Raw genomic sequence first — 456,528 nt, forward strand, 5'->3', positions numbered from 1 at the left:
TTTCGAAGCAGGGCATCAATTGCCCGTCCATCAATTCGCAACGGCCGTGATGCAAGTGGTGATCGTCCGAGTAGATCGTCAGCATTCTTGTTCTCCGCAGGCTGATTCGGTTGCACACAGTCTTGCGGCGGGCGGCGTTTGGGAAAACGGCAGGAAAGGCCAAAAGGGGATCGATATGGCCAAAAGATTTGACCGAAATTCGCCCCTTAATGGCACACCGGCGCTTCAACATTGGGCTTGGAATGCCGAACCTGTGGGAGCGGGCTTGCCCGCGAAAGCGATGGTGCAGCCAATGGAGATGCGTCGAATGTACTGGCCTCTTCGCGGGCAAGCCCGCTCCCACAGGGGTTATCAGTGTGGCCGGAACTGACTCGGTGCAACGCCACTCCAGCGCACAAACGCATGGCGGAAGCTTGCGGTTTCGCTGAACCCCAGCGCCTCGGCAATCCGATAGATCGGCAGTTGATCTTCGCAGAGCAGTCGCTTGGCTTGCTCGAAGCGCAATTCATCGAGCAGTTCTTGATAGCTGCAGCCCAGGTCCTTCAGATGTCGCCGCAGGGTGCGCGCCGAGCAGTTCAACTGTTTGGCCAGCCCATCCAGGCCCGGCGCCGCGCTCAATTGCGCCGCGAGGAGTTGGCGGATACGCCCGAGCCAGGCCTGGCGCCCGGTGAATTCGGTGTTTTGCTTGCGACAACGCTCGGCCATGGCCTGGTGCGTGATGGCGTCGGCCAGGGGCAGAGGTTGTTCGAGCCAGCGTTTGTCGAAAGCAAAGGCATTGGACACAGCATCGAACTGCAACGGGCAGTCGAAACGCTCGGCGTAGCGCGCCTGATAATCCGGCGCAGAGTATTCGAAGCGGGCACCGAGCAGGGGCAGAGGGTGGCCGAGCAAGTCTTCGCAGGTGACTTTCATCGAGACCAGGCAAAACTCGACATTGAAGGGCGCCAGCGCCGGATTTTCCCGATAGTCGCCCGCGTTGAGCCAGATGCGCTCGCCATCCTCCTCCAGGCTCAACTCGAACAGTGTTCCCAATAGCGCCGGATAGTGCAGCGCCAACCGCAAGGCGTCACCTAAAGTGGCGCTGGTGAGTAAGGCGTACCCGAGCATGCCATAGGAAGAAACGTGCATCCGCCGACCTAACTCCAGGCCGATATCGCGGCGTAACGCGACAGCGTTGGCGCAAACCAGCATCTCCTGGTTGGTGGTGATGCGCGTATCCGCCCGGCTCAGATCCGCCGCGCTGATACCGCTGCCGGCCAATAACGCTTCGCTGGACAGGCCTTCGGCCTTGAAGGTGTTGAGCACCAGAGAGACGGCATTGAGGGTGGTGAGGTGAGAGTGGAGCATGGGTGCTTCCAGCGTTGGGCGTGCCGGAAGGGGAGCAAGTTATATGCCTGATGGCCCCTGTAGGAGCGAGGCTTGCCCGCGAAGCTTTTGGCGCACTTGAGGACGCCTTCGCGGGCAAGCCTCGCTCCTACAGGGTTTTGTGTTGTGTCAGCTCAGTTCACCGCACAGATCGAGTTCAACCAGCCGTCGAACTTCAGCGGATTCAAGCCCTGCACCCAGCAGCCCATGCAACTTGCCAAATGCCGCCTCGCGAGTCATGCCGCCACCGGACAACACACCGGCGTCACGCAAGCGGCTGCCCGCCTCGTACACGTCGAGCTGCACGCCACCTTCATGACATTGCGTCACCGCGACCACCACCACACCTTTGTCCCGCGCCCGTTCCAGGCTGGTGAGAAACTCTGGGTTGTCGCTTGGCCCGGTACCGCTGCCATAACATTCCAGCACCAGACCCTGAATACCGCTGTTGAGCAGGCCATCCAGTTGATCGGCACCGATGCCCGGGAACAGCGGCAGCACCGCGACTTTCGCCAGCTGTTTAGGCTGGTTGTAGTTCAGCTGCGTCGGCACGGAAGTCGCTTTCACGCCGCCGCCCTGACGCTCCAGCCGTTTGAATGGATGACGACCGAAACTGCGAACCTTGGCGCAGCGGGTCGGATCGAGCAGTTCGCCGTGGAAGTACAGATGAACGCCCGACGCCAGGCCCTGGCCAAGAGCAACCAACGCACCGCTGAGGTTTTCCCAGGCATCGCTGTCGGTCACGCCGGCCGGCAACATGGAGCCGGTGAACACTACGCGGGCATTCAGGCCGAGCAGCTGGAAGCTCATGGCTGCGGCGCTGTAGGCCAGGGTGTCGGTACCGTGCAGGATCAACACACTGTCGCAGCCCTGGACATCAATAGCATCGACCACCGCTTCACGCAGTTGCTGCCAGTAGGCGGGCGTCATGTTGGCGCTGTCGATCAGCGGCGCCATCTCGCGAAAGCGCCACTGCGGCACCACCAGTTCAGGCTGGCTATGCAGATACTCGCGCATTCGCGTTTCGAAACCCGATGCCGGGGCCAAGCCGTGGGCACTGGCTTGCATGCCGATGGTGCCACCGGTGTAGAGCACCATGACGTGCTGGGCAGCAGGAAAAGTCGAGGAATTCATGGAGGTTCTCCGAAAACGATGTGGGAGCGAGCCTGCTCGCGATGGCAGCGATGGGGTCTCAAGCTCGAACCAGAACGGCAGCATCAAAATAGCTGCCACAACCTGCGACCGAGCATGACGCCGGTCGCAAGCTGTGTCACGCCGGGCGCAGGGGATGCGCCCGGTTTTTTACCGATCAGCGTTGCGCTGCGGTCACGCCTTGCGGCTCGGCGGCGGCCGTAGGCGCGGCGGCTGTCGGATTGGCCGGCCAGGCTTTCAGGTCCAGGTCCAGATCCGGGAATTTGCTCGAATCGAACACCGGGGTCTTGATGCCGGCAGCGCGCTGATCATCGTAGTCACGCAGGATGCGCATGCCGACCTTGAACAGCAGGAACAGCGCGATCAGGTTCACGAACGCCAGCATCGTCATGGTGATGTCGGCGAAGGCGAACACGGTGCCGAGGTTTTCGATGGCACCCCAGAAGATCAATACCAGTACCAGTGCGCGGTAGCCGATCAGCGCCTTGCGGTTTTCACCCATCATGAAGCGCAGGTTGTTCTCGCCCAGGTAGTAGTTGTAGAGGATCGAGGTGAACACGAACAACGACAGGGCCACCGAAATGAAGATCCGGCCCCAGTCACCGACTACGGCAGCCAGGGAGTTCTGGGTCAGGGCAATGCCGTCGCCTTCGAAGCCCGGGGTGTAGAAGCCCGACAGCAGGATCAGCAACGCGGTGCAGGTGCAGATCACGAAGGTGTCGAGGAACACGCTGAACGCCTGAACCACGCCTTGGGACACCGGGTGCTCGACCGAGGCCACAGCGGCCACGTTCGGCGCACTGCCCAGGCCCGCTTCGTTGGCGAACACGCCGCGCTTCACGCCCATGACGATGGCGCTGCCGATCAGGCCGCCGAACGCCTGGTCCAGACCGAAGGCGCTTTTGACGATGGTCATCAACATGCCCGGAACGTGGTCGAACTGCAGCACGATCACGTAGAGGGTCACGCCGATGTACGCCAGGGTTTTCACCGGTACCAGCAGGTCAGCGACCTTGGCGATCCGCTTGATGCCGCCGATGAACACCAGACCCAGCAATACCGCCAGTGCCAGCCCGGTGTACGTGGTGTCGAAGCCGAAGGCATTGTTCAGCGAGTGGGTGACGGCGTGGGCTTGCAGGCCGTTGAAGGCGAAGCCGAAGGTGATCAGCAGCAGGAACGCCATGATCATGCCCAACCAGCGTTTCTGCAGGCCGTGTTGAATGTAAAAGGACGGGCCGCCACGGAACTGGCCTTCGGAGTCGCAGCGCTTGTAGAGCTGGCCGAGGGAGCATTCGAAGAAGCTGCTGGACATGCCGACCAGCGCGGTCACCCACATCCAGAACACTGCACCGGGCCCACCAAGGGTCACGGCGATGCCGACACCTGCGATGTTGCCCGCACCGACACGGCCGGCCAGGCTGAGCATCAGGGCCTGGAAGGAACTGAGCTGGCCAGCGCTGCTTTTGAGGCTGTCGCGGAACACCGCGAACATGTGAAAGAAATGGCGGAACTGAACGAAACGCGAGCGGATCGTGAAGTAGCTACCGAGCCCGACAATGAGCACGATCAGTACTTTCCCTGAGAGGAAGTCGTTGATGACTTCGAGCATGGATTATTCCTCGCTATTTTTTGTGTGTGCAGATAATGGTGGACCGACACATCGCGTTACACCGGCTTGCGCGTGGCACAACAAGTGGATCGAGGTTCGTTCCGGTTCCATATCGCGGGTTTTATTAGTTCGGGTTTCGCATGGGTTTGGGCCTCGTTACCGACGACCGCTCACGCGAAGAGGGCCGGCACTATACATAGGAGAGTGCCTTCCGTCTGCACGGTTGTGGTGCAAGCGATGAAACGAGAGTGCTGCAAAATCAAAAAATCGCAGCCTTCGGTAGCCTCTACAGGGGGGTCTCAAACCCGGTAGGAGCTGCCGAAGGCTGCGATCTTGGCGGAACTGAAAGCATTCAGCATATTAGAAAATCCGCAAAAGGGTTAAAAAAAAGGGCTTGAGGGAATAAATCCCCAAGCCCTCAAAAGGTGAGAGGTGTCTAGTCCCTCGACCTGGTGAGCGTGCTCTTCAAAAGAGCCGGCGTTTGGTCAAGCCTTCAGAGGCACCAGACGCGGAGCAATCATGTTTTCCGGGCGCAGGATGTCGGCGAGCATTTCTTCGTCGAGCAAGCCTTCTTCGCGCACCAGTTCCAGCACGCCGCGGCCGCTTTCAAGCGCGATACGGGCAATGCGAGTGGCGTTTTCATAGCCGATGTACGGGTTCAGTGCTGTAACCAGGCCGATCGAGTGTTCGACCAGTTCACGGCAGCGCTCTTCGTTGGCGGTGATGCCGACGATGCAGTGCTCGCGCAGCATGTCCATGGCGCGCTGCAGCAGGCGGATCGAGTCGAAGATCTTGAAAGCGATCAGCGGCTCCATCACGTTCAGTTGCAGCTGGCCGCCTTCGGCCGCGATGGTCAGGGCCAGGTCGTTGCCGATGATCTGGAACGCCACCTGGTTCACGGCTTCCGGGATTACCGGGTTGACCTTGCCTGGCATGATCGAGCTGCCTGGCTGGCGCGCTGGCAGGTTGATTTCGTTGATGCCGGTGCGTGGGCCGCTGGACAGCAGACGCAGGTCGTTGCAGATCTTCGACAGCTTGACCGCGGTGCGCTTGAGCATGCCGGAGAACAGCACGAAGGCGCCCATGTCGGAGGTGGCTTCGATCAGGTCGGCGGCTGGCACCAGTGGGTGACCGCTGATGGTCGCCAGGCGTTGCACGGCCAGGTGCTGGTAGCGCGGGTCGGCGTTGATGCCGGTGCCGATCGCGGTGCCGCCCAGGTTCACTTCGGTCAGCAGCTCTGGCGCCAGAGTCTTCAAGCGTGCCAGGTCTTCGCCCAATGTGGTGGCGAAGGCGCGGAATTCCTGGCCCAGGGTCATCGGCACGGCGTCTTGCAGCTGGGTACGACCCATCTTCAGAACGTGGCTGAATTCTTCACCTTTGGCGGCGAACGACTGGATCAGGCTGTCGAGGCTGGCCAGCAGCGCATCGTGACCCAGCAGCAGGCCCAGACGGATCGCGGTCGGGTAGGCGTCGTTGGTCGACTGCGCCATGTTGACGTCGTTGTTCGGGTGCAGGTACTGGTATTCGCCCTTGCTGTGGCCCATGGCCTCCAGCGCGATGTTGGCGATGACTTCGTTGGCATTCATGTTGGTCGAAGTGCCAGCGCCGCCTTGAATCATGTCCACCACGAACTCTTCGTGGAAATCGCCGCGGATCAATCGGGCACAAGCTTCGCTGATAGCAGCGTGCTTGGCTTCGCTCAGGTGACCCAACTCGCGGTTGGCGTCAGCGGCGGCCTGCTTGACCATTGCCAGACCGACAACCAGTTTCGGGTAATGCGAAATCGGAACGCCAGAGAGGCGGAAGTTGTTCACCGCTCGCAGGGTCTGGATGCCGTAATACGCTTGAGCAGGTACTTCGAGTACGCCAAGCAGGTCTTTTTCTGTGCGGAAAGATGCAGCGGAGGACATGATAGAAATCATCTCGATATGGACCCGGTCTGTGCCGGAACACTGCAAATGCTAGGCTTGTGAAGAATTTTGGGCCAATGCTGTTAAACACTAGCCTATGCACATTCGGCATAATGCCCGTGTGACGCCGCGTGTGCGGCGAGCGTGTGACCTAAATTGGTGCGTGTCCGGGAGGGCGTGATGAATCTGGAAAGTAAATGGCTCGAGGACTTCAGTGCTCTGGCCGCCACTCGCAGCTTCTCCCAGGCAGCTGAACGACGCTTCGTGACTCAGCCGGCATTCAGCCGACGGATCCGCAGCCTCGAAGCCGCGCTGGGGCTGACCCTGGTGAATCGCTCCCGCACGCCGGTCGAGCTGACAGCGGCGGGGCAGCTGTTTCTCGTTACCGCGCGAACTGTGGTCGAACAGCTGGGTGAAGTGCTGCGCCACCTTCATCACCTGGAAGGCGGGCAGGGCGAGGTGATGCAGGTTGCTGCCGCTCACTCTCTGGCACTGGGTTTCTTCCCGCGCTGGATCGCGCAGTTGCGCAATGAAGGGCTGAACATTGCCACGCGACTGGTGGCCACTAACGTTGGCGATGCGGTGCATGCATTGCGCGAAGGCGGCTGCGATTTGATGCTGGCGTTTTATGACCCGGATGCGGCCATGCAAATGGACCCGGAGATTTTCCCGTCGCTGCACTTGGGGGACACCGAAATGCTCCCGGTCTGCGCCGCCGATGCCGATGGCAAACCGTTGTTCGACCTGGAAGGCGAGGCCAGCGTGCCGCTATTGGCCTATAGCGCCGGTGCGTTTCTTGGACGTTCGGTGAACATGCTGTTGCGCCAGCGGGCGCTGCGATTCACCACTATTTACGAAACCGCCATGGCTGACAGCCTGAAAAGCATGGCGCTGGAAGGCCTTGGCATCGCCTGGGTACCGCAACTGAGCGTGCGCGCTGAACTGGCTCGCGGTGAGTTAGTCGTCTGCGGGGGCCCGCAATGGCATGTGCCACTGGAGATCCGTCTGTACCGCTGCGCATTGGTGCGTAAGGCCAACGTGCGGTTGCTCTGGCGCAAACTGGAGGGCAGCACGGCCCAAGGCACAACGGGTTCCTGAGAACAATGAAAACCCTGTGGGAGCGGGCTTGCCCGCGATTGCGGCGTGTCAGGTAACATCATTGTTTGCTATGCCGGCCTCATCGCAGGCAAGCCAGCTCCCACAGGGATTTGTGGTGGATTTGATTGACCTTCAGGTCAATAAAACCGGCACTTTGCGCCGTATGACAGATGGTCGTATCGGGGGCTGTTTATCTGCTTCATTGAGGTATACTGCGCGGCCTTCGGCCGGTTCGTCCGGCCATTTTTCGTACAATCAAGCCACGCATTTCTGCGTGGCTTGTTGTTTTTTGACGCGCCTGCGGGCGCCCAGAGAGAAGAGGCACGACGATGAGTGCACTGGTTGGCGTGATCATGGGCTCCAAGTCCGATTGGTCCACCCTTAGCCACACCGCCGATATGCTGGAAAAGCTCGGCATCCCTTACGAGGTGAAAGTGGTCTCTGCCCACCGCACCCCGGACCTGCTGTTCCAGTATGCCGAAGAGGCCGAGGCCCGTGGCATCGAGGTGATCATCGCCGGTGCCGGTGGCGCGGCCCACCTGCCAGGTATGTGTGCGGCCAAGACCCACCTGCCGGTGCTGGGCGTACCCGTACAGTCGTCGATGCTCTCGGGCGTCGATTCGCTGCTGTCTATCGTGCAAATGCCTGCAGGCATTCCGGTCGCCACCCTGGCCATCGGCAAAGCCGGCGCGATCAACGCAGCGTTGCTCTCGGCGAGCATCCTGGGCGCCAAGCATCCGCAATTTCATACCGTGTTGAAGAAATTCCGCGCTGAGCAGACAGACAGCGTCCTGGACAATCCAGACCCACGCATCGCCTGAGGTTGTTGACGATGAAAATCGGTGTAATCGGTGGCGGCCAGTTGGGTCGCATGTTGGCGCTGGCGGGCACTCCGCTGGGCATGAATTTCGCTTTCCTCGACCCGGCGCCAGACGCTTGCGCAGCCGCGTTGGGCGAACACCTGCGGGCCGATTACGGCGATCAGGATCACCTGCGTCAACTGGCCGATGAAGTCGACCTGGTGACCTTCGAGTTCGAAAGCGTCCCGGCCGAAACCGTGGCTTTTCTGTCGCAATTCGTCCCGGTGTACCCGAGCGCCGAAGCCTTGCGCATCGCTCGTGATCGCTGGTTCGAAAAGAGCATGTTCAAGGACCTGGGGATTCCGACGCCCGCGTTCGCCGACATCCAGTCGCAAGCCGACCTGGACGCCGCCGTGGCTTCGATCGGTCTGCCGGCCGTGCTGAAAACCCGCACCCTGGGTTACGACGGCAAGGGCCAGAAAGTCCTGCGCAAGCCTGAAGACGTGATCGGCACCTTCGCCGAGCTGGGCAGCGTCGCCTGCCTGCTGGAAGGCTTCGTGCCATTCACTGGCGAAGTCTCGCTGATTGCCGTGCGTGCTCGCGATGGCGAAACCAGGTTCTATCCACTGGTTCACAACACCCACGACAGCGGCATTCTCAAGCTGTCCGTGGCCAGCACCGATCACCCGCTGCAAGCGTTGGCTGAAGACTACTCCAGTCGCGTACTCAAGCAGCTGGAGTACGTCGGCGTGATGGCGTTCGAGTTCTTCGAAGTCGACGGCGGCCTCAAGGCCAACGAAATCGCCCCGCGCGTACACAACTCCGGGCACTGGACCACCGAAGGCGCCGAGTGCAGCCAGTTCGAAAACCACCTGCGGGCCGTTGCCGGTCTGCCGCTGGGTTCGACGGCCAAGGTCGGCGAGAGCGCGATGCTCAACTTCATCGGTGTCGTGCCGCCAGTAGAAAAAGTGATCGCGATCGACGACTGCCATTTGCATCACTACGGCAAGGCTTTCAAGGCCGGCCGCAAGGTCGGTCACGCCAGTCTGCGCTGTGCAGACCGTGAGACGCTGGCTGCGCAGATCCTCAAGGTCGAAGCGCTGATCGCCGAATAGTTTCATGTGGCAGCGGCGGAACCTTCAGGGGCCGCCGTTCTCTGATGGCAGGATGCCAAAGTCTGTCTAGGCTATAGCCAATTAATCAGAGGGAAATGCCATGGGAATTATCGGAACCATCTTTATCGGCTTGATCGTCGGCCTGATCGCACGGTTCCTGAAACCGGGTGATGACAGCATGGGCTGGATCATGACCATCCTGCTCGGTATCGGCGGTTCGCTGGCAGCCACTTACGGCGGCCAGGCCTTGGGCATTTACCACGCTGGCGAAGGCGCAGGTTTCATCGGTGCGCTGGTGGGCGCGGTGGTATTGCTGGTGATCTACGGCCTGATTAAAAAGAACTGATTCAAGCGACGAATCCCTCTCGGCTGCGCACGTCGAGAGGGCTAGAATGCTCGGCGTGACACTGTCCTATCCCTACTGAGCACTTTCATGCGCCGTCTTCTGTTGACTCTTCTCTTCCTGGGCAGTGGTTTGGCCCATGCCGGCGAACTGCCGGAAACCGACTGGCTTGAACTGATGCCCAAGTCGGACCAGAAGGCCCTCGAGGCCATGCCCGAAATCGATCACAACTCACCGGAAGCTAACGGCACCTTTACCCAAAAGGGTGGCATGAAGCAGAGCAAGGGCTTGCCAGCGGTGATGTACTCGACCAAAACCGTGCCGTCGATGAACGACAAGCACATCCGCATTGGCGGTTACCCGGTACCGCTGGAATCCGACGCCAAGGGCCACAGCACACTGTTCTTCCTTGTGCCGTATCCGGGCGCTTGCATCCACGTGCCGCCGCCACCACCTAATCAATTGGTGTTGGTGCGTTATCCCAAAGGCTTGAAGCTGAACGATATCTACACACCGCTGTGGGTGACCGGCACGCTGAAGATCGAGACGGTCAACAACGACTTGGCGGATGCGGCGTATGCGCTGGATGCGGCGCAGGTGCGGGTGGTGCAGGAGTCTGATCTCTAGCAGCCACCGAATAACTGTGGGAGCCAGCCTGCTGGCGATAGCGGTCCGTCAGATACTTTCAAGTTGACTGACACGACGCCATCGCCAGCAGGCTGGCTCCCACATTTCATTGCGGTATGGCTTAGAGCGTTTTTGCGCCGACACTGACGCCCAAGGTATGACTTGCCCCCGGTGCCAGTGTCACCACATCCCCCATCACATTCGCCGTTTCAATGCACAGCATGCGCTGCCAGCCATCGTCGGCCATGTCGCTGAATGCTGCCGCGCGGTCGATCCAGGGGTTCCAGATCACTGCAGAGCGCGAACCGCTGCTGGTCAGTTCGATGCGTCGTTCCCAGTGCGGGTCAACGATGCTCAGCTTCGGCGGGGTATTGAGATAGATGCGGTCGGTCTCGCCGGTAAAATGCAGTTCACCGGTCTGGGTGACGGTTTTCCAGTCGTCCAGGGTTTCGATATAGCTCAAGCCATCCAGCCCTTCGACATGTACGTTGCGCACATCGCTGACCGCGAAATAGCTGTGCAATGCCTGGCTGATGGTGACATTTTCAGCGCCCTTGTTTTCGCTGGTCAGGCTGATGTGCAACTGCTCATCCAGACGAATGCTCAGCTTCAAGTCCACTTGATGCGGCCAGCCTGGCAGGCCGCCTTCGGGGTAGGGCAGATTGAATTCCACCTTCAGGCTTTCGCCCTCGGTTTCGATGCCAACCAGTTCCCAGTCCATCGCCCGCACCAGCCCGTGGGCGGTCGGCGGTTCCTGGCTGACGCGCATGGCCTGGACACTCTGCGGGTTGCGCGACAGGTTACCGAACCACGGCCAGCACACCGGCACGCCAGCGCGGATGCTTTTGCCGGCCTTGAACACCGCCTCGTCGTTGAGCCAGATCAACGGTGGCTCGCCAGCCCGTTGATAACTGAGAATGTGCGCGCCTTGTTGGGCCACCAGCAATTCGGCCTGACCGTGGCGGATGCGCCAGCAGTTCAGTTCATCCAGTTTCACGGCTTCAACGTTGGGCGTGCTCATGGGGCAACTCTCGATCAGGAACAGGACTGCAATGGACCGCAAAACGGTCGCCGGGTTTAACGCCCACTTTTTTTACGGGCTCCGGTTTTTACGAGCTTCGGTTTAACGGGCTCTAGGCGGAACCGAGCGAGTGCGGCCGCTGCCATCGATGGCGACGAACACGAAGACGGCTTCGGTCACTTTACGCCATTCGCTGGACAGTGGATCGTCGCTCCAGACCTCGACCATCATCTGAATCGAGCTGCGGCCGATTTCCAGGGCCTGGGTATAAAAGGAGAGCTGCGCGCCCACCGCCACCGGCACCAGGAATGCCATGCGGTCGATCGCAACGGTGGCTACCCGCCCGCCGGCAACCTTGCTGGCCATTGCGGTACCGGCCAAATCCATCTGCGCCACCAGCCAGCCGCCGAAAATATCGCCAAAGCCGTTGGTTTCGCGCGGAAGCGCGGTGATTTGCAAGGCCAGGTCGCCTTGCGGGATTGGATCTTCTTGTTCGAGCTCTATCATGCCGGGGGTGCCTCTGACCCGTGACTCTACGTTGGTCTTTCAGGTGAATAGCCGTCTTCAAGAAAAACGATTCAGCCCCGAACATACTACGTTCGTCACGTTTTTCGTAAGGCGCCTAAAGGGAAACTCTGCGAAATCGGCTGGTGGAGGCCAACAACGGTTTCGCACAGCAACCCCTTACAAGCCGTTGCAATATTGGGAGTATATCGATCGGTAGACTCCACGACGACCGTCCGGTTCTCATTTTGACCGTCAAATACGCGCCTCTATGTGCTTTTTCGAACAATTTGCTATCGTGCCGAACCTGCCCAAGCCTCCGCCAGCGTTGTTGAGGTTGCAGATCCGACTATAAGAGAAGCCCTTGCCATGACCACAGCGCCCTCGAGCATCGCGCAGCCCAGCCAATCCGCACGCCCGCTGACCCGCAACGACTATAAGACGTTATCGCTGTCTGCCCTGGGTGGCGCGCTGGAGTTTTACGACTTCATCATCTTTGTGTTCTTTGCCACGGTGGTCGGCAAACTGTTCTTTCCCGCCGACATGCCCGAGTGGCTGCGCCTGATGCAGACGTTCGGCATCTTCGCCGCCGGCTACCTGGCACGGCCATTGGGCGGCATCGTCATGGCGCACTTCGGTGATCTGCTGGGGCGCAAGGAGATGTTCACCTTGAGCATTTTCATGATGGCAGTCCCGACCCTGATCATGGGCTTGCTGCCAACTTATGCGCAGATAGGTATGTGGGCGCCGATCCTGTTGCTGCTGATGCGGGTAATTCAGGGCGCGGCGATTGGCGGTGAAGTGCCGGGGGCCTGGGTATTCGTTTCCGAACACGTGCCGCAGCGTCACATTGGTTATGCCTGCGGCACGCTGACCAGCGGTCTGACTGCCGGTATTCTTTTGGGCTCGTTGGTCGCTACCGCAATCAACAGCATTTACACGCCGGTGGAAGTGTCGGATTACGCCTGGCGGATCCCGTTCCTGCTGGGTGGCGTGTTTGGCCTGTTCTCGGTCTACCTGCGTCGCTGGCTCCACGAAACCCCAGTGTTTGCCGAACTGCAATTACGCAAAGCGCTGGCCGAAGAAGTGCCGCTGCGCGCCGTGTTGCGCGACCATCGCGGTGCGATTCTGATTTCCATGCTGCTGACCTGGCTGCTGTCCGCCGCCATCGTGGTGTTGATCCTGATGACCCCGACCGTATTGCAGACGGTCTATCACTTCGCGCCAACCACCGCCCTGCAGTCCAATAGCGTGGCGATAGTGCTGCTGAGCATTGGTTGCATCATTGCCGGCGCCCTGGCAGATCGTTTCGGCGCGGGACGAGTATTCGTGTTCGGCTGCGCCGCGTTGCTGGCCAGCTCCTGGACCTTCTACCACAGCCTGGCTGAGCATCCCGACTGGCTGTTCCCGATGTACGCCATAACAGGCTTGCTGGTGGGCACCATCGGTGCGGTCCCCTATGTCATGGTCAAGGCATTCCCGCCCGTGGTGCGCTTCAGTGGCCTGTCGTTTTCCTACAACGTCGCCTACGCCATTTTCGGTGGCCTGACGCCGATGATCGTCAGCCTGCTGCTCAAGGAAAGCCCGATGGGGCCTGCCTATTACGTGGCGGTGCTGTGTGTCGTCGGGATTCTGGTGGGGGCCTATCTCTGGAAGAAGGGTCGCTAAGCCGACTCTTTGCACTGATCGTTCCCGCGCAGAGCGTGGGAACGATCTATCGCTAGATGCTGGCCTTTCATCCAATTGTCATATTTCAGCCATAGAGTGTTCACACGGCCTGCTGATACTTGGCCCCGACTAACACACCTATCTGCTAGGAGTAAGGCATGAAACTGAAGCGTTTGATGGCGGCAATGACTTTTGTCGCTGCTGGCGTTGCGACTGCCAACGCGGTTGCCGCTGTTGACCCGTCGATCCCGAGCTACACCAAGACCACTGGTGTGTCGGGCAACCTGTCCAGCGTCGGCTCCGATACCCTGGCCAACCTCATGACCCTGTGGGCTGAGAACTACAAAAAAGAATACCCGAACGTAAACATCCAGATTCAGGCTGCCGGTTCCTCTACCGCGCCACCTGCGTTGACTGAAGGCACCGCTAACCTGGGCCCGATGAGCCGCAAGATGAAGGACAACGAACTGCAAGCCTTCGAAACCAAGTACGGCTACAAGCCAACCGCTATCCCGGTTGCTGTGGATGCCTTGGCGGTGTTCGTACACAAAGATAACCCGATCCAGCACCTGACCATGGAACAGGTCGATGCGATCTTCTCCTCGACACGTCTGTGCGGCGGTAAAACCGATGTGAAAACCTGGGGCGATCTGGGTGTGACCGGCGACCTGGCCAACAAGCCAGTGCAACTGTTCGGTCGTAACTCGGTATCCGGCACTTACGGCTACTTCAAGGAAGAAGCCCTGTGCAAAGGCGACTTCAAGCCAAACGTCAACGAACAACCAGGCTCGGCTTCGGTCGTGCAGTCGATCAGCTCCTCGCTGAACGGCGTGGGTTACTCGGGCATCGGCTACAAGACCGCCAGCGTGAAGACCGTGGCCCTGGCCAAGAAAGGCAGCACCGAGTTCGTTGAAGACACTGAAGAAAACGCCCTGAACGGCAAGTATCCGCTGTCGCGTTTCCTCTACGTTTACGTCAACAAGGCTCCGAACAAGCCTCTGGCCCCGCTGGAAGCCGAGTTCGTGAAACTGATTCTGTCCAAACAGGGTCAGGAAGTGGTTGTGAAAGACGGCTACATCCCGCTGCCAGCCAAGGTTGCTGCAAAAGCACTGGCTGACCTGGGTCTGCAAGAAGGCGGTAACGTCGCAAAAAAGTAAAACCCTAGGTCCGGGCTAAACCCGGACCTGTGTAGGAGCGAGGCTTGCCCGCGAAGGGATTTTTCAAGGGAGAACCGAGGCGATCCCTTCGCGAGCAAGCTTCGCTCCTACAAAGGCTCAGGGTTGCCATGCTGGCAACCCGGCCCTCTCAAATTTTCGATCCACTGCCAGTTACCGCTGGCGGCGGATTTGTTGCGTCACTGCATTGTCATCTTTCTGTCATACAGGATCGCTAGGGTGTGCGCATGAATGATCTGGCCAACTCCACCATGACTACAAATCCCCCCAAGCGAATTGACTTCAATACGCCTGAGCTGCAACGCAAGCGCCGTATTCGTGCGCTGAAAGATCGCCTGACCCGCTGGTACGTCCTCGTCGGCGGCCTCGCCGTTCTTGCCGCGATCACCCTGATCTTTTTCTTCCTCGGTTACGTCGTCGCGCCGCTGTTCCAGGGGGCCGACCTGACCGCCAAAGACGCCATCACGCCCGCCTGGATGCAAGACGCCGGCAAGCCGCTGATGATCTCCCTCGAAGAACAGAACCAGGTCGCCATGCGGGTTTCCGACAAGGGCCAGGCATTGTTCTTTGATATCGACACGGGCACTGAGCTGCGCCGCGTCGACCTGCCGATTCCGGCCGGCACCAGCGTGACCTCCATTGGTGAGGATCAACCTGGCCAGCCATTAGTGGCCGTGGGTTTGTCCAACGGTCAGGCGCTGGTGTTCCGTCACACCTATAAAGTCAGCTACCCGGAAGGCAAGAAAACCATCTCGCCGGCCATTGAATACCCGTACGGCGAAACGCCAATCGTGCTGAACGAGGCGGGCGGCGCTCTGGAGCACGTCAGCCTCAACGCTGCCGATTCGACCCTGCTGCTGGCCGGCTCCACCGGTGCGCAGTTGCATGTCCTGTCGCTGACCAGCGAAGAAAACATGATGACCGGCGAAGTCACCAACGAGCACAAGCGCATTGAGCTGCCGCAAATGACCGAGCCGGTGAAGAACATCTTCGTCGACCCGCGTCAGCAGTGGTTGTACGTGGTCAATGGCCGCGCTCAGGCCGATGTTTTCAGTCTGCGCGACAAGAGCCTTAACGGGCGCTACAAATTGCTTGAAGACGGCAATACCGAAGTCACCGCTATTACCCAATTGCTGGGCGGCATCTCGCTGATCGTCGGTGACTCCAAGGGTGGTCTGGCCCAATGGTTCATGGCTCGCGACCCGGATGGCGAGCAGCGTCTGAAGCAGATTCGTACTTTCCAGATGGGCACTGCGCCGATCGTTGAAATCACCGCTGAAGAACGTCGTAAAGGCTTCGTTGCCCTCGATGCGTCCGGCAAACTGGGCGTGTTCCACAGCACCGCTCACCGCACTTTGCTGGTGGATCAGGTGGTCGACGGCCAAGGCCTTTTCGGCATGTCGCCACGGGCCAACCGCGTGATCGTGGAGCAGGGCGGCAAGCTGCAACCGTTGCTGCTCGACAACCCGCACCCGGAAGTCTCGTGGAGCGCGTTGTGGAGCAAGGTCTGGTACGAGAACTACGACGAGCCTAAATACGTCTGGCAATCGACCGCGGCCAACACCGACTTCGAGCCCAAGCTGAGCCTCTCGCCGCTGACCTTCGGTACCCTGAAAGCTGCGTTCTACGCGATGCTGTTGGCCGCGCCACTGGCCGTTGCCGCCGCGATCTACACCGCGTACTTCATGGCCCCGGGCATGCGTCGCAAGGTCAAACCGGTGATCGAGCTGATGGAAGCGATGCCGACGGTGATCCTCGGCTTCTTCGCCGGCCTGTTCCTGGCGCCGTATGTGGAAGGGCATTTGCCCGGCATTTTCAGCCTGCTGATGCTCCTGCCGATCGGCATTCTGGTGGCGGGTTTCGTCTTCAGTCGCCTGCCTGAGTCCATCCGCCTGAAAGTGCCGGACGGCTGGGAAAGCGCGATCCTGATCCCGGTGATTCTGTTTGTGGGCTGGTTGTCGCTGTACATGAGCCCGTACATGGAAACCTGGTTCTTCGGCGGCGACATGCGCATGTGGATCTCCCACGACCTGGGCATCACCTACGACCAGCGCAACGCGTTGGTGGTCGGTCTGGCCATGGGCTTCGCGGTCATTCCGAACATCTACTCCATCGCCGAAGACGCCGTGTTCAGCGTGCCTCGGGGCCTGACCCTGGGCTCCCTGGCCCTCGGCGCCACGCCGTGGCAGACCATGACCCGCGTGGTGATTCTCACCGCCAGCCCGGGTATTTTCTCGGCGCTGATGATCGGCATGGGCCGCGCGGTGGGTGAAACCATGATCGTGCTGATGGCCACCGGTAACACCCCGGTCATGGAAATGAACCTGTTCGAAGGCCTGCGCACCCTGGCGGCCAACGTTGCGGTGGAAATGCCTGAGTCGGAAGTCGGCGGCAGCCACTACCGCGTGCTGTTCCTCTCTGCGCTGGTACTGCTGTTGTTCACCTTCGTCATGAACACCCTCGCGGAACTGATTCGTCAGCGTCTGCGCAAGAAATACTCGTCGCTTTAAGAAAGGTAGAAGTCTGTGAAACAGAACTCCCTGAATGGATGGTTCAAGAGCGGCGCCCCCGGCGTCTGGATCAGCGGCGGCGCGGTGTCCATTGCGGTCATCATGACCATTGGCCTGCTGGCGGTGATTGCCGTGCGCGGCCTGGGTCACTTTTGGCCGGCGGACCTGATACACGCCAGTTACGACGTGCCGGGCCAGGCCAATCACCTCGTCATCGGCGAAGTGGTGCAGAAGGAAGAAGTGCCACGCGAGCGCCTGAAAAGCGCTGGCCTGCCGGTGCCCGATCAAGGCCCGGAGTTCATGACCCGCGAGCTGATCAAGGTCGGCAACCGTGATCTGAACGGCACCGACTTCACCTGGATTGTCGGCGAGTGGCTGACCAACCAGAAGACGCCGCCTGAGCTGATGGCCATCGAGCGTCGCGAATGGGGCAATTTCTACGGCTACCTGGTCAACGTCAAACAGGATGGCAAGGTCATCGCTGAAGGCGAGGCCGCATGGCCTGAGTTGCAGGCGCGTGTCGATCGTGTCAATCAGCTCGCCGCACAGCTCAAGACCCTGGAAAAGGTTGACATCGGCGCGATCAACGCCGGTCTCGAACGTGTGCGTCTGCACGGTCGCAAACTGGAATTGGCCGGCCGTCTCGACGCTGCCGCGCAAGCGGATCTGGAGTCCGAGCGCGCCGAGCTGAATGCCCGTTATCAGGACATCGAAGCGCGTCTGAACGACCTGCACGCGCAGTTCAACCGCGATAGCCTGACCGCTCGCGATGCCAACGGTAAAGAAGTCGAAATCGGCATTGGCAAAGTGGTTCACGCCTACCAGCCGAACGCCATGGGCACCTTCACCAAGATCGGCTTCTACTTCAGCAAGGTCTGGGAATTCCTCAGTGACGACCCGCGTGAAGCCAACACCGAAGGCGGGATTTTCCCGGCGATTTTCGGCACCGTGATGATGACCCTGATCATGGCGATGATCGTGACGCCGTTCGGCGTGCTGGCGGCGGTTTACCTGCGTGAATATGCACGTCAGGGGCCGATGACCCGGCTGATCCGTATTGCGGTGAACAACCTGGCGGGTGTTCCGGCCATCGTTTACGGCGTGTTCGGTCTGGGCTTCTTCGTCTACGTGCTCGGCGGTTCGGTCGACCGGTTGTTCTTCCCTGAAGCACTGCCGGCGCCGACCTTCGGTACGCCGGGCCTGCTTTGGGCCTCGCTGACCCTGGCCCTGCTGGCCGTGCCGGTGGTGATCGTGGCCACCGAAGAAGGCCTGGCGCGGATTCCTCGCACCGTTCGCGAAGGCTCGCTGGCCCTTGGCGCGACCAAGGCCGAAACTTTGTGGAAGATCGTGCTGCCAATGGCCAGCCCGGCGATGATGACCGGCATGATCCTCGCCGTGGCCCGGGCCGCCGGTGAAGTGGCGCCGCTGATGCTGGTGGGTGTGGTGAAACTGGCGCCATCGCTGCCGCTGGATGGCAACTACCCGTACTTGCACCTGGACCAGAAGATCATGCACTTGGGCTTCCACATTTATGACGTCGGCTTCCAGAGCCCGAACGTCGAAGCCGCACGGCCACTGGTCTATGCCACCGCATTGCTGCTGGTGCTGGTGATCGCCACGCTCAACTTGTCGGCGGTTTATATCCGTAACCATCTGCGCGAAAAATACAAAGCGCTGGATAGCTAAGTCAGGCAGGCGCGGTCACCTGTGGGAGCTGGCTTGCCTGCGATGCGAACAACGCGGTGTATCAGAGGCACCGCAGTGATGCCATCGCAGGCAAGCCAGCTCCCACAGGGACCGGCGCCAGACAGAGATTTTGAGTAAGCCGCTGGCCCGAACACCAAGCCAGCGGTTCAACGAACCGAATTTGTTAGCACAGGGAGCCTCCCATGCAGCACGAAGCACATACTCACGGCATCAACATGTCGGCCCTGGGCCGCGACAAACAGAGCCTGAGCCTCGAGCAGGAAACCGTGGCCATCGAAGTACCGGGCCTGAGCCTGTTCTATGGCGACAAACAGGCGCTGTTCGACGTCAGCATGAACATCCCGAAACAGCGCGTGACCGCCTTCATCGGTCCGTCCGGCTGCGGCAAGTCCACGCTGCTGCGCACCTTCAACCGCATGAACGACCTGGTGGATGGCTGCCGCGTCGACGGCGCGATCAACCTCTACGGCAACAACATCTACCGCAAGGGCGAGGATGTGGCCGAGTTGCGTCGCCGGGTCGGCATGGTGTTCCAGAAGCCTAACCCGTTCCCGAAAACCATCTACGAAAACGTGGTTTACGGTCTGCGCATCCAGGGCATCAACAAGAAACGCATCCTCGACGAAGCCGTCGAGTGGGCGTTGAAAGGCGCGGCGCTGTGGGATGAGGTCAAAGACCGTCTGCACGAGTCGGCACTCGGCCTGTCCGGTGGTCAGCAGCAACGTCTGGTGATTGCCCGCACCATCGCCGTGGAGCCGGAAGTACTGCTGCTCGACGAACCATGCTCGGCACTCGACCCGATCTCCACGCTGAAAGTCGAAGAGCTGATCTACGAACTGAAATCCAAGTTCACCATTGTTATCGTGACCCACAACATGCAACAGGCCGCGCGGGTTTCCGACTACACGGCGTTCATGTACATGGGCAAACTGGTGGAATTCGGCGACACCGACACTCTGTTCACCAATCCGGCGAAGAAGCAGACCGAAGACTACATTACCGGTCGTTACGGCTAGGAAGCTGTTGTTGCTCACTGAACTGACGCTGCGGTCCACCGCACCTTACCGGACGCTCCAAGGACGCCAACATGATTAGTAAAGAAGGCCTTACCCATCACATCTCCGCGCAGTTCAACGCTGAGCTCGAGGAAGTGCGCAGCCACCTCCTGGCCATGGGCGGGCTGGTGGAAAAGCAGGTCAATGACGCGGTCACCGCGCTGATTGAGGCCGACTCCGGCCTGGCCCAGCAAGTGCGTGAGATCGACGACCAGATCAACCAGATGGAACGCAACATCGACGAAGAATGCCTGCGCATTCTGGCCCGTCGCCAACCGGCGGCGTCGGACTTGCGTTTGATCATCAGCATCTCCAAATCGGTGATCGACCTGGAGCGCATCGGCGACGAAGCCACCAAGATTGCTCGCCGTGCCATTCAGTTGTGCGAAGAAGGCGAAGCACCGCGCGGTTACGTCGAGGTTCGCCACATCGGCGACCAGGTGCGCAACATGGTTCGCGATGCGCTGGACGCGTTTGCCCGTTTCGACGCCGACCTGGCGTTGTCGGTGGCGCAGTACGACAAGATCATCGACCGCGAGTACAAGACCGCACTGCGTGAACTCGCCACCTACATGATGGAAGACCCGCGCTCTATCTCGCGGGTCTTGAGCATTATCTGGGTGCTGCGTTCGCTGGAGCGAATCGGTGACCACGCGCGCAACATCTCGGAACTGGTGATTTACCTGGTGCGCGGCACCGATGTGCGTCACTTGGGCCTCAAGCGCATGAAGGAAGAAGTTGAAGGCACAAGTGCCGAAACCGCTAATGTTCCGGGCAAAGCTGACGATAAGTAAGTTTGCCCAAGAAAAGCGCCCGGCCTTTTGGCCGGGCGTTTTTGTTTGCGTGGCCTTCGTATTGAAAAGCCGAGTAGAAAAGCAGCACCCGCGAACGAAAAGTCCCGGCGTGACTGAAGAGTTTTGGCAAAGTGCCATCAGCCAGCGTTATGCTTGCCGGGATTTTTAAAGGGGTGTTGGATGAGCAAGATCAGTGTGTTGGTCGTGGACGATGCGTCGTTCATTCGTGACCTGGTGAAGAAGTGCCTGCGCAACTACTTCCCGGGGATCCGGACCGAAGATGCAGTCAACGGCAAAAAGGCCCAGGCCATGCTGGCCAAAGAAGCATTCGACCTGGTTCTGTGCGACTGGGAAATGCCGGAAATGTCCGGTCTGGAACTGCTGACCTGGTGCCGCGAGCAGGACAACCTCAAGACCATGCCGTTCGTGATGGTCACCAGCCGTGGCGACAAAGAGAACGTCGTCCAGGCGATTCAGGCCGGAGTTTCTGGCTATGTCAGCAAGCCGTTCACCAACGAGCAACTGCTGACCAAGGTCAAGCAGGCACTGAACAAGGTCGGCAAGCTCGACACCTTGATGAACAGCGCGCCGACCAAAATGAACTCGGCGTTCGGCAACGACTCCCTCAGCGCCCTTACTGGCGGCAAGGCAGCGGTGGTCACGCCATCGGCGGCACCGGTCAACCCATTCGCCAAACCTGCCGCCGCCGCGCCAGCCCCGGCTGCCGCACCGTCTCGCGGCTTGCTTAACAGCCCGCCGGTAAAGGCGCCTGCTGCCTCCGCAGCATCAGCCGGCGGTCGTGGCCAAGGCCAACTGCGCCTGCCGAGCGGCACTCAGCAATGCGTGATCAAGGCCTTGAGCATCAAGGAAGCGCTGCTGGTGGTGAAACGCACCGACACGCTGCCGCAAGTCCTCGACAGCGCCGTGCTCGACCTGGAGCAGGGCGACAACGCTGAAATCGCCCGGCTCAACGGCTACCTGCATGCCATCGTCGCCTTCGAGCCGAAACCTGACAGCGAATGGCTGCAACTGACTTTCCGCTTTGTCGACCAGGATGCGCAGAAGCTCGACTACATCTCCCGCCTGATCGCCCGTGGCACTGCGCAGAAGCATTTCGTACCGGGCGCATAAGCCCGGCGTCGCCTTCTCGTACGCCTTCGCGGGCAAGCCTCGCTCCTACAGGTTCACCGTTTACCTGTGGGAGCGAGGCTTGCCCGCGAAGGGGCCATCGAATTCACCGCGCATCCCCTGAACCGCCCATTTTGAAACATCTGTCGACAACGCTGGTCCATTTCAGCTGCTAGGCTCCTTTCCAGGCCTTACTCGACAGAATCTTGCCCATGCTCGCGCGCCTGCTGTTTTTCTGTGGTCTGTTCATGGCCTCCACCTCGGCTGTGGCCATGACGATTTACCGGTCCACCGACGCCAGTGGCGTGGTCTCTTACAGCGACCGCCCCAGCAAAGGCGCGAAGGTGTTCGTTTTTCGCGACCGGATGGTCGAGCGCCTTGAGCGGCAGGTATACCTCGACATCAAGAAGCAGAGGGGCATGGACAGTGTGTTCGTGCGCAACGATCTGTATGCGCCGGTCGAGATCGAGCTGAGTTTTTCCGGGCTGAACAATGTCAGCGGCGCGCCGAGCCGACCGATTCGTCGGGTCATGCCGGCACGCAGCAGCATTCGTCTGGCGCTGCTCAAGGCGACGAAGGCCGGAAGGCCGCTGGCGTATACCCCGAAGTTCGAATATTCCCTGGGCGACCCCGCAGGGGCCGCCATGGCCTATCGATATCCATTACCCTGGCGCGGTGGGCCGTTTCGGCTGAGTCAGGGCGCCAATGGCCAATACAGCCACTATGGGCCGAAGAACCGTTATGCGATGGACATCGCCATGCCCGAAGGCACGCCGATCATCGCGGCGCGCGGCGGGATGGTGGTGAAAACCGAGAATGGCCAGACCGGGCGCGGCAACGATCCGTCGGGCAATTTCGTGCGGGTATTGCACGATGACGGGACCATGGGCGTGTACCTGCACCTCAAGAAAGGTTCGGTCAGCGTACGGGAAGGTCAGCGTGTGGTGGTGGGCAGTGCGCTGGCGCTGTCAGGCAATACCGGCAACAGCAGCGGCCCGCACCTGCACTTCGTGGTGCAGCGCAATACCGGGTTGGGGTTGGTATCGATTCCGTACCAGTTCAATCAACCGGTAGGCGCGTTGCCCAATTTTGCGTTGGGCAAGCAGTGATGGGTTGCCTGACCCAACGCCATCGCGGGCAAGCCCGCTCCCACAGGCCCAGCGCAAGTCCTTGTGGGAGCGGGCTTGCCCGCGAAGGGATCGACGCGGATCTGAATCAGTGCATCAATCCAGCATCAACACCTTCGCCAAAATGATCTTCGGCCCTTTCATCTTCTTGATGATGATCCGCAAGCCTTCGACTTCCAGCACTTCTTCCTCTTCCGGCACCCGTTTCAGGGTTTCGTAGACCAGCCCGGCGAGGGTTTCCGCTTCGATGTGGTCCAGATCGATGCCCAGCAGGCGTTCAACCTTGAACAGCGGCGTATCGCCCCGCACCAGCAGTTTGCCCGGTTGATACGCGAGGATCCCGCGTTCGGCCTTGCGGTGTTCGTCCTGAATGTCGCCCACCAACACTTCCAGCACGTCTTCCATGGTCAGGTAGCCGATGATGTTGCCGTCGGCTTCCTCGACCAGAGCGAAATGCGAACCGCCCTTGCGGAATTGTTCCAGCAACTGCGACAGCGGCATGTGGCGCGACACGCGCTCCAGCGGCCGGGTCAGTTCGGCGAGGTTGAACGACTCGGGAATGTGATCCAGCGCGGCCAGTTCCAGCAGCAAATCCTTGATGTGCAGCAGGCCGACGAACTCCTGGCGCTCGCTGTCATACACCGGGTAGCGGCTGAACTTGTGGCGACGGAACATCGCCAGAATTTCCTTGAGCGGCGCGTTGAACTCCAGCGTGACCAGGTCTTCCCGGGAGTTGGCCCAGTCGACCACTTCCAGCTCGCCCATTTCCACTGCCGAGGCCAACACGCGCATGCCTTGGTCGCTCGGGTCCTGGCCACGGCTGGAGTGCAGGATCAGTTTCAATTCTTCACGGCTGTAATGGTGCTCGTGATGCGGGCCGGGTTCACCTTGCCCGGCAATGCGCAGGATTTGGTTGGCGCTGGCGTTGAGCAGGTAGATGGCCGGGTACATGGCCCAGTAGAACAGGTACAGCGGCACCGCCGTCCAGAGCGACAGCAGCTCGGGTTTGCGGATGGCCCAGGATTTCGGGGCCAGTTCGCCGACCACGATGTGCAGGTACGAAATGATGAAGAACGCCGTGAAGAACGAAACGGCCTTCACCACCTCAGCGGAATCCACGCCCACGGCACTCAGCACGGGTGCCAGAAGGTGCGCGAACGCGGGTTCGCCGACCCAGCCCAGCCCCAGCGAGGCGAGGGTGATACCCAATTGGCAGGCCGAGAGATAAGCATCGAGCTGACTGTGCACGGTACGCAGGATATGCCCGCGCCAACCGTGCTTTTCAGCGATGGCTTCGACTCGGGTCGAGCGCAATTTGACCATGGCAAATTCCGCCGCAACGAAAAAGCCGTTGAGCAAAACCAGGATCAGAGCAAAAAGAATCATGCCGAAATCGGCGAATATTGTTGCGAGGGTCAAGCCAGGGGAAGGGTCCATGATGGAGTTTTGCGGGTTCCGTGTATTCGAAAGGAAAGAAAAAAGTGCGCCTGAAGGGCAGGCACAAGTCAGCCAATGTAGCGGCTGACCGGGTAATTGCCTAGTGGCGGGTGCTGGCCGGTATCAATCGGCGGCACTGATGACCCGGGATTTTGTCACTTGGGCTGGCGCAAAATGGCAGGTAAACGTGCTGCCGTGGCCCGGCACACTGCTGATCTCCATACGTGCCCGGTGGCGCAGCAACACATGTTTGACGATGGCCAGCCCCAGCCCGGTGCCGCCGGTGTTGGAGTTGCGACTGGAGTCGACGCGATAGAAGCGTTCAGTCAGGCGCGGCAAGTGTTTGCTGTCGATGCCGATCCCCGAATCCTGCACGCTCAGGTGTGCGCCTTGATCGTCACCCCACCAGCGAATGCGGATATTGCCCTCGGCCGGTGTGTACTTCACTGCGTTGAACACCAGGTTGGAAAACGCGCTACGCAATTCTGCTTCGCTACCCTTGAGCAGAATCGTCGGATCGGCTTCCAGGGTGATGTGCTGATTGCGTTGACCGGACAGTTGCTGAGCGTCGCCCTTGATCGATTGCAGCAGGCTGTCGACGGCCACCGGTTGGTTGTCCGACGGGTAATCGGTGGCTTCCAGTTTGGCCAGTAGCAGCAAATCGTTAAGCAAAGTCTGCATGCGTCCGCCTTGCTGTTGCATCTGCTGCAGGGCGCGGGTCCAGCGTGGGTTCACTTCCTCGACGTTGTCGAGCAGCGTTTCCAGGTAGCCGCAGATCACCGTCAGCGGTGTGCGCAGCTCATGGGACACGTTGGCGATGAAGTCTTTGCGCATCTGTTCCAGCTGATGGATACGCGTCACGTCACGCACCAGCATCAAGTGTTCGTTGTTGCCGTAGCGAGTGATGTACAGCTGAATGCGCAGGCGATCATTGATTGGCGAAGGGATTTCCAGCGGCTCGGCGTAGCTGTCCTGCTCGAAGTATTCCTTGAAGCGCGGATGGCGCACCAGATTGGTCACGGGCTGGCCGCTGTCCTGGGGGGTCTTGAGGCCAAGCAAGGTTTCGGCGGCGCGGTTCCACCATTCCAGGTTGCCGTCGCTGTCGAGCATGATTACCGCGTCTTTCAGCGCAGCGGTGGATTCCTGGACCCGGTCGATCACCGCTTGCAGGCGTCCGCGCACCCGTTGGTCGCGGCGTTGCAGGTGGTAAATGCTGTCGAACACTTCGCCCCACAGGCCATAGCCATCGGGCGGTGCTTCATCGGGTTTGTGCAGGCGCAGCCATTCATGCAGGCGCAGCAATTGCTTGAGGGTCCAGGCCAGGTAAAGGCCCAGGCCCACGGCGAGGCTCCAGCCGTAGTAGCCGGAAATCAGACCGATCACCAGGCAGGCGGTGACCAGCAACAGCATGTGGCGAATCAGGGTGCCATGCCAGTTTTGGTTCACGGAAAATATGCGTCCTTGTCAGCGAGTCTGGCGATCGGCTCAGGCCTTGGTGGAAAACCGGTAGCCGGTGCCGCGCACGGTTTGTACCAGATTTTCATAGGCATCGCCGAGGGCTTTGCGCAGGCGACGGATGTGCACGTCGACGGTGCGTTCTTCGACATAGACATTGCCGCCCCAGACCTGGTCCAGCAACTGCCCGCGGGTGTAGGCACGTTCCTGGTGGGTCATGAAAAATTGCAGCAAACGGTATTCGGTCGGGCCCATCTCGGCGGGTTTGCCGTCGATGGTCACGCGGTGGCTGATTGGGTCCAGCAGCAGGCCGCCAACTTCGATCGGCGCTTCGCCATCGGTCGGACCGGCGCGGCGCAGCACGGCTTTCAGGCGCGCCACCAGCTCTCGCGGGGAAAACGGTTTGGTGATGTAGTCATCAGCGCCGACTTCCAGACCCTGGATTTTGTTGTCCTCTTCGCCCTTGGCGGTGAGCATGATGATCGGGATATCCCCGGTCAGCTCATCGCGCTTGAGGCGGCGGGCCAGTTCGATACCGGAAGTGCCGGGCAGCATCCAGTCGAGCAAAATAAGGTCCGGCTTACGGTCGACGATAATGGCATGGGCCTGCTGCGAGTTCTCCGCCTCCAGGCAGTCATAGCCGGCCATTTCCAACGCAACGGCGATCATTTCGCGAATGGGCGCTTCGTCGTCGACGATCAGAATGCTCCTGCCAACCATGCGTTAATCCTCTTGTCATTTAACTGTCTTGCGCCGCATTAGATAACGGAATTATTGCAGTCGTGTGACAGTATTTTAGCCGTCCTGCGATTGTCGTGATCCTGAACTAAGCTCTAAGTCCGAATCCTGACAACCACAAGAGGAAGGTTTCCATGAATTACATTGCGCAATCCTGGAAGGCCCTGCTGGTCACGGCTGCGCTAACGCTGCCGTCCCTGGCCTTCGCGGCAGACCCGGCCATGATGAAAGACGGCATGATGGTCGACCACAAGGGCATGACCTTGTACACGTTTGACAAAGACAAGGAGGGCAAGTCGATGTGCATGGGTGAGTGTGCGACGAATTGGCCACCTTTGATGGCGCCGATGGATGCCAAGCCCACAGGTGACTGGACACCGATCAAGCGTGACGACGGCACGATGCAATGGGCTTATAAAGGCAAGCCAATGTATGGCTACAAAATGGACAAAAAGCCCGGGGATACGGAGGGTGAGGGTAAAGGCGGCTTCTGGCACATGTATCGACACTGAGTGATTGCCAAAAAGATCGCAGCCTTCGGCAGCTCCTACAGATGTCATCCGGCGTAGGAGCTGCCGAAGGCTGCGATCTTTTCCAGACGTCAGCGCAATGCGTAATCCAGCACAATCCCCACGAAAATCGCCAACCCCGCCCAATGGTTGTGCAAAAACGCCTGGAAGCAACGCATCCGGTCCTTGCTGCGGGTGTACCAGAACTCCCATGCAAAACAACCCGCCGCCGCCAGCAGGCCGAGGTGGAACCAGCCGCCAAGCTGGAATTTCGAACCCGCCAGCAGCAGGCATCCCAACGCCAACCCCTGCAGGATCAGAATGATCACCCTGTCGGCGTCGCCAAACAGAATCGCCGTGGATTTCACCCCGATCTTCAGGTCGTCATCGCGGTCGGTCATGGCGTAATAGGTGTCGTAGCCAACGGTCCACAACAAGTTGGCGATCCACAATAACCAGGCCGCCGCCGGCAGTTCACCGGTTTCGGCGGTGAACGCCATCGGCATGCCCCAGGAAAACGCCGCGCCTAGCACCACTTGCGGGTAGTAGGTGTAGCGCTTCATAAATGGATAACTGAACGCCAGGGCCAAACCGCCCAGCGACAGCCACACGGTCTTAGCGTTAGTACACAGCACCAGCAAAAAACTCACGCCCATTAGCACCGCGAAGAACACCAGGGCTTCTTTGGAGCTGATCTTGCCGCTTACCAGTGGCCGCTGTTCGGTGCGTTTCACGTGGCCGTCGACCTTACGGTCTGCCCAATCGTTGATCACACAACCGCCGGCACGGGTCAGTACCACGCCGAGCACGAAAATCACGATATTGGCCAATGAAGGCGAACCTTCACCGGCAATCCAGAGTGCCCACAGCGTTGGCCACAGCAGCAGATAAATGCCGATCGGCTTGTCCATGCGGGTCAACTGAATGAAATCCCAAGCCCGAGGATTCACGCGGTTCAGGGACTTGAGCAGGCTCTGGTACATCAGCAATTCTCCGGATGGGCGCGGGTGGCGTTCCATAAGGTCGGCAGGAAGATCTCAGCCACCAGCACGCTCAAGGCGCCGCGGTCGAAACGCGAGCGCCGGCCCCACAGTTCAGGCGCCTGAGCATCCATCGGTAGCCATGCTTGAGGATAGTGACAAACCTCAATGGCCCGGCGCTGAAATGCCCGATCACAAAACAGCAATTCGCCCAGCGAACGGCTGCCCAATTCATCCATATGCAACCCGTCGCCCTGCAGTGCGCTACGCGCCGCCACGCTGCGGGCAAACACCCAGGCTTCACCGTGCCCGCGCAGATACACCTCGCGCACCCAGCCTTCACTGCCTTCGGCCAGCTCCAGCGCGGCACATTCATCGGCGCGCAGCGGTTGCCAGCCTTCGAACAGCGGCGTGACGCTGAAGCCATCATTCGACAGACGGATCAAGCGCCGGGTCAGCGACCCTTCATCGAACAGCCAATCGAGCGTAGACGTGTCGGGAAGGGGCGTCAGTTGGCTTCGAGGGAGCCAGAGCGGTATCGCGGAGGGGGATTTTGAGTGCGGCACAGTGAGTCATTATTGGCAGCAAATGAGGCGGCGAGCTTACCATGTCAGGCGGCGAATTTGATTGGCCCCGCCTGCCGTTGCGCCGAACAGGCTTGCATCTGTCGGGTCCGATCAGTACAAAACGCCCTGAGCCGGACGGCAACACTTTACCGATCGACCGTTCGCGCCGGCAAAAGCCTGAATCCTGAGGAAGTACCTGAATGAAAAAGTGGCAATGTGTGGTCTGCGGCCTGATCTATAACGAAGCCGAGGGCTGGCCGGACGACGGTATTGCGGCGGGCACACCGTGGCAGGACGTGCCGGAAGACTGGCTGTGCCCGGACTGCGGCGTGGGCAAGATGGATTTCGAAATGATTGAAATCAACTAAGACAAGCAAGGAGCAAGGAATGAACGCACCTGTCGTGATCGTCGGCACTGGGCTGGCTGGCTACAACCTGGCCCGGGAGTTTCGCAAACTCGATGGCGAAACCCCGCTGCTGCTGATTACCGCAGATGACGGACGCTCCTACTCCAAGCCGATGCTCTCCACCGGCTTCGGCAAGAATAAAGACGCCGACGGCCTGAGCATGGCCGAACCGGGTGCCATGGCCGAGCAATTGAAAGCCGAAGTGCGTACCCACACGCGCATCAGCGGTATCGACCCAGGCCATAAGCGCCTGTGGATTGGTGAAGAGGCGGTGATCTACCGCGACCTTATCCTGGCCTGGGGCGCGGAAACCGTGCGGGTGCCGATCGAAGGCGATGCCGCTGACGCCGTTTTTCCGATCAACGATCTTGAAGACTACGCACGCTTTCGCGCGGCCGCGGCCGGCAAACGTCGGGTGTTGCTGCTGGGCGCCGGTTTGATCGGCTGCGAATTCGCCAACGACCTGATTCTCGGTGGTTACGAGGTGCAACTGGTTGCACCGTGCGAACAGGTCATGCCGACCTTGCTGCACCCGGCGGCGGCCGCTGCGGTCCAGGCCGGCCTGGAAAGCCTGGGCGCGCGCTTCCACCTCGGGCCGGTGCTCAATCGCTTGCAGCGAGTGGCGGACGGCCTGGAAGCGCACCTGTCCGACGGCCAGGTCATCCCGTGCGATGTGGTGGTCTCGGCCATCGGTCTGCGTCCGCGTATCGACCTGGCGGCCGCTGCCGGGGTGCAGGTCAATCGCGGCGTGGTGGTCGACCGTCACCTGAAAACCTCCCACGCCAACATTTACGCCCTGGGCGACTGCGCCGAGGTCGATGGGCTGAATCTGTTGTACGTCATGCCCCTCATGAGTTGTGCGAGAGCGCTGGCCCAGACCCTCGCCGGAAACCCTACCGCGGTGAGTTATGGCCCGATGCCGATCACCGTGAAAACACCGGTCTGCCCATTGGTGGTTTCGCCGCCACCACGGGGCGCGGAAGGCGTCTGGACGGTCGAAGGGCAGGGCGCGGACATCAAGGTGCTATGCCGCGACAGCGCCGGCAAATTGCTGGGCTATGCCCTGACAGGCGCGGCGGTGATGGAAAAACTCGCTCTGAACAAAGAGCTTCCCGCCTTGCTGGCGTAAATAGCGGTCGTTCTGTCGGAATCACCCCGCTTTTGCTCCCACAAAGGTCGCGGGGAGACTGGCGCCGCTCTAAAGCGCGTGCCATTCTCACTCCCGTCTGCCGCAGAGTAGAGCACCTGCGGCGCCTTAGGCGCTGTTCCAACGAGAACAGCACGGACATAACAACAAAAAACCGTCAAAGGGGCTTCACTAATGCGTAAACCAGAACTCGCCGCTGCAATTGCGGAAAAAGCAGACCTCACCAAAGAACAGGCCAACCGCGTCCTCAACGCCGTTCTCGAAGAAATCACCGGCGCTCTGCACCGCAAAGACAGCGTCACGCTGGTGGGCTTCGGCACCTTCCTGCAACGCCATCGCGGTGCCCGTACGGGCAAAAACCCGCAGACTGGTGAGCCAGTCAAAATCAAGGCCAGCAACACTGTTGCGTTCAAGCCAGGCAAGTCGTTGAAAGACAGCGTTAATCCGTAACACGCACCGACTTCCCGCATAGCGGGTGAGCGGGATAAAAAATGGGCACGCCAACGAGGTTGGGTGCCCATTTTTTCTGTCTGGCGGATCAGCCGACTCGGCTTTGTTTCCTGGCAAGAATCGCTGCTATTTCCGGCTCATTCAGGTGGTCCAGCGCTCGCTCCACCAACAAATGCACCCCATCGGCCAAGCGGCTGAGCGACAGGGCTACGGAGCGGCGTGAACCGTCCACGTCGTCGGCGAGGTCAGCGGCGATGGCGCTAATGGACAAGAGGTCTTCCGATGCGTTGGCGAGGAGGGCTTCAGTGTTGATGCCCGGGCAGACGCTGAAGAGTTGGCCTTTGCGTTTCGGTGGCTTTGGTTCGGCTGGCGGGAAGTGGTGGTCGAGGGCGCGTTCGGCGGCGTCGTTGAGTTTTTTTGAATCGGGGCTTACGTATGGGGAGACCGGGTCGGTGTCGGGTGGGTTGGGAGTAACCTTGAACATGATCTTCAATTCCTTGAGTGATGCTGACAACACTTCGCCGACTAAACGAAGGGGTGGCAGCTGTACGCAGGTTAGTCGGACCGGGGAATTGAAGAAGCCGGCGCACCCGAAGGTGCCCTACGCACAGCCACCATCAAATGCAGGTAGGAAATACCTGTCTGACGGACGCTTGTACAACTTCAATTACCAGCGGGCGACTAAACCCGACCACTGACGATCAGTGACACGAATCAAGTTACCGACCGGCCCCAAAGCGCACAAGCCGGCGGATTCTGGCGTAGCCGTAGGCAACGACGCAAGGTGTTGTAGCTTTCATGGCGTTACCTACAAGGCTTTTAAACAAACACTGTCGGGCATTGGCGTGGGACCGACTGGAAAACCATTTTTGATCAGGATTGGGGTTGCCTACGTAATCGTCAGGTAGAAAGCATTAGTACTTCCTTGTTGATTTGGCGACTGACCGGATGGCGAGGGAACATGATGAGTGCGAGCTGGAAAAATGGGCACGCCGACTGGGTCGGGTGCCCATTTTTTGTAGGCGTTGATTGACGCTTTTAACGAATGCCTTCCACTAGTAGATCACGCTTGGTTTTTATAGGGGGTGAATGAGCGCTCAGCGGTGTAGAAGCCTAGCCCTTTGTCGCTTTTGAATTTCTGTTCGATCATGGCATCAGCCAACTCTTGGGAAATCAAAAGATCTCCCGAGTCACGCTCGCGTGCAATTGCGCCCATTTCCGCGGCGTTATCATGAAGCCAAATTTCATTGAAGTAGAGTATTGAGCCATTGTCAGAGAGCTCTGCTACCGACTTGCTGTGATCAACCGCACTTATCGCCTGGGCAGCATTGACAATGTAATAGATTTCGCTCACTTGCTCCCCGTCCGCAGCAATACTTGTGGGTGGCAAGAGCTCAATAGAGTGACCGGCGTTCTGTACGAGGAAATCCGCTAACCGCTGGCTCACCAAAGGAATGTCGCCTAATAACCATAAGCAGTCGTAAGTCAGCAATTTTTTCTTTTTGCATGGAAAAAATATTTTGGGTTTATCCATGTCGGCAGGGTAAGGCTCACCTGTCAGGAGTGACAGATAGTCAAAGTTCGATCCTGCCGTTTCATAGGCGCCGCGCTCCGCATCGTATGAACCGATCAATTTATCGTTGTAATAGATAGGGGCTTTCCAGCTTAAGATCATTTCTGGATCTCCTAATTGTAATGAGCGCCAGGGCGTGCATTTTTATTCAATTGCCTTTTGCCGGAGCGGAGTAATTATGGAGAACAAATCGTGCCAACGGCTCACATAGAAGGTCGAACCGTTGTGTTTTCTGGCGGCGACAGAGAGCAGTGAAGGCTCGTCTTCTTGGTAAAAAAAACAGCGCCCAGCTCTTTCGGATATGGACGGATGTTCAGGAAGTTTTCAAGCTTGTATGAAAAGAGTTTGAATATATTCATGTTGGTTTTTGCCTGTTATTCTTCCTGACAACTTGATGGCACTCCATCCTTATCATCAATAGCCTTTTTTCAGCAAAGTCCACGCTCAGGCAATGCTTGAGAGCTTTATTTCGGAACTTAATATCATCCTGCTGCATACACATGAATTGCATCTTCTGAAATGTATATTGTTTTGCTGTTTGGATGTGCCTGGACTGGAGAGATTAATAACTCGCGCAGATCGCCTGATGTCACGGCATCATCAAGAAAACTCAAGAGATCGTTTTTTTCTGCCTTATACAATTCTCCCTTGAAAATTATTTTTTTACCTTTGTAAGCGATCAGTTTATGTGCCACATAATAGTAATCTGAAGTCATGTGAGGCCCCAGATCTCTAAGTGAGTCGAGTGCTCGAATGAGATCGCCTGAAAGTGTTGGCTGTAACATCATTGAATAAATAGCCTCTCTGCTTTCATTCGGGCCTAGTTCAAATTTTTTCAGTTTTTCCAATCGATAATTATTTTTCATGCTGGTTCGGTTGATGCGAACTAAGCCAAGAGGAGAAATCAGAAATACATATTTCATTTAAAATCAAATCTAGAGGTATATCCTCAATGCTATCGGCTATCTCGTCATAAGGGGTTGGTAATACATAGGAAAATCCGAAATCATCATCGAGAATTATTGAGCCATTAAAGATTCGTTGACGCTTTGTAAGTTTTTTTACTTGGCCAAAAGACATCCCTGTAGAAAGCATACCTCTGTAAAGTCCTTTGTAATGTACATTGCAGCCAATTGAGAATATAGCTCCGTCAGAAAGGGTTGCTATGGTGATCGTGTCGTTTACCACATAGGCCACCCTCGTTTCCCCGTCCGGTAGATTATAGTTTTTTATTTTTATGTTGTGTTTTTTATATAGCTCATCGATATAGTTGGAAATGTTTTCCCCTAATAGTATGTCTGCTGCTGAGTGCTTGGAATTGATATCTGCTGTAAAGTCAATCATGTTTAAGTTCCACCGTTCATTAACGTGCCATTAACATAGACTGGAGAGTCTTTTATTAGATCGTAATTTTTGAACCCGTCATGTCCAATTCTACCAAAATACAATATCTTCTCCAGATCTATTGGCTTTGTACACTCTCCAGTAATCGTTTCCGTGAATGTTGGGCTGGATGGAACCGCCATCTTGGATGGTAATAAATAACCCTAGAGTACGACCGCCTCTCGAATGCTCTGAGTCTTCAAGTGTGGGTAAACACTTGCTCGTCAAGAGATTGATTTTGTCAATCATTCCTCAGGATAAATTTTCAGTTTGCTATTGTCCGTAAGTATTTCAAAAATGGTTAGGGAATCATCTGCGTGATTGATCTCATAAGACCTTTCCGTGAAGGTGCTTCGCCATATTTTTTCAGTAATCGAAGTGATTTTATCGGAGTTGTATTTATAAAGGGTTTCGAAGTATTCTCCCGTGTTGTTCAAGCAGTAATGCCCTGTAGCTTTGTCATTCAGAAACTTAATCAGGGAAACCGAGTCAAGGTTGGCCTCTAGGTTGCCGTTTAGCTCACTGCCGAATGTAAGCTCAAGGATTTGATCGGCCTCATGCAAAAAAAATTTTCTATAAACAATCCATTGCTTTTTAATTGTTACGTATTTTGCAAATTTTAACTCACCTATTATTTTGTTATCTTTATTTAAGAAATAACATTGCCTGTTTTTGGCTGGCTCGGAATCTTTTTTTAAAAAACGTCCAGGCTTACATCCCTGGAGCTCCGACATATAGGGGGCCGGCGAATAGGAAGGCATGATCCCCATGCCCCAGATTGTCGTTTTGTAGTTTTTCTCCATAGACGATATAAGCTCTGAATATTTATCCTTATATTCATTGAGTCGTGCATATAAAAAGTCCTTCATGGGGTATCTCCTACTTTGCTAATGGGAAAACCTTTCCACCGTTGAGCTCCAAGTTGAGTTTATTTAAACCCGACTCGAATCCAGATTTTGTGTTCGCCCCTTTTAGGGTTTCCCATACGTGTTGTTTATACGCATTGCCATGTACTCCTTCCCCGGCATGAGCGGTTGCTGTTGTATTTGGTAAACGGGACTGTGGGTTTACAGGCAGCCATATACCATTTTCTTTCTGATTTATGTCAATGCCAAGTCTGTCCATACGTCTTCTCAACCAGCGCATACGCACATCCTTCGAATTGGACATTACTATATGGTGGGCTCGATAGTTCGAGTTTGGCGCTTTACCCAAACGGCTTCCAAGAACTTTAGCATCGCTCGAGCAACTTAGGCCCAGAGCGTCTATCCAAGTGAATGGGTTAGGTGAGTATTGATAAAGATTGATTCCCCCCGCCAACCCAATCGGATCCGGCGTCGTAAACCGCCCCACATCCGGATCATAAAACCTGAACGTATTGAAATGCAGCCCCGTCTCCCGGTCCAGGTACTGCCCCTGGAACCGCAGGTTCTGCTCTTCAATGTAATACGGCTCACGCACCTCTTCTAACGTGTTGCCCCACACCCGATAAGTCGCCTGCCAGACGTTGTGGCCGTCCGCCTCGGTGAGCTGTTCCGGCAGGCCGTTGAGGTCGTTGTGGTAGTAGCGGATTTTTTGCAGCGGGCCGGTGCCGTCGACGCGGGCGAGGGGTTCGTAACCTTCGTCTTCGTAGAGGTAGAGGCTGGTCTGTTGATGGCGATGCTCCTGCAACAGGCGCAGGCCGTCCCAGGTGAAGCGGGTTTCTCCCAGTGGATAACCGTTGGTGTCGTGCCCGGTTTTTTCGATGCGCCGGCCCAGCGGGTCGTAGGTCATCCTGAGCACGCTGCCGTTGTCATTGCGCACTTCAATCAACCGGCTTTCGGCGTCGTAGGCAAAGCGTTGCAGGCCCCATTTAGCGCTGCGTTTTTCGATCATCCGGCCAAACGCGTCATATCGATAACGCTTGTCCTGATAGGTCAGCAGTTTGTTGTGCACCACCAACCCGGTGCCGGGTTGCGGGCCGTCCAACAGATTGGCGGCGGCGTCGTAGGCGAAGGTTTCGCGCTGGCCGTGCAGGCTGTCCTGGCTGGCGATGATGCGGCCGGTGGCGTCGTAGTGCAGCAGTTGGCGGTGTTGCGCGGCGGGTTGCTGGTCGAGTTTGCCGATCAGGTTGTCGGCGGGGTCGTACTCGAAATGTTTCTGCACGGCGGCCGGCATCAGCGAGGGTTGGCTGGTGTGTCGGCGTTGGCGTGAGCGTAAACGGCCGCTGCGGTCGTATTCGCTGCGGGTGCTGATCTGGCCTTGGGTGCGTAGCACTTCGCGGTGCAGGCGGTCGCGTTCGAAGTCGCTGATGACCTGGCCGTCGAGGTTGATCTGGTGCAGGTGGCCGCTGCCGTAGTACAGGCGATTGAGCCAGCGGCCGTCGGGCAGTTGGGTCTGGATCAGGTTGCCGAGTTCGTCGTAGTGGTGGTGCAGGCTGCCAGCCGCGCTTTGTTCTTCGAGCAACTGGCCGAGGGCGTCGTAGGCGAAGCTCAGGGTTTGTGCGTTGCCGTGGTGGTCGGTGAAGGTGACGGCAGTGAGTCGGTCCAGCGGATCGTAGGTGTAGTCGGTGCGGCCATCGTCGGTGACTTTGGCGATCAGCCGGCCGACGGCGTCGCGTTCCAGTCGGTGAACGATGGGAGCGGGGGGCGACTCGGGGACGACGGCCAGGCCGTTGCCGTAAGGCGCCGGAACAGCCGTCACCGCCGCGACGTTATCCAGCAGGTCATAGGTGTAGCGCTTGGCGCTGCCATCCAGATCCTGTTGTTCGGTCAGCCGATCACCGGCATCCCAGGCAAACCGATAACTTTCGCCGTTCTCGTTGGTCAGCGCTTGCAGCCGCCCGTAGCTGTCATACCCGAATTGCACCTGCCGGCCGTGGGCGTCGGTGCGCTGGCGCACCTGGCCGCGGCGGTTGTGTTGATAGAGCGTGGTGTGCCCGGCCGGGTCGGTATAACCGGTCAATTGGCCGCTGATGTCGTGCTGGTACTGCTCGGTGCGCCCGTCCGGCAATTGGCTGCTGAGCAGGCGCCCTTGGGCGTCGTAGCTGAATTGGGTGCGTTCGCCGAGGGCGTCGGTGATGGTTTGCAGATAGCCCCGGTTGTCGTAGCTGAACCGCGTCGGATAACCCGAGCAATCGATGTGTTCGATCAATTGGCCGAACGGGTTCCAGCGCAGCTTTTTGCTTTTGCCGGTGGCGTCGATGATCTCCACCACCTGGCCGTGGGTGTCATAGCGGTAGTGGGTGATGTGGTCCAGCGGATTGGTTTCGGCGATGCAGTTGCCTCGCTGATCGTAGCGGTATCGCCAACTGTTGCCGGCGGCGTCGGTTTGCACCAGCGGCAAGGCCCAGAGTTCCAGCCACAAGGTCGAGTCGCTGCGGCCTAGCGGGTCGGTTTCGCCGATCAGGTTGCCGGCGTCGTCGTAGCTGTATTCGTAGTGCCCGCCCTGTGGGTCGGTGGCGTTGAGCAGTTGGCGTTCGTCGTTCCACTCGAACTGCCAGGTGTGGCCGAGGTTGTCGGTGTATTGGGTGATCTGGTGCTGGGCGTTCCAGCGCCGCGTACTGATGCGCTGCAAGCTATCGGTGATGCGCGTGACACCGGTTCCGAGGTCATAGTCGAACTGGTAAGCGTCGCCCTCGTCGGTCCAGTGCCGGACCACGCGCCATTCCAGGTCTTCGATCAACGCCCATTCATAGAAGCAACGCAGCCCCGTGGGCAACTGGTGCTCGACCATCCGCTGTCCGGCGTCGTAGGTGAAACGCCGTTGCACCTGGCCGGTAGCGTCGCGCACTTCGGCCAGGTTGGCTGACTGATCGTAGCCATAACTCACCAACACTTCGCGGTGTTGGTCAGGGTAGACCCGTTCCACCTGACTGACCCGTGCCTGGAGGTAGGTCAATTCCACCTGAACCAAGTCAAAGGTGTCGCGCAGTTTTACAAGGCGTCCGGCGGCGTCATAGTCGAGGTAGATACGGTTGTCATTGCGATCACCCAATTGATCAAGACGCAGCAGCGCCGTATTGCCCGGCACTGGATTGAACAAGCGGTACACACCGTCATCACTTTCAATCAACAACTGCCCATTAACATGGCGTCGAACACTAAGCCCTTCCCCCGCACTGAACACCGCGCCGCCCAGGGGGATCGAGCCCATGTCGATGCGCCGACCCTGTTCATCGGTGTAGACCAGCGTTTCGCCGCCCTCGGGGTGAGGCAGGATTTCCACCCGCACCTCGTAGGACACACTCCAACCCGCGCCAAACATCCCGTCGCGTCGCTCGTCACGGCTGTTGTAGAAGCGTTGCCAATCCATCGGCAAGATGCCGGGCAACACGAAATCCAGCTCTTCATCTCCCCCCAGCACCTTGGCCCCGGTCGCCGCATGCACCGGGTTCGGCGAGCCCCTGGCGGCGTTGGCCAGGGCGCCCATCGCGCTGCTGACGGCCATCGACGTCGCGCCACCGATCAGCATGCACGGCAATTTGCTGAAGAACTTACCCTTGCCACCCTTGAGCATCAGCAACGCAGTGACTGCCAGCCCTACGCCCGGGGTCTTGCCGCTGCGGATCTCACGTACCACCACCGAACCGCCGCCAATGGTGACGTTGGAGGAAATCAGCCCGGACGACACGACCTTGGCATCGCAGGTGCTGCGGTCGCCGCTGCGCACGGCGGGCTGGCCGTTGATGGTGACCTTGTCCGAGCCCTCGGCCATAAACTGCGGCGGCATCGGCGGATGCTTCATGCAGACGAGCAGGTCCAGCGGCTTGGGCACCGCGCCGGGCGCGGGAGTGGCAACGGTGGGGCGCCACATCTGGGAGAAGAAGCTTTCGGCCATGTCCAGGTAACTGGCTTCTGCTTCGGGCTCGGGCATTTCCAGTTCGGTGCCGGCCGGCGCAACATGGGATGGGATCGCTCCGGCGGCGCGGGCGGCGGGAATGTTGTTGGTGAGGGTGTTGGTGGAGCCGGTGAGAATGTTCGCCTGCACCGTGGGTGGAAACAGCGCGTTGCTGAAGCTCTCGCACAGGTTACTCAAGCCTTTGTCGGCCCCGGTCTTGCTCATGGCAAGGCCGACGATCGTGCCCACCACCAGGCCGAGTACGAAGCACCCCAACCCGCCAGTGACGACGGTGATGCCGGTGGCCGCCACCACGGCAGCGGTGGCCAGCGCAGTGATCGCGATGTTGGCCGCGACCTCGAGCACGCCGCCGAGGATGTCGGCCATCATCGAGGTGTGATCGAGCGCGTCGCCCAGTCGGGCGGCCCAGAGTGCATCAGACATGCAAGGTGCTCATCAGGCCGGAACGTCGAACAACAGCGAACTCTTGATGGTCGCCCAATGCGCGGCTTCGGCATCGCCGAGTTTCTCGGCCTTCACGTAGCTCAGGGCGAGCATCTTGCGGGTGCCGGGTAACACCAGTGCCAACTGGTATTGGAAGACTTTGTCGTTGCCCTTGTTGAACTGGCTGCGCAACTCGATGCCTTCGACTTCCTGGCTGGCGCCCAGACGCACGGCGACGCCCGGTTGAAAACGCAAGTCTTGCACTTGTTTTTCCAGGCGCTTGAGCTGGTCGTCGAAGTTGCTTTGCAGGGTTTCGCCCTCGGCCAGCAAGCTGCGGCTGACAATCAGCGAAGTGCCCAGTTCAGGGAACTTGAGGATGTTGATCGACGCGTCTTGCAGTTCGCCTGCCGGCAGTTGGAACTGGAATTCATTGATTCGGTAAGTCATGGAACACAGATCTCGTGATTAGCCCTTGGGCTTGGGAAACGCGGCATTGATGTTGGCGTCGATGCTGGCCTTGACGCCCTGGCCATCAGGCGTGGCGCCAGCGCCGCCGCCGTTGTTCAGGTGCAGCACGCCGCCGGTGTTGAACTCGGCATCACCGCTGGCATAGAAGCTGATTTGCACGCCGGTCAGGTTGATCTGGCCACTGGCATTGAGCTCCAGGATGCTTTCACCACAGACCAGCCGCAGGTTCTCACCCACTTCAATGACGTAGCTCTGGCTGATGCTGTCGGTCTTGCGCTGGCCCACCGAAAGAATGTCTTCCTGTTTGACGATACGCAGGCGGTTGTTGCCGATGGTCACCGTCTCGTTATGCCCGATGCTCTTGTTGCGGTCGTGACCTACCGAGTGGCTTTCATCCACCTCGACCACGATGTCCTGGTTGCGCTCGGCATGGATGTACAGCTGCTCGGCGCCTTTTTTGTCTTCCATGCGAATTTCGTTGAAGTTCGCCGGTGTGCCGCCCTTGCTCGAACGGCTTTTCATGCCGCTTTGGGTGGCGTTTTCCGGCAAGTCGTAGGGCACGGTCTGTTCGGCGTTGTAGACGCGGCCGGTGATGATCGGCCGGTCCGGGTCGCCTTCGAGGAAGCTGACGATCACTTCCTGGCCGATTCGTGGGATCTGCATTGAACCCCAGTTTTTCCCGGCCCAGGATTGCGACACGCGAATCCAGCACGAACTGTTTTCGTTGGACTGGTCGTGACGGTCCCAATAGAAATGCACCTTCACTCGGCCGAACTGGTCGGTCCAGATTTCCTCGCCCTTGGGGCCAACCACCAGTGCGGTCTGCGGGCCCTTGACGATAGGCCGGTGGGTGTTGGGCAGGGGGCGGTAGCTTTGTTGCGCGTCGATGCAGGTCAGGCTGCTTTCGAACTGCGCCGAAGCGCCAGCGCCGCCGGTTTCCCCGCTTTCCTGGGCGACGTAGTAACGGGCGCCGACGATCAGGTATTCGCGGTTCTGGTCCTGGCGGCTGAAGCCCGTGAGGCTGAACAAATGTCCCGACCCCAGGCCCCGGGCGTTGCCGGCGAACTCGACCTGTTCGTGCAGGGTCTGCAAGGCTTCGATGCGGGTGCGGGCGTAATGTTCGCCGTCTGCGCTTTGCACATAGGTGCCGGGATAGTCGTACAGCGGATAGTCACCGGCGGTGTGCGGACGCGGCATGGCCGAGCGCACGTCAATTCGCGCGCTGGGGCGCTGGAAGTCATAGTCGTTGAGTTCCAGCGAGCCAGGCTGGACTTCCTGGGCCAGGTGCCAGTCATGGATGTGATCGCGTTCGCGCTGCTGTTCATTCTTGGGGTAGTAGGGCACCGAAGCGTAGCCGGGCACGCTGGTGTGGGCGCCATAGGCATCGGCCAATACCAGCACATGACGACCCTGTTCATGGCGGAAGAAGTAGTAGATCCCTTCCTGCTCCATCAGGCGGCTGACGAAATCAAAGCTGGTTTCGCGATACTGCACGCAGTATTCCCACTCGCGATAGGGCCGGCTCAGGGCATCTTCGAAATCGGAAAAACCCAGGTCGCGAAAAACCTGCTTGATGATCTGCGGGATGGTCAGGTTCTGGAAAATCCGGCAATCGGAGGTGCGGGTCAGCAGCCAAAGCCAAGGCCGCAGCGTGGCCTGGTAGCTGGCGAACTGGCCCTGGTCGACGTTCTGGCTGCAACGGGCAACGATGCCATGGAAATAGCGCTCGCCACCGCCGTCCAGTTGCAGGCTCAGGCACATGGGTTTGCCCAGCAGCTGGTTGAGGTCGATGGCGTTGTCCAGCGAGTGCAGTTGCAGCTCATAGTTGAACAGCCGCCCCAGCTCTTCGCCGCCGCCCATGTCCTTGAGCAACAGCACATCCGGCCCCAGGGGGCTGGTGATTTTTGCCAGACGTGAGAGTTGCTTGAATAGCATCAGTTATCCCGTAAACGTTGTAATCACCGCGCCGCTTTCTCCCTGCCGGAACCGGATCAATGTGGGAGCTGGCTTGCCTGCGATAGCGGTATATCAGTCGACATCAATGCTGAATGTCACACCGTAATCGCAGGCAAGCCCGCTCCCACATTGACCGTGTTCCAGGCCGGTCAGGCCGCGTCGCTGAAGTCGTAGTGCAATTCGTTATCCCGGGCGCTGATCCGCACCCCTGCCAGCGCTTTGCCTTCGAGCATGCGGGTGAGGAACTCGCGGCTCATGTCCGGCAACAGGCTGTTGGTCAGGATGGTGTCGATCATCCGCCCACCGCTTTCGGTTTCGGTGCAGCGGGAGACGATCAGGTCGATCACCGCGTCGTCGTAATCGAAGGCCACTTTGTGGGTGTTCTCCACACGCTTCTTGATGCGGTTGAGTTGCAGGCGGGTAATGGCCTTGAGCATCTCGTCGCTGAGCGGGTAGTACGGAATGGTCACCAAGCGGCCCAGCAATGCCGGCGGGAAAATCTCCAGCAGCGGCTGGCGCAGGGCCTTGGCGATCTCTTCGGGCTCGGGCACGTTTTGCGGGTCTTTGCAGACCTGGGCAATCAGCTCGGTGCCAGCGTTGGTGGTCAGCAGGATCAAGGTGTTCTTGAAGTCGATCACCCGTCCTTCACCGTCCTCCATCACGCCTTTGTCGAAGACCTGGAAGAAAATCTCGTGCACGTCCGGGTGGGCTTTTTCCACCTCGTCCAGCAGCACAACGCTGTAGGGTTTGCGCCGCACGGCTTCGGTCAGCACGCCGCCTTCGCCATAGCCTATATAGCCTGGTGGCGCGCCCTTGAGGGTGGACACGGTGTGGGCTTCCTGGAACTCACTCATGTTGATGGTGATGACGTTCTGCTCACCGCCATACATGGCTTCGGCCAGGGCCAAGGCGGTTTCGGTCTTGCCCACGCCGGAAGTGCCGGCGAGCATGAATACGCCAATCGGCTTGCTCGGGTTGTCGAGGCCGGCGCGGGAGGTCTGGATGCGCTTGGCGATCATCTGCAAGGCGTGGTCCTGGCCGATGATGCGTTTCTTCAGGTGCTGGTCGAGGTTGAGTACGGTTTCCAGTTCGTTACGGGCCATGCGGCCCACTGGAATGCCGGTCCAGTCGGCGACCACCGAGGCCACGGCCTGGTAATCGACCGTCGGCAGAATCAGCGGGGTTTCGCCTTGCAGGGCACTGAGGCGCTGTTGCAGGTCCACCAGTTTCTCGCGCAGGGCGTGGCTGTCTTCACTGCCAACGTCGCGGTCTACCACACCGACGCTTTCGCGCAGGGTGGCGCGGGTGGCGAGCAGTTCGTCCACCAGGGTTTTCTCTTCGGCCCAGCGGCTTTCCAGTTCGGCCAGGCGTTCGCGCTCGGCGGCCAGCAGGTTTTCGCTGTTGCTCTGGCGGGCGCCGATGACGATGCCGATGGCGTGCTCGCGGGCGATGATTTGCAGTTCGGTTTCCAGCGCCTCGATGCGGCGACGGCTGTCGTCCACTTCGGCCGGCACGGCGTGCAGGCTGATGGCGACCCGGGCGCAAGCGGTGTCCAGCAGGCTCACGGATTTGTCCGGCAATTGGCGCGCCGGGATGTAGCGGTGGGACAGCTTGACCGAGGCTTCCAGGGCTTCGTCAAGGATCTGTACCTGATGGTGTTTCTCCATGGTCGAGGCCACGCCGCGCATCATCAACAGCGCCTTGTCTTCGGACGGCTCGGCGACTTGCACCACCTGGAAGCGGCGGGTCAGGGCCGGGTCTTTCTCGATGTGCTTCTTGTACTCGGCCCATGTCGTGGCGGCCACGGTACGCAGGGTACCCCGGGCCAAGGCGGGTTTGAGCAGGTTGGCCGCGTCCCCGGTGCCGGCGGCGCCACCGGCACCGACCAGCGTGTGGGCTTCGTCGATAAACAGGATGATCGGTTTTGGCGAGGCCTGGACGTCTTCGATGACCTGGCGCAGGCGCTGTTCGAATTCACCTTTCATGCTTGCGCCTGCCTGCAACAGGCCGACGTCGAGGCTGCGCAATTCCACATCCTTGAGCGCCGGCGGCACGTCACCGGTGACGATGCGCAGGGCAAAACCTTCGACCACGGCGGTTTTACCGACGCCGGCTTCACCGGTCAGAATCGGGTTGTTCTGCCGACGGCGCATGAGGATGTCCACCAGTTGGCGGATTTCTTCGTCACGCCCGACAATCGGATCAAGCTTGCCGCTACGGGCCTGTTCGGTGAGGTCGACGGTAAAACGCTTGAGCGCTTCCTGCTTGCCCATGGCGCTTGGGGCCATGGCGCCGCTGGCTTCACCAGGCACGCTGCCGGCGTTGAAACCGTCGCTGGCGCTGAGCGCATTTTCCGGCGAGTCACCGACGTATTCGTCAAAACGCTCGCTCAGGACCTCGACCTTGATCTTGTCGAACTCTGCCGACAGCCCCAGTAGCCCATGGCGCAGGCTCGGCGTCTTGAGGATGCCCAGCACCAGGTAACCGGTACGCACCTGGCTTTCGCCGAACATCAGGCTGCCGTAGACCCAGCCACGTTCCACGGCTTCTTCCACATGGGAGGACAAGTCAGTGATTGAAGTCGAGCCCCGTGGCAAACGGTCCAGGGCGTCGGTCAGGTCCCGGGCCAGGCGCGCCGGCTCGATATTGAACTGACGGATGAGGCGGTGCAGGTCCGAGTCCTGCAGTTGCAGCAACTGATGAAACCAGTGGGCCAGCTCCACATAAGGGTTACCGCGCAACTTGCAGAATACGGTGGCGGCTTCGATGGCTTTGTAGGCCACGCTGTTGAGTTTGCCGAATAACGCGGCGCGACTGATTTCACCCATGCTCTTGGCTCCTTGAGGTTTGTGAGGTGTTGGCCTGCTCGGCGTAATGCCGGGCCAGTATTAAGTCCTTGGCATCTTTTTCGGGCTTGCCCAGCCAGGTATTGAAACCCAGGCGGAAGCGGCGATTGAGTTGCAGCGCCGGTACTTCGGGCTGTTTCAGAACCAGGTTCAGGTCCCAGTCCAGTTCATGGCCCAGGTATTCGGCGACCCAGGCCACCAGCTCATTGAAGGGTTGGCTACCGGGCAGCATGCTCATGTAGTCATCCAGCTTGAGTGGCCCAAGACGAATGCGGAATTTGTGCTGGCGATCCCAGACGTAACGGCCCAGGCAAAAATCCACGCCCAATTGATGGGCGCTGACGCCCACGCGGCTGCGTTCCGGCAGTTCCAGCCATTGGCCGACGTACTCTTCGATCTCCACCGGCAGGCCGAAGTACTCGCTGAGAATGGCTTTCAAACCATCCGGGTAGCGGGTTTGTGCCGACAGATGACCGCTGTAATGCAACTTCGCCGTGTCGGGGATCAGCCCTTGTTTGAGCAGGCTCGGCATGCCCCGGCCGCTTAGTGCTGCCAGGCGTGCCGACCAGTAGTCATCGTCCGGGCGGTCATGGCTGACCGTCGGCCGCGCTTCGGCCCAGGCCCGGTAAAACAGGCTCAGCAGGCGGTGATGGAACACATCCAGGAAGCGTTTACTGGTGCTGTCGGCATTGTTGCGCTGGCGTTCGCGCACATATTCGGTGAGGTGCAGCGGCAACGGACCGTTGGGGCCGCCGAGGCCGAAAAAGAACTGCTCCAGGCGCGGCGGCGAGCCGTCGACGCCTGGCTGTACCGACGCCAGGGTCGCCGGGGCGAAGGTGCATTCAGCCTGTTGCCCGAGGCGCAGCGGATCATCGGCCAGGCGCAACGAATGGCCCAGGCGTGGCAATTCAGGCGATTCGCACTCGATGCGCCGCAACGCCTGGAAGAAGTCGTATTCCCAGGGTTCCTGGTGCATCGCGTCCAGGGTACTCACAGGGTCGGACGGCGTCCGGGCTTGGCTTTCCATCGCATGATCTCGCCGCGTTCGGTGGTACGGATCACCGTCTCGGTAAAACTGTTGATCGACACGTAGCGTGCCAGGAAGCGCTCGAACACTGCACCGAGCAAGAAGACTCCAGTGCCGCGAAACGCGTTTTCATCGAATTCCAGGGTGATCTCCAGGCCACGACCAAACACGATCGGGCCGGGCATCGGCAGGCGTCGGGTGCAGGCCTTGCTGCTGACTTCGCGCAGGCCTTCGATCTGCAATTGCAACGCCGCGTCGTTGCTGTCGCCATACAGGCGCAGCAGTTCGCGCAGGGCGGCGGCGCCCTGGCCTTGTTCGCTGAGGGACAAGTAATTCAGCGACAGCTGGCTGATCAACCGCCACGCCTTGGCGTCGTGGGCATGGCTGGCGCGTGGGCGGCTCGGGCCTGCCACGCAGCGCACCGCCGCCACAGGTGCGCTGTCGGCCAGGGTGAAGTCGGTCTTGCTGTTGCCCACACTCATGAACAGCGGCAGGTCGCGGTTGGTGCACAACGCTGTTACGCCCAGTTGACGCAGGTCGTGGCGATAGGGCGCCTGCTGGCTGTCCACCAGGCTGACGAAGGTTTCGCTGCCGATGTACGTCGAGCGCGGGCCGTTGCGCCGCTGTCCGCTGGACAGCACGCGAGGTTCGCGTCGCACCGTGTACCAGGCCTGGTCGCGGCCGTAGCGAGACGGATCGCGTACCGCATAGAACGGCAAAAAAGGCTGCTCCGACCCGGTACCGTGGCCGGTGAGGGTGGTCAGGGAATGAATCTCGAAATCCATCGGCCGGGTACGGTCGGCGATCACATGGTGTTCATTGACCCGTTCCGACAAGTGAATGCGATCCAGGCGCTTGGGAAACAGGTTGATGGCCGGGGTGCAGAACGGCAGGAACTGCGCGGCTCCGACGCTGCCTTCCAGGCTCGGATCGTGACGGTCGAACAGCACGATCAATTCCAGTTCCTGGCCGTCGCAGCGTTTGACCGCCCGGCTCAGTTGGGTGAAGTCGACAAACAGAAAGCGATGGGGCAGGGCAAAGTATTCCTGCAACAGGCGATAGCCCTGGAAGGCCCGCGAGACCACTGGCAGCGCGGCGTCGGTATCGTCGAATCCCTGGGAGCGCAGTGCGTCCTGCGGCAGGCGTTCCACCCAATCACCGCCGGGCTGACGGGCGAACACGGCGCAGACGTTGCCCAGCAGCTGTTCGTAGAGGCGGAAGGGTTGCTCGTCTGCTCCATTGAGGTACAGCGGCAGGTTGTCCAGAGCCAGACTGTTGAACGGTAGCTCGGCGCCGGTGCGCAGGGTCAGGCGCAGGCCGGCCTTGGCCTTGGGTTCGCTGGCGGCCAGGCGCCCGAGCACGGCGGACGGGTTGCCGAAGTACTCGGCCTGGCTGACCTGCAACGGCCACAACGTCACCGCATGGGCGGTGCGGTACTCGCAGCAGGTTTGTGTTTCGCGGCCCAAGGCGGCGCGCAGGACCGTGTCCCGGGGCAGCGGGAAGCCGCTGCCCAGCGAACCTTCATCGGGGTCGGCCTGCAATTGCACCACGGTCATCGACGGTGTCGGCGCCAGGTAATGGGGGTACGCGATTTCCAGCAGGTTGTGGGTGAAGGTCGGGTATTCGGCGTCGAGCTTGAGTTGTACCCGCGCCGTCAGATAAGCAAAACCTTCCAGCAAGCGCTCGACGTACGGGTCGGCGCAGTCCATGCCGGACAACGTCAGCCGACTGGCGATCTTCGGGTATTCCTGGGCGAACTCCGCCGCGCTTTCGCGCACGTGGTGCAATTCCTGGTTGTACAGTTCCAGAAGGCGCGGGTTCATGAGCGTCTCCGCTGATCGGCGTTGATCACTCGCACATGGCCGGATTCCAGGTCCAGGTCGGTCTGCAGCATCAGGCGCAGCGGCACTGGCTGCGCCCAGAGATCGCCTTCGATCTCGAAACTCAGGGCGTTGTGGTTCATCTCGGCGGATGCCCGGGCCCGCACGCGCAAGGTGTTCCGTAGAATCCGCGGTTCGAACGTAGCGATGGCCTGGTGGATCAGCGCTTCAAGCGCCGCGATATCGACGTTCGACGCACTGTTGCCGGCCAGGGCTGGCAGCCCGAAGTTGACCACCGACGTGCCGGCCGGGGTGTGCAACGTCGCATCGGCGCTGAGCAATGAAGTGGTGTTGAGCAACCACGCCAGGTCGCGCAGCACCGAGGCTTTCAATTGGGTCAGGGAGAGCACGCGCTTGTCGGCGCTTTCCTTGGGATTGCTCGGGTCGTCATCGGTCAACCGGTCCAGCAGGGACGGTTGCAGACGATCGCGGGTGGCGATTTCGGTTACCACGTAAATGGCCCCACATACATTTTTTGGTCCCCGCCCGAGCCGCAGGAGGCATAGTTACTCGCGGCGCCCGCTTCCAGGGCTCCGTTGATTTGGCGGATAGCCTGCATTTTGCTGAGGCAGTCGCGACTAGGCGCTGGCATGTGCTCGCTACGCCAGACCGCGAATATCGGAATGTCGTTGAAAGTCTCTACACGCAGCCTTTGCGGTTTATCCAAACTGAAGCTGCAAGGCCATTCCATGTCCAGCTTCATACGAGTCTGGTCGGGTTTGACCAGTGTGCATCGGCCCTGATCGTCAACCAATCTGAGTTGTTGTCCGACGAAGACTGCCTGGGTGGCCGTCGGTTCAGCATGTTGGGCCCATGCGCCCAGGCTGATGAAATTCATCGCCAGGCACACGGTGAGCAGATGCTTTTTCATTGATGAACGAAGACCTGACCACGACTCGGGCACCGAGCAGGAAAGGACTGGATTGGAGCAAGCAGCAAACGCCATCGGCGCATTCAACCGGGCCGGGAGGGACGGTTGCAGGCGATCGCGGATGGCGATTTCGGTTACCACCGGAATAGCGCCGTAAACATTTTCTGGTCTTGCTGGCCGAGCCCGCACATGGCGCTGGGGTTGACCGACGAGGCTTCCAGAACGCCGTTGATTTTGCGTACGGCTTGGGATTTTGTCTCGCAGTCCCGACTAGGCGATGGTTCGGGGACGCTCCGTTCGACCAGGAAGATCGGGACGTCTCTGAACATTTCTACCCGCAATTCACCCTTTGGGTTCAGGTTGAAATAGCACGGCCATTCCATACCCAGTACCAAATGAGTCTGATCAGGTTTGAGGACGGCGCATTGACCGTTCTGGTCGACCAACTTAAGTAGCTGGCCAGCGAACGTTCCTTGAGTGCGAGCGGGTGCGTCGAGTTGGTCTGGATCGGTTTCAGCGCAGGCATTCAAGCTGATCAGCAGGCTGTACAGGAGTGTCGCTCGGAGCATTGGCCCTATCATGTCAACTCCCAGAACCAGACCTGTCTGGAAAGGAAATCACCATCAAAGAAGCCTTTGGTTCGGCCACGATTCCATAGGTCGATGTGGTCGCCTGAGCGCTCGCTTTCAGGCTCGTTTGCACGGCTAAAGCAATCCTTGAAAAAGATGATTCCGGTCTTCTGGCTGAGTTTCAGACGATCGGCTGCGCTACCACTCAAAATGGTCGGACGCCCCAAATGATGCCGCCACAGCCAGTTCGCCAGAGACTCGGCGCCACGGGCATGGTCATGCTTGCATTTTGGGTCGGTGTAGGTCGACTTGTTGACCTTGATGGTCAGCTCGCCATTCAACGCGACACTCATACGAATCGCGCACTGGTTGCCCCAGGGCTGGTCGCATGGATCCTTGACGGTGGGATAGCTGCTCCACAAATTAATAAACGAAGGCTTGGCCATGACTCAGACACCGGAGGGAAAAGGATTGGATTCGAGCAAGCACCAAAACACCCCCGGCGCATAACGCCGGGGGCATCTTCGATTACACCTTGACGTTCTGGCGGATGTTCCAGCCGAACTTGACCGGCCCGCCTTCCTTGGTGCCGTCGGCTTTTTGCGGCTGGTAGTCCACCAGTACCTTGGCGAAGTTCAGGGTGAGGTTTTCGGTCAGGCGATCATCGCTACCCGAGCCGCCGGTGCTCAGGGACGTGACCAGCACTTCTTCCAGGTTGATGATCATGTACTCGACCTGGCTTTCGCCGCCGGCCTTGCGCACGGTCAGCTTGACCTTGTCGATGTGCTTGCCGCTGGCGCAGTGCATCATCAGGTTCGGTGAGGCTTTGTCGACGTACTTGGTCAGCGATAGGTCCTGGATGTTCACCTTGCCGGCACCACCACCGCTGCCCACGTGCATGTTGCCGGACTGAGACATGCCCCAGCTCCAGTTCAAGACGTCGATCTCGTCCTTGTGGGCCTTGTCCATGGACTCGCCCTTGATGTCGCCGATCTTGATGAAAATATCAACAGCCATGTTTTCTCCCTGTGTGGTCTCTACCACATTGTTTGGTTAACGCTGACCTTGCGAAATCTGTCCAAAGCTCCTGCAGAATCACGCTTTCTCGAGCCTGGTCCAATGCCAGTCAAGGCACAGAACCTGTGGGAGCCGGGCTTGCCCGCGATGCAGGCACTGCGGTTTTTCAGCAGAACCGCGTTGATGCCATCGCGGGCAAGCCCGGCTCCCACACAAGCGTGCCGCTGCAGTCTTTTACGCGCCTTTGGCCGAAGGCAGCTTGGATACCAGGCGCAGCGACACGGTCAGACCTTCGAGCTGATAGTGCGGGCGCAGGTAGAACCTGGAGTTGTAGTACCCCGGGTTGCCTTCCACGTCCTCGACGATCACTTCGGCCGCAGCCAATGGGTGCTGGGCCTTGGTGGTTTCGGTGGAGTGCGCCGGGTCACCGTCGACGTAGTTGAGGATCCAGTCCTGCAACCAACGCTGCATTTCGTCCTTCTCTTTGAAGGAGCCGATCTTGTCGCGCACGATGCACTTCAAGTAATGAGCGAAACGGCAGGTGGCGAACAGGTATGGCAGGCGCGCGGCCAGGTTGGCGTTGGCGGTGGCATCCGGGTCGTCGTACTCGGCCGGTTTCTGCAACGACTGGGCGCCGATGAACGCGGCGAAGTCGGTGTTTTTCTTGTGCAGCAGCGGCATGAAACCGTTCTTCGCCAGTTCCGCTTCGCGGCGGTCCGAAATGGCGATTTCGGTCGGGCATTTCATGTCCACGCCACCATCGTCAGTCGGGAAGGTATGCGCCGGCAGGTTTTCCACTTCACCGCCAGACTCCACGCCACGAATGCGCGAGCACCAGCCGAAGTGTTTGAACGAGCGGTTGATGTTCACCGCCATCGCGTAAGCGGCGTTGGCCCAGGTGTACTTGGAGCTGTCGGCACCGTCGGTGCTTTCTTCGAAGGCGAAGGCCTCCACCGGATCGGTCTTGGCGCCATATGGCAGACGCGCGAGGAAACGCGGCATGGTCAGGCCGATGTAGCGCGAGTCTTCCGATTCGCGCAGCGAGCGCCAGCCGGCATATTCCGGGGTGGTAAAGATTTTGGTCAGATCGCGCGGGTTCGACAGTTCCTGCCACGAGCCCATGCCCATCACGGTCGGCGATGCGGCTGCGATGAACGGCGAGTGCATGGCGGCGCAGACTTTCGACAACTCGCCCAACAATTCCACATCTGGAGGCGACTGGTCGAAGTAGTAATCGCCGACCAGGCAACCATAAGGTTCGCCGCCGAACTGGCCGTATTCTTCTTCGTACATCTTCTTGAAGATCGGGCTCTGGTCCCACGCGGTGCCCTTGAATTTCTTCAGGGTTTTGTGCAGGTCGGTCTTGGAGATATTGAGCACGCGAATCTTCAGTTGCTCATCGCTCTCGGTGTTGTTGACCAGGTAATGCAGGCCACGCCAGGCGCTTTCCAGTTGCTGGAAATCGGGGTGGTGGATGACCTGGTTGACCTGGGCGGTGAGCTTGGCGTCGATGGCGGCGATGATTGATTCGATCGACTTGATGGCGTCGTTGGACACCAGGTCGGTCTGCGCCAGGGCCTGTTCGGCCAAAGTGCGCACGGCGGTCTCGACGGCTTCGCGAGCGCGTTCGGTCTTGGGTTTGAATTCTTGCAGCAGCAGGGAGGCGAACTCGCTGGCTTCTTCGGTGGTGCTCAGTGTCTGAGCGTCTGCATGTACTGAATCGGTCATGATCATTCGTCCTGATTAAGCCTGAGGCTCGGCTGGCTTCGGCGCACTGGCAAGCGCCTGGAGCAGCGCCGGATCCTTGATGGCCTTCATGATGATTTCTTCGGCACCGGTCTTGCCGTCCATGTAGGTCAGCAGGTTGGCCAGTTGGGTGCGCGCTTCGAGTAACTTGTTCAGCGAGTCGACCTTGCGCGCCACGGCGGCCGGGCTGAAGTCGTCCATGCTTTCAAAGGTGATGTCCAGGCTTAGGTTGCCTTCGCCGGTCAGCTCGTTGGGCACATGGAACGCGACGCGTGGCTGCATGGCCTTGAGGCGCGAGTCGAAGTTGTCGACATCCACCTCCAGGAACTTGCGATCGGCCACAGGTGCCAGAGGCTCGGCGGGCTTGCCGGCGAGGTCCGCCATGACGCCCATGACGAAGGGCAACTGGACCTTTTTCTCGGCGCCGTAGAGCTCGACGTCGTACTCGATCTGCACTCGAGGCGCACGGTTGCGCGCGATGAATTTCTGAGAACTTTGCTTCGCCACGTTGCTGCTCCTGGTCGCTCAAGCGACGGTGTTGGCGTCATCGGTGGTACCGGTGACGTGACTGCGTGATCCGTTCGCTTTTATTCGCTGTCTGGTCCGCGCAGGTTTTCAAATTGGCTCATGCCGTCGGGAATCAGGTTGCGCACGATGGCCGCAAAGTCGGCATGCACCAGATTCTTCGCCCGGGTCAACAGCACCGGCAGCGGGCTGGAGGGCTCATGACGGGTGTAGTACGCAAGAATCCGGTCCAGGCTGCGCAGCACGTCGTCGCGGTTGTTGATTTCGCCAGTGCTGCGCGGTGTGCTCGGCGCGGTGGCGTATTCAACCGGCGCGGGACTGTCGTCGCTGATGGCATCGGGCAGGGGGCTGTCGCCGCTCTGGGGGGCGAACTGGCCGAGAATCTGCAAGGCCATTTTGAGCGGTTGCTTCAACGGGCCAAGGTCAACGCCCTGGGCGGAGCCGATTTGTTCGCTGACCTGTTGCTCGATGGCCTCGGCGACGCTGCGGGCCTCGTGCAAAGCGGCGCGGGTGATTTCCAACTGTTCGGGATCGCTGTCCAGGAACGCCCCGGCGAGCTGCTCGGCGCCGAGGTTCTCGTCAGGGAAGCTTTGCAGGCCGCTGGCATTAGCGGCGGCGCGCAGGCTGACAGCACCAAAGGTTCGCGAACGGGCCAGGATGCTTTCGCGCAGCAGGCGAATGGTTGCATCGGACGTCAGGCCGGCGAGGGCATTGATGCGCACAGTGGGGTCGTTGTTGTCTTCGGCATCCAGACGCGGATGCAGGTCGGCCCAGTATTGCTTGAGCAATTCGCTGATCAGTGTCAGGACGCGAGCCAGGCCGGTAACGCCTTCAAGGGCAAGGGAGCTTTGCAAAAGGAAATGGGTGATACGCAGGTCTTTGCTGCGTTGCAACAAATCCAGACTTTGCTGCTGGATGCTGCGCCATTCAGGGGGGGCGGCAGGCAATATCGAATCGCCCATGCTGCGCTCGGGCTGGCCTTGGGAATCGCGTTCCAGGCGCAAAAAATCCGCGTCATATTCCAAATCTTCACCACAAGGCGAAGTCGCGGAAACGGCGGCGAGCAGCAAAGGCACTTCCACTGAATTTGATCTCCATATCGCCCGACTGACAGTCGGGCTGTTCACACGTTAGTTCCAAGTGGAACTTCACATGTTTCCTTGAGTGTAATGGCCCTTTGGATACACAGTGATCTTAAAGTGCCATCATTGATATTCAAGAAGTTGTTCATTTTTGGTGTAGTACTTATGGCTTGTCAAGGTAAGCTATTTCCTCTGTGTGACAGATGTGAGGTGCTTAACAACCCGCGCGACTGATAGGTCGAAGCAGGCACTCATGCAGGTTTTTTTGTCACGCAGGCCGGTTAAGATCAGCAATCATGCTGGTAAAAAGCCGTTTCAAGGTTGTTTTTGCAAGGTTGTCGGAGCGAGTCTGGCGGGAGTGAATCCCGATTCGCCCGCGCGCAAAGTGTTCAGCAAGGAGGCAAGATGTCGCTGTGTTTGACTATCACTAGTTATCACAAAATTACCCCTGGCCAGTGCCCTGAGAAATCCATGGATCAGGGTGTGATGGCAATTGGCCGTAATTCTGATAATGACTGGGTATTGCCCGATCCAGAGCGTTTGGTGTCCGGCAAACATTGCGTTGTTCAATATAAAGATGGCCGGTATTACTTAACTGATAACAGCACTAATGGTGTGGAATTGGTCAAGGCCGGTATTCGTCTGCGCAAGGGCAACAGCGAGCCGTTGCAAGATGGCGAAGTTATCCGCATCGGTGATTATGAAATCCAGGCGCGTATCGATTTCAGTCTGCCGGTGACCGACGGCAACCCTTTCGCCGATTCGTCCAGCAGCTTCGAAGCCCTGATGGGGCGTCAGGGCGCCGTCGTGAATACGCCGACGTCGTTGCCCATGACGCCACCTGCACATTTTCAGGGCGTATCGGCCATGGACACGATGCCGGACCTGTTCGACTTTCTGACACCGACCAGCGTCCCACCGGCCACCCAGCCCGACCATGTCCCGGCCGAGCAGCATGACTTCCGCCCACCGACCCCGATCCCCGCCCCAACGCCCGTGGCCGGGCCTGCGCCGCTGGCGTCGGCCCCGGTGATTCCGGAAGATTGGGACCTGTTCAGCGACAAGCCTGCACCGGTGGCGATCGCCCCTCTGCCTGTTACAGAGGTTGCGCCGCCGCCCGTACCTCACATCAACGTACCGATCGAACCGGCTCCCCTTTGCGAACCGCCCGTGGCCGTGGTCCAGCGCCTGGTCGATCCGGTCAGCCCGGCCGACAATTCTCAACCCGACCTGTTGCAAGCCTTTCTGCGCGGCGCCGGGCTGGATCAAGTGCGCCTGGACAAGGCCCAGGCCGAAGCGCAAATGGAAAGCATCGGCCGTAGTTATCGGCTGATGGTCGAAGGCCTGATCGATGTCTTGCGCGCCCGTAGCAGCCTCAAGGGCGAGTTCCGCATTCAGCAGACGATGATTCAACCGGTGGAAAACAACCCGCTGAAATTCGCTCCCAATGTCGATGAAGCATTGCTGTTGCTGTTGCGCCACAGCAATCAGGCGTTCATGTCACCGGACCTGGCCGTGCGCGACAGCTTCGATGACTTGCGTGCCCACCAATTGGCGGTGATGGCCGGCGTGGAAGCGGCGATCAAGCACCTGCTGGCGCGCTTCGAACCGGCGCAACTGGAAGAGCGCATGGGCAAGCCCGGTGGCCTGTCGAGCATTTTCAACGGCTCGCGACAGGCCCAGTACTGGCAGCAGTTCACCGAGCTCTACAGCAATATTTCCCGCGAGGCCCAAGAGGATTTCCAGGACCTGTTCGGTCGGGAATTCAGCCGCGCCTACGAAGAACACAGTACAAGGCAGCGCCGCGGCTGAGCGTCGCCATCGCATAACGCCATTCATAGCAAAGAACGGAACAACGGATAGCTGAAACGTCATTGAGGACGCAGGATGATTCCCAGGTTTTTACTCGCAGTTGCCACCGCGCTTCTGCTGACCGCATGTGCCAAGGATGCGGCCAAACCCCAGCCCGAAGAGGCTGAGGCCGACACGGCCGCCATCGAATTGCATTTTCACGCCATTGCCGGGCTCAACCCCGGCGCCACTGGCCAGCCAGCCCCGGTCCGGGTGCGTATTTTCGAATTGAAAAATGCTGCCACCTTCGGCCGTTCCGATTATTTCGCACTGGCCGAGCGGGCCCAGGCGACGCTCGGCGCCGATCTGATCGATCAGGACGAAGTGCTGATCCAGCCCGGCCAGCAGTTGAGCCTGCAGCGCGACCTCGACCCGGCCACCCGCCATATCGGCGTACTGGTGGGGTATCGCGAGCTGGATCAGTCGTTGTGGCGCGCGGTGATGAATGTTCCGCCGCGCCAATACACCGAATACCAGATCAGCCTCGACGTGCGAGCCGTGCGCAGCGCCGTCGTGGTTTCCCCATCCAGCCCTGCCCAATAAGCAATCGGAGCCCCCCATGTCCTGGAACAATCGAGTGGTCTGGTCGGAAGGCATGTTCATTGGAACGCAGCACTTTCAGCAGCATGACCGTTACCTGGAGAACCTCATCGACGCCCGGAGCCGCCCGTTGTCGGCCGGCGCCTGGGGTTTCTCCGAATTGCTGATCGACCAGGGCCTGCTGGCCCAGGGCAAACTGGCGATCATCTCGGCGCGGGGTCTGTTGCCGGACGGCACGCCATTCAACATTCCCCAGGATGACCTGGCGCCGAGCCCCCTGAATGTCGATGACAACCTGCGCGATGGCTTGGTGTACCTGGCCTTGCCGCTTAAGCGCGCCGGTGCGCGTGATACGGTCGACGAAGGCGAAACCCTGGGCGCTGCGCGCTACGTGAGCCAGGTGCGCGAAGTACGGGACGACAACGCGCCGTTCGAAAACCAGGCCCCCGTGGCCGTGGGGTCGAGGGCGCTGCGATTGTTGGTAGCCCAGGATGGCATCAGCGACTACGCCGCCATCGGCCTGGTACGAATCAAGGAAAAACGCGCCGACCGAGCCTTGGTGCTCGACGACACTTACATCCCGCCGCTGCTGGATGTGGTCGCCTCCAATCCCCTGGCCGCGTTTCGCAGCGAACTGCTGGGCCTGCTTCATCAGCGCGGCGAAGCCCTCGCCGGGCGAGTGGTGGCATCCGGTGCCGGCGGTGCCTCGGAGATTGCCGATTTCATGCTGCTGCAACTGGTCAACCGTGCCCAGCCGCTGATCCAGCACTTGAGTCAGTTGAGCCCGTTGCACCCCGAGCGGTTCTACAGCGAGCTGGTGAGTCTGGCCGGCGAGTTCTCGACCTTTACCGCTTCCGGGCGGCGACCCCAGGAATACCCGCAGTACCAGCACGATGACTTGGCACTGAGTTACGCGCCGGTGATGCAAGCCTTGCGTGAGGCGCTATCGATGCTGATCGACAGCAAGGCCACGCCGATTCCGATCGTCGAAAAAGCCTACGGCGTTCATGTGGCGATGCTGGCCGACAAGGCCCTGCTCGACAGTGCCAGCTTCATCCTGGTGGTGCGCGCCGACGTGCCCGCCGAAACCCTGCGCAGCCACTTCGGCCAACAGAGCAAGGTCGGCTCGGTGGAGCACATCCGCAACCTGGTCAACCTGCAATTACCGGGCATTGGCCTGCTGCCGCTGCCGGTGGCGCCACGGCAGATTCCGTATCACGCCGGCTCCACTTATTACGAACTGGACCGGGGCAGCGAGCATTGGCAGCAACTGGCCAACTCCGGCGGTTTTGCGTTCTACATCGCGGGGCAATTCCCGGGGCTGAACCTGGCTTTCTGGGCGATCCGAGGATAAACCGCAATGAGCAACGACGATCGTACCCAATTCATGCCGACACCCGGTGGCCGTGGCGCCGACCCGGTCCGCCCGGAGGCTGGTCGCGGCCAGGCCGCGCCACTTTCGATGCCGGCCGCGCCGCTTTTGATCGGCACGGCCGAAGGTCTCAACCCCTTGGAGAGTGCCGCTGGCCCGTTGCTGGCTTTGCTGACCCGCTTGCGCAACACCATTGCCCACCCGGCGCCGGCGAGCCTGCGGGCGCAATTACTGGCCTACCTGCGCCAGTTCGAGGAGCGCGCCGAGGCTGCCGGCGTGGTGCGCAACGATGTGTTGCTGGCCCGTTACGCCTTGTGCACCGCCCTGGATGAAGCGGTGTTGAGTACGCCGTGGGGTGGTGCCAGCGATTGGGGCAAACAGAGCCTGCTGATCACCGTGCACAACGAAGCCTGGGGCGGCGAGAAAGTGTTCCAGCTGTTGGAACATTGCCTGCAAAGCCCCCGCGAACGTTTGTATCTGCTGGAGCTGTTGTACCTGTGCATGTGCCTGGGTTTCGAAGGGCGTTATCGGGTCATGAACGACGGTCGCAGCCAACTGGAAGCCTTGCGTGAACGCACCAGCGCGGTCATCCGCAGCGCCCGTGGCGATTATGAGCGTGAACTGTCGCCCCATTGGCGCGGCGTCACCGTGGCCCGCGACCGGCTGGCGCAATTCATGCCGCCTTGGATCGCCGTGGCCATCGGCGTGGCGTTGCTGCTGGCACTGCTGTTCGGCCTGCGCTTGAAGCTGGCCGCCGATGCCGAGCCGGTGTTTAAAAATATCCATGCTCTGGGCGAGATCCCGGTGCAGGCCATCGACCGTCCGGTGGTGCAACCGAAACTGATCGAGCGTCCCCGCCTGGCAGGCTTCCTCGCTGATGAAATCAAGGCCGGTCGGGTCGCTGTGGAAGATGCCGTTGACCGTTCAGTGGTGACCATCCGTGGCGATGAGCTGTTCGCCTCGGGCAGCGCCAGCATCGTCGACAATTTCCAGCCGCTGATGCTGCGCATCGCCGATGCCGTTCGCAAGGTCAAGGGCCAGGTCCGGGTGACCGGCCACAGTGACAATCGCCCGATTGCCACCTTGCGGTTTCCATCGAATTGGGCCTTGTCCGAGGCGCGGGCCAATTCGGTACTGCAAATCCTTTCGGCCAAGACCGGCCAGCCCGAACGCTTCAGCGCCGAAGGCCGCAGCGACACCGAACCGTTGGCCTCGAACGCTACAACAGAGGGCCGCGCACGCAACCGTCGGGTCGAAATCACAGTGTTGGCGGAGGGGGTCGAGTGAAGGCGTTTTTCAGTTTTATCATCCGCTGGGTCATTCCGTTGCTGGGGCTGATCGCCCTGAGCCTGATCATCTGGTTTGTCGGGCCGCTGCTCGAATTCCTGGTGCCCGAAGGCCGGCGCTGGGCGCTGATCATTCTGGTGTTCGCGGTGTGGATCGCCTACCGGGTGTTTCGCATCATCCAGGCGCGCCGTCAGGCCGCCGAAGTCATGCGCAGCCTGGCGGCGCAAACCCCGCCGGATCCGACCAGCATCGCCACCTCTGAGGAGCTCGAAACCCTGCGCCAGCGCATGGACGAAGCCCTGGCGCTGTTGAAGAAAGCCAAGCTGGGCGGTGACGAGCGACGTAACCTGTACGAACTCCCTTGGTACGTGATCATCGGTCCGCCGGGTTCAGGCAAGACCACGGCGCTGGTCAATTCCGGGCTGCATTTTCCGTTGGCGGCGCAGTTGGGCGCCGGGGCGGTACGCGGTGTTGGTGGCACGCGCAATTGCGATTGGTGGTTTACCGATCAGGCCGTGCTGCTCGACACCGCCGGGCGCTACACCACCCAGGACAGCGACGCGACAGTCGATAAAGCAGCGTGGCTGGGTTTTCTCGGCCTGTTGAAAAAACAGCGGGCCCGGCGTCCGATCGACGGCGCGTTTATCGCCATCAGCCTCTCCGACCTGCTGCTGGGCAGCGACGCCGAGCGCGCCGCCCATGCCGCCGCGATCCGCCTGCGTATCCAGGAGCTGTACACGCAACTCGGTGTGCGCTTTCCGATCTACCTGATGCTGACCAAGCTCGATCTGGTGCCAGGGTTCATGGAGTATTTCGATAGCCTGAGCAAGGAAGAACGGGCCCAGGTCTGGGGTATGACTTTTGCCCTGGACGACGGCAAAAACCATGACAGCCCACTGGCCCATCTGCCAAGCGAATTCACCGGCCTGGAACAGCGCCTCAACGATCGTTTGGTGGAGCGTTTGCAACAGGAGCGCGACCCGGCGCGGCGCGATCTGATCTACGGTTTCCCGCAACAGTTCGGCGCGTTGAAGGATTGCCTGCAAAGCTTCCTTGAGGGCGTATTCAAACCCAACGCCTTTGAAGAGCGGGTGCTATTGCGCGGGGTGTATTTCACCAGCGGCACCCAGGAAGGCAGCCCGATTGACCGGCTGATCGGCTCCATGGCCCAGAGCATGAACCTGGACCGCCAGCACCTGGCGCGCCAGAACGGCACCGGGCGCAGTTACTTCATCGAAAAACTCTTCAGCGCCGTGGCCTTTGCCGAGCGTGGGCTGGTGGGGGTCAACCCGAAAGTCGAACGTCGACGCAAGTGGATTGCCCGGGGTGTGCTGGCCTCGACCGTGGCCCTGGTGCTGGTGGTCGGGACCTTGTGGTGGGTCAGTTACCGCGCCAACCAGGCGTATATCACGCAAGTCGATCAGAAAGTCGCGCCCCTGGGCCAGGCCGTGCAGAACCTCAGCCCGGCACAACGGGACGTGCTTGCGGTGTTGCCTTTGCTCAACGCGGTGAAGCACCTGGCCGACGATTCGCCGAACTGGGCCGAAGGCCTGGGCCTGTATCAGGGCGACATGCTTGAAGCCGAGTCTGGCAGCGTCTATCGCAAGTTGTTGATCGCAGTCTTCGCGCCACGCTTGCTCACGCGCATCGAAGAGCAATTGCACGGTGGCGGCAATTCGGACTTCCTTTACGAAGGCTTGAAGGCCTACCTGATGCTCGCCGACAGCGAGCATTACGATGCCGACTTCATCAAGGCGTGGATCGCCCTGGACTGGGATCGCAGCCTGCCGCGCGACTTGCCGGCCGAGCAGCGTGTGGCCATGGAGGAGCACTTGCAGGCGCTGTTCGAGCGCCATCCGCCCACCGCACGTCTGGACCCGCGCCTGATCGACGACCTGCGTCGGCAGTTGCAGCAGCTGCCAGTGGCTCAGCGTGTCTATGACCGGGTCAAACGGCAGAAACTGCCGGACGGCATTCCGGACTTTCGTCTCAACGAAGCGGCCGGGCGTGATGCCGCGCTGGTGTTCAGCCGCAAGAGCGGCAAGCCGCTGGGCGAACCCTTGAGCGGCTTCTTCACGGCCAAGGGTTACCGCCAAGGGTTTTTGCTCACCAGCCTGAACCAGACCGGCACCCTGGCCGAGGAGCAGTGGGTGCTCGGTCGCGACCAGGCAGAACAACAGAACGTCGTCAGCCTGGCCGCCGACGTGCGCCGCCTGTATTTCCAGGATTACCAGCGCCAGTGGGATGCCTTACTGGCTGATATCGACTTCGTGCCGATCACCAGCGTGGCCCAGGCCGCCGATGTGTTGCGGGTGATTTCTGGCCCGACCTCGCCGTTGAAAAAACTGCTGGTAGCAGTGGCGAAGGAAACCGACCTGCAACAGGAAGAACGCCTGCTGGCCGCCAAGGGCGCGCCGGTGGAGGGCGGGGTCGACAAGCTCAAGGAGCGCTTGGGCAGCTTGCTCGGCCAGGAGCAGGCGACGCAAAACACAGTGGATGCCAGTGAAGATCCCATCACCGCGCATTTTGCCGAACTCAACAGCATCGTCAGCAAAAACGAAGGCGAGCCGGCGGCCATCGACGGCCTGCTGGCCGACATGAACGCCCTGTATGTGCAGGTCAGCGCCATGGTCGGCGCCAGCGGCGACGCCTTGCTCGGCGAAGCCAAGAACCAGGCCGCAGCGGCCGCGACACGGGTCAGCCTCAACGCCGAACGTCAGCCGCCGCTGGTGCAGGGCCTGGTCAGGTCGGTGGTCAACTCCACCACCAACAGCATGATGGGCGGGGTACGCAATCAACTGAACGCGGCCTGGACCAGCGAAGTGGTGAACATCTATCGCCAGTCCCTGGCCGGGCGTTACCCAATGTCGCCGGGCAGTGCGCGGGACGCGACCCTGGATGACTTCGGCCAGTTCTTCGGCGTGGGCGGGGTGATGGACAACTATTTCCGCAAATACCTGCAGCCGTACGTGGATACCTCGACCCAGGCCTGGCGTTGGCAGCCGGGCGCCGCACAGAAGCTCGGCATCGCCCCGGGCGTGCTGCAAACCTTCCAGCGGGCAGCGACCATCCGGGATGCATTTTTCCGTTCCGGCGGCACCCAGCCGATGGTGCGCTTCGAACTCAAGCCAGTGGCGATGGACGCCACCATCACCCAGTTTTTGCTCGACCTCGACGGCCAGCAATTGAGCTACGACCACGGCCCGAGTCGCCCCACCTCCATGCAATGGCCCAACCCCGGCAGCATTGGCGTGGTGCGGATCTCGATCATGCCGCCTTCAGCCAGCGGTCGTTCGGGCATCACCCTGGACGGGCCTTGGGCCTGGTTCCGCCTGCTGGAGCAATCGGACCTGACCGCCGGCAACTCGCCGGATCGCTTCAACCTGCGGCTGCGGGTCGACGGCGCCAGCGTCTCTTATGAGCTGCGGGCCAACAGCGCCTTCAACCCGTTCAAGAGCCGTGTGCTCAGCGGTTTCAGCCTGCCGGAGCGTTTATGAGCACGCCGGGCTTCTATGGAAAGCTGGCCAGTCGCGGGGACTTTGTCAGCCGTGGCTTGCCGCAGAGTTTTATCGGCCCCTGGGATTCGTGGCTGGCGGCGGGCCTGCTCGCCAGCCAGAGCCTCGGGGAGCGTTGGCTGGATGCCTATCTGGTCAGTCCGCTGTGGCGCTTCATGCTCGGGCCCGGTGTATGTGGGCCGCAGGCCGCCGTTGGGGTGGTGATGCCGAGCATCGATCGGGTTGGCCGGTATTTTCCGCTGACCGTTGCTGTGCTGCTGGATCACGACGCTGACCCGGCGTCGGTGGTGGGCGGCTCGGATGTCTGGTTTGAGCAAGTTGAGCAATTGCTGTTGAGCACGTTAAGCGTGGAGGCGAGCTTCGAAGCCTTCGGTGCAGGGCTGGAAACGCTGGGCGGCCCAGCGTACCTGCCACGTGCTCCAAGCAGCCGTTTTGCCGGCCTGCATCGTTTTGATGCCACCGACCCGAAGGCGCGAATGACCGCCCTCGCCGAACAGGCCTGCGAAGGCGCAAGCCTTTGGTGGGGCCAGGGGTCGGAGCGTATCGCCCCTGCTTTATTGCGGTGCCAGGGCCTGCCGGCCGCCGCTGATTTTGCGCAATTTTTGCTCGGCCAAGAAGGTGTTGTGTAGATGTGTCCAAGCGTTGGAAAGACGTTCAAGTCTGCAAGCAAGAGCCATGTCGGTATGGTCCGCCAGGTTAACGAAGACGCTTGCCTGGACCGGCCGGAAAACGGCCTGTGGGTGGTCGCCGATGGCATGGGCGGGCACGCGGCGGGCGACTACGTCAGCAGCCTGATCGTCGATAGCCTGCGCAACGTTGCCGTAGGCCGTTCTCTGGATGAATACGTCGCGGCGCTGAAAACCGACCTGCTGCGGGTCAACGCGGTCGTGCGTGAAGAAACCGCCAACCGCGGCGTGACCATGATGGGCAGCACTGTGGTGGTGTTGGCGGCGCGCGGCTTGCGCGGGGTGTGCCTGTGGGCGGGTGACAGCCGCTTGTATCGCCTGCGTGACGGCCTGCTCGAAAGCATCTCGCGGGACCACAGTTACGTTCAGGATCTGCAGGACAGTGGCCTGCTCAGCGAAGCTGAAGCCCGGGTGCATCCACGGGCCAATATTGTTACCCGCGCCATCGGGGTCGAGGCGCAACTGAAACTGGCGATAGTCGAGCTGCTGTTGATGCCTGGCGACAGTTACCTGCTGTGCAGCGATGGGCTGACCAAGACCGTCGAAGACCATGAAATCAGCGAGGTGCTGAGCCACGACGAGCCCGGTGAAATCGCCAGCAGCCTGGTGTCCCTGGGCCTGATGCGCGGTGCTCCGGACAACATCACCGTCATTGTCGTGAAGGTGCCGTCATGAATTCCGCCCTGCACATTCTGATCCCCGGCTATGACATCGACGGCGAGATCGGCGAAGGCGCCATGGCCAGCGTTTACCTGGCGACCCAGCGCTCGCTGGAGCGCAAGGTGGCGCTGAAGGTCATGGCTGCCGCACTGGCGGCGGACCCAAGTTTCTGCGAGCGTTTCCTGCGCGAAGGTAAAACCCTGGCGCGTCTGTCTCACCCGCATACGGTCACCATCCATGACATCGGCCATGTCGGTGAGCTGTATTACATGGCCATGGAATTCCTGCCCAATGGCACGCTCAAGGAGCGCATCGCCGCCGGCCTGACGCCGGAGCAGGGCCTGATCTATATCCGTCAGATCGCCTCGGCCCTGGGCTATGCCCATGGGCTGGGGCTGGTTCATCGCGACGTCAAACCGGCGAACATTCTGTTCCGTGCCGATGGCACGGCGGTGCTCTCCGACTTTGGCATCGCCAAGTCCATGGATGACCGCACCCAGTTCACCCAGGCCGGTTTCGCTGTCGGTACTCCCAGCTACATGAGCCCGGAACAGGCGCGCGGCCAGGATATTGATGGCAGGGCCGATCTTTATGCCCTGGGCGTGGTGCTCTACGAAATCCTCGTTGGCAAACTGCCGTATACCGGCAACGACGCACTCTCAACGGCCCTGGCACATTTGACAGAACCGTTGCCGGAGCTGCCAGTGCACCACGGTCGCTATCAAGAGGTGCTGCGCAAGTTGTTGGCCAAGGATCCGGCCGACCGTTTCCCGGACGCAGCGGCGCTGTTGCAGGCGCTGGATAATCTGCCTCGGGAATCGGTTGAAGCGACCACCATCCGGCCATTGCCAATTCCGGTAGTGCCGATTGCGGTGAGCAATGACCTGGCGGGACTGACGCCGGTGTCCATCGATATACCGACCGGCCCCGCGCAGCCACAACCTCGATCCAATCCTGTTCCGCCGACTGTGAAGCCGACACCGTCGTCCACGGTCTCGGAACAGCGAAAGGGGCCGGTGTTCGCACTCGCCGCTGTCGCGGTGGCCGTGGCGCTGGTCTTGGGCGGCGCGGGTTATTGGTGGCTGTCCGGTGACGTCGAAGCCGACGCCAAGGTGCCGGTGGTTTCGGCACCGCCGGCCAGTGCGCCGCCGACCGTGGCGCCACCCGTAAAGCCCCCCGTGGCAACGGAGGTCGATGGCGGTCAGCGTCCGCTGCTGATGGCCGGCAAAAAAACCTTGTTCCAGCGGGTACTCAGCAAGCCGGGGGCGAAACTCGCCAGCGAACCGGGGGGCACACCCGACAAGGCCTTGCCGGCGTTCTCGGTGCTTTACGTCTATCAGCGCAAAGAGGTTGATGGCAGCCCGTGGCTGCGTGTCGGCGCCGCCACCGACGGGCGCAGTGACGGCTGGTTGCCGGCCGCGCAAGTCAGCGACTGGAAGCAAAGCCTGGTACTTAAGTTCACCGAACGCTCCGGCCGTGCGCCGGTGATGTTCCTGCGTCAGCCCGGCGAAGTGGAGAGGCTGCTGGCCGATCCGTCGGCGGCAAAAAACCTGCTGCTCAAGGCCCAGCAGAATCACGAAGACAACCAACAGGTGCTGGCTCTGGAACCGGCCGCCAGCGCGGTTCCGCAGAACCAGTTTTACCTATTGCCGATCTTCGATTCCCGCGAGAGCTTCGATGAGAACGGCCAGCCGGTGCAGTTGCTGAACGTGGCGTCCATCGACCCCGGCAATGCTCCAAAGGCCGCTGCCAACAACACGCCAATCACTACCGCTGACGCCGACGCGTTCCGCACCGCCGTGGTATTGGTCGTGGACACCACCGTGTCCATGCAGCCCTACATCGATCAGGTCCGCGATGTGGTGCACCAACTGCAAACCCGCATCGCCGAGCGGGGCGAGCAGGACAGTGTCAGCTTCGGCCTGGTGGGGTTTCGCAGCAGCACCCAGAAAACCCCGGGCCTGGAATACGTCGCTAAAACCTTGATCACCCTGGACCAGGGCCGCGACCCACAGCGCTTCATGGACCTGGCGCGTCAGGTCAAGGCGTCCACGGTGTCCAGCCATTCGTTCAACGAAGATGCGTTTGCCGGTGTGATGGAAGCGGTCGAGGGCATGGACTGGTCCGGCTATGGCGGGCGCTTGATCCTGTTGGTCACCGATGCCGGTGCCTTGCGCAAGAACGACCCGTATGCCGCCACGCAAATGAACGAAGCCGAAGTGCGCCAGGCTGCGCTGGGCAAGCAGATCAAGATCTACGCCTTGCACCTGCTCAGCGATGCCGGCAAGAAAACCCACAGCGGTGCGCAAAGCCAATACCGCACCCTGACCGCCGACGCCAACCCGCAGATCGGCGACCTGTACATTCCGGTACCGGGCGCCGATGTACGCAAGTTCGGTGAGCGGGTGGACGAGATCGGTTCGGTGTTTGCCGACCTAGTGCATCAGGTGCGTAGCGACAAGCCGCAAACCGTGCCGCTGCTGAGCGCCGCGCCGAGCCTGAGCGACAAATCGGCGGCCGTCGGCTATGCGATGCACATGGACTTCCTGGGGCGTAAAGCCGCCAGCCAGGCGCCGCAACTGGTCAGCGCCTGGACCGCCGACCGTGACCTGACCAACCCGGCACTGCCGGCATTTCAGGTGTGCGTGATGCTGACCAAGTTGCAGCTCAATGACTTGCAGCAATCGCTGAAACTGATTGTCGATGCCGCCCGCAAGACCCAGACCTCGCCGAAGAATTTCTTCCAGGAAATCGCCAGCGCCAGTGCCTACATGAGCCGCGATCCCTCGGCCTTGCGCAAGGGTGGCAACCTGGCCGATGGCGGGGTGCTGGGTGAGTACCTGGAAGGGCTGCCCTACCGCAGCAAGTCGCTGAACATGACCCAGGATTTGTGGCTTTCCCTGAGCGTGGCCGAGCAGGAGGACTTTATCGACGAACTGGACTCGAAAATCCGCCTCTACGAAACCTTCCACAACGACTTGGCCAACTGGGTGCGTTTCGGCGATGCCGAACCGGGTGATGCCTTGTACCGCGTTCCGTTGTCGACGCTGCCGTGATGCTGAACATGAGCGCAGTGCACAAACACCGGGGCGTTGGCAGCCAGCGTTACAGCCTGATGATCCCTCAGCTGCAACTGCGTGCCGGTGAGCAATTGGCGGTGGTCGGTCCCAGTGGCTGTGGCAAAAGCACATTGCTCGATTTGCTGGCGCTGGTGCTGGCGCCGGATCAGGCCGGGCAGTTTGATTTTGCGCCTGGCCAAACCCGCACGGACATTACCGGGTTGTGGCGCACAGATGCGCAAAGTGCCTTGGCGGACCTGCGCCGCCGGCACTTGGGCTACGTGCTGCAAACCGGTGGCCTGCTGGAGTTTCTGGACGTGCGCGGCAACATCGACCTGTCGCGCAAACTGCTCGGCTTGAAAGACGACGGCAGCGTGGATCGCCTGGCCGGGGAATTGGATATCGCCGATCAACTGGGCAAAAAGCCGGGTGACTTGTCCGTCGGCCAACGGCAACGGGTGAGTTGCGCCCGTGCCCTGGCCCATGGGCCGCGTTTGCTGCTGGCCGATGAACCGACCGCCGCCCTTGATCCGCTGAACGCGGAACGAGTGATGCAGTTGCTGGTGACCCAGGCTCGCGAACACGGTGTGTGCTGCGTCGTCGCCACCCACGATGAATCACTGGCCCGCGCCAGCGGTTTGCAGGTGCGGCGCATCAGTTGTCATCGCGACGTTGATGGCGGTGTCACCGCCACCCTCGGGGAGACCTGCTGATGCGCAGCGCGCTGGTGGCTTCCCTGGCCTGGCAGGATTACCGCAACGATGCGTGGCTGTCGGCCTGTTCGGTGCTGGCGCTGGTGGCGGTGGTCGCACCGCTGCTGGTGCTGTTCGGCTTGAAATTCGGCCTGGTCAGCAGTTTGACCGAGCGCCTGGAAAACGACCCGGCCACCCGGGAAATCATTCCCCTGGGCGGCGGTCGGTTCAGTGCCGCGTTTATCGAACAATTGAGCCGGCGCGACGAGGTGGCTTTCGCCTTGCCGCGCACCCGGCAGATTGCCGCGACGGCGGACCTGACCGCTGGCGCTTCGACGGTGACCGTCGAAATGATCCCCACCGCCAACAACGATCCGTTGCTCGGCAGCTTGCCGGTACCCCAAGGGCTGGATCAGGTGCTGCTCAGCCAGACCGCCGCCGAAAAGCTCGGGGCCAAGGCCGGTGATTGGCTGCAGGCCAGCGTCGCTAGGCAAGTGGCCGGTCATGGCGAGGCGCAGCGCACTCGCGTCCAGGTGCTGCGCGTACTGCCGCTGGAAGCCTTCGCCCGGGACGGGTTGTTCGCACCGTTGGCCCTGCTGGAAGCGGCTGAAGATTACCGGGATGGCCGTGCCGTGTCGGCGTTCAACTGGCCGGGGGAGTCGGTGGGTGTGATGGAGCAACGGGTGTACCCGGCGTTTCGTCTGTACGCCCGGCGTCTCACGGATGTCGAGCCGCTGCGTCAGTACTTCGCTGCGCAGAATCTGCTGGTCTCGACCCAGGCTCAGGCCATCGCCCAGGTGCAATCGCTGAGCCGCAACCTGTCGATCGTATTCTGGATCATCGCCGGATTGGCTTTGGCGGGAGCATTTGCGGCGATTTTTGCCGGTGCGCTGGCGGCGGTCGAGCGCAAGCGTCGAGCGTTGTCGGTGTTGCGCCTGCTGGGGTTTTCTACGGCGGCGCTGTTGCTGTTTGTTGTGTTGCAGGCGCTGTACAGCGCCGGCCTCGCGGCCCTGTTGAGCGCCGGGCTGTATGGCCTGGCGCAATCGGGCCTGAACCATTTATTTGCGCAGGCGCCGGGCGAATACGCCAGTCATCTGCTGGCGCATCACTACGCGTGGGCCTTGGTAGCCGTGCTCGGCGTCAGCGTCGTGGCGGCGGCCTGTGGTGGCTGGCGAGTGGCGCGAATCCAGGCGTGTGAAGGAATCCGAGATGTATAAGTTATTGGGCGCCGCCATGGCGCTGAGCCTGGCCAGCATGGTCTGGGCTGATGAAAGCACCGACAAACTGGACAATCCCAAGCCGCTGGCCGACGACGTCAGCTTGCCGCTGCCGTGCGAAGGGCAGATGGTGTTCCGTTACGTCTACATCCTGGCGCAAGGCACTCTGGACGACCGCGAGATCAGCCTCGGCTATCCATTCAGCGAGGGCGAGGCCGGTTATCAACAGTCGTTCATCTCCGGTTACCGCCGGGACTTTATCAACGGCCAGTTCACCCTCAAGGATCTGCCCAAGGATTGGGGCAAGACCATCACGCCGTTGATGCCCAAGACGGACACCAAGACTCCGCTCAAGCCGATGCTCTATTTCATCGGCAAATACGAAGTCACCGCCCGCCAATACGCCCAGGTCATGGCCCAAGCGCAATCGCTGGCCAGCGGCGAGCCGGCGCCGGCCTGCGAGGCACTGCAAGCCGAGGCGCCGCAAGGCATGGCCGGGCGTTTGCCCAAGGTGAAGTTGTCGCGCTTCGAGGCCGAACGCTTCTCGGCGGTGTACAGCGCCTGGCTGATGAAATACCACAAGGACCTGCTGCCGGTGAGCGGTCGCGGCACCTCGGCCGAGGACGGCGGGCTGGGGTTTGTGCGCTTGCCGACCGAAGTCGAGTGGGAATTTGCTGCCCGTGGCGGGCAGGCCATTAGCCGTCAGGATTTGGAAGGGCGTCTGTTTCCCCGGCGTCTGGAAGGCAGCGAAAGCGACGGGCCACTGGCCGATTGGGCGGTGTTCAACCAAGTCGCCGGCGGCACTGGTCAGGCAGCGCGGTTGATGCCGATCGGCACCAAACTGCCGAACCCCATCGGCCTGTTCGACGTGATCGGCAATGCCGCCGAAATGGTCCAGGAGTCCTTCCAGCTAGTACACGCCGGACGCCGCCAAGGCACCTACGGCGGCTTCGTGGTCAAGGGCGGCAACTATCTGGAAGGCGAAGGCACCTTGTTCACCGGGATGCGTCGCGAATACCCGCTGTTCGCCGCCGACGGCACCGAGCAAAACAACGAAACCACCGGATTCCGGGTGGCGATTGGCGCGTTGTCGGCGCCACGTTCGCGCTACAAGGAATTGTTTGCCCAATGGCAGAAAGAAGGTCGGCTGGCTTCGCTGACCGATGCCATCGACGACGCCCAGGACCCGACCAAACGCCTGGACAGCATCATTGCTGCCAGTGTCGATCCACGCCTGCAAGCCGAACTCGGGCTGGTCAACGAAGAGCTCAAGCGCAACGTCTCGCTCATCGCCCAGCAGCGCGAGGAAGCGGCCGGCAACCTGATCCAGTCAGCGGCTCTGGTGGCTGAGACCGTCAACAACTACAACATTCGCCTGACCAATTTGCAGAAGAGTCGTCAGCAAGCCGTGGACGCCAAGGACGAGGCCAGCGCCAAGCTGTTCGCCACCGCCATCGACAATGGCCGCAGCGCGCTGGACGGCGCGGTGGCGATCTACATCGACAACCTGGCGACCGGCACGCGCTACACCGATGCCGTGATCCAGGCGCAGTTTCAACGCATCAAGGAAGAGTTGGAGCGCAAGCCGGTACTGGGCAAGAGCCTGGTCACGCGCGCAACGTTATTCGTTCGCCATGTCGGTGATTATCGTCAGCAACGACGAGCCGACCCGGCGGCGATATTGAAGGAGTTGCTCGCATCGAACGCCCAGCGGTCTTGATCGTTCGTTGTACAGCGAGCTTGGAAGGGACTCAGGCGGCGGTGGGCCGTGCTGAGCTGGTCAAACTTAAAAGAGAACACAACTATGCTTTCCTCCCGTAAACCTTTTGCTTCGCTTTCCAAGCGTCACTTGCTGCTGATGGCCGTTGGCTTCAGCACCGTACTGACCGGTTGCGCCACGTCGCCGACCTCCAAGGTCGTCTCGAGCACCAAGGTCGAGTACTACCCAAACTGCTACGAGCCAGTGCAGCACCTGCGCGCCACTGATTCGAACATGACCAAGTCGGTCGTCACCGGCGCCGCCGTCGGTGCTGTTGGCGGTGCACTGCTGGGCGCCCTGGTCGATTCCGAGAACCGTGGCCGCAACGCCGCCATCGGTGCGGCGGGCGGTGCCCTGGCGGGCGGCGCGGCCGGTTACTACACCGAGCGCCAGAAGCAGATCGCCGATGACAACCAGCGCATCGCGTCCTACGCCTCCGACGTCAACAAAAGTGCCGCCGACATCGACCGCAGCACCGCGTACGCCAAGACTTCGCAGCAGTGCTACCAGAACGCGTTTACCAAACTGGTCGCCGACCGCAAGGCTAAAACCGTCAACGACACCGAAGGCCGCAAGCGCCTGGCAGAAATCGTCGCAGGCCTCAAAGAGTCCAACGATCTGATCGTCGCGGTGAACGGTAAAGCCAGCGAAGACCTGAACAACTACACCCAGGCCTACGAAAAAGACCTGCAGCAAGTCGGCGTGCAGCGCACTGACGTCGTCACCGTGGCAACCGCCGACACCACGCCAGTCGTGACACCGACCAAGAGCAAAAAAGCGGTGAAACCGGCGAAAAAACCGGTGCTGCCAACCGTGCCGAAAGAAGCGGTCACCACCGAGAAAACCCTGCAGACCGCACAAGCCAAACAGGCTGAAAGCAAGCAAGTGGCTAGCGCAGGCACCACTCAAGTCAACAGCATGTGCAAGAACCCGGACCTGGGCGACTGGGCACCAGTGCCTTGCCCGAATGCTTGATTGAGTTTCTGTAGGTCTTTGATCATTCCCACGCGCTTTGCGTGGGAGTGATCTGTACTGGCTACACCTTGGCGCTGTGCGCCGCCATCTCCTGCACTGGCAAATGATCCAGTGCTCGTTTCACCAGCAAAGCTACACAATCGAATCAATATCCAGATGAAATGGCGTGCCCACGGCATGCCCTCCGGTCATTGCCGCAATGGCTGCGTCGTGGTCTTCGGCCACTGGTGGAATCATCGCCAACTGTTCCTGAACGATGTTTTCCGGATGGGCTTTCCAGCGCAGCAGATTTTCCTGTACCCACTCGGGCTGGTCGGCGTAGCTGCCATAAACATCAGAGTCGATGACCGTCCGCTTGTGCAGCGCTAGCAGACGGGCCTTGGTTTGGCCGATCTGTTCGACTTCTTTTTCAAGATCCCTTATCGCTTGGGCATCTCGCTGGGGATTGGCATAAGCACGGGAGAGTTTTTCGATTTTCGCTTTGAGTGCACTCAGCTGTCCTGAGACATTTGTCAGGGCGTCGCTGACCCATTGGAATTCAGTCAAAGTCACCAGCGAGCGTTTTTTTTCCAGCGCTTCCTGCCAGCGGCGCAGGCTGGCCCAGCAGCCGGGAATGTAGCTGCCGACCATAGAGTGATGGCCTCCATCTATCACCTGCCGCAGAAAGTTGCCGCGCTTCGGTAAGCCATCAGTCTGTCGCAGCGCTTCGGCGTAACCATGATCGTTGATCGTGCTGCAACCCGGTTCCCAGAGGATGGAGGACCTGTGACCTTCGCCAAATTCCACCGGCATGAAGTGACGTAACTGACCGTGATGCCCATAGGGGGCACCCGTGAAGTTGATGATCCCGCCTACAAAAAATGCCAAACCACCCACCGGGTGAAGGGCAAGTACCGCCCCATGGGTAGCGTACATCGGAACGCGGTTGGACGGCGTGTTCATCCAGGTAGAAGGAACGCTCGGTACGGGGTCGTTGTGGAAAACGATGCGATGGTGGTTCAGTGGTTTTGCAGCTTCGATAAAGGTTGAGTCGGCGGCGCGGGGAGCTCCGTAGGTGTAAAGCACGATGTCTGGCGAGTATTGGGTGTCGCGTCGCAACATCTCCGCCAGTATCAGCGCCACCGCACCGCCGAGACTGTGCCCGCAAATCACCACCTTTTGTCCGCTGTAGAATTTCTCCAAATACTTCACGGCAAACGTGTAGGACACTTTCGCGGCCCGATAAAAACCGTTGTGCACTTTGCCATCCCCTTCCTCGAAGGGTACTTGGTGTGCATCTGCATCAAGCCAGGCGTCGGGTCCTTTCTCACTGGTTCCCCTGACACTGATCAATATCAACTCGTCGTGATGTGTCATGAAAGCCTGTGTGTCCGAGCTGTCCTCTAGATTGCGATCATCAAGGAAATGCAGCTTGGCCGGGTTTTCCTGCTCATCACCCAGTTCAGGGTCGTTAACCACTGGGTACAACTGCGGATCGAACGGCACCACTTCCAGACGTTTGGAGTAGGACACCTCTTCATACAAGGGGTAGAACTTCGCAGTCTGTGAGTCATCGACTTGCCATAGCTCATCAAATTGCGGCAAGGCATGACCGAACCAGTTGCCACTGCTCGGCCGCAGTGGAAAGGTCACGCTATCCGTTTCGACGGGTTGGGTATTCGGGTCTTGACCAAAGTCGGTGTAACTCAACGTCGACATCAGTGCCAGTTGATAGAGGTTGAGTGCGCAAAACTCGTTGCCAGTCGACAACATCGGCCGCAGCGCTCTCATCGGACGGACTTCCAGCACATGATGTTTGTTCGGCAGTAAGGCGATGCCTTTTGGCTTGGGCGGCGGCGGGGCAAACCCCAGTTCGGACATGCCCATGTCTGCCGGTGTCATGACAGCGCCTATTCCTCCATCCGTGGCGACTTTATTCTGAGGTGTGAATGATCTGGTTTTTGCGGGCTGGCGGAACAGCGTGTGTAACGCCGTGTTGGGTGGGGAGTTACGCGAGGCCAAGGGCGGCAAATGCGCAACGTGCTTGACCAGTTCGCTCACTTCAACCTGGTAATAGGCATCGGGGGCAGCGAGGTCCTTCGCTGGATTTGCCAGCGTGCGTACGCCTGATTTGTCGACAAAGCGGGTTTTTTCGGCGCGTACTTGTAGTTCGGTGATGGGGAGAGGGTAATGCTTCCTGCGAACTAATTCGCTGTAATCGTCATTAAGTCCTCGATACTCCTCGCTCAGTTTGAGCAGTACCGGGCCACAGAAGTGGTTTTCCACTTTGGCGGAGCCGTTGTTATCTAGTTTTCCGGTGTAAACGGTGTCTTCGTAGTCGATAACTTCGTAAGTCAAGCCGGCATAGGGCTTGCCATCACCAAATTCGTCTACTAACTGAAAACTTGTCGAGTGGCCACGCAACGGGCAAGCGTGGATGTTGCCTTTCATAAATGGAATATCGCTCGTAGCCAAAGATTCGACACTCATGGGTTTTCCTCCTTGTTTTCCGTGCAGCCTGGGTAAATGGTGCAGATCCGTTCATCCACCATCCTGAAGGTGCTGAAATCCTTGTGATTGCCGTAACAAAACGCATGCTGGTCTTCGAAACCTTTCCCCATACAGCGCTTCCAGCCGTCAGGTATCTTCACCCATGTGTCGCCCATGTAAGGCTCCTCCTCACGGGCCAATGTAATTTTTAGTTTCACTGTTTTTCCTGGTAACTGATCGAGCGTGTATGCCGTGAAGGGACGACCTTTCGCGACGTTCCCCTGCGCATCAGTCTTTTTGCAGTAAAGGATTTTTATGAGGTAACGCTTGGGGCCGACTGTGCGGAAAAACCATTGGCATTCACCGGAGAACTCACCTACGCCGTCAGTGTTGAAAGTGCCCATTTGTCGCTCTAACAACTCTGGACGCACGGCAATTGCGGCATAGTCATAACTGCGGTTGCCCCGTCCAGGGCCAAAGATGCCCATGACCTCGACCTCCACACGGTTCAACGCCAACGGACAGCCACTCACGGTTCTATAAAGCGGGATCTCGGAAGTCGCTTTGTATTCCATGTAGACCTTGTTGAATCCAAGCTGAGTACCTTTCCCACCCGGCACGGTGCACGTTTGCCCTTGGGCGGGCTCGTAGCTGGCTGTCAGTTCGTACTTGAAGTCAGGCGGAAAATCGGGAACGAAGGTAAATGTCTCTCGCTTTCCAACGGCAGTACAACCCAAAGTGAGGGAAAGGGCAGCGGCGAGGGTTAAGCTTTGAATAACCCGTTTCACGTGCAAAGCGGCTCCACAGCACCCCAGCGTTTTTTGATGTCTCATAGGGTTTCATCCTTGTTTTCCGTACAGCCAGAGTAAATGGGGAAAGTGTGGCGACCAGCCGGTATGTAGAAGGTCAGTTCCCTTCTGCGCTTACCTTTGATTATCCGGGGAATTTTCCACACAAAGCGTTCCCTTTGTAGCTATGAACTAAAGGTCCTAGAAACATAAGAGGGCCGCACGCATAAAAATCAGAGTTGAATTTTTGGTCCTTGTACATTTTGCATACAGGCAGCATTAATGGAATTGGTAAAATTAGAGCCCATAGCGTAATCCCACACCACTCACGGGTTGTTTTGTCTCCGCTGCGTGTATAAGGATCAGGTGTTTTTAGGGTGTAACCAATGCAACCAGTTAAAGAGGTCGTAATCAAAATTACGATCATTCTGTTTGCTGCTAATTTAATTTTTTTCATATTGTCGTTTTGAAAGTTCGCATTGATTGGGTGATTTCGTACGTTTTTAAGGTACTGACGACGCGCTTTATAAGTCCGCATCTCCCTGCCAATACAGCACTTGCTGATACACCCGCTCAAAATGCGCCGCCGAGTCCTCTTCCGGCTTCGGTTGCCATGTCCTGGGCGGCAAGTACCCCGGTGCCTTCAAGCACTGAGTCAACAAAAAATGCACCTGCTCGGGTTGCTGCCAATTCCATAAATGGGCCAGTTGAATCACGCCCCACAACCAGTCATCCACGTCCCGCTCTGCGGCGAGCCGAGCCAGGGCTTCTGTGTGCTCACGGACCAAGTAGCGGCGCGTGTTATCGAACTGCACGTTCGCGTAGACAATTTCCGGTGTCGGGGTTTTCAACCAGGCCGGGTCGGGTGGCAGCAGATGTGCGCCGGGGTCCGGGTTGTCAGTGACCGTCCATTGCCCCGCGTGCCAGTAACAGACGCTGGCGATCGGCCCCAGATAATCGGCGTACTGCTCGGGTTGCAGATGACTCAGGGCGCGCCCCAGTACGCGGTTATCATGGAAGCGATACACCGCTTGATTTGGTCGCTCACCGACTACCAACCGGTCGCGCCAGTGAATGACCAACGCATCAAGGTCAAAGTTGATCGCGCTCGCCAGCCAGCCCCAATGGCGCTCGGGCGAATCGAGCAGCGCCTGGATGAGCGGATGTTTGACGGTGCCAATATGGAAAAGAAAAGGGCCTGCTGGCGCCAATGAGTTGGCTGCCGTACCCACATACAAATTGCGGTACTGATCGGCTCCCAGTTCCTTGGCCAACGCCATGCGCTCGTCGAGTTGACCGTCAGTGTCGAGCATCAGATAGAGATCCCGCCCGGATCGCGATTGTTCGTGTAGCCATCGTTCGAGTGCATTCATGCGACTTCTCCAATGCTGCATTGGCCAGCAGCGAGACAAGCCTCGCAAAGCGGGCAGTAGTCCGCCGCCTGCTGGCGGGCGGCGGTGACGATAGACAGTGGGCTGGCGATGACGGGATTCGGATTGCTGGTCACAGCCTGAAGCGCCTGTAGTGGCGCAATACCCGCCAGTGGCGCACCGCCCTCGACCATGGCCACGCTGCTGAAAATCCCGCCGGCGTTGATGACGATGTGGTGACCACCCGCCTTGAGCGTCAGGCTCATGCCGGCATCGATCACCACATTAGTGGCGGTGACATGCGTCTGTTGCCCGGCCTGAATCACCAACGAGCCCGCGGACGTCGTGCTGCTATTGCCGCTGATAGTGATCAGTTCATCACCGCCGATCACCGTGCTGCGCACGCCTTGGGTGGTGTGGAATTCCTCGCCCTTGATCAGGCTGGTGCTGTTGTTGTCCACCTGCTCGAAACGGTCGTTGCTGATCAGGCTGCGGCTGTCGTTGAGGATCAGTTGCTCGATGTCGCGTTGGGCTCGCAGGTAGATTTTTTCCTGCCCGGTGCGGTCTTCAATCGACAGTTCGTTGTAGCCGCCATTGCGCGGCGAGCTTTGGCTGCGCAGAACCGTTCTGGTCTTGTTCTCGGGCAATTGATGAGCGACGGACGTGACCTTGTTGACCACGCAACCGGTGATCAACGGTTGATCCGGATCGCCCTCCTGAAATGTCACGACCACTTCCATGCCGACGCGCGGGATGGTCACCGCCCCAAAACCTTCGCCCGCCAAACTGGATGCAACCCTTAACCAGCAACTGCTTTTTTCGCTGTTGAGTTCTGCCCGATCCCAAGGAAACTCGACACGAACCCTGCCGTATTCATCGCAAAATATTTCCTCTCCGGGCGGCCCAGTGACACGCGCGGTCTGACAGACCAGCACAGGTTTTCGCACAGGCAGCGGCGGCCGATAAAACACATCCCAGGGAATCGCGCTGAAGCGGTTGCGGTAACCCTGGGTAAAACCGTCCTCAGGTTCGGTAGCGCTGGTAACTGACTCTTCAAGCACCTGGGGTTGTTTTCCAGCGTGAGTGACACTGAGCAACAGCCATAGATCGTTGTAGGTTTCGCGTGGGTGTTGCGTCAGGCTAAAGAAATGACCGCTACGCAGGGTCGGCTGGTCGCTTTCGCCTTCGGCCAATTGGTAATCGGTTCTGTGCCGTTCCAGCGCCTGCCGGGCGAGCTGTGTACCGCGTTTTTCGCTCTCGAAAAACAGCGGGTAGCGATAGTCTTCAAGCTCAGGAGTGAACTCGGCTGTGAAGCTACTTTCCAGCGACAGACTCGGGCGTTTCAGGTCGTAGTGTCGGCGGGTGGTCGTGCTGGGGCGGGTGCTGAAGCGCAGGGAGAACTGGCTGACCACCGAATGCTCCGCCACCAGGCCGGAGTCTTGCTGATAAGGGGTTTCGCCCAGCGTGGGGAAGAAGGTCTGGTCGTCGGTGAACACCAACAGGTGGCCTTCCCGGGAATGCTGGTGGTGCCAGGCGATGCCATCCTCGGCGCACAGCCGCTGAATGAACTCAAAATCACTTTCCCCGTATTGAGTGCAGTACTCGCGCTCGTGATTCGTTCCGATGTTAAAGGTGAACGCATCGGCCTGAATGCCATGCCCCTCAAGGACCTGAGCGATGATTTGCGGCACCGTCAGGTGCTGAAAAATCCGTTGGTTGTGGCTGAACTGCAAGTAGTAAAGCGCGGGCACCAGGGTCAGGTGATAACGGGTCAGGCGTTTACCGGCTTCACCGACGAGCGCATCTTCGATACGGCCATGAATGCCTTCGCCATTGAGACCGAACTGGAGAAACGCCGGCTGGCTGAGCAAGCTTTCCAGATCGAAGTCAGGGTATTCGCTAACCAGCTCGATCTGGATCGAATACAAGGTGCTAATGGCTTCAGTGCCTCCAAAAGCCAGCACTTTGAAATCGTTGCGAACCGTTGGGATCAACAACGTGAAATGAGCAGCATTGGCCGGGGCGAACATGCGCTTATCCTTTTGCTTTCCGTGGCTCGTCCTTGAGCCGAAAGAGGAGACAAATCGCGGTGCCCAAGCCATGCCCGGCGTGAGCAAACGCAAACTGTCCAGCACGCTAACAACAGAGAAAAAGAATGAATGTCGGACTCGTCCAGAAAGTACGTCAGAGTTTTCCGCATTTCAGAATGTTGCGGCAGCAATGTGTGAATGGCTTTCGATACTTCTGTAAGAAGTTTGAGGCGAACTGAGTAGGTATTTGTAGAAAAATGGGTGAAACACAGAGTGCCATCATTTTGATGTCACATCATGTTGCTTATTGTCAGTTATCGCTATGTCCATGGATGACTGTAACTTTTAGGAAAGCTCCTACATTTTTTATGTTTTATTTTTGTCATGCTGGGTTCCGTTTCAGGGTGTGAATGTCCTGTGATTATTGGCGGGGTTGATAAACCGCTCTGGCTCAATGGTTGCGGGGGTGATGCGTCGAAGGTGGGGAGGTCAAAACCGGCATCAGGGGATCCCCTGTCCCCTATAGGGTGATCTCCTACAGCAACAAAAAAGACGCAATTTTATTGTTTAATCGGGTGCTTGCAAATGGCCATCATTGTGATTAGGATGCGCGCCTTGAAAGAGCGCGAACTCAATTGGATGAGACTCATCGCAGCTCTTTGATACTGTCCGGCGCCATTTCAACTCCAATGGCCGCATGACTGTAATTCTAACTAAAGGTCACGGATGTCCTACTCAAGCAAACTTTCCGCTCATTACCTTGAACTCGCAAAAGCCTCTGTTTCAAAAGAGAATTTCGCGGGTGAGGACGTTCGCTTTTCGAGCGAATATGAGGCGTTGGAAAGTGAGCTGGGTAAAGCCTCGTCCATGCACGAAAGCGGTCAGATCGACTGGCTGAAAATCCGCGAAAACAGTGAAAACCTGCTGCGCACGCAATCCAAGGATTTACGTGTCGGCGCCTGGTTGACCTGGGCGCTGTACCAGCGTGAATCCTTCCCGGGGTTGCTGGCCGGCCTCGGTTTGCTGCACCACCTCTGTGAAAATCACTGGGCCGAGGTTCATCCGAAGAAGGCCCGCACCCGCGCCGCAGCCATCAGCTGGTTGGTGCCGCGTCTTGAGCAGGTGCTGAACGAAAACGTCGCTCTCAAAGAGCAGCTACCGCTGTTCCGCCGTCTGGTCGAGCATCTTGAAGGCCTCGACGCCGCGTGCACCGAGCATTTGGGCGACGACGCGCCATTGCTGCTGCCGATTTCCCGGCGTTTGAAAAACATGGTCCAGCGCGCCGCCGACAACCAGCCGGAGCCCGGTGTGGTGGGCGCCGCGGTGGCTCAGGTCAAGCAGGCCGCGACCCAGCTGTTCACCCCCGGCGCACCGATCGACAACGAAAAAGAAGCCCACAAGGCCCTACGTGCCCAGCAGGAAACTGCTCGTCCGTTGTGTGCCTGGTGGCTCAAGCAGAAAGCCACCGATCTGCGCGCCCTGCGCCTCAATCGCACGCTGCTGTGGCTGCCGATCGACGCGGTGCCCGAGCGTAACGCCGAGCAGATCACCGTTCTGCGTGGCTTGCCGGCGGACAAACTCAAGGCCTATCAGGACCGCTACGACCAGGGGAAATACGCAGATCTGCTGGTAGAGCTGGAGGCGAGCCTGGCGAAGGCGCCGTTCTGGTTCGATGGCCAGCGAATAGTCTGGGAATGCCTCCAGGGGCTGAACGCCGAGATGGCGATGCGCGAAGTGGAAATCCACTTCGCGCTTTTGGTTCAGCGCCTGCCCGGCATCATCGAATTGCGTTTCCATGACGGCGCGCCGTTCGCCGATCCGGCCACCCGCGCCTGGATCGGCGCCCACGTCATGCCGCACCTGCAAAGCGCCAGTACGCCGCGCAAGGTCGAAGTCGCCGATACCCAGCCGGCCTGGGAACTGGCCCTTGAAGAAGTCTTGCCGATTCTGCGCAAGGACGGTCTCAAGGCCGCCGTGCAGATTCTCAAGCAGGGCTTGCAAAGTGCTCACGGCGGACGGGTTCGGTTTTTCTGGCAGTTCGCCCTCGCGCGGCTGTGTTTCATGGCCAAGAAATACGAACTGGCCAAAACCCAACTTGAAACCCTCGACCAAACATTACAGGACTCAGGCCTGCACGCCTGGGAGCCCGATCTTGCGCTGGAAGTGCTGCATTTGCTGCATAGCTGCTGCGAGTTGTTACCGCAGAACCATGCAGTGCGTGAACGCAAGGAAGAGATTTATCGCAGGCTGTGCCACCTCGATCTCGAAGTGGTACTCGAATAGGCCCCCGGGCCACAACCGCAAGGAGAAAAGCCATGGCCAAAGAAGGCTCGGTAGCCCCCAAGGAACGCATCAACGTCACCTTCAAACCCGCCACCGGCGGTGCTCAGGAAGAGATTGAACTGCCGCTGAAACTACTGGCAATCGGTGACTACACCCACCGCAAGGACGAACGCAAAATCGAAGATCGCAAGCCGATCAGCATCGACAAGATGACCTTCGACGAAGTGCTGGCCAAGCAAGAGCTGAGCCTGACATTGAGCGTGCCGAACCGTCTTCAGGAAGAAAGCGACACTGAAGAACTGGCCGTGAAACTGCGCGTCAACTCGATGAAGGACTTCAACCCGGCCTCGCTGGTCGAGCAAGTGCCTGAGCTGAAAAAACTGATGGAACTGCGCGACGCGCTGGTGGCCCTCAAAGGCCCGCTGGGTAACGCGCCTGCGTTCCGCAAAGCCATCGAAGGCGTGCTCGCCGACGACGAATCCCGCGGTCGCGTACTCGGTGAGCTGGGTTTGAACGCCACAGCCCAGGACGCCTGAGCCCCCATCAGCCAAGGAAGCCAACACAATGAGCACTAGCGCAGCACAGCAAAAGAGCAACGAGAACGGCGAATACAGCATTCTCGACAGCATCATCGCCGAAACCCGCCTGACGCCAGACGACGAAGCCTACGACATCGCCAAACGCGGTGTGTCGGCGTTCATCGAAGAGCTGCTCAAGCCGCAGAACAACGGTGAGCCGGTCAAGAAGGCCATGGTCGACCGCATGATCGCCGAGATCGATGCCAAGCTCAGCCGTCAGATGGATGAAATCCTCCACCACCCGGACTTCCAGTCCCTGGAATCGTCGTGGCGTGGCCTGCAGTTGCTGGTCGACCGCACCAACTTCCGCGAAAACATCAAGATCGAAATCCTCAACGTCTCCAAGGACGACCTGCTGGACGATTTCGAAGATTCGCCGGAAGTGATGCAGTCGGGCCTGTACAAGCACATCTACACCGCTGAATACGGCCAGTTCGGTGGTCAGCCTGTAGGCGCGATCATCGCCAACTACTACATGTCCCCAAGCTCGCCGGACGTGAAACTGATGCAGTACGTGTCCAGCGTAGCCTGCATGTCCCACGCGCCGTTCATTGCTGCCGCCGGCCCGAAATTCTTCGGCCTGGAAAGCTTCACCGGCCTGCCGGACCTCAAAGATCTGAAAGATCACTTCGAAGGCCCGCAATTCGCCAAATGGCAGAGCTTCCGCCAGTCGGAAGACTCCCGTTACGTTGGCCTGACCGTGCCGCGTTTCCTGCTGCGTAACCCGTACGACCCGGAAGAAAACCCGGTCAAATCGTTCGTGTACAAAGAAACCGTCGCCAACAGCCACGAGCACTACCTGTGGGGCAACACGGCCTACGCGTTCGGCACCAAGCTGACCGACAGCTTCGCCAAATTCCGCTGGTGCCCGAACATCATCGGCCCGCAGAGCGGTGGCGCGGTTGAAGACCTGCCGTTGCACCACTTCGAAAGCATGGGCGAAATCGAAACCAAGATTCCTACCGAAGTATTGGTTAGCGACCGTCGTGAATACGAACTGGCCGAGGAAGGCTTCATCTCCCTGACCATGCGCAAAGGCTCCGACAACGCGGCGTTCTTCTCCGCAAGCTCGGTGCAGAAGCCGAAGTTCTTTGGCATCAGCGCTGAAGGCAAGGCTGCAGAGCTGAACTACAAGCTCGGCACCCAACTGCCGTACATGATGATCGTCAACCGCCTGGCTCACTACTTGAAAGTGCTGCAGCGCGAGCAACTCGGTTCGTGGAAAGAACGTACCGATCTCGAGCTGGAACTCAACAAGTGGATCCGCCAGTACGTGGCCGACCAGGAAAACCCGAGCGCCGAAGTCCGTGGCCGTCGTCCACTGCGCGCCGCCCAGATCATCGTCAGCGATGTTGAAGGCGAGCCGGGCTGGTACCGCGTCAGCCTGAACGTGCGCCCGCACTTCAAGTACATGGGTGCCGATTTCACCCTGTCGCTGGTTGGCAAGCTGGACAAAGAGTAAGCGGAGCCTGACTCATGACTGGATACGGCAGCCTTTTCGAACGCCTGGGTGGCGACGCAGACAAACGCGTCGGCTGGAGCCGCGAGGTCTCCGCCATGGCGTCCGTGGCTGCCCATCTGGCCAAGATGCTCAGCACCCGTGCGGGCAGCGTGCAAACGCTGTCCGATTACGGGCTACCCGATCTCAATGACATGCGCCTGAGCCTGCACGACTCCCTGAGTCAGGCCCGTTTGGCCATCGAAAATTTCATCGAAGCCTACGAGCCACGCCTGAGCAATGTGCGTGTCATCTCCCTGCCGCGTGACAACGATCAGCTTCGCCTGTCCTTCAGCATCGAAGGCCTGCTGGAAGTTGATGGTTTCAAGCGCCAGGTCAGTTTCGCCGCGCGCCTGGATGGCAGCGGTCAAGTGAAGGTCAACTAAGGAGACTCCGATGTCCGGCAAACCCGCAGCACGCGTATCCGACCCCACCGCTTGCCCGCTCCCCGGCCACGGCACCAACCCGATCGCCGCCGGTTCCGGCGACGTGTTCTTCGACGGCCTAGCGGCCGCCCGCCAAGGCGATGCCTCGGCGTGTGGTGGTGCGATGGTTGGCGATCTTGCGACAACTGTTTTGATTAACGGTAAACCGGCGGCGACCGTGGGCTCAGCCGGTACTCATGGCAACAAGGTTACGGCCGGGTCCGGGACGGTGATTATCGGGAATTCGCATTCGCCGGCGCCGTTTGTGCCGCCGTTGCTGGTGGAGATTCAGTGGCCGTTTAACGAGCACTTTGTAATCAATTGCAAAGACACCGGTAAGCCATTGGCTGGCGTTGCGTACACGCTAAAAACCGCTTCAGGAAAGATCATCAACGGTATTACCAGTGCTGATGGAAAGACTCAAAAAATTTCTTCCGGTCAGGCTGAAGCTGTGGAGTTGGTGATTGAGCAGCAAACCGAAGTGATGATCGCTTAAGTATTTAGTTGTTTTTTAGAAGTGAGTTTTTGACTCTGGGTTTTAAATTAAGGGTTTTGAAATGGCAGACACAGTAGTGGCATCTAGCTTGACTCCAGCGAGCAACAAAACTGGGCAGTCTACTGCTGTGCGTCATTTTAAAGTGAGCGATATTCCTGCTGCGATGGATAAGATGAAGTGGCCTGTGGCCGCGGCATTGATGCGTCACTGGTTTAAGGGTGAACCATGGAAAAATGCCAGTGGCGGGATGGAGAAAGAAGAAAAAGAGCGTACTAGACCAGTGCCTGATCAGTACATCGAAGAAAATATAGTCAAGATGGACTGGGTGCTTAAATTTAAGAAGCCTAGTGAAACGCGTCAAGTGCTGAAAGGGGCATGGAATAACGAAAAAGCCATGCCTGAAATCCGCACAAAAATGCTACGGGCATTCGGCAAGTCTGGTCCCGGTTGTTATCCAGTGAAATTCAATGGTAAGGGACGTGTAGCCGAGAAGTTCGGCTATTTTAATTCGCGGTCTGTTAATTTTAGTCAGTTAGGTGGCGGTGAATTGGATGAGCTGCGTGGAGCATTGGCGAATTTCAATATGCGGGTTATCGCCGAAGGTGTTGTAAACGTCTTTGATAAGAAAATTGTATTCGTCGCGGATCGCCTGGGTTACTACGTCGAAGATAACTATGATTTTAATGACGGTGACGATTTTGTCAGCCAGCCACTCGGATATTGGAATTTTGATGGTGTCGCTGGGGTTCTCGACGCTAACGCGCAAAACATGGCAATTGACCAAGAGACCGCTGGAATCGCGCGGTCATCCATATTCGGGATGAGTGAAGCATCAGAAAGACGGTTTGTGGAAGCAGCAAACAAACGATATTTTTTTATTCAAAACAAACATTTTGTGGAGTACAGAAAGCTTCACTCCAAGGGTGGGGATTTCAGGCTTTTTTCTGATATTTTTTACGAAAGTATTGCTCCTGTTTCTATTGAACTGGTGAAGAACTGATGGACTCAAAAAAAATAGCTTTGTCACTATGTTTTTTGGTAGCCGCGATCACTGTTTTTTCTGTTTCGCTGAATAGCGTGCTTGAACGCAAAGCCAGTAGTTTTGTAGTTAGTGAATCAGGGATCTATCTAATTGAAAATGTGCCTGTTAGAGGTTTGCTCGTGCCCTTCGATGATTTGGCGTACTTGAGAATCACCGACAAAAGAGATTCGAACGCAGTGTTTAGATCTCCTTTGTATTCGCGCAGCACTGTGGATATGAGTTCCCACGAGGATGATGTGATTGTGGGAATTGTCTGGATCGATTTTTACAAGCGCGATCAGCATTTTGGTATCAGGGTTCCGGACTGGAAAACGCATTGGCTCAATAGTTTTATCAGTAATACCCCATATGAAATTGTTGGGGGTGATTGAGGTGAGCGTCAGGGCGCTGGGAACGAAAAAGGGGACTGTCCCTAATATCCCCATAAACATGGCTGTCTTGTTGTGTGGCTTGTTGATCGCTGTTGCAATCATTGTGGTTGAAGTTTTAGATCGTGCGCCAGACGTCTCGAAAAAAAGTCCGTCTGGGCAATATATTATCGAGTCTGTTCCTGCAAGCTCGCTTTTGACCCCGCGAGACTTTGTCTATCTGCGATTCACCGATTTAAACAACCCCAATCAGGTTTACCGTACACCTCTTTTTTCCGAGTTGGAGTTGGATATGCGCGCCGATGAAGATGAAAAAACAGTGGGGGTTGTATTTATAGAATTTGATAAGTCGAGCAAGGCTTTTACGTTGGGGCTTTCCAGCCCGAAAAAGCACTGGTTGAATTTTTTTATCAGCAATACGCCTTACAGGGTTCTGGAAAATTGATGCTGGGGTCAGTGACGCAGAAAAAAGGGGATTGTCCCCGTCCCCTTTTTTCCGGGCGAACTGGATAAATATGGAATTTGGAACAAGCAGGTTGGCAAATAAATGAATAGTCAAATAGTCATAGGCTTCCTGATTCATTTTCTGGCATGTGCACTTTACATTGTCATGAATAATTATGCGGTGCCAATCTACAAAGAAATGGTGGGCGGGTTGACGTCTCGTGGTGTCGCTATCGGGATGGGGATGTATGTGATTTTTTACTTTTTTGTATTTTGTAATTTTATTATTGTTTTTGTTAAGAAGATACCAGTCAAAATTGGTATAGCCGTGTTTATGGTCTTGGCTATTTTGTATTACATGCTTCCACAATACCCTGTTCGAGGTATGGCATATAGTGCGCTGTCGGGGAGTTTGACTTTTATTGCAATTGCCATGGCCAGTCTGCTGGTGAGGGTTTGGACAAGGTTTTTCCAAAAACGTGAATCGCTGTGAGCAAGGTAGTGATATAGGTACAAAAAAGCGTTTAATTAATGGAGCTTGATGTGAATTCCAATTCGACACCGATGAGTTGCGCCGTTTCTAATGGTTCCCAGGTCGCGAAAATAACTTTCGGAGCTATTGCTTACTTATTGGTGATCGTTTTGTATGTGTTTGTTCATGATCTTGGAGTTTCTTTTTATAAAGAACGAATGGGCGGCTTCACGGCGAGGGGTGTTGCTATTGGGATAACTGCTGAGCTGATGTTTGGATTTTTTATATTCATCAATGTAGTTGTTTTCGTGCTGCCTAGAATGGCTTTGAAGTTTGCAACGATAGTGCTGATGGTCGCGATCGTACTTTTCTATTTTCTTCCTGAGAATCCAGTTCGTGCGATGGCATACAGCATGCTGACAGGAGGTATGAGTGTCATCGCGTTATTCACACGCTCACTAGTTCATCGACTGATTGTCCGACGCTGGCTTCGTGCTAGTGCGGTAACTTCACTAAATTCATGATCAGGCAACTACTCCATGTCCTTTAACCACTACTACCAAAGCGAACTCACCGCACTTCGCCAGTTAGGTCGTCGTTTCGCCGAGCGTAGCCCGGCGTTGGCGCCTTTCCTTGGGCAGGCCGGGCGGGATCCGGACGTGGAGCGGTTGCTGGAGGGCTTTGCGTTCCTGACCGGGCGCCTGCGCCAGAAACTCGACGACGAGTTGCCGGAGCTGAGCCATTCGCTGATGCACCTGCTGTGGCCCAACTACATGCGGCCACTGCCGGCGTTCAGCATTTTGCAGTTCGACCCGTTGAAGCGTTCCGGGCCGGCGTTGATGGTCGAGCGTGATACGCCGGTGGAGAGTGTGCCGGTCGATGACGTGCGTTGCCGTTTCCGCACGTGCTATCCGACCGAGGTGTTGCCGCTGGATCTGGCTGCGCTGAATTACTCGGTGAAGGGTGACGGTTCGCTGTTGAGCCTGCGTCTGGAGATGAGCGCCGATGGTCACCTTGGCGAGCTGGAGCTGAGTCGACTGCGTCTGCACTTTGCTGGTGAGCGCTACATCAGCCAGATGCTTTACCTGAGCCTGTTGCGCAACCTTGAAGGCATCGAGCTAATCCCGCTGGATGGCGCCGGCAAGCCTATCAACGGTGTGAGCGGCCAGCCGATGGCGTTCAAGATGCCCGGCGACCGCGTGCAGCCGGTGGGTTTTGCCGAAGAAGAGGCGTTGATCCCGTATCCGCTGAACACCTTCCGCGGCTATCGCTACCTGCAGGAATATTTCGCCTTCCAGGACAAGTTCCTGTTCGTCGACATCAACGGTCTGGACCTGCTCAAGGCACTGCCGGAAGACACGCTCAAGCAAATGCGCGGCCTCGAATTGCGCTTCGATATTCGCAAGAGCGGCATCATGCGTATGCGTCCGACCCTGGACAACGTGAAGCTCTACTGCACGCCGATCGTTAACCTGTTCGAGCACGATGCTTTGCCCATTCGCCTCGATGGCAAACAGGACGAATACCTGCTGTTGCCGGCCGAGTTCGACCTGCAAAACTGCGGCGTGTTCTCGGTGGAAACCGTCACTGGCTGGAAGCCCGGCGGACTCGGTTATCAGGAATACGTGCCGTTCGAATCCTTCGAGCACGACCCGAGTTTCGACGTGCCCACCAGCCGTCCGCATTACAGCATCCGCCAGCGTTCGTCCTTGCTGCACGACGGCCTCGACACCTACCTGAGCTTCGGCATCCGCCACACCGAAGCCCACGAAACCCTGTCGATCGAGCTGATGTGCACCAACCAGAACCTGCCGCGCAAGCTCAAGCTCGGCGACATCTGCATGGCCTGCGAAGACACGCCGGAGTTTCTGAGTTTCCGCAACATCACGCCGGCCACCTCCAGTTTCGCGCCGCCGCTGAACCGTGACTTCCTCTGGAAGCTGATCAGCAACATGTCGCTCAACTACCTCTCATTGGCCGACGTCAATGCGCTGAAGGTGATTCTCGAAACCTACGACCTGCCGCGCTACTACGACCAACACGCGGAAAAAGTCAGCAAGCGCCTGCTGGGCGGGCTCAAGTCGATCAAGCACCAGCACGTCGACAGATTGCACCGAGGGTTGCCGGTACGCGGGTTGCGCACCGAGCTGACCATCGACCCGGAAGGGTATATCGGCGAGGGCGACCTGTTCGTGTTCGCTTCGGTTCTTAACGAGTTTTTCGCGCTTTACGCCAGTCTCAATTCGTTCCACGAGCTGCGGGTAAAAAGCACACAGGGAGAGGTGTACCAATGGACACCACGTATGGGCCTGCAGCCCCTGCTTTAAGCGGGCTGACCCGGGTAATACGCGAGTACTCGCTGTTTCAGGCTGTGCTGCTGGTGATTGACCGGCTGCGCGATGCACACCCGCACCTGAGCGAAGACGACCTGTACGACCAGCTGGAATTCCAGGCCAACCCGAGCCTGGGTTTCCCTGGCAGCGACGTCGATCGCGTGGAGTTTTTCAAAGAGCATGGGCAGATGCGTGCGCGTCTGCGTTTCAACCTGATCGGCCTGGTCGGTTCCGGTTCGCCGCTGCCGGCGTTCTACGGCGAACAGGCCTTGGGCGACAGCGAAGACGGCAACCCGACCCGTAACTTCCTCGACCTATTCCACCATCGCCTGCAACGGCTGATGCTGCCGATCTGGCGCAAGTACCGCTACCGCGCGAGCTTCCAGAGCGGCGCCCTCGATCCGTTTTCCTCGCAGCTGTTTGCGTTGATCGGCCTCGGTGGCGAAGAGATCCGCAAGGCCCAGGAACTGAACTGGAAACGCCTGCTGCCGTACCTCGGCCTGCTCAGTTTGCGGGCGCACTCGGCGGCGCTGATCGAAGCGGTGCTGCGCTACTACTTCAAGCACGCCGAACTGACCATCGAGCAGTGCATCGAGCGCCGCGTTGAAATCCTCGACGAGCAACGCAATCGCCTGGGCCGGGCCAACAGCATGCTTGGCGAAGACCTGGTGCTGGGCGAACACGTGCGCGATCGCAGCGGCAAATTCCGCATTCATATCCGCGAGCTCGACTGGCAACGCTTTCACGAATTCCTGCCGATCGGTTTCGGCTACCAGCCGCTGTGCGCGCTGGTGCGGTTCACCCTGCGTGACCCGCTCGATTACGACATTCGCCTGGTGCTGCGCCAGGAAGAAATCCGCGAACTGCGCATCGGTGAGCAGAACGCCTGTCGCCTGGGATGGACCAGTTGGCTAGGCCGCGAGAAAGCGGACGGCGTGGTGACCCTGGGCAGCAAAATTCATTAAGGACAGATGACACATGATCAACGTAGACCTGCAACAACTTATCCAGGCGCTGGACGCCGAAACCCGTCGTGATCTGGAAAGTTCTGCCGAACGCTGCGTCGCCCGTGGCGGCAGCAAGATCCTCGTCGAAGACCTGCTGCTGGGCCTGCTGGAGCGCCCGCAAGGCCTGCTCGCACGGGCGTTGCAAGATGCCGAAGTCGATGCCGGCGAACTGAGCGCCGCGTTGCAGTCGCGGGTCGAGCACAGCGCCTCGCGTAACCCGGTGTTCGCCCCGGAACTGGTGCAGTGGCTGCAAGACGCCTTGCTGGTGGCCAACCTCGAGTTGGGCCAGAGCCAGGTCGAACAAGCCGCGTTGATCCTCGCCCTGTTGCGCAACCCGATGCGCTACGCCGGCAGCCGTTATCAGTCGTTGCTGGCCAAGCTGAACATCGAGCGCCTGAAAGAATTCGCCCTGTCGCAGAAAGAGCAACCGGCCACCGGTAAGCCCGCTGTGCCCGGCGAATCGCTACTGCAGCGCTTCACCCATAACCTGACCCAACAGGCCCGCGACGGCAAACTCGACCCGGTGCTGTGCCGTGATGGCGCGATCCGCCAGATGGTCGACATCCTCGCTCGTCGGCGCAAGAACAACCCGATCGTGGTCGGTGAAGCCGGCGTCGGTAAAACCGCCATCGTCGAAGGCCTGGCCTCGCGCATCGCCGCCGGTGAAGTGCCGCAGGTACTTAAAGGCGTTGAGTTGTTGTCGCTGGACATGGGCCTGTTGCAGGCCGGTGCCAGCGTCAAAGGTGAATTCGAACGTCGCCTCAAAGGCGTGATCGACGAAGTCAAAGCCTCGCCAAAACCAATCATTCTGTTCATCGACGAAGCCCACACCCTGATCGGCGCGGGCGGCAATGCCGGCGGCTCCGACGCGGCCAACCTGCTGAAACCGGCCCTGGCCCGTGGCGAGTTGCGCACCATCGCCGCCACTACGTGGGCGGAGTACAAAAAATACTTCGAGAAAGACCCTGCTCTGGCCCGTCGTTTCCAGCCGGTGCAACTGCACGAACCGACCGTCAGCGAAGCGGTGACCATCCTGCGTGGCCTGGCTCAGGTTTATGAGAAGAGCCACGGCATCTACCTGCGCGATGACGCGGTGGTTGCCGCGGCCGAACTGTCTGCTCGCTATCTCGCTGGCCGTCAGTTACCAGACAAAGCCGTCGACGTGCTCGACACCGCATGCGCCCGCGTGCGCATCAGCCTCGCCGCCGCACCAGAAAGTCTTGAACGCCTGCGGGGTGAACTGGCCGAAGGTGGCCGTCAGCGTCAGGCCCTGCGTCGCGACGCCGAGGCCGGTTTGTTGATTGACCATGAAGCGCTGGACGCTCTGGAAGATCGCCTGGCCGACGCCGAAGAAGAAAGGGTCGCTCTGGAAACCCTCTGGACCGAACAAAAAACACTGGCCGAGCGCCTGCTGGACCTGCGTCAGCAACTGGCCAAGGCCCGCGAGGCCGCCGCTGTCGAACCGACCATCACGGTTGAAGTAGACGTTGAAGGCACCGTGATCGAAACCCTGCCAATAGACGAAGCACAAAGCGTCGTGTCCCTGGAAACTGCGCTGAACGAAACCCACCGCGCCCTGACCGATGCCCAGGTCAAAGAGCGTCTGGTGAGCTTCGAAGTCTGCCCGCGTTTGGTGGCCGAAGTGATCAGCGCCTGGACCGGCGTGCCGTTGGCGCAACTGGCCCGTGAGCACAACGCCAAAGTCACGAGTTTCGCCACCGATCTGCGCACTCGCATTCGGGGTCAGGAGCAAGCGGTTCATGCCCTCGACCGTTCGATGCGCGCCACCGCCGCAGGCCTCAACAAGCCTGATGCACCGGTCGGCGTGTTCCTGCTGGTCGGCCCAAGCGGCGTCGGCAAGACCGAAACCGCCCTGGCTCTCGCCGATTTGCTGTACGGCGGCGATCGCTTCATCACCACCATCAACATGTCCGAGTTCCAGGAGAAGCACACCGTCTCGCGCCTGATCGGTGCGCCGCCGGGCTACGTCGGTTACGGCGAAGGCGGCATGCTCACCGAAGCCGTGCGGCAGAAGCCGTACTCGGTGGTGCTGCTCGATGAAGTCGAAAAAGCCGACCCGGACGTGCTCAACCTGTTCTACCAAATCTTCGACAAAGGCGTGGCCAACGACGGGGAAGGGCGCGAGATCGACTTCCGCAACACGCTGATCCTGATGACCTCGAACCTGGGCAGCGACCGCATCAGCGAACTCTGCGAAAACGGTGCTCGGCCCACCGCCGAAGTCCTCGAAGAAACCATTCGCCCGGTGCTCAGCAAGCACTTCAAACCGGCGTTGCTGGCGCGGATGCGCGTGGTGCCTTACTACCCGGTCGGTGGCCCGGTGCTGCGCGAGCTGATCGAAATCAAACTGGGTCGTTTGGGCGAGCGCCTGAATCGTCGTCAGCTCGATTTCACTTACTCCCAGGACCTCGTCGATCATCTGGCTGAACGCTGCACCCAAAGCGACAGCGGCGCACGCCTGATCGACCATTTGCTCGACCTGCACGTGCTGCCGCTGGTGGCCGACCGTTTGCTCGACGCAATGGCCACCGGTGAAAGCCTCAAGCGTGTCCACGCAACGCTCGACGGTGACGCCAGCGTGACGTGCGAGTTCGCCTGAGGTGGGTGTGATGTTCACTCAAGTGCCGCAACCGCTGGTCTATGCCGAAGCCTTGCTGGCGCAGTTTGCCAGCCTGTCGCGCGCGGCGGACGGTGCTGCGCTGCTGGGTGACTTCGTGCGCGGTTTGGCCGAGCTCAGCGGTTGTGAGCTGACGCAGCTGTACCTGCTGGACGCCACACACACCTGCCTGGGGATGAACGCCGAGTGCCTGAACGGCATTCTGCAACCTCGGGAAGGGGCGAGCCTGCCGGCGGATTACAACGGTGAACAACTGCTGCAATTCGCCCTGTGCCAGAACCGCGTGGTGTGCCTCAGCGAACTGAGCGGCAGCCTGCACGAAACCAGTTTCCTGCCGCTACAAGCCACGCCCTGGCAGTCGCTGTTGTGCGTGCCGTTGGTCAATCAGCAAAAGGCTGTCGAAGGTTTACTGCTGTGTGCCAGTCGCCGGCAGATCGACCTGCAAGGCTTTGCTGATTCTCTCGGTCAACTGGGCTCGTTCGTGCTCGGCCAATTGCACTTGCTGCAACGTTTGCGTCGGCCAGCCGGCGATACACGACCGGCGTCGATCAGCGTCCCGAGCGTCAGCGGTTATGGCCTGATCGGCAAGAGCGCGGCGATGCGCCAGACCTATTCGCTGATCAGCAAAGTTTTGCACAGCCCGTACACCGTGCTGCTGCGCGGCGAAACCGGCACCGGCAAGGAAGTGGTCGCGCGGGCGATTCACGACTGCGGCCCGCGCCGGTCCCAGGCATTCATCGTGCAGAACTGCGCGGCGTTCCCCGAGAACCTGTTGGAAAGCGAGCTGTTCGGCTACCGCAAAGGCGCCTTCACCGGCGCCGACCGCGACCGTGCCGGGCTGTTCGACGCGGCCAATGGCGGCACCTTGTTGCTCGATGAAATCGGCGACATGCCGTTGTCCCTGCAAGCCAAGCTGTTGCGCGTGTTGCAGGAAGGCGAGATCCGCCCGTTGGGTTCCAACGACACCCACAAGATCGACGTGCGCATCATCGCTGCGACTCACCGGGATTTGGCGGTGCTGGTCAGCGAAGGCAAATACCGCGAGGACTTGTACTACCGCCTTGCGCAATTCCCGATCGAGTTGCCGGCCCTGCGTCAGCGCGAAGGCGACATCCTCGACCTGGCCCGGCACTTCGCCGACAAGGCCTGCGCGTTTTTGCAACGCGATGCCGTGCGTTGGTCCGACGCGGCGCTGGATCACCTGTCCGGTTATGCCTTCCCCGGCAACGTTCGCGAACTCAAAGGTTTGGTCGAACGCGCGGTGCTGTTGTGCGAAGGCGGCGAGTTGCTGGCCGAGCATTTCTCCCTGCGCATGGAAGCCATGCCGGAAGACAACAGTCTGAACCTGCGCGAGCGCCTGGAGCAGGTCGAACGCAGTTTGCTGCTCGATTGCCTGCGCAAAAACGACGGCAACCAGACCCTCGCCGCCCGCGAACTCGGATTGCCACGCCGCACGCTGCTTTATCGCCTTGGGCGCCTGAATATCAATTTGGGTGATTTCGATGGCTGACCCCATTTTTTTTGAGCGGCGAAATTCTGTGGCGAGGGAGCTTGCTCCCGCTCGACTGCGCAGCAGTCGCAGTTCAGCCAACACGGTCTGCCTGAATAAACGGGACAGCTGGTTTTGGGGCTGCTCCGCAGCCCAGCGGGAGCAAGCTCCCTCGCCACAAAGGCAGCGCTCAGGCCCCATAGCTAGAGCGCTCGAACCTGCCTCATTCGCTTCTAACAGCGCCACCCAAACGGGTCGGCGCTTTGCACTTTGTCTACCCCTGGAGACCCTCTGATGCCTGTTCGTCACTGGCAAGCCGTCCTGCTGACCCTAGTCGTTCTATGCGGCCTTGGCGGCTGTAGCGGCAATTACAAATACAACGACAACACCTATCGCCCATTGGGTGATCCGCAGGCGGTCAATCGCGGCAAGTGACCGCAAGGAGTATCACCATGGAACTGGTTTTCGAAATGCTGAACACCAAGCAGTTCGTGCCCACGGATTTGTGCCAGAAGACCTTCAAGCAGGCCGGTGGCGTGATTGGCCGGGGCGAGGATTGCGACTGGATCATCCCCGACCGCAAGCGTCACCTGTCCAACCACCACGCGTTGATCAGCTACCGCGAAGGCACGTTTTTCCTGACCGACACCAGCAGCAACGGTATCCAGGACAGCGAGAGCGGCGCGCGCCTGCGCAAAGGCGAGCCGATGCGCATCGAGCACGGCAGTGTGTACGTGCTGGGTGACTTCGAGATCCGCGCGCGACTGGTGCGCGACCCGGCGACCTTCGACGTTGAAGTTGGCCGTCCGCAGGCCGCGGGCAGCATCATTCCGGACGATGCCTTCCTTGACCTCGACCCGTTGAATGCCCTCGACCAGCAAGAGCGCGTGTACTCGGAAATCGATGAACTGATTTCCCCGAGCACCACGATCGAAGACACCCGTCAACGCGCCGACTACGCGCGCATCGACATGGAAAGCCTGATGGTGCCGGAGCTGATCGCCGCCCCGGCAGAACCTGCGCCAGCCCCGCCACCCAAAGCGGTCGAGCGTCAGAGCGAAGGTTTCTGGGAACGCTTCGGTGCGGCATTGGGCGTGGACCTCAAAGGCCTCGACCACGACGCTCGCGAAGCCCTGGCCCTGAACGCCGCACGTCTACTCAAGCAAAGCGTCGGCGGTTTGCAGCAGAGCCTGCGCACCCGCAGTGAACTGAAAAACGAACTGCGCCTGGCTCATACCACCGTGCAAGGCACCCACAAAAACCCGCTGAAATTCGCCGTCGATGCCGGTGAAGCGCTGGGCATTCTGTTGCAGGCCAACAAGCCGGGCCAATTGCCGGCCGAGCAAGCGATCTCCCGTGCGTTCCGTGATTTGCAGGCGCATCAGGTCGCGTTGCTGACCGCCAGTCGCGCCGCCGTTCGCGGCACCCTGGAGCACTTCTCGCCGCAACAGCTGACCCTGCGTTTCGAGCGCGACAGCAAGCCGTTGCTCGCCACCTCCGGCAGCCGCTGGAGAGCCTACGGGCGTTATCACCAGGCTCTGCGTCTGGACGATGACTGGAGCGAACGCCTGCTGGCCCGCGACTTTGCCCAGGCCTACGAAGAACAGATCCGCCTGATTTCTACCCTTCACACCGACCACCAAGGATGATGCGCATGTCTCGCTGCTCGACCGCTTTTTTCAAGACGCTGACGGCGCTCATTGCCCTCGTGCTGTTGGCCGGATGCTCGTCGTTGTCGCCGTATTCCACCGTGACCAAACTCAACCTGAAACTGACCGCCAGCGATCAGTTGAACCCGGACCTCAACGGGCGTCCGTCGCCGATTGTCGTGCGTCTGTTCGAGCTCAAGCACCCGGTGACGTTCGAGAACGCCGACTTCTTCAGCCTGTACGAACGCGCCAAGGAATCCCTGGTCCCGGACCTGGTGGCCAGCGAAGAACTCGAGCTGCGTCCGGGTGAAACCGTCGAGCTCAAGCTTAGCGTGGAGGAGGGCAGCCGTTACGTCGGCGTGCTCGCGGCCTACCGCGACCTGCCGGAAACCAAATGGCGCTACACCGTGCAAATCACTGCGCTGGAAGTCACCGTGGCTGACCTGACCCTCGATCAGGCCGGCATCCGCAATACCCACGAAACGCTCGCCAAGGCGGATGACTGAACATGAATGCGCATAAAGTCATTTGGCAGGAAGGCATGCTGCTGCGTCCGCAGCACTTCCAGCACAACGATCGTTACTACGACCACCAGATGAAGACCCGTACCCAGTTGCTAGGCAGCTACATCTGGGGCTTCCTGAACCTGGAAATCGACTTGCAGTTCCTCAACATGGGCAAACTGGTGATCAGCCAGGCCTCGGGGATTCTGCCGGACGGCAGCCTGTTCGAACTGGGCGGCAACACAGAGCCGTTGGCGCTGGACGTGCCGCCGAACACTGGCAACACGCCGATCTACCTGGCCCTGCCGTTGGTCACCGGTAACCACATCGAGTCTCGCCGCCCGGAGCAGTCCGACGTGCTGGCGCGCTACACCGCGTACGACGCGGAAGTCGCCGACTCCAATGCGGGCGACGACTCCGCCAGCCAGGTCAGCTGCGGTCGTCCGGACTTCAAACTGTTGCTCGGCGAGCAGCAGAGCGACCAGGCCTACGTGAAACTGAAGATCTGCGAAGTGCTCGACACCACGCCCGATGGCGTGATCAGCCTCGACCCGGACTTCGTGCCGACCTACATTCAGGCGCATTCGTCCAGCTACCTGCTGTCGTGCCTCAAAGAAGTCATCAGCATGCTCGGTCACCGGGGCGACACCATCGCCGAGCGGATCAGCTCCAACGGCAAGGTCGGTGGCGCGGAAATCGGCGACTTCATGATGTTGCAACTGATCAACCGCACCGAAATGCTGCTGCGCCATTACCTGGGCCTGGAACAGGTGCACCCGGAAGAGTTGTACCGCACGCTGCTGACCATGCTCGGCGATCTGGCGACGTTTTCCAGCGAGAGCAAACGCCCGCGTCTGGACAGCCGTTACCAGCACAGCGACCAGGGCGCGAGCTTCCGCAAACTGATGGAAGCAATCCGTCAGGTGCTGTCGATGGTGCTCGAACAACACGCCATCGAACTGATTCTGCAAGCGCGTCAGTACGGGATCATCGTGTCGCCGTTGCACGACCACAAACTGCTGGGCTCGGCCTCGTTCGTACTCGCGGCCAGTGCCAACTGCGACTCCGAAGAACTGCGCCATCGCTTGCCGGCGCACCTCAAGGTCGGCCCCGTGGAGCGTATTCGCCAACTGGTCAACCTGCACTTGCCGGGCATCAAGGTCAAACCGTTGCCGGTGGCGCCACGGCAGATCGCGTTCCACTCCAACAAAACCTATTTCATCCTCGAACTCAGTTCCGAAGACCTGGCGCAACTCGAGCGCTCCGGCGGCTTCGCGTTCCACGTGTCCGGCGATTTCGCCGAGCTTGAACTGAAATTCTGGGCCATCAGGAACTGACCGACATGATCAAGGACATGGAATACAACCAGGACGACAAAACCGTCCTGCTCGACCGCCAGGGCCACGGCCCGGCGTCGAGTCCGCTGACTGACTTCGCTGCACCGCCGCGTTTTGAGCAGCTGGAAGAACGGATGATCTATGCCGCGCGCCTGCGCCCGGCCGAAGCGTTCAACATCAGCCTCAATTCGCTGGTGGCCGCGGCGTCCGACCTGCTGTCGGAAGTGGTTCGACTCAAGCACAGCGACACCCGCGAAGACCTGTACGCGCTCAACGAGCGACTGACCGCCGGCCTGAAGCTGTTTGAAGTACGTGCGCTGCATAACGGCGCTGAAAGCAGCCAGGTGATGGCCGCCCGTTACGTGCTCTGCACCGTGGTCGACGAAGCCGTCGTCACCACGCCGTGGGGCAACGAAAGCGAGTGGTCGCAGATGAGCCTGCTCAGCAGCTTCCACAACGAAACCTTCGGTGGCGAGAAGTTCTTCCAGTTGCTGGATCGCCTGTCGAAAAACCCGGTCAAGCACCTGCCGATGCTGGAGCTGATGTACTTGTGCCTGTCCCTCGGTTTCGAAGGCAAGTACCGGGTGCAGGCTCGCGGCATGCTCGAGCTAGAAGGCATCCGCGACGCCTTGTATCGGCAGATTCGGCAACTGCGCGGCGACGTGCCGCGTGAGCTGTCGCCGCATTGGGAAGGCTTGAACGATCAGCGCCGCAGCCTGGTGCGCATCGTGCCGGCGTGGATGGTGGTGCTGTTCACCGTGGTCTGCCTGGTGGTGATGTATTCGGGCTTCGCCTGGGTGCTGGGCGAGCAACGCGAAACCGTTCTGCAACCTTACCAGCAGCTGGATCCGGTCGCGGTTCAGCCGCAGTCGAAGCCGTAAACAGGGACGTGTGATGAAAAAGTTTTTCAAGAAAGTCGGCGCTTTCCTGCGCCAGACCTGGGTCTGGACCCTGCTGCTGGTGCTCTTTATCGCGCTGCTGGTGTGGTTTGTCGGGCCGTTGCTGGCGGTCAATGACTACAAGTTCTGGGAAGGTTCGACTTCCCGCCTGCTGACCATCAGTGTGCTGTTCCTGATCTGGGGCCTGACCATGGTCTTCGTCAGCTGGCGCGCCGGTGTGCGCAAGAAGGCCATCGAAGAAACCGAAGACGGCCAGGACCGTATCCGCCGTGAAGAGCTGATCGACGAAGAGCAGAAAGAACTTCGCGTACGCTTCAAGGATGCGTTGAAAACCCTGAAGACCTCGAGTCTCTATCGCGGTCGCAGCGAGCGCTGGCGCAGCGATTTGCCGTGGTACTTGCTGATCGGCCCGCAGGGCAGTGGCAAGACCAGCCTGCTGGACTTTTCGGGGCTTGAGTTTCCGATCAACAAGATCGACCGCAAACTCACTCGCGACACCCTCGGCACTCGGCATTGCGACTGGTACTTCGCCGACCACGGCGTGCTGATCGACACCGCCGGGCGTTACCTGACGCAGCCGGATGCGGAAGTTGATGGCAGCGCCTGGAGCACCTTGCTCGACCTGCTGCGCAAGCGTCGCCGCAACCGTCCGTTGAACGGTGTGCTGGTGTCCATCCCGGTGGAAACCCTGCTGGGCGGCAGCGAGCAAGACCTCGACACCCTGGCCCGTCAGGTGCGTGCGCGTCTGCAAGACGTGCATCAGAAACTGCACGTCGACGTGCCGATTTATCTGGTGTTGAGCAAGGCCGACCGACTGCTCGGTTTCGACGAGTTCTTCGATCAACTGACCCGCGAAGAAAGCGATCAGGTGCTCGGTACCAGCTTCCGCAAAGAGCAGAGCGGTACTGATGTGGCTGTGCTGCGCGCCGAGTTCGAAGAGCTGCTGCGTCGCCTGAACAGCCAGGTGATCATGCGCATGCACCAGGAGCGCGACACCCAGCGCCGTGGCCGCATCCTCGACTTCCCGCATCAACTGGGGCAAATCGGCGAGCGCCTGTGCCTGTTCGTCGACATGGCGTTCACCGGCAACCGCTACCAGCGTGTCAGCCAGTTGCGCGGTTTCTACCTGATCAGCGCACCGCACCTGACCGAACAGATGGATCAGACCACCGCCGGCATCGGCGCCAATCTGGGGATGAACACCGGTGTGCTGCCGACTCTGCGCAGCGGCCGTTCGCGGTTCATTCACCATTTGCTCAGCCGGGTGATTTTCCCCGAGGCCGATCTGGCCGGTCTGGACAAGCGTGAACGCAGCCGCATCCATTGGGGCCAGCGTGCGCTGTACGTGGGCGCACTGGCGGCACTGGCGCTGTTCGGCATGCTGTGGGCGGGCGGTTTCTCGGCCAACTATGAGCGTCTGGAAAACCTGCGTTCGTTGGCGCAAACCTGGAATCAGCAACGCTCGGCCCTGAGTGCGCGCGATGACTCCATGGCGGTGCTCAAGACCCTCGACACCCGCTACGCGGCGACCCAGGTCTTCCCGAACAAAGGTGACGTGTCGTACCACGAGCGCGGCGGCCTGTACCAAGGCGAAGACGCCAATCCGGTGGTCAACAGCGCCTACGAGCGTGAGCTTGAAGCGCAATTGCTGCCACGGGTTGCGACGCTGCTGGAAGGGCAGATTCGCGCCAACATGAAGGACCGCGAACGCCTGCTCAACAGCCTGCGTGCGTACCTGATGCTGAACATGAAGGATCGCCGCGATGCTACGTGGCTCAAGGATTGGGTCGCCACTGACTGGTCCTTGCGCTACGCCGGCAACACCGCGGTGCAGAACGGCTTGAACACCCACTTCGAGCGTTTGCTCAAGCAGCCGTTTATCTACCCGCTGAACGATCAGCTGGTGGCGCAGGCGCGTCAGGTTTTGCGCAGCGAGTCGCTGGCCAACGTGGTTTACCGGATGCTGCGCGAGCAGGCTCGCAATCTGCCGGAATACCGTTTCAGCCAACACTTGGGCCCGCAGGGTTCGTTGTTTGTCGGCACCGATTATGTGATTCCGGGGTTCTACACCCAACAGGGTTATCAGCAGTATTTCTCGGTCCAGGGCACGGCGCTGGTCACCGACATCCTGCGTGACAACTGGGTGCTGGGCGAAGGCTCGGGCATCAGCGGCATGGACTTGCGTCGCCTGATGGTCGAGCTGGAGCAGCTGTATTTCCGCGACTACGCCAACTTCTGGAGCGAAGCGGTCGGTCAGGTGGCATTGCCACCGATCAACGACGCCGGTGAAGGCGCCGAGCAACTGGCGGGCCTGACTTCGGCCAACTCGCCGGTGCTGCAACTGCTGGTGGAAGTGCGCGAGAACACCCGTTTCCAGGTCATCGCCGACAGTGCCGATGAAGCCGCCGAGGCGGCTGACAAACTGGATGAGAAGGGCGGCAAGTTGGGCAAACTCGCTGCGGCCGCCGCGGACAAAGCGTCGGACATTGCGAAGAACTTGCCCGACACCGCGAAAAAGTCCCTGCAACGTCGCTTCGAACCGCTGCACCGATTGCTGGACGACAACAACGGCCCGGCCGCTGATTTGACCCCGGCACTGACAGCACTCAACGACCTGCAACTGCAACTGTCGAGCCTGGCCCGTGCCAGCGCGCCGGAACAGGCTGCGTTCGAAATGGCCAAGACCCGCATGAGCGGCCAGCGTGATGCGCTGAGCAACTTGCGCAATGCCTCGAACCGTCTGCCGCGCCCTGTCAGCGTGTGGTTCAACGTGCTGGCCGAAGACACCTGGCGTCTGGTGCTCAACGATTCCTACCAGTACCTGAACCAGCGTTATCAGAGCGAGCTCTACAGCTTCTACGGCAAGGCGATCAACAAGCGTTACCCGTTCAGCGCCCACAGCACCAGCGATGTCGCGATCAGCGACTTCCGCGAGTTCTTCAAGGCCCAGGGCATCGCCGATCGCTTCTTCGACAACTACATGCGTCCGTTCGTGAGTGGCGACCCAGGCAACTATCGCCTGCGCAGCATTGACGGTCACAGCATGCCGATCTCCAAGGTCTACCTCGACCAGATGGCCGCGGCACAAGTGATCCGCCAGAGCTTCTTCGCCAGCAACCCGGCCGAGCCGCAAGTGCAGTTCAAACTGGAGCCGTACACCCTCGACCCGGCCGTCAGCCGTTCCGAGTTCAAGTTTGGCGACAAGACCATTGAATACCGCCACGGCCCGATCGTACCGGTGTCCTTCAAATGGCCGACCGACGCTGAAGACGGTCGCACCAGCCTGGTCCTCGACAAAATGGCCGGCCGACCGATCGGCATCGAGAAGAACTCCGGCCCATGGTCGCTGTTCCGTTTGTTCGATCTGATGCAGACCGAGTACCTGACCGGTCGCGACGTGCTGGTGCTCAAGGCTGACGTGGGTGGCCTGCGCGCCAACTACCTGCTGTCGAGCCAGCGCACACCGAACCCGTTCGACATGGGCGTGCTGCGTACTTTCCGTATGCCGGTGCAGCTCTGATGCTGGTTGCCAGTCCCTGGCGCAGCGCTGCGCGTACCGATCCGGGCAAGGTTCGGGCGCGCAACGAAGATGCTTTTCTCGACTGTCCACAGCAGGGGCTGTGGGTGGTCGCGGACGGCATGGGCGGTCATCAGGGCGGCGATATCGCCAGTCAGTTGATCGTCGCCAGCCTGGCGGAATTGCCGGTGCAGGACGACTTCGACGAACGACTCAAAGGGATTCGCCAGTGCCTGCACTGGCTCAACCGCCGCTTGGGTCAGGAGTTGACCGTCACCGCCGGGCGCCACGACAGCATCATGGGCAGCACCGTGGTGGCGCTGCTGGTGGAAGGCAATCGCGCGGCCTGCATCTGGGCCGGCGACAGCCGCTGCTACCTGTGGCGCGGCCAGCGTTTGTATCAGCTGTCCAAGGACCATTCGCTGCAACAGCAACTGATCGACGAGCAGAACATGAGCGTCGAGCAAGCCCAGGCTCACCCTGCCGCCCATGCCCTGACCCGTGCGGTCGGGGCTGCCGAGCAGCTGACCCTGGACGTGCTCGAACTCGAGGTCTATCCCGGCGATGCGTTTTTGCTGTGCAGCGACGGTTTGTATCAAGGGCTGACTAGCGACGCCCTGGGCAACGCCCTGAGCCTGACCGCGCCGCACGTTGCGCTGGAACGTCTGTTCGACGGCGCGCTGCGTGGCTCGGCCCGGGACAATCTGACTGCCGTGGTGATCCGCCAATGACTGAATTCATGCCGCCGATCGACGACCTGCTGGTGACCGAGGAAGAAGCCAACAACCTGACTTACTTCGCCTTCGCCACGCCTCTAAACGGAAAGCCGCATCAGGCCGAGCCTGCGCTGGCGCCGACTCGGGCCAGCGTCGGTGAATTGCCCGACGTGCTGGCGGGGCGTTACCGCATCGAGCGCCTGCTCGGTGCCGGTGGCATGGGCGCGGTTTACCGTGCACGGGATTTGCTGAGCGAACAGTTCGGCGATCCCGACCCTTACATCGCGCTGAAAATACTCAGCGAAGAATTTGCCGAATCGCCGGACGCCAGCGCCTTGCTCTACAGCGAGTTCGCCCTGACCCGACGACTGCGCCACGACAATGTGCTGCGACCGCACACCTTCGAAGTGGACACCGACTGCCAGCGCGCCTTCATCACCATGGAACTCATGCGTGGGCTGACCCTGGACAAATTACTCTGCGAGCGGCCCCTGGGCCTGCCGTGGAAAGAACTGCGTGACATCGCGCTGCCGCTGCTCGACGCGCTGGCCTACGCCCACGCTCGCGGCGTGCTGCACGGCGACATGAAACCGAGCAACGTGATGCTCAGCGAAGAGGGCGTGCGCCTGTTCGACTTCGGCCTCGGCCAGGCAGAAGAGGGCATCTTGCCCGGCCTGCCACACCTGAGCCGCAACCGCTTCAACGCCTGGACCCCCGGCTACGCCGCCCCCGAACTGCTTGAGGGCCAACCGTTGTCGGCCAGCGCAGACGTGTACGGCGTGGCCTGCGTGATCTATGAGTTGGCGGGCGGCAAACACCCGTTCCGCCGCTTGCCCTCGACTCAGGCTCGCGACGAGCACCTTGAGCGCGAGCTGCAGGCTCCGCGGAACCTACCGAAACACTGCTGGCCAGCGCTGCGCACCGCGCTGAGTTTCAACGCGGCAGAACGCAGCATCACTGCCACCCAATTGCGTGACGCCTTGGGCGCCACTTCGTCCTGGCTACAACGTCTGCGACTTCGGGCGTAACGGATGACATTCGAACAGGGAGCACTTTATGTTCAACCCAGCTAACGAAACGCACTTCAGCCTGACCGTCGACGGTTCTCAAGGCGATCAGGTCGGCGACCTGCAAGTGCTGTCATTCACCGGCACCGAAGGCATCAGCCAGCCGTATCGCTTCGACCTTGAACTGGTCAGCGAAAACCCGGACCTGGACCTGGAAAAGCTCCTGCACAAACAGGCCTTTTTGGCGTTCGATCCAAAGGGTTCCGGCATCCACGGCCAGATCTACCGCGTCGCCCAAGGCGATGCCGGCAAGCGTTTGACCCGCTACAAAGTCTCCCTGGTGCCGCAGCTGCAATACCTGCATCACCGCACCAACCAGCGCATCTACCAGCAGATGTCGGCGCCGAAAATCATCGCGCTGATCCTCGAAGAACACGGCATCAAAGGCAACGCCTACACATTCCAGTTGAGCCAGCCGTGCCCGGACCGCGACTACTGCGTGCAATACGACGAAACCGACCTGCACTTCGTCCAGCGCCTGTGCGAAGAAGAAGGCATTCACTACCACTTCCAGCACAGCGAAAAAGCCCACCTGCTGGTGTTCGGCGACGACCAGACCGTGTTCCCCAAACTCGGCCAACCCACCGCCTACATACAAGGCAGCGGCATGGTCGCCGACGAACCAGTGATCAAAGGCTTCAAACTGCGCCTGGAAACCCGCACCGGCCGCGTCACCCGCCGCGACTACGACTTCGAAAAGCCCAACCTGCGACTCGAAGCCGGCTATAAACCCGACGGCGAAAGCACCGAACCGGACCTCGAAGACTACGACTACCCCGGCCGCTTCCTCGACCGCGCGCGCGGCAAATTCCTCAGCCAACGCGCCCTCGAACGCCACCGCGCCGACTACCAGCAAGCCGAAGGCCATGGCGACCAGACCACCCTCGCCAGCGGCCACTTCCTGGAAATCTCCGACCACCCGCGCACCGAGTGGAACGACCTCTGGCTGCTCACCGAAATCGTCCACGAAGGCAAACAGCCGCAAGTGCTCGAAGAATCCGTGACCAGCGACACCACCGACAACAAAGACGACTTCCACCAGGGCTACCGCAACCGCTTCCTCGCCACCCCGTGGAACGTCTTCTACCGCCCCGCACTGGAACACCCCAAACCCCGCGTCCTCGGCAGCCAGACCGCCATGGTCACCGGCCCCAAAGGCGAAGAAATCCACTGCGACCCATACGGCCGTATCAAAGTGCAATTCCACTGGGACCGCGAAGGGTTGGCTGATGACAAAACCAGCTGCTGGATGCGTGTTTCTTCAAGCTGGGCCGGCGACCGCTATGGCGCCATCGCCATCCCGCGCATCGGCATGGAAGTGCTCGTCACCTTCCTCGAAGGCGACCCCGACCAACCGCTGGTGACCGGTTGCCTGTACCACAAGGAAAACCAGGTTCCCTACGACTTGCCAGCGAACAAAACCCGTACCGTATTCAAAACCCTCAGCTCACCAGGGGGTGGTGGGTACAACGAACTGCGGATTGAAGACAAGAAAGGCGCCGAGCAGATCTTTATTCATGCCCAGCGGGATTGGGATGAAAACATCGAGCACGACCAGAAGATTCGCGTGGGGAATGAACGCCACGATACGGTGGTGAAGAACACCTACACCGAGCTGAAGGCTGAAGAACATCGGACCACGATTGCCGATCGCAAGAGTGAAGTGCGGGTGGATGATCACCTGACGGTTGGGCAGAACCAGCATGTGAAGTTGGGGACTGCGCAGCTGACCAGTGCGGGGAAAGAGATTCACCTCAAGGCTGGGGACAAGATTGTTGTCGAGGCTGGGATGGAGCTCACGGTTAAGGCCGGTGGGAGTTTTATCAAGCTCGATGCCGGTGGGGTGACTGTTGTTGGGCCGGTGGTGAAGATTAATGCCGGTGGGTCGGCGGGGAGTGGGACGGGGATTGAGATTAAGCCTCCGGTGTTGCCGGGGGCTGCGGATAAGGATAAGGCGGGGAGTTTGATGGATCAGGCGTTGGGGAATGCGGTGCCTGAGAAGGTTAAGCCGAAGGCTTTTTTTGTGTTTTCTGAGTAGAAAAAATCAAATCAAGGATTTAAGGATGAAGAGTCAATTGCGTATTTGCTTTATTTTACTGGTCTCGATTTATGGCTTGTTTTCGGCCATTGTTCAGGCGGGTGGAAGTGATGAAACTTTATGTCCTTCGAAGGACTTTTCAAAATTTTTAGCTGCATATACTGAAAGTTCTTCAGTCCAAGAAAAGTTTACCAATATGCCGCTTAAAAAAACGATCACTGTGGATGCGGAGCCCGAGCCAAAGCAGGTAATCACCTTCCTTGAAAAGACCCAAATTGTACTCCCTATTCTACCTGATGAGAAACATCGGACAGAGAGCGGGCTTAAACTGCAGATGGTAGATAATGCAAGTGGGATGGTTGCAGTAAAATTGGAAAAGCCAGATACAGATTATCAAATTATTTATATATTTAAATTGAGTTCGTGTTGGTTTTTAGACGAAGTCAAAGATTATTCGCTTTGATTGCCATTTAAAAAGGAAGTTTCATGTCTTTCAGTGAAGTGATGTTTCGCGTCTTGCCACCAGTAAATGGCCAGGAACCACATATTACAGGACATTATGGTGAACAACGTCCTAGTGGGCCTCATGGTGGGACTGACTTTAACTATGTCGGTGGGCAGAACGGTATAAATTTGCAGTATCCCAAGGTATACGCGCCGATTGCTGGGGTAGTCACTTTTGCGGGAGGCTCATATGGCACGATCAAAATCAAAGATGCTGATGGTAATAGTCATGAGATCCTGCATACAAGTAGTCATACCGTAAGCCCAGGGGCAACTGTTGCTGCTGGTGATGAAATAGGTGCAATGGGTGGGCAAGGACCCAACGGTGCGGCACAGTACCCTCGCCACGTCCATTATCAAATGAAGGGGCCTACCGGCACATCGATCAGTCCTGAAACGTGGTGGAATCAGCAAACGGCTGCACCTATTAGTCCTCCGCCGACGTCGGACCCTACAGTAGTTCATACATCGAGTTTTCAGTTTCCAGTTCGCAAAGCAGGTGGCGCGCAATTCAAAGATGCGGATGAATTGTTTGGTGCTCTCGAAGCAGAAACTTCAGGTCATTATCTCTTGGGGAATCACAAATTCTGGCATGGCGGAATCCACATCAGCAATAAAAGTGCCCCGCAATGCGTACGCGATGAGCCGGTCCGTTGCATAGGTGATGGTGTAGTCGTGGCGTACAGACTAAATAAGGATTATTTGACCTCTACATTTGAAGGGGCGAGTGCAACAGAAATTCTGAAATACTCTAGCTCATTCTGTTTAGTTCGCCACGACTATAAGTCTCCGGCGAACACGGAGGTAACACCAAATACTTACAATGAACTAACGCTTTATAGCCTCTACATGCACTTGTTGCCATTTGATCAGTATCCGACTCCGCCAGAAGAGGCGCCTACGCCGCGAATCAAGATGGTCGCGGAGGGATTTAAAGCGCGCAGTGATGTCAGAGATGCGGTTGGCTGCATTGAGTACGGCGGGATATCTGCGGGGACCGAAATTGAGATCATTGAAGAACACTCCGATGGAATTCACGCAAAAGGCAAGCTGTTCAAAGGTACAGTCGGAGATCGCACCGAGGGCCAGGAGTTTTGGTTTGCCTATAAAAAAGATGGCGTCGCATACCCCAAAACAGGCGGTGGTCCAAGTTGGATATCGGTTCCGCTCCCTGAGCGAACCAAGCCTGGTTACTGGCAAGGTAAAGTGAAAGCAGCGGTGACAGCCTCCGGGCTAACACTTCGCAAACCTCCTGCATCTTTGACTCATGGAGCTCAGGCAGGGGGGCCAATAGGTGAAGGGTTGGTTCTTTGTACTAACAGTATTGTTGAGTTTGATAGTGGCAAAGTACTGAACCTCAAGCTGGGCGCTAAAACATTGCGAATGGCTGAGTGCACATTTATCCCGAGCACTTCTGGCCCCGCCACCGGCTTGAAAAACCAGGCGCTTCCAGTGCCTCCAACCTTTTGGGCCTGTGTTGACGATGTGGCTCCGAATCGCTTCGTCGACTGGCGCGAGCTGATGCCTACAGATTTTGAGAGGGTCGTGCCTAGGGACACGGCAATCAAGGCCGGTGATCCGATTGGGTATCTGGGATTAAACGAAACGCTTGCAAGTTCGACCGGTGGAGTCGTAGGCAAACATCAGGTGCACATAGAAATTTTCTCTGCTGACTCACGAATTGAAGAGTTTCTTAAAAATAAAGCTGGCGTAAAGCAGGGCAAACAGTACATTCATTTGCCTGCTGCAACGATTCTAACTAAGAAAGCTCCCGGAACAGGGATGATTGAACTGTCCAACGAACACTTCATTGAGCTTGCTAAGGCTGTCCCGTTTAAAGATACGGTCGAGTGGTATGAAATTACAGTTGTTGATCAGGGCGAAAGCAAAACAGGCTTGCTAAAAAAGGATGCAGCCAAATTTCTCTCTCAACATGATTGGGAGAAGCTAGGTTTTCGAGTCGTCAAGGAATCCAATCCAAATTCTGATGGCTTTCTTGATCCTGATGACATGCCAGATTTTTTTAAAGCACTCTACAACGATCTCGACAAGTTCGGTAACAACGACGGAAAAGTAACGCCTGAAGATCTTCCCTGCGCATTGAAAAACGTAGAAATGAGGGAGCATTGGTCGAAGTTTATCGCACATCACCCGACAGAATGGAAGGATGATGCGGATACTCCAAAATGGTCGCGTCTAAAGAATATTCTAGAAGATTCTCCGAAAGTTCTTGAGCATGAGAAGGAAAGAATCAATAGCCTGATATTCTGGAATGACCCTGTTTTACAGTCGAAACAATTGGGTGATGGGCTTATATGGCATTTTCATCCGATTGCATTTTTAGGGAATTCGATCGGCTCTGGTGGGAAAATAAAAATAACTGTTGGAATGTTGAAGAAGGTGTTTGACAAGCTGAGAAATAGCTCTGAGAAAGATGAATTGCTAAAAGAGATTGCATCTCAGATAAATGAAAATTGCGAAAAGTATAAGCTTGATACCGTGCTTAGATTAAGTCATTTTTTTGCTCAGGTAAGGCAAGAAATTGGCTCGAAATGCGCGGTGGAAGAGGATTTCACGTATAGCGTTCAGGGGCTTAAAGGGACTTTTGGTTACTTTGCACATCATCCCGATGAGGCAGCGACTTACGGTTATCCGGGGCAAACTAAGTATGTTTCTCATCCCAATCAAATTGCTATTGCTAATCGAGCTTACGGTAGCAGACTGGGAAACGGAAGTATCGCTTCAGGCGAGGGTTGGAAGTATCGTGGACGAGGGCTTAAGCACCTGACGGGAAAATCCAACTATAATGCTTTCAAAACATATCACAAAGATTTTTGGGGGGAGGACGTCGATTTTGTTGGGAGTCCGGACTTATTACATACGCAATATAAATATTCCGTGAGGTCGGGCATTTATTTCTGGCTTAAAAATAATTTGGCCGTAGAAGCAGATAAAGGTGATGCAAGAGAAAATGTCGATGCGATAACGCGCATCATTAACAGAGATACTGACAGTTATGGCAAACGTTGGGATCACTTTAAAAGGATATATAAAGTTGAAAAAATATTCGAAGATATTTGAGGTTTGTGGTGCTTTTGCACTCGGTATAGGGATGCTTGGGTCAAACGTCCTGGCTGACGATTTGCCTTCGATTGGAGAAATGCATCCACCCGTCGTTGCGTCCGTAGGTGAGAAAAAAGTTACAGTATTTTTTTTGAAAAATAACTTGAAGGACAAGGTTCAAGACGAACATGTTGCGGATGCGGAGATATTTTACTCTCCGATAAATTCAGCTAAGCCGTCTTTGAATTATGTTTGGAAGGTTGAAGGGGATCAAATCGCTTCGGTGTTTTTCTATGATTGGAAGTCTTCAGGGCGAGCCGGAAAGTCAATGTATGTATTGACGAAGAGCAAGCTGTCCAACTCTGGTTTTGAGGGTGTGACGTACTCAGCAATGGAACTTTCCATAATAAAGAACGGAGATAGTTTGTCCGTAGCCTTCTTTAGCGGCGACCCTTCTGATCCTGTTTTACAAAATTGCAATGAAGGACGAGACCTGGCTATGGGGAAAAATTTGGTTTGTGCTTATAAAGATGCTGGAAGCATAAAAAAATATCTGGCGACTCAAGATAAATAAGTATTTGTTAGGTCATGGCTCGGTTTTTAGCCATGGCCTTTATCTTTGGAGATGGTTTTCTTGATTTATTTACGAGGCGGGTTTAGCTGTCGATAGCGAAAAGGGGACTGATTTATTTACGGATTTATTTGCGAGGTAGGTTTATCCGTCGATAAATAATTGTGGTCCCCTTTTTTGTACTCGGGAACCGTTGATTAGTAGTTATTGGGAGATGAACGTGCCGAAGCAATGCGTAACCCGGTTTCCGAAGCGCAGAACCTGAATAAATCAAGATCGAGTGTTTGGTTTCCATTGTTTGTTTAAATAGGTTGTTTCGATGCGTAAATTTTGTTTTTTATTATTAGTGTTTATGCTCTGTAGAGTATCCGTGGCTCAGGATGATAGCCTCTATCTGCGGGGAGCGGTAGTAGATGGGCCCTATAAAATAACTATTGTCGAAAATGCGGAGTTATCGGTTTTGGACACGGGAGATGCAGAGTATCCCGTGTCTTTAGTCCTCGACGTGAAAAACAACGATGGAGTATCGGCTAGACAGTTAGTTGATAAATATGATGTTGCTGGTTCGTCACCCAAGGTCGAGTCGATATTTTTTTATCCGGTTCAGGGTGTAAGAAATGTCTTTGTTTTGGTTTCTTGGGGAATTAACAGTAGAGGCATTGGTGCCTACGGTACTCTGTATCAGGTCTATGCTTATGCACGAAGTAGTAATGGTAGGTTGATCTCCAATCAATTGATTCAGGCTAATAGGTGCTTGAGCGGGATCGATGGTTTTAGTGAGGGTGTGCCACAAACGTTTGCTTATAAAGATGCGGCCTCGATAAAGGCCTACGTAAAGAAGCACCTTAATACGCCATAACCCCTTACGAAGGGATCTGTAGAAAACTACAAGGATGATTGGGATGAATCAGTTTATCAGGCTAATTGTTGGAGCAGTGTTTAGTGGCCTCCTAGGTTTGCCCACTGCGTTTGCGCAGGATGATTGCAACGAGATCACCATAAGCGAGCAAATTGATAGATGTTCTGATGTCGCGAAGAACGCCGCCGATTCACAGTTGAATACGAGTTACCACCAGCTGATGGCTCGACTCGAAACGCAGTATCGAGCCGAACCCGACACAGGGACGGCGTATACGGCGAAGGTCAAAGAAGCACAGCGTGTGTGGATAAAATTGCGCGATGCGAATTGTCCGCTCGAAGCGTTTGAGATTAAGCCTGGCACGTCCGCCTTTTTGGTGACGGTGAACAATTGCATAGCAAGAATGAGCCGCGAGCGCTCAGTCTTTCTGGACAATATTGCGCCCGACATCGTGAGTGGCTCCGCTGTTGGGCGTGGATCAGGTGTCTCGTGTCCATCCCAGAACTTTGCTCAGTTTCTGCCGGCATTCTCTGCCAGTACTGAGTCCCAGAAACGACTAACCGCGCTGGCGGTAAAAATACTGGTGTTGAAGCGGACTTCGGACCCTGGTCGCTTTGAACCGCAAATTACTGCTGAGACAGGCTCGAGTTTGGCGTTTCCGTTGATGGCTGCGATGGAAGGCAAGACTGAAGGGATTGAGATCGAAACAGTCGACGACACTCACATGAACGTTGTGGATAAACGGGCCGGTAACAGCAATATCAAGATTTTTAACTTTTCTAAAAAGTCGTGCTGGGCGTTGGTGGGGATTGAGGATTGGTCGATAAGCGAGAAGGAGCTTGTTGCATCCAGTAAACCCGGAATGAGCCGTGCCGAGAATTTCTGCTATCAACGTGCGGAGGGTTTGGGGGGTTTAGGCGCGCTTGAACAATACCGGCTGACTAAAGAATTGCATGAAGCGTCCCTGGAAAATTATGTATGTGCTGCAGAGTCGGGTGATCCACAGGCGAGTCTGTCGGCGGCAAGCTTGAGTCTTTCGCAGATGGCACCTCAGTTGGAAACCAGCAAGCTTGAGGCTCTGCTTAAAGCGGCATCGACGACACCGAGCGGCGCGTTGGGTTATGCCACTTATTTTTGTAACGGTAATTCCACCGACTATAACGGCCCTTGCCTGCACCCCGAGCAAGCAGAAAGGGAAGTTATTCGCGCGGTTTCCATGGGATCCACAGAGGCGATTAACTATCTGGCTTCTTCTTTTGAGAGTGGCGAGTTGGGAACGAAGGATATGTCCCGGGCGTTGGCCTGTTATCAGTTGTCAGCTGACAAAGGTAGCCCGCGGGGTAGCGACAGCGTGAAGCGCTTGGTTTCGCAAGGTTCAGCCATAAAGGCTAGCCACTGTCTGTGAATTTCGCTGTGCAGATATAAACGTTGAAGAAGGGGACGTTCAACTGGTCGATCGTATTGAGGCTCGGTGCGATTTTGGTTCAGCAAGAAGGGGGACGCGAAGCCCCCGTTCTCTATTCGCGAAGTTGCTATACCTTCGCCCGATACTCCGCCGGATTCGGCGAATCAATGTGATCCAGCGCTCGCTCCACCAACAAACGGACCCCATCCGCCAATCTGCTAAGCGCCAAGGCTAAGGAGCGCCGTGTACCGTCCACGTCGTCGGCCAGGTTGGCGGCGATGGCGCTAATGGACAGCAGGTCTTCCGAGGCGTTGGCCAGGAGGGCTTCGGTGTCGATGTCGGGGGAGACGGTGAAGAGTTTGCCTTTGCGCTTGGGTTTTTCGCTAGGTGGTGGGGCGAAATGGTGGTCGAGGGCGCGTTCGGCGGCTTCGTGGAGTTTTCTGGAATCGAAGGATTCGTAGGGGGATGTGGCTTCGTTTTCTGGTGGATTCGGTGTCGGCTTGATCATGGATGTAGCTTCCTGGAATTAAGAGGCTGACACCGTTTCGCTTTGCACTTCGAAGAGGTGGCAGCTGTGCGTTGGTGTGCAAGACCGGTCCAGGGGCCGGCAGACCCGAAGGTCTCCGACGCACAGCCGCCATAACGATCCGCGAGCATAGGAAAACGCTCGATGAATTGCCATCAACGATTGTGCACCTGGATCGGACTTGCACGTCCGAATCACCGATTTTGCGGTGACGAACAGAGGTTATCGATGAGGGACCAAGCTGCCTAGTTCATGGATGGCCCGGCGTTTTGAAGGAAATGTCCGATAAGTTTGAGGGCATCAAGATCAAAAGATCGCAGCCTTCGGCAGCTCCTACAGGAATGTGTTTCTTCAGGTGTAGGGCGGGTGTTGGGTGTGACGCGGAGCGTCACGGGATGCATTCCCTCGCGGGAGCGTGGGAATGATCAGGGTTGAGGCGGTAAAGCGTGACTTGGCGGTCATCATGCGGGAAAAGCAGTTCATCTTCTTCTAACGCAACCCGATGGTGGCGTTCTGGCTTGAAGCCGCTACACTGCGCCGGCCGTTCATTTTTCTTTTGAGGCTTTGCGCATGAAATTTCGTTTTCTTCTGTGGATGCTGGGTTTGTTGATGGGTAAGGCCAGTCGGACTAATCCTGCGTTTCAGCAGCAGTTGGGTGACAAGGCATTGGTGTTTCAGCTACAGACCCAGGACGGGAAGGTAGCGCGGCATTTCTTTGTGAAGGATCAGCGCATTACCAGCAAGTCGGGTGTGTATGCCGAGCCTGCGTTTGCGATTGCCTTTAAAGACGCGGCGTATGGCTTTGACACGATGCAGGCGAAGAACAAGCAGTTGGCGTTTATGACGGGGATTCAGGACAAGTCGATTCAGATCAAGGGCAACCCGGCGTTGGTGATCTGGTTTCAGGGGTTGACCAAGTATTTGAAGCCGAAGAAGGCCAAGCCGAAGGCATAGGTCTTTCGGGTAACGTGCCGGGATTTTTCGAGAGCAAGCCAGCCTCTTCAGCCATCCGACTCAGGAGGCCCGTCGGCGTCGAGTGGCTGGGCCCGGTATGTCTTATAGATCTGCTGGACTTGCGGGTTGTCCAGGTTCTCGTATGTGATGTCTTCCTTGTCCAGGCCATCCAGGCCTCTGATACCACCGATGGTCTCTGGCCACTCGTCACGACTGGATATATCGATTACGAACGGGTTGAGATAGTTGTCGAGATGCCTTTCGCGAGGCTCTCGGATCTCGTCGCTGAGTGCCCGCAGGTAGTCGTCTTTGTTTGTCCTTGACCAGTCGATGGCGAACTCGGCTCGATAACAGAGTTCCATGAAGACTAATAGAATCGTGCGCCCATTGCCGTCCAGGAAGGGGTGTGCGAAAGCCAGCTGGCCCATCACCCCGCCGGGATGGTCTCTGAAACGTTTCTTGTCAGCTGCTAGCTTAAGCGCGTAGTCGACAGACATTTTGATGGAGTCCGGGCGCTCGAAGACGGTGCTGCGGGGATCGTCGAGGGAGCCCTTGAAGACTGCCAGGTGAGGGACAAGCTCGTTCCGGTCTTTTCCTGCCCAGTGATAGAAGCCGGAGAACAGGATCTCGTGAACTTTGAGTACTGTCTTGTAATCGATGGGCTTCTTCTTTGCCAAATAGGCAAGCGCATCTTCGATACTCAATTCGAACGAAAGATGCTCTGACTCTTTTACTTCAGTGGGATCTTTCAGTTGCAGCGAGTTTTGAAGATATCCAGAAGTTTCGAAGTCGCCGAACGGATCAAAAGTCATGCGCTACGTTTCTGTGCACGCCTTTCTTGAAGATAGCGCCCTTGGAGCACCAGGATTTCAGACTTGCTCAGAATGCCTTTTCTCTTGAGATTGACGAGCAACTGTTCGATGCCATCCAACTCGACGACATCGCCAGCCAAATGGGTAATGCTCACGGCCATACGACTTATGCCGTCACGTCCAGCAGTGACCTTGTTTTCTTTCGCAAGCTTACGGACTTGGCTTGCAACACTGGCTGTTTGGGTCATAGGAAAGCCCTCTATTTGCCGTCAAATCATAGCAGGGCGCTTGCTTCCTGTCGTTGCTGGCTCAGTTGAGCGGGAGCAAGCTCCCTCGCCACAGGGTTGTGGTGATTCAGGTAGATCGGCGGGGGATTCATCGCGGGCAAGCCCGCTCCCACAGGGATCGCCTAAATCCTGTGGGAGCGTGGCTTGCCCGCGATGCTTTTAGGCCTGGCTGAATTGCGAAGCCAGTTCGCGCAGCAGCACTTCTGCTTCCAGAACTTTGCTGACAACGTCGTTGGCTTTGTCACGGGTCAGGCCGACGCGTTCCAGCAGGGCGTCGGGGATGTCTTCGTCCGGGCCGGAGCCGATGCCGCGGCTGCGCAGCAGGCGCACGGCCAGGCAGACGAGGTTAGGGTATTCGGCGTAGTCGCCGTCGTAGCTTGGGTCGTGCTGGAAGCGCAGGGCGGTGGCCAGTTCGTCGGGCATGTCCCAGAAGCGCATCAGCCATGAGCCGATCTGTTCGCGGCTGATGCCCAGCAGGTGTTGTTCCACGTAGCTGTGGCACAGGTGCGGGTTGACCTCCAGGTGGCGGCAGATCAGCGAGAAGTGCGGCGGGAACACGTGGGCCAGCAGCAAGTAGCCGAAGTTGTGCAGCAGGCCGGCGAGGTAGGTCAGGCCGGCTTCCGGGCGCTGGGCGCGGGGCATGGCGCGGGTCAGGCCTTCGATGACGGCGGCGGTGTAGATCGATTGCTGCCAGTACGGCGTGGTGTGTTGCGGGTGGTCTTTGGGCAGGCTCAGGGTTTTGCCCAGGGCCAGGCCCAGCGCCAGGTTGATCACCAGGTCGAAACCCAATACCCGGACGATGGCGTCTTCCACTGAACGAATCTTGCCCGGCGAGGCGTAGTACGGCGACGCTGCCCAGCTGACGACTTGTGCGGCCAGGGCCGGGTCGGTTTCGACGACGCCGGTGATGTCGTCGATGGTGGCGTTGGGGTCGACGCGCAGTTTGATGATTTTCTGCGCAGTTTCGGCCAGCGGCGGAATCTCGATGGTTTCTTCCAGGCGCTGCTGGATGCGCCGTGCGGTGAACGCTTGCACGGCCTGGGTGATTTCCTCGCGGTCATCGTCGGGGCGATCGAGGTTTGGACGGATGCGGTTCACGGCTTCGCCGAAATTGCCGGCGCTGGCCTTGGTGAGCATGGCTTTGAAATCGTCGCTGGAGATTTCCAGCAGCACGCCCGGCTCGCCCGAGTTGATCAGCAACGTCGGTTCGCGCAGCAGGCTTTCTTCATACAGGCACGGCGAACTGGTGAGCGCCGGCAGGCCGGGCAGCAGGCTCAGGCTGTGTTTGCCGAGCATTTTTACCAGGCGCTCGGTGGATACAGCAGTCAACCGGCGGCCGGTGAGTTCGGCGAGGCGGTTGAGGTCCAGCAATTGGCTCTGGGGGAACAGCACCATGAGCGCGCCGACCGCATCGTCGAGCAAGACTGCCTGCACTTTACGCGCGGCGTTCAGGCCGTGATGGTCGAAGACTTCTTCGTAGGCGATGCCCAGTTTGCCGAGCAGCAGCCGAATAACAGACGGAGCGTGCGGGGTTTCAGGGGCGAGGGCAACGTCGGTCATAGTCTGTATCCGTTTGCAAACAATTGCAGGAGTATAACCAGCTTGTTTAACGCCAGGGTCCGGAAACTGCGACAGTGCTCACACTTGGCCGTATTGCTGCCCATGGCGTAGCCAGCGGTCGAGTAGCGGGCTGACGTGATCCGGCCAGCGTTCGAGCAAAGCCTGAGCGGCGTCGCGCACGGCGGGCAGCAAGTCGGCGTCGCGCATCAGGTCGGCGACCTTGAATTGCAGCAGACCGGTCTGGCGCGTGCCGAGCATTTCGCCGGGGCCACGCAGTTCGAGGTCTTTTTCGGCGATGACAAAACCGTCGTTGGTTTCGCGCATGATGCCCAGGCGCTGACGGCCGATCTGCGACAGCGGCGGATGGTAAAGCAGCACGCAATGGCTGACGGCGCTGCCTCGACCGACACGGCCACGCAGTTGGTGCAGCTGCGCGAGCCCGAGGCGTTCGGGGTTTTCGATAATCATCAGGCTGGCGTTGGGCACGTCGACGCCGACTTCGATCACGGTAGTGGCGACCAGCAGTTGCAGGTTGCCGGCCTTGAACTCGGCCATCACTGCGGCTTTCTCGGCGGGCTTCATGCGACCGTGGATCAAACCGACTTTCAACTCGCCGAGGGCGGCGGTGAGGTCTTCATACGTGGTTTCGGCGGCCTGGCAGGTCAGCTCTTCCGACTCTTCGATCAGCGTGCACACCCAATAGGCCTGTCGCCCTTCGGCACAAGCGCCGCGCACGCGCTCGATCACTTCGACGCGACGGGTGTCGGTGACCAGCACCGTGTTTACGGGCGTACGGCCGGGCGGCAGTTCGTCGAGGATCGAGGTGTCGAGGTCGGCGTAGGCGCTCATGGCCAGCGTCCGGGGGATCGGCGTGGCGGTCATGATCAGCTGGTGCGGACACATCCGCCCGCCGACGCCTTTCTGTCGCAATGCCAGGCGCTGCTGCACGCCGAAGCGATGTTGTTCGTCGATGATCGCCAGCGCCAGGTTCTTGAACTGCACCTCTTCCTGAAACAACGCGTGGGTGCCGACCACCATTGGCGTACCGCTGGCGATTTGCTCCAGCGCGGCGACACGATTTTTACCCTTGAGCTTGCCGGCCAGCCACGCGACTTCGATGCCCAGCGGTTCGAGCCAGCGCTTGAAGGTGATGAAATGCTGCTCGGCGAGAATCTCTGTGGGCGCCATTAAGGCGACCTGATAACCGGCCTCCAGCGCTTGCAGTGCGGCGAGGGCAGCGACCACGGTTTTGCCGGCGCCGACGTCGCCCTGAATCAGCCGCAACATCGGCTCGTGCTGACTGAGGTCGTAAGCGATTTCGTTGCCGACCCGTTGCTGGGCGCCGGTCGGTGTGAAGCCGAGGTTGGCCAAATACTGAGTCGGCAGCTTCGTGGCTTTTGGCATCGACGGCGCGCGCAGGGCACGCATGCTCTCGCGCAGGCGCTGCTGGGACAGTTGATGGGTCAGCAGCTCTTCGAAGGCCAAACGGTGTTGGGCCCAGTGATGACCGAGGGCGAGTTCGTCGACATCGGCATCGGCGGGTGGGTGATGCAGGTAGCGGATCGCATCGGCCAGCGGCGCCAGTTGATAGTCTCGGGCCAGTTCGGTCGGCAGCCAGTCGGGCAGGCTGCTGGGGCCGAGCAGGGTCAAGGTTTGCATGCACAACTGGCGCAAGCGCTGTTGAGTCAGGCCTTCGGTGAGCGGGTAAACCGGGGTCAGGGTTTCGTCCACCGGCGGTGGCTCGTCGCCGGTGATGGCGCGGTATTCCGGGTGGTAGATCTCCAGCCCCGAGGCTCCGGGCCGCGCTTCGCCGTAGCAGCGAATGCGCGTGCCGCGTTTGAGACCTTCTTTCTGGGCGTTGCTGAAATGGTAGAAGCGCAGGCTGAGCCCGCCGGTGCCGTCCTGTAGACGTACAACGAGGCTACGGCGACGGCCCATGACCACATCGGCGCCGCTGACGGTGCCTTCGATCACGGCGTCTTGCCCAGGTCGCAAATGGCCGATCGGGACCACGCGGGTACGGTCCTGATAACGCAGCGGCAGGTGGAACAGCACGTCCTGGAGATTCTCCAGGCCGACCTTGGCCAGTTTCTCGGCCATGGCTTCGCCGACACCCTTGAGTGCCGTCACCGACACTTGCGACAACTCGGTCATGGCAGCGACTTAACCGGCCACCACCGGCGCTGGCGGCTTGGCCACCGAGCACAGGCGAATGGAGTCGGCGAGGATTTCAATCGCCTTCGGCCGCGGGAAGCTCGCGCGCCAGGCGATGGCCACGGTGCGAAACGGCACCGGCGCGCTCAGTGGACGCACTTCGATCACGCCTGGGGCGTAGTGATGGCTGTCGACTGCCGACAGCGGCAGGATCGAAATGCCCAGGCCGGAGGCGACCATGTGGCGAATGGTTTCCAGCGAGCTGGATTCCACCGTGGTGTGCTTGGCGCCGTCGTTGCCTTTGGCCAGGGTCGGGCAGGCTTCCAGCACTTGATCGCGGAAGCAGTGGCCTTCGCCGAGCAGCAGCAGGCTCTTGTCGTTGAGCAGAGCGGCGTCGATGGATTCTTTTTGGGTCCACGGGTGCTGGGCTGGCATCAGGACGTAGAACGGCTCGTCATAGAGCTGCAAGGTCAGCACGTCGGCTTCGTTGAACGGCAGGGCGATGATGATCGCGTCGAGCTCGCCGTTGCGCAGTTTGTCGCGCAGCACGTGGGTGAAGTTTTCTTCGATGTACAACGGCATCTGCGGGGCGACCCGGTGCAGTTGTGGAATCAGGTGCGGAAACAGGTACGGGCCGACAGTGTAGATCGCGCCGACTTTCAGCGGGGCGGTCAACTGGTTCTTGCCGGCCTGGGCCAGTTCGCGGATGCCTTGGGCCTGTTCCAGGACTTTCTGTGCCTGGGCGACAATGCCTTCGCCGACCGGAGTCAGGCGCACGGCGCTCTTGCTGCGCTCGAAAATCAGCACACCGAGTTCGTCTTCAAGCTTTTTCACGCCCACCGACAGGGTCGGCTGGCTGACGTGGCAACGCTCGGCCGCGTGGCCGAAGTGCTGCTCTTGGGCGAGGGTAACGATGTAGCGTAATTCTGTCAGAGTCATAGCAAGCGTCCATGAAGTTGCGGGCCAAGCATACCGGCTGCAATCGATAGACGCACGTTATCAGACTGAGTGTGCTGAGTGACACTGGGCAATGCAGGTTTGCCGTTGCCAGATATGCAAAAGGCACCTTTCGGTGCCTTTATGGTTGTTGCATAACCTGTGGGAGCGGGCTTGCCCGCGATGGGGCCATCATATCCAACATCTGTGTTGACTGTTATATCGCTATCGCGGGCAAGCCCGCTCCCACAGGTTTTTGTATTGTGTTTAGCGGCGGCGTTCCAGCGAGTAAACGAACGGTGCAACGATTTCGATGGAGCCGTTGTTCAGCATATCGGCCGGTGGCTTGGGCAGCGGCTGTGCGCGGCGGATCATTTCCAGGGTGGCCCGGTCCAGATCGGCGTTGCCGGAGCGGCCCACCAGTTCGAACGACAACACGTTCCCTTCAGCATCCACCACGAAGCGCAGACGGTTCAAACCTTCCTTGCCCCGCGCCTGTGCACTGGCCGGGTACTTTTTGTACTTGGCCAGATGCGCAAGCAGGGTGCCTTGCCAACTGGCCTTGGCCGCTTGCTGCGCCGGTGATGGCCCCGGTGCCGGCTGAGCGGATTTCTCCGTCGGTGCCTGGGTCGGTTGCGCGTCGCTCGGTTTTTCCTCGGACGGTTTTTCCTTCGGCGGCTCCGGCTTTTTCTCCACAGGCTTGGGCGGTTGAGGCTTGGGCTTGGGCTTGACCGGTTTCGGTACGGCGATTTCGGCCTTAGGCGCTTCAGCCAGTTTCGGGATCGGCAGTTCTTCCACCGGGGCCGGTGGCTGTGGCGGCGTGATCACCTTTGGCGGTGCGGGCGGTGGCGGGGCCGGAACCGGCGCCAGTTCGACCATCATCGCTTGCGGCGGCAGCTCGATCGGCGGGCGCGACGTCCAGTTCAGCGCCAGCGCAATGGCTAGCGCATGGACGCCCAGCACCACGGCCAGGCTCCCGCTGTAACGCGTCAGCTTTTGGCGCGTGTTGATCATTTCTTGGCTGCCGTCTCGAGTCCGACCAGGCCGACCTTCAGGTAGCCAGCGGCGCGCAGGGCGTCCATCACGCTCATCAGGTCGCCGTAGTCCACGCCTTTATCGGCCTGGAAGAAGATCGTCGTGTCTTTCTTGCCCTGGGTCTTGGCGTCGAGTGTGGCACCGAGGGTCTCGGCCTTCACTTCGTCTTCGCCGAGGAACAGGCGCTGGTCAGCTTTCACGCTGAGGAACACCGGTTTCTCTGGCCGCGGCGCCGGTTTGGCGGTAGAGGCGGGCAGGTCGACCTTGATGTCCACGGTGGCCAGCGGCGCCGCCACCATGAAGATGATCAACAGCACCAGCATCACGTCGATGAACGGCGTGACGTTGATTTCGTGGTTCTCGGCCAGATCGTCGTCTGCGCCTTCTTTCAAATGCAGGCCCATGGCCGATTACCCCACTTTCACCATGTGCGGTTGCGAGCTGCGCTGCTCGGTCGGCAGGTGGTCGAGATCACGGCTGACCAGCAGCAGGACTTCTGCCGAGGCGTCGGACACTTGTGCCTTGTAACCGGCGATGGAGCGGGCGAAGACGTTGTAGATGACCACCGCAGGAATCGCTGCAACCAGGCCCAGCGCGGTTGCCAGCAAGGCTTCGGCGATGCCGGGAGCTACGACAGCGAGGTTGGTGGTCTGGGTTTTGGCGATGCCGATGAAGCTGTTCATGATGCCCCACACGGTACCGAACAGGCCGACGAACGGCGCGGTGGAACCGATGGTGGCGAGTACACCGGTGCCGCTGCTCATGTTGCGACCGCAGGCAGCGACAAGGCGCTCCAGACGAAAGCTCACGCGCTCCTTGATGCCTTCTTTCTCGCGGCTGTTGGCCGACAGGCGCATTTCTTCCAGCGCGTCGTGGACCAGCAGGTTGGCGAGTGTGCCTTCCTTGGCTGCCGTTGCGCTGGCTTCTTTAAGGGTGGCGGCTTTTTTCAGGTGGACGATTTCAGTGCGCAGACGACGCTTGGCGCCCATCAGCTCGAAGCCCTTGGCGATCCAGATGGTCCAGGTGATGATTGAGGCGATGGCCAGGCCGATCATCACGATCTTCACGATGATGTCGGCGTTCTGGTACATGCCCCACGGCGACAAGTCATGGGCCATGCCCAACGTGTTGTCGGCTTCGAGGACTTCCGGCACGTCAGCGGCGTCTACGGCCTGGACCGGATCGGTCGCGGCAGGTGTCACGGCAGGCGCGGCGGGTGTTTGAGCGGCAGCAGGCTGGGTGGCCGGCGCTTGTGCATCGGCGAAGGCGGCGGTCGGCGCCAGCATCAGGCTGAGCAGCAGGGCGGCCACCGCGCTCCAGGCGCGAGGTCGTTTGGTTGGCGAAGCGGGGAATTGATTGGGTGTCATGCTGGCCGGACCTGAAAGGAAAAAAACGGTAAATGTTCTTCCAGGCCTCGTGAGGCCGAGAACAAAAGTGGCAGGCATTATTGCAAGTAATTCTTGTTAACAAAAGTAATAGAGTATCTTTTTTTCCTTCATTGCTAGCCGCGTGTCCCTTGCCGGCGCTAGTCTGTGACTTTCCGATGGGAGTTTTCTGATGTCCGCGCCTTCTGTTTTGATCGCCGGCTGCGGTGATGTCGGCAGTCGTCTGGCTACGCAATTGTTGGCTAGCGGGTGGGAGGTTCACGGCTTGCGGCGTGATGTCTCACGCCTGCCACACGGCGTGATCGGCGTTGCCGGCGACTTGTTCAATAAAGACTGCCCGGCGACCTGGCCAATCGGTGCGGTGGATTACCTGGTGTATTGCGCGGCGGCTACCGATCACAATGAGGCGGGTTACCGCGCCGCTTATGTGCAGGGTTTGCAGCACGTGCTGGAATGGCTGAGCGACTATGGGCAAGTACCCAATCGACTACTGTTCGTTTCCAGCAGCAGCGTTTACGGCCAGCAGGATGGCGAGTGGGTCGATGAAACGTCGCCGACGGTGGCGGGCGGTTACTCGGGGCGTTTGATGCTCGAAGCCGAGCAGGTGGCGCTCGATAGCGGCATCCCGGCCAGTCTCGTGCGCCTGACCGGTATTTATGGTCCGGGCCGAGAGTGGCTGCTGACCCAGGTCCGCCGCGGCTATCGCGTGGCGATCGATCCACCGTTGTACGCCAACCGCATTCATGTCGACGATGCGGCGGGGTTGCTGGCGTTTCTGCTTGAGGCGGATCGACGTGGGGTGGCGCTGGATGATTGCTATATTGGCGTCGACGATGCGCCCGCGCCGTTGGCCGAGGTGGTGGGCTGGTTGCGGGAGTACCTGGGCGTGACTGAATGGGCCGAGGATGCGAGTGTGCGTCGTGCCGGCAGCAAGCGCTGCAGCAATGCCCGGGCGAAGGCGTTGGGCTGGGCGCCGAAGTATCCGAGTTTCCGCGAAGGCTACGCTGCGATCCTCGAAGGCCGCTGTTGATTTCCGGTCACCACAAACCTAAATGTGGGAGCGGGCTTGCTCGCGAAGGGGTCATAACATTCAACATCATCGTTGACTGTTACACCGCTTTCGCGAGCAAGCCCGCTCCCACATGGATTCTGCGTTGACCTCAGGGCCGGGTTACTGTTTTTCCAGCAACCACTTGCGATCACCCGGCGTAAACGAAGGCATCTCGTCCGCCAGTGCGGTATTCACCGTCTGGAAAATCTCCAGTTCCTTGCCCTTGCGCGCAAAAATCCAGGTATTGCCCTGGCCGTTCACCTGCAGCCAGATGTTGTCGTTGCCGCCGCTCATCGACGCGCAATCGCCCGCCAGGCACAGGGCATAACGATCCGCACCGGGCAGGCCGGCGACCTGGCCATCGGCCTGGAACTGCACGGTGTTGCCTTCGCCCGGGCCGCTGACGATTTTCCAGCTGCCGCCCATATAAGCCGAATACAGCGCTCGCTCGAAACTCGCGCCAATCGGTGCGCCTTCGGGTACCGGGACCGATGCACGGTCGAAGACTTGCTCCGGCTCGTTGTCGTTGGCGGCCTGGCTCAGTTGCTTGCCATCACGCTTCAGCTCGCTGGCGGAGCTGCCATAAAAGTCGACTTTCCACGCGCCGGACTCTTCGCCCAGCAGCTTGCCTTCGACGTTTTCAAAACCATTGGTGTAGCGGGCCTGACCGGCTCGGGTGTTGACGTCCCATTCCAGGTTCGGGCCATAGGCCTGGAGCGCTTCCCGCAGGGGGCCGCCCTTGGATGCAGCATCGATCGCCGACTGATTGATCCAGGTGCCGCTGATATCACGATCGGCAGGATCGCTGGCACAACCGCCCAAGAGAAGGGCGACCAGCGAGAGAGCTAGCGCTTGGCGCATGGTGGAATCCTTTCAAAACAAGATCGGCGCAGCCTTTAGCGGGCTGCGCCGCACGTTTACTCGATGACCAGAATGGCATCCATTTCAACCTGCGAACCCTTTGGCAGGGCTGCTACGCCGATGGCGGCGCGGGCTGGGTAAGGTTGCTCGAAGTACTTGCCCATGATCTCGTTGACCTTGGCGAAGTGGCTCAGGTCGGTGAGGAAGATGTTCAGTTTGACGATGTCCTTGAACGAACCACCGGCCGCTTCAGCCACGGCTTTGAGGTTCTCGAACACCTGGACGGTCTGGGCTTCGAAGCCTTCAACCAGTTCCATGGTTTTTGGGTCCAGAGGAATCTGACCCGACATGTAAACGGTGTTGCCAGCCTTGATCGCCTGGGAATAAGTACCGATGGCGGCCGGGGCCTTGTCGCTGTTGATAACGGTCTTGGTCATGTATGACTCCTTGTGAAGGGTGGGCTACGCGCGCATGCGGGTGATGCGAATCACCCCGGTCAGGGCGCGCAGTTTCTTGATCACGCGGGCCAGGTGCACGCGGTCGTGCACACTGACCACCAGTTGGACCACGCTGATACGACCGTCGCGTTCGTCCATGCTGATTTTTTCGATATTGCCGTCGGCCGCGTTGACGCTGCTGGCCAGCAGGGCGATCAGGCCGCGCTGGTGTTCCAGTTCGACGCGCAGCTCGACATTGAATTCGCCGGTGACATCCTTGGCCCACGAGAGCTGGATGCATTTTTCCGGGTTGTGGCGGATTTCGCTGATGTTGCGGCAGTTGTCCAGGTGCACCACCATGCCTTTGCCGGCGGACAGGTGACCGACAATCGGGTCTCCCGGGATCGGCGTGCAGCACTTGGCGTAACTGAGCACCAGACCTTCAGTACCACGAATCGCCAGCGGGCCTTCCGGGCTTGGCAGCTGTTCGCCTTCGCCGAGCAGGCGACGGGCGACCACGTAAGCCATGCGATTGCCCAGGCCAATGTCTTCGAGCAGGTCTTCGATCAGTTCGAGGCGGTATTCGTGGAGCATCAACTGCACGCGCTCGGCCGGGACTTTTTCCAGGGAGCTGTCGAAGCCGTTGAGCACCTTGTTCAGCAGGCGTTCGCCGAGGCTGATGGACTCGGAACGGCGTTGCAGTTTCAGCGCATGACGGATGTGCGTGCGCGCCTTGCCGGTGACCACGAAGTTGAGCCATGCCGGGTTCGGCCGCGCCCCCGGGGCGCTGACGATCTCGACCGTGGAGCCGCTTTGCAGCGGTTCGGACAGCGGCGCGAGACGACGATTGATCCGACAGGCAATGCAGCTGTTGCCCACGTCGGTGTGCACCGCGTAAGCGAAGTCGACCGCCGTGGAGCCTTTGGGCAGCTCCATGATCCGGCCTTTGGGCGTGAACACGTAGACCTCGTCCGGGAACAGGTCGATCTTCACGCTCTCGATGAATTCCAGTGAATTGCCAGCCCGTTGCTGCATTTCCAGCACGCCTTTGACCCACTGACGAGCGCGGGCGTGAGTGCTTTTGGGCTGCTCGTCGCCGCTGGATTTGTACAGCCAATGGGCGGCGATGCCGTTGTTGGCCATCTCTTCCATTTCACGGGTGCGGATCTGAATCTCGATCGGTACACCGTGCATGCCGAACAGCGTGGTGTGCAGCGACTGGTAGCCGTTGGCCTTGGGGATCGCGATGTAATCCTTGAAGCGCCCCGGCAACGGTTTGTACAAATTGTGTACGGCGCCTAGCACGCGGTAGCAGGTATCGACCTTGTCGACGATGATCCGGAACGCGTAGACGTCCATGATCTCGTTGAAGGCCCGACGCTTGCCGCGCATTTTCTTGTAGATGCCGTAGAGGTGTTTCTGACGACCGCTGACCTCGCCCTGGATGCCATCGATGGCCAGGCAGTGGCTGAGGGACTCTTCGATCTTGTTGACGATTTCCTTGCGATTGCCCCGGGCGCGTTTGACCGCCTGGTTGATCCGTGCGGAACGCATCGGGTGCATGGCCTTGAAGCCGAGGTCTTCGAATTCTATGCGGATGGCGTGCATACCCAGCCGGTTGGCGATGGGCGCATAGATTTCCAGGGTTTCCTTGGCGATCCGCCGGCGTTTTTCGCCGGACAGCACTTCCAGTGTGCGCATGTTGTGCAGGCGGTCGGCCAGCTTGACCAGGATCACGCGAATGTCGCGGGCCATGGCCATGGCCATTTTCTGGAAGTTTTCGGCCTGGGCTTCGGCTTTGGTCTCGAAGTTCATCTGGGTCAGTTTGCTGACCCCGTCGACCAGTTCGGCCACGGTTTCGCCGAACTGCGCTTGCAGCGCTTCCTTGGCAATACCGGTGTCTTCGATCACGTCATGCAGCATGGCCGCCATCAGGCTCTGATGGTCCATATGCATGTCGGCAAGAATATTCGCAACCGCGAGTGGGTGCGTGACGTACGCCTCACCGCTGCGGCGGCGTTGGCCATCGTGGGCTTGTTCGGCGTAGAAGTACGCTCGGCGGACCAGGTTGACCTGGTCCTTGCCGAGGTAGGTCGATAAGCGATCGGCGAGGGCGTCTATGCTCGGCATGATAATTCCTGCCGTTCGTTGTGACCCCGCGCCGTGCTACGTCGACCAGGCATGGACTTATACTGCCTCGTTGGACTCGTCCTCGAACGCTGCGAACAGCGGTTCGTCTTCGACGATTTCTGCGTTGGCGATGAACTCGTAGCTCATCAGGCCTTCAGCGATTTCACGCAACGCTACAACAGTAGGCTTGTCGTTTTCCCACTGGACCAGGGGCTCTTTGCCGCCGGTGGCCAGTTGACGGGCACGCTTGGTGGACAGCATGACCAGCTCAAAACGGTTTTCCACGTGGTTCAGGCAGTCTTCAACGGTTACGCGGGCCATGGTATTCCTCGGAGCGAATGCAATATGCGCGCTGCCCGGGTGGGCGAGCGGACTCAACAGTTTAAAAAATCACCAGCGATTAGGGAAGCGCTGATTTTTTGACCAGACTCTTCAACGCGCTATAAGTGCCAATGTAAAGCCCTTGCAGCGGTTTTGGGAAGAGCTGTTTAGCCGAGCAATTCAGCCAATAATTTGCCATGACGCTGCTGCTGACGCTTCTGATGCAGCTGATTGGCGCGGAAAATCGCCTTCAGATCGTCCAGTGCGTGGGTGAAATCGTCGTTGATGATCAGGTAGTCGTAGTCGACGTAGTGGCTCATCTCGCTGACGGCTTCACGCATCCGGCCTTCGATGACCTCGTTGCTGTCCTGGCCGCGATTGTTCAGGCGCTGACGCAAGGCTTCCAGGGACGGCGGCAGAATGAAGATCGAGCGGGCCTGGGGCATCAACTTGCGCACCTGTTCGGCACCCTGCCAGTCGATTTCCAGAATCAGGTCGTGGCCTTCGTCCAGGGTTTGCTGCAGGTGGCTTTGCGAGGTGCCATAGAGATTGCCGAACACTTCGGCGCGCTCGAGGAAATCCCCGTGCTCGATCATCTTCACGAACTCGCTGCGTTCGACGAAGTGATAGTTCACGCCGTTCACTTCACCGGGGCGCATGGCGCGGGTGGTGTGGGAGACCGATACACGGATCTCCTGGTCGGCGTCGGTCAGAGCCTTGACCAGACTGCTCTTGCCCGCGCCCGAAGGGGCGGAAATGATGTACAGGGTGCCGGTGCTGTGGGTCATGTCGGGTTTGCCTTACTCAATATTCTGCACTTGTTCGCGCATCTGCTCGATCAACACTTTGAGGTTGACCGCCGCTTGGGTGCTGCGCGGGTCGAAGGCTTTGGAGCCCAGTGTGTTGGCTTCGCGGTTGAGTTCCTGCATCAGGAAGTCCAGGCGCCGACCGGCAGCGCCGCCGGACTTGAGCACCCGGCGAACTTCAATGATGTGAGTGCTCAGGCGATCCAGTTCTTCGGCGACGTCGCTCTTTTGCGCGAGCATGACCATTTCCTGTTCCAGTCGCTGCGGGTCGAGGTCGGCCTTCATGTCGGTAAAGCGGTCGAGAACTTTCTGGCGTTGGGTGGCCAGCATCTGCGGGACCAGCTCACGCAGGATCACCACATCCCCTTCAATAGAGGTCAGGCGCTCGTCGATCAATCGCGCCAGCTCAGTGCCTTCGCGTTCGCGACCGGCCTTGAGTTCTTTCAGGCCCTGATGGAACAGCGCCAAGGCTTCGGCATTCAGCGCTTGCGGGTCGGCGGCGTCGGCCACCAATACGCCGGGCCAGGCCAGGACTTCCAGCGGGTTCAGTGCGGCGGGGTTCTTGATCAGGCTGGCGACCGTCTCGGCGGCAGCGACCAGTTGCGCGGCGCGCTCGCGGTCCACTTGCAGCGGTTTGCCGGTGCTTTCTTCGGTAAAGCGCAGGGTGCATTCGAGCTTGCCCCGGGACAGTTCCTGGCGCAGGGCTTCGCGGACCGCGCCTTCGAGGTCGCGGAAAGATTCCGGCAGACGCAGGTGGGGTTCCAGGTAGCGGCTGTTGACCGAGCGCAATTCCCAGCTCAGGGTGCCCTGGACGCCGGCTTTCTCGACGCGGGCGAAGGCGGTCATGCTGTGCACCATGGAGGTACCTCGCAATGCAGGTCGGCGCGTAACCCATGGTTGCGCGGACCCGCTATCTGTGAATTAAAGCCGACAGGCAGCAAAGGCGCAGGATTGTAGCGCAGTGGGGCGGATGCGCCCAAACACACGCTGTGACAAAGAGCTGCAGGCCGTCGGCTAAGCTCTATTCAGGGGCTTCAATCGTCGGGCGATTTTTTTAGAAGTGCCCACTCGCGGCCCACGGCTCTATAATGCTCGGCAGTTTTCCGTCCTCCGTACAGGTAATCCCTATGAAACGTCCAAGTGGTCGCGCTGCCGATCAGCTCCGCTCGATCCGCATTACCCGCAACTACACCAAACACGCCGAGGGATCTGTACTGGTCGAGTTCGGTGATACCAAAGTCATCTGCACCGTCAGCGTCGAGAATGGCGTGCCGCGTTTCCTGAAAGGTCAGGGCCAGGGTTGGTTGACCGCCGAATACGGCATGCTGCCTCGCGCCACCGGCGAGCGTAACCAGCGTGAAGCGAGCCGCGGCAAGCAAGGCGGCCGTACGCTGGAAATCCAGCGTTTGATCGGCCGCTCCCTGCGCGCTGCGCTGGACATGACCAAGCTGGGCGACGTCACCCTGTACGTCGACTGCGACGTGATCCAGGCCGATGGCGGCACCCGCACCGCGTCCATCACCGGTGCGATGGTTGCACTGATCGATGCCTTGAAAGTGATCAAGAAGCGTGGCGGCCTCAAAGGTGGCGACCCGCTCAAGCAAATGATCGCTGCCGTTTCGGTGGGCATGTACCAGGGCGAGCCTGTGCTTGACCTCGACTACCTGGAAGATTCGGCTGCCGAGACTGACCTCAACGTGGTGATGACCAGCACTGGCGGCTTCATCGAAGTACAGGGCACTGCCGAAGGCGCGCCGTTCCAGCCGGAAGAGCTGAACGCGATGCTGGCACTGGCGAAGAAAGGCATGATCGAGATTTTCGAACTGCAGAAGGCCGCACTGGCCGACTGATCGGACCTGCTCCACGCAAGGAGGACGCCATGAGTGACGAGCAACTGCCGCTACCCACACCGAGCCGAGAGGTTCGTCAGTGGGCGATGTTTTGTCACCTGTCCGCCTTGCTGGGGATCTGGCTGCCATTTGGCACGCTGATCGGGCCGCTGATTCTCTGGCAGATGAAGCGCGAGTCCGACCCGTTCATCGATGCGCAAGGCAAGGAGGCGCTGAACTTTCAGATCACCGTCGCCATTGCTTCTGCCATCTGCTTCCTGCTGATGGTGGTGATCGTCGGGTTCTTCCTGTTTGGTCTGGTCGCGATTGGTGCACTGGTGCTGACGATCATTGCTGGCGTGAAGGCCAATGAAGGGTTCCCTTACCGGTATCCGTTCACCTGGCGCTTGATCAAATAATAGCCAGCAAAGATTTCCTGTGGGAGCGGGCTTGCCCGCGATAGCGATCTGGCAGGCAATACATCTGTTGACTGTGACGGCCTCATCGCGGGCAAGCCCGCTCCCACAGAAAGCGAATCTTCACCCACAAAAAAGCCGACAGTGAAGTCGGCTTTTTTGCGTCTGCGAAAAGACGCTTAGATCGTCAGCGTCCAGTCGTAGTCCACGATCAGCGGTGCGTGCTGCGAGAACCGTGGCTGACGTGGCAGGCGTGCGCTGCGTACGAAGCGGCGCAGGCCAGGGGTCAGCAGCTGGTAGTCGAAACGCCAGCCCAGGTTGAGCATCTCGGCCTGTTCGTTGTCCGGCCACCAGCTGTACTGGTCGCCTTCACGGCTGACTTCGCGCAGGGCATCGACATAACCCATGTTGCCGACAATCTCGTCCATCCAGGCGCGCTCAGGTGCCAGGAAGCCCGGGGATTGCTGGCTGTCGCGCCAGTTCTTGATATCCAGCTTCTGTTGCGCCACGTACAGCGAGCCACAATAAATGTACTCGCGACGTTTGCGCCGCTGTTTATCCAGATAACGGGCGAAGTCGTCCATTAGCTTGAACTTCTGGTTCAAATCTTCATCGCCGTTCTGCCCCGAAGGGAGCAGCAAGGTCGCGATGCTGACCTTGTCGAAATCGGCTTGCAGGTAACGCCCGTAGCGGTCGGCTGTCTCGAAGCCGAGACCGCTGATGACTGCCTTCGGTTGCAACCGCGAGTACAAAGCCACGCCACCTTGGGCGGGAACTTCAGCTTCGCAGGCATAAAGGAAGTAGCCATCCAGTTGGAAGGCTGGATCGTCCAGTTCAAAGGCGGAGGCGCGGGTGTCCTGCAGGCAGATGACGTCGGCATTCTGTGCTTGCAGCCAACTGAGCAAACCACGCTCGACTGCAGCCTGAATCCCATTGACGTTCACACTGATGATCCGCATAAGTGGCCCCAAAAATCGCGTGCGGGTATGATACACGGCGTCTACCTAATTAGCTAAATCCGTGGTATTTGGGGTTTTTTTCATGCAAGCGTATCAGCGCGACTTCATTCGTTTTGCCATTGATCGTGGCGTTTTGCGCTTCGGTGAGTTCACCCTGAAGTCCGGGCGCACCAGTCCTTACTTCTTTAATGCCGGCCTGTTCAACTCGGGTTCTGCCCTGGCGCAGCTGGGTCGTTTCTATGCGGCAGCCATCGTCGAGAGCGGTATTTCGTTCGACGTGCTGTTCGGCCCGGCCTACAAAGGCATCCCGTTGGCGGCGACCACCGCCGTGGCGCTGGCCGAACATCATGGCCGTGATCTGCCATGGTGCTTCAACCGCAAGGAAGCCAAGGCCCACGGCGAAGGCGGCAGCCTGGTCGGCGCGCCATTGACCGGCGACGTGCTGATCATCGACGACGTGATCACCGCAGGCACTGCCATCCGTGAAGTGATGCAGATCATCGCTTCCCAGGACGGCGCCAAAGCCGCGGGCGTGTTGATCGCCCTGAACCGTCAGGAACGTGGCAACGGCGAGTTGTCGGCCATCCAGGAAGTGGAGCGTGACTTCGGCATCCCGGTGATCAGCATTGTTTCGCTGAATCAGGTGCTCGAGTTCCTGGCGGATGACCCACAGCTCAAGCAACACCTGCCGGCGGTTGAAGCCTACCGCGCACAATTCGGCGTCTAACCACAATTCCTTGTGGGAGCGGGCTTGTGTGGCGAGGGAGCTTGCTCCCGCTGGGCTGCGTAGCAGACCCAAGGATTTTGTGAGTGCTACGCACTCAAGCGGGAGCAAGCTCCCTCGCCACAAAAGGTGGATTGTCACAGGGATTGCAGGCAAAAAAAGACCCCGCTCAGCCAGGCTGAGCGGGGTCTTTTGGTTTGTGTGGCTTAGTGACGCTTGCGATTGCTGATCAGCGTACCCACACCCGTGTCGGTGAAGATTTCCAGCAGAATCGCGTTTGGCACCCGGCCATCGATGATCAACGAGCTGCCCACACCGCCTTGTACCGCTTCCAGCGCGCAACGAATCTTCGGCAGCATGCCGCCGTAGATAGTGCCGTCGGCGATCAGGTCATCGACCTGTTGGGTCGTCAGGCCGGTCAGAACCGTGCCCGACTTGTCCATCAGGCCGGCAATGTTGGTCAGCAGCATCAGCTTTTCAGCCTTCAGCGCTTCAGCCACTTTACCGGCCACCAGGTCAGCGTTGATGTTGTACGACTCGCCGTTGGCGCCGACGCCAATTGGCGCGATCACCGGGATGAAGTCGCCTTTGACCAGCAGGTTCAACAGGTCGGTGTTGATCCCGACCACTTCGCCGACGTGGCCGATGTCGATGATTTCCGGCTGGGTCATTTCCGGCGTCTGACGGGTGACGGTGAGCTTTTTCGCACGAATCAGCTCGGCATCTTTGCCGGTCAGGCCGATGGCGCTGCCGCCATGACGGTTGATCAGGTTGACGATGTCTTTGTTGACCTGGCCGCCGAGGACCATTTCCACCACGTCCATGGTCTGCGCGTCAGTCACGCGCATGCCATCGATGAAGTGGCTCTCGATCGACAGACGCTTGAGCAGGTCGCCGATTTGCGGGCCGCCACCGTGAACCACCACCGGATTGATGCCGACGGCTTTCATCAGCACGATGTCGCGGGCGAAGCCGGTTTTCAGCTCCTCGCTTTCCATCGCGTTGCCGCCGTATTTGATCACCAGCGTCTTGCCGACATAGCGGCGAATGTAAGGCAGCGCTTCGGACAGGACCTTGGCGGTGTTGGCGGCGGCTTCGCGTTCGAGGGTCATTCAGGGCTCCGGGTGAATCAGAACGGTAGTTGGAGATCAGGTGCAACACGCTTTAACTGGACGTGGAAAACGTCCTTGATGCGCTGCAATTCAGCCTCGTCATCGGCCTCGAAGCGCAGCACCAGCACCGGTGTGGTGTTGGAGGCGCGAACCAGGCCCCAGCCTTTGGCATAGTCGACTCGCACGCCGTCAATGGTGGTCAGGTCGGCGCCTTCACCCCATTGCGCATCGTGCAATGCATCAATGATGCTGAATTTGCTCTCTTCGGTCACATGGATATTGATCTCTGGCGTAGAAATATCGTTCGGGAAGGTTGCGAACAACTCTTCCGCGGTGGATTTTTCCTTGCTGAGGATCTCCAGCAGACGTGCGGCGGCGTAAATGCCATCGTCGAAACCGAACCAGCGCTCCTTGAAAAAGATATGCCCGCTCATTTCGCCGGCCAACAGGGCGCCGGATTGTTTCATTTTCTTTTTGATCAACGAGTGACCGGTCTTCCACATCAGCGGCCGACCGCCATATTCCTTGATCAGCGGGATCAGGCGGCGGGTGCATTTGACGTCGAAGATGATTTCCGCGTCCGGATTGCGCGCCACGACGTCGCGGGCGAACAGCATCAAAAGGCGATCAGGGAAGACGATGCTGCCGGTGTTGGTCACTACGCCAACGCGGTCGCCGTCGCCGTCGAAGGCCAGGCCCAGGTCGGCGTTGGTTTCCTTGACCTTGGCGATCAGGTCCACGAGGTTTTCAGGCTTGCCCGGGTCCGGGTGGTGGTTCGGGAAGTTGCCATCGACTTCGCAGAACAGCGGGATGACTTCGCAGTTCAGGGCTTCGATCAGCTGCGGGGCGATCACGCCGGCCGCGCCATTACCGCAGTCGACCACCACTTTCAGGCGGCGGGCCAGTTTGATGTCCTGGACGATTTCGGTGTTGTAGCGGTCGAGGATCTCGACCTGGGTGATGCTGCCCTTGCCGCTGCTCAGGTTGTTGGTCTTGAGGCGTTCGTGCAGGGCCTGGATCTGTTCGTTGGCCAGGGTGTCGCCGGCGATGACGATCTTGAAGCCGTTGTAGTTCGACGGGTTGTGGCTGCCGGTGAGCATCACGCCGGATTTGCCGGCCAGTACGTTAGCGGCGTAGTACAGCGCAGGGGTTGGCACCAGGCCGACGTCGCTGACGTGGCAACCGCTGTCGGCCAGGCCCTGGATCAGTTGTTCCACCAGTTCCGGGCCGGACAGGCGACCGTCACGGCCGACGGATACATTGGGTTCGTTCTGGGCCAGGCTCTGGGAGCCGATGGCGCGACCAAGCCAATAAGCTGTTTCAGCGTTCAAGAATTCCGGGACGGTGCCACGAATGTCGTAGGCGCGGAAGATGCTGTCGGGGAACTTGGGTGCGACTTGGGCTGGGGTGCTCATTTCTGGAAATGCTCCATCTCTAAAGTGGCTGGACAAGCCTGCGAAAAACTCGTGGGCTGGCTCAAACTGAAGGGTATGACGGCGTTTTCGGCAGAGAGTTCGTGGTGTGTAAAGGCCATGCCATCAGCATCGGTGAGCAATTGGCCGGCCAATGCCTTGATTTCCAGTGGTAAACCTTCTAGATGACGTCTTTGCAATTTTCATCCTTAAAATGCAGAGGGCAGGCCAGGCCGGGCAGCATTCCCGGCCCGAATGCCGATGGTCAGTGGCTGCCCGAGTGTCCGAAACCGCCGGTGCCGCGCTGGGTTTCGACGAACTCTTCGACCATTTCAAAATGCGCTTGAACGACCGGTACCAGCACCAATTGGGCCAGGCGTTCGCCTACCACCATGTTGAAATCGGTCTGGCCACGGTTCCAGCACGACACCATCAGCGGGCCCTGGTAATCGGAGTCGATCAGGCCGACCAGATTGCCCAGCACGATGCCGTGCTTATGGCCAAGGCCTGAGCGCGGCAGGATCAGCGCGGCCAAACCTGGATCGCCAATGTAGACAGACAGGCCCGTCGGAATCAGCAGGGTTTCGCCCGGCTTGATGACGGTGTCTTTTTCCAGCATGGCGCGCAGGTCGAGGCCGGCGGAGCCTGGCGTGGCGTACTGTGGCAGCGGGAATTCAGTACCGATGCGGGGGTCGAGGATCTTGGCTTGCAAAGCGTGCATGTAAATTAAACCTGGTTCAGACGTTCGGCGATAAAAGTGATCAGCTGGCGAGCAATCTTGCTCTTGCTGGTCTGGGCGAAGAGTGTGGCGTGCAGCTCACGGTCGATCACGCTGCAGGCGTTTTCTTCGCTGTTGAAGCCAATACTCGGGTTCGCGACGTCATTGGCGACGATCAGATCGAGGTTCTTGTCTTTCAACTTGCGTGCAGCGTAATCGAGCAGGTGTTCGGTTTCGGCGGCGAAGCCGACGCTGAACGGACGGTCGGGACGGGTGGCGATGGTGGCCAGGATGTCCGGGTTGCGCACCATCTGTAGCAACAAGCCGTCGCCGTTCGTAGGGTCTTTCTTGAGTTTCTGTGGGGCGACGACTTCCGGACGGTAGTCCGCGACCGCAGCAGAGGCGATGAACAGGTCGCAAGGGATCGCCGCTTCGCAGGCGGCGAGCATGTCGCGGGCACTGACCACGTCGATGCGCGTGACGCGATCCGGGGTCGGCAGATGCACGGGACCTGTGATCAGGGTCACGCGGGCGCCGGCTTCTACCGCGGCTTCGGCCAGGGCAAAGCCCATTTTGCCGGAGCTGTGGTTGGTGATGTAGCGCACCGGGTCGATGTTTTCCTGGGTCGGGCCGGCGGTGATCAGCACGTGTTTGCCGGTCAGCGCCTGGCGCTGGAAGCAGTCTGCCGCGCACTGGGCGAGGTCGGTGGCTTCGAGCATGCGGCCCATGCCGACGTCGCCACAGGCCTGGCTGCCGGAGGCCGGGCCGAAGACCTTGAGGTCACGGCTTTCGAGGGTGTGCAGGTTGGCCTGGGTCGCCGGGTCGCGCCACATGGCCTGGTTCATCGCTGGCGCCACGGCGACCACCGCGTCGGTGGCCAGCACCAGCGTGGTCAGCAGGTCGTCGGCGATGCCTTGGGCCAGGCGGGCGATCAGGTCCGCGGTGGCGGGGGCGATCAGCACCAGGTCGGCCCATTTGGCCAGCTCGATGTGGCCCATCGCGGCTTCGGCCGCCGGGTCCAGCAAATCGAGATGGACCGGATGCCCGGACAAGGCCTGCATGGTCAGCGGGGTAATGAATTCGCTGCCGCCACGGGTCATGACCACGCGCACTTCGGCGCCCTGGTCGATCAGGCGGCGAACCAGCTCGGCGCTCTTGTAGGCAGCAATACCGCCGCCGACGCCCAGAACGATGCGTTTCCGATACAGCCGCTGCATAGGTCTGCCTTTCATTTCGTTGATGACTGCATGGCGATACCCCCTCCCCAGGAGTGAAATCGCCCGCAAAAAAGATGGGCTACGATATCACAGCGACCGCTACGGAACAGCGGGCGCCCACAGACATGGAGGTGTTATGAGCATTCGCGATTGGCCGGCGGCCGAGCGGCCGCGGGAGAGGTTACTGGAGTTAGGCCCGGGGAGTCTTTCGGACGCCGAACTGCTGGCGATTTTTTTGCGTACCGGCGTATCCGGCAAAAGTGCGGTAGATCTGGCGCGACACTTGTTGACTCAGTTTGGTGGTCTGCGTTCGCTACTGGAGGCTGATCAAAAAACATTCAGCAAACAATTAGGGCTCGGACCCGCGAAATTCGCTCAATTGCAGGCCGTTCAGGAAATGGGCAGGCGGCATTTGGCTGAACGCTCGCGCTACAAGTCGGCGTTGGAAAATCCGCAGGCTGTGCGTGATTATCTGAAGTCGATGCTCCGCCATGAGCCCCACGAGGTGTTTGGCTGCCTGTTTCTGGACTCCAAGCACCGGGTATTGGCGTTCGAAGCGCTGTTCCGCGGCTCCATCGACAACACCAGCGTCTATCCACGGCAGGTGGTCAAACGCGCTCTGGCCCATAACGCTGCAGCGCTGATCCTGTGCCACAACCACCCGTCGGGCAATCCCGACCCCAGTCAGGCCGACCGAATGCTGACCAAGCGCCTGCAAGAGGCCTTGGACCTGATCGATGTGCGGGTACTCGATCATTTCATCGTCGGTGACGGCGATCCGCTGTCCATGGCCGAGTATGGGTGGATGTGAACGAGAGATACTGGGCTAAGTAAGTCCTTGTGGGAGCGGGCTTGCCCGCGATGGCGATGGCAAATTCAACATAGTTGTCGCCTGACAAGTCCGCTATCGCGGGCAAGCCCGCTCCCACAGGTTTTGTGTTGGGGTTTATGGCTTGAGGATAACCTTCGAATAGTCCTGCCGGCCAAACGGGCTGACCGAGTAACCCTGAACATCCTTACGTGTCAGCGCGAAGGCCGTCGGGTGCACCAGTGGCAGCCACAACGCCTGTTGCTGGATCTGCGCCTGGGCCTGTTCATAGAGCTTGGTGCGTACACCTTGCTCGCCGGTGGTCTTGCCGGCGCTGATCAGTTTATCCAGGTCCTGGTTGCAGTAGCGGGCGAAGTTGGTGCCGGATTTGACCCCCGCGCAGGAAAACTGCGGCGTGAGGAAGTTGTCCGGGTCACCGTTGTCGCCGGCCCAGCCCATGAACAACAGGTCGTGCTCGCCGGCCTTGGCGCGGCGAATCAGTTCGCCCCATTCGATCACACGAATCTCGGCCTGGATGCCGATTTCCGCCAGATCGGACTGCAGCAATTGCGCCCCGAGGCTCGGATTGGGGTTTAGCAGGCTGCCGGAAGGGCGGGTCCAGATGGTGGTCTGGAAACCATTCTTGAGCCCGGCCTTGGCCATCAGCGCACGGGCCTTTTCGACGTCATGCGAATAGCCCGGCAAGCCTTTGGCGTAACTCCAGGTATTGGGCGGGTATGGGCCGTTGGCGGGTTCGGCGGTGTCTTCGAACACGGCTTTGACGTAGTTGGCCTTGTCGAACGCGAGATTGATCGCCTGGCGTACTTCAGGCTTATCCAGCGGTGGATGTTGGCTGTTGATGCCAACGAAGGCGGTCATGAAGGCGTCAGTCTTTTCGACTTTCAGGGTTGGCTCTTTCAGCGCGGCCCGTACGTCCAGAGGCTTGGGTGACAGGGCGATCTGGCACTCGTTGCGGCGCAACTTCTGCAAGCGCACGTTGGCATCCGGGGTGATGGCGAAGATCAACGGGTCTACCGATGGCTTGCCGCGGAAGTACTCACTGTTGGCCTTGTAGCGAATCGAGGCATCTTTCTGGAAGCGCGTGAAGATGAACGGGCCGCTGCCGATCGGCTGGCTGTTGAGCTTTTCCGGAGTACCAGCCTTCATCAGTTTGTCCGCGTACTCGGCCGAATAGATCGAGGCGAAACCCATGCTCAGGGTGGGCAGGAAAGTCGAGTCCGGGTGGTCGAGGGTGAAGCGGATGGTAAGCGGGTCCAATGCGTCGATCTTCTTGATCAGCGCCGGTAACTGCATCGACTGGGCGTGCGGGAAGCCGCTCTGGGCGACTTTGTGCCACGGGTTCGCCGGGTCGAGCATGCGGTCGAAGCTGAACTTCACGTCTTCGGCGGTCAGGTCACGCGTCGGGCTGAAATATTCGGTGCGGTGAAATTTCACCTGCGGGTGCAACTTGAAGACGTAGGTCAGGCCGTCGGGCGTGACTTCCCAGCTGTCCGCCAGGCTGGCGACCACTTTGCCGCTGGCCGTGTCGAAGTCCACCAGGCGGTCCATCAGCACGTCGGCCGAGGCGTTGGTGGTGGTCAGCGAGTTGTATTGCACCACATCGAACCCTTCCGGGCTGGCTTCGGTGCAGACGCTCAGGGCGGCAGCCATAGCCTGTGGGCTCAATAGAAGCGGGGCGAGCAGCAGCGGTAGGGCAGCGAGGCGCATGGTCGGATTCCTTTACAGATCGAAGGCCCATCTGCAAGTGCAGTCTGGAAAAGGCTTACCCTAGTGGGCTCTTTTGCAAATGACTATCCCCTTTTTCATTTTAAGGGGACTATGTGCGCTTGTTTCGGTGATGCGGACCGAGGAAAACCCGGAATCGGTCGGTTGGCCGATTCTCTGCGACGAGCGGTCTTAATCGGCGACAGCCTTTATCCAAGGCGCCCGGTGGCCGAAAAATGGGGAATTTATCAAGTCCGCGCACACGGAATGTTGTTGCTCTCCAGTCTTTCTGGTATAAAGCAGCGCTCTTTTCTAGGGGCCCGGTTCCTTCACTGTAGGTGTAGCCGGTAAGACCTCTAAAGAAACGCGGCGCCTGGCGCCAAATGACTGAGAGATTAAGCGGCCAACCCATGCCGGGTTGGGCATGTGGTTTTAGAGGGCTGAGGCATGTCGAGAGTATGTCAAGTTACCGGTAAGGGTCCGGTGACTGGGAATAACATTTCCCACGCAAACAACAAAACCCGTCGTCGTTTCCTGCCGAACCTGCAGCATCACCGCTTCTGGGTTGAAGAAGAGAAACGTTTCGTGCGTCTGCGCGTATCTGCCAAAGGCATGCGTATCATCGACAAGCGTGGCATCACTGTCGTGCTGGCCGAAATCCGCAAAGCCGGCAAGATCTAAGGGAGCTAATCATGCGTGAATTGATTCGTTTGATTTCGAGCGCCGGTACTGGTCACTTCTACACTACCGACAAGAACAAGCGCACTACTCCGGACAAAATCGAGATCAAGAAATTTGATCCGGTTGTTCGCAAGCACGTGATCTACAAAGAAGGCAAAATCAAGTAATTGATTTTTCCCTCTTACGAAAAAGGCCCGTATCGCGAGATACGGGCCTTTTTTGTTGCTTGTGGGTTTGTGTTGTCTGGTAGGGCCTCATCGCGGGCAAGCCCGCTCCCACAGGTTTTATGATCGACACAGATCCCTGTGGGAGCGGGCTTGCCCGCGATGAGGTCGGCCCAAGCAACACAAATCCTCAAGCCTTCTGTTCAAACACCACATAAATCTTGCGGCAAGGCTCCAGCACTTCCCAGGTGCCTTTGAAACCGGCCGGAATCACGAAGCGATCGCCCACGCGCAGGGTCTTGGCGTTGCCGTCGCCGTCACGCAGCACTGAAACCCCCTGAACGATTTCGCAGTATTCGTGCTCGGTGTAGTTCACTAGCCACTGGCCGACTTCGCCTTCCCAAACACCTGCGCTCATCTGCCCGCACGGGCTGTTGTAGTGGTTGTACACCGCTTGCTCGGGGTCACCCTTGAGGACTTTTGCAGGGTCGGGCCGATAACGATCGGGCTGGGTGTTGGCCTGGCTGAAATCGACGATATCCTGAATGCTCATGCTGGTATTCCCCCGTGATTGCGCTGGAAAATTGAAAGTCTATGTTTATTAAAATGAACATCGCAAGGCCGTTTGCCAGCCTTGTGTCAAATATATTGAAACTTCACCGGCCGCTGGTTTAGGGTAACGGTTGCCTTGAGCCGAAAAGCAAGCTGGCCAGGCAGAATTCCTGACAGCGCCCGCAAAGAACACGGGGCACTCGTATTCAATAAGAGGAGGACACTCGAATGACCACCCTGACTCGTGCCGACTGGGAACAACGGGCTCGCGATCTGAAAGTCGAAGGCCGCGCCTACATCAATGGCGAATACACCGATGCAGTCTCTGGTGAGACTTTCGAGTGCATCAGCCCCGTCGATGGCCGTCTGCTGGGCAAGATTGCCAGCTGTGACGCCGCCGACGCCCAGCGTGCCGTGGACAACGCCCGCGCCACTTTCAATTCCGGCAGCTGGTCGCGCTTGGCGCCGACCAAACGCAAAGCCACCATGATTCGTTTTGCCGGCCTGCTCAAACAGCACGCCGAAGAGCTGGCTCTGCTCGAAACCCTGGACATGGGTAAGCCAATCAGCGATTCCCTGTACATCGACGTTCCTGGCGCGGCGCAAGCCCTGAGCTGGAGCGGTGAAGCCATCGACAAGATCTACGACGAAGTCGCCGCCACTCCGCACGATCAGCTGGGTCTGGTGACTCGCGAGCCGGTCGGCGTGGTCGGCGCAATCGTGCCGTGGAACTTCCCGTTGATGATGGCCTGCTGGAAACTCGGCCCGGCGCTGTCCACCGGTAACTCGGTAATCCTCAAGCCTTCCGAAAAATCGCCGCTGACAGCGATCCGCATTGCGGCGCTGGCGGTTGAGGCCGGTATTCCGAAAGGTGTGCTGAACGTGTTGCCGGGTTACGGTCACACTGTCGGCAAGGCCCTGGCCCTGCACAACGACGTCGACACGTTGGTGTTCACCGGTTCGACCAAGATCGCCAAGCAACTGCTGATCTACTCCGGCGAATCGAACATGAAGCGCGTCTGGCTGGAAGCTGGCGGCAAGAGCCCGAACATCGTGTTCGCCGATGCGCCGGACCTGCAAGCCGCCGCCGAAGCCGCTGCCGGTGCCATCGCCTTCAACCAGGGCGAAGTCTGCACCGCCGGTTCGCGCCTGCTGGTTGAGCGTTCGATCAAGGACAAATTCCTGCCGCTGGTAATCGAGGCCCTGAAAACCTGGAAGCCGGGCAATCCGCTGGATCCGGCAACCAATGTCGGTGCGCTGGTGGACACCCAGCAGATGAACACTGTGTTGTCCTACATCGAGTCCGGTCACACCGATGGCGCCAAACTGGTGGCGGGCGGCAAGCGCATTCTTCAGGAAACCGGTGGCACTTACGTTGAGCCGACGATTTTCGATGGCGTGAGCAACGCGATGAAAATTGCTCAGGAAGAAATCTTCGGTCCGGTGTTGTCGGTCATCACCTTCGACAGCGCTGAAGAAGCCATCCAGATCGCCAACGACACGCCTTACGGTCTGGCCGCTGCAGTCTGGACCGCCGACATCTCCAAGGCTCACCTGACCGCCAAGGCTTTGCGTGCCGGTAGCGTGTGGGTCAATCAGTACGACGGCGGCGACATGACCGCGCCGTTCGGTGGCTTCAAACAGTCCGGCAACGGTCGCGACAAGTCACTGCACGCGTTCGACAAGTACACCGAGCTGAAGGCGACCTGGATCAAGTTGTAATGTGTAGCAGGGCTCCGGTTCATACCCGGGGCCCGATGCAACATAGATCCCGTGTGGGAGCGAGCCTGCTCGCGATAGCGGTCTGACAGTCGACGTCAATGTTGAATGTTGCTCCGTCATCGCGAGCAGGCTCGCTCCCACACTGTTTTGCGCTGTACATAAAAATATCCACAGGAGCGTGGAACATGCGTTGGGCGACGTATTTCGCCGTTTTGGCATCTGTCTTGAGTGTCGGCCTGGCCCTGGGTGTCAGCATGCCATTGGTGTCGCTGCGTCTGGAAGGCTGGGGGTACGGCTCGTTCGCGATCGGCGTGATGGCGGCGATGCCGGCTATTGGCGTACTGCTGGGGGCGAAGATCTCCAGCCACCTCGCGGCCCGTCTTGGCACGGCCAATCTGATGCGCCTGTGCCTGTGGGCCGGGGCGGTATCCATTGGTTTGCTGGCAGTGTGGCCGAGCTATCCGGTCTGGTTGGTGTTGCGGTTGATGATCGGGGTGATCCTGACCCTCGTCTTTATCCTTGGTGAAAGCTGGATCAACCAACTGGTGGTTGAGCAATGGCGCGGTCGGCTGGTGGCGCTGTACGGCAGCAGTTACGCGTTGAGTCAGCTGGCCGGGCCGTTACTGTTGGGGGCGTTGGGCACCGAGCATGATTATGGTTTCTGGGTCGGCGTCGGTTTGCTGATGACGTCACCGTTCCTGCTGTTGGGCCGCGGCGGCGCACCCACCAGCGAAGCTTGCAGCGTAACCCTCGGTGACTTGTTGACCTTCTGCCGCGGCTTGCCGGCGATTGCTTGGGCGGTGTCGCTGTTCGCGGCGTTCGAAGCGATGATCCTGACCTTGCTGCCGGTCTATTGCCTGCGTCAGGGCTTCACCACGGAAATCGCCTTGGCGATGGTCAGTACCGTGGTGGTGGGTGATGCCTTGCTGCAGTTGCCGATTGGCGCGCTGGCCGATCGCTTGTCGCGACGTACATTGTTTACCGGTTGCGCGATGCTCTTGCTGCTGTCGAGCCTGGCGATTCCGTTGCTGATCGACACGCTGTTGATCTGGCCGCTGTGGGTATTGTTTGGCGCCAGTGCCGGCGGTTTGTTCACCTTATCGCTGATCTTGATTGGCGAGCGTTATCGCGACGATGCCTTGGTGCGCGCCAATGCCCATATCGCGCAACTGTGGGGCATTGGTTGCCTGATCGGGCCCTTGGCGGCCGGTGCCGGGAGTCAATGGATCAGCGGGCATGCCTTGCCGTTGTTAATGGCGGCGGGCGCGTTGGGGCTGGTGATTCTGGTATCGCGGCAAGGGGCGTTTGGTACGGTTGCCGAACCAGTCTGAGCGCTGCACAACCCTGTGGCGAGGGAGCTTGCTCCCGTTCGGCTGCGCAGCAGTCGCAAATCGGCATCCGTGTTCTATCTGAATAAGCGGTGGCGCATGATTTAGGGCCGCTGCGCGACCCGACGGGAGCAAGCTCCCTCGCCACAATTCATCGCCAGCCTTCTGACTACAACATCCGCTCCAGGCCGACCATGCTGCTGAGCCATGAATTGAAGTGGCGCCACCAACCTCCCGGTTCTTTGGTCAATGTGTGCTGCTTGCCGTCATCTTCGGTGACCCAGACGATCTGACCCTTTTCCAGCCGGGCCTGATAGCTGAGGGCTGGCGCCATACCCTCCAGTGCCAGTTCGCGCACCCGCCCGGCGAGCTGCGGGTTGTCCACCAGTACCCCGACTTCGGTGTTCCACAGTACCGAGCGCGGGTCGAAATTGAACGAGCCGATAAAGGCTTTCTGTCTATCGAAAATCATCGCCTTGCTGTGCAGGCTGGAGTCGGAACTACGGTAGGAGCTGCTGCCGCCGTGAAACAGGTTCGATCCGCTACCGCCGTTGTCTCCATTGTCGCCGGGCTGACGGCGTAATTCGAACAGCTGCACCCCATGCTCCAGCAAGGCTTTGCGATAAGGTGCGTAACCACCGTGCGTGGCCGGTACGTCGGTGGCTTCCAGTGAGTTGGTCAGCACACTGACCGATACGCCGGCATCGGCGCGACCGGTCAGGTAAACCAGCCCCGGTTGGCCGGGTACAAGGTAGGCCGAGACCATGATCAGCTCTTTGCTGACCCCATTGAGCTCGGGCGCCAACTGGGTGGTCAGCAGCAAGTGCGGGTCAGGTTCGCCGTCGGACAGCACCTTGCTCGGTGCGTCCCACAATGCCTGGTTCCAGGCCCAGATCAGCTCCCGGCGCCAGACATCCAGACGCGGTTGAGTGGTGTAGGCCATCAACTGCTGATAAAGCGCGTGATTCTGTTTGCGCGTTTCCTCCAGGGATTCGTCCAGCCGGGTCCGGGTGTTTTTCAGATCCCTGGCTGTCGGCTTGGTCGAGAGAAACTGCTCGATCGGCTTGCTCAGGGCGCTGTTCCAGTACTGGTCGAAGCTGTGTCCCAGTTGCTCTGCAACCGGGCCGACACCAAGCATGTCGATGTCGGTGAAGTTCAGGTTGGGCTCGGCATCGAAATACTCATCCCCCAGGTTGCGCCCGCCAACGATCGCCGCGCTGTTGTCCGCCACCCACAGTTTGTTGTGCATGCGCCGGTGTTGCTGCGACAGGTTGAAGAACCGGCCCATCGTTCGCGTAACGACGGTGCTGCGGCCCAGATGCAGCGGGTTGAACACGCGTATCTGAATCTTCGGATGGGCGGCGAGGGTCGCGATGATCCGGTCCAGGCCATCGCTGGTGGTGTCGTCGAGCAGAATCCGCACCCGCACGCCGCGGTCGGCGGCCTTGAGCAGCTCGCTCACCAGTATTCGTGTGCTGATGCCGTCATGGACGATGTAGTACTGCAGATCGAGGCTGCTTTGAGCGTTGCGAATCAGCTCGGCGCGGGCGGTGAAGGCCTCGGCACTATCGGAGAGCAAGCGAAAGCCCGATTGGCCCTCATGGGGGGCAGCCTGTGCCTGGATCGACCGCCCGAACGCCGAGTTCGCCGCCGGTAGGGCCTGACTCGATTCGCGGACGACATCAAGGCTGGTGCAACTGCCGAGCAACAAGGCGAGCAACAAAGCAAAGGGCCGGACCGGAATGAGTATCAAGGCAGGATTTCTCGCGTCGGGGTCACGGAAGTATGGCACGGCATTGGGATCACACACGTTTGAAGGGTGGCATGACTGTGATTGATCGGATCCATTGGTGAGAACCGAAAAAAGCCACAGGTGCTGTCGCCGATGCCAGTTGATATGGCGACTTCTCCTACATAAAAAACCTACAAGAAACGGAATGATCGCCGGGTATTCGACGTGTCGGAAGAAAGCCTGATCTCCCGCTGCATTCGACGCGTTGGTGCTTTCATCCATTCACAGGTAAGTGTTTATGAAGAAGCTTTTTTTGATGGCCGCTTTAACAGCAGCCATCGCTCCATTAGCCGTTCAAGCGGCAAGTGTCGATCTGAACGTCAGCGGTACGGTCATTCCGACTTCCTGCATTCCTGCTTTCGCCGGTGGCAGTAACATCGATCTGGGGCGGATCTATTCCTCGACGTTGAGCGCGACAACACAAAACGATCTCCCGCCGCGAGACATCACTTTGAAGATCGCATGCGACGCACCCGCAGCGGTGGAGATTGCAGTCACGGATAATCGTGGTGGTACCAAAGTGCCGGGCCTCACGTTCAATAGCCGCACCGGTGATCACCTTTACTATGGCCTCGGCAGCACGAATGGCGTCGGCATCGGCGGCTTTGGCCTGCTGACCGGCCAGCCCCTGACCGATGGCAACCCGCAGACTTTCCTGGTGCGCTCTCCGGCCAATCCGGTATGGCGAGTTCCGGTCAGCGGCCTGATGTCCAACGCCCCGGTTTCCTATTCCTGGGGGCCTGGTGCAGCAGCCGGCCCGGCCGCCGCGCGTCTGCATGTCTTTCCTATGAAAGTGGCTGCGGCTATTCGCCCGACCTCCGAACTGCCCGCGACCACCGACGAGTTTCACCTCGACGGCTCGGTGACGTTCGACGTGTTCTACCTCTGAGCCGACGCTGCATAACGGGCTGACGGTCATACCGCTATTGGCCGTTTCCTGGCGTGTCATCGGGCATCGACAGGCATTGCGTTCGCCGTGCTGGTCGATGCCCTCTGGAGAATTTCATGTGTCCCCCTAAATCTTTACAGGCGCTCGGTGCCATTGCGGCCCTGTGCCTGTCACTTTTCAGTGCGCTGGCGATGGCGGCTGGCATGGTGCCGCAAACCCCTGTCGTAATAGTCGATGAGGCATTGGGCGAAGCGACCCTCAATGTCAAAAACTCCGACGAACAACCGGCATTGCTCCACAGCACGATCGAACACATCGCAGAGGATGACGAACCGCTGTTGCTACTGACTCCGCCCGTGGCCCGGGTTGAGCCCGGGCAGAGTCAGCAGGTCAGGTTCATCTTGCGCAGCACCAAACCTCTGGAAACCGAACGCCTGAAACGGGTGGTGTTCGAGGGGATAAAGCCTCGTCAAGGCGCAGACGGTGCTCGGCTCAGCCTGGGCGTGCGGCAGAACATACCGGTGATCCTGCGCCCGGCCAACTTGGCAGTGGACCGCTCGCCCTGGAAACATCTGCTCTGGAACGTTGTTGGCGACCGGGTGCAGGTGAGCAATCCCGGCCCCTATGTAGTGCGGCTCGCCAAATCGGTGAGCTTGATCCCCAGCGGCGTGATGCTCGATCTCGGGCGCACCTACATTCTGCCCGGCGAAGTACTGACGCTCACCGCCGTGTCGGCGTTGGGCACCCATGTGCGGATTTTCCCCGCGACGACTTATGGATTCGCGGTCGACAGCCATGATGCGCCGTTGAGCAGACGATAATGAGTCGCCGCAAGCCTTGGTATGGCGGCTCACGTTGCTGGGTCGGCAGTCTGGTTCTGGTGATTGATGTGACCGGAAAAGCCTGGGGCGAAACGCCAATCGAATTCGATCGCTCGGTGCTTGAGGCCCGGGGTATCGACCCGAAAGTCGCCGAGCATTTTCGCGATTTACCCCGTTTTCAGGCCGGCCGTACGCGAGTCCTCTTGCAGGTCAATGGCTCGCCCATCGGGCAGGTGCTGGCCACCTTCGATGACGAAGGCCAGTTATGCCTTGATGCCAACCTGCTCGATTATGCCGGTATTGCTGCGCCGCCAGGTTTGCCCGACAGTGCTGACGACAAAGCATGTTTACGGGCAACCGAGGGGATAGCCGCTGCGCAAGTGCGACTCTCTCCAGGCCAGCAACAAGTGGCGTTTTTGGTTCCCACTGATCTGTTGCTCGCGCAGCCTCGGCTGCAGCGAAACTGGGCGTCAGGCGGTATGGCGGGGGTGTTGAACTATGACGCGCTAGTGGTTTCCAGCTCAGGCGCGGACGCCTCCACGCAGTATCGCAACCTGGGAACGGAACTGGGATTCAATGCCGGAGACTGGGTCGTGCGCAGTCGCCAGAATTACACCGCGTTCGAGGGGGTGGCGCGGTTCGAAACGTTGTACACCCAGGCATCGCGAACCTGGGAGCGTTATCAGGCCAATGTACAACTTGGCCAGCTCAATATGCGGTCGTCGCTGTTTGCCGGTGAGCCCTTTACCGGCATTCAGGTCCTGCCGGAAACAGCGTTCGCCTTGCGCAGTCAGGAAGGCCTCGGCGTCGGAACGGCGGTTGAAGGGATAGCTTACTCACCGTCACGGATAGAAGTGCGCCAAAGCGGTGTCGTGATTTACACCACCCTGGTTCCCGCTGGGCCATTTACCTTGCGTGATCTACCTGTACTCAGCCTTCAACTGGACCTTGAAGTCACAGTCATCGAAGAAAGCGGCGAACAGCGCCACTTCCGGGTGCCGGCAGCCAATGTGCGTCCGCTGAGTGGGTTGACCCCACCGGGCTTCGCCATCGCGGCGGGCCAGGTACGGCGGTTCACCCATGACGAACGTGAGACACCCTCGTTTTTTGCCGCCAGCAAGGATTGGCAGTGGGGCTCGGACTCGTTATTCACCGCCGGTTGGATGGGGAGCAGCGCCTATCAGTCGTTGGGCTGGGGGGTGCAACATGCCTTGACGCGCGACTCGATGGTGAGCATTCAGCACTTGAGTTCGCGTACAGCGTCAGCGGGGCAGGGCCAAAGCCTGCAGACGACTTTCAGCACCTCGTTGGGCCCCGGCTTGTCCGCCAGCTTGACCGCAGCTCAACGCAATAACGGGTTTCGAACCTTGGCGGACATCGGGTCGGAATCTCTGACCGATGACCCTTATGGCCGGGCAGAACGTCAATGGGGTGCTTCAGTCAATTATTCAGATCGGCATTGGGGCGCGTTCAGCGGTTCGATGACCCGCTATGCCATGGCCGGTAGCCCGGATCGATCGCGGATCAGTGCTTCATGGTCTCGGGAATTCGGTGCTGCCAATCTGTCGCTGAATGTGCAACGCGAAAGTGGTGACGATGATCGCGGTACCGGCGTTTACGCCACCCTTGGCTTTCCCCTTGGACGAAACCGTAGTCTGAGGGTATACGGTCGTCAGGATCGCCAGCAGGGGATGCGCACCGGCGCACGTTACAACGAGCAAGTCAGCGAGACCTCGAGCTACAGCGTCAATGCCGAGCGGGCCGATACCGGCCAGACAAATCTCGACGGGCGCATCAGCCTGCTGCCTCGTTACACCAGTGTCGACCTCGGCTATGCGCGCAGCAGTGTCGGCACCCGCAGTTATGATTTCGCGTTGCGCGGCGGTGTGGCTGTTCACGAAAGTGGACTCACGCCATCACCTTATGCGCTGCGCGATACTTTTGGTCTGCTGAAGATTGGCTCCGATGCCGGGATAAAAATCAGCACGCCTCAGGGACCGGTCTGGACCGATGGCACTGGCAGGGCGGTAGCGGCCAGCCTGCCGGCGTACCAGAGCAGTCGTCTGGAAATAGACACCGTCAGCCTGCCGCGTAATGTCGAAGTGCTCAATGGTTTTCAGGAAATCGAAACCGGACGCGGCGCGGTACCTCGACTCGACTTCAAGCTGAGCAGCGCCCGCCGGCTGATGCTGCATGTGCGTACCGAGGCCGGGCAGTGGGTGCCCAAGGGAGGGGCGGTATACGACAGCGAGGGTGTGTACCTGACCAGTGTGGTTGAGACCGGTCTGGTGTACATCGGCGATGCTCCCGAGTGGCTTGGGCTGCAATTGACGTTGCCCGACGATCGTCGCTGCCTGCTTGAGTTCGACACCCGCCAACTCCCGGAAACCACCGCGCCTTACCAGGTTGCCGAAGTGACTTGTCGGGCGGGTGATAGTTGATCCAGAGGACGTTCATGAAAGATTTTGTCAGGCTGTGGTTGCTGGCATTGTGGCCGGTCGCGCTACCGAGTTATGCGCAGGCGCATTGCACGATGCAGCTCAATCCCATGGTGCTGGATTATGGTTCGCATACCCGTGATGGCTTGCAGGCGTCGAATACGGGGTCGGCTCTGAGTTTCGGCATTCGGCGGATATATCTGAACGTGCAATGCAGCGAGCCGCAACCGATGACGCTGCGGTTCGAGGCGCCGGCTGTCGACGCGCAGCACTATCGGTTCGGGCCGGGCATTATGCAGTTGCGTCTGGTCGCTGCACGGCTCGATGGCCAGGCAGTCAACTGGTTAAGAGAATCCGACGGCGCGCACAACGTAGCGCTGCTGCGGCCAGGCGATCGCATCCGACCCAGGCTCGACGGTCAGCCTCTGGCTGGCCAGCATTGGCGCCTGGAACTGGATATCGAAACCCTCGTCCCCCCACAAGCGACACGCGTTCGCGACATAACCCCGTTCCAGGCATGGGGGCGATTTCAGCTGGACTGATCGTTCAGCCTTCAGCCAGCAATTTGATCGCTGTCGCACCGACCTTGCGCACCGCTTCTTCAATCTGCGGTGTTGGTTTGGCCGCGTAGTTCATCCGCAGGCAATTACGGTATTTGCCCGAGGCGGAAAAGATACTGCCGACAGCAATCTGTACGCCTTGATCATGCAGCGCCCGATTGAGTTTCAGGGTATCGAAGCCCTCCGGCAGTTCGACCCACAGCATGAAGCTGCCTTGCGGGCGGCTGGCCCGGGTACCGGCGGGGAAATAGCGGGTCACCCAGTCGATCATCGCGTCGCGATTGCGCTGGTATTGCGTGCGCATCTTCCGCAAATGCGGTTCGAAGTGCCCGGCTTTGAGGAATTCGGCAATCGCAATTTGCGGTTGCGGCGCGGTGGAACCGGTGCTGATGTACTTCATGTGCAGCACCCGTTCCAGATACCGGCCCGGTGCGACCCAACCAATGCGCAGGCCTGGTGCCAGGGTCTTGGAAAAAGAACTGCAGAGCAGGACGCGGCCGTCTTCGTCGAAGGATTTGATCGTGCGCGGGCGCGGGTAGGTGTAGGCCAGTTCGCCATACACATCGTCCTCGATAATCGCCACGTCAAAACGCTGTGCGAGCGTCAACAGCGCACGTTTGCGCGCCTCCGGCATAATGTAGCCCAGCGGGTTGTTGCAGTTGGGGGTCAACTGTATGGCTTTGATCGGCCATTGCTCCAACGCCAGTTCCAAAGCCTCGAGGCTGATGCCGGTGAGCGGATCAGTAGGGATTTCCAGGGCTTTCATGCCCAGGCCCTTAAGCGTCTGCATGGCGCCGTGAAAGCTCGGCGAATCCACCGCCACGATGTCACCCGGCTCGCAGATGGCGCGGATGCTGGTGGACAGCGCTTCGTGGCAACCGGTAGTGATTACCAGATCGTTGGCGCCCAACTGGCAACCGGAGTCGAGCATCAGGCGAGCGATCTGCTCGCGCAATTCGAGGGTGCCGTAGATGTTGTCGTAATACAGACCGGGCATGTCCTGCCGACGGCTGATTCGGGCCAGGCTGCGCAGCAGCGGTTTCATGGTCGGCGTGGTAATGTCCGGCATGCCGCGCCCCAGCTGCACGACGTCCTTGCGCGGTACGGCGCGGATCAGTTCCAGCACTTGATCCCACTGCGAAATGTCCACCGGCCGTTGGGCCGGCCGGCCAACCGCTGGCAGCTCCGGCAGTTCGCGACTCACCGGTACGAAGTAACCGGACTTGGGTTTGGGCATCGCCAGACCCACGTCTTCCAGCACTCGATAGGCCTGCTGCACCGTGCTCAGGCTGACCCCGTGTTCGACACTCAGCGCTCGCACCGAGGGCAACCGGTCGCCGGGGCGATAGAAGCCTTGTTCGATACGCGTGCCGAGCAATTCGGCGAGATTGACGTAGAGGGTCATGGCGCAGTCTCGGTATGGGTGATTCGGTTGACCAGTACAGATGGGGTAAAAATATGTGATTCAGACGCTGAAACGGAAAATCTGTATGGAGTTAATACACCACCGTTGAATCTGTAATGCTTTTCGTCGCCCGCGCATCATGAAAGCTCTGGCTACCCAAGTAAACAGGAGCAACGAAAATGAACGGCTTGAGCGATGTGCGGCTGACGTTACACAGTCAGGAACTGGCGGCAGGGCAAAAAAACGGCGCACGCGAGGCGGTGATGCGCAACGCACCGTCCGGCCTGGGTCGCTGGGGTCTGTTCTGGCATCGTCTGCACACACGCAAGGCGTTGCTGACGTTGACGCCAGAGCAGCTCAGGGATGTCGGATTGAGTCGTGAGCAGGCGCGGGAGGAGGGGCTTAAGCCGTTCTGGCGGATCTGAGTTCTATGACGTTCTTGCGGGCCTCATCGCGGGCAAGCCCGCTCCCACAGGGATTAGCGGTGAACTCAATTCTTGTGAACACCAGCAACCATTGTGGGAGCGGGCTTGCCCGCGATGAGGCCCGCAAGAACGCAGCTAACCGATCAGACCAACTCCTTCAGTCGATGCCACAACATCCCCAACGCCAACAGCGGAGAACGCAAATGTTTGCCACCCGGGAAGGTGATATGGGGCACCTTGGCGAACAGATCGAACCCTCCACTCTGCTGGCCGCTGATAGCCTCAGCCAACAACTTGCCCGCCAGATGCGTGGCGTTCAACCCATGACCGGAATAAGCCTGGGCGTAATACACATTCGGCTGCTCCTTGAGCCGACCGATCTGCGGCAGGCGATTGGCGCCGATGCCGATCATCCCGCCCCATTGGTAGTCGATTTTCACCCCGGCCAGTTGCGGGAACACCGCCAGCATCTTCGGTCGCATGTAGGCGGCGATGTCTTTCGGGTCGCGCCCTGAATAATGACAGGCGCCGCCGAACAGCAAACGTCGGTCGGCCGAAAGTCTGTAGTAATCCAGCGCCACCCGTTGATCACAGACCGCCATGTTTTGCGGTAGCAAGGCGTGAGCCTGTTCTTCGCTCAAGGGTTCGGTGGCGATGATGTAACTGCCGGCGGGCAGCACCTTGCCGCCGAGTTGCGGATTGAGATCGTTGAGGTAGGCGTTGCAACCCAGCACCAGCGTCTTCGCGCGAACCGTGCCCTGGGCGGTGTGGACTTTGACCTCGGGGCCGTAATCGATGCGGATCACCGCCGATTGTTCGAACAGCTTCACACCCAATTGCCCGGCGGCCGCCGCTTCGCCCAGTGCCAGGTTCAAGGGGTGCAGATGCCCGGAGCCCATGTCGATCAAACCGCCGACATAGCGATCGGACCCCACCACGCTGTGCATTTCGTGAGCTTGCAGCAGACGGGTTTCGTAACGGTAACCGAGGCTGTGCAGCTCGATGGCGTCTTCGGCGAAACCTTCCAGGTCGTGAGCCTTGTTGGCGAGGTCGCAGTAGCCCCAGGTCAGGTCACAAGGGATCTGAAAGCGCTCGATTCGCTGTCGGACGATTTCCACCGCTTCCAGGCCCATCAGTTTCATCTGACGCACACCGTCGACGCCGATCACGTTGGCGAACTGATCGAGGCCGTGCCCGACGCCTCGGATCAACTGCCCGCCATTGCGTCCGCTGGCGCCCCAACCGATCTTGTGCGCTTCCAGCAGCACCACGCTAAAACCCCGTTCGGCCAGTTCGAGGGCGGTGTTCAGCCCGGAGAACCCGCCGCCCACCACGCACACGTCCGCCACCAGATCACCTGTGAGTCCCGCAAGATCGGGCTGTGGCAGGCTGCTGGCGGCGTAATAAGAAGCCGCGTGTTGATGGCTCGAGGCAGGTTGCTGAACGGGGGCGTTCATGTGCGTCATCCTGGGTGCATGTGTTTGAAAAAGTTGACGGAGCATAAGCCGCCGCTTCGGACGCGGGCAACACCGGTCGGTTGGCGCTGTCTGAATCGGGGTTTTTGCGTCAGAATCCCGGTCTATTTCGTATTCGGTCACCGCTTCGATGAGTTGCAACAGTCAGAAAATTCGCACGCTGCGCCAACAGATTCCCTCTTTCGAGTGCGTGCCCGGCTGCCATGACTGCTGTGGGCCGGTGACCACCTCGCCCGAAGAAATGTCCCGCCTGCCGCGCAAGACCCGGGCGGAGCAGGATGCGGCGATGGATGAACTCAATTGCGTTCATCTGGGCCCCAATGGCTGCACGGTGTATGACGAACGACCGCTGATCTGTCGGCTGTTCGGTACCACCAAAACGTTGCCATGCCCTAACGGGAGACGGCCGGTGGAGCTGATCCATCCGCGGGTCGAGAAGCAGATTCATGAGTACATGGCTTCTACCCGACAGGTGTTGGTTTAAGAAGCGGCGTTACTTCAACAGATCCGAGTCGACTCCATCGCGGGCAAGCCCGCTCCCACAGGTTCACCGCCATACCTGTGGGAGCGGGCTTGCCCGCGATGAGGCCTGAGCAGGCACCATAAAGCCTCAATCCGGAATCGGCAGGTTCAAGCTCTCTTTCACTTCTTCCATCACGATATAGCTCTTGGATTCGCGCACATGCGGCAGCTTGAGCAGGATGTCGCCCAGCAGTTTGCGGTACGAGGCCATCTCGGAAATCCGTGCTTTCACCAGGTAATCGAAATCCCCTGACACCAAATGGCATTCCAGTACGTGGGGCAGTTTCAGCACCGCGCGTCGGAACTCTTCGAAAGTATCGCCGGATTTGTAGTCGAGGCTGATCTCGACGAACACCAGCAGGCTACCCTTGAGGTGCTGCGGATTCAGGCGGGCGTTGTAGCCCATAATGATCCCTTCGCGCTCCAGTCGCCGTACCCGCTCGGTGCAGGGCGTGGTGGAGAGGCCGACCTTTTCCCCGAGCTCGGTGAAGGAAATACGCCCGTCCGCTTGCAGGATCCGCAGGATGTTGCGGTCGATCTTGTCCAGCTCACGTTTGGTCTGAGTGTTGGTTCGCATAGGGGATGCGCCTCCGTGAAAAGGGTTTTTGCCGAGAATTGTCGCCAAATATAGGCACTTATATAGTGAAAAGCACTGGCTAATCTTTTTTAAACTGCCCACATCTTCGGTCTGCACAATAAACGTCAGCGGTAAGCCGCGATGAGGGATATGAAAATGCGCGTTCTGGTCTTGGGTAGCGGCGTTATCGGTACCGCCAGTGCCTATTATCTGGCACGGGCTGGCTTTGAAGTGACGGTTGTTGACCGTCAACCAGCGCCGGCCATGGAAACCAGTTTCGCCAACGCCGGGCAGGTTTCGCCGGGTTATGCCTCGCCGTGGGCCGCGCCGGGCGTGCCGCTCAAAGCCATCAAGTGGCTGTTGCAGCGTCACGCGCCATTGGCGATCAAGGCCACCGCCGACATCGATCAATACCTGTGGATGGCGCAGATGCTGCGCAACTGCACCGCCAGCCGTTATGCGGTGAACAAGGAGCGCATGGTGCGCCTGTCCGAGTACAGCCGCGACTGCCTCGACGAATTGCGCGCCGAAACCGGCATTGCCTACGAAGGCCGCAGCCTGGGAACTACCCAGCTGTTCCGCACCCAGGCGCAGCTTGATGGCGCTGCCAAAGACATCGCCGTGCTGAAAGAGTCCGGCGTGCCGTTCGAATTGCTCGACCGCGCCGGCATTGCCCGGGTCGAACCGGCCCTGGCCAGCGTCACCGACATCCTCGCCGGTGCCTTGCGCCTGCCGAATGACCAGACCGGCGACTGCCAGATTTTCACCACCCGCCTGGCCGAAATGGCCACGAAACTGGGTGTGGAATTCCGTTTCGGCCAGGATATTCAGCGCCTCGACTTCGCCGGTGATCGCATCAACGGTGTGTGGATCGACGGCAAGCTGGAAACCGCCGACCGCTACGTGCTCGCTCTCGGCAGCTACTCGCCGCAATTGCTCAAGCCGTTGGGCATCCGGGCTCCGGTGTATCCGCTCAAGGGTTACTCGCTGACCGTGCCGATCATCAACCCGGCGATGGCCCCGACGTCGACCATTCTCGACGAGACCTACAAGGTCGCGATCACCCGTTTCGACAACCGCATCCGCGTCGGCGGCATGGCGGAAATTGCCGGTTTTGACCTGTCGTTGAACCCGCGTCGACGCGAAACCCTGGAGATGATCGTCAACGACCTTTATCCTCAGGGCGGCGATCTGCCCCAGGCGAGCTTCTGGACCGGCCTGCGTCCAACCACTCCGGACGGCACCCCGATTGTCGGCGCCACGCCGTTCAAAAATCTGTTTCTGAATACGGGCCACGGCACGCTCGGCTGGACCATGGCCTGTGGCTCCGGTCGTTTGCTGGCTGACCTGATGGCGAAGAGAACACCTCAGATCAGCGCCGAAGGCCTCGATATTTCCCGTTATGGCAACAAACTCAAGGAGTCCGCAAAACATGTCAATCCAGCGCCAGCTCACCAATGAGCGCATGAGCCAGATCGTTGTCCACAACAGTACGGTGTATCTGGCAGGGCAGGTCGGCGATGACATGAGCGCCGGGATTGAACAGCAGACCCGTGAAACCCTCGCCAACATCGAGCGTTTGCTGGATCTGGCCGGGACCGACAAGAGCCGTCTGCTGTCAGTGACGATTTACCTTAAAGACATCGACGCGCACTTCGCAGGCATGAATTCGGTGTGGGACCAGTGGCTGCCAAAAGGCGTCGCCCCGGCCCGCGCTACCGTTGAATCGAAGCTGTGCGAACCGCAAATCCTGGTTGAGCTGTCGGTTGTTGCCGCGCTGCCATAACGCTCAGCCAGAAAGATCCCTCTCCCGGTGCTGTTGGCGGTTCACGCTGTCAGCCAGCGCCGGTTTTTTTCAAATGACTGACTAGAAGTCTGCCGCCATGCGTCCAGCCCGTGCCCTGATCGACCTTCAAGCCCTGCGCCACAACTACCGGATCGCCCGTGAAGTCACGGGGGCTAAAGCCCTCGCGGTGATCAAGGCCGATGCCTATGGCCATGGCGCGGTACGCTGCGCCCAGGCGCTGGAAGCCGAGGCGGACGGGTTTGCCGTGGCCTGCATCGAAGAAGCGCTGGAACTGCGCGTCGCCGGCATTCGTGCGCCAGTTTTGCTGCTGGAAGGTTTTTTCGAAGCCGATGAGCTGTCGCTGATCGTCGAGCATGACTTCTGGTGCGTGGTGCATTCACTGTGGCAGCTCGAGGCCATCGAAAAAGCCGCGCTGAGCAAACCGATCACGGTATGGCTCAAGCTCGACTCGGGCATGCATCGGGTTGGCTTGCACCCGGCGGATTACCAGGCGGCCTATCAACGGCTGCTGGCCAGCGGCAAAGTGGCGAAGATCGTGCTGATGAGTCACTTCGCTCGCGCCGATGAGCTGCACTGCCAGACCAGCGCCGAGCAGGTCGCGGTGTTCGAGGCGGCGCGTCAGGGGTTGTCGGCCGAAATCAGCCTGCGTAATTCGCCGGCGGTGCTCGGTTGGCCGCAGATTCCGAGCGATTGGGTGCGCCCGGGCATCATGCTCTATGGCGCGACACCGTTCGAAGAGGCCAATGCCGTGGCGTCTCGCTTGCAACCGGTGATGACCCTGGAATCGAAAGTGATTTGCGTGCGTGAACTGCCGGCTGGCGAGCCGATTGGTTACGGCGCGAAATTCGTCACCCCCAAGCCAATGCGCGTTGGCGTGGTGGCGATGGGGTATGCCGACGGTTATCCACGTCAGGCTCCGACCGGTACGCCGGTGATGGTCGCCGGGCAGCGCAGCCAGTTGATTGGCCGCGTGTCGATGGACATGCTCTGCATCGACCTGACCGACGTGCCGCAAGCCGGCCTTGGTTCGACCGTCGAGTTGTGGGGCAAAAATATCCTCGCCAGTGACGTCGCGACGGCCGCGGGCACGATTCCTTACCAGATCTTCTGCAACCTGCGTCGAGTGCCGCTGCTCTATTCCGGGGCCTGACGAAAAACGTTCCCGACCGAAAGTCGCTTCGCCAAACAGGATTCAGGCCCAAGTGTTGTAAATACTGAACGCTGTCGCCATGATAACGCTCAATATTTCTACAACCTGAATCCCTGGAGGCTCCAGCATTGGACGTCGGTGAACGACTGCAATCGATCCGTAAGCTCAAAGGTCTTTCCCAGCGTGAGCTCGCCAAACGCGCGGGTGTTACCAACAGCACCATTTCGATGATCGAGAAGAACAGCGTCAGCCCCTCGATCAGTTCGCTGAGGAAGGTACTGGGCGGGATTCCCATGTCCATGGTCGAGTTCTTTTCCGAAGAAATCCTGCAGGAAATCCCGACTCAGATCGTCTACAAGGCCCACGAGCTGATCGATATTTCCGATGGGGCAGTGACCATGAAACTGGTCGGTCGGGCTCACCCGAGCCGGGCTATCGCGTTCCTCAATGAAATCTACCCGCCAGGCGCCGACACCGGTGAGGAGATGCTCACCCATGAGGGCGAGGAAACCGGGATTCTGGTGGAAGGTCGGCTGGAACTGGTGGTCGGGCTCGAAACATTTGTGCTCGAAGCCGGCGACAGCTACTACTTTGAAAGTACCAAGCCACACCGTTTCCGTAATCCGTTCGATGCTCCGGCGCGACTAATCAGCGCAGCCACTCCAGCGAATTTCTAAGAGAAGAGGCGTCCTGCCCGGATTGCGCAGACGCCCCTGCTGTATTTCCTTCCCACGATAAGACCCCTTCGACTTTGGGGTTGTTTCAGTGTGACGGGCTTACCGCTATACTTGCGCCCGCCTGCGAACCGTGGCCGTGGGCGTGACTAGCCACCATTGAGGGTGTACGCGTGAACCTAATTATGAAAATGCTGGCCGCACCAGCAACCGTATTGGCCCTTTGGGCAGTCAGCGCACAAGCTGCGACCAACGACGATATTGCTAAACGTCTTGAACCCGTTGGCCAGGTTTGTGTGCAGGGCAAAGAGTGCAAGGGGATGGAAGTCGCTGCTTCTGCGGGTGGTGGTGATGCCAAAACCCCTGACTCAGTGATTGCAAAACATTGCAACGCATGCCACGGCAGCGGCCTGTTGGGCGCGCCGAAAATCGGTGATGCTGCAGCCTGGGGCGAGCGCGCCAAGAAAGAAGGTGGCCTCGACGGCTTGCTGGCGAAAGCAATCTCCGGCGTCAACGCGATGCCACCAAAAGGCACCTGCGCCGATTGCTCTGATGGCGATCTCAAGGGCGCCATTCAAAAGATGTCCGGCCTGAAGTAAGCCCGGTCTTCAACGAAAAGCCGCTTTCGAGCGGCTTTTTTGTGCGTGCGATTTTTCGCTGAGGCTATGCTTTGCAGCAAAGACCCGGCAAGCTCGGTCCAACCCCAACTCATGGAACGGCGGGAGGATCAGATGGTGCAGTTGTGTTCTATCGAACAGGCGGTCGATGACGTCCTGGCGCGGTTGCCGGCGCATATCCACATGGGATTGCCGCTGGGGCTGGGCAAGCCCAATCACTTCGTCAACGCGCTGTATCAACGGATCGCGCAACTGCCCGAGCGGCAACTGACGATTTACACCGCCCTGTGCCTCGGACGCCCGCCATTGGGCGATGGCTTGCAAAAGCGCTTCCTTGAACCCTTCATCGAGCGAGTGTTCGGCGATTATCCGGAGCTGGATTTCCTCGCCGATTTGCATCGCGACAGCCTGCCGGCCAACATTCACGTCCATCAGTTTTTCATGCAACCGGGCAGCCTGCTTAACAGCGCACCGGCCCAGCAGGATTACGTCAGTAGCAATTACAGCCACGCCGCCCGGGACATCAATGCCGCCGGCTTGAACCTGATCGCGCAACTGGTCGCCAGCCACAGCGAGCATCCCGATCGCCTGAGCCTGAGCTGCAACCCGGACATCACCCTCGATCTGTTGCCGATGATTGCCAAGCGCCGGGCGGCGGGGGAAACGATCCTGATGGTGGGGCAGGTACACAACGATTTGCCGTATATGCCCGGCGATGCGGAAATCGGCATCGACACCTTCGACCTGCTGATCGACGCGAAGGACAACACCACGCTGTTTTCCACGCCGAACATGCCGGTGGGTTTTCAGGATCATTTCATCGGTCTGCACGCCAGCACGCTGGTGCGCGACGGCGGCACCTTGCAGATCGGCATCGGCGCCATGGGTGATGCCCTGACGGCAGCGTTGCTGGCGCGGCAGGCTGACAGTGACGGTTACAAGGCGTTGCTGGCGGATCTGAATCTCAGCCAATGGGCGCAGTTGATTGAGCGCGAAGGGGGTATCGAACCGTTCGCCAAGGGCCTTTATGGTTGCAGCGAAATGTTCGTCAACGGCTTGCTGGTGTTGGCGGATGCCGGGATCGTGCGGCGCAAGGTCTACCCGGACGTGCCGACCCAGCAGCAGGCGAATGCCGGGACGCTGGACGAGGCCGCGCAAACTGACGGCATCTCGGTGCATGGCGGGTTTTTCCTCGGGCCGCGCAGTTTCTACGAGCGCTTGCGCGAGTTGCCGCAGGCTAAGCGGCTCGAATTCAACATGACCCGCATCAGCTACATCAACGAGCTCTACGGTCAGGAAGAACTCAAACGCTTGCAGCGCCTTGATGCGCGCTTCATCAACACTGTCTTCACCATGACCTTGCTCGGCGCCGGCGTGGCCGATCAACTCGAAGACGGGCGGGTGCTGAGCGGTGTCGGCGGGCAATACAACTTCGTCGTCCAGGGCCATGCGCTGGAAGGCGCGCGTTCGATCCTGCTGCTGCGCAGTTGGCGCGAGTCGGGCGGTGAAGTCAGTTCGAACATCGTCTGGGAGTACGGCCATTGCACGATCCCGCGGCATTTGCGGGACATCGTTGTCACCGAGTACGGCATCGCCGACCTGCGGGGCAAGACCGACGCGGCAGTGATCGAAGCATTGCTGAACATCAGCGACTCACGCTTCCAGTCGGGGCTGATCGAGCAGGCGCAGAGCGTTGGCAAATTGCCGAAGCATTTTCGCCTCGATCCGCGTTTCGCCGACAACAGCCCACAGTGGCTGCAGGCCATTCAGGCTCGGCATTCGAATCTGTTTCCGGAGTATCCGCTGGGCTGTGATTTCACCGCTGAGGAACGGGACCTATTGCGGGCGCTGAACTGGTTGAAGAGCAAGTTCAAGCTCACCGAGATTCTGGAATTGGGTAAGGCTGCGCTGGATGCGCCAGCGGCTTCGGAGTTTCCGGTGCATCTGGAAAGGATGCTGCTGACGAAGCCGGAGGGGTTGAAAGAGGATTTGTTTCAGCGGTTGTTGCTGACCGGCCTGAAGGCGACCGCGTAATAACGGCCACCACAAAAAACCTGTGGGAGCGGGCTTGCCCACGATGGTGGTGGAACAGCCAACATCAATGTTGAATGTTATGACCTCATCGCGGGCAAGCCCGCTCCCACAGGTTCGGTGATGCAGCGGGTTTATTCGATGAAGGTTACAACGCCATCCTTCAGCGACTGCACCCGCGCCAACGATTCAACGCGATAACCCTGGGCATCCAGTTCCGCACGACCACCCTGGAACGACTTCTCGATCACGATACCCAAACCGGCCACGGTCGCGCCGGCCTGTTTGATGATCGAGATCAGCGCTTGCGAGGCCTTACCGTTGGCCAGGAAGTCGTCGATGATCAGCACGCGGTCGCTGCTGGTCAGGTGGCGCGGGGAGATCGCCACGGTGCTTTCGGTTTGTTTGGTGAACGAGTAGACGGTCGCCGACAGCAGGTTTTCAGTCAGGGTCAGGGACTGATGCTTGCGGGCGAAAATCACCGGTACGCCAAGGTTCAGGCCGGTCATGATTGCCGGGGCAATGCCCGAGGCTTCGATGGTGACGATCTTGGTGATGCCCGAGTCCTTGAACAGCGTGGCGAATTCGTCGCCGATCAGCTTCATCAGGGCCGGGTCGATCTGGTGGTTCAGAAAGGCGTCGACTTTCAGGACCTGGTCGGAAAGCACGATGCCTTCTTCGCGAATTTTCTTGTGCAGTGCTTCCATGAAGCTTTCCTCTACTGACGCCATGTGCGCCTGGCGTGTAAAAAGTGTGCGGTTAAAAAGTGCTCAATTCTAGCGCTTTAACATCGCGCGTATATCCGCCAATGCGGTATTACCGCGCACCGCTTTGACTTCGGTCGGGGTGTCGTCGTTGCCTTCCCAAGCCAGGTCGTCCGGCGGCAGTTCATCGAGGAAGCGGCTGGGCGCGCAGTCGATGATCTCGCCGTATTGCTTACGCTTGGCAGCAAAGGTGAACGCCAACGTCTGACGCGCTCGGGTAATCCCGACGTAGGCCAGGCGGCGTTCCTCTTCGATGGTGTCGGCTTCGATGCTGGAGCGGTGCGGGAGGATTTCCTCTTCCATGCCCATGATGAACACGTAAGGAAATTCCAGACCCTTTGAGGCATGCAAGGTCATCATCTGCACGCCTTCGGCGCCGTCTTCCTCTTCCTGCTGACGCTCGAGCATGTCGCGCAGGACGAGTTTGCCGATGGCGTCTTCAACGGTCATTTCGCCTTCTTCGTCTTTCTCCAGGGTGTTTTTCAGCGCTTCGATCAGGAACCAGACGTTACCCATGCGGTAATCGGCGGCCTTGTCGCTGGAGCTGTTGGTGCGCAGCCAGTTCTCGTAGTCGATGTCCATGACCATGCTGCGCAGGGCGGAGATCGGGTCCTCGCCGGCGCACTGCTCGCGGACCTTGTCCATGAAGCGCTTGAAGCGCGACAGGCGATCGGTGAAGCGCGTGTCCAGATGCTCGCCCAAACCGATTTCGTCGGTGGCGGCGTACATCGATATTTTTCGCTCGGTGGCGTAGTTGCCCAGCTTCTCCAGCGTGGTCGAACCGATCTCCCGGCGTGGGACGTTGATCACCCGCAGGAAGGCGTTGTCATCGTCCGGGTTCACGATCAGGCGGAAGTAGGCCATCAGGTCTTTCACTTCCTGACGTCCGAAAAAGCTGTTGCCGCCAGACAGGCGATACGGAATCTGGTGGTGCTGCAGCTTCAGCTCGATCAGCTTGGCCTGGTAGTTGCCGCGATACAGGATCGCAAAATCGCTGTAGGGCCGATCCGTGCGCAGATGCAGGGTCAGCAGTTCCACGGCCACGCGCTCGGCTTCGGCGTCTTCGTTACGGCAACGGATCACACGGATTTCGTCGCCGTGGCCCATCTCACTCCACAACTGCTTTTCGAACTCGTGCGGGTTGTTCGAGATCAGCACGTTGGCGCAGCGCAGGATGCGGCTGGTGGAGCGGTAGTTTTGCTCGAGCATGACCACTTTCAGGGACGGGTAGTCGTCCTTGAGCAGCATCAGGTTTTCCGGACGGGCGCCGCGCCAGGCGTAGATCGACTGGTCGTCATCGCCCACCACGGTGAACTGGTTGCGTTTGCCGATCAGCAGTTTCACCAGCAAATACTGGCTGGCGTTAGTGTCCTGGTATTCGTCCACCAGCAGGTAGCGGACCTTGTTCTGCCATTTTTCCAGGATGTCGTCGTGTTCCTGGAACAGTTTTACCGGCAGCAGGATCAGGTCATCGAAGTCCACCGCGTTGAACGCCTTGAGCGTGCGCTGGTAGTGGGTGTAGACGATGGCGGCGGTCTGTTCTTTGGGGTTGCGCGCGTTTTCCAGGGCTTCGGGCGGCAGGATCAGGTCGTTTTTCCACGAACCGATCATGTTCTTGATCTCGTCGACGCCGTCGTCGCCCGAGTATTCCTTCTGCATGATGTCGGTCATCAGGGCTTTGACGTCGGTCTCGTCGAAGATCGAGAATCCCGGTTTGTAGCCCAGCCGCACATGTTCCTTGCGGATGATGTTCAGGCCCAGATTGTGGAAGGTGCAGACCGTCAGGCCGCGGCCTTCGCCGCCCTTGAGCAGCGTGCCGACCCGTTCTTTCATCTCGCGCGCGGCCTTGTTGGTGAAGGTCATGGCGACAATGTATTGGGCGCGGATGCCACAGTTCTGGATCAGGTGCGCAATTTTGCGGGTGATCACGCTGGTCTTGCCGGAACCTGCGCCGGCGAGCACCAAAAGAGGGCCGCCGACGTAGCTCACGGCTTCTTGCTGCCGGGGATTGAGTCGGGACATACGAAATCAGGGAGTCATTAGCGAAATGGGCCGGCATTTTAACAGGCTCAGCGAATTGTGCTGCTCTCTCCGACTTGTGACGTAACACGCGATCTCTAATTGCCGGTTTTGATACTTTCACGCAGGATGCGTAGTGAATTTGCGTCTAATGTTCGTATTCAAGACGCAAAAGCCGTGTTTGATAACCGATGTCATTTGGTCATTGGTTACCCGCGCGGCATAATGCCCGCCGCCTACATCTTTGCAGAGTCTAGGAGCTAGCTTGTCTACGCCTGTCGAACCCTTGCGTTTGCTGCTACTGGCCGAAGAGCCAGCGTGGGCAGCGTTGTTGCGCGAGTGTCTGGCTCCGATGGGGAGTTCGGCTGTGCTGCTCAGCGCGCCGAGCTGGGAGTCGGTCAGTAGCCTGTTCGATGACAACCGCAGCGCGGTGTTGTTGACGATTCCCGCTCTGCAGCCAGCACCCGGCCGTTGCAACTTGCCGACGGTGTTGCTGCTCGAACACGAGCCGCTGGCGCCGCCCGACGGTGTGAGCGACTGGCTGGTGCGCAATCTGCTGGACCCCGGCATGTTGCGCCGCTGCCTGCGTCATGTGCGTGAGCGCGGCGTGCTGGAAAACACCTTGCAGCGCCTGGCCGAGCAGGACCCGTTGACCGGTATCGCCAACCGTCAGGGTTTCCAGACCTTGCTGGCGGCGCGCCTGGCCGACAACGATGGTCGGGGCCTGGCCCTCGGCCACCTCGACCTCGACAATTTTCGACACGCCAACGACGCGCTCGGCCATCAGGCTGGCGATCGGCTGATCCTGCAAGTGGTCTCGCGGCTGAAAAGCCAACTGGAGGCCAGCGATCAACTGGCGCGGCTGGGTAGCGATGAATTTGCCCTGCTGATCGACACCCGCCGCGCCCCTCAGCGCGCCGAATGGATGGCCGAACGCATTACCGAAGCCCTGTCCGAACCCTATTGGATCGATGGCGAAAGCCTGTTGATCGGTTCCAGTCTCGGTATCGCCCACGCACGAGCGCAGGCCGGCGCCGACCCGTTGATGTGGCACGCGCACATTGCCATGCAGCAGGCCAAGAGCACTCAGGGCTGCACCTTTCACGTCTTCAACGAACGGATCAATCGCAATGCCCGCAGCATCGCCGACCTCGAAAGCGAACTGCGCCGGGCCTTGCGCCGCGATGAACTGGAGCTGCATTACCAGCCACGCCTGAACCTTGAAGACGGCCAGATCGTCGGCCTCGAAGCATTGGTGCGCTGGCGTCATGGCGAACGTGGCTTGCTGCCCCCCAGCGAATTCGTGCCATTGGCCGAGCAAAGCGGCTTGATCGTGCCGCTGGGTTACTGGGTGATTTCCCGGGCCCTGCGAGACATGCAGGCGTTGCGCGAACGAGGTTTGCCGGCGCTGCACATGGCAATCAACCTGTCGTTCCGGCAGTTTCAGGACAGCCAATTGCTGACGACCCTGAGCCGGCTGATTGCCGAGCGAGGCGTCGAGGCGCAATGGCTGGAATTCGAACTGACCGAAACCGCGGTGATGCGTCGCAGCGATCTGGTCAAGCAGACCATGGATGCCCTCGGGCGTTTGGGCGTGCGCTTCTCGCTGGATGATTTCGGCACCGGATTCTCTTCGTTCGTGCACCTCAACAGCCTGCCGATTGCATTGTTGAAGGTCGACAAGAGCTTTGTCGGCGGCATGGAAGAGCGCGAAGAGAATCGCAAACTGGTGCACGCGATGATCAATCTGGCACACAACCTCAACCTCGAAGTGGTCGCCGAAGGCGTGGAAACACCGGAACAACTGGATTTGTTGCGCGGCTTTGGTTGCGATCAAGTGCAGGGGTACCTGATCAGCAAGCCGTTGCCGTTGGCGGAACTGGTTGAGTATTTGACCTTTGGCAGCAGTCAGCAGCCGATGATGGAAATCGTGAGCTAGCTCCAACCCCTGTGGGAGCGGGCTTGCCCGCGATAGCGGTTTATCAGTCACATCTATGTTGAATGTGCCGCCGTTATCGCGGGCAAGCCCGCTCCCACAGGATTTTCAGTCAGGCTGAGCTATCTGGAAATCGCCCTGCGACGCCGGCTCACGCCGAATCATCCGCTTCATCTTCCACTCAAACGCCAGCGTCAGGCTCACCGCCGCACACGCCAGCCCCAGCGCCAGACCCCACCAGACCCCCGTTGGCCCCCAATTCAAATGGAAGGCCATCCACCAGGCGGCCGGTGCGCCGATCAGCCAATAGCAACCCAAACCCACCAGGAACGTGGTCTTGGCATCCTTGAGCCCGCGGATGCAGCCCATGGCGATGGTTTGTGTGCCGTCGAACAGCTCGAACCATGCCGCCACCGCCAACAGGCTTACGGCCAGGTTGATGACTTCGCGGAACGCCGGGTCGTTGTGGTCCAGGAACAAGCCGATCAACTGATGCGGCAGCAACCAGAAGACCATCGCAAAACCCAGCATTGCCGCCGCACCAAAGGCGATCCCGACCCGTCCGGCCAGCCGCGCATCAAGCAATTGCCCGGCGCCGTAATGCTGGCCGATGCGCATGGTGATCGCGTAGGAAAGCCCCGCCGGAATCATGAACGCCACCGAGACGATTTGCAGGGCGATCTGATGCGCCGCCAGTTGCGTACTGCCCATGGTGCCCATGCACAGCGCAGCGAAGGCAAAGAGGCCGACCTCCACCGCATAGGTGCCGCCAATCGGCAGGCCCAGGCGCCACAATTCCTTTAAGTACTGACGGTTGGGCCGCGACAGACCCTGGCGCAATGGATACGCGTCGTAGGCCGGATGCCGACGAATATGCAGCGCCAGCGCCAGCGCCATCAGGTTGGCGACGATCGCCGTGACCAGACCGATGCCCACCAGACCCATTTTCGGCAGGCCGAACATGCCGGTGATCAACGCATAGTTGAGCAGGAAATTGGCCACGGTGCCGGCGAGGCTGATGACCATCACTGGTGTCGCCCGGCCGATGGCGCTGGTGAAACCACGCAGCGCCATGAAGCTCAGGTAGCCGGGCAGGGCGAACGGCAGGATCAACAGAAACTGGCCGGCAGCCTGGACGTTGGTTTCGGTCTGGCCGAACAGCAGCAACACCGGTTTGAGATTCCACAGCAGCAAACCCGCCACCAGTGCCATTAACCAGGCCAGCCACAACCCGGCCTGGGTCAGCCGCGCTGCGCCGATGATGTCACCCGCGCCCTGACGGATCGCGACCAGGGTGCCGACGGCGGCGATCACGCCGATGCAGAAAATCGACACGAACGAATACGTCGCCGCGCCCAGACCGCCGCCGGCCAGTGCTTCGGGGCTCAGGCGCGCCATCATCAACGTGTCGGTGAGGACCATCAACATGTGCGCCAACTGCGAGGCAATCAACGGCCCCGCCAGCCGCAGGATGGCCCAGAGTTCACTACGCGCTGGATGCTGCATGATCATCACGCTCGATTGTCAGAGAGAACAGGAAGCGTCGATTCTCGGCGCTCTGCGGGGTTTTCACAAAGGGATAAAAAGGATGGGTGGCATGATTAAAACTCATGCTGGGGAGTTTCTGATAAGTTGGTTCCATCGCGCTATAGGAGCCATCCTGATGTCCCGTCGTCTTCCTCCCTTGTATGCCCTTCGAGCATTCGAAGCGGCGGCGCGGCATAGCTCGTTTACCCGCGCGGCCGAAGAACTGTCGATCACGCAAAGTGCGGTCAGTCGGCACATTCGTACGCTCGAAGAGCATTTCGCCTGTCGGCTGTTTCATCGCAGCGGGCGCAACCTGCAACTGACCGAATCGGCGCGGCTGATCCTGCCCGGCATTCGCGAAGGCTTCACCGCCCTCGAGCGGGCCTGCAATACCTTGCGTGCCGAAGACGACATCTTGCGCATGAAAGCCCCATCGACCCTGACCATGCGCTGGCTGTTGGCGCGGCTCAGTCGTTTTCGGCACCTGCGACCGGGGAACGAGGTGCAATTGACCAGCGCCTGGATGGACATCGATACGGTGGACTTCAACCATGAACCCTTCGACTGCGCCGTCATTCTCAGCAACGGGCATTTTCCACCGGACTGGGAGGCGACTTTCCTGTTCCCCGAAGAGCTGATTCCGGTGGGCGCGCCGAATCTTCTGAAGGATCAACCGTGGGACGTTGCGCGCCTGGCCAGTACCGAGTTGCTGCACCCGACGCCAGACCGCCGTGACTGGCGCAACTGGCTGGAGCGCATGGGCCTGACCGATCAAGTCTCGCTCAAGGGTGGGCAGGTGTTCGATACACTGGAGTTGGGCATGATCGCCGCCGCCCGAGGTTACGGCGTGTCCATGGGCGATTTGTTGATGGTGGCGGAGGATGTTGCGCAGGGACGTCTGAGTCTGCCGTGGCCGACGGCCGTCGCCAGTGGTGAGAATTATTACCTGGTCTGGCCGAAAACCCGCCCCGGCGGTGAGCGTTTGCGTCGCCTCAGCGATTTCCTGCAAGGCGAGGTCCGGGCCATGGAATTACCGGATGTCGAACGTCTGGGCTGAATCGATGGAGCCGCCGCAATGGCGGCCTTGAGCCATATCCCCGTTAATTACTCAAGTATTCAGCTTTGCCGCCGAAAATCTGCTGATAGGACCTTCGTGCAGGTTCCATGTTTTCCCCACCATCAGAAATTTTGCCGAGTGTGCGAAGGGATCAGAATGATCCGGCCACTGGGTCAGGAGCTGTCATGTCTCAACCTCGTGCTCGGATTGCCTCACAGCTGGGTCTTGCGCTTGCCGTGATTCTGGCGATTGTCATCAGTGGCAGTACCGTGTTCGCCCTGCGCTCGCTGGACACCGCGAACCTCGCCACCCGCGAAGAGCATCTGGCCAGTGAGGCCCGCTTGCTTGCCGATCAGTTGAGCACCTTTCACGGCACTTTGCGTGAAAGCACCCAGCGCCTGGCCGGCCTGTTCGAGAAGCGCTTCAGCGCCGGTTTGAGCGTGCATCCGGATGAGCCGGTGACCGTGGCGGGCGTGCAGACCCCGGGCCTGCACTTGGGCAGTGAAGTGTTGAACAACAACTTCGCGGAAGTCGACGAGTTCAAGCAGATGACCGCAGGCGTCGCGACCGTATTCGTGCGCAGTGGTGAGGAGTTCATTCGGGTCAGCACGAATGTCACCAAACAAGACGGCAGCCGTGCCATTGGCACGCTGCTCGACCACGCGAACCCGGCTTACGCCCGTTTGATGGCGGGGCAGAGTTATGTGGGGCGAGCGTTGCTTTTCGAACGCTTCTACATGTCGCAGTACACCCCCGTACGCGACAGCAGCGGCAAGATCATTGCCGTGCTGTACGTAGGATTCGATTACACCGACGCGCAGAATGCGCAGTTCGCCAACCTCAAACGCTTCCGCATCGGCCAGACCGGCTCCCTGGCGTTGCTGGATGAACAAGGCAAATGGCTGGTGCCGATTGCCGGTGTGCAAGCGCTGGATCAGGCGGTCCCGAGCATCGTCGGTCTGGCCAAGACACCGGGCAAAGGCGACTTCTGGAACGACACGTCGCAAAATTTTTACAGTGTTGCCGTGCCGTTCGAAGGCGGGCCGTGGTCGGTGGTGGCGAGCATGCCGAAAACCGAAATCCGCGCGGTGACCTGGAGCGTCGGTATTCAATTGGCGATCGGCAGCCTGCTGGCGATGTTGCTGGCAGTCGGCTCGGCGGTCTGGTTGCTGCGCAGCAAACTGGCGCCACTGGGTGATCTGGTGCGTCAGGCCGAAGCCTTGGGTGCCGGTGATTTGAGTGTGCGCCTGAACGTGTCGAGCAATGACGAAATCGGTCAACTTGCCCGCGCCTTCAATCAGATGAGCCAGGCTCTGTCGACCATGGTCGAGCACATCCGTAAAGCCTCGGGAGAGGTCAACAGCCGTGCCCAGGCGTTGTCCGGTTTGTCCGGTGGCGCTTATGAAGGGATGGAACAGCAGTCCGGCGAAATCACCAGCATGGCCGGCGCCGTAGAAGAATTCAGCGCCACCTCGTTGAACATCGCCGACAACATGGGCAACACCCAGCGTCTGGCGCAGGAAAACGCACAGCAAACCCAGATCGGTCGTACGTCGATGGACGAAGCGTCCTCATCCCTGGAGCAAATCGCCGGTGCACTGAACAGCACCGCGACGGTGATCAATACCTTGGGGCAGCGCTCCCAGGAAATCGGCGGCATTGTCGGGGTGATTACCTCGATCGCCGAGCAAACCAACCTGCTGGCGCTCAACGCCGCCATTGAAGCCGCCCGCGCCGGTGAGCAGGGCCGCGGGTTTGCGGTGGTGGCCGATGAGGTGCGCAACCTGGCCTCACGTACCCGCCAGGCCACAGACGAAATTTCCGGGATGATCCAAAGCATCCAGCAGGAAACCGGCAACGCCATCAGCACCATGGAGCAGGGTAACGTGCTGATGCAGGAAGGCCTGTCGCGCAACGCCAACGTCGCTTCGGCGCTGGCACGGATCGATGAACAAAGCCGTTCGGCCGGTCAGCAATTCGCCGCCATCACTACCGCGACCCAGGAACAAAGCAGCACCGCGACCTTGCTCAGCAGCAATCTGCAAAGCATCGCTTTGGCGAACAGTGAGCAGCGGGAAGTGGTGTCCAACCTGGCTGTGACTGCCAAAGAGCTGGAGAAGCTGGCGGCGGACTTGCGGCATGAGGTTGACCGGTTTCGTTGAGTCGCTGCCGAAATCGCCATCGCGAGCAGGCTCGCGATGGCATCGACTCAATTCCCGATTTGCCAAATCTGCGGATCAATTCCTCTCTAGTGGTCGTCCTTGGCATTTAGCACCAGTGTCTCGATTTTTATGCTTGCTGAAACGTTTCTTCAAGTCTATAAAATTGGCACAACTCCAAGAAAGGCTGCTGCCATGACCCCGCTCAAACTCTTCGTTGCCCTCAGCGCACTGTCCGCTGCTTCCCAAGCCATGGCCTGGGATTATGTTTTGCTCGACACCGACAAAGCCGCCCAGAACTGGCAGATCACCAGCCAGCAACTCGGCGTGAAAACCGACAAACCCTTCAGCGTCACCCTGCGCACTTTGCACGGTGGGCGGCAGGAGGGGGTCAGCATCGTCGACATCGATAACGGCACGATGAAACTCTCGGTGGTGCCGACTCGTGGCATGAACGTCCTGCAGGCCTCGGTCGGCGATGTGCGCATGGGCTGGGATTCGCCGGTCAAGGAAGTGGTCAATCCATCCTTCATCGAACTCAACGGCCGCGGTGGCCTGGGCTGGCTGGAAGGTTTCAACGAACTGGTCACCCGCTGCGGCTATGAATGGGTCGGCCACCCCGGCATCGACAATGGTGAGCTGCTGACCCTGCACGGTCGCGCCGCCAACATTCCTGCGAACAAAGTCACTCTGCACATCGATGAAAAACCGCCGTACGCCATCACCCTGCGCGGTGAGCTGAAAGAACAGGCGTTCAAGAAAGTCGACTTCTCGGTTGCTACCGAACTGGTCACCGAACCCGGCAGCGTAGCGTTCGCCCTCAACGACACCCTGACCAACAACGGCGACTATCCGAAGGAATACCAGGCGCTGTATCACAGCAACTTCGGCACCCCATTCCTGGAACAGGGAGCTCGTTTCGTTGCACCGGTGAAACAGGTGTCGCCGTTCAACGACAAGGCCAAGGGCGATCTGCCGGACTGGCAAACCTACCGCGCACCGACCAAGGACTACGACGAAACGGTTTACAACGTGGTGCCGTATGCCGATGCCAAGGGCGATACGTTGACCGTGCTGCATAACAAGGCCGGCAGCCTGGGGGTTTCGGTCGGCTTCAATACTCAAACACTGCCCGTGTTCTCCCTGTGGAAAAACACCGATACCCAAGGCCAGGGCTATGTCACGGGGCTGGAGCCGGGGACAAGTTTTTCCTACAACCGCCGGTATCAGCGGCCTCTGAACCTGGTGCCGACGATTGGGCCGAAGGAACAGAAGCAGTTCGGGATCAGCTACAGCTTGTTGGCGGATAAGGCGGCTGTGGATAAGGCGTTGAAGCGGGTGAGCGATATTCAGGGTGGGCGGGAGACTGAGGTGCGGCAGACGCCGTTGGTTGATCTGACCAAGGGGTGATGCTGACTCTATGCCTTGGGCCACTGGCCGCTTGACGCTGCTCTACCTGGTTTTCAGCGCATTGGCCAGGCGCAGCATGGCGGCTTCGATTTCATAAGCGGTCAAGGACGAGTAACCCAATAGCCAACCTTGTTTCTTCTGATCGCCGGCGTACAACCGGCTGAGGCCGGAAAGCTGCACGCCCACGCCGGCTGCCTGGCGGATGGTTTTTTCCTCCGACCAGCCATCATGCAGCAGGCAGGGAATTTGCAACCCGCCCTGGGGGCGCAAGGTGGTAACGATGCCGTCCAAATGCTTGCCAATGGCGTCGAGCATGATGGTTCGGCGCCCGGCATAGAGCTTGCGCATGGCCCGGACATGGGCGTTGTAATGGCCGTCTTCCATAAAGCGCGCCAGGGTCAGTTGCAGGATTTGGGGCGTATGGCCGTCCATCATGCTGCGCGCGTAGGTGAAGGCTTTGATCAACTCGTGGGGCAAGACCATGTAGCCCATTCGCAACCCGGGGTAGAGGGTCTTGCTGAAGGTGCCGAGGTAGAGAGTGCGCTGGTACTTGTCGAGGCCCTGCACACAGGCGGTCGGCTGCCCGTCGTAATGAAACTCGCTGTCGTAGTCATCTTCGAGGATCCACTTGCCCTTCTCTGCGGCCCAGTTGATCAGCTCCAGCCGGCGTTCCAGCGGCAAGGTCGCGCCGGTGGGGTATTGATGAGAAGGCGTGACATAGACGCAGTTGGCGCCGCTGCGATCGGCGTACAGCAGGTCGGTGCATATGCCCAGTTCATCGACATCGATGGGCAGAACCTTGGTCTCGGCGGTTTCAAAGGCTTTCCTGGCACCAAAATAACCCGGGTTTTCCAGCAGGATCGGTTTGCCGGCGTCCACCAACAACTGCGCACACAGAAAGAGGGCTTGGCGAGTGCTGCTCAGCACCAGGATCTGGTCGGCGGAGCACTTGGCCCCACGCTCGAGGTTCAAGTAGGTGGCGATGGCCTTGCGCAGCGGCTCGGCACCTTGCGGGTCGCCGTGCAACAGCACGTTGGCGCGATAGTCCTTCATCACCTGGCGTTGCAGACGCTCCCAGACATCGGTGGGGAAAGTGCGGGTTTCCGGCAGGCCGGTCGCAAATGCCTTGATCACCTGCTGATCAGTCACACCGCCACTGTCGAAGATCATCCGCCCGCGCTGGCTCAATCCCGCCCCCGGTGCCGCCTGGTTGCCTTTGACCTCTTGCGCCTTGATGCGTCGGCGCGCTGCGCCGCGCAATTCGGTACCCAGCGTTTCACAGACATAACTGCCAGCCCCCTCGCGCCGCACGATAAAACCGTCGCGGTGCAGTTGCACATAGGCGTTCTCAACGGTATCGCGGGCAATCCCCAGTGATTTGGCCAAAACCCGAGTCGCAGGCAGCTTCAAGCCTGGGTCAAGGGCGCCTTCGAGGATCAATGCACGTAATGCGCGTTGAATCCGCTGGTGCAGATCCAACAGCTGAAACTCGACATCGCTGAGGCGCATTTTGAGCGTTTCCAGTTCGAACGTTCTAGCCATGCGGTCTGCCCTGATTGAATAAATTGGCCTGTAGTAGCAGGCCATCCTATCCGTAGAATCCGCCCCTCGCCACTGCCTCTGCGCTCGGTCATTTCAGCGCTATAAATCCCCTCGCCCGGGCCAACACCTCGTTTTGCAAGGAGCAAAGCAATCGTGTCTTCTTCAGCATCCCCATCGCCCCTGCGTTTACGCGATCTTCTGCATCCGATCGTCGCCGGGCTGATTTCAGTCATCGTCAACTATGGCGGCACGTTCATCCTGGTTTTTCAGGCTGCCAAAGTCGCCGGGCTCAGCCCCGAGATGACAGCGTCGTGGGTATGGTCGGTGTCAATTGGCGTGGGTATTACCGGGCTGTTTCTCAGTTGGGTGAGCCGTGAGCCGATCATCACTGCCTGGTCGACACCCGCCGCGGCCTTTTTGGTCGTCGCGCTGTCGACTACGCCCTATGCCCAGGCCGTAGGTGCGTACATCATTTCAGCCGCCGCCTTCGTGCTGCTGGGTTTGTCCGGCTGCTTCGAAAAAGTCATCCGCCTGATTCCGCCGGGTGTGGCTGCGGGTCTGCTGGCCGGCATCTTGTTGCCGTTCGGTATCGGCGCATTTGGTGGCATGAGTCTTGACCCGGTGTTGGTCGGGTTGCTGATTGCCGCTTACGTTGTGCTCAAGCGCTTTACCGCGCGCTACGCGGTGGTGGGTATTCTGGTGCTGGGGTTGGCGTTTCTTCTGACGCAGGGCCGTGTAGAACTGTCGGGACTGGCGCTGCAATTCGCGGCTCCGGTATTCACCCAGCCTGAGTTTTCGATCAATGCGCTGCTCAGTGTGGCGCTGCCGCTGTTTCTGATCACCCTCACCGGCCAGTACATGCCGGGCATGCTGGTACTGCGCAACGATGGTTTCAGTACCAGCGCTAACCCTATCCTGACTGTCACGGGGCTGGGCTCACTGCTGATGGCACCCTTCGGTTCCCACGCCTTCAACGTCGCGGCGATCACTGCGGCCATCTGCACCGGCAAGGAAGCCTCGGAGGATCCGTCCAAGCGCTGGGTCGCCGGGGTTGCCGCGGGATTGTTCTACATCCTCGTAGGAGTTTTCGGGGTGACCCTCGCCGCAGTGTTCATGGCGTTCCCGCCCACCTTCATTACGACGCTGGCCGGGCTGGCCCTGCTCGGCACTATCGGCGCCAGCCTGGCCAGTGCCATGGCTGACGTCAAAACCCGCGAAGCCTCGCTGATCACCTTTCTGGCGTGCGCCGCAAACATCACCTTGCTGGGGATCGGTGGGGCGTTTTGGGGATTGCTGATTGGTCTGGCGGCCTACGCCTTACTCAATGGGCGCTTGCCGCGTCGCGAGGCAGTGGTCATTCCGGCTGCCGACGCTGTTGCGACGACCAAAGGAGTCACCCACTGATGCTCGATCAATTGGAAGAAACCGTCACCCTTCACGAGCGTCATGGCCGTTACCCACAGGCCACCAGCGTCGAGGACTTTCGCCGCAACCTGGCAGCCGTGCAGCAACGAATCGCCAATGCCTGTCAGCGGGTCGGACGTGATCCGGCGAGTGTGCGCCTGCTGCCGGTCAGCAAGACCTTTGACGAAGCTCATCTGCGTCTGGCCTACGCCGCCGGCTGCCGGCTACTGGGTGAGAACAAAGTGCAGGAAGCGCAGCGCAAATCGCAGGCCATGGCCGATCTGGCCGATCTGCGATGGTCGGTTATCGGCCACCTGCAAACCAACAAGGCCAGGCAGGTGGCGCGTTTTGCCAGTGAGTTTCAGGCGCTGGACAGCCTGCGAGTGGCCGAGGCTCTGGATCGTCGCCTGCACATCGAGGGGCGCCAGCTGGATGTGTTCGTTCAGGTCAATACCTCCGGCGAAGCCAGCAAATACGGCTTGGCGCCCGAAGCCGTCGCGGACTTTTTGTACGCCCTGCCGGCGTTCTCGGCGTTACGGGTGCGTGGTTTGATGACGCTGGCGCTGTTTTCGGCCGACGTGGTCCGTGTCCGCCCTTGCTTTGTACGGCTGCGCGAACTGCGCGAGCGCTTGCGCCAGCACGCCCCGGCGGGCGTCGGGCTGGAGGAACTGTCCATGGGCATGTCTGGTGACTTCGAAATCGCCATTGAAGAAGGGGCGACCGTGGTGCGTGTCGGTCAGGCCATCTTCGGCGCACGTGCCATGCCGGATGCCTACTACTGGCCGATCGCGGATGCCCGTCCGGGAAGTGATGAGCACACAGGAAGCCATCCGATCCTCTCTGCACCGTTGTAAACCGGCTTACTTTCCCAACCAAGGACCCCTTCATATGTACGACTCAACGCTGACCCTTGAAGCATTCGACGCCGAGCTGTGTGAGGCGATTCATAAAGAAGAACATCGTCAGGAAGACCACGTCGAGCTGATCGCTTCCGAAAATTACGCCAGCCCTCTGGTGATGAAAATCCAGAGCACCGTGCTCACCAATAAATACGCCGAAGGCTATCCAGGCAAGCGCTACTACAGCGGCTGCGAATATGTCGATGTGGCCGAGCGCCTGGCCATCGAGCGGGTCAAGGCCCTGTTCAACTGCGACTACGCCAACGTGCAGCCGCATGCGGGTGCACAGGCGAACGCCGCGGTATTCCTGGCATTGATCAATCCCGGCGATACGGTGATGGGCATGAACCTGGCCCAAGGTGGCCACCTGACCCACGGCAACCCTTCAAACTTCTCGGGCCGTCATTACAAGATCGTTCCTTATGGCCTTGACCCGGAGACGGGCTTTCTCGACTACGACGAGATGGAACGTATCGCCCTGGAAACCCGGCCGAAGATGCTGATCGGTGGTTTTTCCGCCTACTCCCGGTACAAAGACTGGGCGCGCATGCGGGCGATTGCCGACAAGGTCGGAGCCATTTTCTGGGTCGACATGGCCCACGTCGCAGGGTTGGTCGCCGCGGGAGAATACCCGGACCCATTGCCGCACGCCCATGTGGTCACCAGCACCACGCACAAGACCCTGCGGGGCCCACGGGGTGGCTTGATTTTGTCCAAGGGGCAAGATGAAGCATTCTACAAAAAACTCGATTCTGCGGTATTCCCGGGTGTTCAGGGCGGCCCATTGATGCACCAGATCGCCGCCAAAGCCGTCGCTTTCAAGGAAGCACTGAGGCCAGAGTTCAAAACCTATCAGACCCAAGTGGTGATCAACGCCCGGGCCATGGCGGCCGTGTTGCAGGAGCGGGGTTACAAGATCGTCTCCGGTGGCACCGATAATCACATGATGCTAATCGACCTGTCCGACAGGCCCTATACCGGCAAGGAAGCCGATGCGGCCCTGAGCAATGCCTGCATCACCGCTAACAAGAACTCGGTGCCCAACGACCCGCGCTCACCGTTCGTGACTTCCGGGCTGCGCATCGGTACCCCAGCCATCACCACCCGTGGTTTCGGCGTGATCGAATGTGAACAATTGGCGGGCTGGTTGTGCGACGTACTGGACGCCCTGGAAAACGGCGACAGCGAAAGGGTCGGGCACCACGTGCGCGAACAGGTGGTGGAGCTCTGCCGCCGTCATCCTGTCTATCGTTAACCCTGTTACTCCGGGGGCGAAAAACCAGGCGCGCGGCAAGGCGCCTGGGACGAACGGGTGCATTCGATGCCAACCTGTTGCGTCTCTAGCTGGGGGCTGATGGCCGATATTGCAGTGCTTCGGCGACGTGGCTGCGACTGATAGCGTCTACTTGTTCCAGATCCGCCAGGGTGCGGGCGACTTTCAGTAGGCGGTGAGCAGCACGAAGCGAAAGGGTTAGTCGCTCGCAGGCGCTTTCCAGCCAGCCTTCATCTGCTTTGGATAACGCGCAATGCTGGCGTAGCCCTGGCAGGTCGAGAAAGGCGTTGGCGCAGCCCTGACGCTGTTGCTGACGCTCCCGGGCCTGGGCAACCAGGGCAGAAGCGCTGGCCGTGTCGTCACCGGCCTTGATCGGGTTCAGCGCCGTGCTTTCCCGGGCTACGGTCAAATGCAGGTCGATGCGGTCCAGCAGTGGTCCAGACAGTTTGTTGCGGTAACGCTGGACCATGTCCGGTGTACAACTGCATTTACCACTGGGCTCGCCAAGATATCCACAGGGGCAAGGATTCATCGCCGCGACCAGTTGAAAGCGTGCCGGGAAGCGTACGCGGTCCTTGGCACGGGAAATCACGATGTGGCCGGATTCCAGTGGCTCTCTCAACACCTCCAATACCTTGCGATCAAATTCCGGGAGTTCATCGAGGAACAGCACTCCGTGGTGGGCGAGGGTGATCTCGCCCGGTTGCGGTTTTGAGCCGCCGCCTACCAGCGCCGGGCCTGAAGCGGAGTGGTGTGGCTGTCGGAAGGGGCGCTGTGGCCAATGACTCAACGGCACACAACTGGCGACCGATTGAATCGCCGCGACTTCCAGCGCTTCACTCTCGGCCAATGGCGGTAATAGCCCTGGCAGACGACTCGCCAACAACGTTTTCCCCGTCCCCGGCGGTCCGCTGAACAGCAAGTTATGAGCCCCTGCCGCCGCAATCAGCAACGCACGCTTGGCGGCAAGTTGCCCCTGCACTTCATTCAGATCGGGATAGGGTTTGCTGGCGTAGAGCAAGCCATTGGACGCGTAGGGGGGATGGGCGTGTGGCCATTGAAATGCGCGACCGCTTCCAGCAAATGATCCACCGCAATCACCTTCAACCCCGACGCCAGGCAGGCCTCCTCGGCATTCGCCCGCGGCACCACCAGCGTGCGCCCGGCCTTGCGCGCCGCCAGCGCTGCCGGCAACACCCCACGAACCGCCCGCACCGCGCCCGACAGCGCCAGCTCTCCCAGGCACTCCACATCATCCAGCGTCAATGTCGGCACCTGCACGCTGGCCGACAGAATCCCCAAGGCAATTGCCAGATCGAACCGCCCGCCGTCCTTTGGCAGATCGGCAGGGGCGAGATTTAAGGTGATGCGTCGCGCTGGAAACTGCAGCCCTGAATTGATGATCGCGCTGCGTACTCGGTCCTTGCTTTCCTTCACGGCGGCTTCGGGCAGCCCGACCATGGTCAGCGACGGCAAGCCGTTGGCCAGATGGACTTCTACGGTGACGGCGGGCGCTTCCACACCGACCTGGGCGCGGCTGTGGACGATGGAGAGGGACATGGTCGTTCCTTGAGCTGTACGGGAACCGCTTCCTGCGGTTTTTTGAAGGGTAGCCGGGGAGTGAGGGTTTAGCGTGGCGGCAAGGGAAGGAAACTTTCGCAGGATGTTGCGAGTGTTGGTGAGCTAATTCGGGAGCTTCGTCAGGCTCGTGCCTGCAAGCCAGCCACTCGGTTCAAGTTCTTTGCCCTGAGCAGCGGCGACATCCAAAAAGCGGCGTTGATTGGCCGATACGCTCCCGGCTAACCGGAGTGCCTCAGCATGATATTCAGCGACGAGTAACAGTTTGGCTTTTTGTTTTTTAGATTTCATAGCGACCTTTTGGATTCGTAGATTGGTTTTTTTTGGGGGCAGTTAGCTTAAGAGGTAGACACGGTTTTGATGCAATGGGAATTGGCGCTTGTTTTTGTAGGACTCGGCTGGATTTCGAAAGCCTTCTGAAGGACTCAGGTAGTCCTTTTCCTAAAGTTTTGAGAGGGGGCCAAGAATCGCAACACCGCGTTTGCATTAGTGAATTCAGGTTATACACTCAAGATTAATGCATAACGTTAAGCTTTAAATTATGATCGTTAGCTTTAAGTGTTCTGAGACCGAGTACCTGTTTCGCAACGGAAAGACCCGTATGTGGTCAGCCATTCTGAGTGTCGTGGAACGAAAGCTGACGATGCTTGATGCTGCTGCCGTGCTGATGGACCTTCGATCACCACCAGGCAATCGATTGGAGGCGCTGGAAGGAGATCGAAAAGGTCAGCACAGCATCCGCATCAACGCTCAATGGCGAATTTGCTTTGTTTGGGGTCTTAACGGGCCAGAGAATGTCGAAATCGTCGATTATCACTGAGGTGAGTAATGACTAAGAATGGTATGCGCCCGGTTCATCCTGGCGAGATCCTTAAAGAGGAATACCTGGAGCCTCTGAGCCTTACGGCTGCGGCCTTGGCCAGAGCGTTGAGCGTTTCGACGCCTACGGTGAACGACATCGTGCTTCAGCGTCGAGGTGTCAGTGCCGATATGGCTCTAAGGCTATCTATCTGCCTGGACACGACTCCCGAGTTTTGGCTGAACCTGCAATCGACATACGATTTGCGAAAAGCCGAGATCGAACGAGGGGCTGCGATCCGGGATCAGGTTGAGCGTCTTCCGCACTGTGCTTGATCCTCTGCTCCTGAACGAACCCCACGCTACGAACGTGGGGTTTTTTTGTCGTTCAGAATGCCTGAAGTATTCGCGACGCACGTTTCCACCACGGCGCATTGACCGAATGCTGTGGCTGTTCTCGATCTGGCAGGATCTGCGGAACATCCTGCAACCGAATCCACGGCTGGTTATTCCAGTGCAGCAAACTCAATGACATCTGCGGCCAATTCAGCAGGCTCAGTATCGGGCGTTCGGTTGAGGTGGGTTGTTGGGCGTCTCTGAGGGCTGGTACTACGTCGTGGGTCAGCCATTCGCGCAGGCCTCGGTATTCGGGGCAGTAGTGGTAGATCAGTAACGCGTAGACGCCGGATTCGCTGATCAGCAGAGTGTTTTCGATGGCTCCGTGGATGAGCATTTGTACGGTTTGGTGTTGGTCGGGATCGAGTTTGCGTAGCGCTCGTTCGTCGAGGAAGAGACGTAGCAGTCGGCCAAGGTCTCGGGCGCTGAACCAGGGTTGGTTTTCCAGGAGGAGGGCGTGGAGGTGGAGTTTGTGGCGGGTGAAGATGTGGGGGGTTAGATAGTTTTCGTCCATGGTGCAGTTCTCGGGGTCGAGTGGAGAAAAACTGCCTCTGATCGTCGCCAAACGAAAAGGGTGGCAGCTGTGCGTGGGTTGGCGAACCGGCGACACCCGAATTCCGGCAGACCCGAAGGTCTCCCATGCACAGCCGCCATAAATCAAGACGGGAAATTTCCCTGTCCGAATGTGTCGTGCTGCATCGGGGGTATCCAGGTCGCCAAACCCAGTGCTGAACATTCAGCATTGGGTGAGCTTAGGAACCGGGGCTTTGCGGCGCAATCGGACGGCGGTGGTTTTCTTGTAGGACGTTGCCGGGGTTATTGAGGGCTTAAAGATCAAAAGATCGCAGCCTTCGGCAGCTCCTACAGGGGTGGTCTGTCCAGTGTGGATGGCTGGTAGACCGAGGCGACCCCATTCGCGGGCAAGCCCGCTCCCACAGGGGATCGCATTTCACAGAGGGTTGGTGCGTTACTCGGCAGGTGGATTGAGCTTCGCTTCCAGCTCCGCCACTTTCGCCTCCAGGCTCTCCAATCGTGCCCGGGTGCGTGCCAGCACGACCATCTGGCTGTCGAATTCTTCCCGGCTCACCAGATCCAGCTTGCTGAAGCCGCTCTGCAACAAAGCCTTGAACTGGCTTTCGATTTCGCTTTTCGGCAGCGGGGTGTCGCCGCTGAAGAGGCGGGAGGCGGTGCCGCTCAGGGCGTCGAGGAAGTCTTTGGGCGCGAGCATGGGGAATGTTCCTGTCAACAATGGCGGGCAGTGTACCACGCAGTGTCTATAGTCAATCTCGGCAGCTGCGATGCACGCTTTTCGCGCAGTCGAGTGGGCAGCCGCGCACTGTTGTTGTGCGTAACGGTTGCCTTAATCGGGCGGAAGGCTCTTGGTCAGCGGCCAAGACATTGAAATCAATGGGTTTTGGATAGATGGCAAGCTTTCTGCTTAGTCGCTGGTGACCCATGCACTGATGCAGTCGCTGTGACGAATGCAGTGCGCCAAGCGGAACGGGGGAAGTTTCGTGCGGAGTGGTTAGCTGGCGTCGGACGGGCAGGTAAGGCCGAACGATGCGTTACAAAGCCAGGCACTGCGCTTAGACTTGAGTCGGGTTTGTTTTCCTGGGGCAAGTCCACCAATTCGGGAGAGAGTTTTCATGAAGCTAGTCACTGCCATCATCAAGCCGTTCAAACTGGACGACGTGCGCGAGTCGCTGTCCGAGATCGGCGTGCAGGGCATTACCGTTACTGAGGTCAAAGGCTTTGGTCGGCAGAAGGGTCACACCGAGCTGTATCGCGGCGCGGAGTACGTGGTCGATTTTCTGCCCAAGGTGAAGATCGATGTCGCCATTGACGACAAGGATCTGGACCGGGTTATCGAGGCGATAACCAAGGCTGCCAACACCGGCAAGATCGGTGACGGCAAGATCTTCGTGGTCAATCTGGAACAGGCGATTCGCATCCGTACCGGCGAAACCGATACCGACGCAATCTAAGCCGCCACAAACCCAACGCCCCAGGAGAAAACAATATGACTCTGCGTAAAATCGCAGGGCTAGGAGCCCTGTTGTCCCTCGTAATGCCCGGCCTGGCCATGGCGGCAGACGAAGTGGCGGCCCCAGTCCTCAACTCCGGCGATACCGCCTGGATGATGACCTCGACAGCCCTTGTGCTGTTCATGACCATTCCCGGTCTCGCGCTGTTCTACGGCGGCATGGTTCGCTCGAAAAACATTCTTTCCGTGATGATGCAGTGCTTCGCCATTACCGGTCTGATCAGCATTCTGTGGGTCATTTATGGCTATAGCATTGCGTTCGACACCACCGGCATGGAGCAGGGCGTCGTCAACTTCAACTCGTTCTTCGGCGGCATGGGCAAGGCGTTCCTCGCCGGTGTCACGCCTTCGAGCCTGACCGGCCCCGCGGCGCTGTTCCCCGAGGCGGTCTTCATTACCTTCCAGATGACTTTCGCCATCATCACTCCAGCGTTGATCGTCGGTGCGTTCGCCGAGCGGATGAAGTTCTCCGCCATGCTGATCTTCATGGGCATCTGGTTCACCCTGGTTTATGCACCGATCGCGCACATGGTCTGGTCCGGTAACGGCGGCCTGATGTGGGACTGGGGCGTGCTCGATTTCGCTGGCGGCACCGTGGTGCACATCAACGCCGGTGTGGCCGGTCTGATTGCCTGCCTGGTGTTGGGCAAGCGTAAAGGTTTCCCGACCACCCCGATGGCCCCGCACAACCTCGGCTACACCCTGATGGGCGCCGCGATGCTGTGGTTCGGCTGGTTCGGCTTCAACGCCGGTTCCGCTGCCGCCGCCAACGGCACTGCCGGCATGGCGATGCTGGTCACCCAGATCGCCACCGCTGCTGCGGCGCTGGGCTGGATGTTTGCCGAGTGGATCACCCACGGCAAACCAAGCGCACTGGGTATCGCTTCGGGTGTGGTGGCCGGTCTGGTTGCAATCACTCCGGCGGCAGGCACCGTGGGCCCGATGGGCGCTCTGGTGATCGGTCTGGCGGCGGGCGTGGTGTGCTTCTTCTGCGCCACCACCCTGAAACGCAAACTCGGTTATGACGATTCCCTGGATGCCTTCGGCGTGCACGGCATCGGCGGTATTCTCGGCGCAATCCTGACCGGTGTGTTCGCGGCACCGGCCCTTGGTGGCTTCGGCACCGTGACCGACATCGGTGCACAAGTCTGGATTCAGTGCAAAGGCGTGGGCTTCACGGTGATCTACACCGCGATCGTCACGTTCATCATCCTCAAGGTCCTGGACGCCGTCATGGGTCTGCGTATTAACGAGGAAGAAGAAGCTGTCGGCATCGATCTGGCGCTTCACAACGAACGCGGCTACAACTTGTAAGCACGCGCATGAAAAATTTGCCCGGCTTGCCGGGCATTTTTTTGTCCGGGATTTGTCAGTGAAGGAAGGGCTGAAAGGTTTTTTCATACACGTTCAGTCCCGTTTACGACGGGCGTTTTTCTGCGGCCAATGGCTTACACGATTGAAGGAATATTAGGGCCTTTGTTTTTTTCCAGAGCGCGCTAGAATGCGCCCCGAACGTGCGGAGAACAGTATGTGGCAACAGACTCTGATCACCTTGCGAGCACGGCCCCGGGGCTTTCATCTGGTAACGGATGAATTACTCGCTGGCTTGCCTGAACTCAAGGCGTGTCGGGTCGGTCTGTTGCATTTGTGGCTACAGCATACCTCGGCGTCGTTGACCATCAACGAGAACGCCGATCCGGCGGTACGTCGCGACTTCGAACGATTTTTCAATCGTCTGATCCCACAAGGAACAGACGGCTATGAGCATAACGACGAAGGCCTGGACGACCTCCCGGCGCACTTCAAGGCCAGCGTACTTGGCTGTCAGCTCAGTTTGCCGATCTCGGCAGGCCGACTGGCGTTGGGGATCTGGCAAGGTGTTTATCTGGGAGAGCACCGTGATCACGGCGGTGCCCGTAAAGTCCTCGCCACCGTGCACGGTGAAGGGGCATGAAAACCGCTGGTTACCAGTGGTAGTTGATTTTTTTCCGGCAGCCGTCGACAGACAGCAAAGCTGGGCTATAACTAATTTGCTTTTCGCAAGTCATGAGGTAGAACATGAGCGACGATGATCTGGAAAACGACGACCTCGAAGTAGGCGACGAAGACGAAACCGAAGAAGGCCTTGAAGCGGCGGCAGAAGACGTCGCTGAAGACGACAGCGGTGATGTGCCCGTTCCGACTGCCAAAGGCAAGGTCAAGGCTGCGGTATCGGTCGATGAGCTGCCGAGCGTCGAAGCCAAGAACAAGGAACGCGATGCCCTGGCCAAGGCCATGGAAGAGTTTCTGGCACGGGGCGGCAAGGTGCAGGAAGTGGAGGCCAATGTGGTCGCCGATCCTCCCAAGAAGCCTGATAACAAGTACGGCAGCCGGCCTATCTAAGCGCCTGCTTCTTGCTTGCTGAAAAAGCCCGCCGTCGCTGCGGGCTTTTTCATGGGTGAGGATAAAAAATCAAAGTTTACGGTGATCCCTGTGGGAGCGGGCTTGCCCGCGATGGGGACATCACATTCGAAATTGATGTCGTTTGACACGCCGCTATCGCGGGCAAGTCGAATCGTCGCACCGCCGCTCCCACAGGTTATGTGTCAGGCGGAAACCGAATTCCACCGCGCCAACAACCCCGGCAACTCGTTCAGGCTACGAATCTCGGCATCTGGCGCCTTCTCGGCTTCCCACACCTTGCCCGCCGGGTTAAACCAGATCGCACGCAACCCCGCCTGCTGGGCGCCGGCAATGTCATCGCCGGGATGGTCGCCAATATGCACCGCTGTTTCGGCGGTCGCGCCGCCCCGCTGCAGCGCTTCATGAAACAGTCGCGCATCGGGCTTGGCGATGCCGATGTCTTCGGCGCACAGGGCAAACTTGAAGTAATCCGCCAGCCCCAATCGACGCACATCGGCATTGCCGTTGGTGACCACGCCAAGCGCATAGTGATTGGCCAGAATTTCCAGGGTCGGTTGCACCTCCGGGAAGATCTCCAACTGATGCCGCGCATGCAGAAACACTTCGAAACCCTGATCGGCCAGGTCGGATGCTTCAGCATGTCCATAACCAGCTTCTTCCAGTGCATGGAACAACACCCGCCGACGCAAGGCACTGATACGGTGCTTGAGGCTCGGTTCGTGGCTCAGCACTCGCTCGCGAATCGACCACAGGTGTTCCACCGGCACTGCGCCAAGGCTCGGTGCTTGCTCGGTCAGCCATTCACGCAATACGACTTCGGCGCTGGCGATCACCGGGGCGGTGTCCCACAGGGTGTCGTCGAGGTCGAAGGTGATCAATTGGATGGTCATGAATCATCGCCTTTAATGCGTTTGGCCCGTGGATGGGCACTGTCATAGACCGTCGCCAGGTGCTGGAAGTCCAGGTGGGTATAGATCTGGGTGGTCTTGATGTCTGAGTGGCCGAGCAGTTCCTGCACCGCCCGCAAGTCCTGAGAGGACTCCAGCAAATGGCTGGCGAAGGAATGTCGCAACATGTGCGGGTGCAGGTTCTGCCCCAGTTCGCGCTCGCCGGCAGCCTTGACCCGTACCTGGATCGCCCGAGGGCCGAGGCGCCGGCCTTGCTGGCTGACAAACACTGCGTCGTCCGCCGGGTTGGTCATGGCTCGCAGTGGCAGCCACAGTTCCAGTGCTTCGCGAGCCTTTTTGCCCACTGGCAACAGTCGAGTCTTGCTGCCCTTGCCGAGCACCTGGACCATGCCGTCAGCCAGATCCAGCTGATCGAGATTGAGCCCGGTCAGTTCGGAAAGGCGCAAGCCGGAGGAATAGAACAGTTCCAGAATCGCCTGATCCCGACGCGCCAGAAAATCATCCTCTACGGCCCCCTCAAGCAGTTGCAGCGCGCGGTCAGTGTCGAGGGTTTTCGGCAGGCGACGTTCGCCCTTGGGCGGCGCCAGGCCATTGGCCGGATCGTGGTCGCACAGTCCTTCGCGGTTCAGATAGTGATAGAGCCCACGCACCGCCGACAGCAACCGCGCCAGACTGCGGGACGATTGACCTTGGGAGTGCAGGCGCGCGATCAGGCTGCGCAGGCGCTGGATGTCCAGCGCGGCCCAACTGCTGATGTTCTGTTTTTCGCACCAGCCCAGCACTTTATCGAGGTCGCGGCGGTAGGCGTACAGTGTGTGCGGCGACACCTGCCGCTCACTGCGCAGGTGTTCGCAGTAAGCGTCCAGTTGTCGTTCCATGGTCAGCGTACCGAGCGCAGGGAGTTGTTGACCCGTGGCAGCACGCGGCCCATGACTTCGGCGATGTAACTCAAAAACAGCGTGCCCACCGAGCTCTTGTAGTGCTGCGGATCGCGGCTGGCGATGGCCAGGACGCCATGGATGCCCTGATGGCTGATGGCGACGACGGCGGTGGAGCCGATCTGCTTGCGCTGTTCTTCACCGAACAGGAAGTCCAGTTCATGCTCACGCAGGCTGCCGCTGACGCTTTTGTCTTCCGAGAGCAAGCCGCCGATGGCCGTTTGCGCCTCGGCATGCGTCACCCAACGACCCACCGGCATCGGGTTGTCGCCCAGCAGGATCAGGCTGACGAAGGGTACCTGGAAGTCTTGGCGCAGGCTGTCTTCAACGCTGATCACCACATCTTCCAGGCTGGTGGCGTCCATCAGCGCGAGGATCAGGCGGCGGGTCTTGTCAAAGAGTCGATCGTTGTCGCGGGCCACGTCCATCAAGTGCGAGAGGCGATGACGCAACTCGATGTTGCGGTCGCGCAGAATCGTCATCTGGCGTTCGACCAGCGAAATGGTGTCGCCGCGCTGGTGCGGAATTCGCAGGGCCGGGAGTAGTTCTTCGTGCTCGATGAAGAAATCCGGATGAGCCTCCAGGTACGCGGCAATCGCCGCCGCCTCAAGGCTTTCGGAAGGAGATTCGTCGGGCTGTAGGGCGGGAACCTGGGGCTTGTCGGTCATGGATTTGGCTCACTCAAAGACGCACTTGTCCTTCGTATACGCGCACTGCCGGGCCGGTCATCATGACCGGTTGGCCAGGGCCTGCCCATTCAATGGACAGACGCCCGCCGGGCAGGTCGATCAATAGCGGCGAATCCATCCACCCCTGGCTGATCGCGGCCACTGCGGCAGCACAGGCGCCGGTTCCGCATGCCTGGGTTTCCCCGGCCCCGCGTTCCCAGACGCGCAACTGCGCACGGCTCCGGTCGATGACCTGGAGAAAACCGACATTGACCCGCGCCGGGAAGCGCGGGTGATGTTCGATTTTCGGCCCCAGTTCATGCACCGGTGCGTTGTTGATGTCGCTGACCCGCAACACGGCATGGGGGTTGCCCATGGACACCGCGGCCAGTTCGACCATGGTGCCGTCGACGTCGACCTGATAGCTCAGGGCCTGGCTCGGGGCGTCGAATGGAATCTCGGCCGGCACCAGGCGCGGGGCGCCCATGTTGACGCTGATCTGGCCATCGTTGCGGATGTCCAGTTCGATGATGCCGCTTTTGGTCTCTACGCGAATCAGCCGCTTGGCGGTCAGGCGCTTGTCGAGTACGAAGCGGGCGAAGCAGCGCGCACCGTTGCCGCACTGTTCCACTTCGGAGCCGTCGGCGTTGAAGATCCGATAGCGGAAATCCACGTCCGGGTTGCTGGGCGCCTCAACGATCAGCAACTGGTCGAAGCCGATGCCGGTGTGCCGATCGCCCCATTGCTTGGCGTGCTTGGGCAGGATGTGCGCGTGCTGGCTGACCAGGTCGAGGACCATGAAATCGTTGCCCAGGCCGTGCATCTTGGTAAAACGCAGCAGCATGGTTTTACTCCGGCAGCAGGCTTTCGCCAGCAAACAACTCGGCTACCGTCTCACGGCGACGCACTTCAAATGCCTGATCACCGTCCACCAACACTTCAGCGGCGCGGCCACGGGTGTTGTAGTTGGAACTCATGACAAACCCATAGGCACCGGCCGAATGCACGGCCAGCAGATCGCCTTCTTCCAGGGCCAGTTGACGATCCTTGGCCAGGAAGTCGCCGGTTTCGCAGATCGGGCCGACGATGTCGTAGGCGCGAGCGGCGCTGTTGCGCGGGCGCACGGCGGTGACGTCCATCCAGGCTTGGTACAGCGCCGGGCGGATCAGGTCGTTCATGGCCGCGTCGACGATGGCGAAGTCTTTGTGCTCGGTATGCTTGAGGTACTCGACCTGGGTCAGCAGCACGCCGGCGTTGGCGACGATGAAACGGCCCGGCTCGAACACCAGCGCCAGGTCACGACCGTCGAGACGCTCGCGCACGGCTTTGATGTAGTCGGCAGCCAATGGCGGCTCTTCATCGCGATAACGCACGCCCAAACCGCCACCGAGATCGATGTGGCGCAGGTAGATGCCGCAATCGCCGAGACGGTCGACCAGGCCCAGCAGGCGGTCAAGGGCGTCGATGAACGGCGGCAGGGTGGTCAGTTGCGAACCGATGTGGCAATCGACGCCGACCACTTCCAGGTTAGGCAGTTGCGCGGCACGGATGTATACGTCTTCGGCGTCGGCGATGGCGATGCCGAACTTGTTCTCTTTAAGACCCGTGGAAATGTACGGGTGGGTGCCGGCGTCGACATCCGGGTTCACGCGCAGCGAGATCGGCGCGCGAACGCCCAGCTCGGCGGCCACTACTTGCAGGCGTTCGAGCTCATCGGTGGACTCGACGTTGAAGCAGTGCACGCCGACTTCCAGCGCACGACGCATGTCGTCACGGGTCTTGCCGACACCGGAGAACACGATCTTGTCAGCAGTACCGCCAGCGGCCAGCACGCGTTCCAGCTCGCCACGGGAAACGATGTCGAAACCGGCGCCCAAACGCGCCAGGACATTCAGTACACCCAGGTTGGAATTGGCCTTGACCGCAAAGCAGACCAGGTGCGGCATGCCGGCCAGCGCATCGGCGTAAGCCAGGTACTGGGCTTCGATGTGGGCACGGGAGTAGACGTAGGTCGGTGTACCAAAGCGCTCGGCGATGGCGGACAGGGCAACCCCTTCCGCGAACAGCTCACCGTCACGGTAGTTAAAAGCGTCCATAGCGTTCCCTTAGTAGACGTCGTGCTTGTGGGCTTTCGACGGAGTCTGCTGCGACGATTTGGCTTGCTCTGCTGGGTCCTGATTTTCATCAGGCAGGTACAGCGGGCCTTTTTGACCGCAGGCCGATAATAAGCTGACAAAAGCGACGAGCGAAGCGAGCGCAGCAAGGGAAGAGATCAGGCGCTTCATGGCGAAATCCTTGAAAATGCGTTAATTGCGCCGGAGTATACCGGCCACCCGGCAGCTTGCCTATGCGACGGGGCTCCCGTCCGGCGGGCCTTCGCCGGATGTTGTCCGGCGAGGTGCAATCCCTGTGGGAGCGGGCTTGCCCGCGAAGGCGTTGGTTCAGTCAACAAAGATATTGAATGTACTGACCCCTTCGCGGGCAAGCCCGCTCCCACAGGTGTACCTATATCGGTGCTTGATCGTTATCCTTTGCAATCACCGGGGCTCGCCCGTATCTTGCGGCGCTTGAGCGTGAGTAGACACTTTTTGAGGTTCCCGCAATGAGTTTGACCGAAGCCCGTTTCCACGATCTGGTCGATGCCACCCAGCAGACGCTGGAGGATATTTTTGACGAGTCTGACCTGGATATCGATCTGGAGAGCTCGGCCGGTGTGCTCACCGTCAAGTTCGAAAACGGCAGCGCGCTGATCTTCAGTCGCCAGGAGCCGCTGCGTCAGCTGTGGCTGGCGGCGGTGTCCGGCGGCTTCCACTTCGACTACGACGAAGAGAGCGAACGCTGGATGTGCGACAAGAGCGAAGAGCAACTGGGCGAAATGCTCGAACGCATCGTCAAGCAGCAAGCCGACGTCGAACTCGATTTCGAAGGTCTGTGAGATCGTGACCCAGCCCGCCCCCGTTCGTCCGCCCAAACCGCTTTACAGCAATGTCAGCCCGGCGGTGCCTTCGCCGTGCAGCGGCGTGTGTCGGCTGGATGAGCAGAAGGTTTGTCTGGGGTGTTTCCGTCATGTCGAAGATATTCGCGAATGGCGCTCGGCGGATGATGAGCGGCGGCGGGTGATTTGTGCGCAGGCTGCACAACGCAAAGTATTGGCTTAAGGGCTTTTGTGGCGAGGGAGCTTGCTCCCGTTCGGCTGCGCAGCAGTCGTGAACTTTTCGGGGCCGCTACGCGCCCCAGCGGGAGCAAGCTCCCTCGCCACAAAGTTACTCGCCAACCCTAAAGAGGGCGTTCAGCGGCCTCACTTGTATATTTATTGAGCTGTGATAGTGTCCAGAGACGCCTCAACCCATCGAGGCTCGTGAAAACCCCGCCTTTTTCTGGCGGGGTTTTGCTTTTTTCGTGCAGAAGAAAGGAGTCTGCCCTGATCATGACCGCACCTTCCATCACCCTTACCCGTCTGGACGTGCAACGTCTGGAGCGCCTGATCGACAGCCTGGATGACACGCTGCCGGGCGTTATCGCGCTGCAAACCGAACTGGATCGCGCCGATACCCTGGTCGGTCACGATGAAGTGCCCGCCGATGTCGTGACCATGAATTCCCGTGTGCATTGCCGTGAAGAGAGCAGCGGCAAGGACTATCACCTGACCCTGGTTTACCCCAAGGATGCCAACGCCGACGAAGGCCGGATTTCCATTCTGGCGCCGGTGGGCAGTGCTTTGCTGGGCTTGAAAGTCGGTCAGCACATCGACTGGCCGGCTCCGGGCGGCAAGACGCTGAAACTGACCCTGCTGGAAGTGGAATCGCAGCCGGCCGAGGGCGGCCACTTTCCGGAATAAACCCCTCAGACCTGCTCGAGCGCTTCGTTCAGTGCGCGCTCCAGGTCGGCCTTGTAGCGCAGGTACAGCTGGCTTGAACCCTGGCCATCACCGAGCAGGCCCGACAGGTCCAGGTCGGTGATGTAGCAGCGATAGCGTTCGGTCTTGCGGCGCTGCTCGACGATTTCCCGGGCGACCACGCTGAACAGTTGGTCGCCATACTCCAGCTCGGAAAATTCCCGCTGATTGCAATACAACGTGACCTGCACCTGCCCTGGTGCGGCTTTGCCGATGATGGCTTGTACGTCATAGAACGGTTTGTCGACCGGGTTTTGCGGTGCTGGCCGAGCTTCGACTCGACGCGCCCGTGGGGTACCTGAAGGCAACAACTGGTAATACAAAGTGTCCAGACTCAATGGCTGGGCGGCGTCCATCGGCAGCAAGGCATCGCGCCGGTACTGGATCGATTGCAGGAAGCGTTGCAGCGGCACCAACAGGCTTTGCTCGTCGTGATAAGGCAAACGCTGCTGCCACAGGGCATTGAATTCATCCAGAACATACACATCGGCCTGGTGTTCGTTGATCCGGTAGAACACCTGAACGCAGTCGGGTTGCCCCATGGGCAGGATCAGCGCCAGGTCGTGGTCTTCCAGTGCCATCGGGTCCAGATGAAACGGGCTGTAGCTCGCCAGTTCTTCGCCGAGGTAATCGAACAGCGCCGGCAGGGTGGCGAGGGCAATGTGATTGACCTGGCCCGGCACCAGCTCCAGCACATGGTAGTGCTGCTGGACCTGAATCAGGTAACGATGATTGAGTTTGCTCAGCAGCAGGGTCTGCGCGGTGTCGAGGATTTCTTCGACCCGCCGGGCAATGAATTGGGCGCGGTTGTGGCAGAAACAGCGCACCCGCAGCTTGGGCTGTTGTGGCCCGTCCGGCAGGGTACTGAGGTAATCGCGCAGGCAGTCGAGCAGGGCGTGGGGACCGTCAAAGCGGCTGACCAGCACTTCGTTCCAGCTATTGAGCGTGACCTGATCAAGGGTCAGCACCAGGTTTTCTCGCACGCCGGCGTAACTCAGCGAGTCGGTGCGCTCGGTGGTCATCAGGATGTTCAGGTCGCGATGGTGCTTGAGCGGGTCGATGCCGACGTTCACCAGAATCAACACTTCGCTGGGCACACTGGCGCGCAGCAAAGGCTCTTCGGCGACAGTGGTCAGGGGCAGGGCGATGCTTTGTTGCAGGCTGCCGAGCAGGTTGAACAGTTCGAACTCGCTCAAGTCGCTGGTGCCGGGGTGCAGGGCCAGGCGGGTGCTGCTGTCGATCACGCCGTTGCGGTGGCACCAGGTGAGCAGTTCCAGCAGCTGGCGGCTGCGTTTGATCGGCGCGAAATGCTCCCATTCGTGGGCGGCCAGGCTGCCGTTGTACAAACCCCATTGGGTTTGCCCCGGTTCTTTCTTGTTTGGCGCCTGCACCAGCGTCAGGGTGTCTTCGGCCAGATCGGGGGCGATGCCCGGGTTGATGAATTCGACCTTGTCGGCCTTGCGCTCGAAGGCCGCGTACAGCCGCCGGCCCAGCACATTGAGGTCGCGCTTGTTGATCAGGCTGACGGTTTGTTCGTTGCGGGCAAACTGCGTCAGGAAGCGGTAGCTGTAATTCAGTTCGCCGACCAGGGCTCGGCGTTCGGCGCTGACCTGGCGGACCTTCCACTGGCTGCGGCTGTCGAGCAATGCGAGCTGACGCTGATCCCACTGCCATTCATGGGCCAGGCGTTCGAGCAACGAACGCTGCCAGTTCTGGGTGCGACCACTGCTGCCGGTGAGCTTACGGTTGACCTTCAAGTACAGCGCACGGCGTACCAGCTCCAGGCGTTCCGGTTCGCCCCGGGCCGTGAGGTATTCCTCGATGCGCCGGTACACCACGACGTATGGATCCAGTTCGTCGAGGTCCAGTTGGTTGGCAAATACCGCCTGCTTGAAGCGCAGGCTCAGGCAGTGGACCTTGGGGTGTTCGCTGGCATAGACCTCGGTCAGCAGCAGTTTGAGCACTGATTTGTAGGGTGATTCGATGCCTTTGAACAATTGCCAGAGTCCGGCACCGATGAATTCCCCGGGCGGGATGTACGCCAGATGCCCCAAGTCCAGAGTCTCGTCGGCACGGATGAAGCGCTTGGATAACAGCGTGTGGGTATAACGGTCGTACGCCGACTCTTCATAAACCGGTACCAGCCACCAGATGGGTGTACGGCCAGCCAGCCAGATCGCGGTGCGGTAGAACTCGTCCAGCAGCAGGTAGTGCTGGGTGGTGCCGCAGTCTTCCGAACTCAGTTGGGTATCGCGCTCGCCGAGCACGAAGCGAGCAGGGTCGATCAGGAAGAAATGTGCCTCGGCACCCTGGCTGGCGGCCCATGTCTCAAGCAGCTGGCATTTCTTGCGCAGTTCTGTGAGCTCGCTTTCGCTCAAGTCCGGCCCGTGACAGACCCAGACGTCCATATCGCTCTGATCGGCCTGGGCCAAGGTACCGAGACTGCCCATCAGGAACAGGCCGTGAATCGGTCGTGGCGGATTGCTGCCGTGGCGCGGCTTGTAGGAAAACGAGCGGGTCAGGCGCTGGGCTTCGGCAAGGGCGTTGGCGTCAGGTTCGAAATTCGACAGCCCGGCCGGGGTGCTACCCGAAACGTAACCCGGCAACAGCGGATGATTGACGTGGAAAAACAGCGGCAGCAAGGTCAGCACCGTTTGCTGGCGGGTCGACAACCCTTCCATGGCACGGGCCATGCGGCCCTCGTTGAGCTTCAGAAAACGGGCGCGCAGCTGGCTGAGAACCTTTCGGTCGATTCCCTCGTCCAGATCGGGGCGGATTTCATGGGTGCGGGTCATGTCAGCTCAATCCGGCTCGCGGGGCTCGGACGTGGAGGGCTCGGGATGAGGGGCAGTTTAGCGCCTCGGCCCCGGGACTTTTAAGCTGATTTTGTATTTCTGGCGTCAGGTTTCTATCGCACGGCGACAGCGGGCACCAAGTGTGCCCGCGGAAATCCCGTGACAGAGGTTTCCGTGGGCGAGGCGGTGAGGCTCAGGCTGTTTCGCGCACGGACAGAATGGTTAGAACGGTTTGCACATTTTGTGCAGCGTCACGCCCCAGGCTGGTCAGATAACCGCCATCGGGCTGGGTGATCAATTCTTTATCGAACAGTCTTTGGGCGGCGGCAATGGCTTTCGGGGCAGCGGTCTGATGAATTTTCAAACCTTCCTGGGAACTGTCCAGGTTGAAGAGGGCGAGGATTTCCAGTTCGGCAACCAACTCAGGGGTAAGCGACATAAGGACTCCAGACTTTCTAGGAATTGGACGATAGCGCTCCTAAGGTGAGCCCACTCGCGCAGCATGTCCAGTGCTCGTAACAGGGTTTTTTCGCCTTGGGGTGGTTTCCAGTTTAGTCAGCGTCTGGGGTAAGGCGGTACTGATTGGTGACAATCTATGTGGAGGCGGGCTTTTGTGGCGAGGGGGCTTGCCTGTGGCGAGGGAGCTTGCTCCCGTTGGGTCGCGAAGCGGCCCCAAAAGCTTTGCGACTGCTACGCAGCCGAACGGGAGCAAGCTCCCTCGCCACAGGCAAACCCCCTGGCCATAAGAGCCCCATGACAGGGCTGGCTTATTTCTTTTCCGGCGGCAACTCTGGCAGAGCGCGCAGCGCAGCTTCGTACCATTCGGTGTTGAACGCGCGGTCTTCTTCGAGGATCGCGTCGATTTCCACCGCCAGCACGTGGGCCATCAGGTTGAGGATTTCCTCACGCTCGTAACCCACCAGGGTCAGCTTGTTGAAGGTCGCCTTGGCCGCTGGCGGGTTATCGCTTTCGATCTGGTTCTCGATCGCTTCGATCAGGGTGTTTTCGGCGAACTCTTCTTCGTCGATCTCGATATCAGTTGGCTCGCTCATGGCAGGCTCCTCAAGTTAAGGCGGCCAGTTTACCTGCATTCAGCGCTGTGATGCTGCTGGCAGGAAGTGCCCGGGCGTTCTATAACTGGCGCTGCCAACCCCTTGCACGGCCTGGAGGCTATGTAATGCTCAAGCTTTATGGATTTTGCGTCAGCAACTACTACAACATGGTCAAGCTGGCGTTGCTGGAGAAGGGACTGCCGTTTGAAGAAGTGCCGTTTTACCCAAGCGCCAGCCCCGAGGCACTGGCCATCAGCCCGCGCGGAAAGGTCCCGGTGCTGGGCGTCGAACAAGGATTCATCAACGAAACCAGCGTGATTCTCGAGTACCTCGAGCAGAGCCAGAAAGGCACGCCGCTGCTGTCCAGCGAGCCCTTCGAGCGAGCGCAGGCGCTGGCGTTGGCCAAGGAAATCGAGTTGTACATCGAACTGCCGGCGCGCGCCTGCTACCCCGAAGCGTTTTTCGGCATGTCTGTGCCGGAGGCGATCAAGGACAAGACCAAGGCCGAGCTGCTGCTGGGGGTCGCCTCGCTGGGCAGGCATGGCAAGTTCGCCCCTTACGTATCGGGCGACAGTCTCAGCATTGCGGATTTGTATTTTCTGTACAGCGTGCCGATGGCGCGTGCCGTGGCGCAGAAGCTGTTTGATATCGACCTGTTGGCCGAGATGCCGGCGGCCAGGGCGCTGCTGGAGCGTCTGGGGCAGACCCCGCATGTGCAGCGGATCGCAAAGGATAAAGACGCGGCGATGCCTGCGTTTCTGGAGATGATCGCGTCCAAAAAGTAGGTTTTGTAGTGCTCTGAAGTCAGTCATCGCGGGCAAGCCCGCTCCCACAGGTTTCTCTGTCTGCCATAGATTTTGGCCCGTCGGAGATCCTTGTGGGAGCGGGCTTGCCCGCGAAGCTTTTAACGGCTGGCGAGCAACGCCTGACCGCGAGCAACAGCCTTCTTGACCTGCGCCGGCGCAGTCCCGCCGATATGGTCACGGGCATTCACCGAGCCTTCCAGGGTCAGCACGGCAAATACATCCTGCTCGATCTGATCGCTGAACTTGCGCAGTTCTTCCAGGCTCATTTCCGCCAGGTCCTTGCCGCTTTCCACGCCATACTTCACCGCGTGGCCAACGATTTCGTGGCAATCACGGAACGGCAGGCCACGGCGTACCAGATAGTCAGCCAGGTCGGTGGCGGTGGAGAAACCCCGCAGGGCCGCTTCGCGCATCATCGCGTGTTTCGGCTTGATCGCCGGGATCATGTCGGCGAAGGCGCGAAGCGAGTCGCGCAGGGTGTCGGCGGCGTCGAACAGCGGTTCCTTGTCTTCCTGGTTGTCCTTGTTGTAGGCCAGTGGCTGGCCTTTCATCAGGGTCAGCAAGCCCATCAACGCGCCGAATACCCGGCCAGTCTTGCCGCGAACCAGTTCTGGCACGTCCGGGTTTTTCTTTTGCGGCATGATTGAGCTGCCGGTGCAGAAACGATCTGGCAGATCGATGAACTGGAACTGTGCGCTGGTCCATAGCACCAGCTCTTCGGAGAAACGCGACAAGTGCATCATCGCGATGCTCGCGGCCGAGCAGAACTCGATGGCGAAGTCGCGATCGGACACGTTGTCCAGGGAGTTACCGCCGACCGCGTCGAAGCCCAGCAGTTGAGCGGTGTACTCGCGATCGATCGGGTAAGTAGTGCCGGCCAGTGCGGCGCTGCCCAGCGGCATGCGGTTGGTGCGCTTGCGGCAGTCCACCAGGCGCTCGTAGTCGCGGCTGAGCATTTCGAACCAGGCCAGCATGTGATGCCCGAAGGTCACCGGCTGCGCGGTTTGCAGGTGGGTGAAGCCCGGCATGATGCTGGCGGCTTCGCGCTCGGCCTGCTCCAGCAGGCCTTGTTGCAGACGGGTTATTTCGCCCAGGATCAGGTCGATCTCGTCACGCAGCCACAGGCGGATGTCGGTAGCGACCTGGTCGTTACGGCTGCGGCCGGTGTGCAGCTTTTTACCGGTGACGCCGATGCGGTCGGTCAGACGCGCCTCGATGTTCATGTGCACGTCTTCAAGGTCGATGCGCCAGTCGAACTGGCCGGCCTCGATTTCACCCTGGATGGTGTTCAGGCCATCGATGATGCTGTCGCGCTCGGCATCGGTCAGCACGCCGACCTTGGCCAGCATGCTGGCGTGGGCGATCGAGCCCATGATGTCGTGGCGATACAGGCGCTGGTCGAAGGTGACGGAGGCGGTGAAGCGGGCGACGAAGGCGTCGACGGGTTCACTGAAGCGGCCGCCCCAGGACTGATTGGTCTTGTCAGTGCTCATGAATTCGCTCGTATCGGCTTGAAGAAAGATGGCGTGAAACGCTGACGCGGATAATAACAGGGTTGCCAATCCTGTCGCTGACACTGGTCGACAGGTTTTTTTCTCATCGCGCCACCCCTGCTCGAAGCAAGCGATGCGGAAATTGCGCAACGATATTTCTCAATTGAGCAATATCGTCCCGCCAACCGTCTACAGTTGGACAGAGGATCAGCGCACTTCTCGATGCTGCAGCTGACTATAGAGAGAAGAGGGGTGTTCATATTGTGTATCAGCAAACCCTACGGCGATGCCTCGCCAGTGCGGGCCTGGGCCGCCAGTCACGCGGCAGATAAAAATTTAGCCGCCGGTCTCGCGGCACTTTTTGGCCCTCGCGCTAGTCTTAGCGTGGATCGCGGTGACGGACGTCACTTCACCTGTCTACGCTATCCTTGTGCGAGACTCACGCAGGAATCCAGCGCAATATGAATGTCCTGATCGTTGATGACGAACCCCTGGCCCGCGAGCGCCTGAGCCGAATGGTCGGCGAACTCGAGGGATACAATGTCCTGGAGCCCAGCGCCACGAACGGCGAAGAGGCGTTGGCACTGATCGACAGTCACAAACCGGATATCGTGCTGCTCGATATTCGCATGCCGGGCCTCGATGGCCTGCAAGTGGCTGCACGATTGTGCGAACGCGAAACCCCGCCCGCCGTGGTGTTTTGCACCGGGCCCGATGAATTTGCCGTGGAAGCCCTGCAGGCTAGCGCCGTGGGCTATCTGGTGAAGCCAGTGCGCACAGAACAGTTACATGAAGCATTAAAGAAAGCCGAGCGACCCAATCGTGTCCAGCTCGCGGCCTTGACTCGCCCGGCGGCCGAAACCGGTAGCGGCCCGCGCAGCCACATCAGCGCCCGCACCCGAAAAGGCATCGAGCTGATTCCGTTGGGCCAGGTGGTCTACTTCATCGCCGACCACAAGTACGTCACCTTGCGTCATGAAGGTGGTGAAGTGCTGCTCGACGAACCACTCAAGGCCCTTGAAGACGAATTTGGCGACCGTTTCGTGCGGATCCACCGCAATGCACTGGTGGCTCGCGAACGCATCGAGCGGCTGCAACGCACGCCCCTGGGGCATTTCCAGTTGTTTCTCAAAGGCCTGAACGGCGATGCCCTGATCGTCAGCCGACGCCATGTGGCCGGCGTGCGCAAAATGATGCAACAGCTTTAAAGGCGGATTTGCAGCCTGTTACCGGACATCAAGGGCCAGGGAGGCCACGCAGTTTCTGATACAAGTCAAAGTGGATTTGGCTGAGCTGTTATTATCTGCCGTATCTATTCAAGTACGGATTGATCCATGTCCTCTCGCGAAATCCGCATCGCCACCCGCAAAAGTGCTCTCGCCCTGTGGCAGGCCGAATACGTCAAGGCTCGTCTGGAAGAGGCCCATCCGGGCCTGCTCGTGACGCTGGTGCCTATGGTCAGTCGCGGCGACAAGCTGCTCGATTCGCCGCTGTCGAAAATCGGCGGCAAGGGCCTGTTTGTCAAGGAGCTGGAAACTGCGCTGTTGGAAAACGCAGCCGACATCGCCGTACATTCCATGAAAGACGTGCCGATGGACTTCCCCGAAGGCCTCGGTCTGTTCTGCATCTGCGAGCGCGAAGACCCGCGCGATGCCTTTGTCTCCAATACCTACGCTAGCCTGGCTGAGTTGCCGCCAGGCAGCATCGTCGGCACCTCCAGCTTGCGTCGCCAGGCGCAGTTGCTGACCCGTCGCCCGGACCTGGAAATCCGCTTTCTGCGTGGCAACGTCAACACTCGCCTGGCCAAGCTCGATGCCGGCGAATACGACGCCATCATCCTCGCCGCGGCGGGTTTGATTCGCTTGGGCTTCGAAGACCGCATCACGTCGGCCATCAGCGTCGAAGACAGTCTGCCGGCCGGTGGCCAGGGCGCGGTCGGTATTGAATGCCGTAGCGTCGACACTGAAATCCACGCACTGCTGGCGCCGCTGCATCACCAGGACACGGCCATTCGCGTTACCGCCGAACGTGCCCTCAACAAACATTTGAATGGCGGCTGCCAGGTGCCAATCGCTTGCTACGCCGTGCTTGAAGGCGAGCAGATCTGGTTGCGTGGGTTGGTGGGTGATCCTAGCGGCGGTTTGTTGCTCAGCGCCGAGGCCCGGGCGCCGCGGGCTGATGCCGAGGCATTGGGTGTGCAAGTGGCCGAAGACCTGCTGAGCCAGGGCGCCGCCGACATTCTGAAAGCAGTCTATGGCGAGGCAGGGCACGAGTGACCGGCTGGCGCCTGTTGCTGACGCGCCCAGCGGATGAATCGGCGGCGCTAGCCCGTGTGTTGGCCGACGCGGGGGTTTTCAGCAGCAGCTTGCCGCTTTTGGATATCGAGCCGATTCCTGCCTCTGACACAATGCGCGAAGTGATTCAGAACCTGGATAGCTATTGCGCGGTGATCGTGGTCAGCAAGCCGGCCGCCAGAATCGCTGTCAGTCTGCTCAACCAGTACTGGCCGCAGCCACCGGGCCTGAAGTGGTTCAGCGTGGGCGCGGCGACGGCGCAGATTCTCGAGGATAACGGGCTGGATGTGAGCTTCCCGGTCGACGGCGACGACAGCGAAGCCTTGCTTGAACTTGCGCCGTTGCGCGAGGCTGTCGCCGGTCCCGATCCGCGAGTGCTGATCCTGCGCGGGGAGGGTGGGCGTGAGCTGCTGGCTGAGCGTTTACGCGAGCTTGGTGCTAGTGTCGAGTATCTGGAGTTGTACCGACGCGGTTTGCCGCAGTACCCGTCGGCAACGCTGCCAGACCGGGTCAAGGCGGAACGCTTGAACGGGCTGGTGGTCAGCAGTGGACAGGGTTTTGAGCACCTGCACCGATTGGCTGGCGATGCCTGGCCGAGCATGGTGCGGCTGCCGTTGTTTGTTCCAAGCCCCAGGGTCGCCGAGCTGGCACGTGCCGCCGGGGCTAAAACAGTTGTGGATTGTCGTGGCGCCAGTGCCGCGGCCTTGCTGGCGGCGTTACGGGAACACCCCGTGCCCGTTTTCTAATGCAAAGGATGGATACGTGAGCGAAACAGCCTTGCCTAAAGATGACGTCCGGCCCGTGCTTGATGCACCGGCTGATGCACCGGTTGAAACTGCGCCACCTGCTGTTGAGCAGCGCCGAGGCAATGGGTTGGCAATCGTCGCGCTACTATTGGGCGCTGCCGGTGTTGCCGTGGGCGGTTGGGGAGTCTGGCAGGTGCGTCACCTGCAGGCCAATAACCAGCAACAGTTGAGTCAGGTTCAGGCGCTGAATGATCAGGCCCAGAGCTTGAAGCTCAACGAGCAACGCCTGACGGCTCGTCTCGAGCAAATGCCGGCCGCCGAGGAACTCGACGCGCGCAGTCGTTTGGTCACTCAACTCCAAGGCGATCAGCAACGTCTGAATCAACGTCTGGAAACCGTCCTCGGCGCGAGCCGCAAGGATTGGCGTCTGGCCGAAGCCGAACACTTGCTGCGCCTGGCCAGCCTGCGTCTGTCGGCATTGCAGGACATCAGCAGCGCCCAGGCCCTGGTGCAAGGCGCCGACGAAATTCTTCGTGAACAGAACGACCCCGGGGCTTTCGCTGCTCGCGAGCAAGTGGCCAAAACCCTGGTGGCCCTGCGCAGTACCGAACAGCCGGATCGCACCGGGTTGTTCCTGCGACTGGGTGCCTTGCGCGATCAGGTGATCAACCTCACCGAGTTGGCACCTGAGTACAAGGATCGAGGCGAATCCCTGCTGGGCCTGACCGCTGATGGCGATGGCGCCAGTCGCTGGGCGCAATGGTGGGATCAGATCTCGCGTTATATCCGCATCGATTTCAACGCCGACAAGAATGTCCGGCCGTTGCTGGCAGGGCAGAGCCTGAGCCAGGTGCGTCTGGCCCTGAGCCTGGCGTTGGAGCAGGCACAGTGGGCCGCGCTCAATGGCCAGGCCGCGGTTTACACCCAGGCGTTGGCCGAGGCGCGGGACGTGCTCAAGAGCAACTTCAATCCGGACAACCCTCAGAGCAAAGTCATGCTGGAGCAGGTGGCCGAGTTGAGCAAGCAGCCAGTCACGGTGGTCACGCCAGATCTGACGGGCACGTTGAATACGGTTCAGGCCTATCTTGAGCGTCGTAACATCAACGCCGAGGAGTCGGTGAAACCTCTGGCCAAACCTGCCGCAAGCACGACACAGGAGGCCGCGCCATGAAGCGCCTCTATGTGATCGTTTTCGTGGTCATTGCGGCGGCTGCCGCGCTGGGGCTGGCGATTGCCGAGCATTCCGGCTACGTGCTGATCGCCTACAAAACTTTCCGTTACGAATCGAGCCTGTGGGCAACCCTCGCCCTGGTGGCCGTGCTGTGGCTGGTGTTCTGGGGCATCAAGGCGCTGATCGAGCTGGTGACGACTTCCGGTGGAGTGGTCAATCCATGGTCCCGGCGCAATCGCAGTCGGCGGGTGCAAGTGGCGATAGAACACGGTCAGCTGGATTTGGCCGAGGGCCGCTGGGCCAGTGCGCAGCGTCATTTGTATCGCGCAGCGGAAGCCGAGCGCCAGCCGCTGCTCTACTACCTCGGTGCCGCCCGCGCCGCGAACGAACAAGGTCACTACGAGGAAAGCGACAATCTGCTGGAGCGCGCCCTCGAGCGGCAGCCCCAGGCCGAGCTGGCGATTGCCTTGAGCCATGCCCAGTTGCAGACTGACCGCGGCGATACTGAAGGCGCGCTGGTAACCCTGCAAGCCATGCACGAGCGTCACCCTCATAACGTCCAGACCTTGCGCCAGTTGCAGCGCCTGCTTCAGCAGCGGGGCGACTGGTCGGCAGTGATTCGCTTGTTGCCGGAGTTACGCAAGGACAAGGTATTGCCACCGGCCGAACTGGCTGAGCTGGAGCGCCGTGCCTGGGGTGAAAATCTTTCGTTGGCGGCGCAGCGGGAAGAGGACGGAACGGTCGGTTTGCAATCGCTCAATCGCGCCTGGCAGCAACTCACCGCCGCTCAGCGCCAGGAACCGCAACTGGTGCTGGCCTATGCCGAGCAATTGCGGCAACTAGGGGCACAGGTCGAGGCCGAGGAGGTCCTGCGTGCAGCCCTCAAGCGCAAATACGACAGCCATCTGGCACGCCTTTATGGGCTGGTTCGCGGCAGCGATCCGGCCAGGCAGCTGCACACCGCCGAGGGTTGGCTCAAGGATCATCCCGCCGACCCGAGCCTGCTGCTGACGTTGGGCCGTTTGTGCCTGCAAAGCAGTCTGTGGGGCAAGGCCCGGGATTATCTGGAGAGCAGCCTGCGCGTGCAGCGCAACCCTGAAGCCTGCGCCGAGCTGGCGCGGTTGCTGGCGCAACTGGGTGACACCGAACGCAGTAATCAGCTGTTCCAGGAGGGCTTGGGTCTACTGGATGAGCGTTTGCTGGCGGCACCGCTGCCGGTGCCGGCTCACGCCTGATTCCCGCTGTAGCAGCTGGCGCAGCCTGCGCAGCCAAACGCAGGCTGCGCCAGCTGCTACAAGGGCGGGAATCGCTTCGAATCCGCCACGGTTTCAGCGTTGTCATCCTTCGCCGGCAAAGTCCTACAGAGGACTACATCAAATCCTCTCGACACTGTCGGGAATTCCCTACACTTCTGGTGAAGTGTCCGTGGGGGTCTGCCTTGAAAGGCTGCTGCGCTTTCCTCTACCGTAACCGCCTGTCTCTACTGTTACGGAAAAGCCATGTCTTTGGCCTGCTCACGCTCCTTGTTTTTCATGGTTTTCATTGCAGGTGCCCTGGCCTTGGGCGTTTCCTATCACCTGGAATATGTGGTCGGCCTCAAGCCTTGCGGGTTGTGCCTGTTGCAGCGGGTTTGCCTGGCACTGCTGACGGGTGTCTGCCTGGCGGCTTCGGTGCAGGGACCTGGACGCTTTGGATCCTTCCTGTATTGGTTGCTGGGTCTGTTCTGCAGTCTGGCGGGCACCATCACGGCGTGGCGGCAGGTGGTGTTGCAGAGCGATCCGGTGCATCAGTTATCGACATGTTCGCCTGATCTGGCCGATCTGTTCGCCAGTACGCCCTGGCTGTGTGTCGTGCAGCGAATGTTCCAAGGAACCGCCGATTGCGCGGAAATTTCCTGGACGCTGTTCGACCTGAGCATCCCGGAATGGAGTTTGCTGTTCTTCGTTGCGATGATGATTCTGGGCGGGTATCAGTTGCTGCGCCTTGTCTGGATCGCGTGTCAGCGACCGCTCAGCGGCGAGTCGTCGCACCGGGCATTGGCGGGTGATTAAACACTTGTATGAACTTTATCTCCTGCGTACCTTGAAGCCATAAGCGCGCGGGCATAATCTGGCCCGCACGTGTCATTGGATTTATGTTGCTCGAATGACGCTCTGCCTGGTCGATTCTTGATCTTCAAGTGTGCGACAGGTGTAGAGCAGCATGACCCACAAGGGAAGAGAGAATCACCATGCTCGAAAGTTGTCAGAATGCTCAGGAACGTTGGGGTGGAGTGCATCTGCTGATCGATCGCTGGTTGCAGGAGCGTCACGAACTGGTTCGGGCCTATGACGCTCTCGGCGCCAAGCCCGAAGCTTTGGGCGAGAACCGAAAACCGTTGCAGGAATTCTGCGGTGTACTGGTCGACTACGTGTCTGCCGGGCATTTCGAGATCTACGAACAACTGACGGGCGAAGCCAAGGCGTTCGGTGATACTCGTGGTCTGGAGTTGGCCGAGACAATTTACCCGCGCATCGACGTCATCACCGAGAAGCTGCTGGCGTTCAACGACCTGTGTGACGCCGGCAAGTGTGTCGCGGAGAAATTCAAGGAGCTGGGTGGCTTGTTGCACGAACGCTTCGAACTGGAAGATTGCCTGATCGAAGTGCTGCACACCGCCCACAAGGAAGAGGATTCGGTTCAGGCCTGAACCTTATCCGGCAACACCCTCAAAACGGTGCGCAAATGCGCGCCGTTTTTCGTTTCCGGTTTTCAGCTTTTAGCACCGCGCAATTCGACCTCGAATACCAGCGGCGTGAATGGCGCAATCAGGTCGCCGGCACCCTCGGCACCATAGGCTTGGGCCGATGGGATCACCAGTCGCCATTTCGCGCCGACCGGCATGTTTTGCAGCGCACTGCGCCAACCCGTGATCACACTATCCAGACTGAACCACTGCGGTTGGCTGTTCTGGTCGAACACTGAACCGTCAGGCAGGCGTCCGATATACAACACCTGGACCTTGCCATTCGGACCGGCCTTGGCACCGGTGCCCGGCGCCAACTCTGTCAGCAATATTCCATCGGCCAGTTCGCGAACGCCGGGTTTGGCTTTTTCTTCAACGAGAAACCGTCGCTCGTTTTCCAATGCCAATTCGCTTTGCGGCTCAGGCGACTGCATGGCAACCCGGGCTTCATGCTCAGCCAGAATCTGTTCGATCCGCTCATCTTTCAGTGCCAGCGGCTTGCCTTGATAGGCTTGCTGCAAACCTTCGAGCAGGGCCTGAAGTTGCAGGTCCGGAACTTCCTGGCGCAAGCGTTCGCCAAGGCTTGCGCCCAAGCTGTAAGCGAGATCGTGAGTGTCATTTGCGGCGGTTTTTTCGGCGGCCTGGGCCACGGAAAAAAACACGCACAGCGATAAAAATAGGTAGCGCGACATGGGCACTCTCCGACCTGAGATGCGCAGGATTATGCCAGTGTGAATGCGTTCAAAGGTGAACTGGTTTTGCGCAAGCACAGAACATTTTTACTTCGTTGCAACGTAGTGCTTTCGATACTGTCAACATGCCCTAGCGGCGGTTGCAGCAGAGGTCTAGTATGAGCCGCATTCACGTCAGCCAGGAGGTAAACCATGTCGGCCACCAAGAAGCCAGTAAATACTCCGTTGCACTTACTCCAACAACTCTCGGGCAGCCTGCTCGAGCATTTGGAAAACGCTTGTTCCCAAGCCTTGGCTGATGCTGAAAAACTGCTCGCCAAACTGGAGAAGCAGCGCGGAAAAGCACAGGAAAAGTTGCACAAATCCCGGACCAAATTGCAGGACGCTGCGGCGGCCGGCAAAGCCAAGGCGCAAGCCAAGGCCAAGGAGGCGGTGAAAGAACTTGAGAACTTGCTCGATGCCCTCAAGGATCGCCAGTCCGAAACGCGCAGCTACATCCTGCAACTCAAACGCGACGCTCAAGAAAGCCTGAAACTGGCCCAGGGTGTCGGTCGTGTCCAAGAGGCTGTCGGCAAGGCGTTGTCCCTGCGTTCGGCCAAGCCAGCTGCGGCTCCTGCCAAGAAAGCCGCTGCCAAACCGGCTGCTGCAAAAGCACCGGCCAAGTCTGCTGCCAAACCGGCTGCCAAAGCACCGGTGAAAGCCGCAGCAAAACCTGCCGCTAAACCTGCGGCGAAAAAAACAGTCGCTGCAAGCGCTGCAAAACCGGCTACAAAACCTGCCGCCAAGCCAGCCGCTGCCAAAACAGCTGCCGCTAAACCGGCTGCAAGAACCGCTGCTGCTAAACCCGCGGTGGCGAAAACTGCAGCGGCGAAAGCAGCTGCCAAACCGGCCGCAAAACCAGCTGCAAAAACTGCCGCTGCGAAACCTGCTGCCAAGCCAGCCGCGAAATCAGTCGCGACTAAAACAGCTGCCAAGCCAGCTGCAAAAGCTGCAGCCAAACCGGCTGCCAAAACTGCTGCTGCAAAACCTGCTGCAGCCAAGCCAGCTACTGCTGCAAAACCTGCCGCAGCGAAACCAGCAGCCAAACCTGCCGCTGCCAAACCGGCTGCAAAACCAGCGGTGAAAAAACCGGTTGCCGCCAAGCCGGCCGCCGCGCCAGTTGCCAAGCCAGCCAACCCGGTTCCGGCGGCAACGTCTGCTTTAGCAGCAGCCACCTCGACAACGCCGCCAGCGCCAACGCCGGCCGCCGCATCGATTGCAGCAACCACCCCAACCAGCGCTTCCTAAGCGCCGGTTACCGCGACGCGCAGCTGATGCAGCGCGTCGCGGTCCAGGTGGGCGGCACCCGCCGCCACACCTTCCAGCCAGGCCGATAGATCGGTCGCCTCATCCTGCGGCCAACTCAACGCCGATCGTTCCAGTCGCACCAACAGACGTCGCTCGGCATCCAGTTCGAGTGCCTTCACTTGCTCGCGCAACGCATTCAGTTCGCTATCGCCGATGGCAACGACTTTCCAATTCACCCGCAAGGCTCGCAGCGGTTGCACCACGTCTGCGTCCCACGACTCGGCCACGCTACGCAGTTGCTGCAATCGGTCTTCGTTACAGGCGACGCCACGTTCTCCCAGCCATAACCCGCAGAGCAGCAAGCACACATTGATACCCGCCGACTGTAATTGCAGGCAAGCATCTTCAACGCCGGGACGGGCGTAAGTGCCAAGGGAAAAGCTCCACAGGTCAGAGGACATAGTGCTACTCGCGCCAGTTGCGAGCGAAGCTGGTAGACTCCGCCGCCATTATGATTCGACTTCAGAACCTCACTTTACAGCGTGGCCCGCAACGTCTGCTAGAAGACGCCGAGCTGACCCTGCACGCCGGCCACAAAGCCGGCCTCATCGGTGCCAACGGCGCCGGCAAATCGAGCCTGTTCGCCTTGATTCGTGGCGAACTGCACCCGGACTCGGGTGACTGCTTCCTGCCGGCCGACTGGCGCATCGCCCACATGCGCCAGGAAATCGAGACGCTCGAACGCATCGCGGTCGACTACGTGCTCGATGGTGACCTGCGCCTGCGCGAGGTGCAACGCGACCTCGCCGCAGCCGAAGCGGCCCATGACGGTGCCGCTCAGGCCCGCCTGCACTCGGAACTCGACAGCGCCGACGGCTACACCGCCGATGCCCGGGCTCGAAAGCTGCTGGCCGGCCTTGGGTTCACCAACGAGCAGATGGATCGGCAAGTAGGAGATTTCTCCGGTGGCTGGCGGATGCGTCTGAATCTGGCGCAGGCTTTGATGTGTCCTTCGGACCTGTTGCTACTCGACGAACCGACCAACCACTTGGACCTCGACGCCATCATCTGGCTCGAAGAGTGGCTTAAAAGCTACCCCGGCACCTTGCTGCTGATTTCCCACGACCGGGACTTCCTCGATGCCGTGGTCGATCACGTAGCCCACGTCGATCAACGCAAGATCACCCTGTATCGCGGTGGTTACAGCGCTTTCGAACGCGCCCGTGCCGAACGTCTGGCCCAGCAACAACAGGCCTACGAGAAGCAGCAGGCGCAACGTGCGCACATGGAAAGCTACATCGCCCGCTTCAAGGCTCAGGCCACCAAGGCCCGTCAGGCCCAGAGCCGGATCAAGGCACTGGAGCGGATGGAAGAACTGTCCGCCGCCCACGTCGATTCGCCGTTCGACTTCGTCTTCCGCGAGTCGACGAAAATTTCCAGCCCGCTGATCGACCTGTCGGATGCTCGACTGGGTTACGGCGACAAAGCCGTGCTGGAGAAGGTCAAGCTGCAACTGACCCCCGGCGCGCGGATCGGTTTGCTCGGCCCGAACGGCGCGGGTAAATCGACCCTGATCAAAAACCTCGCCGGTGAGCTTGAGCCGTTGGCCGGTCGCCTGACGCGCGGTGAAAACACCGTCGTTGGCTACTTCGCCCAGCATCAGCTGGATTCTCTCGACTCCAAAGCCAGCCCGTTGCTGCACTTGCAGCGCCTGGCGCCGACCGAGCGGGAGCAACCCTTGCGCGACTTCCTCGGAGGGTTCGACTTCCGCGGCGCGCGTATCGATGAGCCGGTACTGAATTTCTCCGGCGGTGAGAAGGCGCGTCTGGCCTTGGCATTGATCGCTTGGGATCGACCGAACCTGTTGCTGCTCGACGAACCGACCAACCACCTGGATCTGGAAATGCGTCTGGCGCTGACCATGGCCCTGCAGGAATTCAGTGGCGCGGTACTGGTGGTCTCACACGATCGCCATCTGCTCAAAAGCACCACTGACAATTTCTATCTGGTGGCAGACGGCAAGGTCGAGGAGTTCGACGGCGACCTGGAAGACTACGCCCGTTGGCTGGTCGAATACCGTCAACGCAATGCCCCGGTCAGCAATACCCCGGTCAATCCGGACAAGACCGACAAGAAGGCCCAGCGCCAGGCCGCCGCTGCGTTGCGTCAGCAATTGGCACCGCACAAGCGTGAGGCTGACAAGCTTGAAGCCGAGCTGGGCAAGCTGCACGAGAAACTGGCAAAGATCGATGCCAGCCTTGGCGACAGCGACATTTACGAGCCGATGCGCAAGAACGACTTGCGTGATCTGCTGGCTGAACAGGCCAAGCTGAAGGTGCGTGAGGCCGAGCTGGAAGAAGCCTGGATGGAAGCGCTCGAATTGCTCGAAAGCATGCAGGCGGAGCTGGAGGCACTGTCCTGATGGAAGCCTACAAGCTGCCGCTGCCGGCTGGGTGGGGCGAGCCACTCTGGCTGGTCGTGCAAATTCTGCTGATCCTGCTGGCCGGTTATATCGCCCAGCGCGTCGTCGCTAAATGTCTGACTCGATTGGGTGAGCGCTACCCGTTTCCGCCGCAGTTTTTCATGCCGCTGCGCGGCGGTTTGCGCTGGCTGATCATGGGCAGCGCGCTGATCTTCGTGCTGGAGCGCCTTGGCGTGTCGGCCACGGTGCTCTGGACGGCGTTGTCCGGTTTCGTTGCGGTGGCCGCCGTGGCGTTTTTCGCCATGTGGAGCGTGCTGTCCAACCTGTTATGCGCAATTCTGATCTTCACCGTCGGCCCGTTCCGTATCGGCGATGTGGTCGAGTTGGTGGATACCACCGATAAGCCCGGCGTCAAAGGCCGGGTGGTGGCGATCAATCTGCTCTACACCACGCTGATCGAAGCCGAAGAACTCGGCACCGGCAGTGCCATGGTTCAAGTGCCCAACAGCCTGTTCTTCCAGCGCTCGGTTCGACGCTGGCGTGGGACGGATGTGTTTCCTTCGAACGGGTTTGAAAAGTAAGCCTTCTGTTGCCTGACACACCGCCATCGCGGGCAAGCCCGCTCCCACAGTTTTTTTGGAGTCGGATTACAGGTTTGTGATCAGCCCGAAACCCTGTGGGAGCGGGCTTGCCCGCGATGGCGGTCCGTCAGACGATGGGCCCTTCTAGCCGTAAACGCTGGTCGGCAGTCGGCATGTCCTGTAAAAAATCGGTAGTCATCGGCCCAAAGGCGCATTAGCTTAGACGTCTGTCACGAGTCTGAATCGAGGTGTGCGATGCTGCTTCAAACATGGCTGGCGTTTTTTGCCGCCTGCTGGGTGATCAGTCTTTCTCCCGGTGCCGGCGCCATTGCGTCGATGTCCAGCGGTTTGCGCTACGGTTTCTGGCGCGGTTACTGGAACGCTCTGGGCCTGCAACTGGGCCTGGCCTTGCAGATCGCGATTGTCGCTGCCGGTGTGGGTGCGATCCTCGCGGCCTCCGCCACGGCGTTCTATGCGATCAAATGGTTTGGCGTGGCCTACCTGGTCTACCTCGCGGTCAAGCAATGGCGCGCGCTACCCAATGACATGAGCGACGACGCAGCCGTACGGCAGATCGGCAAGCCAATGGCGCTGGTGTTCCGTGGCTTTCTGGTGAACGTCAGCAACCCCAAGGCCTTGGTGTTCATGCTCGCGGTGCTGCCGCAATTCATCGACCCCCACGCGCCGCTGGTGGCCCAGTACCTGATCCTCGGCGTGACCATGATCTGTGTCGACCTGATCGTCATGGCCGGCTACACCGGACTGGCGGCCAAGGTGCTGCGTTTGCTGCGCACGCCCAAGCAGCAACAACGGATGAACCGTACTTTTGCCGGGCTGTTCATTGGCGCGGCGGCGTTCATGGCGACCCTGCGCAAAGCGGCGGTGTAAAACCTCCAGGTACAAAAAAGGCGACCTCTTCAGGTCGCCTTTTTCATTTGTGACGAGGGAGCTTTTGTGGCGAGGGGGCTTGCCCCCGCTCGGCTGCGCAGCAGTCGTAAAACCGGCTGATACGGGTTGGACTGACTACTGGGGCCGCTTCGCGGCCCAACGGGAGCAAGCTCCCTCGCCACAAAGCCACAAAGCCACAAAGCCACAAAGCCACAAAGCCCCATCGTCACAGAGTGCCTGACCTGAATATCAGCGCAGAATGACTGGCGCCGTATCCTGCGGCAGGTTATTGCGCAACGGCGCTTGCCCCGGCTGCTCGTAACCACCGCCACCGAGCTGTTGGCTCAATTGCGCAGCCACATCCTCACCCAGCGCCTTGGACACGTCACGTACCACCCGTGGACGGTTCAGCGAGATCTTGATGTCCCGACCATTCACCAGTTTGGTGTCCTGACCTTCGCCCATCGCCGTGAAAGCCGAGGTGATTTCAAAGGTCTTGGTGTTGATCAGGCTGAAGTCCGCCACCAGCGTCAGCCCCAGCACCGCCGAATAGCTGTCGGTGTTGGCCAGCTCGTTCATGTCGCGGGTGAAGTCGATGTCTGACACGGTGCCGAACAGCACGTAGTCGGCACCCTTGAAGCTGCCGGCCTTGATCCGCTTGATCACGTCATACACGTCACCTTTGGACGATGCTGTGTAAGGCGTGCCCTGCACCAGCTGGAACATGCCGGTGCGTAGAATCTCGCCCTTGATGTCGCCGGTGAATTTACGCAGCTCGCCTTGCTCGATGTAGCTGCTGGTTGCTTCGATCTCGTTGTAACTCGAAGAGCCGCTGGCGCCGTAGTAACTCTGGCTGTGGTTGCTCTGTGCCGAAACGATATGGATGTATTGCTCCACTCGCTCCTGATACGCCAGATCCGTCACCGCGACTTTCGGGGCCGCTTGCACGCTGAACGCGCAAGCCAGGGCCATCATGCCAATCCATGTGCGCATCGATTAACGCTCCGTGGTTTTGCGGATCTCTTTTTCGTCCATCCACTCGGCCAGACCGCTTTCAACGTCGATCAACTGCAGGCTGAATTTGTAGAAGACGTCCTTGTAATCGCTGCTGCGCTTGACGATCGAGCTGATCGAACCTTCAAGACGGTATTGGGCGGCGATCATGTTGCCGGTCTTGGCCACGGTGCTTTTCTTGTACAAACCGCTCTGGTTTTGCAGCTTGAGCTGGTCAACCTGGCTTTGCATGGCGGTGTTGTCGCTGGCGAAGCGGGCAGTGCCGGACTTCATCAGTTGGGTCTTGATGCTGGTGGTGATTTCGCGGGTATCGATGTACTCGCTGGTCTTGTTCTTCACGTCGTAGACCTGAACCACCGGACGGCCTTGCAGGATGCCGGACTGGGCCAGGGAGCGGGTCATGGATTCGGCGATCATCTGCAGGTCGGTGGAACCGAACTCGTTGGTCACGGTTTCCACGGCCTTGGTGTCACCGTAGCTGATGTTTTTGCTGCCAAGCGTTGGCGAAGTGTTGGCGCAACCGCTGGCCAGGAGGGCGATGACGGCGATGAACGAAAAGCGTGCAAACATGGGAATGCTCTCTAAAACTGAACGAATAGGGTGTCGGGCTTAAGGCGTTTTGATTTCGAGACGGAAATCCACGGCTTTGGCGGTTGGCGCAATCGCCTGAATGAAACTGGTCTGCTCGCCGTACATCATCTGGCTTTTCCAGGTTTCTTCTTCGGCAACCGGGAAACCTTCAGGGCCGAGCCAGGCAAAACGGTAGTAAAAAGTCTTGTTGTTGTAGCTGGTGTTGCTCAGCTGAGCATTGACCGTCATGAAGCCGTTTTCCCGGGCCACGCGCATGGCGCCGACCACGATGTTCTTGAGCTTGCCCATGGCCACGACCTTGCTGGCCGCGCTGCCTGGCTCCGGCGGTGGCGGGGTGGCGCAGCCAGCCAGCAAGGCCAGGGCGACGACAGCGATGAATTTGAAGCGCATGCAAAGACTCCGTTCTTAAGGTTGTTTGAGGCTGGCCACGGCGGTCGGGTTGGCGCTCGGGATGACGTGCGCAGCCACGCCGCTGGCGAATACTTGATTGCCCACGGCGCGCAGGGTAATGACCTGAAAGCGCTGATCGACGGTGACCTTGACCACCGAACCGCCCACGGCGCTCGGCAGCGTGACTCTGTGCTCGCCTTTCTTCAAACGCAGACGCACCACCTGAGTGTTGTCCGGCAGCGTGCGCCACGTACGGGTATCGGCGCCTTCGAGTACAGCTGAAGTGATGCCGACGGCAAGACCCGCCAGCGGGTTGGTTTCATTGATCTGCTTCTGTGCCACACCACGGGTGATCGCCCGCACGGTGGTGCGCAAGATGATGCCTGGCATGTCATCACGCAGCGCGCGACGGGACATGGCAGTGGTGCTGTTGAGTTGCGTCAGGTCCAACTGCTGACCGTCCACGCCGATTTGGGCGAACACGGCGGTGGAGGTATCCGGCTTGATGATCGGGAACGACAGCGGAGTAATCACCACGTTATTGCTGATAGGCAATGGCAGCGGAATGCGGATCGAGTCGCGGGACGGCGCCAGACCGCTTTGCACCACGATCAGGATGTCGCTGTCCTCGCTCCTGGCGGGTTTATCGAGATTCACCAGCGCCTGTTCCAGCAGTGGCGTGTTCGGACGCAGCTCGGCGGCCTTGCGATAACCTGGTGCCGCCAGATCTTTCTCGCCCAGGGCTTCATAGACGAAGCCGGCCAGATAATGGCTGAACGCACTCTGGTAGCTGTTTTTCAGGCTGACCACTTCCGGCGCGTCGAGGCTCGCCACCGGGTAACCCTGAAGATCCTTGTACTGGGTTTTGACGCCTTCTTTCTCGGCTTGCTCTTCGCTCTTGAGGTATTCCTTGTCACGCAGGTCGGCAATCACCGCTTCACGTTCGTGAGTCTTCTTGATCGCGGTGCGCGCGCCATCGAAGTCATTCACCGCCAGCAGGTTGAGGGCCATCTGCGTGGTCAGCATGACTTTTTCGTAGTCGTAGCCTTCGTAGCGACGAACCTTGTCGTTGACCAGGAAGCTGCCGAACTGAGCCAGGTACTTGTCGGTGTCGAGCTTGACCGCGTCTTCCCATTTGCCCACCACCTGATCGGCGCTGGTCCAGGCGTTCTGGCTGCCGGACAAGTCGCCCTTGGCGCGCAGCAGTTCGCCCTTCTCGAAGTAATAGAGCAGGTCTTTGTCTTTGCTGGTGTTGTTCTTTTCCAGCAGGGTCAAGGCGGCGTCGACGTTGCCGGAGGCCAGTTGCTGGTTGGTTTGTGCAAGTTCCGAATCGTAGTTACGAAACGCCGAGCAGCCGGAAAGCAATGTGACAGCGCTGAGCGCGATCAAGGTGGGGGCACGGAATGCCATAAGGGGTACGTCTTCCCTGAATTTAAGCAGCCGCGTGCTGGTCGGGCTGTTGGGACCCATCGGCAGGCTGTTGGCCTCCTGCCAATTCCTCATAAAAAAAGGAGCTTAAATGCCATATCGCAATAACGACGGCGCGGCATTATAAACAGGGATGCTGGCTATGTAATGGCTTTTTAATCGCATCTTTTCACAAAGTGCCATTACTTATTTCAGACCGGGCACCACAGTGCTTTCCCAGGAAATTCCAACAAAGCTTGAGCGAAACTGATTGGAAGTGAACAATGTGTTACTTCGTATTTCCATTTGAGAGTTATTCATGACTGCCTCCTCTCGTTTTCTGGCGTGGCTCGTGCTGCCGATGATCGCGTTCTGCAGCTTCAATGCGCTGGCCGAAACCGCAGAAGGTGCGCCCAAGGCCCTGCATTTGCTCGATTACATCGGCGCCGATTATCCGGCGACGGTGGAGGCGGGCAACGTCATCGATGAGTCTGAATACCGCGAACAGCAGGAATTCCTGAAAGTGCTGCAAGGTTTGATCACCGATTTGCCGGCCAAACCCGAACGCGCAGAGCTGGAGCAGGGCGTCGACAGCCTTGGCGCTGCGATCGCCGCTCGCAAGGACGGCGCGGATGTTGCCCGTCAGGCGCGGCAGCTGGGGGCAAAACTGGCGGTGACCTATGAGGTCAGCCAGGCCCCGGTTATCACTCCAGACCCGACTCGCGGCGCGCCGCTGTATACCCAGCAATGCTCGGTGTGCCATGGCGATGCGGGCGCCGGTGACGGTCCGGCGGGTGTCGGCATGACGCCACCGCCGGCCAATCTGCGCGATGCCGTGCGACTGGACCGTCTGAGCCTCTATGCGATCTACAACACGCTGGGCATGGGGGTTGAAGGCACCGACATGCCGGCCTTCGCCGATCAGTTGGATGATCGTCAACGTTGGGACCTGGCGACCTATATCGCCAGCTTCAGCGCCGATCCGGCTGCGGCCAAATCCGGGAAAACCTACAACATCGCCGACCTGGCACGTCAGACGCCAGCCGAGGTGCAGGCCGCTGAAGGTCCGCAAGCGGCCGCCACTTTCCGAGCGCAACGAGCGCAACCGCCCCAGGTCAAGCGTGGTCCGGGGCAGTTGCTTGATTACACGGCGGCCACCCTGGACAAGAGCATCGCAGCCTACCGCGCCGGCGATCACGATCAGGCTTATGACTTGTCGGTAGCGGCGTACCTGGAAGGCTTCGAACTGGTCGAAAGCTCTCTGGACAACGTCGACGCCAACGTGCGCAAAGACACCGAAAAATCCCTGATGGCGTACCGTCAGTCGTTGCAGGACGGTTTGCCGGTGGCCCAGGCCGAGCAGCGCCTGGAAGCGGCCAAAGCCAAGTTGAAAGAGTCCGCTGGCCTGCTGGGCAGTGATGGCTTGAGCTGGTCGCTGAGCTACATTTCCGGTCTGTTGATTCTGCTGCGTGAAGGTCTGGAAGCGATTCTGGTGCTCGCGGCGATCCTCGCATTCCTGCGCAATACCGGTCAGCAATCGGCGGTGCGCAGCGTCAACATCGGTTGGGGCCTGGCACTGCTGGCCGGGCTGGCGACCTGGGCGGTGGCGGCTTATGTGATCGACGTCAGCGGCGCCCAGCGTGAACTGCTGGAAGGCGCGACGGCGTTGTTTGCCAGTGTCATGGTGCTCTGGCTCGGCGTGTGGATGCACGACCGTCGCCACGCAGCGGCCTGGCAGGATTACATCAAGAGCAGCCTGGTGAGCGGCGGCGGGCGTTTCGGCTTTGCGATCCTGGCGTTCTTCTCGGTGTATCGCGAACTGTTCGAAGTGATCCTGTTTTACGAAACCCTGTGGTTGCAGGCCGGGCCGGTAGGACACAACGCCGTAATGGCGGGCGGGGCGACGGCGCTGGTATTGCTGATCGGCCTGGCCTGGGTGATTCTGCGCGGCTCGGCGAAACTGCCGCTGGCGTTGTTCTTCGGCATCAATGCCGGTTTGCTCTGCGCGTTGTCGGTGGTGTTTGCCGGCCATGGCGTGAAGGCGTTGCAGGAAGCCGGGATCTTCGGCACGCGGCCGGTGCCGTTCTTTGACTTCGACTGGCTAGGGATCCACGCTGATGCGTATTCCCTGAGTGCTCAGGCTGTGGCGATCATTGCGATCATTGTGTTGTATAGCCGTAGCCGGATGGCCGAGAAGCGGCGGGTGTCGGTTTCTTAAAAGCATTCGCTGCGCTCATAATCGCGGGCAAGCCCGCTCCCACAGGTTCAGCGCTAACCTTGTGGGAGCGGGCTTGCCCGCGATGCTTTTCAATAGAGGAAACACTATGCGCGTGTGGATCGATGCCGACGCCTGCCCTCGGGCAGCCAAGGATCTGGTGGTGAAGTTTGCCCTCAAGCGCCAGTTCGAAGTGGTGCTGGTCGCCGGCCAGCCCCAGATCAAACCGGGCCTGGCGCTGGTGAAGTTGATCGTAGTACCCAGCGGCCCGGATGCCGCTGACGATTACCTGGTGGAACACGCGGCGCCGGGTGAGCTGGTAATTTGCAGCGATGTGCCGCTGGCGGACCGGTTGGTGAAGAAAGGCGTGGCGGCGCTGGATCCGCGGGGCAAGGAGTTCGATGCGCAGAACATGGGCGATCGGCTGGCGGTGCGTAACCTGTTCACCGATCTGCGCGAGCAGGGCCAGATGAGCGGCGGACCGGCGCCGTTTGGCGAGCGCGAGAAGCAGGCATTCGCCAATGCGCTGGACCGGATACTTACGCGGTTATCGCGCAAGTCTTAAGCATGACGGTGGTCCCTGTGGGAGCGAGCCTGCTCGCGATGGGGCCGGCACATTCAACATTGATGTCGACGGTTAGACCGCTATCGCGAGCAAGCCCGCTCCCATACTGAACGGTGTCAGTCGTCGTTTTCGTGGGTCAGTTCCAGCACGCGGTCGACCAGTTTGTTAATGCCGGAAGCGGCCTCGCTGATCGATTGCGCCAGCATGTATGCCGGCGTGCTGACCAGCTTGCGCGCCTTGTCTTCGACGATGTCAGTCACTGCACATTCGGCATGGGTGGCGCCCATCTTGTTCATCGCGGCGGCGGTATCGGCATCGTTGCCGATGGTGCAGGTCACGCCCGGGCCGTAGATCTTGGCCGCCAGGGCCGGCGAGATGCAGATCAGCCCCACCGGTTTGCCGGCCTCGGCGAACGCTTCGGTCAACGCCAGGACGTCAGGCTGAACGCTGCATCCGGCACCTTCGACGGCAAAGTTCGACAGGTTCTTGGCCGAGCCGAATCCGCCGGGAACGATCAGCGCATCGAAGTCTTCGACGCTGGCTTCACGGATATCCTTGATGTTGCCCCGGGCGATCCGTGCCGATTCCACCAGCACGTTGCGCGCCTCGGGCATTTCTTCGCCGGTCAGGTGGTTGATCACATGCAATTGCGCGATATTGGGTGCGAAACATTGCACCTGGGCACCGCGCTGGTCCAGCCGCAGCAGGGTGATCACGCTTTCGTGGATTTCGGCGCCGTCGTACACGCCGCAGCCGGAAAGGATCACTGCAATTTTTTTGCTCATGGGCTTTTCTCCAGATTCATGGCGTTAAATGTCCACTAATTTGTCACTCGTTGCCATAGGGTTAATACGCGGCTACACCTAATCTCTGCTGAACGATTCTGATCAGGGCGCGTCATGGACTTCATTCTGTATGCGGTGCCGTTTTTCTTTGTGCTGATTGCGGTCGAGCTGCTGGCCGACCGTTGGCGCGGGGTGAGCAATTATCGCGTGGCAGACGCGATCAACAGCATCAGCACCGGCGTGCTGTCGACCACCACGGGCCTGCTCACCAAAGGCGTCGGCCTGGTCACTTATGCCTTCGCCCTGAAGCATCTGGCCGTGATTGAGCTGTCGGCCGACAGCGTCTGGGTCTGGGTGTTTGCTTTTGTCTTCTACGACTTCTGCTATTACTGGCTGCACCGCATGGGCCACGAACGCAATATCCTCTGGGCTGCCCACTCGGTGCATCACCAGAGCGAGGATTACAACCTCTCCACGGCCTTGCGCCAGACCAGCACCGGGTTTCTGTTGAGCTGGATTTTCTACCTGCCCATGGCCGTGCTCGGCGTTCCACTCGTGGTGTTCGTCAGCGTTGCGGCGCTGAATCTGCTGTACCAATTCTGGGTGCATACCCGGCACATTCCCAAGCTCGGCTGGTTCGAATGGGTCTTCGTCACGCCGTCCAATCATCGGGCTCACCATGCACAGAACGCTCTTTACATGGATCGCAACTACGGCGGGGTGTTCATTATTTGGGACCGTCTATTTGGCTCGTTCCAGGAAGAGGACGATAACGAGCCGGTGATTTTCGGCGTGACCACACCGCTGGCGAGCTGGAATCCGTTGTGGGCGAACGTGCAGTTCTATGCGCAGCTATGGGATGACGCACGGCGCGCCGAAAGCCGGTGGGACAAGCTGCGGATCTGGTTCATGCGCACCGGTTGGCGACCAGCGGATGTGGTGGCCAAGTACCCGATGAACAAACCGGACCTGAGCCAGTTCCGCAAATTCGAGGTACCGCTGGACGGGCGCCAACAGTGGTATGTGGCGCTGCAGTTCTGCGTCTACATCGCCTTGGGCAGTTACTTGATGAACCTGGAGCAAAGTCTGCCGACCGCAGCCCTGGTGTTGGGCTGGGGCGCCGTGGCACTGGGGCTGTTTGTGTTGGGCGTGGCCCTGGAAAATCGCCCGCAGGCGTTGAAGCTGGAGCTGTTGCGGCTGGCGTCGAACCTGCCGCTGGTGTGGCTGGCGCCAATGGTCGGGTTATGGCCGGACAGTGTAATGGGCAACGCGGTGGGCTGGGTGGGGCTGCTCAGTTACAGCCTGCTCAGCGGCATCGGTCTCTACTGTTGTAGAAACCGCTTCACTCGATGGGCGTCGTAGGTTCGCTGGACTTGGCCTGTTCGGCTTTCAACGCTTGCTCGTCGGCGTAGATCTTCTTCGCCAGACGGGCATTCTTGAAGCGCCGCCGCAGCCACAGGCAAAAGCCCAGTACCAGCAGGGCGCCCAGCACCCACAGCTCATACTTCTTGACGCTGCCCAGCATGCCTTCGAGCACTGCGCCGAAATGATAGGCGGCGGAAGCCAGCGCGGCGGCCCAGATGGCTGCGCCAATCCCGTTGAGCAGCAGATAACGTCCCGGCGGATAGCCCGACAGACCGATCGCCACTGGCATCACGGTGCGCAGTCCATAGACAAAGCGGAAGCTCAGCACCCAGATGTCCGGGTGCTTGCGGATATGTTCCAGCGCCCGATCGCCCATCAGTTGCCAGCGCGGTTTACGCGCCAGCAGTTTGCGCCCGTGCTTGCGTCCCAGGAAATACCACAGCTGATCGCCGGCATAACTGCCGAGGAATGCCACGAGCATCACCACCTTGATGTCCATGTATCCACGGAACGCAAGGAAGCCCGCGAGCACCAGGATGGTTTCGCCTTCGAAGAATGTGCCGAGAAAGAGGGCGAAGTAGCCGAATTCCTGAAGAAATTGTTGGAGCATTGTCTGGGTGCTGGCGAAATGAACGCGCAGCCTAACCCCTCGGACACATTCAGGAAAGTGTCAAAATGTGTCTCGACGTGAACATTTCCTACAAGGACAATGGAATGCGGCTTCCTGAAGCACAACTGTCATCCGTTCGTCATAATGGCCGCTTATAACTGTCACGCTCGCCCGCCAGCGCGGGCTCAGGAGTCTGCCGTGAGCTTTACCCCCGCCAATCGTTTGTTTCCTGCAACCCGCCTGCGTCGCAACCGTCGTGATGATTTCTCGCGTCGACTGGTCCGTGAAAACGTACTGACCGTCGATGACCTGATCCTGCCGGTGTTCGTGCTGGACGGTGAAAACCGTCGCGAAGCGGTGGCGTCGATGCCGGGCGTCGAGCGCCTGACCATCGACCTGTTGCTGGAAGAAGCGGCCAAGTGGGTTGAGCTGGGGATTCCGGCCCTGGCATTGTTCCCGGTGACGCCGTCGGAGCTCAAATCCCTGGACGCCGCTGAAGCGTGGAACCCCAACGGCATCGCCCAGCGCGCCACCCGAGCCCTGCGTGACCGGTTCCCGGAGTTGGGGGTGATCACCGACGTCGCCCTGGACCCGTTTACCACCCACGGTCAAGACGGCATTCTCGATGAAGAAGGCTACGTGCAGAACGACATTACCGTCGATGCACTGGTTAAACAGGCCCTGTCCCACGCCGAAGCCGGCGCTCAGGTGGTGGCGCCTTCGGACATGATGGACGGTCGCATTCAAGCGATCCGCGAAGCGCTGGAGCTGGCCGATCACGTCAACGTGCGGATCATGGCTTACTCGGCCAAATACGCCAGCGCCTATTACGGCCCGTTCCGTGATGCGGTGGGTTCGGCGCTGAACCTGGGCAAGGCCAACAAGGCCTCCTATCAGATGGACCCGGCCAACAGCAACGAAGCCCTGCACGAAGTGGCGGCGGACTTGTCAGAAGGCGCGGACATGGTCATGGTCAAGCCAGGCATGCCGTATCTGGATATCCTTTACCGGGTTAAAGAAGAATTTAAAGTGCCGACCTTTGTCTATCAGGTCAGCGGTGAATACGCCATGCACATGGCAGCGATCCAGAATGGCTGGTTGAGCGAAGGGGTTATCCTCGAATCCCTGACCGCTTTTAAACGTGCAGGCGCTGATGGCATCCTGACTTACTTTGCCGTCCGTGCTGCTCAATTGTTACGAGAGCAAAAATAGCCCTCCCAGGAACATTCGATGAATACCGAAGGACTCACTGAAGTTGCCGTAAAAGACGCTCAACCTGTGGTGGAGCCAATCGCCGAAACCCCGCCGGAGCTGGAGCCTGCTCCTCCCGCGGTGGTGGCCGAGCCCGTTGTTGCGGCGCCAGCGATTGCCATTCCCGGCCTGGATGACAGCAGCCTGTACATCCATCGTGAGCTCTCGCAACTGCAGTTCAACATCCGCGTGCTGGAACAGGCGCTGGATGAGTCCTACCCATTGCTGGAGCGGCTGAAGTTCCTGCTGATTTTCTCCAGCAACCTGGACGAGTTCTTCGAGATTCGTGTCGCCGGCCTGAAGAAGCAGATCACCTTCGCTCGCGAACAGGCTGGCGCCGATGGCCTGCAACCGCACCAGGCCCTGGCTCGCATCAGTGAACTGGTGCACGGCCACGTCGATCGCCAATACGCGATCCTCAATGACATTCTGTTGCCGGAACTGGAAAAACATCAGGTCCGCTTTATCCGTCGCCGCTACTGGACCACCAAGCTCAAGACTTGGGTTCGTCGTTATTTCCGCGATGAGATCGCTCCGATCATCACCCCGATCGGCCTCGACCCGACGCACCCGTTTCCGTTGCTGGTGAACAAGAGCCTGAACTTCATCGTCGAGCTCGAAGGCATCGACGCCTTCGGTCGCGACTCCGGTCTGGCGATAATCCCGGCGCCGCGTCTGCTGCCGCGGATCATCAAGGTGCCGGAAGAAGTCGGCGGTCCCGGCGACAACTATGTGTTCCTGTCGTCGATGATCCACGCCCACGCCGATGACCTGTTCCAGGGCATGAAGGTCAAGGGCTGCTACCAGTTCCGCCTGACCCGAAACGCCGACCTCGCGGTCGACACCGAAGATGTCGAAGACCTGGCCCGCGCCCTGCGCGGCGAGTTGTTCTCCCGTCGCTACGGTGACGCGGTGCGGCTGGAAGTTGCCGATACCTGCCCGAAACACTTGTCCGACTACTTGCTCAAGCAGTTCAACCTGCATGAGACCGAGTTGTATCAGGTCAACGGCCCGGTCAACCTGACCCGGCTGTTCAGCATCACTGGCCTGGACAGTCATCCGGAGCTGCAATACAACCCATTCACCCCGCAGATCCCGAAACTGCTGCAAAACAGCGAGAACATTTTCAGCGTGATCAGCAAGCAGGACATTCTGCTGCTGCACCCGTTCGAGTCGTTCACCCCGGTGGTCGACTTGCTGCGTCAGGCGGCGAAAGACCCGCACGTGTTGGCGGTACGCCAGACGTTGTATCGAAGCGGCGCCAACTCCGAGATTGTCGATGCGCTGGTGGACGCTGCGCGTAACGGCAAGGAAGTGACGGCAGTGATCGAATTGCGCGCGCGGTTCGATGAAGAGTCCAACCTGCAACTGGCCAGCCGTCTGCAAGCGGCCGGTGCGGTGGTGATTTACGGCGTGGTCGGTTTCAAGACCCACGCCAAGATGATGCTGATTTTACGCCGCGAGGCTGGCGAAATTGTCCGTTACGCCCACTTGGGGACCGGCAACTACCACGCGGCCAACGCCCGTCTGTACACCGACTACAGCCTGCTGACCTCCGACGATGCCTTGTGCGAAGACGTCGGCAAACTGTTCAGCCAGCTGATCGGTATGGGCAAGACCCTGCGCATGAAGAAACTGCTGCACGCACCCTTCACGTTGAAGAAGGGCATGCTCGACATGATTGCCCGGGAGACGCAATTCGCCCTCGACGGCAAACCGGCGCACATCATCGCCAAGTTCAACTCGCTGACCGACCCGAAGGTCATCCGCGCGTTGTACAAGGCCAGTCAGTCCGGGGTGCGTATCGATCTGGTGGTGCGTGGCATGTGCTGCCTGCGACCAGGCATCGCCGGCGTGTCCCACAACATCCACGTGCGCTCGATCATCGGCCGCTTCCTGGAACACACCCGGGTTTTCTACTTTCTCAACGGTGGCGAAGAGCAGATGTTCCTGTCCAGCGCCGACTGGATGGAGCGCAACCTCGACAAGCGCGTCGAGACTTGCTTCCCGGTCGAGGGCAAGAAGCTGATTCTGCGGGTCAAGAAAGAGCTGGAGCTTTATCTCACCGATAACACCCACAGCTGGAGCCTGCAGTCGGACGGTCGCTACATCCGCAACACGCCGACCGGCAACCAGAACCCGCGCAGTGCCCAGGCCACGCTGCTGGAGCGCTTGGGCAGTCCGATTCTGGCTGTCCGTTAACGTAGATTCGGTTGATACAAAAAAGGGCGATCCATGTGGATCGCCCTTTTTTTGTTCCCGCCCGAGCGGTGAATGACTTGTGGCGAGGGAGCTTGCTCCCGTTGGACTGCGCAGCAGTCCATCTTTTTGGGGCCGCTTCGCAGCCCGGCGGGAGCAAGCTCCCTCGCCACAGGGTTTAGCGCACGTTCAGCACGAAGCTGACGCGGGTCAGCCATTCCGCTTCGAGGGCGAAGTCGGCCTGGGTCAGTTGATTGTCGTCCAGCCAGTGTTCCGGGAACAACACGTCCAGGCTGTCGCCATTGGCGTGCAGCACGACCTGTGGCATTTCCTGGATGCCGCGGATGTGATGGAACAGAATCGCAAAGCGCAGCAACACGCACAGGCGAATCAGCTTGATGCCGTCGTCGCCGAATTCGGCGAACTTGTCCTTGGGAATGTTGCGTCGGTGGCCCCGCACCAGCAGTGCGAGCATTTGCTGGTCTTCGCGGGAGAATCCGGCCAGGTCCGAGTGCTCGATCAGGTAGGCGCCGTGCTTGTGGTACTGGTAGTGGGCGATGTCCAGGCCCACTTCATGGACCTTGGCGGCCCAGCTCAGCAGTTCGCGCCAGACACCGTCATCCAGTTGCCAATCCTCGGCCACCTGATCGAAAGCATGCAGCGCCTTGCGTTCGACCCGCGCGGCTTGTTCCAGGTCAACGTGGTAACGCTCCATCAGCGAGCTGAGAGTGCGCTCACGCACGTCTTCATGATGATGACGGCCCAACAGGTCGTAGAGCACGCCTTCGCGCAGGGCGCCTTCACAGTGGTCCATGCGTTGCAATTCGAGGGCGTCGAAGATCGCTTCGAGAATCGCCAGCCCGGCGGGGAAAATCGCCCGACGGTCGGGCTTGATGCCTTCGAAATCGATTTTCTCGGCATCGCCGAGTTTGAACAGCTTGCGCTTGAGCCAGGCCAGACCTTCGGCATTCACTTCGCCAGTGCCATGCCCGCCGGCCTTCAGCGCCAGGCCAATGGCGCGAATGGTGCCCGAGGAGCCGATGGCTTCATCCCAGGTCAGGCGGTGCAGGGCGTGCTCGATGCTCATGATCTCCAGCCGCGCCGCGGTGTACGCCTGGGCATAGCGGGCCGGGGTGATCTTGCCATCCTTGAAATAGCGCTGGGTATAGCTGACGCAGCCCATTTGCAGGCTTTCGCGCAGCAGCGGTTCGAAGCGCTGGCCGATGATGAATTCGGTACTGCCGCCGCCGATGTCGGCTACCAGGCGCTTGCCCGGCGTGTCGGCGAGGGTGTGGGAGACGCCGAGGTAAATCAGGCGCGCTTCTTCACGGCCAGAGATGACTTCTACCGGATGGCCAAGAATTTCTTCGGCGCGGTGGATGAATTCGGCGCGGTTACGGGCTTCGCGCAGGGCGTTGGTGCCGACGATCCGCACCGTGCCGGGCGGCATACCGCTGATCAGTTGGGCAAAACGCTTCAGGCAATCGAGCCCGCGCTGCATGGATTCTTCGCTGAGTTGGCGCTCTTCGTCGATGCCGGCGGCCAGCTGAACCTTCTCCCCGAGACGTTCGAGAATCCGGATTTCGCCGTTCTGGGCCTTGGCCACGACCATGTGAAAGCTGTTGGAGCCCAGGTCGATTGCGGCGATCAGGGACAGATTCTTGGCTTGGGATTGCGGCATGGTCAGGGGGTCTCGGTCGATAACCTCGACATCCTGCCACGATCAAACGCTGCCGCCAACGCGTAGGCGCTGTCGAAGGCTGCGATCTTTTACCACGGGGCATCCGTGGTGTTGCGAATGGCCTCTTCGCGGGCAAGCCCGCTCCCACAGGTTTTTGCGTCGAACACACCATCGCGTTCCAGCAGAGAACCCTGTGGGAGCGGGCTTGCCCGCGAAGGCGGCCTTGCAGGCACTGAAGATCTCTCAGCCTGCCGCCTCAACCGTCCCGATAAAATTCGCCAGCTCCGCCGTCTGCGGGTTGGCAAACAATACCTTCGGATCCCCCACCTCATGCACCTTGCCATGGTGCATGAACACCAATTTGTCCCCAACCTCGCGGGCAAAGCGCATTTCATGGGTGACCATGATCAGCGTCATGCCCTCTTTGGCAAGTTGCCGGACCACGCTCAGCACTTCGTTGACCAGTTCCGGATCCAGCGCCGAGGTGATTTCATCGCACAACAGCACCTTCGGCGACATCGCCAGCGCCCGGGCAATCGCCACCCGCTGTTGCTGGCCGCCAGACAGTCGGTCGGGGAAGGCATCGAATTTTTCCCCCAGCCCCACCCGTTCCAGCATCTGCCGCGCCAGTTCGGCGGCTTTGGCTTTCGGCACTTTCTGCACCACTTGCGGCGCGAGCATGACGTTTTCGCCCACAGTGAGGTGCGGGAACAGATTGAACTGCTGGAACACCATCCCGACTTTCTGCCGCAGGCTGCGCAGGTCGGCGCGGGCGGCGTCGAGGTATTCGCCGTCGACTTCGATCACGCCGTCATTGATCGACTCCAGACCATTGAGGGTGCGCAGCAAGGTGGATTTGCCCGAGCCACTACGGCCGATGATCGCCACCACCTGGCCTTCGTCGACACTCAGGTCGATGCCTTTGAGCACATGGTGGTCGCCGTAATACTTATGCAGGGCGGAAATTCTAAGCAGAGGCATGCAGTCTCCTTTCCAGGTAGCGCGCACTGAGGGACAAGGGGTAGCAGAGCAGGAAGTAACCGAGCGCCACCAGGCCGTAGACCATGAAGGGCTCGAAGGTCGCGTTGGCGAGCATGCCGCCGGTCTTGGTCAGTTCGGTGAAGCCGATGATCGAGGTGACGGCGGTGCCTTTGACCACTTGCACCGAGAAACCCACGGTCGGCGCCACGGCGATGCGCAAGGCTTGCGGCAGGATCACGTAACGCAGTTGCTCCAGCGGATTGAGCGCCAGGCTCGACGAGGCTTCCCATTGGCCATTGGGAATCGAATCGACACAACCGCGCCAGATCTCCGCCAGGTAAGCGCTGGTGAACAGCGTCAAGGCAATCGCCGCGGCCATCCACGGCGAAATCTCCACACCGGCCAACGCCACACCGAAGAACACCAGAAACAGCTGCATCAATAGCGGCGTGCCCTGGAACAGCTCGATGTAGGTGCGGGCGAAGTGGCTGGGCAGGGATTTTTTTGAAATCCGCATCACCATGATCAGCAAACCGATCAGCCCGCCGCCGATAAACGCCACCAGCGACAACGCCAGGGTCCATTGCAGGCCCGTGAGCAGGTTGCGCAGGATGTCCCAGAAGGTGAAATCGCTCATTGGCTGCTGCTCCTTGCTATGTAGCGCCGGCCGATCCAGTTCAGCAATTGGCGGATCAGCAGCGCCATGCACAGGTAGATCAGTGTGGTCAGGGCATAGGTTTCAAAGGCGCGAAAGTTGCGCGATTGAATGAAGTTGGCGGCGAAGCTCAACTCTTCGGTGGCGATCTGCGAACAGACCGCCGAGCCGAGCATCACGATGATGATCTGGCTGCTCAGGGCCGGCCAGACCTTGCCCAGCGCCGGCAGCAGAACCACGTGGCGGAAGGCTTCGAAGCGGGTCATTGCCAGGGCGGCTGCGGCTTCCAGCTGCCCGCGGGGGATCGCTTGAATGCCGGCGCGGATGATCTCGGTCGAATAGGCGCCAAGGTTGATCACCATCGCCAGCACCGCCGCCTGCCATTCGGAAATCTGCAGGCCCAGCGACGGCAAACCGAAAAAGATGAAAAACAACTGCACCAGGAATGGCGTGTTGCGGATCAACTCGACGTAAACCCCGAAAATGCCGGCGAACGGGCGGATGTTCCACGCCCGCACCAGTGCCCCGACGATACCCAGACCGACCCCGAGCACCGCGCCAATGGCCGTCAACTCAAGGGTGAACAGCGCACCGCGCAGCAGCAGATCGGTGTTTTCCACCACCGGCAAGAAATCGAACTGATAAGCCATAAATCGTCTCCGCGAACGATCAGAGATCGGCCGGCAGCGGCTCTTTCAGCCAGGTTTGCGAGTTCTTTTCCAGCGCACCGTCAGCCTTGGCCGTGGTGAGGATGTCGTTGACCTTGCCCAGCAGCGCCGGCTCGTTCTTGTTCACGCCAACGTAAACCGGCGAGTCCTTGAGCTTCACCTTGAGGGCTGGCACGCGTTTCGGGTTTTTTTCGCTGATCGCTACCATCACCACGTTGCCACTGGCGATCAGGTCGACTTGCCCTGCGAGGTAAGCGGCGATGGTCGAGTTGTTGTCTTCGAAGCGTTTGATGGTCGCGCCTTCGGGAGCGACTTTGGTCAGCTCGATGTCTTCGATGGCACCACGGGTGACGCTGATGGTTTTGCCCTTGAGATCGTCCAGGCCCTTGATGGCGGCGTCTGGCGGGCCGAACACGGCGAGGTAGAACGGCGCGTAGGCACGGGAGAAGTCGATGACTTTCTCGCGCTCAGGGTTCTTGCCGAGGCTGGAAATAACCAAGTCGACTTTGCCGGTGGTCAGGAACGGAATGCGGTTGGTGCTGTTGACCGGGGTCAGTTCAAGTTTGACCTTGAGTTGGTCGGCCAGCAGTTTGGCGGTATCGATATCGAGGCCGCGAGGTTTCATGTCCGGGCCGACCGAACCGAACGGCGGGAAGTCCTGGGGCACGGCGACTTTGAGGGTGCCGCGCTTGACCACATCCTCCAGACCGTCGGCGTGGGCGGGGGCCTGGCTCAGCATCAAGCTGGCAAACAGGGTGGCGAGGAGGACGCTGTAACGCATGGTCATGGCAAATCTCCGGATCGGCGGGAAGTGATTTCTGCGGATCGACAGAGCACGGGCCATGCCAAGATTGGTTTTTGGGGGGCGCAGGCCACGGTTTTGCTGGTGTCGCTCGGTCTTACTGGTCTGAACAGTTGAGTGACATTTCGCACCCTGATGGCGCACCCGTGAAAATTCCCGAACCCCCATGGGGCACGACTTGCCGGACGTCGCGAATAGCTTTACAACTAGCCGCTCATTGGCCTGGCTCGTCTGAAAAAACCATGAACTCGATCTCCCGCGCCGTACCCGAAGTGGCGCTGCAAGCCATCCGCAAACTGATCACCGAGCAAGGTTTCGGGGCGGGGGATGCCTTGCCCTCGCAACGGGACCTGGCGGTGCAATTGGGGGTCAGTCGGGCGTCATTGCGTGAGGCGTTATCGTCCCTGAGTGCACTGGGCGTGATCAGTATCCAGCCAGGCAAAGGCGTGTTCGTGCAGTCACCGGTCGATCTGCCCCGGGGCGATGCGGCGCCGGGCTGGCCGTTCGCGGCCCAGGCATCGCCGCTGGACATCTTCCAGTTGCGCTACGCCCTGGAAGGTTTTGCCGCCGGGCTGGCGGCCGTGACCCTGAGCACCGATGAGCTAGATGCCCTGGAAGACAATGTCGCCGCCATGCGCACCGAATTGCGTGCCGCCGACTTCGATGCAGCGGCGCGACTGGACTTCGAGTTTCACCGGCGCATCCTCCTGGCCAGCGGCAATCAGGCGATGCTGAGCATTCTGACGGCCAGCGCCGACATCTTCCTGGAGAGCCAGAAGCTACCGTTCATCCGGGCCGAACGGGCGATGGAAACCTGGCAGGAACACCGTAAAATCCTCCGTGCGCTGGCTCGTCGGGCCTCTGGCGCCGCGCAGAAGGCCATGCAGGAGCATGTGCGCAACGCCGCCCTGCGTACCGGAATTGCTTTCGTCGCTCCCGCCACCTCATGACTTGAGCTATACCCAAACTCATGGGCCACCATAGCGAGACTCAATCATCTGCGGCTTCCTGAACACGGGAAGGGCGGCTATGATGGGCCACGTTTTTTATTGCTTACAACCCGGAGACATCCATGAGCAGCGATCTTATCAAGCACGTCACCGACGCTAACTTCGAAGAAGAAGTACTGAAGGCTGCTGGCCCTGTGCTTGTTGACTACTGGGCTGAGTGGTGCGGCCCTTGCAAAATGATCGCCCCGGTTCTGGACGAGATCGCTGGCACCTACGCTGGCAAGCTGACCGTCGCCAAGCTGAACATCGACGAAAACCAGGAAACCCCGGCCAAGCATGGCGTACGTGGTATCCCGACGCTGATGCTGTTCAAGAACGGCAACGTCGAAGCCACCAAGGTCGGCGCGCTGTCGAAGTCGCAACTGGCTGCTTTCCTCGACGCCAACATCTAAGCGTTGTTATAAAGCGTCATGAAAAGGCCCCGCATAATGCGGGGCCTTTTCGTTATTGAGGGCTAGACGCTCCGAAACTCAGGTGGTACATTCGGCCCCGCACTGGTTTCTCCACTGCCCCCTGCTAGCCGTCGCCGACGCACTCCTTTTCGAATAAGTACGCGATCCTGTCGCCTTCTCTGCGGCGCGGCCTCATTAAGCCAAAAGCTTAATTTCCCCCCTCCATAAATGATTACGTCATTCCTATATGAATCTGACTGAACTCAAGCAAAAGCCGATTACCGAACTGCTCGAATTGGCCGAACAGATGGGCATAGAAAATATGGCCCGTTCGCGCAAGCAGGACGTGATTTTCTCCCTGCTCAAAAAGCACGCTAAAAGCGGCGAGGAAATCTCCGGTGATGGCGTGCTGGAGATTCTCCAGGACGGCTTCGGCTTCCTGCGCTCCGCTGACGCTTCCTATCTCGCCGGCCCAGACGACATCTACGTCTCGCCGAGCCAGATCCGCCGCTTCAACTTGCGCACCGGTGACACCATCGTTGGCAAGATCCGCCCTCCAAAGGAAGGCGAGCGTTATTTCGCACTGCTCAAGGTCGACACGATCAACTACGATCGCCCCGAGAACGCGAAAAACAAGATTCTCTTCGAGAACCTGACCCCGCTGTTCCCGACCGTGCGCATGAAGATGGAAGCCGGCAACGGTTCCACCGAAGACTTGACCGGTCGTGTCATCGACCTGTGCGCCCCGATCGGCAAAGGCCAGCGCGGCCTGATCGTTGCACCGCCGAAAGCCGGTAAAACGATCATGCTGCAAAACATCGCGGCGAACATCGCACGTAACAATCCTGAAGTTCATCTGATCGTATTGCTGATCGACGAACGTCCGGAAGAAGTGACCGAAATGCAGCGCACCGTGCGTGGCGAAGTGGTTGCCTCGACGTTCGACGAGCCGCCAACCCGCCACGTGCAGGTTGCCGAAATGGTGATCGAGAAGGCCAAGCGCCTGGTCGAACACAAAAAGGACGTGGTGATCCTGCTCGACTCCATCACCCGTCTGGCGCGTGCCTACAACACCGTGATCCCGAGCTCCGGCAAGGTGCTGACCGGTGGTGTCGATGCCCACGCCCTGGAGAAACCGAAACGTTTCTTCGGCGCTGCACGGAACATCGAAGAAGGCGGCTCGCTGACCATCATCGCTACCGCGCTGGTTGAAACCGGCTCGAAGATGGACGAAGTGATCTACGAAGAATTCAAAGGCACCGGCAACATGGAACTGCCTCTGGATCGCAAGATCGCTGAAAAACGTGTGTTCCCGGCCATCAACATCAACCGTTCCGGTACTCGCCGCGAAGAGTTGCTGACGGCCGACGACGAACTGCAGCGTATGTGGATTCTGCGCAAGCTGCTGCACCCGATGGACGAAGTCTCTGCCATCGAGTTCCTGGTCGACAAGCTGAAACAGACCAAGACCAACGACGAGTTCTTCCTGTCGATGAAGCGCAAGTAAATCGCAGAAAGTCAGCAAAAGCCGGGGAAACCCGGCTTTTTGCTATCTGATTTTTGATCAACGGCAGTTCGTGGTTCTGAATAGAGGGGTTCGGCGCTAAACTGCCTGCCCCGAACGCCACGGCCAACACGAGGCTCACGCATGCAGTATCGCGACTTGCGCGACTTTATCAGCGGCCTGGAAAAGCGCGGCGAACTCAAGCGCATCCAGGCTCCAGTGTCCCCAGTGCTCGAAATGACCGAGGTCTGCGATCGAACGTTGCGCGCCAAGGGCCCGGCGCTGCTTTTCGAAAACCCTACCGGTTATGACATTCCCGTACTCGGCAACCTGTTCGGCACCCCCGAGCGCGTGGCGCTGGGCATGGGCGCAGAAGCGGTCAGCGAGCTGCGCGAAATCGGCAAGCTGTTGGCGTTCCTCAAAGAGCCCGAGCCGCCGAAAGGCCTGAAAGACGCTTGGTCCAAGCTGCCGATCTTTCGCAAGATCATTGCCATGGCGCCGAAAGTCGTCAAAGACGCGGTGTGCCAGGAAGTGGTCATCGAAGGCGACGATGTCGATCTGGCGATGTTGCCGGTACAGACCTGCTGGCCGGGCGACGTCGGTCCACTGATCACCTGGGGCCTGACCGTCACCAAAGGCCCGAACAAGGATCGCCAGAACCTCGGCATCTATCGTCAGCAAGTGATCGGCCGCAACAAGGTGATCATGCGCTGGTTGAGCCACCGTGGCGGCGCGCTGGATTACCGTGAATGGTGCGAGAAACACCCCGGCCAGCCGTTCCCGGTCTCCGTGGCCTTGGGCGCTGACCCGGCAACCATTCTGGGTGCTGTGACGCCCGTACCGGACAGCCTCTCCGAATACGCTTTCGCCGGTCTGTTGCGCGGCAATCGCACCGAACTGGTGAAGTGCCGCGGCAACGACCTGCAAGTGCCGGCCACTGCTGAAATCATTCTGGAAGGCGTGATCCATCCGGGTGAAATGGCCGACGAAGGCCCGTATGGCGACCACACTGGCTATTACAACGAAGTCGACAGCTTCCCGGTGTTCACCGTCGAGCGCATCACCCATCGAATCAAACCGATCTATCACAGCACCTACACCGGCCGTCCGCCGGATGAGCCGGCGATACTCGGTGTGGCGCTGAATGAAGTGTTCGTGCCGATCCTGCAGAAGCAGTTTCCGGAGATCACCGACTTCTACCTGCCGCCCGAAGGCTGTTCGTACCGCATGGCCATCGTGACCATGAAGAAGTCGTATCCTGGGCATGCCAAGCGGGTAATGCTCGGTGTCTGGTCGTTTTTGCGACAGTTCATGTACACCAAGTTCGTTATCGTCACTGACGACGATATCAACGCACGGGACTGGAACGACGTGATCTGGGCCATCACCACGCGCATGGACCCCAAGCGCGACACGGTGATGATCGACAACACGCCGATCGACTACCTCGACTTCGCCTCGCCGGTTTCCGGCCTGGGCTCGAAGATGGGGCTCGATGCCACGCATAAATGGCCAGGCGAAACCACCCGCGAGTGGGGCCGGGTCATCGTCAAGGATGAAGCCGTTACCCAACGGATCGATGCCATCTGGAATCAGTTAGGAATAGATTGATGCGTGTAACCTTGCAGCCCTCCGGAGCAGTGCTAGAGATTCTGCCCGGCGAGCGGATTCTCGATGGCGCGCGGCGCCTGGGCTATGAATGCCCGCAAAGCTGTCGTAACGGCAATTGCCATGTGTGCGGCGCGTTGCTGGTGGAAGGGCGGGTCGAACAAGCCGGCGATGTGCGTGACCATGGCGAGTTCTACACTTGCATTGCAGAGCCGCTGGAAGACTGCATCGTGCTGTGGGATGGCGTGCTCGCGCTGGGAGAATTGCCGGTGCGCAGCGTGTCGTGTCAGGTCATTGAATGCAGGGATGTCGGCGGCGATACCTGGCGCGTGCGTCTGCGTGCGCCGGCGGGCAAGCCGCCGCGCTATCACGCCGGCCAGTACCTGATGATCGAGCGCGAGAGCGGCGAGAAATCCGCCTTCTCCCTGGCCTCTGCACCGCATTCCGGGCGCGACCTGGAAATTCATGTACTGGCGCGCGAAAGCAGTGCGCTTAGCCTGATCGAACAGCTTCAGCGCAACGCGATGGTGCGCATCGAAATGCCGTTCGGCGATACCCATCTGGCGGAATTGCCAGACGGTCCACTGGTACTGATTGCTGCCGGTACCGGCATGGGCCAGATCCACAGCCTGATCGAACATTGCCGGGCCACGGGATTCAAGTATCCGGTGCATCTGTATTGGGGCGTGCGTCGTCCTGAAGACTTTTATGACATCGAACATTGGGATGAATGGGAAAAACTGCCCAATCTGTTCCTGCATAAAGTCGTCAGTGATCAATGTGGCTGGGGAGGGCGCTGCGGCATGTTGCATGAGGCGGTGTGTGAAGATTTCCCTGACCTGAAAGCCCTGCACGTCTACGCCAGCGGCTCTCCGGCCATGGTCTATGGCACGTTGGATGCGCTGGTCGAAGCGGGGATGGATGCCCATCAAATGCGCGCGGATGTGTTCGCTTACGCCCCCCGATCTTGATCCGCGATCTTAAATCGTTATAACTCCCCATATAGCCGATCGGTATTTATAAGTTTTTATAGATGCCGGTAGGTTATATCTCATTCAGGCAATAAGTTTTAGAGCGCCGCCATGGCACTTAAATTGCCTTAAACCATATGTGCCTTATTGTTACAGCGGTGCGTTCTATTAAGTAATTCTTCACCCGCGGGGAGCTGAACGCTATTCGCCATGAGTGCCATTGAATCTGCTTTTTTGAATCTGGCTTACCCTCCGCGGCTCGATCTGGGGCCGCAGCTCACGCACGAACAACTGCTCAGCTCGATGCAATCGACCATGGCGCGCCACAAGGGTGGGCCGGTCTGGCTATTCGCTTATGGTTCGCTGATCTGGCGCCCAGAATGTGCTGCGGTTGAGCGAGTGCGCGGTCGTGTGCATGGCTACCATCGCGGTTTATACCTGTGGTCCCACGAACATCGCGGTACACCGGAAGTGCCCGGCCTGGTATTTGGCCTGGATCGCGGCGGCTCATGCAGCGGGTTTGCCTATCGCTTGCCCGAAGAGCAACTCGACGCTTCGCTGTATGCGCTCTGGCAGCGTGAAATGCCATTCCCGTCCTATCGCCCACACTGGCTCAACTGCCGTCTCGAAGACGGAAACCAGGTTCAGGCATTGGGATTCGTTTTGGAGCGGCACCTGCCCAGCTATGCCGGTAACTTGCCGGATCATGTGCTGAGTCAGGTATTCGAAAGCGCTTGCGGGCGTTACGGCACCACTCGCGAGTATGTCGAGCAGACAGCTCACGCCCTGCGTAGCCACGCCATGCCAGACCGGAATCTGGAGGCGCGGCTCAAGCGCTGCAAATCAAAGACCGATCAGGCGATCGCTTCGCGGCTCTGACTGGCGACGTTCTTGTGACCCAGGGTGGGTGCCAGAAACGCCATCGCCAGCAGGCAGGCGACGACCAACAGGATGAAGCCGCCATCCCAGCCGAAATAGTCCACCGTGTAGCCCATCAGGGCACTGGCCGCGACTGAACCCCCCAGGTAACCAAACAAACCGGTAAAGCCCGCGGCCGTTCCTGCAGCTTTCTTCGGAACCAGCTCCAGCGCCTGCAGGCCGACTAGCATCACCGGGCCATAGATCAGGAAACCGATCGCGAACAGCGAGATCATGTCGACCATCGGATTGCCCGGCGGATTCAGCCAGTAAACGATCGTCGCAACGGTCACCAGTGCCATGAACACCATGCCCGTCAGGCCACGGTTGCCCCGGAAGATCTTGTCCGACATCCAGCCGCATAGCAGTGTGCCGGGAATGCCTGCCCACTCGTACAGGAAGTAAGCCCAGGACGTCTTGTCGAAGTCGAAGTGCTTGACCTCTTTAAGGTAGGTCGGCGCCCAATCCAGGATGCCATAGCGCAACAAGTAGACGAAGACGTTGGCCAACGCGATGAACCAGAGCATTTTGTTGCGCAGCACGTATTTGACGAAGATGTCCTTGGCGCTGAATTCTTCTTCGTGGCTGGCGTCGTAGCCTTCCGGGTAGTCGTTCTTGTACTTCTCGATAGGCGGCAAGCCCGTCGATTGCGGGGTATCGCGCATGACAATGAAGGCAAATACAGCGACCAGCAACGCCACCGCTGCCGGTACGTAGAACTTGCTGTGCCAGTCGTTGAACCAACCCATGCCGAGTATCGCCAGCGGGCCGATCAAGCCACCGCCGACGTTGTGCGCGGTGTTCCATACCGAAACCACACCGCCGCGTTCTTTCTGCGACCACCAGTGCACCATGGTGCGCCCGCTCGGTGGCCAACCCATGCCTTGCGCCCAGCCGTTGATGAACAACAGGATGAACATCATGGTCACGCTGGACGTTGCCCACGGTGCGAAACCGAAAACGAACATCACCCCGGCGGACACAATCAGGCCAAAGGGCAGGAAGTAACGAGGGTTGGAGCGGTCGGACACGATGCCCATCAAAAACTTGGAAAGGCCGTAGGCAATTGCAATCGCCGACATCGCCACCCCGAGTTGGCCTTTTGTATAGCCTTGGGCGATCAGATCCGGAAATGCCAGGGTGAAGTTCTTGCGCAGCAGGTAGTAACCCGCATACCCAATGAAAATCCCGGCGAAGATCTGCCAGCGAAGGCGTCGGTAGGTGCTGTCTATTTTTTCTTCAGGCAATGGAGCCTGATGTGCGGCAGGACGAAAGAAAGCAAACATTCAAAGGCTCCAGATTTCTTGTTTTGACTGCGGATGCGAATGTTACAGTTTCGTTACCGAAAATAGCACCGGTTCGCATCGGCAAAACAGCGGAAATGTTGGAGATTGCATGTTCTTTTATGAACATGTCGCTCAGGTATAAATAGAGGGCGGTATGGGAATGGCGGAACCGGGTCGCAGGGCTGCGACCCGGTTCGGGTCAAGCAGGTCAGGTAAACAATCAGCGAACCTGAACCACCACTTTCCCGACCGCCTTGCGCTGGCCAAGATCATTGATCGCCTGCGCCGCGTTGCTCAGGGGATACACCTGAGACACTAGCGGCTTCAGCTTGCCCTCGGCAAACCAGCCAAACAACTGCTGGAAGTTTGCCGCGTTGTCCTGTGGTTGGCGCTGGGCAAAGGAGCCCCAGAACACGCCGACCACCGCTGCGCCTTTGAGCAGTGCCAGGTTCACTGGCAGCTCCGGGATTCGTCCACTAGCGAAACCGACCACCAGTAGACGGCCGTTCCAGGCAATGGCGCGGATCGCCTGGTCGAACAGGTCGCCGCCCACCGGATCGTAGATCACGTCGGCGCCTTGGCCGTCGGTCAGGCGTTTGATCTCGTCCTTGAGGCTGGTTTCGCTGTAGTTGATCAACTCATCGGCGCCGGCTGCCTTGGCCACCGCGAGTTTTTCCGCGCTGCTGGCGGCAGCGATCACCCGGGCGCCCATGGCTTTGCCGATTTCCACCGCGGCAAGGCCGACGCCGCCGGAAGCGCCGAGTACCAGCAAGGTTTCGCCAGGTTGCAGGTTGCCCCGTTGTTTGAGGGCGTGCATCGACGTGCCGTAGGTCATACTGAATGCGGCGGCGGTGTTGAAGTCCATCGAGGGCGGGATCGGCAGCACGTTGTAGCCTGGCACCGCGACCTGCTCGGCAAAGCTGCCCCAGCCAGTCAGGGCCATGACCCGGTCACCGACCTTGAGGTGACTGACCTTTTCGCCCACTGCGCTGACCACGCCGGCCGCTTCGCCACCCGGAGAAAACGGGAAGGGCGGCTTGAACTGATATTTGCCCTCGATGATCAACGTGTCCGGGAAATTCACCCCAGCCGCATGCACATCCAGCAGGATTTCATTCTTCTTCGCGACAGGGCTGGCGACGTCTTCCAGCACCAGCGATTCGGCAGGGCCGAAGGCTTTGCACAGCACGGCTTTCATCGGGGCTATTCCTTTGGGAGTGATGGCCGATAAGTGTAGGTGTGTGAGTCATCGGGTCAACGAGCATGCCCGACCCTGATAGTCAGCCATAAGCTTGTGCTTGAGCGGCGGGTCGTTATGCTTGGCCGCAAACCGGATAAGGAGCGAATTGTGAAAGCGTGGATCATGTTGATGCTGGCCCTGTCTCTGCCTGTGGCAGCGATGGCCGAAGAAGCCAAAGAAGGTGAAGCCCCGAAGGTCAACTACATCACCCTGAGCCCGCCATTCGTGGGCAACTATGGGCTGGACGGTACGCCGAAGCTCAAGGTCTACAAGGCCGATGTGGCGTTGCGGGTGACCGGTGACGAGGCGACCAAAGCGGTTAAGGCCAATGAGCCATTGATCCGTAATAAGCTGGTGGCGTTGTTTGCACAGCAGACCACTGAAGCCATGAACAACGTCGAAGCCAAGGAAAAGCTGCGTCAGGAAGCCTTGAAACAGACTCAGCAAGTGATGAACGACGAAACCGGCAAGCCAGTGGTTGAGGATTTGTTGTTCAACAACCTGATCATCCAGTAAGACTTTTGCTGTCCGGGCGGGCCTCATCGCGGGCAAGCCCGCTCCCACAATGATCCCCAGTGAATGCAGCCTTTGCATCCACCCCAGATCCCTGTGGGAGCGGGCTTGCCCGGGTAGAAACCGGAGACATCCTTTACGTTTTAAACCGGAGACATCGTTTACAGGTATGAAATACGGTCAGGAGGTGCCTGACCATGCCCTGGAATCGAGAGTCCCCAATGGATCAGAGAGTGAAACTCGTAGGCGACTGGATGTCCGGCGCCTATTCCAAATGTGAGCTGGCACGGCATTACGGTGTCAGCCGGCCCACTTTGGACAAGTGGCTAGCGCGCTATGCTGAACGTGGCATCGACGGGCTCAAAGAGCTGTCCAGACGTCCGCACCACAGCCCCCATCAAATCAGTGAGCATGTCCTTGAGTTGCTGATCGCTTATAAGCGCGAGCATCCGAGTTGGGGACCTGAGAAGTTGGTTCACAACCTTAAAAACACGCACGCGGAGCTGCCTTGGCCCGCGTTGAGCACCGCTGGCGAATGGCTCAAGCGTGCAGGTTTGGTGCAAAAACGACGTTTCCTTAATCGCCCACCGACGGGGCCTATTCCATTACGCGAAGCCACAGAGCCCAATCAAACATGGGCGGCGGATTTCAAAGGCGACTTCGCCCTGCAATCAGGTCAGCGCTGCTTTCCTTTGACGATCTCCGATCATGTCAGTCGATTCCTCTTACTTTGTCGGGCGCAAAGCAGTGTGGCTGGGGCGCGCGAAGGATTTGACTGGGCTTTTCGAGAGTATGGGTTGCCCAATGTCATTCGCACGGATAACGGTTCACCTTTTGCCTCGACCGGCGTGTCGCGCATCTCCAGTCTGGCGGCGTGGTTCATACGTTTGGGTATCTATCCCGAGCGTATCCAGCCCGGACGCCCTGACCAGAATGGCCGCCATGAACGAATGCACCGAACCCTCAAGGCTGCGCTGCTTCAGACACCTGAGCATAATTTGGTACAGCAGCAGCTGGCGTTTGAACGGTTTCGCCACGAATACAACTACGAACGCCCTCACAAGGCCCTGGCAATGAAGGTTCCGGCGGATGTTTATGTGCCATCCAGCCGCCTCTACGACGGACGTGTGCCGGAGGTGAATTACCCTTCACAAATGCTGGTCAGAAAAGTCCGGCAAAACGGTTCAATGAAGTGGAAAGGTGGAATGGTATTTGTCAGCGAATCGCTGGTGGGTGAGGCACTAGGGCTGAAGGAGGTGGAAGATGAGGTCTGGGAAGTGTATTTGTGCAATTACCTTTTAGGTCGTTTGAAAAGCGGTGAAAACCGCCTTTCAAACCCACAAAAACGTAAAGGATGTCCCCGGTCTCGATTGTAAAGGATGTATCCGTTTCTACACCGCGAAAGGCGCGACTCGGTCCTTCAGGACGCCAGGCTCTTGCGAAACCGCATCAGCGCAATGGTAAAAAACAGCAGGCCGATGGCGCTCAATGCCAGCAAGTCCGGCCAGACCACACTGATGCCAGCGTCGCGAAACAGTATCGCGGCGCTGAGGCTGACGAAGTGCGTGGATGGCGAGCCCTGCATCACCCATTGCAGCCATTGCGGCATGCTGTCGAGCGGCGTACTGCCGCCAGAGAGCAGCAACATCGGGATAATGACCGGAATCGCCAACAAGCCGAACTGCGGTGTCGAGCGGGCGAGGGTCGCGAGGAATATCCCCAGCGCTGTGCTTGCGAACAGATAAACCGCCGTCACCAGCAAAAATAAGGTCATGGAGCCGGCCAGCGGCACGCCGAGTGCGCCTTTGACTATCACTTCCAGCGACACCCAGGTGCACAGCACCACCACCAGCATATTGCTCCAGATTTTCGCCAGCATGATCTCCAGCGCCGTCAGCGGCAGCACCAGCAAATGATCGAGGGTGCCGTGTTCGCGCTCACGCAGCAGCGCTGTGCCAGTCAATATGATGGCGAGGATGGTGATGTTGTTGACGATCTGAATCACCGCCAGGAACCAGCCGCCCTCCAGATTGGTATTGAACAAGGCTCGCGTCGTCAACAACACGGGGGACTTGTTCGCCGCATCGCCCTGGCCACTGTAGGTCAGCAGCTCGCGCTGGAAAATCCGTCCGATGTAGCCCGCGCCCATGAAGGCCTGGCTCATGGCCGTGGCGTCGACGTTGACCTGCACCGCCGGCTGGCGGCCGGCCAACAGATCCGCCTGAAAATTTGCCGGAACATTGATCACGAAGGTGTATCGCCCGCTGTCCAGCACTTCGTCCATCTGTTCATAGGGCAGCGACACCGGCGGCTGGAATTCCGGTGGTTGCAGGGCTTGGGCCAATTGTCGTGACAGGTGGCTGTGATCTTCATCGACCATGGCCACGCTGGCGTTGTGCACGCCGATCACGGAGCCCGCGGCCGGCATATAGATCGCCACGGTAAAGGCGTAGAACAGGAACAGCAGCAATACACTGTCGTGTCGCAGGCTCATGAGTTCCTTGAGACCAAGACGCAGGATGTGCGCAAGCTTGTGCATCAGACCTCCTGCTTTTTCAGCATGGCCAGGCTAAGCCCGGTGAACCCGAGAAAGAACCCGAACAGTGCCAGGCATTGCGGCCACAACTGCCGGATATCCAGCGCCTTGGTAAAGGTGCCGACGGCGATATCGAGGAAGTAGCCCGCCGGAAACAGCATCCCCATGACCGCGGCCGCGCCGTCAAGGGAGGAGCGCGGCACGATCAAACCGGAAAACTGAATGGTCGGCAGACTGGTGATGATCATGGTGCCGAGGATGGCGGCAATCTGGGTTCGGGTGAACGCTGAAATCAACAGACCCATGCTGGTGGTCGCCAGTACGTAGAGCAGCCCGCCGAAGGCCAGGGTCAGTGCGCTGCCCTTGAAGGGCACGCCGAACAGCCAGCGATTCATGGCCGTCAGGACGGCGAGGTTGATCAGGCTGACGGCCAGATACGGCGCCTGTTTACCTAACAGGAACTCCAGGCGGGTCAGCGGTGTAGCGTAGAAATTGGTGATCGAGCCCAGTTCTTTTTCCCGCACGATACCCAGCGCAGTCAGCATGGCCGGGATGAACGCCAGGATCAGCGCCATCACCCCGGGACCGATGGCGTTTACGCTGATGACATCCTGGTTGTAGCGGAAGCGGGTTTCCAGTTCGGCCGCTGCTTGCCGGTTCAATGCCGGGCTGGACTGCTCGGCCAATTGCTCAAGGTTGGCCAGGTGAACCGCTTCCACATAGTTGCGGCTGGTTTCGGCGCGAAACGGCATGCCGCCATCGAGCCAGGCCGCTACAGCGGGTTGGCGACCGGCGAACAGGTCTCGGCCGAACCCGGGCGGGATCTCCAGCGCCAGTTTGATTTCCGAGCGCTGCAGTCGTCGATGCAACTGCGCCGCATCGCTTATGGAGGGTTGCTCGTCGAAGTAACGGGAGCCGCGGAAGGCCTCCAGGTAAGCCCGGCTTTGCGGGGTCTGGTCCTGGTCGTAAACCGCGAAGGCGAGTTTCTCCACATCCAGGGAAATGCCGTAGCCGAAGATCACCATCATCAAAATCGCCCCGAGCAGGGCGAAGGCCATGCGTACTTTATCGCGCAGCAGTTCCTTGCCTTCGCGACTCGCCAGTGCCCGCAGCCGTCCAAAACTGAAGCCGTGATCTTTCACCGTTGTGGTAGGTGCAAGTGTCGTGTCGATGGGCACTGGCGGCGGCGCCGTTGCGATCGGGCCCTGGGCCTGTTCCAGGCAGGTGACGAACGCCGCCTCCAGTGTCTGGCCCTTGAACTGCTGTTGCAGGGCTGCCGGGGTGTCGCAGGCCAATACCTTGCCGGCGTGCATCAACGAGATGCGGTCGCAGCGCTGGGCTTCGTTCATGAAATGGGTAGACAGGAAAATCGTCACGCCCTGTTCGCGGGACAGTTCGATCAGCAGTCGCCAGAAATCGTCCCGGGCCGCCGGGTCGACACCGGAGGTCGGTTCGTCGAGGATCAGCACTTCCGGGCGATGCAGCACCGCCACCGCCAGGGATAAGCGTTGGCGCAGGCCAAGCGGCAATGCACCAGAGGGTTGATGAGCGATGCTACCCAGGTTGAAACGCTGGATCAGCTCGTCGATGCGCTGAGCACTGTCGGCCTTGGGCAAATCGAACAGCCGCGCGTGCAAGTCCAGGTTCTGCCGTACGCTGAGTTCGCCATACAAAGAGAAACTCTGGGACATGAAACCAACGCGTTTTCGGGTGGCCAGATCCTTGGCGTTCACCGGATTGCCCAGCAACGTGGCGCTGCCTACGCTGGCCGGAATCAGCCCGGTGAGCACTTTCATGGTGGTGGTTTTGCCGCAGCCGTTGGAACCCAGAAACCCGAAGATCTCGCCGCGGCCGATGGCGAAGCTGACCTTGTCCACAGCCGTGAAATCGCCGAAGCGCAAGGTCAGGTTGTGGGCTTCGATGGCGATGTCGGCAGTGGCGTTGGTTCGAGGAGGGATCAGTAGCGGCTGGTTGTCATGGCCGGTGTCGCCCTGAAAGTGGGTGAAGGCCTCATCAAGTTTGCCGCCAGGAGTAACCGCCTTCAGTTCGTGGCTCAAACCGGCGGCGATCAGCTTGCCGCCATCGAGCATCAGGCAGTGTTCAAACTGCTCGGCCTCTTCCATATACGCGGTGGCGACCAGTAACGTCAGTTGTGGTCGTTGGCGCCGAACGTCATCAATCAACTCCCAGAAGCGCCGCCGGGACAAGGGATCGACGCCAGTGGTCGGTTCATCGAGGATCAACAAGTCCGGTTCATGGATCAGCGCACAACAGAGGCCGAGCTTCTGTTTCATTCCGCCCGATAGCTTGCCGGCCGGGCGCTCGGCAAACCGCAGTAAATCAGTGGCCAGTAGCAGGCTCTGCATGCGCTGATCGCACTCGGCCCCGGACAACCCGAACAGTGTGGCGAAGAAGTGAATGTTCTCGCTGATCGACAGCTCGGGATACAGGTTGCCGCCCAGGCCCTGAGGCATGAACGCGATACGCGAGTAGAGGCTGTTGCGGTGGCGCCGATTCTGGATCGAGCCACCGAGTACTTCCAGCTGGCCGTCTTGTAATGTCTTCACGCCGGCGATCAATCCCAGCAGGCTGGATTTACCGGCGCCATCCGGACCAATCAACCCGCACCGGGTGCCGGCAGGCAGGCTGAACGTGATGTCGGTCAGCGCCTGCTGTTGGCCATAACGATGCTGAAGGCGGGTGGCATGCAGTGCCAGGCCGGTCATTGAAGATTGGCCGGCCAGTCAATGGGAGCGGTGCGCACGTAGCCGTTGCCGGGCATCCCCGGTTTGGCCTGGGGCACAGCGCTGGGTTGGGTCAGGTGTAGCTTGACCCGAAACACCAGTTTCTGACGCTCGTCGCGGGTCTCGACTTCTTTGGGTGTGAACTGCGATTTGGCCGCCACGAAGCTGATTTTCGCCGGCAACGGCTGACCGGGCAGGGCGTCCAGCAGGATCCGCGCTTCATCGCCGACCGCCAGGCGTCCGGCCACGGACGCCGCAAGATAGAGGTTCATGTATTGGTCGTTCGGGTCAATCAGCAGTAGTACCCGCCCACCGGCGCCGAGCACTTCACCGGGTTCGGCCATGCGCAGCTGAATCACCCCGTCGATGGGGGCTCGTAAGCTGCTGTCGTCAATTTCGCTGGTTAGCTGAGCGACTTGTGCCTGTGCCGCGCCAATGGCTGCGCCGACGGCGGACACCTGAGCGCGGGCCGCGGTGACGGCCGCATTGCCAGTGTCGAAGCGTGACTGCTGCTGGTCGATGATCTGACCACTGGCGAAACCGCGCTTGAACAGTTCCTGGGAGCGTTTGAGCTCTTGATGGGCAAGCAGTTGCTCACTCTGGCGCAGTTGCACATTGGCCTGGGCGGCGGAGAGATTTTCCCGGGCGCGTATCACTTCGGCTTCAGCCTGCCTGCGCTGGGCTTCAAGGGTGCGGGTGTCCATGCGGGCCAGCAGTTGACCTTTGGTTACTTTGTCGCCTTCGTCCACCAGTACTTCAGCCAGCCGGCCGGGAGTCTTGCTGGCGATCTGCACTTCAGTGGCTTCAAGCCGACCATTGCCGACATACAGACCTTCGGGCAGTCGGTTAAGCGTCGACTTCCAATAACCGAATCCCCCAGCGGCCAGTAGCAAAGCCCCCAGTAAAAAGGCGAAGAAAAGAGAAGAGCGGCTGTGCGTCGACATGTAGGCATCCTGCGTCTGTAGCGCCGTAGTCTGACAGGCAAGCGCCTGAGGGGCTTGATGTCAGTCAACTGAGGGTCACCCTGACCGATCGGGAGATGATCCAGTGTGACGGACGGATCTGCGTTATTTAGCGCAGATCAAGCACCGCGGCCCATTGCTCAGCGGTGACGGGCATCACCGACAGTCGCGAGCCTTTCTGTACCAGTGGCATCTCGGCCAACGCCGTTTGCTGCTTCAGATAATCGAGCTTAAGCACCTTGGAAAACGTCTCGACGTGAGCAACATCAATCGCGCTCCAGGCGTTTTTCTCGGCAGTGGCCTTCGGATCGAAGTAATGACTCTCAGGCTCCAGCGCCGTCGGGTCCGGGTACGCGGCTTCGACAATCTTGCCGATCCCGGCAATCCCCGGCTCCGGGCAGCTGGAGTGATAGAAGAAAAACTCGTCACCCACCGCCATGGCCCGCAAAAAGTTGCGCGCCTGGTAGTTGCGAACCCCGTCCCAGCGCGCTCGGCCAAGCTTCTCCAGGTCTTTGATCGAGAGTTCGTCAGGCTCGGATTTCATCAGCCAATAGGCCATGGTTTTGCTCCTTGCGAGGTGAGTGGGCAAGCGGTCGGGCAATTTTATGACAAACCGACAGTCGGTTGACGCCAGCGTTTGCGTGTCGGTTCACGTTGTCGCAAAATGCCGGCCTTCTAAGCTTGACGCTGCTGCACGGCCTACACCTACAACGGAAACCGCTGCTGTCATCGTGTTGATGTGCCTTTGGGGGGCAATCGATGAAACGCAAACCGGATTTACTATGGATTTTGGTTATTTTGTTCGGCCTTGGTGTCGTGACCACCGGCTATGCCCAAAGCCTGTGGAACAACAAACCCGATGCTCCGGTCGAGATCGCGCAGCAACAGCCGTCGGCCTTCAAGCGCTGAACCTGTCTTTCGACGCCGCTGAAATCAGTGGCGTCTAGTCTGCGAAATACCATGCCTTGTCCGTGACCGTTCCCTGCAGCGGCACATCCCAGCTCGCCTGAGCCAATCGTTGAACCTTCTGACATTCATGGGCCAGGCCCAGCAGCGTCGGCTTGCGCCAGTTTTTGCGGCGCGCCAGGTACGCCAGGCTTCGATCGTAGAAACCACCGCCCATTCCCAGGCGTCCGCCGACATCGTCAAACCCCACCAGCGGCAACAACACTAGATCCAGCGCCCAGACCTTGCGTTGTCGGGCAATGTTGTGTCGTGGTTCGGGGATGCGAAAACGGTTGGGTTTGAGCTTTTCGCCGGGGCGAATCCGCTGGAACACCATTTTGGTTCGCGGCCAGGCACTGAGCACCGGCAGATACGTCGCCTTGCCCCGACGTTGCGCGGCACGCATCAGCAGGCGCGGATCGATTTCACCGTCGTTGGGCAGGTACAGGGAGATGTGTTTTGCGCGGCGGAACAGCGGGTGCTGGATCAATTGCTTATACAGCCCGCGAGCGGCCTCGCGCTGCTGACTGGGAGTCAGTGCGCGGCGGGCCTTGCGCAGCATGCGTCGAAGTTGCGGGCGGGGCAGCAGCGCAGGTTCGGTCATGGGTTCAGGCTTCAGAAGTGCGAGTACCAAAGCGTACCCGTAAAAAAGCCGATGCCGGTATTTAAACCGGCATCGGACTGGAATCAGGCTCCCCGGATGAACCGCTGTCGACTTAGCCCTTGAACCCGAAAGTTCAAGGTGGAAGATGCAGTAGGCTTTAAGGCTTTCCGTCTAGCGGACATGCACACCAGCCCAACGTGCAACCTCCAGGGTAGTGCGAATCGGCTCAGGGACGTCGTCAACTGGCAAGCACCCCAGGGAGTGATGCGAGTATACCCCAAGCGGTTTCGCGTTTCAGCCCTTGGTGACATCCGGATCGGTCGACAGCACCAGATCGACGCGGTCCAGCAGGTCGCGAACCTGCTCGCGGGTCGAACCGCTGGCCTGCACATCCGGGCGATCTTCCTTGTGCAGAAGATCGTGCGTGATGTTCAGCGCGGCCATCACGGCGATGCGGTCGGCGCCGATGACTTTGCCGCTGCTGCGAATTTCGCGCATCTTGCCGTCCAGGTAACGGGCAGCGCTCACCAGGTTGCTGCGCTCTTCCTGGGGGCAGATGATCGAATATTCTTTGTCGAGGATCTGCACGGTAACGCTATTGCTTGAACTCATGAGTCTTGCTCCAGGGCCTTGAGGCGCGAAATCATCGATTCGACCTTACGCCGGGCGATTTCATTTTTTTCAATGAGATGCGCGCGTTCCTCGCGCCAGCTCTTTTCCTGAGCTAATAGGAGTCCATTCTGACTCTTTAGTTGCTCGACTCGAGTAATTAGCAGCTCGAGTCTGGCCATCAGCGCTTGCAGGTCGGTGTCTTCCATTTTGTCCACTGGTTGTGTCTGATGCGTGATAGCTGGCGGACAGCCTTTAATAGTCTTGGCGAGTCTGTCGATGTAGGATACAAGGCCTTCATTCTAGACATAGCGCCGTCTGGCGCCTAGCTGCCCATGCCCATTCAGAATTCTCCGTACCAAGCCTTTGCCACCCTGCTGAGCACCAGCGGCCATCCCGTCTCGCCTGCCGAACTGCACGGCCTGTTGCTCGGCCGCAGTTGCGCCGGTGCCGGCTTCGAAGCCGACAGCTGGTTGGCCGACGCCGCCGAGCTGCTCGAAGGCGAGCCACAAGACAACGTTCGCAACGCCTTGATCGGCCTGCAAGAGATGGTCAAGGGCGAGCTTACCAGCGACGACATGACCGTTGTTCTGCTGCTGCCGACCGACGACGCGCCGCTCACCGAGCGCGCGGCTGCACTGGGCCAGTGGTGCCAGGGCTTTCTTACCGGCTTCGGTCTGACCCGCCGCGAATATGCCTTGAGCACTGAAGCCACCGAAGTGTTGCAGGATCTCGCCGCCATTGCCCAGGTACAGGACGCGCTGGAAGAGTCCGACGACGGCGAAAGCGACTACATGGAAGTAATGGAGTACCTGCGCGTCGCTCCGTTGCTGCTGTTCACCGAAACCAAGAAAACCGACGAAGCGGCTGCCAAACCGTCGTTGCATTAATCGCGTGCCAGGGAAAGCCGTCTGCCCATGATTCATATCCCGAAATCGGAATACAGCCGTCGCCGCAAGGCCCTGATGGCGCAGATGGAACCCAACAGCATCGCCATCCTGCCCGCCGCTGCAGTGGCCATCCGCAACCGCGATGTCGAGCACGTCTACCGTCAGGACAGCGATTTCCAGTACCTCAGCGGTTTCCCCGAGCCTCAAGCCGTCATCGTCTTGATGCCCGGCCGTGAGCACGGCGAATACGTGCTGTTTTGCCGGGAACGTAATGCCGAACGGGAATTGTGGGACGGACTGCGCGCCGGCCAGGAAGGCGCGATCCGCGACTTCGGCGCCGACGACGCATTCCCCATCACCGACATCGACGACATCCTGCCGGGCCTGATCGAAGGCCGTGACCGGGTGTACTCGGCCATGGGCAGCAATCCGGAATTCGACCGGCACCTGATGGACTGGATCAACGTGATCCGCTCAAAAGCGCACCTCGGCGCCCAACCGCCGAACGAATACGTTGCCCTGGATCATCTGCTTCACGACATGCGCCTGTATAAATCGGCGGCAGAAGTGAAGGTAATGCGCGAAGCCGCACGGATTTCCGCCCAGGCCCATATTCGTGCGATGCAGGCCAGCCGTGCCGGTTTGCATGAGTTCAGCCTCGAAGCCGAGCTCGATTACGAATTTCGCAAGGGCGGGGCAAAGATGCCGGCTTACGGCTCGATCGTCGCCGCCGGGCGCAACAGCTGCATCCTGCATTACCAGCAGAATGACGCCGTGCTCAAGGACGGTGATCTGGTGCTGATCGACGCCGGTTGCGAGATCGACTGCTACGCCAGCGACATCACCCGCACCTGGCCGGTCAACGGCAAGTATTCACCGGAGCAGAAGGCAATTTACGAGTTGGTGCTGGCTTCCCAGGAAGCGGCGTTTGCCGAAATCGCACCGAACAAACACTGGAATCAGGCGCACGAAGCCACGGTCCGGGTGATTACCGCCGGTCTGGTGAGGTTGGGCCTGTTGCAGGGCGACGTCGACGAGTTGATCGCCAGCGAAGCCTATAAAGCGTTTTACATGCACCGCGCCGGCCACTGGCTGGGCATGGATGTGCACGACGTTGGCGAGTACAAGGTCGGCGGCGAATGGCGCGTACTGGAAGTCGGCATGGCGCTGACGGTCGAGCCGGGCATTTACATTGCGCCGGACAACCAGAACGTGGCGAAGAAATGGCGCGGCATTGGCGTGCGCATCGAGGACGACGTGGTGGTCACTAAAACCGGTTGTGAAATCCTGACGAACGGCGTGCCGAAAACGGTCGCCGACATCGAGGCATTGATGGCTGCAGCAAGGACACAAGCGGCATGAGTCGAGTCAATCTGGCAATCATCGGCGGTGGCCTGGTCGGCGCCAGTCTGGCGTTGGCGTTGCAGGCCGGGGCCAAGGCCCGTGGCTGGAAGATCGTGCTGATCGAGCCGTTTGCCCCCGGCGACAGCTATCAACCGAGTTATGACGCCCGTTCTTCGGCGTTGTCCTTTGGTGCCCGGCAGATTTATCAACGGTTGGGTGTGTGGCAGGAAATCTCCCGCCGCGCCGAGCCGATCAAGCAGATTCATGTCTCCGACCGTGGACGTTTCTCCACCGCGCGGCTGTCGGCGATGGAAGAGGGCGTTCCGGCGCTGGGTTATGTGGTGGAAAACGCCTGGCTCGGCCAATGCCTCTGGCACAGTCTGGACAAGGACGTGATCAGTTGGCGTTGCCCGGCGGAAGTCACCGGCATGGAGCCGCTGACCGACGGCTATCGCCTGACGCTCAACGATGAAACCCTGGTGGAATGCGACCTTGCGGTGCTCGCCGATGGCGGCCGTTCCGGCTTGCGCGAGCAACTGGGGATCGGCATCAAGAAACGCCCGTATAACCAGAGCGCACTGATCGCCAACATCACCCCCAGCGAAGCGCACAACGGCATGGCCTTCGAACGTTTCACCGACGATGGGCCGATGGCCTTGCTGCCGTTGCCGGACAATCGTTGCGCTCTGGTCTGGACCCGTTTGGGCATGGATGCGCAACGGCTGGCAGCCCTTGATGACCGCAGTTTTCTCACTGAGCTACAGGGCATCTTCGGTTATCGCCTCGGCACGCTGAAACAGGTCGGCGCACGGCATTTGTATCCGCTGTCGCTGATCGAAGCCGAGGAACAAGTCCGCCCGCATCTGGCGATCCTCGGCAACGCCGCCCACAGCCTGCATCCGATTGCCGGGCAAGGGTTCAACCTGTCGTTGCGTGACGCCCAGGCGCTGGCCGACAGTTTGTTGGGCAGCGAGACATCGCCCGGCGATTTCGCCACCTTGCAGGCCTATCGCGAGCGTCAGCGTCTGGACCAGAACTTGACCGTGGGCTTCTCCGATCAGGTCACCCGCTTGTTCGGCAGCACTCAGCCGCTGGTTTCCCTGGGCCGCAACATCGGCCTGCTTGGCCTCGATCTGCTGCCGCCGGCCAAACGCTGGTTCGCCCGGCAGGCCATGGGCCTGGGTACGCGTCCCGATGATTAAGCGAAAACCAGGCAGGGTGTACCTGCAAGTCGATATTCACGACGGCGCGAGCACTTGGGTGACGCGGGTCGAGAAAAACCTTTATGTGCGGCTCAAGCCGCAAGCGAGACAGGCTTAAAGCATGGATATGCGCGCAGATCTGCTGATTGTCGGGGCCGGAATGGTCGGCAGTGCCCTGGCGCTGGCGTTACAAAACAGTGGGCTCGAAGTCCTGCTGCTGGACGGTAGCCCCCTGAGCGTCAAACCCTTCGATGGGCAGGCTCCGTTCGAACCGCGGGTGAGCGCTTTGTCGGCGGCCAGCCAGCGAATACTCGAACGTCTGGGCGTTTGGGATGGCATCGTCAGCCGGCGCAGCAGCCCCTATACGGACATGCATGTCTGGGATGGCAGCGGCACCGGGCAGATCCATTTCTCGGCGACCAGCGTGCATGCCGAAGTGCTCGGGCATATCGTCGAGAACCGCGTGGTTCAGGACGCCTTGCTCGACCGTCTGCACGACTGCGATCTCGGGATGCTGGCCAATGCGCGTCTGGAACAGATGCGCCGCTCCGGTGACGACTGGCTGCTGACCCTGGCCGATGGCCGCACCTTGCGGGCACCTTTGGTGATCGCGGCGGATGGCGCCAACTCGGCCGTTCGACGCCTGACCGGTGTTGCGACTCGCGAATGGGATTACATGCACCACGCGATCGTTACCAGCGTGCGCAGCTCAAAACCCCATCGAATGACTGCGTGGCAACGATTCACTGACAACGGTCCGCTGGCGTTTCTGCCACTGGAGCGGGACGGTCAACAGGATTGGTGCTCGATCGTCTGGTCGACCACGCCGAGCGAAGCCGAACGCCTGATGGCGCTGGATGACGAAGGCTTCTGTAAAGAGCTGGAGCGGGCCTTCGAAGGCTGCCTCGGCACGGTGCTCAGCGCCGACCCGCGTTTGTGTGTGCCACTGCGTCAGCGTCATGCCAAGCGGTATGTGGCTGAAGGCCTGGCGCTGATCGGCGACGCGGCCCACACCATCCATCCGCTGGCCGGGCAGGGCGTGAACCTCGGTTTCCTCGATGCCGCGGTGCTGGCCGAAGTGCTGCTGCAAGCGGCCGCGCGTGGCGAGCGGTTGGCGGACGTGAAAGTGCTCAGTCGTTTCGAGCGTCGGCGCATGCCCCACAACCTGGCGTTGATGGCGGCGATGGAAGGGTTCGAGCGGTTGTTCCAGGCCGATCCGTTGCCGGTACGCTGGTTGCGTAATACCGGGTTGAAGATGGTCGATCAGATGCCCGAGGCCAAGGCGTTGTTCGTGCGTGAAGCGCTTGGGTTGATTGGGGATCTGCCGGCACTTGCCAAGGCTTGATTGCCCTGTAGGAGCAGCCTTCGGCAGCTCCTGCTGCAACATCCGGTAACGCCTCCACCCACTGTCCGATTGAGATGCGAAATGTGAGTCCTTATCATTCGCTCTCACTTCCCCCATTCGAGAGACCGCTCCCATGTTGGCACCCAAGCGTCTACTGACCGCACTGGCACTGACCCTGATTGGCAGCACCGCCGCCCAGGCCGCCGACGAGGTGGTGGTTTACTCCTCGCGTATCGATGAATTGATCAAGCCAGTCTTCGATGTCTACACCCAGAAAACTGGCGTGCAGGTGAAGTTCATCACCGACAAGGAAGCGCCGCTGATGCAGCGGATCAAGGCCGAGGGCGAAAACGCCACTGCCGATCTGCTGCTGACCGTCGATGCCGGCAACCTCTGGCAGGCCGAGCAGATGGGCATCCTCCAGCCGTTCACTTCCAAGGTGATCGACGCCAACATCCCGTCGCAATACCGCGCGTCCTCCCATGCCTGGACCGGCCTCAGCCTGCGGGCACGGACCATCGCCTATTCCACCGACCGGGTAAAACCCGGTGAACTGACCACCTACGAAGCGCTGGCCGACAAGCAATGGGAAGGTCGCCTGTGCCTGCGCACGGCGAAGAAGGTCTACAACCAGTCCCTGACCGCCACCATGATCGAAGTCCATGGCGCTGAGAAAACCGAGAAAATCCTCAAGGGCTGGGTCAACAACCTGTCCACCGACGTGTTCTCCGACGACATTGCCGTGCTGGAAGCGATCAACGCCGGCCAGTGCGATGTCGGCATCGTCAACACTTACTACTATGGCCGTCTGCACCAACAAAAGCCGAACCTGCCGGTGAAGCTGTTCTGGCCGAATCAGGGCGACCGTGGTGTGCACGTCAACCTGTCGGGCATCGGCCTGACCAAACACGCGCCACACCCAGAAGCCGCCAAGGCGCTGGTGGAATGGATGACCACGCCTGAAGCGCAGAAGATTTTCGCTGACGTGAACCAGGAATTCCCGGCCAACCCTGCCGTTCAACCTTCAGCTGAAGTCGCGAGCTGGGGCAAGTTTAAGGCCGACACCTTGCCGGTGGAAATCGCGGGCAAGCGTCAGGCTGAAGCGATTCGGATGATGGATCGGGCTGGCTGGAACTGAAGCCACTGTTGCTGTGGTGAGAGGCTTGTCTGTGGCGAGGGAGCTTGCTCCCGTTGGGTCGCGAAGCGACCCTGAAGGCATCGACTCCGCTCGAGCGAGATGATCTGATAACCTCTTGCGGCTGCTTCGCAGCCGAACGGGAGCAAGCTCCCTCGCCACAGAATGGGGCCGACTGCCGATCTGCGTTGGCTCCCAATTTTCTAGAGAACTTCCTTGGCCCACCCTGCCCAACGCCGCTGGTATCCCTTGGTCTTCGCCATTGCTGCGCTGGTCCTGCTGCCCCTGAGCGTCCTGCTTCTTTCCTGGCAAACCATCGATCAGCAGATCTGGTCCCACCTGTGGGACACCCAGATGCCGCGACTGCTGGGCAATACCCTCACGCTGGTCCTCGGTGTCGGTTTCGGCGTAACGCTGCTGGGCGTCAGCCTGGCCTGGCTCACAAGCCTCTGCGAGTTTCCCGGGCGGCGTTGGCTGGACTGGGCGCTGATGCTGCCCTTTGCGATTCCTGCTTATGTGCTGGCATTTGTCTTCGTCGGCCTGCTGGACTTCGCCGGCCCCGTGCAAACCTTGCTGCGCGAATGGTTCGGCAGCGGTTTGAGGCTACCGCGAGTGCGCTCCACCGGCGGTGTGATTCTGGTACTGGTGCTGGTTTTTTATCCGTACGTTTACCTCTTGGCACGTAGCGCATTCCTGGCTCAGGGCAAAGGCTTGATGGAAGCAGCGCGAGTCCTTGGGCAATCCCCGTGGCAGGCGTTCTGGCGAGTGGCATTGCCGATGGCACGTCCGGCCATTGGCGCGGGCGTGGCGTTGGCGCTGATGGAAACCCTGGCGGATTTCGGTGCCGTGTCGGTGTTCAACTTCGATACGTTCACCACCGCTATCTACAAAACCTGGTACGGCTTTTTCAGTCTTTCCACGGCTGCGCAACTGGCCAGCCTGTTGCTATTGGTGGTGATGGTCGTGCTGTATGGCGAGCGCCGTGCCCGCGGGGCCAATCGGGCGAGCAACGAACGGCCACGGGTCAAGGCGTTGTATCACCTGCGCGGGCTCAAGGCGCTGGCGGCCATGAGCTGGTGCGGTTTGGTATTTGCCTGCGCCTTCGTCATTCCCGTGCTGCAACTGGTGGTGTGGTTCTGGCAACGTGGGCGCTTCGATCTGGATGAGCGTTATGCCGGATTGATCATCCATACCCTGTACCTGGGCGGCATGGCAGCATTGATCACCGTCAGTGTCGCTCTGGTGCTGGCCTTTGCCCGTCGATTGGCGCCGACCCGGGCGATTCGTTCCGGCATCAGTCTGGCCAACCTTGGCTACGCTTTGCCGGGTTCGGTGCTGGCGGTGTCGATCATGCTGGCGTTCAGTTACCTGGATCGCGAACTGGTGATCCCGCTGTCAGGCTGGCTTGGCGGCGCGGGCAAACCGTTGCTGCTGGGCAGTCTGTCGGCGTTGTTGCTGGCCTATCTGGTGCGTTTTATCGCGGTGGCCTATGGACCGCTGGAAAGCAGCCTGGCGCGAATACGGCCCTCTTTGCCCGAAGCAGCACGTAGCCTTGGCGTCAGTGGGCCACGACTGTTTTTCAAAGTGTATCTGCCGTTGCTGCTGCCGGGCACGTTGAGCGCGGCGTTGCTGGTGTTCGTCGATGTGCTCAAGGAAATGCCCGCGACCCTGCTGATGCGCCCGTTTGGCTGGGACACGCTGGCGGTGCGGATCTTTGAAATGACCAGCGAGGGCGAGTGGGCGAGGGCCTCATTGCCGGCACTGACCCTGGTGTTGGTCGGGCTGTTACCGGTCATCGGATTGATCCGACGTTCGGCGCATCGAAACGCGTAGGTGTCAGTCCTACACCTTGCGGCTACAATGCGCGGCATTCGGTGCGGTCCGTCCTCGGATCGGGTTGCTGAAATTGGCTGAAAGCCTTTTATTTCAAGGCATTTCATCCCGTGCAGCGCCTGCCCGCACCTTCGCCACGCCCGGAAGGAGAAACCCATGGGACAGCGTACGCCTCTGTATGACCTTCATCTCGCCCTCGGCGCGAAGATGGTCGATTTTGGCGGTTGGGATATGCCTCTGCATTACGGCTCGCAGGTCGAGGAACACCATCAGGTGCGCCGCGATTGCGGGGTTTTCGATGTATCCCACATGACCGTGATCGATGTTGACGGCCCCCAGGCCAAGGCTTGGCTTCAGTATTTATTGGCCAATGACGTCGAACGTCTGCACAGCCCCGGCCGTGCCTTGTACAGCGCCATGCTCAACGAGCACGGCGGCATCGTCGACGACATGATCGTCTATCGTCTCGAGGACGGTTATCGCCTGGTGGTCAACGCCTCCACCCGTAATCAGGATTTGGCCTGGATGCAGGCTCATCTCGGCGACTTCCAGGTGCAGCTCAACGAGCGTTCCGAGCTGGCGATGCTGGCCATTCAAGGGCCTCACGCCCGGCACAAGATTGCCGAACTGGTGACTCAGTCCCGCGGCGCGCTGATTCAGCAGCTCAAATATTTCGAAGGTCAGACCGACGGTGACTGGTTCATCGCGCGCACCGGTTACACCGGTGAGGATGGTCTGGAAATCGTGCTGCCGGCGGATCAGGCCCCGGGCTTCTTCAACGATCTGGTGGGCGCGGGTATTTCCCCGATCGGCCTCGGAGCACGAGATACCTTGCGCGTCGAAGCCGGCATGAACCTCTACGGCCAGGACATCCATCAAGACGTTTCGCCATTGGCCTCCAACATGGCCTGGAGCATTGCCTGGGAACCGGCTACGCGCCAATTCATTGGCCGCACTGCCCTGGAAGCCGAACAGGCCAATGGCGTACAGCACAAACTGGTGGGTCTGGTCCTGGAAGAACGTGGGGTTTTGCGGGCGCATCAAGTGGTTCGCATCGCCGATGTTGGCGAAGGAGAGATCACCAGTGGTAGTTTCTCTCCTACGCTTAGCAAGTCGATTGCACTGGCGCGCGTACCGGTGGCCACCGCCGACCGCGCTGAAGTGGAAATCCGTGGCAAGTGGTACCCGGTTCGAGTGGTCAAACCGACCTTCGTACGCCACGGCAAAACCTTGATCTAACTTTTTTTGGCGGACAATGACCGCTGACATTTTTCTTGAGGACACAGAACATGAGCGAAATCCCAGTCGACCTGCGTTTTGCCGAAAGTCACGAATGGGCCCGTCTAGACCATGATGGCGGCGTGAAAGTGGGTATTTCAGACCATGCTCAGGAAGCCTTGGGTGACGTCGTGTTCGTCGAGCTGCCGGAAATCGGCAAAGTGTTCGCGGCCGGTGAAGCTGCGGGTGTTGTCGAGTCGGTCAAGGCTGCCTCCGATATCTACTCGCCGGTTTCCGGCACCGTCATTGCCGTCAACGAAGACTTGGCCAACAGCCCGGAACTGGTCAACAGCGCGCCTTATGACAGCTGGTTCTTCAAACTCGAGCCAAGCGATACCACCGAACTGGACAATCTGCTGCTCGATGCAGTTGCCTACAAGGCTGCCATCGGCGAGTAATGCTCGCCCCGTAGGAGCTGCCGAAGGCTGCGATCTTTTGATCTTGTATTCTTAAAATCAAAGGTCAAAAGATCGCAGCCTTCGGCAGCTCCTACATCGTTTACCGACTCCTTCTTCAATGGCTCCCCGACAGCGACTGCTATGCTGGTTTGACCGCATTGCATCGACGCCGAGCCAGTCAAGAGAGAGCCCGTCATGTCCCAGTTGCCGTCCTTGAGCCAGTTACGCGACCCCAATACCTTCCTGCGCCGCCACTTGGGCCCTGATGCCGCCGAGCAGCAGGCGATGCTCGACAGCCTTGGCCTTGGCAGCCGGATCGAACTGATCGAGCAGACGGTGCCGCCGGGAATCCGTCTCAACCGGCCGCTGGACTTGCCGCCGGCCCTCGACGAACAAGCCGCGCTGGCCAAGTTGCGGGGCTACGCCGAGCAGAACCAGGTCTGGACCAGCCTGATCGGCATGGGATACCACGGCACTCTCACGCCGGCCGTCATCCTGCGCAACGTGCTGGAAAATCCCGGTTGGTACACCGCCTATACCCCCTATCAACCGGAGATCGCTCAAGGCCGGCTCGAAGCGTTGCTGAATTTCCAGCAGCTGACCATCGACCTGACCGGTCTGGAACTGGCCAACGCCTCGTTGCTGGATGAGGCCACGGCGGCAGCCGAGGCCATGGCACTGGCCAAGCGCGTGGCCAAATCCAGAAGTAACCTGTTTTTTGTCGATGAGAATTGCCACCCGCAGACCATCTCCGTCGTGCGGACCCGAGCCGAAGGGTTCGGTTTCGAGTTGATCGTCGATGCTGTGGATAACTTGAAAAAACACCAGGTGTTCGGCGCGTTGCTGCAATATCCCGACACCCACGGTGAAGTGCGCGATTTGCGCCCATTGATCGATCATTTGCACGCCCAGCAAGCTTTGGCTTGCGTGGCGACCGATCTGCTAAGCCTGCTGTTGCTGACCCCTCCGGGGGAGTTGGGCGCCGATGTGGTATTCGGTTCGTCCCAGCGCTTCGGCGTACCCATGGGTTACGGCGGTCCCCACGCGGCGTTTTTTGCCAGTCGCGATGAGTACAAACGGGCGATTCCCGGGCGGATCATTGGCGTGTCGAAAGATGCGCGCGGAAACGTTGCCCTGCGCATGGCCCTGCAAACCCGCGAGCAACATATCCGCCGGGAGAAGGCCAACTCCAACATCTGCACCGCTCAGGTGCTGCTGGCCAACATCGCCAGTTTCTACGCGGTCTACCATGGCCCGGAAGGGCTCAAACGAATTGCCCAACGCGTCCATCGGCTGACCAGCATCCTCGCCGCTGGCCTGGAGCGTCACGGGATCACCCGTCTCAACCAGCATTTCTTCGACACCCTGACCCTTGAGGTGGGGGGCACTCAGACGGCGATCATCGAAAGTGCCCAAGCGGCGCAGATCAATTTGCGCATTCTCGGCCGTGGGCAGCTGGGCCTGAGCCTCGACGAAACCTGTGACGAAACCACCGTGGCGAAGCTGTTCGATGTGTTTCTCGGTGCCGATCATGGGCTCAACGTCGACGACCTGGACGCTGAAACGCTGGTATCCGGCATTCCTGCCGGGTTGCAGCGCAGTACACCTTATCTGCGTCATCCGGTGTTCAACGCTCATCACAGCGAAACCGAAATGCTGCGTTACCTCAAACAGCTGGAAAACAAAGACCTGGCACTCAATCAATCGATGATTCCGCTGGGCTCTTGCACCATGAAGCTCAACGCTACCAGCGAGATGATCCCCATCACCTGGCCGCAGTTCGCCAACCTGCATCCGTTTGTGCCGAAAGAGCAGGTGGTGGGTTATTCCTTGATGATCGAGGAGCTGGAGCGCTGGCTCTGCGCGATCACCGGTTTCGATGCGATCTGCATGCAACCCAACTCGGGCGCTCAGGGCGAGTACGCCGGGTTACTGGCGATTCGCAAATATCACGAGAGCCGCCATCAGGGCGCGCGGGATATCTGCCTGATCCCGTCATCGGCCCACGGCACCAACCCGGCCTCGGCGCAAATGGCCGGGATGCGCGTGGTGATCGTCGAGTGCGATGAGGCGGGAAATGTCGATCTGGATGATCTGAAGGAAAAGGCCACGGCGGCGGGGGATAAACTGGCCTGCCTGATGGCGACTTATCCGTCGACCCATGGGGTTTACGAGGAAGGCATCAGCGAGATCTGTGAAGTTATCCACAGCCATGGCGGTCAGGTGTACATGGATGGGGCCAACCTCAACGCGCAGGTTGGATTGGCACGGCCGGCCGACATCGGCGCCGACGTGTCGCACATGAACCTGCACAAAACCTTCTGCATTCCCCACGGCGGTGGCGGGCCCGGCATGGGCCCGATCGGTGTTCGCGCGCACCTGGCGCCGTTCGTCGCCAATCACCCGGTAGTGCCCATCGATGGCCCGCTGCCGGAAAACGGCGCGGTGAGCGCGGCACCCTGGGGCAGCGCGAGCATTTTGCCCATCAGCTGGATGTACATCGCCATGATGGGGCCACAATTGGCGGATGCGAGCGAAGTGGCGATTCTCGCCGCGAATTACCTGGCGCAGCATTTGGCCGGCGCCTTTCCAGTGCTCTACACCGGTCGCAACGAGCGAGTGGCCCACGAATGCATCCTCGACTTGCGACCGCTCAAGGCACAGACCGGGATCAGTGAAGAGGATGTTGCCAAGCGTCTGATGGACTATGGCTTCCATGCGCCGACCATGTCATTCCCGGTGCCGGGGACGTTGATGGTCGAACCGACCGAGAGTGAGTCGAAGGCGGAACTGGACCGTTTTATCGGTGCGATGTTGAGTATTCGCGCGGAAATCACCGAGGTGCAGAACGGCAATTGGCCGGCGGAGGACAACCCGTTGAAACGCTCACCGCATACCTTGGCCGATATCACCGGGGTTTGGGAACGCCCGTACAGCATCGAGCAGGCGGTGACGCCGGATGCGCACACCAAGGCCCATAAATATTGGCCGGTGGTGAACCGGGTGGACAATGTTTATGGCGACCGCAATCTGTTTTGCGCGTGTGTGCCGGTGGACGAATATCGCTGAAGTCGCTGTCCCCTGTAGGAGCGAGGCTTGCCCGCGAAAGCGATTTAACATTCAACATTTATGTCGACTGATTCACCGCTTTCGCGGGCAAGCCTCGCTCCTACAGGTATCGCACGCAAAAAAATGCCGCTCATGAGAGCGGCATTTTGTTAAGCAACGAACCTTATTTCGAGGCGATGGCATTCTTCGCCAGGATGGCGTTCGCCAGTTCCATGTCCGTGGCTTGCAGGCCAGGGTTGTCGGCGCGGACTTTCTGTATAGCAGCTTCCAGGTAGGGGCCGCGAATGGCGCCGTCACTGGCGACAAAGCTGCCGGCGTCGTCCTGGGCGGCGACGACCAGCTTGTGATCCCTGGAGGTCAGGTAGGAGGTGCCGGTGGTGGCACCGGACGTAAGGACGTTACGCAAAAAGCTGTCATCAGCCATCGCCGAACCGACTGGAAGGGACAACACGGCGAAGGTAGCGACAGCAAGTTTGAGACGCATAAAAGGTGACTCCACTGGGTATTAACTGCGGCCTTTGATTGCCAATAACCCAATCGAGTTCCGTGACGTTAGTCGGCTCGCCGCAGGCTGCGATCTTTTGATTTTTGCTTTTGAAAACAAGATCAAAAGACCGCAGCCTGCGGCAGCTCCTACGAGGAATGCAGGCTTCGCAGCTGCTACAAACAAGGAGCGTGTAGCGGTTGAAATGGCCTACTTCTGCTCACTCTGCGGCGTCACTCGCAACACCTCTTCGATGGTGGTCAAACCCGCCGCCACTTTCTGCGCACCGGACAGCCGCAAACTGCGCATGCCTTCCTTGAAGGCCTGACGCCGCACCGCGAGCAAATCGGTATCAGGGTTGATCAGCGCTTTGATGCCGTCAGTCAGTTGCATGATTTCGTACACCCCGGCGCGACCGCGATAGCCGGTTTCGCGGCATTCCAGGCAACCGATGGCGCGTTGTGCGTTGCCTGGCAGTGGCGCTTGCCAAGGCCGGGTCAGGGTTTGCCAGTCGTCCTCGCCCAAAGTTAATGGCGCCTTGCAATGCGGGCAGAGGGTCCGGACCAGACGCTGGGCCATGACCCCGAGCACCGTGGCCTTGATCAGGTAATGCGGCACGCCGAGCTCCAGCAGGCGGCTGATGGCGCTCGGGGCGTCGTTGGTGTGCAACGTCGACAGCACCAAGTGGCCAGTGAGTGCGGCCTGAATCGCCATCTCGGCGGTTTCGAGGTCGCGGATCTCGCCAATCATGATGATGTCCGGGTCTTGCCGCATGAGTGCGCGCACGCCGGCGGCAAAGGTCAGGTCAATGTTGTGCTGGACCTGCATCTGATTGAATGCTGGCTCGACCATTTCGATCGGGTCTTCAATGGTGCAGAGGTTGACCTCCGGCGTCGCCAGTTTCTTCAGGGTGGTGTACAGCGTGGTGGTCTTGCCTGAACCCGTCGGTCCGGTCACCAGAATGATGCCATTGGGCTGGCGGGTCATGTCTTGCCAGCGACGCAGGTCATCGGCGGAAAAACCCAGCTGATCGAAGTCCTTGAGCAGCACTTCCGGGTCGAAGATCCGCATGACCATTTTTTCGCCGAACGCGGTCGGTAATGTCGACAGCCGCAGCTCGACTTCGCCACCATCCGGGGTTTTGGTTTTGACCCGGCCGTCCTGGGGTTTGCGTTTTTCTGCGACGTTCATCCGCCCCAGGCTTTTCAGGCGGCTGACGATGGCCATGGTCACCTGCGGCGGGAATTGATAGACGTTGTGCAGCACGCCGTCGATGCGAAAGCGCACCGTGCCTTGCTCGCGCCGGGGCTCGATGTGGATATCGCTGGCCCGTTGCTGGAATGCGTACTGGAACAGCCAGTCGACGATGTTGACGATGTGCGCATCGTTGGCGTCCGGCTCCTGATCGCTGGCGCCGAGGTTGAGCAACTGCTCGAAGTTGCCCAGGGTGCTTATTTGCTGGTCGGAGTTGGTGGCGCCACTGACCGATTTGGCCAGCCGGAAAAACTCCACGCTGAAGCGCTGGATGTCCACCGGGTTGGCCACTACGCGCTTGATCGGCAGCTTCAGCACGTGGGTCAGGTCAGCTTCCCAACTGCTGACGAAGGGCTGGGCGCTGGCCACGGTGACGGCGTCGCGGTCGATGGACACCGCCAGAATCTTGTGGCGTTGGGCGAAGGCATAGGACATCAACGGCGTGATGGCCGCGACGTTGATTTTCAGCGGGTCGATGCGCAAGTAAGGCTGACCGGCCTGCTGAGACAGCCAGAGTGTCAGGCTTTCCAGATCGAGGTGTTTGCCGGGACGGCTGAGGTCGTCCAGGTGTTGGCTGGCGATGAATTCCAGCGGGTGCTGCTGACCATTTATGGCGTGACGGCGGCGGGCGTTGAGCGCGTGTTCGGCCGAGTCCTGACTGATAAAGCCTTGGGCGACCAATTCACGCAGCAAATCATTGAGGTCCAGCCAGCGGTCCTGAGTGGCGAGTTGAACGGACATGCGGGCTCCTTTTGAACAACCGTCCGCAAAGGATAGTCGCGCACCCGCAGACCGTTGGGCCACTACCCGACCAAGGCGTGTCGTTTCTTTTCAGCCTGCCGCCTGAGCCGGCTCTTCCCACGCAGAATCAGCCGCTTGCAGGTTTACCGAGCAGACGCTGATCAGGTTACGTAATTTTTCCGCGATCACTTGGGCACGGTGCCAGCTCAGGCCGTCCATGACGATGTCGATCGACAGCAGGTCGTCCATGCGCTGCACGTTGACTTGCTGCGGCGTCAGAAACTGCAAGGCGAAAAGATTGAGCGCCCGGCACAGCAGGTCCGGCTCGGCCTCGGCCAGTAATTGATAGTGAACGCGGCAGTGGGCGTTGCTGACGTTCCAGACATCGGCGCGGGCAGGCGAGGTGTTCACGGCTTCTAAATGCGGCATGGTCGGTCTCCAAATCACTGGAGGAATTTTTACATTCGGTGCCGGGCATTTCTTATCTATGATTGGGCTTATTGATCATTTATCGAATCGATCAATTCGATTTAGTACCCACTATAGGTTTTTCTATGCACAGCGAGCTGGATGGCTACGACCGCAAGATTCTCGCGTTGCTGCAAGAGGACGCTTCGCTCTCCAGCGCGCAGATCGCCGAACAGGTGGGGCTCTCGCAGTCGCCGTGCTGGCGGCGGATTCAGCGGATGAAGGAGGAGGGGATCATTCGCGCTCAAGTAACGTTGCTTGACCGCAAGAAAATCGGCCTTAACACGCAGATCTTCGCCGAGATCAAACTCAACGCCCACGGACGTTCGAACTTCACCGAGTTCACCGAGGCGATTCGCGGTTTTCCCGAAGTGCTGGAATGCTATGTGCTGATGGGGTCGGTGGATTTCTTGCTGCGGATCGTCACGGCGGACATCGAGGCTTATGAGCGCTTCTTCTTCGAGAAGCTGTCGATGGTGCCGGGGATTCAGGAGGTCAACTCGATCGTGGCTTTGTCGGAAATCAAATCCACGACGAGTTTGCCGGTCTGAAGCTTTTGCGGTGAATGTGCTGGCCTCATCGCGGGCAAGCCCGCTCCCACATTGATCTTCAGTGTCCACGAATATGTGAGCGACAGATAACCCTGTGGGAGCGGGCTTGCCCGCGATGGCGGTCTTACAGACGCAGCAAAGTCTTCCAGGCTCGATTCTGATACACCGCGATCGCCTGCTGCTTACGCGCATCCAGCGATTCATCGGTAATCGGCTCGTTGGCCAGTTGCGTGAGTTTGTTCAGCTCACCGTACAGGCGATCCATTTCCGGGATCTCCAGTACGCCGCGGGCATGGTGCAGCCAGGCCTGGATGCGCTCGATACGCGGCAGTTGCTCGGCCAGGTCTTCCGGCTGTTGCTGGTAACGCTGCAATTGCAGCGAGTTGGCTTCTTCGCCCAGCATGCGCGGCAGCCAGCTACCCAGTTGTGCAGCGCCCTGGCGATTACCGCGGACGTTGCGATCGGCGGCCCAGGTACGGGCCAGCAACCAGCGCGAAGTGTTCAGTGAGAACAGGCCCCAACGTGGGTCTTCCAGCTCTTCGAGGAACTGCTCCGGCGCAGCTTTACGTACGTCTTCGTCGTCCAGGCCGGCCTGTACCAGCGGTCGCCAGTCTTCCAGCAAGGCATCCAGTGCGACCCGCAGATCGTGAGTCGACTGACGCGGTGCGGCCTGACCGAGGCTGCTGATCAACGCGCGCATTTCAGCGAGGTTCTCGACCCAGTCCTGCAACAGGCGCCAGTGGCCATTGAAGCGATATTGCTCGGCCAGACGCTGGCTGCTGCTCAGCAAATGCCAGCTCAGGGCGGCGAACGCATCGTCCAGCGGCATTTCGGCAGTGATCTGCGGTGCCGGCAAGCTCAGCGAGTAGCTGTTGGCGTCGAACAAGCGATAACCGCGTTCGGCCTTGCTGATGTCACACGGCATCAGCGGGAGGGTCGCTGCCAGTTCGGCGGCCAGTTCCAGCAGCGCGGCCGGTTCGCCTTCGCGCAGCTCCAGTTCCAGCTCGCAGATTTCTTCTTTCTGCTTGCCGACCACCACGTGGCCCAGGTCCAGCGCTGCTTCGATGACCACTTTGGTCTTGCCACGGCCCCAGGCGATTTCTGCACGTTCGCGAACGAAATCGGTGGTGAAGATGGCTTTCAGGGTTTTCTTGTCCAGCTCGGCCAGCTCTTCGGGCCAGCATTCACCTTCGAGCTTCTTCACGTCGAGCTTGGCTTTGGCCAGAGGCCAGTCGTACTCGTGGCGCTCGGACAGACCGGCGACGCTCTGGCCGCGGGTCTTGAGGGTCTGAATCACTTCGTCGCCATCGCGGCGCAGGCGCAGGGCAACCTTGGCGCGGGCCAGGTCGCGCTCAGGCGTGTCGAAGTACTGGTTCATCAACTCACGGCGTTCCCAGCCACTTTTGTTGCGTTTTTTCAGTAACGGGTGCTCGCGCAGGGCGGCGAGGGTTTCGCGGCTGACGCGGAGTTTGATTTCGGTTTCTTTCTGCATGGCCGGAAAATCCAGGATCGGGAGCGCAGCCGGGGGAATGTGTGGCTGCCAAGGTCGTGCAGTGTACAGGACTCATCCGAGATAGGGTCTGTTGACGCTTGGTGACGACCGGGACGGGCCCCACTTGGCGCAGGGCTGCGTTGCTCGGAACTTATTTGGGACAACCAGACCACGTTCCTCGCGCCTTGCCCTGCACCAAGTGGACCGCCGTCGCGGCTCGTCACCAAGCGTCAACAGACCCTACCCGCGCCGTAGCGGTTTATTCCTGTCGCCGGATGGTTCTATGATGGACTTCAATTCGGGAGTTGGGAGTCAGCGATGCCTTTGCCGTCCATGAAAGATCAGTTCGCTGCGCTGATCGCCGCGCCGTCTGTCAGCTGTACCCAACCCAGCCTGGATCAAACCAATCGGCCGGTCATCGACTTGTTGGCGACTTGGCTCGGGGACTTGGGTTTTGCCTGCGATATCCAGCAGGTCAGCCCCGGCAAATTCAATCTGCTGGCCAGTTTTGGCTCCGGCCCCGGCGGGCTGGTGCTGGCCGGTCACAGCGATACGGTGCCCTACGACGAGGCGTTGTGGCAGACCGACCCGCTGAAACTCACGGAAGTGGAAGGTCGTTGGGTCGGCTTGGGCAGTTGCGACATGAAGGGTTTTTTCGCCTTGGCCATCGAAGCCGTCAAACCCTTGCTCGACCAACCGTTCAAGCAACCCTTGCTGATCCTCGCCACCTGCGATGAAGAAAGCTCGATGGCCGGCGCTCGCGCTCTGGCTGAAGCCGGGCGGCCATTAGGTCGCGCGGCGGTGATCGGCGAGCCGACCGGGCTGAAGCCGGTCCGGATGCACAAAGGCATCATGATGGAACGCATCGACATCCTCGGCCAGAGCGGCCACTCCTCGGACCCGCGCCTGGGCCACAGCGCTCTTGAAGCCATGCACGACGCCATGGGCGAATTGCGTGGCCTGCGCCTGGCGTGGCAGCGCGAGTTTCGTAACCCACAGTTCAGCGTGCCGCAGCCGACCCTGAATTTCGGTTGCATCCATGGGGGCGACAATCCCAACCGAATCTGCGGCCAGTGTTCGCTGGAGTTCGACTTGCGTCCGTTGCCGGGCATGGACCCCAAAGTCCTGCGCGCGGCGATTCTGCAGAAGCTCAATCCGATTGCCGAACGGCATCAAGTGAAGATCGATTACGCGCCGCTGTTCCCCGAAGTGCCCCCCTTCGAGCAGGCCGAGGACTCGGAATTGGTGAGGGTCGCTGAAAAGCTCACCGGTCATCGCGCCGAAGCAGTGGCGTTCGGCACGGAAGCGCCTTATCTTCAGCGTCTTGGTTGTGAAACACTGGTATTGGGACCGGGCGACATCGCCTGCGCACACCAACCGGGGGAATACCTCGAAATGTCACGTTTGCAGCCTACCGTGCATCTATTACGTCAACTGATTGAACATTACTGCCTGACACCGGCCAAAACGGCGATGCCAGTGTAGGAGCTGCCGAAGGCTGCGATCTTTTGATCTTGTTTTTACAATGCAAAGATCAAAAGATCGCAGCCTTCGGCAGCTCCTACAGAGAGCGTGTATAAATTGCCGATGTCCCAACCCGTATTCATGAGGAGAGCGCGCGTGTCGCCAAGCCTGTTCCGACGATAACCATCAGCCCGCTGTGCGTTTACTGCTTTACCCTTTTTTCGGCTGCTATTTATTACAGGCCCAGGTTCATGCCCGAATACGTCAATTGGCTTCGTCACGCTTCGCCTTACATCAACGCCCACCGCGATTGCACTTTCGTCGTCATGCTGCCCGGCGACGGCGTGGAGCACCCGAACTTCGGCAACATCGTCCACGACCTGGTGCTGCTGCACAGCCTGGGTGTGCGACTGGTGCTGGTTCACGGTTCGCGCCCGCAAATTGAAACCCGCCTCGCCGCTCGCGGCCTGACTCCGCATTACCACCATGGCATGCGCATCACCGATGCGGCGACGCTTGAGTGCGTGATTGATGCGGTCGGTCAACTGCGCATCGCCATCGAAGCCCGGCTGTCGATGGACATGGCCTCATCGCCAATGCAGGGTTCGCGCCTGCGGGTGGCCAGCGGCAATCTGGTCACCGCACGGCCGATCGGCGTACTTGAGGGTGTCGACTATCACCACACCGGCGAAGTGCGCCGGGTCGACCGCAAGGGCATCAATCGCCTGCTGGACGAACGCTCCATCGTGCTGTTGTCGCCGTTGGGTTACTCGCCGACCGGTGAAATCTTCAACCTCGCTTGCGAGGATGTCGCCACCCGTGCAGCTATCGATCTGGGGGCGGACAAGCTGCTGCTGTTCGGCGCCGATTTGGGCTTGATCGACGAAAATGGCCGGCTGGTCCGCGAATTGCGCCCGCAGCAAGTGCCGGCGCATTTGCAGCGTTTGGGCAACAACTATCAAGCCGAGCTGCTGGATGCGGCCGCTGAAGCGTGCCGGGGCGGGGTGGCGCGCAGTCACATCGTCAGCTACGCCGAAGATGGCGCGTTGCTGACCGAACTGTTCACCCGTGACGGTGGCGGTACGCTGGTGGCCCAGGAGCAATTCGAAGTTGTACGCGAGGCGGCCATTGAAGACGTCGGCGGTTTGCTGGACTTGATCAGCCCGCTGGAAGAGCAGGGCATTCTGGTACGGCGTTCCCGCGAGGTGCTGGAGCGTGAGATCGAGCAGTTCAGCGTGGTCGAACGCGAAGGCATGATCATCGCCTGCGCCGCGCTGTATCAGATTGCCGATTCGGATGCGGGGGAGTTGGCGTGTCTGGCGGTGAACCCGGAGTACCGCCATGGCGGTCGCGGAGATGAACTGCTGGAACGCATCGAAACCCGCGCCCGGGCTCAAGGGCTGAAAACCTTGTTCGTACTGACGACCCGGACGGCCCACTGGTTCCGTGAGCGGGGTTTCGTGCCGAGCAGCGTCGAACGCCTGCCATCGGCGCGGGCGTCGCTTTACAACTATCAGCGTAATTCGAAGATCTTCGAAAAAGCCCTCTGACGGGGGCTGTCCGTGTTGGCTTTCGTGGCGAGGGGAGCAAGGTCCCTCGCCACAGGTTTGCGTGTTACTCAGTGATGAATTTCGCGCTGACATACGGCGAATAATCCGGCTGTATCTCGACCTTCTCTTGTCCCTTCAAGCACTTCGCCGTTTCCCCCCTCGCCTTGGCTGAAAAATACCGAGCTGACCAGCAGCTCCGGCACATCATTGGCGCCGGTCATCGCGGCGTAAATCCTTGCGAACGCCCCAATACGTCAGCGAAAAAAGAAAATATCAGCGATACATAAACTGTAACAATTTGACTAGATAGTGCGCGTTTGGCCATCATGGCGTCGCCTTTTCGAAAGTGATTGACGTATGGGGAATACGTCGAAAGCTAATCGATCTAGAAAAACGTCAATAAATACCATTTAGGAATTAGCTTATGAGCCGATACCGTGTATCCCGGTTCGGATCCCGGTCATAACGGTATATTCCTAAAAGATATTAAAAAGAATGAAATAATTCTTTTTGGATTTATATGGAGATCATTACCCTGCAGGGACCAAATCATTGCGGTTAGACCTTGGTCGTAGACACACATGGTTACGATTGACTTGTCAGTCATGGACCAGTGCTAATCGCGCATCTGTGGATCTGGGGCGTTAGACCCGAGACCAAAGAGCATAAAAATTAGAACGAGAGGAGCGAAACAATGAAGAAGTCCACCTTGGCCCTGGCAGTGGCCGTAGGGGTTTTGGCGCAGCAGGCAGGCGCCGCCGGTTTCATCGAAGACAGCAAGGCGTCCGTCAGTTCCCGTACCCTGTATTTCAATAACGATAACCGTGAAGGCGGTTCCGATCAGCGCGAAACAGCTACCGGCCTGAAGTTCGACTATAAGTCCGGCTTCACCCAAGGCGTCGTAGGTTTTGGTATCGACGCCCAGGCCTTGGTCGGTATCCACCTCGATGGCGGCAAAGGTCATCACCCGGATAACAACTCCTTTGTTCCAAGCGACACCGACGGTTCGGCCGTACACAATTGGAGTCGTCTATCCGGCAACGTAAAGGCGCTGTTCTCCAAGACCGAGGCTCACTTGGGTGGTGCCTTGGCGCCTAACTTGCCGATTCTGATAGCCAGCGATGGTCGTTTGCTACCGCAAACCTTTGAAGGTGGCACTATCACCTCCAAGGAAATCGACAACGTAACCTTCAACGGCGGTCAATTGGAGCATGCCGTAGGCCGTGCGGGAACCAACAGCACCGGCCTGGCAGTGAGTGGCGGTACTCAGGACAGCAACCAGTTCCGTTATGGTGGTGCGGACTGGAAGGTCACCAAAGACCTGACCCTGCAGTACTACTACGCCAACCTGCAAGACTATTACAAACAGCACTTCCTGGGCGCGGTACATGTTTTCCCGATTACCGAAGGCCAGTCGTTCAAGACTGACTTGCGTTACTTCGACAGCAGCTCAGATGGTCGCAACGGTGACGCCGGCTATCGGTTCAACAACAACGGTGGCTATGCCAAGACCCCGGGCGAGGTCGATAACAAGACCTGGAGCGCCATGTTCACCTATACCCTGGGTGGCAGCGCATTCTTGTTGGGACACCAGCAAGTCGGTGATGACGGCGGCTTCGTTTACCTGAACCAGGGCAGCCTTTTGAATGACAGCGGTCGTAACGAAGGGGCTGGCGGCTCAAGTTTCTACCTGTTTACCGATAGCATGATCCATCAGTTTGTCCGCGCAGGTGAGAACACCACGTTCGGTCAATACTCCTATGATTTCACCGCACTGGGCGTTCCGGGTTTGAAAGCTGCAATTGCCTACCTCCACGGCGATGACATCAAATCCGCCACTGGTGGAAGCGATTCGTCCGAGTGGGAACGCGACATGCGCCTGGACTACGTTGTCCAGCAAGGCCCTCTGAAAGGCTTTGGCACTACCTTGCGTCACGGCACCTACCGTGGCAGCAGTACCGGTATCGCCGATCAGGATCAGACTCGCCTGATCTTCAACTACACTTACAACTTCATGTAAAACGTAGAACCAAAAAAAAGCCCCGCCCGGCATCTCGCCGGGCGGGGCTTTTGCGTTTTCAAAGCGAGGTCACCCCCGTAATCCCGCCTTGAAAATCCCCTCTTTGCAGCAACTCAAGGCCTTCTCGAACCTTGTCGGCGATGTTCGTCCTCATGTGCATTCAGGTCCAGTGAACAGATATTTAATATTCACTTATGATCTAAATAAATCGATATTTATTCTTTTTGTTCTCTAAGGAATGCAGGCACAGTTGAGCTCAACAAGCACTCACAAGGAGCAGCACCATGAGCCTCAGACTTGGCGATATCGCCCCCGATTTCGAACAGGATTCCAGCGCCGGCACTGTCCGTTTCCACGAATGGCTGGGCGATAGCTGGGGCGTGTTGTTTTCCCATCCGGCGGACTTCACGCCGGTGTGCACCACCGAGCTGGGCTTCACCGCCAGGCTCAAGGATGAATTCACCCAGCGCGGCGTCAAAGCCATTGCTCTGTCGGTCGACCCGGTGGACTCGCATCACAGGTGGATCGAGGACATCAACGAAACCCAAAACGCCATCGTCAACTTCCCGATCCTCGCCGATGCGGACCGTAAAGTGTCCGACCTGTATGACCTGATCCATCCGAATGCCAACGACACCCTGACCGTACGTTCTCTGTTCGTGATCGATCCGAACAAGAAGATTCGGCTGACGATTACTTACCCGGCGAGTACCGGCCGTAACTTCAATGAAATTTTGCGGGTGATCGATTCACTGCAGCTCACCGACAACTACAAAGTGGCCACCCCGGCCAACTGGCAAGACGGTGATGAGGTGGTGATCGTGCCGTCGCTCAAGGACGAAGATGAAATCAGGCAACGCTTTCCCAAGGGTTATCGCGCGGTGAGGCCATACCTGCGCCTGACGCCGCAGCCGAATCGTTAAACGTCAAAAGATCGCAGCCTTCGGCAGCTCCTACATGGATTGGCGTACAGCTGTAGGAGCTGCCGAAGGCTGCGATCTTTTACAGGCATCAACCAAAGCAGGGGATTTTGGGCCGTTTCGACGGCCTTTTTTTTACCTGGGAAAAACAGTTTCACATAGATCTATATCGCATAACTAAATGAATAAATATGATTTATAGATATATAAATCAGCTGTTAAGGTCACTCCATCAACGCGAGATCGCAAGCTGCGAATCGCCAACACCGCTCAAGGAATTGTCTGAATGCTGGTCGTCTCACTCGGTGGCAGTCCCAGCCCACGCTCCCGTTCCGGGGTTTTGCTGGAGCGCTCGCGACGCTGGTTACAAGAGCAAGGTGTGGAAGTGGTGAGTTACCAGGTACGGGACTTCCCGGCCGAAGATTTGCTGCATGCCCGCTTCGACAGCCCGAAAGTGATCGACCTGTTGCAACAGATTGAAAACGCCGATGGCTTGTTGATCGCCACGCCGGTTTACAAAGCGTCGTTCTCCGGTGCGCTGAAAACCTTGCTCGATCTGCTGCCCGAACGTGCTCTGAGCCACAAGGTGGTTTTGCCGATGGCTACCGGCGGCAGTATCGCCCACATGTTGGCGGTGGATTACGCGCTCAAACCGGTGCTGTCGGCGTTGAAAGCCCAGGAAATGCTGCAGGGGATTTTCGCCGTGGACAGCCAGATCGCTTACGGCGAAGGCAGCGCCCAGGCGCAATTGGCGCCGGAGCTTGCGCAACGATTGTTTGAAGCGCTGGAGCAGTTTTTCAGCGCCATGGCTCGTCGGCCCAAGCCGCTTGATCCAAACCTGTTGAACGAACGTTTGTTGAGTGCTCGCTGGAGCATTTAAGCCAGTCCTCAAGCCACATCTGAATTTGAAGTACTCCACCTTACTGGCCCGCTAACGGGCAAGCAGGTGCAGCCAAAACCCAACTGCAAAAAAGGAGAGCGCTATGCGCACTGTCATTTTGCGTCGCGGTCTGGTCGCTCTGTTTGCTGCGGCTGTAACCTTCGGCGCCATTACTCAAGCTCAGGCCGAGACACTCCGGATCGGTTATCAAAAGTACGGCACTCTGGTGCTGCTCAAAGCCAAAGGTACTCTGGAAAAACGCCTCGCCGGCCAAGGCGTGGACGTGCAATGGACTGAATTCCCCGGCGGCCCGCAACTGCTCGAAGGCCTGAACGTCGGCTCCATCGACTTTGGGGTCACCGGTGAAACGCCGCCCGTGTTCGCTCAGGCGGCCGGTGCCGATTTGCTCTACGTTGCCTATGAACCGCCAGCGCCCCACAGCGAAGCGATCCTGGTGCCGAAGGACTCGCCGATCAAATCGGTGCAGGACCTCAAGGGCAAGAAAGTCGTGCTCAACAAGGGCTCCAACGTGCACTACCTGTTGGTGCGTGCGCTTGAAGACGCTGGCCTCAAATACACCGACATCCAGACCGTGTTCCTGCCGCCAGCCGATGCCCGCGCTGCATTCGAGCGTGGCAGCGTCGATGCCTGGGTGATCTGGGACCCGTACCAGGCCGCCGCCGAACAGCAACTGCAAGCACGCACGCTGCGCGACGGCAAAGGCCTCGTCGACAACCATCAGTTCTACTTGGCGACCAAACCTTACGCGCAGAAGAATCCTCAAGTGATCAAGGCGCTGGTGGAAGAAGTACGCGCAGTTGGTGAATGGTCCAAGGCCAATCCCGAGGACGTGACCAAGCAAGTTTCGCCACTGCTCGGCCTGCCAACGGACATCACCCTGACCTCGGTGAAACGCCAGGGTTACGGCGCGCTGTTCCTGACCCCCGACGTGGTCGCCGCCCAGCAGAAAATCGCCGACAGCTTCTACCAGCTCAAGCTGATTCCCAAACCCTTGAACATCAAAGACGTGATCTGGACGCCACCCGCCACCGTGGCCAAAGCGCCGTAATTCGATTTCCTGAGGAGACCACTCCATGAGCCTTAATATCTTCTGGTTCCTGCCTACCCATGGCGACGGCCATTACCTTGGCACCGCTGAAGGCGCTCGCGCCGTCGACCACGGTTACCTGCAACAGGTCGCGCAAGCGGCGGATCGTCTGGGCTTTGGCGGGGTACTGATTCCCACTGGTCGCTCCTGCGAAGACTCGTGGCTGGTAGCCGCATCGCTGATCCCGGTGACCCAGCGTTTGAAATTCCTTGTCGCCCTGCGCCCCGGGATCATTTCCCCGACGGTGGCGGCGCGTCAGGCCGCGACACTGGATCGCTTGTCTGGCGGTCGTGCGCTGTTCAACCTGGTCACCGGTGGCGATCCGGAAGAACTGGCCGGCGACGGTTTGTTCCTCAGTCACGAAGAGCGCTATCAGGCTTCGGTGGAATTCACCCGCATCTGGCGCCGGGTGCTGGAAGGTGAAACGGTTGATTACGACGGTCAGCACATCAGCGTGAAGGGCGCCAAGTTGCTCTATCCGCCGATCCAGCAACCGCGCCCGCCGCTGTATTTCGGCGGCTCGTCGGAAGCCGCCCAAGACCTCGCGGCAGAGCAGGTCGAAATGGTTCTGACCTGGGGCGAGCCACCGGCCGCCGTGGCAGAAAAAATCGAGCAGGTTCGTGCCAAAGCCGCGAAGCTCGGTCGCACCGTGCGCTTCGGTATTCGTCTGCATGTGATCGTTCGCGAAACCAATGCCGAGGCGTGGCAAGCGGCGGATCGACTGATCTCGCATCTGGACGATGACACCATTGCCCGTGCCCAGGCGTCTCTGGCGCGTTTCGATTCGGTCGGCCAGCAACGGATGGCCGCCTTGCATGGTGGCAGTCGCGACCATCTGGAAGTCAGCCCCAACCTTTGGGCCGGTGTTGGTCTGGTGCGCGGCGGTGCCGGTACGGCGCTGGTCGGCGATGGCCCGACCGTGGCGGCACGCGTGAAGGAATACGCGGACCTGGGCATCGATACGTTCATCTTCTCCGGTTATCCACACCTGGAAGAGTCCTATCGGGTGGCTGAGTTGCTGTTCCCGCACCTGGATATCGAGCGTCCGGACCTGCCGAAAAGCGCCGGTTACGTCAGCCCGTTCGGCGAGATGGTAGCCAACGACATTCTTCCCAAAGCCGCGTCCCAGAGCTGAGGCGCCGCCATGAAGAAAATCATCCACAACCTCGCGCCCTGGGCGCTGCCGGTCTTGTTGCTGGCGGTGTGGCAGTTGTCGGTGTCGGCGGGCTGGTTGTCGACGCGGATTCTGCCGGCGCCGATCGCGGTGATCGAAGCCGGTGTGAGCCTGGTCAGCAGCGGTGAAATCTGGACTCATCTGGCCATCAGCGGCTGGCGCGCGGCGCTCGGTTTCGTCATCGGCGGCGGCATCGGTCTTGCGTTGGGCTTCATCACTGGCCTGTCGACGTGGGGCGAACGCCTGCTCGACAGTTCGGTGCAGATGATCCGCAACGTGCCGCATCTGGCGTTGATTCCGCTGGTGATCCTGTGGTTCGGCATCGACGAGTCGGCGAAGATTTTTCTGGTGGCGTTGGGTACGTTGTTCCCGATTTACCTCAACACGTATCACGGCATTCGCAACGTCGATCCGGCGCTGGTGGAGATGGCGCGCAGTTATGGCTTGTCCGGTTTCAGCCTGTTTCGCCAAGTGATTTTGCCGGGTGCGCTGCCATCGATTCTGGTCGGTGTGCGTTTTGCGCTGGGCTTCATGTGGTTGACATTGATCGTGGCGGAAACCATTTCCGCGAGCTCGGGCATTGGCTATCTGGCGATGAATGCCCGGGAGTTCTTGCAGACCGACGTGGTGGTGCTGGCGATTCTTTTGTACGCGGTGCTCGGCAAGCTGGCTGATTTTGCGGCGCGTGGGCTTGAACGCGTGTGGCTGCGCTGGCATCCGGCTTATCAGGTTGCCAAGGGAGGTGCCGCATGACGGCTCAACAACCTCCACGCCTGCTGCGCGGTATTCCGCTGGTGGTGCGCAAGCTGCAAAAAACCTTCGGTTCACGGCAGGTGCTGCGTGAAATCGACCTGCACATTCCGGCCGGGCAGTTTGTCGCGGTGGTCGGGCGTAGCGGCTGCGGCAAAAGTACTTTGCTGCGCTTGCTCGCCGGTCTCGACAAGCCCACGGGGGGGCAGCTGCTTGCAGGCGCAGCGCCACTGAATGATGCGCGGGAAGACACTCGACTGATGTTCCAGGAAGCGCGTCTGCTGCCGTGGAAAAAGATCATCGACAACGTCGGTCTCGGGCTCAAGGGCAACTGGCGGCCACAAGCATTGCAAGCGCTGGAAGCCGTCGGCCTGGCGGATCGCGCCAACGAATGGCCGGCAGCCTTGTCCGGCGGGCAAAAACAGCGTGTGGCCCTGGCTCGCGCGTTGATTCATCAACCGCGCTTGCTGTTGCTCGACGAACCGCTGGGCGCATTGGATGCCCTGACCCGAATCGAAATGCAGCAACTGATCGAACGGCTCTGGCAACAGCATGGCTTCACGGTGTTGCTGGTGACCCACGACGTCAGCGAAGCAGTGGCGATTGCCGATCGGGTGATCCTGATTGAAGAGGGCGAAGTCGGCCTCGACCTGCATGTGGAGCTGCCGCGCCCTCGGGTCCGTGGCTCCCATCGGCTGGCGGCGCTGGAAACCGAAGTGCTCAACCGCGTGCTGTCCCTGCCTGGCCAACCGCCGGAACCGGAACCTGTTTCACCACTGCCTGCGCAATTGCGTTGGGCGCAATAACTTAAAGATTCATCCAACGACAGGAATCAACATCATGACTATCAAAGCCATCAACGTTCGTAACCAGTTCAAAGGCTCGATCAAGGAAATCGTGCTGGGTGACGTGCTGTCGGAAATCGACGTGCAGACGGCCTCCGGCATCGTCACTTCGGTGATTACCACTCGTTCGGTGAAAGAGCTGGAACTGGTGGTCGGCAGTGAAGTAATCGCGTTTGTGAAATCCACCGAGGTGTCGATCGCCAAGTTGTAAGTGCGTGCGTAAACAACAACCCTGGAGGGTGTGAGCCCTTCGGGGGTTTTTATGCGTGTGATTCAGTGAGTTCGGCGGTGCGCCCTTCGCGAGCAAGCCCGCTCCCACATTTGATCTTCAGTGGGCACAGATTCTCTGTACGACAGAAATCCACTGTGGGAGCGGGCTTGCTCGCGAAGGGGCCAGTGAAGCCCGCGAGGATCAGGCTGTAATACCGCGCTTGGGCAGATAAGGTGGCAAATACAACCCAAGATAAGCATCAAACACCCGCATCCCTTCTTCAGCCATGCGCGGCGTGATCTGCCCATGCTGCTGCACCGAGCGTGCATACACCCGATCGCCCAGCTCCATGGCCAGCGCAAACACATCGACATCACTTGGCAGCCTCGGCAATTCGAAGTGGTGGTCGAACAGCTTGTGCATCAGGTCGCCGAGTTCGATGTCGTGCTGGCGGTCGGCCTGGGTGACTTCAGTCAGGCCGTGCTGGGCGAGGATCAGTTGGCGGGCGGCGGCGTCTTCGTCGTAGATGGCGAGCATGCGTTGTTCCACCAGTCGCGACAGATCGCGCCAGCCGTTGAGGGCATGGTGATCGATGGGTGCTTGCAGGCAGGCGCGGAATGCGGCGTGGACGTCGGCGGTCAGGGCTTCAAGCAGGGCCGGGACGCTGGCGAAAAAATGGTAGACGGAGGAGGGCGGGATCTCCGCGCGTTCGGCGACGCTGTAGATCGACAGGCTGGCCACGCCCTCGGCGGCCAGCAACGTGCGGGCGGCATCGAGTATCGAATCGATCCGGGCCTGACTGCGGGCGCGGGGTTTGCGAATGGTGGCGGTGCGCGTCATTGAAGTCTCCTGCGGGGCAGCGGGCATTGTACGAGTCGAGTTGTGTGTTGTCTTCCCGGCCGCCATCGCGGGCAAGCCCGCTCCCACAATGTCATGTGTTGAATGCAGATATTGAATACGCAGACGATCCCTGTGGGAGCGGGCTTGCCCGCGATCCGCCGTAGGCGGCCATAAAAAAACGCCGCTCGGCCTTCTCAGCCGGCGGCGTTGTGTTTACTGCAACCGCTTAAACGGTATGCAGGTACCAGTTGTACTCAAGGTCGGAGATGGAGTGTTCGAACTCCTCCAGCTCGCTCTCTTTACAGGCGACAAAAATGTCGATGTATTTCGGATCGATGTACTTGGCCATGACTTCGCTGTCGTCCAGCTCACGCAATGCATCACGCAAGTTGTTTGGCAGGCTTTGCTCGTTCTGCTCGTAGGAGTTGCCTTCCACGGGTGCGCCCGGCTCGATCTTGTTGGTCAGACCGTGATGTACACCGGCCAAAACAGAAGCCATCAACAGATACGGGTTGGCGTCGGCGCCGGCGACACGGTGTTCGATGCGCACGGCATCGGAGGAACCGGTTGGTACGCGGATGGCCACGGTACGGTTGTCCAGGCCCCAGCACGGCGAGTTCGGCACGTAGAACTGTGCGCCGAAACGACGGTAGGAGTTGACGTTCGGGCAGAGGAAAGCCATCTGCGCCGGCAGGGTCTCGAGCACACCGCCGATCGCGTGACGCAGTGCGGCGTTCTGCTCGGGATCCTCGCTGGCAAAAATGTTTTTGCCATCTTTATCAAGAATCGAGATGTGGACATGCAGACCGTTACCCGCCTGGCCTGGGTAAGGCTTGGCCATGAAGGTGGTGTCCATCTCATGGTCATAGGCGATGTTTTTGATCAGACGCTTGAGCAGGACCGCATAGTCGCAGGCCTTGATCGGGTCGGCCACGTGGTGCAGGTTCACTTCGAACTGTGCCGGGGCACTTTCCTTGACGATCGCGTCGGCAGGGATGCCTTGCTCTTTCGCACCTTCCAGAATGTCCTGGAGGCAATCGACGTATTCGTCGAGGTCGTCGATCAGGTAGACCTGTGTCGAATGCGGGCGTTTGCCGGAGATCGGCGAGCGCGGCGGTTGTGGGCGACCGTTCACGTTCTCCTGGTCGATCAGGTAGAACTCCAGTTCGAACGCAGCGCAGATGGTCAGGCCCATCTCGTCGAACTTGGCTACGACTTGTCGCAGGACTTCGCGCGGGTCGGCGAAGAAAGGATCACCTTCGAGTTCGTGCATGGTCATCAGCAGTTGCGCGGTCGGGCGCTTCTGCCAGGGCTCATTGCACAGGGTGTCGGGGATTGGATAGCAGATTCGGTCAGCATCGCCGATGTCCAGGCCCAGGCCGGTGCTTTCGACCGTCGAGCCATTGATATCCAGAGCAAATAGAGAGGCCGGCAGGTTGATGCCTTTCTCGTAAACCTTGTGGAGGCTGGTGCGTTCAATGCGCTTGCCGCGCACCACACCATTCATATCCGCAATCAGAAGGTCAACGTACAGAACCTCAGGATGTTCCTTAAGGAACGCGTTCGCTTCGTTAAGCTGAACGGCACGCGGGGGTACCGACATGATGCAACACCTTTGTTGTTAAAAATATCAATCATTGATCTCTTCGGATTCCAGTCAACCCGAACGGCATGCCGAAGTCAAGCGAGGCCTTTTTTGCCCTAAAAAAGCACTCGCGGGGCTTTTTTGAGGCACTTTGGGGCGTTTTTTTGCCTTCAGTCGTCTTGGCGCCCGCGAGCTTGAGCGGGCCGTGTTGTATTTTTTACGGGGGTGTTGTGTAAAAAAATGAACAAGGCTAAGCTCGATTTAAACCCATAACAGCAATAATACCGGGGTGCTTCATGTCTCGCCTGCCGTTAATCGGCGTCACCGCCTGCTCAAAGCAGATCGGTCTGCATGCTTATCACATCAGTGGCGACAAATACGTACGCGCCGTGGCTTCAGCTGCCAAGGGCCTGCCGTTGATTCTTCCATCCCTGGCGGATCAGCTGGCGCCGTCCGAAATTCTGGACGCTCTGGACGGCATTCTCTTTACAGGCTCTCCTTCTAATATAGAACCGTTTCACTATAACGGCCCGGCCAGTGCGCCGGGTACTGCTCATGACTCTGCACGCGATGCCACCACTCTCCCGCTGATCCGCGCCGCTGTCGAGGCCGGTGTTCCCGTGCTCGGCATTTGCCGCGGCTTCCAGGAAATGAATGTGGCATTCGGCGGCAGTCTGCATCAGAAGGTTCACGAGGCCGGTCCGTTCATGGATCACCGTGAAGACGACAGCCTGCCGCTGGAAGGGCAGTACGCGCCAAGTCACCCGGTGCACGTTCAACCAGGCGGTGTACTTGCCAGGCTAGGCCTGAAGAGCGAGATTCAAGTCAATTCGATTCATGGTCAGGGCATCGAGCGTCTGGCGCCTGGCCTTCGTGTGGAAGCGGTGGCACCCGACGGGTTGATCGAAGCCGTCTCTGTTATCGAAGGCAAGGCTTTTGCTTTAGGGGTGCAATGGCATCCCGAATGGCAGGTAAGCTTGAATCCTGACTACCTTGCGATTTTCCAGGCATTTGGCGATGCCTGCCGCAAGCATGCTCTACAACGCGACGCCGATGCGTCAAACAACGCCTGACTTATAAAAGCCAGGAAACTCAGCCTAAGAGGCATTTATGAGTAACAACCTCGACCAGCTCACCGATTGGTTGAAAGACCGCAAGATCACAGAAGTCGAATGCATGATTGGCGACCTGACCGGCATCACCCGGGGCAAGATCTCGCCGACCAACAAGTTCATTGCCGAAAAAGGCATGCGCCTGCCCGAAAGCGTTCTGTTGCAGACCGTGACTGGCGACTATGTCGAAGACGACATCTATTACGAACTGCTCGACCCGGCCGACATCGACATGATCTGCCGTCCCGACCAGAACGCGGTGTTTCTGGTGCCCTGGGCCATCGAGCCCACCGCCATCGTGATCCACGATACTTACGACAAGCAGGGCAACCCGATCGAGCTGTCGCCGCGCAACGTGCTCAAGAAGGTGTTGAAGCTCTACGCCGACCACGGCTGGCAGCCGATCGTGGCGCCGGAAATGGAGTTTTACCTCACCAAACGCAGTGATGACCCGGACTACCCGCTGCAACCGCCGATTGGTCGCTCCGGTCGCCCGGAAACCGGTCGCCAGTCGTTCTCCATTGAAGCGGCGAACGAATTCGATCCGTTATTCGAAGACGTCTACGACTGGTGTGAACTGCAGGAACTGGACCTCGACACGCTGATCCACGAGGACGGCACGGCACAGATGGAAATCAACTTCCGTCATGGCGATGCCCTGTCCCTGGCCGACCAGATTCTGGTGTTCAAACGCACCATGCGTGAAGCCGCGCTCAAGCACAACGTGGCGGCAACCTTCATGGCCAAACCCATGACCGGCGAGCCGGGCAGCGCCATGCACTTGCACCAGAGCATCATCAGCATCGAGACCGGCAAAAACGTTTTCTCCAATGAAGACGGGACCATGAGCCAGCTGTTCCTCAACCACATCGGCGGTCTGCAGAAATTCATTCCTGAGCTGCTGCCGCTGTTCGCCCCCAACGTCAATTCGTTCCGCCGCTTCCTGCCGGATACCTCGGCGCCGGTGAACGTGGAGTGGGGCGAAGAGAACCGCACCGTGGGCCTGCGGGTTCCAGATGCAGGACCGCAGAACCGTCGGGTGGAAAACCGTCTACCGGGTGCCGATGCCAACCCATACCTGGCTATCGCTGCCAGCCTGTTGTGCGGGCTGATTGGCATGGTCGAAGGGCATAACCCGAGTGCTCCGGTCGTGGGTCGTGGTTACGAGCGGCGCAACCTGCGCTTGCCATTGACCATCGAAGACGCCCTGGAACGGATGGAAAACAGCAAGACCATCGAAAAATACCTGGGCAAGAAATTCATCACGGGCTACGTCGCGGTCAAGCGGGCCGAGCATGAAAACTTCAAGCGCGTGATCAGTTCGTGGGAGCGGGAGTTCCTGCTCTTCGCCGTCTGATGCGCCGGGCGCGGCTGTAAATCGCCGCGCCTTCACTGGAATCCAAGGAGAATTCGCATGACCAGCAACAACCCGCAAACCCGTGAGTGGCAAGCCCTGAGCAGCGATCACCACCTGGCCCCGTTCAGCGACTTCAAACAGCTGAAAGAGAAAGGCCCGCGCATCATCACCAGCGCCAAGGGCGTTTACCTCTGGGACAGCGAAGGCAACAAGATCCTCGACGGCATGGCCGGCCTGTGGTGCGTCGCGATCGGCTACGGTCGCGATGAGCTGGCCGATGCCGCCAGCAAACAGATGCGCGAACTGCCTTATTACAACCTGTTCTTCCAGACCGCTCACCCGCCGGTGCTGGAGCTGGCCAAGGTGATTGCCGACGTTGCGCCTGAAGGCATGAATCACGTGTTCTTCACCGGTTCCGGGTCCGAAGGCAACGACACCATGCTGCGCATGGTTCGCCATTACTGGGCGATCAAGGGCCAGCCGAAGAAGAAAGTCATCATCAGTCGCAAGAACGGCTATCACGGTTCCACCGTCGCCGGCGCGAGCCTGGGTGGCATGACGTACATGCACGAACAGGGCGACTTGCCGATCCCGGGCATTGTCCACATCGCCCAGCCGTACTGGTTCGGCGAAGGCGGTGACATGACCCCGGACGAGTTCGGTATCTGGGCAGCCAATCAGCTGGAAGAGAAAATCCTGGAAGTCGGCGTCGACAACGTCGGCGCCTTTATTGCCGAGCCGATCCAGGGCGCCGGCGGCGTGATCATCCCGCCAGACAGCTACTGGCCACGCATCAAGGAAATCCTCGCCAAGTACGACATTCTGTTCGTGGCCGACGAAGTGATCTGCGGTTTCGGCCGTACCGGCGAGTGGTTCGGCAGCGATTTCTACGACCTCAAGCCCCATATGATGACCATCGCCAAAGGCCTGACGTCCGGTTACATCCCGATGGGCGGCCTGATCGTGCGTGACGATGTGGTCGAAGTGCTCAATGAAGGCGGTGATTTCAACCACGGTTTCACGTATTCCGGGCACCCGGTGGCTGCTGCGGTAGCGCTGGAAAACATCCGCATCTTGCGCGATGAGAAAATTGTCGAGCGCGTGCGCACAGAAACGGCACCTTATTTGCAAAAGCGTCTACGGGAACTGAGCGATCACCCGTTGGTGGGGGAAGTGCGTGGGGTCGGTCTGTTGGGGGCCATCGAACTGGTTCAGGACAAAGCCACCCGCAAACGTTACGAAGGCAAGGGCGTTGGCATGATCTGCCGCACGTTCTGCTTCGAAAACGGCCTGATCATGCGCGCCGTCGGCGACACCATGATCATTGCTCCGCCACTGGTGATTACACCGGCTGAAATCGACGAGTTGGTGACCAAGGCGCGCAAGTGCCTGGACCTGACCCTGAGTGCGTTGCAGGGCTAAGTGCTAGGCTCTGAGCGAGGTGCAATGTTTGCACTTCGTTCCGTGCAAACAAAGGATGGGTCTTTCCTTGAAAGCCAGCCTTGGATCTTGCCAGACTAACGGTTGTTCGGATGCCCGTTAACCGGCCACTGAGCACGTGGTTAAAAAGAAAAATTGGAGCATTACCCATGAAGGCATTAGGTATGAAGATAGCTGGCAAGACCCTCCTCGCCATGTCCCTGATGGGCGTGATGGCGGGCGCCGTTCAGGCCGACGACAAAGTGCTGCACGTGTACAACTGGTCCGATTACATCGCGCCGGATACCGTCAAGAAATTCGAGGCCGAGTCGGGTATCAAAGTTGTCTACGACGTGTTCGACAGTAACGAAACCCTTGAAGCCAAGTTGCTGGCAGGCAAGTCCGGCTATGACATCGTCGTGCCGTCGAACAACTTCCTGGCCAAGCAGATCAAGGCCGGCGTTTACCAGAAGCTGGACAAGTCCAAACTGCCTAACTGGAAAAACCTGAACCCGGACCTGCTTAAAGCAGTATCGGTAAGCGACCCGGGTAACGAACACGCATTTCCTTACATGTGGGGTTCGATCGGTATCGGTTTCAACCCTGACAAGGTCAAGGCTGCACTGGGTGCCGACGCGCCGACCAATTCCTGGGACTTGCTGTTCAAACCTGAAAACGCTGCCAAGTTGAAGTCGTGCGGTATCAGCTTCCTCGATTCGCCAACCGAGATGATTCCGGTGGCGTTGCATTACCTGGGCTATCCAACCGACACCCAGGACAAGAAACAACTGGCTGAAGCCGAAGCGCTGTTCCTGAAGATTCGTCCTTCGGTGGGCTACTTCCACTCGTCCAAGTACATCTCCGACCTGGCCAATGGCAACATCTGCGTCGCCGTGGGTTACTCGGGTGACATCTACCAGGCCAAGGCGCGCGCCGCTGAAGCCGGTGACAAGGTGAAAGTCAGCTACAACATTCCCAAAGAAGGTGCCGGCAGCTTCTACGACATGGTCGCCATCCCTAAAGATGCCGAAAACGTCGAAGGCGCCTACAAGTTCATGACCTTCCTGCAGAAGCCGGAAATCATGGCCGAGATCACCAACGCCGTGCGTTTCCCGAACGGTAACGCAGCCGCCACGCCGCTGGTTGAAAAAGAAATCACTGCCGACCCGGGTATCTACCCGCCAGCGGACGTGCTGGCCAAGCTGTACGCGATTGCCGACTTGCCGGCCGCGACCCAGCGGATCCTGACTCGCAGCTGGACCAAGATCAAATCCGGTAAATAAGCCGATTTGAGGCAACTACCTGTTGCCGTCGTCGCGCGACGGCGGCAACAGGAATAATTAAATGACAGAAAGTTTTGCTGGAACGGTTTTTCGAGGGTAAGTTGCGCGCCGGTTTTGTTGCCAGGCAGCCATGGCTGTCATGTAACGCGGGGCAACTTGGGCCCAACTAATTTTAGAGGACCTCCACTTGCCTATTTTTTCTTTGTTGCGCAATGCACTGCTGGTCGGTGCCGGGCTGACACTCGCTGTCAGTGTTCAGGCCGCTGGCACAGTGCATATTTATAATTGGTCGGACTACATCGGTGAGACCACTCTGGCCGACTTCCAGAAAGAAACCGGCATCAAGCCGGTATATGACGTATTCGATTCCAACGAAACCCTGGAAGGCAAGTTGCTGGCCGGGCGTACCGGATATGACGTGGTCGTGCCGTCCAACCACTTTCTTGGCAAGCAGATCAAGGCCGGGGCTTTCCAGAAGCTCGATAAATCGAAGCTGACTAACTATTCCAACCTCGACCCGGTACTGCTCAAGCGCCTGGAAGAGAACGATCCGGGCAATCAGTACGCCGTACCGTATCTGTGGGGCACCAACGGCATCGGTTACAACGTCGACAAGGTCAAGGCCGTGCTGGGCCTCGACAAGATCGATTCGTGGGATGTGGTGTTCGAGCCGCAGAACATCAAGAAGCTGCACAGCTGTGGCGTGGCGTTCCTCGACTCCGCCGATGAAATGATGCCCACGGTCCTCAACTACATGGGCCTGAACGCCAACAGCACCAATCCAGAAGACTACAAAAAGGCCGAAGCCAAATTGCTGGCGGTGCGGCCTTACGTGACGTATTTCCATTCGTCCAAATACATCGCAGACCTGGCCAATGGTGACATCTGTGTGGCGATCGGTTTCTCCGGCGATATGTTCCAGGCCAAGGCCCGCGCGGCTGAAGCCGGCAAAGGCATGAACATCGCCTACTCGATTCCGAAAGAAGGCGGCGCGCTCTGGTTCGACATGCTGGCGATCCCCAAGGATGCGGCCAACGCCAAAGAAGCCCATGCCTTCATCAACTATTTGCTGAAACCCGAGGTGATTGCCAAGGTCAGCGATTCCGTAGGCTACGCCAACCCGAACCCCGGGTCGGACAAACTGATGGAACAGTCCATACGCACCGACGCATCGGTCTATCCACCGCAAGCGGTCCTCGACAAGACATACGTCTCCATCGAGTTGCCACCGAACATTCAACGTTTGATGACGCGCAGCTGGACCAAGGTCAAATCGGGCAAATAGCTTCAAACTATCCAGGTTCGCCACGTTGAGCGAACTGCAAATTCTGTTGGGAGTTTCGTAAATGGCAGTTGCCTCCGGCGCCTATAAGAAAGCCCTCGAGGGCGATCAGACACCTAAACAGGTGCTGGTCAAAATCGACCGGGTCACCAAAAAGTTCGACGAGACGATTGCCGTGGACGACGTGTCCCTGGAAATCAAGAAAGGCGAAATCTTCGCCCTGCTCGGCGGCTCGGGTTCGGGCAAATCCACCTTGCTGCGGATGCTGGCAGGTTTCGAACGGCCCACGGAGGGGCGCATTTACCTCGATGGCGTAGACATCACGGACATGCCGCCGTACGAGCGGCCGATCAACATGATGTTCCAGTCCTACGCCTTGTTCCCGCACATGACCGTGGCGCAGAACATCGCCTTCGGCCTCAAGCAGGACAAGCTTCCCGCCGCTGAAGTCGATGCACGTGTGGCCGACATGCTCAAGCTGGTGCAGATGAGCCAGTACGCCAAGCGCAAACCGCATCAGTTGTCTGGCGGTCAGCGTCAGCGTGTGGCGCTGGCGCGTTCTTTGGCCAAGCGACCGAAGCTGTTGCTGCTCGACGAACCGATGGGCGCGCTGGACAAGAAGCTGCGCTCGCAAATGCAACTGGAACTGGTCGAGATCATCGAACGGGTCGGCGTGACCTGCGTGATGGTGACCCACGACCAGGAAGAAGCCATGACCATGGCCGAGCGCATCGCGATCATGCACCTGGGCTGGATCGCCCAGATCGGCAGCCCGATCGACATCTACGAAACCCCGACCAGCCGCCTGGTCTGCGAGTTCATCGGCAACGTCAACATCTTTGACGGTGAAGTGATCGACGACGCCGAAGGCCACGCGATCATCACCTGCAAGGACCTGGACCGGCAGATTTATGTGGGCCACGGCATCAGCACTTCGGTGCAGGACAAATCCGTGACCTACGCGATCCGTCCGGAAAAGCTGCTGGTGACGCCGACCATGCCGACCTGCGAATACAACTGGTCCAGCGGCAAAGTGCATGACATCGCCTACCTCGGTGGCCACTCGGTGTTCTACGTCGAACTGCCGAGCGGCAAGATCGTCCAGTCGTTCGTCGCCAACGCCGAGCGCCGTGGCCAGCGGCCGACCTGGGGTGATCAGGTTTACGTGTATTGGGAAGATGACAGCGGCGTGGTACTTCGCTCATGAACCTGCGCAAATTCAAACGCCGGCTCAATCGAATAATTCCCGGTGGCCGTCAGCTGGTCATCGGGGTTCCGTTCATCTGGCTGTTCATGTTCTTCATGTTGCCGTTCTTCATCGTCTTGAAGATCAGCTTCGCCGAAGCTGACGTGGCCATTCCGCCGTATACCGAGATCTACAGCTTCATCGACCAGAAGCTCCAGGTGCTGCTTAACCTGAGCAACTACGCGATGCTGGGCGATGACGAGTTGTACATCGCCGCTTACCTCGGTTCGCTGAAGATGGCGCTGATCAGCACCGTCCTCTGCCTGTTGATCGGCTACCCGATGGCCTACGCCATTGCCAGCGCCCGCAAAGAACTGCAGACGGTGCTGGTGTTGCTGATCATGATGCCGACCTGGACCGCGATCCTGATCCGCGTGTATGCGTGGATGGGCATCCTCAGCAACAACGGTCTGCTCAACGGCTTTTTGATGAGCATGGGCTGGATCGACGAACCGCTGCAGATCCTCAACACCAATCTCGCGGTTTACATCGGGGTCGTTTACTCCTATCTGCCGTTCATGATCCTGCCGCTCTACGCCAACCTGGTCAAACACGACACCAGTCTGCTGGAAGCCGCGTCGGATCTCGGTTCGAGCACCTTCAACAGTTTCTGGAAGATCACCGTGCCGCTGTCCAAGAACGGCATCATCGCCGGTTGCATGCTGGTGTTCATCCCGGTGGTGGGCGAGTTCGTGATCCCGGAACTGCTCGGCGGTCCGGAAACCCTGATGATCGGTAAAGTGCTCTGGCAAGAGTTCTTCAACAACCGTGACTGGCCGGTGGCGTCTGCCCTGGCTGTGGTGATGCTGGCGATCCTGATTGTGCCGATCATCCTGTTCAACCGTAGTCAGGCTAAAGAAATGGAGGGCAAGGAATGAAGCGCTTCCGTTTCTCAAGTTTCATGCTGGTAGCGGGTTTGCTGTTCATCTACGCGCCGATGCTGATCCTGGTGATCTACTCGTTCAACGCCTCGAAACTGGTGACGGTGTGGGGCGGTTGGTCGATCAAGTGGTACGTGGGGTTGATGGACAACACCCAACTGATGGGCTCGGTGGTGCGCTCGCTGGAAATCGCCTGCTACACCGCGATTGCAGCGGTAGCACTGGGGACGCTGGCGGCGTTCGTGCTGACGCGAATCACCCACTTCAAGGGCCGCACGCTGTTCGGTGGCCTGGTCACCGCGCCGCTGGTGATGCCGGAAGTGATCACCGGTCTGTCGCTGTTGCTGCTGTTCGTGGCCATGGCGCAGATGATCGGCTGGCCGCAGGAACGCGGCATCGTCACCATCTGGATCGCCCACACCACGTTCTGTGCGGCGTATGTGGCGGTGGTGGTGTCGGCGCGTTTGCGTGAGCTGGACCTGTCCATCGAAGAGGCGGCCATGGACCTGGGCGCGCGGCCGTGGAAGGTGTTCTTCCTGATCACCATCCCGATGATCGCGCCGTCGCTGGCGGCGGGCGGGATGATGTCGTTTGCCTTGTCGCTGGATGACCTGGTGCTGGCGAGCTTCGTATCCGGTCCGGGTTCCACGACCCTGCCGATGGAAGTGTTCTCCGCGGTGCGCCTGGGCGTGAAGCCTGAGATCAACGCCGTGGCCAGCCTGATTCTGCTGGCGGTGTCGTTGGTCACGTTCCTGGTCTGGTACTTCAGCCGTCGTGCCGAAGAGATTCGCAAGCGTGCGATCCAGCAGGCCATCGAGGAAGGCGCCGCCGATTCCTGGAAACAACCGGACGTGCGCCGGGTCCAGGCGCCGGAAGCGGTTTGAGCTTGATGCCGGGTTGACCACCGTTGCGGGGCCAACCCAAATCCATTGTGTGCGGGCTTGCTCGCGATAGCGGTCTGTCCGTCGACATCTATGTTGACGGTGATGCCGTCATCGCGGGCAAGCCCGCTCCCACAGTGATCGGTGTGAAGCAACAATTTTGTGATCAACACAAAACCTGTGGGAGCGGGCTTGCCCGCGATGACGTCAGTTAAACCAACAGAAATCTATTGCCCTGAACGCGCTGGCAACAGCTTCAACGTACTACGGGTATTGGCCGTCACTTCTTCATCATTGAAATGCGCCTGGTAGTAAACCCCCTCGATATACGCCTCGGCCTGGTCGGCATAGTGGCTGTCGAATGGCACGCCGCTCTGACCGACCGGGTTGATGGTCAGGCTGTGGGCCGGGTCGGCGAAGTCGATCAGCCGCCGCGTCGACGGGCCGTAAGTCACAGGCCACGGTGCCGGGCCGATCTTGGCCGAGAGGTTGTTTGGCACTTCATGGGTACCGGGCGCCGCGAACGGCCCGACGTTGAAGATCCGCTCCAGGGGTTTTTGCGTCCCCAGCGGATGGCCGTGAGTCAGGGTGTGCGCCTTGCCCCACTTCCATTGCGCGACATCGGCACCCAAGGTGGTTTTGAGGTGAGCCATGCTCGCTTGCCAGGCCACCTTGACCGTATCGGCGCGAGTTTCCTTGCCGGGGGTGTTGCGGTTGTCCCACCACGGTGAGTCGGCGGAGGCCGCCAGCCGCGGTAGTGCGGCATCGATCACCCGGGTCGGCAGCAGCGTTTCGAAGAAGTCGTTGCCCAGTTCATCGCGCATCGCCGCGTCGGTGAGGTTGAACAAGAACTGGTTGAACAGCGTGGCACTGATGGAGTCCAGCGGATAATCGCCGCTCCACTGCGCCAGTTGCTCCACGAATTTGAGCTCGGCGGGACCGCTCACCACTTCACGCAGCACCGGTAGCAACGGCGCCAGCAAGCGCGGGCCGTAGTCGGTGGTGGTGCCCAGTTGCAGCTTCTGGCTGGACTCGTTGTCCCACTTCACGTTCTTGTCGCTGAGCTGACGATTGAGCTGCTGACCGCGATCGGCGAGGTTGTAGTAACCGGGAATTTCCATGCCGGTCGGCGACACCGGTTGGAAGTTGGCCGAGACGATATAGCCCCGCGCGGGGTTCTCTTCCTGTGGGTTGGCGCTGAACGGGTAAAAACCTTCCTTGTCCGCCTGGGGGGTGCTGCCGTCGAGGATGAAACCGGGCTTCACCCCGGCCGGGCGCTTGGGCAGCAGCGCCGAGGCCCACCAACCGATGTCGCCCTTGGCGTTGGCGTAGACGATGTTCAGCCCCGGCGCCTGAACCTTGGCCGAGGCGGCGCGGGCCTTGGCCAGGGTGTCGGCGCGGTTGAGCTGGTAGAAACCATCGAGGATCGGATTCGGCGTCTCGAGGAAGGCCCACCACATGGCGACCGGTGTTTTGCCGGCGGCGGTGCCGAGCGCATCGTTGATGATCGGGCCGTGGGGCGACTGGCGCAGGGTCAGCGTGACCGGTGACTGGCCTTTGACCGCGATCTGTTGTTCGGTGTTGACCATGTCGACCCACTGGCCGCGATACCAGACCTGGTTCGGGTTGTCCGGGTTGACCTTCTCTGCGATCAGGTCCAGATCGTCGTTCTGGAACATGGTCAGGCTCCAGCCGAAGTCCAGGTTGTGGCCCAGAAACGCAAACGGCACCAGCGCCTGATGGTAACCGTAAAGCTCGAAACCCGGCGCCGACAGGTGCGCTTCGTACCACACCGACGGCGCCGAGAAGCGAATGTGCGGGTCACCGGCCAGCAGTGGCTTGCCGCTTTTGCTGCGGCTGCCGGAAATCACCCAGGCATTGCTGCCTTCAAATTGTGGCAGGCCATGGTCGGCCAATGCTTGCTCACTCAAACGGGCGAGGGCGTTCAGATCCTTCCAGTCATTGGCGGTGAGGGCCGGAGCAGGGTTGGCGCGCCTTTTGGCCAGCACGCCCTTGGGCTGCCAGTCGAGGTCAAAGATATTCAGATACTCGGCGCCCAGTTGGTCACGCACGTAAGTCAGCAAGGGTTCGGTGCGAAACGCCGCGGCAAAACTGTAGGCCATGTAGCCGGCGATGCTGATGCTGTCTTCGGCAGTGAAAGGGCGCTTGGGGATCCCCAGCACATCGAACTCTATCGGCGCAGCGTGGCTGTCCTGATATTGATTGATGCCGTCCAGATAGGCTTGCAGGGCCTTCCAGGCCGGCGACTGACGATCCAGCGCGGCGACGTAGCTTTCAGCCCGCTCGCGGATGCGCAGGCTGCGAAACAGTTTGTCGGTGTCGATCAGTTTCGGGCCGAGGACTTCGGCCAGCTCACCACGGGCCAGGCGCCGCATGGCTTCCATCTGGAACAGTCGGTCCTGGGCATGCACATAGCCAAGGGCGCGGTAGAGGTCGGTTTCGTTTTCGGCACGGATATGCGGCACGCCGCGCACGTCGTAGCGCACGGTCACCGAACCTTGCAGGTGCTGCAATTGCACCTGGCCCTGGCGCGTCGGTTGCTTGCTGTACACATACCAGCCGCCCCCGGCGACGAGTACGACAATCAGCAAGGCAAGTACGGTCAGGACGCGTTTCATGGTGACTCCTTGTTCTTTCGGGATTGCCGCCCGTGTGGGCTGCAAACGTGTAGCACAGACCTCCTGTGCCGGGCATCGCGGTCCTGGAAAAGTCAGGAATGCCTTACTTCACCTCAGCAGGCCACGGACAGTAGCAACCCACCGCCAGCGTATGGGTGGCGTTCACCGCCCGGCCTTCATTCAGCGCTTGCAGAATGGGCTCGATAAAACTGTTGCTCGAATTGCAGGTCAGGCCTTCGCTGTACGGCCCGAAATACGCCAGCCTGCCACTGCGGTCCCAGATCGCCACCGCCGGGCTGGCAGGGATCTGTTCGGAACCTGGCAGGACAGTGATGGTTTTAAGGCGACTCAACGTGCCGGGCAATTGACCATGGCTGCCGGGTTTTTGGACCGCATAGAACTCGACGCCCTGCGGTACATACTGCTCGACCAGTTCGGTCAGGTGTTGTTGGTTGCCGACATTGCACGGGCAGGCGGGGTCCCAGAAGTGCACCAGGCGAATGGCGCCGGGGCCGGCAAGTTCGTCCGGCAGGCGCAATGGGTCGCCGGAGAACACCGCAGTGTGCGAGCTGAAGGCGCGCAAGTAGCGCCCCTGAAACCAGTCGTAGGCGGCCCACAGCACGCCGGCACACACAAGGGCGAGCAGGCTGGCAAGCAATGTGGTGCGGTAGGCCGGATGCATGGGTTTCAATCCTCGAAGGTCGGCTAGCTTGCCATGCTTGCCGCGACAGATGAATATCGCAGGCCCATAAAGTCAGTTTCGCGCTCTGGAATAGCCCATGTCTGCCACTTTCGACCCCGATCATTTGCGTGCCAGCCTGCGGCCATTGGCCGAGTGGCAGCCGCTGTCGACCGAGGCCATGGCCTATCAGCATTTTTATGGGCTGGATTTCCCCCGGCGAAACCTGCGCAGTGGCCTGGGGCGTTTCGAGGTCGATGGCTATGAAGTGGTCAGCCAGCTCTGGTGTCCCGAGCGGGCGAAGGCAACGCTGTTTTTGTTTCACGGTTTCTACGATCACACCGGGCTCTATCGGCATGTGATCGAGTGGGCGCTGGACCAGGGTTTTGTGGTGATCGCCTGTGACCTGCCGGGGCATGGCTTGTCCAGTGGCGAACGGGCGAGCATCAAGGACTTCGCCGAGTATCAGAGCACCCTGCAAGGGCTGTTGGCCGAGGCGCAATCGCTGGGCCTTCCGCAGCCCTGGCACCTGTGCGGGCAAAGCACCGGCGGGGCGATCGTGATCGATCATGTGCTCAATCAGGGCGCGAACAGTCCCGCCCAAGGGCAGGTGATTCTGCTGTCGCCACTGGTGCGGCCGCGAGCCTGGGGCTGGTCGCAGCTCAGTTATTACCTGCTCAAGCCGTTCGTAAAAGGCATCGCCCGGCGTTTCAGCGAGAACTCCAACGACCCTGACTTCCTCGCATTCCTGCAAGCCGATCCGCTGCAGCCGCTGCGCTTGCCAACGGCCTGGGTCGGTGCGCTGGGGCGCTGGATCAAGCGCATCGAAGCGGCACCGAGCAGCCCGCGGCAGCCGCTGATCGTGCAGGGGCAGGCGGACATGACCGTGGATTGGAAGCACAACCTTGATGTATTGCGGGATAAGTTCGATCGGCCGCAGGTGCTGATGCTGCCCAAGGCGCGGCATCATCTGGCGAATGAGTCAGCGGGATTGCGGCAGGAGTATCTCGGGTTTTTGAGCAAGCGGATGAAGGGGCGGAATCTTTAGCGGTAGTCAGGGCCCCATCGCGGGCAAGCCCGCTCCCACAGGTTTTGTATTGGTCATGGGTGACTTGCACAGGTCCACTGTGGGAGCGGGCTTGCCCGCGATGGCGATCTGGCTGACGCCAAAAATTACTGGGCAAGGCTCGACGTACTCTGCCCCACCGCCAACCCCGCCCGAATCGCCGCCAATGCCGCCTGGTAGTAAGCCTTGCCTTCAGTGGACTCGGCGAATGTGGCGAACTCTTCCAGTTCTTCATCCGACAGGTCGCGATAGACATACAGCAGCGTATTGTTCAGGTCGGCGCCGATCTGCTCCATCAGGCGCTGGCGCTGACCGTTCAACATGCCTTGAGCCTGACCGCCACCGAGCAGGCCGGGGATCATCGAGCTCAGGCTGTCGGCCGCCACGCCCGCGATTGCCAGGCTGACTTCAGCGCCGGCCTCGCGGGCAGGCAGGGCTTGGGCCAGGTGACCAATGATCAGCTGACGGGTATCGCTGGCCTGCATTTTCGGCAAGCCCTTGGCGTTTTTCGCCAATTGATCGCGACGGGTCGCCAGCAGTTCGGCGGCGACGATTTTCCTGCCCAAGGGCGATTGGAAGAAGGTCAATGCAGGTTTCGGATCGGCAAGCTTTTTGCGCAGCTGCGCTTCGGCACGCTGATCCATGGCTTTGGGCGCAAAGCGCTGATTACTGTTGTTGAGCAGAGCCTGAAACACCGCCGGCGGCAGGCTGTTCTGGTAACGCTGCTGAGCGGCAGAGAGAGCATCGTTGAAATGCGCACGTTGTTCTGGCCAACCGGCGACCTTGTACAACTGGTCGTGGCCGTCCGCCCAGGCGGGCAAAACACAGAACATCAGCAGTGAAAAAAGCAAACGGCGCATAGGGACTCCTGTCAGCAGGCGACTATTCTCCGTGCGGCATTCGTACTTGTCGAGAATTCGTATCAGGTTGCGTGCCTTATCCGACCAATCCTCCGCTGCGCGGCTCTGTCGGATTTGCGGGCACAGGAATACTATGCGCGCCATGCAAATATCCTCTGATCATCCGCTGCTGTTACGTATCGTCGACGACCTGGCTGAGCGCGGCTGGTCGCAGCAGAATATTTTCCTGCCTCTGGATCTGACCCAGGCGCTGGCGGCCGAGTGTCGCAAACGTGCCGCTGAGGGCGAGCTCGCCCCGGCCGCCGTAGGGCGCGGGCCGTTTTCGGAGATCCGCGAGGGCATTCGCGGTGACCATATCCAATGGCTCGAACCCGGTCAGGCCGAGGCTTGCGACAGTTATCTGGGGTTGATGGACAGCCTGCGTGAGGCAATGAATCGCAGTTTGTTTCTGGGCCTGGAAGATTTCGAGAGCCATTTCGCCCTGTACCCGCCTGGCGCTTTCTACCTCAAGCATGTCGACCGGTTCCGCGATGATGATAGGCGCATGGTCTCGGCGGTGATCTACCTCAATGACGCCTGGCTGCCCGAGCATGGCGGTCAGTTGCGCATGTACCTGGACGAAGGCGTCGAACACGATGTGGTGCCCACCGGCGGATGCCTGGTGGTGTTCCTGTCGGGCGAAGTCCCCCATGAAGTCCTGCCCGCGACCCGCGAGCGCCTGTCGTTGACGGGCTGGTTCCGCCGTCGTGGCAACGAGCCGTTCTGATCATGCAAAAGATTCTGGTAAGCCGCTGTTTGCTCGGTCACCGCGTCCGTTACGACGGCGGCGCCAGTGGGCCATTCAATCTGCTGGAGCAGTGGATTGCCGAAGGCCGGGTGGTGCCGTTGTGCCCGGAAGTTGCCGGTGGTTTGCCGACGCCAAGGGCCGCGGCGGAGATTCCGGGTGGGCAGGGCGGTGAAGTGCTTGATGGCCTTGCATCGGTCATCACCACCGAGGGCGAGGACGTCAGTGCCGAGTTTCTTTCGGGGGCTTATCAGGCGCTGGAGCTGGTGCAGCGGCACGGCATTCGTATCGCCGTGCTCAAGGCCAACAGCCCGTCTTGCGGGAATCTGTTGACCTATGACGGGACGTTCAGTGGCGTGAAGGTCAACGGTGAGGGTGTTACCGCGGCATTGCTCAAGCGCCATGGCGTGCAGGTGTTCAGTGAGCTGGAGTTGGTCGAAGCGGCGCAGGCGCTGGCCGCGCAGGACTAGCAGTCACCACAATACCTGTGGGAGCGGGCTTGCCCGCGATGGCGGTTCAACATTCAACATCGATGTTGAATGTTATGGCCTCATCGCGGGAAAGCCCGCTCCCACAGGGTTATTCGTCAACCTTGAATCAGGGTTTCGGCGCCACACTTGCATCCGCCCCGAACCACTTCTGCGACAACGCTTCCAATCGCCCATCCCCCTTGATTCGCTGCAAGGCGTTTTCGAGGCTGGCGTGAAACGCCGGGTTACCCTTCTGAAACGGAATGGCCATGCTCACAGCCGGGGCGGCTTTCGGCTTTTCTTCCGTCAGCGACTGCACCAACAGGATTGAACGCGGCTGCTCTTCTTTCTGCGCGATCAATTGCGCATTGGTGTGAATGTAAGGTTCGGTGAAGTCGAAACGATCCTTAAGGTCCGGGGTCTGTGCTATGTGATTGATGGCGACGTCGTACTTGCCGCTTTCGACGCCGGCCAGCAGATCGACGGAATCGGTGACGACGAAGTCGGCCCGTACATCCAGCTCACCGGCCAGCAGTTGACCCAACTCGACCTCGAAGCCGGTCAGTTTGTCGTCATCCTTGAAATTGAAGGGCGGGGTATTGGCCTCAAGGGCAATGCGCAATTCGCCGCGGTCGTTTACATCGTCCATCAGTTCGGCATGAGCCAAAGGGCTCAAAAGGGGTAGCAGGCAGATCAGGCCAGGCAAAAAGCGCATGGTCACTCCTTTGAATTCATTTATCGCGACGCGCTGTTCAGGCTCGCTTTGCTATGGTTGTCGTGTGCCTTCGACAACGAATGGCCGTGAAGTTGTCACGGTCGAGCGAATTTTACGGAAAAACTGGAGAAGAAAATGAAATCCTTTATGTCACGAGCAGCACTGGCTGGCCTGTTGCTGGGCGCATCGATGCTGGCAACGGCGGCCACACCTGCTCCCAAAGGTGCACAAGCGTTCATCGTTTCCCCGGAAGACGGTGCGACGGTGGGGCAGGAATTCAAGGTCAAGTTTGGCGTGAAGGACATCTCACTTGCCCCGGCCGGTGATCCCACCAAGAACACCGGCCATCACCACTTGCTGATCGATGTCGACAAGCTACCTGCCGAAGGCGCACCGATTCCGACAGATGCCAACCACATGCATTTCGGCAAGGCGCAAACCGAGGCCACCATCAAACTGGCACCGGGTAAGCACACATTGCAGCTCGAGCTGGGCGACAGCGGGCACATGCCGTTCGATCCGCCAATCGTTTCGAAGAAAATCACCGTGACTGTGAAGTAACTTTTTTCACAGGCATGAAAAAGCAGCCATGAAAAAGCGGCCATGAAAAAGGGAGCTCCAAGGAGCTCCCTTTTTTGTCGCTCAAGTCGCGATCAGAACAACACGCGGCAACGAATAGTGCCGTTGATGTGCTGCAGCTTCTCTTGCGCCATTTCCGAGTATTCGGCATCGACGTCGATCACGACGTAGCCGACTTTCTCGTTGGTCTGCAGGAACTGACCGGAAATGTTGATGCCGTTTTCGGCGAAGACCTTGTTGATCTCGCTCATCACACCCGGAATGTTCTCGTGGATGTGCAGCAGACGGTGCTTGCCAGGGTGAGCCGGCAGGGCCACTTCCGGGAAGTTCACGGACGATACCGACGTACCGTTGTCGCTGTACTTGACCAGTTTTTCCGCCACTTCCAGACCAATGTTGGCCTGCGCTTCAGCGGTGGAACCACCGATGTGCGGGGTCAGGATCACGTTGTCCAGGCCGCGCAGCGGGCTTTCGAACTCTTCTTCGTTGGAGCGCGGTTCCACCGGGAATACGTCGATGGCCGCGCCGATCAGGTGCTTGTCCTTGATCGCGTCCGCCAGGGCGTCCAGCTCAACAACAGTGCCGCGAGCAGCGTTGATCAGAATGCCGCCCTTCTTGATGGCGCGGATTTCCTTCTCGCCGATCATCCACTGGGTGGCTGCGGTTTCCGGAACGTGCAGGGTGACGATGTCGGACATGCCCAGCAGCTCGTGCAGGTTGCCGACCTGGGTGGCGTTACCCAGTGGCAGCTTGGTCACGGTGTCGTAGAAGTACACCTGCATCCCCAGGCCTTCAGCCAGAACCGACAGCTGAGTACCGATCGAGCCGTAACCGACGATGCCAAGCTTCTTGCCACGGATCTCGAAGGAGTTGGCTGCACTCTTGATCCAGCCGCCACGGTGGCAGGAAGCGTTCTTCTCAGGGATGCCGCGCAGCAACAGGATCGCCTCGGCCAATACCAGCTCGGCTACGGAGCGAGTGTTGGAGTACGGCGCGTTGAATACCGCGATGCCGCGTTCGCGAGCCGCGTTGAGGTCGACCTGGTTGGTGCCGATGCAGAAACAGCCGACAGCCACCAGTTTCTTCGCGTGATCGAAGATCTCTTCGGTCAGCTGAGTGCGGGAGCGAATGCCGATGAAGTGCGCATCAGCGATCTTTTCCTTGAGCTGGGCTTCCGGCAGAGAACCTGTGAGGTACTCGATGCTGGTGTAGCCCGCCGCCTTGAGGACGTCGACAGCCGATTGGTGGACGCCTTCGAGAAGAAGGAACTTGATCTTGCTCTTATCGAGAGAAGTCTTGCTCATCTGCGTAAACCTGTATCCCGGAGAAAAATGGCAGGAAATGGTCAACAGATGCTGACCCGGACGGCAAGAAAGCCGTCGCCGCAGGACAGCCGTTGGGCACTATGCTGCGGGGTCGATATGCTAGCATATGCACCCCGCTAAACACTCATTCCTGCGACGTGAAGCGTTCTCAGGATGACCATGAATTGTTCGAGAGTTCTGTCGATGACCGATCCTGCGCTGATTGATGAGCTGAAGACCCTGGTTGAGTCTGGCAAGGTCCTGACCGACGCCGACTCCCTGAATGCTTACGGTAAGGATTGGACCAAGCATTTCGCCCCGGCCCCGACCGCCATCGTGTTTCCCAAGACGACCGAGCAGGTCCAGGCCATTGTCCGTTGGGCCAATGAACACAAGGTTGCGCTGGTGCCGTCTGGCGGTCGTACCGGGCTTTCGGCTGCGGCCGTGGCAGCCAATGGCGAAGTGGTCGTGTCCTTCGACTACATGAACCAGATTCTCGATGTGAACCTGACTGACCGCACGGCCGTTTGTCAGCCGGGCGTGGTCACCGAGCAATTGCAGAACAAGGCCGAAGAACACGGTTTGTATTACCCGGTGGACTTCGCGTCGGCAGGTTCCAGCCAGATTGGCGGCAACATCGGCACCAATGCCGGCGGGATCAAGGTAATTCGCTACGGTATGACCCGCAACTGGGTGGCCGGCATGAAAGTCGTCACCGGCAAGGGCGATCTGCTGGAACTGAACAAAGACCTGATCAAGAACGCCACCGGCTACGACCTGCGTCAGCTGTTCATCGGCGCCGAAGGCACCCTGGGTTTTGTGGTCGAGGCCACCATGCGTCTGGACCGCGCGCCGAAAAACCTCACCGCGATGGTCCTCGGCACTGCCGATTTCGATTCGATCATGCCGGTATTGCACGCATTCCAGAGCAAGCTTGACCTGACTGCCTTCGAATTCTTCTCCGATAAAGCCTTGGCCAAGGTTATGGCGCGCGGTGACGTACCGGCGCCGTTCGAATCCGATTGCCCGTTCTACGCGCTGCTGGAATTCGAAGCGACCACCGAAGAAGTGGCCAATCATGCCCTGGAAACCTTCGAGCACTGCGTCGAGCAGGGCTGGGTACTGGACGGCGTGATGAGCCAGAGCGAAACCCAGTTGCAGAACCTGTGGAAGTTGCGCGAGTACATCTCCGAAACCATCTCCCACTGGACGCCATACAAAAACGACATTTCGGTCACTGTGTCGAAAGTCCCGGCATTCCTGAAAGAAATCGACGCGATCGTCGGCGAACATTACCCGGATTTCGAAATCGTCTGGTTCGGCCACATCGGCGACGGCAACCTGCATTTGAACATCCTCAAGCCGGACAACCTGAGCAAGGACGAGTTCTTCGCCAAATGCGCGACCGTCAACAAGTGGGTGTTCGAAACCGTGGAGAAGTACAACGGTTCGATTTCCGCCGAACATGGCGTGGGCATGACCAAGCGTGATTACTTGACCTACAGTCGCTCGCCGGTTGAGATCGAGTACATGAAAGCCGTCAAAGCGGTGTTCGACCCGAACGGCATCATGAACCCGGGCAAGATTTTCGCTGTTTGACTTTTGAATTTAAGAGCTACGAAACAGGAGTCGGTAATGAGCTATCAGCACCAGTATGTCGACGGCACGCGTATTCACTTCCCGTTGGGGAAAGTGGTGTGCATCGGCCGTAACTACGCCGAACACGCCAAGGAGCTGGACAACCCGGTGCCTACTGAGCCACTGCTGTTTATCAAACCGGGCAGTTGCGTGGTGCCGCTGGAAGGCGGTTTCAGTATTCCGACCGAACGTGGCTCGGTGCATTATGAAGCGGAGATCGCCGTGTTGATCGGCAAGCCACTGTCGACCAAGCCGAGCCGTGAAGAAGTGCTGGATGCCATCTCCGGCATCGCCCCGGCTCTTGACCTGACCCTGCGCGACAAACAGGCCGAGCTGAAAGCCAAGGGCCTGCCGTGGGAAATCGCCAAGTCCTTCGACGGCGCGGCGGTGATTGCGCCGTTCGTGGCTGGCAGCACCTTCGCCGACCTGACCGACATCGGTATCCGCCTGACCATCAATGGTGAAGTGCGCCAGGATGGCAACAGCAAGGACATGCTGAATCCGATCGTGCCGATGATCCAGTACATGGCCGGCTGCTTCTCGCTGCAGGCCGGTGATGTGATCCTCACCGGTACGCCGGTGGGTGTTGGCCCGCTGAATGTCGGTGACGAACTGGTGCTCGAACTGCCAGGCGCCAGCCGCTTCACCAGCAGCGTGCGCTGACCCCACACAAAACCCTGTGGGAGCGGGCTTGCCCGCGATGAGGCCATGACAGTCAACATTGATGTTGAATGTCAGACCGCCATCGCGGGCAAGCCCGCTCCCACAATGGTTTCTAGTGGTCGCAAATTTCTGTGTCCACGCAGGGCAATCCCGCCATTTCCCGTTTTTTTCACATGTTGTCCGGATAATTCCGGGGCTTCTGGCGTCTGAGCCAGTCCCAATGTGCTATTACCCATAGCCTGAATTTCTGGAACGCATCCCTGCATGGCCACCCAACCGCTGTCCAAGCTGAAAACTGCCCGCCACTCGCGCTTTGTCATGCGTTGGTATTCCTGGCTTTTGCTGGTGTCGGTTGCCGTATATGGCCTCGTGTTTGCGATGCACTGGGATGATCGCGGCGTGCTCTGGGTGATGGAGCGTTTCGAAAGCCCGGCCGAGCGAAAAGAGAGTATCTGGCTGCCGGATTACCGGGTGGTAATCGACGCCAAGTTGCTGCCGGGCATGGAGAAGGACGAAGCGTCAGATGTTTCTTATGACCCGCAGACCAAAACCCTGTTTGCGGTGATGGGCAAGAACCCGTTCCTGGTCGAGCTGACGTTGCAGGGCGATGTGTTGCGCAAGATGCCGCTGGTGGGTTGGGGCAACCCGGAAGCGGTGGCGGTCATGGGCAACGGTTTACTGGCGATTACCGATGAGCGCAAACACCTGCTTTCCATCGTCAAGGTCGATGCCGATACTCGCGAACTGAATATCGCCAGTTTCCCGAAATACGACCTGGGCCCGTCGAAAAACCAGAACAAGGCCTTCGAGGCGATCGTTTGGGATGCGCGCAACCAGCAACTGTTGCTGGGTGAAGAGCGTCCGCCGGCGCTGTTCAGCTGGAAAAGCGATGGCAGCCAAATCCTCAAGGGCGACAAGCAAAAGCTGGCCAGCGACGAACTGGATATCCGCAACCTGTCGGCCCTGGCCATCGATCCGCGCACGGGCCACACCCTGGTGCTGTCCGCTGATTCGCATTTGTTGCTGGAATTGGACGAGGACGGCGAGCAGGTTAGTTTCATGACCCTGCTGGGTGGTTTCAATGGTCTGAAAAAAACCATTCCCCGTGCCGAAGGCGTGACCATGGACGAAGCGGGCACGTTGTACATGGTGAGTGAGCCGAACCTGTTCTATCGCTTCGAAAAACACCCGTAGGAGTTCGGCAATTGTCGTCAAAGGCCATTGGCCATTAAGCTTGAATTCATACTGCCGTGGTATTTCATCCGCCCGTCTTGTTTCCGAGCCCGCCTGAATGCGCCGACTTGCCCGTCCTAAACCCCTGATACTGATCCTGTCGGTCATTGCGCTGATCGTGCTGATTGCCGTCGGCCAGTACCTGCGCCTGTTCGAGCGCACCTGGTTCAATGTGCAGACGCTATGGCAGCCGATGAATGCCCAGTCGATTGGCCTGGATCAATATCAGGTAACGGTCGAGGCGCGAGTCATTGACGGTCTGGATGACGATGTTTCGGCGCTGACCTTCGATCCCGTGCGCAAAAGCCTGTTCACGGTTACCAACAAAAATGCCGAACTGATCGAATTGTCCCTGGAAGGCAGAATCCTGCGGCGTGTGGCACTGATCGGGTTTGGCGACCCGGAGGCGGTGGAGTTCATCAGCGCTGACACTTACGTGATCACCGACGAGCGCCAGCAACGGTTGATCAAGATTCATCTGGAGGCGGACACGACGTTCCTTGATGCCGCCGACGCTGAACAGATCACCCTCGGCGTGCACATGCGTGGCAATAAGGGTTTCGAAGGGTTGGCCTATGACTCGGTGGGCAAGCGCTTGTTCGTCGCCAAGGAGCGCGACCCGATGCTGATCTACGAAGTGCAGGGCTTCCCGCACTACAACCCGGAGAAGTCCTACGCGGTGCATGTGGTGAACAACCCCAAGCGCGATGCCGGGATGTTCGTGCGAGACCTGTCGAGCCTGCAATACGATGAGCGTAGCGGCCATCTGCTGGCGCTGTCCGATGAATCGCGACTGATTCTGGAGCTGGATGTCGATGGGCGGCCGCTGACCACCCTGTCACTGAACAAGGGGCGTCAGGGGTTGCAGAAGACTGTGCCGCAAGCAGAAGGCATCGCCATGGACGATGACGGTACCTTGTACCTCGTCAGCGAGCCAAACCTGTTCTACGTCTTCAAAAAACCACCGCAAAACTAACCAACACCGCAAAACAATGTGGGAGCGGGCTTGCCCGCGATGGCGGCCTTTCAGTCAACATCAATGTTGAATGTGACGGCCTCATCGCGGGCAAGCCCGCTCCCACAGGTATTTCATTTGCCCATGAATCTGGGCGATTCGCTTATTGGGCGCGCAGGGTTTTCACGCCTTCGCTCGTCCCCAGCAGCAGCAAATCAGCCGGGCGGGCTGCGAACAAGCCGTTGGTGACCACGCCGACGATGGCATTGATCTGTGTTTCCAGCTCCACTGGGTTGGTGATCTGCATGTTGAACACGTCGAGGATGATGTTGCCGTTGTCGGTCAGCACGCCTTCACGGTAAACCGGGTCGCCGCCGAGCTTCACCAGTTGGCGGGCCACGTGGCTGCGGGCCATCGGGATCACTTCCACCGGCAGCGGGAACGCACCAAGCACCGGCACCAGTTTGCTGGCGTCGGCGATGCAGATGAAGGTCTTGGCCACGGCCGCAACAATCTTCTCGCGGGTCAGGGCCGCGCCACCACCCTTGATCAGGTGCAGGTGCTCGTCGCTTTCATCGGCGCCGTCGACGTAGAACTCCAGGTCGCTGACGGTATTGAGCTCATACACCGGAATGCCGTGGCCTTTGAGGCGGGCGGCGGTGGCTTCGGAGCTGGCAACCGCGCCATCGAACGCGCCTTTGTGCTTGGCCAAGGCATCGATGAAGCAGTTGGCGGTGGAGCCGGTGCCGACCCCGACGATGCTCTTGTCGTTGAGTTTCGGAAGGATGAAGTCGACGGCGGCCTGAGCCACTGCCTGTTTGAGTTGATCCTGGGTCATGCGGGCTCCGAAGTGCCGAAGAGGGGACGAAAGGCCGGCATTATAGGCCTCGCGAATGGGACAGGTCATTGTCCAATCGGCAGACGGAGAAGATTTGCTTTTGTGGCGAGGGAGCTTGCTCCCGCTGGAGTGCGAAGCGCTCCCCGGCACTCTTTCAGACGTACCGCACAAGCAGGTTTTACGGCTGCTGCGCAGCCGAGCGGGAGCAAGCTCCCTCGCCACAATGAGTCTCTTGCGCTCACGAGCGGCTAAAACCACCTGTTTAGTGTGGTCGCCTGCCCAAAAGCCGGGTTAGACTCCTTGGCCCTGCCCAACCCGCTCAGTGATGCTTTCCGATGCTCGAACAGTACGTCAAAAAGATCCTCACCTCGCGCGTTTATGACGTTGCCGTAGAAACCCCATTGCAGACTGCCCGCCAGCTCTCCGAGCGGCTGGGCAACGATATCTGGCTCAAGCGTGAAGACTTGCAGCCGGTGTTCTCGTTCAAGATTCGCGGCGCCTATAACAAGCTGACGCAGCTTTCCGATGAAGAGCGCGCTCGCGGTGTGGTCACCGCGTCGGCGGGCAACCATGCGCAAGGCCTGGCCCTGGCGGCCAAGGTGCTGGGCGTGAAAGCGACCATCGTGATGCCCAAGACCACCCCGGAAATCAAGGTCGAAGGCGTGCGCTCGCGTGGCGGTAAAGTGGTGCTGCACGGGGATTCGTTCCCGGAAGCCCTGGCCTACTCGCTGAAACTGGTCGACGAAAAAGGCTACGTCTACATTCACCCTTACGATGATCCCCACACCATTGCCGGGCAGGGCACGGTGGCCATGGAGATTCTGCGCCAGCACCCGGGGCGTCTGGACGCGATCTTCGTTCCGGTGGGCGGTGGCGGATTGATCGCCGGGATCGCGGCGTACGTGAAGTACCTGCGGCCTGAAATCAAGATCATCGGCGTCGAGCCGGACGACTCCAACTGCCTGCAAGCCGCCATGGCCGCTGGCGAACGCGTGATCCTGCCGACCGTGGGCCTCTTCGCCGACGGCGTCGCGGTGGCGCAGATTGGTCAGCACACCTTCGACATTTGCAAAGACTATGTCGATGAAGTAATCACCGTCAGCACCGATGAAATCTGTGCAGCAATCAAGGATATCTACGACGATACCCGCTCGATCACGGAGCCTGCCGGTGCCTTGGGCGTGGCCGGGATCAAGAAATATGTCGAGCAACGCGGTGTCACCGGCCACACCTTCGTGGCCATCGACTCTGGCGCCAACGTCAACTTCGACCGCTTGCGCCACGTGGCCGAGCGCGCTGAACTGGGCGAGGGTCGTGAAGCCATCATTGCCGTGACCATCCCCGAGAAACCGGGCAGCTTCAAGGCGTTCTGCGAAGCCATCGGCAAACGCCAGATCACCGAATTCAATTACCGCTACAACACCGGCAGTGAAGCGCACATCTTTGTTGGCGTGCAGACGCATCCGGAAAACGACCCGCGCAGTGCGCTGCTCGCCAGTCTCACCGAGCAGGGTTTCCCGGTGCTCGACCTGACCGACAACGAACTGGCCAAGTTGCACATCCGCCACATGGTCGGCGGGCGTGCCGCCCAGGTGGTCGATGAAGTGGTGCTGCGCTTCGAGTTCCCGGAGCGTCCGGGTGCGTTGTTCAACTTCCTCAACAAGCTCGGCGGGCGCTGGAACATTTCGATGTTCCACTACCGCAACCACGGCGCGGCCGATGGCCGTGTAGTCGCGGGCCTGCAAGTGCCGCACGACGAGCGTCATCTGGTACCGGCCGCGCTGGAAGAAATCGGCTACCCGTACTGGGACGAAAGCGACAACCCGGCCTATCAGCTGTTTCTCGGCTGAGCGGCTACGCTGATCGGCAGGCCATAAGGAAATCGAACAATGGAAACGTTAACCGCCCTCAAAATCGCTCATAGCGTGGCGACGGTGTTGCTGTTGATCAGCGCACTGGGGTTGGCGATCTGGGTCTGGCGCGCCCGCCGTAACGGCGACGCGAGCGCTCACACTCGTACCTTGCAACGGCCGCTGGTGTTCATCTGGCTATTGATGGGCCTGGCACTGCTGAGCATGCCGTTCACCGGTTGGTGGATGGTGCATCTGGTGGGCTGGCCGTTGGGGCAGACCTGGCTGCTGGCGTCCAGTGTGCTCTACACCGTGGCGGCGTTGGGCTGGTTCTGGCTGGTGGTGCGGCTGAATCGGCTGCGCACTGTTCCGGGAGGCAATGGCAAGTTTACGTTTGCGTTGGCGTTGTTCAGCTTTGTCTGCTTTATCGCCATTGCGGGGTTGATGGGGGCCAAGCCGGTGTAAGGCTTCAGACCGAGTCGACCCAATCGCGGGCAAGCCCGCTCCCACAAGGTTCTGCTGTGTGACATAGATAGCATTTACAGCAGAGACCCCTGTGGGAGCGGGCTTGCCCGGGTAGAAACCGGAGACATCCTTTACGTTTTAAACCGGAGACATCGTTTACAGGTATGAAATACGGTCAGGAGGTGCCTGACCATGCCCTGGAATCGAGAGTCCCCAATGGATCAGAGAGTGAAACTCGTAGGCGACTGGATGTCCGGCGCCTATTCCAAATGTGAGCTGGCACGGCATTACGGTGTCAGCCGGCCCACTTTGGACAAGTGGCTAGCGCGCTATGCTGAACGTGGCATCGACGGGCTCAAAGAGCTGTCCAGACGTCCGCACCACAGCCCCCATCAAATCAGTGAGCATGTCCTTGAGTTGCTGATCGCTTATAAGCGCGAGCATCCGAGTTGGGGACCTGAGAAGTTGGTTCACAACCTTAAAAACACGCACGCGGAGCTGCCTTGGCCCGCGTTGAGCACCGCTGGCGAATGGCTCAAGCGTGCAGGTTTGGTGCAAAAACGACGTTTCCTTAATCGCCCACCGACGGGGCCTATTCCATTACGCGAAGCCACAGAGCCCAATCAAACATGGGCGGCGGATTTCAAAGGCGACTTCGCCCTGCAATCAGGTCAGCGCTGCTTTCCTTTGACGATCTCCGATCATGTCAGTCGATTCCTCTTACTTTGTCGGGCGCAAAGCAGTGTGGCTGGGGCGCGCGAAGGATTTGACTGGGCTTTTCGAGAGTATGGGTTGCCCAATGTCATTCGCACGGATAACGGTTCACCTTTTGCCTCGACCGGCGTGTCGCGCATCTCCAGTCTGGCGGCGTGGTTCATACGTTTGGGTATCTATCCCGAGCGTATCCAGCCCGGACGCCCTGACCAGAATGGCCGCCATGAACGAATGCACCGAACCCTCAAGGCTGCGCTGCTTCAGACACCTGAGCATAATTTGGTACAGCAGCAGCTGGCGTTTGAACGGTTTCGCCACGAATACAACTACGAACGCCCTCACAAGGCCCTGGCAATGAAGGTTCCGGCGGATGTTTATGTGCCATCCAGCCGCCTCTACGACGGACGTGTGCCGGAGGTGAATTACCCTTCACAAATGCTGGTCAGAAAAGTCCGGCAAAACGGTTCAATGAAGTGGAAAGGTGGAATGGTATTTGTCAGCGAATCGCTGGTGGGTGAGGCACTAGGGCTGAAGGAGGTGGAAGATGAGGTCTGGGAAGTGTATTTGTGCAATTACCTTTTAGGTCGTTTGAAAAGCGGTGAAAACCGCCTTTCAAACCCACAAAAACGTAAAGGATGTCCCCGGTCTCGATTGTAAAGGATGTATCCGTTTCTACATCGCGATGGCGATCTTAATCGCGCAACGAAATCACCGGCCAACCCCGCTTCTCAGCCTCGGCCCGCAAATTAGGATCCGGATCAACAGCAATCGGATTCGCCACCTGCTCCAGCAACGACAAGTCATTCATCGAATCACTATAGAAATAGCTGTCTTCCAGATTGTGGCCAGTCTCTTCCAGCCAACGAATCAATCGGGTCACCTTGCCTTCACGGAAGCACGGGACATCAGTGCTGCGTCCGGTGTAACGGCCGTCGATCATTTCGCATTCGGTGGCGATCAGGGTTTCAACGCCTAAACGTGTTGCAATCGGCCCGGTCACAAAGCGGTTGGTGGCGGTGATGATCACCAGTTTGTCGCCGGCCTCACGGTGCTTGGCCAGCAGTTCGATGCCCTTGGGCAGCACGATCGGTTCGATGCAGTCGCGCATGTAGTCCAGGTGCCATTGATCCAGCGTGGCCATCTCGGTGCGACCGAGAACTTCCAGGCAGAAGTTCAGGTACGCGTCGTTATCCAGCTTGCCGGCCAGGTAGTCCTGATAGAACTCGTCGTTGCGTGCCTTGTAGGCGACGGCGTCGAGGAAACCGCGTTCGCACAGATAATCGCCCCAGGCGTGGTCACTGTCACCGCCCAGAAGCGTGTTGTCCAAGTCGAATAAAGCCAGCCGCATTGCAGTTACTCGCTGAAAAGTCTGTAGAAAGGTGTCCAGAATACGGACTTTTCACAAGAGTGCACATAAGGTAGGTCGGCTCGTTGCTGCTTTCACAACCTTTGTGGAACAATGCGACGACATGCGTTTGCGAGGTTGTTGCCGTGATCGACCCCGATGGTTTCCGCCCCAATGTCGGGATCATTCTGACGAATGATGCCGGCCAGGTGCTATGGGCTCGCCGTATCAATCAAGATGCCTGGCAGTTTCCACAGGGAGGGATCAACCCCCAGGAGACGCCGGAAGACGCCTTGTACCGCGAGTTGAACGAAGAAGTGGGCCTGGAGCGCGAAGATGTTGAAATACTCGCCTGCACCCGGGGCTGGTTGCGCTATCGTTTGCCGCAACGTCTGGTCAGGACGCACAGCCAACCGCTGTGCATCGGCCAGAAGCAGAAATGGTTTCTCCTGCGCCTGATCTCCAACGAGCAGCGGGTGCGGATGGATTTGACCGGTAAACCGGAATTCGATGGCTGGCGCTGGGTCAGTTATTGGTATCCGTTGGGCCAGGTGGTGACATTCAAGCGCGAGGTTTATCGCCGCGCTCTCAAAGAGCTTGCCCCGCGCCTTTTAGCGCGCGACTGACGACGGAGTTCGACCCCGAGCCATGCTCAATACGCTGCGCAAGATCGTCCAGGAAGTTAACTCCGCCAAGGATCTCAAGGCGGCGTTGGGGATTATTGTGTTGCGCGTCAAAGAGGCCATGGGCAGCCAGGTCTGCTCGGTCTACTTGCTTGACCCCGAGACCAATCGCTTCGTGCTGATGGCCACCGAGGGCTTGAACAAGCGCTCGATCGGCAAAGTCAGCATGGCACCCAACGAAGGTCTGGTCGGCCTGGTCGGCACGCGTGAAGAACCCCTGAACCTCGAAAACGCCGCGGATCACCCGCGCTACCGTTACTTCGCCGAGACCGGTGAAGAGCGCTACGCCTCGTTCCTCGGGGCGCCGATCATTCACCACCGTCGCGTTGTCGGCGTGTTGGTCATTCAGCAAAAAGAACGCCGTCAGTTCGATGAAGGTGAAGAAGCCTTCCTCGTGACCATGAGCGCGCAACTTGCCGGCGTTATCGCCCACGCCGAGGCCACCGGTTCGATCCGTGGCCTGGGCCGGCAGGGCAAAGGTATCCAGGAAGCAAAGTTCGTCGGTGTACCGGGTTCGCCGGGCGCGGCGGTCGGAACCGCGGTTGTCATGCTGCCGCCGGCCGATCTGGATGTGGTGCCGGACAAGACCATCACCGACATCAACGCGGAACTGGGCCTGTTCAAGACCGCCATCGAAGGCGTACGCGCCGACATGCGTGCCCTGTCCGCCAAACTGGCGACCCAGCTGCGGCCTGAAGAGCGTGCGCTGTTCGACGTTTACCTGATGATGCTCGACGATGCCTCGCTCGGCAGCGAAATCACCACGGTGATCAAGACCGGTCAGTGGGCTCAGGGCGCGTTACGTCAGGTGGTCACCGAACACGTCAACCGATTCGAATTGATGGACGACGCCTACCTGCGTGAGCGCGCCTCGGACGTCAAGGACCTCGGGCGGCGCTTGCTGGCTTATCTGCAGGAAGAGCGGCAGCAGACGCTGGTCTACCCCGACAACACCATTCTGGTCAGCGAAGAACTGACGCCGGCGATGCTCGGCGAGGTGCCGGAAGGCAAGCTGGTCGGTCTGGTGTCGGTACTCGGCTCCGGCAACTCCCACGTGGCGATCCTGGCGCGCGCCATGGGTATTCCGACGGTGATGGGCCTGGTCGACTTGCCGTACTCCAAGGTCGACGGCATCCAGATGATCGTCGACGGCTACCACGGTGAGGTCTATACCAACCCCAGTGACGTGCTGCGCAAGCAGTTCGCCGAGGTGGTCGAGGAAGAGAAACAGCTGGCCCTCGGGCTGGATGCATTGCGGGACTTGCCGTGCGTGACGGTCGATGGCCACCGCATGCCGCTGTGGGTCAACACCGGCCTGCTGGCGGACGTGGCGCGGGCGCAGAAGCGCGGTGCCGAAGGCGTGGGTCTGTACCGCACCGAAGTGCCGTTCATGATCAACCAGCGCTTCCCGAGCGAAAAAGAGCAGCTGGCAATCTATCGCGAGCAACTCGCCGCGTTCCATCCGCAACCGGTGACCATGCGCAGCCTGGACATCGGTGGCGACAAGGCGCTGTCGTACTTCCCGATCAAGGAAGATAACCCGTTCCTCGGCTGGCGCGGCATTCGTGTGACCCTCGACCACCCGGAAATCTTCCTGGTACAGACTCGCGCCATGCTCAAGGCCAGCGAAGGCCTGAACAACCTGCGCATTCTGCTGCCGATGATTTCCGGCATCCATGAACTGGAAGAAGCCCTGCACCTGATTCATCGGGCCTGGGGCGAAGTCCGCGACGAAGGCACCGACGTGCCGATGCCGCCGGTTGGCGTGATGATCGAGATTCCGGCGGCGGTGTATCAGACCAGGGAACTGGCGCGACAAGTGGACTTCCTGTCGGTCGGCTCCAACGACCTGACCCAGTACCTGCTGGCCGTGGACCGCAACAACCCGCGGGTGGCCGATCTCTACGACTACCTGCACCCGGCAGTGTTGCAAGCCTTGCAGAACGTGGTGCGCGACGCCCATGCCGAAGGCAAGCCTGTGAGTATCTGCGGCGAAATGGCCGGTGACCCGGCGGCGGCGGTGTTGTTGATGGCGATGGGCTTCGACAGCCTGTCGATGAACGCCACCAACTTGCCGAAAGTGAAGTGGATGCTGCGTCAGATCAACCTGAGCAAGGCCAAGGAATTGCTGGCGGAGCTGATGACCATCGACAACCCGCAAGTTATCCACAGCTCGCTGCAGTTGGCGCTGAAGAACCTTGGGTTGGCGCGGATGATCAATCCGGCTTCGGTTAAAACCCTTTAAAAGGCTGAGGGCCCCATCGCAGGCAAGCCAGCTCCCACAGGAATTTGGGTCGATTCACTGATTTGTGATCAACTCCAGAACCTGTGGGAGCTGGCTTGCCTGCGATAGGGCCAGTCCAGGCAGCACAAAATCAAACCCTGACTTCCACTTCCCCCAAATGCCCCCCATACGGCCCGAAACTCCTTTCGACCATATGCCTTCCTCCATCCGCCTGAACAATCAACGCCGTGCTCGCCCGTGTCCCGTAAGTCGGGCTCTTGATAAACACGCTCGACAACAACGTCTCGGTGGCCTGTCCCACGCCAGTGTCCGGCAGTTCGGCAAGCGGTGCCGTCTGCGGATCGCTCAGCAAAGCCAATAGCGCCTGGGGCTGCGGATCGCCCAATACCTCGCTCAATGCTGCCTTGGCCTTGAGCACTTTCGGCCACGGCGTATCCAGCCCCGCGTTCGATAACCCATAAATGCCCGGTTGGAGCATGACCGCCTCCGTCTCCCGGGCATTGAAGTGCCATAGCTCGTTGGCATTGCCAATCAACAGATTAAACCCGGCATATTCAGGCGAACGTCCGACAACGTCCTTTAAATAGTCGTCAATCGACATGTCCCCGCTGAGAAACTGCGCCACCAGTTCGCCTCGCGACTTGCGCGCCGGCGGCTGAAGGGGATCACGGATGTTGGTCAGCGCGGCGAAGCGGCCGTTGGCGCCGACCCCGAGCCACGTACCGCCAGCCTCCAGGTCGCGACCGGCGTACACGTGCGGGGCATGTGGCCATTGCGCCAGGGGCAGGCTGGGCCGGGCATAGAATTCGTCGCGGTTGGCCGCCACGATCAGTGGCTGGGCATGACCCGGTCGCCAGGCAAAAACAATCAGGCACATAAGGTGGTCCTTGTGTGTTTTTTGCTCACTCTACGCAGACATCGCTCATCGATCCATCGCCATCCACAGTGGAGCCCGAGGCCATGCTTCCGTTACCATGCCGCTCCTGATTCGGGATGCTTGGGGATGCGGCCATGGAATTTCTGCTCTATCTGGCGCTGGGCGCCTGTGCGGGCGTGCTGGCCGGGCTGTTCGGGGTAGGCGGCGGGATCATCATTGTCCCGGTGCTGGTGTTCAGTTTCACCTTGCAGGGATTTGATGCGTCGATCCTGACGCATCTGGCAGTCGGCACCTCCCTGGCGACGATCATCTTTACGTCGATCAATGCGGTCCGCGAGCATCATCGCCGCGGCGCTGTGCGTTGGCCGATTTTTGCCTGGATGACGCTAGGTATTCTGATCGGTGCCGGTTTCGGCGCGCTGACCGCCGAAGCGATTTCCGGGCCGAATTTGCAGAAGATCATTGGTGTATTTGCGCTGATCATCGCCGTTCAACTCGCTTTGGACTTCAAACCCAAGGCCAGCCGAACGGTGCCGGGCAAAGTCGGTCTGACCGTGGCCGGCAGTGTGATTGGCTGGGCTTCGGCGATTTTCGGGATTGGCGGCGGCTCGTTGACCGTGCCGTTCCTGACCTGGCGCAGCGTGCCGATGCAGCAAGCGGTGGCCACTTCGTCGGCCTGTGGCCTGCCAATCGCCTTGGCCAGTGCTTTAAGTTTCATGATTCTGGGGTGGCACGATCCACTGCTGCCGGCCCATAGTCTCGGTTTTGTTTATTTGCCGGCGCTGCTGGGGATCGCCCTGACCAGCATGGTATTCGCCCGCCTCGGTGCGCGACTGGCCCACAGGCTGTCGCCGCGCTTGCTGAAAAGACTGTTTGCCGCTTTGCTGTTTTGCGTCGGCTTGAGCTTCTTGCTCTGACGCGTAGCGCAATCCTGGCTTAATCCTGGCGTGACAGCGTCGCCCGGGAATTTGAAGGTTTCAACTCTAACGAGGAGTCGCAATGCTGCCTTACCCGCAGATCGACCCGGTGGCCCTGGCCATCGGTCCGCTGAAAATCCACTGGTACGGCCTGATGTACCTGATCGGCATCGGCGGCGCGTGGTGGCTGGCATCACGCCGGCTGAACCGCTTCGACCCGACCTGGACCAAGGAGAAACTCTCCGACATGGTCTTCTGGATGTCGATGGGGGTCATTGTCGGTGGCCGCTTGGGTTATGTGCTGTTTTACGATCTGAACGCCTACCTGGCCAACCCGACCCTGATCTTCGAAGTGTGGAAGGGCGGCATGTCGTTCCACGGCGGGTTTATCGGTGTAATGCTGGCGGCGCTGTGGTTCGGTAAAAAGAACGGCAAGTCGTTCTTCCAGCTGATGGACTTCGTCGCGCCGATGGTGCCGATCGGCCTGGGTGCCGGGCGCATCGGTAACTTCATCAACGCCGAGTTGTGGGGCAAGGCAACCGACGTGCCGTGGGCGATGGTCTTCCCGACCGATCCGGCGCAACTGGCGCGTCATCCGTCGCAGCTGTACCAGTTCGCGCTGGAAGGCGTGGCGCTGTTCGCGATCCTCTGGCTGTTCTCGCGCAAGCCGCGGCCGACCATGGCGGTGTCCGGGATGTTCGCGCTGTTCTATGGCATCTTCCGCTTCATCGTCGAATTCGTTCGCGTGCCAGACGCGCAACTGGGTTATCTGGCCTGGAACTGGCTGACCATGGGCCAAGTGCTGTGCGTACCGATGATCGTCGGCGGGCTGTTCCTGATCTGGCTGGCTTATCGGCGCGCCCCGGCGGCCCCCGCAGCTGCTGTATAAGAAGCAGGCGCTATAAATTCGAACCCCGGGGCGATGGTCCCGGGTTCAAGGACACAGGTAATTCATGAAGCAATATCTCGAACTGGTCGCCCACGTCATCAAAAACGGCACCAAACAGGCCAACCGCACGGGCGTGAACACCATCAGCTTTCCGGGCGCGATGCTGCGCTTCGATCTGCAGGAAGGTTTCCCGGCGATCACCACTCGCAAGATGGCCTTCAAATCCGCCATCGGCGAGATGTGCGGTTTTCTGCGCGGGGTGAACAACGCCGCCGAATTCCGTGAGCTGGGCTGCAAGGTCTGGGACCAGAACGCCAACGAAAACGCGCAGTGGCTGGCCAACCCGTTCCGTCAGGGTGAAGACGACCTCGGCGAGATCTACGGCGTGCAATGGCGCAAATGGCCGGCGTACAAGCAGATTCCGGTCAGCAACCAGGCCGCCATCGAGCAGACGTTGAGCCAGGGTTATCGTCAGATTGCCGAAGGCGAAGAAGACGGTCAGGCCTATGTGGTGCTGTACAAGGCGATCGACCAGATCCGCCAGTGTGTCGACACCATCATCAAGGACCCGGGCAGCCGTCGCATCCTGTTCCACGGCTGGAACGTTGCGCAGCTCGACGAAATGGCCCTGCCGCCGTGCCACTTGCTGTACCAGTTCCACCCGAATGTCGAGACCAGGGAAATCTCCCTGACCCTCTACATCCGCTCCAACGACCTGGGCCTGGGCACGCCGTTCAACCTCACCGAAGGCGCCGCGCTGCTGAGCCTGATCGGTCGCCTGACCGGTTACACACCGCGCTGGTTCACCTATTTCATCGGCGACGCCCACGTCTACGAAAACCACCTGGACATGCTCAACGAACAGCTCAAGCGCGAGCCGTTCCCGATGCCGAAACTGGTGATTTCCGACCGCGTGCCGGCGTTTGCCAAGACCGGTGTTTATCAACCGGAATGGCTGGAGCAGATCGAGCCAAGCGATTTCTCGCTGGAAGGCTATGAACACCACGCGCCAATGACCGCGCCGATGGCGGTCTGAAGATCAATTACTGAACCTGTGGGAGCGGGCTTGCCCGCGATGACGGCCGCACATCCAACATTGATGTGACTGACAAACCGCTATCGCGGGCAAGCCCGCTCCCACAGGTTTTTGTGGTGTTCTTAGTGGCCGTGGCTTCGGCCAACATGAGAATGCTCAACCTCCGTCGCTACAACCCCGCCGCTGACCTCCAGCCGCTGCAAAATCCCGCACTGATCGATATCCGGCCCTTCGCTGCAGCGTTGGCGCAGGTCGAGCAGTTGTGTCTGCAAGGCCAGCAAACCATCGATTCGAGCTTTCACATGGTGGATGTGTTCGTCGATCAACGCGTTGACGTTTTCGCATTGATCCTGCGGGCTGTCGCGCAGGGCCAGCAGGCTGCGGATTTCCTCGAGGGTCATGTCGAGGGTTCGGCAATTGCGGATGAAGGTCAGGCGCTCGGCGTGAGCCTGGGTGTAGACGCGGTAATTGCCGTCGCTGCGGGCCGGCTCCGGCAGCAGGTTTTCGCGCTCGTAGTAGCGGATGGTTTCCACGGCGCAGTCGGTGAGTTTCGCCAGTTCTCCGATTTTCATCGAGGCAATCTCCAAAAGGATGCTTGACCCTATAGTGGCTACAGGGTCTTTACTTGGCAACAGGCACCTTCATGGACGCGACCAATGAGCGATTCTCTTCACACCCACAAACCCGGGCACGATCACAGCCACAAGCTGCAGCCTGTGCACAAGCATGAGCATGGCGGCCACGGGGATTCCTGCTGTTCCTCCAAAGCAGCAGCGCCGTCGCTGATCAAGTTGAGCGAGACGCCGACTGCCGGTGCGCGGCTGAGCAGTTTCCGCATCGAGGCCATGGACTGCCCGACCGAACAGACGCTGATCCAGAACAAACTCGGGAAGCTGTCGGGTGTGCAGCAACTGGAATTCAACCTGATCAACCGGGTGTTGGGCGTGACCCATGACCTGCCAAACACCCTGCCGATCATCGACGCGATCAAGTCCCTCGGCATGCACGCCGAGCCGATGGAGCAGGGCGCCCAAGCACCGGCATCGAGCCCTGAACCTGCGAAAAAGCCCTGGTGGCCGCTGGCATTGTCCGGCGTCGGGGCGCTGGCCGCCGAACTTATCCACTTCACCAGTGCGGCGCCAAACTGGGTGGTGGCGGTGATCGCGCTGATCTCGATCCTCAGTGGTGGCCTCAGCACTTACAAAAAGGGCTGGATCGCCCTGAAAAACCTCAACCTGAACATCAACGCGCTGATGAGCATCGCAGTGACCGGCGCGATTCTGATCGGTCAATGGCCGGAAGCGGCGATGGTGATGTTTCTGTTCACCGTGGCCGAATTGATCGAAGCCAGGTCTCTGGACCGGGCGCGCAACGCCATCGGCGGGCTGATGCAGATGGCCCCCGAGCAGGCCACGGTGCAACAGGCCGACGGCAGTTGGATCGCACAACCGGTCAAAAACATCGAACTGGGTGCGCGGGTGCGGGTGCGTCCTGGCGAGCGGATCGGTCTGGACGGCGAAGTGTTGTCCGGCAACTCGACCATCGATCAGGCGCCGATCACCGGTGAAAGCCTCCCGGTGGAAAAAACCATCGGCGACAAAGTGTTCGCCGGCACCATCAACCAGTCCGGTTCGCTGGAATACACGGTAACCGCTGCGGCGAACAATTCGACCCTGGCGCGGATTATCCACGCCGTGGAACAGGCTCAGGGGGCACGCGCCCCGACCCAGCGTTTCGTCGACAGTTTCTCGAAAATCTACACCCCGGCGGTGTTTATCCTGGCCCTGGCCGTGGCGGTGATTCCGCCGCTGTTCATGGACGCGCTGTGGTTCGACTGGATCTACCGGGCGCTGGTGTTGCTGGTGGTCGCCTGCCCGTGTGCCTTGGTGATTTCCACCCCGGTGACCATCGTCAGCGGCCTCGCGGCAGCAGCGCGCAAAGGGATTCTGGTCAAGGGTGGCGTCTATCTGGAGCACGGCCACAAACTCGATTACCTGGCCCTCGACAAGACCGGCACCCTCACGCACGGCAAACCGGTGCAGACCGACTATGTGTCCCTCGATCCAATCGCTGATGCAATTGCCCCGGCCATTGCGGCGGCACTGGCCGGTCGTTCGGATCACCCGGTGTCGCTGGCTATCGCCAACGCGGCTGTGGATAAGCATCCTGTGCCGCTGGTTGTGGATAACTTCGAAGCCCTGGCGGGTCGTGGCGTGCGCGGCGAGATTAACGGTGAGCTCTACCACTTGGGCAATCACCGCCTGGTGGAAGATTTGGGTTTGTGTTCGCCAGCGCTGGAAGAGCAGCTGTTTGCTCTGGAGAAACAGGGCAAATCCGTGGTGCTGCTGCTCGACAAGTCGGGCCCCCTGGCGCTGTTCGCCGTGGCAGACACCGTGAAAGCATCCAGTCGCGAAGCGATCCAGCAGTTGCATAAGTTGGGCATCAAAACCCTGATGCTGACCGGCGACAACGTTCACACCGCCCAGGCCATCGCCGCCCACGTGGGCATCGATCAGGCCCAGGGCGATCTGTTGCCGACCGATAAGCTGCAAGCCATCGAAACGCTGTATGCCCAAGGCCATCGGGTCGGGATGGTCGGCGACGGCATCAACGACGCACCGGCACTGGCGCGGGCCGAGATCGGTTTCGCCATGGCGGCGGCCGGCACCGACACCGCCATCGAAACCGCTGATGTCGCCCTGATGGACGACGATCTGCGCAAGATTCCGGCTTTCATCCGCCTGTCGCGGCAGACTTCGAATATCCTCAAACAGAACATTGCCCTCGCATTGGTCATCAAAGCGATCTTTCTTGGGGTAACCTTCGCCGGGATCGCCACCATGTGGATGGCGGTGTTCGCCGACATGGGCGTGAGCCTGTTGGTGGTGTTCAACGGTTTGCGCCTGTTGCGCAAATAGACGATGAGGGAAGGGTGTGCTGAGTGCCGAGCTGAAGGCGTTTTACATGGTTGCCCGGTTGGGCAGTATTACCCTGGCGGCGAAAAAGCTCGGCCTGAGCCAACCGACGGTAACGACCCAGATTCGGCATCTGGAAAGCCAGTACTCGGTTGAGCTGTTCTACCGTGGCGGTCGCCGCCTCAGCGTCAGCGACGAAGGCGCGCGGTTGCTGCCGATGGTCAAGGCGCTGTTGCAGCAGGAAGCCGACATCGAGTTCTTCCTGCGCAACAGCGGTCAGGTCCAGGGCACGTTGCGCATCGCTGCCACGGCGCCGTATTACATCCTCGATCTGGTGAAGACCTTTCGCGAGCGCTTGCCGCAAGTGGAGGTGTCGGTGGAAATCGGCAACTCCCAACAGGTGCTCGAGGCGCTGGAGGATTACCGGGTCGATGTCGCGGCGTCCTCGCAGTTGCTGGACGATGCGCGGATGATTCGCCGCGTGCTCGGCAGCGATCCACTGGTGCTGGCGGTGCATCGCAATCATCCGCTGGCGGTGCATGATCATGTGCCGCTCAGTGCCTTGGCGGGGCATACCTTGTTGATGCGCGAATCGGGCTCGACCACTCGGCGCCTGACCGAAGAGTTGCTGGCCAGCGCCGGGGTGAGTTTCGGGCCGCTGCTGGAGATTGGCAGCCGGGAGTCGATTCGTGAAGCGGTGCTGCGCAACATTGGTATCAGCATCATTGCTCGGCAGGAAGTGCCTCACGATCCGCAATTGCGGGTGCTGACTATCGAAAATGCACCGCAGATTCCCGAGTATCTGTACTGCCTCAAAGAGCGAAAAGGTGCGCGGCTGCCGGCGGCGTTTCTCGGGTTGGCGCAGGAAATGGCCCCGGCCTGAAATCTCCATTGCCCGTACTGGCCTCATCGCGGGCAAGCCACGCTCCCACAGGATTTATGCAGTCCTGTGGGAGCGGGCTTGCCCGCGATGACGTCAGTTCAGTCACCGCATGACTTCAACCCAAATCCCCGAATACCACTATCGGCCGTTTTTGCCTCGCTGCCACATGACGGACGCATTGCAAACCTAGGATGGCCCTCATCTGCTTGATGAGGTCTGTCCATGAACCACTCCACTGCAACTGCCCTGACCAACCCCGGTGCGCCGATGAAAGTGCGCGGTGTGCAGAAACGCTTCGGTGCGTTCACCGCGCTGGATAACGTTTCCCTCGACGTCGCGGCGGGTGAGCTGGTGTGCCTCCTGGGGCCGTCGGGCTGTGGCAAAACCACCTTGCTGCGCTGCATCGCCGGCCTTGAGAAACAAGACAGCGGCGAGTTGTACCTCGGCGATCGCGACGTTTCCCACCTGGCACCTCAAGCCCGCGACTACGGCATTCTCTTCCAGTCCTACGCCCTGTTCCCCAATCTGACCGTCGAAGCGAACATTGCCTACGGCCTCGCCGGCAGCAGTCGCGATGAAGTGCGCCAGCGTGTCGGTCAGATGCTGGAACTGGTTGGCCTGATCGGCAGTGAGAAAAAATACCCCGGCCAATTGTCCGGCGGCCAACAGCAGCGAGTCGCACTGGCTCGAGCTCTGGCGCCAGCCCCTTCATTGTTGCTGCTGGACGAACCGATGTCGGCGCTCGACGCCCGGGTCCGCGAGCATCTGTGTACTGAACTGCGCCAATTGCAACGCAACCTCGGCGTCACCACCCTGATGGTCACCCACAATCAGGACGAAGCCATGCTGATGGCCGACCGCATCGCCGTGATGAACAACGGCAAGGTCGAGCAGTACGCCACGCCGCAGGAAATCTACGACCGTCCGGCCACACCGTTTGTGGCGGAGTTCGTCGGTCAGGGCAACTGGCTGCCATTCCACCGGAGCAGCGACAGTCATGCCCAGGTCGGCGGGATGAACATGCGTCTGGCTGAAGGCAGCGCTAAAACCGCCTCGGGCCGTTTGTTCTGCCGCCCCGAGGCCATCAACGTCAACCCGCCGGTGCATGAAGAGAACCTGTTCCCGGCCAAGGTTCGCGAGATCACTTTTCTCGGCAACCGCTGCCGCATGAGCTTCGAACTCGATCAACTGCCGGGCCATGCGTTACTGGCGGAACTGGCGCCGGAAGCCATGCCGCGTCTTGGCGCGCAGCAGATCATGGTCGCCTTGCCGCCGCGCAGCCTGCAGGTGTTTGCCTGATGAGCGCGAACGTCGCGCTGCCGATACCGCACAAGCAGGTTCGGCAGACCTCCCGTGCCGAGATCGGCGATCGGCTATTCGTGGTCGGCGGCAAGGTTCTGTTGCTGGTGTTGCTTGGCGTGGCGGTGTTGATGCCGTTGCTGGCGATCTTCTGGCGCGGTTTCAGCTCAGAAGCCGGGCAGGGCGGTGGTTGGGTGGCGGCTCGTGAACTGGTCACCAGCGCGAATTTCCACTGGTTACTCGGCAATAGCTTGAAGGTCTCCCTCAGCGTCGCGGCGATTGTCGTACCGCTGGCCTACCTGTTTGCCTACGCCCTGCAACGCACCCTGATTCCCGGCAAAGGCATCTGGCGCGGCATGTCGCTGCTGCCGCTGATGGCGCCGTCGATGCTGCCGGGGATTGCGCTGGTTTATCTGTTCGGCAATCAGGGCATGCTGCGCGGTTTGCTCTCGGACAACATCTACGGCTTCTGGGGCATTGTTCTGGGTGAGGTCATCTACACCTTCCCACACGCACTGATGATTTTGCTGTCGGCCCTGTCCCTGGCGGATGCGCGACTGTTCGATGCCGCCTCTAGCATGGGCGCCAGTCCGGCGAAGGCCTTTCGCAGCATCACCTGGCCGGTAACGCGTCAGGCTGTATTCGCGGCATTCTGTCTGGTGTTCACTCTGACCATCACCGACTTCGGCGTGCCCGTGGTGGTCGGCGGCGACTATCAGGTGCTGGCGCTGGAAGCCTACAAAGCCGTGGTCGGCCAGCAACAGTTCGGTCGCGGGGCGTTGATCGGCATGGTCCTGCTGTTGCCGGCGCTGTTCAGCTTTGGCGTCGACGCCTGGCTGCGTCGGCGTCATGGCGATTCCATGAGCGGTCGGGCGCAAGTGTTTCAACCGGCGCCATCGAAGCTGCGCGACGCTTGTTATCTGGCCATCGTGCTGTTGATCTGCGCGGTGTTGCTGCTGGTGTTCGGCATGGCGGTGTACTCATCGCTGGTGAAGTTCTGGCCGTACAACCTGTCGCTGTCGCTCAACCATTACCAGTTCAACGACACGGCGGGCGGAGGCTGGCTGGCCTACGGCAACAGCGTGAAGATGGCGTTGTGTACGGCGTTGATCGGCAGTGTGCTGATCTTCACCGGGGCTTACCTGATGGAAAAAACCAAGGGTCAGCGCGGACTGAATCTGACACTGCGCATGCTCAGTTTCGTACCGATGGCGGTGCCGGGTCTGGTGCTGGGCCTGGGTTATGTCTTCTTCTTCAACCTCACCGGTAACCCTTTGCATGTGCTCTACGGGACCATGACCCTGCTGGTGGTCTGCACCATTGCTCACTATTTGACCACTGCGCAAATGACCGCCACCACCGCGTTGCGTCAACTCGATGCCGAGTTCGAAGCCGCCGCGCTGTCGCTCAAGGCGCCGCTGTACCGGCACTACCTGCGGGTCACCGTGCCGATCTGCCTGCCGGCATTGCTGGACATCGTGCGTTACCTGTTCGTCTCGGCCATGACCACCGTCTCGGCGGCAATCTTCCTCTACAGCCCCGACACCATCCTCGCGGCGGTGGCGGTGCTGAACATGGACGACGCCGGCAACGTCGGCGGCGCGGCGGCGATGTCGACCCTGATTCTGTTCACCTCGGCGGGCGTGTCCCTGCTGCTGGCCTGGGCTTCGCACGGTTTGTTGCGCCGCTCCCAGGCCTGGCGGCAGACCGCGCCTGGCCACTGATTTCCAATCCCGCAAACCTCAACTCAAACAGGAAAAGATCATGTTCAAGCCTTTGGCCCTGGCCGCTGCTGTCCTCACCGCTTTCAGCCTGAACGCCTTTGCGGCGAAAACCGAGTTGACGGTGTACACCGCCCTCGAAGCCGAACAACTGAAGACCTACAAAGAGGCTTTTGAAAAGGCCAATCCGGACGTCGAGATCAAGTGGGTGCGCGATTCCACCGGCATCATCACCGCCAAACTCCTGGCCGAAAAAGCCCGCCCGCAAGCTGACGCGGTATGGGGCCTGGCGGCGTCGAGCCTGGCGATTCTCGATCAGCAAGGCATGCTGCAAAGCTACGCACCGAAAGACTTGGGCAAGATCGGCAGCAACTACCGAGACGCCGCCAACCCGCCAGCCTGGGTCGGCATGGACGTCTGGGCAGCGACCATTTGCTTCAACACCGTCGAGGCCGAAAAGCAGGGCTTAACCAAACCCGTGAGCTGGCAGGACCTGACCAAGCCTGAATACAAAGGCAAGATCGTCATGCCCAACCCGGCCTCGTCCGGCACCGGTTTCCTAGACGTCAGTGCCTGGCTGCAAACCTTCGGCGAGAAGCAGGGCTGGCAGTACATGGACGACCTGCACCAGAACATCGGCCAGTACGTTCACTCCGGTTCCAAGCCGTGCAAGCTTGCGGCCGCTGGTGAATTCCCGATTGGCATTTCCTTCGAGTACCCGGCCGTTCAGTTGAAGCGCCAGGGCGCGCCGCTGGACATCATCCTGCCGAAAGAAGGCCTGGGCTGGGAGATTGAAGCCACCGCCGTGATCAAAGGCACGCCTCACGAAGACGCGGCGAAGAAGCTGGCGGACTTCTCGGCGAGTCCGGCGGCGATGGAGCTTTATAAAGAGAACTTCGCCGTGCTCGCGCAACCGGGTATCGCCAAGCCGCAGACCGAACTGCCGGCGGATTATGAGCAGCGCCTGATCAAGAACGACTTTGCCTGGGCCTCGAAGAATCGTGACGAAATCCTGACCGAATGGCGCAAGCGCTATGACGGCAAGTCCGAGAAAGTGGCGGCCAAGTAAGTTCTTTATTGGCTGACAGGGCCCCATCGCGGGCAAGCCCGCTCCCACAGGAATTTATGACGGACACAGATTTTGTGAACGCTACGGACCCTGTGGGAGCGGGCTTGCCCGCGATAGCGGTCTCGAATTCAGGAATAAATCTCCATGACTCAACACAGCAACATGCTAATCGTAGGCGCCGGCATCCTCGGTCTGTCCCACGCCTATGCCGCCGCCAGACGCGGTCTGAAAGTCACCGTTTTCGAACGCAGCGAAACTCCTTTGGGCGCCTCGGTACGCAATTTTGGCCAGGCACTGGTCACCGGCCAGCCACCCGGCCCAATGCTTGAACTGGCCAAGGCCAGCCGCGACATCTGGGGCCAATGGGCACAACTGGCGGGCCTGCAACTCAAGCGCAACGGCTCGTACCTGTTCGCCCGCACCGAAGCGGAAGAGCACCTGTTGGAAGCGTTCTGCGCCGGTCGCGCCATGGAGCACGGTTACCGCGTCGAACTGCTGCGCGGTGCGGCATTGCGCGATTTATACGGCGGCCAGTTCAGCCATCACCGCGCCGCGTTGCACGGCATGGACGACCAGCAGCTGTATTCCCGCGAAGCGATTCCGGCGTTGATCGACTACCTGCGCCGCGAGTTAGGCGTCGAGTTCCACTTCTCTACGCTGGTGCGCGACATCGAGCCGGGACGCTTGCACAGCACCGCTGGCACCTTCAGCGCCGAGCAGATCATCATCTGCTCCGGTCACGATTATCAAACGCTGCTGGCCGAGCCGATTGCCGAACTGAATCCGCAAATCTGCCGCCTGCAAATGCTCCGCGCCCGACCGCAGATCAACCTCAACCTGCAACACGCGCTGCTCACTGGTCTGAGTTGCGTCCATTACGGCGCCTTCGCCGATTTGCCGGAAGCCGCAGCGGTGCAGGCGCAGATTCTGCGTGACGCACCTCATCTGCATGAAAATGGCATTCACCTGCTGATCAGCCCGACGCCTTACGGTGAGTTGATCATCGGCGACTCCCACCATTACGGCAGCGATCCATCACCGTTCAATGCCGAGCAGGTGGATGACTGGATGATTGAACTGGCCGAGCAGACGTTGGGCTGCAAGGTGCAAGTGATCGAACGCTGGCAAGGCGTCTATGGTTCACGCGGACCGGGGCCGTTCTCCTTTCTGCGCCCGATGCCAGGCGTGAGCGTGGCGCTGATGCACACCGGTGTCGGCATGAGCGTCGGGCCGGCGATGGCCGAACGTAACGTCACGACTTTATTGGGAGACAGTTGATGGACCGCCATGAGCAAGTGATCGCCGAGGTGTTCGGTCTGTACGAGCGTTTTGGCGACAACGATTACATCGGCGAACCGGTGTCGCAGATCGAGCACATGTCTCAGGCGGCGGAACTGGCGATGGCCGGGGGGTTCGATGATGAAGTGGTGCTGGCGGCGTTCTTTCATGACATCGGGCATCTCTGCGCCGAGGGTGCCGAGAGCATGGGTGGTTTTGGGATCGTCAGCCACGAGCGACTGGGGGCGGATTACTTGCGTCGCGCCGGTTTCAGCGAACGGCTGGCGCGGCTGGTGGAGTACCACGTTCAGGCCAAGCGTTATCTGACGCTCAAAGAGCCCGGGTACTACGAGCGCTTGAGCGAAGCCAGTCGGCGCACGCTTGAGTATCAGGGCGGGGTGATGACGGCTGCCGAGGCTGAGGCGTTTGAGCAGGATCCGTTGTGTGCGGTCAGTTTGCAGATGCGTCAGTGGGATGAATTGGCCAAGGAGATGTGGGTGCCGGTGATTGATCTGGGCATCTTGAAGGCAAAGGCGTTGCGGCTGTTGGCTGAGTAAAGCTTCACAATCGAGCCGCGCCCATCGCGGACAAGCCCGCTCCCACAAGGTCTCGGGTGATACAGAGATTGCATGGACACCGAAGATCCCTGTGGGAACGGGCTTGCCCGCGATGAGGACAGAGCTGACACCGCAGATTGCGGGTCTTTAAAGTTGTTGCGCCAACACCTCAACCTGTTCTTGGCGCTCCCCCTGACTCAACTTCGAATTCGGATTAAGCGACGACCACTGCGGATGCGCCCGCGCCTTGTTCAGCGCTTCGGGCAGTTTGCCTTCGCGCCAGGTTTTGTCCTGTGGTGTGGCGACCTGAATGCTGTCCATCGCCGCATGCCCACGCTGGTTCAGGGCTTGCAGCAATTGCCGCTGACGCAACGCCAACAGCCGTAGCACGCCGTCGTCGACGGTCAGTTCTCGCTGGCCTTTGATCTTGCCCAGCAAACGGCTGCCGTAACTGCGAGCGGTTTGCAGGGCGCCGCCGGCAATCGCTCCAGCCAGTGCCGCGGCGCCGAGGGTCAGGCCGCCCACCAGCAGATCGACCCCGGCCCCGGCCGCCGCGCCAGCCGCGATGCCGCCTCCGACCCGCACACCGAGCTGCTTCAGGGTTTCCGGGTTGAACAGGTCATCGCCCCAGCGGCCATCGAGCAGCGGCAAGTCACTGGCCGCCGCATCTTGTGGGCGGAAGGCGTAGAGCTTGAGCAAGGCCTCGACGCAGCGTTGTTCGCGCTGACGCACCGCTTTGCGCAGTTCGCTGATCGCTTGCTGTTCCTGCGCCGCCTCGCTGACCACACTGCGACGACAGGCGGCGCAATCGATCAATAAATCGGCAATCAGCCGCGCTGCACTCTGCTGACGGGCCAGGCGTTGGGCCTGCTGATCAGCGATCAAGCGCTCCAATTGTTCGCGGGCGTTTTCCAGCAGCAGCGCGAGGCTTTCGTAGAGTCGACGCTCGCCATCTTCCGGTGGCGCGACGCTGTCGAAACGCACCAAGGCATGTAAACCGAGACGCGCCAGGGCTTCGCGCCAATCAGGTTCGCGATGCTGGGCGCTGCTGACAAAATTCAGCACCGGCAACAGCGGTTTGCCGCAACTGGCCAACACTTCCAGTTCGTCGCGGTACTTGGCCAGCACCGGCTCCCGGGCATCGATCACATAGAGCCCGGCGTCCGAGGCGAGCAGTTGCCGCAGCACCTTGGCTTCTTGTTCGAAGCGCTGTCGGGCTTCGCTGCCCTCAAGGAATCGTGCCAGTCGTGCCGGACCGTCAAGGCGTTCGCCGGGGCGTTCCAGGCGCTCGAGGTAGTCGAGCAGGGCGATGGCGTCTTCCAGGCCCGGAGTGTCGAATAGATCAAGCAATGGCTCGCCGTCTACCGACAATCGCGCGCCTTCGACGTGCCGCGTGGTGCTGGGGCGATGGGACACTTCGCCGAAGCCGACGTCTCGCGTCAGCGTTCGCAGCAACGAGGTTTTGCCGACATTGGTGTGGCCGACCACGGCGAGCTTCAAGGGCTGTTTCCAGGCATCAGTCATGACCCGTCTCCAGCCAGTTCAACGGCGCGCAATCGGCGAACGGCAGGTCCAGTTGTCGTAGCGCAACATGCCAGTCGCCCAGGCGTTCGGCATCCAGCGCTTCGCCGGGCGGCGCTTGCAACAACCACACACGGGTGGCGGTAGCGCTGCGAGACAGTTCGGCAATCAGCGCCAGACTGCCACGGTCCGGCGAACGCCGTGGATCGCAGGCGATGGCCAGCCGGGCCGGGGGAAAACGACTCAACTGTTCGAGCAGTTTGTGCCGGGATTCGCGGCTGTCGAGGACGCCAGCGTTGTTGACGTTTTTCGGCAACTGCGGCGGCCAGGCGCGTTGGTCGTCCAGCTCGATGGCCACCAATAGCGAGCCATCGCTTTGCAGATCGCTGGCAGCGCTTTCAACCCGATGAAGTTGTTCTGGCGCAGCATCGCTGATGCCCAGGCGTTCGCTGGTGGGCATCAGCCGTTCGCGCAGTTGGGCGTAGCCGGGCAGGTTCAAATCCAGATGCAGGGCTGCTTGACCGGTTTTCCAGCGCCACAGGCAGAACAATGCGAGCAGCAATCGCGGCAAAACACCGTACACCAGTAGCACCCCAACCACCCACGCCGCCCAGGCCTGTCGGGCACTTTCGATGTTCAGCGCAGCATCGCCGCTGGCGCGGATCATCTCCACGCTGGGCACACTGAAACCGAGCAAGGCCGGCAGGGCGCCGAGGGCTTGGGTCATGGCGACGAAGGTGTCGCCACCGAGAAGGGTGGTTTCCCAGACGAAGCCGTAGCGCCGGGTCGCCATCAGCGTCAGCACCATTACCAAGGCGCTGAGCATCGCCAGCAACCACAACCCGTTGACCAGCACGCCCAGCGCCCAGCGATTGAGTTTCTGCCGTTGCAGCAACAGCAGCAGGGCCGGCGCCAGTTGCGCGGCGTTGGCATCGCGGGCGAGTTTTTCACTGAGCCACAACCACAGGCGTCCAAGGGCGGCGCCTTGTTCTCCGGCGAACACCAGGCCCAAGGCCCAGCTCAGCAATAGAATCAGGTTCAGCCCGAGCAGACTGCCCAACGCCCAGAACACATTGACCGGGGTCTGGCCGTCGCCCAGCGCGGCAAACGCCAGGCCGGCGCCGCTGATCACGGCCAGAACGGCCAGTACGATCAGCGCCAGTCGCGCGCCTTGCAGCCAATGTTTGAGGGCGTGGGTCTGTCCGTCGCGCTCGGCCAGCCACAGGGCGCGGCGTTGAATGCGCGTCGGCAGGTCGCCGCCGGCGCTACGGGCGATTCGATTGGCTTCCAGATCGTCCAAGGGGCCGGCGTGTTCTTCACGCAGACGTATGGTTTCACTCAGCCAGAGGTTTTGCAGGGGCGTCAGTTCAGTCACGCGGCTTCCCGTCGCTTAATTGAGCGGTGAGCATAACCGCTGTGACGCTTATCGGGGTAAGGGAGGCTCTGGTATCCTCGCCGACATGACTAAATCACTCCCCCTCAGCCTGATCGCAGCCCTCGGTGAAAACCGTGTGATCGGCGTCGACAACAGCATGCCCTGGCACTTGCCGGGGGACTTCAAATACTTCAAGGCCACCACCCTCGGCAAACCGATCATCATGGGTCGCAAGACCTGGGATTCCCTCGGTCGTCCGCTGCCGGGCCGGTTGAACATCGTGGTCAGCCGTCAGGCGGATCTGCAGCTGGAAGGCGCGGAGGTTTATCCGTCGCTGGAGGCAGCGGTGGTTCGCGCGCAGCAATGGGCGAACGAGCAGGGCGTCGATGAGGTGATGCTGATTGGCGGGGCGCAGTTGTATGCGCAAGGGTTGGCACAGGCTGATCGGCTGTACCTGACGCGTGTGGCGCTGAGCCCGGAAGGGGATGCGTGGTTTCCGGAGTTTGATTTGAACCAGTGGAGGCTGGTGTCGAATGTTCCGAATCCGGCGGAAGGCGACAAGCCTGCCTACAACTTCGAAGTGTGGGAAAAAGCTTAAAAGCATCGCGGGCAAGCCCGCTCCCACAGTGATCAAGGTGGAACACAAATTGTGTAAACACCAAAAAACCTGTGGGAGCGGGCTTGTCCGCGAAGAGGCCTGCTCAGACGATGAAAATCTTAAGCCTGCGCCAACGCCCCATGCTCATCCGCATCCAGCAGCTCTTTATCGGTCTGCTGCATCATCTGGCTGGTAATCGCACCCGCCGTGATCGAACCACTCACGTTCAACGCCGTACGACCCATATCAATCAGCGGCTCAACCGAAATCAGCAACGCCACCAGTGACACCGGCAAACCCATGGCCGGCAGCACGATCAACGCGGCGAAGGTCGCGCCGCCACCAACCCCGGCCACACCGGCCGAACTCAGCGTCACAATCGCCACCAACGTCGCGATCCACAGCGGGTCCAGCGGGTTGATGCCCACGGTCGGCGCGACCATCACCGCCAGCATTGCCGGGTACAGACCAGCACAACCGTTCTGGCCAATGGTTGCGCCAAACGAAGCGGCGAAACTGGCGATGGACTGTGGAATCCCCAAACGGCTGGTCTGAGCTTCGATGCTCAGTGGAATGGTGGCGGCGCTGGAGCGGCTGGTGAAGGCAAACGTCAGCACCGGCCAGATCTTGCGGACGAAGCGCAGCGGGTTGATCCCGGCCACCGACACCAGCACACCGTGCACCACAAACATCAGACCCAGGCCGATGTAGGACACCACCACAAAACTGCCGAGCTTGATGATGTCTTGCAGGTTGGAGCCGGCGACCACTTTGGTCATCAGCGCCAATACGCCGTACGGGGTCAGCTTCATCACCAGACGCACCAAGCGCATCACCCAGGCTTGCAGGGTGTCGATGGCGTTGATCACTTTCTGACCTTTCTCGACATCATCCTTAAGCAGTTGCAACGCTGCGACCCCAAGGAACGCGGCGAAGATCACCACACTGATGATCGATGTCGGCTTGGCGCGGGCCAAGTCGGCGAACGGGTTTTGCGGGATGAACGACAGCAGCAGTTGCGGCACATTCAGGTCTGCGACCTTGCCCGCATAATCGCTCTGAATGGTTTGCAGGCGGGCCATTTCCTGGGTGCCGGCAACCAGGCCTTCGGCGGTGAGGCCGAACAGGTTGGTCAGGCCGATGCCTATCAGCGCCGCGATGGCGGTGGTGAACAGCAGCGTGCCGATGGTCAGGAAGCTGATTTTGCCCAGCGACGAAGCGTTGTGCAGGCGCGCCACGGCACTGAGGATCGAGGCGAACACCAGCGGGATCACGATCATTTGCAGCAACTGCACATAACTGTTGCCCACCAGATCGAACCAGCTGATCGAGGCTTTCAGTACCGGGTTACCGGCACCATAAATCGTGTGCAGAGCGACACCAAATGCCACGCCCAGTACCAGCGCGAGCAGAACCTTTTTGGCCAGGCTCCAGGTGGTGTGACGGGTTTGCGCCAGGGCAAAGAGCAAGGCGAGGAACACCAGCAGATTGAGAATCAGCGGCAGATTCATAGAGGCTCCATAGACTTGTGCCAGCCACCTTCGTGTGTGACTGCGAACCGGCAAGCCTAACAGCTTGATATGTAATGATTTAATATCAAAAACAGCGGTTGACTGTCGTTTTTGGAATAAGCCGATGCCGCTGTGAGGAATGCAGTTGGCGGAATCAGGATGCAAGCGGTCGCGGGCAGGCGGGGACTGTCATACAGATTTGTTAGCGTCGATATCTTTGAATCAGGGAGAAACGCAGATGAAGCTCGCACCGAAATTTCTGGCTGCCGTATTCTGCTTGGGCCTTGCCGGCCAGGCGTTCGCTACGGACCTGAAACACTGGCCAGCCGATCAGGCCAAGGCGCTGGACGCGATGATCGCGGCCAATGCCAACAAAGGTAACTTCGCGGTGTTCGACATGGACAACACCAGTTACCGCTACGACCTCGAAGAGTCCTTGTTGCCGTTCATGGAAAACAAGGGCCTGATCACCCGCGAGAGCCTCGATCCCTCCCTGAAACTGATCCCGTTCAAGGACACCGCTGACCATAAGGAAAGCCTGTTCAGCTATTATTATCGCCTCTGTGAAATCGACGACATGGTTTGCTATCCATGGGTCGCCCAAGTGTTTTCCGGCTTCACGCTTCAGGAGCTCAAGGGCAACGTCGATGAGTTGATGGCGTCTGGCAAACCGGTGCCGAGCACTTATTACGATGGCGACGTGGTCAAGACCATCGACGTCAACCCCCCGAAAATCTTCACCGGTCAGAAAGAGCTCTACAACAAGCTGATGGAGAACGGTATCGAGGTCTATGTGATGACCGCCGCCTCCGAAGAGCTGGTGCGCATGGTCGCCTCCGATCCGAAGTACGGCTACAACGTCAAGCCGCAGAACGTGATCGGCGTGAGCCTAATGCTCAAGGACCGCAAGACCGGCGAGTTGACCACGGCACGCAAGCAGGTCACTGCCGGCAAGTATGACGAGAAGGCCAACCTGGGCCTCGAACTGACCCCGTACCTGTGGACCCCGGCCACCTGGATGGCGGGTAAACAGTCGGCGATCCTGACGTATATCGATGAATGGAAAAAACCGGTCCTCGTGGGCGGCGACACCCCGACCAGCGATGGCTACATGCTGTTCCACAGCGTCGACGTGTCCAAGGGCGGTATCCATTTGTGGGTCAACCGCAAAGACAAATACATGACCCAGATTAACGGCATGATGGCCAAAAACGCAGCAGCCCAGGCGAAAGAAGGGTTGGCGGTGACGGCGGACAAGAACTGGGTGATCGTCAAGCCGGAAGAGATTCAGTAAGACCGAGCTGCTGCCAGACTCACTCTCAAAGGCCACATAGCACAAATGTGGGGGCGGGCTTGCTCGCGAAGGCGCCATAACATTCAACATCAATGTTGTCTGTCAGACCGCTTTCGCGAGCAAGCCCGCTCCCACAGTTGATTCGGGTTGCCTGAAATGTTTGTGATCGGCACATGCAAAAAAATGCCCCGCACTTGGCGGGGCATTTTTTTGTTCGACGGTTAAGTATTACAACCCGTCGAGCATCGCCTTGTTACGTACCGCACCCTTGTCGGCGCTGGTGGCCAACAGGGCATAGGCTTTGAGCGCCGTGGTCACTTTACGTGGGCGCACTTCCACCGGTTTCCAGCCTTTCCTGTCCTGCTCGACACGGCGCGCGGCCATTTCTTCATCGCTGATCAATAGGTTGATCGAGCGGTTCGGAATGTCGATCAGTACCTTGTCGCCATCCTGTACCAGACCGATCGCGCCGCCAGCAGCGGCTTCTGGCGAAGCGTGGCCGATGGACAGGCCCGAAGTGCCGCCAGAGAAGCGGCCGTCGGTGAGCAGGGCGCAGGCTTTGCCCAGGCCTTTGGATTTCAGGTAAGACGTCGGGTAGAGCATTTCCTGCATGCCCGGGCCGCCTTTCGGGCCTTCGTAACGGATGATCACGATGTCGCCGGCCTTCACCTCGTCGGCGAGGATGCCGCGTACGGCGCTGTCCTGGCTTTCGAAAATCTTCGCGTTGCCTTCGAAGACGTGGATCGACTCGTCGACGCCGGCGGTTTTCACCACGCAACCGTCCAGAGCGATGTTGCCGTACAGAACGGCCAGGCCGCCTTCTTTCGAGTAAGCATGTTCGACACTGCGGATACAGCCGTTTTCACGGTCGTCGTCCAGGGTTTCCCAACGGGTCGACTGGCTGAACGCGGTTTGCGTAGGGATGCCCGCCGGGCCGGCCTTGAAGAAGTGATGCACGGCTTCGTCGGTGGTCTGGGTGATGTCCCACTTGGCGATACCTTCGGCCATGGTCTTGCTGTGCACGGTCGGCAGGTCGGTGTGCAACAGACCGCCACGGGCCAGGGAGCCGAGGATGCTGAAGATCCCGCCGGCACGGTGCACGTCTTCCATGTGGTACTTCTGGATGTTCGGCGCGACTTTGCACAGTTGCGGCACATGGCGGGAGAGACGGTCGATGTCGCGCAGGTCGAAATCGATCTCGGCTTCCTGGGCCGCGGCCAGCAAGTGCAGGATGGTGTTGGTGGAACCGCCCATGGCGATGTCCAGGGTCATGGCGTTTTCGAACGCCTTGAAGTTGGCGATGTTGCGCGGCAACACCGACTCGTCGTTCTCGCCGTAGTAACGCTTGCACAGCTCGACAATGGTGCGGCCGGCCTGCAGGAACAGCTGTTCGCGGTCGCTGTGGGTGGCCAGGGTCGAACCGTTGCCCGGCAATGCCAGGCCCAGGGCTTCAACCAGGCAGTTCATCGAGTTGGCGGTGAACATGCCGGAGCACGAACCGCACGTCGGGCAGGCGCTACGCTCGTACTCGGCGACTTTCTCGTCGGAGGCGCTGGAGTCGGCGGCGATCACCATGGCATCGACCAGGTCGAGACCGTGGCTGGCGAGTTTGGTCTTGCCGGCTTCCATAGGGCCGCCGGATACGAAGATCACCGGGATGTTCAGGCGCAAAGAGGCCATCAACATGCCGGGGGTGATCTTGTCGCAGTTGGAAATGCAGACAATGGCGTCGGCGCAGTGGGCGTTGACCATGTATTCGACGGAGTCGGCGATGATCTCGCGGCTCGGCAGCGAATAGAGCATGCCGTCGTGGCCCATGGCGATGCCGTCATCCACGGCGATGGTGTTGAATTCTTTGGCGACGCCGCCGGCCCGTTCGATTTCGCGAGCGACCAGTTGCCCCAGGTCCTTGAGGTGCACATGACCCGGTACGAACTGGGTAAAGGAGTTGGCAATGGCGATGATCGGCTTCTTGAAGTCGTCATCTTTCATCCCCGTGGCGCGCCACAGTGCGCGGGCACCGGCCATGTTGCGGCCGTGGGTGGATGTTTTCGAGCGGTAATCAGGCATGAAGCACTCCGGGCGGCTAATCAGGTATCAAAAGGGGAAGTGAGCTTCTATTGACGTCTGGAACACTCAGAAATGGCCGTGTGTCCGGAAGTTGCCGATAACTTTGCGGGATCGCCGCGCGCTTCAGCTTGAGCTCATAAACCCGCCGGGGGATGAATGGCGATGAATCTCGCGATTCTACACCGCTGGCGTCAGGAGGGAATGCCGGAAAGCGTTGATCCAGCGCCGATGAAGCGTATGGGGTGACGATCGGCGGGGTTATTCGACGCTTGGACTGGCTCTTGGGCTTTTGGCTCGTTGATTGATACGACTGTTGAGCGCCAGCGCCACGCTACTCAGAATGACGAAGCTGTATCCAAGGGTGGATTGCAGGTTGGCCGGCCCCAAGCTGATGAGCGCACTGATCAACCCGCCGCAGATGAAAATCACCGTGCTGCCGGCCGACGCCGAGGTTCCCGCACTTTCAGGGAACAGGCTCATGGCTTTGGAGGTGGCGGCCGGTCGGGCAATGGTGGTGCCGGCGGTGCAGATGAGCATCGGTACCAGGACGGTGACCGATGACAATGCAACGTGGTTTGAAAGGTAAAGCATGATAAGACCGGACAGCAGGATCAGGCTCAACCCGCTGATGATCTGATGACGGGGACTGATGCGTTTGCACAGCACAATCGCAGCCATGCCGCCGACGATGTAGGCGCCGCCGTATACCAGCAGGATCAGCGAGTAGTCATAGGCCGATAACTGGAGTTGGTCCATGAAGATCAGCGGCGAAATCACGATGAATGAGAAATGGCAGGCGAAAGCAAAGCCTGAAATCAACCAGTAGGGCAGGAAGTCGGCATCACGCAGGACCCCACTGTAGGACTGGAGGATATTCGGCCGCGCGCGGGTTGCTGCCGGGCGGGTATTGTCGAGAAACAGCCAGGCTTTGAGCAGTACCACGCCGGCCAGTGCGGTAAATACCCAGAAGCTGCCCTGCCAGCCCAGCGTGGCCTGCAGGAATGTACCGGCCAACGGCGAGACGGAGATGAAAATGCCGGTGGCGGTGACCATCAGGATCCGCAACCGGTCACGTTCCTCACCCTCGAACAGATCCTGAATCAGTGCTTGTGACAGCACGAAACACCCGCAGCCGAGCGCCTGAATGACACGCAGCAGCAGGAAATGGACATAGTCCGTGGTCAGTACGCAACCCACCGCCCCCAGCATCGAAACGGTGATTCCGGCGAGCAACAATCTTTTGCGTCCGATCACATCCGACAGCGGCCCGATCAGCAGTTGAGAGGCGGCGATGCCGACGGCAAACAGACTGACCGACAGCGCAACGTCGGCGGACGTGCTGCGAAAGTGTTCGGCGAGTGCAGGGAACGAGGGAAGCAGGACATCCAGCGGGAATACGCCAAGCAGCACCATTGGCAACAACAGGCTGACCGCCCCACGACGCTGTCTGGCGGTTGCCGCAGAATGTCCTTCATTCATCGATAAGTCCTGCCTTCATGAACAGCTGCTGGTTGTATGGCAGGGCGAAGAATCCGGCTTTTTTCAAAGCATCAAGCGTCGCGCCACTGCCGGATCGCGCACGCTGAAGGGTGGCTTGGCGGCTAGTCAGGTCTCCGAGAATCTCTGTGACAGCGGTCTCGTCGATCCCCGCGCTGTGCAGGCTTTCCCGCATCCATCGCTCATCGGCTTCGAAGAAAATCCGGACGATGCTCAGCAGCAGCCTGCTGGCGAACGTGCGTTGATGGCTGTTCAGGGTCAACCACAGGTAATGGAACACTTCAGAGAAATAGCGGCTGTGAAGCGCCTCGTCCGAGAGATGGTCCCTGAGCATTGCCTGAACGCTGGACACCAGGTCGTCACGGCAGATGTCGAGCAGATCCTTGGCAATGATCGTCTCCGACACGAACCCGACGAGAAACCAGGCCAGTGCCTTGTTTTTTTCAGGTGTGCGGTCGAGCAAGGTGTTCAACCGCGTGATGCGGTGAGGCATGACCGGGCGCGGACTGATCCCGTAAACCCCGGCAACCTGCTCGGCAAGGCTGTTGGAGAACAGCGCGTGATAACCCTCGTCGGTATAAAGCTGAAGTGCGGCGGTCTTCATCCGCGGGGGGACGCAGGCTTTCAGTTCACCGTGGATGATGGTTTCCACGGATCGGTTGACGATGCGGTGTTCGAGCAAGGTGGTGTAGTCGAGGAAATACACCAGATGATTGGCCGACAGCCGATGGATGACGGTTTGTCCCAGCGCTTCGATAGCCGGGTGCTTCAGGTAAGCGAGGAAGGCCGGAGGAAACCAGTGGCGTGTTTCCAATTGTTGTTCCAGGTCTGGCGGCAATAGATAGTCGTGCTCGCTGGTTCGCACCGACGCGCGGGTATTCCAGTCGCCGAGGGTGAAACGCCGCGCCCAGGAAACGGGAAGCTCCGACGGCTCAATGATGGCATTCATTGCGCCAGCTCCTGGCTGCTGAGCAACGCCTTCAATTCCTCGCACATCACCTGGCCGTCGCTTTTGCCGCAGCCGACAAAAAACAACGGTTGCTCCGCACTGTCCTCAAGCCCCAGTAAAGCCTCGACCTGATCATCTGCCAGCGCGCCTGTCAGCCAGGTGTTCAGTCCCAGCGCAGTGGCCACCAGCTGGAATGTCTGGGAAATGTGCCCCGCCTCCACGAAGGCCATTCTGTAGGCTCGCGAGTGTTCATACTTCCACCACAGCTTGTCGAATCGACTGGTGATGAACAGGCCCACGGGCAGGTTATTGATGAAGTGCTGCCCACACAGCAATTGCCCCAGTGGCGAATCAAGTGCCGGGTTGACGAAACTCAGTGCGTGGTCGACGGGATGATAGGCGTAGAACCCGGGTTCAAGGCCGCTGACGTTTTGTACATGAAGAAAGCCTTCGCAGGCATTCAGCCCGCCGCCGGACGGGCTGCTGCGTCGGGCACCGAGACCTTCGACAATGGTTTCGTCGACGTCATTTTCGCGTTCATGCAAGTAGCCCAGGGACAGGTAAAGCAGTGTGCCGACATCTTTTAGCGAAACCGCTTCATCCGTGAAGGTGCGGCAGGTTTTTCGGCCGATCAGGACGTTGGCAAGGGAGCTCTCCGGCAGGCAGGAGGGTTTTGGCAGGGCAATCAGCTCGCGTGCCTGGCGTTCTGTGAGCCTGGTGCCCGGCGCGGGTGCGGTCAGTACTTCGGTGCAATGGTCCAGATAGTGCCTCGACCATTCATGAATGTTCTGAGGGACATGTTCGCAGGGAATGTTCTTGGTGCCGATATGAAATATCTTCGACAGTTCATCCCAACCCCATTCAATAGTGTCTTGTATTGAATGGGTCAATATTCCGGAGTTCAGAAGTTGAGTGTCTATTCTGTTGCTGTCGTCATACAGTTTTGGGTTGTTGATAAGTTGTGCAAGCCGGGTTGAATATTCCAGGTTAAGTTCAAATTGTTTATGGTTTTTGTAATCCCAGACTATTTGGCCGGGCGTACGAGGAAGTATGAACAAGTATGGGTTTATCTGCATGATGGACGGTTCGCTCTGGACATAGCTATAGAAAACGCTGGGTAGCCGGCACTCCCCAGCGTTTCATTTACTTAGCGGGTTTTTGGCGCAACCAGAAAAGCCAGGTTGGCGATTTTGTTTGCTTCCAGAGTAATTGCTTTCATGTTTTTGACTCCTTGTCATTGATAGTGAGTGTCACTTCGCGGTGACAACTCAATCATAGGCTGTAATGAGCCCTTATCAAGGGGGTATTAAGTAGGAAGGTTCTAGTAATTTTGTCGGAGCGATCTGACGGTAGGCGCAAGTTTGTAAGTTATATCCTTTTAAATAAAGGATGCAGGGAAACGTCCTGCAAGTCAGTAGGACCGCAAGAGTAAGAAGCGAGACAGAAGTTTGGATGTCGTGGCGTTGAAACGGCTGACGGAGAGCCTGTTGGCTCCCCGTCAAACCAGCGTACTCAGCTGTTTGGCAGCAGACGGCAGGTGATGCTCTTGATGTAGCGAGTCTCGGCAATCGCTGGGTGTACCGGATGATCCGGGCCCTGACCGCCGCGTTCCAGCATCTGGATGTTGCGGTCCAGGTGACGGGCGCTGGTCAGCAGGATGTTCTGCAAATCGTCTTCCGGCAGGTGCATCGAGCACGAAGCGCTGACCAGGATGCCGTCCTTGCTAAGCAGGCGCATGGCTTGCTCATTCAGGCGACGGTAGGCGCCTTCACCGTTTTTCATGTCTTTCTTGCGTTTGATGAAGGCAGGAGGGTCGGCCACGATGACGTCGAAACGCTCTTCGCTGGCTTTGAGCTCCTTCAGGGCTTCGAACACGTCGCCTTCGATGCAGGTCATTTTTTCGGCGACGCCGTTCAGTGCGGCATTGCGCTCGACGCCGTCGAGGGCGAAGGCCGAAGCATCGACGCAGAACACTTCACTGGCGCCGAACGCCGCCGCTTGCACGCCCCAGCCGCCGATGTAGCTGTACAGGTCGAGTACGCGCTTGCCTTTGGCATAAGGGGCCAGGCGCGCACGGTTCATGCGGTGGTCGTAGAACCAGCCGGTTTTCTGTCCCTGGATGACTGGCGCTTCGAATTTCACGCCGTTCTCTTCCAGAGCAACCCATTCCGGCACCAGGCCGAATACGGTTTCGACGTAGCGGTTGAGGCCTTCGGCATCACGGGCAGCGGAGTCGTTCTTGAACAGAATGCCGCTTGGCTTGAGCACTTGGGTCAATGCCGCGATCACGTCATCTTTGTGAGCTTCCATGGTCGCCGAGGCGATCTGGACGACCAGGATGTCGCCGAAACGGTCTACCACCAGGCCTGGCAGCAGGTCGGAGTCGCCGTAGACCAGGCGATAGAACGGCTTGTCGAACAGGCGATCGCGCAGGGACAGGGCAACGTTCAGGCGATGCACCAGCAGCGACTTGTCCAGCGGCAACTTGATGTCGCGCGACAGCAGACGGGCGCAGATCAGGTTGTTCGGGCTCATGGCAACGATGCCCAGCGGCTTGCCGCTGGCGGCTTCGAGAATCGCCTGGTCGCCGGCCTTGAAACCGTGCAAAGGCGTAGCGGCTACATCGATTTCGTTGCTGTAGACCCACAGGTGGCCGTTTCGCAGGCGACGGTCGGCGTTGGCTTTAAGGCGCAGGCTAGGCAGGGACATGACGTCGCTCCGGAAAAAAGAGCGGGAGTATAGCGTGTTGCGCAAGGGCTCGGCTTGGCGGATGGACATGCGGTGAGGGGGGCTGCAACTTGTGGGAGATTCTATGGTTGAGGGGAAGCCCTCAACCGGCTTTGGGTTGATATTCGCTCTGTCCTTTCAGCAGGGCGAATACGACCCGAGCCAGCTTGCGAGCCAGCATTACCAGCGCCTGAGTGGTGCTGAAACCCCGCGTTCTTTGTTCTTCGTAATACCCTTTCCAGGCTTTCGTACGGCTAGCCGACATCGCTGCATTGTGCAGAAGCCGGCGGGCCTCGGGGTCGCCGCGCTTGGTCAAACTGCGGCGAGCGTCCTTCTGTCCTGATTTCGCCACCCGTAAATCCATGCCCAGGAAGGCGATAAATGCATCCGCGTTTCTAAAATCTCCTCGCTGAAATGCAGTTATCAAGCGGGCCCCAGTCAAAAATCCAATACCCTCAACTTTCAGGCAGCGCTTCAATTGACCGAGCAAACCAGCTTCTTTGAGCTGATCGTTGATCGTCTTTTCGATCAGCGTCTCAAGCTGCTGCATGGACTTCACTTGCTCGGCAAAAGCCGCCTTGAGCAGCGGTTCATTCGACCAGCTCTGCACCAGGCCGACCCTGGCCTGGACCAAGGCTGCGCGACGGCGGAAAAGGCTCAGGAGCTGGCGGTACAGCGGTGAGGGCGGGGTCCAAGGACGCAACTCCTCGGCTTCGTTCTTCAGGTAACGAGCCAGCAGCTTGGCATCCAGGGCGTCGGTTTTGGCACGGATCTTCACGCCTTCGCGATAATGTTTGAGTTCATAGCCTCCCACCATGTAAATCGTGCAACCGGCCTCATAGGCCAGATCAGCGAAGTCCAGGTGGTAAATGTTGGTCGCCTCAATGGCAATAGCCACCGTCCCCGACAACGCCTTCAGCCACTGCTTGATGGATGTTCTGGTGTTGGGAATCTCTTCAAGAAAATCACCATCAGACTGATAAATCACCAGTTCATTCTTGGCGACATCCACACCTACGATCGGTTTTGATAGAGAGACCGGCATTGCCACAGGATTTCCTCCGGGATAAGGTTTGAGCACTTGAAGGGCTCACCCAGAGGCGCAGGCTTGTTCCTATCGTCGGTCTAGCCAGATGCATTCTTTATCGGCGCTTGGGTGAAAGGAGGAGGGGCGAAATCTCCCACGGTCTGTACTGCGTCAACAGTCAGAATCGAGCCTTGTCCCTCCTCCTCCCTTCAAGTCCTACCATACAAGCGAGCCTGCTCGCGATGACGGCAGTACTTTCAACATCAATGTTGGCTAATCCGACGCTATCGCGAGCAGGCTCGCTCCCACAGGAAGTGCATTTGTTCTGGGCAATAAATGAAATTTCGGCGACATAGCTGCGAGTGTGTCGGATCCATCTTTTTAAGGGTTAGAATCCCCGCCTGACCCGGAGTGTGTACTTATGTCCCAAGAGTTGACGACCGAACAGATTCAACAGTCCTTGCAAGGCATCAGTGTGCCGCCCCAGCCGCAGATCATGGTGGATCTGCAGATGGAGCAGTACATGCCCGACCCGGATCTGGAAGTGATCGCGAAGCTGATCTCCCAGGACCCAGGCCTTTCCGGCGCCTTGCTGAAAATCGTCAATTCGCCGTACTACGGCTTGAGCAACAAGATCACCGCAATCCAGCGGGCAGTGAATCTGTTGGGCAGCCGCTCGATCATCAACCTGATCAATGCGCAGTCGATCAAGGGCGAGCTGAACGACGATGCCATCGTCACCCTCAACCGTTTCTGGGACACGGCTCAGGACGTGGCGATGACGTGCCTGACCCTGGCCAAGCGTGTCGGTGTTCAGGCCGGTGATGAAGCCTATGCACTGGGCCTGTTCCACGATTGCGGCATCCCGTTGATGATCAAGAAATTCCCCGACTATATGAAAGTGTTGGAACAGGCCTATGCCAATGCCAGTGCCGAATGCCGGGTGGTGGATACCGAAAACAAGCAATACAACACCAACCATGCCGTGGTCGGGTATTACACCGCCAAGTCCTGGCGCCTGCCGGAACATGTCACCCAGGCCATTGCCAACCATCACAACGCCCTGGCCATTTTCAGCGATGAATCGTCGCGCAACACGCCGCTGAAAAACTTGCTGGCGATCCTGAAGATGGCCGAACACATTTGCGCCTCCTTCCGGGTACTGGGCAACCAGTCCGAAGACTACGAATGGAACAGTGTCGGGCCCCTTGTGCTCGATTACATCGGCCTATCGGAATACGATTTCGAAACCCAGAAACAAGAGATTCGCGACCTCGCCACGCGTTGAGTGTCGAACCTCGCCTGATTCGAGAGCCCCATGCCTGAACTGCCGGAAGTCGAAACCACCCGCCGCGGGATTGCACCGCACCTGGAAGGCCAGCGCGTCAGCCGGGTGATCGTGCGTGAGCGCCGTCTGCGCTGGCCGATCCCCGAAGACCTGGATGTGCGGCTGTCCGGTCAGCGCATCGTGCTGGTGGAACGGCGCGCCAAGTACCTGCTGATCAACGCCGAAGTCGGCACGCTGATCAGTCATTTGGGGATGTCGGGCAATCTGCGGCTGGTGGAAGTCGGCCTGCCGGCGGCCAAGCATGAGCATGTGGACATTGAACTGGAATCGGGCCTGGCCCTGCGCTACACCGACCCGCGACGCTTTGGCGCGATGCTCTGGAGCCTCGACCCGCTTAATCACGAACTGCTGATTCGTCTCGGGCCGGAGCCGTTGACCGACCTGTTTGACGGCGAACGTCTGTTCCAGCAATCCCGCGGGCGTTCCATGGCGGTCAAACCGTTCATCATGGACAACGCGGTGGTGGTCGGCGTCGGCAATATCTACGCGACAGAAGCGTTGTTTGCGGCCGGTATCGACCCTCGCCGTGAAGCCAAGAGCATTTCCCGGGCGCGCTATTTGAAGCTGGCGATCGAGATCAAGCGCATCCTTGCCCTCGCCATCGAGCGCGGGGGCACCACGTTGCGGGACTTTATCGGTGGCGACGGTCAACCGGGTTACTTTCAACAGGAACTGTTCGTGTACGGCCGTGGTGGTGAACACTGCAAGGTCTGTGGCACAGGGCTGCGGGAAGTCAAGCTTGGGCAGCGCGCCAGCGTCTTTTGTCCGCGCTGCCAGAGCTGATACCGGCTACGGTCTATAGTCAGTGTTCTCACTGCCTAGCCGAAGGACCGTGCCATGAATCCGTTTCGAACCCTTGTTGTTGCGCTGCTGCTGAGCGTCGGTGCGTCCGCGCTGGCGGCTGAGAACGGCAGCGGCGATCCGCGTTACACCATCCAGAACCCACCGGCCTACGCCATGCTTGGCGATTTACTGATTGCTCGACCTTTGTTGGTGGCGGCGACGGTGATCGGTGCCGGGGCGTTTGTGCTGTCGTTGCCGTTTACCGCACTGGGCGGCGGCATTGGCGATGCGGGAAAGGCGTTGGTGGTCGATCCGGCGAAAGCCGCATTTGTGCGGTGCCTGGGGTGCATCGGGGAGGGGTTTGAGCAGCGGGAGTGAGCTCTAAAAGCTTCGCGGGCAAGCCTCGCTCCTACAGAACCCCGTCGTTCATGAATTTCGAGGACGACGCGGACCTGTAGGAGCGAGGCTTGCCCGCGAAGGCGCCCTGACAGGCGCCGGATGACTCAAGCCTTACCAGTAATCTTGCGGTACTTCTCCATCAACTGTTCTTCAGTCTCCGGATGGGTCTCGTCCAGCGGGATGCAATCCACCGGGCAGACCTGCTGGCACTGCGGTTCGTCGTAGTGGCCGACACATTGTGTGCACAGGTTCGGGTCGATCACGTAGATCTCTTCGCCTTGGGAGATGGCGGCGTTCGGGCACTCAGGTTCGCAGACGTCGCAGTTGATGCAATCGTCGGTGATGATCAGGGACATGCTAACTCCAGCCAGGGCGGCAGGCCCGGGCGCAATAAATCAATGCGCACAATTGTGCCGCATTGGCGCCCGCAGTGCACGCGGGCGCGATCAAGTGCAGCGATCGAAGATTGCGGTAGCCGTAAAAGATCGCAGTCTTCGGCAGCTCCTACTTTTTAAAGCGTAGGGTGAGGGCGTCGGCCACCGCCGGGTGGACGAACTTGGTGATATCGCCACCCAGGGCTGCGATTTCACGCACCAGCGTCGAGGAAATGAACGAATAACGCTCGGACGGCGTAAGAAACAGGCTTTCCACATCCGGTGCCAGTTGGCGGTTCATGTTGGCCAGCTGGAATTCGTATTCGAAGTCCGATACCGCGCGCAAACCACGCAGGAATACGTTGGCGTTCTTCTCTTTGGCGAAGTGCGCGAGCAGCGTCGAGAAGCCGACGACTTCAACGTTCGGCAGATGTTTAGTGACCTCGCGGGCCAGCTCCACACGTTGTTCCAGGGGAAACAGCGGGTTTTTTTTCGGGCTGGCGGCGACGGCGATGATCACGTGATCGAACAGGCGCGAGGCGCGTTCGACCAGATCGCCATGGCCCTTGGTAATAGGGTCGAAGGTACCTGGGTACAACACTCGGTTCATCGCGTCGTCCTGGCGGGAGTCCGTTGGGGAGTCGGATGGTATCGCAGCCTTCCCGGTCGGCCAAGTCGCCTGTTGGGTAAGAAAGCACTATAGACGATGGGAATATTCCGCGTTTTCATGGGTTTTTCAAACGTTCGGCCAGCGAAGTCGCCAATTGTGCCGTCAGTCCGTAGACCGACAATTGGGGGTTTGCCCCAATGCTGGTGGGGAAAAGCGAGCCGTCATGAATCGACAGATTGGCGAGTTGGTGATGTTGGCCGAGGCTGTCGGTCACGGCATTTTTCGGGTCTTCACCCATGGCACAACCGCCCATCACATGAGCACTGCCCAGGCGCGTGCGATACAACTCAAGGCTCAGGTCATCAATCAGTGTGCGTGCTTCGGCCAGGGTTTTCACGTAGCGCGCGTCGGCGTGCATCGGCATCACGGCGTTGGCGCCACCGGCGAACTGGATCTCGGCCATGCTGTGGAAAGCCCGGCGCAACCCGTCCCAGGCGTAGGGTGAAACCTGATAGTCGAGCACCGGTGTGCCGTCACCGCGCAATTCAACGCTGCCGCCAGGGCTTTCCGGGTGAAAACCATCTCGCAGCAACGCCAGCATGGCGTGGGTGTGCGGCAGGTTTGCCATATGCCGGGCGCTTTCCGTGCCGAAGCCGCCCAGCAGGGTGCTGGCCAGTGCCGGGTGCAATGGTGGGACTTCCAGTTTGTAAGACATCTTGCCGGTGGTGCCATCCTGCCACTGGAAATGGTCGGAATAGATCGACTGCGGCGCGCCGTAAAATGGGTTGATCACCTCATCAAACAGCCCGGCGGACATGTTTACCAGGTGTAGGAACGTCCGTTTGCCCAGCCGCTCGTGAGGATCCGGCGCTTCGGAGCGCAATAGCAGCGCCGGGCTGTTGATCCCGCCGCCGGCCAGTACGTAATGCCGCGCCTTGACCGTAATCGTGCGTCCGGTGGGCGCAACGCAACGCTCATCCATTGCCACGCATTGCAGCCCCGTAACCCTGCCGTCTTTGAGCGACAGCTTTTCTGCGCGGGCCAGATAGAGCAGCTCGCCACCTTTTTCCAGGGTCGCCGGGATGGTCGTGACCAGCATCGATTGCTTGGCGTTGGTCGGGCAACCCATGCCGCAGTAGCCGATGTTCCAGCAGCCGCGCACGTTGCGCGGAATCACATGCCAGGCGTAGCCGAGTTTTTCGCAGCCCTTGCGGATGACGTCGTTGTTGGCGTTGGGCGGCACCATCCATGGCGCGACACCCAGGCGTTGTTCCATTTTCTCGAACCAGGGCGCCATCTCGGCCGGTGTGTGGCCTTTGACGTCGTGCTCTTTGGCCCAGTGTTCCAGCGTCGGGTCCGGGGTGCGAAAGCTTGAGGTCCAGTTGATCAGCGTGGTGCCGCCCACCGCCCGACCCTGGAGGATGGTGATCGCGCCGTCCTTGCTCATGCGCCCGATGCCTTCCTGATAGAGGCTGCTGTAGGCCTGGTCTTCGAGCATCTTGAAGTCGCTGCTGGTCTTGAGCGGGCCTTCTTCGATCAGCAACACTTTGTAGCCAGCAGTGCTGAGGATTTCGGCAGTGGTCCCGCCGCCGGCACCGCTGCCGATGATTGCCACGTCCGCTTCGAGGGTCAGGTCCTGAGTCAGACGGGCGCCGTTGTAGGTTTTCCAGCCACGGGCCAGGCCTTCGCGGAACGGATCGGGTACGGGCATGTTTGGGGTTCTCTTATTATTTTGGATTCTGTGGTGAGGCGGCTGACGTCATCGCGGGCAAGCCACGCTCCCACAGGGTTTGAGTCGTTCACAAAAGGGTGGTCCATCTCAAAACCTGTGGGAGCGTGGCTTGCCCGCGATAGCGTCGACTCGGTCTCAAACCGAAGGTGGCCCGGGATACCCGCAATGCGCCCACGACTCCGCCCGGCTGTACCACGCCATCATCACCATTTGCAGCAACGAGCTGTGGCCCATGCGCAGCAGGCTCAACGAGCTGTTCTCCCAACGGTCGAGAAAATGCCGGATCTGTTCGCTGCTGGCGTTTTCCCAACTGCCCCAAATTCCGGTCAGTGGGCCGCGGGTAATGCTCATCCCCAATACATCGAACAATTGCCGGGTCAGTTTGAGCATTTCCGGCGACAGGTGATTCAGGCCGTTATCCAGGCTGTACAAGGTCTCGGCGACGGCGGTCGGCATTTTTTCGACGGCCACGGCGCCGTCGAGCATCACCGGAATCACTGCCCGCAGAAATAGCAGGTCGCCGCTGCGCAGAATCGCGAAACCGCTGGCCGGCGTATTCGACGAGCAGCCGCTGAGGCTCGCGCCTAATCCGGCGGTGGCCAGAAAGGCGCTGGCGCCGAGGCTGAATTTAAGCAGGCCGCGCCGTGACAGCGCGGGTGTATCGGACAGGCTTGGGCTCATTATTGTTTTTACCCGGCGGTGAGGATGTTTAGCGGATAAACAGCTTCTGGATCAGTTTCTGAATGGACTTGCCGTAGGGCGGATAGATCAATTTCGCCGCATTGAAGCGTTGTTTGATCAGCACGCCTTTGGCCTTGCTGAAGGTCAGGAAGCCTTCGTGGCCGTGGTAGTGGCCCATGCCCGAGGCACCGATGCCGCCGAACGGCATGTCGTCTTGAGCAACGTGAAGCAAGGTGTCATTGAGGCAAACGCCGCCCGAATGGGTTTCGTGGAGGACGCGGTTTTGCTCGCGCTTGTCGTAGCCGAAGTAATACAGCGCCAGCGGGCGAGGCCGTTGGTTGATGTAGGCAAACGCTTCATCGAGATCCTTGTACGGCACGATTGGCAGCAACGGGCCGAAGATTTCGTCCTGCATCACTGTCATGTCGTCGCTGACGTTGAGCAACAGGCTATGGCTCATGCGCCGGCCCTGGCCCTGGTCGAACAGCGGAATCAGCAGGGCGCCCTTGCTGGTGGCATCGCTGAGGTAGCCATTGAGCCGTGCCAGCTGCCGGTCGTTGATGATGGCGGTGTAGTCCGGGTTGTCGGCCAGCGTCGGATAAAACCCGCGAACCGCCTGACGATAGGCTTCGACGAAGGAGCCGACGCGGTCTTCCGGCACCAGCACGTAGTCCGGGGCGACACAGGTTTGCCCGGCATTGAGGGTCTTGCCGAAAGCGATGCGCTCGGCGGCGTCCTTGAGCGGCACATCGTGGGAAACGATGGCCGGGGACTTGCCGCCCAGCTCGAGGGTCACCGGGGTCAGGTTCTCGGCCGCCGCGCGCATCACGTGTTTGCCGATACTGGTGGCGCCCGTGAACAGCAAGTGATCGAAACGCAACCGCGAGAACGCCACACCGATATCAGCCTCGCCCAGCACCACGCAGACCAGGTCCTGGGGAAAGATTCGGCCCAGCAATTCCTTGAGCAGCAAACCGGTGGCGGGGGTCGATTCGCTGAGTTTGAGCATCACCCGGTTGCCTGCCGCCAACGCACCCACCAGCGGCCCGATGGCCAGGTAAAGCGGGTAGTTCCACGGCACGATCACTCCGACCACGCCCAACGGCTGATAAACCACTTTGGCCGACGCTGGCTGAAAGGCGAGGCCGACTTTGCGCCGCGAAGCTTTCATCCAGCCTTTGAGGTGCCGGCTGGCGTAGTGAATGCCGTGCAGGCTGGGCATCAGTTCGGCGAGCAGGGTTTCATCGGCGCTGCGGTGGCTGAAATCCTGGCTGATCGCATTGATCAGAGCCTGACGCTCATTGCTCAGCAGATCCTTCAACGCCTTTAGCCATTGCTGGCGCTGAGCTGCGGGTGGCATGGGGTTGGCGGCATACGCCGCGCGCTGAACATCGAACAGAGTTTGGAGTTCGTCCAGAGGCTGCTGCAGGTTCTTCAGGTAGGCAATGTCTGCAGGCATGGTCGGCTCCGGATTTATTGTAATGAGGAACTTTTTAGAGTCTATGCTCTAGAAAGTCAAATAGCACTTTGGTACAGCTTTGTTTTATCCATGCGCGGATAGGTCGTAAGATGCCTCTCATCGCACTCTGAATTAAAGCTCAAGCCATGGCCCCTCGGATCAAAACCAGCGAGCGCATCGTGCAGAACAGCCTGGAGCTGTTCAATCAACAGGGCGAGCGCAGTATCAGCACCAACCACATTGCTGCCCACATGGAAATTTCCCCGGGCAACCTGTACTACCACTTCCCCAACAAGCAGGCGATCATCGCCGTGTTGTTCAGTGAGTACGAAAACCTGGTGGACAGCTTCCTGCGCCCGCCCCAGGGCCGCGCCGCGACGGTCGAAGACAAGCGCTTCTACCTCAAGGAACTGCTCGCCGCCATGTGGCAATACCGCTTCCTGCATCGCGACCTCGAGCATTTGCTCGACAGCGATCCTGAGCTGGCTGCCCGTTACCGGCGTTTTTCCCAGCGCTGCCTGATCCAGGGCACACACATCTACGCGGGTTTCGTCGAGGCCGGCATTCTGCGCATGGACAAGGTTCAGATCGAATCCCTGACCCTCAATGCCTGGATCATCCTCACCTCATGGGTGCGTTTTCTGTGCACGACGCGGGAAAATTCCAACCATCTGAGCGAACAGGCCATCAAACGAGGCGTGTATCAGGTGCTGGTGCTGGAGGCCGGGTTTGTCACGGATCAATCTCGCGATGCGGTGAATGCACTGTTCGAAGAGTTTTATGTGCCGCTGGCCCAGGCGCTGGAAGAAGTGGGATAAAGAGTGCAGTAGGATTCGAGACAGACAAAATCACAGGAGCCCGTTATGCCCATTGCGCAACTGATCAGCCCGCAAGTGTTGGACCTGAAAAAGGAGACGCCGGGGCTGGTGATTCTGGATTGTCGTTTTGCCCTCGAAGACCCTGATTACGGGCAGCGCAGCTACGCCGAAGGGCATATTGCCGGATCGAGCTTTGCCGATCTTGAGCGTGATTTGAGCGGGACAGTGGTCAAGGGGGTTACCGGACGTCACCCATTGCCTGAACCCGCCGACTTGATCGAACGCTTTCAAGCCTGGGGCATCAACGCCGACAGCGAAGTGGTTTTGTACGATGACGGTCCCGGCGCCTACGCGGCGCGGGCCTGGTGGTTGCTGGCGTGGCTGGGTAAACGCGACGGTGTGTTCATTCTCGATGGCGGGCTGAAAGCCTGGCACGCCGCCGGATTGCCCCTGAGTCTTGATCCGCCGTCGGTTACCCGTGGCACCTTCACCGGGACGCCGGATGCTTCGTTGGTGCTCAGCGCCGAACAACTCCAGCAACGTCTCGGCCAGTCCGCGTTGACCTTGCTCGACGCCCGCGGTTTGCCGCGCTTCAAGGGTGAAATGGAGCCGATCGATCCGGTTGCCGGGCACATCCCCGGCGCACAATGTGCCGCGTTCACCGATAACCTGGGCAGCGACGGGCGGTTCCTGCCGGCCGAACAGCTCAAGCAGCGGTTTGCCGCGAAACTCGGTGATCGTTCACCGACGGAGCTGGTCGCGTATTGCGGTTCCGGCGTGACCGCCTGCCATAACCTGTTCGCCCTGTGCCTGGCGGGTTATCCGTTGGGAGCGTTGTATGCCGGCTCGTGGAGCGAGTGGATCAACGATCCTGCGCGAGGCGTTGCCAAGGGCGAATGAAAGATCAAAAGATCGCAGCCTTCGGCAGCTCCATGAAACGCATCTCCCTGTAGGAGCTGCCGAAGGCTGCGATCTTTTAGCGGCACATTGTTATTCCAGGCACGATCCAGCCCCATGGGTTACTTGCGCCCTGTGGTGGCGAGCCATTGGGGAATGCGCCGTTCCAGGTAATAACCAGGCTGCCGGAACGAGCCCTCGACGAAGCCGACATGCCCACCCTTGGCCTGCAACTCGAATTGAGTGCTGGCGGACAATTCGTCGGCATGCGGCAGGCTATGAGGAAAGACAAACGGGTCGTCGGCCGCCTGGATAATCAGGGTTGGTGTGCGAATCTCCCCAAGGAAATAACGACTCGAAGCGCGGCGATAATAATCCGCGGCATCGGCGAAACCATTCAGCGGCGCGGTGACCCGGCCATCGAAGTCCCAGAAGGTGCGCATGTTTTCCAGCGAGCCCAGCGCAGCCAATGCCGCCAAGCCATCCTGATGCCCTTCATGCTGGAACCTGCGCTGCTTGTTCTTGATGTACGCGACCATCTCCCGCATGAAATGCGCTTGATAGAATTTTGAGAAACCCTGACTGATACGATCGGCACACTGATCGAGCCGAAACGGCACCGACACCGCCACCGCGCCAAGTACGCCGCTGTTGCTGCCGGTTTCGCCCAGGTGCTTGAGCAACACATTGCCGCCCATGGAATAACCGACCGCATACAGCGGTGCGAGAGGGCGCTGGGTTCGCAGGTGCTTGATGGTTTCGGCCAGGTCTTCGCTGGCCCCGGAATGGTAACTGCGCGGCAGCAGATTGGGTTCGCCGGAACAGCCTCGCCAGTTCAGCGCGACGCTGGCCCAACCCTGGGCGCCCAGCGCCTTCTGCACACCGGCCACGTAAGGTGAATTCGATGAGCCAGTCAGGCCGTGCAGCACCAGCACCAGTGGCACATTCGCGCTGTGGGGGCCATGCCAGTCCAGGTCAAGGAAGTCGCCGTCTTCGAGCCATAAGCGTTCGCGCTCGCGGTCCAGGTGTGTGGTTTTGCGCCATAGCGGTCCCCACAAGGTTTGTAAATGCGGATTGCCCAGGCCGTAGGCGGGGGTGAAACGTTCTGGCAGATGGGACACGATTGCTCTCGATGCAGCGGTGCTTACCCGCAGCGTTAACTGACTGAGCTTCGCACCGTTTTTACAGGCCGGACTAACCGGCGATCCCTGCCATACGTTGCCACAACGCGTAGTACACCCGTCCTGATTTTTGCTCCCGATGCAGGCGCCAATTTTCTGGCAAACCCAATATCGACGGTGCCGTTTCGCTTTCAGTGTAGACCCACGCATCGTCACTCAGCCAATGACGCTCTTCGAGCAAAGTGCAAACGGCCGGCAACAGATTCTGATTGAACGGCGGGTCGAGAAACACCAGATCGAACGCCGTGGCCGGTTGGGTTTCCAGATAGCGCAAGGCGTCGGCAGTCTGTACCTGGCCGGTCGTGCAGCGCAGGGTGCCCAGATGTTCCTTGATGCTCGCTACCGCAATGTTGCTGGCATCCAGTGCCTGGCCCATTGCTGCGCCACGGGACAAAGCCTCGAGAAACAATGCGCCACTACCGGCAAATGGATCGAGCACCTTGGCCCCGGCGACATAGGGCGCGAGCCAGTTGAACAGGGTTTCACGGACTCGGTCCGGCGTTGGACGCAAGCCTGGCGCATCGGGGAAGCTCAGCTTTCGGCTGCCCCATTCACCGCCGATGATGCGCAGTTGATTCAAGCCATTATGCACGTTGTGAACAGGTTTCTTTGGACGGGCCATTAATGCTCCGGAACCCCGAGCGGTTGCTCGGCAGGTTTATCAGTTGGGGCCGGTAACGGCTTTTGCGGCACGGTCGGGCCAGCGCTGACGATGACCAGTTTGTCCGTGCTCAGGTGTTTGTTCAATGCGGTTTTGACTTGCTCGACGGTCAGGCTCTGGGACTGCTGCATGAAGTCTTCCAGGTAGCTCAGCGGCAAGTTGTAAAAACCCATGGCGCCGAGCTGCCCGACGATATCGGCGTTGCTGGCGGTGGACAGCGGAAAGCTGCCGGCCAGTTCACGCTTGGCATCGTCGAGTTCTTTCTCGGTGGGGCCGGTTTTAAGGTAGTCGGCGAGCACGTCCTGCACCAGTTTCAGCGTGCCTTCGCTCATCTCGGCGCGGGTTTGCAGGTTGATCATGAACGGGCCGCGAACCTGCATCGGGCTGAAACCCGAATACACGCCGTAGGCCAGGCCACGTTTCTCGCGCACTTCGCTCATCAACCGGGTGCCGAAGCCACCGCCGCCAAGGATCTGATTGCCCAGGGACAATGCCGTGTAATCCGGATCGTCACGGTCAATGCCCAGTTGCGCGATCATCAGGTTGGTCTGCTTGGACGGAAACTCGATGTGGCCGATGCTGGGCTTGGGGTCGGTCGGTTGTTCGATTTTCGCCAGGGCCGGCCCTTTGGGTAGATCGGCGGACACTTGTGCGGCAACCGCCTCGGCCTCGGCGCGGGACAGGTCGCCCACCAGCGCGATCACCACGTTACCGGCGGCGTAGGCTTTCTGATGGAAGGCCCGCAACTGCGCCAGGGTAATCGGTGGAATGCTTTTCGCCGTGCCATCGCTGGAATGCGCGTACGGGTGATCGCCATACAAGCGGTTCATCAGCTCCAGGCTGGCGAGTTTGCCGGGGTTCTGTTTCTGGTATTCGAAGCCGGCCAGCATCTGGTTCTTGATGCGTGCAAAGGAATCGGCGGGGAGGGTCGGTTTGCCGACCACTTCAGCAAACAGCTTCAAGGCAGGCTCGCGTTTATCTGCGGCACTGAGGCTGCGCAGCGAGGCAATCGCCATGTCTTTATAGGCGCCGTTACCGAAATCGGCCCCCAGGCCTTCGAAGCCCTGGGCGATAGCGCTGACATCCTTGCCGGCCACACCTTCATTGAGCATGGCATTGGTCAGCAGTGCCAGGCCAGGAGCATCGCCGTCCTGGCTGCTGCCGGCAGCGAAGATCAGGCGCATGTCGAACATCGGCAGCTCACGGGCCTCGACGAACATTACCTTGGCGCCTTCGGCGGTGTTCCAGGTTTGCACATTCAGCGAGCGATGGCTTGGGGCCTTGCCGTCGAGTTCTGCCAACGATTGCAGTTTCTTGCTGGCCTTGGCTTTGTCGAGGGCTTCGCTGGCGCTGGTTTCGTCAGACTTGGAGAAATAGAAGGCGGCGGACCCGAGCAGTGCAATGACGATCAGGCCGATCAGGGCCAGGCGCGGTTTTTTACGCTCACTCATGAGTCGTCTCCTGTGGCAGTACATGGGCGACGCTGAGACGTGCGCGAGTGAAATACAGGTTGGCGGCCTTCTGGATGTCTTGCGGGGTCACGCTTTCCAGTTCGGCGAGTTCGGTGTCCATCAGTTTCCAGGACAGCCCGACGGTTTCCAGTTGGCCAATGGCGGTGGCCTGGCTGGTAATCGAGTCACGCTCGTAGACCAGGCCGGCAATGACCTGAGCCCGCACGCGCTCCAGCTCTTCAATGGATGGCGCGGTGGTTTTAAGCTGTTCGAGCAGTTTCCACAGGCCGGCTTCCGCCTGGGCCATGGTTTTCTTTTTCTGGGTGTTCGGCGTAGCCGACAAAGTGAACAGACTGTCGCCGCGGGTGTAGGCGTCGTAGCTCGACGAACCGCCGGACACCAGCTCTTCGCCGCGTTCCAGTTGCGTCGGGATCCGGCCGCTGTAGCCGCCGTCGAGCAGTGCGGAGATCAGGCGCAGAGCGTTCACCGAGCGCTTGTCTTCGGCGGTAGCGATGCTCGGCACGTTGAAGGCCAGCATCAGGCTCGGCAATTGGGTCTGCACATGCAGGGTGATTTTCCGTTCGCCGGGCTCGGCCAGCTCCAGCGGGATTTTCGCGGGTGGCACGTCGCGCTTGGCGATCGGGCCGAAGTAACGCTGGGCCAGGGTTTTGACTTCGTCCGGGGTGACGTCACCGACTACCACGAGGGTGGCGTTGTTTGGCACATACCAGGATTGATACCAGTGGCGCAGTTCTTCGACCTTCATGCGGTCGAGGTCCGCCATCCAGCCGATGGTCGGCGTGTGATAACCGCTGGCGGGGTAGGCCATGGCAATGAAGCGTTCGTAGGCCTTGGACATCGGCTTGTCATCAGTGCGCAGGCGGCGTTCTTCCTTGATCACCTCGATCTCGCGGGTGAACTCGTCGGCCGGCAGGCGCAGATTGGCCATGCGGTCGGCTTCCAGCTCGAAGGCCACGCCCAGACGATCACGGGCCAGCACTTGGTAATACGCGGTGAAGTCATCGCTGGTGAAGGCGTTCTCTTCGGCACCGAGGTCACGCAGGATCAGCGACGCTTCGCCGGGGCCGACCTTCTCGCTGCCCTTGAACATCATGTGTTCCAGCGCATGGGACAGCCCGGTCTGGCCTGGGGTTTCATAGCTTGAGCCGACCTTGTACCAGACCTGGGAAACGACGACTGGCGCACGATGGTCTTCGCGCACCACGACCTTCAGGCCGTTGTCGAGGGTGAATTCGTGGGTGGGTTGTGGATCGGCAGCCAGGGCTGAAAGTGGCAGACAAACTGTACTGAACAGCAGGCCTGCAGCGCGGCGGGCTAGAGCATTCATTCGTTTTTAAACCTGTTGGGCTGCCCGCTTGGTCTTAGCGTCGGCGGGCGAGAGGGTGCTAGGATACTGATCCGTTTTACTGGCGGCCACGCCTATCAGGCCTTTACGTTTGATCAGGTTGTATGGGTTTACGGCTTGGGCTTTGAGTTTGTCAGCTAAACTCTGCGTTTTCGCCGACGATGCCGTTCCAGTCCTTTGTATTAATCAACCTTTGAGGTGCCGTTGGTACCTCGACAAAATGTTGCGCGTGAACAAGCTGGATGAATCGCAGTCTGTTCTGCATCGAATTATTTATTGCCGAGGCGCCCTTTGGCGCGTCGCTACCGTGAGATAGCCGTCCTCCATGTTTGGTTCCAACGACGACAAGAAGACCCCAGCTGCGGCTGGCGAGAAAAAAAGCCTGTTCGGATGGCTGCGCAAAAAGCCGCAGGAACCCGTTGTCGAACAGCCACAACCACTTCCTGAGCCAACACCTGCGCCAGTCGTGGAAGAAGCGCCCGCGCCGGTTGCCCTGCCGATTGCCGAGCCGGTGCTGCAATCCGCGGCCGAGCCTGTTCCTGTTGCTGAAACCGTAGTCGTGGCCCCGTTGCCGCTGACGCCTGCCGCCGAGCCGTGGCTGACGTTGCCGGTGGCGGAAGAGCCGGTGGCATTGGTCGAAGATGAGCAAGCAGCTCATATCACGCCGCCGATTCCGGCCCCGACTGCGTTTGCTCCTGAGCCGGTTCAGGCGCCAGTGGTTGAGCCGGTGGTCGAACCTGTGTTCGTGGCCGAGCCTGCGCTGGTTGCTCCAGAACCTGTAGTGACTGCATTTGTTGCTCCCGCTCCGGTTGCTCCGATTGTTCAAGCGCCAGAGCCTGCACCTGCACCGGTTATCGCTCCTGTCGCCACCACGCCTGCACCCGTCGAAACTCCGGTCGAGCCGGTGCGAACCGAAGAGACCAAGGCCGGCTTCTTCGCCCGTCTCAAACAAGGCTTGTCCAAGACCAGCGCCAGCATTGGCGAGGGCATGGCCAGCCTGTTCCTCGGCAAGAAAATCATCGATGACGAGTTGCTCGAAGACATCGAAACCCGTCTGCTGACCGCCGATGTCGGCGTCGAAGCGACGTCGGTGATCATTCAGCGCCTGACCCAGAAAGTCGCCCGCAAAGAGCTGGCTGATGCCGACGCGTTGTACAAATCCTTACAGGCGGAGCTGGCGGCGATGCTCAAGCCCGTCGAGCAGCCACTGAAAATCAACTCGCAGAACAAGCCGTTCGTGATTCTGGTGGTGGGCGTCAACGGCGCCGGCAAGACCACCACCATCGGCAAACTGGCGAAGAAGCTGCAGCTGGAAGGCAAGAAAGTCATGCTCGCCGCTGGTGATACTTTCCGTGCCGCAGCGGTCGAGCAATTGCAGGTCTGGGGCGAGCGCAACAAGATCCCGGTGATCGCCCAGCACACCGGCGCCGACTCGGCTTCGGTCATCTTCGATGCCGTGCAGGCCGCCAAGGCCCGTGGCATTGACGTGCTGATCGCCGACACCGCCGGTCGCTTGCACACCAAAGACAACCTGATGGAAGAACTGAAAAAAGTTCGCCGGGTGATCGGCAAGCTTGATGCCGACGCGCCCCATGAGGTGCTGCTGGTGCTTGACGCCGGTACCGGCCAGAACGCCATCAACCAGGCCAAGCAATTCAACCAGACCGTCGAACTGACTGGCCTGGCGCTGACCAAGCTCGACGGCACTGCCAAGGGCGGGGTGATTTTCGCCCTGGCCAAGCAGTTTGGCTTGCCGATTCGCTATATCGGCGTCGGCGAAGGCATCGATGATTTGCGTACTTTTGAAGCAGAACCCTTTGTCCAGGCATTGTTTGCCGAGCGGGAGCGTTCATGATTCGTTTCGAACAGGTCGGTAAACGCTACCCGAATGGTCACGTCGGCTTGCATGAGCTGAGTTTTCGAGTCCGTCGGGGTGAATTCTTGTTTGTCACCGGCCATTCCGGCGCCGGTAAAAGCACCTTGTTGCGCCTGCTGCTGGCGATGGAACGTCCGACCACCGGCAAATTGCTGCTGGCAGGGCAAGACCTGAGCACCATCAGCAATGCGCAGATTCCGTTCCTGCGCCGGCAAATCGGCGTTGTGTTTCAGAATCACCAGCTACTGTTCGATCGCACGGTGTTCAACAACGTCGCATTGCCGCTGCAGATCCTTGGCCTGTCCAAGGCCGAAGTCGTCAAGCGCGTGGACTCGGCCCTGGAGCGCGTGGCGCTCTCGGACAAAACCGATCTCTACCCCGGCGACCTGTCCACCGGCCAGCAACAGCGGGTCGGCATCGCTCGCGCCATCGTGCACCGTCCGGCCTTGCTGCTGGCGGATGAACCGACCGGTAACCTCGATCCGCGTCTGGCGGCAGAAATCATGGGCGTGTTCGAAGACATCAACCGTTTGGGCACCAGCGTGCTGATCGCCAGTCACGACCTGGCACTGATTGCCCGCATGCGTCATCGCATGCTCACCCTGCAGCGTGGCCGATTGATCGGCGACGGGGAGGCTGGCGTATGAGTGCAACACGTAGCCCCAAGGTTTCCGAGCGCGTAGCCCCGAAGGCCGCCGATCCGCAACCGCAGCAGCAGAAGAAAAAGCGCGACGATGACGATGGCCCGGACTTCCCTACGCTGTTCCGTGCCTGGATCGAAAGCCATCGCGCCAGTCTGCTGGACAGCTTGCGCCGCTTGGGTAAACACCCGATCGGCAGCTTTTTCACCTGCATGGTGATGGCAGTTGCCCTCAGCTTGCCGATGGGCCTGTCACTTTTGCTAAGTAACGTCGAGCGTCTCGGCGGTTCCTGGCAGCGTGCGGCGCAGATTTCCCTGTACCTGCAACTCGATGCCAGTCCTGAACAGGGCGAGTCATTGCGTGAGCAGATCAAGGGCATGCCGGGCGTGGCCGACGCCGAATACGTGGGGCGCGATCAGGCGCTGGAAGAGTTCCAGCAGCAGTCCGGGCTAGGCGAAGCGCTCAAGGAACTCCCGGAAAACCCGCTACCGGGCGTGGTCCTGGTGACCCCGAACGAGGTCGACAAGCCCGCGCTTGAAGCATTGAGACAAAAACTTTCCGAATTGCCGAAGGTACAACAGGCGCAACTTGATCTAGTCTGGGTCGAGCGTCTGGCAGCCATCCTCAAGCTGGGCGACCGATTTGTCTTCGGTCTGACCGTGCTTTTGGTTTCTGCATTACTTTTGGTGATAGGCAATACCATTCGTCTTCATATTGAAAACCGCCGCACAGAGATAGAAGTGATTAAACTCGTCGGCGGCACTGACAGCTATGTGCGCAGGCCCTTTCTGTATATGGGCGCGCTTTATGGCTTTGGTGCGGGGATTCTTTCCTGGGGTGTATTGGCGTTCGGCCTGAACTGGCTGAACGACGCGGTGGTTGGACTGGCCGGTTTGTACGGCAGTGATTTTGCGCTGGCCGGAGTGCCAGTTGCCGACGGTCTATCGCTCTTGCTTGGCGCGGTGCTGTTGGGGTATATCGGTGCATGGATTGCAGTCGCACGCCACCTGCGGGAGCTTGCGCCAAAGTAATATCATTTTGCTCGTATTGACCTTTCAGCGTTTATGGGAACTTGTCTTTTGGTTTCCGGTCAATTTTCGCAGTGCTGAACTGCACGAGTTATGTAAGTCGGAGGTTTTTTCGTATGACCAATTCTTTGCAGCCTGCATATGCTCTGGTCCCGGGTGCGAACCTGGAGGCCTATGTGCACACGGTGAACAGCATTCCATTGCTGACGCCGGAGCAGGAGCGTGAACTGGCCGAGAGTCTCTATTATGAGCAGGATTTGGGGGCGGCTCGGCAGATGGTGCTCGCCCACCTGCGTTTTGTCGTACACATTGCCCGTAGCTATTCCGGCTACGGCCTGGCCCAGGCTGACCTGATCCAGGAAGGCAACGTCGGCCTGATGAAAGCGGTCAAGCGTTTCAACCCGGAAATGGGTGTACGCCTGGTGTCCTTTGCGGTGCACTGGATCAAGGCGGAAATCCACGAGTTCATCCTGCGCAACTGGCGGATCGTGAAAGTCGCGACCACCAAGGCTCAGCGCAAGCTGTTCTTTAACCTGCGCAGCCAGAAGAAACGTCTGGCCTGGCTGAACAACGAGGAAGTCCATCGCGTGGCGGAAAGCCTCGGCGTAGAGCCGCGGGAAGTGCGCGAGATGGAAAGTCGTCTGACCGGCCATGACATGGCCTTCGACCCGGCCGCGGAAGCGGACGACGACAGTGCATTCCAGTCGCCGGCCAACTACCTGGAAGACCACCGGTACGATCCGGCCCGTCAACTGGAAGACGCCGACTGGAGCGACAACTCAAACCACAACCTGCACGAAGCGCTTGAAGTGCTGGACGACCGCAGCCGCGACATCCTCTACCAGCGCTGGCTGGCAGAAGAAAAAGCTACGCTGCACGACCTGGCGCAGAAGTACAACGTGTCGGCCGAGCGTATTCGTCAGCTCGAGAAGAGCGCGATGAACAAGCTCAAGTTGTCGATCGCCGCCTAACCGCAGCGCCGGCAATAAAAAACGCCCCGATCATTGATCGGGGCGTTTTTGTTGGTGCCCATTTTTCAGCTTCGCCTTGGTCCCTGTGGGAGCGGGCTTGCCCGCGATGACGGCTGATCATTCAACATTGATGTCGACTGGCACTACGCCTTCGCGGGCAAGCCCGCTCCCACAGGGTTCTGTAGTGCCCGAAAAATCGTGAGTGGTTACTGAGCCCAAGGTGCCCGGCGCGAATCGTTGAGCCCGAGCAGATAGCTATCCCCGCCCAACTGGCTCATCTGCTGGCGAATCCACCCGGCCCGTCTTGCAACGTAAGAGGTTGGATGACTGGCGCTCCACACCCGCGGGTTCGGCAGTACCGCAGCCAGTAAACTTGCCTGCTGTCGGGATATCGAGCGAGCGCCTACACCAAAGTGATGCCGAGCCGCCGCTTCGGCGCCAAACACGCCTTCATCCCACTCGACGCTGTTGAGGTACACCTCAAGAATCCGCTGTTTGGGCCAGAGCACCTCGATCAGCCCGGTAAACCAGGCCTCCAGGCCTTTGCGCAGCCAGCTGCGGCCAGACCACAGAAACAGGTTCTTCGACACTTGCTGGCTCAGAGTGCTGGCACCACGAATCGAGCCGCCGCGCTCGTTATGCGCAAACGCTGCCTGAATTGCGCCGATATCAAAGCCCCAATGCTCGGGAAACTTCTGATCTTCACCGGCAATCACTGCGACTTTCAGGTCGTCGGAGATTTCATCCCAGGGTTTCCAGGTGCGTTGCAGGTCAATGGGTTCGCCGTCGAACCAGGATTCGACCTTGCGTTCCACCATCAACGCCGTTCCCGGTGGCGGCACCACCCGGAACAGCAACACCAGCAATACGCTGCCGCCCGCGAACCAGAGCAGGGCCTTCGTGAAACGACGGAAAATTAACTGCAGCATAGAGATGGCTTGGCCGAACCCGTTGAGCCGGCCATTATACAGACCCTGTTGATCGAGTCTGACTGGAGTTCTTCATGTTGCGTGGCTTCCTGATGTTGGCTGCTTTTTTCGGCTTCACCGGTGTTGCCTTGGGCGCATTCGCCGCCCATGGTCTGAAAAGCCGCCTGAGCGCCGAGTACCTGGCGATTTTCCATACGGGCGTCACCTATCAACTGGTGCATACCCTGGCGCTGCTGGGGGTAGCGCTGCTCGCCACGCAAATTCCCGGTCGACTGATTACTTGGGCCGGCGCATCCTTTGCTATCGGCATTCTGTTGTTTTCCGGCAGCCTGTACCTGCTGACGATCACCGGCATCAGCAAGCTCGGGATCGTGACGCCCTTCGGTGGCCTGGCGTTCCTGGTCGGCTGGGTTTGCCTGGGGCTTGCCGCCTGGCGGTTGAGCTGACCACGCGGTCCATTTCGTGACGAATGGCTTGGGTCGGCCTGACCGATCGGGCTAGAATGCCAGCCCCTAAAAATGATGGCGGCATTCGGTATGCGCATTCAATTGAACGGCGAATCCCTTGAACTGCCCGACGGTGAAACCGTTGCGGCCCTGCTGACCCGTCTGGAACTGACCGGACGCCGGGTGGCGGTCGAGCTCAATCTGGATATCGTCCCGCGCAGCCAGCACGCAGAAACCACCCTAAATGATGGTGACTCCGTAGAAGTCGTGCACGCCATCGGCGGCGGCTAGTCGTCTGGCCCAAGAGGCCACAGAATTATTCTGCAAGAACCTCACCCCTACAGAGGATTTCCCATGAGCATCGTTCGTAGCGACAAGCCCTTCGTCCTGGCCGGTCGTACTTACCAGTCGCGTTTGCTGGTAGGCACCGGCAAGTACCGCGACATGGAAGAAACCCGCCTGGCCATCGAAGCCTCGGGTGCCGAGATCGTCACCTTCGCCGTGCGCCGCACCAACCTCGGCCAGAACCCGGGCGAACCGAACCTGCTCGAAGTCCTGTCGCCGGATCGCTACACCTTCCTGCCTAACACCGCCGGTTGCTTCGACGCTACCGAGGCTGTGCGCACCTGCCGTCTGGCCCGTGAGCTGCTCGGCGGCCACAACCTGGTAAAGCTGGAAGTGCTGGCGGATCAGAAAACCCTGTTCCCTAACGTGATCGAAACCCTCAAGGCCGCCGAAGTGCTGGTCAAGGAAGGTTTCGACGTGATGGTGTACACCAGCGATGACCCGATCATTGCCCGTCAACTGGCGGAAATCGGCTGCATCGCGGTCATGCCGCTGGCCGGTCTGATCGGTACAGGCCTGGGGATCTGCAACCCGTACAACCTGCAGATCATCCTCGAAGAAGCGAAAATTCCGGTGCTGGTGGATGCCGGTGTTGGTACCGCCTCCGACGCCACCATCGCCATGGAGCTGGGCTGTGAAGCGGTGCTGATGAACTCGGCCATCGCCCATGCCCAGCAGCCGATCATGATGGCTGAAGCCATGAAACACGCCATCGTTGCGGGCCGTCTGGCCTACCTCGCCGGCCGCATGCCGAAAAAACTCTATGCCAGCGCTTCCTCGCCGCTGGATGGTCTGATCAAGTAAGAGCCATTGATGACTGAATCAAACGACACGCCTATCCAGATGGAAGAAGGCGACGAGCGCCAACACCGCCGCATCAAGAGTTTCGTGATGCGCGCCGGGCGCATGACTGAAGGCCAGCAACGTGGTCTGGACCAAGGCACACCGCTGTTCGTACTGCCTTTGGCCGATGCACCGGTGGATTTCGATCAGGTGTTCGGTCGCTCGGCGCCGCGCTCGCTGGAAATCGGCTTTGGCATGGGTCATTCGCTGCTGGAAATGGCCGCGGCCTCGCCGGAGCAGGATTTCATTGGCGTTGAGGTTCACCGTCCGGGTGTCGGTGCGCTGCTCAATGGCGTGCTGACTCAGGGCCTGACCAACCTGCGCGTCTACGATTGCGATGCAATCGAAGTGCTCAACCGTTGCATCGCCGACAACAGCCTCGATCGCCTGATGCTGTTTTTCCCGGACCCGTGGCACAAGAGCCGTCACCACAAGCGTCGTATCGTTCAGGCGTCATTCGCCGAACTGGTGCGCAGCAAGTTGAAAGTCGGTGGTGTGTTGCACATGGCCACCGACTGGGAACCGTACGCCGAGTACATGCTGGAAGTGATGAACGTCGCGCCGGGCTATCGCAACCTCGCCGAAGACGGCAAATGCGTCCCGCGCCCGACCGAACGCCCGATCACCAAGTTCGAACGCCGCGGCGAACGCCTTGGGCATGGCGTGTGGGATCTGAAGTTCGAAAAACAGTCGTAAAACCTGTGGGAGCGGGCTTGCCCGCGATGGCGGTCTGACAGTCAACAAAGATGTTGAATGTTATGGTCTCATCGCGGGCAAGCCCGCTCCCACATTGTTTTGTGTGCTATTCGAATTTAGCGGCGGTCTGCTACGACGCCAATCAACACCAGCACCACCAACAACACCGGTGCCAGGCTGTAGTTGTTGAACTGGCTCAGGCCTTTGATGATCCATGGCGTTGCATAGATCAGCGCCACGCCACTGCCGACCATGCACAGCAGGGCCATCAGCGGGACGCGCAAGGCGCCGGCGATGCTGCCCAGGCGTTGGTCGACCCAACCCTTGATGTCGGCGCCAAACAGCACCAGCAGGCAGCCCACCAGCGCCAGAGAGATTTCCGATAGGTTGCTACGGCTCCAGCGGGACACGGTGGCGAGCAGGTCGAGTACCAGATCCATTCGATTTCCTTATGTCAGAAATTTTTGCAGCAAGTCATTGAGAAAGAGTTGTCCGCGCAGCGTGGCGGCCAGACGTGACGGTTCGACCTGCAACAAGCCACTTTGTTCGGCTTCGCGACGGCCTTCGGCGAGGCTTTCCAGGGACAGCCCGGTGCGCTCCGGATACAACCGCGCTTCGACGCCCTCGGTCAGGCGCAAGGCGTTCATCAGGAACTCAAACGGCAGTTCTTCGTCGGGCAGCGCTTTCTCGCCAGCCTTGAAGCTTTTGGCCGGATTGAGGTAGTCCTTCGGCAGGCGGGTCTTCCAGGTGCGCACGATGCGCCCGTCCGGATGGCTGAGCTTGCCGTGGGCGCCGGCGCCGATGCCGATGAAGTCGCCGAAACTCCAGTAATTGAGGTTATGCCGCGCCGCACGACCGGGCAGGGCATAGGCCGAAACTTCGTATTGCACGTAACCGTGTTCGGCCAACAGTGCCTGACCGGCCTCCTGAATATCCCACAGGGTGTCGTCTTCCGGCAGCGTCGGCGGCTGGTTCCAGAACACCGTGTTCGGTTCCAGCGTCAGCTGATACCAGGACAGGTGCGTCGGCTTCAGGGCAATGGCCTGGCGCAGGTCGTTCAGGGCATCGTTCAGGGACTGATCGGGCAAACCATGCATCAGGTCCAGGTTGAAGTTGTCGAAACCGGCCTGACGCGCCATGCCGGCGGCACGCACGGCCTCATCGCCGTTGTGAATCCGCCCCAGGGCCTTGAGTTTTTCTTCCTGAAAGCTCTGGATGCCGATCGACAGGCGATTGATGCCCAGCGCCCGGTAAGCGACGAACTTTTCCTGCTCGAAGGTTCCGGGGTTGGCTTCCAGGGTGATTTCAATGTCGCTGGCAAACGGAATTCGTTGCTCGACGCCCTTGAGCAGGCGACCCAGCGCCTTGGCACTGAACAGGCTCGGCGTGCCGCCACCGAAGAAGATCGAACTCAGCTCACGGCCATAGACCGCATGCAGGTCTTGATCGAGGTCGGCCAGTAGGGCGTCGACATATTCTTCTTCCGGCAGCACGGGGCTGGCGGTGTGGGAGTTGAAGTCGCAATAAGGGCATTTGCGTACACACCATGGAATGTGGATGTACAACGCCAAGGGCGGCAGTACGGGCAGGGCCGCTCGCGGCGATTGGGCGGCGCCGCCGAAGATCAGCGGCGACGCGGACGAGTCATGGGTCATTTCAGGCCCAGACGCTGGCGCAGCAGATCCATTGCACGGGCGCGGTGACTGATCTGGTTCTTGTCGCTCGGGCTCAGCTCGGCGCTGGAGCACTCGCGCTCCGGCACCCAGAACAGCGGGTCGTAGCCGAAACCGTGTTCGCCGCTGGCCTGGGTCAGGATGCGCCCATGCCACAGGCCTTCGCAGAGGATCGGCAACGGATCGTCGGCATGACGCACCAATGCCAGCACGCAGACGAATTGCGCACCGCGCTCGGCTTCGGGCACATCTTTCAAGACGTCGAGCAGTTTGGCGTTGTTCGCCGCATCGCCTTTACCGTCGGCGTAACGGGCCGAATAAATGCCCGGTGCACCGCCGAGGAAATCCACCGCCAGCCCCGAATCGTCGGCCAAGGCTGGCAGCCCGGAAATGCGCGAGGCATTGCGTGCCTTGAGAATGGCGTTCTCGACGAACGACAGGCCGGTTTCTTCAGGCTCGACGCTGCTGAACTCGCCGATCGAGCGCAAGTGCACCGATTCGCCGAGCATGGCCTGGAGTTCCTTGAGTTTGCCGGCGTTGTGGCTGGCCAGTACGAGTTGGGTGAAATTCATCATTGGCCAGGGAAAAGCTCTTGTTGGAAACTGATGGTGTTGGTTTTGTCGCCGGTCTGCACTTTGATGTCAAAGGTGCGGATTTCCTGCTGATCCACCGGGAACTGGGCGATGTAGTACACCGCACCTGTTTCGGTGATCTGTTTGAACTTCAGCGGGATGCTTTGGCTGGTCAGGTCTTTGACCGTGCCGCTGACCTGAGCCGTCTGTGGTTTACCTTCCTTGAGTACCGAGACGTTGATCACGCCCTGATTCTTGCTGCGAGTCAGCTCCGCCGCTTTGGCGATTTCCGGCGTCAGGAAGGTGGAATTGAAGGTGTTGTAATGCACCGTCACGTCGCCAAAGGTTTCCTTGCGCTCGCCCTTGATGACGTCGGCGGCCATGGCGGTGACGCTCAGGCAGGCAGTAAGTAAAAACAGTGCTAGACGACCCATGATCGTTCTCCTCGAAGTGTCGTGATTCAGACCGCGACCTTGTGGTCCGGCAGACCGGGGCTGCTGACGCGGTAGATGCCGATCTCACCTAACAGATTAGGCCATAGCTTACTGGCCCACCCATGCCGATGCTGTTGATCCACGGCAAGCCGATCAATGACCTTGGCTTCACGTTCGCGACACAGCGCTTCAAAGTCTTCGAAAGTGCAGAAGTGGATGTTCGGCGTGTTGTACCAGGTGTACGGCAGAAACTCCGAAACCGGCATCCGGCCCTTGCTCGCCAGGTACCAGCGGCAGCGCCAGTGACCGAAGTTGGGGAAGGTGATAATGCACTGGCGACCGACGCGCAGCATTTCGTCGAGGATCCTGTCCGGGTAGTGCACAGCTTGCAGGGCCTGGGTCATGACCACGATGTCGAAGCTGTTGCTGGCGAAGTTGCCCAGGCCCTTGTCCAGATCTTGCTCGATGACGTTGATGCCCTTGGCCACGCACTCGGCAATGTTGTCCGGGTCGTTTTCCAGGCCATAGCCGGTAACCTGTTTGTGGTCACGCAGCCAGGTCAGCAACTCGCCATCACCGCAACCGAGGTCGAGCACGCGGCTGCCGGCGGGGATCCATTCCTGGATGATTTCCAGATCGGCTCTCATGTCTTCCTCAAAGCGCTATACGGTTCATGTAATTGCTGAAGGCCTGCAAATAACGCGGGATCGGAATCAGGAAGGCATCGTGGCCTTGCGGAGCGTCGATCTCCAGGTAGCAGACGTCTTTCCTGGCCGCCATCAGCGCGTCCACCAGTTCCCGCGAGCGGGCAGGGGAGAAGCGCCAATCGGTGGTGAAGGACATCACGCAGAACCTGGCCTGGGCATTGGCGAAGGTTTTCGCCAGGTCGTCGTCGAAGTTTGCCGCCGGGTCGAAGTAGTCCAGTGCCTTGGTCATCAGCAGGTAGGTGTTGGCGTCGAAACGTCCGGAAAACTCTTCGCCCTGATAGCGCAGGTAGCTTTCGACCTGGAACTCGACGCTGTGGAAGTCGTAGTTGAGCTTTTCGCTCTTCAGGCCGCGACCGAATTTCTCGCCCATGGAGTCGTCGGACAGGTACGTGATGTGCCCGACCATCCGCGCCAGCATCAGCCCGCGCTTGGGGATTACACCTGCTTCCTGGAACGAGCCGCCGTGGAACTCCGGGTCGGTGAGGATCGCCTGGCGTGCGACTTCGTTGAACGCGATGTTCTGCGCCGACAGTTTCGGTGCCGAGGCGATGGCCAGGCAGTGCCGCACGCGGTCCGGGTAAGTGATGGTCCACTGCAAGGCCTGCATGCCGCCGAGGCTGCCGCCGATCACCGCCGCCCATTGGTGGATGCCGAGCAGGTCGGCGAGACGCGCCTGGCTGTGGACCCAGTCTTCCACGGTCAGTACCGGGAAATCGGCGCCGAATGGCTTGCCGGTTTCCGGATTGACACTGCTGGGGCCGGTGGAACCATTGCACCCGCCGAGATTATTCAGGCTGACCACGAAGAACTTGTTGGTGTCGATCGGCTTGCCGGGGCCGATGCAGCTGTCCCACCAACCGGGTTTGCGGTCGTCGGGGCTGTGGAAGCCGGCAGCGTGATGGTGACCGGACAAGGCGTGGCAGATCAGCACGGCGTTGCTCGCCGTAGCGTTCAGCGTGCCGTAGGTTTCGTAGATCAGGTCATAAGCGGGCAGCGAACGTCCGCAGGCCAAGGCCAGGGGTTCACTGAAGTGCGCCACTTGCGGCGTCACCAGACCAACAGAATCGGGGGGGAAGGCAGCTGGCATCGACCCTGCTCTCATTGAAATGAGGCGTAAGTCTAAAGACCGCTGTGGCTAGCGGCAAGCAAAGGCCGGGCCTGATTTTTTCCTGTGAGACCGAGGCGTGACCATCGCGGGCAAGCCACGCTCCCACATTGGAATGCGTACCCCTGTGGGAGCGTGGCTTGCCCGCGATGAACGATGACACGGTTAGCCGGACTGTCGAACCAGATCCGGCAAATCCGGCAGCTTCTTCGGTGAACAAATCCGCACCCGTTTCTGCCGGTTCAGCTCTCCGCTGATCAAACTCACCTGACTCTTGGAAACCCCGAACGCCTTGGCCAGAAACGCCATCAGGTACGCATTGGCCTTGCCTTCAACCGGCGGTGCGGTCAGGCGGATCTTCAGGCGATCGCCATGCAGCCCGCAGAAATCATCGCTGCGGGCCGCCGGTTGCAGGTGACATTCCAGAATCAGGTCATCACCGTCCCAGCGAAAGTAGCTCATCAGATCAGGCCGAGCAGCCCCTGCGGCATGAGGGCATAGTACGCAAGTCGCGGGATCAGCCAGCTTTGCAGTAACTGGATCGCGATAAACGCGAAGATCGGCGAGATGTCGAGGCCGCCCAGGTTCGGAATGATACGGCGGAACGGGGCGAGTACCGGTTCAGTGATCTGCTGTACCAGCTCTGCGCCCGGATTGTGGCTCCCAGGGGCGACCCAGGACAGGATCACGCTGATGATCATCGCGTAGAAAAGAACACTCAGAAACAGCGAGAAGACTGCGATCAGTGCCCAAGGCACCAAAAGCAGCAAGTCGACCTCGAAGCCTTTGAGCAGCAGGATGACTGCTATCAGCACCATCTGCACGATCAGCGCCAGTACCAGTGACGACATGTCCAGCCCGAACATGCTCGGGATGACCCGGCGCAGGGGCTTGAGCAGCGGTTGAGTGGCTTTGACGATGAACTGGCAGAGCGGGTTGTAAAAATTCGCCCGAACCAGTTGCAGGATGAAGCGCAGCAGCACGATCAGCAGGTACAGGCTGCCCAGGGTTTTGATGATGAAAATGGCAGCGTCATTGAGTCCGAGCATCATTGATTCCTTTGTAAGAGCTGATTAGCGACCGAGTTGCTCAGCCATCTCGGCCGAGCGGTGCGCAGCGGCGCCGAGTGCTTTTTCTACCAGGGCTTCGAAGCCGCCGGCCTGGAACGACTTGATCGCCGCTTCGGTGGTGCCCGCAGGCGACGTCACGCGACGACGCAGTTCAGCCGCGTCGACATCGCTTGCGACCGCCATGTGTGCAGCACCCAAAGCGGTTTGCACGGTCAGTTGTGCGGCGATGTCCGCTGGCAGGCCGAGCTTCACGCCCGCGGCGGTCATGGCTTCGATCAGCAGGAAGAAATACGCAGGGCCCGAGCCGGAAACGGCGGTGACCGCGTCCAGTTGCTGTTCTTCGTTCAGCCACAGGGCAATGCCAACCGCCGACAGCAATTCTTCAGCTTGCTGGCGTTGTTCGGCGCTCACTTCGCTGGTGGCGAACAAACCGCTCACGCCCTGACGCAGCAGCGCCGGGGTGTTGGGCATGCAGCGCACGATGGGCTGGGCGCCAAGCCAGTTGTTCATGCTGGCGCAGGTGATGCCTGCCGCAATCGAGACCACCAGTTGATTCGGCGCAAGGCTTGGGCGAATGGCTTCGCACACGGCTTTCATCGCCTGGGGTTTGACCGCCAGCACGATCACGTCCACGCCCTGAATGGCGTCGGCGTTGTCGGCGAACACTTCGATGCCGTGTTCGGCACTCACGCGGGCACGGGTTTGTTCACCCGGATCACTGGCGCGGATTTGCGCGGCGTCCAGACCTTTGGCGCGCAGGCCGCCGATCAGGCTGGCGGCCATGTTGCCGGCTCCGATAAAGGCAATACGAGTCTTGCTCATGTCAGGTCCTTATAAAGAGAGGTGTCAGCCATTGTTTCAAGACTGGCCGTAGTCGCGGGCACCAAACAGGGCCGTTCCGATACGGACCCAAGTGGCGCCCATGGCAATGGCCGACTCGAGGTCGTGGCTCATGCCCATGGAAAGTGTGTCGAGTGGCAGGTTCAGGCTGGCTTGCAGGCTCTGTACGGCAGCAAAAGCCGCGTCCTGAGCGGCGCGATCTTCAGTCGGCTCGGGAATCGCCATCAAACCGCGCAATTTCAAGCGAGGCAGAGCGCTGATGGCATTGGCCAGGGCGGGCAGGTCGGCCGGGGTGCAGCCAGACTTGCTGGCTTCACCACTGACGTTGACCTGGATGCAGATGTTCAAGGGAGGCAAATCGGCGGGACGTTGTTCGGACAGCCGTTGTGCGATTTTCAAGCGATCCACGGAATGCACCCAGTCGAAATGCTCGGCGATAGCGCGAGTCTTGTTCGATTGAATGGGGCCGATGAAGTGCCAGATCAAGGGCAGGTCGGCCAATTCGAGCTGTTTGCCCAAGGCTTCCTGCAGGTAGTTTTCGCCAAAGTCGCGCAGGCCGGCGGCATACGCTTCCCGCAGGGCTTCGGCGGGCTTGGTCTTGCTCACGGCCAGCAGCTGGATGCTGTTCTCATCGCGGTGGGCGGCTTTGGCTGCTGCCTGGATGCGTGAACTAACCTGAAGAATGTTGTCTGCTATCGTGGACATCAAGAGGCGCCAGCGGTCTGAAGGTTCGCGGCATTCTACTGGAATTGAGGAGCGCTATGGATATCACTGAGCTGCTGGCTTTCAGCGCCAAACAAGGCGCGTCTGACCTGCACCTGTCCGCCGGCCTGCCACCGATGATCCGTGTCGACGGCGATGTGCGACGCATCAACCTGCCGGCTCTGGATCACAAGGAAGTGCATGAGCTGATCTACGACATCATGAACGACCTCCAGCGGGTGGACTTCGAGAAGCATCTTGAAACCGACTTTTCCTTCGAAGTGCCCGGCGTGGCGCGTTTTCGGGTCAATGCCTTCAACCAGAATCGGGGTGCGGGCGCGGTATTCCGGACCATTCCGTCCAAGGTGCTGAGCATGGACGATCTGGGGATGGGGGAAGTGTTTCGCAAGATTACCGAAGCCCCCCGGGGCCTGGTGCTGGTGACCGGCCCGACCGGTTCGGGCAAGTCCACCACATTGGCGGCGATGATCGATTACCTGAACAACCATCGCCATCACCACATCCTCACCATCGAAGACCCGATCGAGTTCGTCCATGAATCGCGCAAATGCCTGATCAATCAGCGCGAAGTCCATCGCGATACCCGCAGCTTCGCCACGGCGCTGCGCTCGGCCCTGCGCGAAGACCCGGACGTGATTCTGGTGGGGGAGATGCGTGATCTGGAGACTATTCGGCTGGCATTGACTGCCGCCGAGACCGGTCACCTGGTATTCGGCACGCTGCACACCACGTCGGCGGCGAAAACCATCGACCGGGTGGTGGACGTGTTTCCGGGCGACGAGAAATCGATGGTGCGCTCGATGCTCTCCGAGTCATTGCTGGCGGTGGTGTCGCAGACATTGATCAAGAAAATCGGCGGCGGGCGAGTTGCCGCCCACGAAATCATGCTTGGCACTTCGGCGATCCGTAACCTGATCCGCGAAGACAAGGTGGCGCAGATGTATTCGTCGATTCAGACCGGAGGGTCGCTGGGGATGCAGACGCTGGATATGTGCCTGAAGGAGTTGGTGACCAAGGGCGTGATCAGCCGCGAGCATGCGCGGGAGAAGGCGCGGTCGCCGGATAATTTTTGAGGTTGGAATGCGAACCTGTGGCGAGGGAGCTTGCTCCCGCTGGGCTGCGAAGCGGCCCCAAAAACTGCGAGCGCTGCGCACTCGAACGGGAGAAAGCTCCCTCGCCACAAGTGCCCATCTTCAGAAGGGGGGCGCTTTCAAATCAGCGCTGAACAACCCGCAATGCGTTCTGTTCTTTCGGCAGAACCCGCTTGGCAACCACATAGTGGTTTTCCCAGTACGGTTTCTTCAGGGTGTCGATGCTCACCGACTTGCCACGGCGGGGTGCGTGGATGAAGCGGTCGTTGCCCAGGTAGATGGCAACATGATTGACCCGACGACTCTTGATGTTGAAGAAAATCAGGTCGCCTGGCTTCAGATCGTTGCGATCGACCTTCTCGCCATGACCGCTGGCCATGGCGTTGGAGGTACGAGGCAGGTCAAACGTGGCGTCGTTGAACGCGTATTTCACCAGACCGCTGCAATCGAACCCTTTACTTGGGCTGCTGCCACCCCAACGATAAGGTGTACCGAGCACGTTTACCGCGCGGCTCAATACGTTGCTGCTTTCCTTGCTGGCCATTGGCGGGACCAGCTTGCTGTTTACGCTGCTCAGTTGGCTGGAGCGTTTTACTGTTTGTTTGTTTTTGCTCGAAGGAGCAGAAACGTGGGATTTTGGGGTGTAACCATTAACGCTAGGAAGACGTTGCTCACGATTGGTGGCGTGGGCGGCCAGGGGCAATAATAGGCAAATGGTTAGCCATGTCTTGAAAAATGGACGCATTAGGCAAGGCTCATATGGGTGAACGCGCAACTTTATAACAGCTTTTTTGGCCCTTCCGAGGCCGTTGGTCGATTCAAACGGCGGGCCGCGGAACTAAAAATCGGCAAAGTTGACGTGGGTTGTCTGACAAAAGTCAGGTATTACAAGGCTTTGGCAGGAATGAAGTTAGCATTTGCCGTATGTCGGCCGCCTGTAAAAAAGTCACAAAGAATTCAAGAATATTTCTCTATCGTGTGAGTCGAGGTCATCCATGAACACCTATCAACACCCCGTTTCAGAGCAAGACACACACAGCAAAGTGATTGGTTACCTGTTGTGGATTTTCGGTTTTACCGGGGCTCACCGCTTCTATTACGGCAAGCCGGTGACCGGGACAATCTGGTTTTTTACCTTCGGCTTGCTGGGTATCGGCTGGTTGATCGACCTGTTTCTGATCCCCTCCATGGACCGTGAAGCGGACCTGCGCTTTACCGCTGGCCCCATCGAATACAACGTCGCGTGGATTCTGCTGACGTTTCTGGGGGTATTCGGTGTGCACCGGATGTATCAGGGGAAATGGATCAGCGGGTTGCTGTATCTGGTGACAGGCGGGGTGTTCTTTCTGGGGGTGTTGTATGACTTCTGGACGTTGAATGACCAAGTGTCGATTCGCAATGCGCAGAACAGAGGCGCCTTCCAGTAAGTTGTGGCGAGGGAGCTTGCTCCCGCTGGGTCGCGAAGCGACCCCAAAACAGGTCTGCTGCGCAGCCCAGCGGGAGCAAGCTCCCTCGCCACAGGTCTCACGCCTGGTGACTGATCCGTCCATCCACCAGGGTGTAACGCACCACACCCGGCAAGCTATGGCCAATGAACGGACAGTTTTCGCCCTTCGACAACCAGTTCTCACCGGCCACGGTCGAGGCCGCAGGGTCGAACAGCACGATATCTGCCGGCCCTCCTACCGCTAATTTGCCCGCTGGTAAACGCAACGCTTCGGCAGGACCGGCGCCCAAGCGTGCGAGCAGCGTCGGCAAGTCGAGCAAACCGTCTTCCACCAAAGTCATCGCCAGCGGCAGCAGCAGTTCAACACTGCTGATGCCCGGTTCGGTGGCACCGAACGGCGCCAGTTTGGCATCGCGCTCATGGGGCTGGTGATGGCTGGAAATGGCCGAGACCACCCCCGATTTCACCGCTGCCCGCAGGCCGTCGCGGTCCGCACGAGTGCGCAGCGGCGGCTGGACGTGATAGAGGCTGCTGAAGTCGATCAGCGCTTCGTCGGTGAGGATCAGCTGGTACAACGCCACGTCCGCCGTGACCTTCAGGCCACGGGCCTGGGCTTGGGCGATCAGCGCCACACCGCGGGCGCTGGTGAGCTGGCTGAAGTGTGCGCGTACGCCGCTTTGCTCGACCAGCAGCAGGTCCCGGGCCAGGGCCACGGTTTCAGCGGTTTCCGGAATGCCCGGCAAACCGAGGAAACTCGCCGTCGGACCTTCGTGAGCCAAGCCACCTTCGGCCAGATCATGGTCCTGAGAGTTGAAAATCACCGTCAGATCGAACGTTGCTGCATATTCCAGCGCCCGACACAGGGTTCGGGTGTTGCGGAAGCTCTCCAGACCGTTGCCGAAGGCCACGCAGCCGGCATCGCGCAAGGCGACCAGTTCGGCCAGCTGTTCGCCATCCAGGCCTTTACTCAAGGCGCCAATCGGGAAGACTTTGGTGTTGCCGGCTTCGCGAGCGCGGTCGAGGATCAGTTCGGCCACGGCGGAGGTGTCCAGCACCGGTTTGGTTTTCGGTGGGCAGCACAGGCTGGTCACGCCACCGGCAGCGGCGGCACGGGTTTCGCTGGCGATCGAGCCTTTGCGGCTGTAACCCGGCTCGCGCAGGGCGACGTTCAGGTCAACCAGGCCGGGGGCGGCAACCAGGCCTTTGGCGTCGATGGTGTCTACTGCAACGAAACCTGCCGGAGCGGCGCCGAGGGCGACGATCTTGCAGGCTTCAACGTGGATATCAGTCACTTGATCCAGGCCGCTGGCCGGATCGATAACGCGTGCGCCGAGAATGCTGAGCTTCACTGGGCGTTCTCCTGCTCGAATTGGCGCTGGGCTGTTTGCCCGCTCATGGCCATGGACAGCACAGCCATACGAATCGCGATGCCGTAGGTCACCTGGTTGAGGATCACCGAGTGCGGGCCGTCGGCCACCGCCGACTCAATTTCCACCCCGCGGTTGATCGGCCCCGGGTGCATGACGATGCAATCCGGTTTGGCCCCGGCCAGGCGCGCGGTGGTCAGGCCGAACAGGCGGTAGAACTCGCCTTCGCTCGGCAGCAGGCCGCCGGTCATACGTTCACGCTGCAGGCGCAGCATGATCACCACGTCGACGTCTTTCAGGCCTTCGGTCATGTCGGTGTACACCTTCACGCCGTATTGCTCGATGCCGATCGGCAGCAGGGTTTTCGGCGCAATCACGCGGATGTCCGGGCAGCCAAGGGTTTTCAGGGCCAGCATGTTCGAGCGCGCTACCCGCGAATGCAGGATGTCGCCGACGATGGCCACCGAAAGGTTTTCGAAGCCGCCCTTGTGCCGACGAATAGTGAGCATGTCGAGCATGCCTTGGGTCGGGTGGGCATGACGGCCGTCGCCGCCGTTGATGATCGCCACTTGCGGGCAGACATGCTCGGCGATGAAGTGCGCCGCGCCGGAATCTCCGTGACGCACGACGAACATGTCGGCGGCCATGGCTTCCAGGTTGCGCAGGGTGTCGAGCAGGGTTTCGCCCTTGCTCGCCGACGATGTGGACACGTTCAGGGTGATCACGTCAGCCGACAGCCGCTGAGCCGCCAGTTCGAAGGTGGTGCGGGTGCGGGTGGAGTTCTCGAAGAACACGTTGCACACGGTCTTGCCGCGCAGCAACGGGACTTTCTTCACCGCCCGGGCGCCAACCTCGAGGAACGAGTCGGCGGTGTCGAGGATTTCCGTCAGCAGCTCGCGGCGCAAACCGTCGAGCGAGAGGAAGTGGCGCAGCTGGCCCTGTTCATTGAGCTGCAGCGGGCGCTTGGTTTCTAGAGGCGTCATCGCGAGGGGGACTCTCAATAGGGCGAATTAAAGGGCGAGGTCTTGAAGTTCGAGCTTGAGTTCCGGGCCGGACAGTTTCACTCGTTCATGGGCCGCCAGCGACAGCGTCGCGCCAACCACGTTCGGCCGGATCGGCAGTTCACCGGCGTCCAGGTCCAGCAGGCATACCAGCGTCACGCTGGCCGGGCGGCCGTAGTCGAAGAGTTCGTTCATTGCAGCGCGGATGGTCCGACCGCTCATCAGCACGTCATCGATCAGTACCAGGTGCTGGCCTTCGATCTCGAACGGTAGCGCCGATGGGCGTACTTGTGGGTGCAGGCCGTTCTGGCTGAAGTCGTCGCGGTAGAACGAAACGTCCAGGGTGCCCAGGGGCGAATCGCTGCCCAGTTCATCGAGCAACGCCTGCGCGACCCAGACGCCACCGGTCCGAATGCCGATATAGCGCGGTTCACTGATGCCCCGGTTTTCCAGATAAGCCTTGAGACGGATCGCCATCTGGCTGATCAGTTCGGCGGGATTGGGCAGGCTCATGGTTTGCTCCTTCTTTGTCCCGAGCCGGATGCCGCTTGAGGGGTGGCTCGGGTTGTAGCTAAGGGAGACGCCGCAGCGGCTCTTCAGAATTAGGTGCGGTCAGGATTCGAACAGCGCGGTGTTTTCGTCGAGCCAGCCTTGCAACAGCAGTGCGGCGGCGATGGCATCGACCGGGTTGTCGCGGTAACTGCCTTTCTGGCCGCCACGGACCAGGCGTTCGCCCTTGGCCTCGAAGGTGGTCAGGCGCTCGTCGTGAGTATAGAAGGGCAGGTTGTAGCGGCCGTTCAGGCGGCGGGCGAACTTCTCGGCCCGCAGACACATGTCGCTCGGCGTGCCGTCCATGTTCAGCGGCAGGCCGACCACCACAGCGTCGGGTTTCCACTCTTTAATCAGGGCTTCGACCTGATTCCAGTCAGGAATGCCGTTTTGCGCCTTCAAGGTGCACAGCTCGCGGGCCTGGCCGGTAATCACCTGACCGACCGCAACGCCGATCTGTTTGGTGCCGTAGTCGAAACCCAAAATCAACCGCAGGGCCATCAGGCGTGCCCCGCCTGGTTGGTGAGCAGGCTGAGATTGACGCCCAGGTGTTTGGCCGCCGCTTCAAGACGTAATTCGCTGCTGGTATTGAACAGGATGTCGGCATTGAACGGGCAGGTCAGCCAGGCGTTGTCGGCCAGTTCGGCTTCCAGTTGCCCGGCTTCCCAGCCGGCGTAGCCGAGGGTGATCAGGCTTTTCGCGGGGCCGACGCCGTCGGCGATGGCGAACAGTACATCCTGCGAAGTCGACAGCGACAATTCGCCGTCCAGATCAACGGTTGCCTGATAGGTTTTTCCCGACGGGTGCAGGACAAAACCACGATCGGTTTGCACCGGGCCGCCGATAAAAATGGGCACATGCTGGCAGAGTACCGGCGGTTCGATATCGGGGCGCAATTGCTCGAGGATATCGGCCAGGTTCAGGTCCTGCGGACGGTTGACCACCAGCCCCATGGCACCATTGGCCGTGTGCTCGACGATGTAGGTCAAGGTGTGCGCAAAGTTCGGGTCGGCCATATGAGGCATGGCGATCAGGAAGTGATGCTTGAGGTAGCTGGGGCTGACGTTCTTCATGAGCGCTAGTGTGGCGTTGGAGGGGCGAACTGACAAGCCGAGGATGCACAGGAAATGCCCCGAATACCCGCAAACAACCTGTTCCCTGTGGGAGCGGGCTTGCCCGCGATGACGGCGCTACATCCAAAATTGAAGTGTCAGACAGACCGCTATCGCGGGCAAGCCCGCTCCCACAGGGGTTTTGTGCTGGTCAATTACTGGACAACCGGTCCCCACGCGCAAACTTCCACGTCCGAATGATTTCCAGACGATCGATGTCTGACAGATCCCCGGTAAACGGTGCAAACGGCGCCGCGAGCCTTACGATGCGCTGCGCCGCCTGGTCCAGCAGCGGCTGGCCGGAAGACTCCAGCACCAGCACTTCATACAGCGAGCCGTCGCGGTTGATCGAGACCATCAGTCGCAGATTGCCGTAAATCTGTTTGCGCCGGGCTTCGTCGGGGTAGTTGAGGTTGCCGATGCGCTCGACCTTCTTGCGCCATTCATCTTTGTACCAGGCACCCTTGTCGCGCATGGTCGATGCGGCGCTCAAGCGGTGGATGCGCGGGCGCTTGGCGTAAAGCTGTTGTTCACTGGCCAGTTCCGCTTCCAGGCTGGCGATGTCGCTGGACAACTGTGCGCTGTCGAAGGTAGGTGCCACGACCTTGGGTTTGGTTTCGGTCTTGATCTCTTCGCGCTTGGTCGCGGTTTTTTTCGGTTTCGGCGCGACGGTCGTCACGGCTGCCTTGGGGGCTGCTTCCGGCACTGGCGGCGTGGCGGTTGGCGGTGGGGTGACTGGCTGCACCTTGTTGTCCTGGAAGGGCGCGACCTCGGTGGTCTTGGGCGTCGCCTTTTTTTCCAGGGTGCCGCTGCCTTCCTGGTTTTCCTGGGCGAGAAAGTCAGCTTTTTCTGGCTTCTTTTCGCTTTTGAACGTGGCGAGGGTGATTTCCAGGGTTTTGCTGATTTGCTTGGGTTCGACCATGGAGAACCCGACGCCCAACAGCAAGGCCAGGTGGATCAGCGCCGCGAGAAACAGGGTGAAACCGAGGCGATCAGCCGGACGCACGCCACGGTGGGCGAGTTCAGGGGGCAGATCGGACGGGAGTGTCATAACAAGAAAACCAACATCGCGTTTTTTACAAGCCGGGGATGATAACGCAATGTTGGTTGTCTCTATCAACGAGCCTTGAGCTTCTGATCGATGGCATCCATCAGAAGGCCACCAATGTCGGTGCCGAACGCGTTATCGATCTCACGAATGCAGGTCGGGCTGGTGACGTTGATTTCGGTCAGATGCTCACCGATCACGTCGAGACCGACGAACAGCAAGCCCTTCTCACGCAGGGTCGGGCCGACTTGCGCGGCGATCCAGCGATCTTTCTCGGTCAGCGGTCGGGCTTCGCCACGGCCACCGGCGGCGAGGTTGCCACGGGTTTCACCGAGCGCGGGAATCCGTGCCAGGCAGTAATCCACCGGCTCGCCGTCGATCATCAGGATGCGCTTGTCGCCATCAACGATTGCCGGCAGGTAACCCTGGATCATGATTTGCTGACGGCCATGCAAGGTCAGGGTTTCGAGGATCACCGACAGGTTCGGGTGGCCCGCGGTGTGACGGAAGATCGACGAGCCGCCCATGCCGTCCAGCGGCTTGAGGATCACGTCACCGTGATGGTCGGCGAATTCACGCAACACGTCGGGGCGACGGCTGACGATGGTCGGCGGCGTGCACTGCGGGAACAGCGTGGCGAACAGCTTTTCGTTGCAGTCACGCAGGCTCTGCGGCTTGTTGACCACCAGTACGCCGGCATTTTCCGCTTGTTCCAGCAAATACGTGGAATAGACGAATTCCATGTCGAACGGCGGATCCTTGCGCATCAGGATCACGTCCAGATCGCTCAGCAGCGCATCGCTTTCGGCGCCCAGTTCAAACCATTTTTCCGGGTTGGCGAATACTTTCAGCGGACGCATCCGCCCGCGAGCCTCGCCTTCGGCCTGATACAAATCGCGCTGTTCCATATAGAACAGTTCCCAGCCACGCTTTTGCGCGGCCAGCAGCATGGCCAGCGAGCTATCCTTTTTATAGGAGATGCTGGCGATAGGATCCATGACAATCCCGACGCGAACGCTCATGGGGTTTTCCTCGAAATTGGGGTGGAAAGTGTTGTGAAAAAGTGGCGTCAGAGTGGCGCTGAGTGTGTTCCCGGTCAAGGAAAAACCACCGCCAGGGTCGCCCGATAGATTGGATGGGGAGACTGTGCTAAAAAGACTGCCATGCCCTGTTGGCCCTTAAGTATCAAGGGTTTCGAGCCAGCGATGAGCGGCAAACGGACAAATTGATTCACAAAGGCGACGGTAGAGCCACTATGGAACAGCATTCCAGCGCCTTGAAGGTCATGGTGATCGATGATTCGAAAACGATTCGTCGCACCGCCGAAACGCTGTTGAAAAACGTGGGCTGTGAAGTCATCACCGCAATCGATGGTTTCGATGCCCTGGCCAAGATTGCCGACAATCACCCCGGCATCATCTTTGTCGACATCATGATGCCGCGTCTGGATGGTTATCAGACCTGCGCTTTAATCAAGAACAACAGTGCGTTCAAGTCCACGCCAGTGATTATGCTGTCGTCCAAGGACGGGTTGTTCGACAAGGCCAAGGGGCGGATCGTCGGTTCCGACCAGTTTTTGACCAAGCCTTTCAGCAAGGAAGAACTGCTGAACGCGATTCAGGCCCATGTACCGGGCTTCACCGCCGTTTCGCCGCAGTAGGACACGCACAGTGACACTCGGCCATGGGGCCCGGTGTCGACAAGAATGGGGAAGACCATGGCACGTATTCTGATCGTCGATGACTCGCCGACCGAAATGTACAAACTGACCGGCATGCTCGAAAAGCACGGTCATGAGGTGTTGAAAGCCGAAAACGGCGCCGACGGCGTGGCGCTGGCCCGTCAGGAAAAACCCGACGCGGTGTTGATGGACATCGTCATGCCCGGCCTTAACGGTTTCCAGGCGACCCGTCAGCTGACCAAAGACCCGGAAACCGGGCACATTCCAGTGATCATCATCACCACCAAGGATCAGGAAACCGACAAAGTCTGGGGCACGCGCCAGGGCGCCAAGGACTACCTGACCAAACCGGTTGACGAAGAGACCCTGATCAAAACCCTGAACAACGTGCTGGCCGGTTGATCGTCCGGTCATGACCGAGTCGCTGACGGCTTTCGAACTGCTGCTGCAGATTGACCAGCGCTGTCGTCTGCTGGCGGCGGACTTGCCGTCCCAGCCGACCCGACAGGACAGCTGGAGCGGCATCGGCTTTCGCTTGGGCGAGCATTGGTACGTCGCGCCCATGGGCGAAGTCAGCGAAGTCCTGCACGAACCGCGCGTGACCCAATTGCCGGGGGTCAAGCCCTGGGTCAAGGGCGTGGCTAACCTGCGGGGGCGATTGCTGCCGATCATGGATTTGAGCGGCTTCATCGGTCATGAACTGTCGAATCTGCGCAAGCAGCGGCGGGTTTTGGTGGTGGAGCACAACGAGGTGTTTGCCGGGCTACTGGTCGATGAAGTGTTTGGCTTGCAGCACTTTGCCCAGGACAGCCTGGAACCGGTAAATACCTTGAGCGGCCCGATTGCACCGTTCATCAAAGGCCGGTTTCAGCGTGAGCAGAATTGGCAGGTATTCAGCCCGTTTGCATTGGCGCAGTCGCAAGGTTTCATGAACGTCGCCGCATAACCTGTGGGAGCGGGCTTGCCCGCGATAGCGGCGTGTCAGGTTCAATAGATGTCGACTGACACGCCCTCATCGCGGGCAAGCCCGCTCCCACAGGGTTCCTGTCAGGTCTCACAAGATGTTGGTTAACAGGCGAGAACCGATGATAAAAGCAAAAACAGGCAAGCCAGAAGGGTCGCGCAGTCGGTCGCAGATCATTGCGCTGTTCATCGCGTTGATCGTCTTCATCATGCTGCTGTTCGCCAACTTCGCGTACCTCAACACCCAGGCGAATTACGATAAACAGTACATCGGCCACGCCGGTGAGCTGCGCGTGTTGTCCCAACGCATCGCCAAGAACGCCACCGAAGCCGCCGCCGGCAAGGCCGCGGCGTTCAAGTTGCTCAGCGATGCACGCAATGACTTCGCCCAGCGTTGGGGCTACCTGAAGAAAGGCGATCCTTCCACCGGCCTGCCGCCGGCACCGTCCACCGTGCGCCCGGAAATGCGCGCCGTGCAGCTGGATTGGGAGCGTCTGCTGAAAAACACCGACGCCATCCTCTCCAGCGAACAGACTGTGTTGTCCTTGCATCAAGTCGCCGCAACGCTGGCCGAAACCGTGCCGCAGTTGCAGGTCGAGTATGAAAAGGTCGTCGAAACCCTCCTGCAACGTGGCGCCCCGGCCACTCAAGTGGCGATGGCCCAGCGTCAGTCGCTGCTGGCCGAGCGGATTCTTGGTGCGGTGAATACCGTGCTGTCCGGTGATGAAAATTCGCAGCAGGCGGCCGACGCTTTCGGTCGCGACGCGGCGCGTTTCGGCTTGGTGCTCAACGGCATGCTTCAAGGCAACGCGGCGCTGAAAATCAGCCAGGTCGAAGACCGCGACGCGCGCGCCCGGTTGACCGAGATTTCCGAGCTGTTCGAGTTCGTATCCGGTTCGGTGGATGAAATCCTCGAAACGTCGCCACAACTGTTCAAGGTCCGTGAATCGGCCACCAACATTTTTACCCTGTCGCAAACCCTGCTCGATGAGGCTTCGCAACTGGCCAGCCGTTTCGAAAACCTCGCCGGCGGGCGTAACACCGGCACTATCGGTGGTTATGTACTGGGCTTGCTGGCGCTGATGTCGATCATCCTCATCGGCCTGGTGATGGTGCGCGAAACCAACCGTCAACTGCGTGAAACCGCCGAGAAGAACGAGCGCAACCAGAACGCGATCATGCGTTTGCTGGACGAAATCGAAGACCTCGCCGACGGCGACCTGACCGTGACCGCCTCGGTGACCGAAGACTTCACCGGGACCATCGCTGATTCGATCAACTATTCCGTCGACCAACTGCGCGATCTGGTGGCGACCATCAACCTCACCGCCGGCCAGGTCGCCGCCGCCGTGCAGGAAACCCAGGCCACTGCCATGCACTTGGCCCAGGCCTCGGAGCATCAGGCGCAGCAGATTTCCGAAGCCTCCACGGCCATCAACGACATGGCCCAGTCCATCGATCAGGTCTCGGCCAACGCCGCCGAATCCTCAGCGGTGGCCGAACGCTCGGTGGAAATCGCCAACAAGGGCAACGAAGTGGTGCACAACACCATTCATGGCATGGACAATATTCGCGAGCAGATTCAGGACACCGCCAAGCGCATCAAACGGCTGGGGGAGTCTTCTCAGGAAATCGGCGACATTGTCAGCCTGATCGATGACATTGCCGATCAGACCAACATCCTCGCCCTCAACGCCGCGATTCAGGCGTCGATGGCCGGTGACGCCGGGCGCGGTTTTGCGGTGGTGGCCGACGAAGTCCAGCGTCTGGCCGAGCGTTCGTCTGCGGCGACCCGGCAGATCGAAACGCTGGTGCGGGCGATTCAGGCCGACACCAACGAAGCGGTGATTTCCATGGAGCAGACCACCACGGAAGTGGTGCGCGGCGCGCGTCTGGCGCAGGATGCCGGGGTGGCCCTGGAAGAAATCGAAGGCGTATCGAAGACTCTAGCGGCATTGATCCAGAGTATTTCCAACGCCGCGCAGCAACAGACTTCGTCGGCCGGCCAGATTTCCCTGACGATGAACGTGATCCAGCAGATCACCACGCAGACCTCGTCCGGCTCCACCGCCACCGCCGAGAGCATTGGCAACCTGGCGAAAATGGCCAGCCAGCTGCGGCGCTCGGTGTCCGGTTTCACCTTGCCGGCCAAGTCTGCGGACAACGCTTGAACCGCCTCTGGGCGGATGCATCTTGATTGGAGTGGTTATGGGTGATCGGCACGACTATGTGGCCCTTGAGTGGGTCAAAGGCGAGATTGCCGAAACGCTGAAGCAGGCTCATCAGGCAATCGAAACCCTGATCGACGACCCGCAGGCGACACACGCGCTGAGCGAGTGTCTGGCCTGTGTCCATCAGGTTCACGGTAGTTTGCAGATGGTCGAATTCTACGGCGCGGCCCTGCTCGCCGAAGAAATCGAGCAGCTGACCAGCGCCTTGCAGCAGAACCGCATCAGCCATCGTGACGAGGCGATCCATCTGTTGCTGCACGCCCTTGGGCAATTGCCGACTTACCTCGACCGGGTGCAAGGCGCCCGTCGTGATTTGCCTTTAGTCGTGTTGCCGTTGATCAACGATTTGCGCAGCGCCCGTGGCGAAAGCCTGTTATCGGAAACCAGCCTGTTCAGCCCGCAACTGCCGGAGCTGCTACCTCTGGGCCCAGAGGCCTTGGCGCTGCTGGAACCGTCCGACTTGCCGAATGTACTGCGTAAATTGCGGCAGATGCTGCAGATGGCCCTGGTCGGTTTGTTGCGCGAACAGGATGACGAAACCCACTTCGGTTATCTGGCCAGGGTGTTTGCGCGCCTCGAAGCGCTGTGCGACAACGCGCCGCTGAGCCCGTTATGGCAAGTCGCTTCGGCACTGGTCGAAGGCATGCGCAATGGCTCGATTGCCAACAGCCCGGCGTTGCGCAGTCTGTTCAAGGATGCCGATAAAGAGCTCAAGCGTCTGCTCGAACAGGGCATGTCCGGAATCAATCAACCGGCACCGCCGCAGCTGCTCAAGAGTTTGTTGTTCTATATTGCCAAGGCCGAACACCCCACCGGGCAGATGCTGACCATGAAAGATCGCTACTCACTTGACGACGCGCTACCCGACGGCGCGATGGTCGATGAAGAACGGGCACGACTGGCCGGCCCTGACCGCGACGCCATGCGCTCGGTATTGTCGGCGCTGTGCGAAGAGCTGGTGCGGGTCAAGGAGCGCCTGGACTTGTTCGTGCGCAGCGACCGTCAGCATACCTCGGACCTCGAAAGCCTGTTGGCGCCCCTGCGGCAAATCGCCGACACCTTGGCGGTGCTCGGTTTCGGCCAGCCGCGCAAGGTCATCATCGATCAACTGGCAGTGGTGCTGAGCCTCGCTCAGGGCCAGCGTGAACCCAACGACGCGACCCTCATGGACGTCGCCGGGGCCTTGCTTTATGTCGAAGCGACCCTGGCCGGCATGGTCGGTACCGTGGAGCCGCAAAGCCAGGAAGACAGCCGACTGCCGACCACTGACCTGACGCAGATCCATCAGATCGTGATCAAGGAAGCGCGCATTTGCCTGCAACAGGCCAAGGACATGATCGTTGACTACATCGACGCCGACTGGGACCGCCAGCATTTGCAACCCTTGCCGGCGTTGCTGACCCAGGTGCGCGGTGCGTTGGCGATGATTCCGCTGGCCCGCGCGGCGAGCCTGGTCGAGACCTGTAACGGCTTCATCCGCGAACATCTGCTGGTGGACCCGGGCCAGCCCGGCTGGCAGCAACTGGACAGTCTGGCCGACGTCATCACCAGCATCGAATATTACCTGGAGCGCCTCAGCGACGACCCAGAAGCACCGGGGGAACACCTGCTCGATGTCGCGGAAAAAGGCCTGGCCTCGCTCGGCTTCTTCCCCATTGAACAGCAGGTGCCGACGCTCAAGGATGTGCTCAGCCCCAGTGAAGCGCTGGTTATGCAGGACATGCAGGAACTGGATGACCCCGAAACCGTTCAGTCCCTGGCCGATGTGCTGGCCAGCCCCGTATCGTCCGTCAACCCGCCAGCCCTGACCACGCCGGGTAGCCTGTTGCCGCCGCCCGCCGGTGAAGAGCCTGTGGACGATGAGCTACGGGACGTCTTCCTCGAAGAGACGGACGAGGTGCTGGAAATCCTCGAGGAGTATCTGCCGCGCTGGTCGGCCAATCCCGACAGCACATCGGTCTTGAGTGAACTACGCCGCGCCTTCCACACCCTCAAAGGCAGTGGCCGGATGGTCCGTGCGCTGGTGCTGGGTGAGTTGGCCTGGGCGGTGGAAAACCTGCTCAACCGCGTGCTTGAGCAAAGCGTCGCCCCAAGCCCTGCGGTGCAACAACTGGTGGGCGATGCGCTGAAGCTGCTGCCGGAACTGGTGGCCGAGTTCGCCGCCAATGCCCAGCGCCAGCGCAACGATGTCGATCAACTGGCCGCCCGTGCCCATGCCCTCGCCAAGGGTGATAAGCCGGTGTCCGATGAGGACGTGCAGGATGTCGCGGCGCTCGATCCACTGTTGCTGGAGATCTTCCGCAACGAAGCCGAAACCCATTTGAGCAGCCTCAATCGCTTCCTCGACCAAGCCGCCGAACACGTACCGCTTCAGGCCAGCGACGAGTTGCAACGGGCGTTGCATACGCTCAAGGGCAGCGCCTCGATGGCCGGCGTGCTGCCGATTGCCGAGCTGGCGGCGTCGCTGGATGAACTGGCCCGGGAGTACAAGGCGCACCGGATTGCCCTCGACCTGGACGAAGTTGAATTGCTGCTGGAAGCCGAAGGGCTGTTCCGCCTTGGGTTGCGACAACTCAAGAGCGACCCGCTGGCTGAAATCCCCGACGCCCGCTCGCTGATCGAGCGCACCCACGCAGTGCTGGCCGAGCGTCTGCACAGCCTGTTGAGCACGCCCAATACCAAGCTGCGCATCAAGCGCGATCCGCAACTGATCAACAACTTCCTTGCCCAGGGCATGGACATCCTGCTGGACGCCGAAAGCCTGTTACAGCGCTGGCAGCAGCATCCCGGCGAGCGACAGGAACTCAGCGCGCTACTGGACGAACTGACCACCCTCGGCGAAGGCGCGCACCTGGCCGATCTGCATCCGGTGGATGAACTCTGCGAAGCCTTGCTCGACCTGTATGGCGCGGTGGAAGAAAGCAGCCTGGCGGTCAGCGACCGGTTTTTTCATGAGGCGCAAAGTGCCCATGAAGCGCTGATCAATATGCTCGACGAACTGGCCGCAGGCCAGGAAGTCACTGCGCAACCGCAGCGGGTGCGTGCCTTGCGCGGCTTGCTCGATGAGAGTCTCGATCCATCCTCCATGGGCCTGATCCGCAGTGACGGCAGTCGCACCCTGAGCATCCGCGAACTGGGCAGCGCCACCGCCGAGCTGGAGCAGAGCGCGACGCAGGTGGAGCTGGACGACGAAATCGTTTCGATCTTCCTTGAAGAGGCGGTGGATATCCTCGAAAGCGCCGGCCAGGCCTTGCAACGCTGGCTGAGTGACCCGGACAACGGCGCGCCGCTGTCGTCCTTGCAGCGCGATTTGCATACCCTCAAGGGCGGTGCGCGGATGGCCGAGGTCGAGCCGGTCGGCGATCTGGCCCATGAACTGGAAAACCTTTACGAAGGCCTGGTGGACCGCCGTTACAGCCACAGCGAAGTATTGGCGCAATTGCTGCAACAGAGCCATGACCGACTGGCCCTGTTCCTTGATCAGTTGCAGCACAACCGTCCGTTGGGTGATCCGGGTGAGTTGATCGCGGCCATTCGTGAGTTTCGTCATGGCAATGCCGGCAGCGCCGAGGCGATCGAACCAGCGGTCAGCCATGACTCGGCGGGTCATGATTCCGAGCTTCTGGAGATCTTCCTCGAGGAAGGTTTCGACATCATTGAAAACTCCGGCGCGGCGCTGTTGCGCTGGCAGGCCGAGCCGTCGAATCGCCAGGAAATGGAAACCCTGCTGCGCGACTTGCACACCCTCAAGGGTGGCGCGCGGATGGTGGAGATTGTGCCGATTGGTGACCTGGCCCATGAACTGGAATTTCTCTACGAAGGCTTGTCGGCGGGCGTGCTGCAACCCACCGCCGAGCTATTCTCGCTGTTGCAACGCAGCCATGACCGACTGGCGCAGATGCTCGACGCCACCCGCGCCGGTCAGCCATTGCCGCCGGCCGATCGGCTGATTGATGCGATCAAGAATTTCAGCCATCCGGCAGTGCCCGAAACATCGGAACCCGTGACGCTGCCCGTAGCGCCCAAAGCCGAGCCAACCGCGCTGCAACCGGAAGGCACCGACACGGTCAAGGTCTCGGCGGAATTGCTCGACGATCTGGTCAATCTGGCCGGGGAAACTTCAATCTTCCGTGGCCGCATCGAACAACAGGTCAACGACGCGCGGGTAGCCCTGAGCGAGATGGAAACCACCATCGAGCGCATGCGCGACCAGTTGCGCCGCCTCGATACCGAAACCCAGGGGCGGATTCTCAGCCGTCAGCAAGTCGACGCCGAACGCCTGGGGTACGAAGAATTCGACCCATTGGAGATGGACCGCCACTCGCAGCTGCAACAGTTGTCGAGGGCGCTGTTCGAGTCTGCCTCCGACCTGCTCGACCTCAAGGAAACCCTCGAGCGGCGTAATCAGGACGCGGAAAACTTGCTGCAGCAGCAAGGCCGCATCAACACCGAATTGCAGGAAGGCCTGATGCGTACGCGCATGGTGCCGTTCGAGCGAATGCTGCCGCGTTTGAAACGCATCGTTCGGCAGGTCGCCAGCGAGCTGGGCAAGGACGTGGACTTCGTCGTCGGCAACGCCGAAGGCGAGATGGACCGCAATGTCCTCGAACGCATGGCCGCGCCGCTGGAACACATGCTGCGCAATGCCGTCGACCATGGGCTGGAATCGGCCGAGGTGCGTATTGCGGCCGGCAAACCGGCCCAAGGCAAGATCACCCTCGACCTGTCGCGAGAGGGCGGTGACATCATTTTCGACATCCGCGACGACGGTGCCGGCGTGCCTTTGGACGCCGTGCGGCGCAAGGCGATCAAGCGCGGGTTGCTCGACCCGGACAGCGACATCAGCGACCGCGACGTGCTGCAATTCATCCTGCAACCGGGGTTCTCCACTGCCGAGAAAATCACCCAGATCTCCGGGCGTGGCGTCGGCATGGATGTGGTTCACGAGGAAGTCCGGCAGCTCGGTGGCAGCATGACCATCGACTCGGTGCCAGGGCAGGGCGTGCATTTCCGGATTCGCCTGCCGTTCACCGTGTCGGTCAACCGTGCGCTGATGGTGCAGTGCGGGGAGGATCAATACGCGATTCCGCTGAACACCATCGACGGCATCGTGCGGGTGTTGCCCAACGAACTCGAAGGGCATTACCGGCTCGATCCGCCGACCTACGAATACGCCGGACAACGTTACGAGTTGTGCTATCTCGGTGAGCTGCTGAAAACCAGCACCCGCCCGAAACTGCTGGGCCAGAGTCTGCCGTTGCCGGTGTTGCTGGTGCAGTGCAACGAGCGGCACGTTGCGGTGCAAGTGGATGCCATGGCCGGCACCCGGGAAATCGTGGTCAAAAGCCTCGGCCCGCAGTTCGCCGCGGTGCAGGGTTTGTCCGGTGCGACGATTCTGGGCGATGGCCGGGTGGTGCTGATTCTCGACTTGCTGGCGCCGATCCGCGCCATGCAAGCACAGGTGCCGAAGCGGCCTGTGACTCAAGACGTAGAGCCCGAGCCGCAACGGCCGTTGCTGGTGCTGGTGGTCGACGATTCGGTCACCGTGCGCAAGGTCACCAGCCGTTTGCTGGAACGCCACGGCATGAACGTGCTGATCGCCAAGGACGGTGTCGACGCCATGTTGCTGCTCGAAGAACACATGCCCGACCTGATGCTGCTGGACATCGAAATGCCGCGCATGGACGGCTTCGAAGTGGCGACCCAGGTGCGCGCGGACGAACGCTTGCGGCATCTGCCGATCATCATGATCACCTCCCGTACCGGCCAGAAACACCGCGACCGCGCCATGGCCATCGGCGTCAACGACTACCTTGGCAAGCCATACCAGGAATCGGTGCTGCTCGACAGCATCGCATTGTGGAGCAAAACCCATGCATGAGCTGCGCTTCAACAAGCGCTCCAGCAACCTCACTGGGCTTTTATTGCCCTTGGCTGATCGCAACCTGATCTTGCCCAACGTCGCTGTCGCTGAACTCATCGACTATCAGCCGGGGGCTTTCGATCTCGATACACCGCCGTGGTACTTGGGGCGGGTGACGTGGCGGGAGAGGCAAATTCCATTGCTTAGTTTTGAGTCGGCGTGTGGGAACAAAGTGGTGATCGGTGAGCGGGCGCGGATCGTCATCCTCAACGCCCTCGGCGGGCGGCCAGAGTTGAAGTTCATTGCGCTGCTGGTGCAGGGGATTCCGCGGTCTTACAAACTCGACAGTCAGTTGAGTTATGTCGATGTGCCGTTGTGTGCGCTGGAACAGGCGGCGGTGCAGGTGGGGGAGCAAGTGGCCAAGGTGCCGGATTTGCTCGCGCTGGAGGAGCTGTTGGTTACAGCTGGTTTGGCCAACTGATCCGGATATTGTGGTGATTTCACCGGCCTCATCGCGGGCAAGCCCGCTCCCACAGAATTGTGGATGACTCAGGAATTGAGCACAGCACGGACACTGTGGGAGCGGGCTTGCCCGCGAAGGCGGCCTTCAACTTGCCAAAGACCTCACTGTTAAACCCCAGCCCGAGCCTTCATCTGCAACGACTCATGATGATCCAGCACCCGCTCGACCAACAACTGCACGCCATCGGCCAAACGGCTGAGCGCCAAGGCTACAGAGCGGCGTGAGCCTTCCACATCGTCCGCCAGGTCGGCAGCAATGGCGCTGATGGACAGCAGGTCTTCGGAGGCGTTGGCCAGAAGGGCTTCGGTGTCGATATCGGGGGCGACGGTGAAGAGCTGGGACTTACGGCGTTTGGCCGGTTTTTCGTGGAGTGGGGGGAAGTAATGGGAGAAGGCGCGGTCGGCGGCTTCCTTCATTTTTTCTGCATCGAGGGATGCTTGGGAATCGGCGTCGGTTTCCGGGGGATTGGGAGTAGCTTTGAACATAGTGAAGCTCCATTTAATGAGTTTCAGCTGCTCCATCGGGTTCCAATCGAAGGGGTGGCAGCTGTACGCGGGCTGGAACCCGGGCAAACGGACAAAACCCGACAGACACTAAGGTCTCCCGCGCACAGCCGCCATAACGGAGTGCACACATTAAAGGTGCGCAAGCATACGTTATGAAAGGCGCTTTTGCCTCGTTAACACCACGGGGTTCCAATCCCGGTCGCTAAGTTTGCAGCGACCCCCAAACGATAAAGACCAACGCAAAACCGCACCAGTCAGCGGGTTCCGGCATTGCTGTAGGCAGCGACGCCAGACTGCGTAGCCGTTCACCATTCCTGATGACAAACTTTTAAACACAAAACCCAAGCGGCCGGACCTTCCAACAAGCCCCTGGCCACAAAGGTTTCTGCATCAGGTTGAAGATTCCCAAAAAGGGACCTATCGTTCCTTTTTTGGGACTTATCGGTCGTTGCCGTGAAAAACCTGTCACTAAGCGAAGCCTTGTTCACTACCACTCAGCAAAAAGTGCTCGGCCTGCTGTTTGGTAAACCCGACGAAAGCTTTTACGCCAACGAGATCGCCCGCTGGGCTCAAGTGGGTAAAGGCAGCCTCATGCGCGAGCTGGATCGGTTGCAGCGGGCAGGCGTGCTGACCCTGACCCGGCAGGGCAACCAGACCCACTATCAAGCCAATCCCGACTGCCCGATCTATGCCGAACTGCTGGGCATCGCCCGCAAAACCTTTGGCATTGCCGAGCCTCTGCGTCAGGCGCTCCAACCTTTTGCCAAACAGATCACTTGGGCATTTGTATACGGCTCTATCGCCAAGGATCAGGCAAACGCATCCAGTGACATTGATCTCATGCTGATCGGCAAGGGCCTGCACTACAGTGAAGTGATGGAGCGGCTCATGCCGATGGAAGAGCAGTTGGGCCGCGTCCTCAACCCGACGCTCTACACCCCCGACGACTGGGCCGCCAAACTGGTGGCTGAAAATAGTTTTGTCGTGCGGGTAGCGCAGCAGGACAAGATCAATCTGATGGGGGGAAACCCTTTGGAGTCCAAGGATGGGCAGCAACGAGAACCTGGAAAACCTGTTACGTAGCGGTGGACTGAAAGCTGAGCCGCCGGATCGCAAGGAATGCGAAGGGCTGATGCGTTCGGCTGTGGACCGATTGAAAGACGCGCAAACGTCTTCGCTTTCCTTCGCGAGTCGTTTCGACCTGGCTTATAACGCTGCCCATGCCTTTGCACTGACGGCTCTTCGCTTGTGCGGCTACCGTTCAGACAAGCGATACCTGGTGTTTCAGTGCCTGGTTCATACCGCTGATGTTGGCAAAGTACAGGTTCGGCTATTCGCCCTGTGTCATGAGCGACGAAACCTGGCGGAGTACGAAGGCTATATGGATGAAGATCCGGCGTTGTTGGCGCAGTTGTTGGAAAGCACCGCGCAGCTGCAGATTCGTGTGCAGCAGCAGATGACCGGAGTGTAATGCCCCGTCATTGAAAACTGCGGGGATTGTTCTGGCCCCTTCGCGGGCAAGCCCGCTCCCACAGGTATTGTGGGTGGCTCAGGATTTGAGCACGACACGGACACTGTGGGAGCGGGCTTGCCCGCGATGAGGTCGGTATTGGCAACAGAGATCTTCTGTCGATCATTAACCTGACCGTAACAATCCAACACTCCGCTTGATTGATGCCCCCCGCCCAACGCTCCTAAGGTGACCCCCACGACAGCGAACCCGTGGAGTGGTCATGACAACAACAATATCCCCCGACTCGCGATGGACGCGGCGGCGCAGCGAAAAGCAGCGGCGCCTCAAATTGGTGAAGGGGCTTGCCGACGGTGTGGTGTTGCCCACCGACAAGATCGTTGCGGCGCTGGAGGCGTTGATCCTGCCCGGCGACCGTGTGGTGCTGGAGGGCAATAACCAGAAGCAGGCGGATTTCCTTTCCCGCTCCCTGGCCAAGGCTGATCCGGGCAAGCTGCATGACTTGCACATGATCATGCCCAGCGTCGGGCGTTCCGAGCACCTGGACCTGTTCGAGCGTGGTATCGCCCGCAAGCTCGACTTCTCTTTTGCCGGCACCCAAAGCCTGCGCATCAGTCAGTTGCTCGAAGACGGCCTGCTGGAAATCGGCGCGATCCACACCTACATCGAGCTCTATGCGCGGCTGGTGGTCGACCTGATTCCCAACGTCGTGCTCTCGGCCGGTTTCATGGCCGACCGCGCCGGCAACATCTACACCGGGCCGAGCACCGAAGACACCCCCGCGTTGATCGAACCGGCCGCCTTCAGTGATGGCATCGTCATCGTTCAGGTCAACCAATTGGTGGACGACGTCAGTGACCTGCCTCGCGTGGACATCCCGGCGTCCTGGGTCGATTTCGTCGTGGTGGCCGACAAACCGTTCTACATCGAACCGCTGTTCACCCGCGACCCACGGCACATCAAGCCTGTACACGTGTTGATGGCGATGATGGCGATCCGCGGGATCTACGAAAAACACAACGTCCAGTCCCTCAACCACGGCATCGGTTTCAACACCGCGGCCATCGAACTGATCCTGCCGACCTACGGCGAATCCCTCGGCCTCAAGGGCAAGATCTGCCGCAACTGGACCCTCAATCCTCACCCAACCTTGATCCCTGCCATCGAAAGCGGCTGGGTCGAAAGCGTGCATTGTTTCGGCACCGAGCTGGGCATGGAAAACTACATCGCTGCCCGGCCCGATGTGTTCTTCACCGGCCGCGACGGTTCACTACGCTCCAACCGGATGTTCTGCCAACTGGCCGGGCAATACGCGGTGGACCTGTTCATCGGCGCAACCCTGCAAGTCGACGGCGACGGCCATTCCTCCACCGTGACCCGCGGTCGTCTGGCCGGTTTCGGGGGGGCACCGAACATGGGCCACGACCCGCGCGGTCGCCGCCATGGCACGCCGGCCTGGCTCGATATGCGTCACGACGATGCGCCCGAAGCATTGCTGGAGCGCGGTAAAAAACTCGTGGTGCAAATGGTCGAGACCTTCCAGGAGGGCGGCAAACCGACCTTCGTTGAAACCCTCGATGCCGTGGAAGTAGCAAAGAAAAGCGGCATGCCGCTGGCGCCGATCATGATCTATGGCGACGACGTCACCCACTTGCTGACCGAAGAAGGCATCGCCTATTTGTACAAGGCCCGTTCCCTCGAAGAGCGTCAGGCGATGATCGCGGCCGTCGCCGGGGTGACCGCCATCGGCCTGCGCCACAACCCGAAAGACACCGCGCGCATGCGCCGCGAAGGCCTGATCGCTTTGCCCGAAGATCTCGGCATCCGCCGCACCGACGCCACCCGCGAGCTGCTCGCAGCGAAAAGCGTGGCCGATCTGGTGGAGTGGTCCGGTGGTCTCTACAACCCGCCCGCCAAGTTCAGGAGCTGGTAATGCACGCATTCAACCTGCAACCGAAACCTTTAACCCTGACTGAGCGGCTGGCGGATCTGGCGGTGGACGCGCTGATCGACGAAGCTGATCTGTCGCCGAAACCGGCGCTGGTGGATCGTCGCGGCAATGGTGCGCACACCGATTTACACCTGAGCCTGATGCACGCCTCGGCGCTGTCGTTGTGGCCGGCGTTCAAGGCAATGGCGGACGCGGCCAGCGAATTTGGCGAAGTCGGTTTATCCCTGCGCGAAGCCCTTGGGCGGATTGGCCGCGACGGTGAACAAACGATGCTCGCCACCACCGACGGCGTGAATACTCATCGTGGGGCGATCTGGGCGTTGGGGCTGTTGGTAGCCGCCGCTGCGCTGGAACCTGAATCCAGCACCGCCAGCGGCATCACGTTGCGCGCTGCACGTCTGGCCTTGCTCGACGACCGCTACGCCCCGCGTCCTCTAAGCCATGGCGCTCAAGTCGCCCAGCGTTACGGTGCTCGTGGCGCACGCGAAGAAGCACAGCTTGGTTTCCCTGCAGTGATTCAACGCGCACTGCCCCAACTCAAACTCAGCCGCGCCGCCGGCCATGGCGAACAGAACGCTCGGCTCGATGCCTTGTTGGCGATCATGACGACACTGGCCGATACCTGCGTGCTCTACCGCGCAGGCGAAACCGGCCTGCAGACCATGCAACTCGGTGCCCAAGCCGTGCTCGACGCCGGCGGCAGTGCGAGCCTGGCCGGTCGCCGCCGTTTGCATGAGCTGGACCAACAATTAATCGCGTTGAATGCCTCGCCCGGCGGCGCTGCGGACTTGCTCGCAGCCTGCCTGTTTATCGACCGTATCGACTCGGGCGCCGGCATCTTCCAGGGAGTATTTTGATGGAAACCTTATCCTTTGAATTCCCCGCCGGGCAGCCGCCACGGGGCAGGGCGCTGGTGGGCTGCGTCGGCTCGGGCGATCTGGAAGTGCTGATCGAACCGGGGCTGGCCGGCAAGCTGACGATCCAGGTGCAGACCTCGGTCAACGGCAGCGAACAACGCTGGCAGCATCTGTTCACGCGGATGTTCGACGGCCAGACACCGCCCGCGATGGCGATCGATATCCACGATTTCGGCGCCACTCCCGGCGTGGTGCGTTTGCGCCTGGAACAAGGCTTCGAGGAGATCAGCCATGACTGACAGCGCAGCGCTTCTCAGCAAACATAGCTTCGTCGAACTCGGCGCCCGGCAACGGGCAAGAGCGTTGCTCGACGCCGGGACCTTTCGTGAGCTGCTCGACCCGTTTCAGCGCGTCATGTCGCCATGGCTGTCACGCCAGGGCGTGGTGCCGCAAGCCGATGACGGCGTGGTGATCGCCAAGGGCAGCATCGGCGGTTTGCCGGTGGTGATCGCTGCCATCGAAGGCGCGTTTCAGGGCGGCAGCCTCGGTGAAGTCGGTGGGGCGAAAATTGCCGGCGCGCTGGAACTGGCCGCCGAGGACAACCGCAAAGGCATTCCTACTGGCGCCGTGTTGCTGCTGGAAACCGGTGGCGTGCGTTTGCAGGAGGCCAATCTCGGGTTGGCGGCGATTGCCGATATTCATGCGGCGATTGTCGATTTGCGCCAGTACCAACCGATAGTCGGCGTGGTCGCCGGCAGCGTCGGCTGTTTTGGCGGCATGTCGATTGCCGCCGGGTTATGCAGTTATTTGCTGGTGACTCAGGAAGCGCGCCTTGGCCTCAACGGCCCCCAAGTGATTGAGCAGGAAGCCGGACTTGAGGAATACGACTCCCGCGATCGCCCGTTTATCTGGAGCCTGACCGGCGGCGAGCAACGTTTCGCCAGTGGGTTGGTGGATCGCTACGTGGCTGACGACGTGGCGCAGATTCAGCAGCAGGTTAGCGAGTTGCTCCAGCAGGGTTTGCCGGCGCAGCAACGCAGCCGCCAGGCCGAATGGTTTCTGCAACGGCTGGCGCGTCTGGATGCTGAACCACAAATCGAGCCGGCGACGGTTCGCGATCTGTATCAAGGAGAGCGCTCATGAGTTCGTATTCCCTGAGAGGCTTGAACTGGTTCAACGCCTTGAGTGCCGGCGCGAAATCGGTCGCGGGTCTGCCGGCGTCGTTGAAAGTCGCCGATGGTGCGCTGGGTGATCAACCTGTTCGATTTATCGCGGTGGTGGCCGATCCCGACAACCGCTTCGTCCGCGCCCGCAATGGCGAGGTCGGTTTGCTGGAAGGCTGGGGCCTGGCCAAAGCGGTGGATGACGTCATTGCCGCGGATAACGACAAACCTCAAAAACGCGCCTTGATCGCCATAGTCGATGTGCCGAGCCAGGCTTACGGCCGGCGCGAAGAAGCCCTCGGCATTCATCAAGCCCTGGCCGGTGCTGCGGACAGTTATGCCCGCGCCCGACTGGCCGGGCACGCAGTGATTGGTTTACTGGTGGGCAAGGCGATGTCCGGGGCGTTTCTCGCTCATGGCTATCAGGCCAACCGGCTGATCGCGTTGCGCGATCCGGGCGTGATGGTGCATGCGATGGGCAAGGCGTCGGCGGCGCGAGTGACGTTGCGCAGTGTCGAAGAACTTGAAGCCTTGGCCGCCAGCGTGCCGCCGATGGCCTATGACATCGACAGCTTTGCCAGCCTGGGTTTGCTTTGGGAAACCTTGTCGGTGGATCAGATCGAGCAGCCGACGATGGCGGATCTGGCGCGGGTGAACGAGTGTCTGGTTCAGGCGATTGAAGATGTCGGGGCTGGTCGTCGCGATTTGAGCGGCCGCTTGGGTGCGAACAATCGCGCCGCGTCGAGCAAGGTTCGCCAACTGCTGAGAGCGCAGTGGTGAGCACGCTTCTGGCCCACGACCTGCTGTGGGGGATGACCCCGGAGCAGTTGCCTGTGGATGCGCCTGTGTGGGTGATCGAGTCGATCAGCGTGGGTCAGCCGGTGGTGGTCCGGCGTGCGATGACTGCGCCGGATCAAATCGCGGTCGGGGTACGCGGACGCTTGCGCGAGCAGCGTTATGCAACGTCGATGGCGATCACGGCGATTTCACGTCGGGTCAGGCCGGAAGAGCTTTGTCATGTCGAGACGGCGAGGGATCTGCCGGCTTTGCGAGCACTGGCGCAACTGCGGCCAATGCTCGACGCCTGCGGCTGGGTTTGGGGTGTCAGCGGCAGCGCCGGATTTGAATTGGCCAGTGGTTTTGCGGCGTTGCATGAGCGCAGCGATCTCGATTTGATCCTGCGTACACCGCAACCGTTGAGCCGGCTTCAAGCGCGAGAGTTGGCGACTCTTCTCGGCACCGCTGAATGTCTGGTCGACATGCAATTGCAGACACCTCATGGCGCTGTGGCCTTGCGTGAATGGGCCGGCCCGTCGCAACGGGTGCTGCTCAAAAACGCTCAGGTCGCCTGCCTGGTCACCGATCCCTGGAACCCGCAGGAGCAAGCAGCGTGAGCAGTTTGCTGGTGTTCCCCGGCCAGGGCGCGCAGCAACCGGGCATGCTTCATCGTTTGCCTCGGGAAACGCTGATCGAGGCGAGCGAGGTGCTGGATGAAGATGTTTTGCTGCTGGATTCTGCCGAGGCGTTGCAGTCGACGAGGGCGGTTCAGTTATGCCTGCTGATCGCCGGAGTCGCCGCTTCACGTCAGTTGTTATTGAGCGCGGATTACGTGGCCGGATTGTCTATCGGCGCCTATCCGGCGGCGGTGGTCGCCGGTGCCTTGAGCTTCAGCGATGCGCTGCATCTGGTCAGCCTGCGCGGTGAGCTGATGCAGCAGGCTTATCCTCAGGGCTATGGCATGACCGCGATCATCGGTCTGGATCTGGCGACGGTGGAAAGGTTGCTGGCGCAGGTTCACAGCGTCGACACACCGGTTTACCTGGGCAATATCAACGCCGATAACCAAGTGGTGATTGCCGGCAGCGACGAGGCGATGAAAGCGGTTGCCGAGTTGGCGAAAGGTTGTGGTGCAGGTCTGACCAAGCGTCTAGCGGTCAGCGTGCCGTCCCACTGTCCGCTGCTGGAAGCACCGGCAAAAATCCTCGCCGAAGCCTTCGCCAAGGTGCAATTGAAAACGCCGACCCTGGGTTACCTGAGCGGCAGTCGCGCCCGGCCCGTTATCAATCCCGAGGCGTTACGCGACGACCTGGCGTTCAACATGTGCCGCGTGGTGGATTGGCGCGGCACGGTACAAAGCGCCTATGAGCGTGGCGTACGTCTACAACTCGAACTGCCGCCCGGTGCGGTGTTGACCGGGCTGGCGCGCCGGGTGTTCGAGCAGGGCACCGTGATTGCCTTCGACGGTGCGCGGCTCGATACCTTGCAGGTGCTGTTGCGTGAGGAGGGAAGCCGCCAACCCTAGATCACCGACTCAGGCTGCGAACGACAAAAACAACAATTCCGACGATGCACTTTGAGGACTACAACAATGATTATTTACGGTGTGGCGTTTCTCGCCTTTTGTACCCTGGCGGGTATTTTTATCGGCGAACTGCTTGGCAAATTGATTGGCGTGCCGGCCAACGTGGGCGGCGTGGGTATCGCGATGCTGCTGTTGATCGGGCTCGGCAGCTACTTCAACAAAAGCGGTTGGTTCAAAGGCAAGACTGAGCAGGGCGTGGAATTCTGGAGCGCGATCTACATCCCTATCGTGGTCGCCATGGCCGCGCAGCAAAACGTCTACGGTGCGCTCAAGGGTGGGCCGATGGCGATCCTGGCCGGTACGGTGGCAGTGGCCATTGCCTTCGCTCTGGTACCAGTACTGGTGCGTATCGGCAACAAGGCACCTGAACCTGTCACTCCACCAAAAACAGTAGGGTGATCACCATGTACGAATCGATGATGAAGGTGATTACCAGCTACGGGCTGATCAGTGGGTTTGCCATTGTCGGCGTAACCATGTGGCTGTCCTACTGGATTTCCAACACATTTACCAAAGGCCGCCTGCACGGTTCGGCCATCGCCATCCTGCTGGGCCTGCTGCTGTCTTACATCGGTGGCGCGTTGACCGGTGGCCAGAAAGGCGTGGTCGACATTCCGTTGCTCTCGGGTATCGGTCTGCTCGGCGGAGCCATGCTGCGAGACTTCGCCATTGTCGCCACGGCATTCGGTGTGAGTGTCGATGAGCTCAAACGAGCCGGCTTCGTCGGGGTGCTGGCACTGTTCGTGGGGGTCGGCACGTCGTTCATCGCAGGTGTCGCGGTGGCCATGGCGTTTGGTTATACCGATGCGGTTAGCCTGACCACCATCGGCGCGGGTGCGGTGACTTACATCGTCGGGCCGGTGACGGGCGCGGCTATCGGGGCCAGTTCGGAAGTCATGGCGCTATCGATTGCGGCCGGGCTGATCAAGGCGATTCTGGTCATGGTCATGACGCCGTTCGTGGCGCCGATGATCGGTTTGAACAATCCGCGCAGTGCGGTGATTTTCGGTGGGTTGATGGGCACCTCCAGCGGTGTGGCCGGCGGGTTGGCGGCGACTGATCCGAAGCTGGTGCCTTATGGCTGCCTGACGGCGGCGTTCTATACCGCACTGGGCTGCCTGCTCGGGCCTTCGCTGCTGTTTCTGATCATGCGCGGATTGCTTGGCTAGGGCTTTGAATCGGGCTGCCGCCATCGCGGGCAAGCCACGCTCCCACAAGGACAGCGCATTTCCTGTGGGAGCGTGGCTTGCCCGCGATGCAGGCGCCGCGGTCTGTCAGGCCTGCCGATTGGCATACATCCGACACTCTGCCAAAAGCGCCAGCAAATTCGGATCGCGCTCCTTGGCCTTCAGGAACACCACGCCGATGTGCTGCTGTAACCGATACTTTTCCTGCAATGGAATCAGCTTCACCCGGTTCTCATACACCGCCGCAATCCTTCCCGGCAGCAACGCATAACCGACCCCGGAGCTGACCATGCTCAGCAGGGTGAAGATGTCGTTGACCTGCATCGCCACCTTTGGCTCGAACCCCGCCTGCTTGAACACCCGAATACCGTCCTGGTGCGTGGCGAAGCCTTGGGTCAAGGTGATGAATGTCTCGTCGCGCACCTCGGCCAGATCGACTTCGGTCCGCTGGGCAAAGGGCGAATCAGCCGGGGTGGCGAGGAAGATGTCATCGGAAAACAACGGAATCTGCTCGCAGTCCGGGTCATTCACGCTGTCATCCAGCGACACCAGGATCGCGTCGACTTCCATGTTCTTGAGCTTGTACAACAGGTCGATGTTCGAGCCCAGGATCAGGTCGATATTGAGTTCACTACGGCGAATTTTCAGGCCCATGATCAGCTGCGGGACGGTCTTCACCGTCAGCGAATACAGGGACCCAAGTTTGAAACGCTCAGCGGAGAAACCGGCCGCTTCGCGGGTCAGGCGCACGCTTTCGAGCACGTCCTGAATCAGCTTCTGCGCCCGTTCTTCCAGCACATAAGCGCTTTCGAGTGGGGTCAGGTTGCGGCCTTCGTGTTTGAATAGCGGGCAACGCAGGGCGCTTTCCAGAGAGTGGATGGCGCGGTGCACGCTGACGTTGCTGGTTTGTAACTCGGCAGCGGCGCGGGTCAGGTTGCCGGTGCGCATGAAGGCCAGGAACACCTCGAGTTTTTTCAGGGTCAACTCTTCATCGATCAGCATGGGCGTGACTCTTATTCGAATCGTTCGATTGTGCCCAATTGGCTGACGTTTGGCTCGATGGCTTTTTGTAGGAGCGGCGCTATACGGAAACATTGCGCTTTTAACCTTGAGGCCTGAGCCTTGCGCGATGCTGCAACGAATTTTGAGGTGAGCAACGCATGTATCACGGGGAAAGATTGAACGCCTGGACGCATCTGGTCGGGGCGGTGGCGGCGTTTGTCGGCGGCGTGTGGCTGCTGGTGATCGCCAGTATGGATGGCAGCCCGTGGAAGATCGTCAGTGTGGCGATTTATGCGTTCACCTTGCTGGTGCTCTACAGCGCCTCGACCGTGTACCACAGCGTGCGCGGGCGCAAGAAAGCGATCATGCAGAAGGTTGATCACTTTTCGATCTACCTGTTGATTGCCGGCAGTTACACACCGTTCTGCCTGGTGACCCTGCGCGGGCCGTGGGGCTGGACGTTGTTCGGGATCGTCTGGGGGCTGGCGCTGATCGGCATCCTGCAAGAAATAAAACCGCGCTCGGAAGCGCGGATTCTGTCGATCGTGATTTACGCGGTGATGGGCTGGATTGTGTTGGTGGCGGTCAAGCCGTTACTGGCGGCGCTGGGGCCAGTCGGCTTTACCTGGCTGGCGTCGGGCGGGGTGTTGTACACCGTGGGGATTATCTTTTTTGCCCTCGATAATCGCTTGCGGCATGCCCATGGGGTCTGGCATCTGTTCGTGATTGCCGGGAGCTTGCTGCACTTTGTGGCGATTCTGTTTTATGTCCTTTGAGGCTTCTACGGGATCAAGCGATCCAGTTGCGCCTGCGCCCGTCGGCTGAACACCTGCAACAAGTCGCTCAAGGTGTGTGGCGGCGGTTCATCTGCGCGGGTCACTGCGTACAGGGTGATCGGTAGCGCCGGGGCCAGGGGGCGAATCGCCGTAGTGGCGGGGGACGCACCGAGTGCGGTGAACGGGTCGATCACTGCTAGCCCGGCACCGGATTCAACCATCGCCCGGGCCAGCGAATAGGTCTGCACCGCGATGCGTACCTTTGGCGGCGGGTTGACCGCTTCAAGGTAGCTGTCGAGTCGGGCGGCCAGCGGGTCGGCGCTGGACAGGCCGATCAGCGGCGCACCGGCCAGTTCGATCAACGGCAGCGGTTTACCGTGAGTGTCGTCGGGCCAAAAGCCCTTTGGCGCCAGCGCCACCAGCATCCCACAGGCCAGGGCCTGCGCCTTCAGGCCCGGATGATCGGGCAGTTGCAACGTCAGGGCGACATCCACTTCGCGCATTAACAGGTTCTGCATCAGCTCGCGGCTGTGGGCGCTGGACAGTTCGCAGGCGATTTGCGGGTAGCGTTGCGTCCATTCGTTGATCGCCGGCGGCAGCAGCGACAAGGCCAGCGCCGGGATCGCGCCAATCCGTACACTGTGGCCCGGCTCGCGGCGCAGGCTCTGGGCCAGGCGTCGCACGCCTTGCAGGCTTTCGGTGACCTTGTCGACCTCGCGCTCAAGCTCCAGGGCTTCGGGTGTCGGCTGCAATTTGCCGCGCACCCGCAGGAATAACGCAAAGCCCAGTTGCTGTTCGGCGTGTTGCAGCACTTTGCTCACCGCCGGCTGCGACACGTGCAGCAACTGGGCGGCGCCACTGACCGAACCGGTCTGGCGGATGGCCTGAAAAATCTCGATATGTCGCAGTCGCATGGCAAGTCCATAACCTTTGTTTATGGCTCAGGCATCTTTATGCATTGTTCAGCGTCTGTCACCTGGTCCTAAGCTGAGGGCACGTTTCAACAACGCTTAAGGACTGACATGGCTCAGCGGGTTTGCATCATCGGTGGCGGCGTCATCGGGCTGACAACGGCTTACGCACTGGTTCGCGACGGCATCGACGTGACGCTGATCGAGGCCCGGGATTCGTTTGCCAGCGAGACCAGTTTCGCCAATGGCGGCCAGTTGTCCTACCGATATGTCGCGCCACTGGCCGATGCCGGCGTACCGTTGCAGGCACTGGGCTGGATGTTGCGCGGTGACTCGCCGTTGAAGCTGCGCCCGCGCCTGGACCCGGCGCAATGGCGCTGGATGGCGGCCTTTCTGGCAGCCTGCCGGCGTTCGGTGAATCAGCGCAACGGCGCACATCTGCTGCGCTTGGCGCTGTTGAGCCAGGCCACGCTGCAAGGCTGGCGCGACGAAGACCGCCTCGACGGTTTCGACTGGCGGCGCAACGGCAAACTGGTGACGTTTCGTGAAGCTGCGAGTTTCGAGCATGCGCGCCAAGGGCTGGCTGATCCGCGACAGCAACAGGTGTTGTCCCGAGCCGAGTGCGCACAGTTGGAGCCGGCACTCGCCGAGGCGCCGTTCGTAGGGGCGATCTACACGCCCGATGAAGAAGTCGCCGACTGCCATGCTTTCTGCCAGCAACTGGTGGCCCGGCTCAAGGCGTCGGGGCGTTGCGAGTTTTTGCCGGGCCGCACGGTCACCGGCATTCGCCACGGGGGCGGCGCGGTGCAGGCCGTTGAAATGGGCGCGCAGGTGCTGCCTGTCGAGCAACTGGTGATCGCTGCCGGTCATCGCAGCCCGGCACTGGCGTTGCCGGGCATGAACCTGCCGCTGTACCCGCTCAAGGGCTACAGCCTGACCATGCCGATCCGCGCCGAACACCGCGCGCCGGAGCTGAGCATCACCGATTACAACCGCAAGATCGTTTACGCCCGCATCGGTGCACAACTGCGAGTGGCGGCGATGGTCGACATTGTCGGTTTCGACCCGGCACTCGATCCCAAGCGTCTGGCGCTGATCAAACGCCAGGCGCAGGAAACCTTGCCCAATGCCGGCGATTATGACGCCGCCATCGAATGGGCCGGCATGCGCCCGGCGACCCCCAGCGGCGTGCCGTTGATTGGCGCCACGGCGTACCGCAACCTCTGGCTCAACCTCGGCCATGGCGCCCTGGGTTTTACTTTGGCCTGCGGTAGCGCGCGGCTGCTGAGTGAGTTGATTGCCCGGCGCGCACCCTCGATCGAAATGCAGGGCCTCGCACCCCGCGTTGCTCGCTGCTAAACGCTTAACCCACAACGGAGAATAACAATGCAAAAAATCACGTTGATCGGCTGCACCCTCGGCCTGCTGTTCGCCAGTCAGGTCCAGGCCAATGAAGCGCCGCTGACCGGTACGCTGAACAAGGTCGCCAATGCCAAGAGCATCACGCTGGGCTATCGCGATGCGTCGGTGCCGTTCTCTTACGTGGGGGATCACACGGGGCAGCCGATGGGCTATTCGGTGGACCTGGCGAGCAAGATTGTCGAGCGCATCAAGCAAAAACTCGAGCTGCCGGACCTGCAGGTGAAGTACAACCTGGTGACCTCGCAAACACGCATTCCACTGGTGCAGAACGGCACGGTCGACCTTGAATGCGGCTCCACCGGCGTGACCGCCGAGCGCATGCAGCAAGTGGCGTTTTCCTATGGATTCATCTACGTGAAGGGGCAGTTGCTCACGGCGAAGGACAGCGGCATCAAGCGCTTCGCCGACCTGCGCGGCAAGAACGTCGTGACCACCGCCGGCACCACCAATGAGCGGTTTCTGAAGAGCTACAACGTCGATCACAAGATCGATATGTTCGTGATCAGCGCCAAGGACCACGGCGAAGCCTTCCAGATGCTGGAGTCAGGGCGGGCAGCGGCATTCTACATGGACGATGCGTTGCTTTACGGCGAGCGCGCCAAGGCCCGCGATCCGCATAAGTGGGTCGTGGTGGGTGAGGAGCAATCGCGGGAAATCTACAGCTGCATGGTGCGCAAGGGCGATCCGCAATTTCTCGAGTTGGTGAACTCGACGCTCGCCGATTTGTATAGCTCAGGGGAAATCAATGGCATCTACAACCGCTGGTTCCAGCAGCCGATTCCGCCTAAAGGTTTGAATCTTGAGTTTCCGATGACCAGCGAACTGAAGGCGATCATTGCGAAGCCGGTGAGTGATCCGGTGCAGTAGTTCCCGAAAGATCATTCCCACGCTCTGCGTGGGAATGCCTCTACGGACGCTCCGCGTTCGGCTTTTGATGGGACGCGGAGCGTCCCGGGCTGCATTCCCACGCAGAGCGTGGGAACGATCAAACCTAAAAATCGCCCCACAACTGCTGAGCCACCGCCAACGCCACCACCGGCGCGGTTTCGGTACGCAATACGCGAGGGCCGAGGCGTGCGGCATGAAAACCGCCGGCCTTGGCCTGTTCGACTTCAGCGTCAGACAACCCGCCTTCCGGGCCGATCAAAAACGCCAGCGTCGCCGGTTTCGCATGGCTCACCAGTGGCTCGGCCACCGGGTGCAGCACCAGCTTCAATTCGGCCTGCGTCTGCTTCAGCCAATCGGCCAACAGCAGCGGCGGATGAATCAGCGGCACCGATGAACGCCCGCATTGCTCGCAGGCGCTGATCGCCACCTGACGCCAATGCATCAGGCGTTTGTCGGCGCGCTCGTCCTTGAGGCGGACTTCGCAGCGGTCGGTGAAGATCGGGGTGATTTCACTGACGCCCAGTTCGGTGGCTTTCTGAATCGCCCAGTCCATCCGCTCGCCACGGGACAAACCCTGGCCGAGATGGACCGCAAGCGACGATTCGACCTGCCCGGCGAAGCTTTCATCGATTTGCACTACGACGCGCTTCTTGCCGACTTCCGCCAGCGTGCCGCGAAACTCATGGCCCGAGCCGTCGAACAATTGCACCGCATCACCCTCGGCCATGCGCAGCACGCGGCTGATGTAATGGGCCTGGGCCTCGGGAAGCTCGTGTTCGCCGATGCTCAAGGGGGCGTCGATAAAGAAGCGGGACAGTCTCATCAATGGTCTCTGTAAAAGTGTGAAAGTCTGGCGGCCCCATCGCGGGCAAGCCCGCTCCCACAGGTTTTGCGCCGATCCTGTGGGAGCGGGCTTGCCCGCGATGACGGTAGTCCGGTCACCGCTGAAGCTTAGGTGAAGTCAATCAGCCCGGATCACGGTAGCCCGGATGAAAGTCCTTCGGCACTGCCACGCTGATGCTGTCACGGGTAGCGATGTCGATGCCTTCGCTGGCCACCTCGGCCAGAAAATCGATCTGCTCCGGGGTAATCACGTACGGCGGCAGGAAATACACCACGCTGCCCAACGGCCGCAGTAAAGCACCACGCTCCAGCGCATGCTGGAACACCCTCAAACCACGACGTTCCTGCCACGGGTAAGCGGTCTTGCTGGCCTTGTCCTTGACCATCTCGATGGCCAGGACCATGCCGGTCTGGCGCACTTCGGCAACGTTCGGGTGGTCGACCAGGTGCGCGGTGGCGGTGGCCATGCGTTGGGCTAGGGCCTTGTTGTTCTCGATGACGTTGTCTTCTTCGAAGATATCCAGCGTCGCCAACGCCGCCGCGCATGCCAGCGGATTGCCGGTGTAGCTGTGAGAGTGCAGGAAGGCGCGCAGGGTCGGGTAGTCGTCGTAGAAGGCGCTGTAGACCTCATCGGTGGTCAGCACCGCCGCCAACGGCAGGTAACCACCGGTCAGGGCCTTGGACAGGCAGAGGAAATCCGGGCGGATGCCGGCCTGTTCGCAGGCGAACATCGTTCCGGTGCGGCCGAAGCCGACGGCGATTTCATCGTGGATCAGGTGAACGCCATAACGATCACAGGCGTCGCGCAGCAACTTCAGGTACACCGGGTGGTACATGCGCATGCCGCCAGCGCCCTGAATCAGCGGCTCCAGAATCACGGCGGCCACGGTGTCGTGGTTGTCGGCCAGGGTCTGCTCCATGGCGGCGAACATGTTGCGTGAGTGTTCTTCCCAGCTCATGCCCTCGGGGCGCAGGTAGCAGTCGGGGCTCGGCACCTTGATGGTGTCCATCAGCAGGGCTTTGTAGGTTTCGGTGAACAGCGGCACGTCGCCCACTGCCATCGCCGCCATGGTCTCGCCGTGGTAACCGTTGGTGAGGGTGACGAAGCGCTTCTTGTCCGGCTGGCCGCGGTTGAGCCAGTAGTGAAAGCTCATTTTCAGCGCGACTTCGATGCACGACGAACCGTTATCGGCGTAGAAGCACCGGGTCAGGCCTTCGGGCGTCATCTTCACCAGACGCTCCGACAACTCAATCACCGGCTGATGGCTGAAACCGGCGAGGATCACGTGTTCCAGCTGATCGACCTGATCCTTGATGCGCTGGTTGATCCGCGGGTTGGCGTGGCCGAACACGTTGACCCACCAGGAGCTGACCGCGTCGAGGTAGCGTTTGCCTTCGAAGTCTTCCAGCCAGACGCCTTCGCCGCGCTTGATCGGGATCAGCGGCAGCTGTTCGTGGTCTTTCATCTGGGTGCAGGGATGCCACAACACCGCGAGATCGCGTTGCATCCACTGATTATTCAGGCCCATGTTCAGTCTCCTCGAGGCGGCTCGCTTGGTGCGCGGGCAAACAATCGCGCAAGCCTATGCAATGCGCGTCATCGGGACAACCCATTGTGTCGATTGAGCTACTTTGTATAAGGCGGTAGACGTCGCTGGCGGCGTTTTGATGGCTGACGTATTCTTCGCGGTTCTTTGAGTCGTCTGACTCGTAAAACCGCTATTTCCTCGTGTATTTCCGGAGTTCGCTGAATGTCTGCTGGTTGGCTGCGCGCCTGTGCGCTGGTGATGTTGGGGCTGTTCAGCGTTTCGGCGCTGGCCAAGGATAAAACGGTGATCGTGGTCGGCGGCGGGCTCTCGGGCCTCACCGCGGCGTACGAGCTGCAGAACAAAGGCTGGCAGGTCACCCTGCTGGAAGCCAAACCGACGTTGGGCGGTCGCTCCGGCATGGCCACCAGTGAGTGGATCGGCAACGACAAGACCCAACCGGTTTTGAACAAGTACATCTCGACGTTCAAGCTGACCACCACGCCAGCCCCTGAATTCGTGCGGACGCCGAGCTACCTGATCGACGGTGAATATTTCACCGCCGCCGATCTGGCGACTAAACAGCCGGCCACCGCCGAAGCGCTGAAACGCTACGAAAAGACTCTGGATGATCTGGCGCGTTCGATCGAAGACCCGCAGAACCCGGCCGCCAACAGCACACTGTTCGCACTGGACCAGATCAACGTATCCAACTGGCTCGATCGCTTGAATCTGCCAGCCACTGCGCGTCAGTTGGTGAATCAGCAGATTCGTACCCGCTATGACGAACCTTCGCGCCTGTCGCTGCTGTACTTCGCACAACAGAGCCGCGTCTACCGTGGCGTTGCCGACCGTGACCTGCGCGCCTCGCGTCTGCCTGGCGGCAGCCCGGTGCTGGCTCAGGCCTTCGTCAAACAACTGAAAACCATCAAGACCAGCTCTCCGGTTTCGGCCATTACTCAGGACAAGGACGGCGTGACCGTGAAGGTCGGCAGTGTTGGCTATCAGGCCGACTACGTTGTGCTGGCCGTGCCATTGCGGGCACTGAACAAGATCCAGATGACCCCGGCGCTGGATGCCCAGCACCTGGGCGCCATCAAAGGCACCAACTACGGCTGGCGTGACCAGATCATGCTGAAGTTCAAGACGCCAGTGTGGGAAAGCAAGGCGCGCATGTCTGGCGAGATCTACAGCAACACCGGCCTGGGCATGTTGTGGGTCGAGCCGGCCCTGAAGGGCGGCGCCAACGTGGTGATCAACCTGTCCGGCGACAACGCGCGTGTGATGCAGGCCTTCGGCGACAAGCAGATGGTTGATCAGGTACTGATTCGCCTGCATGCGTTTTATCCACAGGCACGCGGTTCGTTCACCGGTTATGAAATCCGTCGCTACAGCACCGATCCGTCGATGGGTGGCGCATACCTGGCCTTCGGCCCGGGTCAGATCAGCAAGTACTGGCGCCTGTGGGAGCGTCCGCTGCAACGTGTAGCCTTTGCCGGCGAACACACCGACGCCTTGTACCCAGGCACTCTGGAAGGCGCATTGCGCACCGGTCAGCGTGCGGCCAGTCAGGTAGAAGACCTGGCGGCGGGCAAATCGTTTGAACCGGCGAAAGTTGTTCCGGCGGCGACCGCAGCAGCGGCAGGTGCAGTGGCGGCGAAGAAAGGTAACTTCTTCACCAACCTGTTCGGTGGTTCTGACGACAAACCGGAACCAGCCAAGGCGCCAGCACCCGTGGCACCGGTTGCTCCGGCACCCGCCCCTGTACCTGCGCCGACTCCAGCGCCAGCACCGGTTGAGGCGCCGAAGCCTGCGGCACCGGTGAAAGCAGAGCCTGCCAGGAAAGCGCCGGCCAAAGCGCCAGTGAAAAAGCCTGCGGCCAAAACCGAGTCCAAAAAAGCCCCGGTCAAGGCGACGGTGAAAAAGACTGAGCCGGTGAAGAAGCCAGCGGTCAATACTGCTGCGAAGACCCCAGTGACGACTGAAACCAAGACGCAGTAAGTTCTGGAATCAAAAAAAGCGCGGCAGTGATGCCGCGCTTTTTTTATATCTTGCGTATGTCGCCAGCCAAAGCAGGCTGCTGATTTTGCTTTGACGCTAAGCTAGATCGACACTATGGACTTCGTCGCTTTGGTAGTCGCTGACATAGGCATGGTTATGTTGATCAAGAACCATGTCATACGGTTCGGAAGCACCAGGGATGGGCACCCGGCGAACAATTTCATACGTGGCGGTATTAATTTCCACGACCTCTTTTTTGATTTGATCAACGGCATAAGCGTTTTTTTCGCCGAACACTATTTTCCCTTCGCAAGTCACAAAATCGAAATGCCTGGTGGTCGATAACTTAGGGTCCAGTACGGTCAGTTTTTGAGCGTCCAGACACACGATATACACTTCTTTGTCGTCGGGACTGACGGTAACTGCTGACGGATACCTTTCGGTTCTGATGATATCGAGGACTTTGAAAGTCTTGCTGCTGATGATCGTTAGTGCGTCCTGATAAGGGCCATCAGGAGAGTTCGTGCTGGAAATATAAAGACGCGAATCGTCCTGGCTGATATCCACACTTATGGAGGGAGAGGGCAATCCTCTCACTCTGCTCACCGCATAAGTGCGGGTATCAATAATTGCCAGCCACTCTTTGTTTTGTCGAACGGTGACGTAAACATGCTTGCCGTCTCGGCTCACGACGATTCCCCGAGGATATTTTCCCACCGTGATGTGACCCACCTTGTAGGTTTTGGTATCAATAACCGAAACCGAACTTGACCCGTAGTTGGTCACATAAGCTCTTTTCCCTCCATGGGCAAGAACTATGTTCTGGGGGTAATGCTCGACGGCGATGGTGTGGATTACCTTTCTGTTCCGGGTGTTGATCACTGACACATTGCCTGAAATGTAATTGCAAACAAAAACCCGTGATCCATCGTTGTTGATGGCTATCCCTCGCGGCCCTGCCCCTACGGGTATCGAATTAGATAGGTTTCCCGTAATCGTGGGGGATGAACTCGAATGGTGACTCATGGTAGAACTCCTGTTCAGACGCTCGGGCTAACGCCCGAGATCAGGTTCATCAATGACCTGTAATGGTGGCTACTGTCAGATATGACAGTTCTGACGAGTGGTAAAGACTTTTTGGAAGCGAGCATGGGACAGCGTCTGTAGGTTTTTTCTTCTGGTTAACACTCTCTTAATATCTCGACCCCAAGGTCTTGATCGTATTTTTCGATATTTCAGAGCGAAATTTTCCGCTTTAAATCGATAGATAACTCGATAGTCTTGGGCGAAGTTCTTACAGGATTTGGGCAATGCAACTACGTAACTCTTCTTCCCGCTACGGTTGGATCAGCATCTTCGTGCATTGGGGTGTGGCGCTCGCGGTCTATGGTCTGTTCGCGTTGGGGTTGTGGATGGTGGGTCTCGACTACTACAGCGTCTGGCGCAAAGATGCGCCGGATCTGCACAAGAGCATTGGCCTGCTGTTGTTCGCGGTCATGTTGCTGCGGGTGTTGTGGCGCTTCATCAGTCCACCGCCGCCGGCCCTGCAAAGTTATAGCCGCATGACGCGTCTTGGTGCCGTGTTCGGCCATGCCTTCCTCTATCTCGGATTGTTCGCTGTGATGATTGCCGGTTACCTGATTTCCACCGCAGACGGTGTCGGCATCCCGGTGTTTGGCCTGTTTGAAGTGCCTGCACTGGTTTCCGGACTACCGGACCAGGCAGACACCGCGGGTGTGATCCATTTGTACCTGGCCTGGGCGCTGGTAATTTTTTCCGGCCTCCATGCGTTGGCAGCATTGAAACACCACTTTATCGATCGTGATGCGACCCTGACACGAATGCTGGGTCGCAAAGCCTGATGTTCAACCTCGACTCCAAAGGAATAGAAAGCATGTTGAAAAAGACGCTCGCCGCCCTGGCAATCGGTTCTGCTCTGCTGTCCGCTAACGTAATGGCGGCCGATTACGTTGTCGACAAAGAAGGCCAGCACGCCTTCGTTGACTTCAAGATCAGCCACCTGGGGTACAGCTACATCACCGGTACCTTCAAGGACATCGACGGCAAGTTCAGCTTCGACGCCGCCAAGCCTGAAGACAGCAAGATCGAGTTCAATGTGCGCACCGCCAGCGTGTTCACTAACCACGCCGAACGCGACAAGCACATCTCCAGCGGTGACTTCCTGAACGTGGGCAAATTCGCCGACGCCAAGTTCGTTTCCACCAGCGTCAAATCCACCGGCAAAAACGCCGCTGGCAAAGACACTGCCGACGTAACCGGTAACCTGACCTTGCTGGGTGTGACCAAGCCAATCGTGGTCAAAGCCACCTTCCTGGGTGAAGGCAAGGATCCATGGGGCGGCTACCGTGCCGGCTTCGAAGGCACCACCAGCATCAAGCGTTCCGATTTCGGCAAGCAGAAAGAACTTGGTCCACAGTCTGACGCGGTCGAGCTGTACATTACGTTTGAAGGTGTGAAAGCGAAGTGAATTTCGCTGCTTGAACAAAAACGCCCCTGATCTCGCGATCCGGGGCGTTTTTTATTGCCGGGCAAATCTGCACAGGCAATGCAAAACCTTGTGGGAGCGGGCTTGCCCGCGATGGCGGTGGGTCAGGCAACATAGATGTTTGCTGGACTGACGCGATCGCGGGCAAGCCCGCTCCCACAGGTTTTTTCGTCAGTCAGAAAAAATGCCCCGGATCGTGAGATCCGGGGCATTTTTCATGGCTTTGAAAAACTCAGCGATTGCGTGTCAGCAAGGCTGGTTTTTCGCCGCGTGGACGGCCTGGCAGTTGATCCAGTTGCTCAGGTGTCGGGAAGCGATCGCTTTTCGACTCCTTGTGAATGATCTTCGGTGCCGGGCCCCGCGGGTTCTGCACGGCCGGTTCCGAACGAGGCTGCTCGTCACGGGCCGGGCGGCGGTTGCGGGACTCTTCGCGACGGGCCTGGCCGTCACGTGGGGCACCGTTGCGTGGGCCGCTGCGCTTGGCCGGTGGGGTGCCGGTGGTTGCGCCGCTGCTGTTGCGCGGACCATTTTGGCGACCTTGTGGCTGACCGGTGCGCGGGGCACCTGCGCCTGCGCCTTGTGCCGGAGCGCCCGGACGGCGGCCACGGCCCTGAGCAGGTTTGGCTTGAGGCACATAGTCGACGCGGTTACCGAAGTTATCGATATCGTCATCCAGGAACTCGTCCGGAGCACGGTCAGCGGCGGCACGAGGTGCCGGACGCTGTTGCTCACGGGCCGGGGTGCCTTCGCGAGGCTTGTGTTCACGGGCAGGGCGATCGCCACGGCCAGTGGCAGCAGGTTTTTCCTTGCCGCCCTTGTCCTTGCCTTTGTCTTTACGACCGCCGCCACCACCGCTGCCGTTTGGACCATCGCCGCGCGGGCCACGTGGGTTGCGCGGATTACGCACATCCGGACGCTCGCGAACTTCAGGTTTCTCGGCTTCCACAGCGCTGGAGTCGAAGCCCATCAGATTGCCGTCGGCAATCTTCTGCTTGGTCATGCGCTCGATGCTTTTGAGCAGCTTTTCTTCGTCCGGAGCGACCAGCGAGATCGCCTCGCCCGAACGACCGGCACGGCCAGTACGGCCGATACGGTGCACGTAATCTTCGTCGACGTTCGGCAGTTCGAAGTTGACCACGTGGGGCAACTGGTCGATGTCCAGGCCGCGAGCGGCGATGTCGGTGGCGACCAGGATGCGCACTTCACCGGCCTTGAAGTCGGCCAGGGCTTTGGTGCGGGCGTTCTGGCTCTTGTTACCGTGGATGGCGACGGCGGTGAGGCCGTGTTTGTCCAGGTACTCGGCCAGGCGGTTGGCGCCGTGCTTGGTGCGGGTGAACACCAGCACCTGTTCCCAGGCGCCAGCGGTGATCAGGTGCGCCAGCAGCGAACGCTTGTGGTTGGCTGGCAGACGGAATACGCGCTGTTCGATCCGCTCGACCGTGGTGTTCGGCGGCGTGACTTCGATGCGTTCCGGGTTGTGCAGCAGCTTGCCGGCAAGGTCGGTGATGTCTTTGGAGAACGTCGCCGAGAACAGCAGGTTCTGGCGTTTGCTCGGCAGGCGGGCGAGGACCTTTTTCACGTCATGGACAAAGCCCATGTCGAGCATGCGGTCGGCTTCGTCCAGCACGAGGATTTCCACGTGGGACAAATCGACGCTGCCTTGGCCGGCGAGGTCGAGCAGGCGACCGGGGCAGGCCACCAGCACGTCGACACCGCGGGACATGGCCTGAACCTGTGGGTTCATGCCGACGCCGCCGAAGATGCAGGCGCTGACGAACTTCAGGTCACGGGCATAGACCTTGAAGCTCTCGTGCACCTGGGCCGCGAGTTCGCGGGTTGGGGTCAGGACCAGTACGCGCGGTTGGCGCGGGCCGTGACGCTGGGATTTGTCCGGGTGACCGTTGGGGAACAACCGCTCCAGAATCGGGAGGGCGAAACCACCGGTTTTACCAGTACCTGTCTGTGCCGCAACCATCAGGTCGCGACCTTGCAACACGGCGGGAATGGCCCGCTGTTGCACCGGAGTAGGCTCGGTATAGCCCGCTGCCTCGATGGCGCGGACTAAAGCCTCGGAGAGACCGAGGGAAGCAAAGGACATGAGTAATCCTGTTTTAGTTAGGGCTTGGCCCAATGGGAGTCTTGCCTGGCGCGAATCGCGTTTAAGAGGACGCAATCCCGTCCGGTCCTGCTGGGCCTCGAAGGCTCGTCTGGGGCGCTCGCGCGGGCTGAAAAGCTGCGCTGTAGCGGGATCGAGATGCCTTGAACAAGTCCGAGCGTCCGGGCGTGAGCCTGGCGGGAAGGCCGGAGTATAACAGAGCAATCACTGCGCGCCGCTTTCCTGCTGCTCAACGGTTTTTCCGTCGGTTGCGGTGGCGCTGGCGGCCCGTGCTTCGGGGGCCGGGCCGGCGCCATAGCGGGCGCTCAGTTCGGCGTAGGCCGGCTCGCGCTTGAAGCGTTTGAGCTCGGCACCGAAACGCTGCACCAACAAATCCATCCCGGCATTGCGGCGTACCGCCAGAAACTGGCTTTGCTGGCTGATGATGATCGGGTTCTCGGTGATCTTGTCGCGGATATTCAGTTGATCGAGCAAATGCTGGCCGACCCGGCGATCGGTGATCAGCAGGTCGATGCGGCCGCGCACCAGTTTGCCGAAGTTGGCTTCATGGGTGGGTGCCGGCTCTTGGGTGAACAGCGTCGATTCGCTGAAGTCCTTGCTGTACAGGTAGCCCGGCGAGGTGCCGATGGTCAGGCCTTTCAGGTCGTCCAGGGTGCGAAACGGATACGGTCGCTCGTTGGCGTAGAACATCACGAACTCGACTTGCGAGAGCGGTTCGCTGGGGTAGAGCAGGGTCGCGTCGCGTTCAGCGCTGTGGAAGATATCCAGCACGCCATCTGCCTGGCCTTGCTCAAGCATCGACAGGCAGCGTTTCCATGGCAGGAACTGCCATTCCACGTCGATTCCGAGGCGTTTGAAGACAATGGCGGTGGTTTCATAGTCAAGTCCCAAAGACTTGCCGTTTTCCTCATACACGTAAGGTGCCCAGGGTTCGGTGACAATACGCAACTTCTCGCCCCGAGCAGTGAGGCTCAGGCAAGTGAACAGAAGCACGGTCAGTAACTGAGCGATCAAAGGCATGGGGTTGAGATTACGACGAGAAATCATAAAGAGCCAGAAACCGGATCCAGAAGCTCTGGTTCAGGGTATGGCTGCACAATAAAGGGGCGCCGGAAAGCAAAAGATCGCAGCCTTCGGCATTTCCTACAGGGGGATACGTACCTCTGTAGGAGCTGCCGAAGGCTGCGATCTTTTGATCTTGCTTTAACGACGATTAACGCGGCAATTTCAGGTTGTTCCACACCGCCAGGCTCGGCTCAGCCTGGTTCAGCGTGTAGAAATGCAGCCCTGGAGCGCCACCTTGCAGCAGGCGTTCGCACATCTGGGTGATGACTTGCTCGCCAAAGCCTTGAATGCTTTGGGTGTCGTCGCCGTAGGCTTCCAGTTGCTTGCGGATCCAGCGCGGGATTTCCGCACCGCAAGCGTCGGAAAAACGCGCCAGCTTGCTGTAGTTGGTGATCGGCATGATCCCCGGCACGATCGGGATGTTCACACCCTTGGCCTGTACACGCTCGACGAAGTAGAAATAACTGTCGGCGTTGAAGAAGTACTGGGTGATCGCACTGTTGGCGCCGGCGTTAGCCTTGCGCACGAAGTTGTTGAGATCGTCTTCAAAGTTGCGCGCTTGCGGATGCATCTCCGGGTAAGCGGCGACTTCGATGTGGAAATGATCGCCGGTTTCTTCACGAATGAATTCAACCAGGTCATTGGCGTGACGCATCTCGCCGCTGGCCATGCCCATGCCCGAGGGCAGGTCACCGCGAAGCGCAACGATACGCTTGATGCCGGCTGCCTTGTACTGGCTCAGCAAGCCGCGCAGGTCGTCCTTGCTATCGCCCACGCAAGACAGATGCGGTGCGGCAGGGACTTTGACTTCGCTTTCAAGCTGCAACACGGTGTTGAGGGTGCGATCACGGGTCGAACCGCCAGCGCCGTAGGTGCAGGAGAAGAAGTCGGGATTGAAGGTCGCCAGGTGACGGGCAGTGGCGATCAGTTTTTCATGCCCAGCATCGGTCTTTGTCGGGAAGAATTCGAAACTGTAGCGACGGTCTTGGGACATGGTCATATCCTTGGAAACACGTAAGCCGGACGCTTGCACATCCCAATGTGGGAGCGGGCTTGCTCGCGAAGGCGGTGGGTCAGACGACATTAATGTTGAATGTTAAACCGCCTTCGCGAGCAAGCCCGCTCCCACAAGGGAGAGCAGGCAGCAGGACCAATCAGTAGCGGTAAGCGTGCGGCTTGAACGGGCCTTCGACGGTCACGCCGATGTAGTCAGCCTGTTGCTTGGTCAGTTGAGTGACCACGCCACCGAAACCGCGGACCATTTCCAGGGCCACTTCTTCGTCGAGTTTCTTCGGCAGTACTTCAACGGTCAGACGCTCGGCTTTCTGGGCTGGCGACAGGTCGGCGTACTTCTGGCCGAACAGGAAGATCTGCGCCAGAACCTGGTTGGCGAACGAACCGTCCATGATGCGGCTTGGGTGGCCAGTGGCGTTGCCCAGGTTAACCAGACGGCCTTCGGCCAGCAGGATCAGGTAGTCGTCGTTCTGAGCGTCGAAAGCGCCCGGACCGGTGCGGTGAACCTTGTGAACCTGTGGCTTCACTTCTTCCCATGCCCAGTTCTTGCGCATGAAAGCGGTATCGATTTCGTTGTCGAAGTGACCGATGTTGCAGACCACAGCGCGCTTCTTCAGGGCTTTGAGCATGTTTGCGTCGCAAACATTGACGTTGCCGGTGGTGGTCACGATCAGGTCGATCTTGCCCAGCAGCGCTTTGTCGATGCTGGCTTCGGTACCGTTGTTGATACCGTCGATGAACGGCGAAACCAGTTCGAAACCGTCCATGCAGGCTTGCATGGCGCAGATCGGGTCGACTTCGGACACTTTAACGATCATGCCTTCCTGACGCAGGGACTGGGCCGAGCCCTTGCCCACGTCACCGTAACCGATGACCAGCGCTTGCTTGCCGGACAGCAGGTGGTCGGTACCGCGCTTGATCGCGTCGTTCAGGCTGTGACGGCAGCCGTACTTGTTGTCGTTCTTGCTCTTGGTCACCGAGTCGTTGACGTTGATGGCCGGGATTTTCAGCTCGCCCTTGGCCAGCATGTCCAGCAGACGGTGAACGCCGGTGGTGGTTTCTTCAGTGACGCCGTGGACGCGGTCCAGGATTGCCGGGTATTTCTTGTGCAGCAGCTCGGTCAGGTCGCCGCCGTCGTCGAGGATCATGTTGGCATCCCAAGGCGCGCCATCTTTCAGGATGGTTTGCTCCAGGCACCACTCGTACTCTTCTTCAGTCTCGCCTTTCCAGGCGAAAACCGGGATGCCGGCAGCAGCGATAGCGGCAGCGGCCTGGTCTTGAGTCGAGAAAATGTTGCAGGACGACCAACGCACTTCGGCACCCAGGGCAACCAGGGTTTCGATCAGCACGGCAGTCTGAATTGTCATGTGGATGCAGCCGAGAATCTTCGCGCCTTTGAGCGGCTGCTCGGCGGAGTATTTGCGGCGCAGACCCATCAGGGCTGGCATTTCGGATTCGGCGATGATGGTTTCGCGACGGCCCCAGGCAGCCAGGGACATGTCGGCGACTTTGTAATCGTTAAAATCTACAGGCGTGATAACAGCGCTCATGATGAGCCTCCATTCGTAATGTATGCGAATGGGCGCCGTTGTGCGTTTAGTGTCTGGCCGTGGCCAGTCAACGCCCCATCCGAGCCTGACAGGTCGAACCTGCTGCAGCGCCCCTCGGACAGGTGGCGGGAAAACGGTAGCAAGTGAACATTACCGTTTTGAAACGGGGGCGATTATAGCGGGCTATGCTGATCTTCCAAAGCGTTTCTGTTGGTCAATGCCCGAACGGTAATCGAGACCATAGTCGATGCGTAATAGAGCTCTAGTCCGGGCTCTGCCATGATGGCCGGCATCAATCGGCAAGACGGTCAGGAGTGAGTATGAATTTCCACACCCGTAAATGGGTAAAACCCGAAGACCTCAACCCCAACGGCACGCTGTTCGGCGGCAGCCTGTTGCGCTGGATCGACGAAGAAGCGGCGATCTACGCCATCGTCCAGTTGGGCAATCAGCGTGTGGTCACCAAGTACATTTCCGAAATCAACTTTGTCAGCGCTTCGCGTCAGGGCGACATCATCGAGCTGGGCATCACCGCCACCGAGTTCGGTCGCACCTCGATCACGCTGACTTGCGAAGTGCGCAACAAGATCACCCGCAAGAGCATCCTGACGGTAGAGAAGATGGTTTTCGTGAACCTGGGCGAAGACGGCCTGCCCGCGCCGCACGGCCGAACCGAGATCAGGTACGTCAAAGACCAGTTCAAGGATGATGACATCGGCGAGTGATTGCCGCTCTGTGGCGAGGGAGCTTGCTCCCGCTCGGCTGCGAAGCAGTCGTAAGCCGACAGTGAAGTCTGTCTGAAAGAACCCGATGGCAGGTTTTAGGGCCGCTTCGCGCCCCGACGGGAGCAAGCTCCCTCGCCACAGGGTTTGCTTCGTTTCGCCGGGTAGTGAACAGCCCCGAACCCCACGTGTCGTAATTAAACGACCCACCACTGGTTCAGGAGTTTTATGGACACGCCCCAAGACGGCAAGACCCCGGACCTCTCGGCGCAAGAACAGCGCGAGGTCGACAAGAACCAGCCACCGCGCGCGGCGGTGCTGCACGAAATCATTCGCACCCAAGGTGATAAGGAACTCGAGCGCAGCGTTGCGGCGCTGTGGTGGTCGGCCCTGGCTGCGGGCTTGACCATGGGCTTGTCGCTGATGGGCATGGGGCTGCTCAACTCGCGTCTGCCGGACGGTGAAGGCTTCAAGGTGATCGCCAGTTTCGGTTACTGCGCAGGTTTTCTCGCTGTGATTCTCGCCCGTCAGCAACTCTTCACCGAGAACACCCTGACTGCGGTATTGCCGATCATGAGCAAGCCTACGCTGGGTAATTTCGGTCGGTTGCTTCGGCTGTGGTCGGTCGTGCTGGTGGGTAACCTCTGCGGCACCTTGCTGGTGGCGTATGTGATGCTGCATCTGCCGATTTTCGACACCAAGACCGATCTGGCCTTCCTCGACATCGGGCGCAAGGTCATGGAGAACGACGCGAGCAAAATGTTCGCCAAAGGCATCATCTCCGGCTGGATGATCGCCACCATGGTCTGGATGATCCCGTCCATGGAAAGCGCCAAGATGTGGATCATCATCCTCATCACCTATTTCATGGCGCTGGGAGATTTCACCCACATCGTGGTCGGATCGGTCGAGGTCTCGTATCTGGTATTTGCCGGCGAGTTGCCCTGGAAGGATTTCTGGCTGGTGTTCGCAGGACCCACGCTGGTGGGGAACATCATCGGCGGCAGTTTTATCTTCGCACTGATCAGTCACGCGCAGATTCGCAGTGAAAGCGGACCGCCGAAGACCTCTGCGCAGCGGAACCAGGAGCCCGAACCGCAGAAGATCAAAAAATGAAGTACCTGATGCCAGTCAGTTTAAGGCGCGAAACCTGTGGGATTGCGCTTAACTGACTTAGCCGGACACATTGACCGCGACAGCATTGCGACGCTGCAGGTAGATGAAAAACAACGTCGTCAGCACCGTCAACCCGCTGACCAGTGCGCCGGTCCACGGCAAGTCCGCCAGGTCCGCGCCACTGGCCACAACCAGCCCGCCAATCCACGCACCGGCTGCGTTGCCGAGATTGAATGCGCTTTGATTCAACGTCGACCCGAGGTTCGGCGCTTCATGAGCCTGATCGATGATCAGCAATTGCAGGATCGGGCACAGCGCAAACGCGAAGATGCCCCACAACACCAGCGTGATCGCCGCCGGGATCACTGAGTGGCTGGTCTGACTGAAAGCGGCCAGCACGACAACCACCGCCAGTGCCATACCCACCAGAGAAGGCAGCAAGCGACTGTCCGCCAACCGGCCGCCGAGCATGCTGCCCGCCGTCAGACCGACCCCGAACAACAGCAACATGATCGTCACGCCATGCGGGCTGACACCGGTGATGTCTTGCAGGATCGGCGCGATATAGGTGAACACGCTGAACAGACTGGTGGACGCCAACACGCTCATGCCCAGCGCCAGCAGCACGTTGACCTTGCCCAGCACTTTGAACTCGCTGGCCAGGTTGGCCTTGTCCATGGGGATTTCCTTGGGCAGCCAGACCCACTGAGCGATGGCCGCAATCACACCAATCACCGACACGGCCCAAAACGTCGAGCGCCAGCCAGCGTATTGCCCCAGCGCGGTGCCCAATGGAACGCCCAGCACGTTGGCCAGCGTCAGGCCGGTGAACATCATGGCAATCGCCTGGGCTCGTTTGTTCGGTGCCACCAAACCGGCGGCGACCACTGAACCGATGCCGAAAAACGCGCCGTGGCACAGCGCCGTGATCACCCGCGCGGCCATCAAAGTGGCGTAGTTCGGCGCCAGGGCGCAGAGGATATTGCCGAGAATGAACATCAGCGTCATGCCCAGCAATGTGGCTTTGCGCGGCATGTTGGCGGTCCCGACCGCGAGGATCGGCGCGCCGAACACCACGCCCAAGGCGTAACCGGTTATGAGCAGCCCCGCGTGAGGAATGCTCACGGCGAGGTCGCGGGCGACATCGGGCAGCAAGCCCATGATGACGAATTCAGTGGTGCCGATGCCGAAGGCGGCAACAGCCAGTGCAAGCAAGGCGAGTGGCATGCGCAAGGTCTCTGTCGGTAGTCTTGACGCTTTGATCAGGCATACGCAGGCCGACGACCGTTCTCGGTGAGAGCGGGCAGAGGCAGGAATTATTGGAATTAGTGTGTGCGCAACTGAGTGCGGCGTGGTCGCTTGCAGTATAAACAGCTGCGGACATATGGCGAATCAATTCTCTGCTCCGCCCATGTAGGAGCTGCCGAAGGCTGCGGGGTGGGTGGTGGGGGGGAATAAGGAGTGTGCCGTGCTTGCGACGGTTCTGGTGTTGGTGGCGGCGCTGTTGCACGCGGCGTGGAATACCCTGATCAAATTCAGCGCGGAGCGGCTGTTGGTGGTGGCCTGCATGGACAGCGTGGCGCTGCTGTTTGTCGCCCTGATGCTGCCCTTCGTGGCGCTGCCGCCACTGGAGATGTGGCCGTGGATTCTCGCGTCAGCGGCATTTGAGTTGCTCTATCGCTACCTGTTGATCCAGGCCTATCGGGTCGGCGATCTCGGCCTGGTCTATCCGTTGATGCGTGGACTGTCGCCGCTGGTGGTGCTGGCACTGACGCTGATCTTCGCCGGGGAAGTGCTGACGGCTCAGCAGATCTTCGGCATTTTGCTGATCCCGCTCGGCATGTTGTGCCTGCTCTGGCAGGGCGGTGGCGGGGTGCGTCTGCCGTGGTCGATGCTGCCGGTGGTGGCGCTGATCGGGTTGTGCATCGGTTGTTACACCTTCATCGATGGCCAGGCCCTGCGGCGCTGGTCCCATCCTTTGGATTACCTGGTTTGGGTCACATTACTCAGTGCCTGGCCGTTCCCATTGCTGGCGCTGGTGCGCAAGCGCCCGGTGTTCATGCTGTTCTGGCGCGAGCAGTGGCGGTTGGGCTTGGCGGTCGGGTTTTGCGTGCTGTTCAGCTACGCTCTGGTGCTGTGGGCAATGCAGCTCGGCTCGATTGCTGAAGCCGCGGCGCTGCGCGAAATCAGTGTGATTCTGGTGGTGCTGTTTGGGATGCGCTATCTGAAAGAACCTTTCGGCAAGCCCCGGCTCTTAGCCTGTGGGCTGGTGCTGATCGGCATGTTGGTGATGAAGTTTTAGTCACCCTTGATGGAACTCGACTCTCTATAACTTGAAAGAAGGGACTGCGTTATGACGGTTGCTCTGTGGTGCATTTTGATTGCGATCTGCTTGCCATATCTATGCACAGGCGTCGCCAAGTTCAGCGGCGGCAAGTTCGGGCTGAAAGAGAATCACGATCCGCGGGCGTTTCTGGATTCGCTTGAAGGGGTGGCCAGGCGTGCGCATTCGGCGCAGTTGAACAGCTTCGAAGTGACACCGGCGTTTGCGGCGGCGGTGATCGTCGCGCACCTGGCCGGTAATGCTGATCTGGTGACGATCAATGTGCTGGCGGTGTTGTTTATCACCAGTCGGCTGCTCTACATCATTTGCTATCTGGCGGACTGGGCGATTCTGCGGTCGTTGGTGTGGGCCATTGGAGTGGGGTTGATTGTCAGTTTCTTTGTGGTGTCGGTTTAAAGGCAAGATCAAAAGATCGCAGCCTTCGCCAGCTCCTACATTGACCCCTGTAGGAGCTGGCGAAGCCTGCGATCTTTTGCTTTTAAAGTGTGTCAGCCACCTGCGGCACTTGCGGCAACGCCGCTCCTTTTGGCCAAAGCATCCAGATCTGCCCCTGCTGTTTCATGTCGCCGGCCAATTGCCCGGCCGCATCCCCCGTGCCCCAGAACAGGTCCGCGCGGACCTCGCCGGCAATCGCGCCGCCAGTATCTTGCGCGGCCACCGGACGGACCAGTGCGCTGCCATCCGGGCGTGTGGTCGATAACCACAACAGGCTGCCGAGCGGAATCACCTTGCGGTCCACCGCAGCGCTATAACCTGCGGTCAGCGGGACATTCAGCGAGCCGCGCGGTCCTTCGTTGCTGTCGGGGTTGCGGGTAAAGAACACGTAGCTGGGGTTGCTGCCGAGCAGTTCGGGAATGCGCGTCGGATTAGCCTTGGCCCAAGTGCTGATAGCACCCATGGTCACGTCTTCTTTCTTCAGCTCACCCTGGTCCACCAGCCAGCGGCCGATGGGTCGATAGGGGTGGCCGTTCTGGTCGGCATAACCAACGCGCAACTGACGACCGTCATCAAGCTGGATGCGACCCGAACCCTGGATTTGCAAAAACTGCAGGTTCATCGGGTCGGTCAGCCAGGCAATCACCGGCGCCTTCACGCCTTTGGTTTCAATGGTTGCCGCATCGTCGTACGGCTTGAGTACGCGACCTTCGAGTCGTCCGCGCAGGCGTTTGCCTTTGAGTTCCGGATAGATACTGTCCAGCGAGACGATGATCATGTCCTCGGGCACACCGTACACCGGGATGTTGGCTTCCTCGGTCTGGGTCAGGCTGCCGGGATACACCGGTTCGTAGTAACCGGTAATCAGGCCGTTGGGGTTGTCATTGGCGGCACGCAGGCCATAGACGTCCAGGTTCTGTTTGAGGAAACCGCGGATGTCATTGGCGGTTGGCTGCACATTGGCGGAAGCCGCACAGGTGCCGCCCCAGACCGGGTCGGCCTTGAGCCGGGTACAAGCGCTGCGCCACGAGCCGAAGCCGGCGACGAGGTCGTTGTCGGACACTGCCGGAAGCGCTTCCCAGGTGGCGCTGGAGTAGGTCGCCAGTGCGTGGGTTTTCGGTTTGCTGCTGTCGCCGCCGGTGCAACCTGCCAGTACGGCCACCATCGGAAGGGTCCAGGCCAGATTGTGACGCCATGCCTTGAAACGGCTGTTCATGGAGTAATTCCTTTGCCGGCTGCCTGAGTGCTCCATGCGCTCAAACAACCCGTATTGATAATAGGGCTATTGGTCTTTGCCGGTGACGCGAGGATACTGGCCGCCGTTTCCAGTGACCTGAAGCCACCATGATTCTTAAAAGACTTTCTGTTGTATTGCTGGCCTGCCTGACCTTGTCCGCCTGCGGTGGTGTCGACCCGAACTCGCCGCTTGGTCAGCGCAAGGCGATCTTCAAGCAGATGCTCAAGACCGGCGAAGACCTGGGCGGTATGTTGCGTGGGCGTATTCCGTTCGATGGCCCGAAATTCGTCGACGGCGCCGTGAAACTTGATGCCTTGTCCCATGAGCCGTGGAAACATTTCCCGCAAGTGCGCGAAGAGGATCACACCAGCGCCAAGGATGATGTCTGGCAGAAGCAGGCACGTTTCCAGGAGCTGGCCCGCACCCTTGAAGGCGCCACCGGTGAACTGGTGATTGCCAGCAAAGTCCAGCCCTACAAGGTCAGCAACCTGGGGCCGGCGGTGCAGAAAGTCGAAGATGCCTGCAGTGCCTGCCATAAAGAGTTTCGGGATCATTGATTGCAGAAGAGATCGCAGCCTTCGGCAACGCCTGCATGGGAGCGCGTACTCCTGCAGGAGCTGCCGAAGGCTGCGATTTTTTGATCTTGAAAGATCATTTATTTATCCAGCTCATCCAGCGCTTCCTGCAACTCCTTGCGTGATTGAGCCAGTTTGTCTTTGCGCTTGTTGATCTTCTCGGCGTCGCCTTTTTTCATCGCCTTCTCGAGGTCGGCCTGACGCGTGCTGACTTCGTGCTTGGCGTCGAGCACCTTGTTTTCCCGTTCCTTCTTCAAGGAAGCGTCGGTGCAATGGGCAGTGACTTCGTTCAGGGCGGTTTCCAGGCCCGCCTGTTGATCGGCGTTGCCGCGGGACTTGGCCAGTTCGATCTGGTTGATGATGCCTTGTTTTTTTGCGGCGCAGCCGGTCAGGCCCGGGGCATCTTCGTCGGCCATTAATGGAGCGGCCATCACGCTGCACAGGGTCAACACGGCAAGCGGTGAAAGAAGTTTCATAAAAGCTCCAGGTGAAAAATTCGATATAGCGATGGGCTGTTTGAGCGCATCGGCCCCTTTGGGTTCCCGGCTCTCAGGCAGGGCTGGCGTCTAGAAACCGTCAATCCCGGCAACACGTAATGTCTCACTCAAGGCCAGGACCTGCGGGTCGCGGAAAAATGCGCTCAATTGCGCTGCGCGCCCCGGGCCGATGCCGGCTTCGGCCTGCCATTGTTCGGTGTTTCGTTGCGCCAGCGCCTGCCATGAATCGGCGAGGCGTGCCTGGCCGATCGGCGGCAAGCCCAAGGCTTTAAGCCAGCGCGCGAATGGGCGTTGCCGGGCGCTGTTGAAACTGTCCAAAAGACGAGCACTGCTGCGCTCACCGAAGCCGTCAATCTTAGCAAGCTCTTGCTCATCAAGGGTCAACCAATCGACCAGGCTGTCGAGGCGTTCGGCCTTGAGCAGTTTCTCCCAGGTGCCCGGCCCGACATGAGGCAAGGCCAGCCCCTGTTTGCCACTGAGCCAGCTCAGACGTGCGAGGAATTGGCTTTCGCATCCGGGTGTGGGCTGCCAGCAGCTTAAAGAATGAAACTCTGCCGCCAGCGGTACATTCAATGCCGGGCGTTCGGTGCTGCGCAATACGACCCCATCGAGCCTGGGGATGGTCAGCCCCGCCAGGCTGATGGCGACCTGATCGCCGGGTCGGATGTCCAGCGCTTCCCAGCGTTGCAGGGAGCTGACACTGACGCGCCTGATCTGCCGGTCGTCGAGCATCACCGGTATCAGATCCAGCACCGGTGTGATCCGGCCGGTTCGTCCAATTTTGAAGTGGACCTTGCGCACCTCGGCCAGCGCCTGGGCAAAGGGGTATTTCCAGGCGACGCTCCAGTAAGGCGTTTTCGCCTGCCAGCGCTCGGCCGGTGGGCGTTGGTCCTGGCGCAGCACGACCCCATCGCTGGCAAAGGGCAGGGGCGAGCGATACCAGTGATCGCGCCAGCGTACGGCATCGGCAAATGCCTCGATCGGCTGACTGTAGGGTGCCGTACTCGGGAACCCCAGCTTGTCCAGAGCTGCCACCCGGTCGGGCAGGCTTTTCGGGCCTTGCGGCCAGTCCCAGACAAACAAACCGATACCGGCGGCCTGCTCGGCGCTCAGCGCCTTGCGTGCCATCAACCCGGCCACCGTGGCGCGGGCATTGAGGCTGCCGGCCTCGGCTTGTACGTGTTCGGTCAGGCGCCAATAGAGTTCGCCTTGCAGCAGCAAGTCCAGCGACTGCGAAAGTTTTTGAGGGATGGCGGCGATCTGGCGTGCCGAGGCAGTCCAGTCCTGGCCGTTTACCCCGTCCCCCCGACTGATCGCCCGGTGCAACCAGCCATTGCGATAAATCAACGTCACCGCCACACCGTCAACCTTGGGCTGAATCCACACCTCGCCCCGATCTTTCAGCCAGGCTTCAACGGCGCGCCCATCGCGCAGTTTTTCCAGACCGGTGTGGGCGATGGGGTGAACAACCGTGCCGCCGGCTGTACGCAATGGTTCATCGGAGGGGGCTGAATCAAAACACTCGCGCCATTCGGTCAGCCGCGCGCGGGACTGATCGTAGAGTTCATCGGCGATCAGCGATTGGCCTTCACGGTGGTAGCTATCGTCCCAGCGATCGATTTGCAGTTGCAGGGTGGTGATTTCTTGCTGTGCGCGAACCGGTGGCCAATCGGGGCATTCGGCGGCATTGGCGGTCTGGCTGGCGAAGGTCAGCAGGAAAGCGAAAAACAGGCGCAGGTTGGGCAGCATCGAGAGCGTCCTTGCTCAGTGGGATGCTTGAAGGCTAGTCAGTTTTCGGGTGTGGGTTGCGAGGGTGTAATTCTGGGTGTTTCCAAATGCGAAGATCAAAAAATCGCAGCCTTCGGCAGCTCCTACAGGTGTACGCCAAGGCTGCGATCTTTTGAGCTTTCTCATGAAAAAGCCCCGCACGGCGAACCGTGCGGGGCTTTGGGTACCGCAGGAAAAGTCTTACAGGCCGGCAGCGACACGCAGGTCGTCGGCGCGGTCGGTTTTTTCCCAAGTGAAAGTGGTGAACGTATCGTCGCCCACAGTCTTGGTGGCCGGAGTGCGACCGAAGTGGCCGTACGCAGCGGTTTCCTGGTACATCGGGTGCAGCAGGTCGAGCATGGTGGTGATCGCGTATGGACGCAGGTCGAACACTTCGCGAACCAGTTTGACGATCTTGTCGTCGCTGATTTTACCGGTGCCGAAGGTGTTCAACGAAATCGACGTAGGCTGAGCAACACCGATCGCGTAGGAAACCTGAATCTCGCAACGCTCGGCCAGGCCGGCCGCGACGATGTTCTTGGCCACGTAACGACCGGCGTAGGCCGCCGAACGGTCTACTTTCGATGGATCCTTGCCGGAGAACGCGCCGCCGCCGTGACGGGCCATGCCGCCGTAGCTGTCGACGATGATCTTGCGACCGGTCAGGCCGCAGTCGCCCACCGGGCCACCGATGATGAATTGGCCGGTCGGGTTGATGTGGAACTGGGTGTCTTTGGACAGCAGTTCGGCAGGCAGTACGTGCTTGACGATCAGTTCCATCACGCCTTCGCGCAGGTCTTTGTACGATACGTCAGGGTTGTGCTGGGTCGACAGTACAACGGCGTCGATACCGACAACCTTGCCGCCTTCGTAACGGCAAGTCACTTGCGACTTGGCGTCCGGGCGCAGCCAAGGCAGCAGGCCGGATTTACGGGCTTCAGCCTGGCGTTGAACCAGTTGGTGCGAGAAGGTGATCGGCGCTGGCATCAGCACGTCGGTTTCGTTGCTGGCGTAGCCGAACATCAGGCCCTGGTCGCCGGCGCCCTGGTCTTCAGGCTTGGCACGGTCAACGCCCTGGTTGATGTCGGGGGACTGCTTGCCGATGATGTTCATCACGCCGCAAGTTGCACCGTCGAAGCCGACATTGGAGCTGTTGTAGCCGATGTCGAGAATCACGTTACGGACGATGTCTTCCAGATCGACCCAGGCCGACGTGGTGACTTCACCTGCGATGATTGCAACGCCGGTTTTTACCAGTGTCTCGACCGCTACACGGGCGAATTTGTCTTCAGCAATGATGGCGTCCAGCACCGCATCGGAAATCTGGTCGGCGATTTTGTCCGGATGCCCTTCAGACACGGACTCGGAGGTGAAGAGGGAGTATTCGCTCATCTCGATTTTTTCCTGAATTTACCGATGGTGAGTGTCGCCAGTCGGTCGCTGAAAATGGCGGACCTGAATCTGGAAACCATTACGTAAGCCTACATAGAGGCTTTCCCCGGGAATGAGTCCCGCAGCGGTGGCCCAACGGGCCAGATCGTCCTGTTCAAACCCCAACCACAGATCACCGCAGGCCTCCCTGGCCCAACTCTGGTTGTGGCTACATAACTCTGTCACGAGCAGGCTACCGCCCGGTTGCAGCAAGTCGGCCATGCGCTTGAGTGCTTCGGCCGGCGCGGCGAAATGGTGCAGTACCATGTTCAGTACAACGCAATCAGCCTTGAGGCTTACGCCGTTCAATGCATCGGCCAATTGCAGGCTGACGTTAGCCAGCATTTCACGTTCGCAGACCTGACGGGCCAGATCGAGCATCGCCGGGCTGTTGTCCAGCGCCGTGACTTGAACGAAACGATGCGCCAGCTCCGGCAGAAAACCGCCATCGCCGGGGCCTACTTCGATCGCCGTGGCGCCAGGGCCGAAACTCAGCTTGTCGAGCAGTGCCACCACGCTTTCGCGGTATTGCGTCAGGCCGGCAATCAGGTCTTGCTGGGCGCGAAACTTCTCTGCGACCCGTGAGAAAAAGTCCTGGCTGGCCGCCGCTCGCTGCCCGTGGACCTGACCGATCCGCGACTGAACGTCAGTCGGCAGGGTCAGGTTGTCCACTTCTTCCAGCAGTGCGGCATGCAGCTTGCCGCCCAGCAGATCGGTGTGGGGCAGGGCGCGGCGGTAGAAAATCGCATTGCCTTCACGACGGGTCGCCACCAGATCGGCCTGGGCCAAAACCTTGAGGTGATGACTCATGCCAGACTGGCCAATGCCGAAGATCTGCGCCAGTTCCAGTACGCCGAACGAATCGTTGGCCAGCGCGCGCAATACATTCAGACGCAGAGGATCGCCGCCGGCCTTGCACAGGGCCGCCAGTTCATCGCAATCGTCATGTCGAATGGAAGGCACGCGTAAATTCATAAGGCCAGCAGTCTAGTGACGGTCGGAAATCATCGCAAGAGCAATATCAAAAAGTTTTGATATTGCTCGATAGATGGCACTTTTCAGCGTTAGGTTTAGTCAGCAAACGAACAGCGGAAAGGTTTCATCAGTCGAATACGCTGTTATCCATTGGAAAAACGCCTTCGGATGACTATCTGTCATTGCCCCGAAGGCGGTCGGTGAGGGAAAATGCTCGCCTTTTTTCCGTTTCGTTTTATTAACTCTCGATTCAATATCCGCAGGAGAACAGCGATGCCCAGCCGTCGTGAGCGTGCCAACGCCATTCGTGCCCTCAGCATGGATGCCGTGCAAAAAGCCAACAGCGGCCATCCCGGTGCCCCTATGGGTATGGCGGATATCGCCGAAGTACTTTGGCGTGACTACCTGAAGCACAACCCGAGCAATCCATCGTTCGCCGACCGTGACCGCTTCGTGCTGTCCAACGGTCACGGTTCGATGTTGATCTACTCGCTGCTGCACCTCACCGGCTATGACCTGTCTATCGATGACCTGAAAAACTTCCGCCAGCTGCACAGCCGCACTCCGGGTCACCCGGAATACGGCTACACCCCGGGCGTCGAAACCACCACCGGTCCACTGGGCCAAGGCCTGGCCAACGCCGTGGGTTTCGCGTTGGCGGAAAAAGTCCTGGCGGCGCAGTTCAACCGTCCCGGCCATAACGTCGTTGATCACCACACCTACGTATTCCTGGGTGATGGCTGCATGATGGAAGGCATTTCCCACGAAGTCAGCTCCCTGGCTGGCACCTTGGGCCTGGGTAAACTGATTGCCTTCTACGATGACAACGGCATTTCCATCGACGGCGAAGTCGAAGGCTGGTTCACCGACGACACGCCGAAGCGTTTCGAGGCCTACAACTGGCAGGTGATCCGCAACGTCGACGGTCATGACCCGGAAGAAATCAAGATCGCCATCGACACGGCCCGCAAAAGCGAGCAGCCGACGCTGATCTGCTGCAAGACCACCATCGGTTTCGGTTCGCCGAACAAGCAGGGCAAGGAGGACTGCCACGGTGCCCCGTTGGGTGACGCGGAAATCGCTCTGACCCGTGAAGCACTGAAGTGGAACCACGGCCCGTTCGAAATCCCGGCCAATATTTATGCCGAGTGGGACGCCAAGGAATCCGGTCGCGCTGCCGAAGCCGAGTGGGATCAGCGCTTCGCTGCTTACTCCGCGGCCTTCCCGGAGCTGGCCAACGAACTGATTCGTCGTCTGAGCGGTGATCTGCCAACTGACTTCGCGGAAAAAGCGGCTGCTTACATCGCTGAAGTCGCGGCCAAGGGCGAAACCATCGCCAGCCGTAAAGCCAGCCAGAATGCCCTGAACGCGTTCGGCCCGCTGTTGCCGGAACTGCTGGGCGGTTCGGCTGACCTGGCCGGTTCCAACCTGACCCTGTGGAAAGGTTGCAAAGGCGTCACCGCCGAAGACGCCAGCGGCAACTACATGTACTACGGCGTTCGCGAGTTCGGCATGAGCGCGATCATGAACGGCGTGGCCCTGCACGGTGGTCTGGTGCCGTACGGCGCGACCTTCCTGATGTTCATGGAATACGCCCGCAACGCGGTGCGCATGTCGGCGCTGATGAAGAAGCGCATCATCTATGTGTTCACCCACGACTCCATCGGTCTGGGCGAAGACGGCCCGACTCACCAGCCGATCGAGCAACTGGCCAGCCTGCGCTGCACGCCGAACCTCGATACCTGGCGGCCAGCCGATGCCGTTGAATCGGCAGTGGCCTGGAAATGCGCGCTGGAGCGTGACGACGGTCCGTCGGCACTGATCTTCTCCCGTCAGAACCTGCAGCACCAAACCCGTGATGCCGTGCAGATCGAGTGCATCAATCGCGGCGGCTACGTGCTGAAAGACTGCGCAGGCGAGCCTGAGCTGATCCTGATCGCCACCGGTTCGGAAGTCGGCCTGGCCGTTCAAGCCTTCGACAAACTGACCGAGCAAGGCCGCAAGGTGCGTGTTGTTTCGATGCCGTGCACCAGCGTCTTCGAAGCCCAGGACGCCGGCTACAAGCAAGCGGTTCTGCCATTGCAGGTCAGCGCGCGTATCGCCATCGAAGCTGCTCACGCGGACTACTGGTACAAGTACGTGGGCCTGGAAGGCCGCGTGATCGGCATGACCACCTACGGCGAGTCGGCGCCTGCGCCTGCCTTGTTCGAAGAGTTCGGCTTCACCCTGGAAAACATCCTGGGCCAGGCTGAAGAGCTGCTGGAAGACTAAGTCCGGGTGATGTATTGCCTGTTCTGACGCTATCGCGGGCAAGCCCGCTCCCACAGGGATTTACACCGTCCATGTGGGAGCGGGCTTGCCCGCGATGGCAATAGAACATTCAACGCAACACTGACGGATTCACCACGGTAATCGAGAACCCCATGCCTCAACCGCGTCCTTACAAAGTTGCACTCAACGGCTACGGCCGGATTGGTCGTTGCGTCTTGCGTGCGTTGTTTGAGCGAGGCTCGGCGGCAGGGTTTGAAATTGTCGCGATCAACGATCTGGCCGACATGGCCAGCATTGAATACCTGACACGCTTCGACTCCACACACGGGCGGTTCCCCGGTGAAGTGAGGGTCGAGGGCGATTGTCTGCATATTAAAGGCGACTGCGTGAAGGTCCTGCGCAGTGCCACCCCCGAAGGCATCGATTGGGCGTCACTGGGCGTCGATCTGGTGCTGGAGTGCTCCGGCGCTTACCACACCCGTCAGGATGGCCAGCGCTTCCTCGACGCTGGCGCGCCACGGGTGCTGTTCTCCCAGCCGATGGCCAGCGAGGCGGATGTCGACGCCACCATCGTCTACGGTGTGAACCAGGATTGCCTGACCGGCGATGAGCTGCTGGTATCCAACGCGTCCTGCACCACCAACTGCGGCGTGCCGCTGTTGCGCCTGCTGGATCAGGCCATTGGTCTGGAATACGTGTCGATCACTACCATCCACTCGGCAATGAATGATCAACCGGTCATCGACGCCTATCACCACGAAGACCTGCGCCGCACCCGTTCGGCGTTCCAGTCGGTGATTCCGGTGTCCACTGGTCTGGCGCGAGGCATTGAACGCCTGCTGCCGGAACTTGCCGGGCGAATTCAGGCCAAAGCCGTGCGGGTGCCGACGGTTAACGTGTCCTGCCTCGACATTACGATGCAGACCGTAAGCGATACCGACGCCACCGAGGTCAACCGGATTCTGCGCGAGGCCGCCACCCATGGCCCGCTCAAGGGCCTTCTGGCCTACACCGAGTTGCCTCACGCCAGTTGTGATTTTAATCATGACCCACATTCGGCCATCGTCGATGCCAGTCAGACCCGCGTTTCCGGCCCTCGGCTGGTGAACATCCTGGCCTGGTTCGACAACGAATGGGGTTTTGCCAATCGAATGCTGGACGTTGCAGAACACTATTTGCAAACAGCTGCACCACAACCAAAACCTGCTCTCTAAAACAGCTATCCAGGAAATGCGACCCATGACCGTGTTGAAGATGACCGACCTCGATCTGCAAGGTAAGCGCGTACTGATCCGCGAAGACCTCAACGTCCCAGTCAAGGACGGTGTTGTCACCAGCGATGCGCGAATCCTGGCTTCGCTGCCGACCATCAAGCTGGCCCTGGAAAAAGGCGCGGCCGTGATGGTCTGCTCGCACCTTGGCCGTCCGACCGAAGGCGAGTTCTCGGCCGAAAACAGCCTCAAGCCAGTCGCTGACTACCTGAGCAAAGCCCTGGGCCGCGAAGTGCCGCTGGTGTCCGATTACCTGGGCGGCGTCGACGTGAAAGCCGGCGACATCGTTTTGTTCGAAAACGTGCGCTTCAACAAGGGCGAGAAAAAGAACGCTGACGAACTGGCCAAGCAATACGCGGCCCTGTGCGACGTGTTTGTGATGGACGCCTTCGGCACCGCTCACCGCGCCGAGGGTTCGACCCACGGCGTGGCCAAGTTCGCCAAAGTCGCCGCTGCTGGCCCGCTGCTGGCCGCCGAACTGGATGCACTGGGCAAGGCCCTGGGCGCCCCGGCGCAGCCAATGGCCGCTATCGTTGCCGGTTCCAAAGTGTCGACCAAACTCGACGTGCTCAACAGCCTGAGCCAGATCTGCAACCAGCTGATCGTCGGCGGCGGCATCGCCAACACGTTCCTGGCCGCTGCCGGTCACCCGGTCGGCAAATCCCTGTACGAGCCGGACCTGCTGGACACCGCCCGTGAAATCGCTGCCAAGGTCAGCGTTCCGCTGCCGGTCGACGTGGTGGTTGCCAAGGAATTCGCTGAAAGCGCGACCGCGACCGTCAAGCTGATTGCCGACGTGGCCGCAGACGACATGATCCTGGACATCGGCCCACAGACCGCGGCGAATTTCGCCGAGCTGTTGAAGTCGTCCAAGACCATCCTGTGGAACGGCCCGGTGGGCGTGTTCGAATTCGACCAGTTCGGTAACGGCACCAAAGTGCTGGCCCAGGCCATCGCAGAAAGCTCGGCGTTCTCCATCGCTGGTGGCGGCGACACCCTGGCAGCCATCGATAAATATGGCGTTGCCGAGCAGATCTCCTACATTTCTACCGGCGGCGGCGCGTTCCTCGAATTCGTCGAAGGCAAAGTGCTCCCGGCCGTCGAAGTCCTGGAAAGCCGGGCCAAGGCCTGAGGCCGCGCATTTGACCAGGCAAAGGAGTGTTCACATGGTCAGGACCTTAATGCTGTTGATTGCCGCGGGTATGCTGGCGGCTTGCGGGAGTAACCCGAAAGCCACGCCGGAACCCGCGCCGCAGTCACAGGAAAAAGGCTGCTACCAAGCGGATTGGCAAGCGGAAACCAACCCGGTGATCAACAAGCGCTCCGGGCCCGACGGCCTGGACAAATACGAGACACAGGTCCCGGCCAAGGAACATGGTTGCCCTTGAGGGGTCAGACTCTTTACTCAAGGCGGGCGGCGTGCGCCGTCAGCCGAGGAACACGGATGAAAGGCTTTATCGCCGTTGCGGCATTGGCATTGCTGGCAGGTTGCACCCATTTGAACCTGTTCAACGCTGCCGAGCCAGCGGGCAGCTGGACCACCTGGACCTGCGACAGCCAGGCCAAAGTGCTCTGGCGCTACACTGACATCAACCGCAAGGAAGTCGACGTTCGCCTGGGCGGTGCCGATCAGGTCTACCGCTTGAAGCTTGAACCGGGCGCCGAAGGTTCGCTGTACAGCAACGACATGCTGGCATTTCACGTAAAAGGTGAGGAAGGCCTGGTTTACTGGGTCGCCACCAATGATTTGATTGGCCGCGGTTGTAAAGCCGAGTAATTGAAGGCTTGCGCAAAACCTGTAGGAGCGAAGCTTGCTCGCGAAGAGGTCATCACATTCAACACATGTGGTGTCAGTTAAAGCGCTTTCGCGAGCAAGCTTCGCTCCTACAGGAAATCGTCAGCTGTTAGAGATAGACGCACCACCGAATTCGCAGCCCGGGCCAACCCCCGATCTGCAATAACTTGAATAGCCGCCGCCGCTACGGCAGGCTGGCACGATTAACGACCCTCAACCGGGAGAGACACACACAATGGCACTTATCAGCATGCGCCAGATGCTGGACCACGCAGCCGAGTTCGGCTACGGCGTTCCAGCCTTCAACGTCAACAACCTTGAGCAGATGCGCGCCATCATGGAAGCCGCTGACAAGACTGACTCCCCGGTGATCGTCCAGGCTTCGGCCGGTGCCCGCAAATACGCAGGCGCCCCGTTCCTGCGTCACCTGATCCTGGCCGCCATCGAAGAATTCCCGCACATCCCGGTGTGCATGCACCAGGACCACGGCACCAGCCCTGACGTCTGCCAGCGCTCCATCCAGTTGGGCTTCAGCTCGGTGATGATGGACGGTTCCCTGGGCGAAGACGGCAAGACCCCGACCGACTACGACTACAACGTCCGTGTCACCCAACAAACCGTAGCCATGGCTCACGCCTGCGGCGTATCGGTAGAAGGCGAGCTGGGCTGCCTGGGTTCGCTGGAAACCGGCATGGCCGGTGAAGAAGACGGCATCGGCGCCGAAGGCGTTCTGGATCACAGCCAAATGCTGACCGACCCGGAAGAAGCCGCTGACTTCGTCAAGCGCACCCAGGTCGATGCCCTGGCCATCGCCATCGGCACCAGCCACGGCGCCTACAAGTTCACCAAGCCACCTACCGGCGACGTGCTGGCCATCGACCGCATCAAGGAAATCCACAAACGCATCCCGAACACCCACCTGGTGATGCACGGCTCGTCTTCGGTTCCGCAAGAGTGGCTGGCGATCATCAACCAGTACGGCGGCGACATCAAAGAAACCTACGGCGTACCGGTTGAAGAAATCGTCGAAGGCATCAAGCACGGCGTGCGCAAGGTCAACATCGACACCGACCTGCGCCTGGCCTCCACCGGTGCGATGCGTCGCCTGATGGCTACCAACCCGAGCGAATTCGACCCGCGTAAGTTCTTCGGCGCGACCGTGACCGCGATGCGTGATGTGTGTATCGCACGTTATGAGCAGTTTGGTACGGCGGGTAATGCTTCGAAGATCAAGCCGATCTCGTTGGAAGCGATGTATCAGCGGTATTTGAAGGGTGAGTTGAACGCTAAGGTCAACTAAGCCTTCTGCGTTTGAGTTGCACGAAAAACCCGCCGAGAGGCGGGTTTTTTTGTGGGCTGTGGGCGGATTTTGCGTTACCCCGTGTAGATGAAAGTAAAACCTTGGTTCTTTAGTTATATCGGTTATTTCAAAGATGTATTAAGCACTGTCATTTATTACAGGTGATTGGGTGAGAGATATTACCTATGCTGGTCGTGCTCTCACAGAGGAGCCAATTAAATAGATCGGTTTCCTTTCTCTCTGTTTATATATTGAGGTGGATAATGAAAGTTAAGGAAGATAAGAGCGGTATGAAGGTGGACGGTGAATTCACGGCTACTTTTTACGATAAGTCCGGCAATAAATCAGGAGACTTCAAGGCAGATCGAATTAGTGGGGTAATGGATGGCGATATATTCAATGTAAATGCATACGATAAAGATAATCTTATAAAATTCCAGATTCCGCAGGACTTTGGTATCAAAAAGCACGAATTGACGGACAAAGGTGAATTTTTATTTATGTCTGATCCTGCGGATGCCGAGCGTTGGTACGCTCAGTCGGGATATGTGGATATCGAAAATAATGATGTCGCTGACTATCGAGGTAGTTTTCATGTAAAAAAGCGTTCGGAGGGTGATACGGATAAGTCAGCTATGGAAGGAAGATATCGGCTCGACGTTTCCGCAATCAAGAAAGCGGCAAAGTAAAGGCAGAGTAGCAACCCAAAGGGGACTGATTGATTTAATCGTCCCTTATTCAGTGAGTTGAACGCTAAGGTTAATTAAGCCTGAGCGTTAAACTGCATTGATAAAAACCCGCCGAGAGGCGGGTTTTTATTGGGGGCAAGTTGTTCGCATCAGCCGAGACGCGATTACTCCTTCAATTCGACGTGGTCCAACGCCTGGTTCACCGCCAGTTCGCCGAGCATGACCACTTGGGCGATGCCCAGCAGGGTCTTGCGATGGGAGGTCTCCAGCAGCGCCGCGAAATTGTTGAGCATGGTGGTAGCCGAACCCAATGTTTCGCTGGCGTTGGCCAGCAGGGATTCGGTGTTGTACTTCGGATTGGCCAAGTACATGGGCTCGGGTTCGTTGGTGGTGGCCATGATGTTGGCGGCCGGGTTGAGGTAATGGTCGAGGGCGCGCTCGGCGGCTTCGTGGAATTTTTTTGAGTCGAGTGATTCGTAGGGGGATGCCGGGTCGGTGACCGGCGGATGCGGCGTTGATTTGGTCATTTGCTCGAAACCTGATTGGAGTGCCCCCTCTTTGGCTACTAATCAAAGTGGAGGCAACTGTACGCAGGTTAGTAGACCGGGGTTTCGAGCAGGCCGGCGCACCCGAAGGTGCCCTGCGCACAGTTACCATCAAGCGCAGGAATCGAAATCCCTGACTGACAGATGCTTGTGCACCAAGCTCGAAACCACGGGCTACTAAACCCGATCACTGGAAATCAGTGACGCGAATCAAGTTACCGGTGGGCTTCAAGGCGCACAAGCCGGCGGATTCTGGCGTACCTGTAGGCGGTGACGCAAGCCGTTGTAGGCTTCATGAAGTAACGCTGAGTGTCTTTAAACGTGGGCGTTTAAGTGGGGCCAGATGCCGGTCAGTGAAGAGATGGAGTTGGACATAAAGAATCTGTGGCGAGGGAGCTTGCTCCCGCTGGGGCGCGAAGCGGCCCCCCCAAAAGAGGGACTGCTGCGCAGCCCGACGGGAGCAAGCTCCCTCGCCACAATGGGTGGATTCCTGCGAGGTTTTCGGAGCTGAAGATCAAAAGATCGCAGCCCTCGGCAGCACCTACAGGAGATCGAGTCGCCTCAGGTGTCGTGATCGATATCCAGCTTGCTGAATGTCACTTCCCCGCCTTCGCTGGTGTACCCGGTGTTGTCCTGCACGTAGACGCCGGCCTTGAAGTACAGCGGTTTATCACGCCACATCGCGCTGATGTCGGTGTCCCACTGGTAGCCCGCCGCACTGATGCCCAATGCGCCGCCGGGGCTGAGGTGGATGAGGTAGGAAAATTCCCGATCGAGTTTTATGCCTGTGGCGATGGTGATGACCCGGGCGGTGTCGTCGTCGGGGTGCATGCGGACTTTGGCGACGATGTTTCCGGTCTCGCTGTAGTCTTTATATTGATATTCGAGTTTTACCATCGGCTTTTGGCTTTTGTAGGCGTGGATCTGGCCAATGACGATCTTGCCCGTGCTGGGTACCTTGCTGATCGTAAGGGTCGCCCGCAGAAAGTTGTCCGCGTCGGGGTAGTACCAGTTTTTCAGCGTGCCATTGCTGTAGGTTTCGCGCAGTTCGGTACGGGGGTAAATCGCGTTTTCAGTGCGGGTGCCGGTTACCGGGGCCCAGAAAAACAAGGTGCCGGTGTCGGAGTGGAAGTACTGATCCTTGAAGCCGTCCACCAGTTTGGTTGTTTCAACGGTGTACGGCGGACTGCCGACAGGAACGCTGAGGTTCCAGGTTGCGAGATCGATCATATTCAAGCTTCCACTTTGTTCTGTACGCACGTGCCAGAAGCTCTAGCCCGCGCCTTCGGGCTGTCTTTATAAGCGTAGAACGGTTGTTTGTTAATGCCCGTTTGGCAGATGGTTGACGTCAACATCCTGTCGAAATGCCATCTTTCCCGGTTTACGGGGGCTGTAGGACTGACCGTTAGTCGGCTATATGAAACTTACTGAAGTGATGGCACACCGGTAGCTTCTGCTTTTGTGGATCCAGGTCTAGAGTGAAGTCGCATTATGTGTCCGGTTTTCACAAGAGGCCGGCCTGAGGTCCCGAACAAGAGATGCAGCATGGAATGCGCACAACCTATGCCAGCTGAAGGCAGCTCAATCCTTTTAATTGTTGATGATTACCCCGAAAACCTGATCAGCATGCGCGCGTTGTTACAGCGCCAGGACTGGCAGGTCATCACCGCGGCTTCCGGGTTTGAAGCGCTCAGCCTGTTGCTCGAACACGATGTCGACCTGGTACTGCTGGACGTGCAGATGCCGGGTATGGACGGTTTCGAAGTGGCGCGCCTGATGCGTGGCAGTCAGCGAACCCGCCTCACGCCGATCATTTTCCTTACCGCCAACGAACAATCCCAGGACGCCGTGATCAAGGGCTACGCCAGTGGCGCGGTGGATTACCTGTTCAAACCGTTCGACCCGCAAATTCTCAAACCCAAAGTCCAGGCCCTGCTCGAGCATCAGCGTAATCGCCGTGCCTTGCAGCAGTTGACCCATGACCTGGAAGTCGCCCGTGCCTTCAATGCCTCGGTGCTGGATAACGCCGCCGAAGGCATTCTGGTGGTGGGGGAGGATGGGCTCATTCGCTTTGCCAATCCGGCGATGTCCCGCTTGCTCAATGCCACGGTGCATGAGCTTCAAGGCAAGGAGTTTCTGGATTTCCTGCAAAAACCGCACATCCCGATCTGGGCCGACTCCGAATTGTTTGCCGGCTACAAGCGCGGTGAAACCCTGCGCCTGCACGATGCGTTGCTGCGTACCGCGCCTGGCCAGCAAGTGCCGGTGGCGTTGTCCTGCGCGCCTTTGCCCACCGAACAACATGCCATGGTAGTGACGGTGCTGGACATGTCGGTGGTGCACCATCTGCATCAGCAGCTGGAGTTTCAAGCGGTGACCGATCCACTGACCGGGCTGCTCAATCGCCGGGGTTTCTATCAGACCGTTGAAAACCTGCTGCTGCGCGGCGAACGCTCCGACAGCACGTGGGTGCTGTTGTACCTGGACCTCGACGGCTTCAAGCGGGTCAATGATTCCCTCGGCCACGATGCGGGCGACCGGGTGCTGCGATGGGTGTCCGAGCAGCTGAAGGCGTGTCTGCGGCCCTTCGATATTCTGGCGCGGATGGGTGGCGATGAGTTCACCGCGCTGCTGGATCTTGAGCTCCCCGAGCACGCGGCGAAGATTGCCGAGAAGCTCATCGAGCGGGTGTCGATCTGTCAGCAGATCGAAGGCATGGACATCGCCTTGGGCGCCAGTATCGGCATCGCCACTTATCCCGATTGTGGGGCTAATCTCGACGGGTTAATGCGGGCGTCCGACATTGCCATGTACGAAGCCAAACGCGCGGGGCGTCAGCAATATCGCTTCTACGATCACGAAATGAATGGCCGGGCGCGCTCGCGGCTGATGCTCGAAGAGAGCGTGCGCACGGCCATCGAAAACCGTGATTTCAACCTGGTGTATCAGCCTCAGGTGGCCATTGCCGACGGGCAGATTCGCGGGTTCGAGGCGTTGCTGCGCTGGCAGCATCCGAGTGTTGGCGATGTACCGCCGGGGCTGTTTTTGCCGTTGCTGGAAGAGGCGCGGTTGATCAGTCGCCTGGGCAGCTGGATTTACCATCGTGGGGCCAAACAGCGGAAAGCCTGGGAAACCTTGTTTGCCGAAGATCTGGTGCTGGGCGTCAGTTTGAGCAGCACGCAATTCGGTTTGCCCAACCTGGTCACCGAGCTGCGTCAGGTGCTGGACCGCCATGGTTTGAAACCGCGGCAGCTGGAGGTCGAGGTCACGGAGGAGGCCTTGATGCTTAACCCCGACGAAACCCGCAAGCAGCTGCGTTTGCTGCGCAATTTGGGAGTGCGGGTGGCGCTGGATGACTTTGGCTCCGGGGCTTGTTCGCTGGCGCACCTGCGAGACCTGGAACTGGACACGCTCAAACTCGACCGGCATTTGATCGCCCGGTTGCCGGGGTCCGAACGGGATGCGGCGCTGGCTCGCAGTGTCATCGATTTGTGCAAACAGTTTGGTCTGCTAGTGATCGCTGAAGGGGTGGAGACGGTGGCGCAATATGAATGGCTGCAAGCCAACGGTTGCCAGTATGTGCAGGGGTTTCTGGTCGCGCGACCGTTGATGTCCGAGGACACCCGTCACTTTGTCGAGCCGTTCGACTGGAGCGCGCTGACGAGTTGAATTCGTTACACTGGCGGCCTTTTCGTGACTCGTGTTGCCGCCCCAATGACCGCGTTGAAATACCTCCAGGCCTATCCCGCTACGTTGCAGGACCAGGTGCGACAGCTGATCGCCGAAGGTCGGCTGGGCGACTACCTGAGCCAGCGATATCCGCAAAAGCACGGGGTGCAGAGCGACAAGGCGCTGTACACCTATGCCCTGGACCTCAAGCAGGAATACCTGCGTAATGCCCCGGCGATCGACAAGGTGTTATTCGACAACCGTCTGGACCTGACCCACCGCGCGCTCGGCCTGCATACCGCGATCTCCCGGGTACAGGGCGGCAAGCTCAAGACCAAGAAAGAAATTCGCGTGGCATCGTTGTTCAAGGACGCGCCCTCCGAGTTTCTGAAAATGATCGTAGTGCATGAGTTGGCGCATTTCAAAGAGTCGGATCACAACAAGGCGTTCTACAAGCTGTGCGAACACATGTTGCCGGGGTATCACCAGGTGGAGTTCGATTTGCGGGTGTACCTGACGTGGCGGGATATGCAATAGAAGATCTTCCAATAAGGAGCGCATGGATGGACGTGAGCAAGACCAAAAGCAGCTTCTACCGCCGGTTGTACGTGGCGTACCTGATCGACAGCGGGCTGGCCAGCAGCGTCCCGGCGTTGACCGAAGTCACTGGCATGCCCCGGCGCACGGCCCAGGACACCATCGCGGCATTGGCGGATCTGGATATCGTTTGTGAATTCGAGCAGGAAGAAGGCGCGCGCAACCATGCGGGGCGCTATCGGATTCGCGAGTGGGGGGCGATTGATCGGGGGTGGATCGAGCGCAATCTGCGGCAGATTAAAGCGGTGCTTGAGTATCCCTGAGTATTGCGGCGTCGGTGCTGACGCCATCGCGGGCAAGCCCGCTCCCACAGGGTCCGGGGTGGATTGCAAATGTGTGATCCACTCGCGATCACTGTGGGAGCGAGCTTGCCCGCGAAGAGGCCCTCAGGAACGACGCATCCCGATATGCGGAATGTCATCCTCCAGGTATTCCTCACCCACCACCACAAACCCGTACCGCCCGTAATACCCCTGCAAATGCGCCTGGGCCGAGAGGTAGACCGGCACTTCGGGCCAGCGTTTGGCGGCCTGTTTCAACGCCTGGCTCATCAACTCATGCCCAAGCCCGGTGCCGCGTGCAGCGGGAGCAGTGATCACTCGGCCAATCACCACGTCGCCGCCCTGTAACTCCGGGTCGAGCAAGCGCAGGTAAGCCACCAGACGATCCCCGTCCCAGCCCATCAGATGGCAAGTGTCACCTTCCAGATCCTGGCCGTCGATGTCCTGATAAAGGCATTTCTGCTCGACGATGAACACCGCGGCGCGCAGCTGCAAAATGGCATAAAGCTGCTCTTTACCCAGATCGCTGTGGTGCTTGCAGACCCAATCGATTGTCATCTTCAGATTCCTTGAACAACGTGCTCCGATACTAAGCGTCCTGAGGCGGGATGTCTTTATGGCAAAGAAATCTGTGACAAAGGCCAAAATGCCATCATTCATTTCTCGCGAGATTGTCTTCTTTGTGTAATCTGCGATGCAGCGCTGTGCAATGTCGTCGATAAGCTAATGTTAGGACCTGGGTTTCGCCGCTAAAGGGGCCTTGGAGTTTTGGCTGAAAACACGTCGGGCAACCCGCCCGCTAAGGATTTTCTGGCATGCCGCGATTGCATCGAGCGTTTGCTTTGATTGGATTGCTGTTGCTGACACAGAGTGCGGCAGCGCAAAAGCTGCGCCTGGTAGCCGATGCCTGGCCACCCTTTACCGACGCCACGCTGGTCAATGGCGGACTGGCCACGGACATCGTTAGCACCGCGCTGGCCCGGGCCGGTTATGGCAGTGATTTCGAACAGGTGCCGTGGGCGCGAGCCTTGTTTGGGATAGGCGAGGGGCGTTACGACGTGCTGGTCAACGCCTGGTACACCGATGAGCGCACGAAGCTGGGGCAGTTTTCCGGCGAGTACCTGCTCAATCGCGTGCGCTTTCTCAAGCGCAAAGACACGCCGATCGAATTCAACAACCTGCAACAACTGCACACTTTCCCGATAGCGGTCGTACGCGGTTATGCCTATTCGCAAGCATTCGACGACGATGTGTCGCTGCAGAAAGTACCCGTGCATAGCTTCGCCATGGCCGTGCGCATGGTCGCGGCCGACCGGGTCAAGCTGACTCTGGAAGACGAGTTTGTCGCCCGGTATTACCTCGCCCGCGAGTCATCCAAAGTACGCAATTCCGTGGAGTTTTTGCCCAAGCCATTGAGCGAGAACAGCCTGCATATTCTGGTGAGCCTGAAGAACCCGCAGCATGAACAGATCGTTGCCGGTTTCGACCGTGAGATTGCGGCGATGAAGGCTGATGGGAGTTATGAGAAGTTGCTCAAGCAGCATGGGATGTAATGGGTTTGATTCGGTGTTTGTGTTGACGCTGCTGGCCTCATCGCGGGCAAGCCCGGCTCCCACAGGACTTGCACAAACCTGTGGGAGCGTGGCTTGCCCGCGATGACGTAAGGCCAGTGACTATGGCGCTCAAGTCTCGCCGGTTTCCTTGATGAGATGCGCCGCCAACGTCCGCAACGGCCCCAGCTGCCGGCAGATCAACGCCAGTTGCGTCTGCACCAACCGCTGCCCTTCGTCGATCTCATCCGGCATTTGTTCCAGCCCATTGGCCAGCGCTTCTTCCTCATCACTCTGAATCGCAATCGGCTGTTTGCTCGCCAGTCCTTGGGCGATTTCGTCGAGGCTGGCAGCCAGGCTCACGCCGGCGCCGTCGATCAAATGCTCGCGCACCTCCGTGGGTAATTGGGTTTCGCGGTGTGCCCCCAGCCCCGACAAATAGCTGAGCAAGGTGTGCGACAGCACCAGGAAACGAAACCCGACGTCCGCTTCCTTACGAAAGTGCCCCGGCTCCATCAGCATATTGGCCAGCGTCGTCGACAATGCGGCGTCGGCGTTGTGCGCGTTGCGCCGGGCCAGGCGATAAGCCAGGTCGTCGCTTTTGCCGGCGGCGTATTGCTGCATGATCTGGCGCAGGTAAATGCTGTTGCAGGTGAGGGTGTTGGCCAGCACTTTGTTCAGGCGTCGACCCTGCCAGTCCGGCAGGAACAGGAATACCGCCAGCCCGGCGATCAGACTGCCGAGCAAGGTATCGAACAGTCGCGGCAGAAGCAGCCCATAACCATCGCCCACCTGGTTGAAACAGAACAGCACCATGAGCGTGATCGCGGCAGTCGCCAAGGTGTAGCGGGTGGTGCGATTGGTAAAGAACACTACCCCGGCAACGATCGCGAAGCTCGACTGGATCAACGGGTTCGGGAACAGATCGAATAGCGCCCAGGCCACGGTCAGGCCGATGGCGGTGCCGATGATCCGCTGCCCGAGTTTGCGCCGGGTGGCGCCGTAGTTTGGCTGACAGACAAACAGCGTGGTGAGGATGATCCAGTAACCTTGCGACGGGTGGATCAAATGCACCATGCCGTAGCCGATGCTCAATGCCAAGGGCAGGCGCAGGGCATGGCGGAACAGCAAGGACGTCGGCGTCAGCTGCGTGCGCAAACGTACCCAGACATCCTTGAGGCTGCGTGGCGAACGGTCGAGCAAGCTGCTGTCGGTGGCGTCTGCGAGCGCATCGGGATTGCTGGCGTCGCTGAGCAAACGGTCGAGTGTGCCGAGGTTGGCGGCCAGCGCTCGCAACGAACGCAGCAGACCGCGCCAGGCCGGATTGCTCTGGATACGCAGGTGTTCGAGGGAGGCATGCAGGTCGTTCAGGGCCTCGGCGAAGCTTGCGTCATAGGTGAACGGCTGGCGCATCTGGATCGATTCGGCCAGTGCGCGGCAAGCCTTGCCTTGCTGGCGCAGCAGGCGCTGACAGCGGAACAGCACGTCGCTGTGGAAGAACGCTTCGGCCAGCGCGTTATAGGGGTAGTGCGAGGAACTGGCGCGCTCGTGGATGTCCTGGGCGAGGAAGTACAGCTTCAGATAACGGCTGACTTTCACCCCCGGCCGACCGTCGCCGACGCGATGCAGAATGATTTCCTTGGCGGCGTTCAGGGCTGCCACCACCCGACCATTCTGTTGGGCCAGTTCCAGGCGCTGCGCTTGCACGTCCATCTGCCGGATCGGTTCGAACAGCGACGATTTCAGCTTCAGGTAATAACCCAGTTCACGGAACAACCGCGCCAGGCTTTGCTGCACCGGCTGGTTGGAAAACAGCGCCTGCCACAGCACCGAGAGCAAGCCGTACCAGGCCGCACCGGCCACCAGCAGCACCGGTTCGTGCCAGAAATCAGTGACCGCGCCACCGCGCTGGTCCACGCCGATCATGGTGTAGACCGACAGAATCAACGTTGCCGAAGCAATCGCGCCATAACGTTCGCCCAGCGCGCCGAGCATGGTCAGGCAGAAGCTGGCCAGGGCAAAGGCGATGATAAAAAGGACGGGGTAGGGGAAGAGCAGTTCGACGGACAGGGCCGCGACCATGAAACACACCAGCGTCACTGCGAGCGCATTGAGGCGACCCTGCCAACTGTCGTCGGTCTCGGCCAGGGCGCTGGCGATGATCCCCAAGAACAACGGGATCAGCAGTCCCATTTCATCCTGATACCAACACAGCGCCATGCTGCCGGTCAGGGCGATGAATACCCGCACGCTGTAACTGAATTTATCCAGCGCCCAGAGGCGGCGCAGAGACTGCCGAAATGTGGTCGATGACATGAAGTGCGAAGGCCTTCCGAGGCAATGACGCTAAATTGAGCCACTAATGACGCCGACGCAATGGCGCCGATCACATCTGACAGCAAAATCTGTTCCTTTAAAGATCAACGCATAACGAATGTGGGAGCGAGCCTGCTCGCGATGAGGCCGGTACATTCAACATTTATGTCGACTGTCAGACCGCTATCGCGAGCAGGCTCGCTTGTATGGTAGGACTTGAAGGGAGGAGGAGGGACAAGGCTCGATTCTGACTGTTGACGCAGTACAGACCGTGGGAGATTTCGCCCCTCCTCCTTTCACCCAAGCGCCGATAAAGAATGCATCTGGCTAGACCGACGATAGGAACAAGCCTGCGCCTCTGGGTGAGCCCTTCAAGTGCTCAAACCTTATCCCGGAGGAAATCCTGTGGCAATGCCGGTCTCTCTATCAAAACCGATCGTAGGTGTGGATGTCGCCAAGAATGAACTGGTGATTTATCAGTCTGATGGTGATTTTCTTGAAGAGATTCCCAACACCAGAACATCCATCAAGCAGTGGCTGAAGGCGTTGTCGGGGACGGTGGCTATTGCCATTGAGGCGACCAACATTTACCACCTGGACTTCGCTGATCTGGCCTATGAGGCCGGTTGCACGATTTACATGGTGGGAGGCTATGAACTCAAACATTATCGCGAAGGCGTGAAGATCCGTGCCAAAACCGACGCCCTGGATGCCAAGCTGCTGGCTCGTTACCTGAAGAACGAAGCCGAGGAGTTGCGTCCTTGGACCCCGCCCTCACCGCTGTACCGCCAGCTCCTGAGCCTTTTCCGCCGTCGCGCAGCCTTGGTCCAGGCCAGGGTCGGCCTGGTGCAGAGCTGGTCGAATGAACCGCTGCTCAAGGCGGCTTTTGCCGAGCAAGTGAAGTCCATGCAGCAGCTTGAGACGCTGATCGAAAAGACGATCAACGATCAGCTCAAAGAAGCTGGTTTGCTCGGTCAATTGAAGCGCTGCCTGAAAGTTGAGGGTATTGGATTTTTGACTGGGGCCCGCTTGATAACTGCATTTCAGCGAGGAGATTTTAGAAACGCGGATGCATTTATCGCCTTCCTGGGCATGGATTTACGGGTGGCGAAATCAGGACAGAAGGACGCTCGCCGCAGTTTGACCAAGCGCGGCGACCCCGAGGCCCGCCGGCTTCTGCACAATGCAGCGATGTCGGCTAGCCGTACGAAAGCCTGGAAAGGGTATTACGAAGAACAAAGAACGCGGGGTTTCAGCACCACTCAGGCGCTGGTAATGCTGGCTCGCAAGCTGGCTCGGGTCGTATTCGCCCTGCTGAAAGGACAGAGCGAATATCAACCCAAAGCCGGTTGAGGGCTTCCCCTCAACCATAGAATCTCCCACAGGTTATTGGTTGGATCAGACGAATTGCGCGGCGGCGTAGCCTGAAGCCCAGGCCCACTGGAAATTGAAGCCACCCAGATGCCCGGTGACATCGAGCACTTCACCAATGAAATACAGCCCCGGGCTTTTCAGCGATTCCATGGTCTTGGACGACACCTCGCGAGTGTCGACGCCGCCCAGGGTCACTTCGGCAGTGCGGTAGCCTTCAGTGCCGGCCGGCACGACTTTCCAGCTCGCCAGTTTCTCAGCGATGTCCGCCAGCTCTGCATGGGTGTACTGCTTCATCGGTTTGGAAACGAACCAGTTGTCCGCCAACAGGTTGGCCATCTTCTTGGTGAAGATTTCCCCGAGCAGGGTTTTCAACTCGCTGTTGGGACGTTCGGCCTGCTGCTGTTGCAGCCAGGTCGGCACGTCGTGATCCGGCATCAGGTTGATTTCCACCGTGTCGCCGGATTCCCAGAACGACGAAATCTGCAAGATCGCCGGCCCGCTGAGGCCGCGGTGAGTGAACAGGATGTTTTCGCGGAAACTCTGGTCGTTGCAGCTCACCAGGCAATCCACCGACGTACCGGACAGCTCGGTGCAAAGCGCCTTGAGCTGATCGGTGATGGTGAATGGCACGAGGCCGGCGCGGGTCGGCAGCAAGTCGTGACCGAACTGCTTGGCCACTTGATAGCCGAAACCGGTGGCACCGAGGGTCGGAATCGACAAGCCACCAGTGGCGATCACCAGGGATTCACACGTGACCTGGCCCAGCGTGGTATCCAGCAGATAACCGCTTTCCAGCTTCTCGATGGTCTGAATCGAGGTGTCCAGGTGCAGGCTGACGCCGACCTGATCACATTCCTCGAGCAGCATTTCGAGGATGTCGCTGGATTTGTTATCGCAGAACAACTGGCCGAGTTTCTTCTCGTGGTACGGCACGCCATGTTTGGCCACCAGACCGATGAAATCCCACTGGGTGTAGCGCGCCAGCGCGGATTTGCAGAAGTGCTCGTTCTGCGAGAGAAAATTGCCCGGTTCGGTGTACATGTTGGTGAAATTGCAGCGGCCACCGCCCGACATGAGGATTTTCTTGCCGGCCTTGTTCGCATGATCGAGCAACATCACTTTGCGCCCGCGCCCGGCGGCGGTCAGCGCACACATCAACCCTGCGGCGCCAGCGCCAATGATCACGACTTCGGTAGAGCGCAAAACGGTGTCCCTCTCACAAGAGCTGATCTGGAATGCAATCAAATGTGGGAGCTGGCTTGCCTGCGATGGCATCACCTCGGTCTGTCAGTCAGACCGAGTCGATATCATCGTGGGCAAGCCCGGCTCCCACAGGGATACGCAGTGTTCTTACAAAATGCGCACGCGCAGCGAACGGCCTTTGATTTTACCGTCGTTCAGGCGCTGCAAGGCTTGCTTGGCAATCCCGCGTTCCACGGCCACATAGGCCTGGAAGTCGAAAATCGCAATCTTGCCGACCTGGGCACCCGGGATGCCGGCGTCGCCGGTCAGTGCACCGAGAATGTCGCCCGGACGCACTTTGTCTTTACGGCCAGCGCCGATGCACAGCGTGCTCATCACCGGCAGCAGCGGTGCGCCGCCCTGGGATTTGAGGTTGCTCAGCTGATCCCAGCTCAACGGCGACTTCTGCAGTTGCTCGATGGCTTGGGCGCGGTGGGCTTCGGACGGGGCAACCAGGCTGATCGCGATGCCTTTCTCGCCCGCACGGCCGGTACGGCCGACACGGTGAATGTGGATTTCCGAGTCACGGGCCAGTTCGACGTTGATCACCATGTCCAGCATATCGATGTCCAGGCCACGCGCGGCGACGTCGGTGGCAACCAGTACCGAAGTACTGCGGTTGGCGAACATGGCCAATACCTGATCGCGGTCACGCTGTTCCAGATCACCCTGCAGACCGACGGCGGAGATGCCTTTGGAGGTCAGGTGATCAACGGTTTCCTGAACCTGCTGCTTGGTGAAGCAGAAGGCCACGCAGGACGCCGGACGGAAATGCGCGAGGACTTTGACCACCGCGTCCATACGTTCTTCCGGGGAGATCTCGTAGAAACGCTGCTCGATCTGCGTATCGTCGTGGAACGCCTCGGCCTTCACGATCTGAGGGGTGCGCATGAATTTCGACGCCAGTTGCTTGATGCCCACCGGGTACGTGGCGGAGAACAGCAGGGTCTGGCGGCGCTCCGGGGTCTGGGCAATGATTTCTTCGATGGAATCATAGAAACCCATGTCGAGCATGCGGTCGGCTTCGTCGAGGATCAGCGTGTTCAGGCCATGGAGCACCAGCGAGCCCTTGCGCAGGTGCTGCTGGATACGCCCCGGGGTGCCGACGATGATGTGCGCGCCGTGCTCCAGCGAGCCGATCTGCGGGCCGAAGGACACGCCGCCACACAGGGTCAGGACCTTGATGTTGTCTTCGGCGCGGGCCAGACGACGGATTTCCTTGGCGACCTGGTCAGCCAGTTCGCGAGTCGGGCAAATGACCAGCGCCTGGCAACCGAAGAAGCGCGGATTGATCGGGTTCAGCAGGCCGATACCGAAGGCGGCGGTCTTGCCGCTGCCGGTCTTGGCCTGGGCGATCAGGTCCATCCCCTTGAGGATCACCGGCAAGCTTTGCGCCTGGATCGGCGTCATCTGGGCATAACCGAGGGAGTCGAGGTTAGCCAGCATGGCGGCGGACAGCGGCAAAGTATTAAAAGCGGTGGCGATGGTGGTCACGGGACTGGCCTGCAAAACAAAATGTCGCGCAGTGTATCAGTCCCATGGCCATTCGCCCGAAGTTTCCGGACGAGAAGTCGTAGCAGCTGCCGAGGGTCAGTGCTCGATATCGTGCTCGCGGCTGACCATCCGTCGGCCATCCTTGGGTGAAAGCTGCGAGAAGATGGTTGCAGCCAGCATCGCCATGATTCCAACCGTCACAAACGTCAGCTGGAACGCGCCCAGAACCGTGTCCACGCCGTCATTGCCGATCTCCGCCGTGAAGCCGCCGAGCAGGGCGCCGGCGCAGGCCACACCGAGGCTCAGGGACAATTGCGCGACCACCGACAGCAAACTGTTGCCGCTGCTGGCGCTGGCGTCGTCGAGGTCGATCAGGGTGACAGTGTTCATTGCGGTGAACTGCAAGGAGTTGATCGCCCCCAGAACTGCCAACTGAGCCAGCAGCAGCCAATACGGCGTCTGCTCGCTGACCAGGCCCATGCTGGCCAGCATGATTCCCAGCGCCAGTGTGTTGCCGGTCAGCACGGTGCGATAGCCGAAGCGTTCGATCAGCGGCCGCGCCACCGACTTGGCGACCATCGCGGCCGCCGCCAGGGGAAGCATGCTCATCCCGGCCTGAGACGGCGAATAACCCAGCGCCACTTGCAGCAATAACGGCACCAGGAACGGCAATGCGCCGCTGCCGAGGCGAGCGAACAAGTTGCCGAGGATGCCCACGGCGAAGGTCCGGGTCTTGAACAGCGAGGGCGCAAACAGCGGATTGTCGATGTGCCCGGCCCGCAGCCAATACGCCGCCAGACACGCCATGCCGCCAAACAGCAGCAACATCACCCGCAAGTGCGGCAGGTGCAGTTCGCCGAGGCCCTCCATGGCAATGGTGATCAGCACCATCGCCGCACCAAACAGCAAAAAGCCCAGGCTATCGAAGCGGGTGCGTTCACTGCCGCGCAGGTCAGGGATGAATTTCCACACCGCGTAGCAACCGAGGACACCTACCGGCAGGTTGATCAGGAAGATCCAGTGCCAGGTCAGGTATTGCACCATCCAGCCACCCATGGTCGGGCCGATCAGCGGGCCGAGCAGGCCGGGAATGGTGATGAACCCCATGATCCGCACCAGCTCCGAGCGCGGATAGGCACGCAGCACCACCAATCGACCGACCGGCAACATTAACGCGCCACCGAGGCCCTGAATCACCCGGGCGCCGATGAGCATGCTCAGGGTGCTGGACAAGGCGCAGAGCAAAGAGCCGAAGCTGAACAGGAGGATCGCGCCGAAGAAGATTTTCCGGGTGCCGAAGCGATCGGCGATCCAGCCGGAGGCGGGGATCAGTAAGGCGACGGTGAGCATGTAGGCGATGATGACGCCCTGCATGCGCAGCGGGTCTTCGGCCAGATCCCGGGCCATGGCGGGGAGGGCGGTGTTGAGGATCGTCCCGTCGAGGGACTGCATGAAGAAGGCAATGGCCACAACCCACGGTACCCAGCGGGCGGTGGCAGCGTCGAGAGGTGGGCGGTTGGGCATGGGACCTCTTGTGGGGTGGTCTGGTAACCGTAAACCTGTGGGAGCGGGCTTGCCCGCGAAGGCGATGTGTCAGTCAACATTGATGTTGAAGCTGATGGCCTCTTCGCGGGCAAGCCCGCTCCCACAGGTTTTGTGTTTACAGGGTCAAGGTCAATCGGCTGACGAGCGCGCCCGGCAACAGTGCCGAAGCAGTCGCCCGCTGACTGTAGGTGCTGGCCGACAGCAGCAATTCACGCTCCTCGGTCAACGCTTCCAGCTGCGAACCGAGCAGGCTGTAGACGCTGTCATCGAAACGCATGGTGCTGACCGGTGCCTGAATCTCGCCGTTCTCGACCCAGAAAGTCGCAAACCGGGTCATGCCGGTCAGGCGCGCCGCCGGTTGGTCCGAGTAGTTCAGGTACCACAGGTTGCTGATATAGAGCCCGGTGCCAAGGCGCTTGAGGATATCCTTCTGCTCCAGATCGCCGCCGTTCATGACCAGCGCCGTCGGGTATTCATGGCTGCTGGCGCCGTTGGCAGCGAGGCCGTATTCGGCGGCGCTGCGGGAATTGATCAGTCGGGCATTGGCCATGCCTTTGGCGATCAACCCCAGATCATCGCGGGGATAACCTTCGTCGGAAAACGCCGGGCTCAAGGAACCGCTGACCTGCTCACTCAACCATACGTTGGGGCTGAAGCAGGCTTCGCTGGCGTAGAACTTCTGCAATGGGCTCTGTTTGCTGGCAATCGCCTGGGCCGAAAACCCGCCCCAGCTCAGCATGCCCATGATTTCTTCCAGCGCTGCCGGCGCCAGGTAGGCGCGGTATTCGCCGGGCGCCAGCGTGCGCAATGGCCGACCCAGAAACGCCAATTGCTCGCGGGCCTGCTGGAAGCGCCTGGCAAACCCTTCGCTGCTCCAGTCGTGCCCGGCATAGCTGGCCTTCACCGCCTGACCGTTTTCATGAAACAGGCTGAAATCGAAGTTGAAGCTGTTGGCCTGATGCCAGCCGAACGCGCCCGAGGAGCTGGCGAAACCACGACTGATCGGCCCGGCGGCATAGAAGCCGACCAGATCCAGCCCTTCGGCAGCTTGAGTGATTTCAGCGACCACTTGCTCGGTGTCCGGCAGCGGATGCTCCTGCACGTTGTTGCTCTGCCAGTCGTTCTGGTTAAGCAGCAGGTATGGATCCTGAGGCAGCAGTGGCAAGGTTTCGCGCAACTGTTGCAGGCCTTCGGCCAGACGCTGAAGATCAACTTCGTGGTCGCCCGACAGCGTGATATTCAGATCGGCATGACGACCATCATTAATCAGTTTGAACCCGACATTCGCCTGCTGCACCTGCCCGGCTTGACGGACTTTGGCATGGTTGAATCGCACGAAAGCCGACGACTCGGCGGCGTAGCTGAGGGTGAATTGCTCCGGCGTGCGCAGTGCATCGCGCAGCCAATTGACCAGGTCCTTGAATGACTCAGCCCGACTCTTGAAAGTACTCATCAGGCATCTCCCCCAAACACATCCACATTGCTGAACACACAGGCCGGCGACGCGTGACCGACGCGGATCACCTGGTTCGGTTCGCCCTTGCCGCAGTTCGGCGTGCCTAGCACTTTGACGGTATTGGCATCGCCGACAGCGCTGAGGCTTTTCCAGAATTGTGCGGAAATCGCCCGGTAGTTCGGGTTCTTCACCACACCTTTGAGTTCGCCGTTTTCGATCAACTGGCCCCATTCGCAACCGAACTGGAATTTGTTGCGCGCATCGTCGATGGACCACGAACGGTTGGTGCTCATCAAAATGCCGTGCTCGATGTTGCCGATCAGCTGTTCCAGTGGCTGATCACCGGGCTCGATGTTGAGGTTGGCCATGCGGTCGATCGGCGGACGGTTCCAGCCGCAGGCGCGGCTGTTGGCAACGCCATCCATGCCGGCACGAAATTGCGACAGCGCACCGCCCAATGGCCGCAGCAGCAAACCTTCTTTAATCAGAAATTGCTTGCTGGCGGCGCTGCCGTCGTCGTCATGGCCGTAGCTGGCGAGTTGCTCGGGGATGTCCGGGTCGAACGTCACGTTGAGCAGTTCGGAGCCGTATTGCAGGCTGCCGAAGTCTTCTGCCTTGACGAAACTGGTGCCGGCATAGTTGCGCTCATCGCCCAGGATGCGGTCCAGTTCCAGCGGGTGACCGATGGACTCGTGGATCTGCAGCATCATTTGATCGGGCATCAGCAGCAAGTCGCGCGGGCCTTGCGGGGTGTTCGGCGCCAGGAGCAATTGCAGCGCCTGATCGGCGACTTTCGGGCCGGCACCGATCAGGCCGCAACGGCTGATCACATCAAAGCCGCCCTGCTGGCCGAAGTTCTCGCGGCCAAGGCTACGGGTCTGGCTGTCGCTGCCGTCGAAGGCGGTGACGTCCATGCTCGGGTAGACGAAACGCTGGGCCTGACGCAACTCGGCACCGGCGCTGTTGAGGTAGATTTGCTCGACGTTGGTGATGCCGATGCTCGCCTGCCAGTTCACCAATCGCTCGTCCTTGGGCACGGCGGCAGATTCGGCGCCGAGCAACTGGTAGCAATCGCTCAGGGACGGGAAGGGCTGGTCGAGATTGGGTGATAAGTAGTCGGCGCGGTCGCTGGAGGCGGCTTGCTCGCGCAGGTCGAGCAGGGCGTGAGGTTTGAGTCGACGGGCTTGTTGCTCGGCCTTCTCCAGTGCGGCCTGAAGGCCGGATTGGGACAGGTCATTGGTCGCGGCATAGGCTTCGACGCCGTTGACCCGAACGGTCAGCATCACGCCTTCATCACGGCTCAGACTTGGCGGTTCGGCGACGTTCTTGCGCACCGACAGGTACTGGCCGGACTCGCGCACATAACGCAACGAAAAGAATTCAGCGCCCGTGCGCAAGGCAGCAAAACGCTGCTTGAGCTGGGGGTGGAAATCGAACATTCGGGAACCTCCTTGGCATGGAGTTGCGATGTATCGGTATTGCGAGGGGATGAAACGTTTGCGTGGCGCTAGATTAGGCCTGGGCGGGGGGTAGATCAAGGGCGCAGCGGTGTGGGGAGGGATTGCAAGGATGTGTCAGGTCGAGATGTGTTGTCTGGTCGGGCTCTATCGCGGGCAAGCCCGCTCCCACAGGCTTGGGTGGATCACACATTTGCAATCCAACCCGAAACCTGTGGGAGCGGTGGTGCGACGATTCGACTTGCCCGCGATAGGCGCGCCTCGATGTAACTGCCTTACTGAGCAGTCAGGCTCACATCCCGCAACGGCTTGCCACGCACCGGTGCGTCACCGGCCACGTAGTAAGCGGCGTTGCTACGCGGCAACGGCTTGCGACCGCGGATCTTGTCAGCGATTTTCTCGGCCATCATGATCGTTGGTGCGTTCAGGTTGCCGGTGGTGATGATCGGCATGATCGAGGCATCGACCACGCGCAGGGCTTGCATGCCATGCACACGACCTTCGCCATCGACCACGGCCATCTCGTCGGTGCCCATCTTGCACGAGCAGGACGGGTGGAACGCGGTTTCGGCGTGTTCGCGGATGAACTTGTCCAGCTGCTCATCGGTTTGCACCTCGATGCCCGGGCTGATTTCGCGGCCACGGAAGGCGTCCAGTGCAGGCTGTTGCATGATTTCACGGGTCAGGCGGATGCCATCGCGAAATTCCTGCCAGTCCTGCTCGGTGGCCATGTAGTTGAACAGGATGCTCGGGTACTCGCGCGGATCCTTGGACTTGGCCTGGATGCGACCACGGCTTGGCGAACGCATGGAGCCCATGTGCGCCTGGAAGCCGTGTTCTTTCACACCGTTACTGCCGTTGTAGTTAATCGCCACCGGCAGGAAGTGGTACTGAATGTTCGGCCAATCGAATTCCGGACGGGTGCGGATGAAACCACCGGCCTCGAACTGATTGCTGGCGCCGATGCCGGTGCCGTTGAACAGCCACTCGGCACCGATGGCCGGCTGGTTGTGCAGCAACAACGACGGGTACAGCGAGACCGGTTGGGTGCAGGCGTATTGCAGGTACAGCTCAAGGTGATCCTGCAGGTTTTCACCAACGCCCGGCAGGTCGTGGACCACCGGGATGTCGAGTTTCTTCAGCAGTTCGGCCGGGCCGACGCCGGAGCGTTGCAGAATCTGCGGCGAAGCGATGGCGCCGGAGCATAGCAGTACTTCTTTGCGGGCGCGGGCTTCAACGCGCTCTTCAGCGGCGCCGATCAGGTAACGCACGCCGACCGCACGCTTGCCTTCGAACAGGATCTTGTCGGTCAGGGCATGGGTGACGATGGTCAGGGTCGAGCGCTTCTTGGCGACGTCCAGGTAACCACGCGCGGTGCTGGCGCGACGGCCGTTCGGCGTCACGGTGCGGTCCATCGGGCCGAAACCTTCTTGCTGGTAGCCGTTCAGGTCTTCGGTGCGCGGGTAACCGGCTTGTACGCCAGCTTCAACCATCGCGTGGAACAGCGGGTTGTTGCCGGCTTTCGGTGTGGTCACGCTGACCGGACCGTCGCCACCGTGGTAGTCGTTCGGGCCGATGTCACGGGTTTCCGCCTTGCGGAAATACGGCAGGCAGTCGAGGTAGGTCCAGTCTTCCAGACCGGGCAGCTTCGACCAGTTGTCGTAGTCCATGGCGTTACCACGGATGTAGCACATGCCGTTGATCAGCGAAGAACCACCCAGGCCCTTGCCGCGACCGCATTCCATCCGGCGACCGTCCATGTGTGGCTCTGGATCGGTTTCGTAGGCCCAGTTGTAGCGGCGACCTTGCAGCGGGAATGCCAGGGCGGCCGGCATTTGCGTGCGGAAGTCGAGACGGTAATCCGGGCCGCCCGCTTCGAGCAGCAGGACAGTGACGCCTTCGTCTTCAGTCAGACGGGTCGCCAGGGTGTTACCGGCCGAGCCGGCACCGATGATGATGTAATCGAATTCTTGGGACATTGAATGCACCCTCTTTGAAGTTGGTCAGGTCGGCGAGTGCTTCGCACTCGATCGCGGGCAAGCCACGCTCCCACAGGGATAGGGGGCACCGCAGATTTGGCGAACGACGCCAAACCTGTGGGAGCTGGCTTGCCTGCGATAGCGATCTCGCAGGCGAAGCAAATACCGCCTTAGAAAACCGAGGCGTAATCGCCCAGTTCGACCTGTACCGATTTGATGCGTGTGAAGTTGTTCAGCGAGCTGATGCCGTTCTCACGACCCACGCCCGACTGCTTGTAGCCGCCGACCGGCATCTTGGCGTCGGACTCGCCCCAAGCGTTGATCCAGCAGATACCGGCTTCCAGTTGATGGATCACACGGTGAGCGCGGTTCAGGTCTTTGGTGACAACGCCAGCCGCCAAACCGAACTCGGTGTCGTTGGCGCGACGGATCACTTCTTCTTCGGTTTCGTAAGTCAGGATCGCCATGACCGGGCCGAAGATTTCTTCGCGAACGATGGTCATCTCGTCGGTGCAATCGGTGAACACGGTCGGTGCCACGAATGCGCCTTTGGCGAATTCGCCTTCGGTCAGACGGCTGCCGCCGCACAGAACGCGAGCGCCTTCTTCCTTGCCTTTGGCGATGTAACCCAGCACGCTTTCCATGTGGGCGAAGCTGACCAGCGGGCCGAAGTTGGTATTCTCGTCTTCTGGGTTGCCGACGCGGATGCGGGCAACGCGTTCAACGATCTTGGCTTCGAAAGCGGCTTTCAGGTGGCTCGGTACGAACACGCGAGTGCCGTTGGTGCAGACCTGACCGGAGCTGTAGAAGTTGGCCATCATCGCGGTGTCGGCGGCGCGATCCAGGTCGGCGTCGTCGAAGATGATCAGCGGGGATTTGCCGCCCAGTTCCATGGTTACGTCTTTGAGCGACGAAGCGGAAGCGCTGGCCATCACCTTCTTGCCGGTGTCGGTGCCGCCGGTGAAGGAGATTTTTTCGATGCGTGGGTGTTCGGTCAGCCAGGTGCCGACTTCACGGCCACTGCCGGTCAGAACGTTGAACACACCGGCTGGCAGGCCAGCTTCGGTATAGATCTCGGCCAGTTTCAGGGTAGTCAGGGAAGTGACTTCGCTTGGCTTGAAGATCATCGCGTTACCGGCCGCCAGGGCCGGTGCGGATTTCCACAAAGCGATCTGGATCGGGTAGTTCCACGCGCCGATACCGGCCACGACGCCCAATGGCTCGCGACGGGTGTAGACGAAAGACGTGGTACGCAGCGGAATCTGCTCGCCTTCGATGGCCGGCACCAGGCCTGCGTAGTACTCCAGCACGTCAGCGCCGGTGACGATGTCGACGTAACGGGTTTCGGAGTACGCCTTGCCGGTGTCCAGGGTTTCCAGGGCGGCCAGTTCATCGTTGCGCTCGCGCAGGATGTCGACGGCACGACGCAGGATGCGCGAACGCTCCATGGCAGTCATCGCCGCCCAGATTTTCTGACCCTTTTCGGCGCTGACCACAGCGCGCTCAACGTCTGACTGGGTCGCACGTTGTACGGTTGCGAGGACTTCACCGTTAGCCGGGTTGATGGCTTCGAAGGTGGCGTCGCTGCTGGCGTCACTGTAGCCGCCATCGATGTAGAGTTTTTGCAGTTCGAAACGGGCCATAAAGTCCTCGCAAGTGCATAAGTGGTTGGCGTTGACCACCGGGCGAGCCGTGTAGCAGTGGCGTCGCGGTCGGTAGCGGTTCAGGTGCTGAGCGGTTCTGTGTGCTCTAACTCACCTGCTTGGCCAGTTGGAAATCCATGTATTCGTAAGCGATCTGGTGCGCTTGACCGGTGTCGAAAGCATCTCCCGACAGCGCGCCGCGCAACCACAAACCGTCAATGAGGGCTGCCAGGCCGCGGGCGGCGCTGCGCGCTTGATCAAGCGGCAACACACGGCGGAACTGGCAGCACAGGTTGGAATACAGACGGTGATCGTTGATCCGCTGCAACCGGTGCAAAGACGGGTGGTGCATGCTGGTGGCCCAGAAGGCCAGCCAGGTTTTCATTGCCGGGCCATTGACCTGGCTGGCGTCGAAGTTGCCTTCGATAATCACCTGAAGGTGAGCCCGTGGGCTGGTGTCCTCCAGCGCCTGACGGCGCGCGGTGACGTTCTCGCTGAGGACACTCATCAGATACTGCGCCGTGGCGGCGATCAGGCCGTTCTTGTCCTGAAAGTAGTGACTGATGATGCCATTCGAGACACCGGCCAAACGGGCGATCAGCGCAATGCTGGCGTCCCCCATGCCGACCCGATCGACCGCCTGTAATGTGGCTTCGATCAATTGCTGGCGGCGGATGGGTTGCATACCGACCTTGGGCATCTTGCACATCTCCTTAGGCCTTCCGGTGGACGAAAAACGGCTACCGGGTTAAAGGCCAGTCTATTTTGTTTTGATTGAACGTTCAATCAACAAAGAATAAGATCTGCGACAATTCGTCGCTGCCTACAGGTTTTTCCTACACGTGGTTGGCGGAAAAACGACATCTGAAAATGCTCGAAACCCACACGCTCAGGCGTTCAGGGGTTTCGGGCTTTTTTCGGGCTGTCTTTATATCACCCGCCGGTCGGCTGCCAACTAACCGAATGGTCGGGTAACGCGTTGCCTTGTGTTCTTCTCTCGCACTGCCTGGAGCATCTGTGCCATGAGTTCTGCCTCTCTAATAAAGACCCCACCCGAGAAGGTGACGGTCAACGGTTGGGTGTTTTACACCTCTACCGCGCTGATCCTGCTGTTGACCGCCATTCTGATCATTGCCCCGCAAGAGGCCGGCAGAATGCTCGGCATTGCCCAGGCCTGGTTGTCCCGCAGCTTCGGCTGGTACTACATGGTGGTGATCGCCGCTTATCTGGTTTTTGTGGTTGGCCTGGCGTTTTCGTCTTACGGCAAGCTCAAGCTGGGCAGCAAGGACGACACCCCGGACTTCAGCTACGGCGCCTGGGCGGGGATGCTGTTCTCGTCGGGTATCGGCATCTCGTTGCTGTACTTCGGTGCTTCCGAGCCGCTGGATCATTACTTCAATCCGCCGGAAGGCGTGGCCGGCAGCAATCTCGCGGCTCGTCAGGCGGTGCAACTGACGTTCCTGCATTGGGGCCTGCATGGCTGGGCGATCTACGCCCTGGTCGGCTTGGCCGTGGCGTACTTTGCTTACCGTCATAACCAGCCGCTGGCGTTGCGGTCAGCGCTGTATCCGCTGGTCGGCGAGCGTTGGGTCAAAGGCGCCGCCGGTCATGCAGTGGACGGCTTCGGCATGTTCGTGACCCTGCTGGGGCTGGTGACGAACCTGGGGATTGGTTCGCTGCAAGTATCGTCGGGGCTGGAAAACCTGTTCGGCATGGAGCACAGCAACACCAATCTGCTGATCGTGATCATCGTGATGAGCACCGTGGCGACCATCGCCGCTGTGTCTGGCGTGGAAAACGGCATTCGCCGTCTGTCCAACCTGAATATCGTGTTGTTCAGCGGTCTGCTGATTTTCGTGCTGCTGTTCGGCCCGACCCTGCACCTGCTCAACGGCTTTGTGCAAAACATTGGCGACTACCTGAACGGCGTTGTACTGAAGACTTTCGACCTCTATGTGTATGAAGGCGACAGTGAGAAGTCCGACCGCTGGTTGGGCCTGTGGACTCTGTTCTACTGGGCCTGGTGGATTTCCTGGGCGCCATTCGTCGGCATGTTCATCGCGCGTATCTCCCGCGGTCGCACGGTGCGTGAACTGGTGGCCGGCGTGTTGCTGATTCCGCTGGGCTTCACCCTGGCATGGCTGTCGATTTTCGGTAACTCGGCCCTGGACCTGGTGATGAACCATGGGGCGGTGGAACTCGGGAAGACGGCACTGGAACAGCCGTCGATGGCGATCTACCAGTTGCTTGAGCATTACCCTGCGTCGAAGATCGTGATCGGCGTGTCGATTTTTGTCGGCTTCGTGCTGTTCCTGACCCCGGCGGATTCCGGCGCGGTGATGATGGCCAACCTTTCCTGCAAGGGCGGTAATGTTGACGAAGATGCGCCGCACTGGCTGCGGATTTTCTGGTCGGCGGTGATCACTCTGGTGACCATTGGTCTGTTGTTCGCCGGTAACTTCGAAGCCATGCAAACCATGGTGGTGCTGGCCGGTCTGCCGTTCTCCGTAGTGCTGGTGTTCTTCATGTTTGGCTTGCACAAGGCCATGCGCCAGGACGTGCAAATCGAACAGGAGCAAGCGGAACTGGCAGCGCGTGGTCGTCGTGGTTTCAGCGAGCGTTTGACCCAGCTGGACCTGCAACCGAACCAGTCGATCGTTCAGCGTTTCATGGACAAGCAAGTCAGCCCGGCGCTGGAAGATGCAGCTGTGCAATTGCGTGCTCAGGGCCTGGATGTGCAGACGTTGCTGGGTAAGTCGAAACGCTGCATGGGCGTGCGGATCGAGATGGAAGAGGGCAACCCTTTTGTCTACGAAGTGAGCCTGGACGGTTATCTGGCGGCGGCGAGCGACACGGTGTCTGCTGAAAGCGCTGATGAACCGCGCGCACGTTACTACCGTGCCGAGGTGTACCTGCATAACGGCAGCCAGGATTACGACTTGATGGGCTTCACTCAGGATCAGATCACCCGTGACGTGCTCGATCAGTTTGAAAGCCATCGGCAATTGCTTGGCCGGGTTTATAGCTGAGTAATCGAGGTCGCGGTGTTTCGATCCGAAGCACCGCGTCGCTTTCATCGCGGGCAAGCCCGCTCCCACAGGGATCGGTGCCATGATCAATAGTTGTGTCACAACACCGATCCTGTGGGAGCGGGCTTGCCCGCGATGGGGCCATTTGCTTCAAAGATGCTTATCCCGATATCCCGCAAACAAAAACGCCGCGATCTCTCGCGGCGTTTTTGTGTCTGCTGCTTCTTACCCCAGGTTCTTGCCGAGCAGCGCGTGGTACAGCTCGCTGTCGCCAAGAATCCCGACAACCTTGTTGTTGTCATGCAGCACCAGCTTATTGCCGGTCTGGTAACGAATCTGCAGTGCATCGCGCATGCCGATGTTGGAGTCCACCAATGTTGGCCGACGCCCCAAACCTTCAACCGCTTGCCCCGGTATCCAGTTCTGCAGGTCCAGGCTCGAACCGTTCTGGCGGGCGCCTTTGATGGTGTTGCCTTCGGCCAGGTCCAGCCACGAATCGCCGCCCGGATCCAGGCACACCGAACCGTTGATGCGTTTGCAGTTGTCCAGGGTGCGCATCAGGCTGCGACCGCACAATACGTTCAACGGATTGGTGTGGGCGACGAAGGTGCGCACGTAATCGTCCGCAGGATTGAGGACGATTTCTTCCGGTTTGCTGTACTGGATGATCCGGCCGTCTTTCATGATGGCGATACGGCTGCCGAGCTTCAGGGCTTCATCGAGGTCGTGGCTTACGAAAACGATGGTCTTGCTCAGTTTACGTTGCAGTTCCAGCAGTTCGTCTTGCAGGCCTTGGCGGATCAGCGGGTCGAGGGCCGAGAACGGTTCGTCCATCAGCAGAATGTCGGCGTCCATCGCCAGCGCTCGGGCCAGGCCGACACGCTGTTGCATACCACCGGATAGCTCATTGGGTTTCTTGTTGCGCCACTGGGTCAGGCCCACCAGTTCGAGTTTTTCATCGACCAGTTTTTTCCGTTCCTTCTCCGGCCGGCCCTGCATTTCCAGACCGAAGCTGATGTTCTCGCGCACCGTCAGCCAAGGCATCAGGGCGAACTTCTGGAACACCATCGCGATGCGCTTGGTGCGCATCATTTTCAGTTCCGCCGGCGTGCACGAGGCGATGTCGATCTGCTTGCCTTCGTGCTCGACGAACAACTTGCCACGGCTGACGGTGTTAAGGCCGTTGATGCAGCGCAACAGGCTGGATTTACCGGAGCCGGACAGGCCCATCAGTACGCAGATTTCACCTTTTTCGACGTCCAGGCTGGCCTTTTCGACACCGACGATTTGCCCGGTCTTTTTCAGAATCTCGTTGCGGGTCATGCCCTGGTCGAGGAGTTTGAGCGCCTCGCGCGGGTCTTTGGAGAAGATCACGTCCACGTCTTCGAAGCGAATAATGCTCATGCGTCACCCCCTACTTTAGCGTCGGGTTGTTTGCAGATACGGTCGAGCATGATCGCCAGCAGTACGATCGCCAGGCCTGCTTCGAAGCCCAGTGCGATATCAGCAGTGTTCAGTGCGTTGACCACGGGTTTGCCCAGGCCATCGGCGCCCACCAGTGCCGCAATCACCACCATCGACAACGACAGCATGATGCACTGGGTGATACCGGCCGCGATGCTTGGCATGGCGTGGGGCAGTTCGATTCGCGAGAGCAGCTGACGGCGCGAGCAGCCAAAGGCCTTGCCGGCGTCCATCAGTTCGTCCGGAACATCGCGGATACCCAGGTAGGTCAGTCGGATGGGCGCGGCAATCGCGAACACCACCGTCGAGATCAGACCCGGGACCACACCCAGACCGAAGAGGGTCAGGGTAGGAATGAGGTACACGAAGGTCGGCACGGTCTGCATCAGATCGAGCACCGGCCGCATCACTGTGTAGAACATCGGTTTGTGCGCGGCGACGATGCCCAACGGCACGCCGATCAGCACGCACACCAGGGTGGCGAACAACACCTGGGCGAGGGTTTCCATGGTTTCCTGCCAGTATCCCAGATTGAGGATCAGCAGAAAGGAGGCGATGACGAAAACGGTCAGGCCCCATTTGCGTTGGATGAAGTGTGCCAGTAGCGCGATGAGGCCGATCAATGCCAGCGGGTTGAACCAGGTCAGCGCAAAAGTCACGCCGTGGATCATCGTTTCCAGTGACACGGCGATTGCGTCGAAGGTGCTGGCGCCGTTTTGCGTCAACCATTCAACGAAGCCCGCGATGTACTGGCCTAAAGGTATTTTCTGATCAATCAGCATGGTAGTGAACGTCCGCATGCAAGGGAATAAACAGCCCGGGCGAGCGAACTCGCCCGGCGTAAGCATTACTGCGCAAGCTTGGCTTTCACGGCCTCCAGGCCAGGTTTACCGTCAATGGTGGTCACGCCAGCAAGCCAGGTATCGAGCACCTGTGGATTCTTTTTCAGCCAGGCCTTGGCGGCCGCGTCAGGCTTCATTTTGTCGTCCAGGACGTTGCCCATCAGCGTGCTTTCCATGTCGAGGGTAAACACCAGGTTTTTCAGCAACTGACCAACGTTGCTGCATTCCTGTGCGTAACCCTTGCGGGTGTTGGTGTAGATGGTCGCCTGGCCGAAGTTCGGGCCGAAGTATTCGTCGCCGCCGGTCAGGTACTTCATCTTGAATCGAGTGTTCATCGGGTGCGGTTCCCAGCCCAGGAACACCACGGCGGTGTTGCGGCGCTGGGCGCGATCGACTTGCGAGAGCATGCCTGCCTCGCTGGACTCGACCACCTTGAAGCCGGCGTCTTTCAGGCCGAAGGCGTTCTTGTCGATCATGCTCTGGATCAGGCGGTTGCCGTCGTTACCCGGTTCGATGCCATAGATCTTGCCGTCGAGTTCTTTCTTGAACTTGGCGATGTCGGCGAAATCTTTCAGACCTTTGTTATACAACTCTTCGGGGACGGCGAGTGTGTATTTTGCGTTTTCCAGATTAGCGCGCACCGTGTCCACGGTGCCGGCATCGCGATAGGCCTTGATGTCGTTTTCCATGGTCGGCATCCAGTTGCCGAGGAACACGTCCATGTTCTTGCCGTCGGCCAGCGACTTGTACGTCACCGGCACGGAAATCATCGTGGTCTTGGTCTTGTAGCCCAGGGCATCGAGAACGACGCTGGTGGTGGCGGTAGTGACGGTAATGTCCGTCCAGCCGACATCGGAGAAGTTTACGGTGCTGCATTGGGCCGGTTCTGCGGCTTGAGCCAGAAACGGCAGACTCAGCATGGCGGCCAACAACAACGACGGGGAACCTTTCATAAGGGGCGACTCCTTGGTGTTTTTTTTGGCAGTGTTCCGACTGGACCACCGCACTTATCTGTTGCGGTTGGATGGCGTTTTGGAGACAGCTCTACCACGGCGCCTTGCAATCGAGTCGATACGATCATGTACCAGTGAAAATCTGACGCCTACAGGGTGCGTCGTAACCAGTACAGGGATGGTCGCATCCAGTGTCGGTAACGTCGTTTACAGCTTTTTTCAGCCCGTTTTGCCCCGCTGATCCGCAAAAAAACGGCGAAAACACTGCGTAAGCGGCTTGCGGCGCTGGCGGGCATGAGTGCGTCGGTGTGAGACGTTGAGCGACATGACAAAAGCCTGATGATGCGGCCATCTCGGCGGATTGCAGCTTGAGCGTAGCAGCTCCGTCACTGGGCGCTTTTGCGCCTGGAGCAGGCACATCCAGGAGTTCAGCAGTAATGGCTATCAGCGTTTTCGACTTGTTCAAAATCGGCATCGGCCCTTCCAGTTCGCACACCGTGGGGCCTATGCGCGCCGCGGCGCTGTTCGTGCAAGGTTTGCGTGAACAGGGTCTTTTGGAACAAGTAAGGCGTGTCGAAGTTCAGCTTTATGGTTCGTTATCTGCCACCGGCATCGGTCATGGCAGCGACAACGCGGTGATCATGGGGCTGATGGGCGAGTGGCCGGACGCGATCGATCCGTCGCAAATCGGCATCCGCATCGAGACCCTGCGTGAAACCGACACGCTACTGCTCGACGGTCGCTTGTCGGTTCCGTTCATCTGGGCCCGGGACATGCGCCTGATCGACGAGAACCTGCCGTTCCATCCCAACGCCATGACTCTGGTTGCCGAAGGCGATCACGGTGAACTGCATCGCGACACCTACTATTCCATAGGCGGCGGTTTTGTCGTCGATGAAGCACAGGCTTCCAGCGGCGTGGTGGATCTGGATAGCACCGTGCTGCCTTACGACTTCTCCAGTGCCGTCGAGCTGCTCAGTCTCTGCAAGCAGCACAACCTGCGCGTTGCAGAGCTGATGATGGCCAACGAGAAAGTCTGGCGCAGCGAAGAGGAAATTCGCGCCGGCCTGATGAAACTCTGGCGCGCGATGCAAGATTGCGTGGAGCAAGGCCTCAAGCACGAAGGCATCCTGCCCGGTGGCCTGAATGTGCGTCGTCGCGCGGCCAAACTGCACCGCAGCCTGCAAGAACTGAACAAGCCCAACGTGATCGGCTCGACCTTGAGCGCCATGGAGTGGGTGAACTTGTTCGCCCTGGCGGTCAACGAAGAAAACGCTGCTGGCGGGCGCATGGTTACGGCGCCGACCAACGGCGCGGCGGGGATCATTCCGGCGGTGTTGCACTACTTCATGAAGTTCAGCGAGGCAGTGACCGACGCCAACGTGGTCGATTACTTCCTCAGTGCCGCGGCGGTGGGGATTCTGTGCAAGAAGAACGCCTCGATTTCCGGTGCCGAGGTCGGTTGCCAGGGTGAAGTCGGTTCGGCCTGCGCCATGGCGGCGGCTGGGTTGGCGGAGATTCTGGGGGCCACACCGGAGCAATTGTGCAACGCGGCGGAAATCGGCCTGGAACACAACCTCGGCCTGACCTGCGACCCAGTGGGTGGCTTGGTGCAAGTGCCGTGCATCGAGCGCAATGCGATTGCCGCGGTGAAAGCGATCAACGCGGCGCAGATGGCGCTGCGGGGCGATGGTCAGCACTTTATCTCGCTGGACCGGGTGATCCGCACCATGCGTGATACCGGTGCCGACATGCACGACAAATATAAAGAGACATCGCGCGGTGGGTTGGCGGTTAGCGCCGTTGAGTGTTGAGACCGGGTTGACCCCATCGCGGGCAAGCCCGCTCCCACAAGGATTTGTAGTGTGTATTAGTTCTTCGTCACACAAAAATTCCTGTGGGAGCGGGCTTGCCCGCGATAGCGCCAGACCAGTCAAAACTGCGCGCTAATTGAGCACCCGATTCAAAACGCGCCACCTTTTAGCGCGTCGCAAACAGGTAAGCCTGTCTCCCCCAGTCAGGGATCCAATTCAAGCCTGACCGTCCGTCACCTGTGCTTGCGGTGACACTCTCCCCAGGAGCGTCGCAGCCCTGTTCCCACAAGTGCTACCGATTTGCTCACAGGCAACGGGGTAGCGGGTTTGCGGCCTCTAATGGCACTTATGACCTCTTATCTCTGCGCGCCATATCTAGACGCATCGCGACGTCGTTTTCAGGAGTTATTGAACACGCATTCAAGTTTAGGCATGGCAATTGCTCTGTCATTACAAAGCCCGTCTCCCACGCGAGAACGATGGCAATAAAAAGAGCCTCCGCCTGAGGCCATCACCCGCTTTGTGTGAGGAGATACCGCGATGACGACGTTCAACTCCGGGGCCCAACCCCAGAACCGTGCGCCTCAATCCATCGGCTTTTTGCTGCTGGACAATTTCACGCTTATTTCTCTGGCCTCTGCAGTAGAACCTCTGCGCATGGCCAACCAATTGTCCGGCCGCGAGCTGTATCGCTGGACCACACTCACCGTCGATGGCGGTCAGGTCTGGGCCAGTGACGGACTGCAAATCACCCCCGACGCCTCCATGCACAAAGCGCCTCCCCTGGACACTGTCATTGTCTGCGGCGGCATCGGTATTCAGCGTACTGTTACCCGTGAACACGTGTCGTGGCTGCAAAGCCAGGCGCGTCAGCACCGTCGTCTCGGCGCGGTCTGCACCGGCAGCTGGGCCTTGGCTTGCGCGGGCCTGCTGGACGGTTTCGATTGCAGCGTGCACTGGGAATGCCTGGCGTCGATGCAGGAAGCTTTCCCGCGGGTGGCCATGAGCACCCGTCTGTTCACCCTCGATCGCAACCGTTTCACCAGCTCCGGCGGCACCGCGCCGCTGGACATGATGCTGCACCTGATCAGCCGCGATCACGGTCGTGAACTGTCGGCCGCGATCTCGGAAATGTTCGTCTACGAGCGCATCCGCAACGAGCAGGATCACCAGCGCGTGCCGCTCAAGCACATGCTCGGCACCAACCAGCCGAAGTTGCAGGAAATCGTGGCGTTGATGGAAGCCAACCTCGAAGAGCCGATCGACCTCGACGAACTGGCGGTGTACGTCGCTGTTTCGCGTCGTCAGCTGGAGCGGTTGTTCCAGAAATACCTGCACTGCTCGCCGTCGCGTTACTACCTGAAACTGCGCCTGATCCGCGCTCGGCAACTGCTCAAGCAAACGCCGATGTCGATCATCGAAGTGGCGTCGGTATGTGGTTTCGTGTCTACGCCACACTTCTCCAAGTGCTACCGCGAATACTTCGGCATTCCGCCGCGCGACGAGCGCGTGGGTTCCAACACCACGCAACAAGTGGCGATGATGCCTCTGCCGCAAGCGCTGGTGCTGTCGCCATTGTCCGGGCCGCTGTCGGCGTTGAGTCAGGCGCGTAATGAATCGACGTTTGCTAGCGTAAGGCTGTAGACCAGGCAAACTTTTGTGGCGAGGGAGCTTGCTCCCGCTGGGCTGCGAAGCAGCCCCAAAACCGGTATATGCGGTCGTTCAGACAATCCGCATTCGCTGGTTTCGCGACCGCTTCGCGGTCGAGCGGGAGCAAGCTCCCTCGCCACAAGAAGCCGCTCAGTGCTGAAAGTCAGGCGCTACGGCTTTGCTGATACTCCGCCAGCGCCGGCAGCAATTGTTTGTCGATCGCCTGGCGCACGGCCGGCAGGATGGTCGCGCTGCTGGTGTACATCTGCTTCACCATAGTGCGCAGCGTCATCGCCCGCTCATCGTTCAAGCCTCGCACCGCACACTCGCAAGCCTGTTCGGCTGTAGAGCCATTCGGCACTTGAAAACCCAACGATTTCAGCTGGCCCAACAGGTCTTCCTGGTCAATCAAATCGGCGTGCATCATGACGCAATCCTTCTTCAGGGAACGGTGTCGTGGCTCGATTCTGGTAGGGGCTGGGGATGGCGGCAAGGACGATTTGTCGCAATGGCCGCAATACCTATGAACAGGTCGTTTTCGGCTAACTTGCCCTGCATGGGAATGGGCACACTGGATTCAGCTGGCTTCACGAAGGTTTGGTCACCCTCGCGCAACAGCTCCTCAACAGTACCCTCCTCAGCTCCGATCCTGTCACGGCTTGATCGGGGTTTTTTTTGCCTGTGAATCCAGAAGTCCAGTGTTGTCGGTGCGGACGCCATCGCGGGCAAGCCACGCTCCCACAGGTTTGGCACCGTTCACCAAATCTACGGTAACCCCGATTCTGTGGGAGCGTGGCTTGCCCGCGATGAACGATGACGCGGTCTACCGTTGCAACACCAAAATCCGCGACAGCAACTCATCCCGGTCGACATAACACCCCTGGAAATGCCGGGCACCGGTAGCGGGGTCAAACGCATTGCGGGCATGAAGGGTACGGCGGTTGTCGAAGCACCACAGCTCACCGGGGTTGAGCCGGGTCATCACCCGGAAGCGCGCCTCGCGGGTCATCGCAATGAAGCGTCGGTAAGCGCGATACAGCTTGGGCATCTGCTCG

General features: G+C 59.6%; 417 protein-coding genes, 1 other RNA gene, 4 pseudogenes and 1 riboswitch (2 of these 423 only partly in view). Of the genes and pseudogenes, 233 read left to right on the plus strand and 189 right to left on the minus strand.

Annotated elements, in window-relative coordinates; all coding sequences use genetic code 11:
* From AB7M26_RS05685 to aspA, 5 genes are all read right to left on the minus strand, one after another.
* Positions 1-85, minus strand: partial view of a histone deacetylase family protein gene (locus AB7M26_RS05685; RefSeq protein WP_123495715.1) — the 5' end (the start) only. Its footprint begins 947 nt before the window's first position; 85 of the gene's 1,032 nt are visible here — the first part of the coding sequence; it begins with the start codon at positions 83-85; its stop codon lies off the left edge, out of view.
* Between the two features lie 266 nt (positions 86-351).
* On the minus strand, positions 352-1,347 hold the full coding sequence (locus tag AB7M26_RS05690) for an AraC family transcriptional regulator (RefSeq protein ID WP_123495719.1): 996 nt from the start codon (positions 1,345-1,347) through the stop codon (positions 352-354).
* Between the two features lie 147 nt (positions 1,348-1,494).
* Positions 1,495-2,499 (minus strand): asparaginase, encoded by a 1,005-nt coding sequence (locus AB7M26_RS05695; RefSeq protein WP_123500859.1) that lies wholly within the window; start codon positions 2,497-2,499, stop codon positions 1,495-1,497.
* Between the two features lie 175 nt (positions 2,500-2,674).
* Positions 2,675-4,126: an alanine/glycine:cation symporter family protein gene (locus AB7M26_RS05700; RefSeq protein ID WP_123500857.1), complete on the minus strand. Its 1,452-nt coding sequence runs from the start codon at positions 4,124-4,126 to the stop codon at positions 2,675-2,677.
* 485 nt (positions 4,127-4,611) lie between these two features.
* Positions 4,612-6,036, minus strand: a complete 1,425-nt coding sequence (gene aspA / locus AB7M26_RS05705; RefSeq protein WP_095632848.1) for an aspartate ammonia-lyase — start codon at positions 6,034-6,036, stop codon at positions 4,612-4,614.
* Positions 6,037-6,216: 180 nt separating this feature from the next.
* Here aspA and AB7M26_RS05710 point away from each other — a divergent pair, with 180 nt between their 5' ends.
* The 5 genes from AB7M26_RS05710 to AB7M26_RS05730 all read left to right on the plus strand — a co-directional run bounded on the left by AB7M26_RS05710 (position 6,217) and on the right by AB7M26_RS05730 (position 10,019).
* On the plus strand, positions 6,217-7,134 hold the full coding sequence (locus AB7M26_RS05710; protein WP_123500855.1) for a LysR substrate-binding domain-containing protein: 918 nt from the start codon (positions 6,217-6,219) through the stop codon (positions 7,132-7,134).
* Positions 7,135-7,463: 329 nt separating this feature from the next.
* A complete protein-coding gene (purE, locus tag AB7M26_RS05715) occupies positions 7,464-7,955 on the plus strand; it encodes a 5-(carboxyamino)imidazole ribonucleotide mutase (protein WP_003196369.1) in 492 nt (163 codons plus the stop codon).
* Between the two features lie 11 nt (positions 7,956-7,966).
* Entirely contained in the window at positions 7,967-9,049 is a 1,083-nt protein-coding gene (locus AB7M26_RS05720; RefSeq protein WP_123500853.1) for a 5-(carboxyamino)imidazole ribonucleotide synthase, read from the plus strand.
* Positions 9,050-9,149: 100 nt separating this feature from the next.
* Positions 9,150-9,395 carry a GlsB/YeaQ/YmgE family stress response membrane protein gene (locus AB7M26_RS05725; protein ID WP_123500851.1) on the plus strand — a complete coding sequence of 82 codons (246 nt, stop codon included), beginning with the start codon at positions 9,150-9,152 and terminating at the stop codon, positions 9,393-9,395.
* A gap of 87 nt (positions 9,396-9,482) precedes the next feature.
* A complete protein-coding gene (locus AB7M26_RS05730) occupies positions 9,483-10,019 on the plus strand; it encodes a DUF3299 domain-containing protein (protein ID WP_123500849.1) in 537 nt (178 codons plus the stop codon).
* Between the two features lie 121 nt (positions 10,020-10,140).
* Here AB7M26_RS05730 and AB7M26_RS05735 read toward each other — a convergent pair whose 3' ends face one another.
* Both AB7M26_RS05735 and AB7M26_RS05740 read right to left on the minus strand, forming a co-directional pair.
* Positions 10,141-11,040 carry a D-hexose-6-phosphate mutarotase gene (locus tag AB7M26_RS05735; protein ID WP_123500847.1) on the minus strand — a complete coding sequence of 300 codons (900 nt, stop codon included), beginning with the start codon at positions 11,038-11,040 and terminating at the stop codon, positions 10,141-10,143.
* A gap of 102 nt (positions 11,041-11,142) precedes the next feature.
* A complete protein-coding gene (locus AB7M26_RS05740) occupies positions 11,143-11,547 on the minus strand; it encodes an acyl-CoA thioesterase (protein ID WP_007896491.1) in 405 nt (134 codons plus the stop codon).
* A gap of 366 nt (positions 11,548-11,913) precedes the next feature.
* Here AB7M26_RS05740 and AB7M26_RS05745 point away from each other — a divergent pair, with 366 nt between their 5' ends.
* The 8 genes from AB7M26_RS05745 to AB7M26_RS05780 all read left to right on the plus strand — a co-directional run bounded on the left by AB7M26_RS05745 (position 11,914) and on the right by AB7M26_RS05780 (position 22,690).
* Positions 11,914-13,212: an MFS transporter gene (locus AB7M26_RS05745; RefSeq protein WP_429388289.1), complete on the plus strand. Its 1,299-nt coding sequence runs from the start codon at positions 11,914-11,916 to the stop codon at positions 13,210-13,212.
* 158 nt (positions 13,213-13,370) lie between these two features.
* Positions 13,371-14,369, plus strand: coding sequence for a phosphate ABC transporter substrate-binding protein PstS (locus AB7M26_RS05750; RefSeq protein ID WP_007896487.1), 999 nt, complete (start codon positions 13,371-13,373; stop codon positions 14,367-14,369).
* Between the two features lie 494 nt (positions 14,370-14,863).
* Positions 14,864-16,897: an ABC transporter permease subunit gene (locus AB7M26_RS05755; protein ID WP_429389003.1), complete on the plus strand. Its 2,034-nt coding sequence runs from the start codon at positions 14,864-14,866 to the stop codon at positions 16,895-16,897.
* 15 nt (positions 16,898-16,912) lie between these two features.
* Positions 16,913-18,583 (plus strand): phosphate ABC transporter permease PstA, encoded by a 1,671-nt coding sequence (gene pstA / locus AB7M26_RS05760; RefSeq protein WP_063342079.1) that lies wholly within the window; start codon positions 16,913-16,915, stop codon positions 18,581-18,583.
* 203 nt (positions 18,584-18,786) lie between these two features.
* A complete protein-coding gene (gene pstB / locus AB7M26_RS05765) occupies positions 18,787-19,620 on the plus strand; it encodes a phosphate ABC transporter ATP-binding protein PstB (protein ID WP_095052363.1) in 834 nt (277 codons plus the stop codon).
* A 71-nt stretch (positions 19,621-19,691) separates the two neighbouring features.
* Positions 19,692-20,453, plus strand: a complete 762-nt coding sequence (gene phoU / locus AB7M26_RS05770) for a phosphate signaling complex protein PhoU (protein ID WP_007896483.1) — start codon at positions 19,692-19,694, stop codon at positions 20,451-20,453.
* A 180-nt stretch (positions 20,454-20,633) separates the two neighbouring features.
* Positions 20,634-21,584: a response regulator gene (locus tag AB7M26_RS05775; RefSeq protein ID WP_123500841.1), complete on the plus strand. Its 951-nt coding sequence runs from the start codon at positions 20,634-20,636 to the stop codon at positions 21,582-21,584.
* Between the two features lie 209 nt (positions 21,585-21,793).
* A complete protein-coding gene (locus tag AB7M26_RS05780) occupies positions 21,794-22,690 on the plus strand; it encodes a peptidoglycan DD-metalloendopeptidase family protein (RefSeq protein WP_123500839.1) in 897 nt (298 codons plus the stop codon).
* A 114-nt stretch (positions 22,691-22,804) separates the two neighbouring features.
* On the opposite strand, the gene AB7M26_RS05785 is transcribed toward AB7M26_RS05780, so the two are convergent.
* The 3 genes from AB7M26_RS05785 to phoB form a co-directional block, all read right to left on the minus strand.
* The gene (locus AB7M26_RS05785) at positions 22,805-24,145 is read right to left on the minus strand and encodes a hemolysin family protein (protein WP_095632861.1); all 1,341 of its coding nucleotides are present in this window, start codon (positions 24,143-24,145) and stop codon (positions 22,805-22,807) included.
* 123 nt (positions 24,146-24,268) lie between these two features.
* Positions 24,269-25,555 (minus strand): phosphate regulon sensor histidine kinase PhoR, encoded by a 1,287-nt coding sequence (gene phoR / locus AB7M26_RS05790; protein ID WP_259698718.1) that lies wholly within the window; start codon positions 25,553-25,555, stop codon positions 24,269-24,271.
* A gap of 75 nt (positions 25,556-25,630) precedes the next feature.
* Complete coding sequence (gene phoB, locus AB7M26_RS05795) at positions 25,631-26,320, minus strand: phosphate regulon transcriptional regulator PhoB (protein ID WP_007896474.1); 690 nt, start codon at positions 26,318-26,320, stop codon at positions 25,631-25,633.
* 152 nt (positions 26,321-26,472) lie between these two features.
* On the opposite strand from phoB, the gene AB7M26_RS05800 reads away from it, so the two are divergent.
* Entirely contained in the window at positions 26,473-26,850 is a 378-nt protein-coding gene (locus AB7M26_RS05800) for a COG4315 family predicted lipoprotein (protein ID WP_123500835.1), read from the plus strand.
* A gap of 89 nt (positions 26,851-26,939) precedes the next feature.
* Here AB7M26_RS05800 and ubiA read toward each other — a convergent pair whose 3' ends face one another.
* Both ubiA and AB7M26_RS05810 read right to left on the minus strand, forming a co-directional pair.
* Entirely contained in the window at positions 26,940-27,830 is an 891-nt protein-coding gene (gene ubiA, locus AB7M26_RS05805; RefSeq protein WP_123500833.1) for a 4-hydroxybenzoate octaprenyltransferase, read from the minus strand.
* The gene (locus AB7M26_RS05810) at positions 27,830-28,393 is read right to left on the minus strand and encodes a chorismate--pyruvate lyase family protein (RefSeq protein ID WP_429388295.1); all 564 of its coding nucleotides are present in this window, start codon (positions 28,391-28,393) and stop codon (positions 27,830-27,832) included. The genes ubiA and AB7M26_RS05810 overlap by 1 nt, the downstream gene beginning before the upstream one ends.
* Positions 28,394-28,593: 200 nt before the next feature.
* Between AB7M26_RS05810 and AB7M26_RS05815 the strand changes: the two genes are divergently transcribed.
* The 3 genes from AB7M26_RS05815 (at position 28,594) to AB7M26_RS05825 (ending at position 30,397) form a co-directional block, all read left to right on the plus strand.
* The gene (locus AB7M26_RS05815; RefSeq protein WP_007896465.1) at positions 28,594-28,761 is read left to right on the plus strand and encodes a rubredoxin; all 168 of its coding nucleotides are present in this window, start codon (positions 28,594-28,596) and stop codon (positions 28,759-28,761) included.
* 19 nt (positions 28,762-28,780) lie between these two features.
* Complete coding sequence (locus AB7M26_RS05820) at positions 28,781-29,929, plus strand: NAD(P)/FAD-dependent oxidoreductase (protein WP_218395581.1); 1,149 nt, start codon at positions 28,781-28,783, stop codon at positions 29,927-29,929.
* A 192-nt stretch (positions 29,930-30,121) separates the two neighbouring features.
* Entirely contained in the window at positions 30,122-30,397 is a 276-nt protein-coding gene (locus AB7M26_RS05825) for an HU family DNA-binding protein (RefSeq protein WP_003213368.1), read from the plus strand.
* A gap of 88 nt (positions 30,398-30,485) precedes the next feature.
* Here AB7M26_RS05825 and AB7M26_RS05830 read toward each other — a convergent pair whose 3' ends face one another.
* The 19 genes from AB7M26_RS05830 to tssA (AB7M26_RS05920) all read right to left on the minus strand — a co-directional run bounded on the left by AB7M26_RS05830 (position 30,486) and on the right by tssA (AB7M26_RS05920) (position 52,602).
* Positions 30,486-30,881, minus strand: coding sequence for a DUF6124 family protein (locus tag AB7M26_RS05830; RefSeq protein WP_123500828.1), 396 nt, complete (start codon positions 30,879-30,881; stop codon positions 30,486-30,488).
* Positions 30,882-31,460: 579 nt separating this feature from the next.
* A complete protein-coding gene (locus AB7M26_RS05835) occupies positions 31,461-32,072 on the minus strand; it encodes an imm11 family protein (protein WP_123500826.1) in 612 nt (203 codons plus the stop codon).
* A gap of 380 nt (positions 32,073-32,452) precedes the next feature.
* A complete protein-coding gene (locus AB7M26_RS05840) occupies positions 32,453-32,836 on the minus strand; it encodes a hypothetical protein (RefSeq protein WP_123500824.1) in 384 nt (127 codons plus the stop codon).
* Complete coding sequence (locus AB7M26_RS05845) at positions 32,826-33,314, minus strand: hypothetical protein (RefSeq protein ID WP_123500822.1); 489 nt, start codon at positions 33,312-33,314, stop codon at positions 32,826-32,828. Before AB7M26_RS05845 ends, AB7M26_RS05840 begins: the two co-directional genes overlap by 11 nt.
* Positions 33,315-33,598: 284 nt before the next feature.
* Positions 33,599-34,222: a hypothetical protein gene (locus AB7M26_RS05850; protein ID WP_123500820.1), complete on the minus strand. Its 624-nt coding sequence runs from the start codon at positions 34,220-34,222 to the stop codon at positions 33,599-33,601.
* A gap of 10 nt (positions 34,223-34,232) precedes the next feature.
* On the minus strand, positions 34,233-38,615 hold the full coding sequence (locus AB7M26_RS05855) for an RHS repeat-associated core domain-containing protein (RefSeq protein ID WP_429388302.1): 4,383 nt from the start codon (positions 38,613-38,615) through the stop codon (positions 34,233-34,235).
* 12 nt (positions 38,616-38,627) lie between these two features.
* Positions 38,628-39,062, minus strand: coding sequence for a DcrB-related protein (locus AB7M26_RS05860; protein ID WP_008007718.1), 435 nt, complete (start codon positions 39,060-39,062; stop codon positions 38,628-38,630).
* An 18-nt stretch (positions 39,063-39,080) separates the two neighbouring features.
* Entirely contained in the window at positions 39,081-41,018 is a 1,938-nt protein-coding gene (locus AB7M26_RS05865) for a type VI secretion system Vgr family protein (RefSeq protein WP_123500813.1), read from the minus strand.
* A 170-nt stretch (positions 41,019-41,188) separates the two neighbouring features.
* A complete protein-coding gene (gene tssH, locus AB7M26_RS05870; protein ID WP_429375814.1) occupies positions 41,189-43,867 on the minus strand; it encodes a type VI secretion system ATPase TssH in 2,679 nt (892 codons plus the stop codon).
* A complete protein-coding gene (tssG, locus tag AB7M26_RS05875) occupies positions 43,860-44,912 on the minus strand; it encodes a type VI secretion system baseplate subunit TssG (RefSeq protein WP_429375815.1) in 1,053 nt (350 codons plus the stop codon). Before tssG (AB7M26_RS05875) ends, tssH (AB7M26_RS05870) begins: the two co-directional genes overlap by 8 nt.
* On the minus strand, positions 44,876-46,735 hold the full coding sequence (gene tssF / locus AB7M26_RS05880) for a type VI secretion system baseplate subunit TssF (RefSeq protein ID WP_429388307.1): 1,860 nt from the start codon (positions 46,733-46,735) through the stop codon (positions 44,876-44,878). Before tssF (AB7M26_RS05880) ends, tssG (AB7M26_RS05875) begins: the two co-directional genes overlap by 37 nt.
* Positions 46,732-47,244 (minus strand): type VI secretion system baseplate subunit TssE, encoded by a 513-nt coding sequence (gene tssE / locus AB7M26_RS05885; protein ID WP_123500805.1) that lies wholly within the window; start codon positions 47,242-47,244, stop codon positions 46,732-46,734. The genes tssF (AB7M26_RS05880) and tssE (AB7M26_RS05885) overlap by 4 nt, the downstream gene beginning before the upstream one ends.
* Positions 47,238-47,804 carry a hypothetical protein gene (locus AB7M26_RS05890; RefSeq protein ID WP_429388310.1) on the minus strand — a complete coding sequence of 189 codons (567 nt, stop codon included), beginning with the start codon at positions 47,802-47,804 and terminating at the stop codon, positions 47,238-47,240. Before AB7M26_RS05890 ends, tssE (AB7M26_RS05885) begins: the two co-directional genes overlap by 7 nt.
* On the minus strand, positions 47,798-48,232 hold the full coding sequence (locus AB7M26_RS05895; RefSeq protein ID WP_429375817.1) for a hypothetical protein: 435 nt from the start codon (positions 48,230-48,232) through the stop codon (positions 47,798-47,800). The genes AB7M26_RS05890 and AB7M26_RS05895 overlap by 7 nt, the downstream gene beginning before the upstream one ends.
* Positions 48,233-48,240: 8 nt before the next feature.
* The gene (locus AB7M26_RS05900; protein WP_123500799.1) at positions 48,241-48,678 is read right to left on the minus strand and encodes a type VI secretion system amidase effector protein Tae4; all 438 of its coding nucleotides are present in this window, start codon (positions 48,676-48,678) and stop codon (positions 48,241-48,243) included.
* An 82-nt stretch (positions 48,679-48,760) separates the two neighbouring features.
* Positions 48,761-49,249 carry an Hcp family type VI secretion system effector gene (locus AB7M26_RS05905; protein WP_007894494.1) on the minus strand — a complete coding sequence of 163 codons (489 nt, stop codon included), beginning with the start codon at positions 49,247-49,249 and terminating at the stop codon, positions 48,761-48,763.
* Between the two features lie 234 nt (positions 49,250-49,483).
* Positions 49,484-50,977, minus strand: coding sequence for a type VI secretion system contractile sheath large subunit (gene tssC, locus AB7M26_RS05910; RefSeq protein ID WP_429375818.1), 1,494 nt, complete (start codon positions 50,975-50,977; stop codon positions 49,484-49,486).
* 15 nt (positions 50,978-50,992) lie between these two features.
* Entirely contained in the window at positions 50,993-51,502 is a 510-nt protein-coding gene (gene tssB / locus AB7M26_RS05915) for a type VI secretion system contractile sheath small subunit (RefSeq protein WP_007894500.1), read from the minus strand.
* Between the two features lie 80 nt (positions 51,503-51,582).
* Entirely contained in the window at positions 51,583-52,602 is a 1,020-nt protein-coding gene (tssA, locus tag AB7M26_RS05920; protein WP_123500797.1) for a type VI secretion system protein TssA, read from the minus strand.
* Positions 52,603-53,007: 405 nt separating this feature from the next.
* Between tssA (AB7M26_RS05920) and tagH (AB7M26_RS05925) the strand changes: the two genes are divergently transcribed.
* The 12 genes from tagH (AB7M26_RS05925) (at position 53,008) to tagQ (ending at position 70,215) form a co-directional block, all read left to right on the plus strand.
* On the plus strand, positions 53,008-54,414 hold the full coding sequence (gene tagH, locus AB7M26_RS05925) for a type VI secretion system-associated FHA domain protein TagH (RefSeq protein ID WP_429388317.1): 1,407 nt from the start codon (positions 53,008-53,010) through the stop codon (positions 54,412-54,414).
* A gap of 75 nt (positions 54,415-54,489) precedes the next feature.
* Entirely contained in the window at positions 54,490-54,996 is a 507-nt protein-coding gene (tssJ, locus tag AB7M26_RS05930) for a type VI secretion system lipoprotein TssJ (protein ID WP_123500793.1), read from the plus strand.
* 16 nt (positions 54,997-55,012) lie between these two features.
* Entirely contained in the window at positions 55,013-56,347 is a 1,335-nt protein-coding gene (gene tssK / locus AB7M26_RS05935) for a type VI secretion system baseplate subunit TssK (RefSeq protein ID WP_429388321.1), read from the plus strand.
* 6 nt (positions 56,348-56,353) lie between these two features.
* Positions 56,354-57,652, plus strand: coding sequence for a DotU family type VI secretion system protein (locus AB7M26_RS05940; RefSeq protein WP_429388324.1), 1,299 nt, complete (start codon positions 56,354-56,356; stop codon positions 57,650-57,652).
* Positions 57,649-61,149 carry a type VI secretion system membrane subunit TssM gene (tssM, locus tag AB7M26_RS05945; protein WP_429388326.1) on the plus strand — a complete coding sequence of 1,167 codons (3,501 nt, stop codon included), beginning with the start codon at positions 57,649-57,651 and terminating at the stop codon, positions 61,147-61,149. The genes AB7M26_RS05940 and tssM (AB7M26_RS05945) overlap by 4 nt, the downstream gene beginning before the upstream one ends.
* Positions 61,146-61,796, plus strand: a complete 651-nt coding sequence (gene tagF, locus AB7M26_RS05950) for a type VI secretion system-associated protein TagF (RefSeq protein WP_123500784.1) — start codon at positions 61,146-61,148, stop codon at positions 61,794-61,796. The genes tssM (AB7M26_RS05945) and tagF overlap by 4 nt, the downstream gene beginning before the upstream one ends.
* Positions 61,797-62,528, plus strand: coding sequence for a PP2C family protein-serine/threonine phosphatase (locus AB7M26_RS05955; protein ID WP_123500782.1), 732 nt, complete (start codon positions 61,797-61,799; stop codon positions 62,526-62,528).
* On the plus strand, positions 62,525-65,569 hold the full coding sequence (locus AB7M26_RS05960) for a serine/threonine-protein kinase (RefSeq protein ID WP_429388330.1): 3,045 nt from the start codon (positions 62,525-62,527) through the stop codon (positions 65,567-65,569). The genes AB7M26_RS05955 and AB7M26_RS05960 overlap by 4 nt, the downstream gene beginning before the upstream one ends.
* Positions 65,569-66,285 (plus strand): ABC transporter ATP-binding protein, encoded by a 717-nt coding sequence (locus AB7M26_RS05965; RefSeq protein ID WP_123500778.1) that lies wholly within the window; start codon positions 65,569-65,571, stop codon positions 66,283-66,285. The genes AB7M26_RS05960 and AB7M26_RS05965 overlap by 1 nt, the downstream gene beginning before the upstream one ends.
* On the plus strand, positions 66,285-67,481 hold the full coding sequence (locus tag AB7M26_RS05970; RefSeq protein ID WP_123500777.1) for an ABC transporter permease: 1,197 nt from the start codon (positions 66,285-66,287) through the stop codon (positions 67,479-67,481). The genes AB7M26_RS05965 and AB7M26_RS05970 overlap by 1 nt, the downstream gene beginning before the upstream one ends.
* Complete coding sequence (locus tag AB7M26_RS05975) at positions 67,474-69,201, plus strand: formylglycine-generating enzyme family protein (protein WP_123500775.1); 1,728 nt, start codon at positions 67,474-67,476, stop codon at positions 69,199-69,201. Before AB7M26_RS05970 ends, AB7M26_RS05975 begins: the two co-directional genes overlap by 8 nt.
* Positions 69,202-69,285: 84 nt before the next feature.
* The gene (gene tagQ / locus AB7M26_RS05980; protein ID WP_123500773.1) at positions 69,286-70,215 is read left to right on the plus strand and encodes a type VI secretion system-associated lipoprotein TagQ; all 930 of its coding nucleotides are present in this window, start codon (positions 69,286-69,288) and stop codon (positions 70,213-70,215) included.
* 132 nt (positions 70,216-70,347) lie between these two features.
* Here tagQ and AB7M26_RS05985 read toward each other — a convergent pair whose 3' ends face one another.
* From AB7M26_RS05985 to AB7M26_RS06000, 4 genes are all read right to left on the minus strand, one after another.
* Positions 70,348-72,684 carry a lipase family protein gene (locus AB7M26_RS05985; protein WP_123500772.1) on the minus strand — a complete coding sequence of 779 codons (2,337 nt, stop codon included), beginning with the start codon at positions 72,682-72,684 and terminating at the stop codon, positions 70,348-70,350.
* Positions 72,681-73,472, minus strand: coding sequence for a hypothetical protein (locus AB7M26_RS05990; RefSeq protein ID WP_123500860.1), 792 nt, complete (start codon positions 73,470-73,472; stop codon positions 72,681-72,683). Before AB7M26_RS05990 ends, AB7M26_RS05985 begins: the two co-directional genes overlap by 4 nt.
* 524 nt (positions 73,473-73,996) lie before the next feature.
* Complete coding sequence (locus tag AB7M26_RS05995; protein WP_123499378.1) at positions 73,997-74,845, minus strand: DUF4123 domain-containing protein; 849 nt, start codon at positions 74,843-74,845, stop codon at positions 73,997-73,999.
* On the minus strand, positions 74,842-76,872 hold the full coding sequence (locus tag AB7M26_RS06000) for a type VI secretion system Vgr family protein (RefSeq protein WP_123499380.1): 2,031 nt from the start codon (positions 76,870-76,872) through the stop codon (positions 74,842-74,844). The genes AB7M26_RS05995 and AB7M26_RS06000 overlap by 4 nt, the downstream gene beginning before the upstream one ends.
* Positions 76,873-77,598: 726 nt before the next feature.
* Between AB7M26_RS06000 and tssA (AB7M26_RS06005) the strand changes: the two genes are divergently transcribed.
* From tssA (AB7M26_RS06005) to AB7M26_RS06140, 28 genes are all read left to right on the plus strand, one after another.
* Positions 77,599-79,155, plus strand: coding sequence for a type VI secretion system protein TssA (tssA, locus tag AB7M26_RS06005; RefSeq protein ID WP_123499382.1), 1,557 nt, complete (start codon positions 77,599-77,601; stop codon positions 79,153-79,155).
* 32 nt (positions 79,156-79,187) lie between these two features.
* Positions 79,188-79,691, plus strand: coding sequence for a type VI secretion system contractile sheath small subunit (tssB, locus tag AB7M26_RS06010; protein WP_123499384.1), 504 nt, complete (start codon positions 79,188-79,190; stop codon positions 79,689-79,691).
* 28 nt (positions 79,692-79,719) lie between these two features.
* On the plus strand, positions 79,720-81,195 hold the full coding sequence (gene tssC / locus AB7M26_RS06015; RefSeq protein ID WP_019580436.1) for a type VI secretion system contractile sheath large subunit: 1,476 nt from the start codon (positions 79,720-79,722) through the stop codon (positions 81,193-81,195).
* A gap of 14 nt (positions 81,196-81,209) precedes the next feature.
* Positions 81,210-81,617 carry a type VI secretion system baseplate subunit TssE gene (gene tssE / locus AB7M26_RS06020; protein WP_007894554.1) on the plus strand — a complete coding sequence of 136 codons (408 nt, stop codon included), beginning with the start codon at positions 81,210-81,212 and terminating at the stop codon, positions 81,615-81,617.
* Between the two features lie 10 nt (positions 81,618-81,627).
* Positions 81,628-82,152: a PAAR domain-containing protein gene (locus tag AB7M26_RS06025; protein ID WP_123499386.1), complete on the plus strand. Its 525-nt coding sequence runs from the start codon at positions 81,628-81,630 to the stop codon at positions 82,150-82,152.
* A gap of 61 nt (positions 82,153-82,213) precedes the next feature.
* Complete coding sequence (locus tag AB7M26_RS06030) at positions 82,214-83,152, plus strand: DUF6402 family protein (protein WP_123499389.1); 939 nt, start codon at positions 82,214-82,216, stop codon at positions 83,150-83,152.
* Positions 83,152-83,565: a hypothetical protein gene (locus tag AB7M26_RS06035; protein ID WP_123499391.1), complete on the plus strand. Its 414-nt coding sequence runs from the start codon at positions 83,152-83,154 to the stop codon at positions 83,563-83,565. Before AB7M26_RS06030 ends, AB7M26_RS06035 begins: the two co-directional genes overlap by 1 nt.
* Entirely contained in the window at positions 83,543-84,007 is a 465-nt protein-coding gene (locus AB7M26_RS06040) for a hypothetical protein (protein ID WP_148050153.1), read from the plus strand. The genes AB7M26_RS06035 and AB7M26_RS06040 overlap by 23 nt, the downstream gene beginning before the upstream one ends.
* Positions 84,008-84,109: 102 nt before the next feature.
* On the plus strand, positions 84,110-84,499 hold the full coding sequence (locus tag AB7M26_RS06045; RefSeq protein ID WP_123499395.1) for a hypothetical protein: 390 nt from the start codon (positions 84,110-84,112) through the stop codon (positions 84,497-84,499).
* Positions 84,500-84,549: 50 nt separating this feature from the next.
* On the plus strand, positions 84,550-85,002 hold the full coding sequence (locus AB7M26_RS06050) for a hypothetical protein (RefSeq protein ID WP_259698707.1): 453 nt from the start codon (positions 84,550-84,552) through the stop codon (positions 85,000-85,002).
* A 15-nt stretch (positions 85,003-85,017) separates the two neighbouring features.
* Complete coding sequence (gene tssF / locus AB7M26_RS06055; RefSeq protein WP_123499399.1) at positions 85,018-86,805, plus strand: type VI secretion system baseplate subunit TssF; 1,788 nt, start codon at positions 85,018-85,020, stop codon at positions 86,803-86,805.
* Positions 86,769-87,776, plus strand: coding sequence for a type VI secretion system baseplate subunit TssG (gene tssG, locus AB7M26_RS06060; protein ID WP_007894581.1), 1,008 nt, complete (start codon positions 86,769-86,771; stop codon positions 87,774-87,776). Before tssF (AB7M26_RS06055) ends, tssG (AB7M26_RS06060) begins: the two co-directional genes overlap by 37 nt.
* Before the next feature lie 13 nt (positions 87,777-87,789).
* Entirely contained in the window at positions 87,790-90,438 is a 2,649-nt protein-coding gene (gene tssH / locus AB7M26_RS06065; protein WP_429388342.1) for a type VI secretion system ATPase TssH, read from the plus strand.
* Between the two features lie 10 nt (positions 90,439-90,448).
* Positions 90,449-91,966, plus strand: coding sequence for a sigma-54 interaction domain-containing protein (locus AB7M26_RS06070; RefSeq protein ID WP_429388345.1), 1,518 nt, complete (start codon positions 90,449-90,451; stop codon positions 91,964-91,966).
* Positions 91,967-92,239: 273 nt separating this feature from the next.
* Positions 92,240-92,380 (plus strand): hypothetical protein, encoded by a 141-nt coding sequence (locus AB7M26_RS06075; RefSeq protein WP_007894589.1) that lies wholly within the window; start codon positions 92,240-92,242, stop codon positions 92,378-92,380.
* A 17-nt stretch (positions 92,381-92,397) separates the two neighbouring features.
* Positions 92,398-93,594: a type VI secretion system-associated FHA domain protein TagH gene (gene tagH / locus AB7M26_RS06080; RefSeq protein ID WP_123499407.1), complete on the plus strand. Its 1,197-nt coding sequence runs from the start codon at positions 92,398-92,400 to the stop codon at positions 93,592-93,594.
* A 5-nt stretch (positions 93,595-93,599) separates the two neighbouring features.
* Entirely contained in the window at positions 93,600-94,100 is a 501-nt protein-coding gene (gene tssJ, locus AB7M26_RS06085) for a type VI secretion system lipoprotein TssJ (RefSeq protein ID WP_429388348.1), read from the plus strand.
* A 2-nt stretch (positions 94,101-94,102) separates the two neighbouring features.
* Positions 94,103-95,434, plus strand: a complete 1,332-nt coding sequence (gene tssK / locus AB7M26_RS06090; protein ID WP_123499411.1) for a type VI secretion system baseplate subunit TssK — start codon at positions 94,103-94,105, stop codon at positions 95,432-95,434.
* A gap of 5 nt (positions 95,435-95,439) precedes the next feature.
* Positions 95,440-96,315 (plus strand): type IVB secretion system protein IcmH/DotU, encoded by an 876-nt coding sequence (icmH, locus tag AB7M26_RS06095; protein ID WP_123499413.1) that lies wholly within the window; start codon positions 95,440-95,442, stop codon positions 96,313-96,315.
* A gap of 13 nt (positions 96,316-96,328) precedes the next feature.
* The gene (tssM, locus tag AB7M26_RS06100; RefSeq protein WP_123499415.1) at positions 96,329-99,853 is read left to right on the plus strand and encodes a type VI secretion system membrane subunit TssM; all 3,525 of its coding nucleotides are present in this window, start codon (positions 96,329-96,331) and stop codon (positions 99,851-99,853) included.
* Complete coding sequence (locus AB7M26_RS06105; RefSeq protein ID WP_008007637.1) at positions 99,853-100,581, plus strand: PP2C family protein-serine/threonine phosphatase; 729 nt, start codon at positions 99,853-99,855, stop codon at positions 100,579-100,581. The genes tssM (AB7M26_RS06100) and AB7M26_RS06105 overlap by 1 nt, the downstream gene beginning before the upstream one ends.
* On the plus strand, positions 100,578-101,594 hold the full coding sequence (locus AB7M26_RS06110; RefSeq protein WP_185022206.1) for a serine/threonine-protein kinase: 1,017 nt from the start codon (positions 100,578-100,580) through the stop codon (positions 101,592-101,594). The genes AB7M26_RS06105 and AB7M26_RS06110 overlap by 4 nt, the downstream gene beginning before the upstream one ends.
* 28 nt (positions 101,595-101,622) lie before the next feature.
* Positions 101,623-103,671 carry a type VI secretion system Vgr family protein gene (locus AB7M26_RS06115; RefSeq protein WP_123499417.1) on the plus strand — a complete coding sequence of 683 codons (2,049 nt, stop codon included), beginning with the start codon at positions 101,623-101,625 and terminating at the stop codon, positions 103,669-103,671.
* Positions 103,672-103,696: 25 nt separating this feature from the next.
* Positions 103,697-104,134 carry a hypothetical protein gene (locus tag AB7M26_RS06120; protein ID WP_123499419.1) on the plus strand — a complete coding sequence of 146 codons (438 nt, stop codon included), beginning with the start codon at positions 103,697-103,699 and terminating at the stop codon, positions 104,132-104,134.
* Between the two features lie 23 nt (positions 104,135-104,157).
* Positions 104,158-107,256: a peptidoglycan DD-metalloendopeptidase family protein gene (locus AB7M26_RS06125; RefSeq protein ID WP_221178763.1), complete on the plus strand. Its 3,099-nt coding sequence runs from the start codon at positions 104,158-104,160 to the stop codon at positions 107,254-107,256.
* Complete coding sequence (locus AB7M26_RS06130) at positions 107,231-107,812, plus strand: hypothetical protein (RefSeq protein ID WP_148050154.1); 582 nt, start codon at positions 107,231-107,233, stop codon at positions 107,810-107,812. Before AB7M26_RS06125 ends, AB7M26_RS06130 begins: the two co-directional genes overlap by 26 nt.
* A gap of 367 nt (positions 107,813-108,179) precedes the next feature.
* Positions 108,180-108,668, plus strand: coding sequence for a hypothetical protein (locus AB7M26_RS06135; RefSeq protein WP_259698708.1), 489 nt, complete (start codon positions 108,180-108,182; stop codon positions 108,666-108,668).
* A 43-nt stretch (positions 108,669-108,711) separates the two neighbouring features.
* Positions 108,712-110,073: a lysozyme inhibitor LprI family protein gene (locus AB7M26_RS06140; RefSeq protein WP_429375840.1), complete on the plus strand. Its 1,362-nt coding sequence runs from the start codon at positions 108,712-108,714 to the stop codon at positions 110,071-110,073.
* 127 nt (positions 110,074-110,200) lie between these two features.
* On the opposite strand, the gene AB7M26_RS06145 is transcribed toward AB7M26_RS06140, so the two are convergent.
* The gene (locus AB7M26_RS06145; RefSeq protein WP_123499427.1) at positions 110,201-110,581 is read right to left on the minus strand and encodes a DUF6124 family protein; all 381 of its coding nucleotides are present in this window, start codon (positions 110,579-110,581) and stop codon (positions 110,201-110,203) included.
* A gap of 588 nt (positions 110,582-111,169) precedes the next feature.
* On the opposite strand from AB7M26_RS06145, the gene AB7M26_RS06150 reads away from it, so the two are divergent.
* Positions 111,170-111,553: a helicase gene (locus AB7M26_RS06150; RefSeq protein WP_123499428.1), complete on the plus strand. Its 384-nt coding sequence runs from the start codon at positions 111,170-111,172 to the stop codon at positions 111,551-111,553.
* A gap of 47 nt (positions 111,554-111,600) precedes the next feature.
* Here the strand turns inward: AB7M26_RS06150 and AB7M26_RS06155 are convergent, their stop codons facing one another.
* The 8 genes from AB7M26_RS06155 to exbB form a co-directional block, all read right to left on the minus strand.
* Positions 111,601-112,365: a Fic family protein gene (locus AB7M26_RS06155; protein WP_123499431.1), complete on the minus strand. Its 765-nt coding sequence runs from the start codon at positions 112,363-112,365 to the stop codon at positions 111,601-111,603.
* A complete protein-coding gene (locus tag AB7M26_RS06160) occupies positions 112,362-112,613 on the minus strand; it encodes a hypothetical protein (RefSeq protein WP_008007621.1) in 252 nt (83 codons plus the stop codon). The genes AB7M26_RS06155 and AB7M26_RS06160 overlap by 4 nt, the downstream gene beginning before the upstream one ends.
* A 198-nt stretch (positions 112,614-112,811) precedes the next feature.
* Positions 112,812-114,212 carry an aminoacyl-tRNA deacylase and HDOD domain-containing protein gene (locus tag AB7M26_RS06165; RefSeq protein WP_123499433.1) on the minus strand — a complete coding sequence of 467 codons (1,401 nt, stop codon included), beginning with the start codon at positions 114,210-114,212 and terminating at the stop codon, positions 112,812-112,814.
* 78 nt (positions 114,213-114,290) lie between these two features.
* Positions 114,291-116,366, minus strand: coding sequence for an ATP-dependent DNA helicase RecG (recG, locus tag AB7M26_RS06170; RefSeq protein WP_123499435.1), 2,076 nt, complete (start codon positions 116,364-116,366; stop codon positions 114,291-114,293).
* Positions 116,367-116,375: 9 nt separating this feature from the next.
* Positions 116,376-117,305: a hydrogen peroxide-inducible genes activator gene (locus tag AB7M26_RS06175; RefSeq protein ID WP_008007618.1), complete on the minus strand. Its 930-nt coding sequence runs from the start codon at positions 117,303-117,305 to the stop codon at positions 116,376-116,378.
* 264 nt (positions 117,306-117,569) lie between these two features.
* On the minus strand, positions 117,570-118,316 hold the full coding sequence (locus tag AB7M26_RS06180; RefSeq protein ID WP_123499437.1) for an energy transducer TonB family protein: 747 nt from the start codon (positions 118,314-118,316) through the stop codon (positions 117,570-117,572).
* A complete protein-coding gene (exbD, locus tag AB7M26_RS06185; RefSeq protein WP_007894651.1) occupies positions 118,313-118,741 on the minus strand; it encodes a TonB system transport protein ExbD in 429 nt (142 codons plus the stop codon). The genes AB7M26_RS06180 and exbD overlap by 4 nt, the downstream gene beginning before the upstream one ends.
* Positions 118,742-118,747: 6 nt before the next feature.
* Positions 118,748-119,704 (minus strand): tonB-system energizer ExbB, encoded by a 957-nt coding sequence (gene exbB / locus AB7M26_RS06190; RefSeq protein ID WP_123499439.1) that lies wholly within the window; start codon positions 119,702-119,704, stop codon positions 118,748-118,750.
* A 190-nt stretch (positions 119,705-119,894) separates the two neighbouring features.
* On the opposite strand from exbB, the gene AB7M26_RS06195 reads away from it, so the two are divergent.
* Positions 119,895-120,752 carry an SDR family oxidoreductase gene (locus AB7M26_RS06195; protein ID WP_123499441.1) on the plus strand — a complete coding sequence of 286 codons (858 nt, stop codon included), beginning with the start codon at positions 119,895-119,897 and terminating at the stop codon, positions 120,750-120,752.
* A gap of 141 nt (positions 120,753-120,893) precedes the next feature.
* On the opposite strand, the gene AB7M26_RS06200 is transcribed toward AB7M26_RS06195, so the two are convergent.
* The 6 genes from AB7M26_RS06200 to AB7M26_RS06225 all read right to left on the minus strand — a co-directional run bounded on the left by AB7M26_RS06200 (position 120,894) and on the right by AB7M26_RS06225 (position 126,186).
* Positions 120,894-121,634, minus strand: coding sequence for a hypothetical protein (locus tag AB7M26_RS06200; RefSeq protein WP_123499443.1), 741 nt, complete (start codon positions 121,632-121,634; stop codon positions 120,894-120,896).
* Between the two features lie 56 nt (positions 121,635-121,690).
* Entirely contained in the window at positions 121,691-122,071 is a 381-nt protein-coding gene (locus AB7M26_RS06205; protein WP_095633622.1) for a RidA family protein, read from the minus strand.
* A gap of 24 nt (positions 122,072-122,095) precedes the next feature.
* Positions 122,096-124,201, minus strand: coding sequence for a bifunctional GTP diphosphokinase/guanosine-3',5'-bis pyrophosphate 3'-pyrophosphohydrolase (gene spoT / locus AB7M26_RS06210; protein WP_123499445.1), 2,106 nt, complete (start codon positions 124,199-124,201; stop codon positions 122,096-122,098).
* A 57-nt stretch (positions 124,202-124,258) separates the two neighbouring features.
* Positions 124,259-124,522 carry a DNA-directed RNA polymerase subunit omega gene (gene rpoZ / locus AB7M26_RS06215; RefSeq protein WP_007894670.1) on the minus strand — a complete coding sequence of 88 codons (264 nt, stop codon included), beginning with the start codon at positions 124,520-124,522 and terminating at the stop codon, positions 124,259-124,261.
* 167 nt (positions 124,523-124,689) lie between these two features.
* Positions 124,690-125,310, minus strand: a complete 621-nt coding sequence (gene gmk, locus AB7M26_RS06220; RefSeq protein ID WP_123499447.1) for a guanylate kinase — start codon at positions 125,308-125,310, stop codon at positions 124,690-124,692.
* A gap of 12 nt (positions 125,311-125,322) precedes the next feature.
* A complete protein-coding gene (locus AB7M26_RS06225; RefSeq protein WP_123499449.1) occupies positions 125,323-126,186 on the minus strand; it encodes a YicC/YloC family endoribonuclease in 864 nt (287 codons plus the stop codon).
* Positions 126,187-126,455: 269 nt separating this feature from the next.
* Here AB7M26_RS06225 and rph point away from each other — a divergent pair, with 269 nt between their 5' ends.
* Together rph and AB7M26_RS06235 are read left to right on the plus strand one after the other, a co-directional pair.
* A complete protein-coding gene (rph, locus tag AB7M26_RS06230) occupies positions 126,456-127,178 on the plus strand; it encodes a ribonuclease PH (RefSeq protein WP_008007612.1) in 723 nt (240 codons plus the stop codon).
* Positions 127,179-127,207: 29 nt separating this feature from the next.
* The gene (locus AB7M26_RS06235) at positions 127,208-127,576 is read left to right on the plus strand and encodes a DUF4870 domain-containing protein (RefSeq protein WP_008073410.1); all 369 of its coding nucleotides are present in this window, start codon (positions 127,208-127,210) and stop codon (positions 127,574-127,576) included.
* Between the two features lie 176 nt (positions 127,577-127,752).
* On the opposite strand, the gene AB7M26_RS06240 is transcribed toward AB7M26_RS06235, so the two are convergent.
* A complete protein-coding gene (locus AB7M26_RS06240) occupies positions 127,753-128,532 on the minus strand; it encodes an exodeoxyribonuclease III (protein WP_007934608.1) in 780 nt (259 codons plus the stop codon).
* 82 nt (positions 128,533-128,614) lie between these two features.
* Here AB7M26_RS06240 and pyrE point away from each other — a divergent pair, with 82 nt between their 5' ends.
* Positions 128,615-129,259 carry an orotate phosphoribosyltransferase gene (gene pyrE / locus AB7M26_RS06245; RefSeq protein WP_007894680.1) on the plus strand — a complete coding sequence of 215 codons (645 nt, stop codon included), beginning with the start codon at positions 128,615-128,617 and terminating at the stop codon, positions 129,257-129,259.
* 203 nt (positions 129,260-129,462) lie between these two features.
* Here pyrE and argB read toward each other — a convergent pair whose 3' ends face one another.
* The 5 genes and pseudogenes from argB to coaBC form a co-directional block, all read right to left on the minus strand.
* Positions 129,463-130,368 (minus strand): acetylglutamate kinase, encoded by a 906-nt coding sequence (argB, locus tag AB7M26_RS06250; RefSeq protein ID WP_007894690.1) that lies wholly within the window; start codon positions 130,366-130,368, stop codon positions 129,463-129,465.
* Between the two features lie 17 nt (positions 130,369-130,385).
* A pseudogene (locus AB7M26_RS06255) lies at positions 130,386-131,789 on the minus strand (phosphomannomutase/phosphoglucomutase); the annotation flags it as partial.
* Positions 131,780-131,980, minus strand: coding sequence for a hypothetical protein (locus tag AB7M26_RS06260; protein ID WP_123499453.1), 201 nt, complete (start codon positions 131,978-131,980; stop codon positions 131,780-131,782). The gene AB7M26_RS06260 and the pseudogene AB7M26_RS06255, both read right to left, overlap by 10 nt.
* A gap of 65 nt (positions 131,981-132,045) precedes the next feature.
* Entirely contained in the window at positions 132,046-132,501 is a 456-nt protein-coding gene (gene dut / locus AB7M26_RS06265; RefSeq protein ID WP_007894692.1) for a dUTP diphosphatase, read from the minus strand.
* Between the two features lie 5 nt (positions 132,502-132,506).
* The gene (gene coaBC / locus AB7M26_RS06270; RefSeq protein ID WP_063342132.1) at positions 132,507-133,715 is read right to left on the minus strand and encodes a bifunctional phosphopantothenoylcysteine decarboxylase/phosphopantothenate--cysteine ligase CoaBC; all 1,209 of its coding nucleotides are present in this window, start codon (positions 133,713-133,715) and stop codon (positions 132,507-132,509) included.
* Positions 133,716-133,851: 136 nt separating this feature from the next.
* Between coaBC and radC the strand changes: the two genes are divergently transcribed.
* Positions 133,852-134,526: a RadC family protein gene (radC, locus tag AB7M26_RS06275; protein ID WP_123499455.1), complete on the plus strand. Its 675-nt coding sequence runs from the start codon at positions 133,852-133,854 to the stop codon at positions 134,524-134,526.
* A 135-nt stretch (positions 134,527-134,661) separates the two neighbouring features.
* Here radC and AB7M26_RS06280 read toward each other — a convergent pair whose 3' ends face one another.
* Positions 134,662-136,251, minus strand: coding sequence for an ABC transporter substrate-binding protein (locus tag AB7M26_RS06280; protein ID WP_123499457.1), 1,590 nt, complete (start codon positions 136,249-136,251; stop codon positions 134,662-134,664).
* Positions 136,252-136,695: 444 nt separating this feature from the next.
* Here AB7M26_RS06280 and rpmB point away from each other — a divergent pair, with 444 nt between their 5' ends.
* On the plus strand, positions 136,696-136,929 hold the full coding sequence (gene rpmB / locus AB7M26_RS06285; RefSeq protein WP_007894701.1) for a 50S ribosomal protein L28: 234 nt from the start codon (positions 136,696-136,698) through the stop codon (positions 136,927-136,929).
* An 11-nt stretch (positions 136,930-136,940) separates the two neighbouring features.
* The gene (rpmG, locus tag AB7M26_RS06290; protein ID WP_007894709.1) at positions 136,941-137,096 is read left to right on the plus strand and encodes a 50S ribosomal protein L33; all 156 of its coding nucleotides are present in this window, start codon (positions 136,941-136,943) and stop codon (positions 137,094-137,096) included.
* Positions 137,097-137,283: 187 nt separating this feature from the next.
* Here rpmG and AB7M26_RS06295 read toward each other — a convergent pair whose 3' ends face one another.
* Complete coding sequence (locus AB7M26_RS06295; RefSeq protein WP_038980750.1) at positions 137,284-137,646, minus strand: cupin domain-containing protein; 363 nt, start codon at positions 137,644-137,646, stop codon at positions 137,284-137,286.
* 227 nt (positions 137,647-137,873) lie between these two features.
* Between AB7M26_RS06295 and AB7M26_RS06300 the strand changes: the two genes are divergently transcribed.
* Both AB7M26_RS06300 and AB7M26_RS06305 read left to right on the plus strand, forming a co-directional pair.
* Entirely contained in the window at positions 137,874-139,367 is a 1,494-nt protein-coding gene (locus tag AB7M26_RS06300; RefSeq protein WP_123499459.1) for an aldehyde dehydrogenase, read from the plus strand.
* A gap of 185 nt (positions 139,368-139,552) precedes the next feature.
* Complete coding sequence (locus AB7M26_RS06305) at positions 139,553-140,698, plus strand: MFS transporter (protein ID WP_123499461.1); 1,146 nt, start codon at positions 139,553-139,555, stop codon at positions 140,696-140,698.
* A 166-nt stretch (positions 140,699-140,864) separates the two neighbouring features.
* Here the strand turns inward: AB7M26_RS06305 and AB7M26_RS06310 are convergent, their stop codons facing one another.
* On the minus strand, positions 140,865-142,448 hold the full coding sequence (locus AB7M26_RS06310; RefSeq protein ID WP_123499465.1) for a phospholipase D family protein: 1,584 nt from the start codon (positions 142,446-142,448) through the stop codon (positions 140,865-140,867).
* A gap of 277 nt (positions 142,449-142,725) precedes the next feature.
* Here AB7M26_RS06310 and AB7M26_RS06315 point away from each other — a divergent pair, with 277 nt between their 5' ends.
* From AB7M26_RS06315 to AB7M26_RS06330, 4 genes are all read left to right on the plus strand, one after another.
* Positions 142,726-143,376 carry a DUF1120 domain-containing protein gene (locus tag AB7M26_RS06315; protein WP_123499467.1) on the plus strand — a complete coding sequence of 217 codons (651 nt, stop codon included), beginning with the start codon at positions 142,726-142,728 and terminating at the stop codon, positions 143,374-143,376.
* 116 nt (positions 143,377-143,492) lie between these two features.
* Positions 143,493-144,197, plus strand: a complete 705-nt coding sequence (locus tag AB7M26_RS06320; RefSeq protein ID WP_123499469.1) for a fimbria/pilus chaperone family protein — start codon at positions 143,493-143,495, stop codon at positions 144,195-144,197.
* A complete protein-coding gene (locus AB7M26_RS06325) occupies positions 144,197-146,638 on the plus strand; it encodes a fimbria/pilus outer membrane usher protein (RefSeq protein ID WP_123499471.1) in 2,442 nt (813 codons plus the stop codon). Before AB7M26_RS06320 ends, AB7M26_RS06325 begins: the two co-directional genes overlap by 1 nt.
* Before the next feature lie 14 nt (positions 146,639-146,652).
* Positions 146,653-147,177 carry a DUF1120 domain-containing protein gene (locus tag AB7M26_RS06330; protein ID WP_123499473.1) on the plus strand — a complete coding sequence of 175 codons (525 nt, stop codon included), beginning with the start codon at positions 146,653-146,655 and terminating at the stop codon, positions 147,175-147,177.
* A gap of 4 nt (positions 147,178-147,181) precedes the next feature.
* Here AB7M26_RS06330 and AB7M26_RS06335 read toward each other — a convergent pair whose 3' ends face one another.
* The gene (locus tag AB7M26_RS06335; RefSeq protein WP_429375852.1) at positions 147,182-148,600 is read right to left on the minus strand and encodes an aminotransferase-like domain-containing protein; all 1,419 of its coding nucleotides are present in this window, start codon (positions 148,598-148,600) and stop codon (positions 147,182-147,184) included.
* A gap of 179 nt (positions 148,601-148,779) precedes the next feature.
* Here AB7M26_RS06335 and AB7M26_RS06340 point away from each other — a divergent pair, with 179 nt between their 5' ends.
* Positions 148,780-149,025: a DUF1127 domain-containing protein gene (locus AB7M26_RS06340; protein WP_123499477.1), complete on the plus strand. Its 246-nt coding sequence runs from the start codon at positions 148,780-148,782 to the stop codon at positions 149,023-149,025.
* 143 nt (positions 149,026-149,168) lie between these two features.
* On the opposite strand, the gene AB7M26_RS06345 is transcribed toward AB7M26_RS06340, so the two are convergent.
* The gene (locus AB7M26_RS06345) at positions 149,169-150,482 is read right to left on the minus strand and encodes an NAD(P)/FAD-dependent oxidoreductase (RefSeq protein WP_123499479.1); all 1,314 of its coding nucleotides are present in this window, start codon (positions 150,480-150,482) and stop codon (positions 149,169-149,171) included.
* A gap of 148 nt (positions 150,483-150,630) precedes the next feature.
* On the opposite strand from AB7M26_RS06345, the gene AB7M26_RS06350 reads away from it, so the two are divergent.
* Entirely contained in the window at positions 150,631-150,984 is a 354-nt protein-coding gene (locus AB7M26_RS06350; RefSeq protein ID WP_007894729.1) for a YkgJ family cysteine cluster protein, read from the plus strand.
* 126 nt (positions 150,985-151,110) lie between these two features.
* Here AB7M26_RS06350 and AB7M26_RS06355 read toward each other — a convergent pair whose 3' ends face one another.
* On the minus strand, positions 151,111-151,599 hold the full coding sequence (locus AB7M26_RS06355) for an Lrp/AsnC ligand binding domain-containing protein (RefSeq protein ID WP_003206849.1): 489 nt from the start codon (positions 151,597-151,599) through the stop codon (positions 151,111-151,113).
* Between the two features lie 156 nt (positions 151,600-151,755).
* Between AB7M26_RS06355 and dadA the strand changes: the two genes are divergently transcribed.
* The 6 genes from dadA to AB7M26_RS06385 all read left to right on the plus strand — a co-directional run bounded on the left by dadA (position 151,756) and on the right by AB7M26_RS06385 (position 157,881).
* Positions 151,756-153,060 (plus strand): D-amino acid dehydrogenase, encoded by a 1,305-nt coding sequence (gene dadA, locus AB7M26_RS06360; protein ID WP_123499520.1) that lies wholly within the window; start codon positions 151,756-151,758, stop codon positions 153,058-153,060.
* Complete coding sequence (locus AB7M26_RS06365; protein WP_123499481.1) at positions 153,032-153,385, plus strand: RidA family protein; 354 nt, start codon at positions 153,032-153,034, stop codon at positions 153,383-153,385. Before dadA ends, AB7M26_RS06365 begins: the two co-directional genes overlap by 29 nt.
* A 97-nt stretch (positions 153,386-153,482) precedes the next feature.
* A complete protein-coding gene (alr, locus tag AB7M26_RS06370) occupies positions 153,483-154,556 on the plus strand; it encodes an alanine racemase (protein ID WP_123499483.1) in 1,074 nt (357 codons plus the stop codon).
* A gap of 128 nt (positions 154,557-154,684) precedes the next feature.
* The gene (locus AB7M26_RS06375) at positions 154,685-155,233 is read left to right on the plus strand and encodes a cupin domain-containing protein (protein WP_008073360.1); all 549 of its coding nucleotides are present in this window, start codon (positions 154,685-154,687) and stop codon (positions 155,231-155,233) included.
* Positions 155,234-155,415: 182 nt separating this feature from the next.
* On the plus strand, positions 155,416-155,829 hold the full coding sequence (locus AB7M26_RS06380; protein ID WP_123499485.1) for a c-type cytochrome: 414 nt from the start codon (positions 155,416-155,418) through the stop codon (positions 155,827-155,829).
* 132 nt (positions 155,830-155,961) lie between these two features.
* On the plus strand, positions 155,962-157,881 hold the full coding sequence (locus AB7M26_RS06385; protein ID WP_123499487.1) for an acetyl-CoA hydrolase/transferase C-terminal domain-containing protein: 1,920 nt from the start codon (positions 155,962-155,964) through the stop codon (positions 157,879-157,881).
* A 131-nt stretch (positions 157,882-158,012) separates the two neighbouring features.
* On the opposite strand, the gene AB7M26_RS06390 is transcribed toward AB7M26_RS06385, so the two are convergent.
* Entirely contained in the window at positions 158,013-158,585 is a 573-nt protein-coding gene (locus AB7M26_RS06390; protein ID WP_007934646.1) for a xanthine phosphoribosyltransferase, read from the minus strand.
* Between the two features lie 69 nt (positions 158,586-158,654).
* Positions 158,655-160,664, minus strand: coding sequence for a DNA helicase Rep (gene rep / locus AB7M26_RS06395; RefSeq protein ID WP_123499489.1), 2,010 nt, complete (start codon positions 160,662-160,664; stop codon positions 158,655-158,657).
* A gap of 262 nt (positions 160,665-160,926) precedes the next feature.
* On the opposite strand from rep, the gene AB7M26_RS06400 reads away from it, so the two are divergent.
* Entirely contained in the window at positions 160,927-162,600 is a 1,674-nt protein-coding gene (locus AB7M26_RS06400) for a putative bifunctional diguanylate cyclase/phosphodiesterase (protein WP_123499491.1), read from the plus strand.
* A gap of 105 nt (positions 162,601-162,705) precedes the next feature.
* Here AB7M26_RS06400 and AB7M26_RS06405 read toward each other — a convergent pair whose 3' ends face one another.
* Positions 162,706-164,103: a NorM family multidrug efflux MATE transporter gene (locus tag AB7M26_RS06405; RefSeq protein ID WP_123499522.1), complete on the minus strand. Its 1,398-nt coding sequence runs from the start codon at positions 164,101-164,103 to the stop codon at positions 162,706-162,708.
* Between the two features lie 157 nt (positions 164,104-164,260).
* Between AB7M26_RS06405 and AB7M26_RS06410 the strand changes: the two genes are divergently transcribed.
* The 3 genes from AB7M26_RS06410 (at position 164,261) to AB7M26_RS06420 (ending at position 168,750) form a co-directional block, all read left to right on the plus strand.
* Positions 164,261-165,181 (plus strand): LysR substrate-binding domain-containing protein, encoded by a 921-nt coding sequence (locus AB7M26_RS06410; protein ID WP_007894759.1) that lies wholly within the window; start codon positions 164,261-164,263, stop codon positions 165,179-165,181.
* 185 nt (positions 165,182-165,366) lie between these two features.
* Positions 165,367-167,343: a methyl-accepting chemotaxis protein gene (locus AB7M26_RS06415; RefSeq protein ID WP_429388384.1), complete on the plus strand. Its 1,977-nt coding sequence runs from the start codon at positions 165,367-165,369 to the stop codon at positions 167,341-167,343.
* A 192-nt stretch (positions 167,344-167,535) separates the two neighbouring features.
* A complete protein-coding gene (locus tag AB7M26_RS06420; protein WP_123499497.1) occupies positions 167,536-168,750 on the plus strand; it encodes an aldose 1-epimerase family protein in 1,215 nt (404 codons plus the stop codon).
* 42 nt (positions 168,751-168,792) lie between these two features.
* On the opposite strand, the gene pdxR is transcribed toward AB7M26_RS06420, so the two are convergent.
* Entirely contained in the window at positions 168,793-170,292 is a 1,500-nt protein-coding gene (gene pdxR / locus AB7M26_RS06425) for a MocR-like pyridoxine biosynthesis transcription factor PdxR (protein ID WP_123499499.1), read from the minus strand.
* A gap of 153 nt (positions 170,293-170,445) precedes the next feature.
* Between pdxR and AB7M26_RS06430 the strand changes: the two genes are divergently transcribed.
* From AB7M26_RS06430 to glyA, 3 genes are read left to right on the plus strand one after another with little or no spacing between them, the layout of a single operon-like run.
* Positions 170,446-171,696, plus strand: coding sequence for a benzoate/H(+) symporter BenE family transporter (locus AB7M26_RS06430; protein ID WP_123499501.1), 1,251 nt, complete (start codon positions 170,446-170,448; stop codon positions 171,694-171,696).
* Positions 171,696-172,550, plus strand: coding sequence for a YggS family pyridoxal phosphate-dependent enzyme (locus AB7M26_RS06435; RefSeq protein ID WP_123499504.1), 855 nt, complete (start codon positions 171,696-171,698; stop codon positions 172,548-172,550). Before AB7M26_RS06430 ends, AB7M26_RS06435 begins: the two co-directional genes overlap by 1 nt.
* Before the next feature lie 34 nt (positions 172,551-172,584).
* Positions 172,585-173,850: a serine hydroxymethyltransferase gene (gene glyA / locus AB7M26_RS06440; RefSeq protein WP_123499506.1), complete on the plus strand. Its 1,266-nt coding sequence runs from the start codon at positions 172,585-172,587 to the stop codon at positions 173,848-173,850.
* Positions 173,851-173,935: 85 nt separating this feature from the next.
* Here the strand turns inward: glyA and AB7M26_RS06445 are convergent.
* Positions 173,936-175,428: pseudogene (locus AB7M26_RS06445) on the minus strand (YifB family Mg chelatase-like AAA ATPase).
* A gap of 123 nt (positions 175,429-175,551) precedes the next feature.
* The gene (locus tag AB7M26_RS06450) at positions 175,552-175,737 is read right to left on the minus strand and encodes a hypothetical protein (protein WP_123499510.1); all 186 of its coding nucleotides are present in this window, start codon (positions 175,735-175,737) and stop codon (positions 175,552-175,554) included.
* A 250-nt stretch (positions 175,738-175,987) separates the two neighbouring features.
* On the opposite strand from AB7M26_RS06450, the gene AB7M26_RS06455 reads away from it, so the two are divergent.
* Together AB7M26_RS06455 and AB7M26_RS06460 are read left to right on the plus strand one after the other, a co-directional pair.
* Complete coding sequence (locus AB7M26_RS06455; protein WP_123499512.1) at positions 175,988-176,266, plus strand: type II toxin-antitoxin system RelE/ParE family toxin; 279 nt, start codon at positions 175,988-175,990, stop codon at positions 176,264-176,266.
* 8 nt (positions 176,267-176,274) lie between these two features.
* A complete protein-coding gene (locus AB7M26_RS06460; RefSeq protein ID WP_030129123.1) occupies positions 176,275-176,580 on the plus strand; it encodes a HigA family addiction module antitoxin in 306 nt (101 codons plus the stop codon).
* Between the two features lie 52 nt (positions 176,581-176,632).
* Here the strand turns inward: AB7M26_RS06460 and AB7M26_RS06465 are convergent, their stop codons facing one another.
* Entirely contained in the window at positions 176,633-177,154 is a 522-nt protein-coding gene (locus tag AB7M26_RS06465; RefSeq protein WP_123499514.1) for a BRO-N domain-containing protein, read from the minus strand.
* Between the two features lie 453 nt (positions 177,155-177,607).
* A complete protein-coding gene (locus AB7M26_RS06470) occupies positions 177,608-177,868 on the minus strand; it encodes an accessory factor UbiK family protein (protein WP_008076132.1) in 261 nt (86 codons plus the stop codon).
* Between the two features lie 418 nt (positions 177,869-178,286).
* Between AB7M26_RS06470 and glnK the strand changes: the two genes are divergently transcribed.
* From glnK to sutA, 4 genes are all read left to right on the plus strand, one after another.
* Positions 178,287-178,625, plus strand: a complete 339-nt coding sequence (gene glnK / locus AB7M26_RS06475; protein ID WP_002555808.1) for a P-II family nitrogen regulator — start codon at positions 178,287-178,289, stop codon at positions 178,623-178,625.
* A gap of 35 nt (positions 178,626-178,660) precedes the next feature.
* Positions 178,661-179,998: an ammonium transporter gene (locus AB7M26_RS06480; RefSeq protein ID WP_123500486.1), complete on the plus strand. Its 1,338-nt coding sequence runs from the start codon at positions 178,661-178,663 to the stop codon at positions 179,996-179,998.
* 214 nt (positions 179,999-180,212) lie between these two features.
* The gene (locus AB7M26_RS06485; protein WP_123500484.1) at positions 180,213-180,638 is read left to right on the plus strand and encodes a secondary thiamine-phosphate synthase enzyme YjbQ; all 426 of its coding nucleotides are present in this window, start codon (positions 180,213-180,215) and stop codon (positions 180,636-180,638) included.
* Between the two features lie 104 nt (positions 180,639-180,742).
* Complete coding sequence (sutA, locus tag AB7M26_RS06490; RefSeq protein ID WP_123500482.1) at positions 180,743-181,066, plus strand: transcriptional regulator SutA; 324 nt, start codon at positions 180,743-180,745, stop codon at positions 181,064-181,066.
* 203 nt (positions 181,067-181,269) lie between these two features.
* On the opposite strand, the gene AB7M26_RS06495 is transcribed toward sutA, so the two are convergent.
* The 6 genes from AB7M26_RS06495 to lptM are packed head-to-tail and all read right to left on the minus strand — an operon-like array spanning position 181,270 to position 185,886.
* Positions 181,270-181,977, minus strand: coding sequence for an HAD family hydrolase (locus AB7M26_RS06495; RefSeq protein ID WP_123500480.1), 708 nt, complete (start codon positions 181,975-181,977; stop codon positions 181,270-181,272).
* Positions 181,974-182,873: a tyrosine recombinase XerC gene (gene xerC / locus AB7M26_RS06500; RefSeq protein WP_123500478.1), complete on the minus strand. Its 900-nt coding sequence runs from the start codon at positions 182,871-182,873 to the stop codon at positions 181,974-181,976. The genes AB7M26_RS06495 and xerC overlap by 4 nt, the downstream gene beginning before the upstream one ends.
* A 2-nt stretch (positions 182,874-182,875) precedes the next feature.
* Positions 182,876-183,601 carry a DUF484 family protein gene (locus AB7M26_RS06505; protein WP_123500476.1) on the minus strand — a complete coding sequence of 242 codons (726 nt, stop codon included), beginning with the start codon at positions 183,599-183,601 and terminating at the stop codon, positions 182,876-182,878.
* Positions 183,602-183,614: 13 nt separating this feature from the next.
* On the minus strand, positions 183,615-184,445 hold the full coding sequence (dapF, locus tag AB7M26_RS06510; protein ID WP_123500474.1) for a diaminopimelate epimerase: 831 nt from the start codon (positions 184,443-184,445) through the stop codon (positions 183,615-183,617).
* 4 nt (positions 184,446-184,449) lie between these two features.
* Positions 184,450-185,697, minus strand: a complete 1,248-nt coding sequence (gene lysA / locus AB7M26_RS06515) for a diaminopimelate decarboxylase (RefSeq protein ID WP_038980781.1) — start codon at positions 185,695-185,697, stop codon at positions 184,450-184,452.
* Positions 185,698-185,706: 9 nt separating this feature from the next.
* A complete protein-coding gene (gene lptM / locus AB7M26_RS06520; protein ID WP_063342161.1) occupies positions 185,707-185,886 on the minus strand; it encodes an LPS translocon maturation chaperone LptM in 180 nt (59 codons plus the stop codon).
* 317 nt (positions 185,887-186,203) lie between these two features.
* Here lptM and cyaY point away from each other — a divergent pair, with 317 nt between their 5' ends.
* From cyaY to rnk, 3 genes are all read left to right on the plus strand, one after another.
* Positions 186,204-186,536, plus strand: a complete 333-nt coding sequence (gene cyaY, locus AB7M26_RS06525; protein ID WP_429375863.1) for an iron donor protein CyaY — start codon at positions 186,204-186,206, stop codon at positions 186,534-186,536.
* Positions 186,537-186,540: 4 nt separating this feature from the next.
* A complete protein-coding gene (locus tag AB7M26_RS06530; RefSeq protein ID WP_253417645.1) occupies positions 186,541-186,759 on the plus strand; it encodes a DUF1289 domain-containing protein in 219 nt (72 codons plus the stop codon).
* Between the two features lie 269 nt (positions 186,760-187,028).
* Positions 187,029-187,439, plus strand: a complete 411-nt coding sequence (gene rnk, locus AB7M26_RS06535; RefSeq protein WP_123500472.1) for a nucleoside diphosphate kinase regulator — start codon at positions 187,029-187,031, stop codon at positions 187,437-187,439.
* Between the two features lie 5 nt (positions 187,440-187,444).
* Here the strand turns inward: rnk and AB7M26_RS06540 are convergent, their stop codons facing one another.
* The 3 genes from AB7M26_RS06540 to AB7M26_RS06550 form a co-directional block, all read right to left on the minus strand.
* Positions 187,445-190,291: a class I adenylate cyclase gene (locus tag AB7M26_RS06540; RefSeq protein WP_429375864.1), complete on the minus strand. Its 2,847-nt coding sequence runs from the start codon at positions 190,289-190,291 to the stop codon at positions 187,445-187,447.
* Between the two features lie 193 nt (positions 190,292-190,484).
* Positions 190,485-190,730: a TIGR02647 family protein gene (locus AB7M26_RS06545; RefSeq protein ID WP_007894898.1), complete on the minus strand. Its 246-nt coding sequence runs from the start codon at positions 190,728-190,730 to the stop codon at positions 190,485-190,487.
* Positions 190,731-191,058: 328 nt separating this feature from the next.
* Positions 191,059-191,343: a hypothetical protein gene (locus tag AB7M26_RS06550; protein WP_123500468.1), complete on the minus strand. Its 285-nt coding sequence runs from the start codon at positions 191,341-191,343 to the stop codon at positions 191,059-191,061.
* Between the two features lie 125 nt (positions 191,344-191,468).
* On the opposite strand from AB7M26_RS06550, the gene AB7M26_RS06555 reads away from it, so the two are divergent.
* Positions 191,469-192,128: a glutathione S-transferase family protein gene (locus AB7M26_RS06555; RefSeq protein WP_429388401.1), complete on the plus strand. Its 660-nt coding sequence runs from the start codon at positions 191,469-191,471 to the stop codon at positions 192,126-192,128.
* Between the two features lie 119 nt (positions 192,129-192,247).
* Here AB7M26_RS06555 and argH read toward each other — a convergent pair whose 3' ends face one another.
* Positions 192,248-193,642 carry an argininosuccinate lyase gene (gene argH, locus AB7M26_RS06560; protein ID WP_123500464.1) on the minus strand — a complete coding sequence of 465 codons (1,395 nt, stop codon included), beginning with the start codon at positions 193,640-193,642 and terminating at the stop codon, positions 192,248-192,250.
* Between the two features lie 461 nt (positions 193,643-194,103).
* Between argH and AB7M26_RS06565 the strand changes: the two genes are divergently transcribed.
* From AB7M26_RS06565 to AB7M26_RS06595, 7 genes are all read left to right on the plus strand, one after another.
* On the plus strand, positions 194,104-194,850 hold the full coding sequence (locus AB7M26_RS06565; protein ID WP_007899317.1) for a LytR/AlgR family response regulator transcription factor: 747 nt from the start codon (positions 194,104-194,106) through the stop codon (positions 194,848-194,850).
* Positions 194,851-194,976: 126 nt separating this feature from the next.
* Positions 194,977-195,918: a hydroxymethylbilane synthase gene (gene hemC, locus AB7M26_RS06570; RefSeq protein WP_123500462.1), complete on the plus strand. Its 942-nt coding sequence runs from the start codon at positions 194,977-194,979 to the stop codon at positions 195,916-195,918.
* A complete protein-coding gene (locus AB7M26_RS06575) occupies positions 195,915-196,682 on the plus strand; it encodes a uroporphyrinogen-III synthase (protein WP_429388405.1) in 768 nt (255 codons plus the stop codon). Before hemC ends, AB7M26_RS06575 begins: the two co-directional genes overlap by 4 nt.
* A gap of 16 nt (positions 196,683-196,698) precedes the next feature.
* On the plus strand, positions 196,699-197,853 hold the full coding sequence (locus AB7M26_RS06580; protein ID WP_429388408.1) for a uroporphyrinogen-III C-methyltransferase: 1,155 nt from the start codon (positions 196,699-196,701) through the stop codon (positions 197,851-197,853).
* A complete protein-coding gene (locus AB7M26_RS06585) occupies positions 197,850-199,088 on the plus strand; it encodes a heme biosynthesis protein HemY (protein ID WP_123500457.1) in 1,239 nt (412 codons plus the stop codon). The genes AB7M26_RS06580 and AB7M26_RS06585 overlap by 4 nt, the downstream gene beginning before the upstream one ends.
* A 264-nt stretch (positions 199,089-199,352) precedes the next feature.
* On the plus strand, positions 199,353-199,904 hold the full coding sequence (locus tag AB7M26_RS06590) for a disulfide bond formation protein B (RefSeq protein ID WP_123500455.1): 552 nt from the start codon (positions 199,353-199,355) through the stop codon (positions 199,902-199,904).
* Positions 199,905-200,083: 179 nt separating this feature from the next.
* A complete protein-coding gene (locus AB7M26_RS06595; RefSeq protein ID WP_007899333.1) occupies positions 200,084-200,542 on the plus strand; it encodes an Rsd/AlgQ family anti-sigma factor in 459 nt (152 codons plus the stop codon).
* A 62-nt stretch (positions 200,543-200,604) separates the two neighbouring features.
* On the opposite strand, the gene AB7M26_RS06600 is transcribed toward AB7M26_RS06595, so the two are convergent.
* Positions 200,605-201,270, minus strand: coding sequence for an FKBP-type peptidyl-prolyl cis-trans isomerase (locus AB7M26_RS06600; protein ID WP_123500453.1), 666 nt, complete (start codon positions 201,268-201,270; stop codon positions 200,605-200,607).
* A gap of 192 nt (positions 201,271-201,462) precedes the next feature.
* Here AB7M26_RS06600 and AB7M26_RS06605 point away from each other — a divergent pair, with 192 nt between their 5' ends.
* Positions 201,463-202,557, plus strand: coding sequence for an AlgP family protein (locus AB7M26_RS06605; protein WP_123500451.1), 1,095 nt, complete (start codon positions 201,463-201,465; stop codon positions 202,555-202,557).
* Here the strand turns inward: AB7M26_RS06605 and AB7M26_RS06610 are convergent.
* Positions 202,554-203,018, minus strand: coding sequence for a TIGR02444 family protein (locus AB7M26_RS06610; RefSeq protein WP_123500449.1), 465 nt, complete (start codon positions 203,016-203,018; stop codon positions 202,554-202,556). The two genes, AB7M26_RS06605 and AB7M26_RS06610, sit on opposite strands and share 4 nt — an antisense overlap.
* A 50-nt stretch (positions 203,019-203,068) precedes the next feature.
* Here AB7M26_RS06610 and AB7M26_RS06615 point away from each other — a divergent pair, with 50 nt between their 5' ends.
* The 3 genes from AB7M26_RS06615 (at position 203,069) to AB7M26_RS06625 (ending at position 206,448) form a co-directional block, all read left to right on the plus strand.
* Positions 203,069-204,979 carry an ATP-binding cassette domain-containing protein gene (locus AB7M26_RS06615; RefSeq protein ID WP_123500447.1) on the plus strand — a complete coding sequence of 637 codons (1,911 nt, stop codon included), beginning with the start codon at positions 203,069-203,071 and terminating at the stop codon, positions 204,977-204,979.
* On the plus strand, positions 204,979-205,560 hold the full coding sequence (locus AB7M26_RS06620; protein ID WP_123500445.1) for a mechanosensitive ion channel family protein: 582 nt from the start codon (positions 204,979-204,981) through the stop codon (positions 205,558-205,560). Before AB7M26_RS06615 ends, AB7M26_RS06620 begins: the two co-directional genes overlap by 1 nt.
* Before the next feature lie 255 nt (positions 205,561-205,815).
* Positions 205,816-206,448 (plus strand): LysE family transporter, encoded by a 633-nt coding sequence (locus AB7M26_RS06625; RefSeq protein WP_123500443.1) that lies wholly within the window; start codon positions 205,816-205,818, stop codon positions 206,446-206,448.
* A gap of 249 nt (positions 206,449-206,697) precedes the next feature.
* Here AB7M26_RS06625 and AB7M26_RS06630 read toward each other — a convergent pair whose 3' ends face one another.
* Genes AB7M26_RS06630 through AB7M26_RS06645 form a run of 4 tightly spaced genes read right to left on the minus strand, consistent with a single transcriptional unit; the run spans position 206,698 to position 209,853 of the window.
* Positions 206,698-207,441, minus strand: coding sequence for a penicillin-binding protein activator LpoB (locus tag AB7M26_RS06630; RefSeq protein WP_123500441.1), 744 nt, complete (start codon positions 207,439-207,441; stop codon positions 206,698-206,700).
* A 3-nt stretch (positions 207,442-207,444) separates the two neighbouring features.
* Positions 207,445-208,032 (minus strand): penicillin-binding protein activator LpoB, encoded by a 588-nt coding sequence (gene lpoB / locus AB7M26_RS06635; protein WP_123500440.1) that lies wholly within the window; start codon positions 208,030-208,032, stop codon positions 207,445-207,447.
* Between the two features lie 39 nt (positions 208,033-208,071).
* Positions 208,072-208,443, minus strand: a complete 372-nt coding sequence (locus tag AB7M26_RS06640; RefSeq protein ID WP_007899347.1) for a YcfL family protein — start codon at positions 208,441-208,443, stop codon at positions 208,072-208,074.
* 15 nt (positions 208,444-208,458) lie between these two features.
* The gene (locus AB7M26_RS06645) at positions 208,459-209,853 is read right to left on the minus strand and encodes a COG3014 family protein (protein ID WP_123500438.1); all 1,395 of its coding nucleotides are present in this window, start codon (positions 209,851-209,853) and stop codon (positions 208,459-208,461) included.
* 316 nt (positions 209,854-210,169) lie between these two features.
* On the opposite strand from AB7M26_RS06645, the gene AB7M26_RS06650 reads away from it, so the two are divergent.
* Complete coding sequence (locus AB7M26_RS06650; protein WP_123500436.1) at positions 210,170-212,068, plus strand: FTR1 family protein; 1,899 nt, start codon at positions 210,170-210,172, stop codon at positions 212,066-212,068.
* 106 nt (positions 212,069-212,174) lie between these two features.
* Positions 212,175-212,630: a YaiI/YqxD family protein gene (locus AB7M26_RS06655; protein WP_063342179.1), complete on the plus strand. Its 456-nt coding sequence runs from the start codon at positions 212,175-212,177 to the stop codon at positions 212,628-212,630.
* A gap of 116 nt (positions 212,631-212,746) precedes the next feature.
* Here the strand turns inward: AB7M26_RS06655 and elbB are convergent, their stop codons facing one another.
* Positions 212,747-213,415: an isoprenoid biosynthesis glyoxalase ElbB gene (gene elbB / locus AB7M26_RS06660; RefSeq protein WP_123500434.1), complete on the minus strand. Its 669-nt coding sequence runs from the start codon at positions 213,413-213,415 to the stop codon at positions 212,747-212,749.
* A 114-nt stretch (positions 213,416-213,529) separates the two neighbouring features.
* Here elbB and AB7M26_RS06665 point away from each other — a divergent pair, with 114 nt between their 5' ends.
* Complete coding sequence (locus AB7M26_RS06665; RefSeq protein WP_123500432.1) at positions 213,530-214,777, plus strand: sterol desaturase family protein; 1,248 nt, start codon at positions 213,530-213,532, stop codon at positions 214,775-214,777.
* Here AB7M26_RS06665 and AB7M26_RS06670 read toward each other — a convergent pair.
* Complete coding sequence (locus AB7M26_RS06670; RefSeq protein WP_008076083.1) at positions 214,758-215,390, minus strand: DedA family protein; 633 nt, start codon at positions 215,388-215,390, stop codon at positions 214,758-214,760. The genes AB7M26_RS06665 and AB7M26_RS06670 overlap by 20 nt on opposite strands.
* A gap of 198 nt (positions 215,391-215,588) precedes the next feature.
* Between AB7M26_RS06670 and hemB the strand changes: the two genes are divergently transcribed.
* Positions 215,589-216,602: a porphobilinogen synthase gene (hemB, locus tag AB7M26_RS06675; RefSeq protein ID WP_123500430.1), complete on the plus strand. Its 1,014-nt coding sequence runs from the start codon at positions 215,589-215,591 to the stop codon at positions 216,600-216,602.
* An 18-nt stretch (positions 216,603-216,620) separates the two neighbouring features.
* Positions 216,621-218,843 carry a polyphosphate kinase 1 gene (ppk1, locus tag AB7M26_RS06680; protein WP_123500428.1) on the plus strand — a complete coding sequence of 741 codons (2,223 nt, stop codon included), beginning with the start codon at positions 216,621-216,623 and terminating at the stop codon, positions 218,841-218,843.
* 175 nt (positions 218,844-219,018) lie between these two features.
* On the opposite strand, the gene ppx is transcribed toward ppk1, so the two are convergent.
* From ppx to AB7M26_RS06705, 5 genes are all read right to left on the minus strand, one after another.
* The gene (ppx, locus tag AB7M26_RS06685; protein WP_123500426.1) at positions 219,019-220,521 is read right to left on the minus strand and encodes an exopolyphosphatase; all 1,503 of its coding nucleotides are present in this window, start codon (positions 220,519-220,521) and stop codon (positions 219,019-219,021) included.
* Between the two features lie 243 nt (positions 220,522-220,764).
* Complete coding sequence (locus AB7M26_RS06690; RefSeq protein WP_008076079.1) at positions 220,765-221,502, minus strand: amino acid ABC transporter ATP-binding protein; 738 nt, start codon at positions 221,500-221,502, stop codon at positions 220,765-220,767.
* Positions 221,489-222,139 (minus strand): amino acid ABC transporter permease, encoded by a 651-nt coding sequence (locus AB7M26_RS06695; protein ID WP_007899375.1) that lies wholly within the window; start codon positions 222,137-222,139, stop codon positions 221,489-221,491. The genes AB7M26_RS06690 and AB7M26_RS06695 overlap by 14 nt, the downstream gene beginning before the upstream one ends.
* Positions 222,136-222,807, minus strand: a complete 672-nt coding sequence (locus AB7M26_RS06700) for an amino acid ABC transporter permease (protein WP_008076077.1) — start codon at positions 222,805-222,807, stop codon at positions 222,136-222,138. The genes AB7M26_RS06695 and AB7M26_RS06700 overlap by 4 nt, the downstream gene beginning before the upstream one ends.
* Positions 222,808-222,826: 19 nt before the next feature.
* Positions 222,827-223,612, minus strand: coding sequence for a transporter substrate-binding domain-containing protein (locus tag AB7M26_RS06705; protein ID WP_123500424.1), 786 nt, complete (start codon positions 223,610-223,612; stop codon positions 222,827-222,829).
* 257 nt (positions 223,613-223,869) lie between these two features.
* Here AB7M26_RS06705 and AB7M26_RS06710 point away from each other — a divergent pair, with 257 nt between their 5' ends.
* The 6 genes from AB7M26_RS06710 (at position 223,870) to AB7M26_RS06735 (ending at position 229,991) form a co-directional block, all read left to right on the plus strand.
* Entirely contained in the window at positions 223,870-224,577 is a 708-nt protein-coding gene (locus tag AB7M26_RS06710; protein WP_123500422.1) for a FadR/GntR family transcriptional regulator, read from the plus strand.
* A 122-nt stretch (positions 224,578-224,699) separates the two neighbouring features.
* Positions 224,700-225,029: a thioredoxin TrxA gene (gene trxA, locus AB7M26_RS06715; protein WP_007899382.1), complete on the plus strand. Its 330-nt coding sequence runs from the start codon at positions 224,700-224,702 to the stop codon at positions 225,027-225,029.
* 247 nt (positions 225,030-225,276) lie between these two features.
* Positions 225,277-226,536 (plus strand): transcription termination factor Rho, encoded by a 1,260-nt coding sequence (gene rho / locus AB7M26_RS06720; protein ID WP_007899384.1) that lies wholly within the window; start codon positions 225,277-225,279, stop codon positions 226,534-226,536.
* 141 nt (positions 226,537-226,677) lie between these two features.
* Complete coding sequence (gene ubiD, locus AB7M26_RS06725; RefSeq protein ID WP_429388426.1) at positions 226,678-228,144, plus strand: 4-hydroxy-3-polyprenylbenzoate decarboxylase; 1,467 nt, start codon at positions 226,678-226,680, stop codon at positions 228,142-228,144.
* Positions 228,144-229,112, plus strand: coding sequence for a CDP-6-deoxy-delta-3,4-glucoseen reductase (locus tag AB7M26_RS06730; RefSeq protein ID WP_123500420.1), 969 nt, complete (start codon positions 228,144-228,146; stop codon positions 229,110-229,112). Before ubiD ends, AB7M26_RS06730 begins: the two co-directional genes overlap by 1 nt.
* 210 nt (positions 229,113-229,322) lie before the next feature.
* Positions 229,323-229,991, plus strand: coding sequence for a gamma-glutamylcyclotransferase (locus AB7M26_RS06735; RefSeq protein WP_123500418.1), 669 nt, complete (start codon positions 229,323-229,325; stop codon positions 229,989-229,991).
* On the opposite strand, the gene glpT is transcribed toward AB7M26_RS06735, so the two are convergent.
* Together glpT and AB7M26_RS06745 are read right to left on the minus strand one after the other, a co-directional pair.
* The gene (gene glpT, locus AB7M26_RS06740; protein WP_008012529.1) at positions 229,967-231,316 is read right to left on the minus strand and encodes a glycerol-3-phosphate transporter; all 1,350 of its coding nucleotides are present in this window, start codon (positions 231,314-231,316) and stop codon (positions 229,967-229,969) included. The genes AB7M26_RS06735 and glpT overlap by 25 nt on opposite strands.
* A gap of 220 nt (positions 231,317-231,536) precedes the next feature.
* Complete coding sequence (locus AB7M26_RS06745) at positions 231,537-232,514, minus strand: NADPH:quinone oxidoreductase family protein (RefSeq protein WP_007899393.1); 978 nt, start codon at positions 232,512-232,514, stop codon at positions 231,537-231,539.
* A 150-nt stretch (positions 232,515-232,664) separates the two neighbouring features.
* Here AB7M26_RS06745 and AB7M26_RS06750 point away from each other — a divergent pair, with 150 nt between their 5' ends.
* The gene (locus tag AB7M26_RS06750) at positions 232,665-233,072 is read left to right on the plus strand and encodes a flagellar basal body-associated protein FliL (RefSeq protein WP_095633149.1); all 408 of its coding nucleotides are present in this window, start codon (positions 232,665-232,667) and stop codon (positions 233,070-233,072) included.
* A gap of 194 nt (positions 233,073-233,266) precedes the next feature.
* Positions 233,267-234,445: an integrase core domain-containing protein gene (locus tag AB7M26_RS06755; RefSeq protein WP_123501468.1), complete on the plus strand. Its 1,179-nt coding sequence runs from the start codon at positions 233,267-233,269 to the stop codon at positions 234,443-234,445.
* Positions 234,446-234,489: 44 nt separating this feature from the next.
* Here the strand turns inward: AB7M26_RS06755 and AB7M26_RS06760 are convergent, their stop codons facing one another.
* The 4 genes from AB7M26_RS06760 to AB7M26_RS06775 form a co-directional block, all read right to left on the minus strand.
* Complete coding sequence (locus AB7M26_RS06760) at positions 234,490-235,608, minus strand: ABC transporter permease (protein WP_123500416.1); 1,119 nt, start codon at positions 235,606-235,608, stop codon at positions 234,490-234,492.
* The gene (rbbA, locus tag AB7M26_RS06765; protein WP_123500414.1) at positions 235,608-238,331 is read right to left on the minus strand and encodes a ribosome-associated ATPase/putative transporter RbbA; all 2,724 of its coding nucleotides are present in this window, start codon (positions 238,329-238,331) and stop codon (positions 235,608-235,610) included. The genes AB7M26_RS06760 and rbbA overlap by 1 nt, the downstream gene beginning before the upstream one ends.
* Positions 238,328-239,293, minus strand: coding sequence for an HlyD family secretion protein (locus tag AB7M26_RS06770; RefSeq protein WP_123500412.1), 966 nt, complete (start codon positions 239,291-239,293; stop codon positions 238,328-238,330). Before AB7M26_RS06770 ends, rbbA begins: the two co-directional genes overlap by 4 nt.
* 127 nt (positions 239,294-239,420) lie before the next feature.
* A complete protein-coding gene (locus AB7M26_RS06775) occupies positions 239,421-239,870 on the minus strand; it encodes an EVE domain-containing protein (RefSeq protein ID WP_123500410.1) in 450 nt (149 codons plus the stop codon).
* A 200-nt stretch (positions 239,871-240,070) separates the two neighbouring features.
* On the opposite strand from AB7M26_RS06775, the gene AB7M26_RS06780 reads away from it, so the two are divergent.
* Entirely contained in the window at positions 240,071-240,220 is a 150-nt protein-coding gene (locus AB7M26_RS06780) for a hypothetical protein (protein WP_018927582.1), read from the plus strand.
* 34 nt (positions 240,221-240,254) lie between these two features.
* Here the strand turns inward: AB7M26_RS06780 and AB7M26_RS06785 are convergent, their stop codons facing one another.
* From AB7M26_RS06785 to AB7M26_RS06800, 4 genes are all read right to left on the minus strand, one after another.
* A complete protein-coding gene (locus AB7M26_RS06785) occupies positions 240,255-240,860 on the minus strand; it encodes a 5-formyltetrahydrofolate cyclo-ligase (RefSeq protein ID WP_123500408.1) in 606 nt (201 codons plus the stop codon).
* An 85-nt stretch (positions 240,861-240,945) separates the two neighbouring features.
* A non-coding RNA gene (ssrS, locus tag AB7M26_RS06790) (6S RNA) lies at positions 240,946-241,124 on the minus strand.
* A 30-nt stretch (positions 241,125-241,154) separates the two neighbouring features.
* Positions 241,155-241,472 (minus strand): cell division protein ZapA, encoded by a 318-nt coding sequence (locus AB7M26_RS06795; protein WP_123500406.1) that lies wholly within the window; start codon positions 241,470-241,472, stop codon positions 241,155-241,157.
* Positions 241,469-241,678 (minus strand): TIGR02449 family protein, encoded by a 210-nt coding sequence (locus AB7M26_RS06800; protein WP_007899405.1) that lies wholly within the window; start codon positions 241,676-241,678, stop codon positions 241,469-241,471. The genes AB7M26_RS06795 and AB7M26_RS06800 overlap by 4 nt, the downstream gene beginning before the upstream one ends.
* Before the next feature lie 126 nt (positions 241,679-241,804).
* Here AB7M26_RS06800 and AB7M26_RS06805 point away from each other — a divergent pair, with 126 nt between their 5' ends.
* From AB7M26_RS06805 to gcvP, 10 genes and pseudogenes are all read left to right on the plus strand, one after another.
* Complete coding sequence (locus AB7M26_RS06805) at positions 241,805-242,359, plus strand: YecA/YgfB family protein (protein WP_008012538.1); 555 nt, start codon at positions 241,805-241,807, stop codon at positions 242,357-242,359.
* A 27-nt stretch (positions 242,360-242,386) separates the two neighbouring features.
* Positions 242,387-243,721: a Xaa-Pro aminopeptidase gene (gene pepP / locus AB7M26_RS06810; RefSeq protein ID WP_123500404.1), complete on the plus strand. Its 1,335-nt coding sequence runs from the start codon at positions 242,387-242,389 to the stop codon at positions 243,719-243,721.
* Positions 243,718-244,905 carry a 2-octaprenyl-6-methoxyphenyl hydroxylase gene (gene ubiH, locus AB7M26_RS06815; protein WP_123500402.1) on the plus strand — a complete coding sequence of 396 codons (1,188 nt, stop codon included), beginning with the start codon at positions 243,718-243,720 and terminating at the stop codon, positions 244,903-244,905. Before pepP ends, ubiH begins: the two co-directional genes overlap by 4 nt.
* Positions 244,906-244,927: 22 nt before the next feature.
* Positions 244,928-245,023, plus strand: a pseudogene (locus tag AB7M26_RS06820) (tetrameric acyl-CoA thioesterase); the annotation flags it as partial.
* Positions 245,024-245,032: 9 nt separating this feature from the next.
* Complete coding sequence (locus AB7M26_RS06825) at positions 245,033-246,250, plus strand: 2-octaprenyl-3-methyl-6-methoxy-1,4-benzoquinol hydroxylase (RefSeq protein WP_185022241.1); 1,218 nt, start codon at positions 245,033-245,035, stop codon at positions 246,248-246,250.
* A gap of 133 nt (positions 246,251-246,383) precedes the next feature.
* Positions 246,384-247,388 (plus strand): extracellular solute-binding protein, encoded by a 1,005-nt coding sequence (locus AB7M26_RS06830; RefSeq protein ID WP_123500398.1) that lies wholly within the window; start codon positions 246,384-246,386, stop codon positions 247,386-247,388.
* Between the two features lie 213 nt (positions 247,389-247,601).
* Entirely contained in the window at positions 247,602-249,218 is a 1,617-nt protein-coding gene (locus AB7M26_RS06835) for an ABC transporter permease (protein ID WP_123500396.1), read from the plus strand.
* A 156-nt stretch (positions 249,219-249,374) separates the two neighbouring features.
* Entirely contained in the window at positions 249,375-250,457 is a 1,083-nt protein-coding gene (gcvT, locus tag AB7M26_RS06840; protein ID WP_429388437.1) for a glycine cleavage system aminomethyltransferase GcvT, read from the plus strand.
* Between the two features lie 50 nt (positions 250,458-250,507).
* A complete protein-coding gene (gene gcvH / locus AB7M26_RS06845; protein ID WP_123500392.1) occupies positions 250,508-250,894 on the plus strand; it encodes a glycine cleavage system protein GcvH in 387 nt (128 codons plus the stop codon).
* A 195-nt stretch (positions 250,895-251,089) separates the two neighbouring features.
* Positions 251,090-253,963: an aminomethyl-transferring glycine dehydrogenase gene (gene gcvP / locus AB7M26_RS06850; protein ID WP_123500390.1), complete on the plus strand. Its 2,874-nt coding sequence runs from the start codon at positions 251,090-251,092 to the stop codon at positions 253,961-253,963.
* Positions 253,964-254,126: 163 nt separating this feature from the next.
* Here the strand turns inward: gcvP and AB7M26_RS06855 are convergent, their stop codons facing one another.
* The 3 genes from AB7M26_RS06855 to AB7M26_RS06865 form a co-directional block, all read right to left on the minus strand.
* Positions 254,127-254,447 (minus strand): DUF2388 domain-containing protein, encoded by a 321-nt coding sequence (locus AB7M26_RS06855; RefSeq protein WP_429388440.1) that lies wholly within the window; start codon positions 254,445-254,447, stop codon positions 254,127-254,129.
* Between the two features lie 210 nt (positions 254,448-254,657).
* Positions 254,658-256,442, minus strand: coding sequence for a GspE/PulE family protein (locus AB7M26_RS06860; RefSeq protein WP_429388442.1), 1,785 nt, complete (start codon positions 256,440-256,442; stop codon positions 254,658-254,660).
* Positions 256,443-256,532: 90 nt separating this feature from the next.
* Positions 256,533-256,871, minus strand: a complete 339-nt coding sequence (locus tag AB7M26_RS06865) for a hypothetical protein (RefSeq protein WP_429388445.1) — start codon at positions 256,869-256,871, stop codon at positions 256,533-256,535.
* Between the two features lie 125 nt (positions 256,872-256,996).
* On the opposite strand from AB7M26_RS06865, the gene AB7M26_RS06870 reads away from it, so the two are divergent.
* Positions 256,997-257,461, plus strand: a complete 465-nt coding sequence (locus AB7M26_RS06870) for an Lrp/AsnC family transcriptional regulator (protein WP_123500382.1) — start codon at positions 256,997-256,999, stop codon at positions 257,459-257,461.
* A 124-nt stretch (positions 257,462-257,585) separates the two neighbouring features.
* Here the strand turns inward: AB7M26_RS06870 and AB7M26_RS06875 are convergent, their stop codons facing one another.
* Complete coding sequence (locus AB7M26_RS06875; RefSeq protein ID WP_123500380.1) at positions 257,586-258,953, minus strand: CYTH domain-containing protein; 1,368 nt, start codon at positions 258,951-258,953, stop codon at positions 257,586-257,588.
* Positions 258,954-259,271: 318 nt separating this feature from the next.
* On the opposite strand from AB7M26_RS06875, the gene argE reads away from it, so the two are divergent.
* The gene (argE, locus tag AB7M26_RS06880) at positions 259,272-260,438 is read left to right on the plus strand and encodes an acetylornithine deacetylase (protein ID WP_123500378.1); all 1,167 of its coding nucleotides are present in this window, start codon (positions 259,272-259,274) and stop codon (positions 260,436-260,438) included.
* A gap of 230 nt (positions 260,439-260,668) precedes the next feature.
* On the plus strand, positions 260,669-261,967 hold the full coding sequence (gene argA / locus AB7M26_RS06885; RefSeq protein WP_123500376.1) for an amino-acid N-acetyltransferase: 1,299 nt from the start codon (positions 260,669-260,671) through the stop codon (positions 261,965-261,967).
* Between the two features lie 64 nt (positions 261,968-262,031).
* On the opposite strand, the pseudogene tauA reads toward argA, so the two are convergent.
* Positions 262,032-262,194 (minus strand): annotated as a pseudogene (tauA, locus tag AB7M26_RS06890) (taurine ABC transporter substrate-binding protein); the annotation flags it as partial.
* 467 nt (positions 262,195-262,661) lie between these two features.
* Here tauA and AB7M26_RS06895 point away from each other — a divergent pair.
* The 8 genes from AB7M26_RS06895 to AB7M26_RS06930 all read left to right on the plus strand — a co-directional run bounded on the left by AB7M26_RS06895 (position 262,662) and on the right by AB7M26_RS06930 (position 269,875).
* Complete coding sequence (locus AB7M26_RS06895) at positions 262,662-263,987, plus strand: OprD family outer membrane porin (RefSeq protein WP_123500374.1); 1,326 nt, start codon at positions 262,662-262,664, stop codon at positions 263,985-263,987.
* A 284-nt stretch (positions 263,988-264,271) separates the two neighbouring features.
* Positions 264,272-264,910 carry a peroxiredoxin gene (locus AB7M26_RS06900; RefSeq protein ID WP_123500372.1) on the plus strand — a complete coding sequence of 213 codons (639 nt, stop codon included), beginning with the start codon at positions 264,272-264,274 and terminating at the stop codon, positions 264,908-264,910.
* A 283-nt stretch (positions 264,911-265,193) separates the two neighbouring features.
* Positions 265,194-265,787, plus strand: coding sequence for an NADPH-dependent FMN reductase (ssuE, locus tag AB7M26_RS06905; protein ID WP_007899466.1), 594 nt, complete (start codon positions 265,194-265,196; stop codon positions 265,785-265,787).
* Positions 265,788-265,890: 103 nt separating this feature from the next.
* A complete protein-coding gene (locus tag AB7M26_RS06910) occupies positions 265,891-266,856 on the plus strand; it encodes a sulfonate ABC transporter substrate-binding protein (RefSeq protein WP_123500370.1) in 966 nt (321 codons plus the stop codon).
* A gap of 25 nt (positions 266,857-266,881) precedes the next feature.
* Entirely contained in the window at positions 266,882-268,030 is a 1,149-nt protein-coding gene (gene ssuD, locus AB7M26_RS06915) for an FMNH2-dependent alkanesulfonate monooxygenase (protein ID WP_123500368.1), read from the plus strand.
* Between the two features lie 9 nt (positions 268,031-268,039).
* Entirely contained in the window at positions 268,040-268,822 is a 783-nt protein-coding gene (ssuC, locus tag AB7M26_RS06920) for an aliphatic sulfonate ABC transporter permease SsuC (protein WP_123500367.1), read from the plus strand.
* Entirely contained in the window at positions 268,819-269,625 is an 807-nt protein-coding gene (gene ssuB, locus AB7M26_RS06925; protein ID WP_123500365.1) for an aliphatic sulfonates ABC transporter ATP-binding protein, read from the plus strand. Before ssuC ends, ssuB begins: the two co-directional genes overlap by 4 nt.
* 34 nt (positions 269,626-269,659) lie before the next feature.
* Positions 269,660-269,875 (plus strand): TOBE domain-containing protein, encoded by a 216-nt coding sequence (locus AB7M26_RS06930; protein ID WP_003229256.1) that lies wholly within the window; start codon positions 269,660-269,662, stop codon positions 269,873-269,875.
* Positions 269,876-270,076: 201 nt separating this feature from the next.
* Here the strand turns inward: AB7M26_RS06930 and AB7M26_RS06935 are convergent, their stop codons facing one another.
* Complete coding sequence (locus AB7M26_RS06935; protein WP_123500363.1) at positions 270,077-270,715, minus strand: TetR/AcrR family transcriptional regulator; 639 nt, start codon at positions 270,713-270,715, stop codon at positions 270,077-270,079.
* Positions 270,716-270,941: 226 nt separating this feature from the next.
* On the minus strand, positions 270,942-272,318 hold the full coding sequence (locus AB7M26_RS06940; RefSeq protein ID WP_007897683.1) for a glutamine synthetase family protein: 1,377 nt from the start codon (positions 272,316-272,318) through the stop codon (positions 270,942-270,944).
* Positions 272,319-272,596: 278 nt separating this feature from the next.
* On the opposite strand from AB7M26_RS06940, the gene AB7M26_RS06945 reads away from it, so the two are divergent.
* The 8 genes from AB7M26_RS06945 (at position 272,597) to AB7M26_RS06980 (ending at position 281,764) form a co-directional block, all read left to right on the plus strand.
* Complete coding sequence (locus AB7M26_RS06945) at positions 272,597-273,373, plus strand: gamma-glutamyl-gamma-aminobutyrate hydrolase family protein (protein ID WP_123500361.1); 777 nt, start codon at positions 272,597-272,599, stop codon at positions 273,371-273,373.
* Positions 273,374-273,410: 37 nt separating this feature from the next.
* Entirely contained in the window at positions 273,411-274,769 is a 1,359-nt protein-coding gene (locus AB7M26_RS06950) for a glutamine synthetase family protein (protein ID WP_123500359.1), read from the plus strand.
* A gap of 57 nt (positions 274,770-274,826) precedes the next feature.
* Positions 274,827-276,191 (plus strand): aspartate aminotransferase family protein, encoded by a 1,365-nt coding sequence (locus AB7M26_RS06955; RefSeq protein WP_123500357.1) that lies wholly within the window; start codon positions 274,827-274,829, stop codon positions 276,189-276,191.
* A 182-nt stretch (positions 276,192-276,373) separates the two neighbouring features.
* Positions 276,374-277,471 carry a polyamine ABC transporter substrate-binding protein gene (locus AB7M26_RS06960; RefSeq protein ID WP_123500355.1) on the plus strand — a complete coding sequence of 366 codons (1,098 nt, stop codon included), beginning with the start codon at positions 276,374-276,376 and terminating at the stop codon, positions 277,469-277,471.
* 187 nt (positions 277,472-277,658) lie between these two features.
* Positions 277,659-278,756: a polyamine ABC transporter substrate-binding protein gene (locus tag AB7M26_RS06965; protein ID WP_123500353.1), complete on the plus strand. Its 1,098-nt coding sequence runs from the start codon at positions 277,659-277,661 to the stop codon at positions 278,754-278,756.
* A 61-nt stretch (positions 278,757-278,817) separates the two neighbouring features.
* Positions 278,818-279,960 (plus strand): ABC transporter ATP-binding protein, encoded by a 1,143-nt coding sequence (locus tag AB7M26_RS06970; protein WP_008067988.1) that lies wholly within the window; start codon positions 278,818-278,820, stop codon positions 279,958-279,960.
* A 35-nt stretch (positions 279,961-279,995) separates the two neighbouring features.
* Positions 279,996-280,877: an ABC transporter permease subunit gene (locus tag AB7M26_RS06975; protein WP_177319477.1), complete on the plus strand. Its 882-nt coding sequence runs from the start codon at positions 279,996-279,998 to the stop codon at positions 280,875-280,877.
* Positions 280,874-281,764: an ABC transporter permease subunit gene (locus AB7M26_RS06980; protein WP_123500351.1), complete on the plus strand. Its 891-nt coding sequence runs from the start codon at positions 280,874-280,876 to the stop codon at positions 281,762-281,764. The genes AB7M26_RS06975 and AB7M26_RS06980 overlap by 4 nt, the downstream gene beginning before the upstream one ends.
* Positions 281,765-281,988: 224 nt before the next feature.
* On the opposite strand, the gene AB7M26_RS06985 is transcribed toward AB7M26_RS06980, so the two are convergent.
* Together AB7M26_RS06985 and AB7M26_RS06990 are read right to left on the minus strand one after the other, a co-directional pair.
* Positions 281,989-284,400, minus strand: a complete 2,412-nt coding sequence (locus AB7M26_RS06985) for a penicillin acylase family protein (protein ID WP_123500349.1) — start codon at positions 284,398-284,400, stop codon at positions 281,989-281,991.
* 103 nt (positions 284,401-284,503) lie between these two features.
* On the minus strand, positions 284,504-285,082 hold the full coding sequence (locus AB7M26_RS06990) for a DUF6436 domain-containing protein (protein WP_123500347.1): 579 nt from the start codon (positions 285,080-285,082) through the stop codon (positions 284,504-284,506).
* A 97-nt stretch (positions 285,083-285,179) separates the two neighbouring features.
* On the opposite strand from AB7M26_RS06990, the gene AB7M26_RS06995 reads away from it, so the two are divergent.
* Positions 285,180-286,127, plus strand: a complete 948-nt coding sequence (locus AB7M26_RS06995; protein WP_123500345.1) for an alpha/beta hydrolase — start codon at positions 285,180-285,182, stop codon at positions 286,125-286,127.
* A 125-nt stretch (positions 286,128-286,252) separates the two neighbouring features.
* Here the strand turns inward: AB7M26_RS06995 and AB7M26_RS07000 are convergent, their stop codons facing one another.
* Positions 286,253-287,005 (minus strand): DUF2059 domain-containing protein, encoded by a 753-nt coding sequence (locus AB7M26_RS07000; RefSeq protein WP_123500343.1) that lies wholly within the window; start codon positions 287,003-287,005, stop codon positions 286,253-286,255.
* A 133-nt stretch (positions 287,006-287,138) separates the two neighbouring features.
* Here AB7M26_RS07000 and AB7M26_RS07005 point away from each other — a divergent pair, with 133 nt between their 5' ends.
* Positions 287,139-287,771: a 2OG-Fe(II) oxygenase gene (locus tag AB7M26_RS07005; protein WP_123500341.1), complete on the plus strand. Its 633-nt coding sequence runs from the start codon at positions 287,139-287,141 to the stop codon at positions 287,769-287,771.
* 2 nt (positions 287,772-287,773) lie between these two features.
* Positions 287,774-288,259, plus strand: a complete 486-nt coding sequence (locus tag AB7M26_RS07010; RefSeq protein ID WP_123500339.1) for a DUF523 domain-containing protein — start codon at positions 287,774-287,776, stop codon at positions 288,257-288,259.
* Positions 288,260-288,386: 127 nt separating this feature from the next.
* Here the strand turns inward: AB7M26_RS07010 and AB7M26_RS07015 are convergent, their stop codons facing one another.
* Positions 288,387-288,974 (minus strand): transporter substrate-binding domain-containing protein, encoded by a 588-nt coding sequence (locus AB7M26_RS07015; RefSeq protein WP_123500337.1) that lies wholly within the window; start codon positions 288,972-288,974, stop codon positions 288,387-288,389.
* A 135-nt stretch (positions 288,975-289,109) separates the two neighbouring features.
* Between AB7M26_RS07015 and AB7M26_RS07020 the strand changes: the two genes are divergently transcribed.
* Positions 289,110-289,535, plus strand: coding sequence for a DUF4399 domain-containing protein (locus AB7M26_RS07020; RefSeq protein WP_123500335.1), 426 nt, complete (start codon positions 289,110-289,112; stop codon positions 289,533-289,535).
* Positions 289,536-289,627: 92 nt separating this feature from the next.
* Here the strand turns inward: AB7M26_RS07020 and serA are convergent, their stop codons facing one another.
* Positions 289,628-290,857: a phosphoglycerate dehydrogenase gene (gene serA / locus AB7M26_RS07025; protein ID WP_007897715.1), complete on the minus strand. Its 1,230-nt coding sequence runs from the start codon at positions 290,855-290,857 to the stop codon at positions 289,628-289,630.
* Between the two features lie 204 nt (positions 290,858-291,061).
* On the opposite strand from serA, the gene AB7M26_RS07030 reads away from it, so the two are divergent.
* The 4 genes from AB7M26_RS07030 to AB7M26_RS07045 all read left to right on the plus strand — a co-directional run bounded on the left by AB7M26_RS07030 (position 291,062) and on the right by AB7M26_RS07045 (position 295,367).
* Positions 291,062-292,456, plus strand: a complete 1,395-nt coding sequence (locus tag AB7M26_RS07030) for an FAD-binding oxidoreductase (RefSeq protein ID WP_123500333.1) — start codon at positions 291,062-291,064, stop codon at positions 292,454-292,456.
* 36 nt (positions 292,457-292,492) lie between these two features.
* Positions 292,493-293,158, plus strand: coding sequence for a fumarylacetoacetate hydrolase family protein (locus AB7M26_RS07035; protein WP_008007329.1), 666 nt, complete (start codon positions 292,493-292,495; stop codon positions 293,156-293,158).
* A 264-nt stretch (positions 293,159-293,422) separates the two neighbouring features.
* A complete protein-coding gene (locus AB7M26_RS07040; RefSeq protein WP_123500331.1) occupies positions 293,423-294,352 on the plus strand; it encodes an SdiA-regulated domain-containing protein in 930 nt (309 codons plus the stop codon).
* A 97-nt stretch (positions 294,353-294,449) separates the two neighbouring features.
* Entirely contained in the window at positions 294,450-295,367 is a 918-nt protein-coding gene (locus AB7M26_RS07045) for an SdiA-regulated domain-containing protein (protein WP_123500329.1), read from the plus strand.
* Positions 295,368-295,509: 142 nt separating this feature from the next.
* Here the strand turns inward: AB7M26_RS07045 and rpiA are convergent, their stop codons facing one another.
* Positions 295,510-296,184, minus strand: coding sequence for a ribose-5-phosphate isomerase RpiA (gene rpiA, locus AB7M26_RS07050; protein WP_123500327.1), 675 nt, complete (start codon positions 296,182-296,184; stop codon positions 295,510-295,512).
* 335 nt (positions 296,185-296,519) lie between these two features.
* On the opposite strand from rpiA, the gene ilvA reads away from it, so the two are divergent.
* From ilvA to AB7M26_RS07065, 3 genes are all read left to right on the plus strand, one after another.
* Positions 296,520-298,034, plus strand: coding sequence for a threonine ammonia-lyase, biosynthetic (gene ilvA, locus AB7M26_RS07055; RefSeq protein WP_123500323.1), 1,515 nt, complete (start codon positions 296,520-296,522; stop codon positions 298,032-298,034).
* Positions 298,035-298,073: 39 nt separating this feature from the next.
* Positions 298,074-298,499, plus strand: coding sequence for a DUF2269 domain-containing protein (locus AB7M26_RS07060; protein WP_123500321.1), 426 nt, complete (start codon positions 298,074-298,076; stop codon positions 298,497-298,499).
* Between the two features lie 192 nt (positions 298,500-298,691).
* Positions 298,692-299,870 carry an integrase core domain-containing protein gene (locus tag AB7M26_RS07065; RefSeq protein WP_123501468.1) on the plus strand — a complete coding sequence of 393 codons (1,179 nt, stop codon included), beginning with the start codon at positions 298,692-298,694 and terminating at the stop codon, positions 299,868-299,870.
* Positions 299,871-299,904: 34 nt separating this feature from the next.
* Here AB7M26_RS07065 and AB7M26_RS07070 read toward each other — a convergent pair whose 3' ends face one another.
* Positions 299,905-300,561 carry a histidinol-phosphatase gene (locus AB7M26_RS07070; protein ID WP_123500319.1) on the minus strand — a complete coding sequence of 219 codons (657 nt, stop codon included), beginning with the start codon at positions 300,559-300,561 and terminating at the stop codon, positions 299,905-299,907.
* A 143-nt stretch (positions 300,562-300,704) separates the two neighbouring features.
* Here AB7M26_RS07070 and AB7M26_RS07075 point away from each other — a divergent pair, with 143 nt between their 5' ends.
* Both AB7M26_RS07075 and ptsP read left to right on the plus strand, forming a co-directional pair.
* Positions 300,705-301,184, plus strand: coding sequence for an RNA pyrophosphohydrolase (locus AB7M26_RS07075; RefSeq protein WP_007897732.1), 480 nt, complete (start codon positions 300,705-300,707; stop codon positions 301,182-301,184).
* Between the two features lie 22 nt (positions 301,185-301,206).
* Positions 301,207-303,486: a phosphoenolpyruvate--protein phosphotransferase gene (gene ptsP / locus AB7M26_RS07080; RefSeq protein ID WP_008068020.1), complete on the plus strand. Its 2,280-nt coding sequence runs from the start codon at positions 301,207-301,209 to the stop codon at positions 303,484-303,486.
* Positions 303,487-303,616: 130 nt separating this feature from the next.
* Here ptsP and AB7M26_RS07085 read toward each other — a convergent pair whose 3' ends face one another.
* The gene (locus AB7M26_RS07085) at positions 303,617-304,363 is read right to left on the minus strand and encodes an NRDE family protein (protein ID WP_123500317.1); all 747 of its coding nucleotides are present in this window, start codon (positions 304,361-304,363) and stop codon (positions 303,617-303,619) included.
* Positions 304,364-304,497: 134 nt separating this feature from the next.
* Between AB7M26_RS07085 and AB7M26_RS07090 the strand changes: the two genes are divergently transcribed.
* The 3 genes from AB7M26_RS07090 (at position 304,498) to AB7M26_RS07100 (ending at position 307,205) form a co-directional block, all read left to right on the plus strand.
* Complete coding sequence (locus AB7M26_RS07090) at positions 304,498-305,280, plus strand: sulfite exporter TauE/SafE family protein (RefSeq protein ID WP_123500315.1); 783 nt, start codon at positions 304,498-304,500, stop codon at positions 305,278-305,280.
* Positions 305,281-305,362: 82 nt separating this feature from the next.
* A complete protein-coding gene (gene lgt, locus AB7M26_RS07095) occupies positions 305,363-306,169 on the plus strand; it encodes a prolipoprotein diacylglyceryl transferase (protein WP_123500313.1) in 807 nt (268 codons plus the stop codon).
* A 64-nt stretch (positions 306,170-306,233) separates the two neighbouring features.
* Complete coding sequence (locus tag AB7M26_RS07100; protein ID WP_429511316.1) at positions 306,234-307,205, plus strand: thymidylate synthase; 972 nt, start codon at positions 306,234-306,236, stop codon at positions 307,203-307,205.
* A gap of 122 nt (positions 307,206-307,327) precedes the next feature.
* Here AB7M26_RS07100 and cadR read toward each other — a convergent pair whose 3' ends face one another.
* Positions 307,328-307,777, minus strand: a complete 450-nt coding sequence (gene cadR, locus AB7M26_RS07105) for a Cd(II)/Pb(II)-responsive transcriptional regulator (RefSeq protein WP_007897786.1) — start codon at positions 307,775-307,777, stop codon at positions 307,328-307,330.
* Positions 307,778-307,861: 84 nt separating this feature from the next.
* Here cadR and AB7M26_RS07110 point away from each other — a divergent pair, with 84 nt between their 5' ends.
* The 7 genes from AB7M26_RS07110 to AB7M26_RS07140 all read left to right on the plus strand — a co-directional run bounded on the left by AB7M26_RS07110 (position 307,862) and on the right by AB7M26_RS07140 (position 316,927).
* A complete protein-coding gene (locus AB7M26_RS07110; RefSeq protein WP_123500309.1) occupies positions 307,862-310,123 on the plus strand; it encodes a heavy metal translocating P-type ATPase in 2,262 nt (753 codons plus the stop codon).
* 16 nt (positions 310,124-310,139) lie between these two features.
* Positions 310,140-311,003 carry a LysR family transcriptional regulator gene (locus AB7M26_RS07115; RefSeq protein ID WP_429388469.1) on the plus strand — a complete coding sequence of 288 codons (864 nt, stop codon included), beginning with the start codon at positions 310,140-310,142 and terminating at the stop codon, positions 311,001-311,003.
* Positions 311,004-311,225: 222 nt separating this feature from the next.
* Positions 311,226-312,302 carry a putative 2-aminoethylphosphonate ABC transporter ATP-binding protein gene (locus AB7M26_RS07120; protein ID WP_429375880.1) on the plus strand — a complete coding sequence of 359 codons (1,077 nt, stop codon included), beginning with the start codon at positions 311,226-311,228 and terminating at the stop codon, positions 312,300-312,302.
* Complete coding sequence (locus AB7M26_RS07125; RefSeq protein WP_429388471.1) at positions 312,302-314,026, plus strand: putative 2-aminoethylphosphonate ABC transporter permease subunit; 1,725 nt, start codon at positions 312,302-312,304, stop codon at positions 314,024-314,026. The genes AB7M26_RS07120 and AB7M26_RS07125 overlap by 1 nt, the downstream gene beginning before the upstream one ends.
* A 40-nt stretch (positions 314,027-314,066) precedes the next feature.
* Entirely contained in the window at positions 314,067-315,092 is a 1,026-nt protein-coding gene (locus tag AB7M26_RS07130) for a putative 2-aminoethylphosphonate ABC transporter substrate-binding protein (protein WP_429388474.1), read from the plus strand.
* Positions 315,093-315,236: 144 nt separating this feature from the next.
* The gene (locus AB7M26_RS07135) at positions 315,237-316,370 is read left to right on the plus strand and encodes a TIGR03364 family FAD-dependent oxidoreductase (RefSeq protein ID WP_429388475.1); all 1,134 of its coding nucleotides are present in this window, start codon (positions 315,237-315,239) and stop codon (positions 316,368-316,370) included.
* Positions 316,370-316,927 (plus strand): phosphonate degradation HD-domain oxygenase, encoded by a 558-nt coding sequence (locus AB7M26_RS07140; RefSeq protein ID WP_429375883.1) that lies wholly within the window; start codon positions 316,370-316,372, stop codon positions 316,925-316,927. Before AB7M26_RS07135 ends, AB7M26_RS07140 begins: the two co-directional genes overlap by 1 nt.
* A 147-nt stretch (positions 316,928-317,074) precedes the next feature.
* Here AB7M26_RS07140 and AB7M26_RS07145 read toward each other — a convergent pair whose 3' ends face one another.
* Both AB7M26_RS07145 and AB7M26_RS07150 read right to left on the minus strand, forming a co-directional pair.
* Complete coding sequence (locus AB7M26_RS07145; protein WP_429388478.1) at positions 317,075-318,451, minus strand: GTPase/DUF3482 domain-containing protein; 1,377 nt, start codon at positions 318,449-318,451, stop codon at positions 317,075-317,077.
* The gene (locus AB7M26_RS07150; protein ID WP_429375885.1) at positions 318,444-319,823 is read right to left on the minus strand and encodes a DUF2868 domain-containing protein; all 1,380 of its coding nucleotides are present in this window, start codon (positions 319,821-319,823) and stop codon (positions 318,444-318,446) included. Before AB7M26_RS07150 ends, AB7M26_RS07145 begins: the two co-directional genes overlap by 8 nt.
* An 85-nt stretch (positions 319,824-319,908) precedes the next feature.
* Between AB7M26_RS07150 and AB7M26_RS07155 the strand changes: the two genes are divergently transcribed.
* Positions 319,909-320,421 carry a dihydrofolate reductase gene (locus tag AB7M26_RS07155; protein WP_123500295.1) on the plus strand — a complete coding sequence of 171 codons (513 nt, stop codon included), beginning with the start codon at positions 319,909-319,911 and terminating at the stop codon, positions 320,419-320,421.
* A gap of 119 nt (positions 320,422-320,540) precedes the next feature.
* On the opposite strand, the gene AB7M26_RS07160 is transcribed toward AB7M26_RS07155, so the two are convergent.
* On the minus strand, positions 320,541-321,932 hold the full coding sequence (locus AB7M26_RS07160) for an L-cystine transporter (RefSeq protein ID WP_429375886.1): 1,392 nt from the start codon (positions 321,930-321,932) through the stop codon (positions 320,541-320,543).
* 238 nt (positions 321,933-322,170) lie between these two features.
* On the opposite strand from AB7M26_RS07160, the gene AB7M26_RS07165 reads away from it, so the two are divergent.
* Positions 322,171-323,226 carry an HAD family hydrolase gene (locus AB7M26_RS07165; protein ID WP_123500293.1) on the plus strand — a complete coding sequence of 352 codons (1,056 nt, stop codon included), beginning with the start codon at positions 322,171-322,173 and terminating at the stop codon, positions 323,224-323,226.
* Positions 323,227-323,454: 228 nt separating this feature from the next.
* On the opposite strand, the gene ilvD is transcribed toward AB7M26_RS07165, so the two are convergent.
* The 6 genes from ilvD to AB7M26_RS07195 all read right to left on the minus strand — a co-directional run bounded on the left by ilvD (position 323,455) and on the right by AB7M26_RS07195 (position 331,514).
* Positions 323,455-325,296 (minus strand): dihydroxy-acid dehydratase, encoded by a 1,842-nt coding sequence (gene ilvD / locus AB7M26_RS07170; RefSeq protein ID WP_123500291.1) that lies wholly within the window; start codon positions 325,294-325,296, stop codon positions 323,455-323,457.
* Between the two features lie 258 nt (positions 325,297-325,554).
* The gene (locus AB7M26_RS07175; RefSeq protein ID WP_123500289.1) at positions 325,555-326,775 is read right to left on the minus strand and encodes a multidrug effflux MFS transporter; all 1,221 of its coding nucleotides are present in this window, start codon (positions 326,773-326,775) and stop codon (positions 325,555-325,557) included.
* Entirely contained in the window at positions 326,768-327,742 is a 975-nt protein-coding gene (locus tag AB7M26_RS07180) for a diiron oxygenase (protein WP_123500287.1), read from the minus strand. Before AB7M26_RS07180 ends, AB7M26_RS07175 begins: the two co-directional genes overlap by 8 nt.
* Positions 327,739-328,818 (minus strand): SagB family peptide dehydrogenase, encoded by a 1,080-nt coding sequence (locus AB7M26_RS07185; RefSeq protein ID WP_123500285.1) that lies wholly within the window; start codon positions 328,816-328,818, stop codon positions 327,739-327,741. The genes AB7M26_RS07180 and AB7M26_RS07185 overlap by 4 nt, the downstream gene beginning before the upstream one ends.
* Positions 328,819-329,254: 436 nt before the next feature.
* Positions 329,255-330,451 carry a class I SAM-dependent rRNA methyltransferase gene (locus tag AB7M26_RS07190; RefSeq protein ID WP_007897847.1) on the minus strand — a complete coding sequence of 399 codons (1,197 nt, stop codon included), beginning with the start codon at positions 330,449-330,451 and terminating at the stop codon, positions 329,255-329,257.
* A 121-nt stretch (positions 330,452-330,572) separates the two neighbouring features.
* Positions 330,573-331,514 (minus strand): IS110 family transposase, encoded by a 942-nt coding sequence (locus AB7M26_RS07195; RefSeq protein WP_123501455.1) that lies wholly within the window; start codon positions 331,512-331,514, stop codon positions 330,573-330,575.
* Between the two features lie 457 nt (positions 331,515-331,971).
* On the opposite strand from AB7M26_RS07195, the gene AB7M26_RS07200 reads away from it, so the two are divergent.
* From AB7M26_RS07200 to AB7M26_RS07210, 3 genes are read left to right on the plus strand one after another with little or no spacing between them, the layout of a single operon-like run.
* On the plus strand, positions 331,972-332,784 hold the full coding sequence (locus tag AB7M26_RS07200; protein ID WP_185022240.1) for an HDOD domain-containing protein: 813 nt from the start codon (positions 331,972-331,974) through the stop codon (positions 332,782-332,784).
* Between the two features lie 30 nt (positions 332,785-332,814).
* Complete coding sequence (mutM, locus tag AB7M26_RS07205; protein WP_008068069.1) at positions 332,815-333,627, plus strand: bifunctional DNA-formamidopyrimidine glycosylase/DNA-(apurinic or apyrimidinic site) lyase; 813 nt, start codon at positions 332,815-332,817, stop codon at positions 333,625-333,627.
* A gap of 54 nt (positions 333,628-333,681) precedes the next feature.
* Positions 333,682-334,005, plus strand: coding sequence for a multidrug transporter (locus tag AB7M26_RS07210; protein ID WP_123500281.1), 324 nt, complete (start codon positions 333,682-333,684; stop codon positions 334,003-334,005).
* Between the two features lie 125 nt (positions 334,006-334,130).
* Here the strand turns inward: AB7M26_RS07210 and AB7M26_RS07215 are convergent, their stop codons facing one another.
* From AB7M26_RS07215 to AB7M26_RS07235, 5 genes are all read right to left on the minus strand, one after another.
* Positions 334,131-334,382, minus strand: a complete 252-nt coding sequence (locus tag AB7M26_RS07215; RefSeq protein WP_123500279.1) for a YfhL family 4Fe-4S dicluster ferredoxin — start codon at positions 334,380-334,382, stop codon at positions 334,131-334,133.
* 148 nt (positions 334,383-334,530) lie between these two features.
* A complete protein-coding gene (gene coaD / locus AB7M26_RS07220; RefSeq protein ID WP_007897855.1) occupies positions 334,531-335,010 on the minus strand; it encodes a pantetheine-phosphate adenylyltransferase in 480 nt (159 codons plus the stop codon).
* Between the two features lie 115 nt (positions 335,011-335,125).
* Entirely contained in the window at positions 335,126-336,721 is a 1,596-nt protein-coding gene (locus tag AB7M26_RS07225; protein WP_123500277.1) for a GMC family oxidoreductase, read from the minus strand.
* A gap of 156 nt (positions 336,722-336,877) precedes the next feature.
* Positions 336,878-337,423: a twin-arginine translocation pathway signal protein gene (locus AB7M26_RS07230; RefSeq protein WP_123500276.1), complete on the minus strand. Its 546-nt coding sequence runs from the start codon at positions 337,421-337,423 to the stop codon at positions 336,878-336,880.
* A gap of 28 nt (positions 337,424-337,451) precedes the next feature.
* Positions 337,452-338,882: a coniferyl aldehyde dehydrogenase gene (locus tag AB7M26_RS07235; protein ID WP_123500274.1), complete on the minus strand. Its 1,431-nt coding sequence runs from the start codon at positions 338,880-338,882 to the stop codon at positions 337,452-337,454.
* A gap of 146 nt (positions 338,883-339,028) precedes the next feature.
* Here AB7M26_RS07235 and AB7M26_RS07240 point away from each other — a divergent pair, with 146 nt between their 5' ends.
* Both AB7M26_RS07240 and AB7M26_RS07245 read left to right on the plus strand, forming a co-directional pair.
* Positions 339,029-339,700 (plus strand): TetR/AcrR family transcriptional regulator, encoded by a 672-nt coding sequence (locus AB7M26_RS07240; RefSeq protein WP_123500271.1) that lies wholly within the window; start codon positions 339,029-339,031, stop codon positions 339,698-339,700.
* 45 nt (positions 339,701-339,745) lie between these two features.
* Positions 339,746-340,600: a sulfurtransferase gene (locus AB7M26_RS07245; protein ID WP_123500269.1), complete on the plus strand. Its 855-nt coding sequence runs from the start codon at positions 339,746-339,748 to the stop codon at positions 340,598-340,600.
* A 119-nt stretch (positions 340,601-340,719) separates the two neighbouring features.
* Here the strand turns inward: AB7M26_RS07245 and AB7M26_RS07250 are convergent, their stop codons facing one another.
* The 4 genes from AB7M26_RS07250 to AB7M26_RS07265 form a co-directional block, all read right to left on the minus strand.
* Positions 340,720-341,718 carry a hydrolase gene (locus AB7M26_RS07250; RefSeq protein ID WP_008068083.1) on the minus strand — a complete coding sequence of 333 codons (999 nt, stop codon included), beginning with the start codon at positions 341,716-341,718 and terminating at the stop codon, positions 340,720-340,722.
* Positions 341,719-341,791: 73 nt separating this feature from the next.
* Entirely contained in the window at positions 341,792-342,400 is a 609-nt protein-coding gene (gene rsmD, locus AB7M26_RS07255; RefSeq protein WP_123500267.1) for a 16S rRNA (guanine(966)-N(2))-methyltransferase RsmD, read from the minus strand.
* On the minus strand, positions 342,400-343,890 hold the full coding sequence (locus AB7M26_RS07260) for a M16 family metallopeptidase (RefSeq protein ID WP_123500264.1): 1,491 nt from the start codon (positions 343,888-343,890) through the stop codon (positions 342,400-342,402). The genes rsmD and AB7M26_RS07260 overlap by 1 nt, the downstream gene beginning before the upstream one ends.
* Entirely contained in the window at positions 343,883-345,238 is a 1,356-nt protein-coding gene (locus AB7M26_RS07265) for a M16 family metallopeptidase (protein WP_123500261.1), read from the minus strand. The genes AB7M26_RS07260 and AB7M26_RS07265 overlap by 8 nt, the downstream gene beginning before the upstream one ends.
* 343 nt (positions 345,239-345,581) lie before the next feature.
* Between AB7M26_RS07265 and ftsY the strand changes: the two genes are divergently transcribed.
* From ftsY to rpoH, 4 genes are all read left to right on the plus strand, one after another.
* Positions 345,582-347,111 carry a signal recognition particle-docking protein FtsY gene (ftsY, locus tag AB7M26_RS07270; RefSeq protein ID WP_123500259.1) on the plus strand — a complete coding sequence of 510 codons (1,530 nt, stop codon included), beginning with the start codon at positions 345,582-345,584 and terminating at the stop codon, positions 347,109-347,111.
* Positions 347,108-347,779, plus strand: a complete 672-nt coding sequence (gene ftsE, locus AB7M26_RS07275; protein ID WP_018928694.1) for a cell division ATP-binding protein FtsE — start codon at positions 347,108-347,110, stop codon at positions 347,777-347,779. The genes ftsY and ftsE overlap by 4 nt, the downstream gene beginning before the upstream one ends.
* A complete protein-coding gene (ftsX, locus tag AB7M26_RS07280; protein WP_123500257.1) occupies positions 347,776-348,804 on the plus strand; it encodes a permease-like cell division protein FtsX in 1,029 nt (342 codons plus the stop codon). The genes ftsE and ftsX overlap by 4 nt, the downstream gene beginning before the upstream one ends.
* 113 nt (positions 348,805-348,917) lie before the next feature.
* Positions 348,918-349,772: an RNA polymerase sigma factor RpoH gene (gene rpoH / locus AB7M26_RS07285; RefSeq protein WP_007897890.1), complete on the plus strand. Its 855-nt coding sequence runs from the start codon at positions 348,918-348,920 to the stop codon at positions 349,770-349,772.
* Between the two features lie 206 nt (positions 349,773-349,978).
* On the opposite strand, the gene mtgA is transcribed toward rpoH, so the two are convergent.
* On the minus strand, positions 349,979-350,701 hold the full coding sequence (mtgA, locus tag AB7M26_RS07290; protein WP_123500255.1) for a monofunctional biosynthetic peptidoglycan transglycosylase: 723 nt from the start codon (positions 350,699-350,701) through the stop codon (positions 349,979-349,981).
* 74 nt (positions 350,702-350,775) lie between these two features.
* Between mtgA and AB7M26_RS07295 the strand changes: the two genes are divergently transcribed.
* The 4 genes from AB7M26_RS07295 (at position 350,776) to trmB (ending at position 353,031) form a co-directional block, all read left to right on the plus strand.
* Positions 350,776-351,147: a DUF423 domain-containing protein gene (locus AB7M26_RS07295; RefSeq protein WP_038980963.1), complete on the plus strand. Its 372-nt coding sequence runs from the start codon at positions 350,776-350,778 to the stop codon at positions 351,145-351,147.
* Between the two features lie 90 nt (positions 351,148-351,237).
* Positions 351,238-351,438 (plus strand): sulfur carrier protein ThiS, encoded by a 201-nt coding sequence (gene thiS / locus AB7M26_RS07300; protein WP_007897898.1) that lies wholly within the window; start codon positions 351,238-351,240, stop codon positions 351,436-351,438.
* Positions 351,439-351,501: 63 nt separating this feature from the next.
* Positions 351,502-352,296 carry a thiazole synthase gene (locus AB7M26_RS07305; protein WP_007897902.1) on the plus strand — a complete coding sequence of 265 codons (795 nt, stop codon included), beginning with the start codon at positions 351,502-351,504 and terminating at the stop codon, positions 352,294-352,296.
* A 9-nt stretch (positions 352,297-352,305) separates the two neighbouring features.
* The gene (gene trmB, locus AB7M26_RS07310; protein WP_123500253.1) at positions 352,306-353,031 is read left to right on the plus strand and encodes a tRNA (guanosine(46)-N7)-methyltransferase TrmB; all 726 of its coding nucleotides are present in this window, start codon (positions 352,306-352,308) and stop codon (positions 353,029-353,031) included.
* Positions 353,032-353,147: 116 nt separating this feature from the next.
* On the opposite strand, the gene AB7M26_RS07315 is transcribed toward trmB, so the two are convergent.
* From AB7M26_RS07315 to AB7M26_RS07360, 10 genes are all read right to left on the minus strand, one after another.
* A complete protein-coding gene (locus tag AB7M26_RS07315) occupies positions 353,148-353,471 on the minus strand; it encodes a DUF3392 domain-containing protein (protein ID WP_007897907.1) in 324 nt (107 codons plus the stop codon).
* Between the two features lie 9 nt (positions 353,472-353,480).
* Complete coding sequence (gene hemW, locus AB7M26_RS07320; protein ID WP_123500251.1) at positions 353,481-354,686, minus strand: radical SAM family heme chaperone HemW; 1,206 nt, start codon at positions 354,684-354,686, stop codon at positions 353,481-353,483.
* The gene (gene rdgB, locus AB7M26_RS07325; protein ID WP_123500249.1) at positions 354,683-355,279 is read right to left on the minus strand and encodes an RdgB/HAM1 family non-canonical purine NTP pyrophosphatase; all 597 of its coding nucleotides are present in this window, start codon (positions 355,277-355,279) and stop codon (positions 354,683-354,685) included. The genes hemW and rdgB overlap by 4 nt, the downstream gene beginning before the upstream one ends.
* Positions 355,276-355,710 (minus strand): DUF4426 domain-containing protein, encoded by a 435-nt coding sequence (locus tag AB7M26_RS07330; RefSeq protein ID WP_063342254.1) that lies wholly within the window; start codon positions 355,708-355,710, stop codon positions 355,276-355,278. The genes rdgB and AB7M26_RS07330 overlap by 4 nt, the downstream gene beginning before the upstream one ends.
* Positions 355,711-355,736: 26 nt before the next feature.
* On the minus strand, positions 355,737-356,357 hold the full coding sequence (metW, locus tag AB7M26_RS07335) for a methionine biosynthesis protein MetW (protein ID WP_052964988.1): 621 nt from the start codon (positions 356,355-356,357) through the stop codon (positions 355,737-355,739).
* Positions 356,358-356,364: 7 nt separating this feature from the next.
* On the minus strand, positions 356,365-357,504 hold the full coding sequence (gene metX, locus AB7M26_RS07340) for a homoserine O-succinyltransferase MetX (RefSeq protein ID WP_123500247.1): 1,140 nt from the start codon (positions 357,502-357,504) through the stop codon (positions 356,365-356,367).
* A 183-nt stretch (positions 357,505-357,687) separates the two neighbouring features.
* Positions 357,688-357,984, minus strand: coding sequence for a DUF167 domain-containing protein (locus AB7M26_RS07345; protein ID WP_063342256.1), 297 nt, complete (start codon positions 357,982-357,984; stop codon positions 357,688-357,690).
* On the minus strand, positions 357,984-358,571 hold the full coding sequence (locus tag AB7M26_RS07350; RefSeq protein ID WP_123500245.1) for a YggT family protein: 588 nt from the start codon (positions 358,569-358,571) through the stop codon (positions 357,984-357,986). Before AB7M26_RS07350 ends, AB7M26_RS07345 begins: the two co-directional genes overlap by 1 nt.
* A gap of 24 nt (positions 358,572-358,595) precedes the next feature.
* On the minus strand, positions 358,596-359,414 hold the full coding sequence (gene proC / locus AB7M26_RS07355) for a pyrroline-5-carboxylate reductase (protein WP_123500243.1): 819 nt from the start codon (positions 359,412-359,414) through the stop codon (positions 358,596-358,598).
* A 36-nt stretch (positions 359,415-359,450) separates the two neighbouring features.
* Positions 359,451-360,137, minus strand: coding sequence for a YggS family pyridoxal phosphate-dependent enzyme (locus AB7M26_RS07360; RefSeq protein ID WP_123500241.1), 687 nt, complete (start codon positions 360,135-360,137; stop codon positions 359,451-359,453).
* Positions 360,138-360,193: 56 nt separating this feature from the next.
* On the opposite strand from AB7M26_RS07360, the gene AB7M26_RS07365 reads away from it, so the two are divergent.
* Complete coding sequence (locus AB7M26_RS07365) at positions 360,194-361,228, plus strand: type IV pilus twitching motility protein PilT (protein WP_123500239.1); 1,035 nt, start codon at positions 360,194-360,196, stop codon at positions 361,226-361,228.
* A 142-nt stretch (positions 361,229-361,370) separates the two neighbouring features.
* Here AB7M26_RS07365 and AB7M26_RS07370 read toward each other — a convergent pair whose 3' ends face one another.
* Positions 361,371-361,991, minus strand: coding sequence for a C40 family peptidase (locus AB7M26_RS07370; RefSeq protein WP_123500237.1), 621 nt, complete (start codon positions 361,989-361,991; stop codon positions 361,371-361,373).
* A 250-nt stretch (positions 361,992-362,241) separates the two neighbouring features.
* On the opposite strand from AB7M26_RS07370, the gene AB7M26_RS07375 reads away from it, so the two are divergent.
* Positions 362,242-362,673 (plus strand): NINE protein, encoded by a 432-nt coding sequence (locus AB7M26_RS07375; RefSeq protein ID WP_007897940.1) that lies wholly within the window; start codon positions 362,242-362,244, stop codon positions 362,671-362,673.
* Between the two features lie 97 nt (positions 362,674-362,770).
* On the opposite strand, the gene AB7M26_RS07380 is transcribed toward AB7M26_RS07375, so the two are convergent.
* From AB7M26_RS07380 to gshB, 7 genes are all read right to left on the minus strand, one after another.
* Positions 362,771-364,042 carry a dihydroorotase gene (locus tag AB7M26_RS07380; protein WP_123500235.1) on the minus strand — a complete coding sequence of 424 codons (1,272 nt, stop codon included), beginning with the start codon at positions 364,040-364,042 and terminating at the stop codon, positions 362,771-362,773.
* Positions 364,039-365,043 carry an aspartate carbamoyltransferase catalytic subunit gene (locus AB7M26_RS07385; protein WP_123500233.1) on the minus strand — a complete coding sequence of 335 codons (1,005 nt, stop codon included), beginning with the start codon at positions 365,041-365,043 and terminating at the stop codon, positions 364,039-364,041. The genes AB7M26_RS07380 and AB7M26_RS07385 overlap by 4 nt, the downstream gene beginning before the upstream one ends.
* Positions 365,044-365,070: 27 nt before the next feature.
* Positions 365,071-365,574, minus strand: coding sequence for a bifunctional pyr operon transcriptional regulator/uracil phosphoribosyltransferase PyrR (pyrR, locus tag AB7M26_RS07390; RefSeq protein WP_007897945.1), 504 nt, complete (start codon positions 365,572-365,574; stop codon positions 365,071-365,073).
* Positions 365,575-365,673: 99 nt separating this feature from the next.
* Positions 365,674-366,111, minus strand: coding sequence for a Holliday junction resolvase RuvX (ruvX, locus tag AB7M26_RS07395; protein ID WP_007897947.1), 438 nt, complete (start codon positions 366,109-366,111; stop codon positions 365,674-365,676).
* Positions 366,111-366,683, minus strand: a complete 573-nt coding sequence (locus AB7M26_RS07400; RefSeq protein WP_123500231.1) for a YqgE/AlgH family protein — start codon at positions 366,681-366,683, stop codon at positions 366,111-366,113. The genes ruvX and AB7M26_RS07400 overlap by 1 nt, the downstream gene beginning before the upstream one ends.
* A gap of 190 nt (positions 366,684-366,873) precedes the next feature.
* Complete coding sequence (locus AB7M26_RS07405) at positions 366,874-367,773, minus strand: energy transducer TonB (RefSeq protein ID WP_123500229.1); 900 nt, start codon at positions 367,771-367,773, stop codon at positions 366,874-366,876.
* Positions 367,774-367,838: 65 nt separating this feature from the next.
* Complete coding sequence (gene gshB, locus AB7M26_RS07410; RefSeq protein ID WP_123500226.1) at positions 367,839-368,792, minus strand: glutathione synthase; 954 nt, start codon at positions 368,790-368,792, stop codon at positions 367,839-367,841.
* Positions 368,793-369,025: 233 nt separating this feature from the next.
* On the opposite strand from gshB, the gene pilG reads away from it, so the two are divergent.
* From pilG to AB7M26_RS07440, 6 genes are all read left to right on the plus strand, one after another.
* On the plus strand, positions 369,026-369,430 hold the full coding sequence (pilG, locus tag AB7M26_RS07415; protein WP_008068133.1) for a twitching motility response regulator PilG: 405 nt from the start codon (positions 369,026-369,028) through the stop codon (positions 369,428-369,430).
* Between the two features lie 57 nt (positions 369,431-369,487).
* A complete protein-coding gene (gene pilH, locus AB7M26_RS07420) occupies positions 369,488-369,853 on the plus strand; it encodes a twitching motility response regulator PilH (RefSeq protein WP_008068134.1) in 366 nt (121 codons plus the stop codon).
* 10 nt (positions 369,854-369,863) lie between these two features.
* The gene (locus AB7M26_RS07425; RefSeq protein WP_123500224.1) at positions 369,864-370,397 is read left to right on the plus strand and encodes a chemotaxis protein CheW; all 534 of its coding nucleotides are present in this window, start codon (positions 369,864-369,866) and stop codon (positions 370,395-370,397) included.
* Between the two features lie 139 nt (positions 370,398-370,536).
* Complete coding sequence (locus AB7M26_RS07430) at positions 370,537-372,585, plus strand: methyl-accepting chemotaxis protein (protein ID WP_123500223.1); 2,049 nt, start codon at positions 370,537-370,539, stop codon at positions 372,583-372,585.
* Between the two features lie 37 nt (positions 372,586-372,622).
* Positions 372,623-378,526, plus strand: a complete 5,904-nt coding sequence (locus AB7M26_RS07435; protein ID WP_123500221.1) for an Hpt domain-containing protein — start codon at positions 372,623-372,625, stop codon at positions 378,524-378,526.
* Positions 378,519-378,989: a chemotaxis protein CheW gene (locus AB7M26_RS07440; protein ID WP_123500219.1), complete on the plus strand. Its 471-nt coding sequence runs from the start codon at positions 378,519-378,521 to the stop codon at positions 378,987-378,989. The genes AB7M26_RS07435 and AB7M26_RS07440 overlap by 8 nt, the downstream gene beginning before the upstream one ends.
* Positions 378,990-379,138: 149 nt before the next feature.
* Here AB7M26_RS07440 and AB7M26_RS07445 read toward each other — a convergent pair whose 3' ends face one another.
* Positions 379,139-379,516 carry a DUF6124 family protein gene (locus AB7M26_RS07445; RefSeq protein ID WP_123500217.1) on the minus strand — a complete coding sequence of 126 codons (378 nt, stop codon included), beginning with the start codon at positions 379,514-379,516 and terminating at the stop codon, positions 379,139-379,141.
* Positions 379,517-379,990: 474 nt separating this feature from the next.
* On the opposite strand from AB7M26_RS07445, the gene AB7M26_RS07450 reads away from it, so the two are divergent.
* The 11 genes from AB7M26_RS07450 (at position 379,991) to madM (ending at position 388,510) form a co-directional block, all read left to right on the plus strand.
* Positions 379,991-380,620: a nucleotidyltransferase domain-containing protein gene (locus AB7M26_RS07450; RefSeq protein ID WP_123500215.1), complete on the plus strand. Its 630-nt coding sequence runs from the start codon at positions 379,991-379,993 to the stop codon at positions 380,618-380,620.
* Positions 380,583-381,008: a hypothetical protein gene (locus tag AB7M26_RS07455; protein WP_123500213.1), complete on the plus strand. Its 426-nt coding sequence runs from the start codon at positions 380,583-380,585 to the stop codon at positions 381,006-381,008. The genes AB7M26_RS07450 and AB7M26_RS07455 overlap by 38 nt, the downstream gene beginning before the upstream one ends.
* Positions 381,009-381,270: 262 nt before the next feature.
* The gene (mdcA, locus tag AB7M26_RS07460; protein WP_123500212.1) at positions 381,271-382,941 is read left to right on the plus strand and encodes a malonate decarboxylase subunit alpha; all 1,671 of its coding nucleotides are present in this window, start codon (positions 381,271-381,273) and stop codon (positions 382,939-382,941) included.
* Positions 382,941-383,816, plus strand: coding sequence for a triphosphoribosyl-dephospho-CoA synthase (locus AB7M26_RS07465; RefSeq protein ID WP_123500210.1), 876 nt, complete (start codon positions 382,941-382,943; stop codon positions 383,814-383,816). The genes mdcA and AB7M26_RS07465 overlap by 1 nt, the downstream gene beginning before the upstream one ends.
* Positions 383,816-384,115 (plus strand): malonate decarboxylase subunit delta, encoded by a 300-nt coding sequence (locus tag AB7M26_RS07470; protein ID WP_123500208.1) that lies wholly within the window; start codon positions 383,816-383,818, stop codon positions 384,113-384,115. The genes AB7M26_RS07465 and AB7M26_RS07470 overlap by 1 nt, the downstream gene beginning before the upstream one ends.
* Positions 384,108-384,959: a biotin-independent malonate decarboxylase subunit beta gene (locus AB7M26_RS07475; protein WP_123500206.1), complete on the plus strand. Its 852-nt coding sequence runs from the start codon at positions 384,108-384,110 to the stop codon at positions 384,957-384,959. Before AB7M26_RS07470 ends, AB7M26_RS07475 begins: the two co-directional genes overlap by 8 nt.
* The gene (gene mdcE / locus AB7M26_RS07480) at positions 384,956-385,759 is read left to right on the plus strand and encodes a biotin-independent malonate decarboxylase subunit gamma (RefSeq protein ID WP_123500204.1); all 804 of its coding nucleotides are present in this window, start codon (positions 384,956-384,958) and stop codon (positions 385,757-385,759) included. Before AB7M26_RS07475 ends, mdcE begins: the two co-directional genes overlap by 4 nt.
* Positions 385,753-386,373 (plus strand): malonate decarboxylase holo-ACP synthase, encoded by a 621-nt coding sequence (locus AB7M26_RS07485; protein WP_123500202.1) that lies wholly within the window; start codon positions 385,753-385,755, stop codon positions 386,371-386,373. The genes mdcE and AB7M26_RS07485 overlap by 7 nt, the downstream gene beginning before the upstream one ends.
* Positions 386,370-387,281, plus strand: coding sequence for a malonate decarboxylase subunit epsilon (gene mdcH, locus AB7M26_RS07490; protein WP_123500200.1), 912 nt, complete (start codon positions 386,370-386,372; stop codon positions 387,279-387,281). The genes AB7M26_RS07485 and mdcH overlap by 4 nt, the downstream gene beginning before the upstream one ends.
* A gap of 66 nt (positions 387,282-387,347) precedes the next feature.
* Complete coding sequence (madL, locus tag AB7M26_RS07495) at positions 387,348-387,740, plus strand: malonate transporter subunit MadL (RefSeq protein WP_123500198.1); 393 nt, start codon at positions 387,348-387,350, stop codon at positions 387,738-387,740.
* Positions 387,741-387,745: 5 nt separating this feature from the next.
* Positions 387,746-388,510: a malonate transporter subunit MadM gene (gene madM, locus AB7M26_RS07500; protein WP_123500490.1), complete on the plus strand. Its 765-nt coding sequence runs from the start codon at positions 387,746-387,748 to the stop codon at positions 388,508-388,510.
* Between the two features lie 105 nt (positions 388,511-388,615).
* Here madM and AB7M26_RS07505 read toward each other — a convergent pair whose 3' ends face one another.
* The gene (locus tag AB7M26_RS07505; protein ID WP_123500196.1) at positions 388,616-389,530 is read right to left on the minus strand and encodes a LysR family transcriptional regulator; all 915 of its coding nucleotides are present in this window, start codon (positions 389,528-389,530) and stop codon (positions 388,616-388,618) included.
* A gap of 158 nt (positions 389,531-389,688) precedes the next feature.
* Here AB7M26_RS07505 and trhA point away from each other — a divergent pair, with 158 nt between their 5' ends.
* Positions 389,689-390,306 (plus strand): PAQR family membrane homeostasis protein TrhA, encoded by a 618-nt coding sequence (gene trhA, locus AB7M26_RS07510; protein WP_123500195.1) that lies wholly within the window; start codon positions 389,689-389,691, stop codon positions 390,304-390,306.
* A gap of 5 nt (positions 390,307-390,311) precedes the next feature.
* On the opposite strand, the gene AB7M26_RS07515 is transcribed toward trhA, so the two are convergent.
* A complete protein-coding gene (locus AB7M26_RS07515) occupies positions 390,312-391,220 on the minus strand; it encodes a LysR family transcriptional regulator (protein ID WP_123500193.1) in 909 nt (302 codons plus the stop codon).
* 108 nt (positions 391,221-391,328) lie between these two features.
* Between AB7M26_RS07515 and AB7M26_RS07520 the strand changes: the two genes are divergently transcribed.
* Together AB7M26_RS07520 and AB7M26_RS07525 are read left to right on the plus strand one after the other, a co-directional pair.
* Positions 391,329-392,576, plus strand: coding sequence for a D-amino acid dehydrogenase (locus AB7M26_RS07520; RefSeq protein ID WP_123500191.1), 1,248 nt, complete (start codon positions 391,329-391,331; stop codon positions 392,574-392,576).
* 27 nt (positions 392,577-392,603) lie between these two features.
* Positions 392,604-393,506 (plus strand): transporter substrate-binding domain-containing protein, encoded by a 903-nt coding sequence (locus AB7M26_RS07525; protein WP_123500189.1) that lies wholly within the window; start codon positions 392,604-392,606, stop codon positions 393,504-393,506.
* 124 nt (positions 393,507-393,630) lie between these two features.
* Here AB7M26_RS07525 and AB7M26_RS07530 read toward each other — a convergent pair whose 3' ends face one another.
* Together AB7M26_RS07530 and AB7M26_RS07535 are read right to left on the minus strand one after the other, a co-directional pair.
* Positions 393,631-394,350 carry a 16S rRNA (uracil(1498)-N(3))-methyltransferase gene (locus AB7M26_RS07530; protein WP_123500188.1) on the minus strand — a complete coding sequence of 240 codons (720 nt, stop codon included), beginning with the start codon at positions 394,348-394,350 and terminating at the stop codon, positions 393,631-393,633.
* A gap of 142 nt (positions 394,351-394,492) precedes the next feature.
* Positions 394,493-395,899, minus strand: a complete 1,407-nt coding sequence (locus tag AB7M26_RS07535; RefSeq protein ID WP_123500186.1) for an adenosylmethionine--8-amino-7-oxononanoate transaminase — start codon at positions 395,897-395,899, stop codon at positions 394,493-394,495.
* Between the two features lie 222 nt (positions 395,900-396,121).
* Between AB7M26_RS07535 and AB7M26_RS07540 the strand changes: the two genes are divergently transcribed.
* Entirely contained in the window at positions 396,122-397,897 is a 1,776-nt protein-coding gene (locus tag AB7M26_RS07540) for an FAD-dependent oxidoreductase (protein WP_123500184.1), read from the plus strand.
* A 96-nt stretch (positions 397,898-397,993) separates the two neighbouring features.
* On the opposite strand, the gene AB7M26_RS07545 is transcribed toward AB7M26_RS07540, so the two are convergent.
* Positions 397,994-398,923, minus strand: coding sequence for a YncE family protein (locus tag AB7M26_RS07545; protein WP_123500182.1), 930 nt, complete (start codon positions 398,921-398,923; stop codon positions 397,994-397,996).
* 284 nt (positions 398,924-399,207) lie between these two features.
* Between AB7M26_RS07545 and AB7M26_RS07550 the strand changes: the two genes are divergently transcribed.
* On the plus strand, positions 399,208-399,759 hold the full coding sequence (locus AB7M26_RS07550) for a cytochrome b (RefSeq protein WP_123500180.1): 552 nt from the start codon (positions 399,208-399,210) through the stop codon (positions 399,757-399,759).
* Positions 399,760-399,791: 32 nt separating this feature from the next.
* The gene (locus AB7M26_RS07555) at positions 399,792-400,385 is read left to right on the plus strand and encodes a YceI family protein (protein WP_123500178.1); all 594 of its coding nucleotides are present in this window, start codon (positions 399,792-399,794) and stop codon (positions 400,383-400,385) included.
* Positions 400,386-400,635: 250 nt separating this feature from the next.
* Here AB7M26_RS07555 and AB7M26_RS07560 read toward each other — a convergent pair whose 3' ends face one another.
* The 4 genes from AB7M26_RS07560 to ahcY form a co-directional block, all read right to left on the minus strand.
* Entirely contained in the window at positions 400,636-402,501 is a 1,866-nt protein-coding gene (locus AB7M26_RS07560; protein ID WP_123500176.1) for a DEAD/DEAH box helicase, read from the minus strand.
* 222 nt (positions 402,502-402,723) lie between these two features.
* Complete coding sequence (locus tag AB7M26_RS07565) at positions 402,724-403,539, minus strand: substrate-binding periplasmic protein (protein WP_123500488.1); 816 nt, start codon at positions 403,537-403,539, stop codon at positions 402,724-402,726.
* 193 nt (positions 403,540-403,732) lie between these two features.
* A complete protein-coding gene (metF, locus tag AB7M26_RS07570) occupies positions 403,733-404,578 on the minus strand; it encodes a methylenetetrahydrofolate reductase [NAD(P)H] (protein ID WP_123500174.1) in 846 nt (281 codons plus the stop codon).
* Positions 404,579-404,738: 160 nt separating this feature from the next.
* The gene (ahcY, locus tag AB7M26_RS07575) at positions 404,739-406,148 is read right to left on the minus strand and encodes an adenosylhomocysteinase (protein WP_007898042.1); all 1,410 of its coding nucleotides are present in this window, start codon (positions 406,146-406,148) and stop codon (positions 404,739-404,741) included.
* Between the two features lie 23 nt (positions 406,149-406,171).
* Positions 406,172-406,270, minus strand: a riboswitch (S-adenosyl-L-homocysteine riboswitch).
* A gap of 198 nt (positions 406,271-406,468) precedes the next feature.
* Here ahcY and AB7M26_RS07580 point away from each other — a divergent pair.
* Together AB7M26_RS07580 and AB7M26_RS07585 are read left to right on the plus strand one after the other, a co-directional pair.
* Entirely contained in the window at positions 406,469-406,873 is a 405-nt protein-coding gene (locus AB7M26_RS07580) for an acyl-CoA thioesterase (RefSeq protein WP_038981033.1), read from the plus strand.
* 225 nt (positions 406,874-407,098) lie between these two features.
* Positions 407,099-407,986: a formate/nitrite transporter family protein gene (locus AB7M26_RS07585; protein WP_123500172.1), complete on the plus strand. Its 888-nt coding sequence runs from the start codon at positions 407,099-407,101 to the stop codon at positions 407,984-407,986.
* A 57-nt stretch (positions 407,987-408,043) separates the two neighbouring features.
* Here AB7M26_RS07585 and AB7M26_RS07590 read toward each other — a convergent pair whose 3' ends face one another.
* Positions 408,044-409,213 (minus strand): MFS transporter, encoded by a 1,170-nt coding sequence (locus AB7M26_RS07590; protein ID WP_429388518.1) that lies wholly within the window; start codon positions 409,211-409,213, stop codon positions 408,044-408,046.
* 241 nt (positions 409,214-409,454) lie between these two features.
* Between AB7M26_RS07590 and AB7M26_RS07595 the strand changes: the two genes are divergently transcribed.
* Both AB7M26_RS07595 and AB7M26_RS07600 read left to right on the plus strand, forming a co-directional pair.
* Positions 409,455-410,288 carry an EamA family transporter gene (locus AB7M26_RS07595; RefSeq protein WP_123500169.1) on the plus strand — a complete coding sequence of 278 codons (834 nt, stop codon included), beginning with the start codon at positions 409,455-409,457 and terminating at the stop codon, positions 410,286-410,288.
* A 51-nt stretch (positions 410,289-410,339) separates the two neighbouring features.
* Complete coding sequence (locus tag AB7M26_RS07600; protein WP_123500168.1) at positions 410,340-410,726, plus strand: MAPEG family protein; 387 nt, start codon at positions 410,340-410,342, stop codon at positions 410,724-410,726.
* A gap of 82 nt (positions 410,727-410,808) precedes the next feature.
* Here AB7M26_RS07600 and mltA read toward each other — a convergent pair whose 3' ends face one another.
* A complete protein-coding gene (mltA, locus tag AB7M26_RS07605) occupies positions 410,809-411,981 on the minus strand; it encodes a murein transglycosylase A (protein ID WP_123500167.1) in 1,173 nt (390 codons plus the stop codon).
* Between the two features lie 128 nt (positions 411,982-412,109).
* On the opposite strand from mltA, the gene AB7M26_RS07610 reads away from it, so the two are divergent.
* Positions 412,110-412,559 (plus strand): c-type cytochrome, encoded by a 450-nt coding sequence (locus AB7M26_RS07610; protein ID WP_008074839.1) that lies wholly within the window; start codon positions 412,110-412,112, stop codon positions 412,557-412,559.
* Between the two features lie 98 nt (positions 412,560-412,657).
* Here the strand turns inward: AB7M26_RS07610 and AB7M26_RS07615 are convergent, their stop codons facing one another.
* The 4 genes from AB7M26_RS07615 to AB7M26_RS07630 all read right to left on the minus strand — a co-directional run bounded on the left by AB7M26_RS07615 (position 412,658) and on the right by AB7M26_RS07630 (position 417,247).
* Complete coding sequence (locus tag AB7M26_RS07615) at positions 412,658-413,053, minus strand: DUF1090 domain-containing protein (protein WP_007894925.1); 396 nt, start codon at positions 413,051-413,053, stop codon at positions 412,658-412,660.
* A gap of 90 nt (positions 413,054-413,143) precedes the next feature.
* The gene (ligB, locus tag AB7M26_RS07620) at positions 413,144-414,823 is read right to left on the minus strand and encodes an NAD-dependent DNA ligase LigB (RefSeq protein WP_123500166.1); all 1,680 of its coding nucleotides are present in this window, start codon (positions 414,821-414,823) and stop codon (positions 413,144-413,146) included.
* Between the two features lie 219 nt (positions 414,824-415,042).
* The gene (gene metK / locus AB7M26_RS07625; protein WP_123500165.1) at positions 415,043-416,233 is read right to left on the minus strand and encodes a methionine adenosyltransferase; all 1,191 of its coding nucleotides are present in this window, start codon (positions 416,231-416,233) and stop codon (positions 415,043-415,045) included.
* A gap of 18 nt (positions 416,234-416,251) precedes the next feature.
* The gene (locus tag AB7M26_RS07630) at positions 416,252-417,247 is read right to left on the minus strand and encodes an ArsR/SmtB family transcription factor (RefSeq protein WP_123500164.1); all 996 of its coding nucleotides are present in this window, start codon (positions 417,245-417,247) and stop codon (positions 416,252-416,254) included.
* Between the two features lie 273 nt (positions 417,248-417,520).
* On the opposite strand from AB7M26_RS07630, the gene tkt reads away from it, so the two are divergent.
* The 7 genes from tkt (at position 417,521) to AB7M26_RS07665 (ending at position 424,573) form a co-directional block, all read left to right on the plus strand.
* On the plus strand, positions 417,521-419,518 hold the full coding sequence (gene tkt, locus AB7M26_RS07635) for a transketolase (protein ID WP_123500163.1): 1,998 nt from the start codon (positions 417,521-417,523) through the stop codon (positions 419,516-419,518).
* Between the two features lie 152 nt (positions 419,519-419,670).
* Positions 419,671-420,732 carry an erythrose-4-phosphate dehydrogenase gene (gene epd, locus AB7M26_RS07640; protein ID WP_123500162.1) on the plus strand — a complete coding sequence of 354 codons (1,062 nt, stop codon included), beginning with the start codon at positions 419,671-419,673 and terminating at the stop codon, positions 420,730-420,732.
* A 25-nt stretch (positions 420,733-420,757) separates the two neighbouring features.
* Positions 420,758-421,921, plus strand: coding sequence for a phosphoglycerate kinase (locus AB7M26_RS07645; protein WP_007894933.1), 1,164 nt, complete (start codon positions 420,758-420,760; stop codon positions 421,919-421,921).
* Positions 421,922-421,955: 34 nt separating this feature from the next.
* The gene (locus tag AB7M26_RS07650) at positions 421,956-422,177 is read left to right on the plus strand and encodes a hypothetical protein (RefSeq protein WP_123500161.1); all 222 of its coding nucleotides are present in this window, start codon (positions 421,956-421,958) and stop codon (positions 422,175-422,177) included.
* A gap of 56 nt (positions 422,178-422,233) precedes the next feature.
* Entirely contained in the window at positions 422,234-422,566 is a 333-nt protein-coding gene (locus tag AB7M26_RS07655) for an MliC family protein (RefSeq protein WP_123500159.1), read from the plus strand.
* Between the two features lie 253 nt (positions 422,567-422,819).
* On the plus strand, positions 422,820-423,884 hold the full coding sequence (gene fba, locus AB7M26_RS07660) for a class II fructose-bisphosphate aldolase (protein ID WP_007894938.1): 1,065 nt from the start codon (positions 422,820-422,822) through the stop codon (positions 423,882-423,884).
* A 263-nt stretch (positions 423,885-424,147) separates the two neighbouring features.
* Positions 424,148-424,573 (plus strand): hypothetical protein, encoded by a 426-nt coding sequence (locus tag AB7M26_RS07665; RefSeq protein WP_123500156.1) that lies wholly within the window; start codon positions 424,148-424,150, stop codon positions 424,571-424,573.
* Positions 424,574-424,737: 164 nt separating this feature from the next.
* Here AB7M26_RS07665 and AB7M26_RS07670 read toward each other — a convergent pair whose 3' ends face one another.
* Together AB7M26_RS07670 and AB7M26_RS07675 are read right to left on the minus strand one after the other, a co-directional pair.
* The gene (locus AB7M26_RS07670) at positions 424,738-425,100 is read right to left on the minus strand and encodes a DUF6124 family protein (protein ID WP_123500154.1); all 363 of its coding nucleotides are present in this window, start codon (positions 425,098-425,100) and stop codon (positions 424,738-424,740) included.
* 579 nt (positions 425,101-425,679) lie between these two features.
* Complete coding sequence (locus tag AB7M26_RS07675; protein WP_123500152.1) at positions 425,680-426,348, minus strand: polysaccharide lyase family 7 protein; 669 nt, start codon at positions 426,346-426,348, stop codon at positions 425,680-425,682.
* 315 nt (positions 426,349-426,663) lie between these two features.
* Here AB7M26_RS07675 and AB7M26_RS07680 point away from each other — a divergent pair, with 315 nt between their 5' ends.
* The 3 genes from AB7M26_RS07680 to AB7M26_RS07690 are packed head-to-tail and all read left to right on the plus strand — an operon-like array spanning position 426,664 to position 429,647.
* Positions 426,664-428,787, plus strand: a complete 2,124-nt coding sequence (locus AB7M26_RS07680) for a putative bifunctional diguanylate cyclase/phosphodiesterase (RefSeq protein WP_123500150.1) — start codon at positions 426,664-426,666, stop codon at positions 428,785-428,787.
* Positions 428,788-428,832: 45 nt separating this feature from the next.
* Complete coding sequence (locus AB7M26_RS07685) at positions 428,833-429,324, plus strand: M48 metallopeptidase family protein (RefSeq protein WP_123500148.1); 492 nt, start codon at positions 428,833-428,835, stop codon at positions 429,322-429,324.
* 26 nt (positions 429,325-429,350) lie between these two features.
* Positions 429,351-429,647, plus strand: a complete 297-nt coding sequence (locus AB7M26_RS07690; protein ID WP_007894945.1) for a winged helix-turn-helix domain-containing protein — start codon at positions 429,351-429,353, stop codon at positions 429,645-429,647.
* A gap of 123 nt (positions 429,648-429,770) precedes the next feature.
* Here the strand turns inward: AB7M26_RS07690 and AB7M26_RS07695 are convergent, their stop codons facing one another.
* Positions 429,771-430,223 carry a GNAT family N-acetyltransferase gene (locus tag AB7M26_RS07695; protein ID WP_123500146.1) on the minus strand — a complete coding sequence of 151 codons (453 nt, stop codon included), beginning with the start codon at positions 430,221-430,223 and terminating at the stop codon, positions 429,771-429,773.
* 257 nt (positions 430,224-430,480) lie between these two features.
* On the opposite strand from AB7M26_RS07695, the gene AB7M26_RS07700 reads away from it, so the two are divergent.
* The gene (locus AB7M26_RS07700) at positions 430,481-431,218 is read left to right on the plus strand and encodes a substrate-binding periplasmic protein (protein ID WP_123500145.1); all 738 of its coding nucleotides are present in this window, start codon (positions 430,481-430,483) and stop codon (positions 431,216-431,218) included.
* Between the two features lie 129 nt (positions 431,219-431,347).
* Here AB7M26_RS07700 and yccS read toward each other — a convergent pair whose 3' ends face one another.
* Positions 431,348-433,531, minus strand: a complete 2,184-nt coding sequence (yccS, locus tag AB7M26_RS07705) for a YccS family putative transporter (protein ID WP_123500143.1) — start codon at positions 433,529-433,531, stop codon at positions 431,348-431,350.
* A gap of 411 nt (positions 433,532-433,942) precedes the next feature.
* On the opposite strand from yccS, the gene AB7M26_RS07710 reads away from it, so the two are divergent.
* Positions 433,943-434,884: an IS110 family transposase gene (locus AB7M26_RS07710; protein WP_123501455.1), complete on the plus strand. Its 942-nt coding sequence runs from the start codon at positions 433,943-433,945 to the stop codon at positions 434,882-434,884.
* Positions 434,885-434,929: 45 nt separating this feature from the next.
* On the opposite strand, the gene AB7M26_RS07715 is transcribed toward AB7M26_RS07710, so the two are convergent.
* From AB7M26_RS07715 to betI, 8 genes are all read right to left on the minus strand, one after another.
* Positions 434,930-436,108 carry a BaiN/RdsA family NAD(P)/FAD-dependent oxidoreductase gene (locus AB7M26_RS07715; RefSeq protein WP_123497230.1) on the minus strand — a complete coding sequence of 393 codons (1,179 nt, stop codon included), beginning with the start codon at positions 436,106-436,108 and terminating at the stop codon, positions 434,930-434,932.
* Between the two features lie 147 nt (positions 436,109-436,255).
* Positions 436,256-437,593, minus strand: coding sequence for an ATP-dependent RNA helicase DbpA (dbpA, locus tag AB7M26_RS07720; protein WP_238542572.1), 1,338 nt, complete (start codon positions 437,591-437,593; stop codon positions 436,256-436,258).
* 144 nt (positions 437,594-437,737) lie between these two features.
* Positions 437,738-439,165: a multidrug transporter subunit MdtD gene (gene mdtD, locus AB7M26_RS07725; RefSeq protein ID WP_123497232.1), complete on the minus strand. Its 1,428-nt coding sequence runs from the start codon at positions 439,163-439,165 to the stop codon at positions 437,738-437,740.
* Between the two features lie 136 nt (positions 439,166-439,301).
* Positions 439,302-440,639: a TldD/PmbA family protein gene (locus tag AB7M26_RS07730; RefSeq protein WP_123497234.1), complete on the minus strand. Its 1,338-nt coding sequence runs from the start codon at positions 440,637-440,639 to the stop codon at positions 439,302-439,304.
* The gene (locus AB7M26_RS07735) at positions 440,639-442,081 is read right to left on the minus strand and encodes a TldD/PmbA family protein (protein ID WP_123497237.1); all 1,443 of its coding nucleotides are present in this window, start codon (positions 442,079-442,081) and stop codon (positions 440,639-440,641) included. Before AB7M26_RS07735 ends, AB7M26_RS07730 begins: the two co-directional genes overlap by 1 nt.
* 293 nt (positions 442,082-442,374) lie before the next feature.
* Positions 442,375-444,078, minus strand: coding sequence for a choline dehydrogenase (betA, locus tag AB7M26_RS07740; RefSeq protein ID WP_123497239.1), 1,704 nt, complete (start codon positions 444,076-444,078; stop codon positions 442,375-442,377).
* A gap of 170 nt (positions 444,079-444,248) precedes the next feature.
* The gene (gene betB / locus AB7M26_RS07745) at positions 444,249-445,721 is read right to left on the minus strand and encodes a betaine-aldehyde dehydrogenase (RefSeq protein WP_123497241.1); all 1,473 of its coding nucleotides are present in this window, start codon (positions 445,719-445,721) and stop codon (positions 444,249-444,251) included.
* Between the two features lie 106 nt (positions 445,722-445,827).
* Positions 445,828-446,421 carry a transcriptional regulator BetI gene (betI, locus tag AB7M26_RS07750; protein WP_123497243.1) on the minus strand — a complete coding sequence of 198 codons (594 nt, stop codon included), beginning with the start codon at positions 446,419-446,421 and terminating at the stop codon, positions 445,828-445,830.
* 379 nt (positions 446,422-446,800) lie between these two features.
* Between betI and AB7M26_RS07755 the strand changes: the two genes are divergently transcribed.
* The gene (locus AB7M26_RS07755; protein ID WP_238541979.1) at positions 446,801-448,750 is read left to right on the plus strand and encodes a BCCT family transporter; all 1,950 of its coding nucleotides are present in this window, start codon (positions 446,801-446,803) and stop codon (positions 448,748-448,750) included.
* A 225-nt stretch (positions 448,751-448,975) separates the two neighbouring features.
* Here the strand turns inward: AB7M26_RS07755 and choV are convergent, their stop codons facing one another.
* The 3 genes from choV to AB7M26_RS07770 form a co-directional block, all read right to left on the minus strand.
* Positions 448,976-450,154, minus strand: coding sequence for a choline ABC transporter ATP-binding protein (choV, locus tag AB7M26_RS07760; protein ID WP_052966693.1), 1,179 nt, complete (start codon positions 450,152-450,154; stop codon positions 448,976-448,978).
* Positions 450,151-450,996, minus strand: a complete 846-nt coding sequence (gene choW / locus AB7M26_RS07765) for a choline ABC transporter permease subunit (protein WP_007907521.1) — start codon at positions 450,994-450,996, stop codon at positions 450,151-450,153. The genes choV and choW overlap by 4 nt, the downstream gene beginning before the upstream one ends.
* A gap of 65 nt (positions 450,997-451,061) precedes the next feature.
* Entirely contained in the window at positions 451,062-452,009 is a 948-nt protein-coding gene (locus AB7M26_RS07770; RefSeq protein WP_123497245.1) for a choline ABC transporter substrate-binding protein, read from the minus strand.
* Between the two features lie 437 nt (positions 452,010-452,446).
* Between AB7M26_RS07770 and AB7M26_RS07775 the strand changes: the two genes are divergently transcribed.
* Together AB7M26_RS07775 and gbdR are read left to right on the plus strand one after the other, a co-directional pair.
* Positions 452,447-453,823: an L-serine ammonia-lyase gene (locus AB7M26_RS07775; RefSeq protein ID WP_123497247.1), complete on the plus strand. Its 1,377-nt coding sequence runs from the start codon at positions 452,447-452,449 to the stop codon at positions 453,821-453,823.
* Positions 453,824-454,363: 540 nt separating this feature from the next.
* Complete coding sequence (gbdR, locus tag AB7M26_RS07780; protein WP_008072536.1) at positions 454,364-455,467, plus strand: choline metabolism transcriptional regulator GbdR; 1,104 nt, start codon at positions 454,364-454,366, stop codon at positions 455,465-455,467.
* A 169-nt stretch (positions 455,468-455,636) separates the two neighbouring features.
* Here the strand turns inward: gbdR and AB7M26_RS07785 are convergent, their stop codons facing one another.
* Together AB7M26_RS07785 and AB7M26_RS07790 are read right to left on the minus strand one after the other, a co-directional pair.
* Positions 455,637-455,900: a hypothetical protein gene (locus AB7M26_RS07785; protein WP_017341203.1), complete on the minus strand. Its 264-nt coding sequence runs from the start codon at positions 455,898-455,900 to the stop codon at positions 455,637-455,639.
* Between the two features lie 396 nt (positions 455,901-456,296).
* On the minus strand, positions 456,297-456,528 hold the 3' portion of the coding sequence (locus AB7M26_RS07790) for a gamma-butyrobetaine dioxygenase (RefSeq protein ID WP_123497251.1). Its footprint extends 932 nt past the window's final position; 232 of the gene's 1,164 nt are visible here — the last part of the coding sequence; its start codon lies beyond the right edge, outside the window; it ends in the stop codon at positions 456,297-456,299.

The sequence above is a fragment of the Pseudomonas sp. F-14 TE3482 genome (assembly GCF_053629455.1).

Bases quoted from the DNA above. Each gene is read 5' to 3' on its own strand.
- AB7M26_RS07070 (WP_123500319.1), bottom strand. From the start codon at position 300,561: ATGCGGCTGGCTTTATTCGACTTGGACAACACGCTTCTGGGCGGTGAC.
- AB7M26_RS06415 (WP_429388384.1), top strand. From the start codon at position 165,367: ATGTCTCAACCTCGTGCTCGGATTGCCTCACAGCTGGGTCTTGCGCTT.
- AB7M26_RS07550 (WP_123500180.1), top strand. From the start codon at position 399,208: ATGCAACTACGTAACTCTTCTTCCCGCTACGGTTGGATCAGCATCTTC.
- AB7M26_RS06755 (WP_123501468.1), top strand. From the start codon at position 233,267: ATGCCCTGGAATCGAGAGTCCCCAATGGATCAGAGAGTGAAACTCGTA.
- choW (WP_007907521.1), bottom strand. From the start codon at position 450,996: ATGCTGATTGATCAGAAAATACCTTTAGGCCAGTACATCGCGGGCTTC.
- AB7M26_RS07560 (WP_123500176.1), bottom strand. From the start codon at position 402,501: ATGTCCTTTGCTTCCCTCGGTCTCTCCGAGGCTTTAGTCCGCGCCATC.
- rpoZ (WP_007894670.1), bottom strand. From the start codon at position 124,522: ATGGCCCGCGTAACCGTTGAAGACTGCCTGAACCACGTGGAAAACCGT.
- AB7M26_RS07140 (WP_429375883.1), top strand. From the start codon at position 316,370: ATGGACCGCCATGAGCAAGTGATCGCCGAGGTGTTCGGTCTGTACGAG.
- AB7M26_RS06385 (WP_123499487.1), top strand. From the start codon at position 155,962: ATGGTGCAGTTGTGTTCTATCGAACAGGCGGTCGATGACGTCCTGGCG.
- AB7M26_RS07185 (WP_123500285.1), bottom strand. From the start codon at position 328,818: ATGCAGATAAACCCATACTTGTTCATACTTCCTCGTACGCCCGGCCAA.
- mltA (WP_123500167.1), bottom strand. From the start codon at position 411,981: ATGAACAGCCGTTTCAAGGCATGGCGTCACAATCTGGCCTGGACCCTT.
- lptM (WP_063342161.1), bottom strand. From the start codon at position 185,886: ATGAAGCGCCTGATCTCTTCCCTTGCTGCGCTCGCTTCGCTCGTCGCT.
- AB7M26_RS07235 (WP_123500274.1), bottom strand. From the start codon at position 338,882: ATGCCTGCAGACATTGCCTACCTGAAGAACCTGCAGCAGCCTCTGGAC.
- AB7M26_RS06610 (WP_123500449.1), bottom strand. From the start codon at position 203,018: ATGTCCTCTGACCTGTGGAGCTTTTCCCTTGGCACTTACGCCCGTCCC.
- AB7M26_RS07470 (WP_123500208.1), top strand. From the start codon at position 383,816: ATGGAAACCTTATCCTTTGAATTCCCCGCCGGGCAGCCGCCACGGGGC.
- argB (WP_007894690.1), bottom strand. From the start codon at position 130,368: ATGACCCTCGAACGCGAAGCCGCCGCCAACACCGCCAAGGTCCTGTCC.
- AB7M26_RS06030 (WP_123499389.1), top strand. From the start codon at position 82,214: ATGGCAGACACAGTAGTGGCATCTAGCTTGACTCCAGCGAGCAACAAA.
- AB7M26_RS05820 (WP_218395581.1), top strand. From the start codon at position 28,781: ATGAACGCACCTGTCGTGATCGTCGGCACTGGGCTGGCTGGCTACAAC.
- AB7M26_RS07630 (WP_123500164.1), bottom strand. From the start codon at position 417,247: ATGAATTTACGCGTGCCTTCCATTCGACATGACGATTGCGATGAACTG.
- AB7M26_RS07370 (WP_123500237.1), bottom strand. From the start codon at position 361,991: ATGCGTCCATTTTTCAAGACATGGCTAACCATTTGCCTATTATTGCCC.
- rho (WP_007899384.1), top strand. From the start codon at position 225,277: ATGAATCTGACTGAACTCAAGCAAAAGCCGATTACCGAACTGCTCGAA.
- tssH (WP_429388342.1), top strand. From the start codon at position 87,790: ATGATCAACGTAGACCTGCAACAACTTATCCAGGCGCTGGACGCCGAA.
- AB7M26_RS06240 (WP_007934608.1), bottom strand. From the start codon at position 128,532: ATGCGGATCATCAGTGTGAACGTCAATGGGATTCAGGCTGCAGTCGAG.
- AB7M26_RS05735 (WP_123500847.1), bottom strand. From the start codon at position 11,040: ATGAGCACGCCCAACGTTGAAGCCGTGAAACTGGATGAACTGAACTGC.
- AB7M26_RS07455 (WP_123500213.1), top strand. From the start codon at position 380,583: ATGGGCAGCAACGAGAACCTGGAAAACCTGTTACGTAGCGGTGGACTG.
- AB7M26_RS06280 (WP_123499457.1), bottom strand. From the start codon at position 136,251: ATGCGCCTCGCTGCCCTACCGCTGCTGCTCGCCCCGCTTCTATTGAGC.
- AB7M26_RS06800 (WP_007899405.1), bottom strand. From the start codon at position 241,678: ATGGAAGACACCGACCTGCAAGCGCTGATGGCCAGACTCGAGCTGCTA.
- AB7M26_RS07245 (WP_123500269.1), top strand. From the start codon at position 339,746: ATGCCCATTGCGCAACTGATCAGCCCGCAAGTGTTGGACCTGAAAAAG.
- AB7M26_RS07295 (WP_038980963.1), top strand. From the start codon at position 350,776: ATGTTGCGTGGCTTCCTGATGTTGGCTGCTTTTTTCGGCTTCACCGGT.
- AB7M26_RS05970 (WP_123500777.1), top strand. From the start codon at position 66,285: ATGCGCAGCGCGCTGGTGGCTTCCCTGGCCTGGCAGGATTACCGCAAC.
- ligB (WP_123500166.1), bottom strand. From the start codon at position 414,823: ATGCTGCCCAACCTGCGCCTGTTTTTCGCTTTCCTGCTGACCTTCGCC.
- tkt (WP_123500163.1), top strand. From the start codon at position 417,521: ATGCCCAGCCGTCGTGAGCGTGCCAACGCCATTCGTGCCCTCAGCATG.
- AB7M26_RS07400 (WP_123500231.1), bottom strand. From the start codon at position 366,683: ATGAAGAACGTCAGCCCCAGCTACCTCAAGCATCACTTCCTGATCGCC.
- gcvT (WP_429388437.1), top strand. From the start codon at position 249,375: ATGGGACAGCGTACGCCTCTGTATGACCTTCATCTCGCCCTCGGCGCG.
- AB7M26_RS06805 (WP_008012538.1), top strand. From the start codon at position 241,805: ATGCCCATTCAGAATTCTCCGTACCAAGCCTTTGCCACCCTGCTGAGC.
- AB7M26_RS06935 (WP_123500363.1), bottom strand. From the start codon at position 270,715: ATGACGCGCACCGCCACCATTCGCAAACCCCGCGCCCGCAGTCAGGCC.
- tagH (WP_123499407.1), top strand. From the start codon at position 92,398: ATGGAACTGGTTTTCGAAATGCTGAACACCAAGCAGTTCGTGCCCACG.
- spoT (WP_123499445.1), bottom strand. From the start codon at position 124,201: ATGCCGAGCATAGACGCCCTCGCCGATCGCTTATCGACCTACCTCGGC.
- AB7M26_RS06695 (WP_007899375.1), bottom strand. From the start codon at position 222,139: ATGAGCGATTTCACCTTCTGGGACATCCTGCGCAACCTGCTCACGGGC.
- ubiA (WP_123500833.1), bottom strand. From the start codon at position 27,830: ATGTACCAGAGCCTGCTCAAGTCCCTGAACCGCGTGAATCCTCGGGCT.
- madL (WP_123500198.1), top strand. From the start codon at position 387,348: ATGATTATTTACGGTGTGGCGTTTCTCGCCTTTTGTACCCTGGCGGGT.
- AB7M26_RS07175 (WP_123500289.1), bottom strand. From the start codon at position 326,775: ATGAATGAAGGACATTCTGCGGCAACCGCCAGACAGCGTCGTGGGGCG.
- AB7M26_RS06115 (WP_123499417.1), top strand. From the start codon at position 101,623: ATGTTCAACCCAGCTAACGAAACGCACTTCAGCCTGACCGTCGACGGT.
- AB7M26_RS06620 (WP_123500445.1), top strand. From the start codon at position 204,979: ATGGAAGCCTACAAGCTGCCGCTGCCGGCTGGGTGGGGCGAGCCACTC.
- AB7M26_RS06110 (WP_185022206.1), top strand. From the start codon at position 100,578: ATGACTGAATTCATGCCGCCGATCGACGACCTGCTGGTGACCGAGGAA.
- AB7M26_RS07445 (WP_123500217.1), bottom strand. From the start codon at position 379,516: ATGTTCAAAGCTACTCCCAATCCCCCGGAAACCGACGCCGATTCCCAA.
- AB7M26_RS07565 (WP_123500488.1), bottom strand. From the start codon at position 403,539: ATGCCTTTGATCGCTCAGTTACTGACCGTGCTTCTGTTCACTTGCCTG.
- AB7M26_RS06350 (WP_007894729.1), top strand. From the start codon at position 150,631: ATGAGTTGCAACAGTCAGAAAATTCGCACGCTGCGCCAACAGATTCCC.
- AB7M26_RS07045 (WP_123500329.1), top strand. From the start codon at position 294,450: ATGCGCCGACTTGCCCGTCCTAAACCCCTGATACTGATCCTGTCGGTC.
- AB7M26_RS05800 (WP_123500835.1), top strand. From the start codon at position 26,473: ATGAATTACATTGCGCAATCCTGGAAGGCCCTGCTGGTCACGGCTGCG.
- AB7M26_RS05940 (WP_429388324.1), top strand. From the start codon at position 56,354: ATGAGCAACGACGATCGTACCCAATTCATGCCGACACCCGGTGGCCGT.
- AB7M26_RS06900 (WP_123500372.1), top strand. From the start codon at position 264,272: ATGAGCCTCAGACTTGGCGATATCGCCCCCGATTTCGAACAGGATTCC.
- AB7M26_RS07350 (WP_123500245.1), bottom strand. From the start codon at position 358,571: ATGCTCGGACTCAATGACGCTGCCATTTTCATCATCAAAACCCTGGGC.
- AB7M26_RS05725 (WP_123500851.1), top strand. From the start codon at position 9,150: ATGGGAATTATCGGAACCATCTTTATCGGCTTGATCGTCGGCCTGATC.
- ppx (WP_123500426.1), bottom strand. From the start codon at position 220,521: ATGCCGCAATCCCAAGCCAAGAATCTGTCCCTGATCGCCGCAATCGAC.
- trxA (WP_007899382.1), top strand. From the start codon at position 224,700: ATGAGCAGCGATCTTATCAAGCACGTCACCGACGCTAACTTCGAAGAA.
- AB7M26_RS07180 (WP_123500287.1), bottom strand. From the start codon at position 327,742: ATGAATGCCATCATTGAGCCGTCGGAGCTTCCCGTTTCCTGGGCGCGG.
- AB7M26_RS06655 (WP_063342179.1), top strand. From the start codon at position 212,175: ATGCGCGTGTGGATCGATGCCGACGCCTGCCCTCGGGCAGCCAAGGAT.
- AB7M26_RS06420 (WP_123499497.1), top strand. From the start codon at position 167,536: ATGACCCCGCTCAAACTCTTCGTTGCCCTCAGCGCACTGTCCGCTGCT.
- AB7M26_RS07330 (WP_063342254.1), bottom strand. From the start codon at position 355,710: ATGGGTCGTCTAGCACTGTTTTTACTTACTGCCTGCCTGAGCGTCACC.
- AB7M26_RS07085 (WP_123500317.1), bottom strand. From the start codon at position 304,363: ATGTGCCTGATTGTTTTTGCCTGGCGACCGGGTCATGCCCAGCCACTG.
- ahcY (WP_007898042.1), bottom strand. From the start codon at position 406,148: ATGAGCGCTGTTATCACGCCTGTAGATTTTAACGATTACAAAGTCGCC.
- AB7M26_RS06775 (WP_123500410.1), bottom strand. From the start codon at position 239,870: ATGGCCTATTGGCTGATGAAATCCGAGCCTGACGAACTCTCGATCAAA.
- tssF (WP_123499399.1), top strand. From the start codon at position 85,018: ATGTCCTTTAACCACTACTACCAAAGCGAACTCACCGCACTTCGCCAG.
- AB7M26_RS07530 (WP_123500188.1), bottom strand. From the start codon at position 394,350: ATGAGACTGTCCCGCTTCTTTATCGACGCCCCCTTGAGCATCGGCGAA.
- trhA (WP_123500195.1), top strand. From the start codon at position 389,689: ATGTATCACGGGGAAAGATTGAACGCCTGGACGCATCTGGTCGGGGCG.
- AB7M26_RS06555 (WP_429388401.1), top strand. From the start codon at position 191,469: ATGCTCAAGCTTTATGGATTTTGCGTCAGCAACTACTACAACATGGTC.
- AB7M26_RS05985 (WP_123500772.1), bottom strand. From the start codon at position 72,684: ATGAGTGTCGAATCTTTGGCTACGAGCGATATTCCATTTATGAAAGGC.
- AB7M26_RS05830 (WP_123500828.1), bottom strand. From the start codon at position 30,881: ATGTTCAAGGTTACTCCCAACCCACCCGACACCGACCCGGTCTCCCCA.
- betA (WP_123497239.1), bottom strand. From the start codon at position 444,078: ATGTCCCAAGAATTCGATTACATCATCATCGGTGCCGGCTCGGCCGGT.
- AB7M26_RS06025 (WP_123499386.1), top strand. From the start codon at position 81,628: ATGTCCGGCAAACCCGCAGCACGCGTATCCGACCCCACCGCTTGCCCG.
- AB7M26_RS06165 (WP_123499433.1), bottom strand. From the start codon at position 114,212: ATGACCGACGTTGCCCTCGCCCCTGAAACCCCGCACGCTCCGTCTGTT.
- aspA (WP_095632848.1), bottom strand. From the start codon at position 6,036: ATGTCCTCCGCTGCATCTTTCCGCACAGAAAAAGACCTGCTTGGCGTA.
- AB7M26_RS07555 (WP_123500178.1), top strand. From the start codon at position 399,792: ATGTTGAAAAAGACGCTCGCCGCCCTGGCAATCGGTTCTGCTCTGCTG.
- rnk (WP_123500472.1), top strand. From the start codon at position 187,029: ATGACCGCACCTTCCATCACCCTTACCCGTCTGGACGTGCAACGTCTG.
- AB7M26_RS07060 (WP_123500321.1), top strand. From the start codon at position 298,074: ATGGAAACGTTAACCGCCCTCAAAATCGCTCATAGCGTGGCGACGGTG.
- AB7M26_RS07225 (WP_123500277.1), bottom strand. From the start codon at position 336,721: ATGCCCGTACCCGATCCGTTCCGCGAAGGCCTGGCCCGTGGCTGGAAA.
- AB7M26_RS06455 (WP_123499512.1), top strand. From the start codon at position 175,988: ATGATCGTTAGCTTTAAGTGTTCTGAGACCGAGTACCTGTTTCGCAAC.
- lgt (WP_123500313.1), top strand. From the start codon at position 305,363: ATGCTGCCTTACCCGCAGATCGACCCGGTGGCCCTGGCCATCGGTCCG.
- AB7M26_RS07535 (WP_123500186.1), bottom strand. From the start codon at position 395,899: ATGGGCCTGAATAATCAGTGGATGCAACGCGATCTCGCGGTGTTGTGG.
- AB7M26_RS06345 (WP_123499479.1), bottom strand. From the start codon at position 150,482: ATGAACGCCCCCGTTCAGCAACCTGCCTCGAGCCATCAACACGCGGCT.
- fba (WP_007894938.1), top strand. From the start codon at position 422,820: ATGGCACTTATCAGCATGCGCCAGATGCTGGACCACGCAGCCGAGTTC.
- glyA (WP_123499506.1), top strand. From the start codon at position 172,585: ATGTACGACTCAACGCTGACCCTTGAAGCATTCGACGCCGAGCTGTGT.
- AB7M26_RS07265 (WP_123500261.1), bottom strand. From the start codon at position 345,238: ATGAATGCTCTAGCCCGCCGCGCTGCAGGCCTGCTGTTCAGTACAGTT.
- AB7M26_RS07440 (WP_123500219.1), top strand. From the start codon at position 378,519: ATGCATGAGCTGCGCTTCAACAAGCGCTCCAGCAACCTCACTGGGCTT.
- AB7M26_RS05965 (WP_123500778.1), top strand. From the start codon at position 65,569: ATGCTGAACATGAGCGCAGTGCACAAACACCGGGGCGTTGGCAGCCAG.
- AB7M26_RS06045 (WP_123499395.1), top strand. From the start codon at position 84,110: ATGAATAGTCAAATAGTCATAGGCTTCCTGATTCATTTTCTGGCATGT.
- AB7M26_RS06380 (WP_123499485.1), top strand. From the start codon at position 155,416: ATGAAAATGCTGGCCGCACCAGCAACCGTATTGGCCCTTTGGGCAGTC.
- AB7M26_RS06320 (WP_123499469.1), top strand. From the start codon at position 143,493: ATGTGTCCCCCTAAATCTTTACAGGCGCTCGGTGCCATTGCGGCCCTG.
- glnK (WP_002555808.1), top strand. From the start codon at position 178,287: ATGAAGCTAGTCACTGCCATCATCAAGCCGTTCAAACTGGACGACGTG.
- pyrE (WP_007894680.1), top strand. From the start codon at position 128,615: ATGCAAGCGTATCAGCGCGACTTCATTCGTTTTGCCATTGATCGTGGC.
- AB7M26_RS07580 (WP_038981033.1), top strand. From the start codon at position 406,469: ATGAATTTCCACACCCGTAAATGGGTAAAACCCGAAGACCTCAACCCC.
- AB7M26_RS06355 (WP_003206849.1), bottom strand. From the start codon at position 151,599: ATGCGAACCAACACTCAGACCAAACGTGAGCTGGACAAGATCGACCGC.
- dbpA (WP_238542572.1), bottom strand. From the start codon at position 437,593: ATGCTGGCTAACCTCGACTCCCTCGGTTATGCCCAGATGACGCCGATC.
- AB7M26_RS07345 (WP_063342256.1), bottom strand. From the start codon at position 357,984: ATGAGCTACTTTCGCTGGGACGGTGATGACCTGATTCTGGAATGTCAC.
- AB7M26_RS07735 (WP_123497237.1), bottom strand. From the start codon at position 442,081: ATGTTCGATTTCCACCCCCAGCTCAAGCAGCGTTTTGCTGCCTTGCGC.
- ruvX (WP_007897947.1), bottom strand. From the start codon at position 366,111: ATGGCCCTGCGGTTGATTTTGGGTTTCGACTACGGCACCAAACAGATC.
- AB7M26_RS06390 (WP_007934646.1), bottom strand. From the start codon at position 158,585: ATGGAAGCACTGCACAAGAAAATTCGCGAAGAAGGCATCGTGCTTTCC.
- AB7M26_RS06985 (WP_123500349.1), bottom strand. From the start codon at position 284,400: ATGAAACGCGTCCTGACCGTACTTGCCTTGCTGATTGTCGTACTCGTC.
- AB7M26_RS07545 (WP_123500182.1), bottom strand. From the start codon at position 398,923: ATGAGTCACCATTCGAGTTCATCCCCCACGATTACGGGAAACCTATCT.
- AB7M26_RS07775 (WP_123497247.1), top strand. From the start codon at position 452,447: ATGGCTATCAGCGTTTTCGACTTGTTCAAAATCGGCATCGGCCCTTCC.
- metX (WP_123500247.1), bottom strand. From the start codon at position 357,504: ATGCCAGCTGCCTTCCCCCCCGATTCTGTTGGTCTGGTGACGCCGCAA.
- rpiA (WP_123500327.1), bottom strand. From the start codon at position 296,184: ATGACCCAGGATCAACTCAAACAGGCAGTGGCTCAGGCCGCCGTCGAC.
- AB7M26_RS07435 (WP_123500221.1), top strand. From the start codon at position 372,623: ATGGGTGATCGGCACGACTATGTGGCCCTTGAGTGGGTCAAAGGCGAG.
- betB (WP_123497241.1), bottom strand. From the start codon at position 445,721: ATGGCCCGTTTCGAACTGCAAAAACTCTACATCGATGGCGGCTACAGT.
- AB7M26_RS06465 (WP_123499514.1), bottom strand. From the start codon at position 177,154: ATGGACGAAAACTATCTAACCCCCCACATCTTCACCCGCCACAAACTC.
- AB7M26_RS06145 (WP_123499427.1), bottom strand. From the start codon at position 110,581: ATGATCAAGCCGACACCGAATCCACCAGAAAACGAAGCCACATCCCCC.
- tssB (WP_123499384.1), top strand. From the start codon at position 79,188: ATGGCCAAAGAAGGCTCGGTAGCCCCCAAGGAACGCATCAACGTCACC.
- AB7M26_RS06120 (WP_123499419.1), top strand. From the start codon at position 103,697: ATGAAGAGTCAATTGCGTATTTGCTTTATTTTACTGGTCTCGATTTAT.
- AB7M26_RS06970 (WP_008067988.1), top strand. From the start codon at position 278,818: ATGGCAGTTGCCTCCGGCGCCTATAAGAAAGCCCTCGAGGGCGATCAG.
- AB7M26_RS06690 (WP_008076079.1), bottom strand. From the start codon at position 221,502: ATGCCTCTGCTTAGAATTTCCGCCCTGCATAAGTATTACGGCGACCAC.
- AB7M26_RS06830 (WP_123500398.1), top strand. From the start codon at position 246,384: ATGTTGGCACCCAAGCGTCTACTGACCGCACTGGCACTGACCCTGATT.
- glpT (WP_008012529.1), bottom strand. From the start codon at position 231,316: ATGTTTGCTTTCTTTCGTCCTGCCGCACATCAGGCTCCATTGCCTGAA.
- exbD (WP_007894651.1), bottom strand. From the start codon at position 118,741: ATGGGCCTGCATTTGAAAGAAGGCGCAGACGACGATCTGGCCGAGAAC.
- AB7M26_RS06795 (WP_123500406.1), bottom strand. From the start codon at position 241,472: ATGAGTTCAAGCAATAGCGTTACCGTGCAGATCCTCGACAAAGAATAT.
- pepP (WP_123500404.1), top strand. From the start codon at position 242,387: ATGATTCATATCCCGAAATCGGAATACAGCCGTCGCCGCAAGGCCCTG.
- AB7M26_RS07645 (WP_007894933.1), top strand. From the start codon at position 420,758: ATGACCGTGTTGAAGATGACCGACCTCGATCTGCAAGGTAAGCGCGTA.
- AB7M26_RS07525 (WP_123500189.1), top strand. From the start codon at position 392,604: ATGCAAAAAATCACGTTGATCGGCTGCACCCTCGGCCTGCTGTTCGCC.
- AB7M26_RS07305 (WP_007897902.1), top strand. From the start codon at position 351,502: ATGAGCATCGTTCGTAGCGACAAGCCCTTCGTCCTGGCCGGTCGTACT.
- AB7M26_RS06875 (WP_123500380.1), bottom strand. From the start codon at position 258,953: ATGCAGAAAGAAACCGAAATCAAACTCCGCGTCAGCCGCGAAACCCTC.
- AB7M26_RS06780 (WP_018927582.1), top strand. From the start codon at position 240,071: ATGAAACGCAAACCGGATTTACTATGGATTTTGGTTATTTTGTTCGGC.
- AB7M26_RS07515 (WP_123500193.1), bottom strand. From the start codon at position 391,220: ATGCGACTGCGACATATCGAGATTTTTCAGGCCATCCGCCAGACCGGT.
- AB7M26_RS06160 (WP_008007621.1), bottom strand. From the start codon at position 112,613: ATGACCCAAACAGCCAGTGTTGCAAGCCAAGTCCGTAAGCTTGCGAAA.
- rdgB (WP_123500249.1), bottom strand. From the start codon at position 355,279: ATGATGAATTTCACCCAACTCGTACTGGCCAGCCACAACGCCGGCAAA.
- AB7M26_RS05780 (WP_123500839.1), top strand. From the start codon at position 21,794: ATGCTCGCGCGCCTGCTGTTTTTCTGTGGTCTGTTCATGGCCTCCACC.
- dapF (WP_123500474.1), bottom strand. From the start codon at position 184,445: ATGCTGCTGCGTTTTACCAAGATGCACGGCCTGGGCAACGATTTCATG.
- gcvH (WP_123500392.1), top strand. From the start codon at position 250,508: ATGAGCGAAATCCCAGTCGACCTGCGTTTTGCCGAAAGTCACGAATGG.
- AB7M26_RS06000 (WP_123499380.1), bottom strand. From the start codon at position 76,872: ATGTTCGCCCCGGCCAATGCTGCTCATTTCACGTTGTTGATCCCAACG.
- tssK (WP_429388321.1), top strand. From the start codon at position 55,013: ATGTCCTGGAACAATCGAGTGGTCTGGTCGGAAGGCATGTTCATTGGA.
- rpmB (WP_007894701.1), top strand. From the start codon at position 136,696: ATGTCGAGAGTATGTCAAGTTACCGGTAAGGGTCCGGTGACTGGGAAT.
- yccS (WP_123500143.1), bottom strand. From the start codon at position 433,531: ATGTCATCGACCACATTTCGGCAGTCTCTGCGCCGCCTCTGGGCGCTG.
- radC (WP_123499455.1), top strand. From the start codon at position 133,852: ATGAGCATTCGCGATTGGCCGGCGGCCGAGCGGCCGCGGGAGAGGTTA.
- AB7M26_RS05695 (WP_123500859.1), bottom strand. From the start codon at position 2,499: ATGAATTCCTCGACTTTTCCTGCTGCCCAGCACGTCATGGTGCTCTAC.
- tssC (WP_019580436.1), top strand. From the start codon at position 79,720: ATGAGCACTAGCGCAGCACAGCAAAAGAGCAACGAGAACGGCGAATAC.
- AB7M26_RS07210 (WP_123500281.1), top strand. From the start codon at position 333,682: ATGAATCCGTTTCGAACCCTTGTTGTTGCGCTGCTGCTGAGCGTCGGT.
- AB7M26_RS07260 (WP_123500264.1), bottom strand. From the start codon at position 343,890: ATGAGTGAGCGTAAAAAACCGCGCCTGGCCCTGATCGGCCTGATCGTC.
- AB7M26_RS06735 (WP_123500418.1), top strand. From the start codon at position 229,323: ATGAGTGCCATTGAATCTGCTTTTTTGAATCTGGCTTACCCTCCGCGG.
- AB7M26_RS07465 (WP_123500210.1), top strand. From the start codon at position 382,941: ATGCACGCATTCAACCTGCAACCGAAACCTTTAACCCTGACTGAGCGG.
- epd (WP_123500162.1), top strand. From the start codon at position 419,671: ATGCCTCAACCGCGTCCTTACAAAGTTGCACTCAACGGCTACGGCCGG.
- AB7M26_RS07540 (WP_123500184.1), top strand. From the start codon at position 396,122: ATGTCTGCTGGTTGGCTGCGCGCCTGTGCGCTGGTGATGTTGGGGCTG.
- AB7M26_RS06460 (WP_030129123.1), top strand. From the start codon at position 176,275: ATGACTAAGAATGGTATGCGCCCGGTTCATCCTGGCGAGATCCTTAAA.
- hemC (WP_123500462.1), top strand. From the start codon at position 194,977: ATGTCCTCTCGCGAAATCCGCATCGCCACCCGCAAAAGTGCTCTCGCC.
- proC (WP_123500243.1), bottom strand. From the start codon at position 359,414: ATGAGCAAGACTCGTATTGCCTTTATCGGAGCCGGCAACATGGCCGCC.
- AB7M26_RS06325 (WP_123499471.1), top strand. From the start codon at position 144,197: ATGAGTCGCCGCAAGCCTTGGTATGGCGGCTCACGTTGCTGGGTCGGC.
- tssA (WP_123499382.1), top strand. From the start codon at position 77,599: ATGTCCTACTCAAGCAAACTTTCCGCTCATTACCTTGAACTCGCAAAA.
- AB7M26_RS06590 (WP_123500455.1), top strand. From the start codon at position 199,353: ATGTCTTTGGCCTGCTCACGCTCCTTGTTTTTCATGGTTTTCATTGCA.
- AB7M26_RS07365 (WP_123500239.1), top strand. From the start codon at position 360,194: ATGGATATCACTGAGCTGCTGGCTTTCAGCGCCAAACAAGGCGCGTCT.
- exbB (WP_123499439.1), bottom strand. From the start codon at position 119,704: ATGACACCCAATCAATTCCCCGCTTCGCCAACCAAACGACCTCGCGCC.
- AB7M26_RS06330 (WP_123499473.1), top strand. From the start codon at position 146,653: ATGAAAGATTTTGTCAGGCTGTGGTTGCTGGCATTGTGGCCGGTCGCG.
- AB7M26_RS05745 (WP_429388289.1), top strand. From the start codon at position 11,914: ATGACCACAGCGCCCTCGAGCATCGCGCAGCCCAGCCAATCCGCACGC.
- AB7M26_RS07040 (WP_123500331.1), top strand. From the start codon at position 293,423: ATGGCCACCCAACCGCTGTCCAAGCTGAAAACTGCCCGCCACTCGCGC.
- AB7M26_RS06180 (WP_123499437.1), bottom strand. From the start codon at position 118,316: ATGATCAACACGCGCCAAAAGCTGACGCGTTACAGCGGGAGCCTGGCC.
- AB7M26_RS06955 (WP_123500357.1), top strand. From the start codon at position 274,827: ATGACCAGCAACAACCCGCAAACCCGTGAGTGGCAAGCCCTGAGCAGC.
- AB7M26_RS07590 (WP_429388518.1), bottom strand. From the start codon at position 409,213: ATGCCACTCGCCTTGCTTGCACTGGCTGTTGCCGCCTTCGGCATCGGC.
- betI (WP_123497243.1), bottom strand. From the start codon at position 446,421: ATGCCCAAGGTCGGTATGCAACCCATCCGCCGCCAGCAATTGATCGAA.
- cyaY (WP_429375863.1), top strand. From the start codon at position 186,204: ATGAGTTTGACCGAAGCCCGTTTCCACGATCTGGTCGATGCCACCCAG.
- AB7M26_RS06365 (WP_123499481.1), top strand. From the start codon at position 153,032: ATGTCAATCCAGCGCCAGCTCACCAATGAGCGCATGAGCCAGATCGTT.
- AB7M26_RS07035 (WP_008007329.1), top strand. From the start codon at position 292,493: ATGAGCTATCAGCACCAGTATGTCGACGGCACGCGTATTCACTTCCCG.
- tagF (WP_123500784.1), top strand. From the start codon at position 61,146: ATGAGCACGCCGGGCTTCTATGGAAAGCTGGCCAGTCGCGGGGACTTT.
- ppk1 (WP_123500428.1), top strand. From the start codon at position 216,621: ATGAATACCGAAGGACTCACTGAAGTTGCCGTAAAAGACGCTCAACCT.
- alr (WP_123499483.1), top strand. From the start codon at position 153,483: ATGCGTCCAGCCCGTGCCCTGATCGACCTTCAAGCCCTGCGCCACAAC.
- AB7M26_RS05690 (WP_123495719.1), bottom strand. From the start codon at position 1,347: ATGCTCCACTCTCACCTCACCACCCTCAATGCCGTCTCTCTGGTGCTC.
- AB7M26_RS07430 (WP_123500223.1), top strand. From the start codon at position 370,537: ATGATAAAAGCAAAAACAGGCAAGCCAGAAGGGTCGCGCAGTCGGTCG.
- tssG (WP_429375815.1), bottom strand. From the start codon at position 44,912: ATGGAAAGCCAAGCCCGGACGCCGTCCGACCCTGTGAGTACCCTGGAC.
- ptsP (WP_008068020.1), top strand. From the start codon at position 301,207: ATGCTCAATACGCTGCGCAAGATCGTCCAGGAAGTTAACTCCGCCAAG.
- AB7M26_RS06595 (WP_007899333.1), top strand. From the start codon at position 200,084: ATGCTCGAAAGTTGTCAGAATGCTCAGGAACGTTGGGGTGGAGTGCAT.
- AB7M26_RS06340 (WP_123499477.1), top strand. From the start codon at position 148,780: ATGAACGGCTTGAGCGATGTGCGGCTGACGTTACACAGTCAGGAACTG.
- AB7M26_RS06405 (WP_123499522.1), bottom strand. From the start codon at position 164,103: ATGCAGCATCCAGCGCGTAGTGAACTCTGGGCCATCCTGCGGCTGGCG.
- tssM (WP_123499415.1), top strand. From the start codon at position 96,329: ATGAAAAAGTTTTTCAAGAAAGTCGGCGCTTTCCTGCGCCAGACCTGG.
- AB7M26_RS07730 (WP_123497234.1), bottom strand. From the start codon at position 440,639: ATGAGTACTTTCAAGAGTCGGGCTGAGTCATTCAAGGACCTGGTCAAT.
- AB7M26_RS06545 (WP_007894898.1), bottom strand. From the start codon at position 190,730: ATGTCGCTTACCCCTGAGTTGGTTGCCGAACTGGAAATCCTCGCCCTC.
- tagQ (WP_123500773.1), top strand. From the start codon at position 69,286: ATGCTTTCCTCCCGTAAACCTTTTGCTTCGCTTTCCAAGCGTCACTTG.
- AB7M26_RS07030 (WP_123500333.1), top strand. From the start codon at position 291,062: ATGACCGATCCTGCGCTGATTGATGAGCTGAAGACCCTGGTTGAGTCT.
- icmH (WP_123499413.1), top strand. From the start codon at position 95,440: ATGATCAAGGACATGGAATACAACCAGGACGACAAAACCGTCCTGCTC.
- AB7M26_RS07135 (WP_429388475.1), top strand. From the start codon at position 315,237: ATGACTCAACACAGCAACATGCTAATCGTAGGCGCCGGCATCCTCGGT.
- AB7M26_RS05845 (WP_123500822.1), bottom strand. From the start codon at position 33,314: ATGATTGACTTTACAGCAGATATCAATTCCAAGCACTCAGCAGCAGAC.
- metK (WP_123500165.1), bottom strand. From the start codon at position 416,233: ATGAGCGAATACTCCCTCTTCACCTCCGAGTCCGTGTCTGAAGGGCAT.
- AB7M26_RS06540 (WP_429375864.1), bottom strand. From the start codon at position 190,291: ATGACCCGCACCCATGAAATCCGCCCCGATCTGGACGAGGGAATCGAC.
- tssJ (WP_123500793.1), top strand. From the start codon at position 54,490: ATGATTCCCAGGTTTTTACTCGCAGTTGCCACCGCGCTTCTGCTGACC.
- mtgA (WP_123500255.1), bottom strand. From the start codon at position 350,701: ATGCTGCAGTTAATTTTCCGTCGTTTCACGAAGGCCCTGCTCTGGTTC.
- AB7M26_RS05740 (WP_007896491.1), bottom strand. From the start codon at position 11,547: ATGATAGAGCTCGAACAAGAAGATCCAATCCCGCAAGGCGACCTGGCC.
- AB7M26_RS05860 (WP_008007718.1), bottom strand. From the start codon at position 39,062: ATGACTTACCGAATCAATGAATTCCAGTTCCAACTGCCGGCAGGCGAA.
- AB7M26_RS05710 (WP_123500855.1), top strand. From the start codon at position 6,217: ATGAATCTGGAAAGTAAATGGCTCGAGGACTTCAGTGCTCTGGCCGCC.
- AB7M26_RS06870 (WP_123500382.1), top strand. From the start codon at position 256,997: ATGCACAGCGAGCTGGATGGCTACGACCGCAAGATTCTCGCGTTGCTG.
- argA (WP_123500376.1), top strand. From the start codon at position 260,669: ATGCCCGAATACGTCAATTGGCTTCGTCACGCTTCGCCTTACATCAAC.
- rph (WP_008007612.1), top strand. From the start codon at position 126,456: ATGAAACGTCCAAGTGGTCGCGCTGCCGATCAGCTCCGCTCGATCCGC.
- AB7M26_RS07190 (WP_007897847.1), bottom strand. From the start codon at position 330,451: ATGTCCCTGCCTAGCCTGCGCCTTAAAGCCAACGCCGACCGTCGCCTG.
- AB7M26_RS06550 (WP_123500468.1), bottom strand. From the start codon at position 191,343: ATGAGCGAGCCAACTGATATCGAGATCGACGAAGAAGAGTTCGCCGAA.
- phoU (WP_007896483.1), top strand. From the start codon at position 19,692: ATGATTAGTAAAGAAGGCCTTACCCATCACATCTCCGCGCAGTTCAAC.
- AB7M26_RS06200 (WP_123499443.1), bottom strand. From the start codon at position 121,634: ATGCGCCAAGCGCTAGCTCTCTCGCTGGTCGCCCTTCTCTTGGGCGGT.
- AB7M26_RS07610 (WP_008074839.1), top strand. From the start codon at position 412,110: ATGATTCTTAAAAGACTTTCTGTTGTATTGCTGGCCTGCCTGACCTTG.
- AB7M26_RS06670 (WP_008076083.1), bottom strand. From the start codon at position 215,390: ATGCTCCAACAATTTCTTCAGGAATTCGGCTACTTCGCCCTCTTTCTC.
- phoR (WP_259698718.1), bottom strand. From the start codon at position 25,555: ATGCTGTTGCTGGTCACCGCCTGCCTGGTGATCGGTCTGATTTCCGGC.
- AB7M26_RS06225 (WP_123499449.1), bottom strand. From the start codon at position 126,186: ATGGTGCACAGCATGACCGCCTTCGCCCGCGTCGAGAAAGCCGGCGTC.
- AB7M26_RS06945 (WP_123500361.1), top strand. From the start codon at position 272,597: ATGTCTCGCCTGCCGTTAATCGGCGTCACCGCCTGCTCAAAGCAGATC.
- pilG (WP_008068133.1), top strand. From the start codon at position 369,026: ATGGAACAGCATTCCAGCGCCTTGAAGGTCATGGTGATCGATGATTCG.
- AB7M26_RS07215 (WP_123500279.1), bottom strand. From the start codon at position 334,382: ATGTCCCTGATCATCACCGACGATTGCATCAACTGCGACGTCTGCGAA.
- coaBC (WP_063342132.1), bottom strand. From the start codon at position 133,715: ATGCAGCGGCTGTATCGGAAACGCATCGTTCTGGGCGTCGGCGGCGGT.
- ssuB (WP_123500365.1), top strand. From the start codon at position 268,819: ATGACGGCTCAACAACCTCCACGCCTGCTGCGCGGTATTCCGCTGGTG.
- AB7M26_RS06770 (WP_123500412.1), bottom strand. From the start codon at position 239,293: ATGTCGACGCACAGCCGCTCTTCTCTTTTCTTCGCCTTTTTACTGGGG.
- tssE (WP_007894554.1), top strand. From the start codon at position 81,210: ATGACTGGATACGGCAGCCTTTTCGAACGCCTGGGTGGCGACGCAGAC.
- tssC (WP_429375818.1), bottom strand. From the start codon at position 50,977: ATGACCGATTCAGTACATGCAGACGCTCAGACACTGAGCACCACCGAA.
- argH (WP_123500464.1), bottom strand. From the start codon at position 193,642: ATGAGCACTGACAAGACCAATCAGTCCTGGGGCGGCCGCTTCAGTGAA.
- AB7M26_RS07165 (WP_123500293.1), top strand. From the start codon at position 322,171: ATGAAGCTCGCACCGAAATTTCTGGCTGCCGTATTCTGCTTGGGCCTT.
- AB7M26_RS07405 (WP_123500229.1), bottom strand. From the start codon at position 367,773: ATGACACTCCCGTCCGATCTGCCCCCTGAACTCGCCCACCGTGGCGTG.
- AB7M26_RS05850 (WP_123500820.1), bottom strand. From the start codon at position 34,222: ATGAAGGACTTTTTATATGCACGACTCAATGAATATAAGGATAAATAT.
- AB7M26_RS07785 (WP_017341203.1), bottom strand. From the start codon at position 455,900: ATGATGCACGCCGATTTGATTGACCAGGAAGACCTGTTGGGCCAGCTG.
- AB7M26_RS07230 (WP_123500276.1), bottom strand. From the start codon at position 337,423: ATGAGCCCAAGCCTGTCCGATACACCCGCGCTGTCACGGCGCGGCCTG.
- AB7M26_RS06860 (WP_429388442.1), bottom strand. From the start codon at position 256,442: ATGTCCGTTCAACTCGCCACTCAGGACCGCTGGCTGGACCTCAATGAT.
- AB7M26_RS05755 (WP_429389003.1), top strand. From the start codon at position 14,864: ATGCAAGACGCCGGCAAGCCGCTGATGATCTCCCTCGAAGAACAGAAC.
- gmk (WP_123499447.1), bottom strand. From the start codon at position 125,310: ATGACCCACAGCACCGGCACCCTGTACATCATTTCCGCCCCTTCGGGC.
- pstB (WP_095052363.1), top strand. From the start codon at position 18,787: ATGCAGCACGAAGCACATACTCACGGCATCAACATGTCGGCCCTGGGC.
- AB7M26_RS05955 (WP_123500782.1), top strand. From the start codon at position 61,797: ATGTGTCCAAGCGTTGGAAAGACGTTCAAGTCTGCAAGCAAGAGCCAT.
- AB7M26_RS05730 (WP_123500849.1), top strand. From the start codon at position 9,483: ATGCGCCGTCTTCTGTTGACTCTTCTCTTCCTGGGCAGTGGTTTGGCC.
- AB7M26_RS06235 (WP_008073410.1), top strand. From the start codon at position 127,208: ATGAGTGACGAGCAACTGCCGCTACCCACACCGAGCCGAGAGGTTCGT.
- AB7M26_RS07100 (WP_429511316.1), top strand. From the start codon at position 306,234: ATGAAGCAATATCTCGAACTGGTCGCCCACGTCATCAAAAACGGCACC.
- AB7M26_RS06295 (WP_038980750.1), bottom strand. From the start codon at position 137,646: ATGAGCATTCAGGATATCGTCGATTTCAGCCAGGCCAACACCCAGCCC.
- mdcA (WP_123500212.1), top strand. From the start codon at position 381,271: ATGACAACAACAATATCCCCCGACTCGCGATGGACGCGGCGGCGCAGC.
- tssJ (WP_429388348.1), top strand. From the start codon at position 93,600: ATGTCTCGCTGCTCGACCGCTTTTTTCAAGACGCTGACGGCGCTCATT.
- pdxR (WP_123499499.1), bottom strand. From the start codon at position 170,292: ATGGCTAGAACGTTCGAACTGGAAACGCTCAAAATGCGCCTCAGCGAT.
- AB7M26_RS05835 (WP_123500826.1), bottom strand. From the start codon at position 32,072: ATGATCTTAAGCTGGAAAGCCCCTATCTATTACAACGATAAATTGATC.
- AB7M26_RS05975 (WP_123500775.1), top strand. From the start codon at position 67,474: ATGTATAAGTTATTGGGCGCCGCCATGGCGCTGAGCCTGGCCAGCATG.
- sutA (WP_123500482.1), top strand. From the start codon at position 180,743: ATGAGCGACGATGATCTGGAAAACGACGACCTCGAAGTAGGCGACGAA.
- lpoB (WP_123500440.1), bottom strand. From the start codon at position 208,032: ATGTTTGCACGCTTTTCGTTCATCGCCGTCATCGCCCTCCTGGCCAGC.
- AB7M26_RS06705 (WP_123500424.1), bottom strand. From the start codon at position 223,612: ATGACCATGCGTTACAGCGTCCTCCTCGCCACCCTGTTTGCCAGCTTG.
- AB7M26_RS07680 (WP_123500150.1), top strand. From the start codon at position 426,664: ATGGAATGCGCACAACCTATGCCAGCTGAAGGCAGCTCAATCCTTTTA.
- hemW (WP_123500251.1), bottom strand. From the start codon at position 354,686: ATGACCCATGACTCGTCCGCGTCGCCGCTGATCTTCGGCGGCGCCGCC.
- AB7M26_RS07670 (WP_123500154.1), bottom strand. From the start codon at position 425,100: ATGACCAAATCAACGCCGCATCCGCCGGTCACCGACCCGGCATCCCCC.
- purE (WP_003196369.1), top strand. From the start codon at position 7,464: ATGAGTGCACTGGTTGGCGTGATCATGGGCTCCAAGTCCGATTGGTCC.
- AB7M26_RS06070 (WP_429388345.1), top strand. From the start codon at position 90,449: ATGTTCACTCAAGTGCCGCAACCGCTGGTCTATGCCGAAGCCTTGCTG.
- AB7M26_RS07090 (WP_123500315.1), top strand. From the start codon at position 304,498: ATGGAATTTCTGCTCTATCTGGCGCTGGGCGCCTGTGCGGGCGTGCTG.
- AB7M26_RS06435 (WP_123499504.1), top strand. From the start codon at position 171,696: ATGCTCGATCAATTGGAAGAAACCGTCACCCTTCACGAGCGTCATGGC.
- rep (WP_123499489.1), bottom strand. From the start codon at position 160,664: ATGTCCCGACTCAATCCCCGGCAGCAAGAAGCCGTGAGCTACGTCGGC.
- AB7M26_RS07010 (WP_123500339.1), top strand. From the start codon at position 287,774: ATGCAAAAGATTCTGGTAAGCCGCTGTTTGCTCGGTCACCGCGTCCGT.
- AB7M26_RS06940 (WP_007897683.1), bottom strand. From the start codon at position 272,318: ATGTCGGTACCCCCGCGTGCCGTTCAGCTTAACGAAGCGAACGCGTTC.
- AB7M26_RS06485 (WP_123500484.1), top strand. From the start codon at position 180,213: ATGTGGCAACAGACTCTGATCACCTTGCGAGCACGGCCCCGGGGCTTT.
- tssK (WP_123499411.1), top strand. From the start codon at position 94,103: ATGAATGCGCATAAAGTCATTTGGCAGGAAGGCATGCTGCTGCGTCCG.
- AB7M26_RS07145 (WP_429388478.1), bottom strand. From the start codon at position 318,451: ATGACTGATGCCTGGAAACAGCCCTTGAAGCTCGCCGTGGTCGGCCAC.
- AB7M26_RS06785 (WP_123500408.1), bottom strand. From the start codon at position 240,860: ATGACCGAACCTGCGCTGCTGCCCCGCCCGCAACTTCGACGCATGCTG.
- pilH (WP_008068134.1), top strand. From the start codon at position 369,488: ATGGCACGTATTCTGATCGTCGATGACTCGCCGACCGAAATGTACAAA.
- rsmD (WP_123500267.1), bottom strand. From the start codon at position 342,400: ATGGCCCGTCCAAAGAAACCTGTTCACAACGTGCATAATGGCTTGAAT.
- trmB (WP_123500253.1), top strand. From the start codon at position 352,306: ATGACTGAATCAAACGACACGCCTATCCAGATGGAAGAAGGCGACGAG.
- AB7M26_RS06480 (WP_123500486.1), top strand. From the start codon at position 178,661: ATGACTCTGCGTAAAATCGCAGGGCTAGGAGCCCTGTTGTCCCTCGTA.
- AB7M26_RS06140 (WP_429375840.1), top strand. From the start codon at position 108,712: ATGAATCAGTTTATCAGGCTAATTGTTGGAGCAGTGTTTAGTGGCCTC.
- AB7M26_RS05865 (WP_123500813.1), bottom strand. From the start codon at position 41,018: ATGCTATTCAAGCAACTCTCACGTCTGGCAAAAATCACCAGCCCCCTG.
- AB7M26_RS06760 (WP_123500416.1), bottom strand. From the start codon at position 235,608: ATGCACAAGCTTGCGCACATCCTGCGTCTTGGTCTCAAGGAACTCATG.
- ilvA (WP_123500323.1), top strand. From the start codon at position 296,520: ATGCTCGAACAGTACGTCAAAAAGATCCTCACCTCGCGCGTTTATGAC.
- AB7M26_RS06745 (WP_007899393.1), bottom strand. From the start codon at position 232,514: ATGAAAGCCGTGCTGTGCAAAGCCTTCGGCCCTGCCGAATCGCTGGTG.
- AB7M26_RS06950 (WP_123500359.1), top strand. From the start codon at position 273,411: ATGAGTAACAACCTCGACCAGCTCACCGATTGGTTGAAAGACCGCAAG.
- pyrR (WP_007897945.1), bottom strand. From the start codon at position 365,574: ATGAGCCTGCCCAATCCCGCCGAACTGATCAGCCAGATGGCGATCCGT.
- rpmG (WP_007894709.1), top strand. From the start codon at position 136,941: ATGCGTGAATTGATTCGTTTGATTTCGAGCGCCGGTACTGGTCACTTC.
- AB7M26_RS07690 (WP_007894945.1), top strand. From the start codon at position 429,351: ATGGACGTGAGCAAGACCAAAAGCAGCTTCTACCGCCGGTTGTACGTG.
- AB7M26_RS06910 (WP_123500370.1), top strand. From the start codon at position 265,891: ATGCGCACTGTCATTTTGCGTCGCGGTCTGGTCGCTCTGTTTGCTGCG.
- AB7M26_RS05785 (WP_095632861.1), bottom strand. From the start codon at position 24,145: ATGGACCCTTCCCCTGGCTTGACCCTCGCAACAATATTCGCCGATTTC.
- AB7M26_RS05855 (WP_429388302.1), bottom strand. From the start codon at position 38,615: ATGTCTGATGCACTCTGGGCCGCCCGACTGGGCGACGCGCTCGATCAC.
- AB7M26_RS05895 (WP_429375817.1), bottom strand. From the start codon at position 48,232: ATGCTCCGAGCGACACTCCTGTACAGCCTGCTGATCAGCTTGAATGCC.
- AB7M26_RS07770 (WP_123497245.1), bottom strand. From the start codon at position 452,009: ATGAAAGGTTCCCCGTCGTTGTTGTTGGCCGCCATGCTGAGTCTGCCG.
- AB7M26_RS06125 (WP_221178763.1), top strand. From the start codon at position 104,158: ATGTCTTTCAGTGAAGTGATGTTTCGCGTCTTGCCACCAGTAAATGGC.
- AB7M26_RS05775 (WP_123500841.1), top strand. From the start codon at position 20,634: ATGAGCAAGATCAGTGTGTTGGTCGTGGACGATGCGTCGTTCATTCGT.
- AB7M26_RS05900 (WP_123500799.1), bottom strand. From the start codon at position 48,678: ATGGCCAAGCCTTCGTTTATTAATTTGTGGAGCAGCTATCCCACCGTC.
- tssH (WP_429375814.1), bottom strand. From the start codon at position 43,867: ATGGGTGAAATCAGTCGCGCCGCGTTATTCGGCAAACTCAACAGCGTG.
- AB7M26_RS06450 (WP_123499510.1), bottom strand. From the start codon at position 175,737: ATGAAATCTAAAAAACAAAAAGCCAAACTGTTACTCGTCGCTGAATAT.
- AB7M26_RS06700 (WP_008076077.1), bottom strand. From the start codon at position 222,807: ATGGCTTATCAGTTCGATTTCTTGCCGGTGGTGGAAAACACCGATCTG.
- madM (WP_123500490.1), top strand. From the start codon at position 387,746: ATGTACGAATCGATGATGAAGGTGATTACCAGCTACGGGCTGATCAGT.
- AB7M26_RS06495 (WP_123500480.1), bottom strand. From the start codon at position 181,977: ATGACCATCCAATTGATCACCTTCGACCTCGACGACACCCTGTGGGAC.
- AB7M26_RS07130 (WP_429388474.1), top strand. From the start codon at position 314,067: ATGTTCAAGCCTTTGGCCCTGGCCGCTGCTGTCCTCACCGCTTTCAGC.
- ftsY (WP_123500259.1), top strand. From the start codon at position 345,582: ATGTTTGGTTCCAACGACGACAAGAAGACCCCAGCTGCGGCTGGCGAG.
- AB7M26_RS06960 (WP_123500355.1), top strand. From the start codon at position 276,374: ATGAAGATAGCTGGCAAGACCCTCCTCGCCATGTCCCTGATGGGCGTG.
- lysA (WP_038980781.1), bottom strand. From the start codon at position 185,697: ATGGACGCTTTTAACTACCGTGACGGTGAGCTGTTCGCGGAAGGGGTT.
- AB7M26_RS06640 (WP_007899347.1), bottom strand. From the start codon at position 208,443: ATGCGCTTCAAATTCATCGCTGTCGTCGCCCTGGCCTTGCTGGCTGGC.
- AB7M26_RS07665 (WP_123500156.1), top strand. From the start codon at position 424,148: ATGAAAGTTAAGGAAGATAAGAGCGGTATGAAGGTGGACGGTGAATTC.
- AB7M26_RS07685 (WP_123500148.1), top strand. From the start codon at position 428,833: ATGACCGCGTTGAAATACCTCCAGGCCTATCCCGCTACGTTGCAGGAC.
- thiS (WP_007897898.1), top strand. From the start codon at position 351,238: ATGCGCATTCAATTGAACGGCGAATCCCTTGAACTGCCCGACGGTGAA.
- AB7M26_RS07125 (WP_429388471.1), top strand. From the start codon at position 312,302: ATGAGCGCGAACGTCGCGCTGCCGATACCGCACAAGCAGGTTCGGCAG.
- AB7M26_RS07000 (WP_123500343.1), bottom strand. From the start codon at position 287,005: ATGCGCCGTTTGCTTTTTTCACTGCTGATGTTCTGTGTTTTGCCCGCC.
- AB7M26_RS06980 (WP_123500351.1), top strand. From the start codon at position 280,874: ATGAAGCGCTTCCGTTTCTCAAGTTTCATGCTGGTAGCGGGTTTGCTG.
- AB7M26_RS06195 (WP_123499441.1), top strand. From the start codon at position 119,895: ATGTCCGCGCCTTCTGTTTTGATCGCCGGCTGCGGTGATGTCGGCAGT.
- AB7M26_RS06035 (WP_123499391.1), top strand. From the start codon at position 83,152: ATGGACTCAAAAAAAATAGCTTTGTCACTATGTTTTTTGGTAGCCGCG.
- AB7M26_RS06990 (WP_123500347.1), bottom strand. From the start codon at position 285,082: ATGCATCCGGCCTACCGCACCACATTGCTTGCCAGCCTGCTCGCCCTT.
- AB7M26_RS07475 (WP_123500206.1), top strand. From the start codon at position 384,108: ATGACTGACAGCGCAGCGCTTCTCAGCAAACATAGCTTCGTCGAACTC.
- AB7M26_RS05825 (WP_003213368.1), top strand. From the start codon at position 30,122: ATGCGTAAACCAGAACTCGCCGCTGCAATTGCGGAAAAAGCAGACCTC.
- AB7M26_RS06730 (WP_123500420.1), top strand. From the start codon at position 228,144: ATGCGTGTAACCTTGCAGCCCTCCGGAGCAGTGCTAGAGATTCTGCCC.
- mutM (WP_008068069.1), top strand. From the start codon at position 332,815: ATGCCTGAACTGCCGGAAGTCGAAACCACCCGCCGCGGGATTGCACCG.
- AB7M26_RS06585 (WP_123500457.1), top strand. From the start codon at position 197,850: ATGAAGCGCCTCTATGTGATCGTTTTCGTGGTCATTGCGGCGGCTGCC.
- AB7M26_RS06855 (WP_429388440.1), bottom strand. From the start codon at position 254,447: ATGCGTCTCAAACTTGCTGTCGCTACCTTCGCCGTGTTGTCCCTTCCA.
- AB7M26_RS06300 (WP_123499459.1), top strand. From the start codon at position 137,874: ATGACCACCCTGACTCGTGCCGACTGGGAACAACGGGCTCGCGATCTG.
- AB7M26_RS07520 (WP_123500191.1), top strand. From the start codon at position 391,329: ATGGCTCAGCGGGTTTGCATCATCGGTGGCGGCGTCATCGGGCTGACA.
- AB7M26_RS05750 (WP_007896487.1), top strand. From the start codon at position 13,371: ATGAAACTGAAGCGTTTGATGGCGGCAATGACTTTTGTCGCTGCTGGC.
- AB7M26_RS07155 (WP_123500295.1), top strand. From the start codon at position 319,909: ATGACTAAATCACTCCCCCTCAGCCTGATCGCAGCCCTCGGTGAAAAC.
- rpoH (WP_007897890.1), top strand. From the start codon at position 348,918: ATGACCAATTCTTTGCAGCCTGCATATGCTCTGGTCCCGGGTGCGAAC.
- AB7M26_RS07695 (WP_123500146.1), bottom strand. From the start codon at position 430,223: ATGACAATCGATTGGGTCTGCAAGCACCACAGCGATCTGGGTAAAGAG.
- AB7M26_RS07360 (WP_123500241.1), bottom strand. From the start codon at position 360,137: ATGTCCACGATAGCAGACAACATTCTTCAGGTTAGTTCACGCATCCAG.
- AB7M26_RS07005 (WP_123500341.1), top strand. From the start codon at position 287,139: ATGCGCGCCATGCAAATATCCTCTGATCATCCGCTGCTGTTACGTATC.
- AB7M26_RS07675 (WP_123500152.1), bottom strand. From the start codon at position 426,348: ATGATCGATCTCGCAACCTGGAACCTCAGCGTTCCTGTCGGCAGTCCG.
- AB7M26_RS06505 (WP_123500476.1), bottom strand. From the start codon at position 183,601: ATGACCGACAAGCCCCAGGTTCCCGCCCTACAGCCCGACGAATCTCCT.
- AB7M26_RS06710 (WP_123500422.1), top strand. From the start codon at position 223,870: ATGAACTCGATCTCCCGCGCCGTACCCGAAGTGGCGCTGCAAGCCATC.
- AB7M26_RS07120 (WP_429375880.1), top strand. From the start codon at position 311,226: ATGAACCACTCCACTGCAACTGCCCTGACCAACCCCGGTGCGCCGATG.
- AB7M26_RS07065 (WP_123501468.1), top strand. From the start codon at position 298,692: ATGCCCTGGAATCGAGAGTCCCCAATGGATCAGAGAGTGAAACTCGTA.
- mdtD (WP_123497232.1), bottom strand. From the start codon at position 439,165: ATGCCCAACCGCCCACCTCTCGACGCTGCCACCGCCCGCTGGGTACCG.
- AB7M26_RS06075 (WP_007894589.1), top strand. From the start codon at position 92,240: ATGCCTGTTCGTCACTGGCAAGCCGTCCTGCTGACCCTAGTCGTTCTA.
- AB7M26_RS07700 (WP_123500145.1), top strand. From the start codon at position 430,481: ATGCCGCGATTGCATCGAGCGTTTGCTTTGATTGGATTGCTGTTGCTG.
- AB7M26_RS07015 (WP_123500337.1), bottom strand. From the start codon at position 288,974: ATGCGCTTTTTGCCTGGCCTGATCTGCCTGCTACCCCTTTTGAGCCCT.
- AB7M26_RS07655 (WP_123500159.1), top strand. From the start codon at position 422,234: ATGAAAGGCTTTATCGCCGTTGCGGCATTGGCATTGCTGGCAGGTTGC.
- mdcE (WP_123500204.1), top strand. From the start codon at position 384,956: ATGAGTTCGTATTCCCTGAGAGGCTTGAACTGGTTCAACGCCTTGAGT.
- AB7M26_RS06335 (WP_429375852.1), bottom strand. From the start codon at position 148,600: ATGACCCTCTACGTCAATCTCGCCGAATTGCTCGGCACGCGTATCGAA.
- ssuC (WP_123500367.1), top strand. From the start codon at position 268,040: ATGAAGAAAATCATCCACAACCTCGCGCCCTGGGCGCTGCCGGTCTTG.
- AB7M26_RS06150 (WP_123499428.1), top strand. From the start codon at position 111,170: ATGAAATTTCGTTTTCTTCTGTGGATGCTGGGTTTGTTGATGGGTAAG.
- AB7M26_RS06630 (WP_123500441.1), bottom strand. From the start codon at position 207,441: ATGCGCACATGGATTGGCATGATGGCCCTGGCTTGCGCGTTCAGCGTG.
- gshB (WP_123500226.1), bottom strand. From the start codon at position 368,792: ATGAGCGTTCGCGTCGGGATTGTCATGGATCCTATCGCCAGCATCTCC.
- argE (WP_123500378.1), top strand. From the start codon at position 259,272: ATGCCTTTGCCGTCCATGAAAGATCAGTTCGCTGCGCTGATCGCCGCG.
- dadA (WP_123499520.1), top strand. From the start codon at position 151,756: ATGCGCGTTCTGGTCTTGGGTAGCGGCGTTATCGGTACCGCCAGTGCC.
- AB7M26_RS06625 (WP_123500443.1), top strand. From the start codon at position 205,816: ATGCTGCTTCAAACATGGCTGGCGTTTTTTGCCGCCTGCTGGGTGATC.
- AB7M26_RS07710 (WP_123501455.1), top strand. From the start codon at position 433,943: ATGCCGGTCTCTCTATCAAAACCGATCGTAGGTGTGGATGTCGCCAAG.
- AB7M26_RS06825 (WP_185022241.1), top strand. From the start codon at position 245,033: ATGCGCGCAGATCTGCTGATTGTCGGGGCCGGAATGGTCGGCAGTGCC.
- AB7M26_RS06650 (WP_123500436.1), top strand. From the start codon at position 210,170: ATGACTGCCTCCTCTCGTTTTCTGGCGTGGCTCGTGCTGCCGATGATC.
- AB7M26_RS06895 (WP_123500374.1), top strand. From the start codon at position 262,662: ATGAAGAAGTCCACCTTGGCCCTGGCAGTGGCCGTAGGGGTTTTGGCG.
- AB7M26_RS07020 (WP_123500335.1), top strand. From the start codon at position 289,110: ATGAAATCCTTTATGTCACGAGCAGCACTGGCTGGCCTGTTGCTGGGC.
- gbdR (WP_008072536.1), top strand. From the start codon at position 454,364: ATGACGACGTTCAACTCCGGGGCCCAACCCCAGAACCGTGCGCCTCAA.
- AB7M26_RS06175 (WP_008007618.1), bottom strand. From the start codon at position 117,305: ATGACTCTGACAGAATTACGCTACATCGTTACCCTCGCCCAAGAGCAG.
- AB7M26_RS07505 (WP_123500196.1), bottom strand. From the start codon at position 389,530: ATGCTGATCGATGAAGAGTTGACCCTGAAAAAACTCGAGGTGTTCCTG.
- gcvP (WP_123500390.1), top strand. From the start codon at position 251,090: ATGTCCCAGTTGCCGTCCTTGAGCCAGTTACGCGACCCCAATACCTTC.
- AB7M26_RS07160 (WP_429375886.1), bottom strand. From the start codon at position 321,932: ATGAATCTGCCGCTGATTCTCAATCTGCTGGTGTTCCTCGCCTTGCTC.
- AB7M26_RS07385 (WP_123500233.1), bottom strand. From the start codon at position 365,043: ATGACGCCTCTAGAAACCAAGCGCCCGCTGCAGCTCAATGAACAGGGC.
- AB7M26_RS07240 (WP_123500271.1), top strand. From the start codon at position 339,029: ATGGCCCCTCGGATCAAAACCAGCGAGCGCATCGTGCAGAACAGCCTG.
- AB7M26_RS06565 (WP_007899317.1), top strand. From the start codon at position 194,104: ATGAATGTCCTGATCGTTGATGACGAACCCCTGGCCCGCGAGCGCCTG.
- AB7M26_RS06995 (WP_123500345.1), top strand. From the start codon at position 285,180: ATGTCTGCCACTTTCGACCCCGATCATTTGCGTGCCAGCCTGCGGCCA.
- ubiH (WP_123500402.1), top strand. From the start codon at position 243,718: ATGAGTCGAGTCAATCTGGCAATCATCGGCGGTGGCCTGGTCGGCGCC.
- tagH (WP_429388317.1), top strand. From the start codon at position 53,008: ATGTCGCTGTGTTTGACTATCACTAGTTATCACAAAATTACCCCTGGC.
- ssuD (WP_123500368.1), top strand. From the start codon at position 266,882: ATGAGCCTTAATATCTTCTGGTTCCTGCCTACCCATGGCGACGGCCAT.
- AB7M26_RS05815 (WP_007896465.1), top strand. From the start codon at position 28,594: ATGAAAAAGTGGCAATGTGTGGTCTGCGGCCTGATCTATAACGAAGCC.
- metF (WP_123500174.1), bottom strand. From the start codon at position 404,578: ATGTCCCAAGACCGTCGCTACAGTTTCGAATTCTTCCCGACAAAGACC.
- AB7M26_RS07425 (WP_123500224.1), top strand. From the start codon at position 369,864: ATGACCGAGTCGCTGACGGCTTTCGAACTGCTGCTGCAGATTGACCAG.
- ftsX (WP_123500257.1), top strand. From the start codon at position 347,776: ATGAGTGCAACACGTAGCCCCAAGGTTTCCGAGCGCGTAGCCCCGAAG.
- serA (WP_007897715.1), bottom strand. From the start codon at position 290,857: ATGAGCAAGACTTCTCTCGATAAGAGCAAGATCAAGTTCCTTCTTCTC.
- AB7M26_RS05840 (WP_123500824.1), bottom strand. From the start codon at position 32,836: ATGAAAAATAATTATCGATTGGAAAAACTGAAAAAATTTGAACTAGGC.
- dut (WP_007894692.1), bottom strand. From the start codon at position 132,501: ATGCACGCTTTGCAAGCCAAGATCCTCGACCCCCGCATCGGTACTGAA.
- AB7M26_RS05905 (WP_007894494.1), bottom strand. From the start codon at position 49,249: ATGGCTGTTGATATTTTCATCAAGATCGGCGACATCAAGGGCGAGTCC.
- ubiD (WP_429388426.1), top strand. From the start codon at position 226,678: ATGCAGTATCGCGACTTGCGCGACTTTATCAGCGGCCTGGAAAAGCGC.
- AB7M26_RS06305 (WP_123499461.1), top strand. From the start codon at position 139,553: ATGCGTTGGGCGACGTATTTCGCCGTTTTGGCATCTGTCTTGAGTGTC.
- AB7M26_RS07650 (WP_123500161.1), top strand. From the start codon at position 421,956: ATGGTCAGGACCTTAATGCTGTTGATTGCCGCGGGTATGCTGGCGGCT.
- AB7M26_RS07600 (WP_123500168.1), top strand. From the start codon at position 410,340: ATGACGGTTGCTCTGTGGTGCATTTTGATTGCGATCTGCTTGCCATAT.
- coaD (WP_007897855.1), bottom strand. From the start codon at position 335,010: ATGAACCGAGTGTTGTACCCAGGTACCTTCGACCCTATTACCAAGGGC.
- AB7M26_RS06865 (WP_429388445.1), bottom strand. From the start codon at position 256,871: ATGCCGCATTTAGAAGCCGTGAACACCTCGCCTGCCCGCGCCGATGTC.
- AB7M26_RS06155 (WP_123499431.1), bottom strand. From the start codon at position 112,365: ATGACTTTTGATCCGTTCGGCGACTTCGAAACTTCTGGATATCTTCAA.
- AB7M26_RS07110 (WP_123500309.1), top strand. From the start codon at position 307,862: ATGAGCGATTCTCTTCACACCCACAAACCCGGGCACGATCACAGCCAC.
- ssuE (WP_007899466.1), top strand. From the start codon at position 265,194: ATGCTGGTCGTCTCACTCGGTGGCAGTCCCAGCCCACGCTCCCGTTCC.
- AB7M26_RS06105 (WP_008007637.1), top strand. From the start codon at position 99,853: ATGCTGGTTGCCAGTCCCTGGCGCAGCGCTGCGCGTACCGATCCGGGC.
- ilvD (WP_123500291.1), bottom strand. From the start codon at position 325,296: ATGCCTGATTACCGCTCGAAAACATCCACCCACGGCCGCAACATGGCC.
- AB7M26_RS05700 (WP_123500857.1), bottom strand. From the start codon at position 4,126: ATGCTCGAAGTCATCAACGACTTCCTCTCAGGGAAAGTACTGATCGTG.
- AB7M26_RS06605 (WP_123500451.1), top strand. From the start codon at position 201,463: ATGTCGGCCACCAAGAAGCCAGTAAATACTCCGTTGCACTTACTCCAA.
- recG (WP_123499435.1), bottom strand. From the start codon at position 116,366: ATGACCGAGTTGTCGCAAGTGTCGGTGACGGCACTCAAGGGTGTCGGC.
- AB7M26_RS05995 (WP_123499378.1), bottom strand. From the start codon at position 74,845: ATGAATGCACTCGAACGATGGCTACACGAACAATCGCGATCCGGGCGG.
- cadR (WP_007897786.1), bottom strand. From the start codon at position 307,777: ATGAAAATCGGAGAACTGGCGAAACTCACCGACTGCGCCGTGGAAACC.
- elbB (WP_123500434.1), bottom strand. From the start codon at position 213,415: ATGAGCAAAAAAATTGCAGTGATCCTTTCCGGCTGCGGCGTGTACGAC.
- AB7M26_RS06040 (WP_148050153.1), top strand. From the start codon at position 83,543: ATGAAATTGTTGGGGGTGATTGAGGTGAGCGTCAGGGCGCTGGGAACG.
- AB7M26_RS06315 (WP_123499467.1), top strand. From the start codon at position 142,726: ATGAAGAAGCTTTTTTTGATGGCCGCTTTAACAGCAGCCATCGCTCCA.
- AB7M26_RS06665 (WP_123500432.1), top strand. From the start codon at position 213,530: ATGGACTTCATTCTGTATGCGGTGCCGTTTTTCTTTGTGCTGATTGCG.
- AB7M26_RS06930 (WP_003229256.1), top strand. From the start codon at position 269,660: ATGACTATCAAAGCCATCAACGTTCGTAACCAGTTCAAAGGCTCGATC.
- AB7M26_RS05960 (WP_429388330.1), top strand. From the start codon at position 62,525: ATGAATTCCGCCCTGCACATTCTGATCCCCGGCTATGACATCGACGGC.
- metW (WP_052964988.1), bottom strand. From the start codon at position 356,357: ATGAGAGCCGATCTGGAAATCATCCAGGAATGGATCCCCGCCGGCAGC.
- rbbA (WP_123500414.1), bottom strand. From the start codon at position 238,331: ATGACCGGCCTGGCACTGCATGCCACCCGCCTTCAGCATCGTTATGGC.
- xerC (WP_123500478.1), bottom strand. From the start codon at position 182,873: ATGGAACGACAACTGGACGCTTACTGCGAACACCTGCGCAGTGAGCGG.
- AB7M26_RS07375 (WP_007897940.1), top strand. From the start codon at position 362,242: ATGAACACCTATCAACACCCCGTTTCAGAGCAAGACACACACAGCAAA.
- tssG (WP_007894581.1), top strand. From the start codon at position 86,769: ATGGACACCACGTATGGGCCTGCAGCCCCTGCTTTAAGCGGGCTGACC.
- choV (WP_052966693.1), bottom strand. From the start codon at position 450,154: ATGAGCATTATTCGCTTCGAAGACGTGGACGTGATCTTCTCCAAAGAC.
- AB7M26_RS07315 (WP_007897907.1), bottom strand. From the start codon at position 353,471: ATGGATCTGGTACTCGACCTGCTCGCCACCGTGTCCCGCTGGAGCCGT.
- phoB (WP_007896474.1), bottom strand. From the start codon at position 26,320: ATGGTTGGCAGGAGCATTCTGATCGTCGACGACGAAGCGCCCATTCGC.
- AB7M26_RS06645 (WP_123500438.1), bottom strand. From the start codon at position 209,853: ATGGCATTCCGTGCCCCCACCTTGATCGCGCTCAGCGCTGTCACATTG.
- AB7M26_RS05720 (WP_123500853.1), top strand. From the start codon at position 7,967: ATGAAAATCGGTGTAATCGGTGGCGGCCAGTTGGGTCGCATGTTGGCG.
- AB7M26_RS06205 (WP_095633622.1), bottom strand. From the start codon at position 122,071: ATGACCAAGACCGTTATCAACAGCGACAAGGCCCCGGCCGCCATCGGT.
- AB7M26_RS06615 (WP_123500447.1), top strand. From the start codon at position 203,069: ATGATTCGACTTCAGAACCTCACTTTACAGCGTGGCCCGCAACGTCTG.
- AB7M26_RS07615 (WP_007894925.1), bottom strand. From the start codon at position 413,053: ATGAAACTTCTTTCACCGCTTGCCGTGTTGACCCTGTGCAGCGTGATG.
- AB7M26_RS07585 (WP_123500172.1), top strand. From the start codon at position 407,099: ATGGACACGCCCCAAGACGGCAAGACCCCGGACCTCTCGGCGCAAGAA.
- AB7M26_RS06410 (WP_007894759.1), top strand. From the start codon at position 164,261: ATGTCCCGTCGTCTTCCTCCCTTGTATGCCCTTCGAGCATTCGAAGCG.
- ftsE (WP_018928694.1), top strand. From the start codon at position 347,108: ATGATTCGTTTCGAACAGGTCGGTAAACGCTACCCGAATGGTCACGTC.
- AB7M26_RS06600 (WP_123500453.1), bottom strand. From the start codon at position 201,270: ATGTCGCGCTACCTATTTTTATCGCTGTGCGTGTTTTTTTCCGTGGCC.
- AB7M26_RS06470 (WP_008076132.1), bottom strand. From the start codon at position 177,868: ATGCTCGCGCCCAAAGACTTCCTCGACGCCCTGAGCGGCACCGCCTCC.
- tssF (WP_429388307.1), bottom strand. From the start codon at position 46,735: ATGAACCCGCGCCTTCTGGAACTGTACAACCAGGAATTGCACCACGTG.
- AB7M26_RS07195 (WP_123501455.1), bottom strand. From the start codon at position 331,514: ATGCCGGTCTCTCTATCAAAACCGATCGTAGGTGTGGATGTCGCCAAG.